Source organism: Georgenia subflava (assembly GCF_009193155.1).
In the GTDB taxonomy this organism is placed as follows: Bacteria; Actinomycetota; Actinomycetes; order Actinomycetales; family Actinomycetaceae; genus Georgenia; species Georgenia subflava.
The window spans coordinates 111097-572469 of sequence record NZ_VUKD01000002.1 but is presented as its reverse complement, the minus strand read 5'-3'; the positions used below and the strand labels follow the sequence as shown (position 1 = coordinate 572469).

The window sequence follows — 461373 nt, the reverse complement described above, 5'->3', positions numbered from 1 at the left end:
TGCGCCTGGGCGAGCATCTCTGGCTTGCCACCGGCCTCGCCGGCCGCCTGGAGCACCTGCTGCTTCGCCGGACGCAGCACGGCATCGAGTCGTGCCAGCACCGTGAACGGCAGGATCACCGTGCCGTACTGCTTCGGCTTGTAGGGCCCTCGCAGCAGGTCGGCAATGCTCCACACGAATCCAGCGTTGGGTGCTGTCACAACCACTCCTCGATCGACCACGCGGTCTCTATCCCGCGCCGCTGCGCGTCAGCCCTCCGCACTCGGGAGGGATGGGATAAGCGTCTCACCCAGGTCTGACCTCCTGAGACGTTTCCACCCTGACGTGTCCGTTCTTCGAAGATTGGCGGTCGCGGGGGTCCTCATGCGGGCACCCCGCGCTCGATCAGTGAGCCCGGGGGTTGGCAATCGACTCCGCCAGTCGCGGCTCGAAGGCGCATCCTCGCGGCTCCGTGACTGAAGGCCCATCAACCTAGTGCTTGGCTCGCCAGCCGCATCACCGTGTTCGGCCGGATAGGGTACCGCCGGTGATCCTTGCCGCGTCATCTTCTGTCCCACCGGTGCCCGGCCCAGCCGACTCGACATCACCTCCCGGTGCACCACCCGCTCAGCCAAGCCCCACCGAAGCAACCCCACCGCCATCCACACCATCTCCAGTCCCGACTGAAACCTTCCAGCCCCCATCCCCTGGATCCACGGTGGTCGGTCCAGCTGACCCCGTATATGACGTCATCGTCCAGTCCGATGCGCTCGACTATTGGACTGCATTCGGGACGGTCGCGGCCGTTCTCGTCGCTCTTACCTTCGGTGCCGTTGAACTTTTCCGGTGGAGTCGTGAACGGGGCGAGCGTAGACGCGACCAAGCACAGCACATCGCCGCGTGGCGGGAGGTGTTCGTCGATGGACCGAATAACGACACGGATGTCTATAGCGTGAAGACGCATATGGCTAATACCTCAGCCCTGCCGGTATTCGACGCGCGGTTCTACTACACGTCGTTCGTCCACGACGAGGATGATTGGGTCGAGCGCACGTGGAACGAGGCGGCCTTGCTGCCTGGTCAGCACGTGCACACCGACTGGGAGCACCAACAGGGCAACCCTGGTGGCGGACGATTGGTCGAAGTGACGTTTCGAGACGCAGCCGGTCGGTGGTGGAGAAGGGACCGGGAAGGGACGCTTACAGAACTATCGGCAAAGCCGCCCGGAAAGTGACGAGTCGAGCGAAGGCGTCAAGGGTCGCAGACTGGCGAGCATGTCTCGGCACCTGAAGGCCACCACCTGTCTCGCTCGGACCCGCGGGTCGAAACACTTGGCAATGCAGTCGCCCCACGCGGCGGTCAAGGCGATCGAGGTGGCAAGGTGCCGGCGAGCACGCCGCGGACATTGGCATACCGGGCGATCGCCGTCGTTGGGGCGCCCGCAGTGGCAGACCCCAACCTTGACCGTGTGTGCCTACCTCGCCAGGGCACCCTCGTCTTTGCCAGGCGCGACACCGGGCCTTCGGCCGCGTTCATGAGCGCGGACGGCGAGTACAAGTACCGCCTCCGCGTCGGCGCGGAGCACGTGCCGACGATTGTCGAGGCGCTCGGTGGTCAGCCCGGTGACGACGTGCTTGCGCTGCTCGAAGGCGCCGGCGAGAACATCGTTCGCGGGGGGATGAGCGGCACTGGCTCGACGACCTCGGGATCGATGCCGAGTACGTCGGCTGAACCAGCCAGTGGAATGAATGAGCGTCATTCTCGGTCCATGGCGTCCGGAACGCCAATAGGGTTCCAGCCATGGCGATCACAACCCTGAACATTGCGGGCACCACGTGGACGGTCAACGCTTCGCTGAAGCGGTTCGCCGGCTACCCACGAAAAACTCCGATCCGGTTCGACTACCCATTGCGCGGTGAGCACGGCGTAATCTCCAATGAGGACATCGCTCGGACCCATGCTGTGAGCTCGCGGATCTCGCACGCGGAGCGTGACTACTTCATTGACAGGGCGGCCGACGCGCCGTGGATCGCTCAGGAAGCCGACCTCGCAGACGCTGATCCGAACGAACGAGGCGGGCTGTTCGACGCCATGACGGACTTGTTCTGGCACTTTGAGGAGCACGCTCCATCAGGTGTTGCCTTCGCGAAGATCTCTAAGGTTCTGCACCTCAAGCATCCCGCGGCGTTCCCGATCATCGACAAGCGCGTAAAGGCTGCCTACCGGCCCGCCGCGAAGGCACTCAATGAGACTCACCCTGAGTTGGGGTGGCGGAGGCGCACCTGGATCGCCGTTCGACGTGATCTGATCAGTGCAAGGGCCAACGGAGCGATGAGCGAGTTACGCACGGCGGTTAAGAATTATGAGTCCGACGACGTCGCAAAGCGGCACCGCGTTAGGAAGATGGCGCAGCTCACCGACCTGCGCCTGCTGGATATCCTCACCTGGTAGCGGCGGCGTGGGTCGACGCGTGTTGGGACACAGTGAAGCGCTCGACTAATGCCGCTGGCGCTCGATGATTTCTAGGAGGTCCCGCACCCCAGCATTAGTTCTTCGTGAACGCGCACGTAGAACATCTTGACCATATTCGGGCGTGTGCGATCGGAGCCCAATCTCGCGCGCTACTACCAGTCCATAGGTGACAACGCTACAGCGCGCTCGGGTCCGGAGCGGAGTGTCCGACATCAAAGCGCTTCTGCCATACCGCAACTTGCCCGCTCGACACCCTTCCTCCGGAAACGCGGCCGCCTTGGTTTGCGCGCCAGACACCCTTTCGCTGACCCATGTGCGTCCTTCATGCGGAATCCGTCCGGAAGATGCGCCAGCACCCTAGAGTGCTACGTGTCGGCCTGGCATAGACGCCAGCTCACCCCTCCCCCATCACAAGATCAGGAATCAGACCGATGCGACGCAAAATTCTTGCCTTCGCTGCTACAGGTGCCCTCGCAGCCACGACCGTGCTCGCCGGCGGACAAGCGGCCCTCGCTAAAGGCGGCGAGATCGGCGGCACTGGTAACCAGTACTTCCTCTCCGACACCTTCTCCACGAAAGCGAACGTCGAGTTCACTTACGGTCACGAGTCCGATGAGGTCTTCGTAGGTGATTGGGACGGAAACGGCACGGATACGCTTGCGCTGCGCCGCGGTGCGACCTTCTACATCCGCAACTCCAACGCCGGTGGCCCTGCCGACAAGGTCGTGACCTACGGGCGGGCGGGCGACACCGTCCTCGTGGGCGACTGGGACGGAAACGGCACGGACACGTTCGCCGTCCGGCGTGGTGCGGTGTACCACGTGAAGAACTCTCTGACCGGTGGGAAGGCTGACCAGGAGGTCGTCTACGGTCGGGCCGGTGACGCTGTCCTGGTGGGTGATTGGGACGGGAACGGGAGAGATACCTTCGCTGTGCGTCGCGGTGCCGAGTACCACGTGAAGAACTCCATTGCGCCTGGCAAGGCGGATCAGGTGGCCGTCTACGGCCGCTCCGGCGATGACGTTTACGTGGGTGACTGGAACGGCGACAACAAGGACACCTTCGCTGTCCGGCGTGGTGCCGAGTACTTCATCGCTAACGCGATCCGCGCCGGCAAGGCAGACCGGACAGTGGTGTACGGGCGGGTCAACGACACGACGTTGGTTGGTGACTGGAACGGTGACGGCGTCGACTCGCTCGGCATTCGCCGCCCGGTCCCTGCACCAACGCCGGAACGGCCTGAGCCGGATCCGCATGCACCGCGGCCGTCATCGCCTGACTTGGACTGCCCGGACTTCTCGTCCTGGGCAGAGGCGCAGAACACCCTCAACTACTGGAAGGCCCAGGGTCTCGGCGACGTCCATCGGCTTGATGCAGACAACGACGGGATCGCGTGCGAGTCGTACTTCGACGTCTGACCTGGCAGGACAGCAGTGAACGGAACGGCGGGGCACTCACAGGTGGGTGCCCCGCCGCCAACATTTGGGAGTGTGAACGTGAGAGCACGGGCAGGAGCGGTCGCGGCGGCCGCCACGGTCATGGCAATGGCGGGTGTGCTGGTTGGGGCACCGGCTGCGACTGCGAAGGGCGGCGAGGTCGGCGGCACCGGCAGCAGCTACTACCTCTCAGACACGTTCTCCACGAAGGCGAACGTTGAGTTCACCTACGGTCGCCCAGGTGACGAGGTGTTCGTCGGTGACTGGGACGGTGACGGCCGCGACACCCTCGCGATTCGCCGCGGCGCGACCTTCCATGTCCGCAACACCAACACCACCGGTGGTGCCGACTACACGTTCACCTACGGACGTCCCGGTGACATCGTCCTCGCTGGCGACTGGAACGGTGACGGCCGCGACACCCTTGCCGTCCGTCGCGGCCCGGTCTATCACGTGAAGAACACACTCACCGGTGGCCCAGCCGACCAGGAAGTCGTCTACGGGCGGGCAGGTGACGCGGTCCTCGTGGGTGACTGGAACGGTGACGGCACTGACACTTTCGCTGTCCGCCGTGGCGCCGAGTACCACGTGAAGAACTCAATCGCCCCCGGCAAGGCGGACAAGGTCGCCGTCTACGGGCGGCCCGGCGACAGCGTGTACGTCGGCGACTTCGACGGCGACACCCTCGACACCTTCACCGTCCGTCGCGGAGCTCAGTACTTCATCGCCAACCAGATTCGTGCCGGGGAAGCGGACCGGACGGTCGTGTATGGGCGGTCGACGGACACCACGATGGTCGGTGACTGGAACGGCGACGGTGTCGACTCCCTCGGAGTTCGCCGTGACGTCCAGCCGGCGCCTGTCCAGCCGCCGGACGGTCCGGGTGGGTCGTCCGAGGCTGCGCAGGCCCTTGCCGCACTGGACCGGATCGACGTCGCCACTTCGTTGGCTGGCGGGTACGACCGAGACCGGTTCGGATCCGGGTGGGCAACCACTAATGGGTGCGACACCCGCAACCGTGTCCTCAACCGCGACCTGATCAACATCAGCCACCGTGCCGGGACCAGCGGGTGCATCGTGGAGACCGGCACACTCCAGGACCCGTACACCGGAAAGACGATCAACTTCGTGCGGGGTGTCGGCACATCCAACGCGGTTCAGATCGACCACGTCGTCGCCGTCGCGTCAGCGTGGCGACTGGGCGCGAACGCTTGGACTGACGCTGAGCGGCGGGCGTTCTACAACGACTTGGACAATCTACTGGCCGTGGATGGGCCGACGAACTCATCGAAGGGCGACAGCACCCTCGGCGAATGGCAGCCGCCCAACAGTGCAGCCCACTGTGCGTACGCGATCACCTACATCGAGGTGACCTACGAGTACGACCTCGCCCTGACCTACGGCGACGTCGCCTATGCCCGCGAACTTCTACCAACTTGCTGATGTCAGACGCTGGACGGATCCCGCTGTATCATTCCTGGCCGCTATACCGCGGAGCTGCACAAGACGGCACACTTGTTACGGTCGAGGCGATCGTGAACTCGCACGTCGCTTCCAGGACGGCCGAGGCGAACGACATGAGCCATAACGGCCCTGAGGCCGGCGGTGCCAGGGGCGCGCAATCGTGCGTCGATCAGGTCGGGAACTACGGCTCCCTCTAGTCGAAATGCGCACTGTTGCGACGACTACTGGGATAATGACGGGTATGCATATCACTCGCGTATTTCGGCGACGGCGATGAGTCCGCCGGGTGGTGGATGGTATCCGGACCCCGCGAGCGACATCGGATTGCGCTACTGGACGGGAAGCCACTGGACGGCTGAAACTCGTCCGTCGCCAGCCGCTCTCCATCCAGAGCTGCTGCCCCCAAACCCCGCCACCCGAGTGCAGGGGCGCCGCAAGGGCATGCACCCAATCCTCGCAGGGGTCTTGGGCGCAATCGGTGGCTGGCTCACAATCGGCACAGTCTTGGGGATGACCTTCACGGCATTTCGGCCGACCGTCGAGATGGGTGCACTTGGCAGTCTTTTGGGTCTGCTCGTCGGAGCGACCCTTGGGGCCGGATGGGCCTTCGAGAGGCGGTCGAAGGTCCGAACGGCTGCTGATCGGCACTTGGACCGCAGCCGTCGGACGCAGTAGCGAGTGGAAGGTTCGAGTGTCGCGCGTGTCGCAAGAGCGCCGTCGTCCGGACCCGTCAGTCCTGCTTACGTCGCGGCAGCGGGACGACCTCCAGCGTCGCCAGATCGAGGATGACGGCGTCTCCGGTTTTGTCGCCGTCCATGCCGAGGCTTTCCACGCGGGTGGTGCCACCGTCGCCACGCTCAAACTGGTGCGTGCGTCTCTGGTGCCAGTGACCGTGCATGAGTAGCGACGGCGTGGTCCGGTTGACCGCTTGGGTGACCAGCTCCCGGGTGCGATCGGCGCGATGTCCCGCCGGTAGGCCGAAACCGGACAGCAGTGGCACACCGAGCGGCGCCTCGTGCGTGAGCAGCACATCGAGAGGTTCTTCACCGAGGAGGTCGACCTCGTCCTGGGTAGGCTCCTCGTCGGGCCACCAGTCGAGGCGTAGCTCCCGAGCGTCCTGGTCGATCGAGTAGGCACCGCCGAGCACCCCAAACGTGCAGTTTCCGGCGGGGAAGCGGTGCCCGTTCGGAGCCCACCAGATCCGGTCCGTCAGCGCCCCGAAGCCAGAACGCAGTCGAGGCAGTTTCTTCAGCGCCGGCCAGACGTCATGGTTCCCGCCAATGAAGACCAGGTGGACGCCGCGTGCCGCGAGTCGGCGGTCCAGCTTTCGCTCGAAATGGCCGCCGTCACCGGGCCACAGCGCGCCGAAGTCGCCGAGTTGCAGGATGAGATTCAGTCCGTGAAACGCGGCTCGGTCGACGAGCTCGGTCGCCCAGCCCAGGTTGCCGTGCAAGTCGCCGGCGACGACGACGCGGCCACCTAGCGAAACCGAAGTGGGCATGGTGCTCATCGACGGAGGCTAGCGGCCAGGCCCCGACATGATAGTGAAACAGCGGCGGGCGCCTTCGCCGCCCACCACCACGAAGGCCCCATGGACACAGACGACACGTTGGGTCAGCCCCTGCCGTCTGAGGCACTCGCCGCGCACCTGCTCGAAGTACTTGCTCGAAGTACAGTTGCTGCATGCTCACGGAGCGTCTCGCCCCCGCGCCTTCGGTTCGGTCGCTCGAGGTGAGGGCCACTCCGGAGGCGACCTCAACCTCCTGGTGCGGTTCAGTCGCTGGCATGTGTATGGACCCGGGAGGGCTAGTACAAGTACGCGGCACTCGATCTTCTCAAGTCGTGGGTCGCCGGTGGCAGAGTTGCCGTATGGAGATTCCGCGCGGCCTTCGAGATCTCTCCGTCGACCAACTGACCGAGTTCGGAATCGACGGCCTCCACGTCGGCGTGTTCTACCAGCAGCAGATGTGGACCGACCGCTGGGCCGTTGCGCACCCGATCGACGCAATGGGGCATGCCTATAGACGCAATGCCATCATGCACTTGCTCGACCACGCCGAGAACTTCCACGGGTCGATGGTCCGGCACATCCTCTGTGACCGGATCGAGAGCATCGCCTACGGCACGCCCGAGCCCGAGCCTCTGCCCCGTGATCCGATCGAGTGGCTCGAGGCAACGCCGCTGATGCGCCGGCTGCGCGAGCTCGAACCGGGCGCGCCAAGACGCCGTTCGCCGGCAGTGAGACCCTGATGGGGATCGAGGCATGGTGGCGACAGGCCGAGGTCGACGCCCGAGCGGCCGCGAACGACCCGCAGGACCGGGCCGAGGTCGCTTCGGTGCTGCGCGACCTCGCAGCTACAGGTCCACCCGCAGTGGCGCACGATACTCGGACTATGGAGCGCCTCGACCTGAGGATCGAGCGCGGCATCTTTGTGATTCGATCCGAGTCCGACACCGTCTATCTCGTCGACATACGAAGCCTTCCCAGGGTGATGCGCCTGACCGGGCCGCGGACGCACTCGCGTGGGTGGTGGGACGATCAATGGGCACCGCTGGTAAAGGTCTTCTCATCCCCGGACGGCGAGACCACCGAAGCAGGCATCATCCGGGTGGGCAGGAGGGCGACATATGTTGCAGACCCCGGAGGCATGGCCGATCCCAACGAGCACTGGTGGGCCTCCAGAGTGGTCTCAAGTATCGAGCAGCTGACCGACGAGGAACTCAGCGAGCTTCTTGCTGAGCGCGGAGTGCAATAACGGCGGCGGCTTCGTCTTTCAACCCCGCATGGCATCAAAGACGGGTTTTCATCTGGACCAGCCCAGCTCACCACCGTCGGGTCTTTGCGCAACTGGATGATGTCGATGATCGCGAAGGCACGCTCGCTTGACACCTGAAGCGGTGAGTGCCGCAAAGGGGAGTATCTCCTACCGCCGAGCCCTCACGGATGAGGCATCCCGCCAATTTGCCCCTGTGATACCGGGCCCAGAACTCTTCGAGAATTGACCAAGCCATCGTGTCGGCACGCGGGTCGACCATGATGTTCCCCGGCACGACGCTGTCCGCTGGCATTCGTGCTCTTGACTCCGGGCCCATCGAGGCCCGGTTGGCTTCGTAGCCGCTGCCCTGCCGGTCTAGTTCGTTGCGCACACCCACGACCACGAGCGGTCGTTAAGCTCGACTATGTCTTTCAGCGACTGGCCAGCGGCGTAGTGCCCTGCGACGAACTCGGCCAATTCGCGGCGGAGCTTCGGGTTCGGCACATAGTGGTTCGTGCCAGCAGACCCGGCAGCGGCTCGAGGACCTTCCGCCGGGGGCATGGCATGGCCGCACGATGGCACGTCTCCCGGACCGGTCATGCGGGCGCTGATCCGTCGATGAAAGCCCTGGCGGCGCCGATCACCTCGGCGCTCCTCAGGTCTCGAACCGCCGAGACCGGTGTGGCACCGAGCCGATGGTTCGCCCCGACCAGCCACGCGAGGGCAACATTCCTCCCCTCAGCCTCGGAGAGCAGGTGCCAGACGCGGTATCCCAGTCTGAGCTGCTCCACAGCGGTCGAGCCGGGCATTGGCCCATCCGCCGTGGCCCACTTGGCGGGCAGGCCGTGATCTTTCGTCCCGGTCATCGTCTGCACGAGCGTGGGGCCGACGTTCCCGTTCAAGATCCGCACGAGATCACGGATCTCTAGTCCGTCACCATCGGCAGTCACAAGACTCACCACTCCTTGTCGTTGTCCAAGAGCGTCCGCCGCCCCTACTCGGTGACAGTGTCGGTGACCTCATCATCCTTGCCGCTGCGCTCAATGGCCTCGTTGATCTGCCCAGTGTGGGCCGCCGAAATCAGGCGGAGCTTCTCCCGCAGGGCCCAAGTAGTCCAGTGCCGCCATCAGCACGGCAGCACGTCGTCCACTCCGGGTGATGGCTATCGGCTCGCGCGTCGTCTCGACCTCGTGGACCAGCACATGGTGGACCAGCACATGAAGGCGCGCGAGCGCCTCCGTCAGTGTCACCTCGCGCATGGCTTGGTCCATACAGCGAGGCTACTGACGTGCGGCCGATTACGGCAGGAGGGCACAGCTACTTACGGGCATCGCGGGCTACCGTAGTCATCATGGAGACCAAGGTGGTCAGCGTGACGCACAAAGAGGTCGAAGCGGCTCGCCTGCGAATCGTGTGCGACCTGGCCCGTGAGCACGAGACGCCGCCGTGGGTCACCAAGCTGGCGACCGCGAAAGGCTCGAGTCCGTGGGAGCCGCCGAAGGTCGTCCCGCTTCGCGTGCGGGAGCGTCGTGCGCGCTGGAATGCACGGATCGACAGTGCCGCCTGGCTGGCATTGATTGGCGGGCTGGTGCTCTTGGTCGTCGCGCACGGCATTATCGCCCTCGCCGAGCTCGGGGTGATCCGGTGATGGAAATGTTGCCCGAGGGTGCGACCGGCGAGTGGTTGATCACCACCGAGAACGGAAGCCGGTACCTGCTGGATCTCGACTCCTCCACCGTCGTCCGGTACGCCGCGACCGCCCAGCCTCACGTGCTGCTGCGCAGGGACGACGAGGCGCTGCCGCTTATCGACCGCCCCGAGGTGGTCGTCGGTCGACCGACGAGCTTCGTCCTCGCTGGCTTGCGCAGTGGGGCCCACACCTACCGGCAGACCAGTTACATCACCGACATCGAACCGGCTCCGCCCTCCTGGGCGCCCCCTGGCGGGGATGACGGCTACCGGTGGGTCGTCTGCGAGTCGCAGAACCTCATCGCCACCGACCTCGAGGGAGAGTCCAGGCCGCAGCCGTTCCAGCTCGAGGGCGGCAAGGTGCGCCCCGACGTAGGCGCCGTGAACGAACTCTTGGCCGCGGCTGGGCTAACTGCCCGTGGGGCAGCGCGTTGGTGGCTCGCCCCGACGTCATGGCTCTCCGGTGAGACACCACTACACCTGATCGATGTTGCGCCGGGGCGGGTTCTCGTAGCCGCCCGGCGGTTCACAGCACCGAATCCAAACATGAGCCGCTCTCGGCTCTAGCGAACGGCAAGCTATGCGAACCACAGCGTCGACCTCGGCACCGCGGTCACGATGAGCGACCTCGGCCAGACGAAAGGTGCAATCGGCGGGCTCGTCCAACGTGACCGACGGGGGGCAGAGTGTGACATCGAACGCCTTACCGGACATCTGCTGTCGGTCATGAACCACCGCGGTGACTTCCGGCTCTTCGCGAAGGAGGTCCTCCGCGCTGGTGTAGAGGACTCCGCTACCGCCCTGGCGCGCGCCGATGAGTGCTGGCAATTCCCGCGAGGTGGGGACGAGCCGTCGGCGCTGGCGACCGACACGGTCATGACGCTCGCGCTCGGCGCTGGCGCTGATGGCCTGATCCGGGACACCATTCGCCGACTGCTCGCTGATCTGGTCTGGGCGATTGTGCTGAACGCACCGGCCGTCCCGACCTCACTGCGGTTCCGCAACGTCGACGCCGAGCCCTCAGACCCGGTCGAGACATGGCCACAGGAGGCAATGCTCGCAGCCGTCGAACGTGGGTTGCTGCCGGACTGGTGCAGGATCGCGACGGCGCTGCACAAGAGCCCGCACGGCGATGTCGCGGTCGCACTCAAGCAGGCAATTGAGACGGCCGAAGGAGACAACGGCGGTGCGGCGGTCATGCAGATCGTGCTGGAGCGCGCGCGGCGCTGATCGGCGAAGCCGGCCTCGGAGTCGTACCTAAGCGGGCGGCTCGTCCGGCGACTACTGGAACGCCCAAGCGACGAAGTCCGCGCTGGCGAGGTAGGCGAGCTTGTAAGGAGCGTCGACCGCACCTTGCCGGGTTCGGAGGTCGCTACTCAGTGAATCGCTCCGCTGCCTGGGTCAATGCGGCGGAACGTCGGCGATCGTAGTCATTGGAGGAGCCACCCCTTGAGTAGGAGGCCCTGAGCGAGAAATGGGGCACTAGTGCAATTGTGCCCCACAACGCCACAAAACAGGGACAGACCGAGGTGCACCGGATGCATAAAACAGTGGCCATGCGATCGCTTTGTGCGGAAGTTCTAGATCCGTGAAATTGAGCCCTGCAGCATCACCGGGCAGGCAGCGCTCGACGTCCGGCATGACCGGACATTCCGATTCTCGTACTCGCTCAGCGCCACGGTGCGAGCTCTCCGGCAGCGCCCGAAGTACCAGGTTCAGGACGGTGACGTCGCCCGCGGCTGTGTGCGACCCGCGCCTACGAGCACGACCCCACGCTGTTAGGCCCTTCCGAAGGGCCGATGAGCCACATGCGTTTGGGGCATTTCGCGGCGCCGGTGCTGACTACCGATGGAAACCAGGTAGCGAATCATCATTGCAGCGCGGCGCAGACGATGAAGCTGCCGGAGGCGAGACTGATGAGCATGCTCATACAGGCCAGTGCGAACAGCAGCGTCCCTCCTGGCATCACGGTCTTGTTGGCCTTGACAACGTCGTAGTCGGCGCGCAGGCACTCGTTGAGATGACGGTATCGGACGGAGCAGGCGTACAAGAGTAGCGGTGCACTGGCGATCGCGAGCGTCGGAAGTACGAGGGCTAATGCATAGTTGCCAGCGCCGCCCATGTAGCGAGCTGCGATGACTGTGCCAGCGATAACCGACAGCACCGTGCGACGCCAAGCGAGTTGCGTCCGTTCTGGCTGCTGACCGGTATCCAAGCCGCCGATCACGCTGGTGTGAGGAATAGCCCCACGCCAATTAGCCCGGCGACGGTTCCGACGCTAATTGCGACTGGCAGGGCTGATATTGGGGGCGGGAGCGGCTCTTGATTGCGTAGCGCCCGTTCAATGTGTGTCCAGCCGAACCATGCCTGGACCGCCAGGGAGATTCCGGTTGCTACCAGAATCAGCGAGGCGATAAGCCGTAACGTCGGGTCGTGTGGCGTGGCCAGCGCTTCCAGAGCCACAGCCCCGGCGACGAAGGCAAGCGAGGTGCGGATCCACGCGAGGAATGTTCTCTCATTGGCGAGCGAAAAGCGGACGTCCGGCTCTTGGCCAGTGCCGTAGACACTGCGTGGGTAGCGTGCTTGGATCATCTCTCGCCTTCGAACTCGCTGGGTTCAATGTTGGCGACGATACGGAAGCCGACGTTCCCCGATGAGGAGTCGCCGGTGTTCCGCGTCCGAGCAGCAACCCGGTATCGGTCGCAGTAGGACAGGTGACACAAATACGAGCCGCCTCGCATAGCCCACACGTCGTTTCGGGATGTTTCGTCCCAAGGGGAGGCGGTCCACTCCCACACGTTCCCTGCCACGTTGTAAAGCCCGTACCCGTTCGGTGTGAATGACTTCGCCGGTGCAGTCCCGATGTAGCCGTCCTCGGCGGTGTTGATCTGTGGGAATACTCCCTGCCATATGTTGCACATGTGCTTCCCGGCCGGGGTGAGTTCGTCGCCCCAGGCATAGCGTTTGCGATGCAATCCGCCACGGGCTGCGTATTCCCATTCACGCTCTGTGGGCAGGCGGGTGCCCGACCAAGAACTGTATGCGAGAGCGTCAACGTGTGAGACGTGCACCACGGGGTGGTCGCGACGATTCCGTAGTGATGAACGCGGCCCGTCGGGATGGCACCAGTCGGCGCCGTCGACCGCGATCCACCATGGAGTTCCGTGCGCCGAACCGCGTACTTTGCCTGGCTCAATGTCGCGGGCGAAGAGGTGAAAGACGTATGACCAACCGAACTGCTCGGCCTGAGTGCGGTACCCAGTTGCCTTGACGAATCGATCGAAATCATCGTTTGTCACGGTTAGCGGTGCTACCAGCAGCGCGTCTACCTCGACTTGGCGCACCGGGCCCTCAGCGTCGCCTAGTCGAGCACTCCGTTCCTCGCTGCCCATCTCGAAGGACCCGCCAGGCAGCTCGATCATCCGGTCTCGCATGCTCATGGCAGCAACCGGATCGCGCTTGGGCAACGACGGGCGCGAGGGTGAGGACAGGCGTAACGGTGTGGTCGCACCAAGCCGGGTCGCAACTTGCCTTAGCATCGATCCATTTCCTCCGTCTTGTCGTTTGGTTGAACGGCTTTTGGGGCGCCTGATCTGGGCAGTGATCTCGGGACCTGTGCCGGCTATACGCCGTCCGGTCGGTGGGCGTTCGACTTTGCTCCCTGCGTCACTTACAGGAGAGTCGCGGACTTGCGGCGGTCAGCGCTGGCTCGAGGAGGCTGCGCAGGGGAGCCGCGCCGTGCGATGGCACCAATCGCAACCGGTGCCACGAGGCTGTGCGCGACTCGATACTTACAGGAGGACACCGGGTGCCATCCCGCGACTTCGTCGAAACTCCACAGGCCGCACAGGAAGCTCTGCCTGTAAGCGCGAACGCGGATCAGCTCGTGAAGTTCTCCACTGCTGTCTCCGGCCGGATTCTCTCGGACGGCTCGATTCCCTGAGTCATCGCAATCCACTGTGCGAACCGGTCACCGCGCGCAACGAGTTCCCGGTAAAGGCGGCGGCGCAAATCATCCGCAACCTCAGCGTAGACGGGGACATCTATCACGTTGATGAGTTCGTCGGGGTCCTCGATCATGTCGTACAACTCAGTGCGTCCCTCAGGGTTGACAATGAGCTTGTGGCGCCGGTCGCGAATCATGCGCTGGGCGTACGCGAAGTGATGCCCGTGGAACTCTGCGAAGACGTCACTCCGTCCTGCGAACTCCGCGGGACGGAGCAGGCTCGCACCGCGGCTAGTTTCCCGGGCCGCGCCTGCAACGTCGAGGATCGTCGCGTGAAAGTCCAGGAGTGTCACGAAATCCCCGACACGCTTGGCTGGCTCGCCTGGGACATGGAGTAGAGCTGGTATGCGGTAGATGTCCTCGTACATCGCTGGGCCCTTGTCGTTCAACCGGTGGGCGCCAGTGAACTCCCCGTGATCCGCGGTGAAGGCCACGACGGTCTTCTGAGTCTGGCCGTATTCCTCAAGGGCATCGAGAATGCGCCCGATCTGATGGTCGATCATGGCGACGTACCCGCGGTAGATGGCGGTGATGCGGCACCACTCGGCAGTTGTGAATCCGTCGACTCCCCAGTACTGGGAGTAGGTCCGCTGCACGTCCGGCTTCCCTTCGAAGGTCTCGGCCATGGAGCGCGGGAGGTCGATCTCCTCCGGATCGTGCAGGTCGAGCCACTCCGCCGGCAGCAGGTAGGGCAGATGAGGGCCGAAAAAGTGGCATGCCAGGAAGAACGGGCGTCCATCCTCCTCTTGCGCCGTCGCGTACCGGCGAATCATCGAAATAGTCACGTCTGCCAAGTACGCCTCGAAGGTGGCTTCGGTCGGCTGGTCAAGTTGCCCCGCGATGAGGTGGCCCTGGCTCCCGTCGGGGAGAGTGGTGTAGATGGCATCTGTGACGGACACAGGTGGATACCCGTGGTCCTCCAACCACGCTACGTAACCAGGGTGGGAGTAGTTGTTCAAAGCCCCCGCGATGTGTTCGCCATCGAACCCGTAATACTCCGGGCCCCGGTGGCGCCCCACATGCCACTTCCCCACATGGCCAAGCCGAAATCCCTGATCGGCCAGCGCGGACGAGAACGTCGGTAGCCCCTCCTGGAGCTCCTCTCGGTGACCGGAGTTCCATTCATAGTTGCTTAGCAGCCCGTGCTCGAAGGGATGTAAGCCGGTTAATAGGCTCGCTCGGGCGGGAGTGCAGATGGCACTCGGCGTATAAGCGGCGTCGTACACCTTGCTCCGGTCAGCGAGATTGTTGAGCACCGGGGTGTGGGAAGGGACTCCTCCGTAGAAGCCCAAGGTATCGACCCGGTGCTGATCGGTCATCAGGAAGAGGATGTTGCGGGCGGCGGAAGAACTCATCACGTACTCATTCTTGGTGGTAGACCGCGTGCCAGACGCGATTGCGGATCTCGACGAACGCCGGAGACAGACGGGTCTCCTCGGTTCGCGGGTACGGCAGTGGAACCTCGATAACCTCCTTAATCCTGCCCGGACGTGCCGCCATGACGACCACACGGTTGGCCAAGTAGACGGACTCGTCGACGTCGTGGGTGATGAAAAGCACCGTGCGCCGCTGCTTCGACCAGGTCTCCAAGAGTTGTTCCTGCATCCGTACCCGCGTGAGGGCGTCGAGGGCACCGAACGGCTCGTCCATCAGCAACAGGTTCGGATTCGCGGCGTAGGCACGCGCAATTGCACACCGCTGCTTCATTCCCCCCGAAAGCGTCTTGGGAAGGGATTCGGCGAAGTCTGTCAGGCCGACAAGCTCGATAACTTCCTGCGCCCGGTGCCGACGCTCGGTGGCCGACACTTTGGCCACTTTGAGGCCGAACTCCACATTCTTGCGAACCGTGAGCCAGGGGAATAGGGCGTACTGCTGGAAGATCACGCCTCTATCCGGTCCCGGCCCCTTTACGGCCAGTCCGTCTACAAGCACCTGTCCGGCACTGGGATCGTCCAAACCGGCGGCAAGGTTGAGGAGTGTGGACTTCCCGCAGCCCGAGGGGCCGACAATGGTGATGAACTCGCCGTCAGCTACTGCGAGGTTTACGCCATTGACTGCGTAGAACTCACTTTTATTGACCTCGTAGACCCGTGTGACGTCCTGAAAGTCGATCTTCGGTTGTTGGGTCGTACTGCTCATCGCCGCTCCTGCCATCCGGTTAGCTTCTTCTCTGCCCACAGCAGTGCTCGGTCCATCACTAGTCCCAGAATGCCGATGATGACGAGGTTCACGAAGATCGTGGGCAGGTCGTAATAGAGTTGCGCCTGCTGCATTCGAAAGCCCAAGCCTTCTTGGGCGGCGATGAGTTCCGAGGCCACGAGAGTGGCCCAGGCGGACCCCAGGCCGGTGCGCATACCGACCAGGATGAAGGGCGTGGAGGCAGGAATCACCACCCGGGCGAAGATCGTGCCGTCCCCCGCGCCGAGCACGCGCGCGGCGTTCACCAGCGTCTTGTCCACGCTGACCACGCCCTGGAAAGTGGAGATTACGCTGACTAGGAACGCCGCTAGGAAGATGACGAAGATCTTTGGCTGCTCGCCGATGCCCATCAGAACGATCGCGAGAGGAATGATTGCCAGTGGGGGGATGGTACGAAAGAACTGAACATAAGGTTCGAGCAGTCCGCGTACCACTGGGTACCACCCCATGAGGAAGCCCACCGGGATTGCCAGGCCAGTTCCAAGGAGGAATCCAGCGAACACGCGTTGCAAGCTCGCCAGTAGATCTTTGAGGGCCGGGCCATCCGTTACGGACTCGATGCCGCGTGCCATTACCTCGGCGGGGGTGGGCAGGTTGGCGGTACTCGCGGCGGCAATCGTCCACAACACGACGCCGAGAACCAGTGCGAGGAAGTTGAGGAAGACCATCTTGCTGCGCGGCAACTGGCTGCCAGAACGGTCGTGACGCCGGCGGTGTGGCGGTCTGTCGGTTGGGGCGACGAAACTGCCGCCTGCGGTAGCCGTATCACTCGCGTCTACGGTTTTCATGGTTATACCACCAGCCGGTGGACCCGTAGGTCATGGGAGCCGTCGGTCCGGGTGAACTCATAGAACAAGTGCGGCACGCCATCGAGCTCCACAGCATCGATGTACCGCAGGGAGTCGGTGGCGCCGCCGCTGCGCTGGTAGGGCCCATCGACCGTTAGACGTTCCCACTGTTGAAGGTCAGCAGAGAGCGCCAGGCCCGCCAGCTCCTCATAGTTGTGCTCCCAGGTGGACTCCCCGTCGTAGAAGCCGAGCATCCCCTCGGCAACCTGGAGCACCGAGCCGATGCGAGTTACGTTGGAGTCCCAGCCAGTCGTCGGCGGTGCAAGCGTTGTGCCCTGGTACTGCCACGCGCCGCTCTCATCGCGTTTCGCCAGGCCGGTCAACGAAATGGCGTGATCAGTGTTGTAGATGTCCTGGGTGGCGTGGGCATCCTTGCTGACGCCGGTAGAAACCTTGGCCCGGGCGACTGACAGAATCATGAAATCGCCACTACTGGTGGACACCACACGCGGGTCCTTCACCCCCTCCGCTCCGACTGAGGCCGCAGTGAAGACGGTTCGTCGGTCGCGGATATCGAGGCGTGCCGGGTCATCGGTTTGAACGACGTCCACCCGCCACCGTTCATCGGCGGGATCGACGTAAGAAAAGTAGAGCTCGTACCCACCAGCCTGCGCGGGGACGAGGCAAGCTCGCTCCATCGAGGCAGTGCCCAGTTCGTCTTTGTGGACGGTGACAATCTCCCGCAGCGATGCCGGGTCGAGGTCAATGCCCAGCTCTGCTACGCCGATCTGCCAACCACGCTCCGCGTCGCCTCCACGAGGTCGGCGACGACGGAATGTGATGAGGACGCGGTCGTCCTCCACCAGGGCGCTGGCACAGCCCACCCAGTAGTTAGGCGCGGTCACCTCCGGCTCCATTAGAACGGTGTCTTGCCTCGGGTCCCAGCGCTTCAGGGCGCGCTGAACTTGTTTGAGGGTGAGTGTCATCGGGTTTCTCCAAGTGATGCGACAAGGTACAGCCGGGGCGACTCGTCGTCTTCCGCGTACCGGGCTGAAGAGGCCGTCAAGGTTTATTGGTTCTAGGAGTGTGGTAGCGACCCGAGCAGCGAAAGGCACCTTATGAGGTGGAACGGATCCTTAACTGGCAAGGCAGAGCCGGCGTCGGTGTCCAGCTGACCACCTCGGCGGTCGAAGATCTGCTTCCACTCTTTGCCTGCTCCCGCCGGGAACAGGTTGAAGGTGTACTGATCGGCCTTCACAAACCAGTCCCAGATGCGCGGGTCACCTGTGCGGTCATGCAGCAGCAGGAGGGTGTACAGGGCCTCGTTGTGCGGCCACCACAATTTGTAGTCCCAGGTCCGGCCGATCATCTCCCAGTACTCGCTGGCCTGGTAGTTACCGCTGGGTGGCCCACCGTCAACGTCGACGAACCGGAGAATGCCACCGTACTCACGATCCCATCCACGCTCGAGAGCCAGCAAGGCCGCGTCCACTAGCCAATCATTCAAAGGTCGGCCCAGGTGCTGCTCCATCGCCTCCTCAACCTCGGGGACGGTGTCGGCGGCATCCCGGAGGAACCACAGCACCTCTAGGGCGTGCCCCGGGTTGCGGTGCCGGGCGTACAGTGACTCGTTTTCGCCTGAGTTCGGGTCGACTAGTTCGCAGATGTCGGCGCCGTTGACGAAGTGGGCAATGACCGCCTTGCAGGACTGCGAAAGCACCCGCTTGCTGCGCTCCGAGCCCGTCGCCCTATGCACCTCCGTCGCCGCGTTTACTAGGATCATGTGCGGAGCGAAAGCCGCGTACCCAGGCGGCACAGGGTAGGGCGCTGTGGGCGCCTGGCCTCGGGCTATCCGCTCGCTTGCGGAGGCAAGGAGGTCATCGGCTCGCGCTCCCCAGACATTCCGTTCTGCCGTCGCGCCCTCTCGGCCCAAGGCAGCGAAGCCGAGTGCAGCGAAAAGGTCGGCGAAGACACTTGCGTAGATCTGCTCGCCGGTGAAACCCGCGGTGGGTATCCCCTCCCGGGTTAGGAAGTTCGCTACCCGGCCGCCGCCGAGCATCCCGTGCGACCACAAGAATTCCCCTGTGGTCTCAGCGAGTGCGCGCAGTTGGGGGGGAAAAATGCCCACAGCTCCCCGCGCCTCCGCCAGATCGGCGCAGGCAACCAGTGCCCAGATCCAGCGACCGAGTGACCAGCTGTACTTGGTCGTCGAGTACAAACGTGTGCCGTCTGTGTTCCAGAACGTGAATACGCCTCCGTGCTTGCGGTCTACTGCATTGTTGAGCCACCACGGCAGCACGTCCTGAAAGAGGTGGGACTCGTACGCTTGCAGGCGCTCACGGCGCACCTGATCCGTACTCGCATAGCCTGCCTGGCTGGGTTCCTTTTCGGCTCCCAAAGCCTTAGCGCTGCTCATCGGCTTCGATCCACAGTTCCGGCAGGTAGTAATCCTCGACCGGTAGGGCATCGTCGATCTGCCCCATGCCCTTGAAGAGGTCGGCCAGACTCGCCAGCCAATTCGCCGCGGTGTCGTCCCCGGACTGCTCGACCAGCTCCTGAGTGGTCGGGTACTTGATGTTCTCTGCGTTGCTGCGCACGTTATCCTCGGTGACATCGAGGAACTCGGCGGTCAGCGTAATCGTTTCCTCAAAGTTCTCCTCACGGTAATCGTTCGCATCCTGGAGCACGCGGATGAACCTGGAGATTGCCTCCGTCTCCTCATCAGCGAAGTCGTTACGGGCGACGATTGTGCCTGGGAAGGTGTACTCGGGATAGAAGTCGACGCTCGAGGCGACCTCCACAAGGTCTGGCTGGGCCTCCTCGATGGTGTCGAGCAGGGGGTACCAAATGGCCGCAGCGTCGATCTGACCGGAGGTCATACTGGACACGACGGTTGAGGGGTCCATGCTGACGATCTCCACGTCGTCTCGCGACATCCCGGCTTCCGCAAGCGCCACACGCAGGATCATGTCCCCCGAGGTGCCTTCGGGAACTGCAATCTCGCGTCCCTTGAGATCTTGAATCTCGTCGATTCCAGAATCCGCGAGAGCGACGACGCGGTCGTTCACACCCAGGCCGTTGATGGCCACAACCTTCGCTTGCCCGGTGGAAGCCATCCATAGGGCGCCTGGACCGATGCTCCCAAGGTCGAGGTCATCGGTCTGCATCGCCTGGACCTGGAGTGGGCCGTTAGTGAACACCACTGGTTCGACTTGTACAGAGTGCTTGTCCCACAGGCCGAGCTCCTCGGCCAGGGCGAGCTGATAGGCACCATTGAAGTCGGCAATGTAACCGAATCGAATGGTAGGGACCTCATCGGCGCTGCTGGACCCTCCGCTACAGGCGGCTACGAGCGCGAGTGGGAGTGCGAAGGCAGCGAGTTTGATGCTGCGGGAGGCACGTGTGAAGGTCATTTGGAGGGAGTCCTTTCTCGTTTCCTGCACTGCGTTGTGTTGGATAAGAACCTGTGAGTCGCGGCCAATCGTTGACTAGGCTGCGATGCCTCAATTCATAGGCATGGCTGGCCGCTGCAGCACCGCCGCAATAGCGCCCAGTGCGCCGCCTCCGGGACCGAGGTGCGCGGCGTGTACTGCGACGAATCCCCGCATACCCGGGATAATGTGTTCGCGCACGCTGGCCTCTACTAGGAGTGCGAACTCAGGGATCCCTTCCACAAGGTCGCCGCCGATGACGACTACGGAGGGGTTGGTTGCCATTACGACGGCCGCCACCGAACGCCCCACGTGCACGGCGGCAGCGCCAACCGCATCGCGGATGGCCGGCTCACCGCGCCGCCATGCGCTGAACAGTTCGGCAACGTCCGTCAGTTCACAGCGCTTAAGTAGCGCCGGAACAGCGGCCAGCGCTTCGAGGCATCCGCGCTTGCCGCAGTGGCAGCGGGGGCCATATGGGTCAACCGTTATGTGGCCGATTTCTCCGCCAAGGCCGGCCGAGCCGACGACGATTTCTCCCCGCGTGATGAGCGAGCCACCCATCCCCTCGGAAACGCGAACAAACAACTGTTCCGCACTCCCACGGCCCGCGCCCCAGATCGCTTCAGCCAGACCAGCGAAGCGGATGTTGTTGTCTATCGTGACTGTAGCTCCGAACGTTTGCTGGATACTCGCCTGGGCAAACTGGGCCAACTCGTGTAGTAGGACGGTGGGGGCATACCCGTCCGGTTCCGCCTGTTGCCGCCACACGGTCGCAATGGGCCCCGGGACACCGAGGCCGACGCCGCGAAGCGCCACCAGGCTTACCCCCTCAGTTGCAGCGAGCCGGTGGATCGCTGCCAGCGTGTTCGTAAGCCTTCCGTGCCACGACGTTGAACCTGCTGGATAGTGCACGGGTGCGGACAAAACGGTCTCATGAGCCGCATTGGCGACCACGATGCGGGCCAGACGTCGGCCAAGATCGATGCCGAGCACATGCCCGGATGCGGGGTCGAGGTAGAGCCGTTCGACCGGCCGTCCAGGACCGTCAGGCGCGGAGTTACGCGTGGCATGGAGCACGCCGCTGCGCAACAGTTCGCCCACCACCTGGGAGATCGTGGTGCGGGAGAGCCCGACTTGCTCCACCAGCTGGGCGCGCGTCAATGGACCAAATCGACGCAGGGCAGCCAGGACATCGTCGTCATGGGGCCGACGAGACGCCGCCTGCACGCTGCCAATGGACTGCATGCCCAGAACGCTAGAGTGGACCAATATTAACGGCAAGGACTTAACAAAATGAGTTGGAGATTCGTCGTGCATCTCGCAGACGGAACGGATTGACAGACGGCGAAGCAGGTCCCTGTAGTGAACTTCAGCGGATGTTGAACTCGGATGAAGCCCCGAGTTGGACGCTTCACACGGGCAACGGCAGCACGGCGTCCCTGCCACCCGGGTGAGTGCTGTTGACAGACGGCAGCGCGCGGTTGTGCTGCCTGTCACCGCCTCGCTCGAGACGGTGTCGGGTGGTGCGTTCCCCGAGTGACGACGTGACCGTCGCGGTCGAAGTCGTATCCGCTGATATCCGGCCATTCAGAATTAAGGGTGTAGGCGGTCTGAACCCGCCAGCCTCGAGCAGGTATCTCGCGATGTAGTTGGTGAAGTTGCGGACTCGATCCGGAGCCGCGCAGGCCGCGTGCTGCCCGCGGCGGCCATGCGGGGGACGAGACCACCCGGTGAGCGCTGCGCTCGACCCCAACCCCCACCGGTACGACTTCGACCGCGGTCGCCGAGGTGGGACACCGAGCTGTGCGTGCGCACGAGGTGACGTCGAGCGAGAACCGCGCGGGGGCACCGTCAGCGGCAGCAGATCGCTGCACTGCGGGCTCTGGGCAGATCACTGCAACTGGCAGGTACAGCCACCGACGCTCTGTCTGGCCTGCGACGTGATGAGCCCGCCCAAAACCCGCGGGCACAGGGGCGCCGCCGCATCGGCACGGACCAGATCATGATGAGTTCCCTATGAAGTGGTCGAGGGCGAATGACTGTCGCTTAGGGAATCGGCTCTTGCGACTAAGTGCAATTGAGCCGGACACCCAACGGCACTCTCAAATTTGCTAGCACCGCTCTCAACCGACTTCCATGCTCGCTGGCCAATTCCCACGTCCGCTCACTGCCGACATCAAAGCGCCATGTAGCTCGGGTTCTCAAGTCTGGCGCACAACTCTCGGATGAGTCTCGTTCTCATTGGCCAACTCTCACCGCCGCTGGCAACCGACAGAAGAGGACCGTCACTGGCAGTACCAGGAAGACGACCGGGATCATCATCCCGAGCTCCTTCTTCCCGCCGGTCTCCATCAGCTCGCGGCGCGCGCTCTCTCGCGCGTCCTGCGCCTGCGACCTGAGGACGTCGGCGAGCGGTGTCCCGCGCTCCAGCGCCACCGCGACCCCCTCGGCGAAGCGTGCGACCGGTGCCGACTCGGTGCGGGCCGCCATGCGTTCCAGGGCAAGGGCCAGCGGAACACCCGACCGCGCCTCCGTCAGGGTCCGCCGGACCTCGGCCGCCAGGTCGCCACGGGTCGACCGGACGATCCGCTCCAACGCGCCGACCGGTCCCTCTCCCGCGCCCACCGCGAGGGCGAGCAGCTCGGCGATGTCGGGAAGCTCCGCCGCCAGGCGATCCTGCCGGCGGCGGGCACTGCGCGTCAGGAGCTGGTCGCGAGCGACCGCGGCACCGACCGCGCACAGCACGACACCGGCGAGCAGCGGGACGAACGGGGTGCCGCGCACGACGCCGAGCGTGATGGCGCCGAGCAGTCCGACGGCGAGGCCGACCGCCCCCCAGACGAGCTGCTCGATGCGGAACTGGTCGTGGCTCATGGTGCCGCCCGCGAGCTCCAGCCGACGTCGGATGCTGACCGAGGAGGACCCGAGGCGCTCGAGGAGCCGGCCGGCATCGTCGGCCCATGGGGCGAGCAGGCGCTCCAGCGTCGGGAACGGTGTGTGCCCGGGACGCTCCGCGAGCAGCCCGGAGGTCCGTGGGCGCTCCCGGAGGTACGGCGCGATGCGGTCGTCCAGCGTGATCCGCCGTGCGGCGAGCCGCCACAGGACGAGGCACACCCCGACGCCACCCATCAGTCCGACCAAGGCGCCCACCAGTGCCGGACTCATCGCAGCACCCGGGTCTCTTCGGGAAGGCGACCGATCCGCACCATGAGCAGGTAGGCGATGACGGAGCATCCGGCGCCGACCGCGAGCACGACCACACCGGCGGCGGAGTTGTAGGCCGTCGCGGTCTCGGGCCGGGTGGAGAGCAGGAGCAGCACGACCCAGGGCGCGGCCACTGCCATCCGGGCACCGTTGACGGTCCACGACTGCCGTGCCTCGAGCTCGCCGCGGGTGCGCAGGTCCTCGCGCAGCATCTGGGCGAGCGTGCGCAGCAGGCGGCCGAGGTCGGTGCCGCCGACCTCCCGCGTGAGTCGCAGGGCTTCGACGATCCGGTCGGCCATCGGGTCGGCGAGCCTGGCCTTGAGTGCCTCCATCGCCTCGAGGAACCGGCCGGTCGTGCGGTAGTCCTCGGCGAACTGGCGGAACTGCGGGCGGACCTCTTCCGGTCCGCGCTCCCCCAGGGCGATCAGGGCCTCCGGCAACGACAGCCCGGCCCGGATGCCCGAGACGAGGTCGTCCAGCACCTCGGGCCACACCGACCGCAGCTCGATCCGGCGGCGCCGGGCACGTGAGTGCACGAGGACCCACGGCATCGCTCCCACGATCACGGCGAAGCAGAGTCCGATCGGCGGCGAGGAGGTGAGGACGACCGCGACAGCGAGCATGAGCACAGCGAGCACGCCGGAGGTGACGACCAACGACGCCGGCCGGACCGTGGGGGCGCCGGCCTGGACGAGGCGGTCCTGCGTACGTTCGGACCAGGTGGGTCGGGCGCGGGCGCGCGGCGCCGGTCGCTCGAAGAAGGAGAACCAGATACTGAGCAGACCGGCGCCGAGGAGCAGCCCGACGACCACGCCCACGGCTACACCAGCTCCCCGTCGGCGAGGAGGGCCGCAAGGTCGAGACCGGCCCGCCGGAACCGCTCCTCACCGCCGGGATAGCCGCCGGACCGGACGAGCCGGCCCTCGCGGCGGACGAAGATCTCGGAGGTCTCCACCACCCCGTCCTCGACCCTGCCGGGCACGCCGACCACCTCCCGGACGGTCCTGCGCCCCTCACGGTCCAGCTCGAGGTGCACGACCAGGTCGATCGCCGCCGCGACCGTCGGGACGACGAACGCGGCCGTGACGTTCTCGCCCGCGAGCAGCGGCAGGGTGCAGAGCTTCGTGACTGCCTCCCGGGCGGAGTTGGCGTGCAGCGTGCACATCCCGGGGATACCGGCGTTGAGCGCGACCAGCATGTCGAAGGCCTCGGCCTCGCGGACCTCGCCGATGATGATGCGGTCCGGTCGCATCCGCAGCGACTCCTTGACGAGGCGACGCAGCGGGACCTCACCCGCACCTTCGAGGTTCGGCTGACGGGTCTGCATCGCGACCGTGTCGCGATTGCCCAGACGTAGCTCGAACACCTCCTCCGCGGTGATCACGCGTTGCCCGGCCGGGATGGCGCCGGCGAGCGCGCCGACCATGGTGGTCTTGCCGGCCTGGGTCGCCCCCGAGACCAGGATGTTCATGCCGGCGACAACTGCGGCGTCGAGGAAGGCGGCGACCTGCGGCGTGAGGGAGCCGAGGCGGACCAGGTCGCTGAGGCGCTGCGCCCGGGTGACGTGCTTGCGGATGTTGACCGCCCAGGACGATCTGGTGATGTCCGGGATCACGACGTGCACCCGCTCACCGGTGGTCAGTGCCGCGTCGACGAACGGGGTGGACAAGTCCAGCCGTCTGCCGGAGACCCTGAGCATCCGCTCGACCAGATCTCGTACCTGGGCGTCGTCGAGGATGGTGGTGGTGAGCTCGGGACGACCGGAGCGAGCGACGAAGACCTTGCCGGGCTCGTTGATCCACACCTCCTCGATCTGGGGGTCGTCGAGGTACCGCTGGAGCGGGCCGAGGCCGGCGACGGCGTCGACGACCTCCTTCGCCGCGGCATCGGGATCGCCGAGCGGCGGGACGAGCCCTGCGACGGAACGATCGTCGTAGTCCGCGAGCGCGGCCGTGACGAGGGCGCGCACCCCCTCGGCGTCGCGTGCCGGGTCGAGACCGCGACGCCGCACCAGCTCGCGCACCTCGGACTCGAGCATGGCGATGCCGTCGTCCACGCCCACCACCCCCTCATGGCGGCCGAAGCCCTCGGCCGCACTGCCGCACTCTGGCCACGAACCTAGAGGAGGTTGCGCGGACGCGGAAGGGAAGAACGCACCATGTGGAGAAGAGCCGGCTCTCCGGTCTCCACACCGGGCTCGCGGCGCGTACGCTCTGAGCCGACGCCCAACCTCTTCCACAGGTTGTGCGTCAGGCCCGTCCGGTTTCGCCACCGGGCGGGCCACTCTTCCCGCCGGCCCGAACTCGGTCGTGGGGCGGCGCGTGCACCGCGCAACCGAGCCCCGGCACGCCTAAGTTGTCGGTGTGGTCCGTTCAGCGCTCGCCCTCGCCGCCCTCGCCACCACGGCCGTGCCCGGCCTGGACGTGGTGGCCACCCGACCGCCGCAGCACACCACCAGCGACTTCCAGACCACCGGCGTGCTCGACGCCGGCGGGCGCCACTGGGTGGTCCGTGCCCCGCTGCACGCCGCCGCCGGCGCAGCCCTCGAGGGCGAGGTCGCCCTGCTGGAGAACCTCGCCGGGGTGGTCGACGACGGCCGGCTGCCCTTCGACCTCCCCCGACCGGCCGGCTTCGCCGCCCTGCCGGAGGGTGGGCGCGCGATGGTCTACCGCGCGCTCGTCGGGCGGCCGCTCGACCTCGAACGGCTCCGGCCCGGTCCCGGGCTCTCCGCCGAGCTCGGCCGGGCCATCGCGGCCTTCCACGAGATGGATGCCTCGGTGGTGGCCGACTCCGGGCTGCCGGTCTACGACGCGGAGTCCTACCGCAAGCGGTGCCTGGCCGAGGTGGACGAGGCGGCCCGCACGGGACACGTGCCGTCGTCCCTGCTGAACCGGTGGGAGCACGCCCTGGAGGACGTGACGCTGTGGCGGTTCCGGCCCGTGCCGGTGCACGGCGACCTGGCCCCGGACCACGTGCTCGTCAACGACGAGCGGGTGTCGGCGCTGCTGAGCCTGTCCGAGGTGCATGTGGGCGACCCGGCGGAGGATCTTGCGTGGCTGATGGCCTCGGCCCCGGAGGCGTCGTTGGACTCCATCGAGGAGGCGTACTCGCTCGCCCGCACCGAGGGCGCCGACGCCACGCTGCTGGACAGGGCGCTGCTGGTCTCCGAGCTCGCGCTCGCCAGGTGGCTCCTGCACGGCGTGCGCACCGGGGAGCAGCCGGTGATCGAGGACGCCGCCGCGATGCTCCGCACCCTCGCCGCCGAGGTCGAGGACTCCCCCGACATCGCCGCCCGTGAACCTGTGGTGGTGCCCGACTACACCTCGTGGGACGACTCCGAGGATGCGGACGAGGATGTGCCCGCGCCCACCGAGACTTCCGCCGCGGAGCCGGCGGCCGCCGTCGGGGACGTGCACGAGGCGGAGGACGCCGGCCCGGAGCCCGACGTAGGTGCGGAGCCCGGTGATGGCGACGCCGTCGGTGACGAGGAGGCGCTCGGAGACGAGGATGCCTTCGGTGACGCCGATGCCCCCGGGGACGAGGAGCCCCGACATGCCGACCCGGCTGCGGTGACCGAGGAGCTGCACCTCGGTCAGGACCTGCCCGACTTCCTGGTCGAGGACGAGGAGCAGGACCGCCCCACCGGTCACTGATCTCTCAGGCCGGCTGATCTCTCAGGCCGGCTGACTGCCGGCCTCGACCGCGCGGGTGATCCGGGCGACGATCTCGTCCTCGGTCAGCGCGCCGGCCCGGACGGTCTCGTCGTGGGCGACGTAGTAGAACGCCGCGCCCACGTCGGCGAGCGGGGTGCCGCTGGCCCGCGACCAGGCGAGCCGGTACAGGGCGAGCTGCATCTCCCGCTCGGCGAGCTGGGCCGGGTCGCGGGGCGGACGGCCCGTCTTCCAGTCGACCACCTCGACGCCGTCGGGGCCGTCGAAGACCGCGTCGATCCGGCAGCGCACGATCGTCCCGGCGACCGGGGTCTCCAGGTCGACCTCGACGGCGACCGGCTCGCGCTGCGCCCAGGCGGAGGCGGCGAAAGTGGTCTGGAGCTCGGCGAGCGCGGCGTCGGTCAGGGCCGCGCCGTCGGCGTCCTCACCGCTGCCGCCGACGTCCTCGACGTCCAGCAGTGCGGCCCGGCCGTAGAAGTGCTCCACCCACTCGTGGAAGCGGGTGCCGCGCCGCGACACCAGCGTCGGCTCGGTGGGCACCGGCCGGCGGCGGTCCTGCGCGAAGGCCGCAGGGTCGGTCACGAGGTTGACGACCGCCGAGGCCGACAGGTGCCCGGCGAGCGTCACGTCCTGCTCGCGTGAGCTTCGCGCCGCTCGTTCCTCGAGCAGCAGGCGGGCGTCCTCGCGCCACCGGTCGACGGTCTCGTCGCCGGTGCGGGCCAGCAGGTCCAGCGGGCGGTCGACCCGCTCGCCCACGGCCGTCACGACGGCGGCCGCCGCCGCCTCGCGCCGCGGCCGCCGGACGCCGAGCGGGTCGACGGGCCATCGCACCGGCGGCATGTCGGTGTCGGGGTTCTCCGTGCCGTCCGGCGGCTGCGGCGCCCAGGCGTCCGCACCCAGAGCGTGCAGGAGCCCGGCCCGGCGCGGCTCGAGCAGGAACCGCGACGGCGGCAGCGGCGTCTTGCCGGTGCGGAACCAGGAGCCGGAGAGCAGCAGCGTGTGCTTGGCGCGGGTGAGCGCCACGTAGGCGAGACGGCGCTCCTCCGCCACCCGGTGGGCGCCGGCCGCGGCCCGGAACGCCTTGCGGGCCTCCTCGACCTCGGTGTGCGTCGCGGCGCCGGCGACCTCGAGACCGGGCAGCGCCTCGCTGTCCTTGCGCAGCGGGTAGGGCAGCGCCCCGACGTCGGTGAGCCAGGCCGAGCTGGCGACGGCGCCGTCGTCGCGAGCCTTGCCGTCGTAGCCGGGGAACTGGGTCTCCACCAGTCCCGGGACCGCGACGACGTCCCACTCCAGCCCCTTGGCGGCGTGGACGGTCAGGACCTGGACGACGGCGGAGTCGGGCTCGACCTCGCCCGTCTCGGCGGCGTCGAGGCCCCGCTCGCGCTCCTCGGCGGCGTCCAGCCAGGCGAGGAAGGCGCCGAGGGTGGGCCGGTCGGCGTCCGCGGCGAAGGTGGCCGCCACCTCGGCGAAGGCGTCGAGCGCGGCCCGGGCCGAGCCGGCGCCGGCACTGCCGGCACGGGCGGCGACCTCGATGTCGAGCTCGAGGAGCTGCTCGGTCGCGACGACGAGCTCGGGCAGCGTGAGGTAGCCGAGGGACCGCACCTGGCGCAGGACCTCGCCCAGCCGGCGGACCCGCGCCGCGCCGGCCGCGCTCATGGTGTGTCCGCGTGGGCTGGTCCACCCCGGTGCCGGCGGGTGGGCGACGGCCTCGACGAGGCTGGACTCCTCGCGCGGGTCGAGCCGGCGGTCCTGGTCCCGGGTGAGCTCGTCGGCCGCCCGGCGGGCGAGGTGGCGGGCCCAGTCCTGCAGCGCGTGCAGGTCGGTGATCCCCAGGCGCAGGTTGGTCAGCAGCCGCATGAGGGCGTCGCCGCGGGTGGCGTCGTGGGCAGCCTCGAGGGTGGCACGCACGTCGACGACCTCGGGGGTCGCGAGCAGACCGCCCATGCCGAGGACCCGCACGGGCAGGCCGCGCTCGTGGAGGGCGCGGATGACGCCGGGGAACTGGCTGCGCTTGCGGCACAGCACGGCGGCAGTCTCCTCGGACGCCGGCTGCCAGCGTGCGGCGAGGAAGTCGGCGACCGCCGCGGCCTCGGCGTGCTGCCCGGTGGTGTACAGCCCGAGGACCTCGCCGGGGCCTGCGTCGGGCCGGGCGCGCAGCTCGGGGACGTCGACGGCGGGCCCCAGCGTCGCGCCGGGGGCCCGCAGCGGTGCCGAGACGGTGTTCGCGGCGGCCAGGATGGCCTTGTCGTTGCGCCAGGAGGTGCTCAGCGCGAGCGTCGTCGCCGGTGCGCTCGCTCCCGCGGCCAAGGTCCGCGGGAACCGGGTCGGGAACTCCGCCAGGGAGGCGGCGGACGCACCGCGCCATCCGTAGATCGCCTGGTTGGGGTCGCCGACGGCGGTGACCGGGTGCCCGGCGCCGAACAGGTTCGACAGCAGCTCGAGCTGGGCGACCGAGGTGTCCTGGAACTCGTCGAGCAGGACCACGCGGTACTGGGCACGCAGCTGCGCCCCGACGTCGGGGACCGCCTCGGCGATGCGGGCGGCGAGCGCCACCTGGTCGGCAAAGCCCATCAGCCCGCGCTCGCGCTTGCGGCGCAGGTAGGCCTCGACGAGGTCGAGCAGCGCGATGCGTTCGTCGAGTGCACCGACGATCTTGAGGACGTCGGCGAGGGGCTTCTTGTGGCGACCCTCGGGCGCCTTGTCGACCAGGTCGGCGCGCAGGTCGCCCATGAGCTCGCGCGCCTCCGCCGGGTCGAGGAGGTTCTCCCCGAGCGCCCCGGCCAGCCCGAGGACCGCCGTCGTGACGGAGCCGGGCGACCGGTCCGTGGGCAGGTCCTCGGCCCAGCTCTGGACGAGGTCGTCGGCGAGCTGCCACGCCCCGGCCTCGGTGACGAGGCGCGCGTCCGGGTCCGCGCCGATGCGCAGCGCGTTGTCACGGGCGATGTTGCCGGCGAAGGAGTTGTAGGTGGCGATGTGCGGACGGTCGACGTCGAGCGTGAGGGTCGCGTCGTCGGCGCCGAGCTCGGGTGCGGGCAGGGCGGGCCCGGCCGAGCGCAGGGCGCGCAGGCGGGCCCGCACCCGCTGGGCGAGCTCCGCGGCGGCCTTGCGGGTGAAGGTCAGGCCGAGCACCTCCTCGCCCCGGACGAGCCCGTTGGCGACGAGGTAGACGACTCGTGAGGACATCGTCTCGGTCTTGCCCGAGCCGGCGCCGGCGACGACCAGGAGCGGTTCGAGCGGCGCCTCGATGACGCTCGTCTGCTCGTCGGTCGGTCTGGGCCGTCGGAGGGCGTCGGCGATCTCGGCGGCGGAGTACCGGGGGGCGGGCGGGTCGGGGTGCGCGGCCGCCGGCGCGTCGGTGAGCTGTGTGGTCATTGGGTGACTCGTCCTCCGTTGTCCTGCAGCGGGCAGGAGCTGCGCACCGGGCAGTGGTGGCACTGGTCGTTCTGCACGGCGTCGAACTCCGCGCCGGCCATGGTCTCGGCCGCGAGGGTGACGAGCTCGCGGGCCCACTCGGGGTTCTCGGCGTTGTCGAGCGCGGGCTGCCGGCGCTCGGTCGCGCGGCCCTTCCCGGTGCCGAGGTAGACCAGCCGGGCGCCTGCCGGGGCGTGTCCCTCCCACGTGCCCTCGGCGACGGCCAGCTGGTAGGCGCCGAGCTGCGCGTGCTGCTCCCCCTTCTCGGCGCTGACGGGGTTCGCCGAGGTCTTGAGGTCGACGACCCGGACCTCGCCGTCGTCGAGGTGCTCGACCCGGTCCATCCGGCCGCTGAGGTGGGCACGGCCGACGTCGACGGCGAAGTCCCGCTCGACGTCGACGTCGCCGGGCACGCTCTCGACGTAGCCGGCCAGCCGCTCGATCATCTTCTCGGCGAGGTCCCGCTGCCGGCGGCCGACCCAGCCGTCGCCCATGCCGAGCTCGGCCCACCGCGCGTCCAGGGCCTCGGCGAGCTCGGCATGGGTGCCGTGCGGGTGCTCGGCGGCGATCTCGTGCACCAGGGAGCCCACTGACTGGTCGGTGCTGGCCTCGCCGCGGCCACCCGCCTGCTCGAGGGCCCAGCGCAGGCCGCAGGTGGTGGCCTGCTCGACGCCGGACGGGCTGACGGGCACCTGTTCGTCCGCGGCTCGCAGCGGCTGGGTGCTGCTCATCGGCGCCAGCCCGGACCAGGATGCCGGGTCCGCGCCCGGCACTCCCTCACCGGCCAGGTGCGCGAGCAGCGCGGCCGCCTCCCCCCGCCGCCCGGCGGCCTCCGCGCCGCTGCCCTCCTCCTCGACCGCGCAGCGCAGCTGCGCCACGAGCCCGCGCAGGTCCAGGGCCGGTGGCACGGCGCGCACCTCGGTGGGATCGAGGTCGGGGGCGAGGAGGTCGACGAAGGACGAGGGTCGCTCCTCCTCGTCGAGGACGGCGGTGACGAGGAGCCGGCGAGTGGCCCGGGAGACCGCCACGGCGAGCATCCGGAGCTCGTCGTCGAGGACCTGCCGGCGGGCGGGCCCGTGGGCACGCCGTCCGTCCGGGGACCGGCCGGCCTCGAGGTCCGCGAGCGCGCCGGCGCCGAGGAGCGAGTCGCGCAGACGCAGGTCCGGCCAGACGTCCTCCTGCAGCCCGGCGACGACCACGACCTGCCACTCCTCCCCCGCGGCGGCCGCGGGGGTGAGGACCTGGACGGACTCCCCGCGCAGCCCCTGGGCGGCCAGGGTGTCAGCCGGCAGGTCCTGGGAGCGCAGATGCTGGAGGAACCCGGCCGGGCCCCCGCCGACGGTTCGGTCGGTGTACTGCTCCGCGGCGCGGAACAGGGCCATGACCGCGTCGAGGTCCGCGTCGGCGCGCTCGGCGCCCGCGCCGCCGGACAGGGCCCGCTCGCGCCACGGGTCGGACAGTCCGGCGGCGTCCCAGAGCGCCCACAGCACGGTCTCGGCCGTGACGCCCGCACGGTCGAGGGCGGCACGTCCGGCAGCGAGGACGCCGGCCACCCGCGCGGGTCCGCGCACGACTCCGACGGGCAGGCCCTGCGCCAGCTCGACGTCGGCCAGGACCTGCACGAGCAGCTCGTCCACCGGCCGGGCTCCGCCGGCGGCACGTTCGAGCCCGCGGAGCGTGCGGCGCAGCGTGCGCAGGTTCACCGCGTCCATGCCGCCGATCGGCGAGGTCAGGAGCTCGACGGCCTGCTCGGCGTCGGGGGTGCCGGCCAGTGCGGCGTCGAGCGCCACGAGGAACGGGCGCACGGCCGGCTCCTCGCGGAGCACCCCCGGCCCGGCGCTGCCGCTCACGGGGACCCGCCAGCTCCGCAGCGAGCGCTGCAGCGCCGTGAGGTGGCCGGCGGAGCGCACGACGACGGCCATCTGCGACCATGGGGTGCCGTGGTAGAGGTGCTCCTCGCGCAGCGCCCGGGCGACGTACGCGCCCTCCTGGGCGCGAGAGCGCAGCACGGCCTGGTCGAGCCCGTGCGGGGCCCCGTCCACCGACGAGGCGCCGTCGGTCCCCGGTGCAGGCACCGTGGCCTGCCGGTGCCTGGCGGTGCCGACGACGGACACCGCGGCGGTGACGGCCCGGGTGGTCGCGCGCAGCTCCGCGTCCCCGCGGTGCACCGTGCGCAGCTCGTGCCGGGTCGCGTCGAAGCCGCCGAGGGCGTCGCGGGTCTCGGCGCGTCCGACCAGGGCAGGGGTGCCGCCCCGGAATCCCTGGACCCCCGTGTCCGGGTCACCGTGAAGGAGGAGCTGGGCGCCGTCCTCGGCCAGCACGCGAAGGAGGCGGGCGGTCGCGAGCGTGGAGTCCTGGTGGTCGTCCACGACCACCGCCGACCAGCGCGGGCGCGGGTGGTCGGGAACCTCGTCCTCCCACGCGAGCAGCGCGGCGGCGGCCTCGTCGACGATGCGGGCCGCGTCCAGGCGTGCCCCGCGGTCCGGGGTGAGCTCGCCCAGGGCCGTGACCTCCTGGTACTCCTCGAGCAGCACCGCCGCCGCGGTCCACTCCGGGCGGTCGTGTCGCTCGCCGCGCTCGGCGAGCTCGGCCGGCCCGAGTCCGAGCTCGGCGGCGCGCATGAACAGGTCACGCAGCTCGTCCCGGAACGCGCCCATCGCCAAGGTCTCTGCGCTGATCGACTCCGGCCAGCGCACCGGGGCGCCGAGCCCGGCGCGGTGCCCGTCGAGCAGCTCGGCGAGGATCTGGTCCTGCTCGGGGCCGGTGATGAGCGTCGGCGGCGGCTCGTGCAGCAGCGCGGCCCGCAGGCGGAGCACGGAGTAGGCGAAGGACGCGGGCGTGCGCACGAGGACCTGGGTGGTGGTGCGCCCCAGGCGCGCGGCGACGGCGTCGCGCACGCGGGCCGCGCCGCGACGGGTCGGGACGAGCAGCGCCGCCCCCTGATCACCCGCGACGCCGCTCGTGCCCGGCCGGTCCGGTCCGGTTCCGCCCGCACGGGCCAGGAAGCTCTCCACGGCTGTCGTCGTCTTGCCGGTGCCCGGTGCGCCGACGACGAGCAGGTGGCCGGCACCTGCGGGCCAGGCGACGGCGGCCGCCTGCTCCGCGTCGAGCTCGGGGACCGCCGGCGCCGGAGTGGGCAGCCGCAGCCGCAGCGCGGTGCCTCGTCCGGGTTGCTCCATGTCTCGAATGCCATCACACGCCACTGACATCGGCGGCGAGCGGCACGCGCTGCCGGTCGTGACACCTGTCCCATCGCGGGTCGGGATGAAGCCGGGACCGCGTCGGGGCGGGTCGGGACCGACGTCGGGACCGGGTCGGGACTCAGCCGAGGTGAAGGGTGCGTACCGGATATATCGGTACGAACCCTTCAGGGCGTTTGGCCGAACGCGTGGCTCGCCGCAGAGCGCACAAGGCTCGGTCGCCGGGCACAAGGCTCGGTCGCGGAGCACAGCCCACACGCAGTGCGCGACGAGCCGTCCGGCGGGGTGGGTCAGTGCTCGGCGTCCGGCCACGCGTTGGGCACGCAGCCCTCCATCCGCAGGGACTGCTGGAGCATCACCGGGGCTGTCTCGCCCTCGGCTGGACAGCCGGTATGGGGACGGCCCAGCAGGTGACCGACCTCGTGGTTAACGAGGTACTGCCGGTACTCGGTGAGGGTGCCCCCGCCGCCGAGGAAGGGCTCGGCACCGTCGGACCAGCGCTCGGCGTTGAGCACCGCGCGCTGGTTGCGGCCGCAGGAGTACTCACCGAGGGTCCGCAGCGGGGCGCACAGGGTGTCGGTCAGGGCGCCGGAGGCCAGGACCACCGAGATCGCGACGGGCTGGTCGGTGCGCGCGAACGCCACCGAGTCGTCGTGGCCCCACCCGCGACGGTCGTTGAGGACCCCCATCACGAAGTCCGCGAAGACCTCCGCGTCGACCGGGAGACCGTCCTCGACCTGGACCCGGACCTGACGGACCGTCGCCGCCTCGCGCGGCGCGTCCTGGGACCCGGGGACCGTGATCAGCTCCCCGGACGCACTCGCGGGCACCGTCGGACCGGTGAGTCCGGCGCGCCCGCGCTCCACGGCCGCGAGCGAGTCCAGGGTGCTCGCGAGCCAGGGCAGCCCGATCCCGGCGAGCTCGGGGGTGGTGAGGTCGGCAGCGACGTCGGACGGGTCGCCGTCGTCCGCGTCGCCGTCGGACCGGTCGCCGTCGTCGCCGTCGTCCTCGCCGCGGTCGAGCCGGTCGCCGTCCGACTGGCGATCGGCACCATCGCCCTCCCGGACCGGGCCCGGTACCGCCCGGACGGAGGTCTGCGTGTCCGGACCGACCACCGGCGCCGGGCTCTCCGTCGCCGCGCCCGGGGTCGCGACGAGGACGCCGGCGAGCACGCCCACCAGGGCGAGGGCCAGCGGGAGGTCGTCACGGACACGCACGCCCTCCATTCTGGCACCGCTGGCTTGGCACGGCCGGTCCGGCACCGCTGGTCCGGCACCGCTGGTCCGGCACCGCCGGTCCGGCACCGCCGGTCCGGCACCGCTGGTCCGGCACCGCTGGTCCGGCACCGCCGGCCTGGCACCGCTGGTCCGGCACCACCGGTCCGGGCACCGTTGGTCCGGCACCACCGGTCTGGCGCCGGTCGTGGACGCGGACCGGGCAGCGCACTGTCGGCGGCGGCACCTACGATGGGGAGCAGCACCCCGGTCCGTCCGGCGCCCGAGCGGGCACCGTCCGGACCGTCACCACGTACAGGAGGAAACTGTGGAGATCACCATCGGCGTCCGGAACGTCTCGCGCGAGCTCACCCTGGAGTCCACCCAGAACCCCGACGAGGTGCTCGCAGCGGTGGACAAGGCCCTCGCCGACGGCACGTCTCTGGTGCTCGAGGACGAGAAGGGCCGCCACGTCGTCGTTCCGTCCGGCGCCCTCGGCTACGTCGAGCTCGGTCCCACCGAGCAGCGCCGGGTCGGGTTCGGCCTCGTCTGAGGAGGCCGCGCTCGTCGGGCCCGCGCGGCTCGTCGGGGCCCGCGCGCGAGCGTGCCCCGACCCGTCAGGACTTCAGTGCGAGGCGTTCCATCCGCCGGGCGTGCCCGCCGGCGAGCTGGTTGCGCAGCCGGTCGACGTCGTCACCGGTCTCGCTCTCGGCGAGGAAGGTGACCAGCAGCGGGTGGTCGGCCAGCACCCGCTGGACGATCCCGAGCGCCTCGCCGACCACGCGCCGGCCCCACAGTCCCAGCCGCGCGCCGAGCTGCGGGTCCTGGGCCACCACCGGCCCTAGCACGGCCACCACGAAGTCGGCGTAGCCGTTGTCCGCGAGGACCTCCGCCACGACCTCTGCGGTCGTCGGCCCCAGGCCCACCGTCAGCGCGCGCTGGAGGTCGGCGAGCATGCCGTAGACGACGTACGTCCGCACCAGCCGCTCCGACCAGTCGCCCGGCGGCGTGCGCACGTCGAGGTCTCCGAGGAGGCCGGTGTACCCGTCCATCACCGCATAGAGGTCGGCGTCGAGCTCACGCACGTGACGCTCGAGCTGGTCCAGGGGCGCCAGCTCCCCCGCCGCCATCCGCGCCAGCGTCACCTGCCCGGGCAGGTCGGGGGCGTGCCACGCGTCGCCGGCGAGCTGGGTGAACGCCGCGAGCTGGACCCGGGCATGCAGACCGAGGAGCTCGACGACGGCGGGCGCTGCGACGGGCACGGTCTCGGAGCTCGGAGGCATCGCCCCAGCGTAGAGCCGCCCCGCCCGGGCGCACGGGGACGCCGGGCAGTGACGGCCCCCACGTACCCGCCCCTGCCCGGGGCGAGGGCGACGCGGTACCCTTGAGAGGTACACGGTTGCCCGGTCGTCTCGTAGAAGCCAGAACCTGAGCCGCCTCTCGGCGGCGCGACATGATCACGATCGGCTGCCACGAGCAGGTGCGACGTCGACCCACCCCGGCCACGCCGGTGCGGTGCGGTGCGCCGCGCGCCACGAACGACAAGGCACACATGACTGACCACACCACCTCCGGCGTGCTCGACGCCGTCGAGGGCCCGACCGCCGTCGTCGTCGACGAGGTCACCCCCGACATCACCGCCGACGACGCCGACCTCACCCACCTCGAGGAGAAGTCCTTCGCCGACTTCGGCGTCGAGGACGCCATCGTCGAGGCCCTGCGGGACGTCGGCATCACGCACCCGTTCCCGATCCAGGCCCTCACCCTGCCGGTGGCGCTGGGCCGCCACGACATCATCGGCCAGGCCAAGACCGGCACCGGCAAGACCCTCGGCTTCGGCATCCCGCTGCTGCAGAACGTCGTCGGTCCCGACGAGGCCGGCTGGGCCGAGCTCGACGCGACCGGCAAGCCGCAGGCCCTCGTGATCGTCCCGACCCGCGAGCTCGCCAAGCAGGTCGCCGACGACCTCACCACCGCCGCACGCCGGCGCAGCATCCGGGTGGTGCAGGTCTACGGCGGCCGCGCGTACGAGCCGCAGATCGAGGCGCTGAACGCCGGCGCCGAGGTCGTCGTCGGCACGCCCGGCCGCATGATCGACCTGCTCAAGCAGCACATCCTCGACCTCGGCCACGTGCGCACCGTCGTGCTCGACGAGGCCGACGAGATGCTCGACCTGGGCTTCCTGCCCGACGTCGAGACGCTGCTCTCGCGCACCCCGGCCACCCGCCACACCATGCTGTTCTCCGCGACCATGCCCGGTGCCGTCGTGGCCATGGCCCGCCGCTACATGTCCCGCCCGACGCACATCCGCGCGCAGGACCCGGACGACCAGGGCGCGACGGTGAAGAACACCCGCCAGGTGGTCTACCGGGCGCACGCCCTGAACAAGGTCGAGATGCTCGCCCGGATCCTCCAGGCCGAGGGCCGGGGCCTGACCATCGTCTTCACCCGGACCAAGCGGACCGCCGCGCGCGTGGCCGAGGACCTGGCCGAGCGCGGCTTCGCCTCGGCGGCGATCCACGGCGACCTCGGCCAGGGCGCCCGCGAGCAGGCGCTGCGCGCCTTCCGCTCCGGCAAGGTCGACGTCCTGGTCGCCACCGACGTCGCGGCCCGAGGCATCGACGTCGACGACGTCACGCACGTGGTCAACTACCAGTGCCCCGAGGACGAGAAGATCTACCTGCACCGCATCGGCCGCACCGGCCGCGCGGGCAACGCCGGCACCGCCGTGACGTTCGTCGATTGGGACGACATGCCCCGCTGGTCGCTGATCAACAAGGCCCTCAACCTGGGTGCGCCGGAGCCGGTGGAGACCTACCACACCTCCCCGCACCTCTACGCCGACCTGAGCATCCCCGAGGGCACGACCGGGCGCCTGCCGCGCGGTGCGCGGACCCGCGCCGGCCTCGCCGCCGAGCAGATCGAGGACCTCGGGGAGACCGGCAAGCGCCACGCCGACCGCCCGCGCGGCGGTGACCGCGGCCGTGGTGGCCGCGACGGCGGCCGGGGCTCCGGCCGCCGCGAGGGCGGCCGGCAGCACGAGGGTGCCCGCCCGGACGCCGACGAGCGTCCCCGCCGCTCGCGCAGCCGTCGCCGCACCCGGGGCGGCAAGCCCGCCGAGGGCGCACCCACCGAGGGCGCGCAGGGCTGACCCCCAGCTCACGACCCGCACGAAGGCCCGGCCGCCACGGCCGGGCCTTCGTGGCGTCCGGGGCCGCGCGTTTCGTGGCGTCCGGGGACGGGAGCGAGGCGACGTGTGCGGTGGCACACTCGAGGACGTGACTGGCAGGGTGAGGTCCGGACCGCCGCCACAGCCGGTGGCGGGCCGGCAGCGGCCGTCACCCGCGCGGCACCTCGAGAAGACAGGCAGGTCATGACCAGCGAAGTCGTCGACGTCCCCCGTTCCGAGCACCTCGACGCCGCCGCCGGGCTGAGCGAGTCCCCGGAGGCCGGACGCCTGCTCCGCCTGTTCTACCGGGACGTCATGACCGAGGACCTGCTCAGCCAGCAGCCGGCCGACCTCCTGGGCGCAGCCCGCTCCCAGTGGCGAACCGCCCAGCGGCGCGACGCCGGCACCGCGACGGTGCGGGCCTTCACCCCGACCGAGGCGGGGGACGGCTGGGCCACCGGACGCACCGTCGTGGAGATCGTCACCGACGACATGCCGTTCCTCATCGACTCGATCACGGCCGAGCTGGCCCGCCAGGGCCGCACCGCCACCCTGCTCGTCCACCCCCAGCTCGCCGTGCGCCGGGACACCGACGGCGAGCTCGTCGAGGTCCTCGACGCCGACCCGGCCGACGTCCCGGAGGACCCGGGCGTCCTGGTCGAGTCGTGGGTGCACCTCCAGGTCGGCCTGGAGCACGACCCCGACCAGCACGCGAGCATCGTCGCCGAGCTCACCCGGGTGCTGACCGACGTGCGCATCGCCGTCGAGGACTTCCGGCCGATGGTCGAGCGTGCCACCGGGATCGCCGCCGAGCTGGACGCCTGCCCGCCCGCCGGGCTGTCGGCCCCCGAGGTCGAGCGGGCCCAGGCTCTGCTGCACTGGCTCGCCGACGGCCAGTTCGTCTTCCTCGGCTACCGCGAGTACCGCCTCACCGATCCGGGCACCGACGCCGCCGAGACCGTCCTCGAGCCGCTGCCCGAGTCCGGCCTCGGGCTCCTGCGCGCCGACTCCTCCCGCCCGCCACGGTCCACGCCGCTGCCGGGCCGCGCGGCGCGCAAGGCGCGCGAGCCGCGGCTCGTCATCATCACCAAGGCGAACTCGCGCTCGAGCGTGCACCGTCCCCTCTACCTCGACTACGTCGGGGTCAAGACCTTCGACGACGACGGCGTGGTCGTCGGCGAGCGACGCTTCCTGGGGCTCTTCACCGCCGGGTCCTACCGCTCCTCCGTGACCCAGGTGCCCTTCGTCGCGGACAAGGTCGCCGCCGTCATGGCGGCCAGCGGCTTCGCCCCGGGCAGCCACCTCGGCAAGGACCTGCTCGGCGTCCTGGAGGACTACCCCCGCGACGAGCTCTTCACCACCACCGTCGAGTCGCTCACCGAGGTGGCCACCGCCGTGGTGCACCTGCGCGAGCGTCCCCGCACCCGGCTGTTCCTCCGGACCGAGGTCTACGGCCGCTTCGTCTCCTGCCTGGTCTACCTGCCGCGGGAGCGGTACAGCATCGCGGCGCACTCCCGGGTGGAGGCGATCCTGCGCGAGGCGTTCGGCGGGGTCGCCGTCGAGCACAACACCCTCCTCTCGGAGTCCGCGCTCGCACAGCTCCACCTGGTCGTCCGGGTCGCCCCCGGCGAGCAGGTCCCCGAGGTCGACGTCGCCGCGCTCGAGCAGCGTCTGGCCGCGGCCACCCGCAGCTGGACCGAGGACCTCGCGGTCTCCGTGCGGGAACGGTTCGACGAGTCCGCGGCCGCCGAGCTGCTCGCGCGCTTCGGCCAGACCCTGCCCGAGGGGTACAAGGAGGACTTCGACCCCGACGTCGCGGCGGACGACCTTACGCACCTCGGCGCCCTGACACCCGGCGCGCTGCGGCTGAACCTGTACCGCAGCGCGGACGCCGCCGCCGGTGAGCGCCGCCTGAAGGTCTACGCCCTGCGCCCGCTCACGCTCAGCGCCGTGCTCCCCGTCTTCCACCACCTCGGTGTCGAGGTGACCGACGAGCGCCCCTACGAGCTGCGGGCGGGCGACGGCCCGGTCGCCCACGTCTACGACTTCGGCCTGCGCGCGCCGACCGAGGAGGCCTGGGGCGGGACGGACGCGCGCGACAGGTTCCAGGACACCTTCGCGGCCGTGCGCGACGGCGCCGCGGAGAGCGACGGCTTCAACGCGCTGGTGCTCCTGGCCGGGCTGACCTGGCGGCAGGTCACGATCCTGCGCACGCTAGCGGCGTACCTGCGCCAGACCGGCTCCGTGTTCTCCCGCGAGTACGTCGAGGCCGCGCTGCGCGAGAACCTCGGCACCACGCGGCTGCTGGTCGAGCTCTTCGAGGCCCGGTTCGACCCGGACCGTGCCGGCGGCACGGTGTCACCGGAGCGTGAGGAGGCCGAGGAGTCGCTGGCGCAGGACATCGACACCGCGCTGGACGAGGTGGCCAACCTCGACCACGACCGCATCGTGCGCGCCCTCCTCGCGGTGGTCCGGGCCACCCTGCGCACGAACTTCTACCAGCGCACCGCCGACGGCGAGCACCCGCCGACCGTCACCCTCAAGCTCGACCCGCAGGCCATGCCCGACCTGCCGAGACCGCGCCCCGCGTTCGAGATCTTCGTCGCCTCCCCGCGCGTCGAGGGCGTGCACCTGCGGTTCGGCCCGGTGGCCCGCGGCGGCCTGCGCTGGTCCGACCGCCGCGAGGACTTCCGCACCGAGGTGCTCGGCCTGGTCAAGGCGCAGATGGTCAAGAACGCCGTCATCGTCCCCACCGGCTCCAAGGGCGGGTTCGTCGCCAAGCAGCTTCCCGACCCGTCCGACCGCGAGGCGTGGCTGGCCGAGGGCACGGCCGCGTACGAGCTCTTCGTCGGCTCGATGCTGGACGTCACCGACAACCGGGCCGCCGGCGAGGTCGTCCCGCCCGAGCGGGTGGTGCGCCACGACGGCGACGACCCGTACCTCGTGGTCGCCGCCGACAAGGGCACCGCCGCGTTCTCCGACGTCGCGAACGCGGTCTCCCAGGCGCACGGCTTCTGGCTCGACGACGCCTTCGCCTCCGGCGGCTCGACCGGGTACGACCACAAGAAGATGGGTATCACCGCGCGCGGTGCGTGGGAGTCCGTCAAGCGGCACTTCCGCGAGCTCGGCACGGACACGCAGACCGAGGACTTCACGGTCGTCGGCGTGGGCGACATGAGCGGCGACGTGTTCGGCAACGGCATGCTGCTCTCGGAGCACATCAGCCTCGTCGGCGCCTTCGACCACCGGCACGTGTTCCTCGACCCGGACCCGGACCCTGCCCGCTCCTACGCCGAGCGGCGTCGCCTCTTCGAGCTGCCGCGCTCGTCGTGGGAGGACTACGACCCCGAGCTGATCAGCCCCGGCGGCGGGGTCTATGCCCGCTCGGCCAAGTCGGTGCCGATCTCGCCGCAGGTGCGCGAGCGTCTCGGGCTGGACCCGGGCGTGGAGAAGCTGACGCCCGCCGAGCTGATGCGGGCGATCCTGACCGCCGACGTCGACCTGCTCTGGAACGGCGGGATCGGCACCTACGTCAAGGCCTCGACGGAGTCGCACGCCGAGATCGGCGACCGGGCCAACGACGCCGTCCGGGTCGACGGCGCTGACCTGCGCTGCCGGGTGGTCGGCGAGGGCGGCAACCTGGGGGTGAGCCAGCGTGGCCGGGTCGAGGCGGCCCTGGCCGGGGTGCGCATCAACACCGACGCCATCGACAACTCCGGCGGTGTGGACAGCTCGGACTACGAGGTGAACATCAAGATCCTCCTGGGCGCCGCCGTCCGGTCGGACCGGTTGAGCGTGGCGGACCGCAACGAGCTGCTCGCCTCGATGACCGAGGACGTGGCCACCAAGGTGCTGCGGCAGAATTACGAGCAGAACGTGCTGCTGGGCAACGCCCGCGCGCAGGAGCGCGACATGCTCGGCGCGCACCAGCGGCTGATGGCGTGGCTGGAGGAGCGTGGGGAGCTCGACCGTGAGCTGGAGTTCCTGCCCACGGACACCGAGTGCGCCCAGCGCGCCGAGGACGGGCGCGGCCTGACCTCCCCCGAGTTCGCCGTCCTGGTCGCCTACTCCAAGCTCGCTCTCAAGGCGGACCTGATCCGGTCCGGCCTGCCCGACGACCCGTGGTTCGGCCGCACCCTGACCGAGTACTTCCCGCCGGCGCTGCGCGAGGCGTGGGCGGCGGACGTGGGCGAGCACCCGCTGCGGCGCGACATCGTCGTGAACTCCGTCGCCGGCTCGGTCGTCAACCGGGGCGGCATCACGTTCGTGTACCGCGCGATGGAGGAGACGGGCGCGAGCGCCGAGCACGTCACGCGCGCCTTCGTCGTCTGCCGGGAGATCTTCGACCTCGCCGGCTTCGTGCACGACGTCGAGGCCCTGGACAACGCGGTGCCCACCGACGTCCAGTCGAGCCTGTACCTGGCCTTCCGCCGGCTGCTCGACCGGGCGGTGCGCTGGTTCGTGCGCAACCGCCCCGAGCTCGACGTCGGCGCCGAGATCGCCCGCTTCGGCCCGGCGGTGGCCGAGTTCGCGCCGATGGAGCAGGTGCTGCGCGGTGCCGAGCTCGAGCGGCTGCGCGCTCAGGTCCACGAGTACGAGCGGGCTGGGGTGCCGGCCGAGCTCGCCGCACGCACGGCGGCCCTGCTGGACCTGTTCTCCGTGCTCGACATCGTCGAGCTCGCCGACGGGACCGGCCGCTCCGTCCGAGAGGTCGGCGACCTGTACTTCGCGACGTCGGAGCACTTCGGCATCGACAGGCTGTTCCGCCTCGTCGAGCAGCTGCCCCGCGAGGGCCGCTGGGACACCCTCGCCCGCGGCGCGGCGCGGGACGACCTCTACTCCGTCCTGGGCTCCCTGACCGGGACCGTCCTGGCGACGGCGGGACCGGCGGACGACGGCGCGGACCGGCTCAGGGCGTGGACGGACGCCCGGCGGCCGGTCGTGGAGCCCGTGCGCCAGGCCCTGGCCGAGATCGACCAGCTGGAGACCGCCGGGCTGGCGCCCCTGTCCGTCGCCCTCCGTGAGCTCCGCGGCGTGGTCCGCCTCGGGTCCATGGGCACCGACCCGGCCGGGCGCGGCTGAGGCGTCAGCTCTCGGCGTCGATGAAGGCGAAGACGGCGTCGGCCATCAGCTGGACGGCGATCGCGGCGAGGAGCAGGCCGGCGAGCCGGGTGACCAGGGTGGTGCCGCCGTCGCCGAGCACCCGGTGGATGATGCCGGCGAAGCGCATGACGAGGAACAGCACCACGTGGATGGCCACGAGGGCGACGCCGATCGCAGCCCAGTCGGCGAAGGAGCCGTCGGAGTTCTCCACGGCGAGCATCGCGGCCACGATCGCACCGGGGCCCGCGAGCAGCGGGGTGCCGAGCGGCACGAGCGCGACGTTGACACCGGACCCCGACGGTCTGGGCTCCTCCGACTTCCCGGTGAGGAGCTCCATGGCCACCAGGAGCAGCAGCAGGCCCCCGGAGAGCTGCAGCGCCGGGACCGAGATGTGCAGGAAGCCCAGTATGTACTGACCGAATAGCGTGAAGACCAGGATCACGCCGAAGGCCACCGAGGTGGCCTGCAGCGCCGCGGTCCGGCGCTGGCGCGCGGTCATCGTCGAGGTCAGCGCGAGGAAGACCGGGACCGTCCCCGGCGGGTCCATGATGACGAACAGCGTGAAGAACGTCGTCGACATCAGCGTGAGGTCGAGAACCTCGTTCACGGTCGGACCACGGGCAGGTACCCCTCGCTCTCGATCATCTCCAGCACGGCCGTCGTCGTGGTGTGCTCCCCCAGCCGGTTCGGCTTGCCCGCCCCGTGGTAGTCGCTGGACCCGGTGCGTGCCAGCCCCAGGCGGCCCGCCAGCGCAGCCAGCTCGGACCGCGCCTCGGCGGTGTGGTCGCGGTGGTCGATCTCCAGGGCGGCGAGCCCGGCCCTGGCCATCGCCTCGATGACGTGGTCGCCGACGACCCGGCCGCGCACACCGGCGCGCGGGTGCGCCATCACCGGCACCCCGCCGGCCGCGCGGACCATCGCGACCGCCTCGACGGCGTCGGGGGCGTGGTAGGGAACGTAGTAGGGCCCGCGGACGGAGAGGATCGTCTCGAAGCAGGCCGACCGGTCCGGCATCACCCCGGCGGCGACGAGCGCGTCCGCGATGTGCGGGCGGCCGAGCGTGGCGCCGTCGGCCGCCTGGGCGCGCACCAGCTCCCAGGTGATGGGGTGGTCCTCGGCGATCCGCTCGACCATCTGTCGTGCCCGGTCGGTGCGCGAGGCGCGCGAGCGCTCCATCTCGGCGGCGAGGACGGGCTCGTCCGGGTCGTGCAGGAAGCTGAGCAGGTGCACCGAGATGCCGCGCGACTGGCAGGAGATCTCGGCCCCGCGCAGCAGCGCGACGCCGGTCTCGGGGACGGCGGCCGCCGCCTCGTCCCAGCCGCGCACCGTGTCGTGGTCGGTCAGGCCGACGACGTCGACTCCCGCGGCGGCCGCGGCACGCAGGACGCCGGCCGGGGAGTCGGTGCCGTCGGAGACCGCGGAGTGCGTGTGCGGGTCGATCCGCGTCTCATCTGCTGGCACACGGGCCAGGGTACGGCCTCCCAGCGGGGCCGCAGCACCACCGGCCGGGTGACCCGGGCGGGCAGGCGGTCCGGTCGCAGGGCTCGACGGCCGCCTGGGCCGGCGGGGTCCGAGGTGCGATCATTGCCGGCATGACAGATCCCGCCGGTGACTCCGAGCAGCCCCTGACCGACCGTGGCTCCAACCGCTCCCAGCGACCCAGCAGCCAGGCGTTCCGCGCCTTCATCGCCGACGGCTGGGGCCCGCGGACCGCGGGCGAGCCCCAGCGCTCCGGCGCCGCCGACCATGCCGCCGGGCGCCGGGCCGCTCTGGGCCGGCTCTTCCCGGGCGAGCGGCTGGTGGTCCCGGCCGGGCAGCTGGTGGTGCGCAGCAACGACACCGACTACCGGTTCCGGCCGCACTCCGCCTTCGCGCACCTGACCGGGCTCGGCACAGACGAGGAGCCGGACTCCGTCCTCGTCCTGCACCCGGTCGAGGACGCCGGCGGCAGCGACGACGGCGCTACCCACGAGGCGGTGCTGTACTTCCGGCCCCGGGCCGGGAAGGACACCGAGGAGTTCTACGCCGACTCGCGCTACGGCGAGCTCTGGGTCGGTGAGCGCCCCTCGCTGGCCGAGGTCTCGGCCGTCACCGGGCTGCGGGCCGAGCACATCGACTCCCTCGGCGACGCCCTGGCCAAGGATGTCGGCGCCGGGCAGGTCCAGGTGCGCGTCGTGCCCCAGGCCGACTCCGCCGTCGAGGAGCAGGTCGGCAGGGTGCGCGAGCAGGCCGGGCTCACCGCCGGGGCCGCGGAGGCGGACGCCGCGCTCGCCGAGGCGCTGTCCGAGCTGCGCCTGCGCAAGGACGACTACGAGATCGGCCAGGTCCGCGAGGCCGTCGCGGCGACCGCCCGCGGCTTCGAGGACATCGTGCGGTCCTTGCCGCGGGCGGTGGCCCACCACCGGGGCGAGCGGGTCATCGAGGGCGCGTTCGGCGCCCGCGCCCGCGAGGAGGGCAACGGCGTCGGGTACGACACGATCGCCGCGGCCGGCAACCACGGCAACACGCTGCACTGGATCGGCAACGACGGCGCGGTTCGCGCGGGCGAGCTGGTCCTGGTCGACGCCGGGGTGGAGGTCGACTCCCTCTACACCGCCGACATCACCCGCACGCTCCCGGTCGACGGCGTGTTCACCGACGCCCAGCGCCGGGTCTACGACGCCGTCCTCGAAGCGGCCGACGCCGCCTTCGTGCGCGCGGGCGAGCCCGGGGTGAAGTTCAAGGACCTGCACGCCGCAGCGATGGAGGTCATCGCGGCCCGCCTCGCCGACTGGGGCATGCTGCCCGGCACGGCCGAGGAGTCGCTCGACCCGGAGGGGCAGTACCACCGCCGCTGGATGGTGCACGGGACCAGCCACCATCTCGGGCTGGACGTCCACGACTGTGCGCAGGCCCGCCGCGAGATGTACCTCGACGCCGAGCTCGAGCCGGGGATGATCTTCACGATCGAGCCGGGCCTGTACTTCCGTGCGGACGACCTCAAGGTGCCCCAGGAGCTGCGCGGCATCGCGGTTCGGATCGAGGACGACATCCTCGTCCGACCGGACGGCTCGGTGGAGAACCTCTCCGCCGCGCTCCCCCGCACCCCGGACGAGATCGAGACCTGGATGGCCGACCTCCGCGGCTGAGGCACCGGGCGGGCCCCGCCGCGACGCCGCATCACCGGCGGGCGCCGCACCACGACCGGACGCGCACCACGGCCGGGCGCCGCACCACGGCCGGACGCTGCACCACGGCCGGGCGCCGCACCACGGCCGGACGCTGCACCACGGCCGGGCGCCGCACCACGGCCGGACGCTGCACCACGGCCGGGCGCCGACCACGGACGGGCGCCGCACCACAACGGGGAAGGTCACCGCCTCGCGCGAGCCGGTGATCTTCCCCGTTCTGGGTGCTGCACTTCCCCGTTCTGGGGTGCCGCTCAGATGAGGTCGCGACCCTCGCGACGGGCCTGTGCCCAGTCCTTGAAGAAGCCGCGGGCGATGACGTACATGACGACGGCGACGATGACCGGCCACATGAGGACGTAGCCGGTGAGGATCAGGGTCTGCATGGGACTGCTCCTTCGGTTCAGGGACGCGGGTCGGTGGCGCGGGCGGCGGCGACGGTCTCGACCGTCGTCTCGGCGGTGTCGTCGAAGTCGCCGACCCGCTGCTTGATGAGGGCGAAGTCGAAGTTCTCCTCGCTGCGCGCGGACATCGCGTAGCAGACGACCGTGGAGACGGCGTACGCCACCAGGGACGCGCTGAGGGTCGTGTAGTCGTGCAGGAACCCGATGACGAACGGTGCGGACGCCACGGCGGCGACCACTGCCACGACCTTGGCGACCTTCAGCCCGAAGAAGCCGAAGCTCATCAGGCCGAGCACCACGCCGATACCGATGACCGAGAGCACGTCGACGACGATGCCGAGCCCGCCGTCGAGCGGGACCAGCCCGAAGCGCACCGGGAGGAAGACGGCGAGCGCCGCGACGACAGCTGTGGTGAAGGCCTTGTTGGTGACCTTCTCCCAGTAGAAGCTCGCGATCACCGGGAAGACGAGCGCACCCCACAGCGCCCCGACGAACACGAGCAGGTCGAGGATGCTCAGCTGCAGGCTCGCGAACGCCACCGCCAGGGCTGTTGCGACGATCATCGTGACGCGGCCGACGAGCAGCATGGTGCGGGGATTGGCCTCGCCCCGGCCGGCGACGTTCTGGCCGTAGATGTCGGCCATCATGATCGAGGAGAGGGCGGAGAGGTCGGAGTCGGCCGTCGAGGACAGCGCCCCGATGATCATGATGAAGAAGACCGCGAGCAGGACCGGCGGCAGGTAGGTGGCCGCCATCTGCGGCACGAGGTTGTTGGGGTCGCCGCCCATGGGCTCGATGCCCAGGTACAGGGCAAGCACACCGAGCATGCCGACCCCGATGACCATCGCGCCGTAGCCGATGGTGGCGGTGATGAACGTCGGCTTGATGAGGTCCTCGCGCACGGCGAAGAGCCGCTGTGCGATGGTCTGGTTGCCGATGGCGTAGGCGAGAACGGCGGCGATGTAGGGGGCGCCCTGCTTGAGGAACGCCTCCGAGGAGAAGAAGTTGCCCTGCTCTGCTGTGAGGTTGTCCGCGCCGGTGGTGAAGACCGTCGGGAAGTCGGCCGCGAAGAAGATGGCCGGGACGAGGATCGCGACGGCGCCCAGCATGGCCATGACCTGCGTGAAGTCGGTCAGGGTGGAGGCGCGGAAGCCGGACCACAGGGTGTAGAGCAGCACCCCGACGGCGACGGCGAGCACACCCTGGATGAAGTTGAACGGCGACAGCAGGGCGATGAGCGCGCCGCCGGCGATGAAGTTGGACATGAGCGAGATGACCGAGCCCACCACGTTGGAGCCGGCCAGCATGAGCTGGCTCGAACGGCCGTGCCGGGCGTACATGACCTCGGCGAGGGTGTGCGCCTTGGGGGCCACGGCGCGGATGCGCCTGCCGAAGGGGTAGATGAACAGGATCATCAGGGCGCCCCAGAGCCCGTAGTGGATGGGCCCGGAGATGCCGTAGGTGTAGCCCGACGTCGCGGACGCGTACATCGACGACGCCCAGATCCAGGTGGCCGTCATGCTGGCGGCGGACACACCGAAGCCGACCTTGTTGCCGGCGGTCATGTAGGCGTCGGCGTCCTCGTCCTTCTTCCCGATGAGCGCCGACATCACGAAGGTGCCCCCGTAGAACAGCACCAGCAGTGCCACGACGGCGATGCCGCCCAGCTGAGCGAGCTCAAGCCCGTCCATACGTCCTTCTTTCTCGTCACTGGCCGCGGCGGACGAGGGCGCGTCAAGGCCCTCCGACGGCCCCACGGCGCGCGATGACGCGCGGGGGCACCCGCCGTGCGCCGGGGATCCGGCGCCATGCAGCTCGGTCGCTCACGACCGTCCGGACGAGGTCACGCCGGCGACGCGGGCGGCAGCATGGCTGCCCTCGTCGTCGGCGTCGCACCGTCCGGTAGCTGCTCGTCGCAGGTGCAGCCCCGCCCGGGAGTGGTCACCGGGGCGGAGAACGGACCACAGGTCTGCGGTCCGGCGGGCCGCGTCGCACCACCCGTCGGACGGGAGATGGTCAGCAGACCCTCGGCACTTGGTGTGCCCTTGCCCTGCAGAACGTCAAGGAACATACCACAGGGCCGACCCGGGCCGGACGGACGGCCCCGCGGCACCCTGGCGGCGGCAGGGCCGCAGGTCACGTCCATACCTGCTGTTCGCGTCGAAGCGTGCTGCTGAGACGGCCGACTTCGAGCTATAGGTGCGGGTATGGACGACCGCACGCCCCAGCCGTCCTCGGGCCTGCATTCCTGGGGTGTCGCCTCAGCCGTCCTCGAGTGTCCGCGTTCCTCGAGCGTCGCCTTCAGCCGTCCTCGAGTGTCCGCGTTTCTCGAGTGGCGCTTCACCCGTCCTCGGGGCCAGCGTTCGGGTGCCTCAGCCGTCCTCGGGAGTCTGCGTCGAGGGGTACGTGTGCTGCCGCTCACCGATGGCGAGGTGCTCGCGGGCGAAGCTCAGCGAGTCCGCCACAGCGGCACGGCGGCCCACCTCGGACATCTTCCGGGTGTTGATCTCCACCACCACCGACCCGGCGAAGCCCTGCGAGCCGAGCATGTGCAGCACCTCAGCACAGGGCTGGTCGCCCCGGCCGGGCACCATGTGCTCGTCCTTGAAGTTGCTGGTGCCGTCGGCCAGGTGCAGGTGCGCCAGGCGCGGACCGAGCTCGTCCGCCATCGCGAGCGCAGCATCGTGGTCGAGCCCGGCGGTGGCTGTGTGGGACAGGTCCAGGGTCACCGAGCGGTAGTCGTGCTCGAGCGGGTCCCAGCCGGGCAGGTAGGCCTGCATCTCCCGCTCGCGTCGCTTCGTGGCGGCGCGCCACGGGAACATGTTCTCGACCGCGAGCCTCATCCCGTCCAGCCGTTCCCGCTCGGCGATGGCACCGACGAAATGCTCGGCGTAGGAGCGCTGCCAGCGGAACGGGGGGTGCAGCACGACCACCCCGGCCCCGACGTCGTGGGCGAGCTCGGTGGCCCGGTCGATCTTGTCCCAGGGGTCGTTTCCCCAGACTCCCTGGGTCAGCAGCAGCGTCGGGGCGTGGATGGCCAGCACGGGCAGGCCGTACTCGTCGGACAGCTCGCGCAGCCGTCGCTCGTCCTGGCTGTCCGGCTCGCGCAGGACCATGACCTCCACGCCGTCGTACCCGAGCTCCTTCGCCAGCTCGAAGGTCCGGGTGACGCCGCCCGGGTACACCGACGAGGTCGACAGGCCGACCGGAATACCCACTGTCACTCGCGTCCCGTGGTGCCGTCCGCCCCTTCTCGGCCGGGGTCGGCGTGGTCGCGTCGATCGGGCGCGGCACGGTCGCGGTCGACGTCGTCCAGGCGTACGCCGTAGCGGGGCCGCTCGTCCGCGCGCGAGCCGAACTGGCTCGGGCCCGACTCCCCGCGCCGGTCCGTCGGCTCATCCTGCGCGGACGTGCCGCCGGGTACCGGGCCGGCCGGGGGCCGCGAGGCGACGGGCGGGGCCTGCGGCGCGCCGTAGCCGCTCTGGGGCGGTGCCGCGTACGGGTTCTGCTGCGGCGCACCGGCGCTCGCCCGGGGCCTGACCTGGCCGTGGCGACCTCCCTCGGTGAGGACCTGGCGGGCCTGCCCGGCGTGCTCCGGGTCGCACAGGATGGCGTATCGGCTCGCGACGACCTGGCTGGTGGAGGTGAAGTCGCGCTTGCCCCCGGTGAAGGCGTAGGAGACGACCGCGAACAAGATGCCGAAGGCCGCACCGATGAGCACGCCGGCGAGGATCGGGAAGTCGCCGTTCGGCGTGAAGAGCCAGAACAGCAGGGCGATCATCAGCCCGAACCACGCACCGCTCATCGCTCCCGCGCCGGCCACCCGCGCGTAGGTCAGGCGCCCGGTGATCCGCTCGACGAGCAGCAGGTCGGTGCCGACGATGGTCACCTTCTGGACGGGGAACGCCTTGTCCGAGAGGTGGTCCACCGCCTGCTGGGCCTCCAGGTAGGTGGTGTAGGACGCCACCTCCACCCCCGTGGGCAAGGTTGGCAGGGACACGCTCGACGGCTTGCCGGTCAATGACATACCCCGATCCTCCTCTCCCCGGCGCTCCAGCGCCAAGCGGGCCAACGCGGCCCCCGCAGCTCCGGCAGCGAGCCGGCCCCACGCGGCCCCCGCTGCTCCGGCACCGAGCCGCCCCACACGGCCCGCGCCTCGACACCGAGCTTGCCCCACCAAGCTGCCCCTCACCCCGATGTCGAACGGGTCCTACGTGGCGCGGCCCCAGGGCTGTCCTAGGCTGGCGGCCGTGAGCACCCCCACCGCCCGGCCCGGCACGTCCAGCCGCGTCTACGTCGCCCGGCTCAAGGGCACCGCGGTCTTCGACCCTCTCGGTGACCAGGTGGGGCGCGTCCACGACGTGGTCGTCCTGGTGCCGGTCAAGGGCGCTCCTCGGGCGGTTGGCCTGGTGGTCGAGGTCTCCTCCAAGCGTCGGGTGTTCGTACCGCTGACCCGGGTGACGGCGATCGACGCCGGTGCCGTCATCACCACCGGGCTCGTCAACATCCGCCGTTTCGCCCAGCGGGCAACCGAGACCCTCGTCGTCGCCGAGCTGCTGGACCGGCACGTGACCATGCGCGACGGCTCTGGCTCCGCCGTCGTCGAGGACGTCGCGATCGAGCAGCAGCGCAACCGTGACTGGCTCGTCACCAAGCTCTTCGTCCGCCGTTCCTCCGGCCGGGGCGGCCTCGGGCTGCGTCGCGGCGAGGCGCTCGTCGTGGACGTCACCGATGTGCTCGGCCTGGCCGGCACCCCCGAGCAGCAGGGCGCCACCGCGCTTCTCGCGACGCTGGAGGACCTCAAGCCCGCCGACCTCGCCGACGTCCTGCACGACCTGTCCGACACCCGGCGGCTCGAGGTGGCCGCCGAGCTCGACGACGAGCGTCTCGCCGACGTCCTGGAGGAGCTCGGTGAGGAGGACCGTGTCTCGATCGTCTCCGGCCTGGACGTCGAGCGGGCCGCTGACGTGCTGGACGCCATGCAGCCCGACGACGCCGCCGACCTGGTCTCCGAGCTGCCGACCGCGAAGGCGACCGAGCTGCTCGAGCGGATGGAGCCCGAGGAGGCCGAGGACGTGCGCCGGCTCCTCGCCTACGACGAGCACACCGCCGGCGGTCTGATGACGACCGAGCCGCTGATCCTCCCGCCCGAGGCCACCGTCGCCACGGCGCTCGCGCACGCCCGGCGGCAGGACGTCACCCCGGCCCTGGCGGCGATGGTCTTCGTGGTGCGCCCGCCGCTGGAGACCCCCACGGGCAAGCTCCTCGGCGTCGTCCATCTCCAGCGCGCCCTGCGCGAGCCGCCCCACGAGCTCATCGGCGCCCTGCTCGACAAGGACATCGACGCCGTCCTGCCGAAGGACGACATCGGCAAGGTGACCAGGCTGCTCGCCACCTACAACCTCACCGCGCTGCCGGTGGTCGACGAGGGCGGCCGCCTGGTCGGTGCGATCTCCGTCGACGACGTCCTGGACCACCTGCTGCCCACCGACTGGCGCGACGCCGACGACGACGTCACCGACGAGGCCATGACAAGGAGCGCGCATGGCTGAGCGCCTCGACACCCCGCTGGCGGCGAAGCGGCGCTGGTTCCCGCGCCGCCCCCGCCTGGACCCCGAGTTCTTCGGCCGCTTCTCCGAGGGCATCGCCAGGTTCATGGGCACGCCCCGGTTCCTGCTCTACCTGACGATCTTCTGCGCCGCGTGGCTGCTGTGGAACAGCTTCGGGCCCGCCGACCTGCAGTTCGACTCCGCCGCACTGGGCTTCACGGCGCTGACCCTGATGCTCTCGCTGCAGGCGTCGTACTCCTCACCGCTGATCCTCCTCGCGCAGAACCGCCAGACCGACCGGGACCGGGTCAGCGCCGAGCAGGACCGCCAGCGCGCCGAGCGCAACCTCGCCGACACGGAGTACCTCGCCCGGGAGATGGCGGCGGTGCGGCTGCTGCTCGGCGAGGTCGCCACCCGCGACTTCGTGCGCTCGGAGCTGCGCGGCCTGCTCGAGGACATCGTGGAGGAGCGCGACGAACGCATCCGCGAGCTCGAGCTCGAGCTCGCGGCCATGGCGGAACGCGCCGCCGGGGGTGCGACGCAGGACACAGACGGCCCCTCGCGCACGCCACCTACGATGGAGGCATGAGCGCTCCCACCGTCGAGGCCGTGCAGACCGAGCTCGGCAATGTCATGGACCCCGAGATCCGTCGCCCCATCACCGAGCTGAACATGGTCCGGTCGGTGGAGGTGCAACCCGGTGGCGTGGTGGTGGTCGGGATCGACCTCACGACGGCGGGCTGCCCGCTGAAGGACACCATCACACGCGACGTGACCAACGCCGTCGGGTCCCTCGAGGGGGTCGCCGGCGTCCAGGTCGAGATGGGGGTGATGACCGAGGAGCAGCGCAAGGCGCTCCGGAGCCAGCTCCGGGGCGGGGCGGCCGAGCCGGTCATCCCCTTCGCCCAGCCCGGCTCACTCACCCGCGTCTACGCCGTGACCTCCGGCAAGGGCGGTGTGGGCAAGTCCTCGGTGACCGCCAACCTTGCCGCCGCCATGGCCGCCGACGGGCTGAAGGTCGGCGTCGTCGACGCCGACATCTACGGCTTCTCGATCCCCCGCATGCTCGGCGTGACCTACCCGCCGACCAAGGTCGACGACATGATCCTCCCGCCCGTCGCGCACGACGTGAAGGTCATCTCGATCGGCATGTTCACCCAGGACGGCCGCCCCGTCGTGTGGCGTGGCCCCATGCTGCACCGCGCCCTGCAGCAGTTCCTCGCCGACGTCTTCTGGGGGGATCTGGACGTCCTGCTCCTGGACCTGCCCCCGGGTACGGGCGACATCGCGATCTCGGTGGCGCAGATGCTCCCGAACTCCGAGATCCTCGTGGTCACCACGCCCCAGGTCGCGGCTGCCGAGGTGGCGCAGCGCGCCGGTGTCATCGCCGAGCAGACGCACCAGAAGGTCGTCGGCGTGGTGGAGAACATGTCGTGGCTCGAGCAGGCGGACGGTTCCCGCGTGGACCTCTTCGGCACGGGCGGGGGCGAGCGGGTCTCCACCGAGCTCGGCAAGGCCCTCGGGTACGACGTGCCGCTGCTGGCCCAGGTGCCGATCGAGGTCGACCTGCGCGAGGGCGGCGACTCCGGGGAGCCGCTGGTCCTCCGCGACACGACGAGCCCGGCGGCCGAGGCGCTGCGGTCCCTGTCCCGCTCGCTCTCCCGGCGGGCCCGCGGCCTCGCCGGACGCTCGCTCGGCATCAGCCCGATCGGCGGCTGACGCCGGGCGAGTGCTGATCCGCCGTTGACGAGCGGGCAGCTCTCGGGTCGTCTCTGCTGGCCGCCGTAACCGCCGGTGACCCTGCCCGCGCTGTGCGAAAACCTCCAAGACGGCTCGAGTCGTCACAGTCCACAACGGGCGCGGCCTTTGCACGGGTCGCCCGCCGAGTAGCACGGGGCGCCGCCATGGGGTCAGCCGCCAGCATCCCTATCCTCGTCGCGTGTCCTCTCCGATCGATCACCTCAGCCGACGCCAGCGTGACCTGTTGGACGGATGGCTCCCTGGAGCCGAGGTTCAGAACGACCACAGCTGGGGACTGGTCGGCACCACTGTGCTCGAGCTGTCACACGACGGCAGGCGGTACATCGCGAAGGCCGGCGATGCGAAGGACCACCACCTCGCGCGTGAGATCCGTGCGCATCGACAGTGGTTGGCACCATTGGCTTCACGTGCGAAGGTTCCTCGCCTTGTGCATGCGGACACCGACGCGAAGCTCCTCGTGACCTGCTACCTGCCGGGTGAACTGGTGCAGGGCACCACCTACGAGCAGCTACCCGAGACCTACCGTCAGGCCGGCGCGCTGCTGGCACAGCTCCACGGACAGCTGGCGGCGGATCACGACGAGTTCGAGGCTCATGAGAAGAGGAAGGCTCTCCTCTGGCTCGACAAGCCGCATCGCATCGGCGACGGCACGGCGCAGCGTCTTCGTGAGGTCGTCGAGTCCTGGCCCACGCCGCCGAGCATCGTGGTGCCGACCCACGGCGACTGGCAGCCCCGCAACTGGCTGGTACAGGAAGGGATCGTGAGCGCGATCGACTTCGGCCGGGCGGACCTGCGGCCAGCCTTCACCGACCTCACTCGGCTCTCCGCGCAACAGTTCCGCGATCACCCGACGCTCGAGGCCGCGTTCCTCGAGGGCTACGGCAAGGACCCGCGTGATCCGGCCGCCTGGCGGCGTGCCCGCATCCGAGAGGCGATCAGCACCGCCGTCTGGGCCTACCAGGTCGGGAACGAGCCCTTCGAGGAACAGGGTCATCGAATGATCGACGAGGCGCTGGCCGACGCCTAGTCGGCTGCGGCTGCGGCTGCGGCTGCGGCTGCGGCTGCGGCTGCGGCTGCGGCTGCGGCTGCGGCTGCGGCATGCTGGCGGACCGGGCCGCCCGTAGGCGGCAGGACCTACGTGGCCTCGTCGTCGAACGGCACCACGTAGACCGCCTCCTGCTCAGGGCCGTCGTCGGCTCCGGCCTCGGAGGCGTCGTGACCGTCGTCGTCCGCGTCGGTCGCGGTCGTCGTTCCGGCCCGCGCGCGTGCGACGAGCTCGGCCGGGTCGGCGAGGCCGTTCCCGGCGATCCGACCGCCGGTCGGGGCTGCACCGACCTGCGCCTGGACCTGGTCCGCCGCCGATCCAGCAGCCGTGACGGCCGAGGCCGATCCGGCAGTCGCCGCCGATCCCGCGGCCGCGGCCGTTCCGGCAGCCGTGACAGCCGAGGCCGATCCGGAAGCCGCGGTCGCGCCGACCGCTCCCGCTGCGCCGGGCGCTGCAGCCGCGACCGGACCCGCGCCGGTCGCCGACGCTGCCGCGCGGGGTGCAGGTGACGTCCGCGGTGGTGGACGCCGCCGCGCCGCGGGCGGTCTGGCCGGCTGCGGCTCGTCGTCGTCCATCAGCGCCTCGCGCACGATGCGGCGCGGGTCGTACTGGCGGGGGTCGAAGACGGACAGGTCGCCGACGTCGGGCCCCAGCTCCTCCTTGACCTTCTCCTTGGCACCTGTGGCGAGCTTCTTCAGCTCGCGGGTGAGGCGGCCCAGCTGCTGGGCCAGCTCGGGGAGCCGTTCGGGGCCGATGAGCAGGAACGCGAGCACGAGCAGCACCACGAGCTCGCCACCGTTGATCCCCACCATCCGAACAGGATAGGGCGACCGCCGGACCCGGGTGACCGTCCATCCTGTCCACTGGACACCGGCCGGCCCCGTCGGTCGGCCGGCTGCCGGGCCCGTCCGCTGCCGGTCAGCCCGAGCTGTTCTCGCCAAGGACCACCGTGACCTCCTCGACCGAGCCGCCGCGCCGGACGCCCAGGACGACCTCTTCGCCGGGCGCCTTGGAGCGCACGGCGACGATGAGCTCGTCCGGGTCGGTGACGGGACGGCCGTCGATGCTGACGATCACGTCGCCCGGGCGGATCCCGGCGACGTCGCCCGGGCCGTCAGGCGTGACCGCCGGTGTGTCGTCGAGGTCCTCGTCGAGAACCTTGACGCCCTCGCCGCCGTAGCGGGTGTCGAGGGCGACCCCGATGACCGGGTAGGTGGCCTCACCGGTGGCGATGATCTGGTCGGTGGTGCGGCGCACCTGGTTGGCGGGGATCGCGAAGCCGAGACCGATGCTGCCGGTCGCCTGGCCCGCGCCGGAGGCCTGGGCGATGGCGGTGTTGATCCCGACGACCTGTCCGCCGGCGTCGACGAGAGGTCCACCTGAGTTGCCCGGGTTGATCGCCGCGTCGGTCTGGATGGCGTTGATGAACGTGCTCGGGCCCGCGGACCCGGCCCGCACCGGGCGGTTGAGAGCGCTGATGATGCCCGAGGTCACCGTCCCCTCCAGCCCGAGCGGTGCGCCGATCGCGACGACGGGGTCGCCCACGGCGATGGTCGTGGAGTCGGCGAGGACGAGGGGCTCGAGCCCGGTGCGGTCGACCTTGAGCACGGCGAGGTCGTAGTCCGGCGTGCGCCCGACGATCTCCGCCTCCTCCTCCGTACCGTCGGCGAAGCCGACGACGAGCCGGCCGCCGTCCGCCGCCGGCTCGATGACGTGGTTGTTCGTGACGATGTAGCCGTCCTCGCGAAGCACCATCCCGCTGCCGGAGCTCGCCTGGCCGTTGCCACCCGCCTGGATGTAGACGGTCGACGGGAGGACCGCCTCGGCGATGCCGGCCACGGAGTCCGGCGCCCGGGCGCCGGCCCCGGCGGAGACCGGGAGCGTCGATGTGCCGCCGTCCTGCCCGACCACGAAGAACGATCGCGCGCCGAGGCCGCCGACCAGCACGCCGAGGAGCAGGGATACGAGCATGAGCAGCGCGACGACGCCGGCACCGAGACCTCGACGGGCGGTGCGGCTGCGGGGCGCATCATCTGCGGCACCTGCGGCGAGCAGGTCCTCAAGCCGGTCGCCGGAGGCCGGTCGCGGGCCGGCGGGAAGGACCGCCGTGTCCTGACCGACGGGAGGCTCGGACGGTCCAGGCGAGGGTGCGCTGCGCGGCGCTCCGCCCAGCGGCGCCCAGTGCGACTGCTCGACCTCGGACGCCCGCCCGGGCCACGGAATACCGCCCGACTCGTCGCCATGCGCCGGCTGAGTCGAGGGCCCGTCGGCCGGGGCGTGACGCTGCGGGCGCGACTGTGTCGACGGAGAGCCGCCTGGTCCCTGCTGGGGGTACGGCTGCGTCGACGGAGAGCCGGTCGACGCCTGGTGCGTCGGGTACGGCTGCGTCGACGGAAACCCGCCCGGTCCGTGCTGCGGGTACGGCTGCGTCGACGGAGAACCGCTCGACGCCTGCCGCGTCGGGTACGGCTGCGTCGTGGGCTCCGACGGCACAGCGGTGCCCTGCGCGGTGTGCGACGGGTACGGGTGCGTAGCACCTACCGGTGACCCCGCCGAGGGCTGGGCGCCGTGCGGCGGATAAGGGTGCGTCGCGTAGGGGGCCGGAGTGGTGGCCGCCGTGCCGGGGCCGGCGGCCGGCGGTGGGACGATGACGCCGGAGGCCGGCTTCTCCCGGCGCCGCATGCGGTGCGGCAGGAACGAGCGTCGCGGTCCGCGGTCGTCCCGTCCGCCCTCGTCACCCGGACCGGCACTGGTGGGATCGAGCCGGTGGTAGGGCTCCGACAGGGGGGCCGGAGTCGCGGCGTAGTCGTAGGGGGGCGGTGGCGTCCGCCGCTCGGGTGCGTCCGGCCAGGGCGCGTCGGACCGGGGCGCGTCGGGCCGGGGTGCGTCCGGCTCGAGTCCATCCGGCCCGGCTCCGTCCGGCCCGGGTGCGTCCGGCCGGGGCGCGTCCGGCTGGGGCCCGTCCGGCCGGGCACCCTCAGGGCCTGTCTCGCCCGGGCCGGCCGTGTGCTCTGACGAGCTCATCGGAGCTCCTTTCCCGCCGTGCGGATCATGGTGCCTGCACGAGCAGGTCGGTCCACCCCACGAGAGTCTGCCAGCCCCGGTCGAGATGATCGGTCACGTCGGAACCGGGCGCCGTCGCCGGGAAGGCGGCCGCGACCTGGCGCGCGAGATCGTCGTCGCCGCCGGCAACCACGACGACGACACCCTCGCACTGCAGCACCAGAGTGGTGCCGGGGCCGGGGATCTCGTGCACGAGGCGGCCGTCGTCGGCGGAGGGATCCAGCTGCGCCAGGGCATCGACGTCCAGCACCCCGGGCTGCTCGAGCACGCGGACCAGGTCGCCGTCGCGGACGATCTCGACCTCCACCAGCTCGACGCCGGCGCCCGAGGACCGGATACCGATCTGGCTGATGGTCGCGGCGTCGGGCAGCTCGGTCGGCGCGCTCCAGCCGTTGGTGGTCAACCAGGCCACGGCGGCCTCGGTGGTGCTCCTCGGCCCGTCGGCCCCGGCGCTCCGGTCGAGGTGGACCGTCTGCGGGGAGATCTGCAGCTGGGCCTGCGCCGGGGCGCGGCCGGAGGCGCCGGCGAGCATGCTGGCCGGGTCGCCGGTGCGTTCGGCGAGGCTACCGACGACCACCAGCGCCCCGACGACGCATGCCGCGCCGGCGAGCGCCGCGGTCCCCCGGACGAGAGCGCGACGCCGCCCGCGACCGGTGGCCAGCGGCTGCCAGGCGCGGCCGGCGAGCGCTCGGGCGCCGTGCGCGGGGACGGGGGGCGGGGTGTTGGCGACCTGGAGCAGCCGCCAGGTGAGGTCGTCGTCCGGCGGCACGTCGCGGGCCTGCGCGAGGTGGTGCCGGGAGGCACGCTCGACGGCGACGAGGCTCGCGCACCGTTCGCACAGGACCAGGTGGGCGAGCGCCTCCTCGGTGCGTGCGGGCGGGAGCTGGCCGTCCACGAGCGCGCTGACGTCGTCGCCGAGATGCCTCACCGGGCGCCTCCGGTGACGACGACAGGGCTGCTCGTGGGGCGCCGGTGCTCGAGCTGCTCGCGGAGCATCGCGCGCGCCCGGTGGATGCGCGAACGCACCGTACCCATCTTGATGTCGAGGGTCGCGGCGATCTCCTCGTAGGACAGGCCCTCGATGTCGCACAGGACGACGGCGGCCCGGTACTTCGGCGGCAGCGCGTCCAGGGCCTGCTGGACGTCGACGTCCAGGTGGGCGTGCTCGAACCCACGCTCGGGCTCCTCGGTGTCGCGCGCGCTCGGCAGCCGTTCGGTCGCCTCGCCGATGGGGTCGAGGCGCACCCGCGAGCGCCGGCGGGCGTGGTCGAGGAAGAGGTTGGTGGTGATGCGGTGCAGCCAGCCCTCGAAGTTTCCCGGCTGGTAGCTGTGCAGCGAGCGGAAGACCCGCACGAAGGTCTCCTGCGTCAGGTCCTCGGCGTCGGCCTTGTTCCCGGTGAGGCGGTAGGCCAGCCGGTAGACCCGCGGGGAGTGCTCGACGACGATCTGCTCCCACGAGGGAGGAGACCACACCGGGGCGGCCGCCTCGTCCACCGGCGGCTCCACGACCGACCCGGGGGCCGGCACGTCGGCGTCGGCCTGGGCGGCTGGGGCATCGGGCATCTGCGGTCCTCGTTCCGTCACGGTGAGTCCCATCGTAGGTACCGAACCTGGAAGCCGCCTGGGAGCGTCGGCCGCCGGTAGCATCGTCCTACCCGTCCGGCGGCACTGGCCGCCCGAACCCGCCCGGAGGCCCACCATCACTGCCGACAAGGCCCAGTCCTGGGCCTACACCGAAGAGTTCGTCGCCGAGGACGAGCACACGCGGGACGCCCGCCTGCGCGCCGAGGAGCTCGGGGTCGCCGCGGTGCCGGCGGGCACGGGCGCCGCGCTGCGCGTCCTCGCCGCCGCCTGCCAGGCGCGGGCGGTCGCGGAGGTCGGGACGGGCACCGGCGTCTCCGGCCTGTGGCTGCTCGGCGGCATGGCCCCCGACGGCGTGCTGACCACGATCGACGTCGAGCCGGAGCACCAGCGCGCGGCCCGCGAGACGTTCGCGGCGGCCGGCGTGCGGCCGGCGCGCGTCCGCCTGATCGGCGGCCGTGCCCTGGAGGTGCTCCCGCGCCTCGCGGACGGCGCCTACGACCTGGTCCACGTCGACGGGGACACGGCGGAGGCCGGGGACGACGTCGAGCAGGCGGTGCGGCTGCTGCGGCCCGGCGGCGTGCTCGCCGTCGGCGCCGCGCTCTGGCACGACCGGGTGGCGGACCCGGCCCGGCGGGACGAGGCCACCGTGGCGGTGCGCGAGCTCGGCAAGCGGGTGCGCGACGACGACCGGCTCGTCCCCGCGCTGCTGCCCACCGGCGACGGCCTGCTCGTGGCGGTACGCCGCTGACCTCTCGTCTCTTGGTGTCCCGACGGCGTGCTCGTGGCGGTACGCCGCTGACCTCTCGCCTCTCGGTGTCCCGGCCAGGACGGCCGCCGGGACACCGGGCAGCCCGGTAGAGACGACCTCGGGCAGGTCGGCAGAGACGACGCCGGGCAGCTCGGTAGAGACGACGCCGAGCAGCCCGGTAGAGACGACGCCGAGCAGCTCGGCGGAGACACGAGACGGCCGGCCAGCGAGGCTGGCCGGCCGTCCGGCGTTACAGGTGGAGCGAGTTCAGCCGGCGACGGCGCTGAGCGCGTCGCTCAGCTCCCCTGCCTCGGCCGGCGTCAGCTCGACGACCAGTCGGCCACCGCCCTCGAGCGGGACGCGCATGACGATGCCGCGACCCTCCTTGGTCACCTCGAGCGGCCCATCTCCGGTCCTCGGCTTCATCGCAGCCATCTGGCTTACCCCTCTTCTCCATGGATCCTCGACCGCCCACGAGCGGGCGGACCCCGCCAGCGTGCGAGGTGATCGCTGGCACCAGTTTAGATCACTCGGGGGCGCCGCCAGCCTCTTCCACCGCTGCGGCCTGCGCTTCCTTCTCGTGGGCGAGGTGCGCCATGCCGGTCAGGACGGCGTCGACGGCCTCCTCGGCGGTGTCCACCACCGGCAGCAGGTCGAGGTCTGCGGGGCTGATCGTGCCGCGCTCCACCATCGTCGTCCGGAGCCACTCGACGAGCCCGCCCCAGTACTCGGACCCGACGAGCACGATCGGGAAGGACGAGACCTTCTGCGTCTGGACCAGGGTCAGCGCCTCGAAGAGCTCGTCCATGGTGCCGAAGCCGCCCGGCAGCACCACGAATCCCTGGGAGTACTTGACGAACATGGTCTTGCGGGCGAAGAAGTAGCGGAAGTTCACGCCCAGGTCGACCCACTGGTTCATGCCCTGCTCGAAGGGCAGCTCGATCCCCAGGCCGACCGAGGTGCCGTCCGCCTCGCAGGCGCCCTTGTTGGCGGCCTCCATGACGCCGGGGCCCCCGCCGGTCACGACGGCGAAGCCGGCCCTCACGAGCCGCCCGCCGATCTCCTCGGCGAGCTCGTACTCGGGCTCGCCGGGCTTCAGGCGGGCCGAGCCGAAGACCGAGATCGCGGGACCGAGGTCCGCGAGCGCACCGAAGCCCTCGACGAACTCCGCCTGGATGCGCATGACCCGCCAGGGGTCCATGTGCAGCCAGCTGGTGTCCTGCTCCGGGGCGAGCAGCCGGGCGTCGGTGGTCTCTTCCGGGACCTGGTCGCGCCGCAGGAGCACCGGCCCCTTGCGGTAGCCGTTGGCGTGCTCGTGGTTGGTGTGCACCTCGCGTGTCATGTCCTCATCTTCCTCGCTGTCACGCGCCCTGTGCGAGCCAGGCGCGCAGGGCCAGGGCGCACGTGCGGATCTGGTCGACCGGGCAGCGCTCGTCGTCGGCGTGGGCGAGCATCGGGTCGCCGGGCCCGAAGTTGACCGCCGGGACCCCGAGCTCGGCGAACCGGGCGACGTCGGTCCAGCCGTACTTCGGTCCGGGCGCCCCACCGGTGACACCGGTGACGGCGTCGACGAACCCGGCCACGAGCGGGTCGTCGAGGCCGGGCCTCGCACCGCCGGCGAGGTCGGTCACCCGAAGGTCGTAGCCCGCGAAGACCTCGCGCACGTGCGCCTCCGCCTGCGCCGGCGTCGTCGAGGGCGCGAAGCGGTAGTTGACGGTGACGACGCAGGAGTCCGGGATCATGTTGTCGGCGATGCCGCCGGTGACGCGGACGGCGTTGAGACCCTCCCGGTAGACGAGGCCGTCCACGTCGACCTCGCGCGGTTCGTACTCGTTCAGGCGGTCCAGGATCCCGGCGGCGGCGTGCACGGCGTTGACGCCGCGCCACCCGCGGGCGGAGTGCGCCGTGCGCCCCGTCGTGGACACCTCGGCACGCAGGGTGCCGTTGCAACCACCTTCGATGCCGCCGGCCGTGGGCTCACCGAGGACCGCGAGGTCACCGGCGACCCAGTCCGGGTGCAGCCGTACGAGCCGGCCGAGCCCGTTGAGCTCGGACGCCACCTCCTCGTGGTCGTAGAAGACCCAGGTGACGTCCCAGCGCGGCTCGGTCAGCGCGGCGGCGAGGTGCAGGGCGACGGCGACGCCGCCCTTCATGTCGACGGTGCCGCGGCCCCACAGCTCCTCCGTGCCGTCGTCCGCGACGGCGCGCCAGGTGGGCACGTTGCCCTTGATCGGGACGGTGTCGATATGGCCGGCGACGACCACCCGACGCTCCCTGCCGAGGCTCGTGCGGGCCACCACGGCGTCGCCGTCCCGCAGGACCTCGAGGTGGGCGTGGGCGGCGAGGGCGACGGCGACGGCGTCGGCCAGCGCGGTCTCGCCGCCGGAGACCGAGGCGATGTCGCACACGGCCGCCGCGAGGTCGACGACGTCGGCCGTCGCCAGGTCGGGCAGGGTGGCGGGCGTCGCGGTGCTCATGGGTCCAGACCCTACGGCCCGGTCCGGGCCCGGCGGCCGTCGACCGGTGGGAAGGTGCGGGTCACCGCCGTCGCGCCTGGAATTCTCGCGGCCGAGCACGTGCCGGGTGCGCCGTCGTCCCTACGCCTCCGCCGTCTCACGCGCGGTGCAGGGTGCGGGCGGCCTCGGCGATGGAACCGGTGAGCGAGGGGTAGATCGTGAAGACGTTGGCGAGCTGGTCGACGGTGAGCCGCTGCGTCACGGCGATGGTGATCGGGTAGATGAGCTCGGACGCGCGCGGGGCGACCACCACGCCGCCGATGACGGTGCCGGTGGAGCGGTCGGAGAAGAGCTTCACGAAGCCCTCCTTGATGCCGAGCATCTTGGCGCGCGGGTTGCGCGTGATGGGCAGCCTGGTGATGGCGCCGTCGATCTCACCGGACTCGATCTGCTTCTGGGTGACACCGATGGTGGCGATCTCCGGAGCCGTGAAGATGTTGGCGGCGACGGTGTCGAGGTCGAGCGGGGAGACGGCGTCGCCGAGGGCGTGCCACATGGCGATCCGGCCCTGCATCGCGGCGACCGAGGCGAGCGGGAGGACGCCCGTGCAGTCGCCGGCCGCGTAGACGCGGAAGGCACGGGTGCGGGAGACCCGGTCGACCTTGATGTGGCCGCTGTCGCTGACCTCGACGCCGGCCTCGGTCAGGCCGATCCCGTCGGTGGCGGGTACGCCGCCGACGGCGACGAGGCAGTGCGACGCCGTGACCACGCGCCCGTCGGTGAGCTCGACCTCGACGCCGTGGTCGACCCGGCGGACCGCGGCCGCCCGGGAGCGGGACAGCACGGTCATGCCGCGACGGCGGAAGACGGCCTCGATGAGCTCGGCGGCGTGCTCGTCCTCGCCGGGAAGGACACGGTCGCGGGAGGAGACGAGCGTGACCGGGGCGCCGAGCGCGTTGTAGGCGCCGGCGAACTCGGCACCGGTGACGCCGGAGCCGACCACCACGAGGTGCTCGGGGATCTCGGTGAGGTTGTACATCTGCGCCCAGGTCAGGATGCGTTCGCCGTCGGGCTGTGCGCTGGGCAGCACGCGAGGGGTCGCGCCCGTGGCGACGAGCACGATGTCGGTCTCCAGCTCGAGCTCCTCACCGGCAGTGGTGGTGACGAAGATGCGCCGGCTGCCCTGTGCGCTGATCTCGGCGTCGATGCGACCGGTGCCCGAGATGATCGTGACGCCCTCGCGCTCGAGGCGCGTGCGGATGTCCTTGGACTGCTTGGCGGCGAGGCGCACGACCCGACGGTCGACGGTGTCCATGTCCGCCCGCAGGGTGCCGGGGTCGCCGTCGGGTCCGCCGTCGGCGCCGATGCCGAGCTCGCCCGCCTGCTCGGTGACGGTGAGCCACTCGGCGGTGGCGATGAGCGTCTTCGACGGCACGACGTCGGTGAGCACCGCGGAGCCGCCCATGCCCTGCCGCTCGACGACGTGGACGTGCGCGCCCAGCTGCTGCGCCACCAGGGCGGCCTCGTACCCGCCGGGCCCGCCGCCGATGATGACCACCCGCGAGCCCTCTCGTACGGGCGAGGCTCCGGCGCCGTGCTCGCGGCGGTGCTCCGGGCTCTGGCCGGCGGCGGCGGCCCCCGTCTGCTCGACGGCGGGCGGCGGGACGGGCGTCGATGAGGTGCTCACCTGAGGCATTGTGCCGAACGTGCCGGTCCGGCGCGCCCGACGGGCCGGCGGGCCGCCTGTGCCGGGCCGTCCGAGCAGCGTTCGCGCTAACGTCTCACCATGAGCCACGCCGCCTACGACGCCGCCGATCCCGCCGCCGACCTGGACGACCCCGCGACCGACCCGGCCGCCGTCGCCCGCCTCGCCGCCTCGGTGATCGCAGAGCGCACCGGGGTCGAGCGGCACGACGTCGCGCTCGTGCTCGGGTCGGGCTGGGGCGGGGCCGCGGACGTCCTCGGCGAGACGGTCGCCGAGCTGCCGGCCGCCGAGGTCCCCGGGTTCACGGCACCGGTCGTCGTCGGACACGGCGGGACGCTGCGGTCCGTGCGTATCGAGGGCGGCGACAAGCATGCGCTGGTGCTCGGCGCGCGCAGCCACTTCTACGAGGGGCGCGGGGTGCGACGGGTCGCTCACGGGGTCCGGACCGCTGCCGCCGCTGGCGCGTCGACGGTCGTGCTGACCAACGGCTGCGGCGGGCTGGAGCCGGAGTGGCCCGCGGGGACGCCGGTGCTGATCAGCGACCACATCAACCTGACCGGCGCGTCCCCGCTGGAGGGCGCGACGTTCGTGGACCTGACGGACCTCTACTCGTCGCGGCTCCGGGAGCTGGCCCGCCAGGTGGACCCGTCGCTGGCCGAGGGGGTCTACGTCCAGTTCCGCGGCCCGCACTACGAGACGCCGGCCGAGGTGCAGATGGCGCACCGGATGGGCGGCCACCTGGTCGGCATGTCGACGGCGCTCGAGGCCATCGCCGCCCGGCACGCCGGCCTCGAGATCCTCGGCATCTCGCTCGTGACCAACCCGGCGGCCGGCATCTCCGAGGAGGCGCTGTCCCACGAGGAGGTCCTCGAGGCGGGCCGGGCGGCTGGTCCGCGCATCTCCCGCCTGCTGGCCGACATCGTCCGCCGGCTCTGAGCCGGACCGCCTGGCGCGCTGCCCGGCAGCCCTGCAGCGATCGCCACCCGCACCCCCGCCGTCCCACCGTCCCACCGTCCCACCGTCCCACCGCACTGAACCGCCGAGGAGGCTCACGACATGACCGTCACCGCCGATGAGGTTCGCGCCTGGATCGCCGCCGACCCGGACGAGACCACCCGAGCCGAGCTGACCGCGCTTCTCGAGCGGGCACAGGGCGAGGACGACCGTGAGACCGCGCAGGCCGATCTCGACGACCGGTTCGCCGGCCCGCTCGAGTTCGGCACCGCCGGTCTGCGCGGCGCGCTGGGGGCCGGGCCGCACCGGATGAACAGGGCGGTCGTCATCCGGGCGGCCGCCGGGCTCAGCGCGTTCCTCGCGGCCGAGGTGGCGACCGACTTCACGGTGGCAATCGGCTACGACGCGCGCTACGGCTCGGCGCAGTTCGCGCAGGACACGGCCGCCGTCGTCACCGCTGCCGGCGGCAAGGCCTTCCTCCTTCCCGAGCCCCTCCCGACGCCGGTGCTCGCCTTCGCGGTACGCCACCTCGGCACGGACGCCGGGGTGATGGTGACGGCGTCGCACAACCCCCCGCAGGACAACGGGTACAAGGTCTACCTCGGTGGGCGGGCCGTCACCGGGGCGGGGCAGGGCGCGCAGATCGTGCCGCCGTTCGACGCCAAGATCGCCGAGCGGATCGCAGCCGCCGGGCCGGCGGTGGACGTGCCGCTCGCCGACGGCGGTTGGGAGGTCCTCGGGGACGAGGTGCGCGAGGCCTATCTCGCTCGCGTGGCCTCCCTGATCCCGACGCGTCACACGCGTGGGATCCGGATCGTTCTGACCCCGATGCACGGGGTGGGCGGTGCTACCGCCGTGGAGGCGTTGCGCAGGGCCGGATTCACCGACGTGCACGTCGTCGCCAAGCAGGCAGAGCCGGACCCCGACTTCCCGACGGTGGCGTTCCCGAACCCTGAGGAGCCGGGCGCGCTCGACCTCGCCCTGGAGCTCGCCCGCGCCGTCGATGCCGACGTCGTCCTGGCCAACGACCCCGACGCCGACCGCTGCTCGATGGCGGTCCCGGACCGCTCGGTCGAGGGCGGCTGGCGCCAGCTCACCGGCGACGAGATCGGGTCGCTGCTCGGCGCACAGACGGGGGTGGCCGCGGCCCTGACCGGACGTGGCGTGTTCGCCAGCTCGATCGTCTCGTCCCGGCTGCTGGCCAAGATCGCCGCCTCCCACGGCCTGGAGCACCGCACCACTCTCACGGGCTTCAAGTGGATTGCTCGCACCGAGGGCCTCACATTCGGGTACGAGGAGGCGATCGGCTACTGCGTCGACCCCGAGGCCGTGCGGGACAAGGACGGGATCTCCGCCGCTCTGCGCCTCGCGTATCTGGCCGCACAGCTGCACGACGACGGCCAGACGTTCACGGACGCGCTGGACGAGCTGGCGCTCCGGCACGGTCTGCACGCGACGAGCCCGCTGTCGGTCCGTGTGGAGGACCTCGCGCTCATCGGCGAGGCGATGGCGCGGCTGCGCACGGGCGGTCCTACCACGCTCGCCGGCTCCCCCGTCATCACGACGACGGACCTGGCCGAGGGTTCCGACGAGCTGCCGCCGACCGACGGGCTGCTGTATCTCACTGCCGCCGGCGACCGTGTGATCATCCGTCCGTCGGGCACCGAGCCGAAGCTCAAGGCGTACCTCGAGGTCGTCGTACCGGTCACCGGCGATGTCGCGGCTGCACGACGGACCGCTGCCGATCGGTTGAAGCAGCTCCGGGCAGATGTCTCGGCTGCCACCGGGCTCTGACGCGCCTGGCTGACCTTCCGCCCGCTCCCTGGCACCCCTGCCGGACCTCGCTACCACGCCCGGCAGCCCTGACGTTCCGCTCACTCCCTCGCACCCCGGCCGGTCATCGCTACCGCGCCCGGCAGTCCTTACCTTCCGCTCACTCCCTCGCACCCCGGCCGGTCATCGCTACCGCGCCCGGCAGTCCTTACCTTCCGCTCACTCCCTCGCACCCCGGCCGGTCATCGCTACCGCGCCCGGCAGTCCTTACGTTCCGCTCACTCCCTGGCACCACGGCAGGACGTCGTCACCACCTCCGGCAGTTTTGACGTTCCACTCACTCCCGGCACCCCTGTCTGACGGCCCTCCCTCCCGGCCCCCTGGCGGACGGCCACCACTGCCGGCCCCCTGTCTGACGTCCCTCCACTCTCCGGCACCAAACTCGCGACTGTCTCCGCAGTCTCCGGTCACGAGAACGGCCAGATCCACAGGTTCATGCCGGTCTGGCCCGAATGTCAGTGGCCGCACATAGGTTCGATACATGTCGAGGTGGACGGGTTCGCAAGGTGGTGACACCGGTGGGTTCTGCTGCGAGCAGGACGGTTACGGTGGCCGCCCGTGCTCGCACCTGCGTGAGTTCGCGCTCGCGGTCGCGGCGCAGGAACGGGTCGAGCGTACGCGGCGACTGTCCCGGCTGGGTTTCGCGGGGCTGGTCGGGGCGGCGGACGAGGGCGACCCGGCCGCGCTGGAGGCGCTTGAGGTGCTCCTCGACGGCCCGGAGGACGACGGGGCGGGCGGCCCGCCTCCCACGAGCGCGGACCCGTTGGCCGACGACCAACGGTTCTACCCGCTCCGCGACGACGGCGGGGTCCACCCGACCGGTACCGGCCGCCGCCGCCGGTGCTGGGGCCGTCCATACCGGCACCATCGCTACCCCTGATGTCGCCCATTCCGTCGATGCCGTCGACGGTGTCGGCTCTGCCGGCTCACCTGCTCCGACCGCGGTCGAGGGCATTGATTCTGTGGCAGTCGTTTCGGCCGATGACACCGCCGCCGCTCCAGACACCGCGTCCGTTCGTGACACCGCCGGCGATAGCACCGACACCGTCATCGAGGTCGACCTCGGCGACGCCGATACATGCGACGTCGGTGGGTCGTGGTCGCGGGTGCTGGACCGGCCGTTGACGGAGGTCTTCGCGCAGGTCGAGGCCGAATCGGGTCGTAATCTCGGGATCAGCCTGACCGTGCTGGGTCAGGCGAAAGCGGGTCCGGTCCTGGCCGCGCTGCTGGCCGGGGTGGACCAGGACCAGATCGACCGGTTCGCGACGCTGGAGGTCCTGGCCGGGTACAAACGGATCGAGGCCTGGGCCGCCGCCGCCGCAGCACGGACCGCCTCGACCCTGGCGGACAAGGCCACCACGTTCGCCCACCCGTCACTGAAGGAGAAGGTCGACGCGACCGGGGAGGAGATCGCGCTGCGGCTGGCGATCTCCAGGACCGAGGCCAGCGACCTGGTCACCGTCGGGCACGGCCTGACCCGGGCGTTCACCCAGACCGGTGCCGCGCTGGCGGCCGGGGCGATCGACTTCCGCAAAGCGGCCAAGATCGTCACCACCTTGGCCCACGCCCCGGGTCCGGTGGCGGCGGAGGTCGAGGCCGAGGTCCTGCACCAGGCCGACGGGCGCACCCCCTCCCAGCTTCAGCGCGACCTGAACAAGGCCCTGATCGCCGTGGACCCCGAAGACGCCCAGGACCGCCATGCCCGGGCCCGGGCGGGCCGGCACGTCAACCACACCAAGGCCCTGCCCGACGGCATGGCCTCCCTCTACGCCGTCCTGCCGGCCGAGGACTGTGTCACCGTCGACCTGGCCCTGGACGCGATCGCGACCACCGCCAAGGCCGCCGGCGATACCCGGACCATGTCCCAGCTACGCGCCGACGCCATGGCCGCCATGGCCCGCGGCACCATCCACACCGGCTGGACCGGCCCACCACCACACCAGGCCACCACGACGGCCCCGGACCGGAGCGGCCCGACCAGTTCCGCAGCGACCGGTCTCGGCACGATCTTGCCGCCCGCCGCGTCGCCGGCGCCGCCACCGACAGCCGCGGTCGACCCGCCAGCCGGTGACGCACCACCTCAAGCCTCCGACAGGCCCGTCGACGCCGACGCCCCAGGCGGCACCGACCGTGACGCCTCCGGCAGCGCGGGGGCTGTCGGCAGTCCTCCCGACACTGAGGAGACCGGGCAGAGCCCCGGGTCCGGGCGCACAGCCGTCGCGGACAGGCCAGGACCGGGGTCTGAGGGGACAGCTGTGCCCACCTGGCCACCACGGCCCCCGGTTGAGGACGCCGACGCCGAACCGGTAGCCGGTCAACCGCCCGACGGGCACGTTGACGAGCCCGAGAGCACCGGCCCGCCGACGCACGGTGACGTGGTGCCGCCGTGGTGGCCCTTCCTCCAGACCGGCGAAGCGATGCGGTGCGGCAGCCCGGCCACCACCCACACCCAGATCAAGGTCACCGTCCCCCTCAACGTCCTCCTCGCCGGCCAGAACGCCACGACCGACGACGACACCGGCCCGGGCGACGCCAGCAGCGCCAGCGACGGCCACAGCTGCACCTGCGGCAGCAGCGCCAGCGGCGGGTTGGTCGACGGGCGCGACCGCGGCGAGGGCCCGGCCATTGCCACCGAGCCGCCCGACGGCCCCCTTCCCGAGGTCGCGGTCCTGCACGGCTACGGACCGATCACCGGCGACGTCGCCCGCGCCCTGGCCGCCGGCGGCACCTGGCGGCGCCTGATCACCGACCCCGTCACCGGGACCGTCCTGGACCATGGCCGCACCAGGTACCGGCCTCCCGAGGACCTCCAAGAGCACGTCCGTCTACGCGACACCACCTGTGTGCTGCCGGGTTGCTCGGTCCCGGCCCAGCGCTGCCAGATCGACCACACGATCCCGTGGTCCCAGGGCGGGCACACCGCCGACACCAACCACGGACCGCTGTGCACCCGCGACCACACCCTCAAGACCGTCGGTGCCTTCACCGTCGTCCAACCACAGCCCGGCATCTTCGAATGGACCACACCCACCGGCCACGTCTACCGACGCGAGAGCGACGGCACCATCACCATGCTCCCCGCCCGACGGAGGTCGGCAGTTCCGAGCCGCGCCGACTCGACGGCGAACGGCTCGGACACCGCCGCTGCTCCCGGGCGCTCCCACGATCCCTGGACGGGCCGCGACGCCGAGGAAGGCGACCCGCCACCGTTCTGATCGCCCGGACCCCGGCCGGTCTTGGCGTCAGTTCACAGCTGCACACATGGCGCCACGGGTAGATGACCCGCCGTCCGTCAGATCATGCCCTTGGGGTGCCAGACGGTCTTGGTCTCGGTGAAGGCGGTGATGCGCTCGAGCGATGGTGCAGGGACACCGGTCTCGGGCTGCAGTACCCGCTTGAGCGTCTCGGCAGCCGTGACCTGCAGGTCCACCCAGTCCAGCGCACCGGCTCCGGCGAGGTCGACAGCGTTGACGTCGGCGTGCGCCGCCAGCCATGGCGCGATCTCCGCCGGCGAGCCGGTGAGGACGTTGACCACACCGCCCGGCACGTCGGACGTCGCCAGCACCTCCGAGAGGCTGATGGCGCTCAGCGGAGCTGATTCGCTGGCCACCACGACAACCGTGTTGCCCGGCACCAGCGCAGGGGCCACCACGGAAACCAGTCCCAGCAGCGATGACTCCTGCGGCGCGACGATCGCGACCACGCCCGTCGGTTCGGGCGTGGAGATGTTGAAGTAGGGACCCGCGACCGGGTTTCCGTTGCCGGCCACCTGCACGTACTTGTCGACCCAGCCCGCGTACCAGACCCACACATCGATGGCGGCGTCGACCTGCGCGCCGGCCGCGGCCGCCGTCGCGCCCTCGACCTGCTGGATCTCCTCGACGAACTGCGCCCGTCGCCCTTCCAGCAACTCGGCGATGCGGTACAGCACCTGGCCGCGGTTGTACGCCGTCGCACCCGCCCACCCCGACAGCGCCGTGCGCGCGGCGCGGACCGCATCACGGGCGTCCTTGCGGCTCGCCTTGGCCGCGTTGGCAAGAAACGCGCCGTCCTTCGCGGCGACCTCGTAGCTACGACCGCTCTCCGACCGCGGAAACTTCCCGCCCACGTACAGCTTGTAGGTCTTGGGGATGGCGAGACGCGACATCACTTGGCCCCCTTCTTGGCGGCGGAGCGCCGGGTCGTGGTGGATTGCCGCGCTGCGTCGGCCGCCTTCGTGATGCTCCTCCGGTCACGTGCCGGTGCCTGCTCCAACCCCGGCGCACGCCCGCCCGGCTCGAGGTAGGCCGCCAGCCCGTGCCGGCCGCCCTCACGCCCGTAGCCGGACTCCTTGTACCCGCCGAACGGCGACGAGGGATCGAACTTGTTGAACGTGTTCGCCCAGACCACACCAGCGCGGAGCTTGTCGGCGACGGCGAGGATCCGGCTGCCCTTCTCGGTCCAGATCCCGGCCGAGAGACCGTACGGGGTGTTGTTCGCCTTCTTGATCGCCTCGTCCGGCGTGCGGAACGTCAGCACGGAAAGGACCGGGCCGAAGATCTCGTCCCGCGCGATGCGGTGGCTGGTGGAGACCCCGGTGAAGATCGTCGGCGCGTACCAGAACCCCGACCGCGGGATCTCGCACGGCACGCTCCACCGCTCCGCCCCCTCGTCCTCCCCCACCTGGGACAGGGTGCGGATCCGCTGAAGCTGCTCGGCCGAGTTGATCGCACCGATGTCGGTGTTCTTGTCCAGCGGGTCACCCAGCCGAAGCGTCGACATACGGTCCTTGAGCCGGTCGACGACCTCGTCGTGGATGTTCTCCTGCACCAGCAGCCGGGACCCGGCGCAGCACACGTGCCCCTGGTTGAAGAAGATCCCGTTGACGATCCCCTCGACGGCCTGGTCGATCGGGGCGTCGTCGAAGACGATGTTCGCCGCCTTCCCGCCCAGCTCGAGGGTCACCTTCTTATCGGTCCCCGCGACCGACCGCGCGATAGCCCGACCCACCGCCGTCGAACCGGTGAAGGCGACCTTGTTGACGTCGTCGTGGTTCACGAGCAGCTCACCGGTCCCGCCCGCCCCGGTGATGATGTTGACCACCCCGGGCGGCAGGTCGGCCTGCTGGAGGATCTCGGCGAACAGCAGCGCCGTCAGCGGCGTCGTCTCGGCGGGCTTGAGCACCACCGTGTTGCCAGCGGCCAGCGCCGGCGCGATCTTCCACGACAGCATCATCAGCGGGAAGTTCCACGGGATCACCTGCGCCGCGACACCCAGCGACCGGGGCGCCGGCCCGAGCCCGGCGTGGTCGAGCTTGTCCGCCCAGCCGGCGTAGTAGAAGAACCACGCCGCCACCAGCGGGATGTCGACGTCGCGGCTCTCCTTGATCGGCTTGCCGTTGTCCAGGCTCTCCGCCACCGCCAGCTCGCGGGAGCGCTCCTGGACCAGCCGCGCGATCCGGAACAGGTACTTCCCGCGGTCGGCCCCGCTCATCCGCGACCACGTCCGCTCGTACGCCCGCCGCGCCGCCGCCACCGCACGGTCGACGTCGGCGGCATCGGCGCTGGAGACCGTGGCGATGTGCTGCTCCGTCGCCGGCGAGATCGTCGCGAAGCCGTCACCGTGCCCGTCGACGAACTCGCCGTCGATGAACAAGCCGTAGGACTCACGCAGGTTCAGGATCGCCGTCGACTCAGGAGCCGGCGCGTAGTCGAGAAAGCTCATGGTCGATATCCCTCAGTCGATCGTGACGTAGTCGGGGCCGGAGTAGCGGCCCGTGGTCAGCTTCTGACGCTGCAGCAGCACGTCGTTGAGCAGGCTCGAGGCACCGAACCGGAACAGGTGCGGGCTCAGCCACTCCTCCCCGACCGTCTCGGCCACCGTCACGACGTACTTGATCGCGTCCTTGGACGTACGGATCCCGCCCGCCGGCTTCACGCCGATCCTCTCCCCGGACAGGCGGTACCAGTCCCGCACCACCTGCAGCATCAGCAGAGTTACCGGCAGCGTCGCCGCCGGCGACACCTTGCCCGTGGAGGTCTTGATGAAGTCCCCGCCCGCCAGGATCGCCAGCCACGACGCCCGACGGACATTGTCGTAGGTGTTCAGCTCACCGGTCTCGAGGATGACCTTCAGGTGCGCGTAGCTCCCGTCCGGGCGCCGGCACGCCTCCTTGACCGCCACGATCTCGTCGAACACCTGCCCATACCGCCCGGACAGGAACGCCCCCCGGTCGATGACCATGTCGATCTCGTCCGCCCCAGCGGCCACCGCGTCGGCGGTGTCGGCCAGCTTCACCTGACGCGAGGCCCGTCCCGACGGGAACGCCGTCGCCACCGCGGCCACGTTGACCCCGCCGGCGTCGAGCCCCTTGAGCGGACCGAGCGCCTCGACGGCGGCAGGCACCATGTCGCCGTACACGCACACCGCCGCGGGCCGCGGAGTCGACAGGTCCGTCGGGTCCGGCGTGACCGCCTTGGCCACCAACGAACGCACCTTCCCAGGAGTGTCCGCACCCTCCAGCGTTGTCAGGTCGACCAGGCTGATGATCTTGTCGATCGCCCACGCCTTCGACGTCGTCTTGATCGACCGGGTCCCGAGCCCGGCAGCACGCTGCTCCAGGCCCACCGCATCCACCCCGGGCAGCCCCTCCAGATGCAGGCGCAGGCTCTTCTCGGTCAGCTCGGAACCGAGCACCTGCACCGCCCGGGCGGCCGGCGCCAAGGTCCCGGCGGTACCGGTCTGTAGCGTCATCGCTCTCTCCATGTCTGCGCCGGCGAGCCGTCTGGCCCCCGGCGGTCTGGTCCACCCTCCGGCGTCCCGCAGTCGTGGACGGTGTCGCGGCAACGCCGCCACCGTCCGCCTGCCCGCAGCCGGAACCGCGGCCACGGTCGTTCGTGGCCCAGGTCACTCAGCCTACTTCCCGCGGTCGCGGCGGGGCGTCGATCCGCCCGTCGCCAGGTCGCGGGGTCAGAAGGCCTCCTGCTCCTCCGCGTCGCTCTCCTCGTCGTCCTCGCCGGGCACCTCGGCGATCTGCTCGGCGACGTCCGCGCTGTCGGCCTCACGCGTCGCGTCGGCCATCTCGAGCTCGGGCTCGTACTCCTCAGGGGCGGCCGAGGGGTCCTCGTCGGCGCGGTGCTCCTCACCGAGCGCCTCCGGGTCAAGCTCGACGGCGGTGCTCTCAGGATGCTCCATGCTCATGGCTCCTCCTCGGATCGTCACGGGCTCGTGCTGTCAGCCTGCCCCGGCACCCGGGGCGGCGCAAGGCACGGTGTGGGGCGGCACCGAGGCGGCCAGGCGGTGCACCTCACGGACCGGCGCAGATCACGACGCCGATCAGAACGGCACCGGCAGCAGCACCCAGCAGACATGGTTCCAACCACCCAGCGCCGGGTGCGGATCGCGCCGGTCCAGCAGCTCGGCGACAGGGACCCGGTGCACGCGTGCCGCGGACGGGTCGTAGACGTGCAGCACCGGGTTCCCGGCCTCGTCGTGGCCACGGTGGGGCGCCTCGGCCGGCGGCGGCACCGCGAGCACCACGTGCCGAGGCACGGCAGTGGTCACGCCGCGCCCCAGGTCCCCGCCCGTGTACAGCGGCACCGGCACGCCGGCCATCGTCGCACCGTGGACGCTGGTGAGCAGCGCTGCCCCCTTTGCTCCGCCGTCGTCCACGGGTACGGAGCGGTACCGCACGTTCGGGAAACGCGCCTCGCGGGCGGCGGTCCACGGCGGCGTGCCCAGGGCCGGGGGCCACTCCAGCGGGCCGAGCGCCCGGGCACCGGTGCGCGACTTGATGTGCTGCTGTGCGGCGGCGAGGCGATCCGCCGCCCCGGCTGCGGCCGCCCCGGGCGGAATCTCCACCGGCACCCGGTGCGGCGGGAGGTCCGACGGCAGCGAGCCGTCCTCGAGCCAACGGGCCAGCACCGGATCGCCGGTGGCGGCGAGCATGAGAAGTACTGCGGAGCCGCACGTGGTCTGGTCCACCTGCCGGGCGGGCGCGCCACCGAGGGTGACGGGCAGCGGCGACGGCGACGGCGCAGCCTCCTGCCGCGCACCGGCACCGGCCGCGTCGCCGACCTTCGGGATCCGGCCCGTCAGCAGCTTCGGGGTGCGCACGGGCCGGGTCAGCGCGCCGAGCAGCGTGCTGAGCGACAGGGACCGCCAGTGGCGCGCCGGGGCGTCGCCGGCCACGCGGCCACCTGCGAGAGGTGCTTCGGTCATCCCCACAGGCTGCCGCAGGTCGCGTCAGCCGGCGACCCGGTCCAGCACGATCCCGGTCTTCTCCACCGCGCCGTCGGCCTCGATCACGATGCCGCCGCTCAGTGCGTCCCTCGCCCGGTCGAACCGCTCCGGGGTCGCCGTGTGCAGGGTGAGCAGCTTCTGCCCGGCCGTGACCCGCTCCCCCGGCTTGGCGTGGATCTCCACGCCGGCGACGGCCTGCACCGGGTCCTCCTTGCGGCCGCGGCCGGCGCCCAGCCGCCAGGCGGCCACACCGACGTCGTAGGCGTCCAGCGTCGTGAGCACCCCGTCGGACTCGGCCACCACGTCCTCCGTGTGCTCGGCCACCGGCAGGTCGGCGTCAGGGTCACCGCCCTGGGCGGCGATCATCCTGCGCCACACGTCCATCGCCCGGCCGTCCTTGAGCGCCTCGGCTGGGTCGGCGTCGGTCCGCCCGGCGGCATCGAGCATCTCCCGGGCGAGCGCGACTGTGAGCTCCACGACGTCCTCGGGTCCGCCGCCGGCGAGGACCTCGACCGACTCGCGAACCTCCAGCGCGTTGCCGGCGGTCAGGCCGAGCGGCGTCGACATGTCGGTCAGGAGCGCCACCGTGCGGACCCCGGCGTCCGTCCCCAGCTCGACCATGGTCCGCGCGAGCTCGCCCGCCTGCTCCAGGTCCTTCATGAAGGCGCCGGACCCGACCTTGACGTCGAGCACCAGCGAGTCGGTGCCCTCGGCGATCTTCTTGCTCATGATCGACGAGGCGATCAGCGGGATCGCCTCGACCGTCGCGGTGGTGTCCCGCAGCGCGTAGAGCTTCTTGTCCGCCGGTGCCAGGCCCGAGCCGGCCGCGCAGATCACCGCACCGACGTCTTCCAGCTGGGCGAGCATCTCGGCGTTGCTCAGCGACGCCCGCCAGCCCGGGATCGACTCCAGCTTGTCGAGGGTCCCGCCCGTGTGGCCCAGGCCCCGCCCGGACAGCTGCGGCACGGCGACGTCGAAGACGGCCACCAGCGGCGCGAGCGGGAGCGTGATCTTGTCGCCGACACCTCCGGTCGAGTGCTTGTCCGCCGTCGGGCGGGACAGCCGGGAGAAGTCCATCCGCTCGCCCGAGCGGATCATCGCGTCGGTCCAGCGCGCGACCTCCGCACGGTCCATCCCGTTGAGGAAGATCGCCATCGCGAGGGCGGACATCTGCTCCTCGGCCACCACCTCACGCGTGTAGGCGTCGATCACCCAGTCGATCTGCTCGGGGGTGAACCGTCCGCCGTCGCGCTTGGTCCGGATGACGTCGACGGCGTCGAAGGCCTCACTCATGGGTGCTCTCCAGGTGGTCGGGGCCGAAGGCCTCGGGCAGGATCTCGCTCATCGTGCGTACCCCGCTGGGCATCTGCACCTCGAGGCGGGGGCCGCCGTGCTCCCACAGCAGCTGGCGGCAGCGCCCGCACGGCACCAGGAGGGTGCCCTCGGCATCGACGCAGGCGAAGGCGACCAGTCGGCCGCCGCCGGTGCGGGCCAGCTCGGAGACCAGCCCGCACTCCGCGCACAGCGTGAGGCCGTACGAGGCGTTCTCGACGTTGCAGCCGGCCACCGTCCGGCCGTCGTCGACCAGAGCGGCCGCACCCACCGGGTAGCCGGAGTACGGCACGTACGCCCGCGTCATGGCCTCCGTGGCGGCGGCCTTCAGGTCCGCCCACGTGCCGTCGTCGATGGCCATGACGCTCCTCAGCTCACTTGATGTACGGGATGTTCTCCGACGCGGGGGCCCGCACCCGGCCGACGAGACCGGCGACCGCGAAGATCGTGACCGCGTAGGGCAGCATCAGCAGGAACTCGGACGGAACCGTGGAGCCGATCGTCGACAGCACGTTGCCCAGGTTCTTGGAGAAGCCGAACAGCAGCGCGGCGGCGACGGCGCCGGTCGGGTTCCACTTGCCGAGGATCATCGCGGCCAGGGCGATGTAGCCCTGCCCGGCGGACATCTCCTTGCCGAACGCCAGCCCGGAACCGACGGTGAAGAACGCACCGCCGAGGCCGGCGATCGCACCGCCCAGGATCGTGTTGACGACGCGGGTGCGGTTGACCTTGATGCCCACGGTGTCGGCTGCCTTGGGGTGCTCGCCCACGGCACGCATCCGCAGTCCCCACCGGCTCCGGAAGACCCAGATCTGCAGGAAGATCACCACGGCGTACATCAGGTAGACGAGCAGCGTCTGCCGGAAGAGCACCGGACCGATGATCGGGATCTCCGAGAGCAGCGGGATGGGCAGGTCCGGGAGCCGCTGGCTGGCGTTCCAGGTGGCCTTGTTCTCCGTCAGGACGGTGGAGAACAGGAAGCTCGTGACACCGATGACGAGCACGTTCAGCACGACACCGACGATGATCTGGTCCACCCAGTACCGCACCGCGAAGAACGCCAGCAACACACCGACGAGGGCTCCGGCGAGCGGGGCGGCGATCATGCCGAGGTATGCGCTCGAGGTCAGCGAGCCGATGACGGCGGCGAGGAACGCCCCGGAGAGCAGCTGGCCCTCGATGGCGATGTTGATGATGCCGGAACGCTCGCAGACCACGCCGGCCAGGGCGCCGAAGACCAGCGGGACCGACAGTGCCAGGGCGCCGGAGAGCAGCGTGGTGATCGGGATGACGGTCCCGCGGCCGGCACCGACCCAGGTGAGGAAGGTGAGGACGAACGCGATGCCGAACAGGATCGGCACCCACTTCCCCACCGACCGGCGGTTCATCGTGGCGTAGGTGACGTACGCGGTCAGGGCCGCCATGATCGCGACCAGCACCCAGTTCGAGAGGGTCGAGGGGACGGCGAAGTTCGGGATGGACCAGGCGTCACCACCGCGGGAGAGCTGGTAGGTGGTGCTCTGGCCGGTCTCGGGCAGCAGCGTGAAGAAGACCAGGGCGAGCAGCGCCAGCACCCCGTAGAGGATCGGCCAGCGCCAGCTGATCGGCGCCAGGACGGCCGCGCGCTCCTCCTGGACCGGCTCCGGGGGGCGGGTGGTCACGGCGCTCATGCTGCCGCCTCCTTCACGGCCACGGGCGCGGCCTTGCTACGGGGTCGGGCCCCGGGGGTGGGGAGCCGGAAGATCGCACGCACCAGCGGCGGGGCTGCGATGAGGAGCACGATGATCGACTGGACCACGAGGATGATGTCGATCGGCGTCTCGGTCGTGGACTGCATGAGGAAGCCACCGGCCTTGAGCGCACCGAAGAGCAGGCCGGCGAGGAACGTGCCGAGCGGTCGCGACCGCCCCAGCAGCGCGACGGTGATGGCGTCGAAGCCGTAGCTCGCCGCCACCCCCGCGGTCAGGGCCCGCTCGGTGCCCAGCACCTGGGCCGAGCCGGCGAGCCCGCACAGGATGCCGGAGATGACCATCGTCATGACGACGACCCGGTTGACGGAGATCCCCGCCGTCCTCGACGCGTTCGGGTTCGACCCGGCGGCGCGGATCTCGAACCCGATCGTCGACCGCTCCAGGAGCCACCACACGAAGAACGTCGCGGCGATCGCCAGCAGGAAGCCCGCGTGCAGCCGGAAGCTGGGACCGAGCAGCAGCGGGTAGGTGGCCGAGTCGGCCGGCACGTCCGGCGACTTCGGGAAGGGCGAGTTCGGCAGCCGGAACGCCTGCGTGGTGAGCAGGTACGCGATCAGGTACACCGCGATGTTGTTGAGCATGATCGTCACGATCACCTCGTTCGCGCCGGTCCGGGCCTTGAGGACACCGGCGATGCCGGCCCAGATCGCGCCACCGAGCGCGGCGCCGATCGCGGCGAGCGTGACGTGCAGGACGACCGGCAGGTCGAAGGTGAAGCCGATGAAGCCGGCGAAGATCCCGCCGAGGATGATCTGTCCCTGACCACCGATGTTGAACAGGCCCGCGCGGAAGCCGACGGCCAGGCCGAGCCCGGCGAGGATCAGCGGCACGGAGAACACGAGCGTCTCGGTCAGCGGCCGGATCGCCCGCGTGAAGGTCTCGGCCTGGAAGTCGTAGATCGCTCCACGGAACATCGCCCGGTAGGAGCCGTAGACGGCGTCCCACGCCGCACCGACGAAGTCGCTCGGCCGCGCGAACAGGTAGCCGAGGCTCTCCTGCACGTCGGCGTCGGCGACGGCGATGAGCACGCCGCCGAGGACCATCGCGACGACGACGGCGAGGACGGACACCAGCCAGCTGCCCGAGAGCAGGTCGCGGAAGAACTGCGTGGTTCGGGTCTCGCCCGGTTCGTGCCGCCCCCGGGTCGCCGCCTCGTCGGACTGGGCGACCGTGTCCCCCGGGTGTGCCGGGGGCTTCGGGTTCGGGGTCTCTTCGGCGTCGCTCACCGGGTCTCCTCCTGTCCGGCGGCGTCGGTCCCGCCACCGAGCGTCGTGTGGTGCTCCGCCGCCTGGGCCTGCGCCTCCTCGAGCGGGACGCCGGCCATCATGAGGCCCAGCACGTCGCGGTCCGTGTCGCCGTCGACGACGCCGACGACCCGGCCGCGGTACATCACCGCGATGCGGTCGGCCAGGGCGAGGACCTCGTCGAGCTCGGTGGAGACGATGACCACCGGTGTGCCCTTGTCCCGCTCCTCGACGATCCGCTTGTGCATGAACTCGATGGAGCCGACGTCCAGGCCACGGGTGGGCTGGGAGGCGACCAGCAGGCGGAGCGGACGGGACATCTCCCGCGCGATCACGACCTTCTGCTGGTTGCCGCCGGAGAGGGTCGAGATCGGGTCCGAGATGGCGGTGAGCCGGATGTCGAACTCCGCGCTCCGCCGCTCGGCGTTCTCCTGCACGACCGACGGGCGCATGGCGACGCCGCTGGCGAAGGGCTCGGTGTCGTACATGTCCAGGACGAGGTTCTCGGCGATCGAGAAGCTCGAGATGATCCCGTCCGTCGAGCGGTCCTCCGGCACGAAGCCGATACCGGCGCGCAACCGTTCCTTGACGCCGCGGCCCACGAGGTTCGTCCCGTCGAGGGCGATCGAGCCCTTGACGGGCTCGGTCAGGCCGAGGATGGCCTCGGCGAGCTCGGTCTGGCCGTTGCCCTGCACGCCCGCGACGGCGACGATCTCGCCGCGCCGGACGCTCAGGCTCACGTCGTCGACCATGGCCTTGCCGGTGGCGTCGAGCACCGTGAGGTCCTGGATGACGAACGACTCCTCCCCGGCCTGGGCCGGGTCCTTGTCGACGCCGAGGTTGACCGCGCGTCCGACCATGAGAGAGGCCAGCTCGGTCTCGGTGGTGGTGGGCTCGGCCTCGCCGACGACCTTTCCGCGCCGGATGACGGTGATCCGGTCGGCCACCGCACGGACCTCGCGCAGCTTGTGGGTGATGAAGACGATCGAGGTCCCGCTCTCCTTGAGCTGGCGCATGATCGTGATCAGCTCGTCGGTCTCCTGCGGTGTGAGCACGGCGGTGGGCTCGTCGAGGATGAGGACCTTGGCGTCACGGGAGAGCGCCTTGATGATCTCGACCCGTTGCTGGGCGCCGACCGGGAGGTCCTCGATGAGGGCGTCCGGGTCGACGTCGAAACCGAACCGGTCGGAGATCTCCTGCACACGGCGGCGGGACTCGGCGAGGTCGATCAGGCCGGTCGCACCCGTGGGCTCGTACCCGAGGGCCAGGGACTCGGCGACGGTGAAGACCGGGACGAGCATGAAGTGCTGGTGGACCATGCCGATGCCGGCGGCCACCGCGTCGCCGGGCCCGGCGAAGGTCACGGGTCGGTCGTCGAGGAGGATCTGGCCGTCGTCCGGGTCGTACAGGCCGTAGAGCACGTTCATCAGGGTGCTCTTGCCGGCCCCGTTCTCGCCGAGCAGCGCGTGGATCTCCCCGGGCTCGACCACGAGGTCGATGTGGTCGTTGGCGACCAACGACCCGAAGACCTTGGTGATCCCCCGTAGCTCAAGCTTCACGTTGCGAAGACTCCGTCCGGTCCGTCGTTGCCCGGCGCATCCGTACGCCGAGTGCGGGTGGCACCGTACCCGTACGAGCACGGGCGCGGCACCTGCTGGATGCGTGACGGCCCGGCCGCCTGGGCCGGGCCGTCACGTTCGGTGGTGCTGCTCAGGTCACGGAGCGTTCGGCGACTCCACCACGAGCTCGCCGGAGACGATCTGCTCCTGGAGCGCGGTGACCGCGTCCTTGACCTCCTGCGGGACCTCGGCGTCGAAGTCGTGGAACGGGGCCAGGCCCACGCCCTCGTTCTCCAGAGTGCCGATGTAGGGCTCGTTGGTGAAGTTGCCCTCGACGGACTCGGTGATCGTGTCCTGCACGGCCTGGCCGATCTGCTTGACCACGGAGGTCAGGGCGATCGCGCCGTACTCGGTCGACTCGTACCAGTCGGAGTCCACGCCGATGATCTTGACGTCGCCGGCGGCCTGCGCAGCGGCGGCGGCGCCGAGGCCCACCGGTCCGGCGACGGGCATGACGATGTCCGCACCCTGGGCGATGAACTGCTCGGTCAGGGTCTGGCCGTTGGCCTGGTTCTCGAAGTCACCGGTGAAGGAGCCGTTCTGGGCCTCCTTGTCCCAGCCGAGCAGCTGGACGTCGGTGCCGTTGTCCTCGTTGTGCTTGGCCACGCCGTCGGCGAAGCCGTCCATGAAGATGGAGACCGACGGGATCTGCAGGCCGCCGAAGGTGGCGACGGTGCCGGTCTCGGTCATGGCGGCGGCGACGTAGCCGGCCAGGTAGGCCGCCTCGGCGGTGTTGAAGATGATCGGCTTGGCGTTCTCCAGCTCGACCGGGTTGAAGTCGGCGTCGGAGAAGGTGGAGTCGATCAGCGCGAAGTTGGTGTCCGGGTTCGCCTCGGCGGCGGCCTGGATCGGGTCCTCGAGGAGGAAGCCGACGCCGATGGTGAGGTTGCAGCCCTGCTGGACCATGGAGTCGACGTTCGGGCCGTAGTCGGAGTCCGCCTGGGACTCGGCGTCGGCCTGCTCGATGCCGAGCTCGGACACGGCGGCCTGGAGGCCCTCGAAGGCCGACTGGTTGAAGGACTGGTCGTCCCAGCCGCCCTGGTCGGAGACGACGCAGGCGAGGAAGTCGGAGTTGTCCGCGCCCTCGGTCGCGTCGTCGGTGCTCTCCGAGGCGGTGGTCTCGTCCCCGCCCGCTGCGGGCTCCTCGTCCTCGGGTGCTGCGCCACAGGCGGCGAGCGCAAGGGCGGCCGTGGCGGCGAGCGCTGTCGCGTAGATGCTCTTCTTCACGCGTATCTCCTGCAGGTAGTGGCCGAGTTCCTGGGGCGGGGTGGCACGCTCTGCAGGGAGAGCACCCGGGCCGCCAGGTCCTGGATCGGCGGATATCAGGGCAGACACTATCGCCGGGAAACCGCTCGTGGGCCGCATCGTGAGACCAACCTAGGAAGCGTTACCGATTTGTGCCCATCTGCGCTAGCTCCCCGGGAGCCGGCCATGGGCCGGAGGTCCCACCCGCAGCTCACGCAGGGGCATTGGGACCTGGCGTGTGCGGCCCCTCGCCGGCGAGGACCGCCGTGCGGGCGAGCACCCGGACGCCGATGCCGATCGCCCGTTCGTCGAAGACGATGTCCCCGCGGTGCAGGTCGTAGGAGATCCCACCGGGGGTGCGGGTGCCCAGCCGCACGAGCGCGCCGGGCACCTTCGTCAGGTACCAGGCGAAGTCCTCCCCGCCGAGCGACTGCTCCGTCAGGATCACCGCGTCGGGGCCGATGACGTCCTTGACCGCGGCGTCGATCGTGCGGACCGACCGCTCCTCGTTGACGACGGGCGGGATGCCACGGACGTAGCTGAGGTCGACGTCGAGCCCGTAGGGCGCCAGGATCTGCGGCACGGACTCCTGGACGACCTTGGCCGCCCGCTGCCACGCCCGGCCGTCCAGGCAGCGCAGGGTCCCGGTGACGCTCCCGCTGGCCGGGATGGCGTTGGCGACCCGGCCCGCGTGGACCGCGCCCCAGGTGAGGTTGACGCCCGCACGGGGGTCGAGGCGGCGGCCCAGGACCGAGGGCAGCGCGGTGATGACCTGCCCGAGGGCGAAGACCACGTCGCCGGTGAGGTGCGGCCGGGAGGTGTGCCCGCCCTCCGCGCTGACCGTGATGGTGACGGTGTCCGAGGCCGCGGTGATCGGCCCGATGCGCGAGCCGAGGCTGCCGACGTCGACCTTGGGGTCGCAGTGCAGCGCGTAGATCTGCTCGACGCCGTCGAGCACGCCCTGCTCGATGGATGTCTCCGCCCCGCCGGGCTGCACCTCCTCCGCGGGCTGGAAGATGCACCGCACGCCGGCGGGCAGCTCACCGGCGTCGTCGAGCTTCTTGAGCACCAGCGCGGCCCCGAGCACTGCCGTGGTGTGGATGTCGTGCCCGCACGCGTGGGCGACGCCGTCGCGCTGGGAGGCGAAGTGCAGCCCGGACCGTTCGGGCACCGGCAGCGCGTCGAGGTCGCCGCGCAGGCCGATGCGCCGCCGGCCGCGCCCCCTCGGGTCGGCGCCGATGTTGACGTACAGACCGGTCCCCTCCAGCAGCCTCGGTTCCAGGCCGGCGGCGCGCAGACGGTCGGCGACGACGTCGGTCGTCCGGTGCTCCATGCGGGCCAGCTCGGGGTGTGCGTGGAGCTGCCGACGCAACGTGACCAGCTCCGGCTCGAGCTCGGAGACCAGAGCGGTGATGCGTCGGGCGATGGCCGAGTCGGCAGGAGCTGGAGCAGGTCGCACGCCCCGACCCTAGCCGCCGCACCCCGGTGCCGCAGCCGCCGAGGGACCGTCGGCGCAGCCGCCCGAGGGACCGTCGGCGCAGCCGCCCGAGACATCGCCGGCGCAGCCGCTCCGGTCCCCGGCGCAGCCGCCCGCGGACCGATCGTCAGCGCAGGTGCTGGCGGTCCGGCCCGAGGCTCTCGACGACCCGCTTGACCTGCTGGGCCTGTGCGCGCGTGGTCACCAGGAGCGCGTCCGGGGTGTCGACCACGACGACGTCGGGCAGCCCGACGACCGCGACGGCCCGGCCGCCGGCCGGGACCACGAGGGCACCGTCGGACTCCAGGGCGAGGACATCGGCCGCGCGGCCGAGCACGTGGGCGCCGTCGTCGCCGGCCGGGACGAGCCCGGCGAGGTTGGCGAAGTCGCCGATGTCGCTCCACCCCATGTCGGCCGGGACGACGGCGACGCCGCCGCGTGCGGCCACGGGCTCGGCGATCGCGTGGTCGATGGCGATCTTCGTCAGTCCGGGCCAGACGCGCTCGAGGACCTCGCCCCGCGCCGGGGTGTCCCACGCCTCGGCGATCTCGACCAGGCCGTCGTGCAGGGGCGGCTGGAGCTCGGCCAGGCGCCCGAGCAGGACCTCTGCCCGGGCCACGAACATCCCGGCGTTCCAGCGGTACTCGCCGGTGGCGAGGTAGGCGGCCGCGGTCTCCGCGTCGGGCTTCTCGGTGAACCCACGCACCCGCCGGGCGCTGGGTGCCGGCGTGCCGTCGAGCAGGACCGGGTCACCCGCGCGGACGTAGCCGAAGGCGGTGGAGGAATGGTCCGCCTCGATGCCGATCGTCACGACGTACCCGGTGAGCGCGACGTCCACCGCCTCCCGGACCGCCCGCCCGAAGGCGTCGGCGTCCGTGATGACGTGGTCGGCGGCGAAGGAGCCGACCACCACGTCGCCGTGCCGGTGACGGGCGACGGCGGCAGCGAGGCCGATAGCGGCCATCGAGTCGCGGGGGCTGGGCTCGGCGAGCAGATTCTCGCCGCCGAGGTCCGGCAGCTGCTCGAGCACGGCCTCGGCGTGCGCGACCCCGGTCACCACCATCACGCCACCCTCTGCGGTGAGCGGCTCGAGCCGGTCCAGGGTCTGCTGGAGGAGCGTGCGTCCGGTGCCGGTGAGGTCGAGCAGGAACTTCGGCGCGGTGCGCCGTGAGAGCGGCCAGAGGCGGGTGCCGGCGCCGCCGGCGGGCACGATGGCGTGCAAGGAGGCGGTCGGGTCCGGCATGCGCGCCACTGTAACTGCGAGGTCGGCGCGGTGAGGGTGGTGTCGGCACGGTGACGGCGCGGTCGGCACGGCGACAGTGACGTCGGCGCGGGGACGGCGACGTCGGCGCGGTGATAATGAGGTCGGCGCACCTTCTCCCATCCCGGCTCAGCGCTGAGCTCGCGCCCCCTCGGCGTAGCGTGCCCGCGCCTCGGCGAGCCGGTCCTCGAGGCGGGAGATCCGCCGCCGCTGCCACCAGCCGACAAGGCCGGACCGTCGTGGCTCCGGTTCCGGCTCGTAGTCCGGCCGGAGGGTCTCGTCCGGGAGCACCGTGCCCGTCACCGGCTGGTACTCCCACTCGGTGGTCGCCGGGTCGGAGACGGTGACGTAGTTCGGGCTCGAGGTCAGGTGCACCTCCTCGGGGCTCTCGGGCCGCTCCGGTGCGGGCGGGTTCGCCGTGAACGCGCAGACCATCAGCGCGACCCGGGACACCAGGTTCACCCAGAGCAGGAGTGTGGCGAGGGCCGCGAAGGACTGCAGCAGCGGGTCGTCCACGGCGCCGACGAGGGTGGTCCCGAGGGCCCGGATGACACCGGAGGCGACCGCCCCGAGCAGCGCCCCCAGGAACAGGTCGCGCCGGGGTGGGCGCACACCCGCGATCGCGCGGATCAGCATGACGTACACCACCCAGTCCACGACCAGCGCGACGGCGTAGCCGAGCACGCGCAGGGACCCGCCGGCGAACGTCCCCTCGATGCCGAGGGCGTCCAGCACGGCCTCGCCGAGCGTCCCGGCGACGATCCCCAGCGCGGCGGTAAGGACCACGCCGAGCGCCAGGACGAGGAACCCCAGCAGGTCCCGCACCTTGGAGACGGCGAGGTTCTCCGGAGGCGCGACGATGCCGAACATGGCGCGGATCGAGCTCTTGAGTGCGCTCATCACACTGAGCGCGGTCCACAGCAGCACGGCCGCCGCGGCGATACTGCCGGGGGTCAGCGCGGTGTCCTGGACGAGGGCCTCCGGCGGGATGATCCCGGAGCCGGAGCCGTCGTCGATGATGCCGGGCAGTGCGTCGTCGACGGCGTCGAGCACGGCCTGGCGCAGCTGGGCGTTGTCGCCCAGGACGGCCATGAACACCGTCCAGGCGATGGCGAGCGCGGCGAAGATGGAGAACAGCGCGGAGTAGGAGATGCCACCGGCCAGCAGCCCGCCCTTGGCGATCGAGTACCGCGCGAGGGCCCTGCCCAGCCGCGTGCCCTTCCACCAATCCAGCGCCCGCCTGGCCCGGCCGACGATGCCCCCGTCGTCGTCGCCCGTGGCGGCGGACCCTGGACTCTCGGCTCCCGGGCTCTCGCTCCGGGCTGGGCTCGACATGCTCCCTCACGGTAGCGGCGGCGCGTGGCCGCGCATCCGGACAGGGCTCCACGTACGGCCGCACGCGGACGAGGGGGCCGAGGCTACGGCCGCAGCCGTATAGACAGGGCCGCTGCGGCCGCGACCGCAGCGGCGAGAGGTCACGCGGCGCCGCTCCGGACAGCCCGACGCAGCGCTCAGGCCGTGCGGTGCCCGGCGGTTCGTCCGCTGAGCACCAGCCGGGCCACCGTGCGCCACACGCCGTCGTCGCCGTGCTCGTAGAGCCGCATGCTGCCGGCTGCGTAGGTCGCCTCGAAGGCAGCCATCGACTCCATGGCCTCGTCGAGGGCGGCCTCGCCCAGGCCGTGCGCGAGCGTGACGTGCGGGTGGTAGGGGAAGCGCAGCTCCTGGGCCAGGATCCCGGACCGCACCTGCCGCTCGAGGGCGGCGCAGCGCTCGGCGCCCTCGACGATGTTGACGAACACCACGGGGCTCACCGGCCGGAAGGTGCCGGTCCCACGCATGCCCATGACGAAGGGGGACTGCTCGGCGGCGATCCCGGCCAGGTGCGCGGTCACCTCGCCGACCTGCTCCGCCTCGATCACCGTCGGTGGCAGGAGGGTCACGTGCGGCGGTATCGCGTACGCCAACGGGTCACCGAGGCGGGCACGCACGCCCTGCAGCACGGTGGAGTACGGCGCGGGGATCTGGAGTGCGACACCGATCCGGACCTGGCCCGCGGAACGTTCTGGCAGGTGCATCCCTCACCGGCCCCCGACGGTGGGGAGGGTGGGACACGCGGCGGACGACGACGGCACGGGACTCATCCTTGCAGGTGCCCGGCCGTTCCTGCGCCGAGCAGGTCGCCCTGGACGCGATCTGTTTGACCTTGTTTGATCTTGTTCGATCTGGCAGGATCCGTGCCATGCCCACGGACAGTGCCGGCCCGCTCCTCGCACGCCAGCGGCAGGACCACATCCTCGCCCAGGTCGCCCAGCACGGCGGCGTCCGCGTCGCCGACGTCGTCGAGGCGCTGGGTGTGTCCGAGATGACCGTGCGCCGCGACATCACCGACCTGGTGGCACGCGGCCTCGTGGACCGGGTGCACGGCGGCGCGGTCGCCACGGCGGGCGCCGCCGAGGAACCGTACTTCCGCACCAAGATCGATCAGCACCCGGACCAGAAGGCCGCCATCGGCACGCTCGCGGCGGCACGGGTACGCCCCGGCGACTCGCTCGCCCTCTCAGGCGGGACGACGACGCTCGCCGTCGCCCACGCGATCGCCCGGCTGCCCCACCTCGCCACTCTCACCGTCATCACGAACTCGCTGCCGGCCGCGCAGGTGCTGCACGACGCCGGCGAGCAGGCCCGGACGGAGTCGCGGCCGGCGCCCACGGTGATCCTGACCGGCGGGGAGCGCACACGCTCCGACGCCCTCGTGGGTCTGGTGGCCGTGGAGGCGCTGCAGGGCCTGCAGGTGGAGTGGGCGTTCCTCGGCGCGCACGGGTTCGACCCCGAGATCGGGCTGATGACGCCGAACCTGGCCGAGGCCGCCACCAACACCGCGATGGTCGCCGGCGCCCGCACCCCGGTCGCCGTGCTCGACGCCTCCAAGTGGGGCGTGCTCGGGCTGCGGACCTTCTGCCCCGTGCAGGACCTCGCCGTGCTGGTGACGGACCGGGACCCCGGCGAGGCCACGCGCGCGGCGGCCGACCGGCACGGGATCCTCCTGGACGTCGCGGGCGAGGAGGACCGATGAGGACGCGGCCCGGCGACGCCGGCACCGACGCCCGCGTCCGGCGCACCGCCACGCGGCTCGCCGACGGGCGTGAGCTCATCTACTTCGACGACTCCGAGCCCTACGTCTCCGGCGGCGCCACCCGGCGTCTCGACGACCCGCGCCCGCTCCCGGACCGGTTCGCGGACGTCGTCGGCGACGACGGCACACCGCGCCCGGTCACCGCGCCCCAGATGCGCCTCGACGTCCTCACCGGCGAGTGGGTGCCCATGGCCGCCCACCGGATGAACCGGACCCACCTGCCGCCCGCCGACGCCAACCCTCTCGCCCCGGCGCAGCCGGGCTCCGCCTACTCGGACGGCGAGATCCCGGCCACCGACTACGACGTCGTGGTCTTCGAGAACCGCTTCCCCTCGCTGCTGGCGGTCCCCGGCGTGCCCGACGTGCCCGGCGAGCTGGACGGCGAGCAGCTCTGGCAGGTGCGACCGGCCGCCGGCCGCTGCGAGGTCATCTGCTTCTCCCCCGACCCCGGCGGTTCGCTGGCCGGTGTGGGCACGCGGCGCATGCGTACCGTGATCGAGGCCTGGGCGGACCGCACCGCGACGCTCGGCGCGCTGGACGGCGTCGAGCAGGTCTTCTGCTTCGAGAACCGGGGCGAGGAGATCGGGGTGACGCTGCACCACCCCCACGGCCAGATCTACGCCTACCCGTACGTCACCCCGCGCACCGCGACGATGCTGCGTCAGGCCCGGGCGCACCGTGCCCGCACGGGCAACAACCTCCTGCGGGACGTCCTCGACGCGGAGCTGCGCTCCGGACGCCGGATCGTGGCCGGCTCCGAGCACTGGGTCGCGTACGTCCCCGCGGCAGCCCGCTGGCCCGTCGAGGTGCACCTGGCCCCCCGCCGCGACGTCCCCGACCTGCCCGCCCTGACCGGACCCGAGCGGGACGACCTCGCCCGGCTCTACCTCCGGGTGCTGCAGGCCGGCGACCGGTACTTCACCCGCCCCGCCGAGGACCCACGGGCCGGCACGCCCATCGCGCTGCCGTACATCGCCGCCTGGCACCAGGCCCCCGTGCGCGAGGGCCGGGAGGACCTGCGTCTGCACCTCCAGCTCTTCTCGACCCTGCGCGCCCCGGGCAAGCTGAAGTACCTCGCCGGCTCGGAGTCCGCGATGGGGGCGTGGATCTCCGACACCACTCCCGAGCGGATCGCGGATCGCTATCGCGAGGTCATGTCCGACGACGTCACGTCCGACGACGACATCACGTCCGACGGCGGCGTCGAGGAGCGGAACCGATGACGGCGCCGCAGCTCGTGCCGGCGTGGACCGACGAGGAGGGTGCCGCACGCGCCCGTTCCCTCTTCACCCGGGCCTTCGGCGTCGAGCCGGCCGGGGTGTGGGCCGCCCCGGGGCGCGTCAACCTCATCGGCGAGCACACCGACTACAACGACGGCCTGTGCCTCCCGGTGGCGCTGCCGCACCGGACGTTCGTGGCAGTGCGACCGACCGACGGTCCACGGGCGCCGGCCCGGACGCTGCGTGCCGTCAGCGCGCAGGAGGACGACGGCCCGCCCCGCGAGGTCGATCTCGTGACGGTCGGACCGCAGGGCGGCACAGGCACGGTGCCGGGCTGGCCGGCGTACGTCGCGGGGGTCGCCTGGGCGCTGGAGCAAGAGCAGCTGGCGACCGAACCCGTGCCCGGGTTCGACATCGCCGTCGACTCGTGCGTGCCCTTCGGGGCAGGACTGAGCTCGTCGGCAGCTCTCGAGTGCTCGGTCGCCGTCGCGCTCGACGAGCTGCTCGACCTCGGTCTCGCCGGACCGCCCGCCGACCCTGATGACGAGGGCCGGGCGCGACTCGCGGCGGCGTGCGTGCGGGCCGAGAACGAGGTGGCCGGCGCGCCGACCGGGGGGATGGACCAGGCTGCCTCGCTTCGGGCCCGGGACGGGCACGCCCTGCTCCTCGACTGCCGGGACTTCAGCATCGAGCACGTCCCGCTCGATCTCGCGGCGGCCGGTCTGGAGCTGCTGGTGATCGACACCCGGGCGGAGCACCGGCTCGTCGACGGGCAGTACGCCCGCCGGCGGCAGGTCTGCGAGGAGGCGGCCGCGCTGCTCGGCGCGGCGTCGCTGCGTGAGGTGGCCGACGCCCACGTGCACGGCGAGCTCGAGCTCGACGCAGTCCTCGCCCGGCTCGCGACGGACGAGCAGCGTCGGCGAGTGCGTCACGTGGTCACGGAGATCGGCCGGGTCCGGTTCGTGGCGCAGCGGCTGCGGCAGGCGCCGGTGCTCGGCGGGTGGGCGCTGTCCGTCGTCGGGCAGGCGCTGAACGACTCGCACGAGTCGCTGCGCGAGGACTACGAGGTGTCCAGCCGGGAGCTCGACCTGGCCGTCGCCGCCGCCCGGGACGCCGGCGCGTACGGTGCCCGTATGACCGGAGGCGGGTTCGGCGGGTCGGCGATCGCGCTGGTGGACGCCGACGCCGTGGACGCCACGGCGTCGGCAGTGGCTCGCGCGTTCGCCGAGGCCGACCTGCGCGCGCCGTCGTTCCTCGTCGCGACGGCGGCCGGTCCCGCCGGACGGGTCGGCCCACCGCGGTCGGAGACTGGCCGCGCCCGATGACTGAGGACCACCGGGCACGACTGCTGGAGCTGCGCGGCGCGGCCGAACGGCGGCTGGCACAGCTCGACCACACCTTTGCGGACGTGGTCGCGGCGGCGGAAGGTGCCAACACCGACGACGAGCACGACCCGGAGGGCTCGACCATCGGGTTCGAGCGGGCGCAGGTCGTCGCGCTGAGCGAGCGCGCACGGCAGACGCTGGCGGAGGTCGACGCCGCCCTCGTCCGTCTCGACGAAGGCACCTACGGGGTGTGCGAGGTGTGCGGCGAGCCGATCCCCGAGGGCAGGCTCGCCGCCCGGCCCACCGCGACGACCTGCGTGGCACACGCTTCGCGCCGATGACGTGCCCCTCCTGCTGAGCGCTGCTCTCGGCGCTGGGCGGGACGAGCGAGCCGTGGCTCGGAGTGCTGACCTACTCCTCCCCGGAGAAGCGTCCCCAGGCAGACTGCCGGGTCATCCCCAGCGCCTGGCCGATCCGCGCCCAGGACACCCGGCGCTCACGCAGGCGCCCGACGCAGTCGCGGAGCGCCGACTCGACCTGCCCCGATGCGGACGCCATCCGCGGCAGGAACTCCAGCATCTCCTCGACGGTCATGTCCTTCCAGACCGCAAGATGAGGCGACGCGGTCGCCTCGCCATCAGTGGCGTCGACGTGGTGGGCGGCAGCTGAGCGGTCGTCGCCACCACGTCCACCGTCGGTCGCGGTCGCGGTCCTGTCGCCGGCGGCGCGACTGTCGGCGCCATCGGCATCGCCGCCGGCGTCTGCTCCGGCGCCGCCGCCAGTGGCGGAGGCGTCCACGGCAGGGGCGTCCACGGCAGGGGCGTCGGCGCGGGCCGCGTCCGCCGCCAGGATGTCGTGGCACAGCGCCACGCACACGTCGCAGATGTAGACGCCCGGCCCGGCGATGATCTTGGCGACGGCCTCTTCTGGCTTGCCGCAGAACGAGCAGTGCAGCGTCTTGGTCTCCACGAGGTCCTCCACGGCGTCAGGAATTTCCTGACTTGTCAGGTCGGACCTTACGTCGTCAGGAGTCGCCTGACAAGAGCGACGAGCGCCGCTCGCCAGCACTCGGGCCGCGTCGAGGAGTCAGGCGTAGGTCGCCACCACCGGCGCGTGGTCGGAGAAGCGCTGGTCGTAGCTGGGTGCCCGGTCCACGACCGCCGAGGTCGCGCCCGCGGCAAGCCGCGAGGTCGCGAGCTGGTAGTCGATGCGCCACCCGGAGTCGTTGTCGAAGGCCTTGCCGCGCCACGACCACCAGCTGTACGGACCCGGCCCGTCCCCGCCGAGGCGGCGGCCGACGTCGACCCAGCCGTACTCGTCGAACCAGCGGTCGAGATAGGCGATCTCCTCGTCGAGCGCACCGGCGACCTTGTTGTGGTTGCCCTTCCAGTTCTTCACGTCCACCTCTCGGTGGACGATGTTGAAGTCGCCGCCGACCACCACGTCACGGTCCCCTGCCGACGCCTCGCGGGCCAGCTCGTCGAGGCGTGCGTCCACCTTGTCCAGGTGCGCGTACTTGAGGTCCATCTTCTCGGTGCGCGCCGTGCCGGAGTGGATGTACACCGACACCACCGTCAGCGGACGCGTCGAACCGGGGACCTCGAGGTCCATCTCGACCCAGCGTCCCGTGTCGACCGGCGGCTCGCCGTCACCGAGCCCCACGCGCACGGCCGTGGCGGGCAGCCGTGAGGCCACGGCCACCCCTGCCCGTCCCTTGAGGTCCGACGCCTGGTGGGCGATGTGCCACCCCTCCCCCAGGTGCTCGGCCAGGATCTCGTCGGGGGCGCGGACCTCCTGCAGGAGCATGACGTCGGGTCGGCGGGCCTCGATCCAGGCCCCCATGCCGCGCTTGTAGGCGGCGCGGATGCCGTTGACGTTGACGGTGGCGACGGTGAGCATGCCGACCATCCTCGCCGATCCCGCCCACAGAGCCCGAACCGCCCGGCAGGTGAGCCTGCTCACCGGTCGTGCGGCTCGGACCGTGCGACACCGGCCTCAGGCGCCGGCGACCAGTCCGCGCTGGTAGGCGTACACCACGGCCTGCACCCGGTCGCGCAGCCCGAGCTTGGCGAGGATGTTGCTCACGTGCGTCTTAACCGTCGTCTCGCTCACGAAGAGCTCGGCGGCGATCTCCGCGTTCGACAGCCCGCGCGACATGGCGAGCAGCACCGTGTTCTCCCGCTCGGTCAGCTCCGCCACCTCCGTGCGCCGCTCTGGCTCCGCGGCCGGCAGCATCCGGGCGAACCGGTCGAGCAGCCGGCGGGTGACCGTCGGCGCCACGACCGCGTCTCCGGCGTGCACCACCCGGACGGCGTCGACGAGGTCCTCCGCCGGGGAGTCCTTGAGGAGGAAGCCGGACGCACCTGCGCGCAGCGCCTCGACGACGTACTCATCGGTGTCGTAGGTGGTGAGGACGACGACCTTGGGCACGGTCGGCAGCGTCGCGTCGGCGACGAGCCGCCGGGTCGCCTCGACACCGTCCATCCGCGGCATGCGGATGTCCATGAGGACGACGTCCGGCGCTAGGGCACGGACCTGGGAGAGGGCGACCTCGCCGTCGCCGGCCTCGCCCACGACCTCGACGTCCGGCTCGCTGGCGAGGATGAGCCGGAACCCGGTGCGCAGCATCGGCTGGTCGTCGACGAGGAGGACCCGGATGGTGCCGGTACGCAGGTGCTCTTGGGTGCTCATGCCGGGTGCGTCCTCTCCAGCGGGAACTCGACGGCGAGACGGCCGTCGTCATCGGGAAAATACCGCAGCCGGCCGCCGTACAGGTCCGCTCGACGGCGCAGCTCGTCCAGCTCGGGCCGGCCGGCCGTGCCACCGTCCCCCGCCCGGTGCCGCACCTCGATCCGCACGGACCGGTCCCCGCCCCCGACGACGGCTCGGACGCGCCAGCCACGGGGCGTGCACCGGGCCGCGGCCTCCACGATCCGGTAGGTCGCCAGCTGCGTCACGGCGCGCAGCGGTGGCAGCACGCCCGTGCGGCGGATCTCGAGCTCGACCCCCGCCGCGGCGGCCTCGGCGACGAGCGTGTCGAGGTCTGCCAGGCCCGGGAGCGGTCGGTGCGTGCCGGGGTCCGGAGACGGGAGGATCTCGGCCGTCCGGCGCATCTCGGCTACGGCGGAGCGGGCCGTCGCCTCGGCGTCGGCGAGGAGCCTGCCGGCCTGCGCAGGGTCATGTCCCAGCAGGCGGCGTGCCGCCGCCATCTGGACGGTGAGCTGGGCGAGGTCGTGGGTGACCAGGTCGTGCATCTCCGCGACGACGACGTACCGATCCCCGGCTGGGACACGGTCACAGTCCGGGCTCACGGCTTCCATGTGCCTCACCGTAGGTGCGCCGCGGCGCGCGGTCCCTCCTCCGGAACGACGAGACCGCCGGTCCGCCTCCTTCTCACGACGGAGGAGACCTTCCTGGTCGCCGAGCCGATGAGCCGGCCGTGCGCATGTCGCGCGACGGAACGGATCTCCCGCTCACCCCGGAATCTCGTCTCGTCCAGCCCGCGGTCGTGAGAAAGTTCGCACGTGAGCGAGCAGCTCGTGGCCGAGGAGGAGCGCCCGTCGGGAGAACCCGCCGGGCCGCAGGCGCCTCCCCGGAGCGCGGACGTGCTCCGGGCTCTAGGGATGGACGCCCTCGTCGAGATCCTGGAGAACACCGGCTACGGCGTCTGCGTGACCGGCGAGAACCACACGTGGACCTATCTCAACCCTGCGGGCGAACGCATCATCGGCGCCACGTTCGAGGAGCTTTACGGACGCGACTACCTCCTCAGCTTCGCCGAGCACGAGCGGGCCGCCCTGCTGGCCCTCGAGGGCAAGCAGCGCGAGGGTGACGCCGGCTTCTACGTCAACACGGTGCAGCGACCCGACGGCACCGAGCTGCAGATGACCTGGTCGGGCACGGGCGTCGAGGTCGACGGCGTCGAGCTCGCCCCGGCGATCTTCCACGAGACGACGTCCGTGCGCCGGGCCCAGCGCGAGGCCTCCGAGCTCGGCGCGGGCGCCGCCCGCCTCGCCGAGGGCGGCTCTGCCGGCGAGGTCCTGACCGCGCTGGTCCGCGAGGCCGTCGAGGTGACGCGGGCCTGCGGCGCGTCGCTCCTCGTGCAGGGGCCGGACGGTCCGCTGCGGGTCCTGGCGAGCCACGGGCTGCCCGAGACGTTCGGGACCGCCGTCGCCACCTCCCCCGCCCGGCTCGCCGACCTCCCCGCCGGGACGCTGCTCACGCGTGGCCGTGGCGGGTTCCTCTCCGACGACCGCGAGCGCCTCCTCGCGCACCCGCCGACCCGGCCGTGGGCCGAGTCCCTCGACGGCGTCGACTGGCTCGGGGCCACCAAGCTCCCGGTGCACGGCGCGGACGGGGAGGTCGCCGGCTGCCTCGTCGTCCTCCTGCCGAGCCGGATCACCTCCCCGGACGAGGCCGAGCTGCTCCTGTGGGAGTCGCTCGCCGAGCAGGCCGGATCCGCTCTGCGCGCCGACCAGGTGCGCAACGAGATCTCCCGTGCCTCGACGCTCATGGAGCGCGAGCGCATCGCCCGGGACCTGCACGACTCTGTCAACCACGCCCTGTTCGGCCTCCAGGCGCGCGCCCAGGTCGTCCGGCGCGCACTCGAGCGCGACGACCCGCACCTGGCCCGGGAGGCGGCGCACGATCTCGAGGACCTGGCCCGGCAGGCGACGACGGAGATGCGCGCCCTCCTCGACGAGCTGCGCCCCCAGGTCGCGGCCGGCGACCTCCGGCAGCAGCTCGCGGTCCTGGCCGACGTCGTCCGCCACAGGGACGGCCTCGCGGTGCGCATGTCCCTCCCGGGCGAGGTCCTGCCCGCCTTTGACGACGCGACGACGGAGCACCTGTGCCGGATCGTCGGAGAATCGCTCCACAACACCGTCAAGCACGCCGGGGCCACGGCGGCCACGGTCACCGGCGCCGTCGACCACCGCCACCTCACCCTCACGGTCAGCGACGACGGCCGCGGCTTCGACACCGGCGTCGGCGGCCACGTGGGCCACGGCCGGCGCACGATGCGCGAGCGGGCCCGCCTGTGCGGCGGCGACCTCACTGTGGTTAGTCGACCCGGTCAGGGGACGACCGTGACCGTCACCGTTCCGCTGCCCGCCTGAGACCCCGGCGCGCCGGTCGCCCGTCCCCCGAGACGCTCGTCCCGCCGCACCCTCGTCCCGCCGGACGAACCGTCGCCTCGTCCTCGCGCACGAAGCCTGCGCCCTGCCCCGTCTCGCGGCGGAGCTCCCGGCTGGATCTGACGGCCGATCCGCGCCGGCCCGGCCGTTCCTAGCGTCAGAGATGACCGCCGGACCCGGTGGCCGGAACCCAGGAGGGCACCACCATGAACACCGTCTACCGCCTCGTCCGCCGCAGCCGTCGCCCGCACGAGCGTCAGCCAGAGGCCGTGCAGTCGTCGATCGCCGCGCACCTGAGCGAGAACCCGTACAGCTTCCGGCCCGAGCCGATGGCGCTCGGTCTGGCCATGCTCCGCTGACCCACGACCGTCCCGGCGCCATCGCCCAGGACCGGCCCGGCCGCCATCTCCGCCGGCCCGCGGCCGCCCCACCCACCGTCCCAGCAGCACCGTCCCCGAAGGAACACCGATGACCTCCACGCTCACCGCACCGACGCTCACCTCGGCCGCCACCGCCGTCAGCGGCCGCCACCTCACCAAGACCTACGGCAGCGGCGACGCAGCGGTCCACGCCCTCCGAGGCGTGAGCGTCGACATCCCCGCCGCCGAGTTCACCGCCGTCATGGGCCCGTCCGGGTCCGGCAAGTCGACCCTCATGCACGTCCTGGCGGGGCTCGACCGCGCCGACTCCGGCGAGGTGCACCTGGCCGGCCGACCGCTCTCGGGCCTGGCCGAGAAGGCCCTGACCCGGGCCCGCCGGGACCGGCTGGGCTTCATCTTCCAGCAGTTCAACCTCGTCCCGACGCTGACGGCGGAGGAGAACATCCTCCTGCCGCTGCGCCTGGCCGGGCGGCGCGCCGACGAGGAGTGGTACGACACCGTCGTCGCCGCCGTCGGGCTCGGCACGCGGCTGACCCACCGGCCCTCCGAGCTCTCCGGCGGGCAGCAGCAGCGGGTCGCCGTCGCCAGGGCGCTCGTCTCCCGCCCCGCTGTCATCTTCGCCGACGAGCCGACCGGCAATCTCGACTCCCGCGCCGGCGCCGAGGTGCTCACGCTCCTGCGCCGCTGCGTCGACGAGTTCGGCCAGTCGATCGTCATGGTCACCCACGACCCGCTCGGTGCCGCGCACGCCGACGGGGTCGTCTTCCTCGACGACGGTCAGATCGTCTCCGCCCTGCGCGAGCCCACCGCTGACGGCGTCCTCGCCGTCATGCGGTCCATCTCCGAGTCCAAGGAGGACTGAGCGGTGTTCCAGATGATCCTCAAGGGCATGCTCGCCCGAAAGCTCCGGCTCCTCCTCTCCGCAGGGGCCGTGCTGCTCGGCGTCGCGTTCGTCACCTCGGCATTCACGCTCGGCGACACGATCGCGGGCTCCTTCGACCGGCACATCGCCGCCTCCAACGACGGTGTCGGCACCGTCGTCACGGCCATTGCCGGCAGCGGGTTCACTCAGGAGACGGTCCCGGCCGACGTCGTCGCCACGATCGGGCAGGTCGACGGCGTCGCCGCGGCCGAGGGGGCCACCTCCGGGTTCGCCCAGCTCCGTCCCTCCGACGGCGCCGACGTCCCGCCTGCCACGACCGGGCTCTCGGTCAGCTGGCTCGCCGACGACACCCTCAACCCGCTCGCACTCCTCGAGGGCCGGGCCCCGACCGGCCGCGACGAGGTCGTCGTCGACCCGGGGACGGCCGACGCGCTCGGTCTGCGCATCGGCTCGACGACGCGCCTCGTGTCCTACGCACCCGCCCGCGACGTCGAGGTCGTCGGCCTGGCCACCCTCGGCGACGGCGGCATCTCGGTCCTGGGCATCGAGGCCGCCACGGCCGCAGAGGTGTTCGGGTACAGCGACGAGTTCAGCGAAGTCCGGGTCCGAGCCGTCGACGGCGTCGCGGACACCGAGCTGCGCGACCGGGTCGACGCCGCACTCGCCCAGGCGGGCGGCTACTCCGTACGCACGGGCTCCGAGACCTCCGCGGAGCAGGTGGACGCGCTCGGCGCGGAGACCGGCGTCATCACGACCTTCCTGCTCGTCTTCGCCGGCATCACCCTGTTCGTCGCCGGCTTCCTCATCGTCAACACGTTCGCGATGCTCACCAGCCAGCGCACCGGGGAGCTGGCGCTGCTGCGCGCGCTCGGCGCCTCCCGGGGCCAGGTGCTGCGCACGGTCATTCTCGAGGCGGTCCTCGTCGGCGGGATCGCCGGCGTGGCCGGCCTCGGCGCGGGGCTGCTCGTTGCCCAGGGACTGACCGGGCTGCTCGGCTCGCTGGGTCTCGATCTGCCGGAGACGTCACTGGTCGTCGCGCCCCGCACGCTCGTGGTGGCCCTCCTCGTCGGCCCCGTCGTCACCGCCGTCGCCGCGCTCCTGCCCGCCCAGCGGGCTGCCGCCGTCGAGCCGGTCGAGGCCATGCGCGAGGCCGCCCTGCCCGTCGTGCGCAACCGGGGCCGGGCCGTGGTCGGCTCGTTCCTCGCTGTGACCGGTGCCGGCCTGCTGGTCACCGGGGTGGCGACGGAGACGACGTGGTCGACCGGTGCGGGTGCCCTGCTCGCTGTGCTCGCCGTGACGACGTTCGGCCCTCTCACCATCGGACCTGTCACCCGCGTGCTCGGCCGGCCGCTCGCCCGTCTGGGTGGCGAGCCGGCCCGGCTCGCCCGGCAGAACGTGCGCCGCTCGCCGCGCCGGTCCGCCGCCACGGCGGCGGCACTCATGATCGGTCTCGCCCTCGTCTCGGGCACCACGGTGCTCGGTAGCTCCCTGACCGGCGCCATCGGTGACGACGTGGCCGACACCCTCCGGGCCGACGTCGTCGTCGACGCCGCCATGGGCCTGCCGTTCGGCCCCGACGCGGCCGACGCGGTCGAGGCGCTGCCCGAGGTCGGGTCCGTAGCCTCGATCACTCTCGCCGAGGCGGACGTCGCCTCGCCGCAGCTCGAGGCGGTCCGCACGGCCGACCTGGTCACCGCGATGGACCCGGCAGCGATGGCCGACGCACTCGAGCTGCCCATGGTGTCCGGCTCGGTCGACGCGCTGCGCGACGGCTCCGTCCTCGTCTCCGACGAGGTCGGTCTGGATGTCGGCGACGACGTCTCGCTCACTGTGGAAGGGGCGGCGCCGCTCACCCTCGAGGTGTCCGGGGTCTACCGGTCGACGGCGCTCCTGGAGTCGGTGGTCCTCACGGAGAGCCAGCTCGCCGCCGTCGCGCCGCACGCCGCCACGTTCGCGCTCCTCGTCACCGGCGCGGACGCCGTCGGGGCCGGCGAGCTCGAGCGGACGCTGGACGAGAAGCTGGCAGAGGCGTTCCCGCTCCTGCAGGCGAACACGGCCGGCGAGTTCGCGGAGGCGAAGAGCGACCAGATCGACGAGGCGGTCGCGATGATCACGGTCCTGCTGCTCCTCTCGCTCCTCGTCGCGCTCCTCGGGGTGGTGAACACGCTGACCCTGTCGGTCATCGAGCGCACCAGAGAGGTCGGCATGCTCCGGGCTGTCGGGATGAGCCGGCGCCAGCTGCGCACGATGGTGCGTACCGAAGCGGTGCTCATGGCCGCCTACGGCGCGCTGGTCGGCGTCGCCGTCGGCACCGGCCTCGGGTGGGTGCTGGCCCAGGTGCTCGTCGCCGACTGGAACGTCGGGATCTCCGTGCCGGCCCTCCAGCTCGGCCTGTACGCGGCGGTGACCGTGGTCGCCGCCGTCGGTGCGGCCGCGCTGCCGGCACGGCGGGCCGGACGGATGGACGTCCTCGCCGCCGTCCGGGCCGCCTGACCGGGGCCACCAGAGACGGCCCCCTGCCCGGACGTCGTCCGAGCAGGGGGCCGTCACGTGTCGCCGCGGGGTTCAGGCTTGGGCGGCTGCCTGCCGTTCCGCGGTGTCGACGACGTTGGCCAGCAGCATCGCGCGGGTCATGGGCCCCACCCCGCCCGGGTTGGGCGAGAGCCACGACGCGACCTCGCCGACGCCGTCGGCCACGTCCCCGCGCAGCTTCGCCTTCCCGGTCTGGGGGTCGACGGTCCGGGACACCCCGACGTCGAGCACGACCGCACCGGGGCTGACCATCTCGGGCGTGATGATGCCCGGCTGCCCGGCCGCGGCGACCACCACGTCGGCGGCAGCCACGTGCTTGGAGAGGTCGGCGGTCCCGGTGTGGGTGAGGGTCACCGTGGCGTTGACGTCCTTGCGGGTCAGCAGCAGCCCGATCGACCGGCCGACGGTGGTGCCTCGCCCGACGACGCAGACCTCCTTGCCGGCCAGCTCGATGCCGTGCCGGGCGAGGAGCTCCAGGACGGCGCGTGGGGTGCACGGCAGCGGGGAGGTGACCTCCTCCTTGACGCGCAGCACGAGCCGGCCGAGGTTGGTCGGGTGCAGCCCGTCGGCGTCCTTGTCCGGGTCGATGAGCTCGAGGACGGCATTGGTGTCGATGCCGGCCGGGAGCGGCAGCTGGACGATGTACCCGGTGCAGGCCGGGTCCGCGTTGAGTCGCCGGACGGCCGCCTCGACGTCGGCCTGGCTCGCGGTGGCGGGCAGGTCCTCGCGGATCGAGGCGATGCGGACCTCGGCGCAGTCGCGGTGCTTGCCGCCGACGTACGCCTTCGAGCCCGGGTCGTCGCCGACGAGCACGGTGCCGAGGCCCGGCGTCACCCCGCGGGCCGCGAGCGCGGCCACCCGCTCGGTCAGCTCCGCCTTGATGGTGGCCGCGGTGGCCCTGCCGTCCAGGACCCGTGCGGTCACTGCTGCAGGCCGGGGTAGAGCGGGAAGCCGTCGGTGAGGGCCTTGACGCGGCCGCGCATCGCCTCGACGTCCGTGCCGCTGCCCTCGACCAGGGTGGTGGCGATGATGTCCGCGACCTCGGCGAACTCAGCGGCCCCGAAGCCCCGGCTGGCGAGCGCCGGCGTACCGACGCGCAGGCCCGAGGTCACCCGCGGCGGGCGCGGGTCGAACGGGACGGCGTTGCGGTTGACGGTGATGCCCGCGGAGTGCAGGAGGTCCTCGGCCTGCTGCCCGTCCAGCGTCGAGCTGCGAAGGTCGACGAGCACGAGGTGGACATCGGTGCCGCCGGTGACGAGGGAGACCCCGGCGTCGCGGACCTCGGGGGCGCTCAGCCGCTCGGCGATGATCTGCGCGCCCTCGACCGTGCGGCGCTGGCGGTCGCGGAACTCCTCGGTGGCGGCGACCTTGAACGCCACCGCCTTGGCGGCGACGACGTGCATGAGCGGTCCGCCCTGCTGCCCGGGGAAGACGGCGGAGTCGAGCTTCTTGCCGAAGGCCTCCTTGTCCCGGGCGAGGAGGAAGCCGGAGCGGGGTCCGCCGAGCGTCTTGTGCACGGTGGAGGAGACGACGTCGGAGTGGGGCACGGGGCTGGGGTGCAGGTCGGCGGCGACCAGCCCGGCGAAGTGCGCCATGTCGGTCCACAGGTAGGCGCCGACCTCGTCCGCGATCTCGCGGAAGGCGGCGAAGTCGAGCTGACGGGGGTAGGCGGACCAGCCGGCGATGATGACCTTGGGGCGGTGCTCCAGGGCCGCGGCGCGGACCGCGTCCATCTCGATGCGGTGGCTCTGCTCGTCCACGCCGTACGCGGCGACGTCGTAGAGCTTGCCCGAGAAGTTGATCTTCATGCCGTGCGTGAGGTGCCCGCCGTGCGGCAGCGACAGGCCGAGGATCTTGTCGCCGGGGTTGATCAGCGCGTGCAGCACGGCGGCGTTTGCCTGCGCGCCCGAGTGCGGCTGGACGTTGGCGTACGCGGCACCGAACAGCGACGTGGCCCGCTCGATCGCGAGGTTCTCGGCGATGTCCACCTGCTCGCAGCCGCCGTAGTATCGCCGGCCGGGGTAGCCCTCCGCGTACTTGTTCGTCAGCACCGACCCCTGCGCCTGCAGGACCGCCGGCGGCACGAAGTTCTCGCTCGCGATCATCTCGAGCGTCTCCCGCTGACGGGTGAGCTCACCGTCGAGGACGGCCGCGATCTCCGGGTCGAGCTCCGCGAGGGTCTGGTTCGCCACCGATGTGGCGCCGGTCGAGCTGGTCTGGCTCATGCTTCCTCCGCTGTCGGTCACGCACAGGGCGTGCGTGAGCACTGCCGTCGGTGACCCTCGGCCCAGGCGGACGACCTCAGGGGTCCTGCTCTCGTCGCTCCCCGGTGGTGGTCCACCTGATGGCGCCAGTCGCGACGGGGGCGAGACTACCAACTCCGTCGGGCGGTCGCGTCGCCGCCGACGGTGGGCGGGACGCCGCTCCCCCAACGCCTCAGGTGGTGGGACGTCGCCTCAGGTGGGACGTCGCCGCCTCAGGTGGGAGGTCGCATCTGCGCCTCAGATGGTGGGACGTCGCCGCGCACGCCTCAGGTGACGGGACGTCGCCGCCCGCGCGTCAGAGGGACGCGTCGCGGTCGGGCAGCCCGAGCAGGTCGTCCGCGCCCTCGCCGTCCTCGCCGAGGATGCGGCGCAGGTAGGCGTAGGTGAGGTCGCCGGTGTGCTGGTCGTACTGGTGCTCGTACCCGTGCTTGGTGTACATCGCCAGGTTCTGCTTGGAGTCCTGCCCGGTGAAGACCCAGACCTCCTTGGTCTGCTCCGGCAGGTACTGCAGGACCGCCATGAGCAGCTGCGTGCCGAGCCCGCGGCCCTGGAGGTCCGGGACGACGGCGAGCCGGCCCAGGTTCGCCTTCTCCGCCTCCAGCTCGACGCGGATGGAACCGACCAGGCGGTGCCCGATCCACGCCCCGAGCGTGACCACCTCGGCCCTGCCGATGTCGGCGATGAGCTCGGTGAGCGACTGCGTGAGCGCGGGCAGGTGCGGGTCGCCGTAGAGCTGGGCCTCGGTCACGAAGGCGGCACGCCGCACGGTGAGCAGCTCTCCAGCCTCGTCTTCGGTGATGAGGTCGATCCTGACGTCGTCCATATCCCCAGTCTGGCATCCACCCGCGCCCTGCACGGTACGGACCCGCCCACTGGACACGAGGGCCGGACCCGGACAGATCGCCAGTACCCTGCCGCAGGTGAGCACCGAGCCCCCGACCCAGCACCTGGTCCTCGCCCTCTCCTGCCCGGACCGCCCCGGGATCGTCCACGCCGTCTCGGGGGTGCTGGCCGAGCACGGCGGGAACATCACCGAGTCCCAGCAGTTCGGAGACCCCTCGACCGGACTGTTCTTCATGCGGGTCCAGGTCGAGACCGCCGCGCCCCGGCACGAGCTGGAGGGCGCTCTGACGTCGCTCGCGCATGACTTCGCCATGGAGTTCGCCCTCGACGAGGTGGGGCGCCCGGTCCGGACGCTGATCATGGCGTCCAAGGACGCGCACTGCCTGTCCGACCTGCTCTTCCGGCAGCGCTCGCAGCGGCTGCCGATCGACCCGGTCGGCGTCGTCGCCAACCACCCGGACCTCGAACCGCTCGCCGAGTTCTACGGCGTCCCCTTCCACCACATCCCCGTGACCCAGGAGAGCAAGCCCGCGGCCGAGGCCGAGCTGCTGGGCCTGGTCCGGGACCTCGACGTCGAGCTCGTGGTCCTCGCCCGGTACATGCAGATCCTCTCGGACACGGTCTGCACCGAGCTCGCGGGCAACGTCATCAACATCCACCACTCGTTCCTGCCCAGCTTCAAGGGCGCCCGTCCCTACGCCCAGGCCCACGGCCGCGGGGTGAAGCTCATCGGTGCGACGGCGCACTACGTCACCGCCGACCTCGACGAGGGCCCGATCATCGAGCAGGACGTCGAGCGCGTCACCCACGCCGACGACGTCGCCGAGATGGTGGCGCGCGGCCAGGACGTCGAGCGGCGCGTCCTGGCGCGGGCCGTTCGCTGGCACGCCGAGCACAGGGTGCTGGTCGACGGGCAGCGCACGGTCGTCTTCCCCTGACCCAGGGCCCGTCCGCCTGCTCGCCGCTGCACGACGGCGCACGCGCCCGGACGGTCTCATGGCCGCCGTTCACCGTGTGGCCGGTTCGGGTCCCCTGAGGGCACACCGCCGACACCCGCCTGTCCGCTCACCCGCGCACACGATGCCCTGCCGCCTGCCGCCTGCCGCCTGCCGCCTGCCGCCTGCCGCCTGCCGCCTGCCGCCTGCCCAGGGTCCCCGCCGCAGTCGGGTCCTGGCGCCGACACACTCGGACGACGTGACGCAATTCGTCCCGAACCCGGTCCAAACCGAGTGCGATTGGTGCACAATTAATCCGTTGCTGGACGAACGAGGTCAGGATGAGTCGCACAGATGCCACCAGCCCGGCCGCGCCGTCGGGCGGTCGTGCACGAGAACGTAAGCAGCGCGCTGTCGTCCAGCTGCTCGGCGACGGTCCGCTCTCGCGCGCCGAGATCGCCCGTCGGCTCGCGATCTCACCCACCACCGCCTCGAGCCTCGTCGCCGACCTCGTCGGCGCCGGCGTGGCCCGGGAGGACGAGTGGGACGCACGCGTGGAGCGAGGTCGCGGGCGGCCGGCGCGGACCGTGTCGCTCCGGGCGCACGGCACCGTCGTCGGGCTCGACGTCGGTCGCACGCACCTGAGCGCGGCGCTGGCCACCCGCGACGGCGAGGTCGTGGCCGAGCGGGAGGAACGCCTGCCGCTCGGTCACAGCGGCGCCGACACCGCCCCCGTCGCACTCGCGCTGATCGATGCCCTGCTGAGCGAGACCGGCCACCGGGACGACCTGGTGAGCATCGGCGTCGGGCTGCCCGGGCCGGTCGAGCGGAGCAGCCACACCGTGGGGGCAGGCACGATCCTGTCCGGCTGGGTCGGCTTCGACCTGGCGCACGCGCTCGGCCGGCGGTTCGAGGTACCTGCCTCGGCGGACAACGACGCGAACCTGGGCATGCTCGCCGAGGCCCGCTGGGGCGTTGCACAAGGCGTCTCCGACGCCGTCTACGTCAAGGTCTCGACCGGCGTCGGGTCGGGCATGGTCCTCGGCGGGCGGCTGCATCGCGGCGCCGGTGGCACCGCCGGCGAGCTCGGCCACACCCCGCTCGTCCCGGACGGCGCGCTCTGCCGGTGCGGGAACCGTGGCTGCCTCGAGACCGTCACCTCGGTGCCGGCCGTGCTGGACCTGCTCCGGCCGGCCCTGGGCCCCGACCTCACGGTCGAGCAGGTCCTCACCGCGGCACGGGCGGGCGACCCCGTCTGCCGCCGGATGATGGAGGACGTCGGCCGGCATCTCGGCCGCGGGATCGCCCTGCTGTGCAACCTGGTCGACCCCGAGCTCGTCGTCCTCGGCGGACCGCTGGTCGCCGCCGGGGAGCCGTTCCTCGACGCCGTCAGGGCGGCGCTGCACCGCGCGGCCATCCCCTCGGTATCCCGACGCGTACGGGTCGAGGCGACGGCACTGGGCGGTCGCACCGAGGTTCTGGGCGCGCTCGCCCTCGCCCTGGAGACCGCGCCCGAGCCCCGTCTTCCCGCGTCCGCCACGGCGGCAGGGCGCCACGAGCGGACCGTCCGAACCACCGGGTGAGCGGGTCTGAGCGAGTCCGGTCGGCACCGGGCGGAGCCGCCTGAGGAACCGGTATCTTGCGCGTCGTCAGGTCACAACTTGACGACGAATTTATCCAGCGACTTCCATAAATGGCGGTGGGAGCGCACACTCGGCAAGGACCCGACCGGCCAAGGATGACCGGCTGTGGTCGGGACGCGTGTCACGGCCACCGGGCAACGAGGTGTTCGAAGGAGAACTCTGATGCGACGTATTGCGACGGTGGCCGGCATCGCGGCTGCCAGTCTCGTCCTCGCCGCGTGCGGCGGCGGCGGCGGGACCGAGGACGGTGGCGACACGGACGCCACCGGCGGCGGAGGTGGCGGCGGCGAGGTCGAGGTGTTCACCTGGTGGGCCCAGGGCTCAGAGCTGGCCGGCCTCGAGGCGCTCGAGGCGGTCTTCGCCGAGCAGCACCCCGACGTGGAGTTCGTCAACGGCGCAGTGGCCGGTGGCGCCGGCTCTGCCGCGAAGGACCTGCTGCAGACCCGCCTGCAGGCGGGCGACCCGCCGGACACGTTCCAGGCGCACGCCGGCGAGGAGCTGACCGACTACATCGACGCCGGGCAGATCGAGGACGTGTCGTACCTGTACGAGGAGTTCGGGCTCACCGACGTCTTCCCGCAGGACCTCATCGACCTGCTCACCGTCGACGACGCCATCTACTCGGTGCCGTCGAACATCCACCGCTCCAACGTGGTGTGGGCCAACCCCACGGTCCTCGAGGAGGCGGGGCTCGACCCGGCCTCGCCGCCCGCGGACATCGACGCGTGGATGGCGGACCTCGAGGCCGTCGAGGCCACCGGGGCCGTCCCGCTGTCGGTCGGCATGACCTGGACCCAGGTGCACTTGCTCGAGACGGTGCTCATGGCCGACCTCGGCGCCGAGGCGTACATCGGCCTGTGGACCGGGGAGACCGACTGGACCGGTGCGGACGTGACCGCCGCGCTCGAGGACTTCGAGACGCTCATCGGCTTCACCAACACCGACCGTGACGGGCTGGACTGGCCAGAGGCCACGCAGATGGTCATCGACGGCACCGCCGCCTACAACGTCATGGGCGACTGGGCCGTGGCCTCCTTCGAGGAGCAGGAGGTCGAGCGCGGGACGGGCTTCGTGGAGTTCCCCGTCCCGGGCAGCGACGGGATGTTCGGCTTCCTCGCCGACTCCTTCACCCTGCCGGTCGGCGCCCCGAACCCTGAGGGAGCGGAGGCGTGGCTCGACACGGTCGGCTCGCTCGAGGGCCAGGTCGCGTTCAACAAGGCGAAGGGGTCGATCCCGGCCCGCACCGACGCCGACCCGGCCGAGTTCTCCGAGTACCAGCAGAGCGCGATCGAGTCGTACGCGAACGACACCATCGTGCCGTCGCTGGCGCACGGGGCGGCCTCGCCCATCGCGGTCCTCAACGCCGTGTCCGACGCCACGAGCAAGTTCACCACCGGCGCCTCGGACCTGGCGGGGTTCCAGGAGGAGCTGGCAGCCGCCGCCGGCAGCTGAGCTCCTGACGCGGTCCCGGTCACCCACGACCGGGACCGCGTCTCTCCGCCGCGCCTGTCCGCGCCGGCCCGACCATCCGCCGCCACCTCCGGAGCTCGAAGTGAAGACCGTCAAGCGCTGGGGCCCGCCGCTGCTGCTCCTGGCTCCCTCCATCGTGCTGATCGCCGTGTTCGTCTACGGCCTGCTCGCCGTCAACTTCAGCACCTCGTTCTCCGACAACCACAGCATCGCCCAGGCCACCGGCCGGGCACCGACGACGTTCGTCGGCCTCCAGAACTACCTCGACCTGCTCGGGTCCGAGGACTTCCAGCACTCGTTGAAGAACCTGGTGCTGTACACCGCCGTCTTCCTGGTCGGCACGATGGCCATCGGCTTCCTGTGGGCGTGGCTGCTCGACCGTCCGGTGCGCGGCGAGGGGATCTTCCGGTCCATCTACCTCTTCCCGATGGCCGTCTCGTTCGTCGCGTCCGGCGTCGTGTGGCGCTGGCTCCTGAACTCCAACCAGGGCGAGCGGGCCCTCGGACTCAACCGCCTGTTCCAGACGATCGGTCTGGACTTCCTGCAGAACCCCTGGTGGAACAACGTCACCTGGGGCATCGCGGCCATCGCCATCCCGGCAATCTGGCAGCTCTCCGGGTACGTCATGGCGCTGTTCCTGGCCGGCTTCCGCGGCATCCCCGACGAGCTGCGCGAGGCCGGCCGCATCGACGGCGCCAGCGAGTGGCAGCTCTACCGCCACGTGCTCTTCCCGCAGCTCTCCCCGGTCGCCCTGTCGGCGCTGATCATCATCGGCCACATGTCGCTCAAGGCGTTCGACCTCATCATGTCGATCTCCAGCCCGGCCAACTACCAGACCAAGGTCCCCGCGGTGGACATGTACGTGTTCAAGTCCAGCTTCGACTACGCCAACGCGGCCGCCGTCGGCGCGATCCTGCTGATCATCGTCGCCGTTCTCGTGGTGCCCTACCTGGTGCACACGTCCCGGAAGGACCGAGGCAGATGACCACGACCACCACCGCGGCACCGCCCGGAACCCTCGACGACGGCGTCGCGCGCCGCTCCCGCCCGGTCACCGGGCGCTACTCCTGGGGCCGTACCCTGCGCTACGCCGTGCTCCTGCTCTCCCTCGTGCTCGTCCTGATCCCCGTGTACGTCCTGGTCATCACCAGCTTCAAGGGACCGGGCGACGCGGCCCCGGCCCGCGCGTGGTCGCTGCCGACGCTGTGGACCTACGAGAACTGGCAGGCGGCCTGGGACACCCTCGCGCCGTCGATCTTCCGGACCCTGCAGATGGTCGTGCCGGCCGCGCTGATATCCGCGTTCCTGGGCTCGATGAACGGCTTCGTCCTCTCGCGGTGGAGCTTCAAGGGCGCGAACGTCGTCTTCACTCTTCTCCTGTTCGGGATGTTCATCCCCTACCAGGCCGTCATCATCCCGCTCAACCAGCTCGTGCTCGGCATCGGCATCCCCAACGGGATCCCGACGCTGATCCTCCTGCACGTGGTCTACGGCATCCCCATCACCACGCTGATCTTCCGCAACTACTACGAGTCCGTGCCCAAGGAGCTCATCGAGGCCGCCCGGGTGGACGGCGCCGGCATGCTGCGGACCTATCTCTCGGTCGTCCTGCCGATCTCGATCCCGAGCTTCGTCGTGGTGCTGATCTGGCAGTTCACCTCGGCGTGGAACGACTTCCTCTTCGCGGTCTTCTTCTCCAGCCCGACCAACGGGCCCGTGACGCTGGCGCTGAACAACCTCGCCAACGGCGCGCTCCTGCAGAACTACGGTGTCTCGATGGCGGGCGCGCTCTTCGCCTCGCTGCCGACGCTGATCGTGTACATCGTCCTCGGCAAGTACTTCGTGGGAGGGCTGATGTCGGGCTCGGTCAAGGGCTGATGCCGGGCTCCGCCGAGGGCTCAGCGCCGCCCGCCCGGCGCGCCCCGCGTGCCCGGCCGCGGCAGCGGGTGCCACGATAGGGCAGAGAATCCCACAACCGAGGAGACAACTGCCATGAGCTCGTACCCGCCTCCCCCGCGACAGAACCCCGACGACGACCCGTACGGCCGCCCTCCGGAGAGCGGCGGGCAGTCCGAGTCCGGCTACGGCGGCACGGCCGGCGGCCCGCCGTCGTACGAGGGCGGCTCCGGGTACCAGGGCGGCTCCGGGTACCCGGGTGACTCCGGGTACCAGGGCGGCTCGGGGTACCAGAGCGGTCCGCCTGCCTACCAGGGCGGCCCGGGCTACCAGGGCGGCACGCCCTCCTACGACCCGGCATACCAGGGCGGTCCGGGCTACTACGGCGGTGGCCAGCCGCCGGTCCAGGCACGCAACGGCATGGGCGTCGCGGCACTGATCATCGGCATCATCTCGCTGCTGATCGCCTGGATCCCGTTCATCGGTCTCGTCGGTGTGGTCGGTGGCATCGTCGCGGTGATCCTCGGTGCCATCGGGGTGCGGCGGGTCTCCCGCCGCGAGGCGACCAACCGCGGCACGTCGATCGCGGGCATCATCCTCGGCGTGCTCGCGATCCTCCTCGGCATCGCGATGACCATCTTCGGCTCCGTGCTGCTCTCCAACGTCCTTGGGCCGGAGTTCCAGGATTGCGTCGAGATGACCGACGGTAGCCAGGCTGAGGTCCAGGAGTGCCTCGAGGACGTCGGCATCGCCTGACAGATACGGCTTGCACGAACGGATGCCCGGCCTTTCGGCCGGGCATCTGCTGATGAGGCCGGGCGTCCAGTCGTCTCGCAGGCGGTGTGGACGGTAACGCGCCGGCGGCACCGGACCGTGCCCGCCGTCTCGGCTCAGCGCACCCGCACGTCCATCGGCCGGGAGGTCACACCGTGGTGGACGGCGTCGCCCGCGTACTCGACCGTGAGCGTGTGGGTCCCCCGCCCCGTCAGCCACACCGTGGTACCGGCGAGCGACGTGCGGGAACCCGTGCGCAGCAGCCGCGCCGTGTCCACCGGCTCGTCACCGTCGAGCACCGTGACGGTGCCGGTGGGGGCGGTCTCCGGGCCGGTGAGAGAGGCGCCGACGATGGTCAGCGTGCCCCACGGCAGCGGCAGGCCGAACGCCGTCGCCCGGATCGTCGGGGTCTGGAGCTGCGGCACGTCCTCCCCTGCCTCGACCAGGACGGCGACCGTGCGGGCCGGCACCGTGACGGTGCCCGTGGCCGCGTCGTAGGTCGTGCCCTTGACCACCTCGTCCGCACCGTCGGCCTGGACGGGCGAGAGGACGTACTCCCGCCCGGCGAGCTCGACGACCGTCTCGGTCACCGCCTCCGGCGAGGCGTTGAAGACCGTCAGCAGCCCGTCGAGCTCGGGGTCGACGTCGGCGCCGGCACGGTCGTCGACGTGCATGACGATCACGCCGGGGGTCGCGTCGGGACCTGAGTTCGGGAACGTCACCTTCTCCTGGATCGCCGCTGCCGTGCCGAGACGGAAGAGGTCCGTCGAGCTGCGCAGCCGCAGCACGTCCTGCGCCTGGGCGGCGGACGCGGCGATGTCCGCCGGGGTCGGCGCCAGCTCCGGGTCAGCCAGCAGCGGGGCCATGACGGCCCACTTGTCGGCGTTGTCTGCCGCCGGCGGCAGCCCGACCCCGAAGTTGTTCGTCTGCATGGACCAGTCGAGCAGGTTGAAGTGGTCGCCGGAGTTGTAGCTGTTGCGGTCCAGCGACTTGCTCCGCAGCAGGTCCGCGCCGGCGTGCCAGAAGCTCGGGGTCTGGGACAGCGCCGTCGTCGCCAGCGACAGGGTGTTCATCCGCACCCGGTCGGCCATCGACGTGTCCACGGGCAGCTTCAGGACGAGGTTGTCGAAGAGCGTCTCGTTGTCGTGCGCGTCGACGTAGGTGATGACCTCCTCGGGGCTGTCGGCGTAGCCCGCGGGCTGGCCGTTGTAGTCCAGCTCGTCGCCGCGCTGGACCTCGCCGGCGCTCGTCAGGAAGGAGTACTCGCGCAGGTTCCCGGCCAGGCCCAGGCGGACCAGGTCGGTGGCGTGGGCGAGCCGGGCGGCCTGCTCCTCCGGCGTGCCGGCGGCGACGGCGTTCGGGTCGGTGGACAGGCCCGAGCCGAAGCCCTGGTGGGTGCGCTGGTCCTCGTCGAACGGCCCACCACCTCGGACGGCGTCCCGCAGCCGGTCCGAGAAGGTGCCGATGCCGGTTCCGCCGAGCTGACCCTGGGTTGCCTGGGTGAAGCGGGCGTTGTCCGCCACCTCGCCGAAGTTCCAGCCCTCGCCGTAGAGGTAGACCGACTCTCCGTCCACGCCGTGCTCGGCGAGGGTGAGCTCGTCCAGGGCGGCCCGCACGGCCAGCATGTTCTCGCGGCTGTGGTGGCCCATGAGGTCGAAGCGGAAGCCGTCCACGTGGTAGTCGGCGGTCCAGGTGACGACGGAGTCGACCATGAGCTTCTCGGCCATCTCGTGCTCGGTCGCGATGTTCTGGCAGCAGGTCGAGGTCTCGACGGCGCCGGTCGCGTTCAGGCGGTGGTAGTAGCCGGGCACCACCCGGTCGAGGACCGACTTCTCGGCCTGCCCGGACTGGGCCGTGTGGTTGAAGACCTCGTCGAGGACCACCTGGAGGCCGGCGTCGTGCAGGCCGCCCACCATGGAGCGGAACTCGGCCACCCGGTCGCCGCCGTGCTGGTTGCCGGGCGAGGCGTAGGACCCCTCCGGGGTGGAGAAGTGGAACGGGTCGTAGCCCCAGTTGAAGCCGTCCTCGTCGGCGACGGCGGCCACGGCCGCCTGCTGGGCGTCCGAGTCGGGTGCGGCGTCGGCCGGGATGTCCGGCACGGCTTGGTTCCCGCGCACCTCCTCGATGGTGGCGATGTCGAAGGTGGGCAGCAGGTGCACGGTGTTCATGCCGGCGTCGGCGAGCTCGCGCAGGTGGTCCGTGCCGGCCGTGCCCTCGAGCGCGAAGGCGGCGTAGGTGCCGCGCAGCTCCTCGGGGACCGTGGCGTCGGCGATGGAGAAGTCGCGCACGTGGAGCTCGTAGATCGTCCGGTCGACCTGGTTCTCGATCTCCGGGGCCGGGGTGTCCGCCCACAGCGCGGGCGCCCACTCGGGGTCGTCCAGGTCGACGAGGACCGAGTGCGTGGAGTTGACGGTCAGGCCCACCGAGTACGGGTCGGTGACCATGTTGGTCTCCACGGCACCGGTGGCCGGGACGTAGACGTCGACGGCGTACCGGTACGCGTGACCCGCCCAGGCCGCCTCGCCGTCGACCGTCCAGCCGCCGTCGGCGCCGCGCGTCATCTGGACCGTCTGCGGGTCGCCGCCGCCGGCGCTGTCGGACCAAAGCAGCAGGTCGACGTCCTTCGCCGTCGGCGCCCAGAGCGTGAGGGAGGGTGCGCCGTCGGACCACTCCACGCCGAGCGTGCGGTCGGCGGCCGCGTCGGCGTAGAGGTCGTCGAGGACCCCGGGGACCTGGACGCCGGTGAAGGCCTGGGCGACGTCGTCGCCACCACGCTGCAGGACTGCCACCTGCCCGGTGAGGATCTCCTCGACGGCCGCACGGTCGAGTCCCTCGACCTGGAGCGCGACGGAGCCGGCCAGGTGCGGGAAGCGTTCACGCAGGTCCTCGCTCAGGCCGTCCGGGAGGTAGGTCAGGGCGACCTCGTCGCCGCCGGTGACGGTTCCGTCGACGAGCTCGAGGCCGCCGTCGGGCGCGTGGTGCAGCGACCAGGCCAGGTCGGCGGGGTCGACCCCGCCGAGCAGGTCGGTGGGCCAGGCGAGGGTGCTCGCGTCGAGCCAGTGGGCGCGCTGCTGCCCGAGGCCGGCGACCGGCGGGTCGGTGACCTCGATGGTGAGCAGGTGGGTGGTGATGTCGTAGGAGAACTCGACGCTCTTCCCGGCGGTGGCGGTGAAGGTGTAGTTGGCGCCGTTCGGTGCGCCGCCGACGCCGTAGTTCTCGTCCCAGCTGCGGTTGTGGGCGACCTTGACCTCGTACGAGCCGGTGGGCAGCTCGTCGGTGGTGAAGGTGAAGACGCCGTCCTGGTCGGGGTCGAGCATCCAGGTGGCCATGCAGTCCGGTGCCCAGTCGCCCGCGCAGCCGAGCTCGGACTGCAGCGAGCCGGGCAGGGTGACGATCGGTCCCTGCGAGGTGTTGGTGAAGTCGTGCGTGACCGGGTCGTAGAAGAAGGTCACCGGCCCGCCGGCGTGGGTGTAGGCGACGTTGGCCCCGCCGGGCACCCCGCCCGCGCCGTAGTTGACGTCCCAGCTGCCGCCGACGGCGACCTTGTACTCGTAGCTCCCGGCGGGCAGGTCGAAGGTGCCGGTGTAGATGCCGGACTGCTCGTCCAGGGTCAGAGCGGCCTCCGCGCAGTCCGGCTGCCAGTCGCCGGCGCATCCCATCGCGGCGTTGTGGCTGCCGGGGACCGTGACGAGGAGGTCCGTTCCCGGATCCTCGGCCGGGGCGCCGGAGACGTCGACACCGACCGAGCCGACCGTGGACGCCGCGGCCTTGTTGCCGGCGGCGTCGACGGTGACGGCTCGGTACTCCACGAGCGAGCCGGCGGGGAGACCGGCCGTGTCGTGGAAGACGCGTGGGGTGTCGTCCTCGGCGGTGCCGAGCGTGGTCCAGCCCTCCTCGCCGACGAGGCGGTACGAGAACGTGGTCTCGGCCCAGACGTCGTCGGCGACGTCGGCGGTGACCGGGGCGAGCCCCTCGACCTTGCCGCCGTGGACCGGGGTGAGCGTGATCGGCCCGGCCGTCGCCGGGGCGCCCACGGTGCGGTCGGCCCTGAGGGCGAGCGCGCCCAGCGCCGGGACGGTGAGCGTCACGGAGCCGGCGGCGTCTGCGGTCACGGCGACGTCGGTGCCGTGAAGGGGGTTGTAGGTCGCGCCGGGGGTGAGGGTGGTGAACGTGACGGCCTGGTCGGTCGTGGCGTTGTTGACGGCGACCAGGTGCTCGATCTTCTCGTCGCGGTCCACCCGTGCGAAGGCGTACACCCCGGGGCCGTCCGTGGCGTGGAGCTCGATCTGCGCGCCGGCGTCCAGGGCCGGGTGCGTGTCGCGAAGGTCGGCGAGCGCGGCGATGTGCGTGTACAGGTCGGAGCCGGTGTCGAAGTGGTCGCCGGTGCCGTAGGTGGTGCCGTCGAGCAGCGGCTGGTCGACGTACTCGTCGGTGGCGGAGGCGAACATGTCCTGCCGGGCGGACTTGTCGTTGCCGAGCCCGACGAAGCCCTGCTCGTCGCCGTAGTAGACGACCGGCTGTCCACGGGTGAGGTACATCAGCGAGTGTGCGAGCCGGGAGCGCTCGAGCTCGGAGCCGCTGCCCTGGAGCAGGTGGCCGATGCGCCCCATGTCGTGGTTGCCGAGGAAGGTGGGCAGGGCGTCGGCGCTGCTCTCGGCCGTCGTGTAGTAGTCGTCCGAGGCGAACAGGCCGGCGAGGCCGCCAGCGGTGAAGCCCTTGGCGTAGTTCAGCGCGGCGGACTGGTAGGCGAAGTCCAGGACCGAGGACATCTCGGTCTTGCGCACGTAGGGGGAGGTGAGCCGGGCGTCGGCGTCGTAGACCTCGCCGAAGGTGAAGAAGTCCGGGTTCGTCGCCTCGGCGTGGGCGTCGATCGCGGTGGTCCACTCCTCCCAGAACTCGAAGTTCACGTGCTTGGCGGTGTCGATGCGGAACCCGTCGATGCCCAGGTCCATCCATGCGGTGTAGATCTCGGTCATGGCGTCGACGACGACCGGGTCCTCGGTCATGAGGTCGTCCAGGCCGTCGAAGTCGCCGTAGGTGACGGACTCCCCCGACCAGGTCGAGTTGCCGCGGTTGTGGTACCTGGTGACGTCGTTCAGCACCTCGGGCACGACGTCGCCGGTGCGCACCGGGGTGTACGGGAAGGAGGTCTGCGCGTCGAGCTCGGGGAAGGCGTCGCTGCCCGCGACGTCGGCCGGGTCGAAGGGGGCGCCGGCGGCGTCGAGGTAGGGCGCGGTGGCCTTGTCGACGTAGCCGTACTGCCCCTCGGCGTAGTCGATGAGGTCGGCGGTGTGGTTGGTGATGATGTCGAAGTAGACCTTGATGTCGCGGGCGTGGGCGGCGTCGATGAAGGCCTCGAGCTCGGCGTTGGTGCCCAGGTGCGGGTCGATCTGCGTGAAGTCGGTGATCCAGTAGCCGTGGTAGCCGGCCGACGCGGCGGCGCCCTCGCCCTGCACGGGGTTGTTCTTGAACGACGGCGTCAGCCAGATCGCCGTGGTCCCGAGGCCCTCGATGTAGTCCAGCCGCTCGCTGAGGCCCGCGATGTCGCCGCCGTGGTAGAAGCCCTTGTCGCTCGGGTCGAAGCCGGAGACGAGGCGGTCGTCACCGAGGCCGGCGGTGTCGTTCGCCGGGTCGCCGTTGGCGAACCGGTCGGTGAGGACGAAGTAGAAGCTCTCCCCTGAGCCCGCGGTGCGCACCGGCTCGGCGACCAGGTCGTCGTCGGCGGCGGTGTACCCGCCCGCGATGTCGAGCACCTCGAGGCTGACGCGGTCGGTGGTGTCGTCGAACTCGAAGCGCAGGGTCGCCGGGGCGGTGAGGTGCAGGGGGACGTTCTCGCCCGGGTGCGCCTCGTCCCAGGTGCCGTCGAGGGCGACCTTGTACTCGTAGCTGCCGGCGGGCACCTCGGTCTCCAGGGCGTAGACGCCGTCGGTCCCGGTGCCGGCGAGCTCCGTGGCCGCGCAGGCGGTGTCCCAGTCGGCGGCGCAGCCGAGCTCGGTCTGCAGGGAGCCGGCCAGGACGACCTGGCGGTCGTTCGCGGCTGCCGCCGGGGCGGCGACAGTGGTGCCCACGGCGGTCAGGCCCGCGAGGGCGAGACCGGTGGTGCTCAGGGTGGCGATCGCAGCGCTGACACGACGGTGCATCTTCGTTGACTCCCCGGGGTACCGGCTGCAGCCCCTTCGCGCAGCTCTGCGGGTGAGGCTAACGCCCTTGCAAGCATTTCAGCAAGGGTTTGCGAGGGCCCCGCGCAGCGCGTTCGCGGGGACCGGTGCAGGGAGCGGAGAGCTCGGACGAGACGTGCGAGCGCCCCGGTCCCGAGGAGGGACCGGGGCGCTCGTGACCGGCTCACATGAGGCCGAGTGACCGGCTCAGATGAGGCCGAGGCCCTTGACGGCGTCGCGCTCCTCGACGAGCTCGGCGACCGAGGCGTCGATCTTCGCGCGCGAGAAGTCGTTGACCTCCAGGCCCTGGACGATCTCCCACTTCCCGCCCTTCGCGCGCACCGGGAAGGAGGAGATGAGCCCCTCCGGCACGCCGTAGGAGCCGTCGGAGACGATCGCAGCCGAGGTCCAGGAGTCCTCGCCCGTGCCGGTGACCCAGTCACGGACGTGGTCGATCGCGGCGTTGGCGGCGGAGGCGGCCGAGGAGGCGCCGCGCGCCTCGATGATCGCGGCGCCGCGCTTGGCGACCGTGGGGATGAAGGCGCTCTCGAGCCAGGACTGCTCGACGAGGTCGGTGGCCGGCTTCCCCGCGACGGTGGCGTGGAAGACGTCCGGGTACTGCGTGGCGGAGTGGTTGCCCCAGATGGTGAGGTCCTTGATCTCCGACACCGCCGCACCGGTCTTGGTGGCGAGCTGGCTCAGCGCGCGGTTGTGGTCGAGCCGGGTCATCGCGGTGAAGCGCTCCGCCGGGACGTCCGGGGCGTGCGCGGCGGCGATGAGCGCGTTGGTGTTGGCGGGGTTGCCGACGACGAGGACCTTGACGTCCTCGGCCGCGCCGGCGTTGATGGCCTCGCCCTGGGGGCCGAAGATGCCGCCGTTGGCCTCGAGCAGGTCACCGCGCTCCATGCCCTTGCTGCGCGGACGGGCGCCGACCAGCAGCGCGACGTTCGCGCCCTCGAAGCCCTTGGTCGCGTCGTCGAAGATGTCGATCCCGGCGAGCAGCGGGAAGGCGCAGTCGTCGAGCTCCATCGCGGTGCCCTCGGCGGCCTTGACGCCCTGCGGGATCTCCAGCAGGCGCAGCCGCACCGGGGTGTCGGGGCCGAGCAGCTGCCCCGAGGCGATCCGGAACAGCAGGGCGTAGCCGATCTGTCCGGCCGCTCCGGTCACGGTGACGTTCACCGGGGTCGTGGTCATCGACGCACTCCTTCGTGGATGGGGAGATATCTCGGCGTCAAGATTACTCCTGGTGGCCGCTGGCCCTCCGCCGGGTCCGTCAACCGGGCACGGTGGACGATCACGACGGCCCTCGGGACCGGGCAGGTGAGCGGCCCGGAGATCGACGACGCCCGGTCGCCGCGCGCCTCTCGGGCACGGGGCGACCGGGCGTACCGGCGCGAGATCAGGCCAGGCGCGCGGCGAGGTTCTCGTCGAGAGTGGCGAGGAAGTCCTCGGTGGTCTGCCACTCCTGGTCCTTGCCCACGAGCAGGGCGAGGTCCTTCGTCATCTTGCCGGACTCGACCGACTTGACGACGACGTCCTCGAGGGCCTCGGCGAAGCCGGTGACCTCGGGGGTGCCGTCGAGCTTGCCGCGGTGCTTGAGCCCGCCGGTCCAGGCGAAGATCGAGGCGATCGGGTTCGTCGACGTGGGCTTGCCCGCCTGGTGCTGGCGGTAGTGGCGCGTGACGGTGCCGTGCGCGGCCTCGGCCTCGACGGTCTTGCCGTCCGGCGTCATGAGCACGGAGGTCATCAGGCCGAGCGAGCCGAAGCCCTGGGCGACGGTGTCGGACTGGACGTCGCCGTCGTAGTTCTTGCAGGCCCAGACGTAGCCGCCCTCCCACTTCATGGCCGCGGCGACCATGTCGTCGATGAGGCGGTGCTCGTAGGTCAGGCCGGCGGCGTCGAACTGGGCCTTGTACTCGTTGGCGAACACCTCGGCGAAGATGTCCTTGAACGCGCCGTCGTACGCCTTGAGGATCGTGTTCTTGGTGGAGAGGTACACCGGGTAGCCGCGCTGGAGGCCGTAGGCGAAGGAGGCGCGTGCGAAGTCGGCGATGGACTTGTTGTAGTTGTACATCCCCATGGCGACGCCGCCGTCCTCGCCGTAGTTGGCGACGACGTGCTCGATGGGGGCGGAGCCGTCCTCGGGGGTGAACGTCACGGTGAGCTGGCCGGCACCGGGGACCTTGAAGTTGGTCGCCTTGTACTGGTCGCCGTGGGCGTGGCGGCCGATGATGATCGGCTTGGTCCAGCCCGGCACAAGACGCGGCACGTTGGAGATGATGATCGGCTCGCGGAAGACGACGCCGCCGAGGATGTTGCGGATCGTGCCGTTCGGCGAGACCCACATCTTCTTGAGGCCGAACTCCTCGACCCGCGCCTCGTCCGGCGTGATCGTGGCGCACTTGACGCCGACGTTGTGCTCCTTGATCGCGTTCGCCGCGTCGATCGTCACCTGGTCGTCGGTGGCGTCGCGGTTCTGGATCGACAGGTCGTAGTAGCGCAGGTCCACGTCGAGGTAGGGGTGGATGAGGCGGTCCTTGATGAACTGCCAGATGATCCGTGTCATCTCGTCGCCGTCGAGCTCGACGACCGGTCCGGCCACCTTGATCTTCGCCATGTCGCGCCACACTCCTGTCCGCCCGGTGGGGCGTCCTCGTCCTGCGCGCCGGGGCTCCGGCGCCACGGCAAGATTACTCGATGTCGAGATATCTTGGGAGCCCGCAAGCGGAGGACGGCCAGCATCAGCCCGAGACGGCGGCCGGGCGCAGACCGCGGCGACAGCCAGGCAGCAGCCCGAGACGGCAGCCGGCACTCGCGGCGACAGCCAGGCAGCAGCCCGAGACGGCGGCCGGGCGCAGGCCGAAACGGCAGCCGGCATCAGACCGAAGGGTTTGTACCGATTACCGGTACAAACCCTTCGGCCCGCTTGGGCCGGGCGGTCAACCCGTCGGTCGGCCTGTGCTGAGCGCGACGAACACTTCGGTCGGGTGTGCTGGGCGTTCGGAGGCTCGTAACCGGCTCAGGCCTGCCCGACGCGCACCCGGTCCACCCGGCACCCGTCCAGCGCGGTCACCGTCAGCACGAGGTCGTCCCAGGTGACCGCGTCGCCCGCGACAGGCACCCGGCCGAGCTCGGCCATGAGGAAGCCGGCCAGCGTGTCGTAGGGGCCTTCGGGCAGCTCCTTGCCGAGCAGCTTGCTGATCTCGGCCCGACCGAGCAGACCCGAGATCTCGCCGGCGTCGCCGGCCGTGACCACCGCGGGCTCAGACTGGTCGTACTCGTCCTCGATCTCGCCGACGAACTCCTCAACGACGTCCTCGAGGGAGACGATCCCGTCGGTGCCGCCGTACTCGTCGACCACGAGCGCCAGGTGGGAGTTCGCCGCGCGCATCTCGGTCAGCGCCGACAGCACCGGCTTGCCCGTGGGGAAGTAGAGCATGTCGCGCACCAGCTCACCCACCGTGCGGGCGTGCGCCGGCGGACGGATGAGGTCCCGGATGTGGATGAAGCCGAGCACGTCGTCGTTGTCGTCGCCGCACACGGGGTAGCGGGAGTGCTCGAGATGGATCACCCGGTCCCGCGCGTCGGCGACGTCCAGGTCGGCGTCGAGGAACTCGACCTCGGTGCGCGGGGTCATGATCTCCTGCACCGTGCGCTCCCCCACCGACAGCAGGTCCACGACCATGTCACGCTCCTCGACGCCAAGCGACTCGTGCCCGACGACGATGGACCGCAGCTCCTCGGCGTCCATCTCCTCCTTCTGCGCGTGCGGGTCCCGCCCGAGCAGGCGCATCACCAGGTTGGTGGACGCGCCCAGCAGCCAGATCACGGGACGCATGACCGTGGCGACCCAGTCCAGCGGCGTCGCCACCAGCAGGGCGAACTTCTCCGCGCTCTGCATGGCCAGGCGCTTGGGGACGAGCTCGCCGAACACCAGCGAGAGGTAGGAGATGACGACCGTCGTGCCGATGAACGCGATGGTCCCCGCGGCACCGGCGGCGAGACCCCATGCCTGCAGGGTCGGGGCGAGCTGCGGTGCGATCTGGGCGGCGCCGTAGGACGCGGAGAAGAAGCCGGCGAGCGTCACGCCCACCTGGACGGACGAGAGGAACCGGTTGGAGTCGTGGGTGAGCCGAGCGACCCGCGCGCCGGCCCCGCCACGTTCTGCCAGCGCGCGGACCTGGCTGTCCCGCAACGAGACGAGGGCGATCTCGGACGCCGCGAACACCCCACCGACCAGGACGAAGACGAGGACCAGGGCGATGTTGAGTGCTATGTCGCTCACCACCACATCATCGGGCATCCTCGGCCGTGGCCCAACACGGGCACCGATGCCGCTGACCACACCCGGTGCGGTCCGGCCGGTGCTGCCCGGGTTCGCCGCACGCCGGTGCTGCGCGGGCTCGCCGCACGCCGGTGCTGCCCGGCTCGCCGCACGCCCGGTGCTCTCCGGCTCGCCGCACCCCAGTCCGGCGGGTGTCAGGTGCTCGGGCGTCGGCGGGCGTCAGGTGCTCAGGTGCTCACGCGTCGGCGGTCGTCAGGTGCTCACGCGTCGGCGGTCGTCAGGTGCTCACGCGTCGGCGGTCGTCAGGTGCTCAGGCGTCGGCGGTCGTCAGGTGCTCAGGCGTCGGCGGGCAGCGTCGCGTTGCCCCACGGGGAGAGGTAGCCGAGCGCGAGCGCCAGGACGAGCAGGAAGGCGACGTCGAACGCGCGCGACCGCGCCCCGGGCACGATCGTCTCCGGTGCGACGGCGCGCGCGACGGCGGCCATGGCGAGCAGCACTGCGAACGCCGTCACCGCCGTCCGGCCGTCGACGACCACCGCCAGCAGACAGACGGCGGCGACGGCAAGCACGGTGAGCAGGGCGACCGCGATGCGCAAGGGAGAGGTGCTGGACATGATGGCGCGAGACTACCGTGGCAAGGTGCCCGATCTCCCCGCCGACCGACCCGACCTCCTGCCCCGCACCGCCGACCGCGTCACGCACCCGCGCTCGGTGGTCGTCGTGGGCGCCGGCCTCGCGGGGCTCCGGACGGCGGCCGAGCTCCGCTCCCAAGGTTTCGACGGCGAGCTGACGGTCGTCGGGGCCGAACGGCTGCCGCCCTACGACCGCCCACCGCTGTCGAAGGAGCTGTTCACCCGGACCGCGCCGGTATGGCTCGCCGAGGACGGGCTCGGCGACCTGCACGAGCTCGCGGACACCGTGCTGCTCGGCCGCCGGGCCGTGGCGCTCGAGCAGGCCGACGACGGCGGCCGGGTGCACCTCGACGCCGGAGACGGTCCGGACGAGCTCCGCGCCGACGCCGTCGTCCTCGCGCTCGGCGCGGTGGCGTCGATCCCCACGGCCTGGGCCGGTGCCCTCACCCTGCACACGGCCGACGACGCCGCGCGGCTGCGCGCCGCCCTGATCCCGGGCACCCGGCTGGTGGTCGTCGGGGCCGGCTGGATCGGCGCGGAGGTCGCCGGGCTCGCGGCCGCGCGCGGGTGCGAGGTCACGGTCGTGGAGATGGCGCCGGTGCCGCTCGAGCGCCAGCTCGGCCCCGTGGTCGGCGCCCGTACCGCGGACTGGTACGCCGAGGCCGGCGTGGACCTGCGGTGCTCCACGCGCGTGGTGTCGGTCCGGCCGGGCGAGGTCGACGTCGCCGCGACGGCCGGCTCGAGCACCCTGCGGGCGGAGGTCGTCCTCGCCGCGACCGGCGTGCGCCCGGCCACGGGATGGCTCGACGGGGTCGTCCCGCTCGGCCCCCGCGGCGCGCTGCCGGTCGACGCGACGGGTCGGGTGACCGACGGGCCGGGCTGGCTGCGCGCCGTCGGGGACTGCGCGGACATGACCGTCCCCGGCCTGGGCGTCGTACCCGGCGGGCACTGGGACGGTGCGCTCAACCACCCGGCCCTGCTCGTCGCCGACCTGCTGGGCCGGGCGGCGCCGCCGGTGCCGGCCCCGTACGTCTTCTCCACCCAGTTCGGCCGCGAGCTGGCCGCCGTCGGGGCGGTGCCGGCAGCGGCGGACCTGCTCCTGCGCGAGGACGGCCGCGGGTGGACCGCCCTGCACGTCGCGCGCGGCCCCGACGGGGTGCGGCTGCTCGGCGGTGCGACCGTCGACCGGCCGCGGGACGTCTCCCCGCTGCGCAAGCTCCTCGCCGGCGGCGCCCGCCCGGCGCTCGACCCCGCGCTGGCCGCCGACCCCGCCGTGCCGCTGCGTCGCGCCACGCTCCCCGGCTGAGGACCGCCGGACCCTTGTCCCGGGCGGCCCGAGCCGCCTAACGTGACAGGTCCGGACAAGGAGGTCCTCATGCGCCGCACACTCGCCGTCCTCGCCATGACCGCCGGGACGCTGATCGTCACCACCACGACCGCCACCGCCGCCCCACCGGACGGCTCGGCGGGCTGCGCCGCGTTCGGGGCGAACGTCTCCGAGCTCGCCCAGACGCTCGGGCCCCAGTTCGGCGCGAACGCCTCGGCCGTGGCCACGTCCGGACCAGGGGCCTTCCCCGAGGTCGTGGTGCGCCCGGAGAAGGCCGCCCTCTGCCCCTGACCACGACCGTCCGGGCCGGCGGGTCCGCCCCCCGGCCCGGCTCTGGTCAGTTGTGAGTGGTCAGTGGAAGAAGTGCCGGGTGCCGGTGAGGTACATGGTCACCCCGGCGGCCGTGGCCGCGGCGACGGACTCCTCGTCGCGGATCGAGCCGCCCGGCTGGATGACCGCGCGCACGCCGGCGTCCAGGAGCACCTGCAGGCCGTCGGAGAACGGGAAGAACGCGTCGGACGCCGCGACAGCGCCGCGTGAGCGCTCGGGCGCCGCGGCGCGCGAGGCGGCGTCGGCGTTCTCGGCCCCGCCGGCGCCGTCGACCTCGCTGGTCACCGGCGCACCGAGGGTGTTGGCGCGCTCTACCGCGAGGCGGCAGGAGTCGACCCGGTTGACCTGCCCCATGCCGACGCCGACGCTCGCCCCGCCCTCGGCGAGGAGGATCGCGTTGGACTTCGCGGCCCGCACGGCCCGCCAGGCGAAGGCGAGGTCGGCGAGCGTGGCGTCGTCGGCGGGCTCACCGGCCGCGAGCGTCCAGGTGGCGGGGTCGTCCCCCGGGGCGTCGACGCGGTCCACGGACTGCACGAGCAGCCCGCCGGAGATCCGCCGTGACTCCACGGCGCCCTGGGGCCCACCCGGGACGCGCAGCAGGCGCACGTTCTTCTTGCGGGTGAGGATCTCCACCGCCTCGGCCTCGAAACCGGGGGCGAGGACGACCTCGGTGAAGACGGGGGCGACCTGCTCGGCCATCTCCGCAGTGACCGGCCGGTTCGCGGCGACGACGCCGCCGTAGGCGGAGACCGGGTCGCACGCGTGGGCCTTGCGGTGCGCCTCGGCGACGTCCGCACCGACGGCGATCCCGCAGGGGTTCGCGTGCTTGATGATGGCGACGGCGGGCTCGTCGTGGTCGTAGGCGGCACGCAGGGCGGCATCGGCGTCGACGTAGTTGTTGTAGCTCATCGCCTTGCCGTGGAGCTGCTCGGCCTGAGCGAGGCCGTCCGGGCCGTACCCGTCGGTGTACAGGGCCGCGCGCTGGTGCGGGTTCTCCCCGTAGCGCAGGACGGCGGAGCGGTCCCAGGTGGCGCCCATCCAGCCGGGGAACCCCGTGGCGGCGCCGTCGACCTCGTCGTCGGGGGCGACGACGTTGCCCATCCAGGAGGCGACGGCGACGTCGTAGGTGGCGGTGTGCCGGAACGCGGCGGCGGCGAGCGCGCGGCGCTGGTCGAGGGTGAACCCGCCGGAGGAAGCGGCGCGCGCGACGTCGTCGTAGCGGGCGGGGTCGACCACGACGGCGACCGAGGGGTGGTTCTTCGCCGCGGCCCGGACCATCGTGGGACCGCCGATGTCGATCTGCTCGACGCACTCGTCGACGCCCGCACCGGAGGCGACGGTGGCGGTGAAGGGGTACAGGTTGACGACCACGAGGTCGAAGGGCACGACGCCGAGCTCGACCAGCTCGTCGCGGTGCTCCGCCCGACGGCGGTCGGCGAGCACGCCGGCGTGGATACGCGGGTGGAGGGTCTTCACCCGCCCGTCCAGGCACTCGGGAAAGCCGGTGACGTCCTCGACCGCCGTGACGGGCACACCCGCGGCGGCGATGGTCCGGGCCGTCGAGCCGGTCGAGACGATCTCCACGCCGGCGGCGTGCAGGGCCGCGGCGAGAGGCTCAAGACCCGTCTTGTCGTAGACGGAGATCAGGGCCCGGCGCAGCGGGACGGAGTCCCCGGCGGGCTCGACGGTGAAGGTCTGCTGGCTCATGGCGTGCTCCTGGGTCGACGGCGGGCGCTCGCGGGCACCGGTGCGGCACCCGACCCAGGCACCCAGGCGTGCGGTGCTCTGCAGGGGACTTCCGGCCGCTCCCCGGTGGTGTGCTCCACCTTCTCGCCAGTCACGACCGGGGCCATCCTAACGCGCACCGAGCGGCACGAGACGTGCGGCCGCACGGTCCGGGACGGTGCCGGCGGTGTCAGCCGGCGGGTGTCAGCCGGCGGTGTCGGTGCCGAGCCGGACGCGACGCCCCTCGATGTGCCAGCCCTCGCGGGCCAGCCGGCCGACCTGCTCGACGAGCTGGGCGCGCTCGGCGACCTTGATCCGCTCGGTCAGCGTCTCGACGTCGTCGTCGTCGAGCACCGGCACGGCCACCTGGGCGAGGATGACGCCGGTGTCGATGCCCGCGTCGACGAAGAACAGCGTCGCGCCGGCGAGCTTGACCCCGTACTCGAGGGCGTCCCGCGGCCCGTGGATCCCGGGGAAGGCCGGCAGCAGCGTGTTGTGGGTGTTGACGTAGCGGCCGTCGAAGCGCTCGAGGAACTGCCGGCCGCACAGCTTGAGGAAGCCCGCCGAGATGACCAGGTCGGGCTCGTGGGCGGCGACCTGTGCGGTCAGCGCGCTGTCCCACTCCTCGCGGCTGGGGTACGCCCCGACCCGTTCGACGAAGGTGGGGATGCCGGCTGCCTGGGCGGCGGCGACCCCGCCGGTGCCCTCGCGGTCGGCGCCGACGGCGACCACCTGCGCGCCGTAGACCGGGTCCCGGGTGGCCTCGAGCAGCGCGGAGAGGTTCGAGCCGCCGCCGGAGACGAGCACGACCAGCCGGGCGGGCCGGCCGGGGACGAAACGGTCGTCGGGTCCGCGGGGCGCGGGTGCGGGACTGGTCACCTGCGCGAGCGTAACCGGCCGGTGCGAGATGATGGGTCCCATGCCCGCTTCTCAGCCACCACCCGCGCCTCGGTCGGGGCGCCCGCCGTCGTCCTCGCCCCAGGGTCCTGACCTCCGCGGTCGCCCGGACGGCGGAGACGACGGCGCCCGGGCCGACGCCATGCGATGGGTGCGCATCTTCGGGCTGGTGCTCCTGCTGGCGATGGGGCTCGGGCTGTTCGCCCTGCCCTGGCCTTGGCCCCTGGCCTCCGGGGTGCTGTGCTTGGTGGCCCTCGCGCTGGGCATCGTGGCACTGGTGAAGGTCCGGGGCGCCAAGGTGCGCGGCGCGATGACCCCGGTGCTGGTCGCGGGCCTCGTCCTGGCGGCGGTGATGGGCCTGGCCACCGTGAGCCAGGCGGTCCTGTGGCGGGAGTACAGCACCTACTCCGAGTGCCTGGGCGCGGCGATCACCCAGCAGGCGAAGGACGCGTGCCGCTCGCAGCTCGAGCGGGACCTCGACGAGCGCGTCCAGGACATGCAGCAGCTGCTGGACAGCGGGCGGGGCTGAGCGGGCGCTCAGTCCTGGGGCTTCTCGGCGGGGGGCCATCGGCGCCACCGGCCGCGACGGCGCTACTAGCCGCGGAGGGTCAGGCCCGGTCGCTCGGCCCGGCGTCGTCCTCCGGGGTGCCCCAGTCGGAGAGCGAGGGACCGGTCCAGCCGCGCGGCCTGGCGCCGGCCGCGGGCGGGTCCTCCGGTCGGGTCCCGTCCGTGTCGCGACCGCGAGCTCCTGCGCCTCCGGTGCCCGGGTCCCGGGCACCCAGCTCCCGGTGACCGGCGTCGCGTGTCTTGACCCACGAGGTCCCGCGGGGCCGGGCGGGCTTCCCACCGTTGTTGGTGACAGCGGCCGGCGCAGACGCCTCGGGCGCCGACGCGACGGCCGCAGCCTGTCCCGGGTCGGGCACTTGCGGGACCGGTCCGACAGTCGCCGGCTCGACGGCGAAAGCCCCGCCGGCTGCACGCCCGACGGCTGACGCCCCGCCGGTTCCGGGCCGAACCTCAGCCGCACCACCGGCTCCAGGCCCAACCTCAGCCGCCCCACCGGCTGCAGACCCGACCTCAGCCGCTCCGCCGGCTCCAGGCCTAACCTCAGCCGCCTCGTCGGTTGCAGGCTCGACCGCGCCGGACGGCACCTGGTCGGTGTCGTGGCCGTCGGTCAGCTCGGGCACGACCCCGTCGCCCTCGTGCCCGGCGGCTGCTGCCGAGCGGGCTTCCTGACGTCGTTCGAGGACACCCTGCGCCCCGGTGCGGAGCGCCGCCACCCTGGCGCCGACCATGGTGTGCGTGCGCGGATGGATGGCGACGGCGCCCACCAGTGCGCCACCGCCGATCTCGGCGAGCAGCAGCGCCGCCACGAGCGGCGCGTCCGCCCCCACCTCGGCCATGCGCCCGGGGCCGAGCGAGCCCGATGCCAGCACGACGAGCAGGGCGGCGACCGCTGCCGTGACGACCGACGCGACGCCGACCGCCAGCACCGCGGCCGACAGGTTCTCCTGCGGGCGACGGCGGCCCAGGAGCAGCGCGACGGCGGCACCCACCAGGACCGGCACGACGACGACCCAGGCCGGTCCGGGCGCATCCGGTGAGGGCAGGGCACCGAGCAGCGGGATCGCCGGCAAGGGCGCGGTCACCACCTCACCGGGGACGAACTGGGTCCCGGCCCCGACCGCGAAACCGGGCCCGGCGGCCCAGGCCAGCGCCCAGACCATGGCGGTCGGCAGGAACAGGACCTGACCGAGGACCATCACCACCGTGCTGACGGCGTCGAGCGTGTAGGCGTCCTGCACCATCAGGACCCGGTCCCAGCCCATCACGAGACCTGCCGTGACGACCACGGTGGCCACGACCGCGAGACCGGCGAGCATCCAGCACGCACCGTGCAGCCCGTCGGTCACGCCGGCCGGCAGCCGCCGGCGCACGACGCTCCACCACCCAGGTCCGGGCACCCCGGAGCGGCGGAGGCCGGAGGCCGTGCCGACGACGGCGACCACGGCACCGCCGATCAGCGCAGGGCCGCGGCCGCTCGGCACCGCCACCAGCAGGGAGAAGCCCGCCATGGCGGTGAGGAAGCCGATCACCATGAACGCGCCGGCGCCCACCGACTCCAGGCGCATCCGACGCGTGGAGCCGTGGACGAGGGCAAGGCTGAGCGCCGTCAGGCCGAGGGGGGCGACCGAGACCGCGGCCCCTGCGCCGACGGTCATGGTGCCCCCGTGAGCGAGCAGCCACAGCGCGGTCCCGGTGCCGGCGGCCGCCTGCCACGAGGCGTCGCCCAGCGCCGGGGCGGCGGCAGTGGCGACGTAGGCGGCGACAGCCGGGACCACGACCGTCAGCCAGCTGAGGAGGGCCGCCTCGACGCCGCCGACGATGCCGCGCAGCCACCCCTCGGGCATGCGCCGGCCGCGCTGCAGCGTCGGTACGTCGATGACGTGCGGCGGTCGGGTCTCGGTCGTGGAAGCCATCGCCCCCATGGTCCGCCGTGCGGGACCTGGCACGGCGGTCCCGGCGCGGCGTGTCGGGCCAGAGCTGGGTCCGCTCGCCCGGCCACCACGAGACCCGCCCAGGCGTCACCGGTGGCCGGAGTGCCCCCGGTGGGTGGGCTCGAGGTATCGCTCAGCCGCCCAGTCGGCGACGTGGTGTCCGAGGTCGTTCGCGTCCTCCATGGCCGTGCGGAAGTGGAACCCCAGCCAGATGCGAGCGTTCTCCGCCTCCCGGTCGAGAGCGTCGAGCCGGCTGTAGCTGCGGCCGTCGACGCCGTCGACGAGCGACGGGACGTTCAGCACGACGTGCCGTCGACCGAACACCTCGGCAACCGTCTCGGTGGCGGCGCCGATGATCGTGGCGTGGCCGCTCGGATAGTCCGGGTAGGGCGGCGTGGGGAGCAGGGGTTCCCAGGTCGCATCCGCCGTCGTCAGGGGATTGCCGTCTTCGGCCGCCTCTCTGATCGCGGTCTGGGGCCGCCAGAAGCGGTGCTCGAGCTTCTGGTCCCACGCCACGATGAGCGCATCGGCGGTGGAGGCGTCCAGGAGCGCGAACGCCCGTGCGGTCTCGGCGATGTCGAGGTCCCGCCGCTCTGCGAGGTCGCCGAGAGCACGCTGGAGCTGGACGACGGCGTTGGCTGACCAGAAGGTCGCCGTCGCCGTCTGTTCCGGCGTGCGGACGGACCCGGTCCTCGCCCCGTAGGCCTTGACCTCCTCGAACTCTCGCGCGTATCGCCGCGAACCGAGGTCCGGTGGTGCGCCGGGGTCGAACCTGTCGGCGTCGCGGATCAGCAGCGGGTCGACCCCGCCCAGCCACGGCGCGTACATCTCCATGCCTGGCGTGGTCGGCACCCACTCCCCCGGTTCGTCCCCGGGCGGCAGGGTGACCGGTGCGTCGATGCCGTCGTCCTCGCGCAGCTCGATGATCGTGGCGGCTGCGGCTCGGCCTGCCCGCACACCCCCGTACCGGCCGGCGGTGACGTCCGCGAGCTCGTTGTCGTAGTCGGTGCGCAGCGCGGTGGCCGACGCCGGGAAGTAGTGGACGAGCACCTCGTACGCGGCCGTCGCGGCGGCCGCCTCGGGCGACGAGCCCCGGCGCGCGCGCGGCTGGTCGGCATACGTCTCGAAGCCACCCTCCACTGCGGCGACCGCGTCGTGCACGGCCAGGGAGGCGAAGGCCGAATACAGCGTGGACACCGGCGGCCGATGGCCGTTCTCGACGATCGTCCGGGTCGCGATGACGCTCCAGCGTTCGACGACGGCCGGGTCGTCGGCGATGTCGTCGCCGTGCCCTCCGGCCGCGCTGGGAGAGGCAACGAGGAGGGAGGTGGCGGCGCAGGCGGCCGCAGCGAGTGGGGCGGCCAGCAGCCGCCGGGGTCGAGTCTTCATGACGAGCGTCCTTGCTCGGTTGCGGCGGCCTGAGCTGGAGGGGTGCCGACGACTCTGAGGCAGCGGGCAGCCCGAAGGTCAAGCCCTGACCCGCACATCATCCGCCCGGTCGAGGCGACCGACAAGGCCCGGAGGCGGTGGACTCCACGAGAGCGTGCAGCGGGCCGAATCGGCGGCACGCACCAGACGCGCGGCCGGATCGGGACGCTCGGCGCCCGCCCCGCAGCAGACGTCGGCAGTCGGTCCGACAGCGCGGCGGCCGTCCCCTGGTGTGAGGGAACGGCCGCCGTCGTGATGCTTTTCCGCCAGGTCCGTGCGCTGGCGGTGAGACCGTTGTGGCCGAGACCGTCGGTCACGCTCGACGGTCTCGGCCACGGGTCACGTTCTCGTCCGGTCTCGTGGTCGGGACCGGCGGTCTGGCGTCAGGCGCGCAGGACCTCGCGGGCCAGGCGGGCGGTCTCCGACGGCGTCTTGCCGACCTTGACGCCGGCGGCCTCGAGGGCCTCCTTCTTCGCCTCCGCGGTGCCCGACGAGCCGGAGACGATGGCGCCGGCGTGGCCCATCGTCTTGCCCTCGGGGGCGGTGAAGCCTGCCACGTAGCCGACGACCGGCTTGGTGACGTTGGCCTTGATGAACTCCGCGGCCCGCTCCTCGGCGTCGCCGCCGATCTCGCCGATCATGACGATCAGCTCGGTGTCCGGGTCGTCCTGGAACGCCTGGAGGGCGTCGATGTGCGTGGTCCCGATGATCGGGTCGCCGCCGATGCCGATGCCGGTCGTGAAGCCGATGTCGGACAGCTCGTGCATCATCTGGTAGGTCAGGGTGCCGGACTTGGACACCAGGCCGATGGGGCCCGGGCCGGTGACGTTCGCCGGGGTGATGCCCACGTTGGACTGCCCCGGAGTGATGATGCCCGGGCAGTTCGGGCCGATGAGACGCACGCCCTTCTCCTGGGCATAGGTGAAGAACTCGGCGGTGTCGGCCACCGGGACGCCCTCGGTGATAATGACGACGAGCGGCACACCGGCGTCGACGGCCTCGACGACCGCGGCCTTGGTGTGCGCCGGCGGCACGAAGATCACCGAGATGTCGGCACCGGTGGCCTCCTTCGCCTCGGCGACGGACCCGAACACCGGGACCGACACGGCGCCGCCCTCGCGGGACTCGGCGCCCGGCCCGACCGGGACGACGTCGAAGTCGACGGCGGTGCCGGCCTTGCGGGGGTTGACGCCGCCGACGATCTGGGTGCCGGCGTTGAGCATGCGGCTGGTGTGGATCTGGCCCATCGCACCGGTCATGCCCTGGACGATGACCTTGGAGGAGGAGTTGAGGAAGATCGACATGTTCTGCTTTCCGTCCTTACTTCGCGGCCGCGAGCTCGGCAGCCTTCGCGGCGGCCTCGTCCATGGTGGCCACCAGCGTGACCAGCGGGTGGTTCGCCTCGGCGAGGATCTTCCGGCCCTCGTCCACGTTGTTGCCGTCCAGCCGGACGACGAGCGGCTTGGTCGCGCGCTCACCGAGGATCCCGAGGGCGTTGACGATGCCGTTGGCGACCTCGTCGCACGCGGTGATGCCGCCGAAGACGTTGACGAAGACGGACCTGACCTGCTGGTCGCCGAGGATGACGTCCAGCCCGTTGGCCATGATCTGGGCGTTGGCGCCGCCGCCGATGTCGAGGAAGTTCGCGGGCTTGACCCCGTACTCCTCACCGGCGTAGGCGACGACGTCGAGCGTCGACATGACCAGCCCGGCGCCGTTGCCGATGATGCCGACCTCGCCGTCGAGCTTGACGTAGTTGAGGTCCAGTGCCTTGGCCTTGGCCTCCAGCGGGTCGGCGGCGGCCTTGTCCTCGAGCTCGGCGTGGTCCGGGTGCCGGAACGCGGCGTTCTCGTCGATGGTGACCTTGCCGTCCAGGGCGATGATGGCCCCGTCCTCGGTGCGCACCAGCGGGTTGACCTCGACGAGGGTGGCGTCCTCCTCGGCGTAGACGGTCCACAGCTTCTGCAGGACGGCGGCGATCTCGTCGGCCACCTCGGGGGCGAAGCCGGCCTGGGACACGATCTCGGCGGCCTTGGCCGCGTCGATCCCGACGGTCGGGTCGACGGGCACCCGGGCGAGCGCCTCGGGACGCTCGACCGCGAGCTGCTCGATCTCCATGCCGCCCTCGACGGAGGCCATCGCCAGGTAGCGGCGCTCGGCCCGGTCGAGGAGGACCGAGAAGTAGTACTCCTCGGCGATCTTGGCGCCCTCCGCGATCATCACGCGGTGGACGGTGTGGCCCTTGATGTCCATGCCGAGGATCTCGCTCGCGCGGGCCTCGGCCTCCTCGGGGCTGTGGGCCAGCTTGACGCCGCCGGCCTTGCCGCGACCGCCCGTCTTGACCTGCGCCTTGACGACGACGGTCCCGCCGCCGAGCTTCTCGGCCGCGGCCTTCGCCTCGGCCGGTGTCGTCGCCACGATTCCGCCGAGCACGGGTACCCCGTGCTTCTCGAAAACGTCACGAGCCTGGTACTCGTAGAGGTCCACCCCGCTGCGTCCTTCCGTCGACATCACAGGATGCCTCGACATCGAGACATCGCGGATGAGCCTATCGCGCCGGCACGTCTGGTCGCGTCGCGGCCAGGGTGCGAGACGTCACCACCACGACCTGGACCGTTGTCCTGAACGGGCGATCGGGCTCGGGGGAGCTCGACGTGGACCACGCGCCCACGACGCGGGACCGCGGTCAGCTATGGCAGCGCGTCGGCCAGTGCCGCCCCGACGCCCGCACCGGCGTCCTCGGCGAAGAGCACCGGCTCCCCCGTGAGCCGCTCGGAGAGCTCGGCGAACGCGTCGCGCAGGACCTCGGCGTACAGGTGGGCCCCCTCGATGCCGGGGTGGATGCGGTCGGCCTGGAGGAGCTCCGGCTGGGCGGCGATCGCGGCGTGCCAGTCGGCGATGATCGCGTTGGGGTGCTCGGAAACGATCCCGGCGAGCGTGGCGTTCGCCTCGGGCACCCAGGCGCTGCCCCCGTAGAGGTTGACCACGACGACCATGCGTTGCGGCCCCAGCGACTCGATCACGCGGTGCACCAGGGCCGGGTCGTCGACGCCGGCGTTGGTGCCGAAGTCCAGGAAGACGGCCCGCCGGACGGTGCCCTCCGCGAGCCGTGCCTGGACGGCCGCCTCGCCGTCGGCCCAGCGCCGGATCGACTTCGCGTCCAGCATGATCCCCGGCAGGAGGTACTCGAGGCCGTCCTTGCTGGTGACCACGATCGAGTCGCCGAAGCCGGTGATCTCCTCGCCGGTGGGCATGGAGTAGTCCGCCTGGACAAGGTCGACCTGCTCGGCGGTCTCGGCGGAGGCGTCCACCGCCGCCTGCGCCTCCTCGATCTGCACCTGTGTCTGCGAGCGCTCGGGCGCCACGGCCACGGCGCCGACGGCGGCGACGGCGAGCGCGACCCCGGCGGCCGCCGTCGCGCGCGCGAGGAGCCGTCGAGCCGGGGCCCGGCTCCCGAACGCCCCGCGGGCGCGCCGCCAGCTCTCCCGGAAGCCCTGCTCCCGGACCGGCTGCTCGAGCCAGCGGTACGAGGCGGCCGAGACGAGCAGGGTGACGGCGAGGGCCGCCGCGCGCACGGCCCAGTGGCCCGGTGAGTCGTGCGCCGTCGGGATCGCCTCGTTGAGGATGACGATGATCGGCCAGTGCCAGAGGTAGATCCCGTAGGAGCGCTGCCCGACCCACTCCAGCGGGCGCAGCCGCATCAACCGCTGGAACGGGCTCGCCGGCCCGAGGAGCGCGGCGATCAGCAGCGCGGTCAGCAGGCTCGCGAGCAGGATCCCGCCGCGGAACGTCAGGGCCGTGGACTGGCTCAGGGTGAGCATGAGCGCAGTGAGCCCGGCCAGCGCCACCAGCGCCACGAGGTGCCGCCGGCGGTGCCAGGCGCGGGTGGCGAACGGTCCGCCGCGCTGTGCGGACCACGAGAAGGCGAGGGCGACGCCGATCATGAGCCCGAAGACGTGGGTGTCGGTGCCGTAGTAGACGCGGGTGGCGTCCTCGCCGGGTGTGTAGAGCAGCGCCATGGCGCCGGCGGACAGGGCCGCCGCCCCGAGCGCGAGCCGGACCCGGGTGCGCGCGCCCGAGGTGGCTGCGACGACGGCGACGAGCAGGAGCGGCCACAGGAGGTAGAACTGCTCCTCCACGGCCAGGGACCAGAAGTTGACGAAGAGCTGGGGCGCCGTGGCCGTGAAGTAGCTGGTGCCGGCGCTGATCTCGAGCCAGTTGTTGGAGAACGTCAGCGCGCCGAGGGCCTGCCGACCGATGCTGACGAGCAGGTCCGGGCTCACCGCCCAGGCCACCGGGATGCTCACGACGACGACGCTGACCAGTGCCGGCAGGAGTCGTCGCGCGCGGCGCACCCAGAAGCGGGGAAGGTCCAGCCGGCCGCGCTTGCGCAGCTCGCGAAGCAGCAGGGTGGTGATGAGGAAGCCGGAGACGACGAAGAAGACGTCGACGCCGAGGAACCCGCCGGGCAGCGACTCCGGGCGCAGGTGGTAGACGAGGACGGCGATGATCGCCAGGGCGCGGAGCCCGTCGAGCCCCTCGATGCGGCCGGCCGTGGGCCGTGCACCGGCGCGCGGGGCGCGGCCGCCCGAGCTCGCGGGCGCACGGACGGTCCGGGGACGTGCTTCCTGCACCTGCGTCGCCATGGCCAGCCTCCTCCGGGCGGAAGACCCTGGTGGAAGGCTAGGGCCGCATCCGCACGATTCCGCGGAAGACGCGCGGTACCCGCGCGTGAGAACCAGGCGCCACTCTCCGGGCGGTCAGCCGTCGCGCCGGACCAGGCCGGCCCGGTGCGCCAGGACGACGGCCTGGACCCGGTCTCGTACTCGGAGCTTGGCGAGGATGCGGGTGACGTGCGTCTTGACGGTGGTCTCGGCGAGGTAGAGACGTGCTCCGATCTCCGCGTTGGACAGCCCGTCCGCCATGGCGACGAGGACGTCGTGCTCGCGCGGTGTCAGCGCGTCCATCCCGGGCACCGCCGCGGGCCCGCCGTGGTCGACGTAGGTCTCCACGAGGCGCCGCAGCACCGTCGGGCCGAGCGTGGTCTCGCCCGCCGCGCACGCCTTGACGGCGGAGACGATCTGCACGGGCGGGGTGGTCTTGACGAGGAACCCGCTCGCGCCCGCACGCAGCGCACCGAGGACGTACTCGTCGAGGTCGAAGGTCGTCAGGACCATCACCCGCGTCCCGGGTGCCGCGGCGAGCACCTCGGCCGTGGCGGTGATCCCGTCCCCGCCGGGCATCTGGACGTCCATGAGGACGACGTCGGGCAGCAGCGTCCGGGCGGCGCGGACGGCGGCGCGACCGTCGGGCACCTGTCCGACGACCTCGAGGTCCGGGTCGGCGGACAGGATCGCGGCAAGCCCCTGCCGGAGGAGGTCGTGGTCGTCGGCCAGGAGGATGCGGATGCTCACGCGGACCCCCCGGCGGGGTGCGGCTCTGGCGCACCGGACGGCGCCGCCGAGCCGCCGCCCCGAGCAGCCTGTGCGCTCGCGCCGGGGGCCAGCAGCTCGGCGCGCAGGAGGAACCCTCGCCCGTCGTCCCCGGGTCCTGTGCGCAGGGTGCCGCCGGCCTGCTCCAGGCGCTCGGCAAGCCCGACCAGGCCGTAGCCCGGCGGTTTCCCCGCCGCGCGACCGGGACCGTCGTCGACCACCTCGACGACGACGCCGCCAGGCCGGGCCGTCACGCTCACCCGGGCCGACGCTCCGGGAGCGTGGCGCAGGACGTTGAGGAGGGCTTCCTGCACCACCCGGTGCACGGTCGGGCCGGCGGGGCCGAGGCCGCCGGCGACCGTGAGCTCGACCGGAAGACCGGCCGCGCGCAGGCGGTCCACGAGCCCGGTCAGACCGTCGTCGGGCGGCGCGCCGGCTGCGGCGGCGAGATGGTCGAGGTCGGCGAGGGTCTGGGCGCACGTGTCGAGGACGACGCCGAGCGCCCGGTGGGCCGCGGCACGGTCCGTCTCGAGCTGGACCTCGGCGGCACCGGCCTGCATGACCATGACGCTGACCGACCCGGAGACGAGGTCGTGGAGCTCGCGGGCGATCGTCAGCCGCTCCTGGCGCACAGCCGTCGCGGAGAAGGTGCTCAGCTGGCTGCGGCGCTCCGCGGCCGACTCCTCGGCCTGCTCGGCGCGTGCGCGGAGCAGCCGGACCACGAGGCCGCCGAGGGAGCCCACGGCGACGATGATCAGCGCGATAGTGAGGTTGTCCGGCCGCACGGTGGCGTGCTTGTGCACGAGACCGGCCACCAGCGCCGCCGGCGCGGCGATGGCCCACACCCAGCGCGGCTCCCGGGCGACGGAGGCCCAGGCGAGAGTCCCGGCTGTCACGAGCAGCCACAGGCCCTCGAGCACCGGGTGCCCGAGCAGCGTGCCGGTCACGGTGAGCGCGGCCAGGAGAAGTGTCGAGCCACCGGGCGCGAGCGTCCGGCCCGCGACGGTGGCCGCGGCGAGCACGGTCAGGGTGACGGAGGCCGGGGTCGTGCCCGCCGTCTCCGACCACGCGAGGACACGTGCGGCGACGGTCTCGGCGACGACCACCAGCACGGCGACACCGGCCAGGACGAGGTCGGACCGCCGCACCCTGGCTACGGCGACGGCGGGCGCGGTCTGCTCCTCGGAAGGCGGTGCCTCGTCCCGGAGCAGCCCGAGCATGCGGCGCAGCTCCGAGGTCACGGCGCGGCCCTCCAGCTGGATCTCCCGAAGCCTGCCGGCGGGCCCGGTCGACCAGGCCTCCTCGGCACGCTCGGCAGCACGGCACATCCGGACCAGGCCGGCCCGGACGACGGTCTCGATCTCGGCGGCCAGCCGGGCGCGTTCCTCGAGCACCGCGGCCTGCGCGACCGCCGGCGGTCGGAGCCGGGTGATCTCGGCTGCCGCGCCGCGTTCCGCGCGCCAGGTGCGGACCGCACGCAGCACCTGCCGCAGCCCCACGAGGAGGGCGAGCACGAGACAGGCGACGAAGACGCCGTCGGCCCACGGCCGGTCGGCCACCCACGCCGCGCCGAGTCCGAGGGCGACGGCAGCTGCCGCGAGCCCCAGGTCGCCCCGTCGCCACCTGCTCACGGGCTCGACGATAGTGACGCAGCGCCCACGCGGGGTCCTTCTCACGGACGACCCGGGGTGGTCCGTCACGCCGTACGCCGGCGACCGCACGACTGACCGGCGTGGCGAGAAGCACGTCCTCCGGGCAGGACGCGGCCCGTGCCACCCGGTCCCTAGCGTCGAGGTCGTCGGCGCACGCCGGGTGCGCCTCGTTCGAGGAGCAAGCCATGAACCGTCTCACGCTCGCCGCTCTCGCTGCGGCCGCCACCGTCTCGGCGGTCGCGCTGACCGATGCCGTCACCCACGGCCTGACCGGACGACCTTCCGTCTTCACCGACGGCGGCCCCGACTGGGCGTACTACGTCGCTACGGTGTCGCACGGCGTGCTGTTCGCGCTGCTCGCCGCCGTCCTGGTCAGGGACGCCGCGCGGATCGACGTTGGCCGGTCCGCGGTCCGGTGGACCAGGCGGCTCCTCGTCGTGCTCCTCGTGATGCTCGCAGTGCCGTTCGTCGTCGGGATCGTCGTACGGATCGATGACGCCCCACAGTTGCTGGGCGCGCTGGGGACCGCTGCGTTCGTGCTGGCCTTCCCTGTCAGCGCGGTGCTGGGCATCCTCCTGCTGCGCCGGCCCGAGATGCGTCCGGGCGCCGCCCTGCTCGCCGGGGTGGCCGTGGCCTTCGTCCTCACGTTCGGCCTCGGCGCGCTCGGCTCCGACTGGGCGCACCCCGCCTACCCGGAGGTGCTGATGTACCTCGGCGTCGCGCTCCTCGGTCGGACCGCCCCCGTCACCCAGGCGGTGCACCGCGGCCGCACCTCCGAGCCCAGCGTCGCCTGACTGTTCCTGTGCTCGCCGAGGTTGCCACGGCTGGCCCGTGCCCGACGCCAGCCCGTGCCCGACGCCAGCCCGTGCCCGACGCCAGCCCGTGCCCGACCAGCCGGGCAGGACGAGCGGGCCACGGAGTCGTCCCCGCTGCCCCGCCGGTCAGAGCTTCGTCACCGGCGAGTAGCGCAGCAGCAGCCGCTTGACCTGACCGCCGCCAAAGTCGATCTTCGCCACCGCGGACGACCCGCCGCCCTCCAGGGCGATCACGGTGCCGACGCCGTAGCTGTCGTGGGTGACCTTGTCCCCCACGTCGAGGCCCGGGATGTCGCCGGCGGGCCGCGGTGCGGCGGAGCCGAAGCTGGGGGCCGTCGTGGCTGTCGACGTCGTGCCGAGCTTGCCGGTCCGCGCGGGTCCGCTGCGCGTGGCGGCAGCGGACCCGCCGCGGCCGCTCCCCCAGCCGCCCGTGCGCTGGCTGCCGAACCCGCCGGATCCGTACCCGCCGCGGCCGGAGGCGCGCAGGGTCTCCATCGAGGACTCGGCGCGGCGCCAGTCGAGCAGGTCGCCGGGGATGTCGTCGAGGAACCTCGACGCCGGCAGCTCCTGCGGCATGCCCCAGGCGGTACGGACCGCGGCACGGGAGAGGTAGAGCCGCTCCCGCGCGCGGGTGAGCGCGACGTAGGCGAGGCGGCGCTCCTCGGAGAGCTCGTCCTCCTCGCCGAGGGAGCGCTGGTGCGGGAACGTGCCGTCCTCCATCCCGGTGACGAAGACGACCGGGAACTCCAGCCCCTTGGCGGTGTGGACGGTCATGAGGGTGACCTGTCCCTGGTCGGCGCCGTCGGCGTCGGGGATCTGGTCCGTGTCGGCCACCAGCGAGACCCGTTCGAGGAAGTCGCCGAGGCCCCCCTCGGGGTCGAGCTCGGTGAACTCGGCGGCCACCGCGTGGAGCTCGGCGAGGTTCTCGACCCGGGTGGCGTCCTGCGGGTCCTCGCTGGCGCGGAGCTCGGCGAGGTAGCCGGAGCGGTCGAGGGCGGCGTCGAGCACCTCCGCCGGGCTCGCGCCCGAGAGCTCGAGGTCGCGCAGGCCGGTGAGCAGCTCGTGGAAGGCGCGGACCTGGGTGCGTGCCCGGGTCGTCAGGCCGATGACCTCGGGCACCGTGTCGGCCTCCTCGCCCTCGGCGGCGGCGTTGGCGATTGCCTGACCGAAGGAGACGCGCTCGCGCTCGGCGTGCGCGGCGAGCAGGCCCTCGCTGCGGTCCCCCAGTCCGCGCTTGGGCACGTTGAGGATGCGACGGAGGTTGACGGCGTCGTCGGGGTTGACGACGGCCCGCAGGTAGGCGACCGCGTCCTTGATCTCCTTGCGCTCGTAGAAGCGGGTCCCGCCGACCACCTTGTACGGGATCCCGGTGCGGACCAGCACCTCCTCCAGCGCGCGGGACTGGGCGTTGGTGCGGTAGAAGACGGCGACGTCGCCCGGCCGGGTGCCGCGGTCGTCGCCGAGGCGGTCGATCTCCTCGGCGATGAACCGCGCCTCCTCGTGCTCGGAGTCGGCCACGTAGCCCACGATCTTCGGCCCGTCGCCGGAGTCGGTCCACAGGTTCTTGGCGCGGCGCCCCGGGTTGAGGGAGATGACCGCGTTCGCGGCGGTGAGGATGTTCTGGGTGGAGCGGTAGTTCTGCTCGAGCAGGATCGTCGTCGCCTGCGGGTAGTCCTCCTCGAACTCGAGGATGTTGCGGATCGTCGCGCCGCGGAAGGCGTAGATCGACTGGTCCGCGTCGCCGACCACCGTCAGCTCGGCCGGCGGAAGCCCGCGCGCGTCGCCGTCGGCCCGGCCGTCGCCGTCCCGGTCGACGCCCGCCAGCTCGCGGACCAGCACGTACTGGGCGTGGTTGGTGTCCTGGTACTCGTCGACCAGCACGTGGCGGAAGCGCCGGCGGTAGTGCTCGGCCACGGCGGGGAACGCCTGGAGCAGGTTCACCGTGGTCATGATGAGGTCGTCGAAGTCCAGCGCGTGCGCCTGACGCAGTCGCTGGTTGTACAGCGTGTACGCCTGCGAGAGCGCGGAGTCGAAGCTGTTCGACTCGCTCACGGTGGCCGCGAAGTCCTCGGGGTCGACCAGCTCGTTCTTCAGGTCCGAGACCTTGCGGGAGAAGCTCCGCGGCGGGTAGCGCTTGGGGTCGAGGTCGAGCTGCCGGCACACCAGGGTCATCAGCCGCTGGGAGTCGGCGGCGTCGTAGATCGAGAAGCTCGACCGCAGGCCGAGGACCTCGTGCTCCTTGCGCAGGATCCGCACGCAGGCGGAGTGGAACGTGGACACCCACATCCGCTGCCCGCCCGGCCCGACGAGGTCGACGACGCGCTCGCGCATCTCGGCGGCGGCCTTGTTCGTGAAGGTGATCGCGAGGATCTGGCCGGGCTGGGCCCGGCGGGTGGCGAGCAGGTGGGCGATGCGGTGGGTCAGCACCCGGGTCTTGCCCGAGCCCGCGCCGGCGACGATGAGCAGCGGACCGCCGGAGTGGACGACCGCGGCACGCTGCTGGGGATTGAGCCCCTCGAGGAGCGCCGCGGGGTCGAGCCCGTGCCCGCCGGGTTCTTCCGCGCCGCCCGCGCCGCCCGCCTGCAGGGCGCGCCGACGGGCCCGGGCGACCGGGTCCTCGGCGGCGCCTGCCGCGGACGGCGACGGCGCACCGGTCGTCGCGTCGTCGTCCCGGGGCGGGACGGCGGCGGGCAGAGGATGGTCGCCGCCGGCGAGACCTGGCAGCGGGAGGTTGTCGAACAAAGAGATCATGGCGACAGCCATGCTAAGCGCCCGCACCGACACCGGCGGCACCGGCCCACAGGCGCACCGGCGCAGCCGCACGGACGTTTCTTCGAGAACCCAGCCGTCGGCGCCCAGCCACACCGAGTGGTCAGACCGTGCCGGCCGGTTTGAGCTGGAGCGGCCGACCAGCCCGGAGAAGGCCGGCACACGGTTCCGACGCCGTCTGCGGCAGGTCGCGGTGTAAGAAGTGCCGTGCTCCCGGCAATGTACGCAGTGACAGGGCTTCGAGCACAGGGTGGTCAGCGGTGACGGACGAGGAACGCTTCGCGCGGGTCTATGCCGAGCACCGCGGCGACCTCGAACGCTTCGTGCGTCGCAGGCTGCCCCCACCGCAGGTCGAGGACGCCGTGGCCGAGACGTTCCTCGTCGTCTGGCGCCGGCTGGACGATCTCCCGTCCGAGGCGCGTCCGTGGCTGTTCGGGATCGCCCGTCGGGTGATGCTCACGATGACCCGGGGGCACGGACGGTGGCAGGCGCTCGGCGTGCGCCTCGCCCGGGAGCCCGAGCCTGCGCCGACGGAGATCGCCGCCGAGGTCGCGGGCCTGACGGACCTGGCCCGCGCCTGGGCGAGGCTCACCGACGGCGAGCGCGAGGTCATCGCCCTCACCGCCTGGGACGGGCTCACCTCGCGCGAGGCCGCTGCCGTCCTGGGCTGCCGCCAGGGCACCTACTCCGTCCGGCTGCTGCGTGCCCGCCGCCACCTGCTGGACCTGCTCGACCGGCTCCCGGCCGAGAAGTCCCCGGCCGCCCGGCCCACGGTCCTGGCAGAGAGGACAGAAGCGCGATGAGCGCCACCGAGAACACGGTCCTGCACCGGCTGTCCCAGCTCGATCCGTCCGTCGGCGAGCCCCCTGCCTCGCCGGCGGACAGCGACTCGACCCTTGCGTGGGTCCTCGCCCAGCCCCGCGACACCCAGAACCCGCCCCGTCGGGTCTCACGGCTGGCGCTCGCGGGCGTCGCGTCCGCGACCGTGCTGGTCGCCGTCGCGTCGGCACTGTGGCCGAGCGCAGCACCGCCGGCTTTCGCCTCCTGGGAGCCGGTGCCGCTCGCCCTCCCCCGAGCCGCGACCACCGAGAGCGCCGCCCGGTGCCCCGCCGGGATTCCGGCCAACCCGGAGGGCACGGAGACCGAGGCGGTGACGCCGGTCATCGCCGAGCAGCGCGGCGACTACACCTTCGTCCTGCAGGCAGGGGTGCGCGGCTACCAGGAGTGCTTCATCACGGACGGCGTCGGCACCGCCTCCGGCTGGGACGCCATGGCCAACAGCATGTCGGGTCCGGCGCCCCTGCCGTCCTCACCTGCGGGCACCGGCCTTCTCGCCCTGGCCACCGGTGAGAGCTCGTGGGGAGCGGGTGACGGCGCGGGCGAGGGCTCGGTGACCACCGCCTACGGCATGGCCGGGCCGGAGGTCGAGAGCATCACCATCACCACCGCGAGCGGCAGGACCGCCGAGGCCTCGGTCACCGACGGCTGGTGGGCGGTGTGGATCCCCGGCAGCGACCCGATCGCCGGACCTGTCGAGGTCACCAGCGCGGACGGCGCCGTCGCGTGGATCGAGCTCGACGACGTCACGCACCCCTGAGGCACTAGCGGGCCAGCCGGCCGAGCGCCGACCAGGCGACACTGGCCACCGCTCGTCCCGACACGAGCGGGCGGAGGTCCGTTCCTGGGTGCAAGCGCGCACGGCCCGCTCGCACAGCTCGAGGCGCGGCGGTAGCTCAGGTGAGCAGAAGTCCCACGACCCAGGCACCGGTGGCCACCATGGCACCCGAGAGCTCGATGAGGATGGTCAGACCGGTGGCCTTCATTGCGGAGATGGTGGCCCGCCAGGCCTCGCGCTGGTTGCGCCGGCGCTGCATCTCGGAGAGGTAGACGCCGAGGACGAAGCCGAGCGGCAGCCCGACCACGGGGACGACGAAGAAGCCGATCACTCCGAGCACCGCCCCGACCAGGAGGGTGCGGTTGGGCACACCGGCGCCCTTGAGGTAGCGCCCGGCGTAGAAGTACTTGGCGATCCCGGCGCCGAGCACCGCGAGAGCGGCGACGACGAGCACCACCCAGCCGACCACGCCGCCGGTCACCACGCCCCAGACCGCCACCGCGGCCAGCACGATGAGGCTGCCCGGGTAGACCTGGACGACGGCACCGACGAGTCCGACGACGATGACGAGGCCGACGAGCAGCTCAGCTAAGGGATCCACGGGACCTCATCCTGCCTGGTGCGCGGCGCTCGCGCCGAGCCGGCTCGCGACAGAGGCAGCCACCTGCGTCAGCGCCAGAGCACAGCCACGGCGATGTTCAGCACGGTCAGCCCGGCGAGGCCGCCGAGGAACCCGGTGGTGACCTTCTCCTCGTTCTTCGACCCGTAGAAGGCCATGGCTGTGATCACCAGGGCGACCACGAGCTTGACGGCGATCTTGATGTGGTTGACGTCGCCGTCGCCCATCTCCGCCATGCCGACGAGGAGCACACCGGCGACCAGGGCGGTCAGCGCCCCGTGGGTGACACCCTTGGCGATTCTCGGCTCGCGCATGCTGGTCAGCGCGCCGCCGAGCACGATGGCCCAGCCGATCATGTGGATGACGAGGAGGATGCCCGAGACGATGTCCATGCACCCACCCTACGAACGTTTACGGACAGGCTGTCACCAAAGTCCCGGCCCTGCCTGGTGAAGGTGCTCACACCGGCGGCCGCCCGGAGCATCAGCTCTGCGCGACCGTGCGACGACACGACCGCTCGTGGCGTGACAGCAGCGGTCGTCGTGTCCAGGCGCGGTCGTCGGCCTGTCGAGCCGGGCTCAGAGCAGGCGACGCGCTGCCGCCCACCTCGTCAGCTCGTGCCGGGAGGAGAGCTGGAGCTTGCGCAGCACCGCCGAGACGTGCGTCTCCACGGTCTTGACCGAGATGAACAGCTCGCTCGCCACCTCCTTGTAGGTGTAGCCGCGCGCGATGAGGCGCATGACCTCACGCTCCCGGGCCGTCAGCCGGTCCAGCTCGTCGTCGTGCACGGCGACGTCGGCGGCGGCGGTGCCGAAGGCGTCGAGCACGAAGCCAGCCAGCCGGGGCGAGAAGGCGGCGTCGCCGGCTGCCACCCGCCGGATCGACGCCGCGAGGTCGTCGGCGCTGATCGCCTTGGTGACGTAGCCGCGGGCACCCGCACGGATGACGGCGACGACGTCCTCGCTCGCGTCGGAGACCGACAGTGCGAGGAACTTGGTGGCGGTGAGCGAGTCGGCGCACGTGGCCACGACCTCGGCCCCTCCCCCACCCCGGCCGCCGGGCAGGTGCACGTCGAGCAGGACGACGTCCGGCTGCAGGGCGTGCACCGCCGCCACCGCCCCTTCGACGTCCTCGGCCTCGCCGACGACGTCGACGTCCGGGGCGTGGCGGACCAGCTCGGCCCGCACCCCGCTGCGCACCAGCGCGTGGTCGTCGACGATGAGCACCCTGATGGGCTGGTTCTGCTCGGTCATTGCTGCCCCTTCCGTGGCATCACGAGGTGGACCTCGGTACCGGTCGTGCGCGAGCGCACCCGGGCGCTGCCGCCGTGGCGGTCCATCCGCCCCACGATCGACTGCCGGACGCCGTGCCGGTCGTCCGGGATGGCGTCCGGGTCGAAGCCGTCGCCGCGGTCGCGGACGAAGACCTCGGTCTGCTCCGGTGTCACCTCGACGTACAGGCTCACCGGCGCCCGGCCGTGCACGACGGCGTTGCCGAGGGCCTCCCGGGTGGCGGCGACGAGGATCTCGGTGCCCGCGTCCGGCTCCGTGTCGCCGGCGGTGACGACCTCGATGGCCACGCCGTGCAGGTCCTCGACCTCGGCGGCGACCTGGCGCACGGCGTCGGCGGTGGAGGTGCCGGGGGCGGGCCGGTCCGTGTAGAGCCACTCCCGCAGCTCACGTTCCTGGGCCCGGGCCAGCCGGGACACCTCCTCGCTGTTCCCGGCGCGGGCGCGGATCATCGACAGCGTCTGCAGCACCGAGTCGTGCAGGTGGGCAGCGATGTCAGCGCGCTCGGACTCGCGGGCGCGGGCCTCGCGCTCGGTGCCGAGCTCGCGCACCAGCCGGAGCAGCAGCGGCGCGAGCACCACGGCCACCCCGGCCACGACGGCCAGCCCGGCCGCGGTGCCACGGAGCAGCTCGACCGGGCTCTCGTCGCGACCCACGAGCAGCAGCGCACCGACGACGGCGAGGACCACGCCCCCGCCGACGCGCAGGACGACGGCGCTGCGGCCACCGGGCGTGAGGCCGCCCGCACGGTTCAGCGTGGCGAGCTGGCCCCAGGCCAGCGCCGCCCCCGCGGCGACGATGAGGGCAGGGACGAGCCAGCTCGCGGGCACCGCGACGTCCGCGCGCCACAGCAGGAGCATGCCGGCGACGGCCAGGAGGGCGAGCGCTATCGCGATGTCTCGGACCGGCCCGGTGAGCTGCAGCGCCCGCAGCCTCGGGGCGAGACGTGTCCGTCCGGCGGGTCGTACGGCGTCGCGCGGGTCGCCCGCGGGCACTGTGATCCACAGCCAGAGGTACATGAGCACCCCGGCGCCGCCGGCCAGCGCCGTCAGGGCGGCGCCCAGCCGGACGTACGCCACCGGCACGTCGAGATGCACGGCGAGTCCGTGGCACACGCCGGCCAGCCACCGGCCCTGTGGGGGACGGCGCAGCGGGAGCCGGCGTCCGACAGCCGGCACGGGAGGTGCGCTCACGGCCCAATCGTCACACGCGACCGCCTCCGGACCCTCGTGCACCGACGCAATCCAGGGTTCTCCCCAGCCAAGTTCAGGGTCCGACCAGGGTCGTCCCCGATGGTGACAGGCCCGGTGGAGAGGGTTGGCTGGCACCATGACCAGCACAGGCACACCTGACAGTCCGGGCCCCGTCCCTGGCGGACCGGGCGAGCGCCCGCCCGCCGGCGACCAGCACGGCGCCCCATCCACCGGCGCACCGCACACGTGGTCCCACGGTGGCGGCACGCACGGCGAGAGCACGCACGGCGGCACGCACTTCGGCACCCAGCAGGGCACCGCGCACGGTGGCTCCCCGCACCGCACGCAGCACGGCGCAGCCCAGGGCGGCGCCGGGTGGGGCGGCCCCGAGCCACAGCCACGTCCGTCGACGACGGCCGGGTTCTTCGCCTCGATGCGGCGCACCGGGATCTGGCGTGGCCAGGACCGGTGGATCGGCGGTGTCGCGGCCGGGATAGCCCGCCGCCTCGACGTCGACCCGCTGCTCGTGCGCGGGATCCTCGTGGTCCTGAGCTTCTTCGGCGGACTCGGGCTGCTGCTCTACGGCATCGGCTGGGCGCTGCTCCCGGAGGAGTCCGACGGTCGTATCCACCTGCAGGAGGCGCTGCGCGGCAACGTCGACGCAGCACTCGCCGGCGCCGTCATCTTCGTCATCATCGGTCTGGCCCGACCCGGCACGTGGTGGGCCGGGTTCGGCTACTGGGGCGACGGGTGGTTCCTCCTGAGCCTGGCGTTCGTCGCTCTGGTGATCGTCGGGGTCGTCGCCCTGGCCCGCCGTGGGTCGTCCGCCGCGGCGTCGGCCCCGCCGCCGCACGGAGGCACCCCGTGGAGCCCGGGTCCGGCACCCGTGTGGTCCGGCGGCCAGGAGTTCCACACCTCGTCCGCCGGGCACGACGTCCACGGCACAACGACGCCCCCGGCACACACGGCCCCCGGCCAGGCCGCCTCCGGCGCCGCCGGCGCGCCTCGGAGCGCGCCAGAAGCACCTGGGACCGCATACGGCCAGGCCGCTTACGGCACCGGTCCCGAATCGCCTGGGACCGCATACGGTCAGGCGGCTTACGGCACCGGTCGCGACGAACGCTCCCAGACCGCCTACGGACAGGCCGCCTACGGCGCCACGCCGGCAGCGGGACCGTCGCCTGCACCTGGCAGCGTCCCGTGGTCGGCCACGACGGCGGGCTCGGCCGGCGTACCGGCGGGCCCGTACGGCCCAGCCCAGGCGTCGTACCCGCCGCCGGTGCCGCCGCGACCGAAGTCCCCCGGACCGGGCTCGGCCCTCGTGACGGTGATCCTCGCCCTCGCTCTGCTGACGACCGCCGGCCTGCTGCTGTGGGACCGCGTCGAACCCCTCGGCTGGATGCTGCCGCTGACGATCGGTGGCGCCGTCCTCGCGCTCCTCGGCCTCGGCGTCATGATCGCGGGCGCCGTCGGGCGGCGCGGCGGCGCACTGTCGGTGCTGGGCGTCCTCGCCGCGTTGCTGGTCGTCCCCGTCACCTCGGCGACGACCGTCGGACCGGTGGCCGCCGGGTTCACCCCGGGCGGTGCCTTCGGTGACCACACCTTCGCGCCGACCACCACGGAGGAGGCGGCCGAGGGCTACGACCTCCTGGCCGGGGACCTCGATGTCGACCTCAGCCGGCTCGACCCCGCCGGCGACCCTGTCACGGTCCCGGTCCACTTCGGTGCCGGCGATCTCCGGGTCGTCCTGCCCGCGGATCCCGCCGTGCGGCTCGACATCGAGCTCGGTGCCGGCCAGATCCAGGGGCGCACGTCCCCGGGCTGGTCGGGCCCGATCGAGGAGACGACGAGCGCTCTCGGCCCGGCGACCTGGCAGGACGGCAGCTCGATCGACGCCACCTTCATCTCTCCGGCCGCGCAGGAGGACGAGGCGGAGATCGTCCTCGTCATCACCGCCGGCGCCGGCGACATCACCATCGAGGAGCAGCGATGAACGACAAGCAGAACGAGCCGAGCGAGGAACCCACCGCGGAGCAGCCGGTGTGGTCTGCCGCACCGAGCGCCGGGTCCGCGCCCGGGCCGGGCGCCGCGGACACAGGGTCCACCGACACCGTGTGGTCGGCGACCACCGTCCCTGCCCCCGCCGTCCGCCGCGGCGCCCGCACCGGCACCCTGATCCTGGGACTGATCCTCACCCTGTGCGGGATCGGCGCGATCGCGGTCGCCCTGGGGTACAGCATCGACCTGCAGCTCGCGGTGATCGTGGTGCTGGTCGTCGCCGCTCTCACCCTGCTGATCGTCCCCCTCACCCAGCGTGGGCGGAAGGATCGCGCCGGCACCGATTGACCGCGGCGCGGCACGAGACCACGGACGCCGTGGGCGAGATCGTCGCCCACGGCGTCCGTGGCTGTGGCGGCCGTCAGCCGCGGCGGGTCAGACCCGGGCCGGCTCCGACCGGTCGGAGCCGGTCGACGTCGCCACCGGGACGGATGCGGGCCGGACCAGGCTGGTCAGCGCCCAGCCGACGAGGACGAAGAGGACGCCCAGCCCCATGACGAGGGCGGCCACGCCGTAGGAGACCACCGAGGTGAACAGGGAGGCCCGCAGGAAGGACGCGTTCATGATCGTGCCGCGCTGGGCCTGGAGCGCCTGGTGCTCCTCGCTGCCCTCCTCGACCTCGTTCATCGCGGCGCCGAGCTCGGCGTAGGTCCGCCCCTCGGTCGCGGCGAGGGCGTGCTCGTTGATGATGTTGGCCTGGGCGTAGGCCGACAGCGGGCCGTCGACCCGGTCGCCCGGCAGCATCGCGGAGTCCTCCGGGACGGTGATGTTCTCGGCCTTGAGCTGGCTGGTCACGATGCCCCAGGTGACGCCGCCTGCGACGACGAACAGGACGCCGGCGACGATGGCGAGGATGCCGGCGATCTTGGCGGGGGTGGACTTCATGGCAGTGTCCTTTCAGGACCGTTGGTCTGGTCGGCCGGTGAGCCGTCCGGGGTGCTTGGGGGATCCGGCATCTGGTGCCTTCTCCGCTTTCGACACTCACAACACTAGAGCGGACATTTCGCCCGTTTCTGTGCCAAAGGTCCCGGGGTCCAAGGTCCCACCGCGGCGGTCGCAGGACTCGCCCGGCCGAGGCGACCGGGCAACGCCTCCCCGATCGGGTCCGGGGCCGGGGTCCTCGCCTGTGTGCTCCCTGGACGACCGGACGATCCGGCTCGTGGACCGGGTCAGGGCGACCGTGTGGTGGTGCGGGCGCGCGCGTAGAGCCCGTCCGCAGCGGCGAGCACGTCGCGCCAGTCGGCCGCGGGAGCGGTGGTGGCGTTGTGCTCGAGGATCCCGTCGAGCAGCCCCGGGTCCCGGGCGAGCCGCACGAGCGCGGCGGCGAGCGCGGCGTCCGCGGCGGCGTCGCCGAGGCCGTCGCTCCCGTCGGCTGTGAGGAGCCCGTCGACGCCGTCGGTGACGAACTCGCTGATCCCGGTGCCCCGCCCGGCCACGACGGCGAGCCCGGATGCCCGGGCCTCCAGCGCCGCGATCCCGAAGGCCTCCAGCCGGGCCGGGGCGACGAAGACGTGCGCGTCGGCGTAGCGGCGGGCCAGCTCGCCACGCGGCACCCGGCCCACCGGCTCCACCACGTCGGTCAGCCCTGATCGGGCCACCTCGGCCCGCACGGCCGCCTCGGCCGGCCCGGAACCGATGAGCTCCAGGTGCACCCGCGGCCGTCCGTCGGCGTCGCGGCCGAGCCGGTCGTGCACCGAGCCGATGATCCGCACCAGCGGGACGGCGCGCTTGCGCGGCGCCAGGCGCTGGGTGGCCACCACCCGCAACGGGGTCGACGGCGGCAGCTGCCCTGGTACGACGGAGGCTGCGCCGTCGCCGGTCGTCGACTGCGGCACGTGCCCTGGTGCGGCGCCGTCGGTCGTCGACGGCGCCCAGGCGGCGACGTCGAGGCCGTTCGGGACGACCAGGACATCCTCCGGCGGCCGCGCGAACACCTCGGCGACGCGCTGCGCCGCGACCGTCGAGACGGCGGACAGCGCCGCCGGTGCGCGGTGCCAGCCCGTCAGCCGGGCGCCGAGCCGGTACACCCCGACCGTGCCGTCGAGCATGCAGTGCCAGGTGATCGCCAGCGGCAGGCGGAGCCGCCGGGCGGCGCGCGCCCCGGCGTACGCGAAGGGCGAGACGACGCCGGCGTGCACGTGGACGACGTCCGGTCGCAGCTCGGCCAGGGCGCGGCGCAGCAGCGGGCCCTCGAGCGGGTGGACCGGCAGCCCGAGGGTGGCCCGGGAGGCGTAGCGGTGGACGTGGACGCCCTCTGACACGGTGTCCGCCCGGTAGCCGCCGCCGGGCAGTGCGGGGTCCGCCGTCGCCGTCAGGACGTGGACCTCGTGCCCCGCGCGGGCCTGGCGGGTCGCCAGGTCACGGACCTGGGTCTCGATCCCCCCGACCCGGGGCGGGTAGCAGTCGGAGACGTGCGCGACCCGCACGCCTCACTCCCACTCGATGGTGCCCGGGGGCTTGGAGGTCACGTCGAGGACGACCCGGTTGATCTCGGGGACCGTGTTGGTGATCCGGTTCGAGATCCGGGCCAGCACGTCGTACGGCAGTCGTGACCAGTCCGCCGTCATGGCGTCCTCGGAGGAGACCGGGCGCAGCACGACCGGGTGGCCGTAGGTGCGGCCGTCGCCCTGCACGCCGACCGAGCGCACGTCCGCCAGCAGCACCACGGGGCACTGCCAGATGTCCCGGTCGAGACCCGCGGCGGTCAGCTCCTCCCGCGCGACGGCGTCCGCCGCGCGCAGGATCTCGAGGCGCTCGGCGGTGACCTCGCCGATGATGCGGATGCCCAGGCCCGGGCCCGGGAAGGGCTGGCGCCACACGATCGCCTCGGGCACGCCGAGCTCGAGACCCACGGCACGGACCTCGTCCTTGAACAGGGTGCGCAGCGGCTCGACGAGCTCGAACTGCAGGTCCTCGGGCAGTCCACCGACGTTGTGGTGGGACTTGATGTTGGCGGCGCCCTCACCGCCGCCGGACTCCACGACGTCGGGGTAGAGCGTGCCCTGGACGAGATACCTCACCTCGGCCGACGACTCCCCGGCCTCCTCGACGACCTCCCGGGCGGCCTGCTCGAACACGCGGATGAACTCGCGCCCGATGATCTTGCGCTTGGTCTCGGGGTCGGTCACCCCGGCCAGCGCCCGGAGGAACCGGTCCGCGGCGTCGACGACCTTGAGGTTGACGCCGGTGGCGGCCACGAAGTCCTTCTCGACCTGCTCGGCCTCGCCGGCACGCAGCAGCCCGTGGTCGACGAAGACGCACGTGAGCTGGTCCCCCACCGCCTTCTGCACCAGGGCGGCCGCGACCGAGGAATCGACGCCGCCGGAGAGCGCGCAGATCACGCGGTCGGTCCCCACCTGCGCCCGGATCGCGGCGACCTGCTCGGCGACGACGTTGCCCGGCGTCCAGTCGGGGGCGAGCCCGGCGCCGTCGTACAGGAAGCGCTCGAGGGCCTCCTGGCCGAGCACGGAGTGCTTGACCTCGGGGTGCCACTGCATGCCGAACAGGCGACGCTCCCGGTCCTCGAACGCGGCGACCGGGGACCCCTCGGAGGTGGCGAGGACCTCGAAGCCCTCGGGGGCTGCCTGGACGGAGTCGCCGTGGCTCATCCAGACGGTCTGCTGGCTGGGCGAGCCACCGAGCAGCCCGCCGGCGGACTGGACGCGCACCGTGGTTCCGCCGTACTCACGGGTACCGGTCTGCGCCACCCGGCCGCCGAGCGCGCGGGCCATGGACTGGAAGCCGTAGCAGATGCCGAGGACCGGCACCCCCGCCTCGAAGAGCGCGGGGTCGGTGCTCGGGGCGCCCTCCTCGTACACCGACGAGGGGCCGCCGGAGAGGATGATCGCGGCAGGGTCCTTGGCGAGCATGTCCGAGACCGAGGCCGTGTGCGGCACGATCTCGGAGTAGACGTTGGCCTCGCGCACCCGGCGGGCGATCAGCTGGGCGTACTGGGCGCCGTAGTCGACCACCAGCACGGGTCGGGGAGCCGCCGGCGCGGTCGTCCCCGGCTCGGTCTGCGGCTCGGTCGCGGTGGGTGAAGGCTCTTCGGGCGTGCTCACGCGGTCAGGATAGACGGCGGCGCCGCACCCGCACCCGGGCGTCCAGGGCGACGCTGCATGCTCGGGTGACTCCGCGGACAGCTCGGCTCAGCGCGTCCCGCGCGGCCCAGCGGACAGCTCGGCTCAGCGCGCCCAGCGCGGCCCAGCGGACAGCTCGGCTCAGCGCGTCCGGGCCGCGGCCCGCTGGAGCAGCGCGGGCAGGTCGGCGTCGAACCAGCGCTGGGCGCGGCGCTCCATCACGAAGGAGAGGACCGGCACCACACCACCGGCGACGAGGGCGACGACGCGGCCGAGGTCCCAGCGCATCGCCGACCACAGGTTGAAGACCGTGACGAGGTAGACGACGTAGATCCAGCCGTGCACGAACGGAATCCAGTTGAGCCAGGCCTCTTCCACGCCGAAGCCGTACTTCAGGATCATCTCCACGCACAGGAGCAGCAGCATGGCGCCGGTGACGAAGGCCATGACCTTGTAGTTGCGGAACGTGCCCCGCAGCTTCCGCTCACGCTCCGCGACCGGTCCGCCGGTAGGTGCGGTGCTGCTCGTGCTCACGGTGGTTCCTCTCGACGGCGGACGGGCGCTGGCCCCAGTGTCTCAGGTCCGCCGGTGGGTGCCGTCCGGCGGTCGATCGGGCGCGCGGCGAACTAGGCACCGGGCGGGCCGCGGGACGGGGGCCGCCCGCGGTGGGCCGGCCGCCAGCGCGGGCCGACAGGGGTCGACAGGACGGGCCGGCAGGGCGCGCCGCCAGACCAGTAAATGAGATGGTCCGACGTCGGTGGGGGCGCGTAGGCTCGTCCCTCGTGCTCAACGTGCCCCAGGGTCATCCTGGACATCCTCCGCTGACCCGCCCGATGGCGTTTCTCGGGTGGCTCGCCCGGAGCGAGGCCGGGGTCCTGGCCTTCGCCGTCGCCCTCGGCATCGTCGAGGCCGTCTCGGTCGCCGCGGTGCCGTACCTCCTCGGCGTCGCCCTCGACGAGGGGCTGGCGCAGGGCCTGTCCACCGAGCTCCTCCGCACCTGCCTGCTGCTGCTGGGCGTCGGGCTCGTGGGCGCCGTCGCCAGCGCGTACGGCCACGTCGGGGAGATCGGCGCCTGGCTGCACGGGGCGTTCCGCACGTCCCGGCTCGTCGGGCACCACGTGACCCGCACCGGCGACGCGATCTCGGACGAGCTGCCCACGGGCGAGGTCGTCTCGACCGTCGCCTCGGACGCCTTCCACATCGGCAACGTCATGGAGGTCTTCCCCCGGTTCGTCGGTTCGGTCGTGGCCTTCGTCGTCGTCGCCGTCGTCGTGCTCCAGCAGTCGGTCACCCTCGGGCTCGTCATCCTCGTCGGCCTGCCGCTGACCACCACGGTCCTCGGCCTGCTGGTCAAGCCGCTGCACACCCGTCAGGCGGCGCACCGCGAGGCCTCGGGCCGCCTCACGACCCTCGGCTCGGACACCGTCTCCGGACTGCGCGTGCTGCGCGGCATCGGCGGCGAGGACGTCTTCGCCGCCCGGTACGCCGAGCAGTCCCAACGGGTGCGCACCGCGGGCGTCGGGGTCGCGACCACCTCCGCGATCCTGCACGCCCTCCAGGTGCTGCTGCCCGGCCTCTTCGTGGCCGGCGTCGTCTGGTTCGGCGCGCTGCTCGCCGTGCGGGGCGAGATCACCCCCGGCCAGCTCGTCGCCTTCTTCGGCTACACGGCGTTCCTGGCCGAGCCGCTGCGCGCCGCCACCCAGTTCGTCCAGATGATCACCCGGGCCCGCGTGGGCGCAGGCAAGGTCATCGGCGTGCTCAAGGTCCAGCCGGCGGCCGGCACCCTCGCCGAGTCCGAGGCGGCCGACGAGCGCGCCCCGGCCGCCCCGATCGGGGCACCGGGTGCGGCGTCTGCCGCCGCCACGCCCGGCGCCGCCGCCACTCCCGGCGCCGATGCCGCGTCCGGCGCTGCCGCTGCGCCCGGAGCGGCCACAACCCGCGCCACCACCACCGTGCCGGACGCGAACGCACGCCCCGCGGCCGAGCTCGTCGACGTCACCTCGGGCGTACGGATCCGTCCCGGCCGGACGACCGTAATCGTCTCCGAGGACCCCGACGAGTCGGCGGCCCTGGCCACCCGGCTCGGGCGGTTCGACGACGCGGCAGGCACCGTCACCTACGGCGGCGTCGCGCTGACCGACCTCCCGCTGGCGGAGGTCCGCGACCGGATCGTCGTCGCCGGCGCCACCCCGCAGCTGTTCACCGGCCGGCTGCGCGACGAGCTCGACCTGCGCGACCGGGCCGACGAGGCGGCGCTGTACCGCGCCCTCGAGGCGGCCGACGCCCACGACGTCCTCACCTCCATGCCGGCGGGCCTCGACGGCGAGATCACCGAGAAGGGCCGCTCCCTCTCCGGCGGGCAGCGTCAGCGCGTCGCCCTGGCGCGCGCGCTGCTGACCGAGCCCGAGACGCTCGTGCTCGTCGAGCCGACCAGCGCCGTCGACGCGCACACCGAGGCCCGCATCGCCGCACGGCTGGCCGACCACCGGGCCGGACGGACCACCGTGATCGTCTCCGCGTCGCCGCTGGTCCTCGAGCACGCCGACGAGGTCGTCTTCCTCGACGGCGGTCGCGAGCGCGCCCGCGGGCCGCACCGTGACCTGCTCGCCCGGGCCGCCGGCGGGGAACCCGACGCGGTCGCCTACCACCAGGTCGTCACCCGGCAGGCCGCGGGGTCCGACGAGCCGGCCGCCGAGCCCACCCCCGAGGAGGTCCGCTGATGCTGCTCCCCACCGCGGACGCGCGCACCGTCCGGACCCGCTCCCTGGCCCTGCTGAAGAACTACCGAGGCCAGCTCGCCCGCGTGGTGATCGTGCAGGCCCTGGCCGCCGTCGCCGCCCTGGCCCTGCCGTGGCTGCTCGGCGACCTCGTCGACGCCGTCGCCACCGGCACCACCGTCGCCTTCGTCAACCGGCTGGGGCTCGTCCTCGTCGGGGTGGTGCTCGTCCAGTCCCTGCTCACCCGGTTCGCGCACCGCGACGCCATGATCCTCGGCGAGGAGATCTTCGCCCGGCTCCGGGAGGACTTCCTCGCCACCGTCACCCATCTCCCCCTCTCGACGGTCGAGCGGGCCGGGACCGGTGACCTCATCGGCCGCACGACCAACGACGTCGACCGGATCCAGTGGATGGTGCGCTTCGGTGTGCCCAGGGTGCTGGTCACGAGCTCGACCATCCTGCTGACCGTGGTCGCCGCCCTCCTCGCCTCGCCGGTCACGGCCCTGTCCCTGCTGGTCGGCATCCCGATCATCGTCGTGGCGGTGCGCCGCTACCTGCGCGTCGCAACCCCGGCCTACCTGCGCAACTCCGAGGCCTTCGCCCGGCTGAACGGGGTCCTGACGGAGTCGGTCGAGCACGCCACCACCGTGGACGCGCTCGGCCTCGGCCGCCGTCGCCGGCGGATCACCGACCGGGCCATCGCCGAGGCGTGGGACACCGAGGTCGTCACCCTGCGCATGCGTGTGAGCCTGTTCTTCTGGCTGGGCGTCTCCTTCATGCTGCCGGTCGCGGCGGCCCTGCTGTGGGGTGCGTGGCTCGTCGAGCGCGACGCCGTCACCCTGGGTGCGGTCACCACCATCGCGCTGTACGCGATGCAGGTGCGCCCGCACGTCTCGGAGCTGCTGTTCTGGGTGGACGAGCTGCAGGTCGCCCTGGCCAGCCTGTCCAGGATCTTCGGCGTCAGCCTCGTCGAGCCGGACCGTGCCGCCAGCGGCGCGGCGCCCGACGACGAGCACATCGAGGCGCGGAAGGTGCGCTACGCCTACCGCGCGGGCACCGACGTCCTCCACGACGTCGACCTCGACCTGGTCCCCGGCGAGCGGCTCGCCGTCGTCGGGCCGTCCGGCGCGGGCAAGTCCACGCTGGGCCGGATGCTCGCCGGGATCCACCCGCCCACCGGCGGGTCGGTGACGGTCGGGGAGGTCCCGCTGGTGGATCTGCCGGAGGAGGACCTGCGCTCGCACGTCGCCCTGGTCACGCAGGAGCACCATGTCTTCGTCGGCACGCTGGCGGACAACCTGCGCCTCGCGCGCCCGGCGGCCTCACCCGAGGAGATGCGCCAGGCCCTCGACGCCGTCGACGCGCTCGGCTGGTTCGGCCGGCTCGAGAAGGGCCTCGAGACAGAGGTCGGGTCGGGCGGCACCGAGCTCACGCCGGCGCAGGCCCAGCAGGTCGCGCTGGCCCGGCTGGTGCTGCTCGACCCGCACACGCTGGTGCTGGACGAGGCGACGTCGCTCCTCGACCCGCGCGCCGCCCGGCACCTCGAGCGGTCCCTCTCGGCGGTGCTCGCGGGCCGCACGGTCGTGGCCATCGCCCACCGTCTGCACACCGCGCACGACGCCGACCGGGTCGCCGTCGTCGAGGACGGCCGCATCGTCGAGCTCGGGCCGCACGAGGACCTGGTGGCGGCCGAGGGCGAGTACGCGGCCCTGTGGCACTCCTGGCAGCAGGAGTAGGGGCCGCGACGACGCCGAAGGCGGCCTCCGGTCAGGTCCCGAGGACCTTGAACGCCGTGCTCCACGTGTTCCCGAGCGAGCCCTGCATGGCCATCTGCAGGAACCCGATCGCCTCGACCTCGCGGGCACGCTTGAGCGACCCGGCATCGAGTGCCCGCAGGCCGAGCGACTCGACGAGCTCGGTGACGGTCCGCCGCGCATCGTCGTCGTCGGCGGCAACGAGGACGTCCAGCTTCTGCCCGTCGACCTCCCCGGCGGTCAAGGGACCGGCCAGCGTCGTGTTGAACGCCTTCACGACCGTCGCGTTCCCCAGCCGCTGCTGGATCTCCTGCGCGCCGGAGGAGTCCCCCGGCGGGAGCATGCCGTCGAACGTCTCGACGTCCACCGGGTTCGTGATGTCGACGACGACCTTGCCCGCGAGCTTGTCGCCGAGACCGTCGAGCAGCTCCAGGAGCGGCTGGTAGTAGAGCGTCGGGATCACCAGCTCACCGGTGAGCTCGTCCTCGAGCGACCCGGCCGTGGCGTCGCCGCCGAGCTCGGCCGCGAGCTGCTGGGCCTTCTCCGGGTCCCGGCCCAGGATCTGCACCGTATGGCCGGCCTGGACGGCCCGGGTGGCGATGGCGCGCCCCATGTTTCCGTATCCGACGATCGTGACCTGCATCGACCTCACCCATCCCGTGCCGCATGCCCGGACGTTCCGGAAGCACTTCCATGACAGCACCTTCTCCGCTCACCCGCACCAGTGGCGCGGGAGGGCCGTCAGACCGTCCCGGCGCACGGGCGTCCAACGGTCCTCGCGCTCGGGCCACCCGGCGTCGAGTGCGGGGCGACCCCGGCGGCGCGCTCAAGCGGGGCGACCCCGGCGGCGCGCTCAAGCGGGGCGACCCCGGCGGCGCGCTCAAGCGATCCGGCGTCGTCGCCGCCAGACGGTTCCCGCGTCCTCGCCGTCAGACGATCCCCGCGTCCTCGCGACGACGGGTGGTCTCGTCGCGCACCGAGCGCCACCAGAGCATGAGCGCGAAGCCGCCGAAGATCACCCACTCGACGGCGTAGGCCAGGTTCTGGATGTTCAGCCCGGTCTCCTCAGCCATCCCGGGCGGGGTCGCGTGCGCCAGTCCCGCGGGCGACGTCGCCTCCCGCTCGCCGTCCGCAGTCGTGAACTCCACCAGGTAGCCGCTCCAGGTAGGCCCGCCCCAGAGACTGGCGAGCTCGGCGGAGCTGATCGCCCCGACCGTGCCGTCTCCCAGGTCCGTCGCCACCCCCGCCTCGGAGTCCTTGAGGTAGCCGGTGACCGTCTGCTCACCGGCGGGCGGCTCGAGCGCGTCCGCGACCGTCGCGTCCACCGGGACGGGGTCGCCGTCACCGAGGCTGACGGCGTCGGGCTCGACCCAGCCGCGCAGCACCGGCAGCATCGCCCCGGTGTGCGGGCCCTCGGTGACCCACAGCGCCGTGACGACCAGGACGGCGTCCTGACCGTCGATGGCACGGTCCGGGACGAGGACCTGCTGGTCGGGGTCATAGGTGCCGGTGACCTCCACCGGCACGGCGAGGTGCTCGGCGCGGAACGAGGTCTGGGGGGCGAGGACCTCCCCGATCGGTGCCGGGTCCTGCGCCAGGACGGCGGCGTGCTCGGCCTCGGCCTCGGCGGCGCCACGGGAGGTGGCGCGGTCCAGCTGCCAGGCCCCCAGCCGCACGCATACCAGCGCCGCCACCAGCAGCAGCACGAACAGGCCGACCATCTTCGGGGTGCGGGCGACCCGCCAGAAGTCACCGCGCCCACCGGTCATCCGGTCGGCGCCTCCGCCGGCAGGCCCGCCCGAGGAACCGTCGCCCAGACCACCGTGCCGGCCTTCGTCAGGCGGGTCGCCGGGCCCGCCGGGCCGGCCGGCGTCACCCAGGCCGCCGGGCCCGCCGGGCAGGCCGTCGTCACCCGGGTCGCCGGGCCGGCCGTCGTCGCCCGTGCCACCGGTGTCGCTCTCCCGCACCGGACCGGCCGGCCGACGCTCGTCCACGGACCCCACCCGCCCGGCGGTGCGGTCCGCGACCGGGCGCGGGGCGCTCCCAGGCGTGACCGGGGCCACGGGCTCGCTCACGGGGGTTGGGTCCACGGACCCAGGTTACGTGCCCGCGGATGTGCCCCGCCGTTGTGCACTCGGCCACAAGGCCTTCGCGGCCGGGCTGTCGAGGCAGCCCAGACACGCGCGAACCGGATATTTGTTGGAGACTGACTGCGTCGTTACCGAAGCTCGACCCGGCGCCACCGACACCCGCCGCAACCGGGGCCGCCCGGCCCGCGCAACGCCGTCGGGGCCACCGCGTCGAAGACCGTAGGGAGAGCTGATGACCACCACGACCACTGCCACCGGCGCCTGGCCCAGCCGCGACGACGCCACCTCCGACGAGCTCGACGCCACGACGCTCGAGCACGTCGACGCCTGGTGGCGGGCCGCGAACTACCTCTCGGTCGGGCAGATCTACCTGCTCGACAACCCGCTGCTGCGGACCCCGCTGAGCCGTGACGACGTCAAGCCACGGCTGCTGGGGCACTGGGGCACCACGCCCGGCCTGAACTTCCTCTACGCCCACATGAACCGGGTCATCACCGAGCGCGAGATCTCGGCGATGTACATCACCGGCCCGGGCCACGGCGGCCCCGGTCTGGTCGCCAACACCTACCTCGAGGGCACCTACACCGAGACGTACCCCGACATCACCCAGGACGAGGAGGGCCTGCGCCGGCTCTTCAAGCAGTTCTCCTTCCCGGGCGGCATCCCCTCGCACGTGGCGCCCGAGACCCCCGGCTCGATCCACGAGGGAGGCGAGCTCGGCTACGCCCTCTCGCACGCGTACGGCGCGGCGTTCGACAACCCGGACCTGCTCGTCTTCGCCGTCGTCGGCGACGGCGAGGCCGAGACGGGACCGCTGGCGACCTCGTGGCACTCGAACAAGTTCGTCAACCCCGCCAGGGACGGCGTCGTGCTGCCGGTGCTGCACCTCAACGGGTACAAGATCGCCAACCCCACGGTGCTCGCCCGCATCCCGCAGGAGGAGCTCGCGGACCTGATGCGCGGCTACGGCCACAAGCCGCACTTCTTCTCCGGCGGCTTCGACGACGAGGACCCCGCCGACTTCCACCGGCGCTTCGCCGAGCTGCTCGACACCGTGCTCGACGAGATCGCGGCCATCAAGGCCGAGGCCGCCGGCAACCCGGACATGGACCGGCCGCTGTGGCCGATGATCGTCTTCTCCTCCCCCAAGGGCTGGACCGGGCCGGAGAGCATCGACGGCAAGCAGACCGAGAACCACTGGCGTTCCCACCAGGTCCCGCTGGCCAGCGCCCGGGACACCGACGAGCACCTCGCCGACCTGGAGTCCTGGCTCAAGAGCTACCGCGCGGAGGAGCTCTTCGACGCCACCGGCCGGCTCGAGGCCGAGATCGCCTCCATCGCCCCCGCGGGACACCTGCGCATGAGCGCGAACCCGCACACCAACGGGGGGCTCGTGCTGAAAGACCTGCGCATGCCCGACTGGCGCGACTTCGGCGTCGACGTCGAGACCCCGGGTGCGCCGATGACCGAGGCGACGCGGGTGCTGGGGAAGTTCCTGCGTGAGGTGGTGCGGCTCAACCCGGACAACTTCCGGATCTTCGGGCCGGACGAGACCGCGTCGAACCGGCTGCAGGACGTCTACGAGGTCACCGACAAGCAGTGGAACGCCGAGTACCTGCCCACGGACGCCGACGACCCCCTGGCCCGCGCCGGACGGGTCATGGAGGTCCTCAGCGAGCACCAGTGCCAGGGCTGGCTCGAGGGCTACCTGCTCACCGGTCGGCACGGGCTCATGAACTCCTACGAGGCGTTCATCCACATCGTCGACTCGATGTTCAACCAGCACGCGAAGTGGCTGAAGGTCACCGACGAGCTCGCGTGGCGGCAACCGATCGCCTCGCTCAACTACCTGCTGTCCTCGCACGTGTGGCGCCAGGACCACAACGGCTTCTCCCACCAGGACCCCGGCTTCATCGACCACGTCGTCAACAAGAAGGCGGACATCATCCGGGTGTACCTGCCGCCGGACACCAACACGCTGCTGTCCACGTACGACCACGTGCTGCGCTCGAAGCAGTACGTCAACGTGGTGGTCGCCGGCAAGCAGCCCGCCCCGAACTTCCTCAGTGTCGACGAGGCGCTCAAGCACTGCGCCCGGGGCGTTGGCATCTGGGACTGGGCAGGCACCGAGGTCGACGGCGAGGACCCCGACGTCGTCCTGGCCTGCGCCGGCGACGTCCCCACCCTCGAGACCCTCGCCGCCGCGGACCTGCTGCGCCAGCACATCCCGGACCTGAAGGTCCGCGTGGTCAACGTGGTCGACCTCATGCGCCTGCAGGACGAGAAGGAGCACCCGCACGGGCTCGGGGACCGCAGCTTCGACAACATCTTCACCACCGACAAGCAGGTCATCTTCGCCTACCACGGCTACCCCTGGCTGATCCACCGCCTGACCTACCGCCGCAACGGCCACCCGAACATCCACGTCCGCGGCTTCAAGGAGGAGGGCACGACGACCACACCGTTCGACATGGTCATGCGCAACGACCTCGACCGGTACCACCTCGTCATGGACGTGATCGACCGGGTCCCCGGCCTGGGCCAGCGGTACGCCGGACTCAAGCAGAAGATGATCGACGCCCGGGTCGAGGCCCGGATGTACGCGTTCCAGCACGGGGCGGACATCCCGGTGGTGGCGGACTGGGTGTGGCCCGACGTCGGCGAGACCGGGACCGAGGTCGGCGGACCGAACGCCTCCGCCGTGACCGGCGGGGACAACGAGTAGGACCGCGAGCCCGCCCGGCGGGACAACGAGCGGGACGGCGAGCCCGCCCGGTCGCGCGAGGCGGGCACGACCCGGACGGGTTCCGTAGGGCGGCCGTCTCGGACGGGGTTCCGTAGGGCGGCCGTCTCGGCGGCCGGGGCAGTGCTCCGGCCGCCGGGGGCCCGCCGCCTGGCCCCGGACAACACCCAGCACCCGCCGCGGTGCAGCACGAGAGAGAAGGACAGCGCTGTGGCGCAGAGCATCTACATCGCCTCACCCGAGGGGTACACCGGCAAGTCGACAGTGGCGCTGGGCCTGGTGGACCTCTTCGTCCGCCGGGTCGAACGGGTGGGGGTGTTCCGCCCGGTGAGCCGCAGCGGCGACGAGCGGGACACCGTGGTGGACCTGCTGCTCGGCCAGGGCGGAGTCACCACCAGCTATGAGGACGCCATCGGCGTCACCTACGACGACGTCCACACCGACCCCGAGGCGGCGCTGGCCACGATCGTGGAGAAGTTCCGCGCGGTGGACAGCGCCAACGAGGTCGTCATCGTCGTCGGCTCCGACTACACCGACGTGGCGAGCCCGGCCGAGCTCGCCTTCAACGCCCGGGTCGCCGCGAACCTCGGCGCCCCCGTGCTGCTCGTCGTCTCGGCGGTGGACCGCAGCCCCGCGGAGGTGGAGCAGGTCGCCGAGCTGGCCGCCGTCGAGATCGCCCAGGAGCACGCGACGACGGTCGGGGTGCTCGCCAACCGGTGCGCGCCGGCGCAGCTCGAGGAGGTCCGCGCGGCGCTGACGGCCGAGGGCCGGCCGGGCTGGGTCATGCCGGAGGTGCCGCTGCTGTCCGCACCGGTCGTCCGCGACCTCATGCGGGCCCTGGACGGTGAGCTCATCCACGGCGACGAGGCGCTGCTGGACCGCGAGGCGGAGCACATGCTCGTCTCCGGCATGAACACCGAGCACATCCTCGAGCGCCTCCGCGAGGGGCAGCTGTGCATCGCCGCCGGCGACCGGCCCGAGGTCCTCATCACCCTGATGACCGCGCACGCGTCGGAGACGTTCCCCTCGCTGGCCGGGATCGTCCTCAACGGCGGCTACCGCCCCTCGCCCCAGGTGGTCAAGATGGTCGAGGGCCTCGGACAGCGCCTGCCGGTCATCTCCACCTCGCACGACACGTACGAGTCGGCGCGCATCGTGGCCACCACCCGCGGTCAGGTCTCCCGCGGCACGCAGCGCAAGCGCGACCTCGCCCTCGGCACCTTCGAGCAGCACATCGACGCCGACGCGCTGATGCGGACCCTCGACGTGCCGCGCAGCGAGGTCGTCACGCCGCTGATGTTCGAGTCCCGGCTGCTCGAGCGGGCCCGCGCCGACCGCCAGCACATCGTCCTGCCCGAGGGCGACGACGACCGGATCCTCCGCGCCGCCTCCACCCTGCTGTCCCGTCAGGTCGCCGACCTGACGCTGCTGGGCAACGAGTCGCAGGTCCGCGCCCGCGCCGCCGAGCTGGGGCTGGACCTGGAGGGTGCTCGGGTGCTCGACCCGGCCACCTCCGACCTGACCGAGGAGTTCGCCGCCGAGTACACGCGGCTGCGCGCCCACAAGGGCATGCGGATCGAGCGGGCGCGCGAGATCGTCCGCGACGTCTCCTACTTCGGCACGATGATGGTGCACACGGGCAAGGCCGACGGCATGGTCTCCGGGGCGGCGCACACCACCGCGCACACCATCAAGCCGTCCTTCGAGATCATCAAGACGAAGCCCGGCACCTCGATCGTCTCCTCGGTGTTCTTCATGTGCCTGGCGGACCGGGTCCTGGTCTACGGCGACTGCGCCATCAACCCCGACCCCACCGCCGAGCAGCTGGCCGACATCGCGATCTCCTCCGCCGCCACGGCCGCCCAGTTCGACGTCGACCCGCGCGTCGCGATGCTCTCCTACTCCACCGGCGCGTCGGGCGCGGGTGCCGACGTGGACAAGGTCCGCGCCGCCACCGAGCGCGTGCGGGAGGACCGGTCCGACCTCTTCGTCGAGGGCCCCATCCAGTACGACGCCGCCGTCGACGCCTCGGTCGCCAAGACCAAGCTGCCCGGGTCCGACGTCGCCGGCCGGGCGACCGTGTTCATCTTCCCGGACCTCAACACCGGCAACAACACCTACAAGGCCGTGCAGCGCTCCGCCGGCGCGGTGGCCGTGGGACCGGTGCTGCAGGGTCTGAACAAGCCGGTCAACGACCTCTCCCGCGGCGCGCTGGTCCAGGACATCGTCAACACGGTGGCCATCACCGCCGTGCAGGCCCAGGCCGACAAGGCCGCCGGCGGTGTCCCGGCGCCTCACGCCACGGCCGCCGCCGACAAGGCCGCCGGCAGTGCCCCCGCGCCGGACGCCACGGCCGCCTCCGCCGGCGCCCGGGTACCCGACGTCACCGCCTCCGCCGACAAGGAGATCCGCGCATGAGCAGCACCGTCCTCGTCATCAACTCCGGTTCGTCGTCGATCAAGTACCAGCTCCTCGACCCGGCGGACGGCACGTCGCTGGCCTCCGGGCTGGTCGAGCGGATCGGCGAGTCCGAGGGCCACCTCGAGCACCGGGCGGGCGGCGAGACCGTCGAGCGCAACGACCCGGTCCCCGACCACGGCGAGGGCCTTCGGACCGTCCTCGAGCTCTTCGACACTGTCGGCCCGCAGCTGTCCGACGCCGGGATCGTCGCGGTGGGGCACCGGGTCGTCATGGGCGGGAAGCAGTACGACGGCCCGACGCTCATCGACGAGGACGTCATCGCCACGATCGACCGGCTCTCGCCGCTGGCGCCGCTGCACAACCCGCCGAACCTCGCCGGGATCAAGGTGGCGCGCGAGCTGCTGCCGGACGTGCCGCACGTGGCGGTGTTCGACACGGCGTTCTTCCGGCGCCTGCCCGCCGCGGCCGGGAACTACGCGCTGAACAAGGAGGTCGCCGAGCGGTACCAGGTGTACCGGTACGGCGCGCACGGCACCTCCCACCAGTACGTCTCGGGCCAGGTCGCGAAGCTCGTCGGTGGCGGGGACGACCTGCGCCAGATCGTCCTGCACCTGGGCAACGGCGCGTCGGTCTCGGCGGTGGTCGGCGACCGGGCGGTGGAGACCTCCATGGGCATGACCCCGCTCGAGGGGCTCGTCATGGGCACCCGGACCGGCGACATGGACCCGGCGATCATCTTCCATCTCGCACGCGTCGCCGGGATGGACGTGGACGAGATCGACACCCTCGTGAACAAGAGGTCGGGCCTCAAGGGACTCACCGGGGAGAACGACCTGCGGATGGTCCACCGCATGGCCGACGACGGCAGCGCCGACGCCCGCCTCGCCCTGGACGTCTACGCCCACCGGATCCGCAAGTACATCGGCTCCTACGCGGCGGTCATGGGCGGGCTCGACGCCCTGAGCTTCACCGCCGGCGGTGGCGAGAACGACGCGGTGATGCGGGCCAAGGTCGCGAAAGGCCTGCAGTTCCTCGGCATCGAGGTCGACGAGGAGCGCAACGCGGTGCGCTCCAAGGAGGCCCGAGTGATCTCGCCCGACGGCGCCCGGGTCACCGTCCTGGTCGTCCCGACCAACGAGGAGCTCACGATCGCGCGCCAGGCGGTCTCGCTGCTCTGACCCGGCCCGGCGGTCGCGCTGCTCTGACCGGCATGACTATCCGTGTCCGGGGCTCACCGCGTCCCGGCCGGTTCAGGCTCGCCGCGCCGCTCGGGAACGGACCAACAGCGCCGTGCGGATGAACTTCCCTGCCGATGTGGTCGCTATCGCGACCACATCGGCAGGGAAGTTTGACCCGGCGGTCGGGCTCGAGCCATTCCTCCGGTGCGCGCAGTCGGTCTGCCGGCTGGGTCCGAACTCCGCTCGGCCAGTGCTGGGGTCAGGCCTGCTTCGGGGAGGTCATGGAGCGCACGTCCAGGGCAGCGTCGAGCTGCTCGGGGGTGACCTCGCCGCGCTCGACGTAGCCGAGGTCCTCCACCGCGGCGCGCACCGTGATGCCCTCCTTGACGGAGTGCTTGGCGATCTTGGCCGCCGCCTCGTAGCCGATGAGCCGGTTGAGCGGGGTGACGATCGACGGCGAGGACTCGGCGAGCTCGAGGCAGCGCTCGACGTTCGCGACGAGTCCGTCGACGGTCTTGGTGGCCAGCACCCGCGAGACGTTGCCGACCAGCGTGATGGACTCCAGCAGGTTGCGCGCCATGACCGGCAGCATGACGAGCAGGTCGAAGTTGCCCTGGGCGCCGGCGAACGCGATCGCTGCGTCGTTGCCGATGACCTGGGCCGCCACCATGACGGTGGCCTCGGGGACCACCGGGTTGACCTTGCCGGGCATGATCGACGAGCCCGGCTGCAGGTCGGGCAGCTGCAGCTCGCCGATGCCGGTGCGCGGGCCGGAGCCCATCCACCGCAGGTCGTTGGCGATCTTCGTCAGGGAGACGGCGATGGTGCGCAGCGCGCCCGACATCTCCACCAGCGAGTCCTGGGCGGCCTGAGCCTCGAAGTGGTTCTGCGCCTCCACCAGCGGCAGGCCGGTGTTCTCCGCGATGAGCTCGATGACCCGCTGGGAGAAGCCCGCGGGGGTGTTGATGCCGGTCCCGACGGCGGTACCGCCCAGAGGCAGCTCGGCCAGCCGCGGCAGGGCGGCCTCGACCCGGGCTATCCCGTAGCGGATCTGCGTGGCGTAGCCGGAGAACTCCTGCCCGAGCGTGATCGGGGTGGCGTCCATGAGGTGCGTGCGGCCCGCCTTGACGACGTCCTTCCACTCCTCCGCCTTCGCCTCCAGGGCGCGGGCGAGCACGTCGAGGCCTGGCAGGAGCTCCTCGACGACGGCCTGTGTGGCGGCGATGTGGATCGAGGAGGGGAAGACGTCGTTGGAGGACTGCGAGGCGTTGACGTGGTCGTTGGGGTGCACCGGGCTGCCCAGCCGGGTGCTCGCCAGGTTCGCGACGACCTCGTTGGTGTTCATGTTGGACGAGGTGCCCGAGCCGGTCTGGAACACGTCGATCGGGAAGTGGACGTCGTGCTTGCCGGCGATGACCTCCTCGGCGGCGGCCACGATCGCCTGGGCGACGTCGTCGGCCAGCACCCCGAGCTCGGCGTTGGCCAGGGCGGCGGCGCGCTTGACCTGGCCGAGCGCGGCGATGTGGTGCGACGACAGGCCGCGACCGGAGATGGGGAAGTTCTCGACGGCGCGCTGGGTCTGTGCCGAGTACAGGGCGTCGCGCGGGACGCGCACCTCACCCATCGTGTCGTGCTCGATGCGGAAGTCCTCCGCGCTGCCGGGCTGCTGCTGGGTCACTGCTGCTCCATGCTCTCGTTCGTCCCGGCGCGTCGTAGCACCGGCTGCGTCCATCTTCCCATCCGCCGCGACCGGCCGGCTCGGGCACGTTCCCAAGTCCCGGACGGCCCGGCGCCGTTCAGTCCGAGCGCCCGACGCCGACCCTCCCGGTCCGGGCGCCCGACGGCGAACCCTCCGGTCCGGGCGACGGGAAACCTTCCGCTCCGGGCGCCCGACGACGAACCTTCCGGTCCGAGCCGCCCGACGGCGAACCCTCCGAGTCTGCGCGCGAGCCTCAGGCGTCCAGGTCCTGCGCGAGCAGCTCAGCGAGCTCGTCGAGGACCTTCTCGGCCCCGTCCCCATCGGCCGTGAGCGTGACCTCGTCACCCTGCTCCGCCCCGAGGGTCATCACGGCGAGGATGCTGGCGGCGTCGACGGGGTCGCCGTCGCCCTTGGAGATGGAGACCGGGATCCCGCTGGCGCTGACCGCCTTGACGAAGAGGGCGGCCGGACGGGCGTGGAGCCCGACCTTGGAGGCGATGACGGCGCTGCGCTGGGCCATGACTGTCCTTCCGGAAGCTGTGGGTGACGGGTGCCTGGGCTAGGAGCGCCCGCGGCGGATGCTCAGAACGGGTTGTACGGGGAGACGACGACCTCGACGCGCTGGAACTCCTTGACGTCGGAGTACCCGGTGGTCGCCATGGTGCGGCGCAGGGCGCCGATGAGGTTGACCGTGCCGTCGGCCGTGGAGGAGGGGCCGTGGAGGATCTCGGCGAGGGTGCCGACCGTGCCCACGTGCACCCGCTCGCCGCGAGGCAGCTCGGGATGGTGCGCCTCGGGTCCCCAGTGCCAGCCCCGGCCGGGCGCCTCCGCGGCGCGGGCGAGGGCGGCACCAAGCATGACGGCGTCGGCGCCGCAGGCCACGGCCTTGACGAGGTCGCCGGAGCGCCCCACCCCGCCGTCGGCGATGAGGTGGACGTACCGGCCGCCCGACTCGTCGAGGTAGTCCCGTCGGGCCGCGGCGACGTCCGCGACGGCTGTCGCCATCGGGGCGTGGATGCCGAGGGAGCGACGGGTCGTGTGCGCGGCACCGCCACCGAAGCCGACGAGCACCCCCGCGGCACCGGTGCGCATCAGGTGCAGCGCGGCCGTGTACGTGGCCGCTCCCCCGACGATGACCGGGACGTCGAGCTCGTAGATGAAGCGCTTGAGGTTCAACGGCTCGGCGCGGGAGGAGACGTGCTCGGCGGAGACGGTGGTGCCCCGGATGATGAACAGGTCCACTCCCGCCTCGACGACGGTCCGCCAGTGCTCCTGGGTGCGCTGGGGCGAGAGGCTGCCGGCCACGGTCACGCCCGCCGCCCGGATCTCGTGCAGGCGCTGCGTGATCAGCTCGGGCTTGACTGGCTCCGCGTAGATCTCCTGCATCCGGACCGTGGCCTCACCGGCGGGCAGGGCGGCGATCTCCGCGAGGAGCGGCTCGGCGTCTTCGTAGCGGGTCCACAGCCCCTCGAGGTCGAGGACACCGATGCCGCCGAGCTTGCCGAGCTCTATGGCGGTCGCCGGGCTCATGACCGAGTCCATCGGGGCGGCGAGCACGGGCAGCTCGACGTGATAGGCGTCGATCTGCCAGCTCACCGAGACGTCCTCGGGGTCCCGAGTACGCCGGGAGGGGACGACGGCGACGTCGTCGAAGCTGTAGGCGCGGCGTGCGCGCTTGCCGCGGCCGATCTCGATCTCGTTGCTCACCGTTGCAGGCTACCGGTGCACCGCCCGCCGAGGCTCTCGACGTCCGGCTGCCGTGCCCGTTCTGGCCCCAGGAGGTGCCGTCCGGCGCCACAATGCGGCCGTGCCGACACATCTGGACGAACGTGCGACCGCCGGCCGGGCGGCCGCACTCGTCCTCGCCCTGGCCTGGTCCACCGTGGGGTTCGCGACGACGGACCTGTGGGTGGTCATCCCGCCCGCGCACCCCGACTTCGCCGGCGCGGACGCCATGCTCGAGGCCGGCTGGGGCATCTATCTCAGCTGCCTGGTGGTCGTCCCCCTGCTGGCCCTCATGCTCCGGCCCGGCCTGGGCCGCCCGGCCACCCGCCAGCTGACCGTGGTCACGGCCGCCACGGTGCCCGCCGCGGCGCTCTCGCTCGACGCGACGTTCCTGCTCTTCGGTGCCGCGCTCGCCCTGACCACGCTCGTCCAGGCGGCGACCCTGCGCGGCCGACGTCGTCGGCGACGTCTCGGTCCGGACGAGGTCGCACGGCCCGGTGCCGCGGTCGGAGGGCGACTCACCGCGTGCTGGGCCGCCGTGACGGTCGTGGTCTTTGTCGGCCTGCCGTGGGTGGGGTTCATGCGCACGTCGGGCGAGTTCTACCCCGCCGGGGCACGCAACGGGGCGATCCTGCTCGCCGTCACCGTCGCCGCCGCCTGGCTCCTGCCGGCAGCCGGGGCCGCCGAGGGCCGGGCCCCGAGTCGACCCCTCCAGCTCTCCGTACGCGTCCTGACGGTGCTCGGTGCGGTGCCGTGGTCGGTGTACGCGCTCGAGCTGTCGGCCCACGGCCGCGAGCGCGTCCCGTACCTGACGAACAACATCGACCACTGGCCGGCACAGGCGGCATTCGCGGTGGCACTCGTGGCAGTCCCGACGGCGGCGCTGGCGGGCTGGGGCTCGGTACGCATGGCGACGTGGACCTGCGGTCTCGCCGCGTGCGCGCTCGGCGCCTTCTCGATGCTCTACCCCGACGCCGGCGGCAGCCTCGGCAGCACCTGGGGTGCGGTCGCCCTCGGGTGGGGCGTCGCGCTGGCGCTGACGGGTGCCGTGCGGGCAGTCGGCCGCCGGACCCGGCAGCCCGGGGACAGCGAGCCGGCGGTGCACCTCGCCTGAGGGTCAGTCGCTCTCCGGCAGCCAGACCCGCCCGGTCGGGTCCCGGCGCAGCGTGACCTCGCGGGACCGGTCCCACGGCCGGGCCCAGCCGAGCTCGGCGAGCACGTGGTCGAGCAGGTTGCCCGTCAGTCCCCACACCAACCCGTCCGGCAGACGGAAACCTGCCGTGCGACGGTCGAAGATCCGCACGGTGTAGCGCGTGCCGGGGTCCACGAGCGTGCCGACGTTCACCCGGATCGTGTGCAGCACCTCGCCCGGCTCGACCCGGGTGGCCGCCGCGGCACGATCGGTCCATCCCACCACCGGGGTGACCACGTACCTGGTGATCGGCACCATGACAGGGGCGAGCCGTCCGAGCACCTCGATGTGCTCGGGATGCAGCCCGATCTCCTCGTGGGTCTCCCGGAGGGCGGCGGCGACGTCGTCCTCGCCGTCCTCGAGCCGCCCACCGGGCAGCGCGATCTCGCCCGGGTGGTGGCGCAGCTCCCACGAGCGCTGGACGAGGAACAGGTCCGGCTCCTCGCCACCGTCCGCCGGCGGGCTGAACAGCAGGAGCACGGCCGAGGGGCGGAATCCCCGGGCCACCTCGGCGTCGAACGCGTTCAGCCCGACGAGCGGCCGCGCCGTCCCCTCAAGCACGCGTGAGCAGAGGGCGCGCAGGGCCGCCCGGCGGCCTTCCCAGGTGACCTCCCCCCGCTCGACGGACGTCGCCGCGTCGGCGGGCGTCTCCGCGTCGCTGCTGCCGTCCACTGACTCTCCCTGCCGGTACGCGGCCCGTCACCGCCTCCCTCCCGCATTGGACCACATCCGGCCGCACCGGTTGCCCTGTGGCACACCCGGCCGGGTCCCGCCGGATGTGGGCGGCGGCTGGCACAGTGCTGAGCGGAGAAGGAGGCAATCATGAGCAGCTGGTCCGCCGGGCCGTTGCTCGGCTTCGACACCGAGACGACCGGCGTGGACGTGACCACGGACCGGATCGTCACCGCGGCGCTCGTCCGTCGGGATGCCCGGGGCACGTCGGTGCGCACCTGGATCATCGACCCCGGCGTGGAGATCCCGGCGCCGGCGAGCGCGATCCACGGCATCAGCACCGAGCGCGCCCGGGCCGAGGGCGTGGCGCCGGCTCTCGCCCTGGAGGAGATCGCCGCGCAGCTCGTCGAGGCGCAGCGCGACGGGGTGCCGGTGGTCGCCTTCAACGCGGCCTACGATCTGGCGATCCTCGAGCACGAGCTCGCGCGGCACGGGCTGCCCGGCATGGGCGAACGACTCTCCGGCGACCGCGGGACGGTCCTCGACCCGCTCGTCCTCGACCGGTACGTCGACGGCGCCCGGAAGGGTCCGCGCAAGCTCGTGGACCTGTGCGAGCTCTACCTCGTGCCGACCGGTGATCTCCACACCGCGGAGGTCGACGTCGTCGCGACCCTGGACCTGCTCGCCGCGATGGCCGGGCGCCACCCGCAGCTGTCCGGGTCGACCCCGGCGCAGCTGCACGTCCTCCAGGTGGCCGCGCACGAGGACTGGGTGCGCTCCTACAACCGCTGGCGCGCCCGCCGGGGGCTGCCCTGGCCGGGCGACGACCAGGGGTGGCCGACGCCCTCCCGCCCGTCACGCCGCACCCGCCTCGTCCGTCGCGCGACCTGGTACCTCGACGTGGTGCGTGGCCTCCCCCGCCGCCTGGTGCGACGGCTTCGGCGCCCGGGCGAGAACGAGGCCGGCGCCGTCTCCCGGCGGGAGCCTCAGCGCCGAGAGCTGTAGTTCGGCGCCTCCGCCGTCATCTGGATGTCGTGGGGGTGGGACTCCTTGAGCCCGGCCGGCGTGATGCGCACGAACTTGCCCCGCTGCTGCAGCTCCGGGATGGTCCGGGCGCCGACGTAGAACATCGACTGGTGCAGCCCACCGGTGAGCTGGTACGCGACGGCGGACAGCGGTCCCCGGTACGGCACCTGCCCCTCGATGCCCTCGGGGACGATCTTGTCGTCGGTGTCGACGTCGGCCTGGAAGTAGCGGTCCTTGGAGTACGAGACCCGGCCGCGGGAGGCCATCGCGCCGAGCGAGCCCATCCCGCGGTAGTGCTTGTACTGCTTGCCGTTGACGAAGACGAGCTCGCCAGGCGACTCCTCGCAGCCGGCCAGGAGCGAGCCGAGCATCACGGTGTCGGCACCGGCCACGAGCGCCTTGGCGATGTCGCCGGAGTACTGCAGACCGCCGTCGGCGATGAGCGGGACACCGGCCGGCTTGCAGGCCTGCGCGGCCAGGTGGACCGCCGTCACCTGCGGCACGCCGACCCCCGCGACGACCCGGGTCGTGCAGATCGAGCCAGGTCCGACACCGACCTTGACCGCGTCCACCCCGGCGTCGACGAGCGCCTGGGCGCCCTCGCGGGTGGCGACGTTGCCGCCGATGATCTGGACACCGGCGAACGCCTTGTCCTTCTTCATCCTGGTGATCATCTCGAGGAGCATCCGCGCCTCACCGTTGGCGGTGTCGGCGACGAGGACGTCGGCGCCTGCCTCGGCCAGGGCCGTGGCCCGGTCCCAGGCGTCGCCCCAGTAGCCGATGGCCGCCCCGACGAGCAGGCGACCCTCGGCGTCCTTGGTGGCGTGGGGGTACTGCTCGGTCTTGACGAAGTCCTTGACCGTGATGAGGCCCCGCAGCTTGCCCGCCGCGTCCACCAGGGGCAGCTTCTCGATCTTGTGCTTGGCCAGCAGCGTCGCGGCGTCGTCGGAGCTGATGCCCACCGGGCCGGTGACCAGCGGCATGGGGGTCATGGCCTCGCGCACCCGGCGCGTGGCGAACTCCCCGCCCGGGATGAAGCGCAGGTCGCGGTTGGTGATGATGCCGAGCAGCACGTCGTCCGCGTCCACGACCGGCAGGCCGGAGACCCGGTACTGCCCGCACAGCGCGTCGAGCTCGGCCAGGGTGGCGTCCGGCCCGATCGTCACCGGGTCGGTGACCATGCCGGACTCGGAACGCTTCACCACGGTGACCTGCTGGGCCTGGTCCTCGATGGAGAGGTTGCGGTGCAGGATCCCGATGCCGCCCTGCCGCGCCATGGCGATGGCCATGCGGGCCTCGGTGACCGTGTCCATCGCGGCCGAGATCAGCGGTACGCGCACGGAGATCTCGCGCGTGAGCCGGGCGGTGGTGTCCACCTCCGACGGGATCACGTCGGTCGCGCCGGGCAGGAGGAGGACGTCGTCGTAGGTCAGACCTACGAGGGAGAACGGGTCAGCGGCGGGGGCATTCGTCTCGGTCACCCGGCGATAGTACGTCGGCCGTCGGGCCGGTGGCAGGGCGGTCCTCGTCACACGTGACCGGCCCCACAAGGCCCACGTGACCGGCCGCACAAGGCCCACGTGACCGGCTCCACAAGGCACTCGGCGACCGGCCGTACGGGGCACGCGTACCCGGCCACACGGCCACAGGAGCCCGGCCACACGAGCACACGAGCACACGAGCACACGAGAGTCACACGCGAGCCCGCAGGGCCGGGGCGACGCCGGTCAGGCCTGCATGACCTCGGCGATCTCCTCGACCGCAGCGCCGGGCGTACGTACGCGGTGCACGTTCGGCAGCCACAGGCTGGGGGCGTCGGCGCCGAGGAGGAACACCTCGACGTCACCACGCCCAGAGACCGCGCGCACGATGTCCTCGACCCCGGGTGGGCTGCCGAGGACGGCCAGCACGCGGGCGTGCCGTTCGCGCAACGACTGCAGGACCTGGTCGACGCCGCCTGCCTTCTCGGCCCTGAGCACCCGTGAGGGCACTCCCCGCTCGGCGAGGCCCCCGCCGATGACATGGGCCCGCAGCCGGCGCTCGGCACCCGCGCACAGCAGCACGATCGGCCCGTTCGGGAGAGTCTCGCCGCCTCCTGAGCCGCGGAGACGGCTCACGGTGAGGTCCCGGACGGCGCCGAGGACCGCGGCCGTGACGACGGCCTCGGGGTCGACGCCGGGACGGTCGGAGCGCTCACGCTGACGCAGCATGGCCAGGGCAGGCTTCGCGACGGCGGTCCAGGCCTTCACGATGCCCTGGTCGCGCACCTCCTGGTCGAGCATCCGCTGGACCCTGGGCAGGTCGGGCTCCACCGCCGCGGCGGCGAGGGAGAGCGGGTCCACGAGGAGCCGTTCGCCGTGGTCGGCCTGCTGCTGGCCGCGCTGGACGCCGTCGGTCGGCAGCTGCACGACCTGCCCCTCGGGGTCGGCGCTGGCGGCGGCGCGGGCGGCGTCGGCCGGCGCCACGCCCTGGAGGGTGAGGTGGCGCATCCGCTCCAGACGCGCCACGTCGTCGGGCGTGTAGCGACGGTGGCTGCCGGCCTCGTGGGAGGTCGGGCCGAGCCCGTAGCGACGGTCCCACGTCCGCAGGGTCGAGGCGGCGACGCCGAGGCGTGAGGCGACGGCGGCGACCGTCAGCGGCGCACCGCCACCACCGCCGTGCGGCCGGCCTGCGCCCTCTCGTGCCGTCGGAACTGCCCGTGGCCAGTGGTTCCCGGCGTCGCCCGACCGTCCCGCTGCCCCGTCGTCGGTCGCGGACGGTCCGGCTCCGCGATCCGTCATCATGAATCGATCTTGACGCGAACGGTCCCCTACTGCCACTTAGGCGCGCCCGAGATTCCGCGCAGCATCGTTTCTGAATCAGTTTCGACAGGGTCTTGAACAAGTTGTGCATCGGTTGCTAGGTTGTGCAGCAGCAGCGGCGATCACGCCCTCGACGGATGTACGACGGAAGGAACGGACTGATGGCTGAGCTCTCGAGGCTTCCCGGCCCGGTGATGGACCTGTGGGAGTGGCAGTACGAGGGGGCGTGCCGCGAGGCGGACCCCAACCTCTTCTTCCACCCCGAGGGTGAGCGCGGCGGGACCCGTCGCCGCCGCGACGAGGCCGCCAAGGCCGTGTGCGCCACCTGCCCGGTGATCGAGCAGTGCCGCTCGCACGCGCTCGCCGTGCGTGAGCCGTACGGCGTCTGGGGTGGCCTCAGCGAGGACGACCGCCAGGCGATCCTCGCCCGCCCTGCCCGCCGCGCGTCCTGACGGCCGCCCGGGCATGAACGCGGCCTGGGCGTGAACGCGGCCCACGTACGAACGCCGCCCAGGCGTGAACGCGGCCCCGGTATGAACGCCGCCCAGGCATGAACGAAGCCCCGACCCTCACGAGGAGGGCCGGGGCTTCGTCTGTCAGCTGGTCGCTGATGTTCAGCTAGTCGCTGATCACTTGTCCACGACGGCGAGGATGTCGCGCGCGGAGAGGATCAGGTAGTCCTCACCGGCGTACTTCACCTCGGTGCCGCCGTACTTGCTGTAGATGACGACGTCGCCCACGGCGACGTCCAGCGGAACCCGGTTGCCGTTGTCGTCGACGCGGCCCGGACCGATCGCCAGGACGGTGCCCTCCTGGGGCTTCTCCTTGGCGGTGTCCGGGATGACGAGACCAGAAGCCGTGGTCTGCTCGGCCTCGAGGGTCTGCACGACGATACGGTCCTCGAGCGGCTTGATGGAGACCGACACTGCGGACCTCCCCTTCGCATGAGTGATGGGACAGATAAGGGTGCGCCACCTTCGCCGGCACGCCCGCCGTCGCGGGGGTCGGACGCTCCGTCTCCGGTACGCGCAGCCGCGACCCCGTAGGGGCCGCGCCCGGGATCAATCTAGGCCCGCGTTAGCACTCGGTCAAGGTGAGTGCCAACGTGTTGCCGCCAGCGCCGGCGGTCGGACACGGTGCTCGGGTGGCAGGATCGAGCGGTGGACCCCGCCTCGCTCGCCAAGCTGCTCGCCCCGGAGGGTTGGGCGCTGCTGAACCAGCTGCCGCCCTACTCGGAGGAGGCGGCACTACGTCTCTCCGCCGGCCTCAGGGACCGGGGCGTCGAACCGGACCTCGTGGCGGCGGCGCTCACCCAGTCACGCCTGCGCGCCCGTGCGGCGGCGAAGTTCGGTGACTTCGCCGCGGGGATGCTGTTCACCCCGGCCGGTCTCGAGCAGGCGACCCGGCTGTCCGTCGCGGCCCACCACGCCCGGCGCTATGCCGACGCCGGGGCGGCCCTGGTCGCCGACCTCGGCTCGGGGCTGGGCGGGGACGCGATGGCGCTGTCGGCCCTGGGAGTGCCGGTGCTCGCCGTCGAGGCCGACGAGACGACGGCGGCCCTGGCCACCGTCAACCTCCGGCACTTCCCCACGGCGAGCGTCCGTCACGCCGACGCCCTCGAGCTCGATCTCGCCGCGGAAGGTGTCGACGCCGTCTTCGCCGACCCCGCCCGCCGCACCAGGGGCGGACGTCGCGTGTTCGAGCCCGGCGACTGGTCCCCGCCGCTGGACGCCGTCCTCGGGCTGCGCACCACGGTGCCGGCCCTGGGCATGAAGGTCGCCCCCGGCATCCCGTACTCCTTCCTCCCGCCGGACGCCCACGCCCAGTGGGTCAGCGTGGCGGGCGACGTCGTCGAGGCCGGCCTGTGGTTCGGCCCGCTGGCGCCCGAGGGCCCGGGACGATCGGCCCTTGTGCTCTCGACCGACGGCCCGCACGTGCTGTCCGAGTCCGCCGCGCTGAGCGGCACGCCCGCGGCCGCACCGGACGCCCCGGCCCGCGCCGGGACCGTGCGGCCGGTCGGCAGCTACCTCTACGAGCCCGACGGTGCCGTCATCCGGTCCGGGCTCGTCGCGCGCACGGCCGAGGACCTCGACGCCGGTCTCCTCAGCGAGGACATCGCCTACCTGACCGCCGACCGGCTCGTCGAGACGCCCTTCGCGACGCCGTACCGGGTGCTGGACCACTTCGTCTTCAGCCTCAAGCGGCTGCGCGCCTACCTTCGCGAGCGGGACGTCGGGCCGGTCACGATCAAGAAGCGCGGCACGGCCGTCGAGCCCGAGCAGCTGCGTCGCCAGCTCGCGCTGAAGGGGTCCGCGAGCGCGACGATCGTGCTCACCCGGATCGCCGGACGCCAGAGCGTGCTGGTCGTCGAACCGGTCGCTCCGTAGCCCGAACCCGTCCGGCGTCGACGGCGACGGCCGGACCCGGGCCGGAGCCCGCGGACCGCGGGCCCTGCCAACGTACCCAGACCCGTCGTCGGACCCCGCGGGACGGGCGTCGCGCAGGGCCTGGCGAGGCGGCAGACTGTGGCACGTGGACATTCCCTTCGCTCGTTCCGAGCGGTCGTCGGTCGGCATCGAGTGGGAGCTCCAGCTCGTCGACGCGGACTCCGGCGACCTGCGTCAGGCGGCCACCACCGTGCTCGAGCGCATCGCCCCGACCGACGGGTCGCAGCATCCCCACGTCCACCCCGAGCTGCTCGTCAACACCGTCGAGGTCGTCTCCGGGGTGTGCCGCACGGTCGCCGGTGCCGGCGCGGACCTGCAGCGGGCCATCGAAGAGCTCCGGCCCGTCACCGACGCGCTGCGGATCGAGCTGGCCAGCGCCGGCACCCACCCGTTCGCGAGCCCGGCGTTCCAGAAGGTCACCAACAAGGAGCGCTACGCCACCCTGATCGACCGGACGCGGTGGTGGGGCCGCCAGATGCTGCTGTACGGGGTCCACGTGCACGTGGGCATCGAGGACCGGGCGAAGGTGCTGCCGATCATGCAGGCGCTGCTCACCCGGTTCGGGCACCTGCAGTCCCTGGCCGCCTCGTCGCCGTTCTGGGGCGGCGAGGACACCGGCTACGCCTCCAACCGGGCGATGATGTTCCAGCAGCTGCCCACCGCCGGCGTGCCCTACCAGTTCGACAGGTGGTCCGAGCTCGAGCGCTACGTCGACGACATGACGCGCACGGGCGTCATCGACACCTTCAGCGAGATCCGCTGGGACATCCGCCCCTCCCCCGCGCTCGGGACCGTCGAGGTGCGCGTGTGCGACGCCGCGACCAACCTCCAGGAGCTGCTGGCGCTCTCGGCCCTCACCCACTGCCTGGTGGAGCACTACTCCTCCATGCTCGACGCCGGCGAGGAGCTGCCGACCGCCCCGCGCTGGTTCGTCATGGAGAACAAGTGGCGGTCCGCCCGATACGGCATGGACGCGATCCTCATCCTCGACGAGGCCGGCGAGGAGGAGCTCGTCACCGACACGGTCGCCAAGATGCTGGTCGAGCTCGAGCCCGTCGCCGATCGGCTGGGCTGCACCGCCGAGCTCGCCCTGGTGCAGGACATCCTCGACCACGGCGCGTCCTACCAGCGCCAGCTCCGGGTGGCGGAGCGCGGCGACCTGGACGCCGTCGTGGCGTCACTGGTGGCGGAGATGCGCGCGGGCCACCCGCTCTGACCGGGATACCGCCCGGGTCCCCCCAGGGCCCACCGACGCCGGCCGCTGGTGAACCACGCGCGCAGGGGATACAACTGCTGCTCGTGAGCGACGATCCCGATCTGATCCGCGTCGAGGGCGCCGAGCGCGCCTACCGACGCAGCCGCATCCTCGTCGTCCTCCTCATCCCCATCGCGATGGCGCTCGTCGCGGTGTCCTCGATCAACGTGGCGCTGCCGTCGATCTCCCAGACGCTCGGCGCCACCGACACCGACCTGCAGTGGGTCCTCTCCGGTTACGCCCTGACCTTCGGCATCAGCCTCGTGCCCGCGGGACGGGCCGGGGACGTGCTCGGCCGCGGACGGCTCTTCGTCATCGGGCTCCTCGTGTTCTCGCTCGCCTCGCTCGCGTGCGGGCTCGCGCCGGACCCGCAGGTCCTCAACGTCTCCCGGTTCGTCCAGGGCGTGGGGGCCGGGCTGTACAACCCGCAGACGATGGGCATGATCCAGCAGTACTGGCGCGGCATGGAGCGGGCCCGGGCGTTCGCGCTCTTCGGCACCGTCGTCGCCGTGTCGGTCGCCGTCGGACCGCTCCTCGCCGGGTCCGTCATCGAGGTGCTCGGGCCCGAGGTCGGCTGGCGCGCGACCTTCTTCATCAACTTCCCGGCCGGGCTCCTCGGCTGCGCGCTGGCCCTGCGGTGGTTCCCGTTCGAGACGGAGCGTCGTCGCCGCGCCGCGAAGCAGGCGGCCATGGAGGCTCGGCGAACGGGTACCCCGGCGCTGCTGCGCGAGAGGATCGACCTGGACCCGGTCGGTGCCGTCCTCCTGGCCCTCGCCGTGCTCTGCGTGATGCTGCCGTTCATGTCCGACGGCGGTGGCCTCGTCTGGCTGCTGCTCGCGGCCGGCGTCGCGCTGCTCGTCCTGTGGGTCCGGTGGGAGCGCCTCTACCGCCGGCGCGGACGCGCGCCCATGGTGGACCTGACCCTGTTCTCGTTCCCGTCGTTCTCGCACGGCACAGCAGTCGCCGGGTCGTTCTTCCTCGGCTCGACCTCGATCTTCGTCGTGGTGGCGATCTACATGCAGAACGGGCTCGGTGCGAGCGCGCTGGAGACGGGGCTGATCGGTCTGCCGAACGCCGTCGTCTCGGCCTTCGCCTCGATCCGGGCCGGACGGCACGCCCTGACCCGGGGCCGCACCATCGTGATCAGGTCGTTGTGCTTCGTCCTCGTCGGGCTCGCGCTCAGCGTGGTCGTCGCGGTCCTGATCGAGCGGTACGGCATCGCCTTCTGGTGGCTGGCCCTGCCGCTCATGCTCTGCGGGGTCGGGCAGGGAGGCCTCGGCTCGGCCAACCAGACCCTCTCCCTGGAGGACGTGCCGACCCGGTACGGCGGCACCGCCGGAGGCGTGAAGTCGACTGCCGAGCGCATCGGCACCGCGATCGGCAACGCCATGATCACCGGCGTGTTCTTCGCGGTCGTCGGCGCTGACGCCTGGCAAGCAGGGTTCGCTGCGGGCTTCGCCGCGGTGGCGGTCTGCCTGCTGCTCTCGCTGGCCATCGCCCTGCGCGACCGGCGGGTCTCCGGCGAGGGACGCGCCGTGGTCTCCGTCAGCTGACGGTCCTCCTCGGCAGACGGGCTCGGCAGACGGGCTCGGCAGACGGGCTCGGCAGGGCTCGGCAGGGCTCGGCAGACGGGGCTCGGCAGGGCTCGGCCGAGGGGCTCGGCAGCCGTGGCCGGCGACCCGCGCGTCCGCATGTCGCGAATGCCTGCTAGTTGGCATTACCGAGTACTCGGTATACCTTGTCCTTGTGATCCCCGTCCCGGTGCGTGACCCGCAGCTCCTCAAGGGGGTGCTGCCGATGCTGGTCGTCGCGCTGCTGCGCGAGCAGGACTCGTACGGCTACGAGCTCGTCACCCGCCTCCAGGACTCCGGGCTCACCGACATCGCCGCCGGCTCGGTCTATCCGGTCCTCACCCGCCTGGAGAAGGAGGGGCTGCTCGAGTCCTACCTCGTCAGCTCCAGCGCCGGCCCGGCCCGCAAGTACTACACCCCCACCCACGCCGGTCTGGACCACCTCACGGCCCAGCGGCGCGGCTGGCAGACGCTGAAGGACGTCGTCGCCGTCGTCCTCACCCACTCCCCCAAGGAGACCCGCCGATGAACAGGCTCCCCGTCCGCGACGTCGTGCGCCGCGAGGCCTTCCTGGCCCGCCTGTCGCTGTGGCTGGACGACTACCCCGCCCGGGAGCAGAAGTCGCTCCTCGCCCAGCTGCGCGGCGAGCTGGACCTCGCCGCCGCGGACAGCTCCATGAGGTCGGCGGTCTCGGCCATGGGAAGCCCCCGCGAGCTCGCGCGCGAGTACCGGGCGACGCTGCCCGCGGGCCGGCCCCGGTGGGCAGCCGGTGGCTTCTGGGTGAGCATCGGGCTGATCGTCTGGCTGGTCCTCTTCGTGACCTTCGTCGCCGCCCTCCTCCAGGTCGCCGCGGCCGGCGGCCCGGACGGTGTCACGGCGCAGCTGCTGTGGGCTGAGGTCACCGCCGTCGACACCCCGGAAGAGATCTCGCTCGTGGTGAGCGGGACGTGGGTGGGGCTGGCGCTCCTCGCCGTCGTCTTCCTCGTCGGCTCCCGGGCCTGGCGGGTGCTGCGCCGCCGCGACCGCGCGGACGCAGCAGTCTGACCTTGCACGCCGTGACCACGATGCAGGCGGTGCAGCAGCTTCTCGGCCGGTCAGGCGGCAGCCGATCCCCTGGGATAGCCGGCGCCGGCCCATCAGCCGGCTCCCGGAACGATGCCTCTCCCGCGGTGCGGTGCCCGGTCAGGCGACCCGCCGTCCCTCAGGCCTGGACGAGGGTGAGCGGCATCGCCGAGTCGGTCGGCAGGTCGAGCTGCGACGGCGCGGCCCCGGAGCGCACGAGCGCCGAGCCGAGCGCGGCGATCATCGCGCCGTTGTCCGTGCAGTAGCGGATCGGCGGGATCCGCACGGTCACGCCCTGCTCCTGCGCCCGCTCCGCGGCGAGCTCGCGCAGACGGGAGTTGGCCGAGAAGCCACCGCCGATCACCAGGGTGTCGCACCCGTGCGTGCGGCAGGCGGCCAGCGCCTTGGTCACGAGCACGTCGGCCACCGCCTCGGAGAAGCCGGCCGCGACGTCCGCCGCAGGCACCTCCTCGCCGCGGTCGGCGAAGGCCTCGACGTAGCGCGCCACAGCCGTCTTGAGCCCGGAGAAGGAGAAGTCGTAGGGGTGCCGCGCCTTGTCCTTGCCGGCGGTCAGGCCGCGTGGGAAGCGGATGGCGCTCGGGTCCCCGGTCCGCGCCAGGCGGTCCACGTGGGGACCACCGGGGTACGGCAGCCCGAGCAGCCGGCCGACCTTGTCGAAGGCCTCGCCGGCGGCGTCGTCGAGCGTCTGGCCGAGCTCGACCACGCCGGTGGCGATGTCGTCGACGAGCAGGAGGGAGGTGTGCCCCCCAGAGACGACGAGCGCGACGAAGCGCTCGGGGAAGGCGCCGTGCACGAGCTCGTCGACGGCGGCGTGCCCGATGACGTGGTTGACGCCGTACAGCGGTCGGCCGGTAGCAAGTGCCAGGGACTTCGCCCCGGCGACGCCCACGGTCAGCGAGCCGACCAGCCCGGGGCCGGCGGTCACGGCGATCGCGTCGACGTCGCCGAGGTCCACGTCGGCGGCCGCCAGCGCGGCGTCGATGGTCGGCACGAAGGCCTCGAGGTGGGCGCGGGAGGCCACCTCGGGCACGATGCCGCCGTACCTGGCGTGCTCGTCCATCGACGAGGCGGTGACGTCGGCGAGCAGCTCACGGCCGCGCACGAGCGCCACGCCGGTCTCGTCGCAGGAGGTCTCGATGCCCAGGATGAGGGGTTCGCTCACGGTCCCAGGGTAGTCGGCGTGCGACCGCGACCTGTCCACGGACGGGGCGGCGCAGGCCGCAGCGAGGGTGCCCCGCCGACGGTGCAGCCGCACCGGCCGTCACAGCGAGGGGTCCCCGAGGGACGCCGCAGGCCCCGGTCGCGGACCGGGGCCTGCGCCGTCGTCGAGGCCTACTTGTTGCGGACCAGGGCGTGCCCGAGGTCGGCGTTGAGGGTGCCGATGACGTCGAGCGGGATCTCCTTGGGGCACACCGCCGAGCACTCGCCGATGTTCGTGCAGCCGCCGAAGCCCTCGACGTCGTGCTGGTGGAGCATGTTGACCACCCGGGCCTCGCGCTCGGGCTGTCCCTGCGGCAGCAGCCCGAGGTGGGTCACCTTCGCGGCGGTGAAGAGCATCGCGGAGGCGTTCGGGCAGGCGGCGACGCAGGCCCCGCAGCCGATGCAGGCGGCGGCCTCGAAGGCCCGGTCGGCGTCGGCCTTCGGCACCGGGGTGGCATGCGCGTCCGGGGCCGCACCGGTGTTGACCGAGATGTAGCCGCCGGCCTGGATGATGCGGTCGAACGCGGACCGGTCCACGACGAGGTCCTTGATCACCGGGAACGCCGAGGCACGCCAGGGCTCGAGGGTGATGGTGTCGCCGTCCTTGAAGGACCGCATGTGGAGCTGGCAGGTGGTGGTGCGCTCGGGACCGTGCGCCACACCGTTGATGACGATGCCGCACATGCCGCAGATGCCCTCGCGGCAGTCGGAGTCGAAGGCCACCGGGTCCTCGCCGCGCTCGGTGAGCTGCTCGTTGAGGACGTCGAGCATCTCGAGGAACGACATGTCCTCGGAGAGGCCGACCAGCTCGTAGGCGACCAGCCGGGCCTCGTCGTTCGGGCCGGCCTGGCGCATGACGTTGAGGGTGATCTTCACTTGTAGCTCCGCTGCTTCATCTCGACGTACTCGTACTGCAGGTCTTCCTTGTGCAGGACCGGGGCCTCGTCGCCGCCGTACTCCCAGGCCGCCACGTAGGCGAACTCGTCGTCGTGGCGCAGCGCCTCGCCGTCCTCCGTCTGCGACTCCGCCCGGAAGTGGCCACCGGCCGACTCGCGACGGTGCAGGGCGTCGATGCACATCAGCTCGGCGAGCTCGAAGAAGTCGGCGACCCGCCCGGCCCGCTCGAGGGCCTGGTTGAGCTCGTCGGCCTCGCCCAGGACCCTCACGTCGCGCCAGAACTCGTCACGCAGCTCGCGGATCTTGCCGATCGCGTACCGCAGCCCCTCCTCCGTGCGCTCCATGCCGCAGTACTCCCACATGATGTGGCCGAGCTCCTTGTGGAAGGAGTCCACCGACCGGGAGCCGTTGGCGGCCAGGAAGTGCTGGATGCGCGCGCGGACCGCCTGCTCGGCCTCGACGACCGCCGGGTGGTCGGCGGGCACCTTCTCGAACGGGGCGTCGGCGAGGTAGTCGTTGATCGTGTTCGGGAGAACGAAGTAGCCGTCCGCGAGGCCCTGCATGAGCGCCGAGGCGCCCAGGCGGTTGCCGCCGTGGTCGGAGAAGTTCGCCTCGCCCGCCACGAACAGGCCGGGGAGGGAGGACTGCAGGTCGTAGTCCACCCACAGGCCGCCCATCGTGTAGTGCACGGCGGGGTAGATGCGCATCGGCACCTCGTACGGGTTCTCGCCGGTGATGCGCTCGTACATGTCGAACAGGTTGCCGTACTTCGCGGCGACGGCGGCGCGCCCCATCCGGGCGGTGGCCTCGGCGAAGTCGAGGTACACGCCGCGGCGGACGCCGTCGACCTCGGGGCCGACGCCGCGGCCCTCGTCGCAGACGTTCTTGGCCTGGCGGGACGCGATGTCGCGGGGGACGAGGTTGCCGAAGGCCGGGTACTTGCGCTCGAGGTAGTAGTCGCGGGCCGCCTCGGGGATCTCGCGGGGGTCCTTCGTGCAGTCCGCCGGGTCCTTGGGCACCCAGATGCGCCCGTCGTTGCGCAGCGACTCGCTCATCAGGGTCAGCTTCGACTGGTGGGCGCCGCTCTGGGGGATGCAGGTCGGGTGGATCTGCGTGTAGCAGGGGTTGCCGAAGTAGGCGCCCTTGCGGTGCGCACGCCACGTGGCCGTGACGTTGGAGCCCATGGCGTTGGTGGAGAGGTAGAAGACGTTGCCGTAGCCGCCGGTGGCCAGCACGACGACGTCGGCCAGGTGGGTCTCGATCTCCCCGGTGACCATGTCGCGCACGATGATGCCGCGGGCCTTGCCGTCGACGACGACGATCTCGAGCATCTCGTGGCGGGCGTGCGTCGTGACGGTGCCGGCGGCGACCTGTCGCTCGAGCGCCTGGTAGGCGCCGATGAGGAGCTGCTGGCCGGTCTGGCCGCGGGCGTAGAAGGTGCGGGACACCTGGACGCCACCGAAGGAGCGGTTGTCGAGCAGGCCGCCGTACTCGCGGGCGAAGGGGACGCCCTGCGCGACGGCCTGGTCGATGATGTTCGTGCTGACCTCGGCCAGGCGGTAGACGTTCGACTCCCGCGAGCGGAAGTCACCGCCCTTGACGGTGTCGTAGAACAGCCGGTAGGTCGAGTCGCCGTCGTTCTTGTAGTTCTTCGCGGCGTTGATGCCGCCCTGGGCCGCGATGGAGTGCGCCCGCCGCGGCGAGTCCTGGTAGAAGAACGCGTCCACGTTGTACCCGGCCTCGCCGAGGGTGGCGGCGGCCGAGGAGCCCGCCAGGCCCGTCCCGACGACGATGATCCGCATCTTGCGACGGTTGGCGGGGTTCACCAGACGGGCGTTGAACTGGCGCTTCTCCCAGCGCTCGGACAGCGGGCCGTCGGGGGCCTTGGTGTCGGCGACCGGGGCGCCCTCGCGGTACAGACCCGCGACCAGCTCGTCGGTCTTGGGCTCGGTCGTGGATGTCATCGATTCTTCTTCCTCAGTTCACGAAGCCGAGCAGGATGGCCGTCGGGGGCAGCATGAACCCGACCAGGAGCGCGGCCGCGACCAGGTAGGCGGCGACGTTGATGGCGCGCTGGCGGGTGCGGTCCGAGGCGCCCAGGGTCTGCAGCGAGCTCCACACGCCGTGGCGCACGTGCATCGTCAGCGCCACGATGGCGATCAGGTAGGCGACGTAGACGTACCAGTGCTGGAACGCCACCACGAGACGCTCGTAGGGGCTGTCGAAGCTGCCGCCCACCTCGATCGTCATGGTCGTGAACTGCAGGATGTGGAAGACCACGAAGGCGAGGACGATCACGCCGCCCCACCGCATGGTGCGCGCGGAGTAGGTCTGCACGAGCCGCTTGTGCTGGACGTAACGGTGGCCGCGCGCCTTCTTGGCCCGCGACCAGAGCGCGAACGCCGAGCCCGCGTGCACGACGAGCGCCACCACGAGCACCACCCGCTGGATCCAGAGGAACCCGCCGTGCGGGAGGTAGGGGTAGAGGAGCTCGCGCAGGCTGTGCGCGTACCCGTCGAACGCCTCCTGGCCGGAGAAGGCCTTGAGGTTGCCGTACATGTGCGCGAGCACGAACAGGACGAAGAGGATGCCCGTGATCGCCATGGCCCACTTGAGGGCGACAGTGGTGTAGCTCGCGCGGCGTGGCTTCGTCGGCACAGGGGTCGTGACCATGGTCTCGATCGTACCGAGTCCTGCCTCACACCATCGCACCGTCTCGACCGTCAGGCGACATTCTGTTCGCTCAGCGACCGTCCTCACCGTGGACGAACACTCTTCTGCTGGTTCCTCTGTGGGGGACCTCACCGAGGCTGCGGGATGTGTTCGGCCCGCGGACGGGTTTGACCTTGACGTGACCCAGACCGATCTCGCAGCCCCCACCCGCCTCGACGCCGCGTCGCTGGACCTGCTCTTTGCCGGCGCACGCACGACGAACACGTTCACGCCCGAGCCGGTGGACCCGGACGTGGTGCACCGCGCCTACGACCAGCTCCGCTGGGCCCCGACGTCGATGAACATCCAGCCGCTGCGGCTGACCGCGCTCGTGAGCCGGGCCGCCCGGGAGTCGGTCGTGGCGCACCTGGGCCCACGAAACCAGGCGAAGACGCTGGCCGCGCCGCTGAGCGTCGTGGCCGCCTACGACCCGGCCTTCCACACCCACCTCGACGTGCTCGCACCGCACCGCGAGGGCCTGCGCGAGCAGCTGGAGGGCCAGCCGGAGCGCCGCGACGCGATGGCCCGCACCAACGCGCTCATCCAGCTGGGCTACCTCATCGTCGCCCTGCGCGCCGAGGGGCTTCAGGTGGGCCCGATCGGCGGGCTGGACCCGCTCGGCGTCGACGCCGCCGTGCACGCCGAGAACGGCTGGCGCACCCTGGCGGTGCTCAACCTCGGCCACGCCCCGGACCCGGCGGACCCGACCGCCCAGCGTCCCCGGGCGGGCCGTCTGGAGGCGGCGCAGGCGGTCCTGACCCGCTGACGGCTCACGGGGCGGCGCCGGTTTCCGCCTCCCGGTCGGGGTCGGCCGACCACTGCGACCACGACCCCGGGTAGAGCGTCGCGCGCACCCCGATGCTCGCCAGTGCCAGCACCTCGTGCGCGGCCGTGACGCCGGAGCCGCAGTACACCCCCACCGGCGCGGAGCCGCCGGCACCCAGCGCGGCGAAGCGCCGGCGCAGCTCGTCGGTGGACCGGAACGTCGCCGCGTCGTCGAGGAGGTCGGTCGTCGGGGCGCTCAGCGCCCCGGGGATGTGCCCGGCGCGCGGGTCGACCGGCTCCTGCTCGCCGCGGTAGCGCACCGCCGCGCGGGCGTCGAGCAGCACGCCGCGGCCCGGCCAGCCGGCCGCGCCGTCGATGTCGGTGGTCGGCAGCCCGGGCCCGGCCGTGCCCGCCGCGAGCGGCAGCACCACGTCGCCGCGTGCGGGCCGCTCCTCCCCCGCGGCGAGGTCCCGGCCGGCGCGGCGCCAGCCGGCGAGCCCGCCGTCGAGCACCCGCACGTGCGACAGGCCCGCCCAGCGCAGCAGCCACCAGGCACGCGCCGCGGACGTGCCGCCGACGTCGTCGTACACCACGACCGGGGCACCCTCCTGCAGGCCCCACCCCCGGGCCGCCTCCTGGAGGTCGGCTGGGTCGGGCAGCGGGTGCCGCCCCGCGGCGGCGGCAGGCGGTGCCGCCAGCTCGGCGGCGAGGTCGACGAAGACCGCACCCGGCACGTGCCCCGCCCGGTAGGCGGGCCGGCCGTCCGGCTCGGCGAGCGACCAGCGCACGTCCAGCACCGCCGGCGGACGCTCACCGCCCAGTGCGCCCGCGAGCTCGTCGACGGTGGTCAGCACGTCCTGCCGCGGGTCCATGCTCTTCTCCTCGTGGTTCACAGCTCGGCACCGATCGGCCCGCCCCGGGGCCGCAGGAGCGCGCGCATGACCACGGCGTCCTCCCGCTCGGCCTGGTAGTAGTTGCGGCGCCGCCCGACCGGTGCGAACCCGGCCCGTGCGTACACACGCTGGGCGCCCTCGTCGCTCGCCCGGACCTCGAGGAGCACGCTGCGGGCGCCGTCGTGGCGGGCCTGGTCGAGCAGCGCCTCGACGAGCCGTCCGCCGATCCCCCGACGGCGGTACGCCGCGTCCACCCCGACGGTCATGACCATCGCCTCCTCGCCGGCGGCCAGGCCGGCATAGCCGACCACCGGCTCGGCCCCCTCCGGCGTCGTCACGACGGCGGCGACATAGGTGCGTCCGGGCGCGGCCAGCTCGTCGATGTAGGTGCCGCGTGACCACGCGCTCGCACCGAATAGCTGGTCCTCGAGCTCCATGACGCGATCGAGGTCGTCGCGGCGCAGCGGGCGCAGCCGCACCTCGCCGGGGCTCATCTCAGGAGGCCCGCTTGGGGGCGGCCGGGAGCTGGACGTCGGGCCGGCGCAGGTAGCGCGGCTCGGTGCCGAGCTCGACGTCATCGCCCGCGGCCCGCCGGGCGAGCCGCGCACGGACCAGCCGGGCGAGCACCGCGGGGTCGGGAGCTGCGGGCATCCCCTTACCGGCGGACAGGTGCGCGGGGTACAGCGCCGCCCCCGCCCCGACGACCACCGGCGCGGTGGCGCCGCCGAGGTCGTTGGCGGCGGCCGCGGCCTCGGCCGTGGTGACCTCCGGACCGGCGAGCCGCTCGACGTCGTCCGCGCCGAGGGAGCGGTAGCGCGCCCAGTAGACCTCCTTGCGGCGTGCGTCGGTGGCGACGAGCACCTCGCCGTCGTCGCCGAGCACGTCGAGGGCCTGACGGGCGAGCACGTCGAGGGAGCACACCCCGTGCACGTCGATGCCCCGCCCCCGCGCGAAGGCCTGAGCGGTCACGAGCCCGGCGCGCAGACCGGTGAAGGGCGCCGGGCCGGTGCCGACCGCGACGGCGTCGACGGCCTCGCGCGACTCGCCGAGGACCTGCGTCATCAGCGGCGCGAGCGACTCGGCATGGCGGCGCGGGTCGGTCCCCGCGGCCTGCCTGAGCACGGTGGTCACCCCCTCGGCCGGGGTGTCCACGAGGGCGACGGCGCTGCCGCCGGAGGTGTCGAGGCACAGGATCCGCACCCGGCCAAGGGTAGTGCGCTCAGCGGCGGGCACCGCGCGAGGGCCGCCGGGGCGGCGCACGCCGGGGTCCGGCGGGCGGCTCGGGCTCGCCGTTCTCCGGCCTGCGCAACCACACCACCACGGCGGCCCAGACCAGGAGGAGGACCAGGACGACGGCGGCCCAGGCGGCCGGGCTCCACGACGGGCCGGGTTCCTCGGGGACGGCGGAGCCGGGCTCGGTGGTGTCGGCCTCGGCGTAGCGCTCGGCGAGGAAGGGCTGGTAGACCTCCAGCGGCGCCGAGCCGGCGAGACTCTCGCGGGCGGCCTCGTCGAGCGGCCGCACCTCGCCGTCGAGCACGGTGAACCAGGCGTCGAGCGGCACGTCGTGGACGGCCGGCGCCTCGGGTGCGAGGGCGAGCAGCGCGTCGGCGAGCACCTGGTCGTCGCTGAGCGTGGTCTGCATGTCGGCGCCGTCGGAGGTGGCCTCGGCGAAGACGACCCCCACACCGGCGCCGTCGAGCTCCAGCGGCGCGGTCCAGCGCTCCGTCGGGACTGCCGCCGGGTCGAGCTCGGTACCGGCGAGCAGTGCCGGCGACCACCACATGACGGGCCGCACCACGCCGAGGGTGAGGTCCTCGCGCTGCGCGGCGTCCAGGCCGAGCTCCGCGCCGGCCTGGACGGAGACCACGTCACGCGCCTGGGTGCGGAACCATGCGGCGACGGCCTCCGGCACCCCGTCGACGACGACCGGCCCGGGGACGCTGGTCTCGTCCGGCCGCTCGGGCTCCGGCGTCGCCGGCGCCGCTGCCGCCGCCGGACCGAGGAGGACCGCGACGCAGACCGCGAGGACCGCGGCGAGCAGCCGGGCCGCGCTCACGCCGGCGCCGCCAGCAGATGCCGGCCGAGGTCGACCTCCGCCCACCGCGCGCCGAGCCCTTCCACGACGACCTCCCGCGGCGCCGGCGCAGCGAGCTCGGCCAGCTCCGACCCCGCAGCCGAGAAGCCCTCGCCCCGTGGACGGCGGATCTCGATCTCGAGGCGGTCCTCCGCGAGCGCCTCGACCTTGCCGGTCCCCCACTCCACCACGGTGACCGAGTCCTCGAGCGAGGTGTCGAGGTCGAGGGCGTCGACCTCGTCGAGCGAGCCCAGGCGGTAGGCGTCCACATGCACCAGGTCGGGTCCGTCGCCGAGCGCGGGGTGCACGCGGGCGATGATGAAGGTCGGCGACGCCACCTGGCCGCGCACGCCCAGCCCGGAGCCGATGCCCTGGGTCAGGGTGGTCTTCCCGGCACCGAGGTCGCCGGAGAGCAGCACGAGGTCACCGGCGCGCAGGACCGTGGCAAGACGGCGCCCCAGCTCACGCGCGGCCTCGGCGTCGGGGACTGTCAGGGTCAGGCTCATGCGTCCTCCACAGTGGCGCTGGGCACGTGCACCCGGGGGACGCGCGCCCCCAGCCGGGTGACGATCTCGTAGTTGATGGTGCCGACGGCGACCGCCCAGTCGTCGGCGGTGGGGGCGCCGTCGGAGCCGTCGCCGAAGAGGACGGCCACGTCCCCCACCCGCACGCCGGCGCTCTCGGGGCCGAGGTCGAGCACCACCTGGTCCATGCACACGCGCCCGGCCACGTGGTAGCGGCGCCCGGCCACGGCGACCGGGCCGAGGTTCGAGGCGGCGCGGGGGATGCCGTCGCCGTAGCCGAGCGGCACCACGCCCAGGACGGTGTCGGCCGTCGTTGTGGCGGTGTGCCCGTACGACAGGGGCGTTCCGGCCGGTGCGGCCTTCACCACCGTCAACCGGGCCTCCAGCCGCATCGCGGGACGCAGGCCCAGCTCGGCGGAGCCGGCCACCTGGGGTGCCGGCGTGAGCCCGTACACGGCGATGCCCGGCCGGACGAGGTCGAAGTGGGTGCCGGGGTGGAGCAGGGTCCCCGACGAGGCGGCGAGGTGACGCACCTCGGGTCGGACCCCGGCGGCCTCGGCCTGGGCGAGCGCAGCGGCGAAGACCTCGGTCTGCTGGGCGGTGACGGGACGGTCCGGCTCGTCGGCGCACGCGAGGTGCGACCAGATGCCGGCGACGTCGACGGTGCCCTCGGCACGGGCGCGCAGGGCGGCGTCGAGCAGCTCGCCGAAGGCCTCCGGCCGGGCGCCGCCGCGGCCCATGCCCGTGTCGACCTTGAGGTGGACCCGCGCACGCCTGCCGGTGGCCCGGGCCGCGGCGGCGATCTCCGCCACCGCCCACGGGGCCGACGCGGACAGGTCCAGGTCGGCGTCCAGCGCGAGGGCCAGCGGGGCACCCGGGGCGAAGAGCCAGGTCAGGATGCGGGGACGCGGCTCGCCGGGCGGCCGGGCGGCGTCGAGACCGGCACGCAGCTCGAGCGCCTCGGCGAGCTGGGCGACGCCCAGCCAGGTGGCCCCTCCGGCCAGCGTGGCCCGGGCGACGGGGAGGAGGCCGTGGCCGTAGGCGTCGGACTTGACCACTGCCATGACCTCGGCCGTCGGTGCGGCGGCCCGGAGGGTCCGGACGTTGTGCTCGATCGCGCCGAGGTCGACGACGGCGCGCGCCGGGTGCACGGATGGCGGGGAAGGGCTCACGGGGCACAGTCTCCCACCGCCGCGTCACCCCAGGACGGTGCGCAGCGCCGCGGGCACCGCGGCGGCGACGTCACCGGCGGTGATCGGCACCCCGCGCCGGGACCGGGACCAGCCGCGCGGTCCCGCCTCGGTGACGCGCTCCCCCGCGGCCAGGCGGGCCGCCCGACCGTGCACCAGCGCGGCCGCCGCGGCGAGCGAGGCAGGCAGCCCGGCGCCGTCGGAAGGGACGTCGCCGCGGACGTCCTCGGCCAGGACGTCCCCGTAGGCCGCGAGGAGGGCGCCGAGGACGCCGGCGAGCACGTCCCCGGCACCGGCGGTGGCCAGCCACGGGGTCGCGTCGTCCTGGGCGTACAGCGGCCCGTCCGGGGCGGCGACCACGGTGACGGCGCCCTTGAGCAGCACCGTGGCACCCGTGATCTCGGCGGCCAGCCGGGCGTGCCGGGCCGGCGCGGCCTCGACGGCGTCCCGGTCCGTGTCCTCGCCGCGGGCCGTCAGCAGCGCGGCGAGCTCACCGGCGTGCGGGGTGAGCACGGCGGTGGCGGGCAGGTCCGGGTGGGCGTCCTCGTGCACGAGCGCCAGGGCACCGGCGTCGAGGACCACCGGCAGGCGCGCGTCGAGCGCACCGGCGAGGTGCTCCTCGAGCTGCTGCGCACGGGCCACGTCCGCCGGGTCGACCCCCGGTCCGAGCACCCAGGCCTGGACCCGGCCGGGCACCGCCACGACCTCGGGGTGGTGCTGGCGCACCATGGCCGTGGGCACCTCCGGACCGAGGTAGCGCACCATGCCCAGGCCCGTGCGCAGCGCCCCGGCGGCAGCGAGCGCGGCGGCGCCCGGATAGGTCTGGCTGCCGGCGACGAGGCCGAGCACGCCACGGGAGTACTTGTGGTCGCCGGGACCCGGCACCGGCCACAGGTCGGCCACGTCGGCGCCCGTCAGGGTGCACACCGAGGGCCCGTCGCCGGCGGCGAGCGGGCCGGACAGGCCGAGCTCGACCACCTCGACCCGGCCGGCGACATCCGCCGCGGGCGGCAGGAGCAGACCCGGCTTGGCAGTGCCCATGGTCACGGTGACGTCGGCCGGCAGCACCGGCCCGGGGACGGTGCCGTCGTCGACCCCGATGCCGCTGGGCACGTCCACGGCCACCACGAGCGGCTCGTCGGGCCAGGCCGCCCGCTCGGCGGCCAGCGCTGCGACGACGGGACCGAGCGGGTCGCGCAGGGGGCCGCGGGCGCCGATGCCGGTCAGGGCGTCGACCCATACGCCGGCCCGCCGGGCCAGGGCGACGACGACGTCCGCCGGGTCGCTCTCACGGTGGACCTCGTGCAGGCGCACGCCGGCGGCCCGGGCCGCCTCGGTCCCGCCGGGGTGGGCGTGGGCGGACAGCAGGGCGGCGTGGACCTGGCAGCCGCGGCGGACGAGATGGGCGCCGGCGTAGAGCGCGTCGCCGCCGTTGTTGCCTCCGCCGACGAGCAGGAGGACCACCGAGCCGGACACCCGGCCGCCGCGTCTGCGGAGCTCACCGGTCACGACGGTGGCCAGCGCGAAGGCAGCCGACGCCATGAGCGGGTTCCCCGCGGCGAGGAGCGGCGCCTCGGCCGCCCGGACGTCGGCAGCGGTGTGGGCGCGGATCATGCCCCCATGGTGCCGTGACGAGCCTGTCGTGCCACTCGACACGACGCACCCGCCGAACGACACCTACCGCACCGCCCCAGACGCCCGCTGGCAACCGCAACGTGTCACTCACCGACCGTGCGCCGAACGACACCCTCCGCACCGCCCCAGCACCCGTACGAGAACCCGTTCGTGCCGGTCGACGTGGCGGACGGCGTGAGTGGGGTGCGGGCTCAGGACTCGGCGACCACCATGGCGGAGGCGATGCCGGCGTCGTGGGAGATCGACAGGTGCCAGCGGGTGATGCCCAGCTCTGCCGCCCGGGCCGCCACGGTGCCGCGGATCTCGACGACAGGCGGGCCGCCGGCGACGCGGTGCACGGTGCAGTCGTGCCAGCGCATGCCGGCCGGCGCGCCGAGCGCCTTGGCGATCGCCTCCTTGGCCGCGAACCGGGCGGCGAGGGAGGCGTCGGGCAGCTCGCGCTCGTCCGGGGTGAAGATCTTCTCGCGCAGGCGCGGCACGCGGTCGAGCTCGGCGATGAACCGGGCGACGTCGCACACGTCGATGCCCACGGAGACGATCATGCCGCCACCCGGCCGCGCCGCGCCGTCGTCATTCGACCGTGACGGACTTGGCCAGGTTGCGGGGCTGGTCGACGTCCAGGCCCTTGGCGGTGGCCAGCGCGCAGGCGAAGATCTGCAGCGGCACCACGGTCACGAGCGGCATCATCAGCGTCGGCGTCCGGGGGACGCGGAAGACGACGTCGGCGAACTCGGTGACGGCCTCGTCCCCCTCCTCGGCGATGACCAGGGTGCGGGCGCCGCGGGCGCGCACCTCCTGGATGTTGGAGACCACCTTGGCGTGGAGGGTGGGCCGGCGCGGCGTCGGCACCACGATGAAGACGGGCTGGCCCTCGTCGATCAGGGCGATCGGGCCGTGCTTGAGCTCGCCGGCGGCGAAGCCCTCGGCGTGGATGTAGGCGAGCTCCTTGAGCTTCAGCGCCCCCTCCATGGCGACGGGGTACCCGACGTGGCGGCCGAGGAAGAGCACCGAGGTGGCGTCCGCCATCGAGCGCGCGACCTCGCGGACCACCTCCTCGCCGTCGATGACCGACTGGATCTTCTCGGGCAGCTTCCCGAGCTCCTCGAGGTAGCCGGCCACCTCGTCGGCGTACTTGTTCCCGCGCAGCTGGGCCAGGTACAGGCCCAGCAGGTAGCAGGCGGTGATCTGGGCAAGGAACGCCTTGGTGGAGGCGACGGCGATCTCGGGACCGGCGTGGGTGTAGAGGACGGCGTCGGACTCGCGGGCGATGGTGGAGCCGTGCGTGTTGACGACCGCGAGGACCTTCGCGCCCTGCTCGCGGGCGTGCCGGACGGCCATGAGCGTGTCCATGGTCTCCCCGGACTGGGAGACGGCGACGACGAGGGTCTTCTCGGTCACGACCGGGTCGCGGTAGCGGAACTCGTGGGCCAGCTCGACCTCGACCGGGATGCGGCACCAGTGCTCGACGGCGTACTTGGCCACGTGGCCCGCGTAGGCGGCGGTGCCGCACGCGATCACGACGATCTTGTCGACGCTGCGCAGCACGGCCTCGTCGATGCGCAGCTCGTCCAGGACGAGGTTGCCCTGGCCGTCGGTGCGCCCGAGGAGGGTGTCCGCGACCGCCTTGGGCTGGTCGTGGATCTCCTTGTCCATGAACGTCGCGAAGCCGCCCTTGACGGCCGCCGCGGCGTCCCAGTCCACGGTGAAGCGACGCGGCTCCACGGGCGCGCCCTCACCGTCGACCACCCGGACGTCGTCCGCGGTGATGGTCACGACCTGGTCCTGGCCCAGCTCGAGCGCCTCCTGGGTGTAGGAGATGAAGGCGGCGACGTCGGAGCCGAGGAAGTTCTCGCCGTCGCCCAGGCCCACAACCAGCGGGGAGTTCAGCCGGGCGCCGACCACCGTGCCGGGCGCGTCGGCGTGCACGGCGAGGAGGGTGAAGGCGCCCTCGAGACGACGGGTCACGGCCAGCATCGCGGCGGTGAGGTCGCCGTTCTCGGCGTAGGACCGGGCGAGGAGGTGCGCCACCACCTCCGTGTCGGTCTGGGACGTGAAGGTGACACCGGCAGCGACGAGCTCCGCCTTCAGCGTCACGAAGTTCTCGATGATGCCGTTGTGGATGACGGCGAGCCGGCCGTCCTCGCTGAGGTGCGGATGGGCGTTGAGGTCTGTCGGGGGGCCGTGCGTGGCCCAGCGGGTGTGCCCGATCGCGGCGGTCGCCGGCGGCAGCGGGTCCTCCTCGAGCGCGCCGCGCAGGTTGGCGAGCTTCCCCGCCCGCTTGGCGGCGGCCAGACCCTCGGGGGTGACGAGGGCGACGCCGGCGGAGTCGTAGCCGCGGTACTCCAGCCGCGCCAGTCCTTCCATCGCGACCTCGAGCGGACGGTTGCTCGGGCCAGCGGGACCCACGTACCCGACGATTCCACACATGTGCGTCAGGATAACTGTCCGCCGTCGCTGCGCTGTCAGCAGCGCCCGTGGAGGTACGTCACACTGGTCGCCGTGCACTCCCCGCGACCGACGACGTCCGCAGCCAACCCCTTCGTCGAGTTCGACCGCGCCTCGTGGAGCCGGCTCGCCGCCGCGACCCCGCTGCCGCTGACGACGGCGGACGTGGTGAACCTGCGCGGCCTGGGCGACCCGGTCGACCTGGCCGAGGTCGACGTCGTCTACCGCCCGCTCTCCGGGCTCCTGCAGCTCTACGCGGCGGCGACCGGGGCGCTGCACCGGGCCACGTCGACGTTCCTCGGCGAGCGGGCCACCCGGACCCCGTACGTCATCGGGGTGGCCGGCTCGGTGGCGGTGGGCAAGTCCTCGACGGCCCGCCTGCTGCGCGAGCTCCTGCGCCGGTGGCCGCAGACGCCCAGGGTCGAGCTGATCACCACGGACGGCTTCCTCTACCCCAACGCCGAGCTGGAGCGGCGCGGGCTGCTCGAGCGCAAGGGCTTCCCCGAGTCCTACGACCGGCGCGCGCTCCTGCGCTTCGTCGCCGAGGTCAAGGGTGGGGCGTCGGAGGTGTCCGCACCGCTGTACGACCACGTCACCTACGACATCGTCCGGGGACGCAGGCAGGTGGTGCACCATCCCGACGTCCTGATCGTCGAGGGCCTCAACGTGCTCGCTCCCGCCCGGGCGACGGCGGACGGCACCTCCTCGCTCGCGGTGAGCGACTTCTTCGACTTCTCGATCTACGTCGACGCTCGCACCCAGGACATCAAGCGCTGGTACGTCGAACGGTTCCTGAAGCTGCGGCGTACCGCGTTCGCGCAGCCGGACTCGTACTTCCGCAGGTACGCGGACCTCGACGACGCCGCTGCCGTGGCGAAGGCCGGGGCCATCTGGGACAGCATCAACGCCCCGAACCTCGCCCAGAACATCCTGCCGACACGGGGCCGGGCCACCCTGGTGCTGCGGAAGTCCGAGGACCACCGCATGCACCGGATGCGCTTGCGCAAGCTCTGACGCCTGGTGCTCCGCCCGCTCAGTCCGTGCGCGGTGCTGTCTCCGGGCTGCGCTCCGCGGGCCGGGGCAGCAGCTGCGGCGGGTCCTCGCGCAACGACGGGTGCAGCGGTGCGGCCGGCCCGGGCGTGACCGGCTGGGTCGAGGCGTCCTCCAGGCCCATGCGTACCTCGGGGTCGGGCAGGTCGGGGAACCAGCGGTCCTGCACCAGCCGGAGCAGCCTGTCTACCGCGAGCCCGGCGACCACGCCGCCGGCCACGCCCACGGCGACGGCGATGAGCGGGTGCTCGTGGAGGAAGTGGCCGGCGCCGACGCCCAGGAGCGTGGTGTAGGCCCCCCACACGCAGGCGGCGACGGCGGCGATGACGACGAAGCGCCGTCGCGGGAACGCCACCGCCCCGGCGGTCATGTTCACCGCGACGCGGCCGATGGGCACGAAGCGGGCGGAGAGGATGAAGACCGTGCCGCGCCGGGCCAGGGTCCGGCGGGCCCAGCCGAGGGCCTGGGCGCCGCGCGGGCCGCGGAAGATCCGGAGGTTGTCGATGGGGATCTTCGTCCCGATCGTGTACGCGACCATGTCCCCGCAGAAGGCTCCCAGGGCGGCGGCGGCCACGAGGAACCACAGGCTCGGTGCCTCGCCGGCCACGCTGAGCACGGCGACCGCGATGACGATCGACTCGCTCGGCGCCGGTGGGAAGAAGCCGTCGATCGTGGCGAGGACGACCACGGCGAGGAGGATCCACGGTGACCCCGCGAGGCCGAGGACGAACTCCTCCACGCCCTGCACGAGCTCCATCATGGGCGTCCTCCTGGCTGGGTGCGCCGCCGGCCCGACCTCTCGTCGCGCGGGTTCCAACGGTACGGCACCGCACCGCCCCTCCGGAATCAGGGATCGCCCTGATCCCGCCCCGGAGGGCGTGCCGGTGCGGCCGGGCGCCGGCCGCACGGGTCAGAGGGCCAGCCGCTCCTGGACGACGTCGGCGAGACCGTAGGCGACCACCTCGGCCTGGTCCTGCGTGGCGGCCTCGACCATGACCCGGACCAGCTGCTCGGTGCCGGAGGGGCGCAGCAGCACCCGGCCCGTCTCTCCGAGAGACGTCTCCGCCGAGCGCACGGCCGCGAGGAGGCCCTCGTCGTCCGCGGCGCGCGCCTTGTCCACGCCCTTGACGTTGACGAGCACCTGCGGCAGCCGCGTGACCACCGCGGCGAGGTCGGCGAGGCTTCGTCCGGTGTTGACCACGCGGGCGGCCAGGAGCAGGGAGGTGAGGATGCCGTCGCCCGTGGTGGCGTGCAGCGAGTTGATGATGTGGCCGGACTGCTCGCCGCCCAGCGTGTGCCCGCCGGCACGCATGGCCTCGAGGACGTAGCGGTCGCCGACGCCCGCCTGCACCGTCTCGATCCCGGCCTCCTTCATCGCGAGCAGCAGACCGAGGTTGGACATGACGGTGACGACGAGGGTGTCGTTGGCCAGCGTCCCGGACTCCTTCATCGCGGTGGCGAGCAGCCCCATGATCTGGTCGCCGTCGACGAGCGTGCCGGTGTGGTCGACGGCGAGGCACCGGTCCGCGTCGCCGTCGTAGGCCACACCGAAGGCGGCCTCGGAGGCGACCGTGACGGCCTGGAGCTGCTCGGGGTGCGTGGAGCCGCACGCGTCGTTGATGTTGCGCCCGTCGGGCGAGGCGTTGACGACCACGACGTCGGCACCGGCCTCGCGCAGCGCGAGCGGGGCGATGTCGCTCGCCGCGCCGTTGGCGCAGTCCACGGCGATGCGCACGCCCTGCAGGTGGTTGCCCGCGGCGGCGACGAGGTGGTCGACGTAGCTGCGGTCGGCGAGCGCGACGTCGTCGGCGATCCGGCCGACGTCCGCACCCAGCGGGCGTTCCCACTGCGTGCCGAGCCGGGACTCGATCTCGTCCTCGATGGCGTCGTCGAGCTTGAACCCGCCGCGGGCGAAGAACTTGATGCCGTTGTCCGGCATGGCGTTGTGCGAGGCAGAGATGACGACGCCGAGGTCGACGTCGGTGCTGGCGGTCAGGTGCGCGACGCCCGGGGTGGGCAGCACGCCGACCTGGGTGACGTCCACGCCGGCGCTGGCGAGCCCGGCCGCGATCGCCGAGGAGAGGAACTCGCCGGAGATGCGGGTGTCGCGGCCGATGACGGCGCGGGGCCGGCGGCCGGAGAAGTCGCCGGAGGCGGTGACGACCCGGGCCGCGGCAGCCCCGAGGTCCAGCGCGAGCTCTGCGGTGATGTCGCGGTTGGCGAGGCCTCGCACGCCGTCGGTGCCGAAGAGTCGTGCCATGTTCTACCTCCGAGTGTCGCGGGTGTGCCCCCGCACGGTGCGCCCGGGGTGCGTGCGAAGCACCGGGCACCGGTTGCCGCCGTCAATCGTGCCACCTGACGCGCGTCCGCGGCGCCACGCGTGCGTGGTTCCGCTCACGGCCCGGCCGCCTGGACGCACGACGGCCCCGCTCCGAGGCGGGCTCGGGCGGGGCCGTGGTGGCGCCGGTCAGCGCTTGGAGTACTGCGGGGCCTTGCGGGCCTTCTTGAGACCGGCCTTCTTGCGCTCGACCGCACGGTCGTCACGCTTGAGGTACCCGGCCTTCTTCAGGGTGCCACGGTTCGACTCGCGGTCGATCTCGTTGAGCGCGCGGGCGATGCCCAGGCGCAGCGCACCGGCCTGGCCGGAGATGCCGCCGCCGGAGATCCGGGCGACGACGTCGAAGCGGCCGGCGATGTCGAGCAGCGTGAACGGCGAGCTCACGAGCTGCTGGTGAAGCTTGTTCGGGAAGTAGTCCTCGAGCGTGCGCCCGTTGATCTTCCACTCGCCGGTGCCGGGCACGAGTCGCACGCGGGCGATCGCCTCCTTGCGGCGGCCCAGGGCCTGGCCCGGTGCGGTCAGGGACTGGCCCTGACCGGTCGCGGGAGCGTCGCTCTCGCTGGTGTAGCTGCTGGGGACGTTCTCGTCGTCCAGCTCGATGTCGGCAGTGGTCTCAGCCACAGTTCTCCTTCAGTCCTGTTCCAACGGTGCCGCGGCGCGGGTGCGCCTACTGGGCGACCTGGGTGATCTCGAAGGTCTGCGGCTTCTGCGCACTGTGCGGGTGCTCCGCACCGGCGTAGACCTTCAGCTTGCTGATCTGGGCGCGGCCCAGGGAGTTCTTCGGGAGCATGCCGCGGACGGCCTTCTCCACAGCGCGCTCCGGGAACTTGGCCAGGAGCTCGGTGTAGTTGGTGGCCTTCAGCCCGCCCGGGTAGCCGGAGTGGTGGTAGGCAAGCTTGTTGTCGCGCTTGCTGCCGGTGAGGGCGACCTTGTCAGCGTTGATCACGATGACGAAGTCGCCGTTGTCCACGTGCGGGGCGAAGGTCGGCTTGTGCTTCCCACGGAGCAGGGTGGCGACCTGGGTCGCCAGTCGGCCGAGGACGACGTCGGTAGCGTCGATGACGTACCAGTTCTTCGTGACGTCGCCGGGCTTCGGTGTGTACGTGCGCACGGGCGTAGCCTTCGTTTCTTCAGCGTTCTCTCGATCGGGTACAGCTATGGCTGCGCTGGTACCCATGGTCAGGTGGTGCTCGCTAGGGGCATCCGCGCCCCGGACCGGCGAGTGGGAGCGCCGGGGAGCGCACGGGGATGCCAAGCGACGTCCAAGGTTACCGCTGCGGCACGCACAGGGTCAAAACTTCCCGACGGCGAACTTCGTGAGACCTGCCACGCGGCGGCGGCCCTGACCCGGCCGTACCGCTCGCATCGAGGTCGCTGATGCGGTCGCTATGACGACCACATCAGCGACCTGACGGCGTCTGGCGGCGCGTCAGCGCACCCGGACGCCGTCGTCCTCCCACACCGGTTCCGGCGTCTCGAGGACCGTCCCGTCGGCGCGGACCTGGAGGAACCGGTCGAAGCCCCGGGTGAACCACCGGTCGTGGGTCACCGCCACGACCGTGCCCTCGAAGCCGGCGAGGCCGGCCTCGAGCGCCTCGGCGGAGTGCAGGTCGAGGTTGTCGGTCGGCTCGTCGAGCAGCAGCAGCGTGGCGCCGGAGAGCTCGAGCAGCAGGATCTGGAACCGGGCAGCCTGCCCGCCGGAGAGCGTCTCGACCTTCTGCTCGGCGGCGTGGGCGAGCTCGTAGCGGTCCAGCACGCGTCCGGCGTGCTCACGGCCCATGCCTCCGCGCTCCCCCTCGCCACGGTGCAGGATCTCGAGCAGGGTGCGCCCGGTGAGGTCGTGGCGCACGTGGCCCTGGGAGAACCACCCGGGTCGCACCCGGGCCCCCAGCCTCGCGGTGCCGGTGTGCGGTACGGCTGGCACCGGCTGGCCGTCGGCCGGCTGGTGCTCCGGGCCGGGGTCGGTGCCACCGCCCGCGAGCAGCCGCAGGAGGTGCGACTTGCCGGTGCCGTTGGCACCCAGCACGGCCACGCGCTCGCCGAACCACACCTCCAGGTCGAAGGGCGCCGTGAGCCCCTCCAGCGCCAGCCCCTCGCACACGAGGGCCCGCTTGCCGGTGCGCCCGCCGCGCAGCCGCATCGTCACGTGCTGCTCGGTGGTGACCACCTCCGGCGGGCCCTCCGCCTCGAACCGCGCCAGCCGGGTCCGGGCGGCCTGCAGCCGGGCCGCCATGTCCGAGTTGTAGGACGCCTTCTGCCGATACATCACCACGAGCTGGCGGAGCTTGGCGTGCTCCTCGTCCCAGCGGCGCCGCAGCTCCTCGAGGCGGCTCATCCGGTCCGCCCGGGCCGCCGGGAAGGTCGCGAACGAGCCCGGGTGCACCCACATGGTCGCGCCCGCCGGTCCCGGCTCGAGCGCCGCGACGTGCGTGGCCGTGCGGGCCAGCAGCTCACGGTCGTGGCTGACGAACAGGACGCCCTTGGCGCTGGTCCGCAGCCGGTCCTCCAGCCACCGCTTGGTGGGCACGTCCAGGGAGTTGTCCGGCTCGTCGAGCACGAGGATCTCCGCCGTCGAGCGCAGCAGGGCGGTGAGCACCAGGCGCTTGGCCTCGCCGCCGGACAGGGTGCGCACGCCGCGCCACTGCGCCTTGTCGAAGGGCTGGGCGAGCACCTCCTGGGTGATCTCGTCCCACTCGGCCTCCGCGGCGTACCCGCCGACGTCCGCCCAGTCCGCGAGCGCCTGGGCGTACGCGAGCTGGGTGGGTTCGTCGTCGCGGGTCATCATCGCCAGCTCGGCGGCGGAGAGCCGTTCGGCCACACCCCGCAGCCGGGCCGGGGCGTGCTCGACGAGGAGGTCGCGGACGCAGCGGTCGTCGTCGGCGATGCCCACGAGCTGGCCCATCACCGCGAGCGCCCCCGACCTGGTGACGGCGCCGCGGTGGGGGTCGAGCTGCCCGGTGGCGATCCGCACCAGGGTCGTCTTGCCGGCCCCGTTGGGGCCGACCAGCGCCACCCGGTCCCCCTCCCCGACCCGGACCGAGACGTCGGCGAGAAGACCCCGGCCGTCGGGGAGGTCGTAGCCGATGCCGGCGAGGTCGAGGTGTGCCACGACGCCATGGTCCGGCATGCCGGGCGGGCCGGTCCACATCAATGCCTGGCAGGGCGGCGGCGCTGACCGAGCGGACCGCGCACGGCGGTGGCACGCTGGCCGTATGAGCACCGAGAACCCCGAGTACGAGCCCACCACCGGCGCGACGCCCGGCGACGACCAGTTCCTGACCGACGAGTCCTGGCAGCCGAACAAGGAGGACGCACTCCTGCAGACGGACAGCGAGGACGTGCTCGACGAGGGCCTCACGGCGCCCGACACCGACCCTCTGGCGGGCCTGGACCTGACCCAGGAGGGCCAGGCCGAGGGCGAGACGTGGGACGACCGGCTCGCACGTGAGGAGCCCGAGGTCTGGGAGGAGCAGCCACCGGCGGAGGCCGCGGACCTGGCCGCCCCAGGCCCGAGCGGCGAGGACGCTCCCGAGGGTGCCGACCAGACGTCGGTGGGCCGCCTGGTCGCCGAGCCGGACGACGACGGCCCCGAGGACCAGGTGGGCGAGCAGCAGGATCTGCTCGCCGAGGACACGGGGCTCTCCGGCGGGCGCTTCAGCGCCGAGGAGGCGGCCATGCACGTCGAGGGCGAGAACGTCGCCGTGGACGAGGGCGGCACGGTCGAACCCGACGACCGGGTCTGAGCTGCATCGACCGCCGGTCCAGCAGGCTGGACCTGGGAGGCGGGATGGCGCGGGCGGGTCGGCCGATCAGGGTGCGGGCGCGCCCGGCCCCTCTGCCTGGGCCCAGCCACCCGAGCCGGGCAGGGTCCGCAGCGCACGTGCCTCGCGTGCCCGGGCCGCCAGCTCGCCGTCCGCCGGGTAGGAAACCTCCTCGAGGGTGAGCCCGTGGGCGGGCGCGACCGCGACTGCCGGGTCACGAGTGCCGCCCGCGAGCACCACACCAGGCCACGACGGCGGACGACGGCCCTCCCCCACCGCCAACGAGGCGCCGACGAGTGCCCGGACCATGGAGTGGCAGAACGCGTCGGCGCGCACGGTGGCGACCACCAGACCGGCGTCGGGCCGCCCCGGCGGGAGCCGGCGCCACTCCATCTCGAGCAGGCGACGGATCGTGGTCGCCCCCTCCCGGGGCTTGCAGTAGGCGGCGAAGTCGTGCTCCCCGAGCAGCCGACCGGCGGCCAGGTCCATCGCCTCGACGTCGAGCTCCCGGCTGTGCCAGAGCACGTCGCGGGCACGCAGCGGGTCGCGCGCTGCGCGCTCGTCCGCGATGCGGTAGGCGTACCGGCGCCAGAGCGCGGCGAAGCGGGCGTCGAAGTCGGGCGGCGCCTCCGCCGCGCGGCGGACCACCACGTCGCTGCTGCCCCGGGGCGTGGAGCCGCGGCCGAGGATGCCCGCGAGCCGCGTCACGAGCGACTCGCCCGGATCGCGTCCTGTCCGCCCGGGCAGTGCCGCCCACACCTCCCGCGGGAGATCGAGGTGAGCCGTCTGCCCCCGGGCGTGGACCCCGGCGTCCGTGCGCCCGGCCACCGTGAGGCGGACGCCGGCAGGCAGACGCAGCACGGTGGCGAGCGCCTCCTCCAGGACACCCTGGACCGTGCGCAGGCCGGGCTGCTTCGCCCACCCCGCGAAGTCGGTGCCGTCGTAGGCCAGGTCGAGGCGCACCCGCACGACCCGAGGATCGGAGGAGTCTGCGGGGTCAGGGAGTCCTGGCGCGTCCACGAGGGTGAGGGTAGCGCCGTCGCCCCTCTCACCCGGGCAGGGCCCTTCCGCCACCTGGACGGAGACGCCAGGGTGGAGGTCCGGCCGGCCAGTGGTGCCGAAGCTGGCGTCCTCAGGTGCGGAGATCTCGAGACCGGGATGGCCGGCCATTGCCGTGGCCAGGATCCTGAGCGCGCCCGTGACGCGGCGCGCGCCGACCGGCACCGGCTTCGCCTGTCACGTCACCGGCTCGCCCAGGCGGGCGGACTGGTCATGCTGCCGGCTTCCCCGGGCAGCAGTTCTCGGGGCTCGTCGCGGCCGTCTGCATCCACGAGCCAGGCTCGCAGGGTGGTGCCGTCAGCGGAGCCACGGTTGCTCAGGAAGACGACCTGCTCCCCGTCGGGGGACCAGCCGGGATTCCGGTCGGCGAACGGCCCGGCCGTGAGGTCCTCGACGTTCGAGCCGTCGGGGTCCATCACCCGGATCGTCGAGGGAGGTCGCTCGGGATCGCTGTGGTCCGCCGGGCTGCTGAAGACGATCCGGGCGCCGTCGGGCGACCACATGGGATCCCGGCCCTCGGCAAGGCGCTCGCTCGGACCCCCGTCCGCCGGCCTCGAGTAGATGACCGGCGCATCGTCGCCGGGCCCCATCGCGTACGTGACCGTCTCACCGTTGGGAGAGAACGACACGTCGTCGAGCCACGCCCGTCCAGTCTCGAGAGCTCGGACGACCTCGCCGTCGAGCGTGTAGATCCGCAGCGAGAACTCAAGGGGCTGCCCGTCCACCTTGTAGTCGAGGCACGGTACGGCGATCTGGTCGAGCTCGACGGGGTTCCACGACGGCCGGAGCATCCACTGGCAGTCCTCCGGCCGGTCGAACAGCTCGCGGTCGCCCGTGCCGTCCACCGCGACGACCCGCAGCATCCTGATGTCGAGGGGCTGCGTCGACGTCTGCGTCTGGTACACGACCGCGCCGCGTCCCGGGGCCAGGACCGGGGAGCCGGCCTTGTGCCCGCCGGTGTCCACCCGGTCGCCTACCGTCCCGACGTCGGAGTCCACGAGGAACAGCGCGGACGACCCGGACGACTCCTCCACGGGGACCACGATCGTCTCGAGTGGTAGGGGCGACGCCCAGGGGATCCCGGGTGGTGGTTCCGGTCCGCGCAGCAGCGCCCAGGCCGCAGCCGCGGCACCGATGACGACGAGCGCAAGGGCAGCTGCCATGGCGCGTCGCCGGCGCCGGCGCCGGCGCGCGTCTGCCTCGCGCTGTGCCTCGGTGGGCCCGTCGACCACGCCTGTCCCGTCAGGTCCTGAGTCGTCAGGTTGATCGGTGCCCCCTTCCTCGGGTGTCTCCTCGGCGGGCGGTCGTCGGGGATCACCGAGCTCATCGGTCTCGTCCGGCTGCCCGACCGCAGCTTCCTCGTGCGCCTCCTGAGCGGGCGGTCGTGCGGGATCGTCGACCTCATCGGTCCCGACCGGCGCCTGCTTGCCGTCCCGCAGATCTCCGTCGGGCACCCCGGTGGGCCCCACCCCGGCGATCGTCGAGGTGTCGTCACCCGGCAGGTCGACTCGGGGGACGTCGTCGGCCGGAGGAGCCAGTGCCCTCTCGACAGCCGTGATGAGCGATTCGGCGTCGGAGTCGAAGGACTCGTACCGCAGTGCCGCGGCATGCCGGTCGGCCAGCGGGGTCAGCACCTCGGGCAGCTCGCTCCGCCTGGGCATGGGGACCGAGTCCACCAGGACCGGGACCACGCGGATGTTGCGGTCCAGCGCCACCTTGATCTCCTGGACGATCCAGTCGTCCGGGTCGTCCAGCCGGCGAGCCCCCTGGTCGTCGACCGCGTCGACCCAGTTCTCGCCGATGAGCGCGAGCAGGACGTCACACTCGCCGACGGCCCGGCGGATCGCGGCGGCGAAGTCGACGCCCGGTTCGAGGGTGTCGATGTCCATGAACACGTCGTCGAAGCGCTGGGTCAGCCGGTCGCCCAGCCGACCTGCCACGTGCTTGGTGTCCTCGCGGCGATAGCTGAGGAACACCGCGGTCCGGGTGCCGGCCATGACGACTTCTCTCGACGGGGCGCGGTCGTGCCGTCCCCGATTATCCCCTCCCGGGCGGGACGGCACCAGGCGCTGGGCAGCATGGCGACGGGCACCGGGGACCGCGGGCAGCGTCGTCGCCGGTGCGGTGAAACCCCCGTCGTGCCCGCGTGCGGCAGATGGCTCCGGGTCCCGGCCGGCGGGCGGGTACCGTCACGCGGGTGGAGCACACGAACGCGACGCTGGCCGTCGACTGCGGCGGCGGCGGCATCAAGGCCTCGGTGCTGGACGCCGCCGGGACGATGCACGCCCAGCCGGTCCGCGCGACCACGCCGTACCCGCTCCCCCCGTCCCGGCTCGTCTCCACGATCGCCTCCCTCGCCGCGCAGCTCCCGCCCGCGAGTCGGGCAACCGTGGGGATGCCGGGCATGCTGCGGCACGGGGTGGTCATCCACACTCCGCACTACATCACCAGGTCGGGCCCGCGGACCCGGGTGCTGCCCGAGCTGGAGCTCCACTGGGCCGGTTTCGACATGCGCGGCGCCGTCGAGGAGGCCCTCGGCATCCCGGCCCTCGTCCTGAACGACGCCGAGGTGCACGGTGCCGGGTCGGTGACCGGCGCAGGGCTGGAGATGATCGTGACGCTCGGCACCGGGCTGGGCAACGCGGTCTTCGACGGCGGCGTCCTCGCCCCGCACGTCGAGCTGAGCCAGGGTCCGGTCAAGTGGGGGCTGACCTACGACGACTACATCGGCGAGCACGAGCGGCTGCGGCTCGGCGACGCGATGTGGTCGCGGCGGGTACGGAACGTCGTCGAGGCGCTCCGGCCGATGTACCGGTGGGACCGGCTCTACCTCGGAGGCGGGAACTCGCGGCGGATCACTCCCGTGGTCCTCGCCCGGCTGGGTGACGACGTCGTCATCGTGCCCAACAGCGCTGGGATCGTCGGTGGTGTGCGGGCCTGGGAGCTGCGTGCCGGCTGACGTTCAGCCCCAGCGCCGGAAACCGCCCTCGGTGCTCAGGACCTGGCCGACGACCCACCGGCCCTCGTCGCTGACCAGCCACGCCACGAGGCGGGCCGGGTCGTCGGGCTCGCCGGGCCGGCCCTGCGGGAAGTGCCGGCGGACGGCCTCGAGCACCTCGACGGGGCGGTCGCTGCTGTCGTCGTCGAGGTAGCCGGTGTTCACCGGTCCCGGGTTGACGGTGTTGAGGACGATGCCCCGGTCGACGAGCTCGTCCGCGACAGTGGCGGTGACACCCGCCAGCGCGGCCTTGGAGGTGGCGTACGCGACCTCGCCGGGCATCGGGCCGTGCTGCTGCCCCGAGGTCAGCCACACCACGCGGCCGCCGTCGCGCCCGTCGTGCTGGGCGGCGAAGGCCCGGGTCAGGAGGAGGGTCGCGCGGGTGTTGACGGCCCAGTGGCCGTCAAGCATCGCCGCGTCCGTCTCGGCGAGCGTCCCGTCGCCACCGCTGCGGGCGTGGTTGCAGACGAGGATGTCGAGGTGTCCGAGGGCAGCAGTGGCGGCGGCGACGACGTGCGCGGGGGCGGCCGCGTCGGCGAGGTCGGCCCCGAGGTCCGTCAGCTGCGCGCCGGGCGCGAGCCGTGCCCGCAGGCCGGCCAGGACGGTGTCGAGGTCGTCGGCGCCCCAGGGCTGTGCGGCGTCGTGCTCGACGTGGTGGTGGACGACGAGGCCGGCGCCCATGCCGGCCAGCCGTGCGGCGATGGCGTACCCGATCCCTCGCCGGCGGCTCACCCCGGTGACGAGGGCGGTGCGGCCCGCGAGCGGCAGATCGGTCACGCGGCCACGGCCGCCGGCACGTCCTGCCGCGGCGGGACACGGGCGGGCGCGGCGTGCGCGACCGTGTCGACGAGCTCGAGCAGGATCCGGTTGAAGACGACGGGACGGACCAGGGACACGAGGTGGCTGGCCCGCGGGACGATGATGAGGCGCCCGTCGTTGCAGGAGCTGAGGAAGCGGCGCTCGTGACCTCGGAAGTGGTCCCAGCGCCCGTTGACGAGCCAGACCGGGACGTCGATCGCGCACAGGTCGGCGCGGGTGTCCACGTCGACCATGCCGGAGAGCACGTCGGACATGACCGAGACCGTCATGCCACCGACCGCCAGGTCCTCGCGGGCGTGGTCGGGGACGAACCGGCGCGCCATGAAGTCGTTGAGAGCGGCGCCACCGTCGGGCAGGCGTCCGATCAGCCACGCCACCCTGCGGTAGGCGGCCAGGGCCAGCCCCTGCGGCTGGGTGGAGCAGGAGGCGGCCAGCACCGCGTCCGGCCTGCGCTCGGTGCGGGCGGCCCAGTGCAGTGCCAGGTAGCCGCCCATGGACAGCCCCGCGACCACGAGCGGACCCGTCACGGACCGGGCGGCGTCCTCGATCACGTCTAGCGAGCGTGGGATCGAGAAGGGCTCGTCGCGGCGGGCGCCGTGGCCGGGCAGGTCGGGCGCCAGCGCGGGTATCCCGGCCGCCTCGAGGGCCGCGAGCTGACGCAGCCACATCGATCGCGAGGCCCGGATCCCGTGCACGAGCACGACCGTGGGTACCTCCATCGCCCCAGGTTATGGCTGCCCGTGCCGGCGGGCGAGGCGGGCCGCGGCGCGACGTCCCGCCGCCGGGTGCACGAGAGGCCCGGACCGTGAACGGTCCGGGCCTCTCGAGGCAGGCATCAGCCCTGCGGCGCGCTGCTCACTTGCGCGGGTCGACCGGTCCCTCGGCCTGGCCGGCCTCGGCCTCGGTGGCCTGCAGGTTCTCCGCCGCGGCGGACTGCTCGGCGGCGTCCTGCTGGGCCTCGACGGTCGCCTCGGCCTCGACGGCCTCGGTCACCGAACCCTGCTCACCGGGGGCCTCGGCCTCGACGGCCTCGGCGGTGGTCTCGGCGACCTCTTCCTCGGCGGGCGCCTCGGCCGCGGGGGCCTCGGTCTTCGCGGCGCGCGCAGTGGCCTTCTCGGCCTCGCGGACGGTCGCCTGCTTGGGGCTGACCGGCTCGAGGACGAGCTCGATCACGGCCATGGGGGCGTTGTCGCCCTTGCGGGGAGCCGTCTTGGTGATCCGGGTGTAGCCACCGTTGCGCTCGGCGAACTTCGGCGCGGTCTGCTCGAAGAGCTCGGCGACGACGTCCTTGCGGCCCAGGGTCGCGAGAACCTTGCGGCGGGCGTGCAGGTCACCGCGCTTGGCGAGGGTGATGAGCTTCTCGGCCACCGGGCGCAGCCGCTTGGCGCGGTGCTCCGTGGTGGTGATCCTCTTGTGCTCGAACAGCGCGGAGGCCAGGTTGGCCAGCATGAGCCGCTCGTGCGCAGCGCTGCCACCCAGACGGGAACCCTTGGCGGGTGTAGGCATGATGTCTCCTAGTAGGTGTGTCGGGTGAGCAGATCAGCTGGGCTGCTCGTCGCTGAACTGGATGTCGCCGTACGCCTCGTCGTCCTCCTCGGCGCCCGCGGCGGCCGAGAGGTCGAAGTCGGCCGGGCTGTCCTTGAGGCCGAGCCCCAGGCCGGCGAGCTTCTCCTTGATCTCCCCGATGGACTTCGCGCCGAAGTTGCGGATGTCCAGGAGGTCGGCCTCGGAGCGGGCGGTGAGCTCACCCACGGTGTGGATGCCCTCGCGCTTGAGGCAGTTGTACGAGCGGGAGAGCAGGCCGAGGTCCTCGATCGGCAGCGCGAGGTCCTGGGCGAGCGCGGCGTCCGTCGGGGACGGGCCGATCTCGATGCCCTCGGCCTCCACGTTGAGCTCACGGGCGAGGCCGAAGAGCTCCACCAGCGTCTTGCCCGCCGAGGCGAGCGCGTCGCGCGGGGCGATCGAGTTCTTGGTCTCGACGTCGACGATGAGCTTGTCGAAGTCCGTGCGCTGCTCCACGCGGGTGGCCTCGACCTTGTAGGTCACCTTCAGCACCGGGGAGTAGATCGAGTCGACCGGGATGCGGCCGATCTCGGCGTCGGCGCTCTTGTTCTGCACGGCGGAGACGTAGCCGCGGCCGCGCTCGACGGTGAGCTCGATCTCGAGCTTGCCCTTGGCGTTGATCGTCGCGATGTGCAGGTCGGGGTTGTGCACCTCGACGCCGGCCGGCGGCGTGATGTCACCGGCGGTGACGACGCCCGGGCCCTGCTTGCGCAGGTACATCACGACGGGCTCGTCGTTCTCCGAGGAGACGACGATGTTCTTGATGTTCAGGATGATCTCGGTGACGTCTTCCTTGACACCGTCGACGGTCGAGAACTCGTGGAGCACGCCGTCGATGCGGATCGACGTGACCGCGGCGCCCGGGATGGACGAGAGCAGGGTGCGGCGCAGGGAGTTGCCGAGGGTGTAGCCGAAGCCCGGCTCGAGGGGCTCGATGGCGAACCGCGAGCGGTAGTCGGAGACGACCTCTTCGGTCAGTGCGGGGCGCTGTGCGATGAGCACTTCTGATTTCCTTTCAGCCGGCGTCCGCTATATGACGCCGTGGCGAGGACCCGCCGGACATCTGTCCGGCCGGCGGGGTGGTGCTGGTGGCACGGAGCGGGGTGTGCGCGCACAGCGCGCACACCCCGACCGGCAACGTCTCTCAGACGCGGCGACGCTTCGGCGGGCGGCAGCCGTTGTGCGCCTGGGGGGTGACGTCCTGGATCGAGCCGACCTCGAGGCCGGTGGCCTGGAGCGAGCGGATCGCGGTCTCACGGCCGGAGCCGGGACCCTTGACGAAGACGTCGACCTTCTTCATGCCGTGCTCCTGGGCGCGACGCGCGGCCGCCTCGGCGGCGAGCTGCGCGGCGAACGGGGTCGACTTGCGCGAACCCTTGAAGCCGACCTGGCCGGAGGAGGCCCAGGCGATGACGGCACCGGTCGGGTCCGTGATGGACACGATCGTGTTGTTGAACGTGGACTTGATGTAGGCGTGGCCGTGGGAGACGTTCTTGCGCTCCTTGCGGCGCGGCTTGCGGACCGCGGTCGCCGTACGGGTCTTGGGGGGCATGCGTGTTTTCTCCTACAGGTGAGGTCGTCGGACCGGCCCGGTGCCGCCGTCGTGACTGGGCACCGGCTCGGACTACTGCTAGCGGGCCTTCTTCTTGCCCGCGACGGTGCGCTTGGGGCCCTTGCGGGTACGCGCGTTGGTCTTGGTGCGCTGACCGTGGACAGGAAGGCCGCGGCGGTGGCGGATGCCCTGGTAGCTGCCGATCTCCACCTTGCGGCGGATGTCCGCGGCGACCTCACGGCGGAGGTCACCCTCGACCTTGAAGTTGCCCTCGATGTAGTCGCGCAGTGCGACGAGGTCCGTGTCCGTCATGTCCTTGACGCGCAGGTCAGGGCTGATGCCGGTGGCGGCCAGCGCCTCGGACGCACGGGTGCGGCCGACGCCGTAGATGTAGGTGAGCGCGATCTCGAGCCGCTTCTCGCGGGGGAGGTCGACGCCGGATAGACGTGCCAACTTTGACTCCTGTTGTGGGTCGGAGGTCTTCCGCACCGCCATCCCGCTGCTGCGGGCCCCGGCCTCCGAGCCGAGGGTTGCGCTGGGCGCTGACGGTGCGCGGTGCCGGGGCGCTACCCCGGCGGTTCAGGGACTCAGCCCTGGCGCTGCTTGTGACGCAGGTTGTCGCAGATGACCATGACGCGGCCGTGGCGACGGATCACCTTGCAGTTGTCGCAGATCTTCTTGACGCTGGGCTTGACCTTCATGTTTCCTCCGCCGCCGCGCGTGACAGGACCCAGGTCCGCCGGACGGCGTTCGATCGTGGTGGTTACTTGTAGCGGTAGACGATGCGACCTCGGGTGAGGTCGTACGGGCTCAGCTCGACGACCACCCGGTCCTCAGGGAGGATCCGGATGTAGTGCTGGCGCATCTTGCCCGAGATGTGGGCAAGGACCTTGTGGCCGTTGCTGAGCTCAACGCGGAACATCGCGTTGGGGAGCGCTTCGACAACACTGCCCTCGATCTCGATGACGCCGTCCTTCTTCGCCATTACTCCCGCTAACGTTGGTGACAGGTGGACCTGGTGCCGGCCTCGCGTGACGATCGTGCGCACGGCAGGCGCGCACAGGTGAAGCCATGCCCAGCGGTCAATCCTACGGCATCGCGCAGCCCCGGGAAACCGGGCGCCCAGTGACGGGAGTCACCGACGCACGTGCGCGCGCCGTCGCGGGGCACGCCTCGGCGGTCCGTAACAACCCTACGCCGGTGCGCGCTCGGGCCGGGCGGCCGCCTCGCACGAGACGCGCGCGAACGAGCGGCCCGCCTCGCGAGACCCGCTGGGGCCGGGCGGCCGCCTCGCACGAGACCCGCACGAACGGGCGGCCTGCCTCGCGAGACCCGCTCGGGCCGGCGGCCGCCTCACGAGACCCGCCCAGCAGGGCGGCCACCTCGCAACAGCGGACCCGCTCCCCCGGGGGAAGGAGAGCGGGCCCGCAGCCGTGGGGCCCCCCGGCCGTGACCAGCAGACCAGCCGTCCCAGAGCAGGCGCAGCACCAGCACGGATGAATTCCAGGCGAGTGAGCGAGGGTGACGGGGTGAGAGCGATGGGGCGAGCCAGGGTGAGCCGCCCCCGCACCACGTCGCCGGACGGTGCGGGTGCGGCTCAGTCCTCGCTCGGGAGCAGGCCGAGCAGACGGCCGCGCTCGATCGCCTCCGTGCGGCTGTGCACGCCGAGCTTCCGATAGATGCTCCGGACCTGGGTCTTGACCGTGCTCTCCGAGACGAACAGCCTGCGTGCCATGAGCGGCAGCGGCCGACCGGAGCCGAGCTCGCGCAGCACCTGCACCTCGCGCCCGCTCAGCGGCTGGACGTGGACCGGGTCCGGGAACGGACCTGACATCGCCGCCTGGTCGACCTCTTCGAGCACGGCACGACTCTGCGGCAGGGAGGCGGCGACCGCGTCGAGGTCGGACCGGGGGACGAGCAGGAACGGACGCAGGATGCCCGTCCGTTCGGCGAGCCTGGTGGCGAGGTGCATCGCCTCCGCGGCAGCTGCTCGCTGGCTCATCCGGTGAGCCGCCACCGCGCGCGTGAGGCTCAGGTTGAGCGCGACGCGCGGCCTGGTGGCGGCGAGGGTGGCCACGTCGACCGTCAGCGACATGGCCTGCTCGTCGTCGCCCGAGTAGAGAGCCAGTCGGGCCCTGGTCGAGCGCAGCAGCCCCTCCTCGGGATGCCCGGGCGTCACGGGGGGCAGGGTCTGACGGCCGCGCGCGAGCTGCTCGGTCGCGATGCACAGGTCCACGAGCGAGGCGCCCACCAGGGTCTCGCCCAGCCGCGTGACGGGCCGGTGGCGGTTGCGGTCCTGATACTGCTCGAGGTCGCTGAGCACCTCGACGGTCCTCCCGCGGTGCAGCGCGTGGCTGGCCCAGACGTAGACGAGCACGGACTCCAGCCACCTCCGGTCCTCCGGGAGCTCCGGCGGCCGGTCGGGCAGCGCGACGTCCTGGAGCCGGTCCAGGCCCGCCGTCGCCGGGACCGCCAGCCGGGCCACCGACTCGAGCGGACCAGGTCTCGCGGTGGGCTGCGTGCCCACCCACTCGATCCATCGGGCGCCGATGCCCAGGTGGCCGAGCAGCGTGGCGCAGAGCGCCACGCCGGCCCCGGCCTCGCGCAGCACCGTGGGGCGACGCTCGACGCTGCGCCCGACCGCCTCGTGGAACGCGAACGCCGCTGCGACGAGGTCCGCCTCCGCCAGCTGCACCATGCCGAGCTCGACCAGGACGGCGGCGGTCCCCGGGTCCTCGAGGTCGTCGTGCGCCACCGCGATCGTGCTCTCCCCCGGTGCGATCACCGGCAGGTCGGACTGGAGGAGCTCGAGGAACCACCTGGGCTGCTCGGCCGGCAGCACATGGTCCCGCAGCCCGACGAGCGTCGGGGAGCCGGCGAGCAGCCGCGGGCCGAGCTGTCCCAGAGCGGTGCGCAGGCGCGCACGGTCGGCGACGAGCAGCTGCGGCCAGAACTCCTCGATGACCTCGGCCAGCAACGCCAGCTCCCGGGAGCGCACGGCGTGCGCGAGCGCCTCCTCGGCCTGGCCCTCCCGGCGGCAGATCCGCGCCATCGTGGCGTTGAGGTGCCAGTAGCGGGCCGGGTCGTCCTCGAGCAGGATCTGGTTGGCTGCCTCCTTGAGGATCGGCGGGTAGGCGAAGACGCCGTCATCGACGGTGACGATCAACCCGGCCCGGAGCATGCGCGTGAGGACGGACTCGGCCGACTTGATCGTCCCGGCGTCGAGCAGCGCCTCGGCCACCTCCGGTGTGAAGTTCTCGGGCACCGCCAGCGCACCGAGCACCTCCTCGAGGCTGTCGCTCCCGAGATCCTGCACGACGACGCGCAGGTAGGCCGCCAGGCTCGACGTCTCGATCACCGGGTCGCCGTCGGCGCTCGAGGAGGAGGTGAGGAGCGCCACCCGCAGGAGCCCCGGCCACCCGGCCAGGCCGTGGCAGAGTCGCTCGGCGGCGTCCGGGGTGATCTCCAGGCCGAGCCCGGTCGCCAGGGTCCGCGTCTGAGCGGGCCCGAGCACGAGGTCCGGCGCCTGGAGGACCACGGCCTCGGGGGCGGCGCGCGCTAGCGCCACCGCGGGCCGCATCCGCCGCATCAGCAGGACGAGGTGGAGGTTCTCGTGGCGCTGGGCGAGCTCGACGAGCTCGTCGTCCACCCCCTCGTCGGTCACCCGCTCGTAGGAGTCGATGACGATGACGAGGTGGCGCCGCCGCTCCCGGGCGGCGCGGCCGAGCTCCTCCCACCCGTCGCCGTCGTGCCGGCGGGCGCTGTAGCCGACCCGGACGAGCTCCTCGTGCACCTCGGCCCAGAAGCCGTCCCTGTCGGTCGTGCGGGGCGAGACCGCCAGCCAGACGAGATCGTGGTCCGGCAGGTCGGACCGGCGCAGCCACTGCGACGCCGTCGTCGACTTGCCGTAGCCCCGCGGCGCCTGGATGACCACGAGCGGTGGCAGACCGCCGAGGGCGCGTGCCGCCGCGGGGGCCGGGGTGAAGGCCGCCGGCACACGAGGCAGTCCCCGACCGTCCCCGCCCCGGTGCGACGGGTTCCGGACCTGTCCGGCCATAGGTCAGTCTGCTGCCGCGGCGCCGGACCTGGCGCCCGGTCGGTCGATCTCGTCCGCGCGCTGCAGCGCACCGGCCCGGTTCGTCACGTTGAGCTTCTGGTAGATGCTGCGCAGGTGCGACTTGACCGTGTTCACGGACAGCCGGAGCTCCTGGGCGATCGGCACCGCCCCGGCGTGCTGGTGGAGCGCCTGGAGGATCTCGAGCTCGCGGGGGGTGAGCAGCTCGACGAGCCCGCCGCCGACCTCCTCCTGCGACTCCTCCGCCGGGGGCCGGAACGCCTCCGGCCACAGCTCGAGGACCCGCAGGTCCTCGCCGGCGAGCGCGGCGAACACCCGGTGGCGCAGGATCAGCAACGGCCTGCGCTGGCCGGACGCATAGGCGCTGCGGATCGCCTCGGCGAAGGCGGCGCGCGCGGCGGCGCGCTCTCCCAGCGCGAAGTGCGCGGCGGCGAGGACGAGCTGGCACTCGATGACGGACCGGTGCGAGAGGTACTGCTCGGACAGCCCGTTCCGGGCCCGGCTCACGGCGTGCCGGTACTCCCCCGCCAGCAGCGCGAGCTGCGCGTGGGTGGACATCGTCACCGCGTTGGGCGGCAGGTCCTTGGCGGCGTGCCTGGCCTCCTCGAGCCGCCCGCCTGCCAGCAGCACCTCGACCTCGGTGGTCCGCAGCGCCATCTCGGCCATCCGACCGTGCGGGAGGTAGTGGCGCGCCGCACGGACGTTGGCGGCCCAGCGTGCGACCTCGCGCGGACCGCCGGTGATGGCAGCATGGCGGGCGGCGACGAGCACCCCCATGCCCCAGACCTCGTCCCGTCGGGTGCGCTCGGGAAGCGCCGCGACCCGGTCGTCCATGTCCGGGTCGAGCCGGTCGAGGGCGACGATCGCCTGGGCGAGACGGACCCAGTAGCCCACCTGGGCGTAGTCGTCGTGCGACTCGTCCCCCACGCCATCCAGCGTCTCGTCGTCGAGCCAGGACGCGGCGATCCCGACGTCGCCGTAGATGGCGTGGGTGCACGCCAGCCCGGCCGTGGCGAGCCGGACCGCGGTCGCCGAGCCGTCGGTCTCCTGGGCGAGGGTGCGGGCGCGCCCGAAGGCGTACAACGCCGACGACTCGTCCCCGGCGATCACCGCCGCCACGCCCCACTGGATCAGGGCGAAGCTCGTGGGGTCGACGCCCGAACGTGTCCGGCGGGGGCTCAGCTCTGCGGTGATCCCCCTGATGTCGCCGGTCGGCCAGATGTGCTGGGGATCTGGCTCGCCCCCCAGGAGGGCGCCGTCGACCTCGTCGCGGGCCACCCGGAACCGGGCGTGCTGGGCGACCACCTCGCTCGGGATCGCCTGCGCGGCCGCCATGAGCATCGCGGGCTCCTGGGTGACGAGGAAGTGCCACTCGTCCTCCATGACCTGCTCCGCGGTGGACCAGGCGCCGGCATGGATCGCGTGCACCAGGACCTCGAGGTGGTTGCGCTCCTGGAGGCTGCGTCCCATGAGGCGCTGGTGCACGGCACGCAGCTCGTCCGGCCGGCTCTCGCTCAGCAGCCGCAGGAGCGCCTGCCGGACGAAGGGTGCGTAGCTGTAGGTCCGCTGCCCCTCGTCGATCTCCTCGCGCAGGAGGCCGGCGGACCTGACGTTGCGCAGGATCGTCAGGGTGGAGTCGCCGGGCGCGACCAGCTGCGCGAGCTCGGCGTCGAAGCGCTCGGGCACCGCGGTGTGCAGCAAGAACCTGCGCACCTGCTCGTGGCGCAGGTCGCGCACCATCGCAGCGATGTACTCGTCCGCCAGCGCGAGGTTCAGCCGGCCGCCGTCGCCGCGGGAGCGGACGAGCACGTCCCGGATGGCCGCGGGCCACCCGCCGAACCCGGTCGCCAGCCGTCCCGCCTCGCGGTCGTTCAGCGCGACCCCGATGCGCGCGGCGAGCGCGGAGACCTGGGGCCCGTCGAGCCGGAGCTCCTTCGGCGAGATCATCGCGACGTCCACGGAGAGGCTCCCCGTGGTCTCGATCACCCGGGTCGTGCGCGTGGACACCACGAGGAAGAGCTGGTCGTTCTGGCGCACCAGCTCGAGGAGGTCGTCGTCGATGTCCGCCGCGCCGTCCGGACCGCCCGCGTGGTGGTAGTCGTCGATCACCACGGTCAACGGCTCGGTCACCTCGCCGAGCGAGGTCATCGCCCGTTCGCGGTGGTCGGTGCCCTGTGCGCCGTTCGCCGGCAGCAGGTCGACGTCGACGAGCGCGGAGTCCAGCTCGGACCAGAAGTGCGCGGCGTCGTTGCTCGCCCGGGTCAGTCTCAGCGCCACCGTGAGGTGCCCGGGGCCACCGGCACCGAACCAGGTGCTCAGCGTGGTCGTCTTCCCGTAGCCGCGCGGGCCACGGATGATGGTCAGCGGCGCGCGCTTGGCCAGCAGCTCCAGGACCGTGCCGTCGACCACGACGTCGTGCGGGGTCCGGGAGCGTGTAAACGTGACAGTGGGCGCAGCACCATCCACAGACTCACTCCTCACACCACCAGGACACTGCCCCCGACTGCCCGCGACCTTGGGTGCCAACTGTACGTAAGTGTGAGGCTGCGCACGGGAAAATGAAAGACCCCATTTGTTGCGGCTCCGGCGCCCGCGAGGCGGGTCTCCCGGCGCCTGTGCGGCCAGTCTCCGGGCCGCGCCTGCGTCACCCGGTGGCGCGTTCCGCGAGGCTCTCCGGCGCCGACCGGCACCCGTTCTGCGCCACCGGACCGACCGACGGGCTCAGGCCGTGGGGGCCACGCTGACGCCGCGCCGGCCGAGCTCCTCGGCGCCGCCGTCGGGCGCCGTCAGCACCCAGATGCCCTGCTCGCCGATCGCGACCGTGTGCTCGAAGTGCGCTGCCCGCGACCCGTCGAGCGTGACGACGGTCCAGTCGTCCTCGAGCACGTGGTTGGCGGGGCTGCCGGCGGTGAGCATCGGCTCGACCGCCAGGCACATCCCGGGCCGGAGCCGAGGCCCGCGGTCACGGGTGCGGTAGTTCAGCACCTCGGGCGGCTGGTGCATCGCCGTGCCGATCCCGTGCCCGACGTACTCCTGCACGATGCCGAGCTCGACCCCCCGCTCCTGCGCCGCGCGCTCGACGGCGGTCTCCACGGCGTCGCCGACCACCCCGAGGCGGTCCCCGCCGGCGAGGGCCGCGATCGCTGACCACATCGCGTCCTCGGTGACCTCGACGAGGGCCTGGTCCGACGGCGTCGCGTCACCGACGACGACCGAGAAGGCGGCGTCGCCGTGCCAGCCGTCGACGACGGCGCCGCAGTCGAAGGAGACGAGGTCGCCGTCCTGGATCACCCGGTCCCCGGGGATGCCGTGCACGATGACCTCGTTGACCGAGATGCACACCGTCGCCGGGTACCCGTGGTAGCCGAGGAAGTTCGAGGTCGCCCCGGCCCGACGGATCACGTCGGCGGAGACGGCGTCGAGGTCCGCCGTCGTCATCCCCGGTGCGACAGCAGCACGCAGGGCGGCGTGGATGTCGGCGACGACGAGGCCGGCCCGGCGCATGGTCGCGACCTGCGCGGGGCTCTTGTACTCGATCTTCTCGCGGCCGAACATGGCTGGCTCCTGGACGACGACGGCGCGGCCCTCGCGGGCCGCGCCGGGTGCTGGTGGGTGGGTGGCGTCAGCCGAGCCGGGGCTCGAGCGCCGTCATGATGCGGTCGGTGACCTCGTCGACCTCGCCGATGCCGTCGACCTGGACGAGCAGGTCACGCTCGGCGTAGAGGTCGGCCAGCGGGGCAGTCTGCTCCGCGTAGACCTCGAGCCGGCGCCGGATGACCACCTCGGTGTCGTCCGGCCGGCCCTGCTCGGCCGCCCGCCGGAGCAGCCGTGTGACGACCTCGTCGGTGTCCGCGGTGATCTCCACGACCGCGTCGAGGCGCTGCCCGGCGTCGGCGAGCATGCCGTCGAGCTCGGCCACCTGGTCCGCGGTGCGGGGGTAGCCGTCGAGCAGGAAGCCGCCCGTCGCGTCGGACTGGCCGAGCCGGTCGCGGACCATGGCGTTGGTGACCTCGTCGGGGACGTACTCGCCGGCGTCCATGTACCGCTGGGCGCGGCGGCCGAGCTCCGTCTGCTCGGCGACGTTCGCCCGGAAGATGTCGCCGGTGGAGATGGCGGGGACGGCGAGCCGGTCGCTGATGCGGGCGGCCTGGGTGCCCTTGCCGGCCCCGGGAGGGCCGAGGAGGACCAGTCGTGCACTCATCGCAGGAACCCTTCGTAGTGACGCTGCTGGAGCTGGGACTCGATCTCCTTCACGGTCTGCAGGCCGACGCCGACCATGATCAGGATCGAGACGCCGCCGAGCGTCATCTGGGTGATCCCCAGCTGCGCGAACATCACGGTCGGGATGAGCGCGACCACCGTCAGATAGATCGCCCCGACGGTGGTGACGCGGGTGATGACGTACTGGAGGTACTCGGCGGTGGGGCGTCCGGCCCGGATCCCGGGGATGAAGCCGCCGTAGCGCTTCATGTTGTCGGCGACCTCCTCCGGGTTGAAGGTGATCGAGGTGTAGAAGAACGTGAAGAACAGGATCATCACGGCGAAGAGCGCGATGTACAGCGGCGCCGTCGGGTCGGCGACGTTGGCGATGATCCACTGGACCCACTCGGTGGTCTGGTCCCCGAACTGCGCGGCCAGGGTGGGCAGCGCGAGCAGCGAGGACGCGAAGATCACCGGGATCACGTTCGCCATGTTGATCTTGATCGGGATGTAGGTCGACGAGCCGCCGTACATACGACGTCCGACCATGCGCTTGGCGTACTGCACCGGGACGCGGCGCTGGGACTGCTCGACGTAGACCACCAGCAGGGTCACCAGCAGGATCAGCCCGACGACGACGATGAACCGGCCGACGCCGCCGTTGCTCTGCAGGACGGAGCCGAGTGCCGACGGGAAGGAGGCGATGATCGAGACGAAGATCAGCAGCGACATGCCGTTGCCGATGCCCCGCTCGGTGATGATCTCGCCGAGCCACATGATCAGGCCGGTGCCGGCGGTCATCGCGACGACCGTCACGAGCAGGTTCATCGGGGAGTCGTTCGGGATGGGCTTGACCACGCAGCCCTGGAACAGGCCGTTGTTCGCGACCGTGACGATGACGGCGGACTGCAGGACCGCCAGGAAGATCGTCAGGTACCGCGTGTACTGGGTGAGCTTCGCGGTGCCGGCCTGGCCCTCCTTGTGCAGCTCCTCGAAGCGCGGGATGACCACGCGCATGAGCTGCACGATGATGCTCGCGGTGATGTACGGCATGATCCCGAGCGCGAAGATGCTCAGCTGCAGCAGCGCACCGCCGCTGAAGAGGTTGACCATGCCGAGCAGGTCACCGGTGCCCGCCGCGGCGAGGCACTGCTGGACGTTGCGGTAGGACACGCCCGGCGCCGGGATGAAGGTACCGAGCCGGAAGATCGCCATGATCCCCAGCGTGAAGAGCAGCTTGCGCCGCAGGTCAGGCGTGCGGAACGCCTGGGCGAATGCGCTGAGCAATCTTCCTCCTGCTGATCGGGCCCCCTGGGGACCTGGTGGCCGCCGCGGCGGCAAAGACCGACGGTCAGACTATCGCGGATGGGTGGCGCATCGGTGCGCCGGACGTCCGCAGGACCCACGTGTCCCGGGACGACGACGGGCGGCCCGGCACAGTGCCGGACCGCCCGCGTCGGTGAGTCACTCGGCGGAGATGCTTCCGCCGGCGGCCTCGATCTTCTCCTTCGCCGACCCCGACCAGGCGTCGACGGTGACGTCGAGCTTGGTGGTGACCTCGCCGGAGCCGAGGACCTTCACGGGCTGTCCCGAGCGCACGGCGCCCTTGGCCACGAGGTCCTCGACGGTGACGGCGCCACCCTCGGGGTAGAGCGCGCCGAGCTTGTCCAGGTTCACGACCTGGTACTCGGTGCGGAAGGGGTTCTTGAAGCCGCGGAGCTTCGGCAGCCGCATGTGCAGCGGCATCTGCCCGCCCTCGAAGCGCTCGGGAACCTGGTAGCGGGCCTTGGTGCCCTTGGTGCCGCGGCCGGCGGTCTTGCCCCGCTTGCCTCCCTCACCACGACCCACACGGATCTTGGCGGACTTGGCACCGGGAGCCGGGCGCAGGTGGTGGACCCGCAGGGTGTGCGGGGACCCCTCGTTGGTGTTCTTGGACTCGGCCATGGTCAGTCGACCTCCTCGACGGTGACGAGGTGCGCCACCGTCGTGATCATGCCGCGGACCTCCGGCTTGTCCTCACGCACGACCGACTGGCCGATGCGCTTCAGGCCGAGGGAACGCAGCGTGTCACGCTGGTTCTGCTTGCCGCCGATGACGGACTTGGTCTGGGTCACCTTGAGCTGCGCCATCACGCACCTGCCCCGACGGCCTGCTCGGCGGCCTTGTCCTCGCGGTCCTTGGCCTCGCCCTCGGCCCGCGCCCGCAGCAGCGCGGCCGGGGCCACGTGCTCCAGGGGCAGACCACGGCGCGCGGCGACGGCCTCGGGCTGCTCGAGCCCCTTGAGCGCCGCCACGGTGGCGTGGACGATGTTGATCGCGTTGGACGAGCCGAGCGACTTGCTCAGGACGTCGTGGATGCCGGCGCAGTCGAGGACGGCGCGGACCGGACCACCGGCGATGACCCCGGTACCCGGGGACGCGGGCCGCAGGAAGACGACGCCGGCAGCGGCCTCACCCTGCACGGCGTGCGGGATCGTCCGAGCGATGCGCGGGACGCGGAAGAAGTTCTTCTTCGCCTCCTCGACGCCCTTGGCGATCGCCGCGGGCACCTCCTTGGCCTTGCCGTAGCCGACGCCCACGGTGCCGTCGCCGTCGCCCACCACGACCAGCGCGGTGAAGCTGAAGCGCCGGCCGCCCTTGACGACCTTCGACACGCGGTTGATCGTGACAACGCGCTCGATGTACTGGTTCTTCTCCTCGGCCCGACCGCGGTTGCTGTCGCGACGGTCGTTGCGGCGGCCACCCTCGCGGCGGTTGCCGCCCTCGCGGTTCTCGCCCGAGCCGGTAGCCGGACCGGTGCCGGTCCTGCTTCGCTGCGGTGCAGCCATCAGATATTCCTCTGCTCTCGTACGCTCTGCATGGTCACAGGGTCAGACCACCCTCGCGGGCGCCGTCGGCCACCGCCGCGACCCGCCCGTGGTACTTGTTGCCACCACGATCGAACACGGCGGCGTCCACACCGGCGGTCTTGCCCCGCTCGGCGACGAGCTCGCCGACCTTGCGTGCCTTGGCGACCTTGTCGCCCTCGGCACCGCGCAGGTCGGCCTCGAGCGTGGAGGCGGAGGCCAGCGTGCGGCCGGTGGTGTCGTCCACGAGCTGGGCGACCATGTGGCGCGCCGAACGGGTGACGACGAGGCGGGGACGCTCGGCGGTGCCGGTGATGCGCTTGCGCACCCGGAGGTGACGGCGCGTGCGGGCGACCTGCTTGCCCTTGCCCTTGACGGAGATAGCCATCGGTTACTTACCAGCCTTTCCGACCTTGCGGCGGACCTGCTCGCCGGCGTAGCGCACGCCCTTGCCCTTGTAGGGCTCGGGCTTGCGGATCTTGCGGATGTTCGCCGCGACCTCACCGACGAGCTGCTTGTCGATCCCGGTGACCGAGAACTTCGTGGGGCTCTCCACCGTGAAGGTGATGCCCTCGGGGGCGGTCACCTTGACGGGGTGGGAGAAGCCGAGGGCGAACTCGAGGTCGGAGCCCTTCGCCTGCACGCGGTAACCGGTGCCGACGATCTCCAGACCCTTGGTGTAACCCTGGGTGACGCCGGTGACCAGGTTGGCCAGCAGCGTGCGGGACAGCCCGTGGAGCGAGCGCGACTCGCGCTCCTCGTCGGGACGGGACACCACGAGGGTGCCGTCCTCACCACGGGACACGGTGATGGGCTCGGCAACCGTGTGGCTGAGCGTGCCCTTGGGGCCCTTGACCGTCACCACCTGGCCGTCGATGGTCACATCGACACCAGCGGGGACCGGGACGGGGTTCTTACCGATTCGGGACATGGTCTGCTTCCTCCGTCTTCCCGGTCACCAGACGAAGGCGAGGACTTCCCCGCCAACGCCCTTGTTCTGCGCCTCACGGTCGGTCAGCAGGCCGGAGGAGGTGGACAGGATGGCCACCCCGAGGCCGCCGAGGACCCTGGGCAGGTTCGTCGACTTCGCGTAGACGCGAAGTCCGGGCTTCGACACGCGGCGCACGCCCGCGAGCGAACGCTCGCGGTTCGGGCCGAACTTGAGGTCGAGGGTCAGCTTCTTGCCGACCTCTGCGTCCTCGACGGTCCACGCGGCGATGTAGCCCTCGGACTTGAGGATCTCCGCGATGTTCGCCTTGAGCTTCGAGTACGGCATGGACACCGTCTCGTGGTACGCCGAGTTGGCGTTACGCAGACGCGTCAGCATGTCTGCGATGGGGTCAGTCATAGTCATCGGGCGTCAGCCCTTCCTCGTCGCGGTTTCCGTTGCCAGGACCTGCGACGTAGTCGTTACCAGCTGGACTTGGTCACACCGGGGAGCTGACCGGCGAGGGCCATCTCACGAAGGCAGACGCGGCAGAGCCCGAACTTGCGGTACACCGAGTGCGGGCGGCCGCACCGCTGGCAGCGGGTGTAGGCGCGCACGGCGAACTTCGGCTTGCGGTTGGCCTTCTGGATCAGAGCGGTCTTCGCCATCTCAGTTCTCCTTGAACGGGAAGCCCAGGCGACGCAGCAGCGAACGCCCCTCTTCGTCGGTGGTGGCCGAGGTGACGACCGTGATGTCCATGCCGCGCACGCGGTCGATCTTGTCCTGGTCGATCTCGTGGAACATCGACTGCTCGGTCAGACCGAAGGTGTAGTTGCCGTGCCCGTCGAACTGCTTCGGGGACAGCCCGCGGAAGTCGCGGATGCGGGGCAGGGCCAGGGACAGCAGGCGGTCGAGGAACTCCCACATGCGGTCGCCGCGCAGCGTGGTGTGCGCACCGATCGGCTGCCCCTCGCGCAGCTTGAACTGAGCGATGGACTTGCGGGCCTTGGTGACCTGCGGCTTCTGACCCGTGATCAGGCTCAGGTCGCGGATCGCGCCCTCGATGAGCTTGGAGTCGCGCGCGGCGTCCCCCACACCCATGTTGACGACGACCTTGGTCAGGCCGGCGACCTCGTTGATGTTGGCGTGCCCGAACTCCTCGCGCAGACCCGCGATGATCTCGTCGCGGTAGCGCTGCTTGAGCCGGGGCAGCTCGATGGTGGTGGTCTCGCTCATGCTCAGATGTCCTTACCGGAGCGCTTGGCCACGCGGACCCGGGTGGTGCGGGTGCGGCCGTCACGCTCGACCTGCTCGGTGCGGTAGCCCACCCGGGTGCCCTTCTTGGTCTCCGGGTCGACCAGCATCACGTTGCTGACGTGGATGGGGGCCTCGATCGTCTCGATGCCGCCGGTGCGCGCACCACGGCTGGACTGACCGACCTTGGTGTGCTTCTTGGCGCGCTGCACACCCTCGACGACGATGCGGTCCTTCTCGGCCTGGACCTCCAGGACGCGCCCCTGCTTGCCCTTGTCGCGGCCGGCGATGACGACGACGAGGTCGCCCTTCTTGATCTTCGCCATGGTCAGAGCACCTCCGGCGCCAGAGAAATGATGCGCATGAACTTCTTGTCGCGCAGCTCGCGGCCGACGGGGCCGAAGATGCGGGTCCCGCGCGGGTCGCCGTCAGCCTTCAGGATGACGGCGGCGTTCTCGTCGAACTTGATGTACGAGCCGTCCGGGCGCCGGCGCTCCTTGGTGGTGCGCACGATGACCGCCTTGACGACGTCGCCCTTCTTGACGTTGCCGCCGGGGATGGCGTCCTTCACGGTGGCGACGATCGTGTCGCCGATGCCGGCATAGCGCCGGCCGGAGCCGCCGAGCACACGGATGCAAAGGATCTCCTTGGCACCTGTGTTGTCGGCGACCTTCAGCCGCGACTCCTGCTGGATCACTGGTCTCTCCTTGTCAACCTGGTTCTCGCGCTGTCCGCGAGCCTTGGTGAACTCGTTCCGTTAATGCATGGACCGGCTGCGCCGGACTGCTCTTTCATGAGCTCGCTTCGCTTCACCAAGAGCGTTGTCCGGCTGCGCCGGGCTGTTCTCTCGTTTCGCCGAACCAAGCTCGCTCCGCTCGCGATTCGGCGACTACTTCGCCTTCTCGAGGACCTCGACCACGCGGTACCGCTTGGACGCGGACAGCGGCCGGGTCTCCATGATGAGGACGAGGTCCCCGACGCCGACCTCGTTGGTCTCGTCGTGGGCCTTGACCCGCTCGGTGCGGCGGATGACCTTGCCGTAGAGCGCGTGCTTGACGCGGTCCTCGACCTCGACCACCACGGTCTTGTCCATCTTGTCGCTGACCACGTAGCCGCGGCGCGACTTGCGGTAGTTGCGATCGGTCTCGTCAGCCGTGGGGGCCGACGTCGTGTTCTCGCTCACTGGGACCTCGTTCACTTCTCGGTGCTCGGCGCGGTACGGATGCCGAGCTCGCGCTCGCGCACGATCGTGTAGATGCGGGCGATGTCGCGACGCACGGCCTTGAGGCGGCCGTGGTCCTCGAGCTGCCCCGTGGCTGCGGAGAACCGCAGGTTGAACAGCTCGGCCTTGGCCTTCTCGAGCTCCTGCGCGAGACGGTCGTCGTCCATGGCGTCCAGGTCGGCCGGGGCCAGACCCTTGGTTCCGATGGCCATCAGCCTTCACCACCCTCACGACTCACGAAGCGAGTCTTCATCGGGAGCTTGTGCTGGGCGCGGCTCATCGCCTCACGCGCCAGCTGCTCATCCACGCCGGCGAGCTCGAACATGATGCGGCCGGGCTTGACGTTGGCGACCCACCACTCGGGCGAGCCCTTGCCGGAACCCATGCGGGTCTCGGCCGGCTTCTTGGTGAGCGGTCGGTCGGGGAAGATGTTGATCCACACCTTGCCGCCACGCTTGATGTGACGGGTCATGGCGATACGAGCGGCCTCGATCTGCCGGTTGGTGACGTAGGCGGGCTCGAGGGCCTGGATGCCGAAGTCGCCGAACGCGATCGTGGTGCCACCCTTGGCCACGCCGCGACGCGTGGGGTGGTGCTGCTTGCGGTGCTTGGTCCGCCGGGGGATGAGCACGGCTCAGGCCTCCGTTCCGGTCGGTGCCGAAGCCTCAGCGGCCGGGGCGTCGCCCGTGGTCGCTGCGGCAGGAGCCTCCGGCGCGCGGGACTCGCCACCGCGGCCCGCGCCGTCACGGCGCGGCGCACCACGGCGCTCGCCACCACGACCACGCGGGGCGCGCGAGGCGGAGTCGGCCTGCTCGCGGGCGTACTCCTTCTCGGTCACGTCACCCTTGTAGATCCAGACCTTCACGCCGATGCGGCCGAAGGTGGTGCGGGCCTCGAAGAACCCGTAGTCGATGTTCGCGCGGAGCGTGTGCAGCGGCACCCGGCCCTCGCGGTAGAACTCCGAGCGCGACATCTCGGCACCACCGAGGCGACCGGCGCACTGCACGCGGATGCCCTTGGCGCCGGCGCGCTGGGCGGACTGCATGCCCTTGCGCATCGCGCGGCGGAAGGAGACACGGCTCGCGAGCTGCTCGGCGATGCCCTGGGCGACCAGCTGCGCGTCCATCTCGGGGTTCTTGACCTCGAGGATGTTCAGCTGGACCTGCTTGCCCGTGAGCTTCTCGAGCTCGCCACGCAGGCGGTCGGCCTCCGCGCCGCGGCGCCCGATGACGATGCCCGGGCGGGCGGTGTGCAGGTCGACGCGGACGCGGTCGCGCGTGCGCTCGATGTCCACCTTGGAGATGCCGGCCCGCTCGAGCCCGGCGGACATGAGGCGACGGATCGCCACGTCCTCGCGCACGTAGTCGCGGTAGCGCTGGCCGACCTTGGTGCTGTCGGCGAACCAGCGCGAACGGTGATCTGTGGTGATGCCGAGCCGGAACCCGGTCGGGTTGACCTTCTGACCCACTATCGGGTCCTCCCCTTCGTGCCGGCGGCCTGCTTGGCCGCGCCGTTGGTCTCAGCCTCACCGACGATGACGGTGATGTGGCTGGTCCGCTTGAGGATGCGGCTGGCCCGGCCCTGGGCGCGCGGACGGAACCGCTTCAGGGTGGGGCCCTCGTCGACGTACGCCTCGAGGACGACGAGCTTGGACTCGTCGAACGCCTCGCTGGCCTGGTCGGCCTTCACGCGAGCGTTCGCGATCGCGCTCTCGACGACCTTGCGCACGGTCTCGGCGGCCGCCTGCGGGGCGAACCGCAGCACGGACACTGCCTCTTCGGCGCGCTGACCGCGGACGACGTCCACGACCCGGCGGGCCTTCTGAGGCGTGACACGGACGAACCGCGCCTGCGCCTTGGCTTCCATGTTCCTGCCTTACTTGTCGAAAATCGGGTGCTCGGTGGAAGGACGTCGCCTCAGCGGCGACGAGCCTTGCGGTCGTCCTTGTCGTGCCCGCGGTAGGTGCGGGTCGGGGCGAACTCCCCGAGCTTGTGGCCGACCATCGACTCGGTGACGAAGACCGGGACGTGCTTGCGGCCGTCGTGCACCGCGAAGGTGTGGCCCAGGAAGTCGGGCGTGATGACCGACCGGCGGGACCAGGTCTTGATGACGTTCTTGGTGCCCTTCTCGTTCTGGACGTCCACCTTCTTCTGCAGGTGGTCGTCGACGAAGGGGCCCTTCTTCAGACTGCGCGGCATGTCGTCGTCTCCCTATCAGCGCTTCTTGCCGGTACGGCGACGGCGCACGATGAGCTTGTCGCTCGGCTTGTTCGGACGGCGGGTGCGGCCCTCGGGCTGCCCCCACGGGCTGACCGGGTGACGACCACCGGAGGTCTTGCCCTCACCACCACCGTGCGGGTGGTCGACCGGGTTCATGACGACACCGCGGACGGTGGGGCGCTTGCCCTTCCACCGCATGCGGCCGGCCTTGCCCCAGTTGATGTTCGACTGCTCGGCGTTGCCGACCTCGCCGATGGAGGCGCGGCAGCGGGCGTCGACGTTACGGATCTCGCCGGAGGGCATGCGCAGCTGGGCGTAGGCACCCTCGCGGGCGACGAGCTGGACCGACGCACCGGCCGAGCGGGCGATCTTCGCGCCGCCGCCGGGCTTGAGCTCGATGGCGTGGATGACCGTACCGACCGGGATGTTGCGCAGCGGCAGGTTGTTGCCGGGCTTGATGTCCGCGCCGGCACCGTTCTCGATGCGGTCGCCCTGCTTGAGCTTGTTCGGCGCGAGGATGTAGCGCTTCTCGCCGTCGGCGTAGTGCAGGAGCGCGATGCGCGCGGTGCGGTTCGGGTCGTACTCGATGTGCGCGACCTTGGCCGGGACGCCGTCCTTGTCGTGACGACGGAAGTCGATCACGCGGTACGCGCGCTTGTGGCCGCCGCCCTTGTGGCGGGTGGTGATCCGACCGGTGGAGTTGCGGCCACCGGTCTTGCTCAGCGGGCGGACCAGCGACTTCTCCGGCTCGGACCGGGTGATCTCGACGAAGTCGGCCACGCTCGAACCGCGGCGGCCCGGCGTCGTCGGCTTGTACTTACGGATTCCCATGGGTGTCGATCCTCAATCTTCTTCGGCTCACCGGCGTCAGCCGGCGACCTCGCCAAAGATGTCGATGGTGCCCTCGCGCAGCGTGACGATCGCGCGCTTGGTGTCCTTGCGCTTGCCCAGCCCGAACTTCGTGCGACGGGTCTTGCCCGGACGGTTCAGGGTGTTCACCGAGGCGACCTTGACGTCGAAGATCTTCTCGATGGCGTTCTTGATCTCGGTCTTGTTCGAGCGCGTGTCCACCTCGAAGGTGTACTTGCCCTCGTCGATGAGCCCGTAGCTCTTCTCCGAGACGATCGGGCGGACGATGATGTCGCGCGGGTTCTTGCTCGCCTCGACGCTCACTTGGTCTCCTCCTCGGCCTTCGGCCCGCTCACGAAGGTCTGCAGCGCGCCGGAGGTGAACACGACGTCGTCGTTGACCAGGACGTCGTAGGTGTTGAGCTGGTCGACCCAGAGCAGGTGCACGCTGGGGACGTTCCGAAGGCTCGTGACGGTCAGCTCGTCCGTGCGCTCGACGACGACCAGCGCGGAGCGCTCGGCGACGACGTTGCGCAGGGCGGCCAGCGCGACGGCGGTCTTCGGGGTCTCGCCCGAGACGAGCTCGGAGACGACGTGCACGCGGCCGGCGCGGGCCCGGTCGGACAGGGCGCCACGCAGGGCGGCGGCCTTCATCTTCTTGGGGGTGCGCTGGCTGTAGTCGCGCGGCTGCGGGCCGTGGACGACGCCACCGCCGGCGAACTGCGGGGCGCGGATCGAGCCCTGACGGGCGCGGCCGGTGCCCTTCTGCTTGTAGGGCTTGACGCCACCGCCGCGGACGTCGCCGCGGGTCTTGGTCGCGTGCGTGCCCTGGCGCGCAGCGGCGAGCTGGGCGACGACGACCTGGTGGATCAGCGGGACGTTCGTCTGGACGTCGAAGACCTCAGCAGGCAGCTCGGCCGAGCCGGCCTTCTTGCCCGCGGCGTCCAGGACGTCCACGGTCTGGGTGGTTGCCATACGGCTCACGCCCCCTTCGTGGCGGTACGGATCACGACGACGCCGCCCTTGGGCCCGGGGAGCGCGCCCGCGACGAGCAGGAGGCCCCTCTCGGCGTCCACGGCGTGGACCGTGAGGTTCTGGGTGGTCTGGCGCGCGTTGCCCATCCGGCCGGCCATGCGCTGGCCACGGAAGACGCGACCGGGGGTGGAGGCCCCGCCGATCGAGCCGGGCTTGCGGTGGTTGCGGTGCGCACCGTGCGAGGCGGAGACGCCCGCGAAGCCGTGCCGCTTCATGACACCGGCGGTGCCCTTGCCCTTGGTGGTGCCGGTGACGTCGACGGCCGCGCCGGCCTCGAACGTCTCGACGGTGAGCTCCTGGCCGAGGGCGTACTCGCCGGCGTCAGCCGTGCGGATCTCCGCGACGTGACGGCGGGGGGTGACCCCGGCCTTCTCGAAGTGGGCGCGCAGCGGCTGGGTCACCTTGCGGGGGTCGATCTCTCCGAAGGCGAGCTGGACGGCGCTGTAGCCGTCGGACTCCGCGGAACGCACCTGCGTCACCACGTTGGTGCCCACCCGGACGACCGTGACGGGCACGAGGCGGCCTGCCTCGTCCCACACCTGGGTCATGCCGAGCTTCGTGCCGAGCAGCGCCTTGACGGCGCGGCCGGCAGCCTGCTGGGAAGTGGTAGTCATTACAGGATCCCTCAGAGCTTGATCTCGATGTTGACGTCCGCCGGCAGGTCGAGTCGCATGAGCGAGTCGACGGCCTTCGGCGTCGGGTCGACGATGTCGATGAGCCGCTTGTGCGTACGCATCTCGAAGTGCTCGCGGCTGTCCTTGTACTTGTGGGGCGATCGGATGACGACGAAGACATTCTTCTCCGTCGGCAGCGGCACCGGGCCCACGACCGTCGCACCAGCGCGGGTCACCGTGTCGACGATCTTGCGCGCCGAGCTGTCGATGACCTCGTGGTCGTAGGACTTGAGCCGGATGCGGATCTTCTGTCCCGCCATGGCGTCGTCTAACCTCTCTCGTACCGCTACCTGTACCGACCCCCGCACTCGGGCGTGTCGCATTTCGCGGCACGCTCCGACCGGGATCCCCTTGTGGGGGCTGGTCGTTGTGATGCTCGTAAGGACGCGGATGTCGGTACCCGGTCCAGCAGTCGTGACGTCTGGGGCCGAACCCCAGGCAACCGGAATAGTCTGCCAGAGCGACCGGCCGCTTGGCCAATCAGGTCCTGCTCCCCGCGGTGAGGAGTGGATCACTTCTCCGACAGGTGCACGTGCGCGCAACCCGGCTCCGCAACATTACCAGCCGGGCCGCGCGGCCCGCGACCCCCAGCCGGTGCACGCGCCTGTGAGCCTGCCCACCGCGGCCGAGCCCTCCCACCGTGGCTGACGGCCCGCTCCCCCCACGCCCCCGACGGTTCGTCTCCCACGCCGTCGCGGTCCGTTCCCACACCCTCGACGGTCCGCTCCCCCGCGAACCTCTCGCCGAACCACTGTTCCGCCCCATCACCTGCGCCGGCACACACGGCTGCCTCGTCGTCGAGCGACACCTTCCGGCTGGTCGATGGCGCCCCCAACGGTGCCAAAGGTGCCACTCGGCGGAACTCGACGCCGAGCGACACGTTCCGGCTGGTCGACGGCATCCGCAGCGGTGCGGAAGGTGCCACTCGGCGGAACCCGACGCCGAGGGACACCTTCCGGCTCGTCGACGGCATCTGCAACGGTGCCGAACGTGCCGCTCGGCAGAAGCCCGCGGTGGGTGCAGGTGTGGGTACGGCTGCGCGGCCGACGTGCGGGCACCGACACGGCGGTGTTCGGCGACCTCGCTGGGGCCGTCCCGGTGGGACGCAGAAGGGCCCGGCAGCTGTGCAGCTGCCGGGCCCTCTGGTCCTGCGGTGCCGGCCGTGTGCCGGCGTCGGGGTCTCCCCCGCGGGTGCCGGATCAGATCCGGCGGTGGATCACTTGACGATCTTGGTGACCCGGCCCGAGCCAACGGTGCGGCCACCCTCACGGATGGCGAAGCCGAGGCCCTCCTCCATGGCGATCGGCTGGATCAGCTCGACCGACATCTCGGTGTTGTCGCCGGGCATGACCATCTCGGTGCCCTCGGGCAGCGTGATGACGCCGGTGACGTCGGTGGTGCGGAAGTAGAACTGCGGGCGGTAGTTCGAGTAGAACGGGTTGTGACGCCCGCCCTCGTCCTTGGCCAGGATGTAGACCTGACCCTCGAAGTTCGTGTGCGGGGTGATCGAGCCCGGCTTGCAGACGACCTGGCCGCGCTCGACGTCCTCGCGCTTGGTGCCGCGCAGCAGCAGACCGACGTTCTCGCCGGCGTCTGCGGTGTCGAGCAGCTTGCGGAACATCTCGATGCCGGTGACGGTCGTCGTCTGCTTGTGCTCCTTGATGCCGACGATCTCGACCTCCTCGTTCACCTTGAGCTGACCGCGCTCCACGCGACCGGTGACGACGGTGCCGCGCCCGGTGATCGTGAAGACGTCCTCGATCGGCATGAGGAACGGCTTGTCGATGTCGCGGACGGGGTCCGGGACGTTCTCGTCGACGGCCTGCATGAGGTCCTGGACGGACTTGACCCACTTCTCGTCGCCCTCGAGGGCCTTGAGAGCGGACACGCGGACCACGGGCGCGTCGTCGCCGGGGAACTCCTGGCTCGACAGCAGCTCACGGACCTCCATCTCGACGAGCTCGAGGATCTCCTCGTCGTCGACCATGTCGGACTTGTTCAGCGCGACCAGCAGGTAGGGCACGCCCACCTGGCGGGCGAGCAGCACGTGCTCACGGGTCTGGGCCATCGGGCCGTCGGTCGCCGCGACCACCAGGATCGCGCCGTCCATCTGGGCGGCACCGGTGATCATGTTCTTGATGTAGTCGGCGTGACCGGGCGCGTCAACGTGCGCGTAGTGGCGCTTCTCGGTCTGGTACTCGACGTGGGACACGTTGATCGTGATGCCGCGCTGACGCTCCTCGGGAGCGTTGTCGACCTGGTCGAACGGCGTGAACGTGTTCAGGTCGGGGTACTGGTCGGCCAGCACCTTCGAGATGGCAGCGGTCAGCGTCGTCTTGCCGTGGTCGACGTGACCGATGGTGCCGATGTTGACGTGCGGCTTGGTCCGCTCGAACTTGGCCTTCGCCACTGTGGTCCTCCTGGGACTTGGGTAGTTGTCTCACAGCTCTGGCAGGTGCTTGGCGGCCCCTGCCCGGGCGGTGCGGATCCTACGGGTCGGTTATGGGTTTCTTGCTGGGTCGACCTGTGGGACTCACTCGCCCCGGGTCTTCTTGATGATCTCCTCGGCGACGTTCCGAGGAACCTCCGCATAGCTGTCGAACTGCATCGAGTACACCGCCCGACCCTGGGTCTTGGACCGCAGGTCGCCGACGTATCCGAACATCTCGGACAGTGGCACAAGAGCGCGCACGACCTTGACGCCGCTCGCCTCTTCCATCGACTGGATCATGCCACGGCGGGAGTTGAGGTCGCCAATGACGTCACCCATGTACTCCTCGGGCGTACGCACCTCGACGTCCATCATCGGCTCGAGCAGTGCCGGGTCGGCCTTGCGGACGCCCTCCTTGAGCACCATCGAGCCGGCGATCTTGAAGGCCATCTCCGAGGAGTCGACGTCGTGGTAGGCGCCGTCGAGCAGGGTGGCCTTGACGCCCACCATCGGGTAGCCCGCCAGGACACCGTTCTGCAGCGCGTCCTGGATGCCGGCGTCCACGCTGGGGATGTACTCGCGCGGGATGCGGCCGCCGGTGACCTTGTTGTCGAACTCGTACAGCTCGCCCTCGGAGGTGTCGAGGGGCTCGAAGGTGACCTGCACCTTCGCGAACTGGCCGGAGCCACCGGTCTGCTTCTTGTGCGTGTAGTCGACCTTCTCGACGGCGCGGCGGATGGTCTCGCGGTACGCGACCATCGGGGCGCCGACGTTGGCCTCGACCTTGAACTCGCGACGCATGCGGTCCACGAGGATGTCCAGGTGCAGCTCGCCCATGCCGCCGATGACGGTCTGGCCGGTCTCCTCGTCCAGCCGGACGGAGAACGTGGGGTCCTCCTCGGCCAGCTTCTGGATCGCGGTGGAGAGCTTCTCCTGGTCGCCCTTGGTCTTGGGCTCGATGGCCACGTGGATCACGGGCTCGGGGAAGGACATCGACTCGAGGACGACCGGGTCGTCGATCGCGCAGAGGGTGTCACCGGTGGTGACGTCCTTCAGACCGATGAAGGCGTAGATGTGGCCCGCGTGGGCCTCCTCGATCGGGTTCTCCTTGTTGGAGTGCATCTGGAACATCTTCCCGATGCGCTCCTTCTTGCCCTTGGTGGAGTTGAGCACCTGGGCACCCTGCGCGGCGGTACCGGAGTACACGCGGACGTAGGTGAGCTTGCCGAAGAAGGGGTGCGTGGCGACCTTGAACGCCAGGCCGGCGAAGGCGTCGTCCTCGTTCGGGTGACGCTCGATGATCGTGTCCTCGTCACCGACGGCGTGGCCCTGCACGGCAGGGACGTCGAGCGGGTTCGGCAGGTAGTCGATCACGGCGTCGAGCATGGGCTGGACGCCCTTGTTCTTGAACGCCGAGCCGCAGAAGACCGGGTAGGCCTCGCCGGCGACCGTGAGGGCGCGCACGCCCTTCTTGATCTCCTCGACCGTGAGCTCCTCGCCGCCGAGGTACTTCTCGAGAAGCTCCTCGTCGGCCTCCGCGACCTGCTCGATGAGCTTGTTGCGGTACTCGTCGGCCTTGTCCTTGAGGTCGGCCGGGATCTCCTCGACCTCGTAGTCCTCGCCGATCTTGACGTCGCCTCGCCAGGTCAGCGCACGCATGTTGACGAGGTCGACGACGCCCTGGAAGTCGCTCTCGGCACCGATGGGCAGCTGCATGACCAGCGGGGTCGCCTTGAGGCGGTCCACGATCGTCTTGACGGTGAAGTAGAAGTCCGCGCCGAGCTTGTCCATCTTGTTGACGAAGCAGATGCGCGGGACGTTGTACTTGTCCGCCTGGCGCCACACCGTCTCGGACTGGGGCTCGACACCCTCCTTGCCGTCGAAGACCGCGACGGCGCCGTCGAGCACGCGCAGGGAGCGCTCGACCTCGACCGTGAAGTCCACGTGGCCGGGGGTGTCGATGATGTTGATCTGGTTGTCGTGCCAGAAGCAGGTGGTGGCCGCGGAGGTGATGGTGATACCGCGCTCCTGCTCCTGCTCCATCCAGTCCATCGTCGAGGCGCCGTCGTGCGTCTCGCCGATCTTGTAGTTGATGCCGGTGTAGAACAGGATCCGCTCGGTCGTCGTCGTCTTGCCGGCGTCGATGTGCGCCATGATGCCGATGTTGCGGACCTTGGTCAGGTCGGTCAGCACGTCAAGTGCCACGTGAGGCTCTCTTCGGTCGGGTCGGTCGTGAGGACGGGGTGCGCGCCGCCGGGATCACCGGCGGCGCGGGGGCCCGGGACTACCAGCGGTAGTGCGCGAAGGCCTTGTTGGACTCGGCCATCTTGTGCGTGTCCTCGCGGCGCTTCACAGCGGCGCCGAGGCCGTTGGAGGCGTCGAGGATCTCGTTCATCAGACGCTCGGTCATCGTCTTCTCGCGGCGCGACCGGGCGTAGTCGACCAGCCAGCGCAGGGCGAGGGTGGTCTGACGGACCGGGCGGACCTCGACGGGCACCTGGTAGGTGGCGCCACCGACGCGGCGCGAACGCACCTCGAGGGACGGACGCACGTTCTCCAGGGCCCGCTTGAGGACGACGGCGGGGTCGGAGTCGGTCTTGTCGCGGACACCCTCGAGGGCGCCGTAGACGATGCGCTCGGCGGTGGACTTCTTGCCGTCCTGGAGCACGCGGTTGACCAGCTGGGTCACGACCGGGGAGCCGTAGACCGGGTCGACGACGAGCGGACGCTTCGGGGCGGGGCCCTTACGAGGCATTACTTCTTCTCCTTCTTCGCGCCGTAGCGGCTGCGAGCCTGCTGGCGGCCCCGGACACCCTGGGTGTCGAGCGCGCCGCGGACGATCTTGTAACGGACACCGGGCAGGTCCTTCACACGACCGCCGCGCACGAGCACGATCGAGTGCTCCTGGAGGTTGTGGCCGACGCCGGGGATGTACGCGGTGACCTCGATGCCGGAGGACAGGCGCACGCGGGCGACCTTCCGAAGAGCCGAGTTCGGCTTCTTCGGGGTCGTGGTGTACACGCGGGTGCACACACCGCGACGCTGCGGGCTGCCCTTGAGGGCCGGCGTCTTGGAGGTCCCGACCTTGACGCTACGGCCCTTGCGGACCAGCTGCTGAATCGTGGGCACTACATCTCCGTCTCGAAGTACTTAGCTGTGTCGATGTTGCTCTGCTCGCCCGACCACGGGGTCGACCGGCACGGACCTGATCGGTCCGTCCTGGCTCGCTCCCCTGCCCCCGTTGTCGGGCGTGTCGACCAGCTTCCGTGCGGCCTGGTCTGCCACCGTAAGGCGTGGAGTGACTGGCTGCTACTGGGCGGGTGACGCCGTTGCGCCCCGGCTCCGCCACGGTGGTCACCCACCGGCGCGAGAGGCACGCACGAGAGCCCGATAGTCGCGGGCACCGCCGACCAGCGTACTCTGCGGCGGTTTCCTGCGTCAAAGCATGGGACAGGGGTGGGGCGTGGTGTGCGCCACCTCAGGGCGCGCACCTCGTCCGGACACGCGGCGGGGCCGGGAGGCTGCTCGCCTCTCGGCCCCGCCGCGCTCAGCGTGTGGTCAGCGGAACTCGAGCCCGTACGTGTCCGGACCGAAATCCAGCTCGTCGAGCAGGATCGAGTCGGAGGTTCCACCTGCCGGCGCGAAGTCGATGTCGCTGTAGCCCAGCCGGCTGAACGCCTGGGCCTTGGCCTCCTCGGTCGGCTCCACGACCACCTCGTGGTAGCGGGGCAGGCCCGTCCCGGCCGGGATGAGCTTACCGAGGATGACGTTCTCCTTCAGGCCGAGCAGCGGGTCGCGCCGCCCGCTCATGGCCGCCTCGGTGAGGACCTTCGTCGTCTCCTGGAAGGAGGCGGCGGAGAGCCACGAGTCGGTCGCGAGCGAGGCCTTGGTGATACCCATCAGCTCGGGTCGGCCGGAGGCGGGGGTGCCGCCCTCGGAGACGACGCGGCGGTTCTCGACCTCGAAGCGCGCACGCTCCATGAGCTCGCCGGGCAGCAGCCTGGTGTCGCCGGAGTCGAGCACCGTCACGCGGCGCAGCATCTGGCGGACGATGACCTCGATGTGCTTGTCGTGGATGTCCACGCCCTGGGAGCGGTAGACCTCCTGGACCTGCTCGACGAGGTGCTTCTGCGTGGCACGCGGGCCGAGGATGCGCAGGACCTTCTTCGGGTCCACGGCACCGGCGATGAGCTGCTTGCCGACGGCCACGTGCTCGCCGTCCTCGATCAGCAGACGGGCTCGCTTGGTCACCGGGTAGACGGCGTCCTCCTGGCCGTCGTCACGGGTGATGACCAGCTTGCGCGTGCGCTCGCTGTCGTCGATCGTGACCCGGCCGGCGGCCTCGGCGATCGGGGCCTCACCCTTGGGGGTGCGGGCCTCGAAGAGCTCCTGCACACGGGGCAGACCCTGCGTGATGTCCTCCGCGGAGGCGGCGCCACCGGTGTGGAACGTACGCATCGTCAGCTGGGTGCCGGGCTCGCCGATGGACTGCGCGGCGATGATGCCGACGGCCTCGCCGATGTCCACCAGCTTGCCGGTGGCCAGGGAGCGGCCGTAGCACTTGGCGCAGGTGCCGACGTGCGACTCGCAGGTGAGCACGGAGCGGATCTTGACCTCGCTCACGCCGCCCTCGATGAGCTTGGCGATGAGCACGTCACCGACGTCGTCCCCGGCCTGGGCCAGGACGTTGCCGTCCGCGTCCTTGACCTCCTGGGCCAGGGTGCGGGCGTAGACGCTCGTCTCGACCGTCTCGGCGCGCAGCAGCTGGCCCTTGAGGCCGGGCTCGGCGATGGTCATCGTCAGGCCCATGCGGGTGCCGCAGTCGTCCTCGCGGACGATGACGTCCTGCGACACGTCCACCAGGCGACGGGTGAGGTACCCGGAGTCGGCGGTCCGCAGCGCGGTGTCCGCCAGGCCCTTGCGCGCACCGTGGGTGGCGATGAAGTACTCCAGGACGGACAGGCCCTCGCGGTAGTTGGACTTGATCGGGCGAGGGATGATCTCACCCTTCGGGTCCGCCACGAGGCCACGCATACCGGCGATCTGGCGCACCTGCATCCAGTTGCCGCGGGCGCCGGAGGAGACCATGCGGAACACGGTGTTGCGCTCCGGGAAGTTCTCCCGCATCGCCTCGTCGACGTCGTTGGTGGCCTGGGTCCAGATGTCGATGAGCTCCTGACGGCGCTCGTCGTCGGTGATCAGACCGAGGTCGTACTGGTCCTGGATCTTCTCGGCCTCGCCCTCGTACTTCTCGAGGATGCCGGCCTTGGCGTCCGGGGCCACGACGTCGGAGATCGCGATGGTCACGCCGGAGCGCGAGGCCCACCGGAAGCCGGCCTCCTTCAGCGCGTCCAGGCTCGCCCCGACCTCGACCTTGGGGTACCGCTCGGCCAGGTCGTTGACGATCGAGCCGAGCACCTTCTTGTCGACGACGCCGTTGATGTACGGGTAGTCCACCGGCAGCAGGTCGTTGAACAGGGTGCGGCCCAGGGTGGTGTCGAGGACGTACGGGTCGCCCTCGGTCCAGCCCTCCGGCGCCGTCCAGCCCTGCGGCGGGACGAGCTCGGGGAACCGCACCTTGATCGCGGCGTTGAGGTCCAGGTCGCCGGCGTCGAAGGCCATGATCGCCTCGGAGACCGAGGAGAACGAGCGGCCCTCGCCGAGGGCGTCCGCACGGTCGGAGGTGAGGTGGAACAGACCGATGATCATGTCCTGGGAGGGCATGGTCACCGGACGGCCGTCCGACGGCTTGAGGATGTTGTTGCTGGAGAGCATGAGGATGCGGGCCTCGGCCTGCGCCTCGGTGCTCAGCGGCAGGTGCACGGCCATCTGGTCGCCGTCGAAGTCGGCGTTGAAGGCGGTGCAGACCAGCGGGTGGAGCGCGATGGCCTTGCCCTCGACCAGCTGCGGCTCGAACGCCTGGATCCCCAGACGGTGCAGCGTGGGCGCACGGTTCAGCAGCACAGGGTGCTCACGGATGACCTCGGAGAGCACGTCCCACACCTGCGGGCGCGAGCGCTCGACCATCCGCTTGGCGGCCTTGATGTTCTGGGCGTGGTTGAGGTCGACCAGACGCTTCATGACGAAGGGCTTGAAGAGCTCGAGCGCCATCTGCTTGGGCAGACCGCACTGGTGCAGCTTCAGGGTCGGGCCGACCACGATGACCGAACGGCCCGAGTAGTCGACGCGCTTGCCGAGCAGGTTCTGGCGGAACCGGCCCTGCTTGCCCTTGAGCATGTCCGAGATCGACTTCAGGGCGCGGTTGCCCGGGCCCGTCACCGGACGCCCGCGGCGGCCGTTGTCGAACAGCGCGTCCACGGACTCCTGGAGCATGCGCTTCTCGTTGTTGACGATGATCTCCGGCGCGCCCAGGTCCAGCAGCCGCTTGAGGCGGTTGTTGCGGTTGATGACGCGGCGGTAGAGGTCGTTCAGGTCCGAGGTCGCGAACCGGCCACCGTCGAGCTGCACCATCGGGCGCAGGTCCGGCGGGATGACCGGGACGCAGTCCAGGACCATGCCCTGCGGGGAGTTGCCGGTGGTCAGGAACGCGTTGACGACCTTGAGGCGCTTGAGCGCCCGGGTCTTGCGCTGCCCGGTGCCCGTGGCGATGACCTCGCGCAGCGAGTCGGCCTCGGCCTGCAGGTCGAAGCTCTCCAGACGCTTCTGGATCGCCTCGGCGCCCATCGAGCCCTTGAAGTAGATGCCGTAGCGGGCGTTCAGCTCGCGGTAGAGCAGCTCGTCGCCCTCGAGGTCACCGACCTTGAGGTTCTTGAAGCGGTCCCACACGCGGTCCAGGCGCTCGAGGTCGGCGTCGGCGCGCTTGCGGATCTGGGTCATCTCGCGCTCGGCGGACTTGCGGACCTTGTCGCGCGCGTCGGCCTTGGCGCCGGACGCCTCCAGCTCCGCGAGGTCGGCCTCGAGCCGCTGCGCGCGGGCCTCGATGTCGGTGTCGCGCTTGGTCTCGACCTGCTTCTTCTCCAGGTCGATCTCGTTCTGCAGCGAGCTCAGGTCCTCGTGGCGGCCGTCCTCGTCCACCTCGGTGATCATGTAGGCGGCGAAGTAGATGACCTTCTCGAGGTCCTTCGGCGCCAGGTTCAGCAGGTAGCCCAGGCGGGAGGGCACACCCTTGAAGTACCAGATGTGGGTGACGGGCGCGGCCAGCTCGATGTGGCCCATCCGCTCGCGGCGGACCTTCGAGCGGGTGACCTCCACGCCGCAGCGCTCGCAGATGATGCCCTTGTAGCGCACGCGCTTGTACTTGCCGCAGGCGCACTCCCAGTCGCGGGTGGGCCCGAAGATCTGCTCGCCGAAGAGCCCGTCCTTCTCCGGCTTCAGGGTGCGGTAGTTGATGGTCTCGGGCTTCTTGACCTCACCGTGCGACCACTCGCGCACATCCGCCGCCGTGGCGAGCGAGATGTGGAGCTGGTCGAAGACATTGACGTCGAGCAAGGGTTCCTACTTCCTCCGGTAGAACACCGTGTACAGCTTGAGGTTGGGCGCCGGTGGGGCTGGTGGCGCCGGGGGCGTCGCCGAGCGTGTTCTCTCGCTCGGCGACACCGCCACGGCGGACCCCCTCGGGCTCAGAGTTCGTCGACGCTGCTGGCGTCGGGGCGACGCGAGAGGTCGATGCCGAGCTCCTCGGCAGCGCGGTAGACCTCGTCGTCGGCGTCCCGCAGCTCGATGGCGTTGCCCTCGGCGTCGAGCGCCTCGACGTTCAGGCACAGCGACCGCATCTCCTTGATGAGCACCTTGAAGGACTCGGGGATGCCCGGCTCGGGGATGTTCTCGCCCTTGACGATGGCCTCGTAGACCTTCACGCGGCCGGTGACGTCGTCGGACTTGATCGTCAGCAGCTCCTGGAGGGCGTAGGCGGCGCCGTAGGCCTCCAGGGCCCAGACCTCCATCTCGCCGAAGCGCTGGCCACCGAACTGCGCCTTACCGCCCAGCGGCTGCTGGGTGATCATCGAGTACGGACCCGTCGAGCGCGCGTGGATCTTGTCGTCCACCAGGTGGTGCAGCTTCAGGATGTACATGTAGCCGACCGAGATGGGCTCCGGGTACGGCTCGCCGGAACGGCCGTCGAAGAGCTGCGCCTTGCCGTCGGTGCCGACCAGCCGGTCACCGTCGCGGGTGAGCGTGGTGTGCCCGAGCAGCCCGGTGACCTCCTCCTGGTGGATGCCGTCGAAGACGGGCGTGGCGACGGTGGTGCCGGGGGCGCCCCGCAGGGCCTCCTCGGGCAGGTTCTTCGTCCACTCCTCGGCCATCTTGGCGGCCTCGGTGACGTCCCAGCCCTGCGCGGCGATCCAGCCCAGGTGCAGCTCGAGGACCTGGCCGACGTTCATACGGCCGGGGACGCCGAGCGGGTTCAGGATCACGTCGACGGGGGTGCCGTCGGGCAGGAACGGCATGTCCTCGACGGGCAGGATCTTGGAGATCACACCCTTGTTGCCGTGCCGGCCGGCGAGCTTGTCGCCGTCGGTGATCTTGCGTCGCTGGGCGATGTAGACGCGCACCATCTGGTTCACGCCCGGGGGCAGCTCGTCGTCGTCCTCGGCGCTGAACTCGCGGATGCCGATGACGATGCCGGACTCGCCGTGGGGCACCTTCAGGGACGTGTCGCGGACCTCGCGGGCCTTCTCGCCGAAGATCGCGCGGAGCAGACGCTCCTCGGAGGTCAGCTCGGTCTCGCCCTTGGGGGTCACCTTGCCGACGAGGATGTCGCCGGAGTTGACCTCGGCGCCGATGCGGATGATGCCGCGCTCGTCCAGGTCCGCCAGGACCTCCTCGGAGACGTTCGGGATGTCCCGGGTGATCTCCTCGGCGCCCAGCTTCGTCTCGCGCGCGTCGACCTCGTGCTCCTCGATGTGGATCGAGGTGAGCACGTCGTCGGCGACGAGGCGCTGGGACAGGATGATGGCGTCCTCGTAGTTGTAGCCCTCCCACGACATGAACGCGACCAGCAGGTTGCGTCCCAGGGCGAGCTCGCCCTCGTCGGTGGCGGGACCGTCGGCGAGCACCGAGCCGACCTCGACCCGGGCGCCCTCGTCGACCAGCACGCGCTGGTTGTAGGAGTTGCCCTGGTTGGACCGGCGGAACTTCGCGACCCGGTAGACCTGGTTCGTGCCGTCGTCGCCGGCCACGTGGACCGAGTCGGCCGAGACCTCGGTGACGACACCGGGCTTGGTCGCGACGATGACGTCCGCGGCGTCGACCGCGGCACGGCGCTCCATGCCGGTCCCGACGAGCGGGGCCTCGCTGCGGAGCAGCGGCACGGCCTGGCGCTGCATGTTCGCACCCATGAGGGCGCGGTTGGCGTCGTCGTGCTCGAGGAACGGGATCATGGCCGTGGCCACGGACACCATCTGGCGCGCGGAGACGTCCATGTAGTCGATCTCGTCGACGGCGACCAGGGCCGGCTCACCGCCGGAGAGGCGGCACAGGGCGCGGTCCTCGACGAACTTGCCGTTGTCGTCGATCGGGGCCGAGGCCTGGGCGATGACGTGACGGTCCTCGTCGTCGGCCGTGAGGTAGACGACCTCGTCGGTGACGACGCCGTCCTTGACCAGCCGGTAGGGCGTCTCGACGAAGCCGAACGGGTTGATCCGCGCGTACGTGGCGAGCGAGCCGATCAGACCGATGTTCGGGCCCTCAGGGGTCTCGATCGGGCACATGCGGCCGTAGTGCGACGGGTGGACGTCGCGGACCTCCATGCCGGCGCGGTCGCGGGAGAGACCGCCGGGGCCGAGCGCGGACAGGCGCCGCTTGTGCGTCAGGCCGGACAGCGGGTTGTTCTGGTCCAGGAACTGCGAGAGCTGCGAGGTCCCGAAGAACTCCTTGATCGACGCCACGACCGGGCGGATGTTGATCAGGGTCTGCGGGGTGATCGCCTCGACGTCCTGCGTGGTCATCCGCTCGCGGACGACGCGCTCCATCCGGGACAGACCGGTGCGGACCTGGTTCTGGATGAGCTCGCCGACGGCGCGGATGCGGCGGTTGCCGAAGTGGTCGATGTCGTCCGTCTCGACGCGGACGTCGACCGGCTCGCCGTTGCGGGTGCCGGCCAGCTCCTCGTCACCCTTGTGCAGGGCGAGGAGGTACTTGATAGCGGCGACGATGTCGTCCAGGCGCAGGACGGACTCGGTGAGGTCGGTGGTCAGGCCGAGCTTCTTGTTGACCTTGTACCGGCCGACCTTGGCGAGGTCGTAGCGCTTGGGGTTGAAGTAGTAGTTCTCCAGCAGCGTGCGGCCGGCCTCGACGGTCGGCGGCTCGCCGGGGCGGACCTTGCGGTAGATGTCGAGCAGGGCCTCGTCCTGGGTGTGGACGTTGTCCTTCTCCAGGGTCTCCATGAGCACCGGGTAGTCCGCGAACTGCTCGCGGATCTCGGACTCGGTCATGCCGAGCGCCCGCAGGAACACCGTCACGGACTGCTTGCGCTTGCGGTCGATGCGCACGCCGACGGCGTCACGCTTGTCGATCTCGAACTCGAGCCACGCGCCGCGGCTGGGGATCACCTTCGTGGTGAAGATGTCCTTGTCGGACGTCTTGTCGGCGACCTTCTCGAAGTACACGCCCGGGGAGCGGACGAGCTGGGAGACGACGACGCGCTCGGTGCCGTTGATGATGAACGTGCCGCGGTCGGTCATGAGCGGGAAGTCGCCCATGAACACCGTCTGCGACTTGATCTCGCCGGTGGTGTAGTTGACGAACTCCGCCGTGACGAACAGCGGCGCGCCGTAGGTGAAGTCCTTCTCCTTGCACTCCTCCGCCGTGTACTTCGGCGGCTCGAAGCGGTGGTCGCGGAACGAGAGCGACATGGACTGGCCGAAGTCCTCGATCGGGGAGATCTCTGCGAAGATCTCCTCCAGGCCGGAGGTGGTGGACACGTTCGTGTCACCGACGGCGGCAGCCGCCTCGACGCGGGCGCGCCAGGCGTCGTCACCGAGGAGCCAGTCGAAGCTCTCGGTCTGCAGGCCGAGGAGGTTGGGGGCCTGGAGCGGCTCGTGAATCTTGGCGAACGAGACACGGCGCGAAGCCGTCCGGGTCGCGATAGCGTCAGCAGTAGGTGCGGAAGAGGTGCGCGAGGCAGCCAAAGGGGGTCCTTCCCTGCGATTGGAATGCACACTGCACTGATACCTGGGGCGGTGGGGCCTGTCGACAGGCAGAAGTCAGCGCAAAGCGTCAGCATACCCGCAGATCGGTGCAAGGTCCAGCGGGCAGTCATGCGTCGAACGAGGCCCGCACCACCTGAGTGGTGCGGGCCTCGTCCTCGAGCTGTGCTGCTTACCGGCTCCCGGCGGGCGCCTGGGCGTCCGTGCGGGGCCGGCGGGCGGTCACTTGAGGGTGACGGTGGCGCCGGCGCCCTCGAGGGCCTCCTTGGCCTTGTCGGCCGCGTCCTTGGCCACGCCCTCCAGGACGGGCTTCGGAGCGCCGTCGACGAGGTCCTTGGCCTCCTTCAGGCCGAGGGAGGTCAGGGCGCGCACCTCCTTGATGACCTGGATCTTCTTGTCGCCGACCGACTCGAGGACGACGTCGAACTCGGTCTTCTCCTCGGCCTCCTCGGCGGCGCCACCACCGGCGGCCGGAGCACCGGCAGCGGCAACGGCGACGGGGGCGGCGGCGGTGACCTCGAAGGTCTCCTCGAACTGCTTCACGAACTCGGAGAGCTCGATGAGGGTGAGCTCCTTGAAAGCCTCGATGAGCTCGTCAGTGCTGAGCTTCGCCATGGTTGGCGTTCCTTCCTGGTTGTCCTGCTACGCGAGCAGAGGGTGGGGGTGATGCGTGCCGTGGCCGGTCCCGGGGCGGGATCAGGCCTCGGCGGCCTGCTTCTCGCGCAGGGCCTCGATGGTGCGCGCGGCCTGGGTGGCCGGTGCGGTGAAGAGGTAGGCGGCCTGGAACAGCGCAGCCTTGAACGCTCCGGCCGCCTTGCCCAGCAGCACGTCGCGGGACTCGAGCTCGGCGAGCTTGGTGACGTCCTCGCCGGAGAGCTTGTTGCCCTCCAGGACCCCACCCTTGATCACGAGCTGAGGGTTCGCCTTGGCGAAGTCACGCAGCGACTTGGCCGCGTCCACCGGTTCCCCGGTCACGAACGCGATCGCGGTGGGTCCGGTGAGCTCGTCCTCGAGGTTGTCGAGGCCGGCCTCCTTCGCCGCGATGGCCGTCAGCGTGTTCTTCACCACGGCGTAGTCAGCGGTACCGGCGAGCGAGCGGCGCAGCTGCTTGAGCTGGGCGACGCTGAGTCCGCGGTACTCGGTCAGCAGGACGGCGCTCGACCCGCGGAACTGCTCCGCGAGCTCGGCAACCGCTGCCGCCTTGTCAGGCCTCGCCATGGCCCTCCTTCCGGTAGTGACGCTCGGTCGGTGGGTCCGGGCACAGAAAGAGCCCCGTGCGCAGGAAGGCACGGGGCTCGTGAACCACGAAGGGCTGAAAGCTCGTATCTCACCTGCGCTGGCTCCGCTGCTGCGGACTTGGCCCCGTCTGGCAGACGGGCGACCGGCGGTCTTTGGCGAAGGACACGCTACACGGTCGCGACGCGGGCGGGCAACGTGCCGACCGCTGCACAGACGTGTCGTTGCCCACACGCCGCTGAACGACGCGGGCACGCCGTCCGCCGCCAGATCGACGCCGGCCCGGCACCTCCTGCTGGAGGGCCGGGCCGGCGCGGTGGTTCAGCGGTGCGTCAGGACGCGTCCTCGGAGACGAGGTTGCGCGTCTTGGTGGCGTCCAGCGGGATGCCGGGGCCCATCGTCGTCGTCATGGTCGCCTTGGTGATGTAGCGGCCCTTGGAGCTGGCCGGCTTCAGGCGCAGGATCTCCTCCTGGGCGGCGGCGTAGTTCTCCAAGAGCTGCTTCTCGTCGAAGCTGGCCTTGCCGATGATGAAGTGCAGGTTCGAGTGCTTGTCGACCCGGAACTCGATCCGGCCGCCCTTGATGTCGTTGACCGCCTTGGCCACGTCCATCGTCACGGTGCCGGTCTTCGGGTTCGGCATGAGCCCGCGGGGACCGAGCACGCGGCCGAGGCGGCCGACCTTGCCCATGAGGTCGGGGGTCGCCACGGCGGCGTCGAAGTCGGTGTACCCGGCCGCGACCTTCTCGATCAGCTCGTCGCCACCGACCTCGTCCGCGCCGGCCTCGATGGCCTGGGTGGCGCGGTCACCGACGGCGAAGACCAGGACCCGAGCGGTCTTGCCGGTGCCGTGGGGCAGGTTGACGGTGCCGCGCACCATCTGGTCTGCCTTGCGGGGGTCGACGCCGAGGCGGAAGACGACCTCGACGGTGGAGTCGAACTTGGTGGTCGCACCCTCCTTGGCCAGGCGCACGGCCTGGAGGGGGGCGTAGAGCTCGCCGTCGTGAACCTTCTCGGCGGCCTTGCGGTAGTTCTTGCTGCGCGTTGCCATCTGCTTCTCCTGATGCAGTCGTGGTCTGCGGGTCCGCGCGGACCCTGCCACTGGCACCGTGAGGTGCCTGTCGGATGTGTCGGTCAGCCCTCGACCGTGATGCCCATGGAGCGGGCGGTGCCGGCGATGATCTTCTCGGCGGCCTCGAGGTCGTTGGCGTTGAGGTCTTCCTGCTTGGTGCGGGCGATCTCCTGGACCTGCTCACGGCTGATCGTGGCGACCTTGACCGTGTGCGGGGTGCCGGAGCCCTTGGCCACACCGGCGGCCTTCTTGATCATCTCGGCGGCCGGCGGCGTCTTGGTGACGAAGGTGAAGGAACGGTCTTCGTAGACCGTGATCTCCACCGGGATCACGTTGCCGCGCTGCGACTCGGTGGCCGCGTTGTAGGCCTTGCAGAACTCCATGATGTTGACGCCGTGCTGTCCCAGCGCGGGGCCGATCGGCGGCGCGGGGGTCGCGGCGCCGGCCTGGATCTGGAGCTTGATCAGGCCTGCAACCTTCTTCTTGGGGGGCATGTTCGGGTCCTTACGGTTCTTCCTGGGTTCCCGCCGGGAGACCGGCGGAGCGGGGTGCGTCCCCTCAGATCTTGGCGACCTGGGAGAACGACAGCTCGACCGGGGTCTCCCGGCCGAAGATCGTGACGAGCACCTTGAGCTTCTGGCTCTCTGGGGTGATCTCGGAGATGGTGGCGGGCAGCGTCTCGAACGGGCCGTCGGTGACGGTGACCGACTCGCCGACCTCGAAGTCCACCTGGATCGGCGCGGCGGCCGTGGCGCCGCCACCGCCGGCCTTCGCCTGCGCACCGGCCGGCGCGGCGGCCGCGATCGTCGGGGCCAGCATCGAGAAGACCTCGTCCTCGGTGAGCGGGACGGGCTGGTGGGTGTTGCCCACGAAGCCGGTCACGCCGGGCGTGTGGCGCACGGCGCCCCACGACTCGTCGGTGAGGTCCATCCGCACGAGCGTGTAGCCGGGCACCCGGACCCGGTTGACCACCTTGCGCTGGGCGTTCTTGATCTCCACGACCTCCTCCATGGGGACTTCCACCTGGTAGATGTAGTCCTCCATGTTGAGGCTCTGGATGCGGTTCTCGAGGTTGGTCTTGACCCGCTTCTCGTAGCCCGCGTACGTGTGCACCACGTACCAGTCGCCAGGCAGCAGGCGCAGCTCCTTGCGGAAGGTCTCGACGGGGTCCTCGTCCTCGGCCACCTCGTCCTCGGCCACCTCGTCGGCGGCCGCACCGGTCTCCTCGGCGGCGGTACCGCTCTCCCCGGCCTCGGCGGCAGGGGCCTCCTCTGCGGCGGTCTCGGGCTCGACGGCGGCGTCGACGACGTCTGCGTCCTCGGCGGCGGCCGGGGACTCCGGCTGCGCGGGCTCGAGCGGCGTCTCGTCGACGTCGGTGGGCTCGAGATTCTCCTCAGGCACAGGGGACCTGCTTTCTGGTCAGTGGGTGGCTACCGGGTGGTCGGCCAGCGTGGGGCGGGCGGACGGCGTCATGTCGCTCAGCCGAAGATCCACAGCACGAGCTGGCCGAAGGTCAGGTCGAGCAGGCCGACGAACGCCATGATCGCCAGCACGAAGACCAGCACGACCGAGAAGTAGGTCACCAGCTCGTTGCGCGTGGGGCGCACGACCTTCTTGAGCTCGGCGATGACCTGCCGGACGAACAGGACGATGCGCCCGAAGAAGCCGCGCTCCTTCTTGCCGCTCGGGCCGTTCGCGCTCGCGGCGCGCTCGGGCCGTCCCGAGGTCGCGCTCGCAGACTCGCTCACAGGTCCATCCTTCGGTCTTCAGCCAGGTCCGACACCGCCCTGGTCGGGGCGGGTCCGGCTCGCCGTTCGGCAGAGCCATCAGGACGACCGCCCCCTCCCGGGAGGAGGTGCGGGTCCTGGCAGGGCAGGAGGGACTCGAACCCACAACCGCCGGTTTTGGAGACCGGTGCGCTACCAATTGCGCCACTGCCCTATCAGCGGTAGCCGTCCTCCGGGCGCCTCGGCCGCCCTCTGCGGGCAGGCTCCAGCGTGGCGGACGTCAACCACCGGCGTCGAGTGTACGTGGTCACGGCCCCGTTGGTCGAACTCACCGCCCCGGGAGCCTCGTCACACCGTCGATGGTGCGCGGCAGTCGCCGTCGAGGGTGCGGCCGTCGGCGTCGAGGGTACGGCCGTCGAGGTCGAGGGTGCCGCCGTCGAGGTCGCGGACGCGGTCGAGCTCGAGGGGCGATCGGCCCGATGGGCGAACACCCCAGGACCGGCCCGATGGGCGAACTCCCTAGGACCGGCCCGATGGGCGAACACCCTAGGACCGGCCCGATGGGCGATCACCCCAGGACCGCGGCCGCACGGCCGTGCCACGATGGGGGACGTGAGCGTACCTACCCCTTCCGCACCCAGGTCCCGCGTCTCCGCCCGACTCGCCGCCATCGGCGAGTCGGCAACCCTGGCGGTGGACGCCAAGGCCAAGGCCCTCAAGGCGGCCGGCCGCCCCGTGATCGGCTTCGGGGCCGGCGAGCCGGACTTCCCGACGCCCGACTACGTGGTCGAGGCCGCCGTCGCCGCGGCGAAGGACCCTGTGAACCACCGGTACACGCCCGCCAAGGGGCTCCCGGCGCTGCGCGAGGCCATCGCCGCCAAGACCCTGCGTGACTCCGGCTACGAGGTCTCCCCCGACGCCGTGCTCGTCACCAACGGTGGCAAGCAGGCCGTCTACCAGGCGTTCGCCGCGATCATCGACCCGGGCGACGAGGTGCTGCTGCCCGCGCCGTACTGGACCACCTACCCCGAGGCGATCGCCCTGGCCGGCGGGACCGCCGTCGAGGTCTTCGCCGGCGCCGACCAGGAGTACCTGGTCACCGTGGAGCAGCTCGAGGCCGCCCGCACCGAGCGGACCAAGGCGCTGCTGTTCTGCTCGCCGTCCAACCCGACCGGCGCCGTCTACTCACCCGAGCAGACCGCCGCGATCGGACGCTGGGCGCACGAGCACGGCGTCTGGGTGATCACCGACGAGATCTACGAGCACCTCGTCTACGAGGACGCGGCCTTCACCCCGATCGTCAAGGCGGTGCCCGAGCTCGCCGACTCCACGATCGTGCTCAACGGCGTCGCGAAGACCTACGCGATGACCGGTTGGCGGGTGGGCTGGATGATCGGCCCGAACGACGTCATCAAGGCCGCCACGAACCTGCAGTCCCACCTCACCTCCAACGTCGCGAACGTCTCCCAGCGTGCGGCGATCGCCGCCGTGAGCGGTGACCTCAGCGCGGTGGCGGCCATGCGGACCGCCTTCGACCGTCGTCGCCGGACCATGGTGGACATGCTCCGGGCCATCGACGGCGTGACGCTCCCGACGCCGCTCGGGGCGTTCTACGCCTACCCCTCCGTGGAGGGGGTGCTCGGCCGGACCATCCGCGGTCGCACGCCCACCACGTCTGCCGAGCTCGCCGCGCTGATCCTCGAGGAGGTCGAGGTGGCGGTCGTGCCGGGCGAGGCGTTCGGCCCCAGCGGCTTCCTGCGGCTGAGCTACGCCCTCGGCGACGACGACCTCGCCGAGGGCGTCGGGCGGATCCAGGAGCTGCTCGGCTGACGCCGCCCGCCCGACAGGGAGCCTGAGGACCGCACCCGCGCGGTGTGGTCCTCAGGCTCTTCTCATCCCGGTCTCATCCTCGTGCGCCACGATGGGGGGCATGAAGAGGTGGCAGGTGGTGCTCGGCGGCACGCTCGCGACGGCCGTCACAGGTCTCGCGGCGGTCAGCGCCGTCGACGCCGTCACCGCGCCCCGCCAGGACGTCGCGCTGAAGGTCGAGGTCGTGCAGGACGCGGCTCCGGCAGGGCCGGACGCCCCCACGCCGACGCCCACGGAACCCGCGCCCGCGCCGGCCGACGACGGTCCCGACCCGACCGAGGTGCGCCCCGCCCCGCCGGTGGACGTGGACGAGGACGACATCGATGCTCTCGAGGACGAGTTCGACGACTACATCGACCAGCTCGAGGACGACCTCGACGACGACGATGACGACTGATCCGGCCGCGCCCGAGGCGACCGGGCCGGAGCACGCGAGCGCCGCGACCGGCCAGGGGCACGGCATGACCGTGCGCGCCCGGATCCTCGTGCTCGTCCTCGTGCTGACCGGCCTCACGCTCGCCGTCGCCGGCGGGACGGCCTACGCCCTGCAGCGGGCCCGGGTGGACGACGCGATCGACGCGAGCCTGCAGCGCACGGCGCAGGAGTTCAGCACCTACGCCGCCGACTCGGTCGACCCCACCACCGGGGAGCCGTACACCGACCCGCGCTCGCTCATCTATGCCGGGATGCTCCGCGAGGTGCCTGCGGCCAACGAGGGGATGATCGGCTTCGTCGACGGCGCCCTGGAGTTCACGATGCCCTCCGGGCTGCCGCTGGGCGACGACGCCGAGCTCGTCGCCCACCTCACGTCCAGCCTGGCGGCGACGGCGGAGCAGGGTGACGGCACCGGTGTCATCAGCTCGTTCGAGACCTCCACGACCGAGTACCGCTACGCCCTGATACCGGTCTCGGTCGACGACGTCGGCGTGGGGGCGCTCGTGGTCGGCTTCGACCGGGCCGCGGAGCAGGCGTCGGTGAACGACACGTTCCGCACGTACGCGCTGGTGAGCCTCGTGGCCTTCGCCGCGCTCGCCGTCGTCGGCTGGGTGCTGTCCGGGCGCCTCCTGAGCCCGGTGCGCAAGCTGCGTGAGGCCACCGAGCAGATCTCGGACACGGACCTCTCGCGCCGGATCAAGGTGCGCGGCAACGACGACCTGTCGGACCTGACCCGGACCGTGAACGCCATGCTGGCGCGGCTGGAGGACGCCTTCACCTCGCAGCGCCGGCTGCTCGACGACGCCGGTCACGAGCTGCGCACCCCGATCACGATCGTGCGCGGCCATCTCGAGCTGATGGACCCTCAGGACCCCGAGGACGCGGCCGCCACCAAGGAGCTCGCGCTGAGCGAGCTCGACCGGATGCACCGGCTGGCCGACGACCTCGTCATGCTCGCCAAGACCGAGCAGCCCGACTTCGTCCAGCCCTCCCCCGTGTCGGTCGGCGAGCTGACGGACAACGTGCTCGACCAGGCCCGGCTGCTCGGCGAGCGCCGCTGGCTCGTCGACGAGCGGCTCGAGGCGACGGCGGAGGTGGATGCCCAGCGGCTCACCCAGGCGATGCTGCAGCTGGTGGCGAACGCGGTGAAGTTCTCCGAGGAGGGATCGACCGTGGCCGTCGGCTCCGCGCTGCGCGGCGACCGGCTGCAGCTCTGGGTGCGCGACGAGGGGGTCGGTATCGCTCCCGAGGAGCGTGAGCGGATCTTCGAGCGCTTCGGCCGGGCGCAGGGCGAGGGCTCGCCGCGGCGCGAGGGTGCCGGCCTCGGCCTGGCGATCGTCGCGGCGATCGCCCAGGCGCACGGCGGCCGGGTGTCGGTCGACTCGCACCTGGGCATCGGCTCGATCTTCGTCCTCGACCTGCCGGCGCGCGGGCTGGTCGTCGACCTGCACGACGACGAGGACGGGCCCGGCAGCCTGCCGTCGGTGCCCGACCCGGTGCAGCGTCCGCGCCTGACGCCGTAGCCCCGGCGGGCCGAGGGATCGGCTACCGCAGGCGGGCCAGGGCGTGCGTCCCCTCGAGGGTGGAGACGTCCGGCTCGTGCATCAGGTCCGGGTCCGCCGCGAGGTAGGCCTTCGTCTCCCGGGCGATGAGGCCGGAGCAGATGAGGAGGCCGAGCAGGTTCGGCAGGGCCATCAGCCCGTTCATGACGTCGGAGAAGTTCCAGACCACCGTCAGCTCCGTCGTCGAGCCCACGAACACGACGAGGGTGAACACGAGCCGGTAGGGCACCACGCCCCTGATCCCGACCAGCCGCTCCATGCAGCGCTCGCCGTAGTACGCCCAGCCGAGCACCGTGGAGAAGGCGAAGAAGATCACCGAGACGGTCACGACGTAGTGGCCCCAGTCGCCGGGCAGCCCCGAGGTGAAGCCCTCCGCGGTCATGCCGGCCCCCTCGATGCCGCTGTCCCACGCACCGGTGGTGATGATGACCAGGCCGGTCATGGAGACGACGATGAGGGTGTCGATGAAGGTCTGGGTCATCGAGACCAGGCCCTGGCGCACCGGGTGGCGCGTCTGCGCGGCGGCGGCCGCGATGGCCGCCGAGCCCATGCCGGACTCGTTGGAGAAGATGCCTCGGGCGACGCCGAACTGCAGGGCCAGGATCATCGTCGAGCCGAGGAAGCCGCCGGCGGCTGCGGTGCCGGTGAAGGCGTCCGTGAAGATCAGCGCGAGCGCCTGCGGGATGTCCCCGAGGTTGAGCAGGAGCACGACGACCGCGGCGACGACGTAGAGCACGATCATCATCGGCACGAAGCCCGCGGTGACCTTGCCGATGGACTTGATGCCGCCGAGGAGCACGGCACCGGTGCCGACCGTGAGCGCGAGGCCGACGATCCAGACGGGGATGCCGAAGGAGCCCTCCACGGACGTGGCCACGGTGTTGGACTGGGTCATGTTGCCGATGCCGAAGCTGGCCAGTACCGCGAAGACGGCGAACACGATGCTCAGCGTCAGGCCGAACTTGTTCGGGATGGCCCGGGCGAGGTAGTACTGCGGGCCGCCGGAGATCTCCCCCTTGGCGTCCTTGGTGCGGAACCGCACGCCCAGGAAGGCCTCGGAGTACTTCGACGCCATGCCGAGCAAGCCGGTGACCCACATCCAGAACAGGGCACCCGGGCCGCCGATGTGGATGGCCGTGGCGACGCCGGCGATGTTGCCGACGCCGACGGTGGCCGCCAGCGCGGTGGTCAGAGCCTGGTAGTGGGAGATGTCCCCGGCGGCGCCCTCGTCCTTGCGCTTGATGATCGCCAGGCGCAGCGCCGCGCCGAGCTTGCGGAACTGCAGCCCGCCGAGCCGGATCGTCAGGTACAGCCCGGTGCCCAGCAGCAGCGGGATCAGGACCCAGGGCCCCCACACCACGCTGCCGATGTCCCCGAAGATCGTTGCCAACCGTTCCGCATCCATCAGTTCCCCCTGCGTCGCTGCCGAGTGCCGCGGCCGCTCCCGCGCGAGCCGCAGGCTAGAACCTAGCGCCACGCCCGGTCCCGGCGAGCGGCGACTCACCGTCTCGGACAGCACCCACGCCCGGAACCGCACCTCTGCCAGACTGGCCGGCAGGAGCAGACCACAGCGGAGGTGCCATGGCGCAGATCCTGATCGTCGAGGACGAGGCCGGCATCTCCTCGTTCATCACCAAGGGCCTCAAGGCGGCCGGCCACCAGCCGACCGCCGTCGCCACCGGTCGTGAGGCTCTCGCGCACGCCCACACCGACGGCTACGACCTGATGATCCTCGACATCGGCCTGCCGGACATCGACGGTTTCGAGGTGCTGCGCCGGGTGCGGGGACAGGGCTCGGCGATGCCGGTCATCATCCTCACCGCGCGCTCCTCCGTGGACGACACGGTGGCCGGGCTCGAGGGCGGCGCGGACGACTACATGCCCAAGCCGTTCCGGTTCGAGGAGCTCCTCGCCCGGGTCCGGCTGCGGCTGCGGACCGAGAACGCCGCCGCCGAGACGACGGTGCTGACCTACGGCGACCTGTCGCTGGACCTGCGCAGCCGGCGGGCGACCGTCGCGGGCCGGGAGGTCGAGCTCTCGGCCCGGGAGTTCGCCCTGCTCGAGACCTTCATGACCCACCCCGGCCAGGTGCTCTCCCGGGAGCAGCTGCTCTCGCGCGTCTGGGGCTACGACTTCGACCCCGGCTCGAACGTCGTCGACGTCTACGTGCGCTACCTGCGCAAGAAGATCGGCGCCGAGCACGTGGTCACGGTGCGGGGCATGGGCTACCGCCTGACCGACGTCACCCGCTGAGGCGGGCGCGCAGGTCCGAGACCACCCGGGCGAGCACGGGGGTGCCGACGCCGAGCCGCTCCCCCAGCGCCAGCAGCTCTCCGCCGATCGCCTCGAGCTCGGTCGGCCCGCCTGCGGCGACGTCGTGCTGCAGCGAGGAGCGCATCGTCTCGGGCAGCCGGTGGAGCAGGGACGCGAGCCGCGCAGGGTCGGTGGCTCGTCCGTCCGCGGTGGCGACGGCGGCGACCTCGGCGACCAGTGCCTCGGTGGTCGCCGGGTCGTGGCGCAGCGCGGCCCCCAGCGGCCGGTCGGCCCACGCGGTCAGCAGCGCCGTCGGGGCGAGGAACGCGAGCTTGTGCCACAGCACCTCCTGCTCGCTGCCGCGCGTGCGGACGTCCACCCCCGCGGCGCGCAGCGCGACGGCGAGCCGGCTCTTCCCGGCGGCGTCGGGCACGCTGACCGTGAGGGCTGCACCGCGTTGCACGATCACCCCGTCCTCACGGGCGGACTCCACCTGCACGGAGCCGGCGATCACGTGCCCTGGCACGGCTCGGAGAGCCCGGACGTGGCCCAGGCCGTTCAGCAGGGAAAGGAGCTCGGCGGGGCGGGCACGCACGAGGTCCGGCAGGACGTCCGCGAGGCCGAAGGCCTTGACGGCGAGCACGACGGCGGAGCCTGCCGGCACGGCGGGGGCGACGGCCACTCGCGTGGTCAGCTCGCCGAACATCTCCGAGCGGACGACGAGCCCCTCCACGGCGATGCGTGCCGCGGAGGCCGGCCGGGCGACCACCACCACGTCCTCGCCGGCACGGTGCAGCAGCGTGGCGAGCAGCCCACCCACGGCGCCCGGCCCCACGACGGCGATCATCCTGTCTCCCTCCGCCCGGCCGATATCGGGCATCAGGTTCCCACGGCGGCGGCATCGGGTTCCCACGGCGGCCCGGCTGGGTACGCCACCGCCCCGCGACGTGTCGGTCGCGGGGCGGGAGCTCGAACGGCGGCGTCGGCGGGCCGAGGAGCCCGAGTCTCGGTCGCCCGGGTCGAGCCGAACGTCAGTCGCCCGAGGCGGCGGACGGGGCGGAGACCGCCGAGGCGGCGCTCGCCGGCGAGACGGGCGACGGGGCGGACTGGGCGGAGACCGGGCTCGGCGCGGACACGGGGCTGGGTGCGGAGACGGGGCTGGGTGCCGACTGCGGCGTCATGGGGCTCGGCGCGGAGACGGGGCTGGGTGCCGACTGCGGCGTCATCGGGCTGGGTGCGGAGACCGGGGTGGGGGCCGACTGCGGAGTCATCGGGCTCTGGGCCGAGACCGCGCTGACGGCGGTCTGGGCGCTGACGGCCGAGACGGCGGTCGTCGCCGAGCCCGCGGTGGTGGCTGCCGGGTCGGTGGCGCGCTCGTCCATGGTGGCGTCGGTCAGGAGCGCGTCGCCGGGCAGGTTGAGCTCGGCCTTGGGGGACTCGGTGGTCTCGTCGACCGGTGCGGGGTTGTTGGTGTCGGCCACGGCCGCGCCCACGCCGCCGACGATGGCGACGGCGCTGAGGGTTCCGGTGGCGATCCAGAACTTGCGAGACTTCATGGTTCCTCCTGTCGTGGTCGGACCGGGTGTGGTCCGTCGAGTTCCTGATGACCACAACTCTGCCCACCGATGGTGAGACGACGAGGAGGAGCAGATGACAGACCTCTCATCTCCGCTCCGCCCGGGCAGACCCGGTCGCGCGGCGCGCCGGAGCACCCGGTCGCGCGGCGCGCTGGGGCACCGATCGCGCGGCGCGCTGGAGCACCGATCGCGCGGCGGGGCCCCGCCCGCGGCCGGTACGCCTCAGCGAGGGCCGCGCTGCGCGAGCAGCTCGCGTCCGCGGGCCAGCCAGGCCTCGGCGCGGGCGAGGCGGCCCTCCGCGTCGGAACGCCACTGCGCGCCGTCCGTGCGCCTGGCACCTGCCACCAGCGAGAGCACCACCCCGGCGCACCGGGCGTTCAGAGCCACCGGGTCCACGAGCTCCTCGCAGGTGCGCGTCCACGCATCGAGCGTCTCCGGGACGTGCGGGTAGGTGGCGGGTGCGAGATGGGGCAGGACGCTCACGTGCCCGAGCAGGCAGGCGAGGTCGTCGACCCGGTGACCTGGCCCGACGGCGTCGACGTCCAGGAGCGCGCTGACCGCGACGACGTCCGGTCGCGGATCCATCAGCACGTTCGCCTCGTAGAAGTCGCCGTGCGTCGGGACGACCGGGCCGGGGTCGGAGGCGGCCATCAGCGACGCGATCCCGTCGGCGAGGACCTGGGTGCGCGTGGTGTGCTCGGGCAGCACTGTCGCTGCCGCGTGGGCGTAGTGCTGCGCCCGGTCGGACCAGGCCGGTCGGCGGGGCATCTCCAGGGTTGCCCGCGGCAGAGCGTCGAGCGTGCTCAGGAGCGCGCCGAGGACCTCCGGGGTGCGCCCGCCCAGGCCACGGGCGAGCTGGTTCGCCAGCGGCATCCCGTGGCCCTCGCCGAGGAGCACGAGACCGTCCTCGTCGGCCCGCAGCACCGGCGGCGCGGGCACGCCGGCCGTGGTGAGCATGCGGTGCCGGTCGACGAAGACGCCGGCGGCGGAGGGCCGCACGACCTTGAGGTAGGCGGTGCCCGCCCCCTCGTCGCCGGTGCGGCGCACGCGCAGCACGGCACGCCGCGTGGGCCGGTACGCGAGCAGCTCGACGCTCACCGGGGTGCCGAGGCGCCTGCCGAGCAGTCCCGCGTCGCAGGCGACCGCGAGCGCGGGCAGCTCCGGGTCGGCCGGGTGGCGCCACAGGTGCACGACGGTGCCGCCGTCGCCCTGGTCGAGACGCACCAGACCGGGGCCGGCGGGCCGCGTCAGCCGCGCCGTCGTCGCGCACAGGTACTCCTCGGTGCGGGCGGGCACGCCGGAGCCGGCGACGTCGCGCTCGACGGTGGCCGTGTAGCCCACCGTCACCCCGGCGCCGGGCCGGTGATGGACCGTGTGGACCTGCCAGCTCAGCAGCCGGCTGCCCTCGGCGGCGAGGGCGTCCGCGAGCATCGGACCGGCCTCTGCCCCGGTCAGCAGGGCGACGTCAGCCGGCTCGTGCTGCGCGGCGGCAGGGACGCTCATGGCCACAGTGGATCACGTACTGGCCCCGGGCGCGGGCTGACACGACGATCTCCCACCGCCACCGGGTGGCAGACTCGGCCGGGTGCGCGACCTGACGACCCTGCCCAAGGCTCACCTGCACCTGCACTTCACCGGGTCGATGCGGGTCTCCACCCTTGCCGAGATGGCGGCCGAGGCGGGGATCCGGCTGCCCGCAGCGCTCACGGACGCCGACCCGCTGCGCGTGCCCGCCTCCGAGCGCGGGTGGTTCCGGTTCCAGCGCTCGTACGACGCGGCCAGGGCCGTGGTCCGGTCCGAGTCGGCGATGCGCCGGATCGTGCGCGAGGCCGCGGAGGACGACGCCGCCGAGGGCTCGCGCCGCCTGGAGATCCAGGTCGACCCGACCTCCTACGCGCCGTTCGTCGGCGGGATCACCCCCGCCCTGGAGATCGTCCTCGACGAGGCTCGCGCGGCGAGCGCCGCCACGGGGGTCGAGGTCGCCGTCGTGGTCGCCGCCTCGCGCACCCGGCACCCGCTGGACGCACGCACGCTGGCACGGCTGGCGGCCAGGCACGCCGGCGACGGCCCGGGCGAGGTCGTCGGCTTCGGGCTGAGCAACGACGAACGGCGCGGCGAGACGTCCGACTGGGCGTCCGCCTTCCGGATCGCCCGACGGGCAGGTCTTGCGGGAGTGCCGCACGGCGGTGAGCTGCTGGGTCCGGACCACGTGCGCGACGTCGTCGCCCACCTCAAGCCCGCGCGGCTGGGCCACGGGGTGCGCTCGGCCGAGGACCCCGACCTGCTCGCGCGGATCGTCGACGCCGGCATCGCCCTGGAGGTGTGCCCGGCGTCGAACGTCTCCCTCGGCGTCTACCACGACACCTCCGAGGTCCCCCTCCCCCAGCTCCTGGACGCGGGAGCGCAGGTGGCCCTGGGGGCCGACGACCCGTTGCTCTTCCTCTCCCGGCTGGTCGACCAGTACCGCACCGCCCGGGAGGTGCACGGGCTCGACGACGCGGCGCTCGCGGGGCTGGCGCGCAGCTCCGTCCGCGCCTCGCTGGCGTCGGAGCGCACCAAGGCGGCCATGCTCGCCGATGTCGACGCCTGGCTGGCTGCGCCCGACGGACCGGCGTGACGCCACGCCTGGCCGCCGTGCCGCTGCGTCCGCGCCGCACGGCCCGCGCGCTGCCCCTGGACCACGTGCCGACGTCGCTGGTACGGGTCGGCGACACGTGGCTGCGGACCCACCGGCTCCCCGACGGCGGTTCCAGGCCCGATGGGGCGGCCTTCGTCCTGCTGCACGGGGTCGGGATCTCGGCCCGCTACCTCGTGCCCCTCGCCCAGGAGCTGGCCGGGCACGGGACCGTGTACCTGCTCGACCTGCCCGGGCACGCGAGGCTCCCGCGCCCCGCCCGCGCGCTCACCATCGCCGACTTCGCGGACGCCGTGGCCGCGGTCCTGGACCGCGCCGGCGTGTCGGACGCCGTGCTGGTCGGGCACTCGATGGGCAGCCAGGTAGCCACGGAGCTGCTCGCGACCCGCCGGGACCTGGCCGCCGCAGCCGTGCTCGTCGGACCCATCGTCGACGCCGAGGCGCGGAGCGTGCCCCGTCAGCTGGTGCGCTTCGCCCGCTCGACGTGGCACGAGCCGTGGCGCGTCCGCGGCATCGCCGTGCGCGCCTACCTCGCGTGCGGCCTGCGCTGGTTCCTCGAGGTCCTTCCGGCGATGATCCGGTACCCGCTCGAGGAGCGGCTCGCCGGCGTGACCGCCCCGGTGATCCTGGTGCGGGGCGAGCACGACGCCGTGTCGCCGTCGTCCTGGGTCGAGGCCTTGGCCTCCCGGCTGTCCGGTCCCGTGCGGCGCAATCACCGCACCGTCCCCGGGGCGGCGCACTCCGTCGTCCTCGACCACGCCGACGACGTGGCCCGGGCAGCCCTGGACGCCCTCGCCGAGTCACGACGGTCCGCGCCGTGACCTGGCGCCCGCGGCCGTGGCCGGACCTGCGCCTGCGCGTCCGGGCGGCAGACTACGGCTACGCGGTCCGGCACGAGGCGCGCGCGCTTCTCGGACGTCGCACCGACCCGGGCCGGTACCTGGGTTCGTCCGCCGGTACTCCGGTCCTCCTCCTGCCGGGCATCTTCGAGACCTGGCGGTTCCTCGAGCCCCTCGCCGCCCATCTCGCCGCGGCCGGTCACCCGGTCCACGTGCTGAGCTCGCTGGGCATCAACCGCCGTCCGGTCCTCGACGGCGCCGAGCGCGCCCAGACGTATCTCGAGGAGAACGACCTCACCGGGGTCGTGCTCGTCGCACACTCCAAGGGTGGCCTCATCGGCAAGACCCTGATGCTCGCCGACGCTGGTGCCGGTGCCGGTGCCGGTGCCGGTGCCAGGGTCGCCGGGATGGTCGCCGTCGCGACCCCGTGGGAGGGGTCGGTCTACGCACGGCTCTTCCCACCGGGCTCGGCGGTGCGTCACTTCTCCCCCCGCAACGCGCAGATCCTCACGCTCGCTCGCGAGCGTGCGATCAACGCGCGCATCGTCGCGGTGGCGCCGGCCTGGGACCCGCACATCCCCGGAACCGGGGCTCTCCCGGGAGCCCGTCGCACGGTACGGCTGGCCGGGTCGGGGCACTTCCGGGTGCTCGACGACGCCGACCTCGTGGAGGCTGTCGTGACCGCGGTGGCGGAGCTGGGCGCCGACGGTCCGGTCGAGCCCGTCGGCCCTTGACCCGAGCGGTCGAACGCGACCTATCGGTTCTGCGGAGTCCGCCACGTCCACGGTCGCACCGGGTGGGCCGGCCGAAGGTCGCTCCGGGTGGCCCCGTCAAGCCGTCTGCGCGCCCGTCTCTTGACGCGGATCGCCGTTCCCGTCATGCTCTCTGTATCAATTAGTTGACTCAATGAGATGAGGCTGCGATGTCGCTGCTGTTACTGCTCGCGCTGATCGGGCTGGCGGCCATCTTCGTCGTCGCCGCGTCCCGGCGGACCGCCCCGGAGAACACCGAGGCGGCGACCCTTGTCGCGGCCCGCCGGCACGAGGACGTCACGACCGCGGTCGCGCTGACCGCCGGCATCCTCGTCGCGGGCGCGGTCGTCATCTCCGCCGCCGCCTCCCCGGGAGCCGGTCCGGGCGCCCCGGGCGTGCTCGCCGCGCTCGGCCCCGCTGCCGGAGGCCTCGTCCACCTCGGCATCCATGCCGTGGGCGAGCGGACCTGGCCCCGCCCGGTGGGTGCGGTCCGCACGGCCGTGCTGCGCCGCCGCACGGTCCGGGAGCTCGCCGGGCGGCGTGCCTGGCTCCTCGCCGCCACGTCGACAGTCCTCGCCGTCGTCCTCGTGCTGACCGGGGCGACCGCCACCGAGACCGGGAGGGCCGTGCCCCGCCTCATCACGGCGGAGGACGTCGCCGCGGGGATGGGTGGCGGGGCGGCCGGCCCCTATCCGGGCTGGCCGTACGGCCTGCCGCTGCTCGGTGGAACCGCCCTCGTGCTGGTCGGTGCTGCCGTGGCCGTGCGCATGGTGGCTCGACGGCCGGCGGTCGCGGGAACAGCACCTGAGGACGATGCGGGCCTACGGCTGACGAGCGCGGGCCGGATCCTCGCCGGCACCCAGCTGTTCGTCGGCGGCACGCTCACGGCCGTGCTGACGGTTTCCGCGGTGCCGCTCGGCAACGCCGGCTGGGGCCTGGCCGCCGGGGCGGCGGCGGGGCTCGCCGTCGTCGCCGCCGTCGCCTCGTTCGCGACCCTCGGGCGCGCGCTTGCGCCTGCACGGCCCGCCCGCCCGGCTGTGACGGCGGTCCGGTGAGGGTCGCCGTCGACCTCGCCTCCGGGGTCCCGCCGTACGAGCAGATCCGCAGCCAGGTCACGGCACTCGTAGCCGCCGCGCACCTGGTGCCGGGCGACCGCCTCCCGACTGTCCGCGACCTCGCGGCGGACCTCGGCGTCGCCGTCGGGACCGTCCAACGGGCCTACCGCGAGCTCGAGGCCGCCGGGACCGTGCACTCCCGTCGCCGGGTCGGGACCGTCGTCGCGGAGACCGTGGCGACGGCAGCGACGGCACACCCGGTGCGCCGGGCCGCGGCCTTGTTCGTCCAGGAGGCCAGGGCGGCCGGCGTCGGCGACGCGGAGATCCTGGACCTCGTACGCGGAGCGCTCATGTCCGACCTCGTGACGGACGAGGCGCCGGTGGCCACACCGGGCACCGGCGGCGCGACGACGGCCGACCGGGGCTCGGTCAGAGGCTGAGGCCGACGAGCACCGGCTCGGGCACGAGCGTGACCCCGAAGGTCTCCCGCACGCCGTCACGCACGGTCCGGGCGAGGGCGAGCAGGTCCGCCGCCGTCGCCGAGCCGCGGTTGGTCAGGGCCAGCGAGTGCTTGGTCGACAGCGTGGCCGGCCCGGGTGCGCCGAACCCCTTGTCGAAGCCGGCGCGGGAGATGAGCCAGGCTGCCGACGTCTTCACGAGCCCGTCGACGACCGGGGCGGCGGCGCCGATCTGAGCGACGCGGGTGTGGTCGGCAACCGGGTACCGCGGTGCGTCCTCGGGCAGCGACCGGTCCGCCTCCGCCGTGGTGAGAACCGGGTTGGTGAAGAAGGACCCGGCGGACCACGTGTCGTGGTCGGCGCGGTCCAGGACCATGCCCTTGCCGCGGCGCAGCGCGAGGACCGCCTCCCGCACCTCGGTGACGGGCACGCGGGCACCGATCTCTACGTCGAGGCGCCGCGCCAGCTCGGCGTATCGCACCGGCGCGGACAGGTTCGCCAGGCGCATCTGGAAGTTGACCTCGAGGATGACATGGCGCCCGGTCGGTCCCCAGGTCCGGCCCCCTCCGGCGGTGGCGTCGGACACCGACCGCTTGAGCACGCTGGTGCGGTACCCCAGACCCAGCTCTCCGACCGCGAACATCCGGATACGGCGCTCGAGCCGGTCGTACACGCGCACGGAGGACAGCGTCTCCGCCACCTCCTGGCCGTAGGCGCCGACGTTCTGGACCGGGGTTGCGCCGGTGGACCCCGGGATGCCGGACAGCGCCTCGATCCCCATCCAGCCCTCGGCGACGGCGGTGGCGACCACCTCGTCCCACGGCTGGCCGGCGGGCACGGTCAGGCTCGCGCCGGCGCACGAGGAGTCCGCCACACCGTCGATACCGCGGCGGACGTCACGGACCACGACGCCGTCGAAGCCGTCGTCGGCGACGAGCAGGTTCGAACCTCCGCCGAGGACGAGGAGCGGGGTGCCCGACGCGTCGGCGGCGCTGACCGCCTCGACGAGCTCGTCCTCTGTCGCCGCCTCCCTGTAGGCGTTCGCCGGACCGCCGACCCGCAGCGTGGTCAGCTCGGCGAGGGTCGGGCTGCCGGTGAGGCCGGCGGGTGCGGCGGTGGACGGCACCGGGGTGCCGGAGGTCTGGGTCACGCCCCCAGGCTACGTCCGCGCGTCGGGGACGGCAGCGGCGCGGCGACCAGCACCAGCGCGCCCGGGGCCGGTCAGGCGAGCCGAACGGTCGCCTGAGCCTTGGCCAGGACTGTCACGCCGCCGCTCGTGACGGTCAGGTCCACCCGGACCGAGCCGGCGGCGAGGTCGACCTCGCCGACCTTGCCGACCACCGCGACCTCGGCGTGCCCTGGATCGGGCACCTCGACCGGCCGGGTGAACCGCACGCCGTACTCGGTCACCACGCCCGGGTCACCCGCCCAGTCGACTACCGCGGAGCCGGCCAGGCCCATGGTGGCCATGCCGTGGGCGATGACGCCGGGCAGGCCGACCTCCTTGGCGAAGCGGTCGTTGTAGTGGATCGGGTTGAAGTCACCGCTCGCGCCGGCGTAGCGCACGAGCCGGCCGCGGTCGACGGCGTAGGTGCGCTCGAAGAGGACGGCGCCGACCTCGAGGTCGGTCAGGACGGGGCGGCCGGGCTGCTCGCTCACTTGTCGGCCCCCCGCACCGCGAGGACGGAGGTGACCGTCGAGACCGGGGTGTCGGCGTCGTCGGCGATCTCGGCGCGGGTGGTCACCAGGGTGATGCCACCGCGCTCGACGATCTTGTCCACGTGCACGGTCGTCCGCAGCCGGTCCCCCGCCACGATGGGTCGGTGGTGCACGAAACGCTCCTCGGCGTGCACGACGCGGGAGAAGTCGATGCCCGACTCGGGGCTTGCCACGTATGCCTGCTCGGCACGCTGCGCCAGCACGACGGCGAACGTGGGCGGGGCGACCACGTCGGCGTGGCCCAGTGCCCAGGCCGCGTCGGGGTCGGTGTGGGCGGGGTGTGTGGCCCCGGTGGCCTCGGCCATCTCGGCGATCTTCACGCGCGAGACCTCGTAGATCTCCCTCGGGGCATAGCTACGCCCCACGAGCGTCGTGTCGACGCCGGCGGGGCGGGTGCTGGACTCGGTCATCTGCCCAGACTAGGGGCCGGTGACCGGATCGGTCAGCGGGTCTCGCGGTGAGTCAGCGGGTCTCGCGGTGCACGGTCATGCGGTTGTCGCGCGGGCAGAACTTCTTCAGCTCGAGACGGTCGGGGTTGTTCCGACGGTTCTTCTTGGTGATGTAGTTGCGCTCCTTGCACTCCTCGCAGGCGAGGGTGATCTTGGGGCGGACATCGCTGGACTTGCTGGCCACGGCAGTTCCTCACGTTCGGCTTCGTGCGAGCGGCCAATCGGCTGCTTCGTCATTTCTTGGTAGCGGGGGCGGGGCTCGAACCCGCGACCTCACGATTATGAGTCGTGCGCTCTCACCAACTGAGCTACCCCGCCGCGTCCTTCGGACCGCCGTCGTCGATCATACGACGGCTGTCCAGAACAGAGCCCCGAAAGGGAATCGAACCCTTGACCTTCTCCTTACCATGGAGACGCTCTGCCGACTGAGCTATCGGGGCAGCGCGGACGAGCCTACCTGCCCGAGCCGCCAGTGCGAAATCCGGAACGGGGACGGAGCGCGTGACTCCTCTCACAGCCGCCGGCCGGCCCGCTCACGGCCACCGGCCGCGCCACTCACCAGCCGCCGGCCATGCCTCTCACAGCCGCCGGCCGCGCCTCTCACAGCCGCCGACCGCGCCTCTCACAGCCGCCGGCCGCTGCTGTCACCAGCCAGTGGCCGCGTCTCTCCCACTGTCCGGCACGGTCGCTCCGGGCCACCGTCGTCCAGTGATTCACCCCTGAGATTGATAGATTCCTCCTCAGAGATGGAGTGATTCACCCCTGAGATGACGGCAGCCCATCAGCGAGACGATCACTGATGGGCCGGTCCGTGGCGAGTGCAGGATTCGAACCTGCGAAGCATTCCGCGGCTGATTTACAGTCAGCTCCCTTTGGCCGCTCGGGCAACTCGCCGTGCACCTCGGGAAGGTGCGCAGGCAACGATAGCAACATCCGAGGGGTGCTCGTGCACACGGTGTGCGCGATGATGGTCACAGCCCCAAGCACCCCGACCCGAGGAGAACCAGTGGCCGACTCGTCGTTCGACATCGTCAGCAAGGTGGACCGCCAGGAGGTCGACAACGCCGTCAACCAGGCGGCGAAGGAGATCTCGCAGCGGTACGACTTCAAGAACGTCGGGGCCTCGGTGAGCCTGTCCGGGGACGTCGTCACCATGGCCGCGAACTCCGAGGAGCGGGTGAAGGCGGTGCTGGACGTCCTGCAGACGAAGCTCATCCGCCGCGGCGTGTCGCTGAAGGCGCTCGACCTCGGCGACGGCGAGCCGAAGCCCTCCGGCAAGGAGTACCGACTGGCTGGTTCGCTGAAGGAGGGCCTCAGCCAGGAGAGCGCCAAGAAGATCACCAAGCTCATCCGCGACGAGGGTCCCAAGGGCGTCAAGTCCCAGATCACCGGGGACGAGGTGCGCGTCAGCTCCAAGAGCCGCGACGACCTCCAGGCCGTCATCGCGCTCCTCAAGGGCGCCGACGACATCGACGCGGCCCTGCAGTTCATCAACTACCGCTGACCGAGTTCATCGGCTCACCGCCGCGGCCAAGCCGTTCAACAGTTGGTGGGGTCCGTGCCACCTCACGCGGTCACCTGCTTGGCCAAACAACGAGGTCGCTGATGTGGTCCCTATAGCGACCACATCAGCGACCTCGCGGCGCGATCTCGACGGTGCCGCCGCCGTCAGGCCCGTTGCGGCATCGACATCATCTGGCGGCCCGTCTCAGGGCCGCCTCAATCTGTTCCCGCACGTACCAGGGGCTGTCGACGATCTGCCGCCAGGTGAACCTCAGGACGACGTAGCCGGCGAGTGTGAGCACGTTGAGACGCTCTCGATCTGCTTCGAAGTCTGCGTGGGCGGCGCGACCGTCGACCTCGATGATGACGCTGGCCGCCGTAATCAGGACGTCTGCGCGTGCGACTACACGGCCGCCTACGACGATGCGCTGGTTCGCCACCCATCCAGTGATGCCCGCCTCGTCCAAGATCCGGTGGACGCGCCTCTCGACCTCGCTCAGCGCACCGCGGCGCGTGACGACGAGCAGGTGGCGCAGTTGCGCCACCCCCGGCCTTCCGCGGCGTTCTGTCAGGGCGTCGGACAGGTCCGCGAGCCTGAGGATGTCTCGGGTACGCACCCAGGCCATCAGCCGCTCGGCCTCGCCGTACGGCAAGAGCGCGAGGCAGTCGAGCGCTGTTCGGCGCCGGCTGGTGACCCGGAACGACAGCATGCGGCTGATGTCGTTGTCGTCGAGGCCGAAGAGGTGCGGCACCAATCCGCGGGAGCCACGGCGCCTGACGGGAGTGGCCACATGGGCGTGCCCGTCATCGTGTATCGGCATCCCGTGGAGCAACGCAGCCGTACGCAGACAGAGCACTCCCTCGGGCCACGTGAGTGCTGCGCCGATGGCACGCTGCCGCACCGGATCCATGACCGTCCGCTCCGGCGCGGTCGCATCCACGTACGCGGTGCCGACGAGTCTCACCCACTGGCCGGATGCGACCTTTCGTCGGATCGCACCTCGGGTCAGACCCGCCTCGCTCGCCATGCGGGCCGTGAAGACGCCGACGACGGCAGCGCGGCGTAGGCGTTCCTCGGCGGCCTCACGCACTCGTCTCTCCATGGCCGCAGCATGCCGGGGACGTCGTCGTGCCTCCGGCGTCATCCACAGCGAAATGGTGCAGATCCCTGATGTTCACCTCGACCGTGCGGCGGAGGCACGAGCCCCGGTCGACAAGGCGCGTGAGTTCCCGAGAGGCAGCGCGGTCGCTGATATGGCTGCTATAGCGACCAGAGCAGCGACCTGGTTCCGGCTGAGGGAGGGTTTGCGCGGCGTGTGCGAGAGCCGGGCGACAGCACGAGGGCCGGCGAGTCGGCCGGCAGGTCGCAGAGGGTCGGGTCCGGCAGCCGATGCGCCGTGCCGGTGTCGCGAGGCCGGTCCGCCTGGGGCAGACGAGCGTCACGGGTGGCGTCGGGCTTTTCAGTAGCCGGCCATGCGCTCCAGGCGGGCGACGCGGTCGTCCATCGGGGGGTGGGAGGCGAAAAGCTTCGCCATGCCGCCACCGCGGAAGGGGTTGGCGATCATCATGTGACTGACGTTCTCCATGCGCTGGGTCGGCTCGAGCGGCCGTGCCGCCGTCCCGCGCTCGATCTTGCGCAGGGCGGAGGCGAGCGCGAGCGGGTCGCCGGTGAGCTGGGCGCCGTCCTCGTCGGCGTCGAACTCGCGGGTGCGCGAGATCGCCGTCTGGATGAGCATCGCCGCGATCGGCGCGAGCAGGGCGGTCGCCAGCAGCGCGAGGGGGTTGCCGCCGCGGTCCCGGCCGCCGCCGAAGAACATGAGGAACTGCGCGACGGCGGTGATGACGCCGGCGATCGCGGCGGCCACGGAGGACGTCAGGATGTCGCGGTTGTAGACGTGCATGAGCTCATGGCCGAGCACGCCGCGCAGCTCGCGCGGCTCGAGCATGCGCAGGATCCCCTCGGTGACGCACACGGCGGCGTGGCGCGGGTTGCGCCCGGTGGCGAAGGCGTTGGGCTGAGCGGTCGGCGCGATGTAGAGCCTCGGCATGGGCTGGCGGGCGCTCGTCGCGAGCTCGCGGACCATCGCGTAGAGCGCGGGCGCCTCGATCTCGCTCACCGGGCGTGCGGCCATGGCGCGGATGGCGAGCTTGTCGGAGTTCCAGTAGCTGTACGCCGTCGTGACCAGCCCGATCCCGGCGAACAGCCAGATGAACATCGAGCTGCCGGTGCCCGATGCCACCAGCGCACCGATGCCCAGCAGCACCACCCACATCCCAGCGAAGAGGAGCGTGGTCTTCAGGCCGTTGTGGTGACGGTCGGTCATGGTTGGGCAGTCCTCCAGATGCGTGTGTGACGGCGTCGACCCTCCTGCATATGTCGACGCCGTCACCTGGTTCAACGCGGCACCCCACCCAGACGTTCCAACGGGCGGCTCGGCGGTCAGCCATCGCGCGGACGGGCCGAGCTGATCAGGCCTACGGGCGGTCGCGCGGTCGACCGACGCGTGGTGGCGTCGAGCTGCCCACCCTCTCGGCGGCCACGGCGCCGACCAACGCGTCGAGGCGTCGAGCTGGTCACCGGTGCGCAGGTCGGCCTGCCGGGCCGACGCCCGCCCTCCCCGAGCAGCTCACAGCTGGCAGACCGGTCGCCGCGCCGGACGGCAGCCGAGCGTCGGGCGCGCGCCGTGCGCGACTGAGCCCGAGCTCGCCGGGGAGGGCCACCGGAGGACCTCAGAGAAGGCGGCCGTCGTGCTCCTCGCTGCGCGAGATAGCCGTCATGGTCTCGCGGTGGACGACCTTGACGCGCTCCCGGGCCGTGCCCTCGTGCTGCTCGCCCAGTGTCATCTCGTACGCGTCGAGCAGCTCCCAGCCCTGCCAGGTCGTGTACCGCACCCCGGCGGCCTCGAGCGCGGCCAGCATCGCGTCGTGGCCGACGTCGGACTCGTCCTCGGTGCGGGCGTGCAGCCGACCGGCCTGGGCGTCCTCGACCACGTGGGCGATCGTCTGACGTGCGTCGGACTTCGTCGAGCCGATGAGTCCGACGGGGCCGCGCTTGACCCAGCCGGTGGCGTAGACGCCGGTGAGGTACTCGCCGTCGTCGCCGAGGACTCGTCCCTCGGTGTTGGGGATGACACCGCTGCGCTCGTCGAACGGCACGTCGGGGACCGGCGAGGAGAAGTAGCCGACCGCCCGGTAGACGGCCTGGACCGGGGTGTCCACGAACTCGCCGGTGCCGCGGACGCTGCCGTCGCCGGTCAGCTCCGTGCGCTCGGTCCGGATACCCTCCACGCGGTCGGAGCCAAGGATCTCGACGGGACGGTGCAGGAAGTGCAGGTGGATCCGACGCGACGCCGTCAGCTCCTCCTCCTCTTTCAGCGTCCAGTCGATCAACGTCTTGACCACCTGCTTCGTCTGGTTGGACGCGCGGATGGCCTCCTCGGACCCCTCGTCGAACTGGAAGTCGTCGTCGTAGACGATCACGTCGACGTCGGGCACCTGGCCGAGCTCGCGCAGCTCCAGCGGGGTGAACTTCACCTGCGCGGGGCCACGACGGCCGAAGACGTGCACGTCCGTGACCGGGTTGGACCGCAGGCCCTCGGCCACGTTGGAAGGGATCTCGGTGGGCATGAGGTCCTCGACGTGCTTGGCGAGCATGCGGGCGACGTCGAGCGCCACGTTGCCCACCCCGACGACCGCGATCTCCTTCGCCTCGAGCGGCCAGGTGCGCGGCACGTCCGGGTGTCCGTCGTACCAGGAGACGAAGTCCGCGGCGCCGTAGCTGCCCTCGAGCTCGACGCCGGGGATGTTCAGCGGCGCGTCACGGTCGGCACCGGTGGAGAAGATGACGGCGTCGTAGTGCTTCTGCAGCTCGGCCAGGGAGACGTCCTTGCCGATCTCGACGTTGCCGATGAGGCGGATGTCCCCGCGCTGGAGGATCTTGTACAGCGCCACGATGATCTGCTTGATCCGCGGGTGGTCGGGAGCGACGCCGTAGCGCACCAGCCCGAAGGGTGCGGGCAGCCGCTCGAAGAGGTCGATACTCACCTCCAGCCCGGACTTGGACAGGATGTCGGCGGCGTAGATGCCGGCAGGGCCGGCGCCCACGAGTGCCACGCTCAGCGGGCGGGAGCTGGTCACTTGTACCTCTCGTCGAAGGATGCGTCATGCCCGACGGCGCGCTCGAGCGCGTGCACAGGTCGGGCTTTCCGCCGTCCAGTCTATGGGTGCACGGCCCGCGGTACCGGCGCGGGGACGCAGATCACACCGCGCCACGGGCCGGCGGACGACGGCGCCGGGACCCAGGCCCTGCGTGCGGCGGTACGTCGCCACGAGCCGGCGGACGACCGTGCGCCGGGACGCAGCCCCTGCGTGCGGCGGTAAGTCGCCACGAGCCGGCGGACGACCGGGCGCCGGGACGCAGCCCCTGCGTGCGGCGGTACGTCGCCACGAGCCGGCGGACGACGGGCGCCGGGGCGCAGACCGTGCGTGTGGCGGTTCCTCAGGGCCGTCGGCGGTCGTCGCCGGCGATGCCGAAGGATTCGTACCGGTTCCGGTACGAATCGTTCAGCCTAGCCGGCAGGCACGGCTTCGAGCATGGCCGGCCGCGACCTTCGCGCAGGTCTCAGCTCAGGTCGTCCGGCGGCCGTCGGCAAGCCGCACGGTTCGGACGCCGCCACCGTCCCGGTGCGCGCCGTGCCAGAGTTCGACCATGCCCGCCGACCGCACCTCCGCCCCCGACGGTCCCGGGACGCCCGAGGTGGACCGGGTCGGTCTGGCGCTCGGCCTGGGCTGCTACCTGCTGTGGGGCGCGTTCCCGCTGTACTTCCGGCTGCTGGAGTCCGCCGGCGCCGTCGAGATCGTCGCCCACCGCGCCTCCTGGTCGCTGGGCTTCTGCCTGCTGGTCCTCCTGCTCACCCGCACGATGCGCACGGTCCTCCCGGTGCTGCGCGACCCGCGCACGTTGGGCACGGTGGCCCTGGGCGCCGTGTTCATCGCGGTGAACTGGACCGTATACGTCTACGGCGTCAACACCGGCCGCACGGTGGACGCCGCGCTCGGCTACTTCATCAACCCGCTCGTCACGGTGCTGCTCGCCGTCGCCGTGCTCGGTGAGCGGCTGCGCCCCGCCCAGTGGGCGGCCACCGGGGTGGGTGCGGCCGCCGTGGCGGTGATAGCGATCGGCTACGGCGAGCTGCCGTGGATCTCGCTGACCCTGGCGGCGAGCTTCGGCATGTACGGCCTGGTGAAGAACCGGGTGGGCCGCACGGTCGGGGCCCTGCCGGGCCTGGCGGTGGAGACAGCAGTGCTGTTCCCCGTGGCCGTGGGTTACCTCGTTTTTCTCGGCGCGACGGGTCAAGGCGCCTTCGGGGCGGCCGGGGAGGACCGGGTCCTGCTCATGGTGCTCCTCGCCGCGTCCGGGGCGCTGACGGCCGTCCCGCTGCTGCTGTTCGGCGCGGCCGCCCGTCGGCTGCCGCTGAGCGTGGTCGGCATGCTGCAGTACCTCACGCCGGTGCTCCAGCTCCTGGTGGGCGTGCTGGTCTTCGCCGAGCCGATGCCCGCCGAGCGGTGGGCCGGGTTCGTGCTCGTCTGGGTCGCCATCACGATCCTCACGGTCGACGGGGTCCGCCGCCACCGACGTCCCCGGACGCGCCGACGGAGCACGTGACGCCGACGGCGTGCCCCACGACCGGCGACCCCAGAGGCGCCAACGGGGCACGTGATCTCGACAGCGCGTGCTGTCGGTACCGGCGTCCGCGCACGCGCCGACCGGACGCGTGACCTCGACGGCGTCCGCCGCCGCCCGCTCAGGCCCAGAACAGCCGGTCTGGGTTCAGGACAGCCGGTCAGGCCCAGGACAGTCGGTCAGGCCTCAGGACAGCCGGTCGACCAGCAGGCCGGCGAACGCCCCGAGCGCGTCCTTGACCGGTGAGGCCGGCAGCGGTGCGAGCTCGGCGACGGCCTCGTGCGCCCAGTGCTCGGCCAGCCCGCGCGCCTGGTCCACGACCTCGTGGTCGCGCAGGTCCGCGACGACGGCGCGCAGGGCGTCGTCGGAGGCGAGCTCGTCCGCGCCCAGCCGGTCCAGCACGGCCGCGCCGCGCACGTCCAGCGTGCCGGCCGCTGCCCTCTCCCGGAGCAGGAGCACGGGCATGGTGTCCACGCCCTCGCGCAGGTCCGTGCCCGGCGTCTTGCCGGTGGTGGCCGCGTCCGCCGAGAGGTCGATGACGTCGTCGGCCAGCTGGAACGCCACGCCGACCTTCTCGCCGTAGCGGGCGATGACCTCGGCGAGCTCCGGCCCCGCGCCCGAGAAGGCCGCGCCGTAGCGCGCCGACGTGGCGATGAGCGAGCCCGTCTTGTCCGCCAGGACCGTGAGGTAGTGGGCCACCGGGTCCTCGCCGTCGGCCGGGCCGAGCGTCTCGTGCAGCTGGCCCAGGCAGAGCCGCTCGAACGTCTCCGCGTGCACGCGCACCGCGTCCGGCCCGAGGGAGGCGACCATGCGCGAGGCACGGGCGAACAGCAGGTCGCCCGTCAGGATGGCGACCGAGTTGCCCCAGACCTCGTGGGCGGCCGGTGCCCCGCGCCGCAGCGGGGCCGAGTCCATGACGTCGTCGTGGTAGAGCGTCGCCAGGTGGGTCAGCTCGACGGCGACGGCGGCAGTGGCCACCCGCTCGTTCGACCCCTCCCCCAGCTCGGCCGCCAGGAGCGTCAGCAGCGGGCGCAGCCGCTTGCCGCCCGCCGCGGCGAGGTGCGCCGCGGGCGGGTCGACGAGTGCGTCGGCACCGACGACCGCCGCACCGAGGCGCTCCTCGACGTCGGCCATCTGCGGCTGCAGCCTGGCCTCGAGCTCGGCGTCGCCCAGGGGCAGCATGGAGGTAGTCACAGGACGCACGGTACTCAAGGCAGGAACACTGCGGCCTGCGAGGCGAGCTCCAGGACCGGTCCGGGCAGCACACCGAGCACCACGGTGCCGATGGCGCAGACCGCCACCGCCACCGTCGTGAGCCCCTCGGACGAAACCACGGCCGTGGTCTCGCCGTCGGGCTCGGTGAAGAACATCAGCACGATGAGGCGCACGTAGAAGAACGCCGTGGCGGCCGAGGCGAGGACCGCGAGCACCACGAGGACCGTCGCACCGCCGTCGATGCCCGCGGAGAACACCGCGAACTTCCCGATGAACCCGCCGGTGAGGGGGATGCCCGCGAAGGAGATCAGGAAGACGACCATCGCGACGGCGGCGACCGGGTTGCGCCGCCCGAGCCCGGCCCACTGGGACAGGTGGGTCGCCTCGCCGGTGACGTGCCCGGCCGGGTCGCGCTCGCGAACCAGCGTCACGAGCGCGAACGCGCCCACCGTGGCCAGGCCGTAGGCGAGGAGGTAGAAGAGCACCGAGCTGATGCCCTCCTGGGTGAGCGCGATGACGCCGATGAGCACGAAGCCCGCGTGGGCGATCGAGGAGTACGCGAGCATCCGCTTGACGTCGGTCTGCACGATGCCGACGACGGTGCCGACCAGCATGGTCAGGATGATGACCGCCCAGAAGAACGGGGTGAGGTCCCAGCTCAGGTCGGGCACCACCACGTAGACGAAGCGCAGAAGGGCGGCGAACGCGGCGAGCTTGGTGGCGGCCGCCATGAACCCGGTGACCGGGGTGGGCGCACCGGTGTAGACGTCCGGCGTCCATGCGTGGAACGGCACGGCGCCGACCTTGAAGAGCAGCCCCACGATCACCATGACGGCGCCCGCGAGCAGCATCCCGTCCATGCCCAGCGTCGCGGGGACCGCCTGGGCGAGACCGTCGAGGCGGACGGTGCCGGAGAAGCCGTAGAGCAGCGCGATGCCGAAGAGCATGAAGGCCGAGGCGAAGGCGCCGAGCAGGAAGTACTTCATGGACGCCTCCTGCGAGAGGAGACGACGGCGCCGGGCGAGGCCGGACAGCACGTACAGCGGCAGGGAGAGCACCTCGAGCGCGATGAACAGCGTCAGGAGGTCCCCGGCCGAGGCGAAGACGAGCATGCCGGTCAGCGCGAAGAGGGTCAGGGGGTAGACCTCGGTCTGGGCGAAGCCGGCGCGGGTCGCGTCGGCCTCGTCGACCGAGCCGGGCCGGGCGGCGGCCTGGGCGACGAACGCGCCCTCCCCCGACTCGGTGCGGTCGGCGATCACCAGCAGGCCGACGAACCCGAGGAGGGCCAGGATGCCCTGGGCGGCCAGCGCCGGGCCGTCCTCGATGACCGAGCCGCCGACGACCTCGATCGGTCCGGCGTCCGCGACGACGGTCCAGCGCCACACGACGGTGACGAGGGCGCCGGCGGTGGCGAGCAGGCCGATGACGAGCTGGACGGCCCGGCGGGAGGTCCGCGGGACGAACGCCTCGACGAGGACGCCGACGACGCCCGCCGCGAGGAGGATCAGGACCGGGGTGAGCGCGGCCCACTCGACGGCCGGGGCGACGAACGTGTTCACTTGGCGCTCCCCTCGTGCGCGGCGGCGACGGCCGGGAGGTCCGCGCCGTCGGCGGTGTCGATCGAGCTGGGCCGGTCGATGGCGAGCTCGGCCGCCACCGGGGTGACGGCGTCGATCACCGGCGCCGGGTAGAAGCCCAGGAACAGCATCGCCGCGACGAGCGGCGCGACGGCCCACTTCTCCCGGGCGCCGAGGTCGGGGATCGCGACGAGCGTCTCCCGGGGTGGCCCGGTGAAGATCCGCTGGTAGGGCAGCAGGATGTAGACGGCGGCGATGATCACGGCCAGCACCGCGACGACGCCGGCGACGACCGAGACCCGGAAGGTGCCCAGCAGCACCAGGTACTCGGGCACGAAGCCGCTGAGCCCGGGCAGTGCCAGGGAGGCCAGGCCGGAGACCAGGAACGTGCCGGCCAGCACCGGGGTGATCTTCTGCATGCCGCCGTAGGCCGGGATCTCCTGGGTGCCGCCGCGCTGGACGAGGTACCCGGCGACGAGGAACAGCGCAGCGGTGGAGACGCCGTGGGCGACCATGTAGACCATGGCACCGGTCAGCGCCACCTCGTCGCGCACGAAGATGCCCAGCACGATGAAGCCGAAGTGGCTCACCGACGTGAAGGCGATCAGGCGCATGATGTCGCGCTGACCGACCGCCAGCAGGGCGCCGTAGATGATCGAGACCAGCGCCAGGACGATGATGGCCGGCGCCGCCCACTGCGAGGCCTCGGGGAACAGCGGCAGGCACAGCGCGATCATCCCGAAGGTGCCGACCTTGTCGAGCACCCCGACCAGGAGGGTGGACGTGCCCGGCGTCGCCTGCTGCGCGGTGTCCGGCAGCCAGGTGTGGACCGGCCACATCGGCGCCTTGATCGCGAAGGCGATGAAGAAGGAGAGGAAGAGGAGCCGCTCGGCGGTCGCCGTCATCTCCAGGTTGCCGACGAGGTTGTCGATCAGGAAGCCCTGCTCGCCGCCCGGGCCGGCCAGGTACAGCGCCACGACGCCGACCAGCATGATCAGACCGCCGGCGAGGGAGTACAGCAGGAACTTCAGCGCCGCGGTCCGGCGGCGGGGGCCGCCGTAGTTGCCGACGAGGAAGTACACCGGGATCAGCATCGCCTCGAACAGGACGTAGAAGAGGAACACGTCCCGGGCGGCGAAGACGGCGATCATGAGCGCCTCGAGCGCGAGCACGAGGGCGACGAAGCCCATCTGCCGGCGCTCGAGGACGGCGCCGTCGGGCACGACCTCCTGCTCGCGCCAGGCCGCCGCCAGCACCAGCGGCACCAGGAGGACGGCCAGCAGCACCATCAGGAGCCCGAGCCCGTTGACGCCGACGGCGTAGGAGGCACCGAGCTGGGGGATCCAGGCGGCGAGCTCGCTGAGCTGGACCTCGCCCGGGGCGCTGAAGTCGAACTGGGCGGTCATGACCCCGGCGCCGACCAGCACCAGCAGCGAGACCGCCAGCCCGTAGGGGCGGGCGACCTTGTGCAGCGGCTTGACCAGCCAGAGCACCGCGGCGGCCACCAGCGGCACCGCGATCAGGACGGTCAGCCAGGGGAAGGCTGCCTCGTTCATCGCATTCATGTGATTCCTCTACCTCTTCCCAGATCTCTAGACGCGCGAGGCGAGGACGACGACCAGGGCAAGGACGACGCCGCCGAACATCATTGCGGCGTAGGAGCGGACATAACCGTTCTGTGCGCGGCGCAGCAGGTTGCCGCTGCCGGAGGTGCTCCGGGCGACACCCATCACCGCGCCGTCGACCACCTTGGCGTCCGCGTACACCAGGGAACGGGTCAGGTACTGCGAGGGCCGCATGAAGACCCCCTCGTTGACCTCGTCCTGGTACAGGTCCTGCCGGGCGGCGCGGGTCAGCGCCGAGCCCTGCGGGGCGGTGGTCGGCACGGCCGCGGCGCCGAACATGCGCCAGGCGACGAACGCGCCGATCAGCACCAGGACGATGGTGGCCACCATGATCACCGGCACCGACAGCACCGGCTCGTGGTGCTCGACGTGCCCGGTGACGGGCTCGAGCCAGGTCACGAAGCCACCACCGAGGTTCATCACGAACCCGAGCGCCACGGACCCGACCGCGAGGACGATCATCGGCACCGTCATCAGCGCGGGCGACTCGTGCGGGTGCTGCTCGTCGCCCTCCTCGGCGGTGGTCCAGCGTGCCTTGCCGTGGAAGACCATGAAGAACAGCCGGGACATGTAGAACGCCGTGATCCCCGCGCCGAGCAGGGCGATCGTCCCGAACACCCAGGGCTGCCAGCCCTCGCCGACGAACGCGGACTCGATGATCTTGTCCTTGCTCCAGAAGCCGGAGAGGCCGGGGAACCCGATGATGGCCAGCCAGCCCATCATCATGGTGATCCACGTGATCTTCATGTGCCTCGACAGGCCGCCGAACCGGCGCATGTCGACCTGGTCGCTCATGCCGTGCATGACCGAGCCGGCCCCGAGGAAGAGCCCGGCCTTGAAGAAGCCGTGGGTGACGAGGTGGAAGATCGCGAACGCGTACCCGATCGGGCCGAGCCCGGCGGCGAGCATCATGTACCCGATCTGGGACATGGTCGACGCCGCGAGGACCTTCTTCATGTCGTCCTTGGCGGAACCGACGATCGCCCCGAACAGCAGGGTGATGGCGCCGACGACGGCGACCACGAGCAGCGCCGTGGGGGCACCGGTGAAGATCGGGCCCGACCGGACCACGAGGTAGACGCCGGCGGTGACCATCGTGGCGGCGTGGATGAGCGCCGAGACCGGGGTCGGGCCGGCCATGGCGTCACCGAGCCAGGCCTGCAGCGGGAACTGCGCCGACTTGCCGCAGGCGGCGAGCAGGAGGAGGAGCCCGATGACGGTGAGCACGCCCTCGTCCGCACCGTCCGCGGCCGGCAGCACGGTGGCGAATTCGACGGCGCCGAACCCGGCGAACATGGTCGCCATGGCCAGCAGGAGGCCGACGTCGCCGACGCGGTTCATGATGAACGCCTTCTTGGCGGCCACCGCGTAGTCGGTGCGGAAGTTCCAGAACCCGATGAGCAGGTAGGACGCCAGACCGACGCCCTCCCAGCCGACGAACAGCAGCGCGTAGCTGTCACCGAGCACGAGCAGCAGCATCGCCGCGACGAAGAGGTTGAGGTAGGCGAAGAACCGGCGCCGGTCGACGTCGTGCTCCATGTACGCCACGGAGTAGACGTGGATGAGCGTGCCGACGAAGGTCACGAGCATCACGAAGGTCATCGACAGCGGGTCGATCCGCATGCCGGCGTCCACGGCGAGCTCGCCCGCGGGGATCCAGCTGAACAGGTGCACGTCGATGACGCGCTCGTCCGCGGGCAGCCCCAGGAGCTGGACGAGGATGGCGAGGCCGACGACGAACGAGGCGGCCGAGGCGAGCACCCCGAGCCAGTGGCCCCAGCGGTCGGAGCGACGCCCCGCGACCAGCAGGACACCCGCGCTGAGCAGCGGGACGGCCACGAGCAGCCAGACGTAGGACGCCAGACCGCTCGGCTCGGCCGCCCCGACGGCCGCGGGGAGCAGGGAGGGCAGCGCGGACACAGTCGTAGAACCCAACATGTCGCCGGCCCCCGTCAGTGCTTCAGCAGGTTGACGTCGTCGACCGACGCGGACCTGCGGGTTCGGAAGATGGACACGATGATCGCGAGACCGACGACGACCTCGGCCGCGGCGACGACCATCACGAAGAACGCCAGCACCTGGCCGGTGAGGTCACCGTGCATCCGGGCGAACGTCACCAGCATGAGGTTGGAGGAGTTCAGCATGATCTCCACGCCCAGCAGCGCGATGATGGCGTTGCGCCGCACCAGCACCGCCGTGGCGCCGATCGCGAAGAGGATCCCGGAGAGCACCAGGTAGTTGACCAGGGTCATCGTTCGTCCTCCTGGTGGGGCTGGTCGCTGGTCTCGGTGAGGGTCGGCGGCTCCGGGCTGCCGGGCAGCTGCGGCACGGGTGGTGCCTCGCCGCGCATCGCGGGCAGGCCGGCCTGGCCGACGCCGCGGCTGGCCTCCGGACCGTGCAGGCCGGCCCCCGGCTCGCCGGAGCGGGCCCGGGCGATGGCCTCGACCGTCTCGGGGCTGACGTCGCCGATGGTGCGCTGCTGGCCGCGGATGCGCAGCACGCGCGGGACCGACTCCTCGATCGGCTCACCGGTCGCCGCCAGTGCCGGCAGGTCGGCGGCGTTGGACCGCGCGTACACACCCGGGGCGGGCAGCTGGGTGACCCGTCCGCGGCCGGCGGCGTAGGCCGCCATCTTGGCGTCGGCGACGTCCCGCTGGCTGACCTTGGCGGACAGCCGTTGACGGTGGGTCAGCGTCACGGCGCCGACCGCGGCCGTGATGAACAGGGCACCGGTCAGCTCCATCGCGAAGACGTGGTCGGAGAAGAGCAGCCTGGCCACGCCCACGGGGTTGGTGTCGATGTTCGCGGCGACCAGCCCGGCCGGGTCCGGAACGGTGGCCGTCAGGACGACCGCGCCGAGCACGAGGGCCAGGCCCAGCCCGGCCAGCGCCGCGACCCAGCGCTGGCCCTTGACCGTCTCGTGCAGCGAGTCGGAGGCGTCGACGCCGACGAGCATGAGGACGAAGAGGAACAGCATCATGATCGCGCCGGTGTAGACCACCACCTGGGCCACCCCGAGGAAGGTCGCCTCCTGCGCGATGTAGAGGATCGCGAGCGAGATCATCACGGCGATCACGCACAGCGCGGCGTAGACGGCGCGCCGGGCGAACAGCAGGCCGAGCGCCGCCAGCACCATGAGAGGGGCCAGCACCCAGAACAGGACCGTCTCGCCGGTGGAGACGGTGCCGGTCTCGGCCAAGGACGTCGGCAGGGAGGCGAGACCGGTCACTTGCTGGCCTCCTCGACGACGCGCGCGGTGCCGAGCGTGGGGTCGGCCGGCCGGTTCTCGCGCACCCAGTCGACCTGGTCCTGCGTCGGGCCGGAGATCTCGTCGCGGTAGTAGTTGTCGTCGTCGGTCCCCGCCACCATCGGGTGCGGCGCGGCCAGCATGCCCTCGAGCATCGGGGCGAGCAGGTCCTGCTTCTCGTAGATCATGCCCTCACGGGTGGGGCCGGTGATCTCGTACTCGTTGGTCATCGTCAGCGCCCGGGTCGGGCACGCCTCGATGCACAGCCCGCAGAAGATGCAGCGCAGGTAGTTGATCTGGTAGACGCGGCCGTACCGCTCCCCCGGCGAGTACTGCCCGTCCGGGGTGTTGTTGCCGGCCTCGACGTAGATCGCGTCGGCCGGGCACGCCCAGGCGCACAGCTCGCAGCCGATGCACTTCTCGAGGCCGTCGGCGTAGCGGTTGAGCTGGTGGCGACCGTGGTATCGCGGCTGCGTCGGCACCTTCTCGAACGGGTACTGCTCGGTGACCGTCGGGCGGAACATCGACGAGATGGTCACGCCGTACCCGGCGACCGGTGCGAAGAGTCGCCCGAGGGGTCCCTTCTGCGCGGGCCCGAGCGGGTCCTGCCGCGCGGGGCGGTCCACCTCGCCGCGGCGACGCTCGGCGCGGCTCAGCGAGGCGCGCTCCTCTTCAGGGGTGCGCTGGTCCTCAGACATCGTGGCCCTCCTTCGGGGTGGACTGCGGGCCGCCGACGCCGGCCGACTCGCGGCGCGTGCGCCGTGGCGACGGCGGGAGCGTCTGGCCGGGCAGGGGCGGGACGGGGTAGCCGCCGGCGAACGCGTCGAACTCGCCACCGGGCGGGATGAGGTCGGGGTGCGCCGTCCGGGGCTCCTCGGCCTCCTCCTTCTTGGCGGGCCACAGCAGCAGCACCACCATGAGGACGGCGAAGACACCTCCGATCCACAGCAGCATCGTCGACAGGTCGGTCTCGGTGAACTGACGCACGCCCTGCACGACGGCGACCAGCACGAGCCACACGAGGGCGACCGGGATGAGGATCTTCCAGCCGAGCTTCATGAACTGGTCGTAGCGGAAGCGCAGCAGCGTCCCGCGGGTCCAGATCATGAGGAACATGACCAGCCACATCTTCGCGATGAACCACAGCACCGGCCACCAGCCGGTGTTGAGGACACCGTCCCCGATGGAGGACAGCGGCCACGGGGCGCGCCAGCCGCCGAGGAAGAGGGTCGTCGCCACCGCCGAGACGTTGAACATGTTGATGTACTCGGCGAGGAAGAACCACGCGAACTTCATCGAGGTGTACTCGACCATGTGGCCGGCCACCAGCTCGCCCTCGGCCTCGGGGAGGTCGAACGGCAGCCGGTTGACCTCGCCGACCATGGACACGAGGTAGACCACGAACGCGGGCGCGAGGGCGATCGCCCACCACAGCTGCGTCTGGGCGCTGACGATCTGGGAGGTCGAGAGCGAGCCGGACACGAGGATGACGCTGACGAGCGAGAGCCCCATGCTCAGCTCGTAGGAGATGATCTGCGCCGCGGAGCGCACCGACCCGAGCAGCGGGTAGGTGGAGTTCGAGGCCCAGCCGCCGAGCACGATGCCGTACACGCCCAGCGCCGTGACGGCCAGGAAGTACAGCACGGCGACAGGGGTGTCGGTCAGCTGCAGCGGCGTCACGACGCCGAAGATCGAGACCTCCGGGCCGAACGGGATCACGGCGAGCACGAGGAAGGCGCAGAAGGACGCGATGAACGGGGCGAGGGCGTAGACGAACTTGTCCGCCCCCTTGATCGTGAAGTCCTCCTTCAGGACCAGCTTGAGCGCGTCGCCGACGGCCTGCAGGAGGCCGAGGGGTCCGTGCACGTTGGGTCCGGGACGGGTCTGCATGCGACCGAGTCCCCGGCGCTCGACCCACAGGGCCATGAGGACCGACACCAGCAGGAACACCAGGATGGCGACGGCCTTGATGACCCAGATCCACCAGGTGTCGTTGCTGAAGTCGGCCGTCGGGGCGGCAGCCGCCATCGGCTGGAGCGTTCTCACTGGGACACCTCTTCGGCAGACAGGGCGACGACGGCGCCGGCTCCCACGCCGAGCATCGTGCGCACGCTCGAGCCCGGGGAGTTCTCCGGCAGCCAGACGACGTGCGAGGGCATGGTGGTCACCGACAGCGGCAGCGTGATCGCACCGGCCGGCCCGGTCACGGTGACCCGGTCGCCGTCGACGACGCCGAGCCCGGCGGCGGTCTCGGCGTTCAGGCGGACGACGGGCCGGTGGGCCGTGCCGGCCAGGTGCGGCTCGCCGTCCTGACCGCGCCCCGAGTCCAGCTGGAGCTTCCAGGTGGCGAGCACGGCCTGCCCCTGCGCGGGGGCCGGCAGCGGGCCGGGCGCGACGGCGGGGGCCGTGGCGCGCGCCCCCTCCCACCCGGCGAGCTCGGTCAGCTCGGCGTGCGTGGCGGGCAGCTCGTCCAGGCCGAGGTCGACGCCCAGCTCGGCGGCCAGGGCGTGCAGCGCCTGCCGGTCGGACAGCGAGCGGGAGACGAGCACCTGCCCGAAGGGCCGCATGCGGCCCTCCCAGCTGACGAACGTCCCCGCCTTCTCCACGGGCGGCGCGACCGGCAGCACGACGTCGGCGTGCTCGGTGACCTCCGAGCGACGGACCTCGAGCTGCAGGACGAACCCGGCAGCGGCGAGGGCCTCGCGGGCGAGCACCGGGTCGGGCAGGTCCAGGGGCTCGAGACCGCCGACCACGAGGGCGCCCAGGGCGCCGTCGCGCGCGGCGGTGAGGATGCCGGTGAGGTCGCGTCCGGGGGCCGCGGGCAGCGACCCCACGCCCCAGACGGCGCCGACGTCCACCCGGGCGTCGTCGTCGTCGACCTGGCGTCCTCCGGGGAGCAGGCCCGGCAGCAGACCGGCGTCCAGCGCGCCGACCTCGCCGGCACGACGCGGTACCCAGGCCAGGCGGGCGCCGGTGCGCTCCGCGAGGGCGGCGACGGCGGAGAGCGTGCCCCGCACCGCGGCCGCGCGCTCACCGACGAGGATGACCGCGCCCGGCTCGGCGAGGCGCTCGGCCAGGCTGCTGAGCAGTGCCTCGGTGGAGCCGGGCGTCACGGCCTCGAGGACCTCCGGCTCGGTGCCGGGGGCCGCCGCGACGAGCTCTGCGCGCATCTTGGTGGTCCCGCGGGTGGCGAACGGGGCGATGGTCGCCACCTTGACGGTGCCGGCCAGCGCCCCCTTGCGCAGGCGCAGGAAGATGGTGCCGGACTCCTCCTCGGGCTCCAGGCCCACGAGGAGGACCTGCCCGGCCTTCTCGAGGTCGGGGAAGGTCACGCCGAGGCCGCTGGCCGCCACGTGGTGCGCGAGGAACTGCGCCTCCTCGTCGGTGTGGACGCGGGCACGGTGGTCGATGTCGTTCGTGCCGAGCACGACCCGGGCGAACTTCGACCAGGCGTAGGAGTCCTCGAGCGTCAGACGGCCGCCGGGCAGCAGGCCCACCCCGCCGCTCTCGCCGGCGGTGCGCAGCGCGGTCGCGGCGATGTCGAGAGCCTCGGACCAGCTGGTGGGGACGAGCTCACCGGTCTCCTCGTCCCGCACGAGCGGGAGGGTGAGGCGGTCCGGGGCGCTCTGCCAGGTGAAGGCGAACCGGTCCTTGTCGGTGATCCACTCCTCGTTGACCTCGGGGTCCTCCCCGGCGAGCCGGCGCAGCACCACGCCGCGCCGGTGGTCGACGCGGATCGCCGAGCCGCCGGCGTCGTGCTCGGCCACGGACTCGGTCGAGACCAGGTCGAAGGGACGCGAGCGGAACCGGTACGCCGCGGACGTCAGCGCACCGACCGGGCAGATCTGGATGGTGTTGCCCGAGAAGTAGGAGGAGAAGGGACGCCCGGAGGTGTCCTGCTCGGCGTGCCCGAGGGGACCGACCGCCAGGCCCGACGTCGCGCCGGGCTCGCCGAACGGGCCGGTGACGTCGGTGGCGACGACGAGCGGCTCCTCCTCGCCCGAGGAGGTGAAGTCGAGGATGTGCTCGTCGAACCGGCCGATCTGGGAGCCGTGGATCGCGTGGACCTCGCGGGCGGGGCTGCCGCCGCCGCGGCCCTGCAGGGCGATGAACGGGTCCCCGGCGATCTCGTCCGAGAAGCGCGTGCAGCGCTGGCACAGGATGCAGCGGTCCCGGTCGAGCAGGATCTGGGTGGAGACCTTGATCGGCTTGGGGAACGTCCGCTTGATGTCGACGAAGCGGGTGGTGGCCCGCCCGTTGCTCATCGCCTGGTTCTGCAGGGGGCACTCGCCGCCCTTGTCGCAGACGGGGCAGTCCAGCGGGTGGTTGATCAGGAGGAACTCCATGATCCCGTGCTGGGCCTTGTCGGCGACGTCGGAGGTGTGCTGCGTGGCCACCACCATGCCGGGCGTCGCCTCGAGCGTGCAGGAGGTCTGCGGCTTGGGCATCGCCCGCAGGTTGCCCTCGCGGTCCGGGGTCGAGACGTCGACCAGGCACTGGCGGCAGGCGCCGGCGGGCGCGAGCAGCGGGTGGTCGCAGAAGCGCGGGATCTGGATCCCGGCCTGCTCCGCGGCGCGGATGACCAGGGTGCCCTTCGGGACCTGGACCTCGACGCCGTCGATGGTCACCGTGTGCAGCTCGACCGGGGCCTCGGACTGACGGTCCGTCGTCGCTGTCATCGAACACCTGCTTCGCTGAAGATGGCCGAGGCCTCGTAGGGGAAGAGCTCCCAGGCCGCGGTGTGCGTGCCGGCCTCGAACTCGGACCGGAAGTGCTTGATACCGCTCTGGATGGGGACGGCGGAGGCGTCGCCGAGCGCGCAGAAGGAGCGTCCGGCGATGTTCGAGGAGACGTCCAGGAGCAGGTCGACGTCCGACTGCAGGCCGGTGCCCGACTCGAGCCGGTGCATGACCTGCTTCATCCAGTAGGTGCCCTCACGGCAGGGGGTGCACTTGCCGCAGGACTCGTGGGCGTAGAAGTCCGTCCAGCGCGCGATGACGCGCACCACGGAGGTCGTGTCGTCGAAGACCATGAGGGCGCGGGTGGCCAGCATCGAGCCGGCGGCACCGACGGACTCGTAGTCCAGCGGGACGTCGAGCTCGGCCTCGGTGAGGATCGGCGTCGAGGAGCCGCCCGGGGTCCAGAACTTGAGCCGGTGGCCCTCGCGGATCCCGCCGGCCATCTCGATCAGCTCGCGCATGGTGATGCCCAGCGGGGCCTCGAACTGCCCCGGGTTCGTCACGTGCCCCGAGACCGAGAACAGGCCGTGGCCCGCGCTCTTCTCGGTGCCCATCGAGGAGAACCACTCGCGGCCGTGGGCGATGATGCCGGGCACCGAGGCGATCGACTCGACGTTGTTCACCACCGTGGGCCGGGCGTAGAGGCCCGCGACCGCCGGGAACGGGGGCTTCAGCCGCGGCTGGCCGCGCAGCCCCTCGAGGGAGTCGAGCAGCGCGGTCTCCTCGCCGCAGATGTACGCGCCGGCACCGGCGTGGACGGTGATCTCCAGGTCGTAGTCGCCGTCCGGGCCCATGCCCTTGCCGATGAGGCCGGCCTCCCGGGCCTCGCGGACCGCGGCGAGCAGGCGCCGGTAGACGTGGACGGTCTCGCCGCGCAGGTAGATGAACGCGTGGTGCCCGCCGATGGCGTAGGAGGTGATCGCCACGCCCTCGATGAGGGAGTGCGGGTTGGCCAGCATGAGCGGGATGTCCTTGCAGGTCCCCGGCTCGGACTCGTCGGCGTTGACCACGAGGTAGCGGGGTCCGCCGTCGGGCTTGGGCAGGAAGGACCACTTCAGCCCGGTGGGGAAGCCCGCACCGCCGCGGCCACGCAGGCCGGAGTCCTTGACCTCGGCCACGACGTCCGCGGGCGCCATCGTCAGGGCCTTGGCGAGGCCCTCGTAGCCGCCGTGGTCGCGGTAGGTGTCGAGCTTCCAGGAACGCTCGGCGTCCCAGATGTCGGAGAGGATCGGCGTGAGCCGGTCCGGAGCGGTGGTGCTCACTCGGCCTCCTTCTTGACGTCCTTGTCGACGGTCTCGGCGGAGACGTCGGCCTCGGTGGTCGGCTTGCGGTCCGCGCTGGACTGCGTGTCACCGACGGGTGCCTTGCCGGCGGCCTCGGCCCCGGTGACGTCGGCGCCGCCGGTGGCCGTGCCGGCCCCCTCCCCGGCGGCTGCGGTGTCCCCGGCGGGTCCGCCGTCGGCGTCCTCGCGGCGGCCGCGACGGGCCCCGGGCGCCTGCCAGTCGTTCTCCCGCGCGAGCCGCAGGCCCAGCAGCGTGGCGTCGCCCGCCCCGACCCCCTCGTCCGCACGACCGTCCTCGAAGCCGGCGAGCACGTGCGAGATCTCCTTGAAGGTCCCGACGGTGCTCGCGCCCCGGGTGGGCTGCACCGGCTCACCGGCGGTGATCTGGTCCACCAGGGCGATCGTCGACGCCGGGGTCTGGTTGTCGAAGAACTCCCAGTTGACCATCACCACGGGGGCGTAGTCGCAGGCCGCGTTGCACTCGACCTGCTCGAGGGTGATCTTGCCGTCCACCGTCGTCTCGTCGTGCCCGACGCCGAGGTGCTCGGAGACCTTCTCGAAGATGATGTCGCCGCCCATGACGGCGCACAGCGCGTTGGTGCACACCCCGACGGTGTACTCGCCGTTGGGGTGGCGCTTGTACTGGCTGTAGAACGTGGCGACCGCGGACACCTCGGCGCGGGTGAGCCCGAGGATGTCCGCGCAGAGGGTGATGCCGCGCGGGGAGACGAAGCCGTCCTCGGACTGGACCAGGTGCAGCATCGGCAGCAGGGCCGAGCGGGCCTGCGGGTACCGGGAGATGATCTCGGCCGCCTCGGCGCGCAGGCGCGCGTCGGCCTCCGGTGCAAAGGTCTCGCTGCTCATCAGCGGTCCACCCCTCCCAGGACGGGGTCGAGCGAGGCCAGGGACACCACGACGTCGGCGAGCTGGCCGCCCTCGCAGATCATCGCCGTGGACTGCAGGTTGGAGTAGGACGGGTCCCGGAAGTGGGCCCGGTAGGGACGCGTGCCGCCGTCGGACACCAGGTGCACGCCCATGACGCCCTTGGCGTGCTCGACGGTCGTGAAGACCTGGCCGGCGGGCACCCGGAACCCCTCCGTCACGAGCTTGAAGTGATGGATGAGCGACTCCATGGAGGTCGACATGATCTCCTTGATGTGCTCGAGCGAGTTGCCCTGGCCGTCGGAGCCGATCGACAGCTGCGCGGGCCATGCGACCTTCTTGTCGGCCACCATCACCGGGCCGGGGGTGGCGTCGAGGCGGTCGAGCGCCTGGAGGACGATCTTGATGGACTCGTAGCACTCGTCGTAGCGGACCATCGTGCGGTTGTAGGAGTCCGAGTGGTCGCGCACGGGGACGTCGAAGTCGTAGGTCTCGTAGCCGCAGTACGGCTGGCTCTTGCGCAGGTCCAGCGGCAGGCCGGCGGCGCGGACCGACGGGCCGGTCAGGCCGAGCGCCATCGCGCCCGCCAGGGAGATGTACCCGACGTTCTGCTGGCGCAGCTTGAAGATCGGGTTCTCCACCGTCAGGTCCTGCAGCTCCTTGACGGAGAGCCGGATGTTGGGGAGCAGCTCGCGCACGTAGTCGGTGGTGCCGGGCGGGAGGTCCTGCGCGACGCCCCCGGGGCGGATGTACGCGTGGTTCATCCGCAGGCCGGTGATGCGCTCGAAGATCCGCAGGATGTCCTCGCGGCCGCGGAAGGCCACGGTCATCATCGTGGTGGCGCCGAGCTCGTTCCCGCCGGTGCCGATCGCGATGAGGTGCGAGGCGATGCGGTTGAGCTCCATCATCAGCACGCGGATGAGGGTGGCGCGCTCGGGCACCTGCTCGGTGATGCCGAGGAGCTTCTCGACGGCGAGGCAGTAGCCGACCTCCTGGAAGAACGGGGCGACGTAGTCCATGCGGGTGCAGAACGTCACGCCCTGGGTCCAGGTGCGGTACTCCATGTTCTTCTCGATGCCGGTGTGCAGGTAGCCGGTGCCGACGCGCAGCTCGCGCACGGTCTCGCCGTCGATCTCGAGGATGAGCCGCAGCACGCCGTGCGTCGAGGGGTGCACCGGACCCATGTTGACGACGATGCGCTCCTCGCCGAGGCGCTCCGCCTCCGCGGCGATCTCCGCCCAGTCGCCGCCCTCGGCGACGAACTCCGGTGCCCCGGGTGCCTCGCCGGCCGGGCGGGCGGCGGTGGGACGGGTGTTGGTGGACGCGGACATCAGCTGTACGACCTCCGGGTGTCGGGCGGCGGGATGGTGGCTCCCTTGTACTCCACGGGGATGCCGCCGAGCGGGTAGTCCTTGCGCTGCGGGTGGCCGACCCAGTCGTCCGGCATCGCGGTGCGGGCCAGCGACGGGTGGCCGTCGAAGACGATCCCGAACAGGTCCCACGCCTCGCGCTCGTGCCAGTCGTTGCTGGGGTAGGTGTCGACGACCGTGGGGATGTGCGGGTCGTCGTCCGGGCAGGTGACCTCCAGGCGCAGCTGGCGCGAGTGGGTCACGGAGAGCAGCTGGTACACGGCGTGCAGCTCGCGGCCGGTGTCCTGGGGGTAGTGCACCCCGGAGACGCCGAGGCACAGCTCGAAGCGCAGGTCCTGGTCGTCGCGCAGCGCACGGCAGACGGTCTCGATGTGCTCGCGGGCGACGAAGATCGTCAGCTCGCCGCGGTCGACGACCACCTTCTCCAGCACGGCGTCGGGGTCCAGCCCCTGCTCCGTGAGGATCTCGACGAGGACGTCGACGACCTCGTCGAACCAGCCGCCGTAGGGGCGCCGGCTGGCCGGCGGCATGGCGATCGTCGTGACCTGGCCGCCGAAGCCGGAGGTGTCCCCGGAGCCGTGCACGCCGAACATCCCGTGCCGGGTGGCGACCACCTCGAGCTGGGTGCGGGCGCCGCGCGGACCGGCCGGCACGTGCTGCGAGCCGGCCTCGAGCGCGGCGGCGGTAGCGGGCTGGCCCACCTCGCTGCTGGAGGTGCCCGGCTTGGCGGCGTCGGCTGCCGCGGTCTTGTCGTCGTCGGCCGCGGTCACGCCAGCAGGCCCTTCATCTGGTGGGTCGGGGTCGCGGCGAGCGCGGCCTCCTCGGCCTTGCGTGCGGCCTCCTCGCGGTTGACCCCGAGCGGGGAGTTCCGGATCTGCTCGTGCAGGGCGAGGATGGAGTTGAGCAGCATCTCCGGGCGCGGCGGGCAGCCGGGCAGGTAGATGTCGACCGGGACGATGTGGTCGACGCCCTGGACGATGGCGTAGTTGTTGAACATCCCGCCCGACGAGGCGCAGACGCCCATGGAGATGACCCACTTCGGCTCGGGCATCTGGTCGTAGACGTTGCGCACGACCGGCGCCATCTTCTGGCTGACCCGGCCGGAGACGATCATCAGGTCGGCGTGGCGCGGGGAGGCCCGGAAGACCTCCATGCCGAACCGGGAGATGTCGAACCGCGGGGTGCCCACGGCCATCATCTCGATCGCGCAGCAGGCCAGGCCCATGGTGACCGGCCAGACCGACGACTTGCGGGCCAGGCCCACGATCTTCTCGACCGAGCCGAGCATGAAGCCCGCCGGTGCCTTCTCCTCGATACCCATTGTTGCTACCTCAGTCCCACTCGAGCCCGCCGCGGCGCCACTCGTAGACGAACGGCACCGAGATCAGGAAGATGAAGCCGAGCATGGCCACCAGCCCGAAGATGGCGAGCTCGGAGAACGCCACCGCCCACGGGTAGAGGAAGACCACCTCGATGTCGAAGATGATGAAGGTCATGGCGATGAGGTAGTACTTCACCGGGAAGCGCCCGGCGTGCGGGGCGCGCGGCGTCGGCTCGATGCCGCACTCGTAGTTCGCCACCTTCACCCGGTTGTAACGGCTCGGCCCGATGACCTTGCTCGCCGCCAGACCACCGATGGCCATCGCCGCGGCGACACCCATCATGATCAGCAGCGGGACATAGGGGTTGGTCATGGTGCCTCCGTCGGTCTACCTCGGGTGCCGTCCACCTGCGTCACGGCATTCCTCTTGCCAGCGTACGGGCTTCTGTTCAGGACGCTCGTCCCGCCCGGTCTGCGGACGCTCATGATGCCGGCGCCATCTTGGTCAGCGCCGTGATGAGCCGGTCCATCCAGTCCCCGTCCCGGCGGTCGAAGCCGTCCGAGAGCAGCTTCATGGTGAAGCGCATGAGGGTGGGGCGCGGCAGCCCGTACCGGACGCAGAGCCGCATGATCTCGGGGCGCTCGATGAGCCGCGCGAAGACCTGGCCGAGCGAGTAGTAGCCGCCGAGCTCGTCCGCGAGGATCTTCGGGTAGGTGCGCAGGGTCTTCTCCAGCGCGTACGCCGAGCTGCGCGCGAGCGCCTGGGAGATGACGTCGGCGGCGATGCGCCCCGACTGCATGGCATAGGCGATGCCCTCGCCGTTGAACGGCGAGACCATGCCGCCGGAGTCCCCCACCAGGAGCAGCCCCTGGGTGTAGTGCGGCTTGCGGTTGAACGCCATCGGCAGGGCGGCGCTGCGCAGCTCGCCGATCTGGTTCTCCTCGGTGAACTCCCACTCGGCCGGCGCGTTCTCCATCCAGGTGCGGAACATGGCCTTGTAGTCCAGCCCGGTGGGCCGGGCGGTGGAGCTGAGCGACCCCAGGCCGACGTTCGCCGTCCCGTCGCCGAGGGCGAAGATCCAGCCGTAGCCGGGCATGAGGTTCGACTCCCCCGGCCTGCCGTCCCACAGCTCGAGGTGGGACTCCATGTGCGTGTCGGCGTGGCGCGGGGTGCGGAAGTACGTCCGCACCGCGACGCCCATGGGCCGGTCCATGTTCTTCTCGACGCCCATCGAGGTGGCCAGCCGTGCGGACACCCCGCCGGCGTCGACCACGAGCGGGGCACGGAAGGTCACCTCGTCGCCGCTGCGGCGACCGGCGGCGTCGACGGGACGTGCCCTCACGCCGAGGATGCGGCCCGAGCGTTCGTGCCGGACGGGGCCGGTGACCGACATGCCCTCGCGCAGCACGGCGCCGGAGGCCTGCGCGTGGCGCGCGAGCGTCTCGTCGAGGTTCATCCGGGAACGCGCGAGCCCGTACGCCGGCATCTCGGCCAGCTCGGGCCACGGGATCTCGATGCGGTGCCCGGCACCGTAGGTGCGCAGCCCCCAGTTGCGGATCCAGCCCTCGGACTCCGGCGTCGGCACGCCCATGCGGATCATCTCGGCGACGGCGCGCGGCGTCAGTCCGTCCCCGCAGATCTTGTCGCGCGGGAACGTTCCCTTCTCCAGCAGGAGGACCTCGAGCCCGGTCTGGGCGAGGTAGTGGGCCGTGGCCGAACCGCCGGGCCCGGCACCGACGACGATGACGTCGGCATCAGCCTCTGCATGCACAGCCGAACCCAACGTCATCGCTCCAGGAGAAGGTGAGGGGCACACCGGCCCGTACGGCCATGAGTTTAGTAATCCCGTCCGGCCTCGTCTTGTTAGGGCGACCTAACTCGGACATGTCGCCCGGCCCGTGCCCGGGCTCCGCGCGGAGCGCGTCAGAGGGGGCGCACCGCGCGGTGCAGCGCGACGATGCCGCCCGAGAGGTTGCGGAAGGCGACCTCGCGCCACCCCGCCCGGCCGATGGTGCGCCCCAGCTCGCGCTGCGCGGGCCAGGAGACGATCGACTCGGCGAGGTAGGTGTACGCGTCGGTGTTGGACGAGACCATCGACGCCACCCGCGGCAGGGCCTGACCGAGGTAGAACTCGTACACGGCGCGGAACGGCGCGAAGGTCGGGCGGGAGAACTCGCACACCACCAGGCGGCCGCCGGGGCGGGTCACCCGGAGCATCTCGCGCAGCGCCCGGTCCGTGTCGACCACGTTGCGGAGGCCGAAGGAGATCGTCACGGCGTCGAAGCTCTCGTCGGCGAAGGGCAGGGCGGTCGCGTCACCGGCCACGAACGGCAGGTCGGGTCGGCGACGCTTGCCCACGGCCATCATCCCGGTGGAGAAGTCGCACGGGACGACGTCGATCCCGGCGTCGGCGTACTCCTCGGAGGAGGTGCCGGTGCCGGCGGCGAGGTCGAGGATCTGCTCGCCGGGACGCGCGCCGACCGCCTTGCGGGTGGCGACCCGCCAGATCCGGTCCTGCCCCAGGGACAGCACGTCGTTCGTGAGGTCGTACCGGCGGGCGACGCCGTCGAACATCCCCGCGACCTCGCGTGGGTCCTTCTCCAGACTGGCTCGGCTCATGGGGCCATCCTCCCAGGTCCCAGGCGCCGCGCGCGCCGCGGGCATAAGGTGATCGGCGATGTCCAGGAAACCTCGCACCCCCACGGCCGGCCCCGCTCCGGCCGCGGCCGCCGTGCACCTCGCGGCCGTCCCGGAGGCGCCGACGCTGCACGCCCGCACCGTCGCGATCGAGGACCCGGGCGAGCTGATCGCCCGCCTGCCCAACGCCTCCGCGTCCGAGACCTTCTCCTGGGTGCGCCGCGGTGACGGCCTGGTCGGCTGGGGCGAGGCGCTGCGCATCGAGACCTCGGGTGCCGACCGGATCCGGGACGCCGACGCCGCATGGGCGCGCGCCGTGGGTGACATGCGGATCTCCGACGACGTGCGCGAACCCGGCACCGGGCCGGTCGCCTTCGGCTCCTTCGCCTTCTCCCCCGACTCGAGAGCGGGCGGCGTGCTCGTGGTGCCCGAGGTCGTGCTCGGCCGCCGCGACGGCGTCGCTTGGCTGACGACGGTGACGCCCGCCGACGGCGCGGGGCCGCCCCTGGCCGCACCCGTCCCCGACCCGGTGGTCGCCCCCCAGGACGTGAGGTGGTCGGACGGCGCGCTGGACTCCCCGACGTGGCGCTCCGCCGTCGCCGACGTCGTGCGACGGATCCGCGCCGGTGACGTGACGAAGGTGGTCATGGCGCGCGACGTCGTCGCCCGGTCGGCCCGGCCGCTGGACGTGCGGCACCTGCTGGGCCGGCTGGCCGCGGAGTACCCGGCCTGCTGGACGTTCGCCGTCGACCATCTGGTGGGGGCGACGCCGGAGCTGCTGGTCCGTCGCGAGAAGGGCCTGGCCGCGTGCCGGGTGCTCGCCGGCACGATCCGGCGCACCGGCGACGACGCCGACGACCTGCGGCACGCCGCCGAGCTGGCGCGCTCGTCCAAGGACCTCGAGGAGCACGAGCTGGCCGTCGCCTCGCTGGTGCGGGCGCTGCGCCCCTACTGCGCCTCGATCAACGTGCCGGACGCGCCGTTCGTGCTGCACCTGCCGAACGTGATGCACCTAGCCAGCGACGTCACCGGCGTCGTCGACGGGGCGCTGGGGCACCCGTCGACGTTCCCGGCGCACTCGGCCGACGGGCGCGGCCCCTCGAGCCTGGCGCTCGCGGCGGCCCTGCACCCGACGGCTGCGGTGGGCGGCACCCCGACGCCGACGGCGACGGCGATCCTCGCGGAGGCCGAGCGGATGGACCGCGGGCGCTACGCCGGTCCGGTCGGGTGGATCGGTGCCGACGGCGACGGCGAGTGGGGCATCGCGCTGCGCTCGGGCGAGATCTCGCGCGACGACGACCACCGCATCCGGCTCTTCGCCGGATGCGGGATCGTGGCCGCCTCGGACCCGGACGCCGAGCTGGCGGAGTCCGAGGCGAAGCTGGCGCCGATGCGCGAGGCCCTGGCTCAGGCCTGATCCTCGCGGACGGTCAGCCCTGATCCTCGCGGGCGGTCAGCGTGGCGGTCAGCTCGACCTCCGCGCCGTCGCGGACCACGGTGAGCGTGATGTCCTCGCCGCTGGTGTACTGCCTGACGTAGCCGGTGAGCGACTCCGCGCCCATGACCGGGTCGTCGTCCACCCGCACGATGACGTCGCCGGGCTGCACACCGGCCTCGTCGGCCGGGGTGCCGGGCTCGACCTGCTCCACCTTCGCGCCGGCGCGGACGGCGTCGCCGACCTCGGCGGTGCCGTCGCTCATGTACACGCCGAGGTAGGCGTGCTCCGCCACGCCGTTCTCGATGAGCTGGTCGGCGATCTGCGACGCGAGGTCGATCGGGATCGCGAAGCCCAGGCCGATGCTCCCGGCAGCGCCGGAGCCGCCGCCCGACATGCTGGCGATCGAGCTGTTGATGCCGATGACACGGCCGCCGGCGTCGAACAGCGGGCCGCCGGAGTTGCCGGGGTTGATGGCTGCGTCGACCTGGATCGCGTTGGTGGTCACGCTGGTGCCCTGCTGCCCGGGCATCTGCGGCGCGTCGACGGTGGTCACCGGGCGGTCGAGGGCGGAGACGATCCCGGTGGTCACTGTCGAGCTCAGGCCGAGCGGGTTGCCGATCGCGACGACCGGGTCGCCGACCAGGACGTCGTCCGAGCTGCCGAGGGTCGCGGGGGCGAGGTCCTCGGGCGGGTCGGTCAGCGTGATGACGGCGAGGTCGGTGGCCGGGTCGAGGCCGGCGATGGTGGCCTCGTACATGCGCCCGTCGGCGAGCGTCACGACGATGCCGCCGTCGACCGCGTCGCCCACCACGTGGTCGTTGGTGAGGATGTTGCCGTCGTCGTCGAGGATGACGCCGGAGCCGGCTCCCGCCCCCTGCGAGGTACGCACGTCGATCGCGACCACGGAGGGACGGACGGCGGCGGCCACGTTGGCCCAGTCGGGGTCGTCGGTGGTGGAGGTGACCACTGGCTGGGCGTTGCCGCCCGAGCTGTCCGGTGCGGCGGCGCTGGTGCTCGCCGTGGTCGGGGCCTCCGCGTCGAACGCGCCGGTGAGGCCGGCGGTGCCGAAGCTCGCCAGGAGGGCGGCACCGGCAGCGGTGACGGCCAGTGCGCCCCAGCCCGGACGGCGGCCGCCGTTCCCGCGCGCGGCGGGCTTCCCGGCAGGTCCGGACGGTCCGAGGGGCGAGTGGCTCGCCGGCGCCGAGCCGTACCCTCCGGCCGGGCCGAGGTAGGCGCCACGGTCCTCGCCGGCGGTCTGGGTCCCGGTCCGGCCGGTGCCGTCCGGCGCGGCCTGCTCGTTCCAGGCGTTCGGGCCGTGGCCGGGCCCGCCCGGCTGACCGCTCCAGGCGCTCGGGCCGTGGCCGTGCGGCTGGCCGTGCTGGCCGTGCGGCTCGTTCCAGGGGCGCGGGCCGTGGCCTCCCGGGGTGGTCCACGGGGTGGGGCGGTGCTCGTCGCTGCTCATGGTCTCCTCCTCCTCGTTCGATGACGCCCATCAGACACCGCCGACCTGAGGTGTGCCTTGGCGCAGCCTGGGAGTTACCTGGGACAGCGGAGGGCCGGCGTCGCAGGCGCCGGGCGATCGGGGCGCGGCGCGCCGCCGGGCCACCTCGGCGATGCGCGGTGCCGTCGGGATGCTCGGGAGCGTGGCGCCGAAACGGTTTGGGCCGTGGGAGCGCCGGACCGTCAGGCTCGAGCGATCTCGGTCCGCACCGCCGCCCGCACGAGCTCCACGAGCCGCTCGCGCCGCGCGCGCAGGCCGGCGCGGTCGACGGTGACCTCCAGCACGCTGCGCCCGGTCACCGGTTCGGCCAGTGCTGCCCGCAGCTCCGCGGCCGTGCCGACCCGGCGGTGGCTGGCGCCGTAGCCTGCCGCGAGCGCGCCGAGGTCCACGTCCTGCGGGGTGCCGAAGATCCGCTCGAACTGCTCGGACCGCTCGGGCTCGCCGTGCTCGAGGGTGGCGAAGATGCCGCCGCCGGAGTCGTTGAGGACCACGACCTGCAGGTCGACCTCCTGCTCGAGGCGCCCCCGGGCCAGGGCTCCGGCGTCGTGCAGGAAGGTGAGGTCGCCCATCACCGCACGGACCGGCAGCCCGGTGCCGAGGGCGAGGCCCGTGGCGGTGGCCACCGTCCCGTCGATGCCGGCGAGCCCCCGGTTCGCGATCGTCCGTGGCGCCGCCCCGGCAGCCGCCCGCGGCGTGGCGACCAGGTCGACGTCGCGGACGGTGTTCGACGAACCGACCACCAGCGTCACGTCCGCTGCGGCGACCTCGCGAGCCACGTGCAGACCGTCCGCGGGCTCACGGGCGAGGTACTCCTCGATCGTGCGCCCGGCGGCGGCGGCTGCGCCCTGCCAGCGAGCCAGCCACTCGTGGTCCGCTGCCTGCGTGACGGCCGGCTCGGGGCCGCCGGTCCCGGCGACGTCACCGGCGGAGACCACCGCCGCGCCACGCGCCCCGGCGGCGCGGGTACTGGAGCCGGCGGCGCGCACACCGGTGCCGCGTGCATCGCCGTCGACGACGACGGCGGTGACGACCGCGGACGCGGTGCCGGCGACGTCGGTCCACGCCCCGTGCGGCGCGACGACGACCACCTCCACGTCCGTGCGCGCCAGCAGGGCGCTCACCGGCCTCGACAGCGTCGGACGCCCCATGACGACCACCCGTTCGACGGCGCCGCCGAGCGCGGGCTCGGCGAGGAGCAGGCGGTACGGCCCGATCGCCGACGGCCCCGAGCGCGCCCCGGACGTCGGCTCGGCCAGGAGGGGCCAACCCGCCGCCTCGGCCAGCTCGCGGGCGGCCGGGCCGGCGCCGTCGCCCGCGACGACCACGGTGCGGGGTCCGCGCTCGAGCACGGCCGGCGCGGCCGGGGCGGGCGGCGCGACGGCCGTCCGGACCCGGGGACTCCTCCCCGGGGTCCACGTGCCGGCCGGGGCGAGCGGCTCACGCAGGGCGACGTTGAGATGGACCGGGCCCGGGTCGCCGGTACGGAGGCCGCGGGCGGCCACGAGCGCGCGGGTGGCGATCTGGTCCAGCAGGCGTCCGGTGGGCGCTCCGGCCGGGACGTCGACGGCGTACCGCGGGGCGCCGCCGAAGATCCCCACCTGGTCGGTGGTCTGGTTGGCGCCGGTGCCCCGCATCTCGTGGGGCCGGTCGGCGCTCACCACCACCAGCGGCAGACCCGAGTGCGCCGCCTCGAGCACGGCGGGGTGGAGGTTGGCGACGGCGGTGCCGGACGTGGTGACCACGGCGACCGGCTCCGGCGTCGCACCCTCCGCCGTCCCGGCACGAGTCAGGCCGAGCGCGACGAAGCCGGCGACGCGCTCGTCGACGCGCACGTGCAGCCGCAGCCAGCCCGCCCGCTCGGCGGCCTGCAGCGCGTAGGCCAGCGGCGCGCTGCGCGAGCCGGGCGCGAGCACGACGTGGCGGACGCCGCCGGCGACCAGCGCAGCGACGAGACCCCGGGCGACGGCGGTGGACGGTTCGGCCCGGCGGGGGTCGCCGGGCCGGCGGCCGGGGGGCGGCACCGGCCCCGCGTCCGAGTCGGGAGCGGCGTCGCTACCATGGCCGGCGCCCGGCGCGAGGCCGGTCATCGGGCGACGCCCACGTGCGCGGCCATCTCGGCGAGCCGTGCCCGCCAGCGGGAGGCGACGTCGTCGTCCGCCCGCACGGCGGCAAGGCTCTCGGCTGTCGGCTCCGGCCGGCGGACCGGGATCGCACCGTCGACGGGCAGCAGGGGCTCGGGCACTGTGTCCCCCTCGAGGAGATGGACGGTGGCCAGCCCGCACGCGTACGGCAGCTCCGGCAGCGCCGCCGCGAGCGCGATCCCGGCGGCGATGCCGACCGAGCTCTCCAGCGCGGAGCTCACGACGACCGGCAGAGCGACCTCCTCGGCCAGCCGCAGGCACGCCCGCACCCCGCCGAGCGGCTGGACCTTGAGCACGACGACGTCGGCTGCCCCGGCCCGGCGCACGGCGAGCGGGTCCGCCGCCCGGCGGATCGACTCGTCGGCCGCGATCGGCACCTCGGTGCGCCGGCGCAGCGCCGCGAGGTCCTCGACCGCTGCGCACGGCTGCTCGGCGTACTCCAGGCCGCCCGCGGCCCGGTCGAGCAGGGGCAGCCGGTCGAGAGCCGTGTCCAGGTCCCAGGCCGCGTTGGCGTCGATCCGGATGCGTCCGCCCGGCCCGAGCGCGTCGCGCACGGCCTCGAGCCGCTCCTGCTCCTCGGCGGGCGACTGACCGCGCTCGGCGACCTTGACCTTCGCCGTCGTGCAGCCCCCGGACTCCGCCACGACGCGCCGCGCCGTCTCGGGGCCGACCGCCGGCACCGTGACGTTCACCGGGATGTGTGCGCGGACCGGCTCGGGCCAGCCCTCCTCGGCGGCCTCGATCCCGCACCGGAGCCAGGCGGCGGACTCGGCGGGGCCGTAGTCCCAGAACGGGGACACCTCTCCCCAGCCGGCGTCGCCCCGGAGCAGGACGCCGTCGCGGACGGTGATGCCCCGGAAACGGGTGCGCATCGGCAAGGAGTACGTGGCGCGCACGTCGGGCAGCAGGCTCGCGCCGGCGGACAGGGACATGGAGGTCAGGATAGGAGCAGCCGCGCTCACAGCACGTGCTCGAGCATCGCGGCGACGGTGCGGCGCACGTCCCGCCCCTCGCTGAGCGCGCTGACCACCGCGCCGTCGACCACCGCGACCGCGAGCGCCGGCGGGCAGGAGCTGCCGAGGCGCGCGAGCACCTCGTCGACCACGGCGTCCAGGCGGGCGCGCCCCGTGCCGTAGGCCTTGGCGACGGCGGGGGCGCCGCCTGCGGAGAGGAGCTGCTGGTAGTGGCCGCGGACCTGTCCCGACTCTGGCAGGAGCGCGTCCGTGACGGCGGCGACCGTCTCGGCGCGCGTGGGCGGCGACGTGCGCCGGGCGGGGTCGGGCAGGCTGTCGCGCACCTTCTCGGCGTGCTCCACCCACCGCGTCACCACGAGCGAGCCGGCCGCACCGAGGAGATCGTCCAGCCCCGAGAAGTAGTAGGTGGTGGCCGAGAGCGAGCATCCGGCCCGTTCGGCGACGGCCCGGTGGGTCACGGCCTCGGGGCCCTCGGCCAGCACGGTCGCGGCGGCGGCCTCAACGATGCTGGTCCGCCGGCGCGCGCCCTTGCCGCTGCGTCCGGGGACCGTCCGCCCGGCCATCAGCTCGCGTTCTCCGCGAGGTTGAGCCCGATGATGCCCGCGACGATCAGCACGAGGGAGACCAGCTTCAGCACCGAGACCCCCTCGCCGAGGACGGCCATGCCGACGACGGCGGTCAGGCTCGCGCCGATGCCGGTCCAGACGGCGTAGGCGGTGCCGACGGGAAGGGTGCGGAGCGCGTAGGCCAGCCCCGCGAAGCTGAGCGCCGCGAGGACGAGAAAGGTGACCGACGGCCACAGCCGGCTGAATCCCTCCGACGCCTTGAGACTCAGCGCCCAGCCGGCCTCGAGCACCCCGGACACGATGAGAACGGTCCATGCCATGGCAGATACCTCGTTTCTAGTACGGATGTACCAGATACGGTCGCACAGGTTCACCGCGCGGACCAGACCACCGCTGGTGCCGTTGATCACCAGCGGCCCCGAGCACCCGGTGGTGCTGCTGGTCACCAGCGGCCCGAGCACCGGCGGTCCCGCCGATCACCACGGGCACGCACCGCCGTTAGGGTGAGCCGGTGAGCAGCGTCCCCTCCCGCGTGTCCGAGACCTTCGACCCGACGGTGTGGCGGGAGGTGGAGGGGTTCGACCTCACCGACCTCACCTACCACCGCGGTGTCGACCGTTCCGGGGACGGCGAGCGCGACCTCCCGGTGGTCCGGATCGCGTTCGACCGTCCCGAGGTGCGCAACGCCTTCCGGCCGCACACGGTCGACGAGCTCTACCGGGCGCTGGACCACGCACGCATGACGTCGGACGTCGCCGCGGTCGTCCTCACCGGCAACGGCCCCAGCCCCAAGGACGGCGGCTGGGCGTTCTGCTCCGGCGGCGACCAGCGCATCCGTGGTCGGGACGGCTACCGCTACGAGGCGGCGGGGGCCGACGACGAGGCGCCGACGGCCCGGCGACGTGAGCAGATCGACCCGGCCCGCGCCGGCAGGCTCCACATCCTCGAGGTGCAGCGGCTGATCCGCACCATGCCCAAGGTCGTCATCGCCGCCGTGCCCGGCTGGGCGGCCGGCGGCGGGCACAGCCTCAACGTGGTGTGCGACCTCTCGATCGCGTCCCGTCAGCACGCCCGGTTCATGCAGACCGACGCGAACGTCGGCTCCTTCGACGCCGGCTACGGGTCGGCCCTCCTCGCCAGGCAGATCGGCGACAAGCGCGCCCGCGAGATCTTCTTCCTCGCCCGCGAGTACTCCGCCGAGGACGCCGAGCGCTGGGGCGTGGTCAACGAGGTCGCCGACCACGAGGACCTCGAGCCGCTGGCGCTCGAGTACGCGCGGATCGTCGCGACGAAGTCCCCGCAGGCCATCCGGATGCTGAAGTTCGCGTTCAACCTCGCGGACGACGGCCTGGCCGGCCAGCAGGTGTTCGCCGGGGAGGCCACGCGGCTGGCGTACATGACCGACGAGGCCGTCGAGGGGCGCGACGCCTTCCTCGAGCGGCGCGAGCCGGACTGGTCCGGCTTCCCGTACTACTACTGACCTTGCCGTCCTGCTGCCGACGACGGGCAACCTCTGCGGGCGCCGTCGCCGGTAGGTCCGGTGCTCACTGGTAGGCCACGGTGCCGCCGATGGCGGGCACGAGCTCGATCCAGGTCGTCCCGGGGGCGAGCTCGATCGTGCGCCCGTCGACGTCGGTGAGCACCACCGGCTCGAGCTCACCCGTCTTGGACCAGGTGCCCTCGATCACGTGGCCGCCGGTGGCGACGAGCGCCGGCCCCTCCCCCACCAGAACCGTCTCCGGGACGGGGTTGCCCGCGACGTCGGCCGTGCCGGTCTGCACCACCTGGACGCGCAGGGCGACCACGTTCGTGGCCAGGAGCGGATCGCCGTCGGCCGAGAGCTGCGCCACGCCGCCCTCGTCACGCGTCCACGCCCCCGGGACGGTGCCCCGGCCCACGTCGGCCGCCGGCGCCCAGCTCCAGCCCGGTGCCGCGCTCGGGAAGGCGATGTCGAGGACCGTGGCCGGGGTGCCGCGGACCACGGCGCTCGCCGTCGCCGCGTCCTCGGCGAAGGCCAGCTGACCGGCCGGGGCGGTGCTGTGCGAGGCGTCCGCCTGCGTCCAGAACGCCTCTCCGGTGCCGTAGAGGTTGTGCGGGGCCCGGCGCTGCGGGCTGCGGAAGAAGCCCGCGTCGCCGTGGTCGTCCGCGAGCAGCTGGAGGCCGACCTCACGGACGTCGGCCACGAACTGCGCCTGCCCGCCGGAGAAGACCATGAGCCCGCCGAGCGGTCCGGAGATCGCCGCGTCCATCGGCCGCACGGAGCGGATCGGTCCGAGCTCGCCGGGCACGACGGAGTGGTAGACGGCGTTGAAGCGGGTGATGCCGCCCTCGACCATCTCCTCCCAGACCACGTCGGCCTCCTCCAGGCCGGACTGCGGGCGCGAGGCGGCGGAGTTCTCGATCTTGACCGACATCGCCGGACGCTCCTCGAGGTCGCCGACGATGCCCGTCAGCGGCCACACCTCCGGCTCAGGCTCCGGCTCCGGCTCGGGCGCCGGGGTCGTCGGCTCGACGGTCGGCTTCGCGACCGTCGGCCCCACCTGGGGAGCGGGCACCGACGAGGTGCAGGCGCCGAGCCCGAGCGCCAGTGCGAGCACGAGGCCGGCGAGGCCCAGACGGCGGCTCGGCGGTCGAGCCCCCGACGTCGGGCGTGGTCGACCGGGGGAAGTACTCGCGCGCATCCTTGCCATCCTGCTCGTCGCTGCGTTGCTCCGGTCAGAGTAGCTCCGATCTACCCTGGGATCCGTGACCAACGCCCCGGTTCTGCCGGCCCACGGCAGCCCGCTGCATCTGCGTGCGCTCCCCGGCGGGACGCGGCCCCAGCACGTGGCGGTCCTGCTCGCCGCGGTCCGGGACGTTCTCGACGGCGCCGCGCAGGCACTCGTCCCCCACGCGCCCGAGGAGGACCGTGACGAGGTGCTCGCCACGCTCCGTCTCCGGCTGGCGCGTGCGGTCCCGGCCGGCACGGCCGCGGTCCTGCAGACCTCCGGATCCACCACGGGCACCGGGCACCTGGTCGCACTGAGCGCCGCAGCCCTCACGGCGTCGGCGCGAGCGACCGAGGAGCGCCTGGCCGGTCCCGGGCAGTGGCTGCTCGCCGTCCCCGCGCACCATGTCGCCGGCCTCCAGGTGCTCGTCCGCTCGGTGGTCGCGGGCACCGAACCGGTGCTGCTCGACACGAGCGACGGGTTCGACGCCCACCGCCTCGCCGGCGCCGCCGAGGCGATGCGCGACGACGTCCCCGGCTACCTCTCCCTCGTCCCCACCCAGCTCGTCCGGGTCCTCGAGGCCGGGCCGGACGCCGTCGCCCCGCTGCGCCGGCTGGCGGCGATCCTCGTCGGCGGTGCCGCCCTGCCGCCGCAAGCACTGACCCGCGCCCGGGACGCGGGGCTGCGGGTCGTGACGACCTACGGCATGACGGAGACGGGCGGAGGGTGCGTCTACGACGGCGCCCCGCTCCCCGGGGTCCGGCTCCGGGTCGCCGGCGGGCACGGCCGCATCGAGATCGCCGGGCCGATGCTCGCGACCGGCTACCTCGACGACCTCGCCGCCGACTCCGCGACCTTCGTCGCGGAGGACGGCGTGCGGTGGCTGCGCACCTCCGACCGCGGGGTCCTGGCGCCCCTGCCGGCGCCGGACGACGGACCGGCCGACGACGCCGGGGGCGGGCCGCGACCCGGCGACGCCAGCCCCGCGCGGCTGCAGGTCCTCGGGCGGGTCGACGACGTCATCAACACCGGCGGGGTCAAGGTGTCCCCCGCGGCCGTGGAGCGGCTGCTCGGCGCGCTCCCCGGCGTCGCGGAGGTCGCCGTCGTCGGGGTCCCCGACGACGAGTGGGGCCAGCTGGTGACCGCCGTCGTCGTGCCGTCGGCCACGGCGCCGGCACCGGACCTGGAGACGCTCCGGGAGCTCGTGCGCGACGCCCTCGGCGGCGCGCACGCACCGCGGGCCGTGGTGACCGCGCCGGCCCTGCCGCAGCGCGGCCCGGGGAAGATCGACCGGATCGCCCTCACGCGCGAGGCGGAGGCCGCCCTCGCCGACGGGCGGCGCGGCGGCACCCAGCGGCTCGGCTGACACGGCAGGTGCGGTGCCCGGTCGCCACGCCGCGCGCCGATATCCTTCCCGGGACCCGCGCGGCCCGTCCCGCGCGCCCCTCGAGCTCCGGAGCACCATGGCGACCCTGACCGACTGGCTCGAGGGCGCGCGCCTACGGACGCTGCCGGCCGCCGTCTCGCCGGTGCTCATCGGGACCGGCGCGGCCGCGGGACTCGGCCAGGCCTCGGTCCCGCGTGCGCTGCTCGCCGCCGGCGTCGCCCTCGCGCTGCAGGTGGGCGTGAACTTCGCCAACGACTACTCCGACGGGGTCCGCGGCACCGACGACGTCCGCACCGGACCGCCGCGCCTGACCGGCGGTGGCAAGGCGAGCCCGGGGGCGGTGCGACGCGCGGCCCTGCTCAGCCTCGGCGTCGGCGCCGTGCTCGGCGTCGTCCTCGTCGCGCTGACCGGCTCGTGGTGGCTGCTGGCCCTCGGGGTGCTCGCGGTCCTCGCGGCATGGGGCTACACGGGCGGTCGCAACCCGTACGGCTACCTCGGCCTGGGCGAGGTCGGCGTCTTCCTCTTCTTCGGGCTGATGGCCACGCTCGGCACCACCTGGACCCAGGCCCTCGAGCTGTCGTGGCCCGCGTGGGCGGGGGCGGTCGGCGTCGGGCTCATCGCCTGCGCCCTGCTGATGGTCAACAACATCCGCGACATCCCGACCGACTCGCAGGTCGGCAAGAACACCCTCGCCGTCCGGCTGGGCGACCGGCGGGCGCGGTGGACCTACGTGGGGATGGTGTGGGCGCCGGTCGTCCTGGGGGTGCTGTGCGCGCTCTCCTCCCCGTGGGCGCTACTGGTCCTGCTGCTCGCGCCGGCGGCGGTGCGCCTCTCGCGCATCGTGCTCGGTGGTGCCGTCGGGCGCGACCTCATCGTGGTCCTGAGGGACACCGGGCTGCTCGAGCTCGGTTACGGCGTGCTGCTCGGGCTCGGTCTCGCGCTCTGACCCACCCGGCTCGGCCGGCGCCCGGTCCGCGGCCGGGTGGTGGGGTGGCGAGGTCCCGGCGTCGACGATCGCGTCCTCGTAGGCGGCATCCGCCTCGACGGTCGGGGAGAACCGGGGCCGCGGCCGACGCGCGGGGTCGCGCTCGGCCAGCACCTGGACCGCGGCGTCCCGCTGCTTGCCGAGCACGAGGAACGAGACCAGGGCACCGACCACGAGGGCGGTGATCCACAGGACCCACGACCTCATGCCCACCCAGTAGAGCAGCCCGGCCGCGGCGAGCACGATGAGCAGACGCAGCACGGTGTAGACGAGCAGACGCATGCGGTCAAGGGTATGCGCGCACGGGACCTCGCAGCGGCCGGCTCCACGCAGCGCACCGGACCTCGAAACGGTCGGCTCCGCGCAGCGCACGGGTGGTCAGCTCCACGCAGCGCACGGGTGGCACGTCCGCGGATACCCTGGGAGCATGCTCCGCCTGCTCCTCGTGATTCTTCCCCTCGCGCTGGTGATCTACGCGCTCATCGACTGCGCGCGCACACCTGACGACGAGATGCCGGCCGGGATCCCGAAGATCGTGTGGATCGTCCTCATCATCCTTTTCCCGGGCATCGCGGCGCTGGCCTGGATCATCGTGAGCCGCGTCGCACGCTCCGAGGCCACGGCAGCCGCGAGGGTGCGCCCCGGGCTGTGGAGCAGCCCGACGCCGCCCCGCCCGGTCCGACGGCACGGCCCGTTGGCGCCGGACGACGACCCCGACTTCCTCGCCCGGCTGGAGTCCGAGCGCCGTCGGGCGGAGCGCGAGCGTAACCGGCGGGACCGGGCGGAGCAGCAGGCGCTCGAGCAGGGCCGCCGGCCGGCCGAGATCACCGACGGCGCCGAGGGCGCCGCGACCGGTGGGACTCACGACACCGCGCCGGAGCTGCCCGCCGCCGAGGGCGACGGTCTCCCGCGCCCCGCATCCGGCGAGCGCGACGGGCTCCCCCGTCCGGCGTCGGACGAGGACGACCCGACGTCCGCCGGCGGTCCCGCCCCGCACCAGCCGCGGCAGTAGCTGCTTCGGGCCGGGTCAGCCGATGCCGCTGTAGGAGTGCAGGCTGTTGAAGATCAGGTTGACCACGAAGTAGTTCGCCAGCACGCACACGAAGCCGAAGATCGACAGGTAGGCGGCGCGTCGCCCCTCCCACCCGCGGGTGGCCCGCGCGTGCAGGTACGCGGCGTAGACGACCCAGATGACGAAGGTCCAGGTCTCCTTGGGGTCCCAGCCCCACGGGCGGCCCCAGGCGTGCTCGGCCCAGATGGCGCCGGCGATCAGGGTGAACGTCCACATCACGAAGCCCACGGCGTTCAGCCGGAACGCGAGCCTCTCGAGCTCCGCGGACGAGGGCACCGTCTCCCACAGCCGCGACCAGCGCCCGGGCGCACCCGCGGGCGCCGCACCGCCGCCGGCCGGAGCACCAGCGCCCACCAGGGCCGGCTCCTCGACGGCGGCCTGCTCGGTCTCCGCCCGGCGCAGCTCCTGGCGCTCACGGACCAGCTGGACACCGGACAGGGTCGCCGCGACGGCCAGGACGCCGGTCCCGATCGTCGCGATGGAGACGTGGATGACCAGCCAGTAGCTGTCCAGCGCCGGCTGGACGCCGTCGGCCCGGACGTACAGCACGGAGACGGCGATGCCGAGCATCAGCAACGCCCCGCCGATGACGAAGGTGCCCAGGAACCGCATGTCCCGCCCGCGCTGCAGCCCGAGGAAGACGGCGACGGCGACGAACGTGAACAGGATCGAGAACTCGTACATGTTCGCCCACGGCACCCGGCCGGCGGCGATCCCGCGGGTGAGCACACCCACCAGGTGCAGGGCGGCACCGACCCACGTGGTCGACATGGCGATGCCGACCGCGCGACGCGGCTTGTCCGCGGGGCCCCGGTCCCGCAGCCCGGACAGGTCCACGGCGAAGGCGACGAGCGCCACCGTGTAGGCGGCCATCGCGCCGTAGATCAGCAGCGTGCTCAGCTGGCCGATGTCAGTCACTCTTCAGTCCTTCCTGGACCGGGACGCGGGCGGGTCGCCGCCGTCGTCCCGGCTGCTGCGGCGCGCGGTGCGCCGTCTGTCGAACCATTGTGCTCCTCCGCACCGACCGCCTGGAGCACCCGGTCGAGGTCCCGCGAGAGCCCCGGGTCGTCGCCACGGGCGAGTGCCGCCGCCGCGAGGTCGGTGCCGCCGTCGGCCTGCGTCAGCCGGACCCACAGGCGTCGGCGGGGTACGAAGAGCGAGCCGAACAGGCCGATCATCGCCGTCACCGCGAAGGTCAGCAGGTAGGGCAGGGAGGGGTCGTAGCGCAGGTCGAGGGCGGCGAAGCGCGGGAGGGACTCGAAGGTGACCGAGCCGAGGCCCTCGGGCAGCTCGACCGTCTCGCCCGGCGCCAGGAAGATCGTCACCGGCGACTGCCCGCCCTCGGCGGAACCCGGCGAACCGTCCGGCGCCTCCTCGTACACCTGGCGCATGTCGTCCGAGTCCAGCACGTACACGTTCTGCGGGACGCCCTCGTCGAGGCCGAGGTCGCCGGCCCACAGGGTCAGGACCATCAGCGGCGCCTCGGGCTGCGGGTGGATGGAGTAGGCGCCGGAGCCGTCCGGCTCGACGACCGCAGTGGGCAGGAACGCACCCGTGAGGCCGAGCTGCTCCTGGTCGCCGCTGACGTCCGGGACCTTCACCACGCCGCGGGAGGTGTAGACGCCGTCCTCGGGGAGGAAGGGCACAGGGCCGGCGAAGGCCACCTCGCCCGCGCCGTCGCGCACGGTCAGCTCGGGGGCGTAGCCGTTGCCGGAGAGGTAGACGTTGGCGCCGCCGGCGTTCATCGGGTGGTTGACCTTGATTGTCTCCTCGCGGACGGCGCCGTCCGGCTCCGTGACCGAGACGTGCGCGGCGAAGTCGCGGGCCTGCGCGTCGAGCGTGAACGCGGAGGTGAAGTCCTCCAGGGTGAAGGTGAAGGGCTCGAGGTCGCCGGGGTCGAAGAACGTGCCCGGCTCGAAGGAGTCGTAGTCGACGACCGAGTTGGCGAAGGCGTCGCCCTCCACGACGAGCGCCTGGCCGCGGTAGCTGTACAGCTGACCCGCGGCCATCGCCAGCAGGACGCCCACCAGCGAGAGGTGGAAGACGATGTTGCCCGTCTCGCGCAGGTAGCCGCGCTCGGCGGTGATGCCGTCGTCGGTCACGGCGGCGCGGTAGCGCCCCTTGAGGGCGGCCAGGACCTTGCGCTCGACGGCGTCGGGGGCCTCGGCGAGGTGGCGCTCCGCGCGGACCGGGAACCGGCGGAAGGTGCGCGGCACGCGCGGCGGCTGCGAGCGCAGCGCGCGCCAGTGCACGGCGACCCGCGGGAGGATGCACCCGATCAGGGACGTGAACAGCAGCAGGTAGATCGCTGCGAACCAGGGCGAGCCGAAGACGTCGAAGAAGCCGAGGCGCTCGAGCCACGGCGCCAGGGCGGGGTGCTCGTCGTGGTAGTTGGCGACGGCGGAAGGGTCCTGCGGGGTCTGCGGGAAGAACGAGCCGGGCAGGGCGGCGACCGCCATGAGGAGCAGGAGCATCAGCGCGACCCGCATGCTCGTCAGCTGCCGCCACGTCCAGCGCAGCCAGCCCCTCAGGCCCAGCGCGGGCTGACCGGGAGCGGGCGCCGAACCATCCTCCTGACCGAGGCCGACCTTGGTCGACAGGTTGGTCGGGTCGGAGATCTCTCTGACTCGGGCCACGCTCACACCACCGTCTCGAAGTTCGCGACGAGCCCCTGGAGGTACGCCGAGAGCTCCGCCCACAGCCCGGTGACGAGCGCGAGGCCGAGCAGGACGAGCAGGCCGCCACCCAGCAGCTGGATGGTGCGCCGGTGGCGTCGCAGGAAGCCCAGCACCCGGGTGGAGCGCGAGAACAGCATGGCGAGGACCACGAAGGGCACGCCGAGGCCGAGGCAGTAGGCGACGGCGAGGGTGACGCCACGGGCGGGGTCCGCGCCGTCGAGGGACAGCGTCAGCACGGCGGCCAGGGTGGGGCCGATGCACGGCGCCCAGCCGAGCCCGAAGACGACGCCGAGGAGCGGCGCGCCCCACAGCCCGGCCCGGGGCGCAACGTGCAGGCGCCGGTCGCCCTGCAGGAAGGGCAGGAGCCCCATGAAGGCCAGCCCCATGAGGATCACGAGCACGCCCATGACGCGCAGGATGACGTCCATCCACTGCTGCAGCGCGATCCCGGCGAGCGAGAACACCACGGAGAGAAGGACGAAGACGGCGGTGAAGCCCGCCACGAAGAGCAGCACCCCGGCCAGGAGCCGTCCGCCACCACGGCCTGCGGACGAGGTCCGCGCGCCCCCCGCCTGCGTGCCGGCCATGCCGCCGAGGTAGCCGACGTAGCCGGGCAGCAGCGGCAGGACGCACGGCGAGGCGAAGGAGATGACGCCCGCCACCGCCGCCACCGGCAGGGCGGCGAGCATCGAGCCATCCATCACGGTGCGCTGGAAGAGGTCAGCGATCTGCGCCCACACGCTCGTCTAGACCTCCTCGGCGAGGACGTCGTCGATGAGGTCGCGGAGGATCTGCGGGTCAGCCTGGCCGAGGATGCGCGACGCGACCCGCCCCGAGCGGTCGAGCACGACCGTCGACGGCATCGCCTGGAGCGGGACGAGCCCCTCCAGGGCGGCGACGCCGCGCGCCCGGTCGTCGTGCAGCGACGGGTACGGGACCTCGAAGGTGCGCTCGAACGCCTGCGCCGCGCCGGCGGCGTCGCGCGGGTTGATGCCCAGCAGGTGCACGCCGTCGGGGGCGTAGTCCTCGTGGATGGCCGCCAGGTCCGGCGCCTCGGCGCGGCAGGGCGGGCAGGCCGCGTACCAGAAGTTCAGGACGACGACGTCGCCGCGCCAGTCGGCCAGCGACAGCTCCGTGCCGTCGTACGTGGTGCCGGTGTGCTCGACCGGGTCGCCACGCTCCGCGACCTCCCAGATGGTGAACGACCCGTCGCCGGCCTCGTACCCGGCGTTGACGGAGCCGGGGTCGCCGGTCGTGCCGCCCGGGGCGCAGGCAGCGAGCAGCAGCGCCGCACCGGCGCCGCCCATCGCGGTCAGCAGCGAGCGCCGGGACAGGCCTCGGCGAGGGCCCGCGCCGCCGTGGTCGATGTCGTTCACGGCCGGCGACCGCCGGCGTTCTCCGCGGCGGACGACGTGCCGGGCACCATGTCGGTGGCGCCGAGCAGCAGCTCCCCGGCAGGCTCCCAGTAGCTGAGCCCGACCAGGCGGCGCCCCTCGAAGGTCAGCGAGGTCAGGGAGGCGAGCGAGCACTGCCGGCGGCGCGGGTCGTGCGCCAACGGACGGCGCTCGAGGTGGAGACGGGTGACCCAGATGGGGAGCTGGTGGCTGACGAGGAGCGCCTCTCCGCCGGCCACCCGGCTCAGTGCCGCACTGATCGCGCCGCGCATGCGCTGGACCTGGTCCACGTAGGGCTCGCCCCAGCTCGGCCGCAGCGGGTTGACGTAGGTGCGCCAGTGACGCGGGTGGGCGAGCATCGCGCGGTTCTTGTTGACCGCCATGCCCTCGAAGTGGTTCTCCGCCTCGATCAGTCGGGGGTCGGTCGCGACCTCCAGGCCGTAGGCCTCGGCGGCGGGCAGCGCGCTCTCCTGGGCGCGTTGCAGCGGGGAGGCGATCACCGTGCGGATGTCGTGCCCGCCGGAGTGGAGCACCTCGGCCACCCTGGCGACCATCTGCCGGCCGCGCTCGGAGAGGCGGAAGCCGGACCGGCGGCCGTACAGGATGCCCTCGGGGTTGTGCACCTCGCCGTGCCGCATGAGGTGGACAGTCGTTCGCTCCATGGCCCCAGTGTCGCAAACTCCGCGGGGTGCCCCGGCACGTCCTGGAGTTGCCCGTGCCACACCTGCCCGCGCCGAAGGGGCGTCAGGCGTCGGGCTCGTCGTCGTCGCGGACGAGGACGGACATGATCTCGCCGAGCTCACGCATCTGCGCGTCGCTGAGCCGGTCGACCAGCCGCGCGCGGACCGAGGCCACGTGCCCGGGCGCGGCGGCCACGAGCCGGGCATAGCCGGCGTCGGTCAGGGTGGCGTTCACCCCGCGCCTGTCGTCCGCGCAGGCGCTGCGCTCCACCAGGCCCGCCTCCTCCATGCGGCGGACCGTGTGGGTGAGGCGCGAGCGCGAGTGGACGAGCTCGTCGGCCAGCACGGACATGCGCAGGGTGCGGCCCTCCACCTCGGAGAGTCGCACGAGCACCTCGTACTCGCTGAGCGAGAGGCCGGCGGACTGCTCGAGGTCGTGGTTGAGGTCGTCCATCAGCCGGGCGGTGCCGCGCAGGAAGCTGCGCCAGGCGTGCTGCTGGGAGGCGTCGAGCCACCGCGGCTCCGCGGAGGTGGTTGTGGGCATCGTCTCTTCCTTCTCGGCCCTGGCGCGGGCAGGCGTAGCGCCGGCGTGCTGACCTGCACGATCTCACGCATGGTGGACGTTGACGAAGGTCTTTGCCGGACGCGGCCGTCCCGGGATCCGGAATGCTCCGCGGCTACCCCTTGCGCATGCCGGCGACCGTCAATATAGTTCAACCGTCAACTAACTGGTTCAACTATCAACTACTCCTGGAGGAACCGACCATGAGCTCCATCCCCGCCGGCACCTACGTAATCGACCCGTCGCACACCGAGGTCGGCTTCACGGTCCGCCACGCCGGCATCTCGAAGGTGCGCGGCAAGTTCGAGAAGTTCGAGGGCCAGATCGTCGTCGCCGAGAACTTCGCCGAGTCCACCTCGGTCGTCACCATCGACGCCAGCTCCATCAACACCGGCGACGCCAACCGCGACGGCCACCTGCGCTCGGCCGACTTCTGGGACGCCGAGAACAAGCCGACCTGGACCTTCGCCACCACCGGCGTCGAGGGCGAGGGCGAGGAGTTCACCCTCAAGGGCGACCTGACCATCAACGGTGTGACCAAGCCTGTCGCGCTGGACGCCGAGTTCAACGGCTCCGTCGTGGACGCCTTCGGGTCCCCGCGCATCGGCTTCTCCGCCGCCACGGAGATCTCGCGCAAGGAGTTCGGCCTCACCTGGAACGCCGCCATGGAGACCGGTGGCTTCCTGGTGGGCGACAAGGTCCGCATCCTCCTCGAGATCGAGGCCACCCCGGAGCAGGCCGACGCCGAGGCGAGCGCCGAGGCCGAGACCCAGGCCTGACCCAACCCCGCGAGGTTCCCGACCTCGCGCCGCCCACCGGCGGCACCCGGGCGCACTTGAGCGCCCCGAACGCACGACGGCGGCACCACAGGTGCCGCCGTCGTCGTGCGTCCGGAGCCCGCCCGGACGGGAGAAGGTCGTGGCGGAGCGTCGCGCCGGGCGCGTCACGGACCGTGGGGCCCCGGCCGCACCGCCCCCCGCTCAGGCCAGTGCGGCCCGGACCCGCCCGGCGTCGATGCGCCAGTAGCCCTGCTGGACCCCGTCGACGGTCACGACCGGCACGAGCTCGCCGTACTGCTCGCGCAGCGCGTCGTCCGTGTCGATGTCCACCTCGGTGAAGGCCTCCCCCGTCTCCGTCTCCATGCGCTGCAGCATGGTGCGGGCCTGGTCGCACAGGTGGCAGCCGGCCCGGCCGTAGAGCACCACGCGCGGGGCGTGACCGGCAGGGTCTGGCAGGTCGGGGTCGTCCATGACGACGAGCCTACGACGCCGCCGCCCGGAGTCCCCGCCGCTACGCTGGCCCGGTGTCAGCCCCCGAGGAGCCCGCCGCCGGCGCACAGGTGGCGGCCTTCTTCGACGTCGACAACACCATCGTCCGGGGCGCGAGCGCGTACCACCTCGCCCAGGAGCTCTACCGCCGCGACTTCTTCGGGCTCGGCGACATCCTCTTCGCCGCGCGTCAGTCCCTGGCGTACACGCTGCTCGGCGAGAACCTCCGGCGCATCGCCGCGATCCAGGAGCGGGCGCTGCGGCTGATGCGCGGCCACTCCGTGGCGGAGGTCATCTCCATCGGCGAGGAGGTGTACGACGAGGTCCTCGACCACCGCATCTTCCCGGGCACCCGGGCCCTGCTCCAGGAGCACCTGGACGCCGGGCACGAGGTCTGGCTGATCACCGCCACCCCGACCGAGATCTCCGACCTGCTCGCCCGGCGGCTCGGCGCCACCGGCGCGCTCGGCACCCGCGTGCAGGCCGTCGACGGCTACTACACGGGCCGGCTGGACGGGACGATGCTGCACGGTGCGGGCAAGGAGGTCGCGGTGCGCGAGCTCGCCCTCGAGCGCGGGATCGACCTGGCGGGCTCGTTCGCCTACGGCGACTCGATCAACGACGTGGCCATCATGTCCGCGGTCGGCCATCCCTGCGCCATCAACCCAGAGCCGCGGCTCCGGCTGCACGCGGCTGAGGCGGGCTGGCCGGTGCGCGACTTCCGCCGTCGGCGCCGCTCGCTGCGCGAGGATCTGCGCACCGGCGCCCGCTCGGCGCGATGGGCGGGCGCCGCGTGGGCCGTCTCCGTCGTCGTCCGCGCCGTGGTCCGGCGTCTGCGCGCACGGCTCGAGGGCCGCCCGTGACGGCGACGGCGACGCCATGCCGTCGGGGAGATCGCCCACCCGGTGCGTCAGGAGCCATGCGACTGGTCGGGTGGCCCGGGAGACGACTCAGGCCCGGCACTCGGCCGGGCCTGTGGTCTTCGGCGCCCTCAGGGGCGCCGCGTCACTTCTTGTTGCGACGCTGGTGACGCGTCTTGCGAAGCAGCTTGCGGTGCTTCTTCTTCGACATGCGCTTGCGACGCTTCTTGATGACTGAGCCCATAGGGGACCTCGCAGATGCTGATCGGTACGTACGTGGCAGCGCGCAGCATCGACCGCGCGCAGAACAGGTGGAGTCTACCTGCTCCTGCGGGCAGCGCCCTACCGGGCGCCGCCGACCTCCTGGCCCCACTCCTCGCCGAGGCCCTCGGAGATCAGCTTCTCGACGGCGAGCTCCGGCACCCGGAAGGAGCGCCCCATCCGCACGGCCGGCAGCTCGCCGGAGTGCACCATGCGGTAGACCGTCATCTTGGACACCCGCATGAGCTCGGCGACCTCGGCGACGGTGAGGAACCGCGGCGCTCCCAGCTGCTCGGCCATGTCCACCCGTTCGTATCGCTACCGCCCCGGTGGCGGCCCTAGGACCGCAATATAGAGCCAACCGGCCCCGGGCGGAAATGCTTCCGCACATCGGACGGTCCGGACAGCCCGATTCGTGCCGACGGACCAGCACGGCCGGACAGTCACGTCGGTCCGTCGCTGGGCGGTTCGACGCGGCGCCGGCGAGCGCGGGGCGCGAGGGCACGTGGGCCGCGAGGCTCAGTCCAGGAAGGGGTCGAGCCCGTGCCAGGGAAAGACCGCCTGGCGGGTGGCCATGATCGCCCGGTCCACCTCGTCGTCGGGGTTGTACCCCTCCGCGAACCGGGCGAGCTCGGTGGTGCGGCCGTCGGTCATCGTCTGCGGCGCATCCACCTCCGTCAGGTCCCAGATCATCGACCGCCACGCGTCCGGCACGGGGGTGGCGGGGTCGAGCGGGTGCCCCGCGACGACGGCGACCAGGTGTGCCCACACCCGCGGCACCACACCGACGACCTCGTACCCACCGCCACCGGTCGCCACCCAGCGGCCCCCGGCACACCGGTCGGCGAGCGCGCCCATCATCACGGCGGCCGCCCGCTGGGCGTCGACCGAGACGTCGAGCTCGGCGAGCGGGTCGGTGCCGTGGCAGTCGCAGCCGTGCTGGGTGATGAGGATGTCCGGGGCGTGCTCGCTGACGAGCGGCACGGCGAGCGCCTCGACGGCGCGCAGCCAGCCGGCGTCGCCGGTGCGTGGCGGCAGGGCCACGTTGACGGCGGAACCACGGGCGGCCGCGGAGCCGATGTCCTGGGGGTAGCCGGTGCCCGGGAACAGGCTCCCGGGGTGCTGGTGGACCGAGATGGTCAGGACCCGGTCGTCGTCCCAGAAGGCGCGCTCGACGCCGTCGCCGTGGTGGGCGTCGAGGTCGACGTAGGCGACGCGGCGCGCGCCGTTGTCCAGCAGCCAGGCGATGGCGACGGCGATGTCGTTGTAGACGCAGAACCCCGACGCCCGTTGCGGCATCGCGTGGTGCATGCCGCCGGCGAGGCTCACGGCCCGGTCGGCCGCGCCGGTCCAGACGGCCTTGGCGGCGGCGAGGGTGGCGCCGGCGATCCGGGCCGAGGCGGTGTGGACCTGGCCGAAGACCGGCGTGTCCTCGTCGCCGAGGCCCCGCTCCGGGCGCGGCTGGCCGTCCTCCTCGGCCCGCCGCACGGCCTGGACGTAGTCCGCGTCGTGCACGCGCAGGAGGTCGGCGTCCTCGGCCAGCGGCGCGTCGGCGACCTCGAGGTCCGGCAGCTCCAGCAGGCCGAGCGCGGTCAGCAGCTCCTGGGTGAGCACGAGCCGGACGGGCGCCATGGGGTGCCCGGCGCCGAAGTCGTAGCCGACCAGCTCCGGCGACCAGACGATCAGCGCACCCATCGCCCCACCGTAGCGCCCGGTGGCCGAGGCGCGGCACACGGTTCGTCGCAGGCCTCGCACGGCCAGCAGCGAGGTGCGCGGCGGGCACGCCCGGGCTGTGCCAGAGTGTGTGCCGACCTGCGCAGATGCGACAGGCCGGCGGGCTGACGCCGAGGAGCAGGAGGGTTCGTGCGGCAAGCGGGAATCTCCGGCGTGCTCGGTACGGGCCGCGACTGGGTCGACCACGTCGCCCGGAACTCGCCGGCGCGCCTGGCGCTGATGGTGTTCGCCACGATCATCGCCGTCGTCACCGCCCTGCTCTCGCTGCCGGCCGCCACGTCCACCGGCGAGCGTGCCCCGTTCGTCGACGCCCTGTTCACCGCCACCTCGGCGGTCTGCGTCACCGGTCTCGTCACGGTCGACACCGCCACCTACTGGTCCCCGTTCGGTCAGGCGGTCATCCTCGTCGGCATCAAGATCGGCGGGCTCGGGGTCATGACCCTGGCCTCGATCCTCGGCCTCGCGGTCTCGCGGCGCATCGGGCTGACGCAGCGGATGCTCGCCGCCTCGGAGACGAAGACCACCCGGCTCGGCGAGGTCGGCACCCTGATCCGCGCCGTCATCGTCGCCTCGCTGGCGATCGAGGCGGTCCTGACCATCATCCTCGTCCCGTGGTTCCTCGATCTCGGCGAGAGCTTCGGCTCGGCGCTGTGGCACGGGCTGTTCATGGCGCTGAGCATCTTCAACAACGCCGGCTTCGTCGTCATCGAGGGCGGTCTGACGCCGTACGTGGGCGACTGGTGGCTCGGCCTGCCGATCGTCGTCGGGACCTCCATCGGTGCGATCGGCTTCCCCGTCATCCTCGACGTCGCCCGCAGCTGGCGCAGCCGCAACCGGCGCCGCCCGTGGGCACGGTGGAACCTGCACACCAGGCTCAGCCTGGCCACCTACGGGCTCCTGCTGCTCGGCTCGGTGCTCGCGATCGGGCTGTTCGAGTGGACCAACCCGGGCACGCTGGGGCCGCTGCGGCTCGACGAGAAGATCCTCGCCAGCCTGGTGCAGGGCGCGAACCCGCGCTCCTCGGGCCTGTCCACGGTCGACATCGGCCAGATGCGCGAGGCCACGTGGTTCCTCAGCGACGCGCTGATGTTCGTCGGCGGCGGCTCGGCATCCACGGCCGGCGGCATCAAGGTGACGACGTTCGCCGTGCTGGTCCTGGCGATCGTGGCGGAGGCCCGCGGCGACCGCGACATCGAGGCGTTCGGCCGGCGGGTCGGGTCCTCCACGGTCCGGCTCGCCGTCTCGGTCGCCTTCCTCGGCGCCACCCTCGTGGGCATCGGGACGCTGCTGCTGCTGACGCTCACCGAGCACCACCTGGAGCTCGTCCTGTACGAGGTGATCTCCGCGTTCGCCACCGTCGGGCTCAGCACCGGCATCACCCCCACCCTTCCCGACGGCGGCAAGTACGTCCTCAGCGCGCTGATGTTCGCAGGGCGCACCGGCACGATGACGATGGCCGCCGCCCTCGCGCTGCGCGAGCGCCGCCGGGTGATCCGCATGCCCAACGAACGCCCGATCATCGGCTGACCTAGGAGAACTCATGGCAGACAACCAGCAGTCCCGGGACTCCGGGGTGCTCGTCATCGGGCTCGGCCGCTTCGGTGCCGCGCTCGCGGCAACCCTGGAGAAGCTGGGCCGCGAGGTGCTCGCCGTCGAGAAGGACCCGGAGCTGGTGCAGCAGTGGTCGCACCGGCTGCCGCTCGTGGAGGCCGACGCCACCAACCCTGACGCCCTCGAGCAGCTCGGCGCCGAGGACTTCCCCGTGGCCGTCGTCGGGGTCGGCACCTCGCTCGAGGCGTCCGTGCTCATCACCGCGAACCTGGTCGACCTGGAGATGCCGCAGATCTGGGCGAAGGCCGTCAGCGCCGAGCACGGCCGGATCCTGCGCCGCATCGGCGCGCACCACGTCGTCTACCCCGAGTACGACGCCGGCCAGCGGGTCGCCCACATGGTCTCGGGCCGGATGCTCGACTACATCGAGATGGAGGACGGGTTCGCGATCGTCAAGATGCGCCCGCCGCGCGAGACCCAGGGTTTCACGGTCGGGGAGTCGAAGATCCGGGAGAAGTACGGGGTGACGATCATCGGGGTCAAGCCCCCGGGCGAGCCGTTCGAGTACGCCACCGAGAGCACCCGGATCGGTGCCGAGGACCTCCTCATCGTCAGCGGGGACACCGCGCTGCTGGAGACGTTCGCCCACCGGCCCTGACGGACCGCGCGCCGGTGCGGCGGCGGCCCGTAGCCTGGCTCGAGTCGGCGAGGCCTGTCGCCGTCGGAAGGGTTGGTATGAACGCCGAGACCCACCGTTGGCCGCCGTACAGCACCCGGCTGCTCGTCGCCCTGGCCCTGGTCGCGGCCAACCTGCGCATGGGGATCACCAGCGTTGGGCCGGTCCTCGACCAGATCCGCGCCGGGACAGGGCTGTCGGGACCGGGCGCCGGGGTGCTGACGTCCCTGCCGGTCCTGACCTTCGCCGCCCTCGGCGCCACCAGCCCGTGGCTGGCCAGACGCTTCGGCGTGGACAGGGTCGTCGCGGCGGCGATGGCGCTGCTCGCGGTCGCCCTCGTGCTCCGTGTCCTCGGCGGGGTGCCGTTCCTGGTCACCGGCACCGTGGCCGTCTGCGCCGGCATCGCGGTCGCCAACGTCCTGCTGCCCGTCGTGGTCAAGACCCGGTTCCCGCTGCGGATCGGGTCCGTCACCGGCGTCTACACCGCGGCGCTCGCCGGCGGCTCGGCGCTCGCGGCGGGGGTGACGGCGCCCCTCGAGACGCTCGGCGGCTGGCGCCTCGGGCTCGCCGCCTGGGCACTGCCGGCGGCTCTCGCCGTCGTGATCTGGGTGTCCGCCACCGTCGGCGGGCGGCGAGGTGCTTCCCAGCCGTCGAGCCGTTCGGCGCAGACGACGGTCGCGGGCGGCTCGTCGCGTCGACTCTGGGGGCGGCCCCGGGCGTGGGCGATGATCGTCTTCTTCGGGACGCAGTCGCTCCTGGCCTACGCCGCGATGGGATGGTTGCCGGCGATCTACCGCGACGCCGGCTTCTCGACGACCGAGGCCGGTGGGCTGCTGTCCCTCTCCATCCTGGTCGGCGTCCCGGTCTCCTTCCTCATCCCCTCGCTCGCGGCGCGCAGCAGCCACCAGCGCTGGTGGGCCCTCGGTGTCACCGGCGCCTCTCTGGCCGGCCTGACGGGTCTGCTCCTCAGCCCGGCCGCCGGCGGGTGGGTGTGGGCCGCCCTGATCGGGGTCGGCAACGGGGCGTTCCCGCTCGCGCTGGCGTTCTTCAGTCTGCGCGCGGCCACGACGCGGGACACCGCCTGGCTCTCCAGCGCCGGGCAGAGCCTGGGCTACCTGCTCGCGGCGACCGGCCCGCTCGGGGTCGGCTTCCTGCAGGCGGTCACCGGCGGATGGACGGCCCCGCTCCTTCTCCTGATCGGCGCCATGGTCCTTCAGGCCGCTGCCGGCCTCGTCGCGGGCAGGGCCGGCCACGTCTGACCTCCCCACGACCACCGGGCGCCAGGACCTGCCCCTCGGCGGCCCCGCCGGACGCTACGCGGGACGGTCGGCCACCAGGTGCCGGCGCCCGGCGTAGGACTGGCGCACCTGCGGGGTCGGCTCGGCCGAGTACGTGCGCACGTCCGTGCCGCTCCACGACGGCGGTTCCTGCGTGCCTGCCAGCACCCACGCGGCCTGGCGTGCGGCGCCGTCGGCCACGTACTCGCCCGGGGCGGGCACCTGGACGTCCAGGCCGAGGACGGCCGGGGCGATCTCCCGCAGCGCCTGGGACCGGGCGGCACCGCCGACGAGCCGCACCCGGTCGACGGGTACGCCCTGCGCGCGCATGGCGTCCAGCCCGTCGGCAAGGCCGCAAAGCAGCCCCTCGACGGCGGCGCGGGCCAGGTTCTCGCGCGTCGCCGAGGCGAGCGAGAGCCCCAGCAGCGAGCCGGTGGCGCGGGGCAGGTTCGGGGTGCGTTCCCCCTCGAGGTAGGGCACGAGCGTCAGGCCGTCGGCGCCAGGACCGGCGGCGAGGGCCAGCTCGCTCAGACCTGCGTGGTCGACGCCGAGCAGCCGGGCAGCCGCGTCGAGCACGCGCGAGCCGTTCAGGGTGACCGCGAGGGGCAGGAAGGCGCCGGTGGCGTCGGCGAAGCCGGTCACCAGCCCGGAGGGGTCTTCCACCGGCCGCTCAGCGACGGCGGAGACCACGCCCGAGGTCCCGACCGAGATCGCCACGTCCCCCGCCGTCATCGCCAGCCCGAGCGCCGCGGCCGCGTTGTCACCGGCGCCGGGGCCGAGCACCAGGTGGTCCAGCCCGGCCCCCGCGTGCCCGGCGCCGGCCCGCTCGGCCGGGCCGAGGACGCGCGGCAGGACGATGCCCTCGACGTCGTCGCGCCGCAGCGCGAGGGCGAGCAGGTCCCGGCGGTAGGTGCCGCGCGCGGTGTCGAAGTACCCGGTGCCCGAGGCGTCCGAGCGGTCGGTGACCAGGGTGTCGAAGCACGTCGCGCCCGAGAGCTTCCAGGTGAGCCAGTCGTGGGGCAGAGCGACGGCGGCCACCCGTGCGGCGTTCTCCGGCTCGGCCTCGGCCAGCCAGCGCAGCTTCGTCACCGTCAGCGAGGCCACGGGGACCGAGCCCGTGGCGCGCGCCCAGGCGGCCGGGCCGGCCGTGGGGTCGCCGCTCTCGGCCCGGCCCAGGTCGGCGACGAGGTCCGCTGCCGCGCCGGCGCTGCGGGTGTCGTTCCACAGCAGCGCCGGCCGGATGACCGCGCCGTCGTGGTCCAGGGCGACCATGCCGTGCTGCTGGCCGCCCACCGACACCGCGGCGACGTCGTCGAGGCCGCCCGCGGCCGCGACCGCCGCCTGCAGGGCGTCCCACCACGCGGCGGGGTCGACCTCGGTGCCGCCCGGGTGCGGCGCCTGGCCGAAGCGCCGCAGCGCCCCGGTCGCGGCGTCACGGATCACCACCTTGCAGGACTGGGTGGAGGAGTCGATCCCGGCGACGAGCTGTGCGGACATCACGCAATGGTCTCCCGGTCAGCCGACGAGGTGTGCCATGGCGAGCTGGTTCAGCCGCACGAAGCCGAAGTCCCGGGCGGCGGCGTCGTCGGCGTCGAAGTCCTCGAAGGCGCTGCGGTCGGCGAGCAGGTCGGCGAGGGTCTCCCCCGGCGCGAGCGTGGGCTGCGACAGCTCGAGCACGCCGGAGGCCTCGAGGGCCGCCTGCACCTCGGGATCCGCGCGGTAGGCCTTCGCCTTCTGGGCGAGCAGCAGGTACATCTCCATGTTCGCGCGGGCCGACTCCCACACGCCGTCCATCCCCTCGGTGCGCGAGGGCTTGTAGTCGAAGTGGCGCGGGCCGGTGTACATCGGCCCGTCGGTGCCGGCTCCCGGGAACCCGTTCTCGATGAGGTCCACGGTGAAGAATGCGGAGAGCAGGTCGCCGTGGCCGAAGACGAGGTCCTGGTCGTACTTGATGGAGCGCTGCCCGTTGAGGTCGATGTGGAAGAGCTTGCCCGACCACAGCGCCTGCGCCAGGCCGTGGGTGTAGTTCAGGCCGGCCATCTGCTCGTGGCCGGTCTCGGGGTTGAGGCCGACGATGTCGCCGTTCTCGAGCTGGGCGATGAAGCCGAGGGCGTGCCCGACGGTGGGCAGCAGGATGTCGCCGCGGGGCTCGTTGGGCTTGGGCTCCAGGGCGATCTTCAGCCCGTAACCCTGGTCCTTGATGTACGCGGCGACGGAGTCGATGCCTTCGCGATAGCGATCGAGCGCGGCGCCCACGTCCTTGGCGCCGTCGTACTCGCTGCCCTCGCGGCCGCCCCACATCACGAAGGTCTCGGCGCCGAGCTCGGCGGCCAGGTCGACGTTGCGCAGGACCTTGCGCATCGCGAAGCGCCGGACCGAGCGGTCGTTGGAGGTGAGGGCACCGTCCTTGAACACCGGGTGGCCGAAGGTGTTCGTGGTGACCATCTCGACGACGAGGCCGGCGTCGTCCACCGCCTTCTTGAAGGTCGAGAGGATCCGTTCGCGGGTGGCGTCGTCGGACCCGAACGGCACGACGTCGTCGTCGTGGAAGGTCACGCCCCAGGCGCCGAGCTCGGCCAGCTTCGTGGCGTACTCCCACGGGTCGAGAGCGGGCCGGGACGCCTCGCCGAACTGGTCCCGAGCCGTCCAGCCGACGGTCCAGAGGCCGAACGAGAAACGGTCGTCGGGGGTGGGCTTGCGCACCATGAGGTCTCCTCGTCGAGTTTGTTGTGCGGTGCAACTTTAATGGTTCCTCGGTTAGGGTCAAGCCGTGCCCAGCGCGCCGTCCCGGCTACCGGCCGCACCCCTGCCCCGCGGTCCGGCGGGCGGTGCGCGCCAGGCCGACCTGCGCGAGCACAACCTCGCCGTGCTCGCCCAGACGCTGTTCGCCAGCGACCGGCCCCTCTCCAGGGCGGACCTCGCCGCCCGCACCGGCATGACCCGCTCGACGACCTCCCGGCTGGTCGAGGACCTGGTCGCCGCGCGCATCGTCACCGAGGGTGTCGCCGAGCCGGGCCGGCGCGGACGACCCGCCCTCCCGCTGGCACCCGCCCGGGCGACGGTCGTCGGGCTGGGGCTCGAGGCCAACGTCGACTATGTGGCGGGCCGGGTGCTCGACCTCGCCGGCGAGGTCGTGGCCGAGGAGATCCGCACCGGCGACCTGCGGGGCTCGGACCCGCGCGACGTCCTCGGCGAGCTCGGCGAGCTGGGGGCCGCCCTGACGCGACCGGCCGGGGAGGTGCGGCCCACGCTCGCCGGGACGGTCCTCGCCCTGCCTGGCCTGATCGACGGCGAGAACGGCCGCCTGATGCTGGCCCCGAACCTCGGATGGAGCGACGTCGTGCCGGCCGACGTCCTGGGGAGCGAGACCGTCGCCGCGCTCGGCGGGTCCGTCGTGCTGGCCAACGAGGCGAAGCTCGCCGCCCTCGCGGCCGCGACGGCGGCACCCGGCCGGCACGGCGAGCAGCGCACCTTCGTCTACGTCTCGGCGCAGGTCGGCGTCGGTGCCGCCGTCGTGCTCGACGGGCACGTCATGACGGGGCCGCGCGGGTGGGCCGGGGAGATCGGGCACGTGTGCGTCGAGCCGGACGGTCCGCGCTGCGGCTGCGGCGCCCGGGGCTGCCTCGAGCAGTACGCGGGCAAGCGTGCGATCTTGGCCAACGCGGGCCTCGACGCCGACTCCCGACCGGCGGACCTCCTCGCGGCCGAGCACACCGCAGGCCCGTCGGGCGAGCGGGCCCGGCAGGCGCTCGACCGGGCGGCCTGGGCGCTCGGCGTCGTGCTGGCCGGGACCGTGAACACGCTCGACGTCGACCGGATCGTGCTCGGCGGCGAGCTCGCGCCGCTCGCCGACCGGCTGCGCCCGGTCCTCTTGGCGGAGCTCACCGCGCGGGTGCTGGCAGCACCGTGGTCGGACCTGCGTGTGCGCGGCGCCGGGGACGACGTCGCGCTCGCGACCACCGGCGGTGCCCTCCTCGCGCTGCGGACCGTGCTGGAGAACCCGGCACGGTGGGTGCCGGAGCGCACGGCCCCGTAGAAGCCGAGACCCCGCCACGATCCCCCGGCACCGCCGCCGGATCGACCGGCGTCCCGCCGCGGCGGTCCGGCCGTGCGGGCGGCGTCCCAGCGGCGGTTCAGCCGCTGGACTGCGGCGAGACCGTATGCCGTGGCCGAAACCGCATGCTGCAGCATGCGTGCTCGGCCACAGCATGCGTGCTCGACCACGGGACGCGTGCTCGACTAGCCGCCGATCGGGCCGAGCAGGGCGTTGGCCCACGCGCCGTGCACGGACTCGTCGTCGCTCGGGTGGAAGATGCCCGCCAGGACGTCGCGGTACAGCCGGGAGAGCTCCTTGCTGTTGGAGTAGGAGGACCCGCCGGAGACGCGAACCGCCTTCGTGACGACGTCGAGGGCGACCTCGGTGGCTCGGGACTTCACGGCGGAGAGCTGGGGCATCCACAGCGGGCCGCGGTCGACCTGCTCGTCGACGTCCCGCGCGAGCTGAGCGATCTGCGGGTAGACGCCGTCGAGCTGGATGGCGGCGTCGGCCAGGCGCCAGCGGATGTCCGGGTCGTCGGCGTATGGCGCCTGGTTCTTCAGCGACCGGCGCGTGCGCACGGTGTCGACCGCCACCTCGATGGCCCGGCGGGCGAGGCCGGCGTAGACGGAGGCGAGCAGGATCTCGAAGTTCGCGAAGATCCCGAAGATGAACGGGTCCATGGTGGGGCCGGGCGGGATGCGCCGGACGATCCGGTCCGCCGGCGCGTGGGCGCCGTCGAGCTTGGTGGAGAAGGACTGCGAGGCGCGCATGCCCATGACGTCCCAGTCACCGACCGTCTCGACCCCGCCGCCGTCGCGCGTGATGAATCCCCACACGTTGTGCGGGCCGTCCTCACCGCTGGTGTCGGCGCCGAACGTGCCGAGCCGGGTCCAGACGGGGGCCAGCGAGGTGAAGATCTTCAGGCCGTGGAAGGAGTAGCCGCCCGAACCGTCGGGCCGAGCCTCGCTGGTGGAGCCGAAGAGCACCAGGTCGTTGCCCGCCTCGGAGACGCCGAAGGCGAAGACCTCGCCCGCCGCCGCCTCCTCCAGGACGAAGTCGGTCGAGGCGTCCCCGCGCTCGTGGACGCTCTTGGCCACGCCCACCCACACGTGGTGCATGTTCACCGCGAGCGCCGTCGCCGGGGACGCACCGGCGAGCCGCATCTGCTCGCGGGTCATCTCCTCGAGGCTCAGCCCGGCGCCGCCGAGACGCTCGGGCACCAGCGCAGTGAGGTAGCCGGACTCCTTGAGGTCGGCGAGGTCGTCGTGCGGGAAGGTGTTGTCGGCGTCGTGGCGCGCAGCCCGGGAGCGGATCCGCTCGAGCAGCTCGTCGGTGAGGATCTGGTGGTTCATGACGCGTGTCCCTTCGGTCGGCTCCGGCTGCCCGGCCGCAGCAGCCGCACGTCGAGACTATGCCGGAGCGGCACGCCCCTGCCCGCGCACGTGGGCCCCTGCGCAGGTGTGTGGGCGCCGCGGCCTACGGTTGTCCCCATGAGCCCGACGCCCACCAAGACGAGGCCCGCCTACCGCTGCGCGGAGTGCGGCTGGACGACGGCGAAGTGGGTGGGCCGGTGCGGCGAGTGCCAGGCGTGGGGCACCGTGGAGGAGGCGGGCGCCGCCCCGTCGAGCCTGTCGCGAACCACCTCCGCGCTGGCACCCTCCGCGCCCGCACGCCCCATCCACGAGGTCGACGTCGAGGCCGCTCGGGCCCGCAGCACCGGCGTGGGCGAGCTGGACCGGGTCCTCGGCGGTGGCATCGTGCCGGGCGCCGTCGTCCTGCTCGCCGGTGAGCCCGGCGTCGGGAAGTCGACGCTGCTGCTCGACGTCGCCGCCAAGGCTGCGGCCGTGTCCGCCGACGTGAGCACCCGCGGGTCCGGGCGCCCGGTCCTCTACGTCACCGGCGAGGAGTCGGCGAGCCAGGTCCGGCTGCGGGCGGAGCGGATCGGTGCACTGGACCCGCACCTGCTGCTGGCGGCCGAGACGGACCTGGCCACCCTGCTGGGCCATGTCGACGCCGCGGACCCCTCTCTCCTGGTCGTCGACTCCGTGCAGACCATCGCCGACGGCGCGGTCGACGGCGCCGCGGGCGGTGTGAGCCAGGTGCGTGCGGTCGCCTCGGCCCTGATCCACGTGGCCAAGAACCGCGGGATCCCCGTGCTGCTGGTCGGGCACGTCACCAAGGACGGCTCGATCGCCGGTCCGCGCGTGCTCGAGCACCTCGTGGACGTCGTGTGCCAGTTCGAGGGAGACCGCCACTCGCGCCTGCGCCTGGTGCGTGCGGTGAAGAACCGGTACGGCCCGACGGACGAGGTCGGCTGCTTCGACCTCCACGACGGCGGGATCTCGGGGCTGGCCGACCCCTCGGGGCTCTTCCTGTCGGGAACCCGGCACCCCGTGCCCGGTACCTGCGTGACGGTGTCTCTGGAGGGTCGCCGTCCGATGCCGACGGAGATCCAGGCGCTGGTGGCGCCGTCGACCCTGAGCTCGCCGCGCCGGACCACCTCGGGCGTCGACTCCGCCCGGGTCGCCATGACGATTGCTGTCATGCAGTCGCGGCTGGGGGTCAACGTGGCCGGCTCGGACGTCTACGTCTCCACCGTGGGCGGCGCCCGGGCCGTCGAGCCGGCGGTCGACCTGGCGGTGGCGCTGGCCCTGCTCTCCGCCGCGAGCCAGCGACCCCTCGACCCGCGGATGGTCGCGTTCGGCGAGGTCGGACTCACCGGTGACGTGCGCACGACCGTGGGGGTGCAGCGTCGACTGGCCGAGGCCGCACGGCTCGGGTTCACCCGGGCCCTGGTGCCGTTCCAGGGAGCGGCGGACCTGCAGGCCGTGCCGGGTCTGACGATCCGGCCGGTGGAGAACCTCGGCGACGCCGCCGACGCTGCCGCGCAGGCCGCGGCCACCGGCGCGAAGCAGATGTGACGCGTGCGGGTCGCCGGGCCGCGGTGATGACGAAGGTCCTAGTCGGACGGCCTCCGGTCCGTAGCACGATCGATCTATGGGCGACAGCGGTACCTACAACTCCCCGACCCCCGCGATCGCGCGGGCACGCCGTGCGTTCGAGGCCCGGCTGCAGCGCGCAGGCGCCGACCGCCGCGGGTCCTCGGAAGCGCCTGCGGAGGAATCGCCCTCGTCCTGATGCGCCCGCCGTGACCAGATCGTGACGCCCACCATGTGGGCACCGGACGCGGATCGACCGGCAGAGCCGCACGTCGCACATAGGATGAGCGCCGGGGGCACTCTTGCACCCCGCCGCTGCCCACCGTGAGAGGTCCCGTGCTCGAGCCGCCCGACGAGACCAAGCTGCGCATCATGCTCCAGGCCATCGCTCCCGGCACCGAGCTCCGCGACGGCCTGGAGCGGATCCTGCGTGGGCGCACCGGAGCCATCGTCGTGCTCGGCTACGACGACGTCGTGGAGAGCATGTGCTCTGGCGGCTTCCATCTCGACGTCGACTTCTCCGCGACCCGGCTGCGCGAGCTGGCCAAGATGGACGGTGCCGTCGTCGTCGACTTCACCAACCACCGGATCCGACGGGCCAACGTCCAGCTCCTTCCCGACGCCCGCATCGAGACCTCCGAGTCAGGCATGCGGCACCGCACCGCCGAACGTGCCGCCAAGCAGTCCGGGTACCCGGTGATCTCGGTGAGCCAGTCGATGCGGACCGTCGCCCTCTACGTCGATCACCACCGTCACGTGATCGAGGACTCCGACGTCATCCTCTCCCGGGCGAACCAGGCGCTGGCCACGCTCGAGCGGTACAAGGCCCGCCTCGACGAGGTGTCCGGCACGCTCTCCGCGCTGGAGATCGAGGATCTCGTGACGGTCCGCGACGTCGTCACCGTCATCCAGCGCCTGGAGATGGTCTCGCGGATCTCCGCCGAGGTGGACGGCTACGTCACCGAGCTCGGTACCGACGGCCGGCTGCTCTCGCTCCAGCTCGAGGAGCTGGTCATCGGGCTGGACCCCGACCGCACCCTCGTGGTCCGCGACTACCTCGGCCCCACGGTCCGGCGCGACTCCGCCGAGGTCCTCGACTCGCTCTCGCAGCTCAGCTCCGCCGAGCTGATCGACATGCCGACCATCGCCCGGGCGCTGGGCATCGGTGGCCCGGAGGGCGACGCGCTGGACTCCGCGCTCGCACCCCGCGGGCACCGGGTCCTGGCGAAGATCCCGCGGCTGCCCTCGCCCATCGCGGAGGCCATCGTGGCGCACTGCGGGAGCCTGCAGGTGATGCTCTCGGCGTCCACCGAGGACCTTCAGTCGGTCGAGGGGGTCGGGCCGCACCGGGCCCGGGCGGTCCGCGAGGGACTCTCGCGGCTGGCCGAGTCCTCCATCCTCGAACGCTTCTCCTGACCGCGGGCCTCAGTTCTCGCGCACCCCGGCCTCAGCCCAGCGTGAAGACCTCACGCGCGCCGTCGAGCGCCGCGCCGTCGAGAGACGTCTGCACGCGGTAGGTCCCCGCAGTGGCGGCGCCCTGCCCGGACGGGCAGCCGGCCGCCGATCGTGAGCCCTTCCACGTCAGGGTCGTCTCGGTGGCGTCGCCGGCGTCCAGGAGGAGCTCGCGGACGGTCGGCTCGGCGGCGCAGTCGCCCGAGGACCACACCCGGTCGTCGCCGGAGTGCACGGTCAGGACGAGGGCGGCGCTGCCCGCGTCGACGAGGCAGGCGGCGTCCCCGGCGTTCGTCAGCGTCAGGGCGAAGGTCACCGGCTCTCCGGCGGTGCCCGCCTCGGTCGAGACGGTCGCGTCCATGTCGGCGGGCGTGCACGGTCCGGGGTCCACCGGCCCGGTCTGCTCGTCGGCGGGCGTCGACCCGGCCTCCAGGGTCTCGGCCCCCTGCGCGCTGAGCATCCGCACCAGGGCTCCCACGCCCAGGACCACCCCGACGACGAGCGCGAGCAGGACCAGCAGGGCCAGGATCCGCCGTCGCCAGATCACCGCCCGGCTGGGACGCGGCCTGCGGCCCTGGGCCCGGCCGGCACCGCCGCCGGCCCTCGGCCGGTCGGTCGTGCGTCGCGTCGTGCCCTGAGTCGTCCCCACGGCACGACCGTACGACGACCACGTGCGCCGTCGCGGCACCCACGCCGGGCACACTGTCGGGGTGAGCCCTGCCGACCTGCCGACCGTGCACGCCGCGGTCCTGCGCTGGTACGACGGCGCCGCTCGGGACCTGCCGTGGCGGCGTCCCGACGCCTCGCCGTGGGGCGTGCTTGTCAGCGAGGTGATGCTGCAGCAGACGCCGGTGGCGCGGGTCGAGCCCGCCTGGCGCGCCTGGATGGAGCGCTGGCCGACGCCGGCCGACCTGGCGAGCGCACCTGCGGCGGACGTGCTGCGGGCCTGGGACCGGCTCGGCTACCCGCGCCGGGCGCTGCGGCTGCAGGACTGCGCCCGCACGATCGTCGCCGAGCACGACGGCGCCGTGCCTGTGACCGAGGACGAGCTGCTGACCCTCCCGGGTGTCGGCGCCTACACCGCGGCCGCCGTGGCGGCCTTCGCGCACGGCGCCCGGGCGGTCGTGCTCGACACGAACGTCCGCCGGGTGGTCGGACGTGCCCTGGAGGGCCGGGCGCTCCCGCCGCCGACACTCGGCCGGGCCGAGCAGGAACGCGCCGCCGGCTACGTGCCGGCGGACGCCGCCACCTCGGTGCGATGGAACGTCGGGGTCATGGAGCTCGGCGCCCTGGTGTGCACGGCGCGCTCGCCGCGGTGCGCGGACTGCCCGCTGCGCAGCCGGTGCGCCTGGCTGGCGGCCGGGCGGCCGGCCGACGAGCACGCAGCCCGACGGCGGACCCAGGCCTGGCACGGCACCGACCGGCAGGTCCGTGGCCGGATCATGGCCCACCTGCGCGCGCTTCCCGGCACGCCGTGGGCCACCGGTCGTGACCTGCTGACTGTCGGTGCCGGCGGCGCTGACCCCGCCGCGCTGCCCGACCCCGCGCAGCCGGGCCGGGCGCTGGCCTCCCTCGTGGCTGACGGGCTGGTCGTGGCGGCGGCGTCCGCGGACGCCGACCTCTACCGGCTGCCGTGAACCACTACCCTGCGGACGTGAGCACGCCAGTCCCCGGGGGCGCCGCCGACCGGGCCGCCCGGGCCCTGCGCGTCACGCTCCTCGTCACCGCCGGCGCCTGCCTCGGCCTCGGTGCCATGGGGCTGGCGCTGGCGCTGCTGACGGGCACGGACAGCTCCGCGCTGTGGCCCGGGCTGACGTTGCTCGCGCTGGGGCAGCTGGTCGCCCTGGTGGCCGCCGCCGTCGCCGGCACGGGGCTGCGACGCGTGCTGGCCGGCGCTCCCCCGCGGGAGGTGACGACCCGCGTGCGAGCGCGGCTCGGCCACCTCAGCACGGCGCTGGTGGCCCTGCTCGCGGTGGCGGCGGCCGGCTGGATCCTCGCGCGGCCGTCGGCGGTGGTCGCCGTGCTGGCCTGCGCGCTCGTCAGCGTCCAGCTCGCGGTCGTGCTCCGGCTGCTGCGCCGCTGAACGTCAGAGCTCGAGCAGCATCCGGGAGTTGCCCAGGGTGTTCGGCTTGACCCGCGCCAGGTCCAGGAACTCCGCGACGCCGTCGTCGTGCGAGCGCAGCATCTGGGCGTAGACGTCGGTGCCGACGGGCGTCCCGGCGATCACCTCGAAGCCGTGCCGGCGGAAGAACTCCACCTCGAAGGTCAGGCAGAAGACCCGCTTCAGGCCGAGCCCGCGCGCCCGGCCGACGAGCGTCTCCAGCAGGCGCCGGCCGACCCCCCGGCCGGTCACCGACTCGTCGACGGCGAGCGTGCGGACCTCGGCGATGTCGTCCCACAGCACGTGCAGCGCGCCGCACCCCACCGTCCGGGTCCCGGTCTCGTCGACGACCTCGGCGACGACGAACTCCTGCACGGCCTCGAAGTAGGTGATGAGCTCCTTGTCGATGAGGATCCCGCGCTCGGCGTACGGCTGGACCAGCTCGTAGATCGCCCGCACGTCGGCCGGCCGCGCCTGGCGCACCGCCACGTCGGTGCTGACGCCCGCGGCCTCGTGGTCACTCACGGGCCGATCCTGGCACGTGGTTGCGCGGCATGCGCACGCGTTCCACGACGGCGCGCCCGGTCGCCTCGTCGACGACGAGATCGGTGATGGCGCCGGCGCGCAGCGCCCCGAGCAGCGGCGCGACCTTGGCCGTGCCGGCGGCGACGCACATGCGGCGCGCGACGCGGGCCAGCTCGCGCGGGGTCGGTCCGGTGGCGCGCCGGTTCAGCGCGATGTCGGCCCAGGACCCGTCCTCGCGCAGCAGCACGGTGCACACGTCGCCCACCACGCCGTCCGCGCGCACGCTGTCGAGGTCGGCCGGGTCGAGGTACCCGGCGGCGTACACGTGCGAGGCCAGCGAGCCGCTCAGCGCGCCGGCACCGAAGAGGGCGATGTCGGCCTGCTCCTGCACGGCGAGCACCCGGCGGATGGAGCGCTCGCGCCACATCGCGGCCTTGGTCTCGGGGTAGTCGAAGAAGGCAGGCACCGGGAAGTGGTGCACGCGCGCGTCGAACGCCTCGGCCGCGGCCGTGATGATCGACCCCGCGTACGGGATCCCCGAGGTCACCGGGTTCGCGGCCCCGTTGAGCTGGACGACGGCGCTGCCCGGGGCGCGGCGCGGCGTGAGGTGCTGGACCACGGCCGAGACGGTGGTGCCCCAGGCCATCCCGAGGATGGTGCCCGGCTCGACCCACCCGGAGACCATCCGGCCGGCCACCTGCGCGACCTGGTCGAGGCGCTGGACCTCGCTCGCCCCCTCGCGGACCGGGACCACGTGCGCACGCACCCCGAACAGGTCCTGCAGCGCCCGCGAGATCGTGTCCGAGCCAGCCGTGCGCGGCTGGAGCGAGATGTGGACGAGCCCGGTGTCCCGGGCCTGCTTGATCAGCCGCGACACCGTGGACCGCGAGACGCCGAGCCGCCGGGCGATCGCGTCCATCGTCTCGTCCTGGAGGTAGTACATCGCCGCCGCCACGTACACGGAGTCCTCACGACCGCTCATGCTCACACCTCCGCTGTGCACATCCGTGCAACCCCGTTGCGCGCTTGTGCGTGCGCCGACAGCATAGGACCGGACCTGCGCTCTCGAGGAGGATGCACGTGAGAAGCACCGCACTGACGGAGGAGTCACGCACCTCGGCCCTGGCGGCCATGAGTGACGACGAGGGCGTGGACGTCCTGGTCGTCGGTGGCGGGGTGACCGGCGCCGGTATCGCCCTGGATGCCGCCACCCGCGGCCTGCGCACCGCCGTCGTGGAGATGCAGGACTGGTCCGGCGGCACCTCGTCCCGGTCGAGCAAGCTCGTCCACGGCGGGCTGCGCTACCTCTACCAGCTCGACTTCAAGCTCGTGGCCGAGGCGCTGCGCGAGCGGGGCCGCCTGCTGCGCACCACGGCGCCGCACCTGGTCTCCGCCCAGCCGTTCCTCTGGCCGTTGAAGACGCCGGTCATCGAGCGGGCCTACAGCGCCGTCGGCGTCGGGATGTACGACGCCCTGTCCATCCTCGGCTCCCGCGGCCGCTCGGTGCCCATCCAGAAGCACTACTCCAAGGCCGGCGCCCTGGCGGTGTTCCCGCAGATGAAGCCGGAGAGCCTCGTCGGCGCGATCCGTTACTACGACGCCCGTGTCGACGACGCCCGCCTGGTGCTCGCCCTCGTGCGGACCGCCGTCGGGTACGGCGCCCTCGCCGCCTCGCGCGCCCAGGTCACCGACATGACCAAGGACGTCACCGGCCGGGTGGTCGGCGCGAACGTGGTCGACCTCGAGACGGGCGCCACCCACCAGATCCGGGCCAGGCACGTGATCAACGCGACGGGCGTCTGGACCGAGCAGACCGAGGCGCTGGGCTCCGCCGGCGGCGGGCTCGAGGTGCTGGCCTCCAAGGGCGTGCACATCGTGGTCCCGCGCGAGCGGATCAACGGCGAGACCGGGCTGTTCCTGCGCACCGAGAAGTCGGTCCTCTTCGTCATCCCGTGGGACCGGTACTGGATCATCGGCACCACCGACACCCCGTGGCACGAGGCGCGCCAGCACCCCGTCGCCACCAGGGAGGACGTCGACTACATCCTCCAGCACGCCAACGCCGTGCTCGAGCCCGCCATCACCCGCGACGACATCATCGGGGTCTACGCCGGCCTGCGCCCGCTCCTGCAGCCGGGCACGAAGGACGACGGCGGATCCTCCACCAAGGTCTCGCGCGAGCACACGGTCACCGAGGCGGCCCCGGGGCTGACGGTCATCGCCGGCGGCAAGCTGACGACCTACCGGCAGATGGCCGAGGACGCCGTCGACTTCGCGCTCGGCGCCCGCGCGAAGGACCGCCCCTCGATCACGGCGCGCACGCCGCTCGTCGGCGCCGAGGGCTTCACCGCCGCGAGGCGCCGCCGGGAGGACATCGCGGTGCGCCGCGGCTGGACCGCCGAGCGTGTGGACCACCTCCTCGGCCGCTACGGCTCGGAGATCACCACCATCCTGGAGATGATCGACGCCGATCCCGCGCTGGGAAGGGTCCTGGAGGGCGCCGACGCGTACCTGGCCGCCGAGGTGACCTTCGCCGTCACGCACGAGGGCGCCGCGCACCTCGAGGACATCCTGCTGCACCGGATCCGCCTGAGCTACGAGACCCGCGACCGCGGGCTCTCCGCGCTCGAGGAGATCGCGGCCGTCGCGGCGCCGATCCTCGGCTGGGACGAGGCCCGGACCGCAGAGGAGATCGCCGCGTACCGGCGCCTGGCCGAGGCGGAGATCGCCGCGGAGCACGAGCGGGACGACCCCGCCGCCGAGGCAGCCCGGCTGCGGGCCGCCGACCTGGTGCCGGTGCGTGACCTCGGGCCGATCGACCCTGCCGACTGACCCGGGCCGACCCGGGACGGACCCGGCCGCCCACCGCGGCCGACACCCCCTGTCCACCCGCTGCCCCGTCCGGGGCGGCCCGAGAGCACGACACGCACGAGCACCCGAATCCGAACTACGAGTCCTCCATGACGAGGATCATCAGCCCCGTCGCCCTCCCCGGGCGGCTGGACCGCCCACGCGCCTCGCGGCGCCCGACTGGCCCACACCGACGTGGGGCCAGAAAGTGAGTACACAGTGGAAGAACTGTCGATGATGCAGATCTTCGTCTCGGAGGTCGCCGGAACGGCGATGCTGACCCTGCTGGGTTGTGGCGTCGTCGCCAACGTGATCCTCCCCAAGACCAAGGGCTTCAACTCCGGCTGGGTCGTCATCACCTTCGGCTGGGGCCTTGCCGTCTTCGCCGGTGTCTACATCGCCTTCGCCTCCGGCGCGCACATCAACCCTGCGGTGACCTTCGGTCTGCTGGCCAACGGCTCCGACATGGTCGCCGCCACGGACACGCACGCCGCGGTCCCCGGGACGCTCGGCAACGTCCTGGTCTACCTCGCCGGCGAGATGATCGGCGCCTTCCTCGGTGCCGTCGTCGTCTATCTGACGTACAAGAAGCACTTCGACGAGGACGCCCCCGGCGCCACCAAGCTGGCCGTCTTCTCCACCGGCCCCGAGCTGCGCAGCTACGGCTGGAACTTCCTCACCGAGGTCGTCGGCACCTTCGTCCTGGTCTTCGTCATCATCCACTTCGGCAAGTCGCCCTCCGGGCTCGGACCGCTCGCCGTCGCCCTGCTGGTGGTCGGTATCGGCATGAGCCTCGGTGGCCCGACCGGGTACGCCATCAACCCGGCCCGTGACCTCGGCCCCCGCATCGCGCACGCCGTCCTGCCGATCAGGGGCAAGGGCAGCAGCGACTGGGGCTACTCCTGGGTCCCCGTCGCCGGCCCGATCGTCGGTGGCGTCCTCGCCGGGGTCGCCGGTCTGGCGATGCCCACCCTGTAGCCCCTCCCCCTTCCCTCCAGGGCAACCTCCCGGTGCCCTGACCACGATGATGTGAAAGGAACACCATGGCTGACGAGAAGAAGTACGTCCTCGCCATCGACCAGGGCACCACGAGCTCCCGCGCGATCGTCTTCGACCACTCCGGTCAGATCGTCGAGACCGGGCAGATGGAGCACGAGCAGATCTTCCCCAAGGCGGGCTGGGTCGAGCACGACCCGAAGGAGATCTGGAAGAACGTGCGCGAGGTGGTCAGTCTCGCCCTGAGCCGGGCGAACCTGACCCACAGGGACATCGCCGCGGTCGGGATCACCAACCAGCGCGAGACCACCGTCGTGTGGGACAAGAACACCGGTGAGCCGGTCTACAACGCGATCGTCTGGCAGGACACCCGCACCGCGAAGATCGTCGACGAGCTCGGCGGCTCCGAGGGGCAGGACAAGTACAAGGACAAGGTCGGCCTGCCGCTCGCGACCTACTTCTCCGGGCCCAAGGTGAAGTGGATCCTCGACAACGTCGACGGCGCCCGCGAGAAGGCCGAGGCCGGCGACCTCATCTTCGGCAACACCGACAGCTGGGTCGTGTGGAACATGACGGGCGGCAAGGACGGCGGCGTGCACGTCACCGACGTCACCAACGCCTCGCGCACCATGCTGATGAACCTCGACACCCTCACCTGGAACGAGGACATCGCAGGCGACATGGGCATCCCGGTGTCGATGCTGCCCGAGATCCGGTCCTCCTCCGAGGTCTACGGCGAAGGCCGCGAGGGCGGGTTCGTCCCGGGCGTGCCGATCGCCGGCATCCTCGGCGACCAGCAGGCCGCGACCTTCGGCCAGGCCTGCTTCGAGGTCGGCATGGCCAAGAACACCTACGGCACCGGCAACTTCGTGCTCATCAACACCGGCACCGAGCCGGTCCCGTCGAAGAACGGCCTGCTGACCACCGTGGCGTACAAGATCGGCGACGCCGACGCCGTCTACGCGCTCGAGGGCTCCATCGCCGTCACCGGCTCGCTCGTGCAGTGGCTGCGGGACAACCTCGGGATCATCAAGGACGCCCCGGAGATCGAGAAGCTGGCCGAGACGGTCGACGACAACGGCGGGGCGTACTTCGTGCCGGCGTTCTCCGGCCTGTTCGCGCCGTACTGGAAGTCCGACGCCCGCGGCGCACTCGTGGGCCTGACCCGCTACGTCAACAAGGGTCACATCGCCCGCGCGGTGCTCGAGGCCACGGCCTTCCAGACCCGCGAGGTCGTCGACGCGATGAACGCCGACTCCGGCGTCGACCTGACCGAGCTGAAGGTCGACGGCGGCATGGTCGCCAACGAGCTGCTCATGCAGTTCCAGGCGGACATCCTCGGCGTGCCGGTGGTGCGGCCCAAGGTCGCCGAGACCACGGCGCTGGGCGCCGCCTACGCGGCCGGCATCGCCGTCGGGTTCTGGTCCGGCGAGCAGGACGTGATCGACAACTGGGCCGAGGACAAGCGCTGGGAGCCGCAGCTGGACGAGGCCGAGCGCGAGCGCACCTACCGCCTGTGGAAGAAGGCCGTCACGAAGACCTTCGACTGGGTCGACGACGACGTGCAGTGACCGCCTGACGCTCCTGACGGGTCCTCTCCGCACGCGGGGAGGACCCGTCCGTGTGCCGGGCGGCACTGACCCGTCGGTGTCCCGGGCGGCACTCACGGGTCCTCTCCGCTCGCGGGGAGGACCCGCCGGTGTCCCCCGGGTGGCCACCGGGCCGGCCCCGAACCCCGACGCCCGTCCCCGTCACCTCGGTCGCCCCACGCCACCGATGGCGGTGAGGATTCGGTGCACCAGGTGCACCGAATCCTCCCCAGAGATCCCGCTCCCGGTGGGGCGGTGACGGCGGATCGGCCAGACTGGGGGCATGAGCACTCCCGAGCAGATCACCGACCCGCTGTGCTACCACGGAGAGGGCCCGGTGTGGTCCGAGTCCTGGGGCGGGCTGCGCTGGGTCGACATGCTCGCCGGCGACCTGATGACCCTGCGCGGCGACGGCACCGTCGACAGGCTCCACGTCGGCGACGTCGCCGCCTTCGTGCGCCCACGGACGGCCGGCGGGTACGTCGTCGGGCTCGAGCGCGGCATCGCGCTCGCGGACGGCCCCGACGAGCTCCCGGTGCCGCAGCCGGAGCTCTGGTCCGACACCGGCATCCGCTTGAACGAGGGCGGCTGCGACCCCGACGGCAACCTCTACGCCGGCGGCATGCCCTACGTGAAGACGCCGGGCGCCGCGCAGCTCTACCGGATCACGCCGGCGGGCGAGGTGGCGGTGGTCCTGCCGGAGGTGACGACCTCCAACGGCATCGACTTCTCCCCCGACGGCACACGGGCGTACTACAACGACACCCAGACCGGCGGCACCGACGTCTTCGACGTGGTCGACGGCGAGCTGACGAACCGCCGCCTGTTCCACTCCGCCGACGACGGCCGGGCCGACGGGCTGTGCGTCGACGCGGGCGGGAACGTCTGGGTCGCGCTGAACCGGGTCGGCCGCGTGCGCCTGTACTCGCCGACGGCGGAGATCCTCACCGAGATCTCGTTCCCGGTGCACCTGACCACGGCGTGCACGCTCGGGGGCGCGGACGGACGCGACCTGTTCGTGACCACCTCGCGGGAGAAGCTCGAGGACCCGGAGCCGGAGGCCGGTGCGGTGTTCCGGGTCCGGGTCGACGTACCTGGGCGGCCGGTGCTGCCCTACGCCGGCTGACCCGGCAAGGGGCCGGGCTGCGGGAGGCCAGTAACGTCGCCGCACGCTCGACGTCGTCGTCGTCGGCTGATCGCACGGGGCCTATCCTGGTCGGGGCCCGCACCGGGTCGGAGGCGGTCGGAAGGACGTGGCATGACCCTGGGCGTGGACGACTCGGACGACACCGAGCACGGCGCGCAGGAGGGTCTGTTCGACCTGCCGCCGGGCTCGCGTCACGCGGCTGCGCGAGTCGTGCTGCTCACCGGCCCCTCGGGCTCGGGCAAGACCTCGCTCACCCGCCGGATGGGCCTGCCGGTCGTCTCGCTGGACGACTTCTACCTCGACGGCGACCACCCGGACCTGCCGCGCCGCTACGGCGTCGTGGACTGGGACTCGCCGCGTACCTGGGACCGCACGGCCGCGATGTCCGCGCTGCTCGAGCTGAGCCGGACCGGGAGTGCCGAGCTGCCCGTCTACGACATCCCCACCAACGCGCGCACCGGCACCACCAGCCTGTCGCTCGACGGCTTCCCCATCTTCATCGCCGAGGGCATCTTCGCCGCCGAGATCGTCGAGGCGTGCCGCGAGGAGGACATCCTCGCCGACGCGCTGTGCATCTTCCGGCCCCGCGCGCAGACGTTCTGGTTCCGACTCATGCGTGACCTGGGCGAGGCACGCAAGCCGCCGATGACCCTCGTGTGGCGCGGGCTGAACCTGGCGCGCAACGAGCCGGCCATGATTCGCGACCTGCAGGCCAAGGGCTGCCGCAAGGTCCGCGTCGACGAGGCCGAGCGCGACATCCGCACGCTGCTGCTGACGGCGAGATGACCTCGACCGACATGGTACCGAGTCGGTACCATGTTGACATGGCGCTGAACCTGCGGTTGTCCGAGGCCCAGGACCGGGCACTGACAGAGCTCGCTCGGAGCCAGGGCGTGAGCAAGAACGAAGCCGCTTTGCGTGCTATCGAGGACGCCTGGGCGCGGCGTGGGCACGAGGACCAGGTGCGCGACCTGACGCGCGGCGCCGTCGAGCGCTATCGGCCACTTCTGGACCGCCTCGCCCAGTGATCAGCTACCTCGACCTGGAGGACCTGCTGGTCCTGTGCGAGGAGCTCGGCAACCTTCAGGTGCGCGACCTCGGCCTCCTTGACTCTGCCGCGCACCGCCCTGCCAGCAGCCTCTTCGGTGCCGATGCCTACCCCGACATCCACACCAAGGCGGCCGTCCTCCTCGAGTCGATCGTCCGCAACCACCCGCTCGTCGACGGCAAAAAGCGGCTGGGCTGGGTGGCGGCCGTCGTTCTCTACGGACTCAACGGCCTCGTTCTCGACGCTCCGGAGGACCCGGCCTATGCGCTGGTGATCTCCGTAGCCGAGGGAAGCGCCTCCTACGACGACGTCGCCCGAACGCTCGCCGGCTGGACGTTCGCGCGGTAGGTCACGTCCCGGCCACGATCGGGCTACGACTCTGCAACACCGGCTCCAGCCGCCGCCGGACGGCCTACGTTCCAGGCATGAGAGCCGTGCGCCGGGTCCTGGGTCTGCTGCTGATGGTCGTGCTGCTCGCGTCGTGCACCGGGCAGGGCGGTGCGGACAGCGGCGGCGCGGAGGGCGCCGGGGACGCCGGGGCAGGGGCAGGGGCCGAGGTGGAGCAGGCCGCGGCAGACTCCGACGTGGGCGGTGACCGGCAGGTGATCACCACCGCGTCGGCCACCGTCCTGGTCGACAGCCCCACGACGGCGGCCGACGAGCTGGTGCGGCTGGCGGAGACCGCCGGCGGCCGGGTCGACCAGCGCACCGAGCGCGCCGCGGACGCCGACGGCTCCGGCTCGCTGCCCTCCGCCTGGCTCGTCGTCCGGGTCCCGGCCGACTCGCTCACGGGCCTGCTGGACGACCTCGAGGGCCTCGGCGAGGTTCGTGACCTCTCCCAGGAGTCCGAGGACGTCACCCGCGCGGCACGCGACCTCGACGCCCGCATCACCGCGCTGCAGACGTCGGTGGACCGGCTGCTGGGCATCATGGCCGAGGCCGACGACAGCGCGGCTCTCATCGCCGCCGAGACCGCCATCAGCGAGCGGCAGTCCGAGCTGGAGTCGCTGCAGTCCGAGCGGGACTACCTCGCCGACCAGGTGGCGATGTCGACCCTGCGCGTCGACCTCGTCGCCCCGACGGACGCGCGCATCGAGGCGGAGGGCTTCCTCGGCGGCCTGGAGACCGGCTGGAACTCCCTGGTCGCCGCGGCCGGCAGCATCCTCGTCGTCACCGGTGTGCTGCTGCCCTGGCTGGTCGTGCTGGGTGTCCCGCTCGCGGTCGTGCTCTGGCTCCGCCGTCGTGGCCGCGCCGGCGCCCCGACCGCGACCCCGGTCGTCGAGGAGCAGTAGCGGTGGCCACGGCCGGGTCGTGGCTCTCACGCCGGTGCCGGGGCTGGCTGCAGCCAGATCACCCGACCGCTGCGGGAGCTGGCGCAGACCCTCAGCCTGGAGCCAGTCGTTCAACGGTGCCCCGCCACCGGTGCGGCGGCGCGACTCAGCGGCGCTTGACCAGCGGGAACGTGATCGTCTCCCGGATGCCGTGCCCGGTGAGGGCCATGAGCAGGCGGTCGATCCCCATGCCCATGCCGCCGGCCGGGGGCATGCCCTGCTCCATCGCCTCGAGGAAGTCCTCGTCGAGCACCATGGCCTCCGGGTCACCGGCCGCCGCCGCGAGCGCCTGCTCGGCGAACCGCTCGCGCTGGACCACGGGGTCGACCAGCTCGGAGTAGGCGGTGGCGAGCTCGAAGCCCCGCACGTAGAGGTCCCACTTCTCCGCCACCCCGGGCCTGCTGCGGTGCGCTCGGGTCAGCGGGGAGGTGTCCACCGGGTAGTCGCGCACGAAGGTGGGGGCGTAGAGGTGGTCGCCGACCAGGTGCTCCCAGATCTCCTCGACGACCTTGCCGTGGGTGTAGTGCGGCGCCATCTCGAGCCCGAGCCGTGCGGCGTGGTCGAGCAGGGTGGCCATCGGCGTCGCCGGGGTGATCTCCTCGCGCAGCGCCTCGGAGAGCGAGTCGAACAGCGAGAGCTCCGCCCACAGGCCGCCCAGGTCGTACTCGGTGCCGTCGTCGAGGGTGACGGTCGTCGAGCCGAACGCGTCCGTCGCGGCGCGCTGGATCAGCTCGCGGGTGAGCGTCGCCATCGTGTCGTAGGAGCCGTAGGCCTCGTAGGCCTCCAGCATCGAGAACTCGGGCGAGTGCGTGGAGTCGGCGCCCTCGTTGCGGAAGTTCCGGTTGATCTCGAAGACCTTCTCGATGCCCCCGACCACGGCCCGCTTGAGGAAGAGCTCGGGGGCGATGCGCATGTACAGGTCGATGTCGTAGGCGTTCATGTGGGTCACGAACGGCCGCGCGGCGGCGCCCCCGGGCTGGACCTGCAGCATCGGGGTCTCGATCTCGACGAACTCGCGCTCGTCGAGGGAGCGGCGCAGGGACCGCACGACCGCGGCGCGCGTGCGCACCATGTCCCGGGCGGCGGGGCGCATGATCAGGTCGAGGTGGCGACGGCGGACGCGGCCCTCCTCGGAGAGGGCGACCTGCTCGCCGGCCTCGTTCTCGTACGTCTTCGGCAGCGGACGCAGCGCCTTGGCGGCGAGCTGCCAGGAGTCGGCGAAGATGCTCAGCTCGCCGCGGCGCGAGGCGATGACGCGGCCGCGGACGAAGAGGTGGTCGCCGAGGTCGACGTCGGTCTTGAAGGCGGCGAGGGACTCGTCCCCCACCTCGGCCTTGCTGAGCATGGCCTGCAGCTGGTTGCCGGCCCCGTCCTGGAGGGTGGCGAAGCAGAGCTTGCCGGTGTTGCGCAGGTACATCACGCGGCCGGCGAGGCCGACGACGACGTCGGTCTCCTCACCGGCCTCGAGGCCGGAGTGCTCGGCGCGGACCGCGGCGACCGTGCTCGTGATCGGCAGGGTGACGGGGTACGGGTCGATCCCGGCGTCGAGGAGGCGACGGCGCTTCTCGGCGCGCACGCGCACCTGCTCCGGGGCGCCGTGGCCCGCCTCGTCCTCGTCGTGCTCGACGGTCACTGTCACGTCCTGGTCGGTGCTCTGCTCGGTCACCGCACAAGGGTAGCCGGGCGGCCGGGGACAGCCGCGCCCGGACATGCGCCGCTCGACGCGCCCGACCACGGCTGGATGTCCCCGGCCGTGCTCCCGCGGCACTCGCGATGTCCGCATCCTCCCGAGGTCCCCATCCGCATCTGCGGAACTCGGCACAGGACTCGGACGTCACCGGTGCCGCGAGCACCAACAGAGCCGAGACGGACGACGACGGCGACCGGAGTCGCCGGGTGGGCATCAGGCGCCGGGCTCGGGCTCGGCTCCGGACTCCAGGCCGGCGCGGTAGCTCGCGGTGGTGATACCGCTCGGCTCCACGTGGCGGGCCTCGCCGGCGTCGACGTCGGGAACCTGCCCGGGCTCGACGCCGACGTCGACGATCTTGTTGTGCTCGTCGACGAAGACCACGTGCGGGGTGTAGCTGCGGGCGTCGGCGTCGTCGAGCTGGCCGTAGGCGATGAGGATGACGAGGTCGCCGGCGTGCACGAGGTGCGCGGCGGCGCCGTTGATGCACAGGATCCCGCTGCCCCGCTCCCCCGGGATCACGTAGGTGGTCAGCCGCGCCCCGTTGGTCACGTCGACGACGTCCACCTGCTGGCCGGGCAGGAGGTCCGCGGCGTCGAGGAGATCGGCGTCGACCGTGATCGAGCCGACGTAGTGCAGGTCCGCCGCGGTGATCGTCGCCCGGTGGATCTTGGCGATCATCATCGGGCGCAGCAACGAGCGGGGAGAACGGTCGGTCACGGTCGCGGTCCTTGCAGGTCGACGGTCATGTTGTCGATGAGCCGGGTGGGCCCCACGCGGGCAGCCACGGCGAGCAGCCCCGGCCCCGAGTCGCCCTCCGCGAGCGGGAGGAACGTGCCGGGGTCGACCAGAGCAACGTAGTCGACGTCCACGCCCTCGGCCGAGCCGAGCACCTCGGTGGCGGCCGCCAGCACCCCGTCGACCCCGGCCCCGGCAGCCGCGGCGTCCTGACCCGCCCGCAGGGCGCGCACGAGCGACAGCGCCCGGGTCCGATTGGTCGCCGAGAGGTAGGTGTTGCGGCTCGACATGGCCAGGCCGTCGTCGTCACGCCTGATCGGGACGGCGACGATCTCGACGCCGAGATCGAGGTCACGCACCATCGTGCGCACCAGCGCGAGCTGCTGGGCGTCCTTCTGCCCGAAGACCGCCAGGTCCGGCCGGACGAGGTTGAGCACCTTGGCCACGACCTGGAGAACCCCGGCGAAGTGCGTCGGCCGGGTGCGCCCCTCCAGGACGGTGGCCACCGGCCCGGGGTCGACGCGGACCAGCGGCTGCGAGGGGTAGACCTCAGCGTCGTCGGGCGCGAAGACGACGTCGACGCCCTCGCCCGCGAGCAGGGCGAGGTCGGAGTCGAGGTCGCGCGGGTAGGCGTCGAGGTCCTCGCCCGGCCCGAACTGGAGCGGGTTGACGTAGACGGAGACCACCACGTGGTCCGCCCGGGCGCGCGCCTCGCGGACGAGCGCCAGGTGACCGTCGTGGAGGGCGCCCATGGTCATCACCAGGCCACGGGTGCCCGGCAGGACCGCGAGCGCGGCGGCTAGCTCGGTGCGGGTGCGGACCACCACGGGCTCCAGCGGCGTCACCTCCGCCGTGGCGCGGACGCCGGTCCGGGCGGCCGTACCGGCAGCCGGACCGTTCGCGGCCGTGCCGTGGGTCCCGGCGGCGCCGTGGCCGGTCGCGGCCGGGACGGGGGCCAGCGCGTCGAGCAGCTCGGCGGCGGTCGCGGCGCCGATCCGTTCGTTGGCGAGCGCCCGCACGGTGGTGGCGCGGGCGAGGTGCCGGTAGGTCTCGGCGACGTCCCCGAGGTCTTCACCGGCGAGCGCGGTCAGGGCGTCCAGGTGCGCGCGGACGGTCCCGACGTCGCCACGTACGACCGGTCCGGTCAGGCCGTGCTCCCCTCCTCGGAGGGCGCCGTCGAGGGCGGCGCTGAGCAGCGGGGTGAGCAGCGCGCCGGGCTCGTCGATGCCGGCGGCGGCCAGAGCGCGCTCGGCCTGGGCGACGAGGGTGACGAGGTGGTTGGCGCCGTGGGCGAGGGCGGCGTGGTAGGTCGGGCGCTCGGCCTCGTCGAGCACCACGGGCTCGCCGCCGATCTCGACCACGAGGGCCTGGGCGATCGGCAGCACGGGCGCCGCGGCGGTGACCGCGAACGGGCAGCCGGTCAGCCGTGCGAGATCCAGGCTCGTGCCGGTGAAGGTCATGGCGGGATGGATCGCCAGCGTGATCGCACCTGCCGCCCGGGCTGGTGCCAGCACCTCGGTGCCGTACCGGCCCGAGGTGTGCACCACGAGCTGGCCGGGCTGCCAGCGGCCGAGCTCGGCGAGCCCGGAGGTCAGCTCGCCGAGCACGTCGTCCGGGACGGTCAGCAGCACCAGCTCGGCGCGCTCGACGACGTCCTCGACCGGCAGCACGGGCACTCCGGGAAGGAGGGCCTCGACCCGGTCCCGACTCTCCGCCGAGACGGCGCTGGCGCCGACGACCGAGTGGCCGACGCTGCGCAGGGCGCTGGCGAGGACGGCACCGACGCGGCCGGCGCCGACCACCCCGAGACCGAGACGCCCGGGACGGGCCGGCGGACGGGCTGGGTGGGGTGCGGTGCTCACCGGGCCATCATCCCAGGGACGGGGCGAGCCCCGCCCCGGCGGACCGTCAGCCGGGGCGCACCGGGCCGACCCCACCCTTGTCGCCGTCGTCCCCGGTCTGACCGCCGGGACCGTCGGGACCATCCGGAGCGTCCGGGATCCTGGCGGCGTCAGCGACGCCGCTCTCGGCAAGGTCGACGGGACCGTCGGGGTCGCCGGAGCTGCCGGGGGCGCGAGGGGCGCCGGGGTCGCCGGGACCAGCAGGAGTGCCCGCGACGCCGTGGGGACCGCCAGGTGCGCTGCTCTCGCCCGGGGCTCCGGGGTCGCCGGGACCCGTCGCCGTCGGCACGGCGACACGCCTCATCCACTCCTCTGGACCCTCCGACGCACGGGCCGTGCGGGCGCGGCCGGCCTGCTCGCGCAGGATCTCCAGCGTGAGCATCTCGTCGAGGTGGTAGGCGACCGGAACGATCGGCCCAGGAACCGAGTGGGCGTGCAGGTCGGCCAGGCCGCGCCACCGCTCGAGCGGCCCCTGCGTGAGCGCCAGGGACTGGGTGCGCTCGTGCGGGACGATGACCAGGGCACGTCCGAACCGGCCGCTGCGCATCAGCAGGGCGGTGTCGGTGATGCGTAGCGCGTTCCGTCGCCAGGTGAGCGGGTCGAGCAGACGGGCCCGGCGCGGGCTGGTGTGGAAACCCGCGCCCTCGCCCGACCCCTCCAGCGCAGCGTCGAGAACGGCGCGAGCGTCCTCCACGCCGAGGTCGGGCAGCACGAGCCACAGCGCGTTGAGCGCCTCACCTCTGGGTCCGACGGGCAGCAGCACCGTCTCGACCGTCCGCTGGCCCGTTGGGTCCGCGGCGCCGTAGCCGGCCACGTTGACCTCGACGCGCCACCAGCCGTACCGGCGCCACAGGAGTGCCTGGGTGAGCTTGACGGCCTGGACCCGGCCCGGGGGAAGGGTCTGCGTGCGGGTCTCGAGCAGGCCGTGACGCAGGCGGATGCCGTCGGGCGAGAGCGCCGCACGGAAGCCGAACTCGCCGGCGAACCTGCCCCACAGGTACCCGCCCCAACCGAGCATGGCCGGCAGTGCACCGAAGAACGGAGCCATGCTGCCGCTCAGCACCGCCGCCACCACCAGGCCGGCGATCACGAGCAGGAAGACGACGAGGCCGCCGGAGAGCAGCAGCGAGCCGACGATCCGGCCCGGCGGCACCTGGAGAACCTCACGCTCCGGGGCGGCCGCGACCTGGCGGGCGGTCCCTTCGCCGCCCGCGCCCTCGCGGGTGGGGCCCGGCACGTCGACGCCTGCCGCGCGGGCCATGACCTCGTTGCGGACGTCCTGGGCCTCGGACTCCTTGAGGTAGCCGATGATGACGTTCGACTCGCTGCCGCCGGCCGTCTCGACCCGCACCTGGGCCAGGCCGAACAGCCTGCCGAGCAGGGGCTGGACGACGTCGACGGCCTGGACCCGCACGAGGCGGGCGTGGCGTTCCTGCCGGAAAAGGATGCCGGTGTGCAGGTCGACCGACTCGGCCGTGATCGCGAAGCGCATGCGTCGCCAGGCGAGCATCGAGTACAGGCCGGCCGCCAGCGCGACGACGAGCAGCACCCCGGCCGCCGCCAGGATCGCGATCGTGCGGTACCGGGTGACGGTCTCCCAGAGCTCGTCGGGAAGGTCGGTGAGCTGGTCGCTCAGCTGCCAGGCGAAGAACGCCAGCACGGCGACGACGACCTTCCACGCGTTGAGGATCGGGGTGATCTTGTGGACGCGGCGCCAGGTGACGTCGACAGGCGGGCTCTCCGCGCCGGCCGCGGTGACGTCGACAGGCGGGTTCTCCGCGTCTGCCGCGGGGGTGACGTCGACCGGTCCGGCAGCCGGCTCGGGCAGGTCGCCGAGCCCCGGCCCGCCGGCCGAGGACGCGGGACGGTCGCTGCTCACAGCCCGGCCAGCCTCGCCTCGCCACGGGCAGTGAGCCGGTCCCGCAGCCGCGCGGCCTCGGTCGGCGGCAGGCCGGGAATCGTCGCGTCGGTCTGCGCGGCCGCCGTGTGCAGCCGCACCTGGGCGACGCCGAAGCGGCGGTCGAGGGGGCCCGCGTTGACGTCGACGAACTGCATGCGGCCGTAAGGCACCACGGTCAGGGAGCGGAAGAGGATGCCGGTCCGGATCAGCAGGTCGTCGTCCGCCTCGGCGTAGCCGATCGCACGGACCTGCCGCGGGATGAGCCACAGGAGCCATGCCAGAACCGCGACCACGACGACGGGGGCCACCCACACCCACCCGCCGAAGATGACGCCGAGGGCGACGGTACCGAGCACGGGTACCGCGAACGACACCAGCAGGACGACGAGCCGTGCGGTGATCAGTCCCGCCGAGACAGGTGTGAACGTCACGCCGACCGGCTCGAAAGGACTCCTCGCGGACGGTGCACCGGGCTCGGCGGCCTCCGGCGCCGTGCCCCGCGGGGCCGCGCCCGACTGCTCGAGGGGAGCGCTGCTCATCGGTGTCTCCTCAGGTGGTTGCACGGTCCTAGCCTGGCAGATCCTGTCGTCAGGCCCATCCACCGGAGGTCGGAGCCCTGTCCGTCGCCCGGCCGACGCCACAGCCTGGCTCACCGCGGCCGAGGCAGCCGCGCTGCCGATGTCGCCCCGCTTCGCCGGACGACGTCGTCGCCGGTCGCCTGGCCGCCGACGTCGCAGCTCGTCCTGCCGTCCGAGCTGCACTGCCGGGCGCCGCCCCAGCGCCCCGGGCTCAGGCTGCGCTGGGCGAGTGGCCGGAGCGTCCGGGTGTCTCGTCGTCGTCCTCGGGCGGCACGCGGCACCACCACTCGACGAGCAGCGCGACCCCGACCAGCACCACGCAGGCGACCAGCGACAGACCGGCTGCCCAGGCCTGGTCGCGCGGCAGCGGAGCCGCGAGGTTCTCGAGGGCGAGGACCAGCTGCGCACCGAAGTAGCCGACCAGCACGGCCCCGACCAGCGCGCTCGCCTTGGCCAGCACGACCACCCTGGCTGCCCCGATCGGCGTCATCGACGTCGGGTCGCGGCGCACCAGCCTGCGGACGTTGCGCCCCAGCCAGAGGAGCACGACCGAGAGGGCGGCGGGGCCGAGCGCGGTGCTCATCGGCACCGGCACCGGCAGGTAGCCGCGCCCGTCGAGCCCGGAGAGCACGAGGTAGGAGACCAGTCCGCCACCGATCGCCAGCAGGAGAAGCACCTGCCAGGAGGTCCGTTGCATCAACGACCACCGTGCGGCTCGGCCGCGTCCGACGACTCTGCGGGTGCCGAGCTTGGGGCCGCCGAAGGCGCTGCCTCTGCGGGAACCTCCTCCGGGGTCGCCACCTCCGACGGCGCCGCAGCCGAGGACCGAACCTTGGCGGGCACCGTCTCCCTGAGCGCTGCCGCAGCCCCTCTGGCCGGCAGCTCGCCGGGGACCCATTCCAGGCTTCCCCGGTCGGCCGCCCGGTCGGCGAGCTCGGCGACCGGGCCGCCGTCCGGTCCCGGGAGGACGGCGCCGGGGTCGGCCGCGGCCCACGGGGCGAGGACGAACGCACGCTCGTGGGCGCGCGGGTGCGGCAGCGTCAGGACGGGGTCGGTGGAGCGGAGGTCGTCCACGGCGATGATGTCGATGTCGAGCGTGCGCGCGCCCCACCGTTCCTCCCGGCGACGCCCGTGCTCGTCCTCGAGACGGTGGGCGAGGTCGAGAAGCTCCAGCGGCGCGAGGGTGGTCGTGGCGAGCACGACGGCGTTGAGGTAGTCCGGCTGGGCGTCCTGCCCGGGCGCGAGCACCGGAGCGGTACGGGCCACCGGTGACACGGCGGTGACCTCGAGCCCGTCGGCGGCCGAGAGCGACTCGACGGCGGCGTGCAGGGTCGCCGCCGGATCACCGATGTTGGCCCCGAGCGCGAGCACCACGTGGGCCGGCCGGTGCGGTCGCCGCTCCAGCGCCTCGGCGGGCTCCGCGCCACTGCCGCCACCGCCGTCGAACGACGAGGTTGCTGAAGTGGTTGCTATAGCGACCACTTCAGCAACCTCGTCGGTCCTGGCCCGGTCAGCGGCAACTTCGTGGGTCCCGGACTGGTCGGCGGTCTGGTGCGCGATGTGCGCACCAGCCTCGTGCGCGATGTGCGAACCGGCCTCGTGCGCGTACCGCCGGATCGACAGCTGGACGTCGTCGAACGGCACGGTCAGCGGCGCCTGCGGCTTGTGCACCGTCACGTCCACCGCGTGGACGCCGGGCCGCGCCAGCACCGCGTCCGCGATGCGGGCGGCGAGGGTCTCCACCAGGTCGACCGGCTCGCCGCCGAGGATCGCGACGACGTCCTCCGCGACGTCGGCGTAGCTCACGGTGGCGGCGAGGTCGTCGGTGCCGCCGGCGGCGCGGGTGTCGAGGTGCAGCACGACGTCGGCCCCGAAGGTCTGCCCCTCCGCGCGCTCGTGCGCGAAGACCCCGTGGTGGCCCGTGGCGCTCAGGCCGAGCACGCGGATCTGGTCGAGCTCGCGCCCGTCCGCGTCGCGGATCACCGGTGCCCCTGCCAGGCGGCGGCCACCCGGACGGCGTCGACCGAAGCCGCGACCTCGTGCACCCGGACCGCCCAGGCGCCGGCGGCGGCCGAGAGGGCACTGATCGCCGAGGTGGCGTTGTCGCGGGCGAGCGGCTGGTCCGCGAGCGCCGGCGGGACGACGGCGGAGAGGAACCGCTTGCGCGAAGCCCCCACGAGCACCGGGTGGCCGAGCTCGGCGAGCGCGTCGAGGTGAGCGAGGAGCAGCCAGTTGTGCGGGGCCTTCTTCGCGAACCCGAGCCCCGGGTCGACGACGATCTGCTCGGGGCGCACGCCGGCGCGGCGGGCGCCGGCGACCCGCTGCTCGAGCTCGGCGCACACCTCGCCGACGACGTCGTCGTAGGTCGCCAGCGAGTCCATCGTCTCGGGCGACCCGCGCCAGTGCTGGATCACGTACACCAGGCCGGTGCGGGCCAGGGTCGGGGCCATCTCCGGGTCGGCGAGGCCACCGGAGACGTCGTTGACGATGTGGGCCCCGGCCTCGGCGGCGGCCCGCGCGGTGGTCGCGTTGACCGTGTCCACGCTGACGACGGCACCGTCGGCGACCAGGGCACGCACGACCGGCAGCACCCGCACCCGCTCCTCGTCGGGGGTGACCGGGGCGGCGCCGGGCCGGGTGGACTCACCGCCGATGTCGACGATGTCGGCGCCCTGGGCGAGCAGGTGCCGAGCGTGCGCGATCGCGACGTCGGTGTCGAACCACTGGCCGCCGTCGGAGAAGGAGTCCGGGGTGACGTTGACGACGCCCATCACCAGCGCGCGGCCCGGGTCCTGCACGGATGCGGGCAGGGGCCGCGGTCCGGTGGTGGCGCGCCGACGGCGCTCTCGCTCGCTCACGCGTCCAGGCTATCCGGCTGGTCCAGGTCAGCCGCGGTGGCCGACGATGAGGCTCATCGCCTCGGCGCGGGTGGCGGCCCGGCGCATGTGGCCGCGCACGGCGGACGTGAGGGTGCGCGAGCCCGGCTTCCGCACGCCGCGCATCGACATGCACAGGTGCTCGGCCTCGACCACCACGATGACTCCGCGCGGCTGGAGCCGGTCCACGAGCGCGTCCGCGACCTGCGAGGTGAGGCGCTCCTGGACCTGAGGGCGGCGGGCGTAGCCCTCGACCAGGCGGGCGAGCTTGCTCAGCCCGGTGACCCGCCCGTCCACGGCCGGGATGTAGCCCACGTGGGCGACGCCGTGGAACGGCAGCAGGTGGTGCTCGCACATCGAGTACAGCGGGATGTCGCGCACGAGGACCATCTCCTCGTGGCCGATGTCGAAAACGGCCTCGAGGTGGTCGGCGGGGTTCTCCGCGAGCCCGGCGAACATCTCGGCGTAGGCACGCGCCATCCGCTCAGGCGTCCCGGCCAGGCCGTCCCGGTCCGGGTCCTCGCCGACCGCGACGAGCAGGTCGCGCACCGCACGACGCACGCCCTCGGGGTCGTACGGGCGCCGGGCCGCGTCGTCGCCGGGGTCGTGCAGCGGCGCGGCGTCGCTGACAAGGTGAGGCCGCTCGGCGGCAGCGTCCGGAGACCCGGGGATGGCGCCCGGTGACTCGGGGATGGCGCCCGGTGACCCGGAGATGGCGTCCGGTGACCCGGGGATGCCGTCGCCACCCGGCGACGGCGGCGCCCCGGCCATGCTCAGGCGCCCTCGGCGGGGCCGCCGACGGTCCCGCCGTCGGGCACCTGCCCGATGCCCGGGCCGTGCTCGCCGAGGTTCGACTCGCCGGCCGCGGCGATCTGGTCCTCGGGGAGCATGCGCTCCCCGCGGGCACGCTCGGCGGCGGTGAGCACCGGCGGACGGCTGCTGACGTGCCGGTCCTCGGAGGACAGCCAGACCGGCCGCGCCTCCCGCTTGGTCACCGGGCTGAAGACGCGGGCGAGCTCGGCCTCGTTGAGGGTCTCGTTCTCGAGGAGCTCGAGGACGAGGTTGTCCAGGACGTCCCGGTAGGTGTGGAGGATCTCCCACGCCTCGTCGTGGGCGGCCTCGATCAGGCGGCGGACCTCCTCGTCGACGATCCGGGCGACGTCCTCGGAGTAGTCGCGCTGGTGGCCGATGTCCCGGCCGAGGAACGGCTCGCCCTGCGTCTGGCCGAGCTTGATCGCCCCGACCCGCTCGCTCATGCCGTACTCGACGACCATCTTCCGGGCGATCGCCGTGGCCTTCTCGATGTCGTTCGAGGCGCCGGTCGTGGGGTCGTGGAAGACGATCTCCTCGGCCACCCGGCCGCCCATGGCGTAGGCGAGCTGGTCGAGCAGCTCGTTGCGCGACGTCGAGTACTTGTCCTCGCTGGGCATGACCATCGTGTAGCCCAGCGCACGACCACGGGGCAGGATCGTCACCTTCGTCACCGGGTCGGTGTAGCGCAGGGCGGCCGCCGCCAGCGCGTGCCCGCCCTCGTGGTAGGCCGTGACCTTGAGCTCCTTCTCGTTCATCACCCGGGTGCGCTTCTGCGGGCCGGCGATGACGCGGTCGATCGCCTCGTCCAGGGCGCGGTCGTCGATCAGCTGGGCGTTGGAGCGGGCGGTCAGCAGGGCGGCCTCGTTGAGCACGTTGGCCAGGTCGGCACCGGTGAAGCCGGGCGTCCGCTTGGCCACCATGTCCAGGTCGACGCCGGGGGCCATGGGCTTGCCCTGGGAGTGCACGCGGAGGATGGCCGCGCGGCCGTGCAGGTCCGGCGCCTCCACCGCGACCTGTCGGTCGAAGCGTCCGGGGCGCAGCAGCGCCGGGTCCAGGACGTCGGGGCGGTTGGTGGCGGCGATGAGGATGACGTTGGTGTTGACGTCGAAGCCGTCCATCTCCACCAGGAGCTGGTTGAGGGTCTGCTCGCGCTCGTCGTGCCCGCCGCCCATGCCGGCACCGCGGTGACGCCCGACGGCATCGATCTCGTCGACGAAGATGATGGCCGGGGCGTTGGACTTGGCCTGCTCGAAGAGGTCGCGCACCCGGGAGGCGCCCACGCCGACGAACATCTCCACGAACTCCGAGCCGGAGATGGAGAAGAAGGGCACGCCGGCCTCGCCGGCGACGGCGCGGGCCAGGAGGGTCTTGCCGGTCCCTGGCGGGCCGTACAGCAGCACGCCCTTGGGGATCTTGGCGCCGACCGCCTGGAACTTCTCCGGCTCGGCGAGGAACTCCTTGATCTCCTCGAGCTCCTCGACGGCCTCGTCCTCGCCGGCGACGTCGGCGAAGGTGACCTGCGGGGTCTCCTTGGAGACCATCTTGGCCTTGGACTTGCCGAACTTCATCATGCCGCCGGCGCCGCCCTGCATCCGCGAGAGCAGCCACCAGAAGACGATGAAGATGATGATCATCGGCAGCATGAACGTCAGCAGCGACGTCCACACCGACGTGGTCGGCACCACCGAGTTGTAGCCCTTCTCGGGGTCGGCGGCCTCGACCGCCTGGGCCACCGTCTCGCCCTGGGGCGTGACGTAGAAGAACTCCACGCTGGTGCCCTTGTCGACGGTGTTGCCCTCGCCGTCGTCGACCTCGAACGGCTCGCTCAGCGTCATGCGCACACGCTGGGTGCCCTCGGTGATCTCGACCTGCTCGACGGTGTCGCCCTCGAGCAGCTTCAGACCCTGGGAGGTGTCGATCTGCTGCGTCCCGCTCTGCCCCAGGAGGGACCACCCCAGGGAGACGAACAGGAGCATCAGGAGGATCCAGACGAGCGGACCTCGCAGCAAGTTCTTCGCGTTCATCGAGTGTGGGCTTGGCGCCCGGTCCCTCCTGGTCGCACGGTTTCCCTGACGGTATACGACATTCCTGGACGTCGGCTGGGCGCACGGCCCGTGTTCGCGCAGGGCATGAGCGGCCAGGACCGGCGGCCTCGGCACGCGGCTCCGGCCGCGTCGGGCCGTCGGCGGGCGACCGTGGCGGCTCGGCGGTCAACCGGGGCGGGCCGGCGGGGGACGACCGGGGCGGGTCGGCGGGTCAGCCCCCGTAGACGTGCGGGGCCAGGGTCCCGACGAAGGGAAGGTGCCGGTACCGCTCGGCGTAGTCCAGGCCGTAGCCGACGACGAACTCCGGCGGGATGTCGAAGCCGACGTAGCGCACGTCGACGGCGACCTTGGCCGCCTCCGGCTTGCGCAGCAGCGTGGCGATCTCGACCGACGCCGGCCCGCGCGAGCGGAGGTTCGCCAGCAGCCAGGACAGCGTCAGGCCCGAGTCGATGATGTCCTCGACGATGAGGACGTCGCGTCCGTGCAGGTCGGTGTCGAGGTCCTTGAGGATGCGCACGACGCCGGAGGACTTGGTGCCCGAGCCGTAGGAGGACACCGCCATCCAGTCCATCTGGACGGGCAGGTGCAGCCGACGGGAGAGATCGGCCATGACCATGACCGCGCCGCGCAGCACGCCGACGAGCAGGAGCTCCTTGCCGGCGTAGTCGGCGTCGATCTGCGCGGCGAGCTCGGTCAGCCGCTCCTCGATCTGCTCCTGGCTCAGCAGCACCTTCTCCAGGTCCTGCCCCATGTCCTGCGCGTCCACGTGCTCTCCTCGCTCGAATGCTCGCCGCCGCGCCTCAGCCGGCCGACCCGAGAGTTAGCCTGCCACACCGGCGTGCGGCGACGATCCCGCCGGGGAGGGGGATGGGGCCCTGCCCGTGGAAGCCCACGACGAGGGCGTCGAGCTCCGCGACGTGCACGGCGGCGAGCGCACCGGCCGCGGCACCGGCACGGACCGCGGCGGCGCGCAGCGCCCGCGAGCGCAGGGCCGGGTGCGCGGCGGCGAGGACCTCGACGTCGAGCTCGATGTCACCCCCCTCGCGCCGAGTGACACGTTCTGGTCGGAGCGCCGTCGCGAGCAGCTCCTCGGCGAGGGTCTCGAGGAGGTCGGCGTCCCGGGTCAGCTGTGCGGCGGTGCGCCCGAGCGCCTCGACGACGCCGGGCCCCAGCGCGGCGGCGAGCGCCGGCAGGGCCGTCTCCCGGACGGCAGCACGGCGCAGCGGGCTGCCGTCGGCCGCCCGCCAGGGCCCGGCCGCCGCGTTGGCCGGGTCCCGGACGAAGTCGAGGCCGAGCGCCCGGCACACCTGCTCGGTCTGGGCCCGTCGTAGCCCGAGGAACGGGCGGCGCCACAGGCCGCGGACGGCGGGCATCCCGGCGAGGGAGCGGGCCCCGGAGCCGCGGGCGAGCCCGAGGAGCACGGTCTCGGCCTGGTCGTCGAGGGAGTGGCCGAGCAGCACGGCAGCGGCGCCCTCCCCCTCCGCGGCCGCCGCGAGCGCCCCGTACCGGGCATCGCGCGCCGCCGCCTCGGGGCCGCCCGCACCCGCGCCGCGCGGGCCGCCGTCGACGTCGACCGCTCGTACCAGGACCGGTTCCAGCCCGAGCTCCACGCACTGCGCGGCGGCCCGGGCGGCGACTCGGTCGGAGCCGGGCTGGAGCCGGTGGTCCACGACGACCGCACCGGCCGGTCGGGCGTCGCGAGCGGCGACGAACGCGGTGGCGGCGGCGAGCGCCAGGGAGTCGGCGCCGCCCGAGCAGGCGACGAGCACCCGGGCGCCGGGCGGGAGGTCCGCCAGGCAGCCGCGGACCGCCAGACGCGCGGCCGCGACGGCCGGGTGCGGGCCGGGCACGGCGGGCTCAGCCGTGGACGCGACGCACCCAGGCGGCCGGGTCGGCCACCTCGGCGGCGGTGGGCAGCAGGCCGGGCCCGGTCCAGACGGCGTTGAGGCCCTCGTGACCGACCTGGTCCACGACGGCGCGCACGAAGCGGGCGCCGTTGCGGTACTGGGCGACCTTGGCGTCCATGCCGAGCAGCCGGCGCAGCATGATGTCGAGCGTCCCGGTGCCGTCGCGGCGCTTCTCGAACGCCGCCCGGATGCGGCGCACCGAGGGGAGCCGGGACGGGCCGACCGCGTCCATGACGACGTCGGCGTGACCTTCCAGCAGGCTCATGACGGCCACGATCTCGCCCATGGCCTCGCGCTCGCCGGCCTCGAGGAAGGCATCGACCAGGGGGCCGCCGACGTCGGTCGTCGTTGTCGAGGACGCCCCACCGCCGACGGCGGAGCCGAGGGTCTCGACAACGGCTCGGACCGCGCGCTGCAGCCGGTCAGCGCCGTCGGTCGTGGCGGAGACGCCCTCGACGAGGGTCCGCATCCGAGCTGAGAGATGGTCGGCCAGCCAGGGCGCGGCGGCGAACTGCACGGCGTGGGTCTGCTCGTGCAGGCAGACCCACAGCCGGAAGTCCATCGCGTCCAGGTCCAGCTCGCGCTCGACCTTGAGCACGTTCGGTGCCACGAGAAGCAGGCGACCGGGCGGGGTCGTCGTCGGGCTGAAGGGGTCGAACTGACCGAGGACCTTGGAGGCGATCAGCGCGAGCATGACGCCCATCTCCTCCCCCGCCATCCGGGCAGAGCCGGGCAGCTTGGAGGTGGGCAGGAGACCGTTCGTCAGCTCGGCGAACATCGCCACGTTGGCCTCGGCCCAGCGAGGTCTGTCCACCACGTAGACCGGTACGCGCGCCGCCGTGGCACCGGCGGCGTGCAGCCCGGTGATGTCGGCGACGTGCCCGGGCGCCTCGGCGGCGGCCGTGCGCAGGACCTGGATCAGGGCGCGCAGCTCGGCGCGCGACCCGCGCGGGCCGGGGCGGGCGAGGCTGCCGGCACGGCGCACGGCCACCTGCCAGTCGACGGCGCTGCTCATGCGTTCACCGTACTCAGCGGCAGCCGCACGCCGCGAGCGAGCGGACCAGCGAGTCGACCGCGAGCCGGGCCTGCAGCGCCGTACCCACCTCGAGGTCCGAGGCGAGCACAGACAGGAGGAGCGGGCGGCCGTCCGCGGTCACGACTGTGCCGGTCAGGGAGATGGCACGGATCAGGGTCCCGGTCTTCGCGCGCACCCGGCCGGCGGCGTCGCCGGTCAGCCGGTCGGCGAGCGTGCCGTCCAGCCCCGAGACCGGCATGCCGGGGAGCAGGCCGTGGAGGGAGGCGCCGTCCGGGCCGCCCGCGGTGCGCAGGACGTCGACGAGGACGGCGGCGGGTACGCGGTTGCTCTCGCTCAGGCCGGAGCCGTCGGCGATCTGCACCCCGCTGACGTCGACACCGAGCTCGGCGATCTGCTGCCGCACCGCGGACGTCGCCCCGGCGAAGTCCGGCGTCGCCCCCCGCTCGACCGCGACGAGACGAGCGAGCACCTCGGCCACCGAGTTGTCGGACACCTTCAGGGTGTGGCGCACGATCTCGCCGATCGTCGCCGACTCCACCTCGCCAAGGACCTCGGCCTCGGGGTCGACGGTGCGTCGGCCGACGTTCCCGACGACCTCGATCCCGTGCTCTCCGAGCGCGTCGGCGAACGCGGCCCCCGCCTCGAGCGCGGGGTCGTCGACGAACGCGTTGCCGATGCGGCCGGCCTCGACGGCGAGCGCCTGGACCGGCATGACGAAGGTGAGGTCGATGCCCTGCCAGTCGGGGTGGTGGACGGCGCCGGTGAAGAGGCTGTCGTCGACGTCGACCTGGACGCTCGTGGTGCCCTGCTCCGCGAGCGCTGCGGCCGTGCGTGCAGCGAGGTCCGCCAGTCCCGCGCGGCCGACGACCTCGTGCGGGTCGGACTCGCCCGCCCCGAGCAGGACGTCGCCGGCACCGACGAGGACGACGCGTCCCTCGGCGGGCTGGACCGCCGAGGTGGTGAGCACCCGGTCGGCCCCGAGCGCGTCGAGCGCGGCCGCGGCGGTGAGGACCTTCAGGGAGGACGCGGGCAGCCGCGGCGTGGCGCCGTCGTGGTCGAGGAGGGTCTCGCCGGTGATGGCGTCCGCCACGACGAGCCCGAACGAGCCGGTGCGGCGGTAGTCGTCCGCGAACTCCGTCGCGAGTGCTTCCAGCCCAGCGGGGGTCGGTGCCGGTGCGCCCGCGTCCGCGCCCTCGACGGTCGGGGCGACCAGGTCCCCGCCGGGCAGGCTCACGTCGGGGAAGGGCTCGGCGGCGGCGGGCGGCGGGTCGGTCGTGAGGACCCCGGGCACGACGTCGGCCGCGTCGGCGACGCCGTAGCCCGCCAGGACGAGGACCGCGGCGGCGATCCCGCCCACCGTTCGTCGACCTCGTGCCACCACGTCTCCTGACCCTGCGTCCGTAGGCCGTTGCCGCACGACGGCCCCCGGTGCGCCACACTAGTGGCCAGGAGCGCCCGGCCAGGTCCGTGCCGGGCGTGCAAGAGTCCTGTGCGCGGGCGCCGGCCCGGGCGGGCAGAGGAAGGGAAGCCGTGGAGTTCGACGTCACGATCGAGATCCCCAAGGGGAACCGCAACAAGTACGAGGTGGACCACGAGACCGGACGCATCCGGCTCGACCGCATGCTCTTCACGTCCACGCGGTACCCGGACGACTACGGCTTCATCGAGGACACGCTCGGCGAGGACGGTGACCCGCTGGACGCGCTCGTGCTGCTGGAGGAGCCGACCTTCCCGGGCTGCCTCATCCGTTGCCGTGCGCTGGGGATGTTCCGGATGCGTGACGAGGCCGGCGGCGACGACAAGGTGCTGTGCGTGCCGGCAGCGGACCAGCGCGCCTCGTGGCGCACCGACATCGACGACGTCTCCGAGTTCCACCGGCTGGAGATCCAGCACTTCTTCGAGGTGTACAAGGACCTGGAGCCGGGCAAGTCGGTCGAGGGCGCGCACTGGGTGGGCCGCGAGGAGGCGGAGGCGGAGATCCGCAACTCCTACCAGCGCGCCAAGGACACCGGCTACTACGACGGCCACGGCTCCCCCGCCGAGCGGCCCGACGAGGCCATCACCGGCGACGGGGACCGCGTGCACGCCGACCCGACCGGCCCGGGCGACGCCACCAACGCCTGAGGTTCGCGGGAGGCCGCGCCGTCCGTCGGACGGCGCGGCCTCGTCGCGTCAGGGCTCGAGCCGCGGAACACTCTGTGTGCCGCCCGGTGTCACGTGCTCGCACGGCCCCCGCTCGGCTCAGGACGGCGGGGCGCTCGCCTGAGGAGTGGCGGACGGCGGGGCGCTCGCCTCAGGTGAGGCGGACGACGGCGGGAGTGCTCACCTCAGGAGAGCCGACGGCGGGAGCGCTCGCCTCAGGGGAGGCGAACGCCAGGAGCGCCCGCCTCAGGAGACGCGGATGAAGGTCCAGCTGGAGCTGTGCGCGCTGATCCGGGCCTCGGCCAGCGGCATCCGCGGGTTCAGCGCCGAGATGTAGTTGCCGTTGCCGGTGTAGATCCCGACGTGGCCCGGCCACCAGACGAGGTCGCCGACCCGCGCCTCGGCCGCCGAGACCCGGGTGCCGATCTGTCCCTGGCCCCAGGAGGACTTGGGCAGGTCGATCCCGAAGTGCTGGAAGACGTACCAGGTGAACCCGGAGCAGTCGAACGCCGCCGGGGTGAAACCGCCCCACTGGTAGGGCGTGCCGACGAACTGCCGGGCGTACGCCACGATCGCGGCTCCGGACACGGCCGGCGCGGGGGCGGTCGCCGGGGGCGGCGTCGGAGCGGGTGCAGGCGCCGGAGCAGGCTTCGGGCTCGGCGCCGGAGCGGTGGTCGGGGCAGGCTCGGGGCTCGGTGCTGGGGCGGCGCTCGGTTCCGGGGCGGCGCTCGGGGTCGGCGCTGGAGCGGCTGGTGCCGCCGCCGGCGCCTCGGGAGCTGCCGCCGTCGGCGTCCTCGAGTCGCTGCGCGAGGTGGCCGGCGACTGCCGCGCCTCCTGGGCCCGCTCGAGCACCTCGGCCTGCGCCTGCCGCTCCAGCCGCGCCGCCCGCTCGGCCTCGAGCGCGTCCTGACGCTGCTGCTCGAGCTCGACGGTGGTGTCACGCTGCTCCGCGAGCTGGACGATGAGGGCGGCACGCTGCTCGCTCGCGACGGCGAGCTGGGTCTGCGCGGCGCCGGCGGCCGACTCCGCCTCCTCGGCCGACTCGCGGAGCGCCTCGGTGGCGCTGGCCTGGCTGGCGACGGCGTCGTCGGCGCGGCGCTGCAGGGTGGTGAAGACCTGTTCCAGGGCGTCGAAGCGCTGGACCTGGCTCTCCGCCCGACCACCGAGCCGGTCGAGCGTGGACGAACGGGCCATCGCGTCGGCGAAGCTGTCCGCCGACAGGTACGGGGTGATCTGCGACAGGCCGGCCGAACCGTCCCGGTACAGCGCCGCGCCGATCTGCCCCAGCTCCTGCCGCGCGACCTCCAGGTCCGCCGCAGCGGCGTCCGCCTCGGCCTGCGCCGCCTCGGCGGCCACGGTGGCCGCCTGGAGCGCTCCCTCGGCGGCGAAGTAGGTCGCGTTGGCGGTGGCCGAGCGTTCCATGGCACCCTCGGCGGCCGCCGCCACCTCCGCGAGCTCGACCTCCAGGGTGGCGATCCGGCTCGATGTCGAGCTCTCGGCGGCACGCGACGCCGCGATCTCCTCCTCGCTCGGTGCCGCGTGCGCGGTCGTCCCGAGCAGCGTGGCGCCGAGGGTGAGCGCCGCGAGCGCGGCGGTCGCCCGCCGTCCGCGCTGTGAAGTGATCGCCAACTTTCCTCCAGGTCGTTCTGGCCGTCACGCACGCGCGGCGGTAGGCCGCCGTCGGACGCCCGGACAGACGTTAATCGAGTCTCAGCAGAATCTCTAGTCACTTCAGTCGCACGGTTCACATCCCCATCAGCGCCGTCGGGCTATCCGTGACGGCGCTCGGCGCGGATCGGGCGTCGCCGGAGCTGGTCGTCGCCCCCGTCGCCAGGGAACGGTCGTCGCCGGAGCCGGTCGTCGCCCGGCCACGAGGGCCCGGTCGTCGCCGGAGCCGGTTGGCGCCGGACCGGACATCACTGGCCACTCGGCGTCGGGCTGTGCACGGCCAGAAGTCGCGTCCTCAAACAGGAGGCAGGTCCACCGCAACTGGCTAATCTCGGAGCGTGAGACACCCCTCGTCAAATGTGAGATGCGCTCTTAGAGTCAGCGACATGTTCCGTCGAATGTGCCGCTGACGCGCACGTTCGGCATGCCCTCGTCCCGGTCTCCGACCGGGTGGGACGACCCGCTCGCGGTCGGTCCCGAACGGGCACCCCGATCCTGAACGTGCACGTCACTGCCAGCCCCCTCGCGGGCTGACGGGACACCGGCACAGCCGCGGCTCGTCTGCCCGCTCCCCACCCACCAGGAGCACACCATGAGCAACGAGACCCAGAACCCCCAGGCCGACTGGTCTTTCGAGACCCTGCAGGTCCACGCCGGCCAGACCCCCGACGCCGCCACCGGTGCCCGGGCGCTGCCGATCTACCAGACGACCTCCTTCGTCTTCGAAGACGCGGCGCAGGCGGCCGGCCGCTTCTCGCTGGCGGAGCCCGGCCCGATCTACACCCGCATCACCAACCCGACGCAGGACACGGTGGAGAGCCGCATCGCGGCCCTCGAGGGCGGCGTTGCCGGCCTGCTCCTCGCCTCCGGCCAGGCGGCGACGACGCTGGCGATCCTCAACATCGCGGAGGCCGGCGACAACCTCGTCGCCAGCCCGAACCTCTACGGCGGGACCGTCAACCTCCTCGAGCACTCGCTCAGCAAGTACGGCATCACCACCCGGTTCGTGGAGAACCCGGACGACCCGGAGTCCTGGCGGGCCGCCGCCGACGAGCGCACCAAGCTGTTCTTCGGCGAGACCATCGCGAACCCCAAGTCCGCCGTCCTGGACATCGAGGCCGTGGCCGCCGTCGCCCACGAGGTCGGCGTGCCGCTCGTCGTGGACAACACCATCGCCACCCCGTACCTCATCCGGCCGCTGCAGCACGGCGCGGACATCGTCATCCACTCCGCCACCAAGTACCTCGGCGGGCACGGCACGTCGATCGCGGGCGTGATCGTCGACGGCGGTTCGTTCGACTGGTCGGCCTCTCCCGAGCGCTTCCCGAACTACAACACGCCCGACCCGAGCTACAACGGCCTGGTCTACAAGGACCTCGGCGCGCCGGCGTTCATCCTCAAGGCTCGCGTGCAGCTCCTGCGCGACCTCGGCCCCGCGATCTCACCCTTCAACGCCTTCCTCATCGGGCAGGGCATCGAGACCCTCTCGCTGCGGGTCGAGCGGCACGTCGCCAACGCCCAGCGGGTGGCGGAGTTCCTCGACGCCAGCGACCAGGTCACCCGGGTCGCCTACGCGGGCCTGCCGTCCTCCCCCTGGTACGACCGCGCGCAGAAGTACGCACCCAAGGGCGCAGGCGCCGTCCTCGCCTTCGAGCTCGCCGGGGGCTACGCCGCCGGGCTGGCGTTCGTCGACGCGCTCGAGCTGCACTCCAACGTGGCCAACATCGGCGACGTGCGCTCGCTGGTGATCCACCCCGCCTCGACCACGCACTCCCAGCTCGGCCCGGAGGCCCTGGAGGCGGCGGGCGTGAACCCCGGCCTCGTCCGGCTGGCCGTGGGGATCGAGCACATCGACGACATCCTCGCCGACCTCGAGGTGGGCCTCGCCGCCGCCGCCGGCTTCACGGCCGAGCCGGCGGCCGAGACCGCCTCGGTGGAGGCAGGGGCGTGAGCGAGGCAGGCGACTGTCGGCCCGACGTCGGGGCGGCGGCCCGTGCCGCCGCCCCGGCGGGGAGCGTGGCCGGCGGGCACGACCATGCCCGCCGCACCCGGCTGCCGATCGACCCGGGCACCATCCCGGCGTCGGGCGCGTGGCGCGAGGGCGACGACCCGGGCGCCCGCCGCTTCGCCGAGATCGGCGCACTCCCCCTGGAGGCCGGCGGTCGCCTGCCGCACGTGCGCCTGGCGTACGAGACGTGGGGCGAGCTGAACGAGACCGGCGACAACGCCGTCCTGGTGCTGCACGCCCTCACCGGTGACTCCCACGTCACCAGCCGACCCGGCGAGCCCGACGGCGACCCGGGTTGGTGGAGCGAGGTCGTCGGCCCCGGGCGGGCCATCGACACCGACCGCTACTTCGTCGTAGCCCCGAACGTCCTCGGCGGCTGCCAGGGGTCGACCGGGCCGTCCTCCGCCGCTCCGGACGGCACGCCGTGGGGATCCCGCTTCCCGGTGCTCACGGTGCGCGACCAGGTCGCCGCCGAGATCGAGCTGGCCGACCAGCTCGGCATCGGCAGCTGGGCGCTGGTGGTCGGGGCGTCCATGGGCGGGCACCGCGTGCTCGAGTGGGCCGTCATGGCGCCCGAGCGGGTCACCGCGATCGCCGTCGTCGCGTCCTCGGCGCGGGGCAGCGCCGAACAGATCGCCTGGGGCCACACGCAGTGCTCCGCGATCCGGCTCGACCCGGCCTGGCGCGGCGGTGACTACTACGACGCCGCCCCCGGGCAGGGCCCGCACACCGGCCTGGGCCTGGCCCGCCAGATCGCGCACACCACCTACCGCACGCCGACCGAGCTCGACACCCGGTTCGGCCGGCTCCCCCAGCACGCCGAGGAACCGCTCTCCGGGGGCCGTTACGCGGTCCAGTCCTACCTCGACCACCACGCCGGCAAGCTCGCACTGCGCTTCGACGCCAACAGCTACCTCACGCTGAGCCAGACGATGATCACCCACGACGTCGGCCGCGACCGCGGCGGCGTCGAGGCGGCCCTGGCCCAGGTGCGGGCCGAGACCCTCGTGGTGGCCGTCGACTCCGACCGGCTCTTCTTCCCCGAGGAGTCCGAGCGCATCGCCGCCGCGATCCCCGGCGCCGGTCCGGTCTCCTACGTGCGCTCGCCGTACGGGCACGACGGTTTTCTCATCGAGCACGACCAGGTCGCCGCCCTCCTGGGACGGTTCCTGCGCGCGGTCGCCCCGGTGGCCCGCGTCCGCTGACCACCCTCGCCCCGCGGGTCTGGGACCTCGTGGGTTCCTGCGCCGCCCCCCGGCGTGCGCCCGGCCGGGCGAACGATCAGCACCGTGGCGCCGCTGCCGCGACGGCACTCTCGTCGACCGTTCTCGCAATGTGATTCTCCTTCCTTTCCGCCGATATTTCTTGCCATTTGCGACCGATTTACAAATGATGGCGATGTGGCGTGAAACGGCCGGAGAGCCCGGCGAGGTGCCCGCGCATGGAGGTGATCCTGCTGAAGCCGTCGCAGGAGAGTTCGATCGTCGTCCCGAGCAGTCCCGGCTCTCCGCCGCCGGGAACGGTGTACTCCCGCTCGGTCCCGAAGAGCCCGGGCAATCCCACGCCTGGGTACACAGCAGAAGGTGTGGTGCCGAAGAGCCCCGGCTCACCGCCGCCGGGTGCGCCCGAGCCCGCGGGTGTCCCGATGAGCCCGGGCACCGCGCCGCAGAACTTCCGGCGGGCTGCCTGAGTCCGTATCGGTGACCGCCGCCGCCTCGGGTGCCGCCGGCGACCCGGCACCCGACGGCGGGCCGGGCCGAGGCCGCACCGGCATGATGAGCACATGGCCCGCAAACGCTCCGCCGAACCGGAACCGACCGTGCGTCCCGAGGTCGCGACGACGGCGGCCGTCGAGCCCGAGGAGGCCGTCACCTTCCCGCCGGCACCCCCGGCAGACCGCTGGGCACCGGACGTGCTCGGCCACGGTTTCCAGGCACGTACCCTCCCCCTGCACGGGGACGACGAGGGCGACGTCGTCGCCACCCTCGTGCGCCACGTCCCCGCCGACGACCCCGACGCTCTCACGGGCACGCCGTCGGTCCCGTCCTTCGCCGTCCTCTACCTGCACGGCTGGAACGACTACTTCCACCAGCACGAGCTCGCCCGCCGCTGGTCCGCGCTCGGCGGCGCGTTCTACGCCCTCGACCTGCGCAAGTACGGCCGCTCGCTGCGCGAGCACCAGACCCGCGGCTTCGTCGAGAACCTGTCCACCTATGACGAGGACCTGCACGCGGCACTGAAGGTCGTGCGCGGCGAGCAGGGGGTCGGCACCGACCTGGTCCTCATGGGCCACTCCACCGGCGGGCTGGTCGCCGCGCTCTGGGCGCACCGTCACCCGGGAGCCCTGCGGGCGCTCGTCCTGAACTCACCGTGGCTCGAGCTGCAGGGCTCGGCCGTGCTGCGCGGGGTGGCCCAGCCGATCATCGACCGCCTGGCGAAGCTGCAGCCCAGGGCCGTCATCCCCACCTCGGACCTCGGCTACTACCAGCGGGTGCTGCTCGGCTGGACCGACGACGACGGCGACCTTCCCGACGACGCAGCCGCCGACGACCCGTTCTACACCGGGTGGTCGCCCGAGCCGGCGTGGCGCGTCACCGGCGCCACCATCCGCGCCGGCTGGCTCTCCGCGGTGCTGCACGGGCACGCCCAGGTGGCCGAGGGGCTCGAGATCTCCTGCCCGGTGCTGGTGATGTCGTCGGGACGCACCCTCATCAGCCCGAAGTGGTCGCCGCTGATGCGCGAGACCGACACGGTCCTCGACGTGGAGCAGATCCGTCGTCGTGCGCTGCAGCTCGGTCCGCTGGTCACGGTCGCCCGCTTCGAGGGGGCGATCCATGACGTCCTGCTCTCCGCCGGGGCCGTACGCGAGCGCGCCTACGCCGAGATCCGGCGCTGGAGCCGGGCCTACGTCCTTCGGTAGGAGCGCTCGCGCCGGCGTCCGGCTCGGGCCCGGCCCGGCCGGGCACCATCACGGCCGCGGGCGGCGACGAGCTCGGCACGGGCCTCGGCCAGGCTCGGCCCCACCTCGCCGAAGCGCCACACCCGCCAGCCGTCGACGTCGTCGCGCCCCGACGCCGCCCGGGCCGCGAGATCCGGGTCGGTGAAGGTCGCACCGCCCGGCAGGCGCACGACGCCGTCCGGCGTGAGCGTCGCCTCGTGCCGGATCCCCCTGCGGTGCTGCGACCACAGCAGATCCGTCTCACTCTCCAGCGCAGCGGCGATCAGTGCGAGGTCCGCCGCGGCCCCTGCCTGGCCCGTGGGTGCCGAGCGCTCCGCCGCCGGCCCTTCGTCGGCGGCCCCCTGGCCGCCGGCCGCAGGCGCACCCTGGTCGCCGGCCGCAGGCACACTCTGGTCGCCGGCCGCAGGCACACTCTGGTCGCCGACCGCAGGCACGCCCCGGTCGCCGGCCGCGCGGTCGGCCGCGGCCGTCTGTTCCGCGCGTGCGGCAGCCGTCGCCTGCACCTCTCGGGGGACCGCCGCGGTGCGCTCGCGCGCGATCGTCACCGCGTCGGGCGGCCCCGCGGTCACCTCACGCCGCTGCGTGTCCGCGCTGAGGATCGTGCCGGTGTACCGCACCACGTCCGGGCGCAGCTCGTCGACGTCCAGCAGCTGGCTGCCGTCGGGCATCTGGCGCAGCCGGATCTCGTGGACGACGACGCCGGACCGGCCGAGCACCTCGAGCGCGGGGCGTACCTCGTCCTCAACGGCTCCCGCGACGATGATCAGGCGTGGACCGGGGGCCGGCCGGGGCGGCATCGACTCACGGAAGATGTTCCAGTCGCGCCGGAATGCCGCCATCCCCCGCGGGTACATCCCGCCGAGCTCCGTCCAGCCCATGTCCGCGTTCCGGCCCGAGCGTGACAGCGCGTCAACCAGGGCGGCCGGGCTCAGACGCTCGACGACCTCGACGGTCACCACCTGGCCGGAGGGGTCCATGGCGGTCAGCCGTGGCTCGGGGGCCTCGGAGTCGCGGTAGGTGCCGGTCCGTCTGCCGTCCCCGTGCCAGCTGACCGGGAAGAGCGGGCGCTCGACGACCTCGAGCACCTGGTTCCGCACGGCCTCCAGGATCGAGGGCTCGATCTCCGCGGCCACGGAGTATCCGAACCGGGCCGGAACGAGGCGCCCGTCGTCGAACTCGAAGAACGGCATAGGTCATCGACCTGACTGACTCGTGGGTGAAAGGGGGCTGACCCCATCTTCTCACGACCGGTCGCCCGTCTGACAGCCCCCGGGATGGAATCCGACGGCCTCCGATGGTTTCCGAGGGCGTCCGACGGCCCACGACCAGGCTCACACCTTTGGTGCCGACGGCACCCTCTGCTACCGGTTGCCGCCCAGGAGCTCGGCGAGGTGGACACCGTGACGTCCCGCCAGCTGCTCGGCCTGCGTGCGGCAGGAGAACCCGTCGGCGAGGTACACCGTCTGCGGGCCGGCCTCGCGCAGGGCGGGCAGCAGCGCGTTCTCGGCGACGGCGACCGAGACGTCGTAGTGGCCGGCCTCCATGCCGAAGTTGCCCGCGAGCCCGCAGCACCCGGCGAGCCGGGTCACGCTGGCGCCGGCGCGGACGAGGAGCGCGGCGTCGGCGTCCCAGCCCATGACCGAGTGGTGGTGACAGTGCGGCTGCGCGACCACCTCGACCCCCTCGAGCGAGGGCGGCGCCCAGTCCTCGCCCGGGCCGAGCGGGGCGGGGGCGGTGAGGAGCTCGGCCAGGGTGTAGGTGTAGTCCGCGAGCATCTGTGCGCGCGGGTCGTCGGGCAGGAGGTCGACCAGGTCCGAGCGCAGCACCGCCAGGCAGCTCGGCTCGACGCCCACCACCGGGATGCCGTTCGCGGCGTAGGGGGCGAGCACCCCGAGCAGGTGGCTCAGCCGCTTCTTCGCGCCGTCGAGCTGCCCGGTGGAGATCCAGGTCAGTCCGCAGCAGGCGTTCTCCTCGGGGACGACGACGGTGTATCCCGCCTGCTCGAGGAGGCTGACCGCGGCGCGGGCGCCCGCGCCGTCGAGCGTCTCGGAGAAGGAGTCCGCCCACAGCACCACCAGGCGCCGGGCGGTCCCGGCGGCGCCGGCCTTCGTGCGCCGGCGCCACCACCGCGAGAAGCGATCCTCGCTGAAGGTGACCATCTGCCGGCGCGGGTCCATCCCGCCGGCGCGGAGCACGAGCCGGGCCAGCGGCCGCAGGCGCAGCACCGCGTTGGCCAGCCTCGCGAGCACCGGGACGGCCGTGGCGAGACCCGTCCACCGTGGGAGCTGGCCGAGCAGGTAGTGGTTGACCGGGCGAACCCTGCCGTCATAGGTGCGGTGGAGGACCTCGGACTTGTACCTCGCCATGTCCGTGCCGGTGGGGCAGTCGGAGGAGCAGGCCTTGCAGGACAGGCACAGGTCCAACGAGTCCCGCACGGCCGGCGAGCCCCAGTCGGTGACCAGAGAGCCGTTGGTCAGCTCCTGCAGCACCCGGGCACGCCCGCGCGTGACGTCCTTCTCGTCCTTGGTGGCCTGGTAGCTCGGGCACATGAACCCACCCGCCGCGGAGCTGTCGGCGCGGCACTTGCCCACGCCGGTGCAGCGGTGCACCGCGGTGGCGAAGTCGCCGCCGTCCTCGGCGAACGCGAAGCCGCGTCGCGCGGGTGTGGGCAGGGCGTGCGGGCGGCGCAGGTCCGCGTCCAGCGGCCGGGGGTCGACCAGGATGCCGGGGTTGAGGTGGTTGTCGGGGTCGAACAGCGCCTTGGTGCGGGCGAAGAGGTCGAGCACCTCGGGGGCGTACATGCGCCCGAGCAGCTCCGAACGCGCCCGGCCGTCCCCGTGCTCGCCGGAGAGGGACCCCCCGTAGGCGGCCACCAGGTCGGCGCTCGCCTCGAGGAACTCCCGCGACGGCCCGACGCCGGCTGGGGTCTCCAGCGGCAGGTCGAGGCGCACGTGCACGCACCCGTCCCCGAAGTGCCCGTACAGCAGCCCGTCGATGCCGCGGTCGGCCATGAGCGCGCTGAAGTCACGCAGGTAGGCGCCGAGCCGCTCCGGCGGGACCGCGGCGTCCTCCCAGCCCGGCCACGCCGGCGCCCCGGCGGGGGTACGCCCGCCCAGACCGGCGCCGTCGGCCCGGATCTGCCACAGCGCCGCCGCCTGCGCCCCGGCCGGCACCACCTTCGCCGCGGCCGTGCCGCCGTCGGCCGCGAGCGCCCGGGCCCGGGCGAGCACGTCCTCGGCGCTCTCGCCCTCCTCGGCGCCGACCTCGACCAGCAGCCACCCGGCCCCGGCGGGCAGCTCCGGGACGGCGGCCGGCCCGCGGTGCCGGCGCACGACGTCGACCAGGCGCGCGTCGATGCCCTCGATCGCCAGGGGCCGGTGCGCGAGCAGCGCCGGGACGGCGTCGGCCGCGGTCGGCATGTCCGGGTAGCCCAGGGCGACGAGCACCGGCGCGGTGGGGACGGGCACGAGGGAGACGGTGGCACCGAGCACCGTCACTAGCGTCCCCTCGGAGCCGACGAGCATCTTGGCCAGGTCGGTGCCGTGCTCGGGCAGCAGGTGCTCGAGGGAGTAGCCGGAGACCTGCCGGCCGAAGCGGCCCATGGCGGTGCGGATCGTGGCCAGGTCGCCCCGGACGAGCTCCCCGAGCCCCGGCACGGCGTCCAGCGCCCCCTTGCCGGCCCCGGCGGTGAGCTGGCGCCCAGTGCCGTCGACGACGTCGAGGGAGACGACGTTGTCGGCGGTGCGGCCGTAGGCGACGGCGTGGGGTCCGCAGGCGTTGTTGCCGATCATCCCCCCGAGCGTGGCGCGGTTCTGCGTCGAGGGGTCCGGACCGAAGCGCAGGCCGTGCGGGCGGGCCACCGCCTGCAGGTCCGACATGACGACGCCGGGCTGGACCACCGCGGTGCGGGCGGCCGGGTCCAGCTCCGTCACCTGGTTCATGTGCCGCGAGAAGTCCAGCACCACGCCGGTCCCGACGGCGTTGCCCGCCACCGAGGTGCCCGCTCCACGGGCGGTCACCGGCACACCGAGACCTCGCGCGACCTCCAGGGCGGCCAGCGTGTCCGCGGTGTCGCGCGGGGCGACCACGACCTTCGGCACCACCCGGTAGTTGGACGCGTCCGTGGAGAACTCCGCCCGCCGACGGTCGGAGTCGTCGACCTCGCCGTCCACCGCCGCGCGCAGCGCGGCGGCCACGTCCGTGCCCGTGACCGTGCTCACCCGCGTCAGTGTGGCACGGCGCTTCGGTGGCGTCGTCGGTGGCCCGCAGCGTGGACTCGGTCAGGCGGTGGCGTCGTCGCCGGCGAGGGCGGCGGCGCGGCCGGCCTCGAGGCGGGCGACGGGGACGCGGAAGGGTGAGCAGGAGACGTAGTCGAGGCCGGCGGTGTGGAAGAAGCGGATGGACTCGGGGTCGCCGCCGTGCTCGCCGCACACGCCGATGTGCAGGTTCGGCTTGGTCTGGCGCCCGCCGGTGACGCCCGCGACGACGAGCGCACCGACGCCGTCGCCGTCGAGGGTCTCGAACGGGGAGATCGTCAGCACCCCGTTCTCGAGGTAGTCGGCGAAGAACGCACCCTCGACGTCGTCGCGGGAGAAGCCCCAGGTGGTCTGGGTCAGGTCGTTGGTGCCGAAGGAGAAGAAGTCGGCCTCCTCGGCGATGCGGTGCGCGGTCAGCGCCGCCCGGGGCAGCTCGATCATGCAGCCGATGGGCAGGTCCAGGACCGTCCCCGCGGCCTCGCCGACCTCGGCGAGGATCGCCTCGGCCTCCTCGCGCACGATCTGCAGCTCCCGGACCGAGCCGACCAGGGGGACCATGATCTCCGGGCGGGGGTCGCCGCCGGCCTGGCGGCGGGCGACCGTGGCCTCCGCGATCGCCCGGATCTGCAGCGCGAACAGGCCGGGGATCTTCAGCCCGAGCCGTACCCCGCGCAGCCCGAGCATCGGGTTGGCCTCGTGCATCCGGCTCACGGCCTCGAGCAGCGCGACGTCGCGTGGCTCGACCTGCCCGCGCTCCTTCGCCACCGCCACCTTCACCGCGAGCTCGGTCAGGTCCGGCAGGAACTCGTGCAGCGGCGGGTCGATGAGCCGGATCGTGGTCGGCAGGGAGTCCATCGCCTCGAGCAGCTCGGTGAAGTCCTGCCGCTGTCGCGGCAGCAACGCCTCGAGCGCCGCGCCCCGCTCGTCGTCCGAGCCCGCCAGGACGACGGCCTCGACCAGCTCGCGCCGCTCCCCCAGGAACTGGTGCTCGGTGCGGCACAGCCCGATGCCCTCGGCGCCGCGCTCGCGCGCCCGGCGGGCGTCGGCGGCGGTGTCGGCGTTCGCGCGCACCCGCATCCGGCGCACCGCGTCGGCGTGGGTGAGGATCCGGTCGACGGCGAGCACGAGCTCGCGCATCGCGTCGTCCCCGCACGCGGCCAGACCGGCGTCCAGGCCCTCGGCGATGTACCGCATGACGGGTGAGTCGACCACCGGCACCTCGCCGAGGAACACCTCACCGGTGGTGCCGTCCAGGGCGATCACGTCCCCGGCGTGCAGGGTCCGCCCGGCCACGCGCACCTCGCCCGCGCCGCGGTCGACGTCGACCTCCTCCGCCCCGACGACCGCCGTCCTGCCCATGCCCCGGGCGACGACGGCGGCGTGGGAGGTCTTCCCACCCCGGGAAGTCAGCACGCCGTCGGCGACGATCATGCCCTGCAGGTCGTCCGGGTTGGTCTCCCGGCGCACCAGGATCACCTTCGCCCCCGCGCCCGTGCGCTCGAGCGCCTGGGCGTTGTCCAGCACGATCTCCCCCACCGCAGCCCCCGGGGACGCGGCCATCGCCCGGGTCAGGAGCGTGCGGTCCGCCTCGCCGTCGAACTGCGGGAACAACAGCTGCGAGAGCTGCGCCCCGCTCACCCGCGAGATCGCCTCGTTCATCGTGATCAGGTTCTCGTCCACCAGCTGCGTCGCCACCCGGAACGCCGCACCGGCGGTGCGCTTGCCCACCCGGGTCTGCAGCAGCCACAGCTTGCCCCGCTCGATCGTGAACTCGATGTCGCACAGGTCCCGGTAGTGCGTCTCGAGCCGCCGCATCGCCTGCATCAGCTCGCCGTACGAGCGCGCGTCCAGACCCTCGAGCTCCGCCAGCGTCAGCGTGTTCCGGATCCCGGCGACCACGTCCTCGCCCTGGGCGTTGGCCAGGTAGTCCCCGTACACCCCCGAGTGCCCCGTGGACGGGTCCCGGGTGAACGCCACCCCCGTGCCCGAGGTCTCCCCCAGGTTCCCGAACACCATCGTCACCACGTTCACCGCCGTGCCCAGGTCGTTCGGGATCCGCTCCCGACGCCGGTACAACCGCGCCCGCTCGGTGTTCCACGACCCGAACACCGCCTCGATCGCCATGTCCAGCTGCTCACGCGGGTGCTGCGGGAACTCCCGCCCGCACTCCTCGCGCACGACCTGCTTGTACGTCTCCACCAACGCCTTGAGATCCTCCGCGGACAGGTCCACGTCGGTGGCCGCGCCGACCGCCCCCTTCTTCGCCTCCAGCGCCTCGGCGAACAGCTCGCCGTCGATGTCCAGCACCGTCTTGCCGAACATCTGGATCAGCCGCCGGTAGGAGTCCCACGCGAACCGCTCGTCCCCGGAGAACTCCGCCAACCCCTTCACCGACGCGTCGTTGAGCCCGACGTTCAGCACCGTCTCCATCATCCCCGGCATCGAGAACTTCGCCCCCGAGCGCACCGACACCAGGAGCGGCTCGTGGAAGTCACCCAGCCGCCGACCGAGCGTGTCCTCGATCTCGCGGATCGCCATCGTGACCTCGACCCGCAGCTCCGGCGGCACGTGCCCGTCCCGCATGTACGCACGGCAGGCCTCGGTGGTGATCGTGAACCCCGGCGGCACCGGCAGACCGATCTTCGTCATCTCCGCCAGGTTCGCCCCCTTGCCGCCCAGCAGGTCCTTCTGGTCCTTGTCGCCCTCGCTGAACCGGAACACGAACTTCGCCATGACGGGCCTCCTTGCCGTGGTGGTGCTCATCGCCAGCGTACGGCTGACGGCGCTGCGAGGACCCGGGCTTCGCCGGTCACCGCCCGCCCGGTCGTGGCTCGCGGGCGGTGAACGCACCGTTGTGCACCAGTGCTCCTGAGGCGAGTCGTGGCGCTCGAGGTCGGGGCCCGTCCGCGCGACGTCGGCACCGAGCTCTCGACGTGCGCGGCACCGCTGACGCGTCCGAAGAGCGCTACGCGTCCTGGGGCGTCGCCCGCGCCCCGATCCACCCGTCGACGCGTTCCCACCAGCCGTACAGCCAGTCGATGCGGTCCTCGCGCCCGGCGGGGATCTCGGCGGGCTGGACGTGCCAGCCGTGCATGACGATGCGCTTGTCCATCGGCAGCTCGCGCCAGATGTCCCGCACGGTGATCATCCGGTCCAGGCCGGTGTGGGCGAGGAAGACGACGCCGGCGTCCGGGGCGGCGTCCAGCGCCGCGAGGATGCCGCCCGGCCGCGGTGCCATCACGTGCCGCATGGCCTCGGCGCGCGCCGCCATCGCGGCCCGGCCCTCGCGGCGCAGGCCGTCGATCCGTCGCCGACGCCGCTCGGGGCTGAAGTTGCCGCCCTCCGGGAAGATGACGAAGGCGTCGTTCGCGTCCAGCCCGACGGCCAGGTTCCCGACCTGCTCGGTGAGGCTCGTGGCGCGCCCCGGCCGGTCGCCGCCGAAGGGCGCGGGGGCGATGAACCGGTTGGGGAGGCGGTTGAGCATGACGTCCACGGCGGGATCCCACTGCAGGGTGTCCTTGAGGACGATGCGCGGTTCCCGGTCGAACCAGTTGGTCAGGGCGTGGATGAGGATGAGCGAGTCGCCTGGACCGGCGTGCCGGCTCGCCACCACGACCGGCCGGCCGGTCAGCGACGCACCGGCGACGTCGCCCTCGACGTCGATCTGCAGCCGCAGCACCCACCGCGCCTGCAGGAAAAGCAGGTGCAGGAACCAGCCGGTGAGCACGTAGTGCGCGCGCTGGAAGGCCGGGCTGCGGACCTTCCAGCCGAGCCCGGAGGCCACCCAGAGCACGAAGAGGCAGACGAGGGCGGCCGAGTTCCACACCAGGTAGAACGTCACCATCCACAGGACGCGGGGCAGGCGGAGGTACCCGGGGATCAGGGCCGTCAGCGCCGTCGCCACGATGAGCCACACCGGCAGGGTGGTGATCAGGGTGAACGCCGACAGCACGACGGCGGGGGCGATGACCGTCCGGCGCACCCACCGCGGGGGCAGGCGCATCAGCCGAGCTCCACGGCGCCGAGGTAGTCCCGGGTTGCCGCGTAGGCCCGCTCCATGCGCCGGGTCGCCGTGCTCATCTGCCGGTAGGACCTGACCTTCTCGTCGCCGTCGAGCGGACCGCCGCTGGGCAGCACGTGGACCTTGACGCCCTCGGGCACGAGGGTCAGGTCGCGGGCGAAGCGGTGCCGCCGGGCGACCTCGAAAGCCACGCGCGCGGTGTCCAGCGCCCGCTCGGGGGCGCTCAGCGGCTCCTCGATACGCCCGACCTGCAGCACGTAGACCGTCTGCGCACCTGAGCGCACGGCGGCCTCGAGGGGGATGGAGTTGACGAGTCCGCCGTCCATGAAGTGCTCGTCCCCGATCCGGGCGGCCGGCAGGACACCGGGCACCGCGGCCGAGGCCAGCACCGCCGGGATCAGCGGTCCGGAGTCGAACCAGTGCTCCGCCGCCCGCTCGATGCTGGCGGCCACGACGTGCAGGGGGACGGCGAGCTGCTCGAACGTCCGGATCTCGCCGAGCTCGTCCTCGAGCAGCCGGCGCAGGGGCTCGGGCGAGTTCAGGTGCGTGCGTGTGGACACCAGCCGGCGGAGCTGACGGCCGAGCGAGTCCCCGTACACGGCCTTCGCGGCGGGAGAGGTCCACGCCCGGCGCAGCCGCTCGACGACGGCGGGAGTCGGCTCGGCCGCGAGCAGCGCGCCGTTGACGGCACCGATCGAGGTCCCGACGACGAGGTCCGGCCGGATCCCCGCCTCGAGGAGGGCCTGCAGCATGCCGACCTCGGCGGCACCGCGCACACCCCCGCCGCCGAGGACGAACGCGACGGGTGAGGCGGCCATGGGCTCATCCTCACACGGCGGGACCCCGGGGTACCGCTCTCCCCGGGGTCCTCGTCCTGATCGTGAGAAGGCCTACTTGAAGGCGTCCTTCACGTTCTCGCCGGCCTGCTTGAGGTTGGCCTTGGCCTGGTCCTTCTTGCCTTCGGCCTCCAGGCTGTCGTTGCCGGTCGCCTCACCGGCCTCCTCCTTGCCCTTTCCCTTGCCCTCTTCCGCGGCGTTGCTGATCTTGTCATCGAGACCCATCACGGGCTCCTTCCGTCGGCGGGCCCCAGGCGGGGTTCCACCGTCCACGCTAAGCGGGCGCGCGACCACCCGCACCCCCAGCGGCACAGGTCCGCCATGCCCGCAGTCGTCGAGCGCGAGCACGCCACCGCTGCACGGAGCCGTCCCACCATTCGGGCAGGGGCCGCCGGCCGTGTACGACAGGCGGAACAGCGGCACCTCGCGACGCGGTCACGTGTTCACTGACCTCATGACCGCCAAGCCCTTCGCGCTGCTCGCTTCGCGCAGCGAGGACGTCGCGGCTGACGACGAGTACGCATCGTTCCTGCGCCTGTCAGGACTGGCACCCGAGCAGCTCGTCCGCATCCGCATGGAGGCCGGTCGGTTCACACCGCTGGACCTCGACAGCTACGCCGGGATCCTCCTGGGCGGCAGCCCGTTCACCGTCTCGACGCCGGAGGAGCACAAGAGCAACGTCCAGCGCCGAGTCGAGGCGGAGCTGAGCACCGTCCTGGCCGAGATCCACCGCCGAGACCTGCCCTTCCTGGGCCTGTGCTACGGGGTCGGTGCGCTCGGCCGGCTCACCGGCGCGGTCGTCGACGGCACGCACGCCGAGGAGACGGCGGCGGTGCGCATCGAGCTCACCGGAGAGGGCGTCCGTGACCCGCTGCTCGCCGACCTGCCGCCGTCGTTCGATGCGTACGTCGGTCACAAGGAGGCGTGCACGGTCCTGCCGCCCGGAGCGGTGCTGCTGGCGTCGTCGGCGGCCTGCCCGGTCCAGATGTTCCGCCTCGGACAGAACCAGTACGTGACGCAGTTCCACCCGGAGATGGATGCGCAGGCCCTGGTCACGCGCATCCAGGTCTACCGGCACTCCGGGTACTTCCCGGTCGACGAAGTGGACGCCGTGATCGACCGGATCGCACGGGCCGACGTCAGCGCCTCGCACGAGGTGCTGCGTGCCTTCGTCCGTCGCTACGGCACCGGCCAGGCCGGTCAGGGTGCGCGCCGCCCGGAGCGGGCGGCGGCGCTCGCCCAGGGCTGAGCCCTCCGCGCGCCGGGCGGTCGGCCCTCGGGACGGAGGCGGGAACGGGCGTTCCCGGCGCCGCGGAGCCTCAGGTCACCAGCTGCGCGGGCGTGAACGCCACCGGGAAGGGCGACGACGCGTCGAACGGCTCGCCGGCGCTCGCGTGGGCGACCTCGACGTACCTGCCGGCCGTCAGCTGCCAGGCGGTCAGGGCGGGGACGTCGGGGTCGACCACCCAGTACGACGGAGTCCCGGCCGCCTCGTAACGGGCGAGCTTGAGGTTGAGGTCGATCATCCGCGTGCTCGGCGAGAGAACTTCGACGGCGAGGAGCGGAGCCGTTGGCAGGTCGCGCTCGGTGAGATCGGCCCGCCGGGCGACCAGCACGTCCGGCTGCAGAACCGTGTCCGCGGCGAGTGCCACGTCGAAGGGCGACACCATGACGATGTGTCGGGCCGGGCACACCCGGTCGAGCAGCACGGCCATCCGGAGCACGGCGCACTGGTGCCGTGTCGAAGGCGCGGGGGTCACGATGAGCGCACCGTCGACGAGCTCGTAACGGTGCCCGTCATCGGGCATCGCGTCCAGGTCGTCGCGGGTCAACGCCCGGCTCCGCGGGAGCGTGCTCACGGTCCCCATCGTGCCTCCTCCGGCTCATGGTGACCACTGTTGCCCGTCGCGCCGCCCCACGCCGGCGCTCTCCACAGGCGGGGCGGTCACCGCGTGCGAACCCGTGCGCCGGACAGGAACCGGCGGTCGCGCGGGAGGCGACCGGACGGCTTCCCGTCGGACGTTCGGCTGCGGCCGTGCACGAACGACAGGGCCCCGCAGCCGGTGATCGGCTGCGGGGCCCTGTCGGTGTGTGCTGCGGTCAGGCGCCGGGCTGGAGCTGCCCGCCGCCGCCGGCGCCGCCCACCTCGGGCGCCGTCGGCATGTCACGCTGCTCGACCGTGGAGCCGTGGCCCACGGCGACCGGCTCGGGCTTCTCGATCTCGCCGGCTGCCACGCCGCGGAAGGTAAACTGCCCCAGCAGTCCCTCGCCCTCGGCGTCGACGATGATCTTCTGCCCCGGGCGGACGTCGCCGAACAGGATCTTCTCGGACAGGACGTCCTCGATCTCGCGCTGGATGGCGCGGCGCAGTGGCCGGGCGCCGAGCACCGGGTCGTACCCGCGCTCGGCGAGCAGCTCCTTGGCGGCCGACGTGAGCTCGATAGTCATGTCCTGGTCGCGCATCCGCACGTCCAGGCGGGCGATCATCAGGTCGACGATCTGGACGATCTCGGCCTCGGACAGCTGCGGGAAGACGATGACGTCGTCCACGCGGTTGAGGAACTCGGGCCGGAAGTGCTGCTTGAGCTCCTCGTTGACCTTCGTCTTCATGCGCTCGTAGCTGTTGGACAGCTCCCCGCCGGCCTGGAAGCCGGTGAGCAGGCCCTTGGCGATGTCCCGGGTGCCCAGGTTCGTCGTCATGATGATCACAGTGTTCTTGAAGTCCACCGTGCGGCCCTGGGAGTCGGTGAGGCGACCGTCCTCGAGGATCTGCAGCAGCGAGTTGAAGATGTCCGCGTGGGCCTTCTCCACCTCGTCGAAGAGCACCACGGAGAACGGGCGACGGCGGACCTTCTCGGTGAGCTGGCCGCCCTCCTCGTAGCCGACGTACCCGGGGGGCGAGCCGAAGAGCCGCGAGACCGTGTGCTTCTCGGAGAACTCGGACATGTCCAGCTGGATGAGGGCGTCCTCGTCGCCGAAGAGGAACTCGGCGAGTGCCTTGGCCAGCTCGGTCTTCCCGACGCCGGTCGGACCGGCGAAGATGAACGAGCCGCCGGGGCGCTTGGGGTCCTTCAGCCCGGCGCGGGTGCGGCGGATGGCCTGGGAGAGCGCCTTGATCGCCGTGTCCTGCCCGACGACGCGCTTGTGCAGCGCGTCCTCCATGTGCAGGAGCTTGGAGGACTCCTCCTCGGTGAGCTTGAAGACCGGGATGCCGGTGGACATCGCCAGCACCTCGGCGATGAGCTCCTCGTCGACCTCGGCGACGGCGTCCAGGTCACCGTTCTTCCAGGCCTTCTCCCGCTCGAGGCGGCGCTCGCCGAGGGTCTTCTCGTCGTCGCGCAGCCGCGCGGCCTTCTCGAAGTCCTGGTCGTCGATCGCCGACTCCTTCTCGCGGCGGACCTCGGCGATCTGGTCGTCGAGCTCGCGCAGCTCCGGCGGGGCGGTCATGCGGCGGATGCGCAGGCGCGCGCCCGCCTCGTCGATGAGGTCGATCGCCTTGTCCGGCAGGAACCGGTCGGAGACGTAGCGGTCCGCCAGGGTGGCGGCGGCCACGAGCGCCTCGTCGGTGATGGAGACGCGGTGGTGCGCCTCGTAGCGGTCGCGCAGCCCCTTGAGGATCTCGATGGTGTGCGCGAGCGTCGGCTCGGCCACCTGGATGGGCTGGAAGCGGCGCTCGAGGGCTGCGTCCTTCTCGATGTGCTTGCGGTACTCCTCGAGGGTGGTGGCCCCGATCGTCTGGAGCTCGCCGCGGGCCAGCATCGGCTTGAGGATGCTGGCGGCGTCGATGGCCCCCTCGGCGGCACCCGCCCCGACGAGGGTGTGGATCTCGTCGATGAACAGGATGATGTCGCCGCGGGTGCGGATCTCCTTGAGGACCTTCTTCAGCCGCTCCTCGAAGTCACCGCGGTAGCGCGAGCCGGCCACCAGCGAGCCGAGGTCGAGGGTGTAGAGCTGCTTGTCCTTGAGGGTCTCGGGCACGTCGCCGCGCACGATGTCCTGCGCGAGGCCCTCGACGACCGCCGTCTTGCCGACGCCGGGCTCGCCGATGAGGACGGGGTTGTTCTTGGTGCGGCGGGAGAGCACCTGCATGACCCGCTCGACCTCCTGCTTGCGGCCGATGACCGGGTCGAGCTTGCCCTCGCGGGCGGCCTGGGTGAGGTTGCGGCCGAACTGGTCGAGCACCGCGGAGCCGGAGGGCTGCCCCTCGGCGGGGCCGCCGGCGGCCACGGGCTCCTTGCCCTGGTAGCCGGAGAGCAGCTGGATGACCTGCTGGCGCACGCGGTTGAGGTCCGCGCCGAGCTTGGTCAGCACCTGGGCGGCAACCCCCTCGCCCTCACGGATGAGGCCGAGCAGGATGTGCTCGGTGCCGATGTAGTTGTGGCCGAGCTGGAGCGCCTCGCGCAGGGAGAGCTCGAGGACCTTCTTGGCGCGCGGCGTGAAGGGAATGTGACCCGACGGGGACTGCTGGCCCTCGCCGATGATCTCGGTCACCTGGGCACGCACAGCCTCGAGCGAGATGTCGAGGGCCTCGAGCGCCTTGGCGGCGACGCCCTCTCCCTCGTGGATCAGGCCGAGGAGGATGTGCTCGGTGCCGATGTAGTTGTGGTTGAGCATCCGCGCCTCTTCCTGGGCGAGGACGACCACACGACGGGCACGGTCGGTAAATCGTTCAAACATCTGCACTCCTCACGGGCGGCCACCTCGGCCGGTGCCCGGCAGCAACCGGTCTGGGCGGCGTTCATCAAGGCTAACGGCGGGAGCGTGGGGGAACTGCCCGTGTTCGCCACCGGCGTGACGGCACCACCCCCGCTCGCGCCGGCGCGTGGGAGCGGGACACTCACGGCCGAACGCCCCCGGCGTGACACCCGCCCCAGAGCGGAGCGCCGCCGTCACAGAGCGCCGGGACGGCGCAGAGCTGCCCTGGGTGGCCGACCCGGGACGACGAGGAGGTCTGCGCAGCACGACGCTGTTAAGCGTGCTTGACAGGGTGACGTCAAGCACGCTTGACTGGGCAGCGTCAAGTTCACTTCACACCTCGGAGCACCTCATGGACGCGGTACCGCAGCAGGAGAACAAGCAACAAGAGCCGAGGAAGCTCAAGGCGCCGGCATCGGCGTACGTGAAGACCGCGGTCCTCGGTGTCGCCGTCGCGGTCGCCATCGGAGCGGCAGCAGGACTGTTCCGTCAGGAAGACTTCTGGCTGGTCGCCATCGTCTTCGCGGCGATGGTCCTCCCGACCGCGGTCGCTCTCGGCTGGTTCGTCTTCGTGTCCAGGCACGTCGTCGAGGAGGACGCGCACGCGTCGGAGAACGTCGAGCTCCAGTGGTGGCACCGGGCCGGGTTCGGCGCGATGACGGACATGCTGACGGTGTGCGGCCTGGGACTCTTCGCCCTGTCGATCACCGGGATCCAGATCGGCGCGGTCCCGGTGCTCGCGGCCGTGGTCGTCCTCGGCATGGCCGACATGGCGATCCGGTACTTCGTCCTCCTCCGGCGGGGCTAGAGCCGATGGACAACGACGTCGCGGCACGGCGGTCGGCGCGCGGCTGGTCCCAGGCGGAGCTGGCCAAGGCGCTCGGGGTCTCGCGCCAGACCGTCATCTCGATCGAGCGGGGCCGGTTCGACCCGAGCCTCCCTCTCGCGTTCCGGCTGGCCGGCGTCTTCGGCTGCCGGATCGAGGACCTCTTCCGTCCCGACCAGGAGTGAACGGCGGACAACCCACTGCCGAAACTGCCGGACTCACCGGTGCAGGCCGACGAGCATGGCCACGCGTCTATCAGCCGAGCGCGCGCTCGAAGGCCTCGAGTGCGCGGTCGTCGAAGAGGACGAAGCGCACGAGGCGGACCTGGTTGTCACCGACCGCTGGCGCGCTTATGGCCGCATGAGCAGCGCCGGCACCGGCATCGCTGCCTTGAGCGGTGCCCGCGGCAGCGTCTTCCTTCTCCTCCACCGTGGACCGGCCGTCCTGCGCTGCCGCGTAGGAGCGGACTGCGTCCACGGCGATGCGGGCGACGTCGGCGACGTCCCACCCATACACGCCGGCACTGACCGCCGGGAACGCGACCGTGCCGGCCCCGACGTCGGCGGCCACCCGCAGCGCCGAGGTGAAGCAGGACGCCAGCAGCGCCGGGTCCGTCTCGCCGCGGTGGGCGTTCGGACCGACGGTGTGGATCACCCAGTCCGCGGGCAGGTCGTGACCGGCGGTCGGGACCGCCTCACCGACCGGCAGCCCGTCGGGCAGCTCGGTGCGCCGCAGCTCCATGCACTCCTCGAGCAGGCCCGGGCCGGCGGCGCGGTGGATGGCGCCGTCCACCCCGCCGCCGCCGAGCAGCGAGGAGTTCGCGGCGTTGACGATCGCGTCGACCTTCTCCCGGGTGATGTCGCCCCGGACAGCTTCGATCTCCATCCCTCGATCCTGCCCTCCCCCGACGGCGTCGGCACGGCCCCTGTGGACGCTCAGACCTCGACGAGGACGGTGACCGGACCGTCGTTGACGAGCTCGACCGCCATGTCGGCCCCGAACCGGCCGGTGGCCACCTCCACGCCTCGCGCCCGCAGCTCGGTGACGACGGCATCGACCAGGGGCTCGGCGACGGGCCCTGGTGCCGCGCGGTTCCAGGTGGGTCGGCGTCCCTTGCGCACGTCGGCGTAGAGGGTGAACTGCGAGACCACCAGGACCGGTGCACCGGCATCGACGACGGAGAGCTCGTCGCGCAGGATGCGCAGCTCGGCGATCTTGCGGGCGAGCCGGGCGACCTGGTCGGGCCCGTCGTCGTGCGTGACCCCGACGAGGGCGACGAGCCCCGGCCGGTCGATGGCGCCGACGACCTCGCCGGCCACGCGCACCGAGGCGCTCGTGACGCGCTGGAGCACTGCCTTCATGCCGCGCGGCTCACCAGCCGCCGCCCTGGCGCGGCGGTCGGCGGCGCCCGGTACCGCCGCCGTAGGACGAGACCGCCGGCCGCACGTCGGCGAGGTAGATCCCCGCGGGGACCACCGCCGCGAACTGCAGGAAGCTGAACCCGCCGCCCTGCAGCGGGATGCTGATGAACCCGATCGCGGCCGCGATCCCGGTCAGCACCAGCCAGAAGTTCTTCGTCCGCTTGTCCGCCGCCACGAAGGCGGCCGACGGTCGGCGGGCCGCGTCGATCAGCGCCCACAGCTCGAGCGCGAACAGGACGAGGCTGAGGGCGAGCATCACGTACTGCTGGAGCGTCACGAAGATCACCCCACGAGCCTAATCGGCGGCGAGGGCGGTCGCGGCATCCCGTCGGCCGACCGCGACCGACCGCGCGAGCCCCACCGCGCGAACCCGACCGCGCGAACCCGACCGCGCGAACCCGACCGCACGATCCGCCGTGACCGGCTTCCCCTTCCCGGCGCGCGGGGCCTGGGCCAGAATGTGCCGATGAGCCCCGAGCCCGCCACGCGCCGCACCGTCCTGACCGTCGGTGCCGGTCTGCTCGCCGTCCCGGTGCTCGCGGCCTGCGGGGGCGGGGGCACCCCGCCGCGCCCGGCCGACGGCGGAGGCACCGCCGGCGGCAGCGGTTCCGGGCGGCTCGTCCCGTTGGCGGACGTGCCGGTCGGCTCGGGTGTGGTCGTCACGGCCGACGACGGCACCGAGGTGGTCGTCGTGCAGCCGCAGACGGGCTCGGTCCTGGCCTTCAGCGCGGTGTGCACGCACCAGGGCTGCGAGGTCGGCATCGGCGACGGCGTCATCGAGTGCCCGTGCCACGGCTCCCGCTTCTCCACCGCGAGCGGCGAGGTGGTCCGGGGCCCGGCTGAGGACCCGCTGCCCCCGGTGCCGGTCACCGTCGAGGGCGAGGACGTCTACCTCGCCTGAGAGGTCCTCAAGGGCTCGCTGACCGCAGCGACTCAGCCCTCCGGCAGCTGCTCGTTCGCCTGCTCCGACGACATCCCGGTCATCTGCAGGCCGTCGACGGCCAGCGAGCGCAGGAGCGAGACGAGCGTCTGCTTGCGCCAACCCTCGTGGGCGTACGCCTCCGGGGCCAGCTCGCCCGCCACCCGGCGCAGGGTCGTGCGCGCGTGCTCGGGCGGGTCGCCGTGCTCGAGCGCCCCCGCCAGCGAGTGCAGCGCCGAGGCGATCGCCGCCACGTGGTCGGCGATGTCCGGTGAGGCGCCGTCCTCCTCCATCGCCACGATCGCGCGACGGCTGACGACCCGTGCGTTGCGCATCGCCCGGTCGGCCAGGGTGGCGGCCCGGGAGAGCTCGGCGATCACGCGGCGGTCCGCGCGGAGCGCCGGGTTGACGCGGACGAGCTCTGCGGCGCTGCGCTGGGCCACCGCCCAGGCGTCCAGCACGGACTGCGAGCCCCGGCCCTGGGCGAGGGCGTCGGCCGCGAGCTGCGGATCGCCCGTGCGCAACGCCTTGGTCAGTGTCCCCAGCATGACGGCGAGCTCGTCGAGCGCGGACTGGGCCAGCCGCCGCGGCCGCCGCTTGACGTCCCCGGGGAGGAATGCTGCGACGAGCAGGGCGAGCGCCGCCCCGACGAGAGCGTCGGACCACCGGCCGATCGCCCCCTCGGCGACCATCGACGTCGGCAGCGCGATGATGACGACGCTCTGCACGCCGGCCTGGGTGGTGAGGAGCTGGCCACGGTCGAGGAACCGGGCGGTCAGCGCGGAGATGGCGAGCACGAGGCCCACCTGCACCGGTCCGACGCCGACGAGGTGCACCAGCAGCTCGCCGAGCCCGACGCCCAGCGCCACCCCGACGCCCATCTCGGCCACGCGGCGCAGCTGACGGTCGGGGCTGAAACCGAGGCACACCCAGGCGGCGATCGGCGCGAACATCGGGACCTGGTGGCCCAGGATCTCGCCGGAGACGAAGTAGGCCAGCGCCGCCGCCAGCGAGGCGGTGAGGACCGGCACGAACGCCTCGCGCACGCGGCGTGAGCCGTGGCGCAGGTAGACCGTGCCGAGCACGCGCCAGCGGCGCAGGTCCATCGAGTGGCCCAGCCCGGTGGCCACGAGGCGGGCGGCCCGCGCCGGTCGCCGGAGCGCGTCGGAGGACGCCTGCCCGGGCTCGCGGCGCTCCGGTCCGGCCGGCGGGTCGTCACCACCCGCCGGGGTGGTCATGGGCGCAGGTCGCGCCGACGCAGTCCGGCACCGGGTCGCTCGGCGGGACGCGCGTCGGTGACCCCCTCGAGGCCGACGATGATCTCCTGGGCGGCCGCCACGTCACCGGCCTGCAGGGTCGCGTCGGCCGGGACGTTGCGCTTGATGACGGCGAGCGCCACCGGGCCGAGCTCCTCGTGGCGGACCACCGAGGTGAGGCGGCCGACGACCTTCTCGCCGTGGCGCACCTCGGCGCCCGCGTCCGGCAGCAGGTGCTCGGAGCCGTCCAGGTGCAGCATGACGAGCCGGCGCGGCGGACGTCCGAGGTTCACCACCCGCGCCACGGTCTCCTGGCCGCGGTAGCAGCCCTTGTCGAGGTGCACGCCGGTCCGCAGCCAGTCGAGCTCGTGCGGGATGCTGCGCTCGTCGGTCTCCCGGGCGAGGCGCGGGCGCCAGGCTTCGACCCGCAGCGCCTCCCACGGCCACGTGCCGGCGAGCCGGCCGGCTCGTGCGCCGTCCGCCGTCGGGGCGCAGAAGGCGTCGACGACGGCGGCCAGGGCGTCGCGACGCACGAGGGAGACCGCCCGGTGGATCTCGGTGCCGGGGTGCTCGGCGTCGGGCGGGCCGTAGTGCGTGGAGCCGGGCGCGGTGCGGGGCCAGGGGTCCTGCCAGGTGAGCACGTGGGCCTCGTGCCCGGTGAGGCGCTGCCAGCCGCCGGCGGCGGTCCCGAGCGCGGCGACGTCCTCGCGGACGGCGACCTCGACGCGCAGCATGAACCGCATGCTGTCGAGGAACGTCGCCAGCCCGGCGGCGTCGTCCGCCTCCGTGATGAGCCAGGTCCGCTCGCCGTCGTCCTGGACGGCGGCGGCGTGCTCGACGTGCCCGTTGACGTCCAGCAGCAGCAGCTCGGTGCTCGCCCCGGACTCCAGGCCGAGCAGCAGCTGCGAGCTGAGCGTGTTGAGCCAGCTGATCCGGTCGGGCCCGGTGACGGTGACGACGCCGAGGTGGGAGAGGTCGACCACCGCCTCGCCGCGGGCGAGCGCGCGCTGCTCGTGCACGGGGTCGCCGAGGTGCAGGGCCACCCCGGCGTCCGGGCCGGACGCCTCCACCGCCCCGGTGCGGGCGAGGAGGGGGCTGCGGTAGCGCTGCGCGGCGGGGCTCTCGTCGAGGGTGGTCATGTCATTCCTTCCGGCTCAGGCGGCCCGAGGCGTAGGACTGCAGCTCGTGACCGAACGCGGCGAGGTCCATCGCCCACAGCAGGTCCTGCTGGACCAGGCCGTACATGCGGGTGGCACCGGTCACCTCGGCCGCGGTGGCGGTGCGCACGACGGCGTCGGTGGCGAGGTCGATCCGGGGACCGCGGACCGCTCCGACGTAGACGCTGATCTGCCCGGCCGGGTCGGCCACCAGCACCTCGAGCTCGGTGGGGTCCGGCACCGGGGCGCCGGCGGCTGTGCGGGCGCCGTCTCCCTCGGCGGGCGCCGTCGTGCCGTCGGAGGGCACGGGTCGCCAGTAGGAGGTCTCCGTGGACCACAGCCGGCCCGGGACGAGCGCGTCCGCCCCCTCGTGCCCGGTCATCTCCTGGGAGATCGGCCCGGAGCTGGAGGTCTCGGCCAGGTGGATGGTGCTCGTCGAGCGGATGTAGGGGCCGCCGTCGTGGTCGAAGACCACTTCCTGGACGAAGGGCCCCTCGGGCACGTCGGGGTAGCCGAGCATGCCGAAGCCGCGCCAGCCGCCCAGCAGCCAGGCAAGGGGGTAGCACTCGGGAGCCAGGTCGTCAGGGAAGGAGAACGCCATGCCACCAGGCTAGTCGTCGCAGGCGGGCGTCGCCGGTGGCGCTCGTCCGCCGGCCGGCCCGGCGCTCAGGCAGCGAGCAGCCGGCTGACGAGGTAGACCGGGACGCCGGAGACGAGGAGCACGAGCACGGCCGCCGCGAGCGCGGGACGGATCCGGTGGGAGGCGGGGAACCGACCGAACAGCACGTGCAGCGCGGCGGTGAGGATTCCCGCCGCGAGGCCGACCAGCATGCCCGGCACGGTCCCCACCCCGGCGAGCACCGTCCCGATGAGCAACCCGATCCCGCCGCCGACGACCGTGGCGACCGAGGCAACGAGCTCGGTACGTGCCGGCACCGCGGTGGTGGCGGCGGCCGCCGCGATGGTGGCGGCGGCGGTGACGACGAGCGCCTCGGTCACCTCACCGGTGTCGATGGCGATCCAGCCTGCCGCGGAGACCACGACGACGGCGCCGGTGACCACGCCCGAGACCGACTCGACCAGCCGCGGCCGACCGTCGCGCCGGGCCATCTGGTGGACGAAGGCGGCCACCACGGCCAGCCCCATGACGACGGCGAGCTCGCCGGCCCCGGCCAGCCTGACCACCGCCAGGCCCGCGAGGGCCGAGAGCGCGATGACGATGCTCGCGCCGCGCCGCGTCGGCAGCTCCAGGAGGCGCGGCCAGCCGAGGGCGAAGAGCGTGCCGAGAACGAGCACGACGCCGGTGAGGAGGTTCTGCGAGAGATACCCCGCCACGGCGAGGAGCGCGGCACCGGACGCGGTGACGGCTGCCCGGCTCGATGCCCCCATCACGGCGCGGCCCCGGTGACTCGCGCGTCCGCCGCGGGCCCGTGGGTGTCCGCGTGGCCGGACGCCGCCGGGAGCTCCGGGGTCGACCGGCCCGTACCGGGGAGAGTTGCGTGCGCGGCCACCGCCCGATTGTGACAGACGGCCGCCGAAGTCCGGACGGCCGGCCTTCGGCGGCGGCGCGGGCAGGGCGGGGTCCTGCGCCGCCGGGGCGGACCGGGCGGGCGGACAGGCGGACAGGCGGACAGGCGGACAACGGTCGGCGGCCGTGTGGGGCCCAGCCGATGGGCCGTCTGGAGTGCGGCGACGGCACCGGGTCCGGGGCCACTACAGTGAGGCGACGCGGGAGGAGGGGATCAGTGGCCGAGCTCGTGCTGCTCACCGCCGAGACGGGCGGTCCCGCCCACGTGCTGCCCTCCCTCACGCTGCTCGGTCACCAGGTGACCGTCGCGCCGATGGCCCCGGCGGCCGTCGTCGACCATGCCGAGGCCGCCGTCGTGCTCCTCGACGCCCGTCGCGACCTCGTGGCGGCGCGGAACCTGTGCCGCCTCCTGAGCGGGCCGATGGACTCCCCGCCCGTGCTCCTGGTCCTCGCCGAGGGCGGGTTCACCGCCGTCACCCGGTCGTGGGGCGCGGCCGACGTCGTCCTCGCGAGCGCCGGCCCCGCCGAGGTCGAGGCCCGGCTGCGGCTGATCACCGAGGGTGCGCGTCCGAGCGAGACGGAGCAGGCCGCGGAGCAGGTGGAGGCGGGCGAGCTGGTCATCGACGCGTCGGCGTACACCGCCCGCATCCGGGGACGCATCCTCGACCTGACCTACAAGGAGTTCGAGCTCCTCAAGCACCTCGCCCAGCACCCGGGGCGGGTGCACTCGCGGGCGCAGCTGCTCCAAGAGGTCTGGGGCTACGACTACTTCGGCGGCACCCGCACCGTCGACGTCCACATCCGTCGCCTCCGGGCCAAGCTGGGCAGCGAGCACGACCAGATGATCGGCACCGTGCGCAACGTCGGGTACCGGTTCGACGTGCGCGGCCGGGACACGGCCGACGACGCCGCCCAGAACGCCCGACCCGAGGCGCTGGTGGAGCCCTGAGCCCGGCTCTCGGCACGCTGTCCCCAGACCTCCGCAGCCCCCTTGCGCGTGAGCGGACCCCCTGACGTACAGTGGTGCGTGACGTCGGGTCGCGAAAGCCCCGGGCTCCAACACAAGCCGCCAAGAGCGGCCTTCGCGCCGACTGGCGCTCTCCGGCCCGGCGTCCTCACACTCCGCCTCTTTCGCCCTCGCGGTCGCGGGCGGTCGGTGCGTTCGGCGTCGCTGTCGCGGCGGTTCCACCGTTGAGGTCGCGGGCGCCCAGCATTGCGGTCGCCAGCGTCCGGCGTCGCCGTCGCGGCACGTTCGCGTCGCGGTCGCGGGCGTCCGGCGTCGCTGTCGCACCGGCTTCGGCGTAGCGGTCGCCGGGCGTCCAGCCTCGCGGTCGCGGGCGCCCAGCGTTGCGGTCGCGGCGCAGATCCGTCCGCGGCCGCGGCATGCCTGTCCGCAAGGGGTCCAAAGCCGCCCCGACAGAATGCTCGCCCTTCACTGAAGTGCTCTAGCCTGATGCCGGCAGTCCATCCCCTGTTCATCCCCGAGGGAGCACTCTGGTGCGATTTCGCCCCACCCCGCGCGACGCGTCGTTCTTCGAGCTCCTCGCCGGGACCGCCGAGCATCTGGTCCGCGGCGCCGAGCTCCTCACCCGGCTGCTGGGGGCCGACCGCACGCAGCGGGCCGACCTCGCCGCCCAGCTCCACGCCGTCGAGCACGACGCCGACGAGAACACCCACGCGCTCCTGCGGAAGCTGAACCAGACCTTCGTCACCCCGTTCGACCGGGACGACATCTACGCCCTGGCGTCCACGCTGGACGACTGCATGGACGACATGGACGAGGCCGGCGACCTCATCGTCCTCTACAAGATCGGCGACCTGCCCGCCGGCGTGAGCGACCAGGTGGCCGTGCTGCAGCGCTGCGCCGAGCTCACCGCCGAGGTCATGCCCAGGCTGAAGTCCATGACCGGGCTGAGCGACTACTGGGTCGAGATCAACCGCCTCGAGAACCACGCGGACCAGGCGTACCGCCGCCTCCTCGCCGACCTGTTCAACAACGGCCAGGACCCGATCGCGATCATCAAGCTCAAGGGCGTCATCGACGCGCTCGAGTCGGCCGCGGACTCCTTCGAACGGCTCGCGAACACCGTCGAGACCATCGCACTCAAGGAATCCTGACGCGCAGTGGACCTCGTCCTCGTCCTTGTGCTGGTGGTCGTCACGATCGCCCTCGTCTTCGACTTCACCAACGGCTTCCACGACGCCGCCAACGCGATCGCCACCTCGGTATCTACCCGGGCGCTCACCCCACGCGTCGCTCTGGCGATGGCGGCGGTGATGAACCTCGTCGGCGCGCTCCTCGGCACCGGGGTGGCCGAGACCATCGGCTCGGGCATCATTTCGCCGCCGGGCGGGGCGAACGGTCTCGCCGTCGTGCTCGCGGGGTTGATCGGCGCCATCGTCTGGAACCTCATCACCTGGTGGTTCGGGATGCCGTCGTCGTCCTCGCACGCCCTGATCGGTGGGCTGATGGGCGCCGGGCTCGCCTCGGCCACCCAGGTGCACTGGACGGTGATCGGCGAGAAGGTCGCCCTCCCGATGGTGCTGTCGCCGCTCGTCGGCTTCGGCCTCGCGTACGTCGCGATGCTCGCCGTGCTGTGGATCTTCCGGTCCCGGCCCTACCAGCGCACCATGCGCCGCTTCCGCTGGCTCCAGACCGTCTCGGCCGCGGCGATGGCCCTGGGCCACGGCCTCCAGGACGCGCAGAAGACGATGGGCGTGATCGTCCTCGCCCTGGTCGCCGGCGGCCTGCACGAGGGCACCTCGATCCCCCTGTGGGTCAAGCTCGCCGCCGCGACCGCGATCTCCCTCGGCACCTACGCGGGCGGCTGGCGGATCATGCGCACGCTGGGCCGCAAGGTCATCGAGCTCGACCCGGCCCGCGGGTTCGTCGCCGAGACCGTGGCGGCCTCGGTGCTGTACTCAACCGCTTTCCTGTTCCACGCACCGGTCTCGACCACGCAGACGATCACCTCGGCGATCATGGGTGTCGGTGCCACCAAGCGGCTCTCCGCCGTGCGGTGGGGCGTGGCCGGCAACATCGCCGTCGCCTGGGTCCTCACCATCCCCGCCGCGGGCACCGTCGCTGCCGGCCTCTACCTCGTCCTGAACGTGGTCCTTCCCTGACCCACCGCGCCCGCTTGTCCCGGTCCCACTGCCTCCCGTGCGGGACTCACCCCGCGCCTCGACGCGGCAGCACCGAAAGACACCTTCCGCACCGCTCCGCCGGCCCGACGACGACCACAACGTGCCGCTCGTCGACGCAGCGGGTGTGCGGCACTCCCCGGGGGTACTCCCCATGACGGCGGGCCGTTGCGGACTTTGCCCGGCGATATCCTGGCCGCAGATCTCCTTCACCCCGGGAAACGCTGATCCTCCTTCACCCCGAGAACTCGGAGCACCATGAACCGCCCTGCCCGCACAGCCCTCACCCTTGCCGCCCTCGTGGGGCTGACCGGCACGCTCGCCGCCTGCGGCGGTGACGTCCTCGCCCTCGAGGTCGGCGACTGCGTGAACCAGTCCGACCTGCAGGACACCGAAGTGAGCTCGGTGACCACGCTCGAGTGCTCGGAGCCGCACGACGCGGAGATCTTCGGCGCGGTCACGCACGACGACGGCGACTTCCCTGGCGAGGACGAGGTCAAGTCCGAGGCGCAGGAGGGCTGCATTACCCGGTTCGAGGAGTTCGTCGGTGTGCCCTACGTCGAGTCGGAGATCTACTTCTCCACCCTCTCGCCGAGCGAGCAGAGCTGGAACCAGGCCGACGACCGCACCTCGCTGTGCATCATCCTCGCCGAGGAGAAGATGACGGGCTCCCTCGAGGGCGCCAACCGCTGACTTCGGCTCGACGCCGCGCACGCGAGAGCCCGGCCGGTCCGAGGACCGACCGGGCTCTTCCCGTCACTACGCGGTGCTCACCCGAAGTCGGTTCGCGGTGCTCACCCGGAGTCAGTGCGGAGTGCTCACCCGGAGTCAGTGCGCGGTGCTCACCCGAAGCGGCCCGAGATGTAGTCCTCGGTGTCCTTCACGGACGGGCTGGAGAACATCTTCTCGGTGTCGTCCATCTCGATGAGGTGGCCCGGCTTGCCGGTGCCCGCGATGTTGAAGAAGCCGGTGCGGTCGGAGACGCGGGCGGCCTGCTGCATGTTGTGGGTGACGATGACGATCGTGTACTCGTTCTTGAGGTCGGCCATCAGGTCCTCGATCGCCAGCGTGGAGATCGGGTCCAGCGCCGAGCACGGCTCGTCCATCAGCAGGACCTCGGGCTTGACCGCGATAGCCCGGGCGATGCAGAGACGCTGCTGCTGACCGCCGGAGAGTGACGAGCCGGGCCGGTCGAGGCGGTCCTTGACCTCGTTCCACAGGTTCGCGCCGCGCAGCGAGGACTCGACGAGCTCGTCGGACTCGGACTTCTTCATCTTGCGGTTGTTCAGCTTCACGCCGGCCAGGACGTTGTCCGCGATGGACATCGTCGGGAACGGGTTCGGCCGCTGGAAGACCATGCCGACCTGACGGCGCACCTGGACCGGGTCGACCTCCGGGGCGTAGAGGTTCTGCCCGTCCATGACGGCCTCCCCCTCGACGCGAGCGCCGGGGATGACCTCGTGCATGCGGTTGAGGGTGCGCAGGAAGGTCGACTTCCCGCAGCCGGAGGGCCCGATGAGGGCCGTGACGGACCGGGGCTCGATCGTCATGCTGACGTCCTCGACGGCGAGGAAGTCGCCGTAGTACACGTTGAGGTTCTTGACGTCGATGCGCTTAGACACTGGCGTTCCTTCCGGGGCGGAGGGGGCGGGCCACCGGACGGGCGGCGGACGTGCGGGCGGTCTCGGTCACGAGGCGCCCTTCGGGGAGAAGTATCGGCTGACCAGCCGGGCGACGAGGTTGAGCAGCATGACGATCGCGACGAGCGTGAGGGCCGCCGCCCAGGCCCGCTCGTACCCGACGCCGCCCTGGGCGTACTGGCGGTAGGCGAAGACCGGCAGCGTCGCCATGCGGCCCTCGAGCGGGTCGTTGTTGATGTTCGCGATGATGCCTGTCGTCATGAGCAGCGGAGCGGTCTCGCCGATCACGCGGGCGATGGCGATCATCACCCCGGTGGTGATACCCGCGACGGCGGTGCGCAGCACGACCTTGACGATCGTGAGCCACTTCGGCACGCCGAGGGCGTAGGAGGCCTCGCGGAGCTCGTTCGGCACGAGCCGCAGCATTTCCTCGACCGACCGCACCACGACCGGGGTCATCAGCACGGCGAGCGAGACCGCGCCCATCACGGCGGACCGGTAGGCCGGGCCGACGAGGATCGTGAACAGCGCGAAGGCGAACAGGCCGGCGACGATCGACGGGATGCCCGTCATCACGTCCACGAGGATCGTGATGGCGCGCGCGACCTTGCCCTTGCCGTACTCCACCAGGTAGATCGCCGTGAAGATGCCCAGCGGGATGGAGATGGCGGAGGCCAGGCCCGTCACCCACAGCGTGCCGATGATGGCGTGCAGCGCGCCGCCCTCGCGCATGTCGCCGAAGATGCCCGTCATGTCCGTGGACAGGAAGTCCCAGCTCATGATGGACACGCCCTCGACGATGACGATCCATACCAGCGAGACGAGCGGGATCATCGCCACCACGAAGGCACCCGTGACCAGCGAGGTGGCCAGCCGGTCCTTGGCGTCGCGCTCGCCCTCCACGACCCGGGCGATGGCCCAGTTCGCGACGACGAACAGGATCCCGCCGACGAGGAACACCGAGGCCACGGTGGGCGTGCTGACGACGGTGAAGAAGAGGAACGCCACCAGCAGCGAGCCGGCGAGGACGGCCCAGGGGGTCCAGCCGGGGAGCTTGCCGGTGCGCTCGAGACCGGTCGAGGTGGTGGGCGCGGTCATCAGTTCGCTCCAGAGAACTCGGCACGGCGGGCGATGATCCAGCGAGCCAGCAGGTTCACCGCGAAGGTGATCGCGAACAGGGCCAGGCCCGTGGCGATGAGGACGTCCGCGCCGAGCCCGGACGCCTCGGGGAACTGGTTCGCGATGTTCGCCGCGATCGACTGGTGCTGCCCGGGCTGGAGGACGTAGAAGTTGATGAGGAAGCCCGGGGAAAGGATCATCAGCACGGCCATCGTCTCGCCGAGCGCCCGCCCGAGGCCGAGCATCGAGGCGCTGATGATGCCGGACCGGCCGAACGGGAAGACGGCCATCCGGATCATCTCCCAGCGGGTCGAGCCCAGCGCCAGGGAGGCTTCCTCGTGCAGTCGCGGGGTCTGCAGGAATACCTCGCGGATGGTGGCGGTGATGATCGGCAGGACCATGACGGCGAGCACGATCCCCGCCGCCATGATGTTCTTGGCGGGCGCCTGGAACCCGGCGAAGACCGGGATGAAGCCGAGCGTCGACGAGAGCCACGCGAAGAGGGGCTCGAGCACGGGCACCAGCCACGCCATGCCCCACATGCCGTAGACGACCGACGGGATGGCGGCGAGCAGGTCGACGAGGTAGCCGAGGCCCTGCGCGGCCCTGCGCGGGGCGTAGTGGGAGATGAACAGGCCGATGGCGACGGACAGCGGCACGGCGATCAGCAGGGCGATCACCGAGGAGAGCAGCGTGCCGAAGATCAGCGGCGCGATGTAGCCCACCAGGCTCTCGCCCCGCATGAAGCTGATCTCGTCGTACTGGGCCTGGGACGCTGTGATCGCGGGCCACGAGCGGAAGAGCAGGAAGCCGGCGACCCCGGCGAGGATCACGAGGATCGCGAGTCCGGCGCCGGTGGAGACACCGGCGAAGACCTTGTTCCCCAGGCGGCCCGGCGCGTCGCTCAGCCGGGCGGCGGGGCTGCCGCCAGGCGAGGCGTCAGTGGTGCTGGCGGATGCCACGGGTCCTCCGGATGGATGCTCGTCGGGTCGGGCAGGGCGTTCGGTCGGTGTCGGCGCGCCCGGGACCGGGCTCGTGCCGGCGCGCACGCGGGCAGGCGCCGTCGGCCGGCCATCGACAGGCGAGGGTCCCGCTCCGGGGACCGTCCGCTCGAGGACCGACCGCTTGAACGGTAGGTCGAGCGGGTGACCGCGAGGCGGGCGTCAGGTGAACACGAGGTGAACCCACCCTGTCGGATCGCTCACAACCGCATGCCGGCACCGTCACGCTCCCCCGGCCGAGATCTGTGCGATCGCGGCGTTCACGCGCTCGCGCAACGCGTCCGAGATCGGCGCCGAGCCGGCGACCGACGGGTCCGCCGCCCTGGCCTGCCCCTCCTCGGAGGCGATGTACGTCAGCAGGGTCTTGATGTTCTCGACGTCCCGCTCGCTGTCGTAGGTCGAGCAGGCGATCGTGTAGGAGATGAGCACGATCGGGTAGGTGCCGGACTCCGCCGTGTCCCGGGCGAGGTCGATGGTCAGCCGCAGGTCGGTGGCCCCCTCGCTCGGGGGCGAGACGTCGACGACGGCAGCGGCGGCCTCTGGCGAGAACGGCACGAACTCGTCGCCGACGCCGACCGCGACGGTGCCGAGGTCCTCGGTGACCTGGGCGGCGTCGATGTACCCGACGGTCCCCTCGGCCGCCTGCATCGTGGTCACGACGCCGGACGTCTGCGTCCCGGACTGCGTGCCCGAGATCGGCCAGGTCTCGCTGGGCTCGTGCGGCCACGCGTCACCGGCCGCCTCGGCGAGGTACTCGGTGAAGTTCTCGGTGGTCCCCGAGTCGTCCGAGCGGTTGACCGGCACGATGTCGAGGCTCGGGAGCTCGACGTCGGGGTTCGTCGCCGCGATGGCGGGGTCGTCCCAGGTGGTGATCTGCCCGTCGAAGATCTGCGCCAGCGTCACGGGGTCGAGCTGGAGGTGCTCGGTGCCGAGGTCCGGGAGGTTGTAGGCGACGGCGATCGGGGAGATGTACAGCGGCAGCTCGACGACCTCGCCGCCGAAGCACCGCTCGCTCCCGTCCTGAAGCTCCTCGGGGCTCATGGCGGCGTCCGAGCCGGCGAACTTCACGGCGTCGTTGAGGAACATCTCCCGGCCGGTGCCCGAGCCGACCGGGTCGTAGGAGACGAGCACGTCGGGGTGGTTCTCGTTCATCCACGCGAGCCAGCCGGTCATGGCGATCTCCTGGGAGGACGCGCCGGCACCGGGGAGCGGGCCGGACAGGCCCGAGCCGTCGCCGCCACCGCCGCAGGCGGTCAGCGCGAGCACCAGGGCGCCGACTGCCCCGGCACCGGTCGCCCGACGGGATCCTGCCTGCACGTCCACGCCCCTCACGTCTGCCGGAAACAGCCGCGCTCACTCTATGGGGACATCCGCGACTGTTCCATCGCGGACCCCACCCTGGACGCGTGAGCCGGCTCGCACGACGACCGCGGGCGGGGCCGCGCCCCCTCGTCAGGAGCACGACCCCGCCCGTGGCGGTGCGGATCAGCGGGTCAGGCGACCGAGATCTGGTCGATCGCGGCGGTGACCTTGGCGCGCAGGTCCTCGGAGATCGGCGCCGAGCCGGCGACGCTCGGGTCGGCGGCGCGCTGCTGGCCCTCCTCGGAGGCGATGTAGGTCAGCAGGGCCTTGACGTTCTCCGCGTCCGACTCCGTCTCGTAGACCGAGCAGGCGAAGGAGTAGGAGACGAGCACGATCGGGTAGGCACCGGACTCGGCGGTGTCGCGGGCGAGGTCGATGGTCAGGCGCAGGTCGGTGGCGTCCTCGGTGGCCGGGGAGGCGTCGACGACGGCGGCCGCGGCCTCCGGGGAGAACGGCACGAACTCCTCGCCCACACCGATCGCGACGGTGCCGAAGCCCTCGGGGACCTGGGAGGCGTCGAGGTAGCCGATGGTGCCCTCGGCGGACTCGAGGGTGGAGACGACGCCCGAGGTCTGGGCGCCGGACTGGGTGCCGGTGATCGGCCAGGTCTCGCTGGCCTCGTGCGGCCAGGCGTCGCCCGCGGCGGCGGCGAGGTACTCGGTGAAGTTCTCGGTGGTGCCCGAGTCGTCGGAGCGGTTGACCGGCACGATCGCGGTGTCGGGCAGCTCGACGTCGGGGTTGGTCTCGGCGATCGCCGGGTCGTTCCAGGTGGTGATCTCGCCGGCGAAGATCTGGGCGAGCGTCTCGGGCGCGAGGTTGAGGTTCTCGGCCTCGACGCCGGGGAGGTTGTAGGCCACGGCGATCGGCGAGATGTACAGCGGCAGCTCGACGACCTCGCCGCCGTAGCAGCGGTCGGCGCCGGCGGCCAGCTCCTCCTCGTCGAACATGGAGTCGGTGCCGCCGAACATCACGGCGCCGTTGAGGAACATCTCGCGGCCGGTGCCCGAGCCGGTCGGGTCGTAGGAGACCTGCACGTCGGGGTTGGCCTCGGAGAAGCCGGCGAGCCAGCCGTTCATGGCGTTCTCCTGCGAGGAGGCGCCGGCGCCGGGGAGCGTGCCGGACAGGGCCGCGCTCTCCTCGCCGCCCGCGGTCTCCTCGGAAGCGCCGTTCTCGGCGTTGCTGCTCCCGCAAGCCGCGAGGGTGAGCGCAAGGGCGCTGATCGCGGCGACTCCCGCCAGGCGGCGGCTACCTGCAAGCTTCACGGTCATTCCATCCTCTGTCTCGGTGGGCCAGGACCAGGGGGCGCCCGACCAGAAGCGACGCTAAGCAGCGCGGGTGACTTCCCCGCGGGCAGACGATGAACGCAGCGTGAACTCTGCTGTCTTTCGGGTCACAGTTCGGCAACGCCGCGCCCCGGGGTCAGGGCAGGATGGGCGCGCGGTGCTTCTCCAGGGCGACGACGACGACGCCGCGCCCCTGCCGCTGGGCCACGTGCACCACGAGCAGCTCCGCCGTCTTCAGCCACGGGTCGGACCTGGGCACCTGCTGCATGATGCGGTGCGGCGTGAGCTGTGCGACCTCCTTGACCACGGTGGGCAGCACCGGGCGGTGCGTGCAGAGGGCCACGGGCACGTCGCGGGTGGTGAGCTCGTGGCGGACGAGCTCGCGCACCGGCCTGGGTTTCTTCTCGTGCGCGTGCTCGGTCAGCTCGGCCCGGACGAGGGCACCGATCCCGGTCGCCTCCTGGTACGGCCGCACGGTCGCCGCGCAGCGTTCCCACGGCGAGGTGATGACCTCCTCGACGCCGTAGGCCGCGAGCACCGGGACCAGTCGTTGCGCCTGGAGCTCGCCGGCCGGGGTGAGCGGTCGGGTGGACTCGTCGCCGCGCCAGGACGAGCGCTTGCGGGCGCGGGCGTGGCGCACGACCACCATCGTCCAGGTGCGCAGCCGCTTGTCCTTCCACTGGTCGACGAGGACCCCCAGCGGATCGCGGTCGTGGGCGTAGGTGAGCATCTTCGCGGCCTTGCCCACCTCGACCCAGCGGACGTCGTCGATCTCGCTCTCCTTGGCCGGGTAGACCTCGGCCCGGCACGCCACGCTCTGCGCGTCGTCGTCGACCTCGTGCGCCGCCCAGTAGTGCGTGATCTTCGTCCGACCGTCCTTGAGCCGGTGCCGCACGGTCGGCAGCGGCTGTCCCAGCGAGACGTGCACGCCGGTCTCCTCGGCGACCTCGCGCACGGCGCACTCGACGAGCGACTCCCCCGCCTCGAGCTTGCCCTTCGGCCAGGCCCAGTCGTCGTAGCGGGGCCGGTGCACGAGCAGGACCTCGAGCTTGCGGTTGCGCACGCGCCAGACGAGGGCGCCGGCGGCCTCGACCGCCGAACGCTGGCTCACCGGCTGGCTGCCACGCGGCGGCGGGCCCGGGCCATCAGCATCTCCTGCAGGTCGTCCAGGCGCTCGCCGTCCGCACCGATGTGCCGGCGGTGCCAGCCGTCCCGCTCGAGGTGCCAGGTGGCTGTGGTGTCCGCCATCGAGACGTCGAGGAGCTCGACCAGGAAGTCGATCTGACCCTGGTCGGAGATGCGGATGAGGGCCTCCACCCGGCGGTCGAGGTTGCGGTGCATGAGGTCGGCCGAGCCGATCCACACCTCGGGGTCGCCGGCGTTGGCGAAGGCGAAGACGCGGGCGTGCTCGAGGAAGCGGCCGAGGATCGAGCGGACCCGGATGTTCTCGCTCAGGCCCGGCACCCCGGCCCGCAGTGCGCAGATACCGCGCACGACGACGTCGACCGGGACCCCGGCCTGGCTGGCGCGGTACAGGGCGTCGACGAGGGTCTCGTCCACGATCGCGTTGACCTTGAGCTTGATCCACGCGGGCCTGCCCTCGCGGTGGTTGACGATCTCGCGCTCGATGCGCTCGACCAGGCCCGGACGGACCGAGCGGGGGGCCACCAGGAGCCGGTGGAACCGGGTGCGCGGCGCGTAGCCGGAGAGCTGGTTGAACAGCCGGGTGAGGTCCTGGCCGACGTCGCGGTCGCAGGTGAGCAGACCCAGGTCCTCGTAGCCGCGTGCGGTCTTGGGGTTGTAGTTGCCGGTCCCCACGTGGCAGTACCGGCGCAGGCCGTCCGCCTCCTGGCGCACGACCAGCGAGAGCTTGGCGTGCGTCTTCAGGCCGACGATGCCGTAGACCACGTGCACCCCGGCCTGCTCGAGCTTGCGCGCCCAGGAGATGTTGGCCTGCTCGTCGAAGCGGGCCTTGATTTCCACGATGGCGAGGACCTGCTTGCCCGCCTCGGCCGCATCGATGAGGGAGTCCACGATCGGGGAGTCGCCCGACGTGCGGTACAGGGTCTGCTTGATCGCGAGGACCTGTGGGTCCGCCGCCGCCTGGGCCAGGAACTGCTGCACCGACGTGGAGAAGGAGTCGTACGGGTGGTGCAGGAGGATGTCCCGCTCGCGGATGGCGGCGAAGAAGTCGGTCGGGTTCGCCGACTCGACCTCCGCCAGTCCCTGTGGCGTGACCGGGACGAACTTGGGGTACTTCAGCTCCGGCCGGTCCAGGTCGTGCACGATCTCGAGACCGGTGAGGTCCAGCGGGGCGGGCAGGCGGAAGACCTCCTGCTCGACGACGCCGAGCTCACGCTTGAGCAGGTCGAGGACGTGGGGGCTGATGCCCTCGGCGACCTCCAGGCGCACCGCGGGGCCGAAGCGTCGGCGCGTCAGCTCCTTCTCCAGGGCCTTGAGGAGGTTCTCGGCGTCGTCCTCCTCGACCTCGACGTCCTCGTTGCGGGTGACCCGGAAGGTGTGGTGCTCGACGATCTCCATGCCGGGGAACAGCGCGTCGAGGTGGTGGCCGATGACCTCCTCCAGCGGCACGAACGCGGTGCGGCCACCGGCGTCGGCGGGCACGTCCTCCGGGCGGTAGGGCTTGCCCTCGGAGTCGACGGCGATGAAGCGCGGCAGCAGGGGCGGCACCTTCACCCGGGCGAAGTGCTCCTTGCCGCTGGTGGGGTTGCGCACCAGCACCGCCAGGTTCAGCGAGAGCCCGGAGATGTAGGGGAAGGGGTGCGCCGGGTCGACGGCCAGGGGCGTCAGGACGGGGAAGATCTGCTTCCGGAAGAACTTGTGCAGTCGCTCCTGCTCGCTCTCCGCGAGGGACTCCCAGTGGAGGAGGTCGATGCCCTCCTCGGCGAGCTTGGGCTGGACGTCGTCGGCGAAGACGCGGGCGTGCCGCTCCGCCAGCTCTTTGGCGCGGTGGCTCAGCGCGTCCAGCACCTGGCGCGGGGACAGGCCCGACGCCGCCGGCACGGCCATGCCCGTGGCGATCCGGCGCTTCAGGCCGGCCACGCGGACCATGTAGAACTCGTCGAGGTTCGAGGCGAAGATCGCCAGGAACCACGCCCGCTCGAGGATGGGCAGCTCCTGGTCCTCGGCCTGCTCGAGCACCCGCTCGTTGAACGCGAGCCAGCTGAGCTCCCGGTCGGCGAAGCGCCCCTCGGGCAGGTCGGCCTCCCAGGGCGGCAGGTCCTCCTCCGCGGCTTCCGCCTCGGCGGCCTCGACCTGCCGGGTGAGCGAGGCCGACGACGACGAGACGCCGCTGAGCACGCGGGTCATCGCCCGGGCCTGCGCGGCGAGTTCGTCCTCGTCGTCGTCCTCGAGGCGGGCCAGCTCGTCCGCCCCCTCCTCGTCGCCGACCGTGGCCTCGGGTGCGGCGTCCGGGGCGGCGTCGGGCGCTCCGGACGACGCCTTCTGGCCGTTCACGTCCGCGGGGTCGGCCCCGACCCCGTCCACGGAGGTCTCCTCGGTGCTGCTCATGGAGCCAATCGTGTCATCAGAAGGTGTCCGGCGCGTGACGCAGCAGCTCGGATCTCGTCCCGGCCGCAGACCGGCATCCGCTGCGGTCCCGTCGGCGGCCCGTCGGCGACCGCGGACGACCTCTTCCGGGGGCGCGGCGAGGGCCGTCACCGGTACTGGACGTCGGTCGCGACCGTCTCGAAGCCTGCCCGGGCGTAGGTTCGCAGGGCGGCGGTGTTGTCCCCCTCGACGTAGAGGGTGGCGCGGCGCAGCCCGCGCGCGGCCATCTCGGCCAGGGCGAGGTCGGTGAGGGCGCCGCCGAGACCGCGCCCCTGCGCCTCGGGGTCGACCCCGACGGCGTAGATCTCGCCGTCGTGCTCGCCCGGGACGACCTTGACCCACATCGAGGCGAGCGGCTGGGCCTGCGGGGCGCCGGCCGGCCGGGCGAGCCACAGCAGGGTGGGGTCGAACCAGTCCTCCGCCTCACGGGCGCGCAGGTCGGCCACGGTCATCCGGCCCTGCTCCGGGTGGTCGGCGAACGCGCGGGCGTTCAGCCCCACCCAGGCCTCCTCGTCGGCGCCCACCTCGAAGGTGGTGACGTCGACGTCGCTGCGGGGGGCGGCGGGTTCCTGCCGGTCCAGCGGCGCCGCCATCTGGAGCAGCTCGCGCACGACCTCCATCCCGGTGGCGGCGGCGAGCGCCCGGGCCCCGGGGAGGTTCCCGTGCGCCCACACCGCGACGCCGGGGACGCGCTCGCGCACGGCGTCGACGAGCGCACGCCCGACGCCGCGACGGCGGTGGTCGGGGTGGACCGCCAGCTCGGCGCTCGCTCCGCCCTCGGGGCCGGCGTCCACCTGTGCGTAGCCGGCGAGGCCGTCCTCGCCCGGCACGAGGAGGTGGTGGACCTGGCGCAGCGGCGTGCGCACCTCGAGCAGCGTCTGCTCCGAGAGCGCCTCGACGCCGTCGGCCGCGGCCACCGCACCGGCGAGGCCGAGCACTGCCGTCGCCGCTGCCTGGTCCAGTGCGTCCGTCTCGATCATGCCGCAGCCTCCCGCTCGATGGTCCGGCTGCCATTCCATCGGGCGGGAGCCGTGGGCGCAATCGCGGCTCAGCGGGTCGGCGGCAGCATCCGGCGCGAGACGTCCGCGACCGTCGTCGGACCGGGCGTGGCGTCGGCGATGAGGGGGCCGGTGCCCTCGGAGAGGTCGACGATGCCCGCCTCGGCCCAGGTGTGGAGGCCGTCGAGGACGTCGGCGGCGAGCTCGTTGTCCGCCGTGTCGGTGTTGGTCCACAGGTCGTCGAAGAGCTTCTCGACCCGCAGGCGCGCGTGCCGGCACGCGGCGTCGGCGAGCTTCTGCGCGGCCCGGCCGGTGGCGGCGTCGTCGTCCTCGAGCTGCATCTGCGCCCGGGAGCACATGGCGGCGATGGCGAACAGGTCGGCCCCGATGTCGACCACCCGGCCGAGGAACGCCTGGCGGTGCTCGAGGCCACCCTGCCAGCGCGCCATGCCGTAGAAGGTGTTGCGGGCGAGGCGGCGTGAGCTGCGCTCGACGAAGCGCAGGTGGGTGGCGAGCGGGCCGAACTCGGCGTAGGAGGTTGGCACCTGGCCGGGGCCGGTGAGCAGCTTCGGCAGCCAGCCGGCGTAGAAGGCGCCGGCCCGTCCGGCCGCGCGGGCCTTGCCGGCGAGGTCGACGTCGGGGTCGATGATGTCCCCGGCGACGGCGAGGTGGGTGTCGACGGCCTCCCGCGCGATGAGGAGGTGCATGATCTCCGTCGAGCCCTCGAAGATGCGGTTGATGCGCAGGTCGCGCAGCACCTGCTCGGCCGGCACCGCTCGTTCGCCGCGGGCGGCGAGGGACTCGGCCGTCTCGTAGCCGCGGCCGCCGCGGACCTGGACGAGCTCGTCGGCGACCTGCCAGGCCACCTCGGAGGCGTACATCTTGGCGAGCGCGGCCTCGATCCGGATGTCGGTGGCCCCGGCGTCGGCGAGGTGCCCGGCCAGCTCGACGACCGACTCCTGCGCGTAGGTGGCGGTGGCCATGAAGGCGATCTTCTTGGCGACGGCGGCGTGCCGGCCCACCGGGCGGCCCCACTGGACACGCTCGCGGGCCCACTCGCGACCGATCTTCAGGGACCACTTCGAGGCGCCGACGCACAGCGCCGGGATGGACAGCCGGCCGGTGTTGAGGGTGGTCAGGGCGATCTTGAGGCCCTGGCCCTCGCGACCGAGGACGTTGGCGGCCGGGACGCGGACCTGGTGGAAGCGGGTGACGCCGTTCTCCAGGCCGCGCAGCCCCATGAAGGCGTTGCGCCGCTCGACGGTGATGCCCGGCGCGTCGGCCTCCACCACGAAGGCGGTGATGCCGCCGCGGCGGCCCTCGGACTCGGGCACGCGGGCCATGACGACGAGAAGCTCGGCGACGACGCCGTTGGTGGACCAGAGCTTCACGCCGTCGAGGAGGTAGTCGCCGTCCTCGGTCGGCGTGGCGGTGGCGTGGAGGCGGGCAGGGTCGGAGCCGACGTCGGGCTCGGTGAGCAGGAAGGCGGAGATCGCGCCCCTGGCGCACCGCGGGAGGTAGGCCTGCTTCTGCTCGTCCGTGCCGAACTGCTTGACCGGCTCGGGCACGCCGATGGACTGGTGCGCGGAGATCAGGGCGCCGAGCGACGGGCTGACGGTGCCGATGAGCATCAGCGCGCGGTTGTAGTGGACCTGCCCGAGGCCCAGTCCGCCGTACTCGGTGGGGATCTTGATGCCGAAGGTGCCGATCCGCGCCAGCTCGGCGATCACCTCGTCGGGGATCTTCGCGTCACGCTCGATCTGCAGGGGGTCCACCGTCCGCAGGACCGTCTCGAGCTCGGCGAGGTAGGCCTTGCCGCGGGCGTCGAGCTCGGGCTCGGGCCGCGGGTGCGGGGTGATCAGCTCGGGGCGGAAGCGCCCGAGGTAGAGCTCCTTCGCGAAGGAGGGCTGGGTCCAGCCAGTCTCGCGGGCGGCCTCGGCCACCTGCCTCGCCACGCGCTCGGTCACCTCGGGGGCCGGGGTCGCCTGCCCGTTCGAGGACTTCTCGGTCGTGCTCTGGAACTGCTCGGTCGCAGTCATGGATGCCTCCCGCCGTCGTTGCCGGTACTGGCAGTATCACCTATTTCTGCGGGGATGCAAGGGCCGGACGCCGCGGTCCCGCGATGGTGCCGCGGAATCCGAGCACGAGGATTGCGGCGACCACGAGGTGCAGCGTGGCGAGGACGGCGGTGGCCTCCGGCGTCGCCGCGGCCGGCGGACCGCCGAGGGAGAGGACGAGGACGACGGCCGCGGCGGCCGTCCAGATGCGCCGAGCCCGTGCGGTCCACCGCTCCAGCAGCACGAGCAGCGCCCAGCCGAGGAGTCCGGCGGCGAGGCTGGTGAGGTTGATCGGCAGGATGCCGACCTCCTGGACGAGGCCAGTGCCGGGACGCAGCGCGAGGTCGATCCCGAGGATCGGGCCGGCGACCGCGCCGAGAGCGGTGGCGGTGGCCATGGCGAGCAGGACGGTGAACCAGCGCCGGCGGTGCACGCGGGAGCGCGCCCAGGCGGCGGAGGCGGTGCGGGGGTCTTGGGCCGTGTGCATGGCAGACAGCCTCGCGGCGACGCCCGCCCGCCGGGATCGGCCGGACGGCCAGGACGCGTCGACGGACGGAGCGCCCAGGACCTACTTTCGTCGCGGGCTCAGTCCAGCCGCTCGGCACGGTAGAGGGCCGCGGCCTCCTCGAGCTCCTCGGCGGTGGCGAGGAGCGCACCCGCGCGACGGGTCACCCGGAAGGCGAGGTCGTCGTCGTCCTCCTCGATCCAGTCGGCGTGCAGCGCGGAGCCGGTGGCCAGCACGCGCAGGAACGCGACGGCGCGGTCGAGGGCGACGGCGAGGTCGCCGTCGAAGAGGCCGGAGAGCACCTTGTCGACGACGGTGGAGACCTCGTCCGGTCCCGGCGGCTCCTCCACGCCGGCGACGGCACCGGCGACCTCGGCACGCTCGAGGCCGAGGCGGTACCGGTCGGCCACGGTGGCCGGGTCGCGGCGCACCCACTCGCGCAGCAGGTACAGGCGCCACAGGGTGCCGGGCAGGGTGGTGTGCGGGCTGCGGGCCCACAGGGCCGCGATCGCGTCGAGGCCCTCGGTGTCCACCAGCGTCACGAGCCGCCGGACCAGGTCGGCGTCCTCGGCGTTCTCACGCCCGCCGTGCACCAGGGCCTGGGCGGTCGTGTGCGCCACCTCCGACCGCATGGCCGGGTCCTCGTCCCCCTCGATGAGCTCGGCCTGGGCCGGGTCCAGCATCGCCGGACGGCGGAAGTGTCGTTCGCTCATGCGTCCTGCTCCCCCTCTGGTTCGGGTGCCTCGTGCCGCCCCAGGTTCTGGGACCGCCCGTGCCGCCGACGCTACTCGTCCACCCGACCACCGTGCAGTCCGGGAGCACAGCCGGCGCAGGTAACCTGTTCTCCCGTCGCCCGGCATCGCACCGGGTGGCCGGGGCCTCTAGCTCAATCGGCAGAGCAGCGGACTTTTAATCCGCGGGTTGTGGGTTCGATCCCCACGGGGCCCACCGAAGATGGATGTTCAGACCCCCAACGTCAGCGAGCTTGACAACCTCTCTCGGACCCAGCCTGGCCTCGCAGGTCAGCGGCGCTGCTGCGTGGAGCGACGGATCGATCAGCGTGCCGAAGGGCTCGCTCGGGTTCGCAACCACCATATCGTCGCCTCCTGGTGAACTCGGAGACTCGCTCATGCGGGATGCCTCGAACTAGCGGGTCTCGGCATGCTGAGCCTCGGCCTTGACCCACTCTGCTGCGCGGAGCTTGGCGAGCCTGACTTCTTCGGCCTCGTCGAACTCGTACCACTCCACGCTCGGCTGGTCCGGAAGGACGCCGCGAAGGTACTCGCCGAGGAAGTGCAGCGGGCCTTCCCAGCCGATCGCGGGACTGAACTTGTCGCCTGACAGGTCGGTGTGGAAGACGTCAGCGATGGAGGCGTGCTCCAGCTCCAGCCACGTCCCGTCCTCCCCGTGTGCGGTCAGTCGCACCTCGACCTGATCGGCCTCGGTGCGGTCCGGCGGAACCCACTCCAGCCGGAGCAGGTTCGCGGCATCGCAGGCGAGAATCCTCCCGCTGGCCTGGCCCTCGAACGCGTAGTGTCCGCCCTCGCGGAAGTCGCCAGCGACCGGCAGGAAGAAGCGGTCGATGCGATCGGGTGTCGTGACGGCAGCCCACACGTGCTGGATCGGCGCGTCGAAGCGACGGCGGAGCACGACGGCGTGGGCCGGCCCGCCAGCAATCTGGCGCTCTGTGACGCTGCGCTCCACCAGCGGGATGCTTGCGTCCTGAGGTGCGATTCAGTCATTGTTCTCCCCTTTCTGAGGGTCGCCGACCGGCTGGTCGGCATGGTGGTGAATCTGGATCAGGTTTCCGCAGGTGTCGTCGAACACCGCGGTGGAGGTCTCGCCCATGACGGTGGGGGGCTGAGTGAAGTGGACGCCGAGGGCGCGGAGTCGCTCGTACTCGGAGCTGACATCGTCGACGGCGAACGAATTGAAGGGCGTGCCTTCCGCGGTCAGCGCGTCCCGGAACTGCCGCACGGCGGGATGGCTGGTCGGTTCGAAGACGAGCTCGACGCCGTCGGGGTCCAGGGGAGACACAACCGTGACCCAGCGGTCCTCTCCAACCGGGACGTCGTGCTTGGTGACGAACCCGAGCACCTCGGTGTAGAACCGCAGGGCGTGCTCCTGGTCGTCGACGAACACGCTGACCCACGTCACCCGCATGCCCGGTCGCGCGGCCCCAGCCGGCGGGGCGATGGTGCGGGTCGGTGACGTTTCGGCTCGCTCGGTCAGCCAGCTCTCGACGATCGGTGTCAGGGGTGCGGTGTCGAGGAAGAGCAGCTTGTACCGACCCTTGCGCTCGGCACGCACCAGTCCCGCGGCCTCCAGCACGTCGAGGTGCTGCGAGACCGCCTGACGCGATGAGGTTGACCCGTGGTTGGTCGCGAGCCGTGCGCAGAGCTCGAACAGTGATTGCCCGTCGCGTTGGCGCAGCTCGTCAACGATCGCCCGCCTGGTCGGGTCAGAGAGCGCCTTGAAGACATCCGCCATACCAAGCACGTTAGGCAAGTCGCTGCTTGCACGTCAAGGGCAAGTTTCTACTTGCATGCGCGTAGCGCACGGCGAGCCGTCACACGGCTGCTGCATGTCAGCGAAACCAGTCACCTGCCATGGGATGGCGGACGCGGACTCGGGACGCGGACAGGGATGCTGTCGCTTCAAGGCGGCTGGGACCGCCCGGAGGAGTCGTCATCCCACCTGTGCCTAGTGTGGATCGATGAGAAGCGAGGCCGTCGCGGGCACCCGCACGACCGTGCGACGGGCGCTGCGCACCGCGGCCGGGCTGCTGCGGGCCCGGTGGGGCGCCGTCGTCGTGGCGATGCTGTGTGTGCAGGGCGCACTGGTGTGGACCGCTCCCCTCCTCGCTGCGCTCGGGCGCTGGACCCTGCGCCGCATCGGCGTCCACGGCGTGAACCTCGGCACCCTCGACGCGGTGGTCACCTCGCCGCTGGCCGTCCTCGTGCTGGTGGTGGTCGCCGCTGTGGCCACCGTCTTCGTCCTCGCCGAGGTGACCTTGTTCGCGGTGATCGCGCACCTGGCGCTGGAGGGCAAGCCGGTGACGTTCGCCGGCGTCCTGCGACGCTCCGTGGCGACAGCACGCAAGGCTGCCGGCTGGCAGGGGCTCCTGCTCGCTCCCTACCTCACGCTGCTGCTGCCGATCTCGGAGGTGGGCTTCTCCTCGGTCCTGACCGAGCACATCGCGCTGCCGAGGTTCATCAGCGGCGAGCTGCTGAAGACCACCTCCGGCACCGCGCTCTACGTGGTGGTGATCGGCGCCGTCGTGCACGCGACGCTGCGCTTCCTGCTCTTCCCCGCCGTCGTCTCCGGCGGCGACGACTCGATCGTGCAGGCGTTGGGCCGCAGCTTCCGGATGACGACCTGGCGGCCGCTGCTCGGCTTCGGGGCCGTCATGCTGGCGACGGTGCTGGTCGCCTCGCTCGTCCTGGCGATGCTGGGCGGGGTGGGCCTGCTCCCCGTCGCCATGGCCGGGAGCCACACCGCGGCCGGCGTCGTGCTGGGGCTGCTGGAGCTCGCGCGCTTCCTCGTCGCGGGCGCCGCGGCCGCGTTCGTCGCCTTCTTCTTCGTCGCCTACGTCCGTCTGGTACGCGACCGTCCCGCCGCGGTCACGCCGGCCCGACCGGCCGGTCGGGGCACCCGCGCGGCGTCGGTGACGCTCGTCGTCCTCGCCGCGTTCATCGCGACGCCACGGGTGGTCGCCGCCGCCGATGCCGCCGATCTGGCCGCGACCGTCTCGCCGGACATCATCGGGCACCGGGGCTATCCCGCGCAGGCGGTGGAGAACAGCCTCGCCGGGCTGGCCGCCGCCGCCGGTGCGGGGGCGGACCTGGTCGAGACAGACATCCAGGAGACGCGCGACGGCGGCCTCGTGGTCATGCACGACGTCGGGCTGGGCCGGCTGACGCAGGACGACCGGAACGTCTACGAGCTCACCGAGGCGGAGGTCACGGCGCTGACGCTGCGGCAGGACGGCCGGACCGCGCCGATCCCCACCCTTGACGAGTTCGTCCGTGCGGCCGACGAGCGCGGCGTCGGTCTGCTGGTGGAGGTCAAGCCGCACGGCGAGGAGGAACCCGGGTTCGCGCGACGGGTGGTCGAGGAGATGGACCGGCTCGACCCCGACCACACCCACATGATCCAGTCCCTCGACCGGGAGCTGGTCGAGGAGGTCGCCCGCCTCGACCCGGACCGCTCGACGGCGTACGTGGTCGGCTTCCAGATCGGTGACCTGCCCGTCACCTCCTCCGGTGGTGCCGTCGTCATCGAGGACTGGTCCTACCACGACCGGATGCTGCTCGAGGCGAACCGGAAGGGGCGCGAGCTGTACGTCTGGACCGTGAACGACGTCGGCGCGCTCCGGGACTACCTGGCCCGCGGTGTGGACGGCGTCATCACCGACGAGGTGGGACGTGCTGTCCGAGCCCGGGAACGGCTGGCCGCCGGCCCGGTCGCCCTCTATCTCGAGCTGGCTCGCGGGCTGGTCGCCATCGGGTAGCCCGTCGACCGACCCGAGGGCGGCCCCGTCCTCTCGAGCACCGCTCCGTCCCGCCCGCACACGGCAGGCTCTTCCCACCCGACGCGACCTGCGCAACCATGGGCCGATGGACAGGCTCACCGGGCAGCAGATCGCCGACGCCGGCCTCGCGGGCTGGGCCTACCTGCAGGACGGGCTGCACACCCGGCTGCTGACGAAGGACTTCACGACCGGGATGCGCCTGGTCCAGCTGGTCGGCGAGGCGGCCGAGGACGCGGACCACCACCCCGACCTCGACCTGCGCTACCCGTACCTCGACGTGCGGCTCGTCAGCCACGACGTCGGCGGGGTCACCGAGCGCGACATCGGTCTTGCTCGCACCATCAGCGAGATCGCCGCCGCCGCAGGGGTCGACGCCGCCCCGCTGGCCGTCAAGCAGATCGAGATCGCGCTCGACTCCCCTGACGGGGCGAAGGTCCTGCCGTTCTGGCGCGCGCTGCTCGACATGGAGAAGATCGGCGGTCCGGACGACCACGAGCTGCGCGACGACACTCTGCCGAACATGTGGTTCCAGCCCTCCGGCAACGAGGAGGCCCGGCAGCGGTTCCACTTCGACGTGTGGGTGCCGCCGGAGGTGGTCGAGGGCCGCCTGCAGGCCGCGCTCGACGCCGGCGGGACCCTGGAGACCGACGCCAACGCGCCGTCGTTCTGGATACTCGTCGACCCGGACGGCAACCGGGTGTGCCTGTGCACCTGGCAGGAGAGGGACTGACCCGAAAGAGCCCGCCACAGGTCCAGTACGGTTCTTGCCATGCCACCACCGCTGTCGTGGGAGACCTCTGTCCGCGCTGCCCGCACAGCCCTACGGGCGACGGCGGCCCTGCTGCTGACGGCTCTGGTCCTCCTGGCACCGGCCCTGGCCCCGCCCGCGCACGCCGACGGCGACCCGGACGACGACGTCATCCGGGACCTCACGATCGACGTCGAGATCACTCCCGACGGCGTCCTGCACGTCAGCGAGACCTATACCTGGGACTTCGGTGACCGCGACGGCCTCGGGCTGACCCGGGTGCTCGCCCAGCAGTTCGACTGGCCGGCCGACCCGGACCTCATGCGGGTGTACGAGTACTCCGACATCGCCGTCACCAGCCCGTCCGGGGCGCCGGCGGAGGTGTGGACCGTCGCCGACGGCGCCGACCTGGAGCTGGCCATCGGCGCGCCCGACGGCTCCAGCGACACCCGCACGGGCGTGCAGACCTACGTGCTGAGCTACACGGTCCACGGCGCGCTCAACGCCATCCGGGGACAGGACGGCGTGGCCGACCAGGACGAGCTGTACTGGAACGTCACCGGCACCGACTGGCGCAACCCGCTCCAGCAGGTCACCACCACGGTGACCGGCCCGGTCGGCATCGTCGACCAGGCGTGCTACCAGGGCCCGGCCGGGTCCACTGCCACGTGCGACAACCTCGAGGTCGACGGCGCGACGGCGACCTACTCGTCCGCGGGCCTGGCCGCCTACGAGGGCCAGACGGTGATGGCCGCCTTCCCGGCCGGGACCTTCGGCGAGATCTCCCCGATCCTCGAGGACGACCCGCGGGCTGCGTGGCGCGCGGAGCGGGAGGCCGAGGAGCGCCGGGAGCGCGAGCGGCGCGACGCGATCGCCCGCTGGACCGACCCCGTCGCGGACGTCGTCACCGCCTCCCCGCCGGCGAGCTTCGCCGTCGTGGCTGCGGCCGTGGGTGGACTCGCCTGGCGCCGGGTGCGCCGGGGCCGCGACCACCACTTCGTCGGCGTCCCGCCGGGCGTCGTGCCGGACGACCCCACCGCGGCCCGGACCGCGCAGCTGAGCGACGAGCCCGCCGAGACGGTGCGGTTCAGCCCGCCCGACGATCTGCGCCCGGCAGAGGTCGGGGCGCTGGTCGACGAGCGGATCACGAACGAGCACATCTCGGCCACGATCATCGACCTCGCCGCGCGCGGCTATCTCACGATCGCCGAGGCAGGCACGAACTGGCGCGGCCAGGCCGACGACTGGACGTTCACCGCCACGCCTCAGGCGGTCCCGCCGAGCGATCCGGGACCTCGCCCGTACGAGCGGCTGCTCCTGCAGTCGCTGTTCGGCGGGCGCTCGCGGGTGCGGCTCCAGCAGCTGAGGAACACGTTCGCGAGCGATCTCGCCCGGGTGAAGAAGCAGCTCGGCACGGAGCTCGACGCCCGTCGCCTGTTCGTCGACCCGGTGCGGCGACGACGACGACGGATCCCGGTGGCGATCGTCGCGTTCGTCGCGATGGCGGTCGCCCTGCGGGTCGGCGGCTCCGACGTCCTGCGGCCGGGCAACGTGCCGGGCTCGGCCGTGCTGCTCGCGGTCGTGGCCGTCGCGACCCTCGTCGCCTGGGTGATCATGCACCAGGTCACCGCGAAGGCCGCCCGCGCCCGCACGGCGACCGGCCGCGCCCTCTACGAGCAGGCGCGGGGCTTCCGGCTCTACGTCTCGACGGCGGAGGCGGACCAGGTCCGGTTCGAGGAGGGGATCGACGTCTTCTCCCGGTACCTGCCCTACGCGATGGTCTTCGACGAGGCGGAGCGCTGGAGCGCGATCTTCGCCCAGCTCGCCGCGCAAGGCAGGCAGGCCGCCCCGCGCTGGTACGCCGGGATCCACGGACCCGGCCACCTGGACCCGAGCTCCTTCTCCCGGATGGGCACGGCGATGAGCTCGTTCTCGTCCGTCTCGAGCTCCACGCTCTCCTCCACGCCCGGCTCCTCGGGCGGGTCGGGCTCCAGCGGCGGGGGCGGCGGCTCCTCGGGCGGGGGCGGCGGAGGCGGGGGCGGCGGCGGCCGCTGATCTTCACCCGGTCGTGGCACCGGGTGGGAACACCCGCCCGGGCACGCGAGAGGGCCGGCGGCACCGTGACGGTGCGGCCGGCCCTCTCGTCGTGATCAGCGGGTGGTTCGTCGACCGCCCGCGATGCCGATGTAGATGCCGATGAAGACCACGGCAGCCACGATCGAGATGACCCAGCGGATCCAGTCGATCCCATCGGTGTCCCCCACACCCAGCAGACCTGCCAGCCAGTAGCCGACGAGGGCTCCGAGAGCACCCAGGATGATCGTCCAGAGGATGCCGATGTTCTGGTCGCCCTTCATGACCAGTCGCGCGAGGGCGCCGATGACGGCGCCGAAGATGATGAGACCGATGAGCTCACCCACCATGGGGGCCACCTCCCTTTCGTCGTCCGCACACTGTGTGCGGACCGCTCTGCAAACGAAGGAAGCGTGGCAGGTGGCGGACCCGTCCGCATCCCGAAACGGGGCACGGGCGCGTCAGAAGTTGCTCAGCGTGCGGCGCCGCCGCGGGGTCCGCCCTGGGGCGAGGTCGAGCGGCGACGACGGCGCGGGGCACCGTTGCGGGCACCGGCACCGTCCGCGGGGCGTCCCCCGGAGACCTCACGACCGTTGACGCTCATGCCAGGTGCCCCGGCGCGTGCACGACCGTTACCGGTGGCGGGACGGGCGGTCGCCGGACGGGCGGTCGTGGCGGCATGGCCGGAGCCCGCCGTCGTCGACGCGGAGCGCCCGGCACCGCCACGACGACGCCCGGAGCCGCCGGAGGAGCGGGCCCCCGCACGGCCGGGCTGCTGCGGTGCCGGCTTGCGCGAGGCGGCCGCCGGCGCGTGCTCGGGGTCGACCGGTGCGGCGACGTCCCCCACGAGCGCGCGGACCTTGGGGTCCTGGGCGGTCACGAGGGCCGGGGTGGCGCGGATCTTCGCGGCCCGCGCGAGGGAACGGAAGTCCCCGCGCTGCTCGGGCAGCACGACCGTGACGACGTCGCCGCCGTGGCCGGCGCGGGCCGTCCGGCCGGAGCGGTGCAGGTAGGCCTTGTGCTCGGCCGGCGGGTCGACGTGGACCACGAGGTCGACCTCGTCGACGTGGATGCCGCGCGCGGCGATGTCGGTCGCGACCATCACCCGGATCTCGCCGGAGGAGAACGCCTCCAGGCCGCGCTCCCGGGCGTTCTGGGAGAGGTTGCCGTGCAGCTCGACGGCGGGGATGCCCGAGGTGGTCAGCTGCCGGGCGAGCTTCTTCGCCTGGTGCTTGGTGCGGGTGAACAGCAGCCGGCGAGAGGCGCCCGAGGCCAGGGTGCGCACGAGCTCGTTCTTCTCGTCGGTGGAGCGCACCTCGAAGACGTGGTGCTCCATCGCGGTGACCGGGGACTCGGCCGGGTCGACGCTGTGCTGCAGCGGGCTGGCCAGGAACTGCTTGACGAGCTTGTCGACGCCGTTGTCCAGGGTGGCCGAGAACAGCAGGCGCTGCGTGCCGCCGGGGGTGGCGCGCAGGATGCGGGTCACGCCGGGCAGGAAGCCGAGGTCGGCCATGTGGTCGGCCTCGTCGAGCACGGTGACCGCGACGGCGTCGAGATGGACGAGGCGCTGGTTCATGAGGTCCTCGAGGCGGCCCGGGCAGGCGACCACGATGTCCACGCCGCGGCTCAGGGCCTCGACCTGACGGTTCTGGCTCACGCCGCCGAAGATCGTCGTGACGCGCAGGCCGGCGGCGGCAGCCAGCGGGGTGATGGTCTCGGCGATCTGGGTGGCGAGCTCACGGGTGGGCGCGAGCACGAGGCCGCGCGGGTGGGCCGGGCGGGTGCGCCCGGCGATCGTCTCGCCCGACGGCACGAGCGCGGCGAGGCGCGCCACCAGCGGGAGGGAGAAGGCCAGCGTCTTGCCGGAGCCGGTCCGGCCGCGGCCGAGCACGTCGCGCCCGGAGAGGGTGTCCGGCAGCGTGGCGGTCTGGATGGGGAAGGGCGCGGCGATGCCGCGCGAGGCGAGGGAGCGCGTGAGCACGCCGGGGACACCGAGGGCGTCGAAGGAGGCGTGGCTGGGCGCAGGGGTGTTCTGAGGCACGGAAAGGGTACTTCTCTCAGCTGAAGGTCACCGCCGGCATCTCCGCTCACTCGTCATCGGCGGGCCGGGCCCGCCGGCGCGGTGGCCGTGCAGTGCGATGTCGGGGCGCCGGGGGCGCCACCTGCGGCCAGTATGGCACGCCGTGCCGCGTGGGCCTGGCAGAGGTGTGGGGAGTCACACGGCGGGCCGGAGTGCCGCCCAGCGGACCGGGCGGTGCACCGTGACCGCGGACGGTATCCGCCGTCACTCGTGCGGTGTGGCAGGCCCGGCGGGCGGTGCGGTGGGCCCGGCGGGCGGTACCGGCGCCGGCCCGGCCGCTCGGGAGGCGCGTGGTGGCACGTCGTCCCGGGAGGCGAGCAGCACGGCGAGCGAGATGAGCACCAGGCCCACGACCTCTCCGACGGTGGGGACCTGGAGGAGGACCACCAGCCCGACGAGGAGCGACGTGGCGGGCAGCAGCGAGGTGAGCAGCGCGAAGGTGGCCGCCGGCAGGCGGGTGAGGGCGACCTGCTCGATGGCGTACGGCAGCAGGGAGGAGAGCACCGCGACCCCGACGACGGCGGCCAGGAGCAAGGCGGTGGAGAACGCCGCCCCGGCGGTCGGCACGGCGACCGGCGCGTAGACGAGCGACGCCGTCGCCATCCCGACGGCGAGCGAGTCGAGCCCGCTCCGGGCGCCGGCGATCCGCCGGCCGAGCACGATGTAGACGGCCCAGGCGGCGCCGGCGGCGAGCGCGAAGGCGACGCCGGCCGCCGTCCCCGGCTCGGACCAGTCCAGGCCGAGGCCGCCGATCGAGACCACCCCGAGCAGCGCCAGGGCGATAGCGGCGCGGGCCCGAAAGCCGCGGCGGCCGAGGGCTGCGACCGCGACCGGCCCGAGGTACTCCAGGGACACGGCGGTCCCGAGGGGCAGGTGGTCGATCGCGCTGTAGAAGAGGAGGTTCATCGCGCCCAGCACGACGCCGAAGATCGCCGAGCCGGCGAGGGTGCGCCGCGTCCAGCGGGTGCGCCACGGGCGGCGCCACGCGAGCAGGATGAGCGCGGAGACCAGCATCCGCCACCAGGCGACCGTCGTCGCCGGCATCACGACGAAGAGCCCCACGGCGACGGCGGAACCGAGGTGCTGGCTGATCCCGGAGATCATGAACAGAGCCGGCGCGGGGACCGCGCGCGGCAGCCGGCGCCCGGTCATCCGAGCACCGCCGAGAGCGCGACGATCACCGGGATGCACACCAGCGTCGAGACCAGGATGGCGTCGCGGGCCAGCGGCACGGCGCGCCCGTAGCGCATCGCGTAGACGAAGATGTTCTGCGCGGTCGGCAGCGCCGCGACGATGACCGGGCCGGCCAGCGCCGGGCCGGACAGCCCGAAGACGTGCGCGCCGAGCACGTAGGCGATCGCGGGCCCGGCGAGGGTCTTGAGCGCGACGGCGGACCACATGGGTGCCCGGACCTCCCCGCGCCCGGGTACCGGCGCCCCGCGCAGCGATATCCCGAAAGCGACAAGCATCACCGGGACGGCCATGTCGGCGACCATCTCGACCGGCAGCAGGACCGGTTCGGGCAGCCGCAGCCCCGTCAGCGCGGTGACCAGGCCGAGGCCGACGCCGATCACCAGCGGGTTGCGCAGCGGCATCGTGACGGTCTGGGCGAGCGAGACCCCGCCCCGGCCGGTCTGGGCGTCCAGCAAGGTGAAGCCGACCGGGACCATCACCAGCAGCTGGAACAGGAGCACCGGGGCGATGGCGGCGGCGTCGCCCACCGCGAAGATGAGGATCGGGATGCCGAGGTTGCCGGCGTTGACGTAGCTGGCGGACAGTGCGCCGAGGGTGAGGTCCGCACCGCGACGTCGCAGGACGAGCGCGGCGAGCGCGGCGTAGACCAGTGCCAGGACGGTCGCGGTGATGACCGTGACGAGCGCGCCGGCGGAGAAGACCGTGAGGACGTCGGCCCGGGCGAGGGTCAGGTACATCAGGGCGGGCGTCGCCGCGTAGAAGGTCAGCTTGCTCAGGGCGACGTCGGCGCCCTCGCCGAGGACCTTGTAGCGCCCGAGCACGTAGCCGAGCAGCACGACCGCCGCCAGGGAGGCGAAGCCGGTGAGCACACCGCCCACGTCATGTCCTCCCGCGCTCAGCCCGTCACTGCCCAGCGCTCATCCTGGCACCCTTCTCGAGGCCGACGAGCCGCACGTCCACGCTGAGGCCCGCGTGGTCGGAGACGCTCAGATGGTGCGCGGTGCCCGGGCCGGCCGGGACGACGCCCGCCGAGCCGAGCAGGTGGTCGAGCTGGGTGCGGGGCCGGGCGTTGGTGAAGGTCGGGGCGTGGGCCAGCAGGTCGAGGTCCACGGTGGTGGCGACCGCCGCGGGGTCGAGGTTGAGGTCGCCGCCGAGGACGTGCGGCCCGGGCAGCGCGCCCACCGACGTCACCGAGCGCACCAGCTGGCGCCGGGCGACGTCGGGTGCGGTGGACAGGTGTGTCACCGCCACGGTGAGCGGGCCGGTCTCGGTGCGCAGCACGGCCGCGAGGAGCACCCGGGTCGGGTCCCAGGTCCAGCCCCGCACCGAGTGCCACGGGGCGGACGGGCGACGGCGAAGGCCGGACCCACGCAGGTGCCGCACGTGCCAGGTGGTCACCGGCAGGCGGGTCAGCAGCGCGACGCCGTAACCCCGCGCGGTGTCGCTGCGCCGCACCGGCAGCCGCACTCCGGTGACGGAGCCGGCGACGCTGGCCGCGAACCGGTACCGCATGCCCATGGTCTCGGCGAGCACCGCGGCCTGGTCGACCCCGCCGGAGCGGGCCTGGCGGCGGTCGACCTCCTGGAGGAGGACGACGTCGGGCGCCAGGGCACCGACCTCCTGCGCCAGCGCCGCGACACGTGCCGCGTCCGGCGCGCGACCGGCGTCCCCGCTCCCCCGCGCCGGCAGGCAGTGCTGGAGGTTGAGCGTGAGGAGGCGCAGGCTGCTCACGCCGTCGCGCCCGAGGCCTCCTCGAACGTCAGCGACACCGAGTTCATGCAGAACCGGTCGCCGGTGGGCGTCTGCGGCGCGTCGTCGAAGACGTGCCCGAGGTGCGAGCCGCAGGACGCGCACCGGACCTCGGTGCGCACCATGCCGTGCGACCGGTCCTCGACCAGCTCGACGGCGTCGGAGTCCTGCGGCGCGTAGAAGCTCGGCCAGCCGCAGTGGGCGTCGAACTTGGTGGTGGAGCGGAACAGCTCCGCGCCGCAGCCGCGGCAGCGGTAGATCCCCTCACGGTCCTCGTCGAGGAGCTTGCCGGTGCCCGGGCGCTCGGTCGCGGCCTGGCGCAGCACCTGGTACTCGAAGGCGTCGAGCTCCGCACGCCACTGCTCGTCTGTCTTCTCGATCTTCGTCATGACTCCATGGTGCGCCATTGGCGCGCCCGACACCTCCCCTGTCTCGTCCTCGGCGCCGCCACCGCCTGCACAGGCTGCTTCGGCGTCGCTGGCTGGCGTCACCCGACTCAGCTGTCGTCGCCGCCCGCCGGTCCGGCGTCGACGTCGGCGCCCGGGTCCTTGCCGTGGACCTCCGGCCGGCCCTGCCCCTCGGCGGCCCGCTTGCGCTCGGCGGTCTGCTCGCGCTCCTCGTAGACCTCCGCCGCGGGGCCGCTGAAGGCCTGCGCACGCTCCTCCGCCTCCTTGGACCCGGTGAACATCGAGGACTCGTGCCCGGCGGTGCTGGTGACCGCGAGCACGGCGGTGCTGTCCGCGGCGGTCTCGGCGGGCAGATCGATCCGGTCGAGGATGGAGGTGCGACGCGTGCGCTGGGCATCGGCCACCTGCTCCCCCGGCTCCCCCGCTGCTCCTTCCTCGGCCGGTCCCTCGGTCAGGCCGAGGGCGCCGAGGTCCATGACCTGGGTCGCGTCCGCCGAGGCCCGCACGCGTCGCTCCTGGGGCGGCCGCCCCTGTCGACCGCCCTCGCGGGCTCGTCGCCGGTCCTCCCGTGCCGCGGCGCGGCGGGCCTTGCGGGCCGCTGTCTCGCGCGCCCGGCGCTGGTCCGGGTCCTCGTCGATCACCGGGACGTCCAGGGCAGTGTCCCGGTGGTGGGCGCCGTCGAGCTTCGCCAGCTCGGCGAGCTCGGCCATGTCGTCGCCCAGCGCCCCGCCGGAGAGCTCGGCCCCGTTGTCCTGGAGCTCGACGACGTCCTGCTCCTCGAAGCGGCTGCGCGGGAGGGCGTAGGGGGCGTTCGTCTGGACCCAGTCGACGAGTTGCTCGCGCAGGTAGTACTTGAGGTCGGTCAGCGTCGGGGTGTCCTTGCCGGAGACGAGGGCCCGCATCCGGATCATCCCGTTGGTGGCGTCGTAGACCTGCAGGACCCCCAGGCGGCCGTCCCACATGTCGGTGCCGGCCAGCAGCCGGTCGAGCTCGGCGCGCATGGCCGGCACGGGGACCCGCCAGTCGAGATCGATCTCGACCGTGCCGAGCAGGCCGGGCGCGCGACGTGTCCAGTTCTCGAAGGGCGTCGTCGTGAAGTAGGTGGACGGCATGATCATCCGGCGGTCGTCCCACAGCCGCACCACCACGTAGGTCATGGTGATCTCTTCGATGTAGCCGAACTCCCCCTCGACGATCACGATGTCGTCGACCCTGATGGCGTCGGTGAAGGCCAGCTGGAGACCGGCGAACACGTTGCCGAGGGTGGTCTGGGCGGCGAGGCCGGCGACCACGGAGATGATGCCCGCCGAGGCCAGCAGGCTGGCGCCGGCCGCGCGGGCGCCTGGGAAGGTCAGCAGGATCGCGGCGACACCGAGGGTCACGACGACGGCGACGCCGACCCGTCGCATGACCTGCGACTGGGTGCGCACGCGCCGTGACCGGCCGCTCTCCGGGTCGCCGCTCATCCTGGCGACGGCCGCGTCCTCCACCACGCGCACCAGGCCCGCCACGAACCAGGTGATCGCAGCGATGAGCAGGATCAGCAGAGCGTGCTGGGCGAACGCACGCCACGTGGGCTCCGCGATGCCCCGGGCAACCGGCGTGGCCAGCACGAGGCCGGTCCACGCACCGAGGATCACCAAGATCGCCTGGAAGGGGCGGCTGCACCGTCTCTTGACGAAGTCGGCCAGCGGGTGGCGGCGCGCGACCAGCCGGGTGAACGCCCCGATGACGAGCGCGACGAGGAGGCCGGCGACGATCCCGCCACCGACCCACAGGACCAGGGTGATCGTCTCGACGGGGTCTTGGAACGTGTCGTCCCGCGCGGAGGTCAAGAAGGTCATACGACGAGCCTATGGCCGGAACCTGGACGATCGCTGGACGGGCCCTGAGGACGGCGACCGGGCCGGGCGACCGGCGCGTGACGGCACGATCCGCCGTCGGCGTGGTCAGACGCTCAGAGGTCCTTGCCGAGGAAGACCTGGACGTAGGGGTTCTCCTCGAAGGCGTCGGTGGTGGTGTACCCGGCCGACTCGTACAGCGCGATCGCCTCGGTGAGCGTCTCGTTCACGCTCAGCACCACCCGGCGACCGCCGAGCGCCCGGGCCCGGTTCTCCAGGGCACGCAGCAGGAAGCGTCCGAGCCCACGGCCGCGGGCGTCGGGCACGAGCCACATGCGCCGGAGCTCGACGTCGCCGCTGTCCAGGACGCGCACCCCGCCGCAGCCGAGCACCCGGCCGGTCGCGAGCTCGGTCATGAGGATGAAGTCCCCGCGCGGAGGCGTCACCTCGTCCGGGTCGGCGACCTTGACCAGGGCCGGGTCGAACCCGCCCGCGAAGCGCTCGTCCAGCTCGGCGAAGTACGCCTCGAGCGCCCGGACGGCGCGGTCGCTGGCGGCCTGTCCCTCGAGGATCCGGACGGGTCGCGCGGGCGCGGTGGTGCTGGACTCGCTCGTCATCCACCTATGGTGCATCCCGTTCTGCGTTCCTGCCAGAGGCAGTCTGCGGATGCCTCGCGCGGGCCGTCGGCGGCCCCTACGCTCGGCCCATGGACGGCACCACCCCCGCGGCGGTCAGCGCCCCCGGCCAACGCCTCGCCGGGCCGCGGACCGAGACGGTGCCGGACGTCATCAGCGGCGGGACGCCGGTGCGGCCGCGGATCTGCGTCGTCGCCCCCACCCCGCTGCTCGTCGTCGAGATCGCGTCCGGGCACGAGGACTCCGGCATGTCGAACGAGCACGCCGACATCCACCTCCACCCCGGCGGGCAGGGGCTGTGGGTGGCGCGGATGGCCGTCTCCCTCGGCGCGGAGGTGACGGTGTGCGCGCCGTTCGGCGGCGAGGTCGGTGCGCACGTCGCCCAGATGCTCGGTACCGACCAGCTGACGATCCACGGGGTGACCTACAACGGCGGCAACGGCGCGTACGTGTACGACCTGCGCGGCGAGGACCGCGAGACGGTGGCCTACATGCCGCCGCCGTCGCTCAACCGCCACGAGCTGGACGACCTCTACGGCACGGTGCTGGTGGACGCGCTGGAGTCGGACGTCCTCGTCGTCACCGGTGCCGAGCCGTCCTCGGTGGTCCCGGCGAGCTTCTTCGGCCGGATCGTGCGTGACCTGCGCTCGGCCGGCAAGGCGGTGGTGGCGGACCTCTCGGGGGCGGCCGCCCGGGCCGCCGCGAAGGCCGGCCCGACGGTGCTGAAGATGAGCCACGAGGAGGTCGTGGCGGCCGAGCTGGCCCCGGACGACGAGATGGGCTCGCTGCGGACCGCCGCCGAGCAGCTCGTCGCCGGCGGGGTGGGCGCCATGGTGGTCTCCCGCGCCCAGGCGCACGCGCTCCTCGTCACCACGGAGGGGGTCCGCCGCGCCGTCGGGCCCGTCGTCACCCCGCTGGACCACCGCGGGGCGGGCGACTCGATGACGGCGGGGATCGCCGTGGGTCTCGGCCGCGGGCTGGACGTTGCCGACGCCGTGCGTCTGGGCGCCGCGGCCGGTGCCCTGAACGTCACGCGCCGCGGGCTCGGCACCGGACGGCGCGATCAGATCGAGCGTTTCGCGGAACGCATCAGCATCGAGGAGATGGACTGACAGTGCGAGTACTGGTCACGAACGACGACGGCATCGCCTCACCGGGCCTGACGATCCTTGCCGAGGCCGCGCTCGACGCGGGCTACGACGTGGTCGTGGCGGCCCCGCACCGGCAGTACTCCGGTGCGAGCGCCGCCCTGACGGCCCAGGAGGAGGACGGGCAGCTGGTGCTGGTGGACGAGCGCCCACCCGGTCTGCCCGCGGAGGTCGAGGCGTACGGCGTCAAGGCCGCGCCCGGGCTCATCGCCTTCGTGGCGTCCTTCGGTGCCTTCGGGGACAAGCCGGACGTCGTGATGAGCGGCATCAACCTCGGCGCCAACACGGGTCGGGCGACACTGCACTCGGGCACGGTCGGGGCGGCGCTGTCCGCGTCCTCCCACGGGATCCGCGGGATGGCGGTGTCCATCGCGTCCGGCGACCCGCAGCACTGGCAGACAGCCCGGCAGGTCACCGACCACGCGCTGGCCTGGCTGGTGGACCAGCCCCTCGACGAGCGGGTCCTGAACGTCAACGTCCCGGACATCGCCCCGGACCGGCTGCGGGGTATCCGGCCCGCGACGCTGGCCAGCTTCGGTGCGGTGCAGGCCCGCGTGAAGGAGCTCGGCACCGGATACGTGCAGCTCACCTACACGGGCGTCGAGGCCGAGGAGGAGCCGGGCACCGACCACTACCTCCTGGCCCGGGGCTGGGCGACCGTGACGATGCTCCGCGCACCGGTCCACGACGACTCGGGGCTGACCATGCTCCGGGTGGACGGCGCCGACTCGGCTGCCGAGAGCGTCGCTGGCGAGGAGCAGCTGGTGAACGTCTCCACCGGCACCGTGATGTCGAGCGGCGCCGACCGGCCCTCCGGCGAGATCAAGGACGACGACGAGAGGTCCGGGCCGGACGGCGAAGCTCCGGTGTGACCACCGCCCCCGAGCGCCGGCGTCGGCCGGCTCAGGCCCAGCCGAGGTCGTGCAGGCGCTCGTCGCTGATGCCGAAGTGGTGGGCGATCTCGTGGACCACCGTGATCGCGACCTCGTCGACCACCTCCTCCTCGCTCTCGCACATGCGCAGCGTGGGACCGCGGAAGATCGTGATGCGGTCGGGCAGCGAGCCGGCGGCCCACCAGTCGTCGCGGTCGGTGAGCGGGGTGCCCTCGTAGATGCCGAGCAGCTCCTCCTCGCCGGCGAGCTGCTCCGCCGTCGGCTCCTCCTCGACGAGCACGACCACGTTGTCCATCTGGTCGGTCAGCTCCGGCGGGACCATGTCCAGGGCCTCCGAGACGGCCTCCTCGAAGGCGTCGCGCGTCATCTCCACCACGGCACCATCCTGCCCCTGAGCGGGCGCACCTCGCACGCACGTCCGCGTGACCAGCGGCACACGCGGCCGACTTTGCTCCGGGAGCCTTCTTCCCCGTATGCTGTCCGAGGTCTTGGGGCGCTCCGGCGTCACGGGTAGTCCACAGCAGTAACGGGCCCCCATCGTCTAGCGGCCTAGGACCCCGCCCTTTCACGGCGGTAGCACGGGTTCGAATCCCGTTGGGGGTACGCACCACCAGCAGGACAAGCACCACAGAGGTACCAGGCTCCACGCCTCACACGAGGCCCCGTAGCGCAGTTGGTTAGCGCGCCGCCCTGTCACGGCGGAGGTCGCGGGTTCAAGTCCCGTCGGGGTCGCCGGTACGGACGCCCGGTCGAAAGACCGGGCGTCCGTGTCAGGGCTCTGTAGCTCAGTTGGTAGAGCGTTCGACTGAAAATCGAAAGGTCACCGGATCGACGCCGGTCGGAGCCACCGACGAAGGCCCCGCACGTGAGTGCGGGGCCTTCGGCGTTCCGCCAACCTTCTTCCTGGTCAGAGCACTCGGTCACCCGCGTCGGGCTAGCGCCCCATGCCCTCATCGTCGCCGTTAGGCACTGGCGCCGTAGCGTTGGCGGGCGGCCTCACCGCTGGTGCCGATCGCCTCGCCGACCTCACGCCAGGACAACCGCTGCTCACGCGCTGCGCGCACCGCGTCGGCGAGTTCGCGTTCGGCGGCGTCGCGCCGCCAGGCGGCGAGCTTGACTGCCATCACGGGCGGAACAGGGGCATCCTGATCGCCGGGCTTCGGTTCGTAGTTCTCGAAAGCGTCGGCGAACTCGTCAGCACGAGCCTTGATGTCTGCAATGGAGCGTCGAGCCATGGTGGTTCACCTCAGATACTTGGGTCGGGCCGGGCGTATGGCGTGGGCAATGGCGATGACGCCGTGCCACTGGATGACGCCGACCTCCACGAGGGTGCCGGTCTCATCGGGGCCGATGAACATCGTCATCGTGTCGTCCTGCACGAAGTGGCGGACAGGGAAGCGGAGCGCGTGGAGCATCGCCGCGTCAGAGACACCGTGCCGGTGGGCACTGTCGAGGATGACCGGTTCCGGCTCCACGTCACAAGATTACTTGTCGCAAGTTGCCTTGTCGAGTCAACGCGGTGATCGGAACTTCGCCGACCGGAGGTGCGGACGTCTGTGCCATATCTGTGCCATAAACCGGCACCCAGGTGCGCTCGGCAACAGGCCCTGGCGGCGCCGAGGCTGCCCGAGCGCAGTGCCGGAGCCAGCGGGTGTCCGCGCGCGCAGTCGGGACCGACGACGGTGCCCGACTAGCAAGGGTGCTCGCCAGGGCGATGTCAGCGGCTGCTGACAGGCGCGTCAGTACCGGTAGACGGCGAGGCTGTCCCTGCCGTCCGCGTCCCAGTCGCCGACATAGACCTCGTCCGTGCTGCGTCCGTAGACCACGCGGATGTCCGCGTTGCCCGGGGCGATGGTGTTCTTGATGTGGTACTCGGCGCCGCGGCGCACGGCCAGGGTGTCGTCTCCGTCGCCGTCCCAGTCGCCGACGAGAACGTCGTCACCCCCGCGTCCGTAGACGACGACCTGGTCGGCCTTGCCGCCGCTCATGGAGTTCTTGATGTGGTACTCGGGCCCACGGCGCACCGCGAGCGTGTCGCCGCCGTTGCCGTCGAAGTCCCCGACCATGATCGTGTCCCCCGCCCTGCCGTACGGGACGACGGCGTCGGCGGGGCCGGAGCTGACCGAGTTCTTGACGTGGTACACCATGCCGCGGCGCACCGCGAAGGTGTCGACGCCGTCGCCGTCCCAGTCGCCCACCAGGACGGTGTCACCGGGACGGCCGTAGTGGATCACCCGGTCGGGCTCCCCGGGGAAGTTGCTGTCGCGCAGGTAGAAGGACCGACCACGCCGGTAGGCCAGGGTGTCCTCGCCGTCGCCGTCCCAGTCGCCGACGAAGAACTCGTCGAAGTACTCGCCGTAGTCGAAGACCGTGTCGGCGGCCGTGGTGAAGCTGTTGGCAAGGAAGAACCCGTAGTTGATGCCCGGGTCCGCGGCCGGCTCGAGCTCGACGTTCCCGCGCGGGACCCACCCCCTCTTCCCGCCTGCCTCGATGAGGTACCAGCCGTTCGAGAGCGCCACGACGTCGTCGATCGCGGTGCCCGCCGAGAGCCCGGCGATCGCGGCCGCGTCGGCACCGGGGGCGGTGCGCATGCTCACCTGCCTGACGATCCGCGCGTCCGGCAGACCCAGCTTGGTCGGTGAGACGTTGTCGTCGTCGGCCCAGCCGGTGACCCCGTTGGTCGTGACGGGCAGGAAGCCGTTCGACTTGGTGCCCGGCTTCGAGGTCATGGCGGCGTGGTGCGGCACGGTGGTCAGCACCTGCGAGCCGGTCGACGCCGACGCGTGGATCTTCGTGGTCCCGACCGCGTAGTAGCGGCACGAGCTCGGGACCACCCGCGGGACGACCCGGGTGGCGTGCGTTGCGAGATCGACGCCGTGCGAGCGGAAGAAGTCCAGCGGGTCGATCCGCGTGCCGCTGAGGTAGCCGTCCCGCCAGATCTCCAGGTGCAGGTGCGGCGCCGTGGAGACGCCCGTCGAGCCGACCTCGGCGATCTTCTGCCCCCGGTGCACGGCGTCACCCACCCGGACGAACCGGTCCGCGTCGAGGGTGTGGGAGTAGCTCGCGAAGATCCTCTGGCCGCCGATCTGGTGCTCGACGAGGAGCCACTCGCCGGCCACCGGGTCGGTCTTCGCCTGCACGATGCGGCCGTCCGCGATCGCGTACAGGGTCGAGCCGGCGGCGGCGCCCAGGTCCTGCCCACCGTGGTAGGTGGAGGCGTGGATGATCGGCAGGCACCTCGGGCCCTGGTAGGACGTCAGCGCGTAGCTGCCCGAGTCGAGCGGTCCCACCACCCCTCCCCCCGACGGCGGCGCCGCCAGCGCCACGGCCGGCTGCAGCGCCACCACGGCTGCGGCGATCACGCCCACCAGGGACGAACGGACGACAGAACGACGGCGCGGCATACAGACCCCCGGTGATGGCTGTGCCCCACAGGTGCGGGAACACTGAGCGTGATTGTGATGCAGCCTACGGCCAGCCGACGCGGACGCCCATAGGCCGCAACGTGGCGGGTCGATGAACAGGCCCGAAGGGATCGGGATCGGCCCTCGGGAGACCGTCCTCGGGAGCACAATGGGACGACGTCGCCGCGCTGCCCAGGAGCAGACGACGCCGCCGCGCAGCCCAGGAGGTCGCCATGACCGAGCCCTCCCCCGACGGCCCGGCCCCCGCTCGACCGGGAAAGGTCGTGTGGGCGGTCATCCTCGTGCTGGTCGCGGTGCTCGCGGCCCTGCTGGTGGTGTACCTCCGCGACGACACCCCGACGCCGGCCGCGACGCCGACCCCCGGGACGGCCGAGCCGACGACGTCCGGAACGACTGCCGCGCCGACCACCGAACCGACCGCCACGGCCACCCCGGCGCCCACCGCGCCGTCCGAGCCGGCGACGTCGGAACCCGCGACGACCGACCCGGGCGAGGTCCGGCTGTCGCAGAGCTGCGAGAACCCGCTCGGCTTCACGATCTCCTACCCGCAGGGCTGGGACGTCAACGACGAGCCCCTGCCCGAGCCGTGCGTGTGGTTCAGCCCCGACCAGATCCAGGCTCCGCCGGCGGCCTCGGACGCCGTCGTCGGACCGATCGTCGTGCGGGTGCAGGAGGGCGTCGACCTGGAGCGGGCCGCTGACCCGGACCCCGCGTCGGAGACCGTCACCGACCGACGTGAGAGCACCGTCGACCAGCGCCGGGCGGTGCGGATCGAGGCAAGCTTCGTCGGCGGCGGGGCGTTCGCCGACGACCCGCGCACCGTCTACTGGGTCGTCGACGTCCCGCCCGGTCCCGACGGCACACCCCGGGCGCTCCTCGCGCAGGCCTTCCCCTGGGACGACGAGCTGCCGATCGAGGAGGGCGCGTCCGTGCTCGACGACATGATGGCGACCCTGCGGTTCACCGGCTGAGGTCGCCGAGGGCGTCGACCGATGTCGGCAGACCCGCGGGGCGTGCGGGAGAATCGGCAGATGGGCAAGCACCGCGCACCTGACGGCACCGACGGCGCGGACGTCGGCGACGGACGCGCCACAGACACGGCGCACGCGACCGCTCTCGTCACCGAGCGGTTCGCACCCGTGGGGGACGCGATCGCGTCCGCGCGCGGGCTCACGAAGGTCTACGGCACCGGCGAGACGATGGTCCGGGCGCTGGACGGGGTGGACGTGGACCTCGCCCGTGGCGAGCTGACGGCGATCATGGGCCCGTCGGGCTCGGGGAAGTCGACGCTCATGCACTGCCTTGCCGGGCTCGACTCCCCCACCGACGGCACCATCGAGGTCGACGGCGTGGAGATCTCCCGGATGAGCCAGCGCCAGCTCACGAAGCTGCGGCGCACGCGCATCGGTTTCGTGTTCCAGGCCTACAACCTCGTGCCGACGCTGACGGCCGCGGAGAACATCACCCTCCCGCTGGACATCGCGCGTCGGCCGGTCGACCGCGAGCGCTTCGACACGATCGTGCGCACCCTGGAGCTCACCGACCGGCTGCACCACCGCCCCAGCGAGCTCTCCGGCGGCCAGCAGCAGCGGGTGGCGTGCGCCCGCGCCCTGATCGCCGCGCCGTCGGTAGTCTTCGCCGACGAGCCGACCGGAAACCTCGACTCCACCGCCGCCGCCGAGGTGCTCGGGTTCCTGCGCTCCAGCGTCGAGGAGCTGGGGCAGTCGGTGGTCATGGTCACCCACGAGCCCACGGCCGCCGCCTACGCCCACCGCGCCCTGTTCCTCGCGGACGGCCGCCTGGAGGCGGAGATGCGCGACCCCGACGCCGACACGATCCTCGACGCGCTGCGCGAGCTCGGCGCAGCACGGGAGGAGCGGCGTACGGCCGGCACCCCCGTGGCGGTGACGGGCCCCGGTCGCTGATGCTCCGCGTCGCCCTGCGCGAGATCCGTGCGCACCTGGTCCGCTTCGTCCTCAGCGTCCTCGCCGTCACGCTCGGCATCGCCTTCGTGACAGGCACGTTCTCCCTGCGGGCGCTGCTCTCGGACACCTTCAGCTCGATCATCGCCTCGACCACCCAGGGTGACCTGTACGTGCGCGGCCCGACCGCGGATGCCGCCGACGACGGCGGAGGGGGCACGCCGGAGCGCGAAACCCCAGGGGTACCCGTGACGCCGGATCCCTCCTCCACCGCCGTCCCGGCCCCGCCCGACGGACAGACCGACGTGCCGGCCCCGCCCGACGGCGGCGAGGAGCCGACCGCCCCCGGTGGCGGCACCCCGATGCTGGGCGAGCAGCGGGTGCCGGTCTCGCTGGACCTGGTGCCGGTCATCAACGGCGTCGACGGGGTGGACCAGGCCGTGCCCGACCTGCTCGGCACGGTCGTGCTCATCGGCGCGGACGGTCAGGCCGTCATCAACGGGCAGGCCCCCTCGCTGGGCAGCGCCCTGCGCGAGAACGACCCCTCCGGCACGCTCCTGGCCGGCCGCGCCCCGCGCGACGCCTCCGAGATCGCGCTGGAGACCACCGCCCTGGAGACCTCCGGACTCGAGCTCGGCGACACCACCCAGGTGGTGATCGGCAACGGGTCGCTCACCGAGGTCACGGTGGTCGGCGAGGTCAGCTACGGCAACCCCATGGTCGGCACGACCCTCGTCCTCGTGGACGCCGAGACCGGGGAGCAGGCGTTCGCGCCCAACGGGCTCGCGCCCTCGATCGCCGTGTTCGCGGAGGAAGGCGCCGACCTGGCGGAGTTGCGCGAGGACATCGCTGCCGCCCTGGCCGACGCCGGTGGCGCGGGCGACGTCGAGGTCGTGACCGGCGAGCAGGTGCGCGAGGAGGCCAACGAGACCATCAACCAGCTACTCGGCTTCCTGAGCACCTTCCTGCTCGTGTTCGCCCTGATCTCGCTGTTCGTCGGAGCCTTCATCATCGCCAACACCTTCGCGATGTCGGTCCGCCAGCGGCAGCGCGAGTTCGCCCTGCTGCGTGCCGTGGGCGCCTCGCCCGGCCAGGTGATGACCACCGTGCTGGGACAGGCGGCCGTCGTCGGGCTCGTCGGATCGGCCGCGGGCATCGCCGGCGGCATCGGGCTGATCGCCGTGGTGCGGACGTGGCTCGCCTCGATGGACATGGAGCTCGGCGGCGAGGTGGTGATCTCTGGCCCCGAGGCGCTGGCCGCCGTCGCCCTCGGCACGGGCATCTCCCTGGTGGCCGCGGCCGTCCCCGCCCGCCGCGCGGCCACCACGCCCCCGGTGGAGGCCATGCGCGACGACGTCGTGGTCGTCGAGCGCTCGCTCCGGCTGCGGGCCGCCGTCGGGGCCGTCCTGCTGCTGGGCGGGACCGGCGCCACGATCATGTCGGTCCAGGAAGGCACCGAGCGGGCCGGCACCTGGCTCGGCGTGGGAGCCGGCGCGGTGCTGCTCGGTGCGCTGGCGGTCTCCCCGGCGATCGCCCGCGCGGTTGTGCGCGTGCTCGCCTGGCCGTTCGTGGTGCTGCTGCGACCGATGGGCATGCTCGCCCGCGGCAACGTCACGCGCAACCCTCGCCGCACCGCCAACACGTCCGGCGCGCTGATGATCGGCATGGCGCTGGTCGGAGCCTGCGCCGTGCTCGCCGCGTCCGCGCAGGCATCGACGAGCTCGATCGTGGCCACCGAGTCGCGCGCGGACTTCACGGTCCAGTCAGCCACGCGCTCGGTGCCGCCCGACGCCGCCGAGCAGATCGCTGCGCTGGACGAGGTCGCCCGGGCGGACACCGTCACGCTCGGCCGGGCGGCCCTCACCGGTCCCGACGGCGAGCAGGGCACCTACTCGGTGGCCGGCCTGCCCGCCGGGGCGTTCGGCGAGACGCTCGAGGTCGAGGTGGTGGCGGGCTCGCTGGACGGCCTGGCCGACGGCGAGGTCGCCGTCAACCAGACGGCTGCCGTCGACGAGGGCTGGCAGGTGGGCGACGTCGTCCAGCTGGCGAACGGCCAGGAGGCACGGGTCACCGCGGTGATCGCCTCGCAGATCCTCGGCGTCCCGGTGGTCATGGACGAGGCGCTCTTCGCCGAGACCGTGCCCGGCGCGGGCACCACCATCACGGCTGTCCTCGTCGACGGCGCAGCCGGGGTCGACCAGGACGAGCTCCGGGCCGCCCTGGACGCCGCGGCCGAACCGTTCGTGGTGCTGACCGTGCAGGACGCGGACGAGCTGCGGAGCTCGCTCGCCGAGCAGGTCGACCAGGCCATGGTGATCCTTTACGCGCTGCTCGGGCTGAGCGTGATCATCGCGATCCTCGGGATCGTCAACACCCTCGCGCTGGCGGTGATCGAGCGGACGCGGGAGATCGGGCTGATGCGCGCCGTCGGGCTCGGCCGGCTGCAGCTCGCCGGGACCATCACCATCGAGTCGGTGCTGACCGCTGTGTACGGCACCGTGCTCGGCGTCGTCGTCGGCGTGGGACTGGCCTCGGCGCTGCCGACGGTGTTCGCCGAGCAGGGGCTGACCCAGCTCGCGATCCCGTGGGACCTGCTCGCCGTCATGGTGCTGCTCTCCGGCGTGGTGGGGGTCGTCGCAGCGCTCTGGCCCGGCGCCCGGGCGGCCGGCCTGCCGGTCCTCGAGGCCGTCACCCACGAGTGAGCGGCGTCCCGCACGACGAACGGTCCCGCCCATCAGGACGGGACCGTTCGCCGGTCAGCAGGTCGGCGGCTACCGCCCCCTGCCCACCGGGACGGTGACGGTCGCCGTCGCGGTGGTCTCGTTGCCGGCCGCGTCCGTCGCCCGGTAGGTGACGGTGTAGATCCGGCCGTCACCGCCCCCGGCGCGCTCGGCACGGAGCTGGAACGTGGTGTCGTCGACGATCACGATGTCGTCGACCGTGTTGCCGTCACCGGGCCCGTTGTCCGGCTCGTTCGAGGTGACGTCGACCAGCTCGACCGTGACGTCGCCGGAGTCGTCGGCGGCCGTGACCTCCGCGGTGACCGTGACGTACTTGTGGTTGGCCGGCCACAACGACTCATGGCTGAGCTCCACCGTCAGGGTCGGTGCGACCGTGTCCGGGGTCGCGAGGTCGAGCCCGATCAGCACCGGGTCGTGGTCGCTGGACCGGTAGGGGTCCGGCGCGTACAGCGCGTCCTGCGCGGGCTGCTTGAACGTCATGTCGTAGTCGATGAGGTCCGGCTCGTCGGCATTGATGTTCCACACGGCCGCACCGGTGACGTTGTCGAGCAGCGCGTCGTTGGCCAGGCCGTGGTCGAGGTAGCCGAGCTTGCCGTCGAACACGTACGAGTAGGCGTTCTCACCCTCGTAGAGCGCGATGAGGTCGGTGTACCCGGCGCCGACGATCGCGTCGATCGGGTCCTCCTTGTCGTAGGCGTTCAGGTCTCCGATGATCAGGTTGTTCTCGGAGCCGCTCCCGGTCGGGTCGCCGGCGAGCCACTCCACCATGGCCTCGGCGGCAGCGGTGCGGGTGAGGTTGCAGTTGCCCTGGCCGTCCCCCGTGTCCGGGTCGCCGAGGGCGTCGCAGTCCGACCCCTTGGACTTGAGGTGGTTGACGGCGACGGTCACGACGCCCCCGGTGGCCAGGTCCTCGAAGGTCTGGGCCAGCACCGGACGGTTGGCCGTGTCGATGAAGTCCGGGTCCACCGACGAGTCGAGGATCGCGTAGTCACCGACCAGCGCGGCGGAGGCCGGCTGGTAGATGAACGCGGTCTTGATCTCGTCGGTACCGATCACGCCGGTGTCGACGTAGTCGTAGGTGCCCGCACCCATCTCGGCGTTCAGCGCGTCCACGAGGCGTGCGATCGCCGCGGTGTTGTTCTCGATCTCGATGAGGCCGACGACGTCGGCGTCCATCTCCGCGAGCGCGGCCACGATCTTGTCCTCCTGGCGCTCCAGCTCCTCGGCCGTGTCCGCGCCGCGGCTGCCCAGGGTGGTGAAGTAGTTGAGGACGTTGAACGAGGCGACGGTGAAGTCACTGCCGACGTCCGGCGCCTCGGTCGGCCGCTCGTTGACAGCGGTGTACTCCGCACCCTGTGTCGGCTGGATGGCGTAGTTCCCGAACTGGTAGTCGAGCACCCCGGTGACGCCGGTGACGAGGTCACCGCCGCGGAAGGAGTTCGCCAAGGTGAACTCCTCCCCGTTGGGGTGGATGGCCGGGTCGGGGTTCTGGCTGCCCCGGGCGTCGTCGACCCTGATGCGCTCCAGCTCCTGCTGAGCCGCCAGCTCGATGGCCGCGGGGCCGGGCTCGACGACCGCGGTCGGGGTCATATGCCGGCCCAGGCTGAGCACGATCTGCCCGAAGCGGTCGAACTCGAAGTACTCGGCGATCGTCAGCTCCTGCGGGAGCGTGACGAGCATGCCCTCCAGCGGCTCGAGCGCGTCCGGGCCGGCGAGCGGCAGGACGATCTCGGTCGGGGCGATCTCGGTGGTCCCGTCGCCGCAGGTGAAGACGGCGGCGACGTTCGTCAGCTCGGTCATCTCGAAGAACTCGTCGACCGTGCCACGGACGCGGATGGTGTCGCCGACGACGATGTCGTCCGCGACGTCGGCAAAGACGTAGATGCCGTCCGAGGTCGCCGGGTCGCCGTCGCCCTCGGCGTCCTGGATGTACACCGCGCGGTCGCCGTCGCTGGTGATGAACTCACCGACGACGACGCCCTCGGTCAGGACCGACTGCCCGTCCAGCGGGCTCGCCGCGCCGTCGCCCTGGATCTCGTAGATCGGGGTGATCGGCGTCTCGCAGGTGTCGTCGCCCGGCTCCGGCGGCTCGACGACGGCGTTCGGGGCGCCCGGGGTGTTGTAGGCCTCGCCCACGGCCGGAGTTCCGGTGAACCCGGGGAGGCCGGCGAGGTCGAAGTCGTTGCGGACCCAGTCGGCGGCGCTGTCCGTGTCGGTGCCGTCCGGGATGCGTGAGGCACCGCCGGGGGCGAACGGGAGTCCGTCGTAGGAGACGCCGAGCGCCGGTGCCCCGTAGGTGAGGTCGTCAGCACCGCCGTCGTGGACCGCGACGGAGTCGACTACCTCGAACGGCAGCCCGTCGTCGATCACGCCGTCGTTGTCGACGTCGATGTCGGTGCCGACGACGCCGGTGACGTCCCCGGAGACCAGGAGCAGGGAGATCGTCCCGTTCTCGAGCGTGTTGGGGTCAAGAGCAGCCAGCCAGAACCCGTCTGCGTCAGTGGTGCCGGCAGGATGAGAGCTGTCCACCACGCCGCGCGGGTCCGTCGTCGCGTTGAAGTCGCCCTCGACCTGGAGGACGGCGTAGCCGGAGAGGTCCGTCAGCGGCTCGGCGAGGAACTCGATGAACTCCACGTCGGTCCCGGCGGTGCTCGCCGAGAACTCGTTGATCACCGGATCCACGGGTCCGCTGGGCTCGCACTCCGTCGTGTGGGCACCGAGCCCGTCGAACGTGTTGGTCGCGAAGCCGGCCCACGCCGTCGCCGGGTCGAACGGGTCCGACCCGTCCGTGTCGCCGGCACAGACAGACGCGAGTCGCCGCAAGGTGTTGTCGGCGGTGCTGACGTCGCCGGTGCCCCACTGGCTGCCCGGGTCGAAGCCGATCTGCCCGATCACGTCGACGATCGCGCCGTCCCTGGTCAACGCGACCGCGTCGTCACCGTTGAAGAATCCGGCGCCGCTGGTCAGGTCGGCCTGGGCCAGAACTGCCGGGTCTGCGGAGGAGTGGGCGAGGACGAAGACGTCACCGTCGGCGACCGTCCCGGCCAGCTCGAACTCGGTACCGGCCGTGGAGCCGTTGAAGAACATCTCCACGCTGTAGCCCGACAGATCCACCGCGGCACCGGTGCCGTTGTAGATCTCCAGCGCCTTGTTGTTGCTCGACCCCTCGATGTACTCGGAGAAGAACAGCTCGGTGGGCGTCTCGGCCGCGGCGGATGTCGCCATGCCGAGGGGGACGGCGGTGGCGGCCACCATCGCCGGCACCAGAAGGACGGATCTCTTTCGCACGTGCGCTCCTTCGTCGGAAGGACCCGGTCGCCGTTGACCTGGGTCCGGGGAGTGAGACGACTCACGGTAACGGCACTCGCGCAACCTGTGTAGAGAACGCGGGTAACGACGGGTGAACAGTGTGCTTCGACAAGGTGCGAACCAGTCGTCCGCATCCGGCGAGCCGTCCGGCGCCGGGCACGAAGCCGTGCGGCGCCGGTACACGAAGCCGTCCGGCGCCGGTACACGAACCGGTCTTCCCCCGGGGCGCTTTCGTGGGAACCTGAGCACCTGGACGTGCACGCACGCCCAGGGACCGCAATCATGGGGCGATCCGGGCGGCATGCCCACAGTGCAACCTAGGCGCCTGGCAGCGCCACGAGGAGACGATCGCGGTGAGCACATCCGCCGACCACACGACCCCGGTGGTCGAGGCGACCCCGGTTCCGGGCCCCGGCAAGGGACGGACCATCGGTGAGCTCGTCGCCTCGGTGTCCGAGCAGCTTTCGAGCCTCATCCGGGACGAGCTCCAGCTGGCGCAGACCCAGCTCGCGGAGAAGGGCAAGAAGCTCGGCACGGGTGCGGGCTTCCTCGGCGCGGCCGCCGTCGTCGCGCTCTACGCGGTCGGTGTCCTCCTGGCAGCCGCCGTGCTGGGCCTTGCCACGGTGCTCCCCGCGTGGCTCTCGGCGCTCATCATCGGCGTCGTGCTGCTGATCATCGCCGGCATCGCGGCCATGCTGGGCAAGAAGAAGATCGATGCCTCCAAGCAGCACGCACCGAAGCCTCAGGAGGGTTTCAAGGAAGACCTGGACGCGGTGAAGAAGGGGATCAAGAAGTGAGCGAGGACGCCAAGAAGCGCACCCCCGAGCAGATCGAGGCGGACCTCGCCAAGACCCGGCTCGACCTGACGAACACCGTCAACGAGCTCAGCGACCGGCTCGACCCCCGTGCACAGGTCGACGCCGCGAAGGAGAGCGCGCGGGCGGCCGCCAAGGAGGCGGGCGAGAAGGCGAAGGTCTTCAAGGACGACGTCACCTCGGGCGACCCTAAGGCGCTCGGTCTGCTCGGCGCCGGGATCGCGGTCGTCGCGCTCATCGTCACGCTCCGCCTCCGCGGGCGCTGACCAGCGGAGCGCGCACCCGTCACAACGCTCGACTATCGGCCGCCTCAGCCCGCTGCGGCGTCGCCGTCGCGCCCGTCCACGACCATGCCGCTGGCGACGAGCAGCTCGTCGACCTCCTCGCGACGGAACCGCCGGTGCCCGCCGAGCGTGCGGATGGAGGACAGCTTGCCGGCGTTCGCCCACCGGGTCACCGTCTTCGGATCCACCCGGAACCTCGCAGCCACCTCGGACGGGGTGAGCAGCTGCTCGGGTACCCCCTCGGTCGTGGTCATGACGTCCCTCCTCGCAGTTCGGCGCGGTGCGCTCTCGCACTGACGCCAGTGAAACACTGCCCGAGGCCCAGGACCCGGGCCCATGGTCCCGACAATGTGGACGATTGCGGCTTATGGTTCGCTCGGACCGAGACGCTTCACACAGGGCCGGAGCCCCCCAGGAATGGCTGTGGGGGCGTTCGACCATGTACGGTTGGCCCCACGACACAGATGACCATAAACACGGGGCCGCACCAGATGGTGCCTGCCCCGGTTCTACGTTGGAGGGGGTCGACGCCATGGGGCGCGGCCGTCAAAAGGCCAAGCAGACGAAGGTCGCTCGCAAGCTGAAGTACTTCAGCCCCGAGACCGACTACCGAGCTCTCGAGCGAGAGCTCACGTCGAGTACTGACGACGTAGCCGGTGACGACTACGAGGACATCCCTCCCGCCACGGACGACTGGGACGACATCCGTTCGTCCCACTGATCCACCGGCCGGCCCTTCGGGTCGGGTGGATGTTCAGGTAGCGACCGACCGGTCCGTCTCGCCAACCTGCAGCACCGCACCAGCTCCACCAGCTGCTGCGGTGCTCAGGCGTGCTCGCATCCACCCGCGGTGCTCAGGCCACTCGCGTCCACCCTGCGGTGCTCAGGCGTGCCCACGTCCGCGCCGCGCGCGCGGCAGCAGACTGAAGATTTCGTACCGGATATCGGTACGAAATCCTTCGGCATGACGGAGGACGCTCGTCAGCGCGACCGAGAAGCCCCTTCGCTGTCACCGAGGAGACGCCCGACGGAACCGAGCAGCCCACCGCTGTCACCGAGGAGACGCCCCCGCCGTGGCGGAGAGGCCCCGCCATGACCGAGGAGCCCCCGCCGTGGCGGAGGGGACCCCTCACGCGGTCCGGTAGGCACCCGTCAGGCGGACGGCGCCGCCGTCGACGCCCTTGGTCCCGCGGATCGCGGACGCGTCAGGGCCCGGTGCGCCGTCGTCGGTCGACACGGTCCCGAGCACCCAGGCATCCACCCCGCGCGCCGTGACGGCGGCGAGAGTGGCGTCGACGCCCGCGGGGTCGACCACGGCGACCATGCCGACACCGAGGTTCAGCGTGCCCTGCAGATCCTCCCAGGGCACCTGGCCGAGCGTGCGGACGAGGTCGAAGATCGGCGGGACGACCCAGCTGGCGCGGTCCACGTCGGCGACCAGGCCACGAGGCAGCACCCGGGCGAGGTTCGCGGCGAGCCCGCCGCCGGTGACGTGGCTGAACGCGTGGACGTCGATGGCGGGGTCGTCGACGAGGTCGAGGCACGCCGGGGTGTACAGGCGGGTGGGCTCGAGGAGCTCCTCCCCGAGCGTGCGGCCGAGCTCGGGCACGTGCCGGTCCAGCGCCCAGCCGGCGACGTCGACGACGCGGCGCACCAGGGAGTAGCCGTTGGAGTGCAGACCGGAGGCCGCCATGGCGACGACGACGTCCCCCGCCCGCACCCGTCCGGCCCCCAGGACGGCGTCGGCTTCGACCACGCCGGTCGCGGCGCCGGCGACGTCGTACTCGTGCTCGCCGAGCAGACCCGGGTGCTCGGCGGTCTCCCCGCCCAGGAGCGGCGTCCCCACCACGGCGCAAGCCTCGGCGATGCCGCGGACGATGTCCGCGACGCGCTCGGGGACCACCTTCCCGGTGGCGATGTAGTCGGTCATCAGCAGCGGCCGGGCACCAACGACGACGATGTCGTCGACGACCATGCCGACGAGGTCGTGGCCGATGGTGTGGTGGACGTCCATAGCCTGCGCGATGGCGACCTTGGTGCCCACGCCGTCGGTGGAGGTGGCCAGCAGCGGCCGGCGGTAGTCCTTGAGGGCGCTGACGTCCACCAGCCCGGCGAACCCGCCCACCCCGCCGACGACGCCGGAGGTGTGCGTGGCGCGCACCGCCTCCTTCATGAGCTCGACGGCCCTGTCCCCGGCCTCGGTGTCGACCCCCGCGGCGGCGTAGGTGATCGGTGCGCGGGGGGCGTCGGTCGGCTCGGTCACTGCGGTGCTCCTGAGGTCGAGGGCGTGGGCGCTGCTGAGGGACGGACCGGCCCAGGCGACGACGCCCCCGGTTCGGCGGGCCGCGTCGACGGCGCATCCCGTTCGGCGGGCGCGGACGGCGGCGTCCCAGGCTCGGGCGGCGTCGCCGCAGGTTGGCGCGACGTCGCCCTGGGGTCGGCGGCCTCGGCGGGGACGCCGGGAACCTCGGGCCCCGCCGTCGGGTCGTCACCGGCGTCGGGGATGGTCGGGGCGTCCGCCCCGGAGACCGTGGCCCCCTCCCGGATCGCCACCGGGTAGGTGCCGGAGAAGCACGCCGTGCAGAGCCGGTCGGCGTCGATCGTGGTGGCCGCGACCATTCCCTCCAGCGAGATGTAGCCGAGCGAGTCGGCGCTGAGGGAGTCGCGGATCTCGTCGGTCGTGAGCCCGTTGGCGATGAGCTCGGCGCGGGTGGCGAAGTCGATGCCGTAGAAGCACGGCCACTTCACCGGCGGCGAGGAGATGCGCACGTGCACCTCGGCCGCGCCGGCCTCGCGCAGCATCCGCACGAGGGCGCGCTGGGTGTTGCCGCGGACGATCGAGTCGTCCACCACCACGAGACGCTTGCCCGCGATCACCTCGCGCAGCGGGTTGAGCTTGAGCCGGATGCCGAGCTGGCGGATGGTGTCGGTGGGCTGGATGAACGTGCGGCCGACGTAGGAGTTCTTCACCAGCCCCTGGGCGAACGGGATGCCCGACTCCTGCGCGTAGCCGATGGCGGCCGGCGTCCCCGACTCCGGGGTCGGGATCACCAGGTCGGCCTCGACCGGGTGCTCGCGGGCCAGCGCCCGTCCCATCTCGGTGCGGGCCGCGTTGACGTTGCGTCCGGCGATGTTGGTGTCCGGGCGGGCGAGGTAGACGTACTCGAAGACGCAGCCCTTGGGGGCGGCCTCGGCGAACCGGCGCGAGCGCAGGCCGTCGGCGTCGATGACGAGCATCTCGCCGGGCTCGACCTCGCGGACGAAGGTGGCGCCGACGATGTCCAGGGCCGCCGTCTCGGAGGCCACCGCCCAGCCGCGCTGCAGCCTGCCCAGCACCAGCGGGCGGAAGCCCTGCGGGTCGCGGGCGGCGTAGAGGGTGTGCTCGTCCATGAAGGTGAGCGAGAAGGCGCCCTCGAGGAGCGGCAGGACCTCCATCGCGACGTCCTCGAGCCGGTCGCCGGCGGCGCTCGTGCCGCCCAGCAGCGCCGTGATCACTGCCGTGTCCGTGGACGAGCCGCGGCCCAGCTCGCCGCGCAGGTCCTTACCGAAGCGCTCGCGCACGAGATCCATCAGGACCCGGGTGTTGGTCAGGTTGCCGTTGTGGCCGAGGGCCACGGTGCCGGCGGCGGTGGGGCCCAGGGTGGGCTGGGCGTTCTCCCACGACGACGCACCGGTGGTGGCGTACCGCGTGTGGCCGAGGGCGATGTGGCCCGTCAGCGGCTCGAGCGCGCGGTCGTCGAAGACCTGCGAGACCAGGCCCATGTCCTTGTAGACGAGGATCTGCCCACCGTTGGAGGTGGCGATGCCGGCGGACTCCTGCCCGCGGTGCTGCAGGGCGTAGATCCCGAAGTAGGTCAGTCGGGCGACCTCTTCCCCGGGCGCCCAGACGCCGAAGACACCGCACTCGTCCTGCGGCCCCTTCTCGCCTGGCAGGAGCTCGTGGGATAGCCGTCCGTCTCCGCGTGCCACCGCGCCATGGTCGCACACCTGCACCGGTCCCTCGCGGGGTGTCCAGCCCGTGCGGGACGCACGTCACAGCCCGTGTGCGCCTTGGTCAAGCGAGAGTGAAGAGCACCCGCCGCTCGGTGACGTCCACCTCGGCGAGCGTGACGTCCACCCGTTCGCCGACGGGCAGGTTCAGCCCCTCGACCCTGCCGCGGACGGCGGGCTCACGGATGGTGACAGTGCCGGAGTCGACCTCCGGACCGCCCTCCGCAGGACTCTCGCCGTCACGGCGACGCCGCCGAGAACCGTCGGACAGGTCGACGACGACGCCGTCGAACGTCTCCCCCACCCGCCCCTCGAGGACGAGCGCCTCGAGTGCGTTGACCGCGCCACGCTCGTAGCTGTTGGCACGCTGGGTGGTGCGGGCCATGGTCGCCGGCAGACCGGGCAGCGCCTCGAGCACCCAGTCCGGCACCTCGGTCCCGGCACAGTGCGCGAGGCACACCTCGAGCCCGTACCTGTCGACCAGGCGGCGCAGCGGCGCCGTGACGTGGGCGTACTCGGCGGCGATGGCGGCGTGGCGCGTGTTCGGCTCGGCGCGCTCCTGGTCCCGGCCGTCCTCCGGCGTCGCGACGCCGAGTGCGACGTAGTCGGCGCCGCGGAAGAGCGTGGTCGCCTCGTTGAGGAAGGCGGCGTGCGCGGGGACCGTCGAGTCGAGGGTGCGGAGCAGCTCCCCGTAGGTGGTGCCCTCGGGCCACGGCACGTTCAGGGCGGCGGCGGTACGCCGCAGTCGCTCGAGGTCTCGTGGGTCGGCCTCGGGCAGGGTGCGCAGGACGCCGACCCCCGCAGCACGCATGATGGCTGCCGCCGCGATCCCGGTGAGCAGGGAGATCTGCGCGTTCCACCCCTCGACCGGCAGGTTCGCCCGGTAGCTGAGTATGAAGCCGTGGTCGTTCTGCTCGGCACGCTGCTCGGGGATCTCGAGAGAGACGCCACCCCGTTCGCGCTCGAGCCGCTCGCGCAGCTCGCCGACGGCGCGCAGCAGCTCGGGCAGGTCGGTGGGGACGCCGTCGGGCAGGCGGGGGCCGCCGTCGTGCGCGTCCTGCACCTGCTCGTAGGTGAGCTGGGCGCGCGAGCGCACGGTCGCACGCTCGACCCGCGCGTCGCGGATCTCACCGGTCGCGTCGAGGCGCAGGTGCCACAGGCAGGCGGGGCGGTCCTCGCCCTCGAGCAGGCTGGCTGCGCCGGCGCTGAGTGCCGACGGGTGCAGCGGGAAGGAGCCGGCCGGTCCGTAGACGGTCACGCCGCGCCGGTGCGCCTCGCGGTCGATCGCGCCACCCGGCTCGACGAAGCTGGCGACCGAGGCGATGGCGTAGTGCACGAGGTAACCGTCGCCGTCGCGCTCGATGTGCAGTGCCTGGTCGAGATCGCGTGACCCGGGCGGGTCGACGGTGACGAAGGGGATGTCCGTGGCGTCGACGTCGGGCAACGGAGCGCGGGCTGCCGCCTCGGCCTCGGCGACGACGTCGGCCGGGAAGTCAGGCTCGATCTCCAGCTCGACCCGTAGCCGTTCGAGCGCGGTGCGGACCTGCTCGGGCGGTGCTGTGTCGAGGGTGAGCTGACGTGTGGGCACGGTGGAACACTATTGCGCCGTGGGCGCGTCCGCAGGGGCGTGAGGCTCAGTCGGGAGTCGTCGCGTGGGCCGACGAGGCGCGCCGGTCTCGCCGCCGCAGCGATCTGCGGTCGAGGATGACGGCGACCACGGCCCCGGCCAGGCCGCCGAACAGGCCGAGCGAGAGGAACAGCAGCAGGAACAGGTCCGAGCTCGCCAGCTCGCCCGGTTCGGTGAACAGGACCAGCGCGAGCGAGAGCAGGGCGCCCAGCAGGACGCCGAGGAGGATGAACCGTCCGAACCGCGGGGCCCTGCGGAACGTCGCGGGGTCCACGAACTGCTGGCGCGCCGGGTCCGGCGTCGGCCGGATGCTGCCGTCCGGGCCTGTCGCCTGCTCCGCAGCGTGCGGGCCGGCGTCGGTCTCACTCTGCTCCGCAGGTGGCACCGCGTCCTCGACGTCGGACGGCCCGACGGCCTCGGCCGGCTCGCGCCCGGGCGACACGTCGGCTCCGTCGGCGCGCGGCTCACCCCCGGCGTCCGGGCGAGGACCGTCGCCGGCACTGCTCTGGTGCGTGCGGTCGCCGGCGGTGTCCGGGCGGGGGCCGTCGTCGGGATGGTCCGGACGGGGGCCGTCGTCGGGAGGGTCCGGGCTGGTCACGAGGTGAACCTACCTGTCCTGGTGACGAGCGGGAGCACCGTGCTGAGGTCGGCCCGGGTGCCGGAGGCGGTGACACGGCCGGCGGCGACGGCGTCGTCCCACGTCAGGATGCCGGTGGCCAGGGCGAGCCAGGTGGCCTGGTCGGTCTCGACGACGTTGGGTGGCGTGCCACGCGTGTGGCGCGGTCCGGCGATGGCCTGGACGGCGCCGGCGGGTGGCACGCGGACCTCCACCGAGTTGCCGGGCGAGCTGACCGCGAGCTCCTCGAGGGTGAACCGCACGGCGGTGCGCACCACGGCGGGCGGTACGGCTGCGGCCCCCTCGCTCTGGGCCGCCGTCCACGAGGCGACGGCGGCCATGCCCTCGGTGGGGTCGATGCGTCGGCGGGGTGGCACGAGCTCCACGGTACCCGCGCGGGCGCGGTCAGCCGCTGGTGCGTCCCGCATCACCAGGGCCGGGCAAGCCCGTCCGAGAGCGGCCCTGGACGCGGGCCGCAGGCCGCTCCAGGACCAGACCGGCCGCGGTCCCGGGGGCTGACCGGGAGCCGTACCGGGACCCCGACCGGCGGCGGGGCCCGCACCTGAGGTGCGGGCCGCGCCGGTACTGCTCTGTGCTGCTGGTGCGGTGCCCGGTCCTCCAGGTCGGGCACCGCACCGGTTGGTCGGATCAGGGTGCCCGGCGCACGCCGAGGGTGTCCTCGCCGTCACCGTTCCAGTCACCGACGTAGATCTCGTCGCCGGCGCGGCCGTAGACGAGCACGATGTCCGCCTCACCGGCAGCGATCGTGTTCTTGACGTAGTACGTCGCACCACGACGCACCGCGAAGGTGTCGTCGCCGTCGCCGTCCCAGTCACCCGCGAGAGTGATGTCGTCCGCCCGGCCATAGACCACAACCTGGTCGGCCTCTCCCGGAGCGATCGTGTTCTTCACGTAGTAGGTCGGACCACGACGCACCGCGAAGGTGTCCAGGGTGTCACCGTCCCAGTCACCCACCACCACCTGGTCACCGGCCCGGCCGTACACCACGACCTGGTCGGCCGGACCACCCGCGAGGTTGTTCTTCACGTGGTACTCCGCCCCACGTCTGACCGCGAGGGTGTCGATGCCGTCACCGTCCCAGTCACCCACGAGCACCGTGTCGTCGGGATGGCCGTAGACGAAGACGTGCTCGGCCTCCCCACCACGGGGCTCGTTGTTGACGTAGAAGACGTTCCCACGACGCACCGTGATCGAGTCCGTGCCGTCCCCGTCCCAGTCCCCGATCAGGACCTCGTCAGCGAACCGGCCATACATGAACACATGGTTCGCCGTCGTGTCCCACGCATCGTTGAGGAAGAACCCGAACTGCTGCTCCGTCGGTTCCTCGGGCTCCTCCGGCGTCGTCGGGGCCACGAGCTCGAAAGTCTCCGTCAGCGGGGTGTCCGCTGATGAGGCACCGACGTGCACCGTGAACTCCCCGTCGGGGGTGACCCACTCGCCGTCCGCCCAGTTGCCCAGGTTCTCCGGCTCGTCCGGCACCCAGTAGGAGTACGGGTGGTTGGACGCACCGGAGTCGACCGGCAGCGAGACTCTCTCGCTCGCCCCCGGCTCCAGGTACACCTTGTGGAACTGGACCAGCCGCTTGGACGGCTGCCCCGCCTCGTCCGGCAGGGTGAGGTACACCTGGCCAGCCTCGGCGCCTGCGACGTCACCGGTGTTGGTGATGGTGAAGTCGACCTGCGCCCCGAGCTCGCCCGACTCGCCGACGATCGGCGTCACGGCGAGGTCGCTGTATTGGAAGGTCGTGTACGACAGGCCGAACCCGAACGGGAAGGTGGGTTCGACGTCGTGCGCCAGGTACCAGCGGTAGCCCATCTCGAGCCCCTCGGTGTACTGGGCGATGAGCTGGTCGGACCCGTCGCCGTAGGCACCGGGACCACCGGCCTTGCCGGTGTCCATTCTGGTACCGGGGAACTGCTCGACGGTCTGGGTGGCCGCCTCACGCTCGGTGACCCCGAACGTCATCGGCAGCTTGCCGGAGGGGTTGACCAGCCCGTACAGGACGTTGGCGACGGCGTTGCCGTCCTCCATGCCCGGGTACCAGGCCTCCACGACGGCTGGGACCCTGCTGAGCCACGGCATGAGGACCGCACCGGAGGTCTTGAGCACAACCACGGTCTTGGCCGCGTTCTCCGCCAGCACAGCGTCGATGAGAGCCTCCTGGTCGAGGCACTCCTCCGGCGTCTCGAGGCACTCCGCCGGATCCTCCTCGGGGGCGATGTCGACGTCGATCATCGGGAAGCCGAGGGTCTCGCGATCCTCCGTCTCGTGCGGGTCGTCGCCGGCCATGAGGATCACGAGGTCGGACTCAGTCGCCAGCTCGGCCGCCGCCTCAGGGTCGGAGCCGTCGTTGTACGTCACCGTGGAGTCGTAGCCGAGCTGGTCGATGACGTTGTTGAGCCCCTCCTCCGGGGTGACGGTGTAGGGCGTGACGACATTCTCGTTGTTGGCCCGGATGGAGCGCGGCGCCATCTTCGCCATGCCCGCGTACCACTCCGCGCCGATGAGGGCGATCGACTGCTCCTCGCCGCTCAGCGGCAGGAACTCATCGCTGTTCTTCAGCAGCGTGATGGCTCCCTCGGCGATCTCACGAGCAGACTGCCCGTTCGCCATCAGGTCGACGCTGTCCCACATGAACTCGTCGTACGGGGTGTCCATCTGACCGAACTCGATCATCTTGATGTACCGCTCGCGCAGCAGGTCGTCGATGTCGCCCTCGGTGATCTGTCCGGCTCGGAGCGCGGCATTGAGCTTCTCGTCCGTGTAGTACTGCGGAGCCCAGTCCAGCTCGACGTCGGTGCCTGCCCGGATTGCCGCGACGGTGTCGTGGATGGCACGTCGGTCGCTCATGACCCAGCCGTCAAAGCCCCAGTTCCGCCGCAGGGCGTCCTGGAGTAGCTCGGAGCTGTCGCACGCGTACGTGCCGTTGACGTCCGGGAAGGAGCACATGACCGACGCCGGTTCAGCATCGCGCACTGTCATCTCGAACGGCAGCATGTACAGCTCGTTCATCGCCTGGGAGGGCACCTGCACGCCCATCGTCCAGCGCTCGGTCTCCTGCTCGTTGCCGGCCAGGTGCTTGAGCTGCGACTGGATGTCCTGGTCCTCGATGCCCTGCACCTGCTCCGTCGCGAGCACGCCGGTCAGGTACGGGTCCTCGCTGAAGTACTCGTAGTTCCGCCCGCCCTGCGGCACCCGGAGGAGGTTCATGCCCGGTCCGAGCATGACCTGATGGGCGAATGCCCGGGTCTCCTCGCCGAGAATCCGTCCGAGCTCGTAATTCAGTCCGCGGTCGAAGGTCGCGGCGGCGGCGTTCGTCGACGGCACGCCGGTCGCCTCGGGATCGTCCCCGCAGGAGCCACCCTTGACTCCGGTGCCACCGTTCGTCATGCGCACTGTCGGTATGCCGAGACGCTCGATGCCCTGGATCTGACGGCCGGTGTCCTGGAACGTGCAACCCGGCAGGGTGCCGAGCGGCGGAAATACGCCGTTCTGGTACTCGCTGGTACCGGAGCGGCCCTCGATGACGATCGGGCCTTGTCCGGTGTCCGCGTCCTCGTAGATACGGGAGATCCTGATCTGCTGGAACTTCTCGTCCAGCGTCATCTCCTCGAGCAGAGCCTCGGTCCGTTCCTCCGCGGACAGGCTGGTGTCCCGCCAGGGGTCGACGGTCTGGGCTGCGGCCGGTTGGCCGGCGACAAGCCCGGTGAAAAGAGCGATGCCGAGTGCGGGATATGCCAGTCTTCGCACAGGGCCACGGTGCCTAGTCATCATTGACTCTCCAGGTTCGGGTCGATCGAGCGCGGACCAGGCGCTCGAAGTGGTGAGACGGTGCCGTGGCCTCCCTTCTTGCCCCACGGCCGACGGTCTCTCGGCCGCCGACCGGGACGAGCGGGCCCGCACCGCTGGTGCTGGCTCCTCGCCCCTCTCGTCTGGTTGTCTCGGGTGGTGCGGTGCCCGGTCCTCCCGGTCGGGCACCGCACCGTTGGGTCTCGGATCAGGGTGCGCGGCGCACGCCGAGGGTGTCCTCGCCGTCGCCGTTCCAGTCACCGACGTAGACCTCGTCGCCAGCCCGGCCGTAGACCAGGACGATGTCGGCCTCACCGGCGGCGATGGTGTTCTTGACGTAGTACGTCGCGCCACGACGCACCGCGAAGGTGTCGTCGCCGTCACCGTCCCAGTCACCGGCGAGCGTGATGTCACCGGCCCGGCCGTAGACCACGACCTGGTCGGCCTCACCGGCGGCGATGGTGTTCTTGACGAAGTACTGCGCACCACGGCGCACCGCGAAGGTGTCCAGGGTGTCACCGTCCCAGTCACCAACGACCACTTGGTCACCGCTGCGGCCGTAGACCACCACCTGGTCGGCGGGGCCGCCGGCCAGGTTGTTCTTCACGTGGTACTCGGCGCCGCGCCGCACCGCGAGGGTGTCGACGCCGTCACCGTCCCAGTCACCGACCAGGACCGTGTCCCCGGGCCGGCCGTAGACGAAGACATGCTCCGCCTCACCACCACGCGGGGCGTTGTTGACGTAGAAGACGTTCCCACGACGGACCGTGATCGAGTCCGTGCCGTCACCGTCCCAGTCACCGATCAGGACCTCGTCAGCGAACCGGCCGTACATGAACACATGGTTCGCCGTCGTGTCCCACGCATCGTTCAGGAAGAACCCGAACTGCCCGGTCGGCGCGGTGAAGGTGTGCGACCACTCCGCCGTCGCCCCCGGGGCCAGGACGAAGCCATCGAGCGCTCGCGCCATGACCGTCACCATGCCGCTCCCGGTGTGCGTTCCCGCCGCGACCACCTGACCGCCGACGACGTACTCGACCCCGGGTGTGCTCGGCACCGTGTAGGTGCTGTTGGTGTCGGAGAACGTGACCGGAGCGGGCGTGACCGGCTGGAGCTCCGGAGGTGCGGTCAGCGTGAGGCCGGCCTCCTCCAGCGCCGTGTCGGCGGACGAGGTACCCACGTGGACCGTGAACGGACCGTCGGGCGTGGCCCACTCGCCGTCCGCCCAGGTCCCGTTGGGCTCGGGGACGAAGTAGGAGAACGGGTGGTTGGAGGCACCGGAGTCGATGACCAACGAGACGCGTTCGCTCGCCCCCGGCTGGAGATCGACCTTGTCGAACTGCACCAGCCGCTTGGACGGCTCGTCCGCCTCGTCGGGCAGCGTCAGGTAGACCTGCGGCGCCTCGGCACCGCGGACGTCACCGGTGTTGGTGACGGTGAAGTTGACTCGCAGCGCCGGCTCACCGGAGCTGCCCGTTAGTCGCATGACGTTCAGGTCGCTGTAGTCGAACGTCGTGTAGGACAGGCCGTGCCCGAAGGCGAAGGCCGGCGCGATGTTGTGCGCCTCGTACCAGCGGTATCCCATCTCGAGATCCTCGGAGTACGTGGACTCGAGCACTTCGTCCGTCTCGGTGCCGAACTCCGGGTCGCCAGGCTGTGGTTCGAACGCGTCCGTCGGGATCCCCGGGAACTGCGACTCCGTGGCGAAGGCGGCCTCCCGCTCGGTGATCGGGAAGGTCATCGGGAGCTTGCCAGAGGGATTGACGACGCCGAAGAGCACGTTGGCCACGGCGTCGCCGTCCGTCTGGCCCGGGTACCAGGCCTCGAGGATCGCCGGGACCTGGTCGCGCCAGCCCGTGAGGACCGGGCCGCCGTTCTTCAGCACGACGACCGTGTTCGGGTTCACGGCGGCCACGTCGCGGATGAGCTGCTCCTGGTCGAAGTTGATGTACCCCTCCTCGTCCGGGTCCACAACGTCGTCGGGACCAGGCAGGCGCAGGGTGCTGCGGTCCGAGCCCTCGACGGAGAGGTCACCGACCATGATGATCGCGGCGTCGTGGTCGTCGGCGGCTTCGATGGCCGTCGTGTAGTCCTCGCTGTCCTCGCCGGCGTCGATGAAGTACGGCACCACCTCCGTGTCGGAGCCGAGGTCCTCGAGCGTGTTCTCGATGCCTTCGACACCACCGACGATGTACTCGTCCGGCGCATTGACGGTCGAGTCGAGGTTCGGCGAGTTCGGGCCGAACTTCGCGTCTTCGGCGAAGTAGCGCGCACCGATCACTGCGACCGAGTCGAGCGCACCCGCGTCGAGCGGGAGGGTGCCGTCGTCGTTCTTCATGAGCACCATGCTGTCCTCGGCCATGGCGAGGGCTCGGTCGTTGTGGTCCGCGAGCAGGTCTTCCTTCGCGTCCTCCTCCATGAACCCGGTGACCGGGTTGTCGACCAGACCGAACTTGAACATCTGGGTGAAACGCCGGTGGAGCATCGTCTCGATCTGCTCCCAGGTGATCTCGCCTTCCTCCGCCGGGAGCTCGTTCTCCCCGTCGTCCGTCGGTCCGAGATCCCCGGCCAGTGCGCCCCGGATGCGCTCCTCGGAGAAGTAGACCCGGCGGGGGAACTCGAGGTCGAATCCCGCGTCGATCGAGTCGATCGTGCTCAGGGTGGCGCGACGGTCGCTGAGGATGTAGCCGTGCCAGTCCCAGCGCTCGCGTGCGACATCGGTGAGCAGCTCCGGGTTCTCACAGGCGTAGACGCCGTAGATGCGCGGGAACGAGCACATCATCGATGCGACGTCGCCGTCCTTGGCCGCCATCTCGAAGGGCAGCAGGTAGAGCTCGTGCGCGGCACGGGGCGGGATGATGGTGTTCATCGACCGCCGGTTCGTCTCCTGCTCGTTGAAGGCGTAGTGCTTGACGTTCGCGTGTACATCGTTGGACTGGATGGCCAGGATCTGCTCCACGCCCATGACACCGGACAGGTACGGGTCTTCGCCGAAGTACTCGAAGTTCCGGCCCGCCTGTGCGACACGGCCGAGGTTCACGCCAGGTGCGAGGAAGACCGCGTGCCCGTTCGCGCGAACCTCCGCGCCGGCCATGTCACCCCACTCGTAGGCGAGATTGCGGTCGAACGACGCCGCTACGCCGATGCCGGACGGGAGGCCGGTCGCCGACGGGTCGTCTCGGCAGTCGCCACCTCCGACGCCGGACGGTCCGTTGATCATGCGGATGCTGGGGATGCCCTTCTCGAGCATGCCTTCGAGGTGGCGGCCGACGTCGTACCACTCGCAGCCCGGCAGATCCTCGTTGCCGTCCGGTGGAGGATTCTCGTTGTCGTTGGTCGGTCCGGCGTTGTCGAGCTCCATCGCGATCTGTTCGATCTTCTCCTCTTCGGTCATCGCCTGGATGAGCAGCGTGGCGCGTTCTTCCGGTGGGAGAGAGGTGTCCATCCAGGGCATGTCTTCCTGAGCGGATGCGGGCGGGACCATGAGCCCCGCGAAGAGGGTGACGCCGAGTGCGGAATAGATCGCTCTTCGCACGAGGCCACGGTGTCTAGTCATCGTTGACTCTCCAGGTTCTGGGTGATTCGAGCGCGGACCAGGCGCCCACAGGCGGAATCGGAGCGGAACAGGTGCCGTGGCCTCCCTCCCAGCTGAGGGTCTTGCAGGATGTGTGCCTTGCCGACGTGAGGACGGAATGCGCCTGTGAACCCGGCGGTCCGCCGTCGACGAGCGGTATGCGATGTGGAGATCGGCGGACGTCGCTCTCCCCGGAGCAGTGCGGCGCGGCCTGGTATACCGGGGCGGCGCCCGTGCCGGGTGTCCCTCGGTGATGTCCAGGCGGCCGGAGGGTGACCGCTCGAACCAGCCAGGACACATCTGCCGTGCCCCGGTGACTTCGTAGGAACGCCCGAGCCCCTACGAGCGACGTCAGTTACCACCCTTGGTAACGATCGCGAGCATACTCACTCGGCCGATGTCGGCAAGGCAACGGACGAGAAGAGCGAGAAGCAGGTGCGGTGCGGGGTGGCGACCATGGGTTCGAGTCGTCCTCGGCGACGCCCTCCCGACGCGGCGAGGCCCGCACCCCGGTGATTCGGGTGCGGGCCTCGCTGCTACTGCCAGGTTGTGCTGTGCGGTCTCGGATCAGGGTGCGCGGCGGACGCCGAGGGTGTCCTCGCCGTCACCGTTCCAGTCACCGACGTAGACCTCGTCGCCCGCGCGGCCGTAGACCAGGACGATGTCGGCCTGGCCGGCGGCGATGGTGTTCTTCACGTAGTACGTCGCACCACGACGCACCGCGAAGGTGTCGTCACCGTCGCCGTCCCAGTCACCGGCCAGGGTGATGTCCCCGGCCCGGCCGTACACGACGACCTGGTCCGCCTCGCCGGCGGCGATGGTGTTCTTGACGAAGTACTGGGCACCTCGCCGTACGGCGAAGGTGTCCAGCTCGTCGCCGTCCCAGTCGCCGACGACGACCTGGTCACCGGAGCGGCCGTAGACCACGACCTGGTCGGCGGGGCCGCCGGCGAGGTTGTTCTTCACGTGGTACTCGGCGCCGCGCCGAACCGCGAGGGTGTCGATGCCGTCGCCGTCCCAGTCACCGACCAGGACCGTGTCACCGGGGCGGCCGTAGACGAAGACGTGCTCGGCCTCCCCACCACGCGGCTCGTTGGAGACGTAGAAGACGTTCCCCCGACGGACCGTGATGGAGTCGGTGCCGTCACCGTCCCAGTCACCGATCAGGACCTCGTCGGCGAACCGGCCGTACATGAACACGTGGTTCGCCGTGGTGTCCCACGCGTCGTTGAGGAAGAACCCGAACTTGGCGTCGGACGGCTCGCCCGGCTCCTCCGGCTCACCGGGCTCCTCCGGCTCCTCGGGCTCGGTGGCCTCGGTCACCTCGACCGGGTAGGTGATCTCGGTGCCGACGTCCGTGGTGACCGTCAGGTCGTGGAGACCGGCAGAGAGCCCGGGGATGGTCGCCGTGATCGACGCGCGACCGACCTCGTCGGTCGTGTCGACGATCGCCGGGTCTACCTCGTCCGACCCGAGCTCCTCGCCGCCGAGCGAGAGCGTCACCTCGGTGGCGTCGGTCTCGTTGGTGCTGAAGTCGAGGGAGGACAGGTCGAAGGTGACCTCGGTACCGGCGACGAGCTCACCGTCGGCGGTGATGCCGACGGCGCGCTGGGCGAGGTCGGGGCTCGAGGGCTCCGCGTCCTCCTGGCCGAGGTAGTCGACCATCGCCTGCAGGTCGACGCGGCCGGAGTCCGCGGCGTTCGTGCCCTCCGCGAAGGTGGTGAAGTTGTCCCCGCCGGAGGCGAGGAAGGAGTTCATGACCACCTTGTAGGTTGCGGCGGGGTCGAGCGGCTCGCCGTCCAGCGTCGCACCGATGATCCGCTCGCCGGCCGGCGCCGTCGGGTCGTAGAGGTACTCGAAGCCCTCGGAGACGCCCAGCTTGAGGAAGGGCCGTGAGGCACCGGCGGGCTGCCACTGCTCCTCGAGCACCTGCATGATCTGGGCACCGGTCAGATCCTTGGTGACCAGCGTGTTGGCGAAGGGCTGGATCGCCGCGGCCTCTGCGAAGGTCACGACGCCATCGATGTTGGTGTCGGAGCCCTCCTCGCCGGCGTACGTCAGGTCTGCCCGAAGACCCCCGGGGTTCATGAACGCGATCTGGGCACCGAGCTCCTGCGTCGCCCACAGGTGCACGTCCGCGACGAAGTTGCCCAGTGTCGACTCGCCACCGCGGTTCTCCGACCCGTTCGTCTGACGAGCGCGGTTGAAGTCGGCCGTGATCTCGCCGAGGACCTCGGCCCCCCGCTCCTCGGCCACCGCGACGGCGTCAGTCACGATCGTCTCGACCTCGGGGTCTGCCGGGTAGTTCGCGACGTAGAGCGTCTCGCCTTCCTCGTCCTCGGTGCTGCTGTCCACCAGGTCGACCTGCTCGACGGTCGACGCGATCACGTCACCCGAGACGGGGTCCACCGTGAACTGGAGGTTCGTGAGGTACTCGCCGTACTGGCTCGCCTGGGTGACCTTCAGCCCGTCGATGTCGTGGTCGTACAGCACGTGAGTGTGCCCAGAGACGATCGCGTCGATGTTGTCGCTCGCCTGGTTGACGAGCTCACCGAAAGCGGTGTCCCCCGTGGCGGCCGCCAGCTCGGGGCTCGCGGCGCCGTCGTGGGCGAGGATCACGACGACGTCGGCCTCGCCGTTCGCGTCATCGTCGTCGGAGAGCTGCTCGGCCACCCGGTTGGCGGCCTCGGACATGTTGCCGAACTCGAGCCCTTCGATCCCCGCCGGCGTCACCAGAGATGGCACCTCCGGCGTCACCACGCCGACGAACCCGATCGTGACTTCGTTCGCGGTCCCCTCTTGCGCGGTGTAGATGGCGTACTCGTCGACGTTCGGCAGCGCCGGATCGGCCTCACCGGTCACGTTGGCGGCGAGGTAGGGGAAGTCCGCAGAGGCGCTCACCCGCCCCGTGAGGTCGTCGGCACCCTGGTCGAACTCGTGGTTGCCGACGGCGGAGGCGAACAGGCCCATCTCGTTCAACGCAGCGAGGGTCGGCTCGTCGTCCTGCACGAACGAGGTGAACGTCGATGCGCCGATGTTGTCACCGGCGGAGACGAGCACGGTGTCCGCATTCGCGGCGCGGAACTCGTCTGCCGCGCCGGCCATCACCGCGGCACCGGCCGACTCCTGGTTCGCCTCGAGTCGACCGTGGAAGTCGTTGAACGCCAGGACATCGACGGTCACGGACAACGCCTGTGTCGACACGGCGCCCGCCGGTAGAACTGTGAGACCAAGAGCGGCCAGCGAGGCGACGCTGATCGTCGCTGCTGGCCGTACGAAACTGCGTCCGTGTGGACGCGTACTCGCATGAGTCATTGTGGGATACCCCGATGCTCAGAGGGACAGTGGCGTCTCGGACCCTAGTGGAGCGCTGTGACACCGGTCACCGCTTTCGGTCTGCCGATCCAAGAGTTCTCCGAGTGTTCTCCCGGCGGTCGTCAGAGAACCCGAGCCTCTCGCTGCCAAGTACGGCCGGAGCCCCCGGGGACGAGACGGCTCGCCGTCGTCGGGCCCACGTTTCGGTTCTCTCCGCCGCCTGCTAGACCTGTGCGGTGAGCACCCGCGCGGCAGGACCGGCCGCCACCGACGACGACCGCACCCGCTGGCGGGCCTTCGCCATCTGCCTGGGTGCCGGGTTCATGACGCTGCTCGACGTCTCCATCGTCAACGTCGCGCTGCCGCCGATCGAGGCCTCCCTCGACGCCGGACCGAGCGAGCTGCAGTGGATCGTCGCCGGCTACACCCTCGCGTTCGGCCTCGCACTCATACCGGCGGGCAGGCTGGGTGACCTCATGGGCCGGCGCGAGGTCTTCGTCGTCGGGCTGACCGCCTTCGTCGTGGCCTCGGCGGCCTGCGGGTTCGCCACCTCCGCGGAGATGCTCGCCATCACCCGACTGCTCCAGGGCATCGCCGCCGGCCTGCTCAACCCGCAGGTGATCGGCCTCATCCAGCAGCTCTTCCGCGGCGCCGAGCGAGGCAGGGCGTTCGGCCTCTACGGGGCCACGATCGGGGTCTCCACCGCCACCGGCCCGCTGCTCGGCGGGGTCCTCATCGGACTCTTCGGCGAGGCCGAGGGCTGGCGGGCGGTGTTCCTCGTCAACGTCCCGATCGGCGCCGTCCTGGTCCCCCTCGCGCTGCGCCACCTCCCCAGGGCGCACCCGCGGCCGACCCTCGACCTGCTCCGCCGGCTCGACGTCGACCTCGTGGGCCTGGCGCTCGTCGCGGCGACCACCCTGTGCCTCATGCTGCCCTTCATCATCGGTGCCGAGGATCCCGACCGGGGTCCGTGGTGGCTCATCGCCGCGGGCGCGGCGCTGCTCGCCCTCTTCGCCTGGTGGGAGCGCCGCACCGAACGGGCCGGCCGCTCGACGGTCGTGACGGCGGCGCTCCTGCGCACACGGTCCTTCACCTTCGGGACCGCGCTCGGCACGGCGTACTTCGCCGGTTTCACCGGCATCTTCCTGGTCGGGACGCTCTACCTGCAGACCGGGCTCGGCCTGACGCCGCTCGAGGCCGGGCTCGTGCAGACGCCGTTCGCCCTCCTGGGCGCGGTGTCCTCCGCCCGCAGCGGAGCACTCGTGGCCCGGTTCGGCCGGTGGATCGTCGTCGCCGGGATCCTGGTGATGGCGCTCGGGATCATCGGGGTCGACATCACTGTCGGCAGGTTCGAGGGGACCGCCGCGGCGTGGGGCATGGCGGGGTGGTTGGCGCTGGCCGGGCTCGGCAACGGCGTCGTGATCTCCCCGAACCAGACGCTCACCCTCGCCGACGTCGACGTGGCCCGCGGCGGCACCGCGGGCGCCGTCCTGCAGACGACGCAGCGGATCGGCGCGTCCCTCGGGGTGGCGGTCATCAGCGCCGTCTTCTTCGCCGACCTCGCCGCCGGGGCCGGCCCCGACGCCCTGGCCGACGGCTACGGGCCGGCGCTGAGCGTGGCGCTGCGGGTCACCCTGGCACTGCTCGGACTCTCCCTCGTCGTCGGGATCGTCGACGCGCTCCGTCGCCGCGGCCAGGAGGGACGCTCGCCGGCTACGCCAGGTGGTCCTCCACCCGCCTGACTTTCTCGGCGATCTGCCCGGTGAACCCCGGACGGATGTCGGCCTTGATCACCAGGCTGACCCGGGGGCTCGTCGCCGTCACCGCCTCCGTCGCCCGCTTGATCACATCCATGCACTCGTCCCACTCGCCCTCGAGGGTGGTGAACATGGCGGTGGTCTCGTTCGGCAGCCCCGACTCGCGCACGATCTTCACGGCCTCGGCGACGGCGGCACTGACGGAGCCGTCGGGGGTGTCGGCGGTCGTGGGGGCGACGGAGAAGGCGAAGAGCATACCGCCAGGTTAGGCGCTCAGCCGGCGCCCGCGTCGATCGCGGCGCGCGCGGCGGCCACCAGGTCGGGATCCGTGCGGTCGTAGGAGTCGGGGCCCCCGCCTGGCCCCGCGGGTCCGGCGTCGGTCGCGGCGGCCCGGGCCGACAGGTGGATCGCGTCGACGCCGGCCTCGGCGAGGGCGGCCAGGTGCTCGGGGTGCACTCCCCCGCCGGCCATGATCTCCAGCCGCCCTGCGGCGGCACCGACGAGCGCACCGAGCACCGGCGTCCCCTCGAGGGCGCGCGGCGCCCCGCCGGACGTCAGGACCCTGCTGATGCCGAGCGCCAGCAGCTGCTCCACCAGGTCCGCCGGCTCGAGGCGGTGCGGCGCACCGAGGAGCACGTCGACGCACCGGTGCACCGTGACCGGGCGTCCCTCCGCGGCTCGCACGAGGGCCTTGAGAGCATGGCGGTCCAGGGCGGGCGCTCCGTCGTCGAGTGTGAGTGCCCCGACGACGACGCCGCTCGCGCCGGCGTCGACCAGGGCCTCGACGTCACGCACCATGACCGAGACCTCGGTGGCGGTGTAGACGAACCCGCCGGGGCGCGGCCGGACCAGGACGTGCACGTCCGGCCCGACCGTCGTCGCGACCTCGACCAGCCCGACGCTCGGGGTGAGCCCGCCGACCGCGAGTGCCTGGCACAGCTCGACCCGGTCGGCCCCGCCGGCGGCGGCGACCCGCACGCCGTCGACGTCCTGGACCGCGATCTCCAGGCGCGGCGCGGGAGCTGCGGTCGGGATCAGACCACGCCCTGCTCGAGCATCGCGTCGGCCACCTTGCGGAAGCCGGCGATGTTGGCGCCGAGCACGTAGTCGCCGGGCGAGCCGAACTCCTCGGCGGTGCTTGCGCACTTGTGGTGGATGCGCTCCATGATGCCCTCGAGCTTGGAGGCCACCTCGTTGAAGGTCAGCGGCTCCCGGGAGGCGTTCTGCGCCATCTCGAGCGCCGAGGTCGCCACCCCGCCCGCGTTCGCGGCCTTGCCCGGCCCGAAGAGCACGTGCGCGCCCTGGAAGACCTCGACGGCGTCGGGCGTGCTGGGCATGTTCGCGCCCTCCGCCACGACCACCGTGCCGTTCTTGACCAGGGTCTCGGCCGCGTGGTGGTCGAGCTCGTTCTGGGTGGCGCACGGGAGGGCGACGGTGCACGGGACGTCCCAGACCCGGCCACCCTGCACGAGCCGGGCGCCTGGGCGGCGCTCGACGTAGTCCGAGAGCCGTCCGCGCTCGACCTCCTTGACCTGCTGGAGCAGCGCGAGGTCGATGCCGGCCTCGTCCACCACGTACCCGGAGGAGTCGGAGACCGTCACCACGTCAGCCCCGAGCTCCTGGGCCTTGGCGACGGCGTAGATCGCGACGTTCCCGGCGCCGGAGACGACGACCCGCTGCCCCTCCATCGACTGCTTGACGGTGTTGAGCATGCGGTCGGCGAAGATGACCACCCCGTAGCCGGTGGCCTCGGTGCGGGCGCGCGAGCCGCCCCACGGGATGCCCTTGCCGGTCAGCACGCCCATCTCGGCGCGGTTCGTCAGGCGCTTGTACTGGCCGTACATGTAGCCGATCTCGCGGCCGCCCACCCCGATGTCGCCGGCCGGGACGTCGGTGTGCTCGCCGATGTGCCGGTGCAGCTCGGTCATGAACGACTGGCAGAAGCGCATCATCTCGCCGTCGCTGCGACCGTGCGGGTCGAAGTCGGAGCCGCCCTTGCCGCCGCCGATCCCCCGGCCGGTGAGGGAGTTCTTGAAGACCTGCTCGAAGCCGAGGAACTTGATGATCCCCAGGTTCACGCTCGGGTGGAACCGCAGGCCGCCCTTGTAGGGACCGAGAGCCGAGTTGAACTGCACCCGGAAGCCCCGGTTGACCTGCACGCGGCCGGAGTCGTCGACCCAGGGCACCCGGAAGATGATCTGCCGCTCGGGCTCGACGACCCGTCGCAGGATGGCGTGCTCGCGGTACTCGGGGTGCTTGTCGACCACCGGGCCGAGCGTCTCGAGGACCTCGCGCACGGCCTGGTGGAACTCGGGCTCGCCGTGGTTGCGGTGGAGGACCTCGTCGTAGACCTCCTGGAGCTCCTGCTGCATGTGGCTCTCTCTCCTCGCAGGCGACCTGCGCTCGGCGGCGCGGTCACCGGTGGTTCGTGTGCTCGACGCTTGGTCGTGGCGGTGTCAGCCGAAGTACTCCGGCAGGGTGGCCGCGGAGGCCCGACCCAGCTCGTCCAGTCCGACGGAGAAGGCACCCTCGATCGTGAGGCCGGGCGCTTCCTCCCCACCGGTGGTGCCGATCCTCGCGCACGGTACGCGATGCTCGCCACACAGGTCCACGAGGCGAGCCTCCTGGTCGGGGCGCACCGCGACCAGGGCACGGGCCCCGGACTCGGCGAACAGCAGGGTCGCGAGGTCCAGCCCGTCCCGCTCCGCCACGTCGGACAGGTCCACCGTCGCGCCGACCCCGAAGCGCAGCGCGGCGTCCACCAGGGACTGGGCGAGCCCGCCGGTCGCGAGGTCGTGGGCGGCGTGGGCGGTGCCGTCGGCGACGCCGACCAGCACCTGTGCCAGCGCCTGCTCGGCGGCCAGGTCGACGGCGGGCGGACGGCCGCCGAGGTGGTCGTGGACGACGTCGGCCCACGCCGAGCCGTCCAGCTCCAGCGCCGTGGTGCCGAGCAGGAAGATGCTCGCGCCGGGCTCGCTCCAGCCCGACGGCGTGGCCCGGGAGACGTCGTCGAGGACACCGAGGACGCCCACCACGGGGGTGGGGTTGATCGACGAGTCGATCCGGCCGGGCTCGCCCGTGCCGTTGTACAGCGAGACGTTCCCGCCGGTGACCGGCACGCCGAGCACCTGGCAGGCGTCGGCCAGGCCGGTGATGGCCTCGACGAGCTGCCACATCGCGTCCGGGTCCTCGGGCGAGCCGAAGTTGAGGCAGTCCGTCACCGCCAGCGGCCGCGCACCGACCGTGGCGACGTTGCGGTAGGCCTCGGCCAGCGCCTGCTGCGCCCCGGTGCGCGGGTCCAGCTTGGTGAAGCGGCCGTTGGCGTCGGTGGACATCGCGACCCCGAGGCCGCTCTCCTCGTCGACGCGGACCACGCCGGCGTCGTCGGGCTGTGCCAGGGCGGTGTTGCCCTGGACGTACCTGTCGTACTGGTCGGTGACCCAGGCCTTGGAGGCCAGGTTCGGGGAGGCGACCAGCCGCAGCAGCTGGGCGCGCAGCTCCTCGCCCGACGTCGGCCGCGGCAGGTGCTGGGCGGAGGCGGCGTCGTCGTTGAGCTCGTCCTGCCAGGCGGGCCGTGCGTACGGGCGGTCGTAGACGGGTCCCTCGTGCGCGACGGTCCGCGGGTCGACGTCGACGATGCGGTGGCCGTGGTGGTCGATCGTCAGGCGCCCGGTGCCGGTGACCTCGCCGATCACGGCCGTCTCGACGTCCCAGCGGCGGGTGATGGCGAGGAACTCCTCGAGCTTGTCGGGAGCCACCACGGCCATCATGCGCTCCTGCGACTCGCTCATGAGGATCTCGCCGGCCGTCAGGGTGGGATCGCGCAGCAGGACGTTCTCCAGGTCGACGTGCATGCCGCCGTCGCCGTTGGAGGCCAGCTCGGAGGTGGCGCAGGAGATGCCGGCGGCCCCGAGGTCCTGGATGCCCTCGACGACGCCGGCGGCGAAGAGGTCGAGGCAGCACTCGATGAGGACCTTCTCCATGAACGGGTCGCCCACCTGGACGCTGGGCCGCTTGGCGGGCATGCCGCCCTCGAAGGTCTCGGACGCCAGGATGGACGCGCCGCCGATGCCGTCGCCGCCGGTGCGGGCGCCGAAGAGCACGATCTTGTTGCCGGTGCCGGAGGCGTTGGCCAGGTGGATGTCCTCGTGCCGCAGCACGCCCAGGCAGAGGGCGTTCACGAGCGGGTTGCCCTGGTAGGAGGGGTCGAAGTCGACCTCGCCGCCGATGTTCGGCAGGCCCAGGCAGTTGCCGTAGCCACCCACGCCGGCGACGACGCCGTGCACCACCCGCGCGGTGTCGGGGTGGTCGATGGCGCCGAAGCGCAGCTGGTCCATCACGGCGACCGGCCGCGCGCCCATGGAGATGATGTCGCGGACGATGCCGCCGACGCCGGTGGCGGCGCCCTGGTAGGGCTCGACGTAGCTGGGGTGGTTGTGCGACTCGACCTTGAAGGTCACCGCCCAGCCCTGCCCGATGTCGACGACGCCGGCGTTCTCGCCGATGCCCACCAGCAGGTGCTCGCGCATCTTCTCGGTGGTCTTCTGGCCGAACTGGCGCAGGTGGTTCTTGGAGGACTTGTAGGAGCAGTGCTCGGACCACATCACCGAGTACATCGCCAGCTCGGCGGCGGTGGGCCGCCGGCCGAGGATGGCGACGATGCCGTCGTACTCGTCGGTCTTGAGCCCGAGCTCGCGGTAGGGCAGGTCCACCTCGGGGGTGGCTGCCGCGTGCTCGACCGTGTCCGGCAGCTGCTCGGCCACGTCAGTCATGTTTCCTCCGCGGGATCGGGACTCTTCTACCGCACAGGCTAGCGACCATCCGGATGGTGAGCCGTGGGCGTCCAGCGACGGCGACGGGGCGGCGCGCCGGGCGAGTCGGCCGCCCGGAAACGGCATCAGGCCGCCGATCCTCGACCGTAATTCCGGGCCCCGTCCGGCGCCCGTCCGCCGCGTGCCCGGTCGTGATCTGAGTCATGATGACGGTGTGCTGGCGGAGATCACCACCCCGGTGGACCTGTGCCTGCCGTCGGGGGCACTCAACCCGGCAGCGGTGGGCTGGACCCGGGCGCCGCTGCACCGCGCGAACCTCCGTCAGGCCACCGACGTGCGCGAGACGCTGACCGACGCGCTGGGCCGCGCGGCGATGTGGAGCCGCACCAAGCGGTGGGAGTACTGGTGCGTCGTGACCCCGACCCACGTGCTCACCCTGACCGTCTCGTCCCTGAACTACGCCGGCCACCACCAGGTCTGGCTGCTGGACCGCACCACCGGTGAGGAGATCGACTGCACGGCCACCGCGCCGCTCGCCCGGGACGTGCGCATGCCCTCGCGGTGGGGCGCCGGGCCGGTGCGGGCGCGCTCGGGATCGGTCGCGATCGCCATCGACCCGTACCCGGGGGACGGCCCGCGCCCCGACGTGCGCATCCGCGCGATCACCCCCCGCCTGCGCGTGGACCTCACGGTCGAGGTCCCCGCCGGCCATGAGTGCCTCGGCGTCGTCGTGCCGTGGAGCGAACGGCTCTTCCAGTACACGGTCAAGGACGTGGCCCTGCCGGTGGGCGGGTCGATCTGGCTCGACGAGGACGAGATCCAGGTCGACGCTGCCGCCCCGTCCTGGGCAGTGTCGGACTACGGGCGGGGCCGCTGGCCGTACTCCGTGGTGTGGAACTGGGGTGCCGGCTCCGGCGTCGTGGACGGCGTCGTCACCGGTCTGCAGCTCGGCGGGAAGTGGACGGACGACACCGGCTCGACCGAGAACGCGCTCGTGCTCGACGGGCAGGTGCACTACCTCGACGAGGATCTCTCCTGGGCCTACGACGTCGCGGACCGCACCGCACCGTGGTTCGTCACCGGCTGGCGAGTGCAGGTGCGGCTGCAGCCGTTCCACGAACGCGTGGCGTCGACGAACCTCGGCTTCGTCTCCTCCACCACGGCCCAGTGCTTCGGCACGTGGACCGGATGGGTGGTGGACGACGCCGGCACGCGCCGTCGCGTCGACGGGCTGGTCGGTTTCGCGGAGGAGGTCGCCAACCGCTGGTGAGCCGGTTTCGCGGAGGAGGTCGCCACCGCTGGTGAGCCGATCGGCTTTCGCCGGCGACGCGGTGGGAGTTGGATCAGGGCATGAGAACCGTCGACGTCGCAGCCACCGACCTCCAGGCGCTCGCCGGGGCGCTCGACGAGATGTCGGCCCGCCGCCTCGAGGCCGGCGCGCAGCGCGCCCGACACCTGCTGGCGGGCCGCCGGGTGTGGAACGTCAGCGCCACCGAGCGGGGCGGGGTGGGCGAGCTGCTGCGGGCGCTCCTGCCCTACGCCGCCGGCGCCGGGGTCGACGTGCGCTGGCTGGTCGTCGACGGCGACCCCGGGTACGACGACCTCACCGCCCGGCTGACCCACGCGATGCACGGGGACGCCGGCGACGGCGGCGGGCTCGGGGCCGAGGAGATGGCCCACTACGAGCAAATCCTGGAGCGCAACCTCGCCGAGGTCCGCGACGCGGTCTCCCCCGGCGACGTCGTCATCCTGCACGACCCCGCCACGGCCGGGCTCGCCGCCGGCCTGCGCCGGCGCGGGGCGCACGTGATCTGGCGCAGCCACGTCGGCGCCGACGTCCCGGACGAGGTGTCCGAGCGGGCCTGGACCTTCCTCGAGCCGTTCCTCGCCGACGCCGAGCGGGTGGTGCTCACCCGTGCGGTCTACCGGCCCGGATTCCTCGACCGGGCGACGGTGCGGGTGATCGCCCCGTCGATCGACCCGCTCTCGCCGAAGAACCGGCCGCTGGAGCCGTCCGCGGTCACCGAGCTCCTCCGTGGTGCCGGGATCCTGGACGGCGGGAGCGCCGACGGCCCGAGCAGCGCGTCTCGGGCATCGAGTGTCGTGGCGGCGGGCGGCCCGGTCCCGGCCGACGCCCGGGTGGTGCTGCAGCTGTCGAGGTGGGACCGGCTCAAGGACATGACCGGGCTCCTGATCGCCTTCGACGAGTCCTTCGAGGAGCTCCCGCCCGGCACCCACCTGGTCCTGGCCGGGGCGGAGGTCGACAGCCGCGACACCGCCGGGGCGGAGGTCCTCTCGCGGTGCCTGCAGATGTGGGAAGGCCTGGAGGCGGAGGTCCGCAGCTGCGTGCACGTCCTGTGCCTGCCGAACATCACCGAGCACAACGCGCTGCTGGTCAACGCGGTGCAGCGGCTGGCCACGGTCGTGGTGCAGAAGAGCCTCGCCGAGGGCTTCGGGCTCACGGTCGCCGAGGCCCTGTGGAAGGGCCGGCCGGTGGTGGCGACGGCGGTCGGTGGCATCCAGGACCAGATCACCGACGGCGAGAACGGCCTCCTCGTGCGGGACGCCACCGACCTGCAGGGACTCATGCGGCACGTAGCCCGGCTGCTGGCCGAGCCGGCCTTCGCCGACCAGCTCGGCGCCGCCGCCCGCGACCGCGTCCAGCGCGAGTTCCTCAGCGACCGGCACCTCCTGCAGTACGTCGACCTGCTGGCCGAGCTGCTCAGCTGAGCGCCGGCGACCGGCACCTGCCGCAGCGCGCCGACCCGCTGGCCGAGCTGCTCGGCTGCGCCTCAGCGACCGGCACCTCCCGCAGTACACCGACCTGCTGACGGAGCTGCTCGGCTGGGCCTCAGCGCGCCTGGGCGGCGGCGCGGGCCGCGCTGCCGGCGGTGCGTGCCGTCCGGGTCGCGCGGACGTTGATCAGCAGGACAGAGACGAACGGCACGACGGCGCCCACGAGCATCGACAACACCATGCCGACGGTGTCGGTGGCGACGAACGGGGCGACGACGGCCGGCAGGTACGCCGTGGCCTCCGCACCGGTCGCGCCCACCACCAGACCACCGAGCGTGGCCGAGCCGATGGCGACGGCGAAGACCTTCCGGTCGGCGAACATGAACGGGTAGGAGGCCTCGACGAAGGTGCCGAAGCCGAAGTTCACGGCGGCACCGGAGGCCGCGAGCGCCCGCTCCCCCGACGTCCGCGGTCGGACCACGTTGGCCAGGGTGATGCCCAGGCTCACCATCACCAGGGAGACCATGTCGACGGCGCCGAAGAACGAGTGCCCCTTCTCGCTCATCTCCAGCAGCACGAGCGGCAGGATGGCCGCGTGGTAGACGCCGCCCATGATCGCCGGCCACATCACCAGGCCGGCGACGGCGCCGGCGAGCAGCGGGTTGAAGGCCACGAGGGCGTCGATGACGTTCTTGACCCCCTCGCCGAGGGCGTTGGTGACCGGCGCGAGGAGGAGGAAGACCACCAGCCCGCCGAGCAGGCCCGAGAGGCCGCCCGCCACGATGTTGGCCGTGGTCACCGGGAACCGGTGCGCGAGCGTCCAGCGCAGAAGGTAGGTCACCGCCGCCCCGGCGAGGATCCCGCCGGCCAGACCGCCGATGATGCCGCCGGACGTGGAGAGGACGCCGGCCACGACACCGGCCACCAGGCCGACCTCGCCGAGCCCGGACACCCGTCGGGCGGCGACCGCGGCCACCACCACCGGCAGGCTGGCGATGAGTGCGTCGAAGACGGGGGCCAGAGCAGCGAGGAACGGCACCTTGCCCAGGGCGAGGATCAGCGCGAGGGCGATGAACGCGGGCAGCGAGCCGACCATGATGCCGCGCACGGAGATGCGCCGCCAGGGCGAGCCTCCGTCGTCGTCGGTGGTGGTGCTGCCCAGGACGGGGCGGTACCGGACCTTGAAGTGGCGCGCGAGCCCGGCCACGTAGGAGACCGCTCGCGTGGTGCTGGTAGAGCCTGTGGTGCCCGACGCCGCGACGAGGTGCAGCCCGAGGGCCTGCGCGGCCGCGATCGAGCTGCCGCCCGTCCCGGCGGCCGGCAGCCCGGCCGTCACGGCGGCACGGACCGTGCGGGCGTTGACGCCCAGGGGATCGGCGCTGACGAGGACGAGCGCGTCGATCTCGCCGTCGCCCACCCGGGTGGCCAGCTCGACGTCGTATCGCTCCGCGACCTCGTCGACCTCCGCCAGCGTGCCGGTGGCCGCGACGGTCAGGGTGTCCCCCACAAGGGTGTAGAGCGTCGCCGTGGTGTCGGGCCGCGCGGCGTCCAGCGACGCAGCGGCGGCGACCAGCTGCACGGCCGTCACCTCGAAACCGGCCGCGGCGGCCTGCCGGCGGATCTGCTCCACCATCGCGACCGGGTCGTCGCCGCCGTGGCTGTAGAGGTTCCCGCCGGAGGAGCCGACGACGGCCAGACGGCGCGGTGCACCGTCGTGCGTCGCGCGCGTGGACCGGTCGTGCTCGGGTGCGGGGTTCTCAGCCATGACGTGCTCCTGGTCGGGGGTCGGCGCGGGCACGGTAGTCCTCCGGGCGGGAGCCGTGGCGCGGGCGTCCACCCCTGGTGTGCGGGGCGCCACAGGTCGGCCTGTTCCGTGCGGCACATGGTCGGCCCGGCCGAGGCCGCGGCGCGGCCATCTCCTGGCGCGCGCGGCGCCCCAGGGCCGCCTGTTCCGTGCGGCACAGTGGTCGGCCGGGCCGAGGCCGCGGCGCGGGCATCCCCTGGCGCGCGGGGAGCCATGGTCTGCCCCTTCGTGCGCGAGGACGCTGCCCTTGCGGTGGCGGACCACCACCCTCGGGGTGAACCCGTCGGTCACCTTGGCCGGGGCGTCCGCTCACCGGGCCCTCACCTGCCGGCACCGTTGACCATCCCCGAACCGGGGCGAATACTTCGTGCTTCACCGCAGGCCGCGATGACGCGAGCCCCTGCCCCTCTGACCCGAACCGGCCCGCCAGCCCGGGTCGACCCGCGGTGCGGAGGTGTCCTGTGCGCAGATCCCGGCTCATCCTTCCCAGCGCCGCGACGGCGCTGCTGCTGGTCCCGCTGCTCGGTGTCACCACGAGCGCGGCCCACGACCGTGACCATTCCGACGACCGTGGGCACTCCCGGCACCACGACCGTGACCGCGACGACTTCGAGATCGACAGGCTCAAGGTCGTCGCCTCGGGCCTCGACAACCCCCGGGGACTCGCCGTCGCCCGGGACGGCGACGTCTTCGTCGCCCTGTCCGGACGCGGCAACGACGCCGCGACCGCCGGGATGACGGAGGCGGAGACGACCGCGGCCGGCCTGCCGTGCTTCATCGGCCCCGAGGGACTGACCTGCCTCGGTGACACCGGCGCCATCGGCAAGCTCGACGACCACCGGCACCGCCGAGACCCGGCCACCGCCGTCCGCACCGTCGTCGACGGGCTGCCGTCGCTCGCCGCGCCGGGCGGGGGCGGTGCCATCGGCGTCACCGACGTCTCCTTCGACCACCGCGGCCGGCTCTTCACCACGATCGGCCTCGGCGGCGATCCCGAGCTGCGCGAGACCGTCCTCGCCGGCGAGGAGGTCGCCGAGCACCTCGCCACGGTCAACTGGGTGAACCTCCGGCGGGGCACGGTCCACGAGATCGCGGACCTCGGCGACTTCGAGGCGGAGACGAACCTGCACCCGTTCGCCCCTGACACCAACCCGTACTCGCTCGTCTCGGGCCGGCACGGCCACCTCGTCACCGACGCCGGCGCCAACACGCTGCTGCACGTGAGCCGCCGCGGCGAGATCGAGGCCCAGTACGTGTTCCAGGACGAGCTCGTCACCGTCCCGCCCGCCGCGGGTGGCGACGGGACCGCCCAGCTGCCCGCCCAGGCCGTGCCGAACTCCGTGGTCAGGGGCCCGGACGGTGCCTACTACATCGGCCAGCTGACCGGCTTCCCGTTCGCCCCGGGCGCCGCGACCGTGTGGCGCTGGGTGCCCGGCTCGGACCCGGAGGTCTACGCGGACGGCTTCACGCACATCATCGACCTTGCGTTCACCGAGGACGGTGACCTGCTCGTCCTGCAGATCGCCCGCGACTCCCTGCTGAACGCCTTCGGGCCGGCGGGCGACTGGACCGGTGCGCTCTTCCTCGTCCCCAAGGGCGAGCCGGACGAGAAGCACGAGCTGTTCGTCGACGACGAGGGCAACCCGCTCACCGACGAGACAGGCGGGCCGCTGCTCTTCGCCCCGGCGGGCCTCGCGGTCGACGACGACCACGTCTACCTCTCGAACAAGGGCATCGTGCCGCGTGGCGGGGAGATCCTCCGCTTCGAGATCGACGACTGACGCTGCACACCGCCCCACCCAGGAGGCCCGGCCGGACGACGCACGTGCAGCCGGCCGGGCCGAGCGGGCGGGCGTGGAACGCCGGCCGCTGGCGCCGAACAAGCATGCCGTGGCCGAGCACGCATGTTGCCGCATGCGTGCTCGGCCACGGCATACGTTCTGGGCACGGCACGCCGCCACGGCCACCGGCGCGCTCGGCCCCGGCAGGCGCGCACGCGGGGGCCGGCGCGCGGTCGCAGGCACCCGCCCCGCCGGAGCCGCCTGCCTCTCAGCGCTGGCGGTCGGTCTCGAGGAGCCGCAGCCAGACCTCGCTCATCGTCGGGTAGGCCGGGACCGCGTGCCAGAGCCGCTCGAGCGGCACCTCGCCGACGATCGCGACCGTCGCGGCGTGCAGGAGCTCGGCGACGTCCTGGCCGACGAAGGTGGCCCCGAGGACGACGTCGCGCCGGTCATCGAGGACGAGCTGCGCCCAGCCGGGGTACCCGTCGGCGAGCAACGAGGCACCGGCCACCGACCCGAGGTCCAGCTCGACGGTGCGCACGGCGTGCCCCGACTCGCGGGCCGCCTCCGCGGTCAGCCCGACCTGCGCGACCTCGGGATCGGTGAAGACGACCTGCGGCACGGCGACGTGGTCGGCGTCGGCGGAGTAGCGCGACCAGGGCGGCGGCGTGCGCTCGAGCCGTCCGGCCGCCCGGGCGGTGACGGCGTCACCCACGACCCGCGCGGCGTACTTGCCCTGATGGGTCAGCGGCGCCCGGCCGGTGACGTCCCCGGCCGCGTAGAGCCACCCGTCGGGGACGGCCGTCACGCGGCCGGTGTCGTCGACCTCGAGCGGGGCACTCTCCTCCAGCTCGACGCCCAGGTCGGCCAGCCCGAGCCCGCCGCTGCGCGGCTTCCGGCCGGTGGCCACGAGCAGCTCGTCCGCGTGCACGGTGGAGCCGTCGTCCAGGGTGACCACCACCTCGCCTGCGTCGCCGTCGGGCCGCTCGACGGCCGTCGCGCTCACCCCGGTGCGCACCGTGACCCCGTCGGCCGCGAGGCCTTCCGCCACCAGCGCCCCCGCCTGCTCGGGGAACGAGCCGAGCACCCGGCTGCGCGCCAGGACCGTCACGCTCGAGCCGAGGCGGGCGAACCCCTGGGCGAGCTCGGACCCGGCGACGCCGGCGCCCAGGACCACGAGCCGCGCGGGCACTTCCGTGGCGGAGGTGGCGTCCCGGGTGGTCCAGTACCGGACCCGGTCGAGGCCGTCGACCGGCGGGGCCGCGGGCGCGGACCCGGTGGCCACGACGACGGCGTGCCGCGCCTGCAGCACCGTCTCGGTGCCGTCCGCCCGGGCGACGGCGACCCGACGCTCCGCGAGCACGCGGGCCGTGCCGCGCACGAGGTCGATGCCCTGCTCCTCGGCCCACGCCACCTGGGCGGAGTCGTCCCAGTCGTGCGTGAAGGAGGTGCGGCGCTCCAGGACGGCCCCGACGTCCAGATCTCCCTGCGCCGCGGCCTCCGAACCGGCGACGCGGCGTGCCGCGGACAATGCCTGTCCCGGGCGCAGCAGCGCCTTCGACGGCATGCACGCGTAGTAGGAGCACGCTCCACCCACGAGGTCCTGCTCGACGAGCACGGCCGTCAGGCCTCCCTGACGGGCGTAGTCGGCGACGTTCTCGCCGGTGGAGCCGCCGCCGATCACGACGACGTCGACGGTCTGTGGCTGCGGCGCGTCCATTCACGCAGCCTCGACCACCGCACCGGAGGCCGCAACCGATCGGTCTCGACGGTCCACCTGTCAGGCGGCGCGGCCGGCTGTCAGTCGTCCTCGTCCGGCTCGGCCATACCGCTCTTCTGCTGGTTGGCGTGCAGGATCTTCTCGTTCACGGGCTCCTGGCCGGCGGCACGGCGACGGCGGAAGTAGGCACGGGCCTCGTCCTGGCGCTCGGCCTCCACGCCGGTGGCGATAGTGGCGCGCAGGTGCTCGGGCCGGTAGCCGAAGGCCGTCACGAGGTCGACGGCGTGCGGGCGCAGCCGCACCAGCAGGCGGTCGACGTAGCTGGTCACCGTCTTGGCCCGCTGGGCCGAGATGCGGCCGTTCATGAGGTACCAGGCGAGGTTCTTCTCGATCATGGTCAGGCCGTACAGGTCCCGCAGCGTCGTGAGGACCTCGCGAGTGCGCGGGTCCCGCACCTTCGGCAGCGCCGCCGTGAAGGCCTCCCACTGCAGCAGCTCGCCGTGCGCACGGGCGGCCTCGATCAGCTCGTGCTGGTGGGCGTTGAACAGGGCCGCGGCCTCGACCGGGGAGGCGTTGCGCGCCGGCCGCAGGGCGCCGGCGATCTCGGCGACCATGGCCTCGACCCGGTCCTCGAGGAGCTCACGCTGGGTGTCGGCCTCGCGCAGGTGCCCGGCCGAGCGGGCCCGCGAGCCGGAGTCCAGGACGGACTGGGCGGCGCGGCGCAGCGGGGTGCGGTGCAGCGTCATGTCGGCGGCGCGTGCCGCGACGTAGCGGGCTGCGCCGGCGATGTCGATCTTCGCCATCTCCTTGCCGTAGTCGGTGAGCAGCCGCTTGCCGACCAGCTGGAGCAGGACGTTGTTGTCGCCCTCGAAGGTGACGTAGACGTCCATGTCCTGGCGCAGCCCCACCAGCCGGTTCTCCGCCATGTACCCGGCGCCGCCGCAGGCCTCCCGCGCCTCCTGGAGCGTCTCCAGGGCGAGCCAGGTGGTGAGCGGCTTGGCCGCCGCGGCGAGGGTCTCGAGGTCCTGACGGTCGTCGTCGGTGTCGTGCTCGCCGGAGAACACCCCGTCGAACCGGTCCAGCAGCTCGTGGTGGGCGAGGTTCGCGGCGACGGTGCGGGCGAGCAGCGGCAGGAGGCGGCGCTGGTGCTGCTGGTAGTCCAGCAGCACGACCTCGGACGTCTCGTCCGCGCCGGTGAACTGCCGACGCTGCGAGCCGTAGGTGATCGCGATGGCCAGCGCCATCTTCGAGACCGACACCGCGGAGCCCGACAGCGAGACGCGGCCCTGCACGAGCGTGCCGAGCATGGTGAAGAAGCGCCGGCCGGGGCTGTCGATCGGCGAGGAGTACGTGCCGTCCGGCGCGACGTCGCCGTAGCGGTTGAGCAGGTTCGTGCGCGGGACGCGGACATGGTCGAACCACAGACGGCCGTTGTCGACGCCGTTGAGCCCGCCCTTGAGTCCGTCGTCCGAGCCGTCGACACCGGGCAGGTAGCGCAGGCCCGAGCCGCTCTTCTCGCGGATGGGCACGTAGAAGGCGTGGACGCCGTGGTTGACGCCCCGGGTGATGAGCTGCGCGAAGACGACGGCGGCCACCCCGTGCAGGGCGGCGTTGCCGAGGAACTCCTTGCGCGCGGCCGTGATCGGCGTGTGGATCACGAACTCCTCGGTCGCCTCGTCGTAGGTGGCCGTGGTGGCGATGGCGGCGACGTCGGAGCCGTGCCCGATCTCGGTCATCGCGAAGGCCCCGGGGACGGACAGGTCCAGGACGCCGGGCAGCCAGCGCTGGTGGTGCTCCGCGTTGCCCAGGTGCAGGATCGCCGAGCCGAACAGGCCCCACTGCACGCCGCCCTTGATCTGCAGGGAGGGGTCCGCGACCGCGAGCTCCTCGAAGCTCGCGAGGTTGCCGCCGGGGTCCTCCTGCCCGCCCACCGACGCCGGGTACGCGCGGTGGACCACGCCCCGCTCGGCCAGCAGCCGGGCCTGGGCGAGCACGCGCTCGCGGTGCTCGGCCACCGGCAGGCCCTCGATCTTCTGCAGCTCCGGGTCGAGCGAGAGGTCGCGTGCGGCGCGGCGCAACTCCCACCAGCGCCCGTCCAGGAGCTTGCCGAGCGCCTCGACGTCGATGTGCTCGCCGACGTCGGTACGGGTGGCTCCCGGGCTGGGCGGGGTCGCCGCGGAGGGGGTGACGGTCTGGTCGGGGCGGACGGTTGTGGTCATCGGGATCTCCGGTTCACGTCGTCGTGCGGTGCGGTCGTGGTGGTTCGTGGTGCGGGGGCTCAGGTGCGGCGGCGGGCGCGGCGGGTGACGCCGACGGCGCCGTCCCAGAGCCAGTCGGCGAGATGGGCGGCGAGCTCGGCACGGTCCATGCCGCTCACGTGCGCGTCGAGGCTGCCGGCCGCGACGGCGGCGCGGGCAGGGCCCTCACTCGTTTCGGGGGCGCCGCCGGTCACCGGGGCGCCGTCGTCGACCCGGTCGCCCATCCAGCGCTCGGCCGCGCCGCGGACGAGCCCGACGACGCCCGCCGCCCAGAGGTTGGCGACGGCCAGCGTCTCGGGGTCGACCTCGGCCGCCTCGTCGGCGCCGGCCGGGCCGTCCCCACGCAGGGCGGGCAGCAGCGAGTCGACCACGAGGTCGCCGATCTCGGCGGCGAAGCCGCGCAGCTCGCCGGCCGTGGCGGCGGCCTCCGGCCGGGTGACGAAGGTGTACACGTGCGGCGAGGAGTCGACCATCTCGAGGTAGACGCTGACCATCGCCGAGATCCGCTCGCGCGGCCCGCCGGCGCTCGCTGCGGCCTGCTCCAGGGCCTCGCGCATCCGGCCGAGGACCTCGTGGCCGACGGCGGTCTGCAGCCCGGTCTTGTCGGTGAAGTAGCGGTAGAGGATGGACTTCGAGGTGCCGATCTCGGTGGCGATCTCGTCCATCGACACGTCGGGGCCACGGTGGTGGACGGCCCGGCGCGCCCCGCGCACGAGCTCGGCGCGCCGCGAGGTCCGGTGCCCGGCCCAGCGGGTGGCCCGGCCGTCGGGTGCGACGTCGGCGGTGTCGCTACCGTCGTCGTGAGTGCTCGATATCACGGTACCGACAGTATCAGGTACTGTGAGTACCGCAATGGTCCTCGCGACGCCCGGGACGAACGTCCCGGCCGCGGGGAACGACCTCGAGAGAAGCAGGAAGAGGACGACGACGTGACCTCCACCCCCACCAACGGCGCGCCCCGCGCGGCCGTCGTCGGGTCCAACCGGATCCCGTTCGCCAAGGCCGGCAGCGCCTACGCCGGCGCCTCGAACAAGGACATGCTCACGGCCACCCTCGAGGGGCTCGTCGCCCGCTTCGGCCTGGCCGGCGAGCGGCTGGACGAGGTGGCAGCCGGTGCCGTGCTCAAGCACTCCCGCGACTTCAACCTCACCCGCGAGACCGTCCTGGGCTCCTCGCTGGACCACCGCACCCCCGCCTACGACGTCCAGCGCGCGTGCGGCACCGGCCTGGAGGCGATCGTCGGCGTCGCGAACAAGATCGCCCTCGGCCAGGCGCGGGTCGGCGTCGGCGGTGGCGTCGACTCCACCTCGGACGCCCCGATCGTCGTCTCGGACCGGCTGCGCAAGGCCATCCTCAAGGCCTCCCGCGCGAAGACGCTGCCGGACCGGCTCAAGGCGCTCTCGAGCGTGCGTCCCCGCGACCTCGCCCCGGTCGCACCGGACGTGGCCGAGCCGCGCACCGGGCTGAGCATGGGTGAGCACCAGGCCCTGACGACCGCCCGCTGGGGAATCTCCCGCGAGGACCAGGACGCGCTCGCCCTCGCCTCGCACCAGAATCTCGCCGCCGCGTACGACCGAGGGTTCTTCGAGGACCTCATGACGCCCTACCGCCGGCTGACCCGGGACGAGTCGCTGCGCGGCGACACCTCGCTCGAGAAGCTCGCGAAGCTCAAGCCCGTCTTCGGCAACCGGGGCGCGGACCCCCAGGGCCCGGCACCGACCATGACGGCCGGCAACTCCACCCCGCTGTCCGACGGCGCCTCGATGGTGCTGCTGGCCTCGGACGACTGGGCCGCCGAGCGTGGCCTGCCGGTGCTCGCCCACCTCGTCGACGCCCAGGCAGCGGCGACGGACTTCGTCGGCGGCGAGGAGGGCCTGCTCATGGCCGGCGCCTACGCCATCCCGACGCTGATCGCACGGCAGGGCATGTCGCTCGCCGACTTCGACTTCGTCGAGATCCACGAGGCGTTCGCCTCCACCG

The 461373-nt window shown here is 72.2% G+C and carries 402 protein-coding genes, 8 tRNA genes, 4 pseudogenes and 2 riboswitches (2 of these 416 cut by a window edge); of the genes and pseudogenes, 130 read left to right on the top strand and 284 right to left on the bottom strand.

The features are described from left to right. A protein-coding gene (locus tag GD748_RS09140; RefSeq protein ID WP_152194856.1) for a type I restriction-modification system subunit M crosses the window boundary here: on the bottom strand, positions 1 to 200 show its 5' portion. Its footprint begins 1753 nt before the window's first position; the window shows 200 of its 1953 coding nt (coding positions 1-200); it begins with the start codon at positions 198 to 200; the stop codon falls past the left edge of the window. Positions 201 to 697: 497 nt separating this feature from the next. On the opposite strand from GD748_RS09140, the gene GD748_RS09135 reads away from it, so the two are divergent. The 6 genes from GD748_RS09135 (at position 698) to GD748_RS20250 (ending at position 6026) form a co-directional block, all read left to right on the top strand. Continuing rightward, a complete protein-coding gene (locus GD748_RS09135) occupies positions 698 to 1213 on the top strand; it encodes a hypothetical protein (RefSeq protein ID WP_152194855.1) in 516 nt (171 codons plus the stop codon). A 147-nt stretch (positions 1214 to 1360) separates the two neighbouring features. Beyond that, a complete protein-coding gene (locus tag GD748_RS09130) occupies positions 1361 to 1798 on the top strand; it encodes a hypothetical protein (RefSeq protein ID WP_152194854.1) in 438 nt (145 codons plus the stop codon). Continuing rightward, a complete protein-coding gene (locus GD748_RS09125) occupies positions 1780 to 2430 on the top strand; it encodes a DUF6308 family protein (protein ID WP_152194853.1) in 651 nt (216 codons plus the stop codon). The genes GD748_RS09130 and GD748_RS09125 overlap by 19 nt, the downstream gene beginning before the upstream one ends. Positions 2431 to 2882: 452 nt before the next feature. Further along, positions 2883 to 3869, top strand: a complete 987-nt coding sequence (locus tag GD748_RS09120; protein WP_152194852.1) for an excalibur calcium-binding domain-containing protein — start codon at positions 2883 to 2885, stop codon at positions 3867 to 3869. Between the two features lie 15 nt (positions 3870 to 3884). Then, positions 3885 to 5330 (top strand): HNH endonuclease family protein, encoded by a 1446-nt coding sequence (locus tag GD748_RS19875; RefSeq protein WP_226921032.1) that lies wholly within the window; start codon positions 3885 to 3887, stop codon positions 5328 to 5330. Between the two features lie 294 nt (positions 5331 to 5624). Continuing rightward, positions 5625 to 6026: a DUF2510 domain-containing protein gene (locus tag GD748_RS20250; protein WP_152194851.1), complete on the top strand. Its 402-nt coding sequence runs from the start codon at positions 5625 to 5627 to the stop codon at positions 6024 to 6026. Between the two features lie 55 nt (positions 6027 to 6081). Here the strand turns inward: GD748_RS20250 and GD748_RS09105 are convergent, their stop codons facing one another. Beyond that, positions 6082 to 6861 (bottom strand): metallophosphoesterase family protein, encoded by a 780-nt coding sequence (locus tag GD748_RS09105; RefSeq protein ID WP_152194850.1) that lies wholly within the window; start codon positions 6859 to 6861, stop codon positions 6082 to 6084. Positions 6862 to 7220: 359 nt separating this feature from the next. Here GD748_RS09105 and GD748_RS09100 point away from each other — a divergent pair, with 359 nt between their 5' ends. Both GD748_RS09100 and GD748_RS09095 read left to right on the top strand, forming a co-directional pair. Continuing rightward, positions 7221 to 7601, top strand: coding sequence for a hypothetical protein (locus GD748_RS09100; RefSeq protein WP_152194849.1), 381 nt, complete (start codon positions 7221 to 7223; stop codon positions 7599 to 7601). Between the two features lie 143 nt (positions 7602 to 7744). After that, positions 7745 to 8107: a hypothetical protein gene (locus GD748_RS09095; RefSeq protein WP_152194848.1), complete on the top strand. Its 363-nt coding sequence runs from the start codon at positions 7745 to 7747 to the stop codon at positions 8105 to 8107. Between the two features lie 596 nt (positions 8108 to 8703). Here GD748_RS09095 and GD748_RS09090 read toward each other — a convergent pair. Both GD748_RS09090 and GD748_RS09085 read right to left on the bottom strand, forming a co-directional pair. Beyond that, positions 8704 to 9066 (bottom strand): hypothetical protein, encoded by a 363-nt coding sequence (locus GD748_RS09090; protein WP_152194847.1) that lies wholly within the window; start codon positions 9064 to 9066, stop codon positions 8704 to 8706. An 81-nt stretch (positions 9067 to 9147) separates the two neighbouring features. After that, positions 9148 to 9378: a type II toxin-antitoxin system prevent-host-death family antitoxin gene (locus tag GD748_RS09085; RefSeq protein ID WP_152194846.1), complete on the bottom strand. Its 231-nt coding sequence runs from the start codon at positions 9376 to 9378 to the stop codon at positions 9148 to 9150. 80 nt (positions 9379 to 9458) lie between these two features. On the opposite strand from GD748_RS09085, the gene GD748_RS09080 reads away from it, so the two are divergent. From GD748_RS09080 to GD748_RS19870, 3 genes are read left to right on the top strand one after another with little or no spacing between them, the layout of a single operon-like run. Further along, the gene (locus tag GD748_RS09080) at positions 9459 to 9755 is read left to right on the top strand and encodes a hypothetical protein (RefSeq protein WP_152194845.1); all 297 of its coding nucleotides are present in this window, start codon (positions 9459 to 9461) and stop codon (positions 9753 to 9755) included. A gap of 35 nt (positions 9756 to 9790) precedes the next feature. Further along, positions 9791 to 10363 carry a hypothetical protein gene (locus GD748_RS09075; RefSeq protein WP_152194844.1) on the top strand — a complete coding sequence of 191 codons (573 nt, stop codon included), beginning with the start codon at positions 9791 to 9793 and terminating at the stop codon, positions 10361 to 10363. Positions 10364 to 10414: 51 nt separating this feature from the next. Further along, positions 10415 to 11026, top strand: a complete 612-nt coding sequence (locus GD748_RS19870; protein ID WP_226921028.1) for a hypothetical protein — start codon at positions 10415 to 10417, stop codon at positions 11024 to 11026. 640 nt (positions 11027 to 11666) lie between these two features. Here GD748_RS19870 and GD748_RS09065 read toward each other — a convergent pair. From GD748_RS09065 to GD748_RS09005, 13 genes are all read right to left on the bottom strand, one after another. Then, on the bottom strand, positions 11667 to 12023 hold the full coding sequence (locus tag GD748_RS09065; protein ID WP_152815265.1) for a DUF202 domain-containing protein: 357 nt from the start codon (positions 12021 to 12023) through the stop codon (positions 11667 to 11669). Continuing rightward, positions 12020 to 12388, bottom strand: a complete 369-nt coding sequence (locus GD748_RS09060) for a YidH family protein (protein WP_152194842.1) — start codon at positions 12386 to 12388, stop codon at positions 12020 to 12022. Before GD748_RS09060 ends, GD748_RS09065 begins: the two co-directional genes overlap by 4 nt. Continuing rightward, positions 12385 to 13335 carry a formylglycine-generating enzyme family protein gene (locus tag GD748_RS09055; RefSeq protein ID WP_152194841.1) on the bottom strand — a complete coding sequence of 317 codons (951 nt, stop codon included), beginning with the start codon at positions 13333 to 13335 and terminating at the stop codon, positions 12385 to 12387. Before GD748_RS09055 ends, GD748_RS09060 begins: the two co-directional genes overlap by 4 nt. A gap of 340 nt (positions 13336 to 13675) precedes the next feature. Further along, a complete protein-coding gene (locus GD748_RS09050) occupies positions 13676 to 15157 on the bottom strand; it encodes a sulfatase-like hydrolase/transferase (protein WP_152194840.1) in 1482 nt (493 codons plus the stop codon). Positions 15158 to 15164: 7 nt separating this feature from the next. Continuing rightward, a complete protein-coding gene (locus GD748_RS09045; protein WP_152194839.1) occupies positions 15165 to 15941 on the bottom strand; it encodes an ABC transporter ATP-binding protein in 777 nt (258 codons plus the stop codon). Beyond that, a complete protein-coding gene (locus tag GD748_RS09040) occupies positions 15938 to 16789 on the bottom strand; it encodes an ABC transporter permease (RefSeq protein ID WP_152194838.1) in 852 nt (283 codons plus the stop codon). The genes GD748_RS09045 and GD748_RS09040 overlap by 4 nt, the downstream gene beginning before the upstream one ends. 2 nt (positions 16790 to 16791) lie before the next feature. Then, positions 16792 to 17775 (bottom strand): glycoside hydrolase family protein, encoded by a 984-nt coding sequence (locus GD748_RS09035; RefSeq protein ID WP_152194837.1) that lies wholly within the window; start codon positions 17773 to 17775, stop codon positions 16792 to 16794. 92 nt (positions 17776 to 17867) lie between these two features. Further along, positions 17868 to 19205, bottom strand: coding sequence for an AGE family epimerase/isomerase (locus tag GD748_RS09030; RefSeq protein WP_152194836.1), 1338 nt, complete (start codon positions 19203 to 19205; stop codon positions 17868 to 17870). Then, positions 19192 to 20202, bottom strand: coding sequence for an aliphatic sulfonate ABC transporter substrate-binding protein (locus GD748_RS09025; protein ID WP_152194835.1), 1011 nt, complete (start codon positions 20200 to 20202; stop codon positions 19192 to 19194). The genes GD748_RS09030 and GD748_RS09025 overlap by 14 nt, the downstream gene beginning before the upstream one ends. Positions 20203 to 20292: 90 nt before the next feature. Next, positions 20293 to 21468, bottom strand: coding sequence for an ROK family transcriptional regulator (locus tag GD748_RS09020; protein ID WP_193312891.1), 1176 nt, complete (start codon positions 21466 to 21468; stop codon positions 20293 to 20295). A gap of 993 nt (positions 21469 to 22461) precedes the next feature. After that, positions 22462 to 23388: a type II secretion system F family protein gene (locus tag GD748_RS09015; RefSeq protein WP_152194833.1), complete on the bottom strand. Its 927-nt coding sequence runs from the start codon at positions 23386 to 23388 to the stop codon at positions 22462 to 22464. Next, positions 23385 to 24245, bottom strand: coding sequence for a type II secretion system F family protein (locus GD748_RS09010; RefSeq protein ID WP_152194832.1), 861 nt, complete (start codon positions 24243 to 24245; stop codon positions 23385 to 23387). The genes GD748_RS09015 and GD748_RS09010 overlap by 4 nt, the downstream gene beginning before the upstream one ends. 2 nt (positions 24246 to 24247) lie before the next feature. Further along, entirely contained in the window at positions 24248 to 25465 is a 1218-nt protein-coding gene (locus GD748_RS09005; RefSeq protein ID WP_152195076.1) for a CpaF family protein, read from the bottom strand. Positions 25466 to 25790: 325 nt separating this feature from the next. On the opposite strand from GD748_RS09005, the gene GD748_RS09000 reads away from it, so the two are divergent. After that, complete coding sequence (locus GD748_RS09000) at positions 25791 to 27080, top strand: phosphotransferase (protein WP_193312890.1); 1290 nt, start codon at positions 25791 to 25793, stop codon at positions 27078 to 27080. Between the two features lie 21 nt (positions 27081 to 27101). Here the strand turns inward: GD748_RS09000 and GD748_RS08995 are convergent, their stop codons facing one another. The 3 genes from GD748_RS08995 to GD748_RS08985 all read right to left on the bottom strand — a co-directional run bounded on the left by GD748_RS08995 (position 27102) and on the right by GD748_RS08985 (position 34926). After that, positions 27102 to 30470: an ATP-dependent helicase gene (locus GD748_RS08995; protein WP_152194831.1), complete on the bottom strand. Its 3369-nt coding sequence runs from the start codon at positions 30468 to 30470 to the stop codon at positions 27102 to 27104. Beyond that, positions 30467 to 33688 carry an ATP-dependent helicase gene (locus GD748_RS08990; RefSeq protein WP_152194830.1) on the bottom strand — a complete coding sequence of 1074 codons (3222 nt, stop codon included), beginning with the start codon at positions 33686 to 33688 and terminating at the stop codon, positions 30467 to 30469. Before GD748_RS08990 ends, GD748_RS08995 begins: the two co-directional genes overlap by 4 nt. Before the next feature lie 311 nt (positions 33689 to 33999). Continuing rightward, positions 34000 to 34926, bottom strand: coding sequence for a DUF3152 domain-containing protein (locus GD748_RS08985; protein ID WP_152194829.1), 927 nt, complete (start codon positions 34924 to 34926; stop codon positions 34000 to 34002). Between the two features lie 325 nt (positions 34927 to 35251). Here GD748_RS08985 and GD748_RS08980 point away from each other — a divergent pair, with 325 nt between their 5' ends. Beyond that, positions 35252 to 35476: a DUF3107 domain-containing protein gene (locus GD748_RS08980; RefSeq protein ID WP_152194828.1), complete on the top strand. Its 225-nt coding sequence runs from the start codon at positions 35252 to 35254 to the stop codon at positions 35474 to 35476. A 64-nt stretch (positions 35477 to 35540) separates the two neighbouring features. On the opposite strand, the gene GD748_RS08975 is transcribed toward GD748_RS08980, so the two are convergent. Then, on the bottom strand, positions 35541 to 36206 hold the full coding sequence (locus tag GD748_RS08975) for a ferritin-like fold-containing protein (protein ID WP_152194827.1): 666 nt from the start codon (positions 36204 to 36206) through the stop codon (positions 35541 to 35543). A gap of 269 nt (positions 36207 to 36475) precedes the next feature. Between GD748_RS08975 and GD748_RS08970 the strand changes: the two genes are divergently transcribed. Both GD748_RS08970 and GD748_RS08965 read left to right on the top strand, forming a co-directional pair. Continuing rightward, positions 36476 to 38074 carry a DEAD/DEAH box helicase gene (locus GD748_RS08970; RefSeq protein WP_152194826.1) on the top strand — a complete coding sequence of 533 codons (1599 nt, stop codon included), beginning with the start codon at positions 36476 to 36478 and terminating at the stop codon, positions 38072 to 38074. 222 nt (positions 38075 to 38296) lie between these two features. Continuing rightward, positions 38297 to 43174: an NAD-glutamate dehydrogenase gene (locus GD748_RS08965; protein WP_152194825.1), complete on the top strand. Its 4878-nt coding sequence runs from the start codon at positions 38297 to 38299 to the stop codon at positions 43172 to 43174. 4 nt (positions 43175 to 43178) lie between these two features. Here GD748_RS08965 and GD748_RS08960 read toward each other — a convergent pair whose 3' ends face one another. After that, positions 43179 to 43802 carry a MarC family protein gene (locus GD748_RS08960; RefSeq protein WP_152194824.1) on the bottom strand — a complete coding sequence of 208 codons (624 nt, stop codon included), beginning with the start codon at positions 43800 to 43802 and terminating at the stop codon, positions 43179 to 43181. Further along, a complete protein-coding gene (locus tag GD748_RS08955; RefSeq protein ID WP_152194823.1) occupies positions 43799 to 44656 on the bottom strand; it encodes a PHP domain-containing protein in 858 nt (285 codons plus the stop codon). Before GD748_RS08955 ends, GD748_RS08960 begins: the two co-directional genes overlap by 4 nt. A 131-nt stretch (positions 44657 to 44787) precedes the next feature. Between GD748_RS08955 and GD748_RS08950 the strand changes: the two genes are divergently transcribed. Beyond that, positions 44788 to 46323, top strand: coding sequence for an aminopeptidase P family protein (locus GD748_RS08950; RefSeq protein ID WP_152194822.1), 1536 nt, complete (start codon positions 44788 to 44790; stop codon positions 46321 to 46323). A 293-nt stretch (positions 46324 to 46616) separates the two neighbouring features. On the opposite strand, the gene GD748_RS08940 is transcribed toward GD748_RS08950, so the two are convergent. The 4 genes from GD748_RS08940 to GD748_RS08925 form a co-directional block, all read right to left on the bottom strand. After that, positions 46617 to 46748, bottom strand: a complete 132-nt coding sequence (locus tag GD748_RS08940; protein WP_152194821.1) for a putative transporter small subunit — start codon at positions 46746 to 46748, stop codon at positions 46617 to 46619. Between the two features lie 17 nt (positions 46749 to 46765). Continuing rightward, on the bottom strand, positions 46766 to 48457 hold the full coding sequence (locus GD748_RS08935) for a sodium:solute symporter family protein (protein ID WP_152194820.1): 1692 nt from the start codon (positions 48455 to 48457) through the stop codon (positions 46766 to 46768). Between the two features lie 681 nt (positions 48458 to 49138). Next, on the bottom strand, positions 49139 to 49984 hold the full coding sequence (locus GD748_RS08930; RefSeq protein WP_152195075.1) for a sugar phosphate isomerase/epimerase family protein: 846 nt from the start codon (positions 49982 to 49984) through the stop codon (positions 49139 to 49141). Positions 49985 to 49986: 2 nt separating this feature from the next. Then, positions 49987 to 50793, bottom strand: a complete 807-nt coding sequence (locus GD748_RS08925; protein ID WP_193312889.1) for a general stress protein — start codon at positions 50791 to 50793, stop codon at positions 49987 to 49989. A gap of 223 nt (positions 50794 to 51016) precedes the next feature. On the opposite strand from GD748_RS08925, the gene GD748_RS08920 reads away from it, so the two are divergent. The 4 genes from GD748_RS08920 (at position 51017) to GD748_RS08905 (ending at position 55103) form a co-directional block, all read left to right on the top strand. Next, positions 51017 to 52318, top strand: coding sequence for a magnesium transporter MgtE N-terminal domain-containing protein (locus GD748_RS08920; RefSeq protein ID WP_226921025.1), 1302 nt, complete (start codon positions 51017 to 51019; stop codon positions 52316 to 52318). Then, the gene (locus tag GD748_RS08915; RefSeq protein ID WP_152194818.1) at positions 52311 to 52904 is read left to right on the top strand and encodes a DUF1003 domain-containing protein; all 594 of its coding nucleotides are present in this window, start codon (positions 52311 to 52313) and stop codon (positions 52902 to 52904) included. Before GD748_RS08920 ends, GD748_RS08915 begins: the two co-directional genes overlap by 8 nt. Then, the gene (locus GD748_RS08910; protein ID WP_152194817.1) at positions 52901 to 54034 is read left to right on the top strand and encodes a P-loop NTPase; all 1134 of its coding nucleotides are present in this window, start codon (positions 52901 to 52903) and stop codon (positions 54032 to 54034) included. The genes GD748_RS08915 and GD748_RS08910 overlap by 4 nt, the downstream gene beginning before the upstream one ends. Positions 54035 to 54254: 220 nt before the next feature. Further along, positions 54255 to 55103 (top strand): aminoglycoside phosphotransferase family protein, encoded by an 849-nt coding sequence (locus tag GD748_RS08905; protein WP_226921022.1) that lies wholly within the window; start codon positions 54255 to 54257, stop codon positions 55101 to 55103. Between the two features lie 107 nt (positions 55104 to 55210). On the opposite strand, the gene GD748_RS08900 is transcribed toward GD748_RS08905, so the two are convergent. From GD748_RS08900 to sigE, 4 genes are all read right to left on the bottom strand, one after another. Continuing rightward, positions 55211 to 55933, bottom strand: a complete 723-nt coding sequence (locus tag GD748_RS08900; protein WP_152194816.1) for a twin-arginine translocase TatA/TatE family subunit — start codon at positions 55931 to 55933, stop codon at positions 55211 to 55213. Between the two features lie 106 nt (positions 55934 to 56039). Then, positions 56040 to 57092, bottom strand: coding sequence for a S1C family serine protease (locus tag GD748_RS19865; RefSeq protein WP_226921020.1), 1053 nt, complete (start codon positions 57090 to 57092; stop codon positions 56040 to 56042). A 1078-nt stretch (positions 57093 to 58170) separates the two neighbouring features. Beyond that, positions 58171 to 59112, bottom strand: a complete 942-nt coding sequence (locus GD748_RS08890) for an anti-sigma factor family protein (protein ID WP_152194815.1) — start codon at positions 59110 to 59112, stop codon at positions 58171 to 58173. Further along, positions 59109 to 59747, bottom strand: a complete 639-nt coding sequence (gene sigE, locus GD748_RS08885) for an RNA polymerase sigma factor SigE (protein ID WP_152194814.1) — start codon at positions 59745 to 59747, stop codon at positions 59109 to 59111. Before sigE ends, GD748_RS08890 begins: the two co-directional genes overlap by 4 nt. Before the next feature lie 136 nt (positions 59748 to 59883). Here sigE and GD748_RS08880 point away from each other — a divergent pair, with 136 nt between their 5' ends. Further along, complete coding sequence (locus GD748_RS08880) at positions 59884 to 60516, top strand: O-methyltransferase (RefSeq protein ID WP_152195072.1); 633 nt, start codon at positions 59884 to 59886, stop codon at positions 60514 to 60516. Positions 60517 to 60783: 267 nt separating this feature from the next. Here GD748_RS08880 and GD748_RS08875 read toward each other — a convergent pair whose 3' ends face one another. The 4 genes from GD748_RS08875 to GD748_RS08860 form a co-directional block, all read right to left on the bottom strand. Further along, complete coding sequence (locus GD748_RS08875) at positions 60784 to 60951, bottom strand: DUF3117 domain-containing protein (protein WP_152194813.1); 168 nt, start codon at positions 60949 to 60951, stop codon at positions 60784 to 60786. Positions 60952 to 61042: 91 nt separating this feature from the next. Beyond that, entirely contained in the window at positions 61043 to 61858 is an 816-nt protein-coding gene (locus GD748_RS08870; RefSeq protein ID WP_152194812.1) for an LOG family protein, read from the bottom strand. 19 nt (positions 61859 to 61877) lie between these two features. Continuing rightward, the gene (gene dapE, locus GD748_RS08865) at positions 61878 to 62993 is read right to left on the bottom strand and encodes a succinyl-diaminopimelate desuccinylase (protein WP_152194811.1); all 1116 of its coding nucleotides are present in this window, start codon (positions 62991 to 62993) and stop codon (positions 61878 to 61880) included. Positions 62994 to 63129: 136 nt separating this feature from the next. Then, positions 63130 to 64530: an NAD(P)H-quinone dehydrogenase gene (locus tag GD748_RS08860; RefSeq protein ID WP_226921112.1), complete on the bottom strand. Its 1401-nt coding sequence runs from the start codon at positions 64528 to 64530 to the stop codon at positions 63130 to 63132. A gap of 228 nt (positions 64531 to 64758) precedes the next feature. Here GD748_RS08860 and GD748_RS08855 point away from each other — a divergent pair, with 228 nt between their 5' ends. From GD748_RS08855 to GD748_RS08845, 4 genes are all read left to right on the top strand, one after another. Continuing rightward, a complete protein-coding gene (locus GD748_RS08855; protein WP_152194809.1) occupies positions 64759 to 65613 on the top strand; it encodes a purine-nucleoside phosphorylase in 855 nt (284 codons plus the stop codon). A gap of 120 nt (positions 65614 to 65733) precedes the next feature. Then, positions 65734 to 67425, top strand: a complete 1692-nt coding sequence (locus tag GD748_RS08850; RefSeq protein WP_152194808.1) for a phospho-sugar mutase — start codon at positions 65734 to 65736, stop codon at positions 67423 to 67425. 520 nt (positions 67426 to 67945) lie between these two features. Beyond that, positions 67946 to 68344, top strand: a complete 399-nt coding sequence (locus GD748_RS19485) for a hypothetical protein (protein WP_193312888.1) — start codon at positions 67946 to 67948, stop codon at positions 68342 to 68344. An 82-nt stretch (positions 68345 to 68426) separates the two neighbouring features. Beyond that, positions 68427 to 70679, top strand: a complete 2253-nt coding sequence (locus GD748_RS08845) for an HNH endonuclease signature motif containing protein (RefSeq protein ID WP_193312887.1) — start codon at positions 68427 to 68429, stop codon at positions 70677 to 70679. A gap of 77 nt (positions 70680 to 70756) precedes the next feature. Here GD748_RS08845 and GD748_RS08840 read toward each other — a convergent pair whose 3' ends face one another. From GD748_RS08840 to GD748_RS08770, 15 genes are all read right to left on the bottom strand, one after another. Continuing rightward, on the bottom strand, positions 70757 to 71611 hold the full coding sequence (locus GD748_RS08840) for an aldehyde dehydrogenase family protein (RefSeq protein ID WP_152194806.1): 855 nt from the start codon (positions 71609 to 71611) through the stop codon (positions 70757 to 70759). Then, positions 71611 to 73167: an aldehyde dehydrogenase family protein gene (locus GD748_RS08835; RefSeq protein WP_152194805.1), complete on the bottom strand. Its 1557-nt coding sequence runs from the start codon at positions 73165 to 73167 to the stop codon at positions 71611 to 71613. Before GD748_RS08835 ends, GD748_RS08840 begins: the two co-directional genes overlap by 1 nt. A 12-nt stretch (positions 73168 to 73179) precedes the next feature. Then, positions 73180 to 74196, bottom strand: coding sequence for a deoxyribose-phosphate aldolase (gene deoC / locus GD748_RS08830; RefSeq protein ID WP_152194804.1), 1017 nt, complete (start codon positions 74194 to 74196; stop codon positions 73180 to 73182). A 216-nt stretch (positions 74197 to 74412) separates the two neighbouring features. Continuing rightward, positions 74413 to 74637: a hypothetical protein gene (locus GD748_RS08825; protein WP_152194803.1), complete on the bottom strand. Its 225-nt coding sequence runs from the start codon at positions 74635 to 74637 to the stop codon at positions 74413 to 74415. Positions 74638 to 74778: 141 nt separating this feature from the next. Then, a complete protein-coding gene (locus tag GD748_RS08820; RefSeq protein ID WP_152194802.1) occupies positions 74779 to 75663 on the bottom strand; it encodes a hypothetical protein in 885 nt (294 codons plus the stop codon). A gap of 24 nt (positions 75664 to 75687) precedes the next feature. Further along, positions 75688 to 76977: a thymidine phosphorylase gene (locus GD748_RS08815; protein WP_152194801.1), complete on the bottom strand. Its 1290-nt coding sequence runs from the start codon at positions 76975 to 76977 to the stop codon at positions 75688 to 75690. Continuing rightward, a complete protein-coding gene (locus GD748_RS08810) occupies positions 76970 to 77377 on the bottom strand; it encodes a cytidine deaminase (RefSeq protein WP_152194800.1) in 408 nt (135 codons plus the stop codon). Before GD748_RS08810 ends, GD748_RS08815 begins: the two co-directional genes overlap by 8 nt. A gap of 13 nt (positions 77378 to 77390) precedes the next feature. After that, positions 77391 to 78686 (bottom strand): ABC transporter permease, encoded by a 1296-nt coding sequence (locus tag GD748_RS08805; RefSeq protein WP_152194799.1) that lies wholly within the window; start codon positions 78684 to 78686, stop codon positions 77391 to 77393. Beyond that, a complete protein-coding gene (locus GD748_RS08800; RefSeq protein ID WP_226921017.1) occupies positions 78683 to 79993 on the bottom strand; it encodes an ABC transporter permease in 1311 nt (436 codons plus the stop codon). Before GD748_RS08800 ends, GD748_RS08805 begins: the two co-directional genes overlap by 4 nt. Next, positions 79990 to 81570: an ABC transporter ATP-binding protein gene (locus GD748_RS08795; protein ID WP_152194798.1), complete on the bottom strand. Its 1581-nt coding sequence runs from the start codon at positions 81568 to 81570 to the stop codon at positions 79990 to 79992. Before GD748_RS08795 ends, GD748_RS08800 begins: the two co-directional genes overlap by 4 nt. Before the next feature lie 156 nt (positions 81571 to 81726). Then, entirely contained in the window at positions 81727 to 82857 is a 1131-nt protein-coding gene (locus GD748_RS08790; RefSeq protein WP_226921015.1) for a BMP family lipoprotein, read from the bottom strand. A 229-nt stretch (positions 82858 to 83086) separates the two neighbouring features. Then, positions 83087 to 84334 (bottom strand): amidohydrolase, encoded by a 1248-nt coding sequence (locus tag GD748_RS08785; RefSeq protein WP_152194796.1) that lies wholly within the window; start codon positions 84332 to 84334, stop codon positions 83087 to 83089. Positions 84335 to 84479: 145 nt separating this feature from the next. Further along, the gene (locus GD748_RS08780) at positions 84480 to 85595 is read right to left on the bottom strand and encodes a mannose-1-phosphate guanylyltransferase (RefSeq protein ID WP_152194795.1); all 1116 of its coding nucleotides are present in this window, start codon (positions 85593 to 85595) and stop codon (positions 84480 to 84482) included. Positions 85596 to 85742: 147 nt separating this feature from the next. Continuing rightward, positions 85743 to 86948, bottom strand: coding sequence for a YihY/virulence factor BrkB family protein (locus GD748_RS08775; RefSeq protein WP_152194794.1), 1206 nt, complete (start codon positions 86946 to 86948; stop codon positions 85743 to 85745). Between the two features lie 176 nt (positions 86949 to 87124). Beyond that, positions 87125 to 87688, bottom strand: coding sequence for a 2'-5' RNA ligase family protein (locus GD748_RS08770; protein ID WP_152194793.1), 564 nt, complete (start codon positions 87686 to 87688; stop codon positions 87125 to 87127). Between the two features lie 164 nt (positions 87689 to 87852). Here GD748_RS08770 and GD748_RS08765 point away from each other — a divergent pair, with 164 nt between their 5' ends. Genes GD748_RS08765 through GD748_RS08750 form a run of 4 tightly spaced genes read left to right on the top strand, consistent with a single transcriptional unit; the run spans position 87853 to position 91632 of the window. Next, entirely contained in the window at positions 87853 to 88686 is an 834-nt protein-coding gene (locus GD748_RS08765; protein ID WP_152194792.1) for a DeoR/GlpR family DNA-binding transcription regulator, read from the top strand. Beyond that, positions 88683 to 89969, top strand: coding sequence for a galactose-1-phosphate uridylyltransferase (galT, locus tag GD748_RS08760; protein WP_152194791.1), 1287 nt, complete (start codon positions 88683 to 88685; stop codon positions 89967 to 89969). The genes GD748_RS08765 and galT overlap by 4 nt, the downstream gene beginning before the upstream one ends. Continuing rightward, positions 89966 to 91291 carry a galactokinase gene (galK, locus tag GD748_RS08755; RefSeq protein ID WP_152194790.1) on the top strand — a complete coding sequence of 442 codons (1326 nt, stop codon included), beginning with the start codon at positions 89966 to 89968 and terminating at the stop codon, positions 91289 to 91291. The genes galT and galK overlap by 4 nt, the downstream gene beginning before the upstream one ends. Beyond that, positions 91288 to 91632: a TraR/DksA family transcriptional regulator gene (locus tag GD748_RS08750; RefSeq protein ID WP_152194789.1), complete on the top strand. Its 345-nt coding sequence runs from the start codon at positions 91288 to 91290 to the stop codon at positions 91630 to 91632. Before galK ends, GD748_RS08750 begins: the two co-directional genes overlap by 4 nt. A gap of 427 nt (positions 91633 to 92059) precedes the next feature. On the opposite strand, the pseudogene GD748_RS20320 reads toward GD748_RS08750, so the two are convergent. The 4 genes and pseudogenes from GD748_RS20320 to GD748_RS08730 form a co-directional block, all read right to left on the bottom strand. Then, positions 92060 to 92260 (bottom strand): annotated as a pseudogene (locus GD748_RS20320) (ClpX C4-type zinc finger protein); the annotation flags it as partial. 117 nt (positions 92261 to 92377) lie between these two features. After that, complete coding sequence (locus tag GD748_RS08740; RefSeq protein WP_152194788.1) at positions 92378 to 93190, bottom strand: exodeoxyribonuclease III; 813 nt, start codon at positions 93188 to 93190, stop codon at positions 92378 to 92380. Between the two features lie 96 nt (positions 93191 to 93286). Beyond that, complete coding sequence (locus GD748_RS08735; RefSeq protein ID WP_152194787.1) at positions 93287 to 93982, bottom strand: response regulator; 696 nt, start codon at positions 93980 to 93982, stop codon at positions 93287 to 93289. Beyond that, on the bottom strand, positions 93979 to 94611 hold the full coding sequence (locus tag GD748_RS08730; RefSeq protein WP_152194786.1) for a histidine kinase: 633 nt from the start codon (positions 94609 to 94611) through the stop codon (positions 93979 to 93981). The genes GD748_RS08735 and GD748_RS08730 overlap by 4 nt, the downstream gene beginning before the upstream one ends. A gap of 204 nt (positions 94612 to 94815) precedes the next feature. Here GD748_RS08730 and GD748_RS08725 point away from each other — a divergent pair, with 204 nt between their 5' ends. From GD748_RS08725 to GD748_RS08715, 4 genes are all read left to right on the top strand, one after another. Next, positions 94816 to 96408 carry a histidine kinase gene (locus tag GD748_RS08725; RefSeq protein WP_152194785.1) on the top strand — a complete coding sequence of 531 codons (1593 nt, stop codon included), beginning with the start codon at positions 94816 to 94818 and terminating at the stop codon, positions 96406 to 96408. Positions 96409 to 96632: 224 nt separating this feature from the next. Then, positions 96633 to 96785 (top strand): hypothetical protein, encoded by a 153-nt coding sequence (locus GD748_RS19480; protein WP_193312886.1) that lies wholly within the window; start codon positions 96633 to 96635, stop codon positions 96783 to 96785. 109 nt (positions 96786 to 96894) lie between these two features. Next, positions 96895 to 97668 (top strand): ABC transporter ATP-binding protein, encoded by a 774-nt coding sequence (locus GD748_RS08720; protein WP_152194784.1) that lies wholly within the window; start codon positions 96895 to 96897, stop codon positions 97666 to 97668. Between the two features lie 12 nt (positions 97669 to 97680). Then, positions 97681 to 100182: an ABC transporter permease gene (locus tag GD748_RS08715; protein WP_226921109.1), complete on the top strand. Its 2502-nt coding sequence runs from the start codon at positions 97681 to 97683 to the stop codon at positions 100180 to 100182. Between the two features lie 72 nt (positions 100183 to 100254). Here GD748_RS08715 and GD748_RS08710 read toward each other — a convergent pair whose 3' ends face one another. The 3 genes from GD748_RS08710 to GD748_RS08700 form a co-directional block, all read right to left on the bottom strand. Next, positions 100255 to 101145 (bottom strand): bifunctional methylenetetrahydrofolate dehydrogenase/methenyltetrahydrofolate cyclohydrolase, encoded by an 891-nt coding sequence (locus GD748_RS08710; RefSeq protein WP_152194782.1) that lies wholly within the window; start codon positions 101143 to 101145, stop codon positions 100255 to 100257. After that, positions 101142 to 102446 (bottom strand): serine hydroxymethyltransferase, encoded by a 1305-nt coding sequence (gene glyA, locus GD748_RS08705; protein WP_152194781.1) that lies wholly within the window; start codon positions 102444 to 102446, stop codon positions 101142 to 101144. Before glyA ends, GD748_RS08710 begins: the two co-directional genes overlap by 4 nt. Positions 102447 to 102499: 53 nt before the next feature. Beyond that, positions 102500 to 102589, bottom strand: a riboswitch (ZMP/ZTP riboswitch). Positions 102590 to 102780: 191 nt separating this feature from the next. After that, positions 102781 to 103308: a GNAT family N-acetyltransferase gene (locus GD748_RS08700; RefSeq protein ID WP_152194780.1), complete on the bottom strand. Its 528-nt coding sequence runs from the start codon at positions 103306 to 103308 to the stop codon at positions 102781 to 102783. 97 nt (positions 103309 to 103405) lie between these two features. On the opposite strand from GD748_RS08700, the gene purU reads away from it, so the two are divergent. The 6 genes from purU (at position 103406) to GD748_RS08670 (ending at position 110028) form a co-directional block, all read left to right on the top strand. Beyond that, positions 103406 to 104266: a formyltetrahydrofolate deformylase gene (purU, locus tag GD748_RS08695; RefSeq protein WP_226921012.1), complete on the top strand. Its 861-nt coding sequence runs from the start codon at positions 103406 to 103408 to the stop codon at positions 104264 to 104266. A 338-nt stretch (positions 104267 to 104604) separates the two neighbouring features. After that, the gene (locus GD748_RS08690) at positions 104605 to 105846 is read left to right on the top strand and encodes an ROK family transcriptional regulator (RefSeq protein ID WP_152194778.1); all 1242 of its coding nucleotides are present in this window, start codon (positions 104605 to 104607) and stop codon (positions 105844 to 105846) included. 222 nt (positions 105847 to 106068) lie between these two features. After that, positions 106069 to 107358 carry an ABC transporter substrate-binding protein gene (locus tag GD748_RS08685; RefSeq protein WP_152194777.1) on the top strand — a complete coding sequence of 430 codons (1290 nt, stop codon included), beginning with the start codon at positions 106069 to 106071 and terminating at the stop codon, positions 107356 to 107358. 100 nt (positions 107359 to 107458) lie between these two features. After that, a complete protein-coding gene (locus tag GD748_RS08680; RefSeq protein WP_152194776.1) occupies positions 107459 to 108361 on the top strand; it encodes a carbohydrate ABC transporter permease in 903 nt (300 codons plus the stop codon). Then, the gene (locus GD748_RS08675) at positions 108358 to 109254 is read left to right on the top strand and encodes a carbohydrate ABC transporter permease (RefSeq protein ID WP_152194775.1); all 897 of its coding nucleotides are present in this window, start codon (positions 108358 to 108360) and stop codon (positions 109252 to 109254) included. The genes GD748_RS08680 and GD748_RS08675 overlap by 4 nt, the downstream gene beginning before the upstream one ends. Positions 109255 to 109368: 114 nt before the next feature. Continuing rightward, positions 109369 to 110028, top strand: a complete 660-nt coding sequence (locus GD748_RS08670) for a DUF4190 domain-containing protein (protein ID WP_152194774.1) — start codon at positions 109369 to 109371, stop codon at positions 110026 to 110028. Positions 110029 to 110162: 134 nt separating this feature from the next. Here GD748_RS08670 and pulA read toward each other — a convergent pair whose 3' ends face one another. From pulA to GD748_RS08645, 5 genes are all read right to left on the bottom strand, one after another. Next, the gene (gene pulA, locus GD748_RS08665) at positions 110163 to 116186 is read right to left on the bottom strand and encodes a pullulanase-type alpha-1,6-glucosidase (RefSeq protein ID WP_152194773.1); all 6024 of its coding nucleotides are present in this window, start codon (positions 116184 to 116186) and stop codon (positions 110163 to 110165) included. A gap of 225 nt (positions 116187 to 116411) precedes the next feature. After that, on the bottom strand, positions 116412 to 117398 hold the full coding sequence (locus GD748_RS08660) for a malate dehydrogenase (protein WP_152194772.1): 987 nt from the start codon (positions 117396 to 117398) through the stop codon (positions 116412 to 116414). Between the two features lie 205 nt (positions 117399 to 117603). Next, positions 117604 to 118821 (bottom strand): NADP-dependent isocitrate dehydrogenase, encoded by a 1218-nt coding sequence (locus GD748_RS08655; RefSeq protein WP_152194771.1) that lies wholly within the window; start codon positions 118819 to 118821, stop codon positions 117604 to 117606. Positions 118822 to 119223: 402 nt separating this feature from the next. Continuing rightward, complete coding sequence (locus GD748_RS08650) at positions 119224 to 120489, bottom strand: hemolysin family protein (RefSeq protein ID WP_152194770.1); 1266 nt, start codon at positions 120487 to 120489, stop codon at positions 119224 to 119226. Between the two features lie 335 nt (positions 120490 to 120824). Next, a complete protein-coding gene (locus GD748_RS08645) occupies positions 120825 to 121103 on the bottom strand; it encodes a DUF3017 domain-containing protein (RefSeq protein ID WP_152194769.1) in 279 nt (92 codons plus the stop codon). A 25-nt stretch (positions 121104 to 121128) separates the two neighbouring features. On the opposite strand from GD748_RS08645, the gene GD748_RS08640 reads away from it, so the two are divergent. Further along, positions 121129 to 122427: an NAD(P)/FAD-dependent oxidoreductase gene (locus tag GD748_RS08640; RefSeq protein WP_226921009.1), complete on the top strand. Its 1299-nt coding sequence runs from the start codon at positions 121129 to 121131 to the stop codon at positions 122425 to 122427. A 69-nt stretch (positions 122428 to 122496) separates the two neighbouring features. Continuing rightward, complete coding sequence (locus tag GD748_RS08635) at positions 122497 to 122739, top strand: hypothetical protein (protein WP_152194768.1); 243 nt, start codon at positions 122497 to 122499, stop codon at positions 122737 to 122739. Positions 122740 to 122799: 60 nt separating this feature from the next. Here GD748_RS08635 and purH read toward each other — a convergent pair whose 3' ends face one another. Together purH and purN are read right to left on the bottom strand one after the other, a co-directional pair. Beyond that, positions 122800 to 124485, bottom strand: coding sequence for a bifunctional phosphoribosylaminoimidazolecarboxamide formyltransferase/IMP cyclohydrolase (gene purH, locus GD748_RS08630; RefSeq protein ID WP_152194767.1), 1686 nt, complete (start codon positions 124483 to 124485; stop codon positions 122800 to 122802). Positions 124486 to 124538: 53 nt separating this feature from the next. Beyond that, positions 124539 to 124629: riboswitch (ZMP/ZTP riboswitch) on the bottom strand. A gap of 78 nt (positions 124630 to 124707) precedes the next feature. After that, positions 124708 to 125382 (bottom strand): phosphoribosylglycinamide formyltransferase, encoded by a 675-nt coding sequence (gene purN / locus GD748_RS08625; RefSeq protein WP_226921006.1) that lies wholly within the window; start codon positions 125380 to 125382, stop codon positions 124708 to 124710. Between the two features lie 169 nt (positions 125383 to 125551). On the opposite strand from purN, the gene GD748_RS08620 reads away from it, so the two are divergent. Next, the gene (locus tag GD748_RS08620; protein ID WP_152194765.1) at positions 125552 to 125929 is read left to right on the top strand and encodes a hypothetical protein; all 378 of its coding nucleotides are present in this window, start codon (positions 125552 to 125554) and stop codon (positions 125927 to 125929) included. Between the two features lie 79 nt (positions 125930 to 126008). On the opposite strand, the gene GD748_RS08615 is transcribed toward GD748_RS08620, so the two are convergent. The 7 genes from GD748_RS08615 to GD748_RS08585 all read right to left on the bottom strand — a co-directional run bounded on the left by GD748_RS08615 (position 126009) and on the right by GD748_RS08585 (position 136389). Beyond that, complete coding sequence (locus GD748_RS08615; RefSeq protein WP_152194764.1) at positions 126009 to 127880, bottom strand: cell division protein PerM; 1872 nt, start codon at positions 127878 to 127880, stop codon at positions 126009 to 126011. 105 nt (positions 127881 to 127985) lie between these two features. Continuing rightward, a complete protein-coding gene (locus GD748_RS08610; protein ID WP_152194763.1) occupies positions 127986 to 129287 on the bottom strand; it encodes a vanadium-dependent haloperoxidase in 1302 nt (433 codons plus the stop codon). Positions 129288 to 129709: 422 nt separating this feature from the next. Beyond that, positions 129710 to 130630 carry a succinate--CoA ligase subunit alpha gene (sucD, locus tag GD748_RS08605; RefSeq protein ID WP_152194762.1) on the bottom strand — a complete coding sequence of 307 codons (921 nt, stop codon included), beginning with the start codon at positions 130628 to 130630 and terminating at the stop codon, positions 129710 to 129712. Positions 130631 to 130646: 16 nt separating this feature from the next. After that, the gene (sucC, locus tag GD748_RS08600; protein ID WP_152195069.1) at positions 130647 to 131813 is read right to left on the bottom strand and encodes an ADP-forming succinate--CoA ligase subunit beta; all 1167 of its coding nucleotides are present in this window, start codon (positions 131811 to 131813) and stop codon (positions 130647 to 130649) included. Positions 131814 to 132016: 203 nt separating this feature from the next. Further along, complete coding sequence (locus GD748_RS08595; protein WP_152194761.1) at positions 132017 to 133972, bottom strand: acyltransferase family protein; 1956 nt, start codon at positions 133970 to 133972, stop codon at positions 132017 to 132019. 114 nt (positions 133973 to 134086) lie between these two features. Beyond that, positions 134087 to 134740, bottom strand: a complete 654-nt coding sequence (locus GD748_RS08590) for a response regulator (RefSeq protein WP_152194760.1) — start codon at positions 134738 to 134740, stop codon at positions 134087 to 134089. Further along, entirely contained in the window at positions 134737 to 136389 is a 1653-nt protein-coding gene (locus GD748_RS08585; protein WP_152194759.1) for a sensor histidine kinase, read from the bottom strand. The genes GD748_RS08590 and GD748_RS08585 overlap by 4 nt, the downstream gene beginning before the upstream one ends. A gap of 206 nt (positions 136390 to 136595) precedes the next feature. Between GD748_RS08585 and GD748_RS08580 the strand changes: the two genes are divergently transcribed. Then, on the top strand, positions 136596 to 137204 hold the full coding sequence (locus tag GD748_RS08580; RefSeq protein WP_152194758.1) for a hypothetical protein: 609 nt from the start codon (positions 136596 to 136598) through the stop codon (positions 137202 to 137204). A gap of 147 nt (positions 137205 to 137351) precedes the next feature. Here GD748_RS08580 and pcrA read toward each other — a convergent pair whose 3' ends face one another. Next, a complete protein-coding gene (gene pcrA / locus GD748_RS08575; RefSeq protein WP_152194757.1) occupies positions 137352 to 139976 on the bottom strand; it encodes a DNA helicase PcrA in 2625 nt (874 codons plus the stop codon). Positions 139977 to 140254: 278 nt separating this feature from the next. On the opposite strand from pcrA, the gene GD748_RS08570 reads away from it, so the two are divergent. After that, positions 140255 to 140797, top strand: coding sequence for an RNA polymerase sigma factor (locus GD748_RS08570; protein ID WP_193312885.1), 543 nt, complete (start codon positions 140255 to 140257; stop codon positions 140795 to 140797). Continuing rightward, a complete protein-coding gene (locus GD748_RS08565) occupies positions 140794 to 141591 on the top strand; it encodes a hypothetical protein (RefSeq protein ID WP_152194755.1) in 798 nt (265 codons plus the stop codon). Before GD748_RS08570 ends, GD748_RS08565 begins: the two co-directional genes overlap by 4 nt. A 136-nt stretch (positions 141592 to 141727) precedes the next feature. Here the strand turns inward: GD748_RS08565 and GD748_RS08560 are convergent, their stop codons facing one another. From GD748_RS08560 to GD748_RS08545, 4 genes are all read right to left on the bottom strand, one after another. After that, the gene (locus GD748_RS08560) at positions 141728 to 142210 is read right to left on the bottom strand and encodes a DUF456 domain-containing protein (protein ID WP_152194754.1); all 483 of its coding nucleotides are present in this window, start codon (positions 142208 to 142210) and stop codon (positions 141728 to 141730) included. A gap of 68 nt (positions 142211 to 142278) precedes the next feature. Further along, positions 142279 to 142620, bottom strand: a complete 342-nt coding sequence (locus GD748_RS08555; RefSeq protein WP_152194753.1) for a hypothetical protein — start codon at positions 142618 to 142620, stop codon at positions 142279 to 142281. Positions 142621 to 142806: 186 nt separating this feature from the next. Further along, positions 142807 to 143481: a LuxR C-terminal-related transcriptional regulator gene (locus tag GD748_RS08550; RefSeq protein ID WP_152194752.1), complete on the bottom strand. Its 675-nt coding sequence runs from the start codon at positions 143479 to 143481 to the stop codon at positions 142807 to 142809. Continuing rightward, on the bottom strand, positions 143478 to 144710 hold the full coding sequence (locus GD748_RS08545) for an ATP-binding protein (RefSeq protein ID WP_226921003.1): 1233 nt from the start codon (positions 144708 to 144710) through the stop codon (positions 143478 to 143480). The genes GD748_RS08550 and GD748_RS08545 overlap by 4 nt, the downstream gene beginning before the upstream one ends. Positions 144711 to 144846: 136 nt before the next feature. Between GD748_RS08545 and GD748_RS08540 the strand changes: the two genes are divergently transcribed. Continuing rightward, the gene (locus GD748_RS08540) at positions 144847 to 146703 is read left to right on the top strand and encodes a PspC domain-containing protein (protein WP_152194751.1); all 1857 of its coding nucleotides are present in this window, start codon (positions 144847 to 144849) and stop codon (positions 146701 to 146703) included. Next, positions 146700 to 147056, top strand: a complete 357-nt coding sequence (locus tag GD748_RS08535; RefSeq protein WP_152194750.1) for a hypothetical protein — start codon at positions 146700 to 146702, stop codon at positions 147054 to 147056. The genes GD748_RS08540 and GD748_RS08535 overlap by 4 nt, the downstream gene beginning before the upstream one ends. Positions 147057 to 147143: 87 nt before the next feature. On the opposite strand, the gene GD748_RS08530 is transcribed toward GD748_RS08535, so the two are convergent. From GD748_RS08530 to GD748_RS08515, 4 genes are all read right to left on the bottom strand, one after another. Then, complete coding sequence (locus GD748_RS08530) at positions 147144 to 147653, bottom strand: aromatic ring-opening dioxygenase LigA (RefSeq protein ID WP_152194749.1); 510 nt, start codon at positions 147651 to 147653, stop codon at positions 147144 to 147146. A 284-nt stretch (positions 147654 to 147937) separates the two neighbouring features. Further along, positions 147938 to 149194, bottom strand: a complete 1257-nt coding sequence (locus tag GD748_RS08525) for a glycosyltransferase family 4 protein (RefSeq protein ID WP_152194748.1) — start codon at positions 149192 to 149194, stop codon at positions 147938 to 147940. A 3-nt stretch (positions 149195 to 149197) separates the two neighbouring features. Continuing rightward, positions 149198 to 150745, bottom strand: a complete 1548-nt coding sequence (gene guaA / locus GD748_RS08520; protein ID WP_152195067.1) for a glutamine-hydrolyzing GMP synthase — start codon at positions 150743 to 150745, stop codon at positions 149198 to 149200. A gap of 243 nt (positions 150746 to 150988) precedes the next feature. Then, a complete protein-coding gene (locus GD748_RS08515; protein WP_226921001.1) occupies positions 150989 to 151381 on the bottom strand; it encodes a DUF3817 domain-containing protein in 393 nt (130 codons plus the stop codon). A 299-nt stretch (positions 151382 to 151680) separates the two neighbouring features. Between GD748_RS08515 and GD748_RS08510 the strand changes: the two genes are divergently transcribed. Both GD748_RS08510 and GD748_RS08505 read left to right on the top strand, forming a co-directional pair. Further along, positions 151681 to 153567, top strand: a complete 1887-nt coding sequence (locus GD748_RS08510; protein WP_152194747.1) for an ABC transporter transmembrane domain-containing protein — start codon at positions 151681 to 151683, stop codon at positions 153565 to 153567. Then, positions 153567 to 155300: an ABC transporter ATP-binding protein gene (locus GD748_RS08505; RefSeq protein ID WP_152194746.1), complete on the top strand. Its 1734-nt coding sequence runs from the start codon at positions 153567 to 153569 to the stop codon at positions 155298 to 155300. The genes GD748_RS08510 and GD748_RS08505 overlap by 1 nt, the downstream gene beginning before the upstream one ends. A gap of 31 nt (positions 155301 to 155331) precedes the next feature. Here GD748_RS08505 and GD748_RS08500 read toward each other — a convergent pair whose 3' ends face one another. Further along, positions 155332 to 155961, bottom strand: a complete 630-nt coding sequence (locus GD748_RS08500; RefSeq protein ID WP_152194745.1) for an NADPH-dependent F420 reductase — start codon at positions 155959 to 155961, stop codon at positions 155332 to 155334. A gap of 286 nt (positions 155962 to 156247) precedes the next feature. Next, positions 156248 to 157408 carry an SURF1 family protein gene (locus GD748_RS08495; protein WP_152194744.1) on the bottom strand — a complete coding sequence of 387 codons (1161 nt, stop codon included), beginning with the start codon at positions 157406 to 157408 and terminating at the stop codon, positions 156248 to 156250. Between the two features lie 232 nt (positions 157409 to 157640). Here GD748_RS08495 and GD748_RS08490 point away from each other — a divergent pair, with 232 nt between their 5' ends. The 3 genes from GD748_RS08490 to GD748_RS08480 all read left to right on the top strand — a co-directional run bounded on the left by GD748_RS08490 (position 157641) and on the right by GD748_RS08480 (position 163750). Beyond that, positions 157641 to 160133 (top strand): phosphoketolase family protein, encoded by a 2493-nt coding sequence (locus GD748_RS08490; protein WP_152194743.1) that lies wholly within the window; start codon positions 157641 to 157643, stop codon positions 160131 to 160133. Between the two features lie 228 nt (positions 160134 to 160361). After that, positions 160362 to 162569 carry a phosphate acetyltransferase gene (pta, locus tag GD748_RS08485; RefSeq protein WP_152194742.1) on the top strand — a complete coding sequence of 736 codons (2208 nt, stop codon included), beginning with the start codon at positions 160362 to 160364 and terminating at the stop codon, positions 162567 to 162569. After that, positions 162566 to 163750 (top strand): acetate/propionate family kinase, encoded by a 1185-nt coding sequence (locus GD748_RS08480; protein ID WP_152194741.1) that lies wholly within the window; start codon positions 162566 to 162568, stop codon positions 163748 to 163750. The genes pta and GD748_RS08480 overlap by 4 nt, the downstream gene beginning before the upstream one ends. Before the next feature lie 259 nt (positions 163751 to 164009). On the opposite strand, the gene GD748_RS08475 is transcribed toward GD748_RS08480, so the two are convergent. From GD748_RS08475 to GD748_RS08465, 3 genes are all read right to left on the bottom strand, one after another. Next, positions 164010 to 165428, bottom strand: coding sequence for a class II fumarate hydratase (locus GD748_RS08475; RefSeq protein WP_226920999.1), 1419 nt, complete (start codon positions 165426 to 165428; stop codon positions 164010 to 164012). Positions 165429 to 165702: 274 nt separating this feature from the next. Next, on the bottom strand, positions 165703 to 165969 hold the full coding sequence (locus tag GD748_RS08470) for an HPr family phosphocarrier protein (RefSeq protein ID WP_152194739.1): 267 nt from the start codon (positions 165967 to 165969) through the stop codon (positions 165703 to 165705). Positions 165970 to 166031: 62 nt separating this feature from the next. Further along, positions 166032 to 167156 carry a GuaB3 family IMP dehydrogenase-related protein gene (locus GD748_RS08465; protein ID WP_152194738.1) on the bottom strand — a complete coding sequence of 375 codons (1125 nt, stop codon included), beginning with the start codon at positions 167154 to 167156 and terminating at the stop codon, positions 166032 to 166034. Between the two features lie 100 nt (positions 167157 to 167256). On the opposite strand from GD748_RS08465, the gene GD748_RS08460 reads away from it, so the two are divergent. After that, a complete protein-coding gene (locus GD748_RS08460) occupies positions 167257 to 168288 on the top strand; it encodes a hypothetical protein (RefSeq protein WP_152194737.1) in 1032 nt (343 codons plus the stop codon). Positions 168289 to 168291: 3 nt separating this feature from the next. Here GD748_RS08460 and GD748_RS08455 read toward each other — a convergent pair whose 3' ends face one another. Beyond that, the gene (locus GD748_RS08455; RefSeq protein ID WP_152194736.1) at positions 168292 to 169038 is read right to left on the bottom strand and encodes an NUDIX hydrolase; all 747 of its coding nucleotides are present in this window, start codon (positions 169036 to 169038) and stop codon (positions 168292 to 168294) included. 150 nt (positions 169039 to 169188) lie between these two features. Here GD748_RS08455 and GD748_RS08450 point away from each other — a divergent pair, with 150 nt between their 5' ends. Beyond that, on the top strand, positions 169189 to 170043 hold the full coding sequence (locus GD748_RS08450) for an exonuclease domain-containing protein (RefSeq protein ID WP_152194735.1): 855 nt from the start codon (positions 169189 to 169191) through the stop codon (positions 170041 to 170043). On the opposite strand, the gene guaB is transcribed toward GD748_RS08450, so the two are convergent. Together guaB and GD748_RS08440 are read right to left on the bottom strand one after the other, a co-directional pair. Further along, entirely contained in the window at positions 170025 to 171545 is a 1521-nt protein-coding gene (guaB, locus tag GD748_RS08445; protein ID WP_152194734.1) for an IMP dehydrogenase, read from the bottom strand. The genes GD748_RS08450 and guaB overlap by 19 nt on opposite strands. A 246-nt stretch (positions 171546 to 171791) precedes the next feature. After that, on the bottom strand, positions 171792 to 172847 hold the full coding sequence (locus GD748_RS08440) for a MerR family transcriptional regulator (RefSeq protein ID WP_152194733.1): 1056 nt from the start codon (positions 172845 to 172847) through the stop codon (positions 171792 to 171794). A gap of 179 nt (positions 172848 to 173026) precedes the next feature. Here GD748_RS08440 and GD748_RS08435 point away from each other — a divergent pair, with 179 nt between their 5' ends. After that, positions 173027 to 173317 carry a WhiB family transcriptional regulator gene (locus tag GD748_RS08435; protein WP_152194732.1) on the top strand — a complete coding sequence of 97 codons (291 nt, stop codon included), beginning with the start codon at positions 173027 to 173029 and terminating at the stop codon, positions 173315 to 173317. 177 nt (positions 173318 to 173494) lie between these two features. On the opposite strand, the gene groES is transcribed toward GD748_RS08435, so the two are convergent. After that, the gene (gene groES, locus GD748_RS08430; protein WP_152194731.1) at positions 173495 to 173791 is read right to left on the bottom strand and encodes a co-chaperone GroES; all 297 of its coding nucleotides are present in this window, start codon (positions 173789 to 173791) and stop codon (positions 173495 to 173497) included. 234 nt (positions 173792 to 174025) lie between these two features. On the opposite strand from groES, the gene GD748_RS08425 reads away from it, so the two are divergent. From GD748_RS08425 to GD748_RS08405, 5 genes are all read left to right on the top strand, one after another. Further along, positions 174026 to 175252, top strand: a complete 1227-nt coding sequence (locus tag GD748_RS08425) for a class I SAM-dependent methyltransferase (protein WP_152194730.1) — start codon at positions 174026 to 174028, stop codon at positions 175250 to 175252. Between the two features lie 136 nt (positions 175253 to 175388). Continuing rightward, complete coding sequence (locus tag GD748_RS08420; RefSeq protein ID WP_152815938.1) at positions 175389 to 176528, top strand: glutamate--cysteine ligase; 1140 nt, start codon at positions 175389 to 175391, stop codon at positions 176526 to 176528. A gap of 83 nt (positions 176529 to 176611) precedes the next feature. Then, entirely contained in the window at positions 176612 to 178120 is a 1509-nt protein-coding gene (locus GD748_RS08415) for an MFS transporter (protein WP_226920995.1), read from the top strand. Between the two features lie 193 nt (positions 178121 to 178313). Beyond that, positions 178314 to 178667 (top strand): PadR family transcriptional regulator, encoded by a 354-nt coding sequence (locus GD748_RS08410; RefSeq protein WP_226920993.1) that lies wholly within the window; start codon positions 178314 to 178316, stop codon positions 178665 to 178667. Continuing rightward, positions 178664 to 179182: an HAAS signaling domain-containing protein gene (locus GD748_RS08405; protein ID WP_152194728.1), complete on the top strand. Its 519-nt coding sequence runs from the start codon at positions 178664 to 178666 to the stop codon at positions 179180 to 179182. The genes GD748_RS08410 and GD748_RS08405 overlap by 4 nt, the downstream gene beginning before the upstream one ends. Before the next feature lie 157 nt (positions 179183 to 179339). On the opposite strand, the gene tsaD is transcribed toward GD748_RS08405, so the two are convergent. The 4 genes from tsaD to GD748_RS08385 form a co-directional block, all read right to left on the bottom strand. Further along, the gene (gene tsaD, locus GD748_RS08400) at positions 179340 to 180383 is read right to left on the bottom strand and encodes a tRNA (adenosine(37)-N6)-threonylcarbamoyltransferase complex transferase subunit TsaD (protein ID WP_152194727.1); all 1044 of its coding nucleotides are present in this window, start codon (positions 180381 to 180383) and stop codon (positions 179340 to 179342) included. A 170-nt stretch (positions 180384 to 180553) separates the two neighbouring features. After that, positions 180554 to 181297, bottom strand: coding sequence for a succinate dehydrogenase/fumarate reductase iron-sulfur subunit (locus GD748_RS08395; RefSeq protein ID WP_152194726.1), 744 nt, complete (start codon positions 181295 to 181297; stop codon positions 180554 to 180556). Continuing rightward, on the bottom strand, positions 181294 to 183282 hold the full coding sequence (locus tag GD748_RS08390; protein ID WP_152194725.1) for a fumarate reductase/succinate dehydrogenase flavoprotein subunit: 1989 nt from the start codon (positions 183280 to 183282) through the stop codon (positions 181294 to 181296). The genes GD748_RS08395 and GD748_RS08390 overlap by 4 nt, the downstream gene beginning before the upstream one ends. Before the next feature lie 13 nt (positions 183283 to 183295). Beyond that, positions 183296 to 183991, bottom strand: coding sequence for a succinate dehydrogenase cytochrome b subunit (locus GD748_RS08385; protein WP_152194724.1), 696 nt, complete (start codon positions 183989 to 183991; stop codon positions 183296 to 183298). A gap of 178 nt (positions 183992 to 184169) precedes the next feature. Here GD748_RS08385 and GD748_RS08380 point away from each other — a divergent pair, with 178 nt between their 5' ends. Beyond that, complete coding sequence (locus GD748_RS08380; protein WP_226920991.1) at positions 184170 to 184796, top strand: malonic semialdehyde reductase; 627 nt, start codon at positions 184170 to 184172, stop codon at positions 184794 to 184796. Positions 184797 to 184800: 4 nt separating this feature from the next. Here GD748_RS08380 and GD748_RS08375 read toward each other — a convergent pair whose 3' ends face one another. The 9 genes from GD748_RS08375 to glmS all read right to left on the bottom strand — a co-directional run bounded on the left by GD748_RS08375 (position 184801) and on the right by glmS (position 193538). Continuing rightward, a complete protein-coding gene (locus tag GD748_RS08375) occupies positions 184801 to 185667 on the bottom strand; it encodes a sulfurtransferase (RefSeq protein WP_152194722.1) in 867 nt (288 codons plus the stop codon). Between the two features lie 17 nt (positions 185668 to 185684). Next, positions 185685 to 186182, bottom strand: coding sequence for a ribosomal protein S18-alanine N-acetyltransferase (gene rimI / locus GD748_RS08370; protein WP_152194721.1), 498 nt, complete (start codon positions 186180 to 186182; stop codon positions 185685 to 185687). Between the two features lies 1 nt (position 186183). Further along, positions 186184 to 186888, bottom strand: a complete 705-nt coding sequence (gene tsaB, locus GD748_RS08365; RefSeq protein WP_152194720.1) for a tRNA (adenosine(37)-N6)-threonylcarbamoyltransferase complex dimerization subunit type 1 TsaB — start codon at positions 186886 to 186888, stop codon at positions 186184 to 186186. Between the two features lie 19 nt (positions 186889 to 186907). Next, positions 186908 to 187744, bottom strand: coding sequence for a hypothetical protein (locus GD748_RS08360; protein ID WP_152194719.1), 837 nt, complete (start codon positions 187742 to 187744; stop codon positions 186908 to 186910). Further along, entirely contained in the window at positions 187741 to 188268 is a 528-nt protein-coding gene (gene tsaE / locus GD748_RS08355) for a tRNA (adenosine(37)-N6)-threonylcarbamoyltransferase complex ATPase subunit type 1 TsaE (RefSeq protein WP_152194718.1), read from the bottom strand. Before tsaE ends, GD748_RS08360 begins: the two co-directional genes overlap by 4 nt. Further along, positions 188265 to 189458, bottom strand: a complete 1194-nt coding sequence (gene alr / locus GD748_RS08350; protein WP_152194717.1) for an alanine racemase — start codon at positions 189456 to 189458, stop codon at positions 188265 to 188267. The genes tsaE and alr overlap by 4 nt, the downstream gene beginning before the upstream one ends. 24 nt (positions 189459 to 189482) lie before the next feature. Beyond that, positions 189483 to 191090 carry an NAD(P)H-hydrate epimerase gene (locus GD748_RS08345; RefSeq protein WP_152194716.1) on the bottom strand — a complete coding sequence of 536 codons (1608 nt, stop codon included), beginning with the start codon at positions 191088 to 191090 and terminating at the stop codon, positions 189483 to 189485. 212 nt (positions 191091 to 191302) lie between these two features. Beyond that, the gene (locus GD748_RS08340) at positions 191303 to 191653 is read right to left on the bottom strand and encodes a holo-ACP synthase (RefSeq protein WP_152194715.1); all 351 of its coding nucleotides are present in this window, start codon (positions 191651 to 191653) and stop codon (positions 191303 to 191305) included. 28 nt (positions 191654 to 191681) lie between these two features. Continuing rightward, the gene (glmS, locus tag GD748_RS08335) at positions 191682 to 193538 is read right to left on the bottom strand and encodes a glutamine--fructose-6-phosphate transaminase (isomerizing) (protein ID WP_152194714.1); all 1857 of its coding nucleotides are present in this window, start codon (positions 193536 to 193538) and stop codon (positions 191682 to 191684) included. A 72-nt stretch (positions 193539 to 193610) separates the two neighbouring features. Between glmS and coaA the strand changes: the two genes are divergently transcribed. After that, the gene (coaA, locus tag GD748_RS08330; protein WP_193312884.1) at positions 193611 to 194570 is read left to right on the top strand and encodes a type I pantothenate kinase; all 960 of its coding nucleotides are present in this window, start codon (positions 193611 to 193613) and stop codon (positions 194568 to 194570) included. Positions 194571 to 194589: 19 nt separating this feature from the next. On the opposite strand, the gene GD748_RS08325 is transcribed toward coaA, so the two are convergent. From GD748_RS08325 to GD748_RS08305, 5 genes are all read right to left on the bottom strand, one after another. Then, positions 194590 to 195366: a DedA family protein gene (locus GD748_RS08325; protein WP_152194713.1), complete on the bottom strand. Its 777-nt coding sequence runs from the start codon at positions 195364 to 195366 to the stop codon at positions 194590 to 194592. Between the two features lie 150 nt (positions 195367 to 195516). Continuing rightward, positions 195517 to 196866 (bottom strand): phosphoglucosamine mutase, encoded by a 1350-nt coding sequence (glmM, locus tag GD748_RS08320; protein WP_152194712.1) that lies wholly within the window; start codon positions 196864 to 196866, stop codon positions 195517 to 195519. A 207-nt stretch (positions 196867 to 197073) separates the two neighbouring features. Continuing rightward, complete coding sequence (gene rpsI / locus GD748_RS08315) at positions 197074 to 197565, bottom strand: 30S ribosomal protein S9 (RefSeq protein ID WP_152194711.1); 492 nt, start codon at positions 197563 to 197565, stop codon at positions 197074 to 197076. Positions 197566 to 197611: 46 nt separating this feature from the next. Continuing rightward, complete coding sequence (gene rplM, locus GD748_RS08310; protein ID WP_152194710.1) at positions 197612 to 198055, bottom strand: 50S ribosomal protein L13; 444 nt, start codon at positions 198053 to 198055, stop codon at positions 197612 to 197614. Between the two features lie 318 nt (positions 198056 to 198373). After that, complete coding sequence (locus GD748_RS08305; RefSeq protein WP_152194709.1) at positions 198374 to 200053, bottom strand: ABC-F family ATP-binding cassette domain-containing protein; 1680 nt, start codon at positions 200051 to 200053, stop codon at positions 198374 to 198376. A gap of 103 nt (positions 200054 to 200156) precedes the next feature. On the opposite strand from GD748_RS08305, the gene GD748_RS19860 reads away from it, so the two are divergent. Next, positions 200157 to 200687 carry a DUF5709 domain-containing protein gene (locus tag GD748_RS19860; protein WP_152194708.1) on the top strand — a complete coding sequence of 177 codons (531 nt, stop codon included), beginning with the start codon at positions 200157 to 200159 and terminating at the stop codon, positions 200685 to 200687. Between the two features lie 66 nt (positions 200688 to 200753). Here the strand turns inward: GD748_RS19860 and GD748_RS08295 are convergent, their stop codons facing one another. Both GD748_RS08295 and GD748_RS08290 read right to left on the bottom strand, forming a co-directional pair. Next, on the bottom strand, positions 200754 to 201674 hold the full coding sequence (locus GD748_RS08295) for a tRNA pseudouridine synthase A (RefSeq protein ID WP_226920989.1): 921 nt from the start codon (positions 201672 to 201674) through the stop codon (positions 200754 to 200756). A 272-nt stretch (positions 201675 to 201946) separates the two neighbouring features. Continuing rightward, positions 201947 to 203761, bottom strand: coding sequence for a TIR domain-containing protein (locus GD748_RS08290; protein WP_152194706.1), 1815 nt, complete (start codon positions 203759 to 203761; stop codon positions 201947 to 201949). A gap of 200 nt (positions 203762 to 203961) precedes the next feature. On the opposite strand from GD748_RS08290, the gene GD748_RS08285 reads away from it, so the two are divergent. Continuing rightward, on the top strand, positions 203962 to 204723 hold the full coding sequence (locus tag GD748_RS08285; RefSeq protein WP_226920986.1) for an ROK family protein: 762 nt from the start codon (positions 203962 to 203964) through the stop codon (positions 204721 to 204723). Between the two features lie 3 nt (positions 204724 to 204726). Here GD748_RS08285 and GD748_RS08280 read toward each other — a convergent pair whose 3' ends face one another. From GD748_RS08280 to GD748_RS08050, 47 genes are all read right to left on the bottom strand, one after another. Further along, positions 204727 to 205539: an SDR family oxidoreductase gene (locus tag GD748_RS08280; RefSeq protein WP_152194704.1), complete on the bottom strand. Its 813-nt coding sequence runs from the start codon at positions 205537 to 205539 to the stop codon at positions 204727 to 204729. Further along, the gene (locus GD748_RS08275) at positions 205536 to 206300 is read right to left on the bottom strand and encodes an alpha/beta fold hydrolase (protein ID WP_152194703.1); all 765 of its coding nucleotides are present in this window, start codon (positions 206298 to 206300) and stop codon (positions 205536 to 205538) included. The genes GD748_RS08280 and GD748_RS08275 overlap by 4 nt, the downstream gene beginning before the upstream one ends. A 136-nt stretch (positions 206301 to 206436) precedes the next feature. After that, the gene (gene rplQ / locus GD748_RS08270) at positions 206437 to 207087 is read right to left on the bottom strand and encodes a 50S ribosomal protein L17 (protein ID WP_152194702.1); all 651 of its coding nucleotides are present in this window, start codon (positions 207085 to 207087) and stop codon (positions 206437 to 206439) included. A gap of 33 nt (positions 207088 to 207120) precedes the next feature. Continuing rightward, on the bottom strand, positions 207121 to 208146 hold the full coding sequence (locus tag GD748_RS08265) for a DNA-directed RNA polymerase subunit alpha (protein WP_152194701.1): 1026 nt from the start codon (positions 208144 to 208146) through the stop codon (positions 207121 to 207123). Between the two features lie 142 nt (positions 208147 to 208288). Next, a complete protein-coding gene (gene rpsK, locus GD748_RS08260) occupies positions 208289 to 208696 on the bottom strand; it encodes a 30S ribosomal protein S11 (RefSeq protein WP_152194700.1) in 408 nt (135 codons plus the stop codon). A 78-nt stretch (positions 208697 to 208774) separates the two neighbouring features. Further along, complete coding sequence (gene rpsM, locus GD748_RS08255; protein WP_152194699.1) at positions 208775 to 209149, bottom strand: 30S ribosomal protein S13; 375 nt, start codon at positions 209147 to 209149, stop codon at positions 208775 to 208777. A gap of 134 nt (positions 209150 to 209283) precedes the next feature. Next, the gene (gene rpmJ, locus GD748_RS08250; RefSeq protein ID WP_100421663.1) at positions 209284 to 209397 is read right to left on the bottom strand and encodes a 50S ribosomal protein L36; all 114 of its coding nucleotides are present in this window, start codon (positions 209395 to 209397) and stop codon (positions 209284 to 209286) included. A gap of 62 nt (positions 209398 to 209459) precedes the next feature. After that, on the bottom strand, positions 209460 to 209681 hold the full coding sequence (infA, locus tag GD748_RS08245) for a translation initiation factor IF-1 (protein WP_043501486.1): 222 nt from the start codon (positions 209679 to 209681) through the stop codon (positions 209460 to 209462). 612 nt (positions 209682 to 210293) lie between these two features. Beyond that, a complete protein-coding gene (locus GD748_RS08240; RefSeq protein WP_152194698.1) occupies positions 210294 to 212693 on the bottom strand; it encodes a LuxR C-terminal-related transcriptional regulator in 2400 nt (799 codons plus the stop codon). A gap of 63 nt (positions 212694 to 212756) precedes the next feature. After that, a complete protein-coding gene (locus tag GD748_RS08235; RefSeq protein WP_152194697.1) occupies positions 212757 to 215237 on the bottom strand; it encodes a helix-turn-helix transcriptional regulator in 2481 nt (826 codons plus the stop codon). 255 nt (positions 215238 to 215492) lie between these two features. Beyond that, a complete protein-coding gene (map, locus tag GD748_RS08230) occupies positions 215493 to 216326 on the bottom strand; it encodes a type I methionyl aminopeptidase (RefSeq protein WP_152194696.1) in 834 nt (277 codons plus the stop codon). 67 nt (positions 216327 to 216393) lie between these two features. Further along, positions 216394 to 216972: an adenylate kinase gene (locus GD748_RS08225; protein ID WP_193312883.1), complete on the bottom strand. Its 579-nt coding sequence runs from the start codon at positions 216970 to 216972 to the stop codon at positions 216394 to 216396. Continuing rightward, positions 216969 to 218258 carry a preprotein translocase subunit SecY gene (gene secY, locus GD748_RS08220; protein WP_152194695.1) on the bottom strand — a complete coding sequence of 430 codons (1290 nt, stop codon included), beginning with the start codon at positions 218256 to 218258 and terminating at the stop codon, positions 216969 to 216971. Before secY ends, GD748_RS08225 begins: the two co-directional genes overlap by 4 nt. A gap of 177 nt (positions 218259 to 218435) precedes the next feature. Beyond that, positions 218436 to 218915, bottom strand: coding sequence for a 50S ribosomal protein L15 (gene rplO / locus GD748_RS08215; protein ID WP_152194694.1), 480 nt, complete (start codon positions 218913 to 218915; stop codon positions 218436 to 218438). Between the two features lie 2 nt (positions 218916 to 218917). Beyond that, positions 218918 to 219100: a 50S ribosomal protein L30 gene (gene rpmD / locus GD748_RS08210; protein WP_152194693.1), complete on the bottom strand. Its 183-nt coding sequence runs from the start codon at positions 219098 to 219100 to the stop codon at positions 218918 to 218920. Next, positions 219100 to 219798 carry a 30S ribosomal protein S5 gene (gene rpsE / locus GD748_RS08205; protein WP_152194692.1) on the bottom strand — a complete coding sequence of 233 codons (699 nt, stop codon included), beginning with the start codon at positions 219796 to 219798 and terminating at the stop codon, positions 219100 to 219102. The genes rpmD and rpsE overlap by 1 nt, the downstream gene beginning before the upstream one ends. 34 nt (positions 219799 to 219832) lie before the next feature. Next, entirely contained in the window at positions 219833 to 220204 is a 372-nt protein-coding gene (gene rplR / locus GD748_RS08200; RefSeq protein WP_152194691.1) for a 50S ribosomal protein L18, read from the bottom strand. Between the two features lie 3 nt (positions 220205 to 220207). Next, positions 220208 to 220747, bottom strand: a complete 540-nt coding sequence (gene rplF / locus GD748_RS08195; protein ID WP_152194690.1) for a 50S ribosomal protein L6 — start codon at positions 220745 to 220747, stop codon at positions 220208 to 220210. Between the two features lie 24 nt (positions 220748 to 220771). Then, a complete protein-coding gene (gene rpsH / locus GD748_RS08190) occupies positions 220772 to 221170 on the bottom strand; it encodes a 30S ribosomal protein S8 (protein ID WP_152194689.1) in 399 nt (132 codons plus the stop codon). A gap of 56 nt (positions 221171 to 221226) precedes the next feature. Beyond that, positions 221227 to 221412: a type Z 30S ribosomal protein S14 gene (locus GD748_RS08185; RefSeq protein WP_152194688.1), complete on the bottom strand. Its 186-nt coding sequence runs from the start codon at positions 221410 to 221412 to the stop codon at positions 221227 to 221229. A 1-nt stretch (position 221413) separates the two neighbouring features. After that, on the bottom strand, positions 221414 to 221980 hold the full coding sequence (gene rplE / locus GD748_RS08180; RefSeq protein WP_152194687.1) for a 50S ribosomal protein L5: 567 nt from the start codon (positions 221978 to 221980) through the stop codon (positions 221414 to 221416). Between the two features lie 2 nt (positions 221981 to 221982). Further along, positions 221983 to 222324, bottom strand: a complete 342-nt coding sequence (gene rplX / locus GD748_RS08175) for a 50S ribosomal protein L24 (RefSeq protein WP_152194686.1) — start codon at positions 222322 to 222324, stop codon at positions 221983 to 221985. Between the two features lie 2 nt (positions 222325 to 222326). Then, positions 222327 to 222695 (bottom strand): 50S ribosomal protein L14, encoded by a 369-nt coding sequence (rplN, locus tag GD748_RS08170; RefSeq protein ID WP_098484338.1) that lies wholly within the window; start codon positions 222693 to 222695, stop codon positions 222327 to 222329. 192 nt (positions 222696 to 222887) lie between these two features. After that, entirely contained in the window at positions 222888 to 223181 is a 294-nt protein-coding gene (rpsQ, locus tag GD748_RS08165; protein ID WP_152194685.1) for a 30S ribosomal protein S17, read from the bottom strand. Positions 223182 to 223192: 11 nt separating this feature from the next. Further along, complete coding sequence (gene rpmC / locus GD748_RS08160) at positions 223193 to 223432, bottom strand: 50S ribosomal protein L29 (RefSeq protein ID WP_152194684.1); 240 nt, start codon at positions 223430 to 223432, stop codon at positions 223193 to 223195. Then, on the bottom strand, positions 223432 to 223851 hold the full coding sequence (gene rplP, locus GD748_RS08155; protein ID WP_152194683.1) for a 50S ribosomal protein L16: 420 nt from the start codon (positions 223849 to 223851) through the stop codon (positions 223432 to 223434). Before rplP ends, rpmC begins: the two co-directional genes overlap by 1 nt. 3 nt (positions 223852 to 223854) lie before the next feature. Beyond that, the gene (gene rpsC, locus GD748_RS08150) at positions 223855 to 224688 is read right to left on the bottom strand and encodes a 30S ribosomal protein S3 (RefSeq protein WP_152194682.1); all 834 of its coding nucleotides are present in this window, start codon (positions 224686 to 224688) and stop codon (positions 223855 to 223857) included. Next, positions 224688 to 225086, bottom strand: a complete 399-nt coding sequence (gene rplV / locus GD748_RS08145) for a 50S ribosomal protein L22 (protein WP_152194681.1) — start codon at positions 225084 to 225086, stop codon at positions 224688 to 224690. The genes rpsC and rplV overlap by 1 nt, the downstream gene beginning before the upstream one ends. Positions 225087 to 225136: 50 nt before the next feature. After that, positions 225137 to 225418: a 30S ribosomal protein S19 gene (gene rpsS / locus GD748_RS08140; protein WP_139930137.1), complete on the bottom strand. Its 282-nt coding sequence runs from the start codon at positions 225416 to 225418 to the stop codon at positions 225137 to 225139. A gap of 15 nt (positions 225419 to 225433) precedes the next feature. Then, positions 225434 to 226270: a 50S ribosomal protein L2 gene (gene rplB / locus GD748_RS08135; protein ID WP_152194680.1), complete on the bottom strand. Its 837-nt coding sequence runs from the start codon at positions 226268 to 226270 to the stop codon at positions 225434 to 225436. 36 nt (positions 226271 to 226306) lie between these two features. Beyond that, a complete protein-coding gene (gene rplW, locus GD748_RS08130) occupies positions 226307 to 226612 on the bottom strand; it encodes a 50S ribosomal protein L23 (RefSeq protein WP_152194679.1) in 306 nt (101 codons plus the stop codon). Then, positions 226609 to 227262, bottom strand: coding sequence for a 50S ribosomal protein L4 (rplD, locus tag GD748_RS08125; protein WP_152195061.1), 654 nt, complete (start codon positions 227260 to 227262; stop codon positions 226609 to 226611). Before rplD ends, rplW begins: the two co-directional genes overlap by 4 nt. A gap of 5 nt (positions 227263 to 227267) precedes the next feature. Further along, on the bottom strand, positions 227268 to 227936 hold the full coding sequence (gene rplC / locus GD748_RS08120; RefSeq protein WP_152194678.1) for a 50S ribosomal protein L3: 669 nt from the start codon (positions 227934 to 227936) through the stop codon (positions 227268 to 227270). A gap of 11 nt (positions 227937 to 227947) precedes the next feature. Then, positions 227948 to 228256, bottom strand: a complete 309-nt coding sequence (gene rpsJ, locus GD748_RS08115) for a 30S ribosomal protein S10 (protein ID WP_006502853.1) — start codon at positions 228254 to 228256, stop codon at positions 227948 to 227950. 956 nt (positions 228257 to 229212) lie between these two features. Continuing rightward, positions 229213 to 230406, bottom strand: coding sequence for an elongation factor Tu (gene tuf, locus GD748_RS08110; RefSeq protein ID WP_152194677.1), 1194 nt, complete (start codon positions 230404 to 230406; stop codon positions 229213 to 229215). Between the two features lie 123 nt (positions 230407 to 230529). Then, positions 230530 to 232632: an elongation factor G gene (fusA, locus tag GD748_RS08105; RefSeq protein WP_152194676.1), complete on the bottom strand. Its 2103-nt coding sequence runs from the start codon at positions 232630 to 232632 to the stop codon at positions 230530 to 230532. A 79-nt stretch (positions 232633 to 232711) separates the two neighbouring features. After that, entirely contained in the window at positions 232712 to 233182 is a 471-nt protein-coding gene (gene rpsG, locus GD748_RS08100; protein WP_152194675.1) for a 30S ribosomal protein S7, read from the bottom strand. Next, positions 233182 to 233556, bottom strand: coding sequence for a 30S ribosomal protein S12 (gene rpsL / locus GD748_RS08095; protein WP_043498211.1), 375 nt, complete (start codon positions 233554 to 233556; stop codon positions 233182 to 233184). The genes rpsG and rpsL overlap by 1 nt, the downstream gene beginning before the upstream one ends. A gap of 429 nt (positions 233557 to 233985) precedes the next feature. Next, positions 233986 to 237876 carry a DNA-directed RNA polymerase subunit beta' gene (locus GD748_RS08090; protein WP_152194674.1) on the bottom strand — a complete coding sequence of 1297 codons (3891 nt, stop codon included), beginning with the start codon at positions 237874 to 237876 and terminating at the stop codon, positions 233986 to 233988. A 131-nt stretch (positions 237877 to 238007) separates the two neighbouring features. Continuing rightward, positions 238008 to 241517, bottom strand: a complete 3510-nt coding sequence (gene rpoB, locus GD748_RS08085) for a DNA-directed RNA polymerase subunit beta (protein ID WP_152194673.1) — start codon at positions 241515 to 241517, stop codon at positions 238008 to 238010. A gap of 240 nt (positions 241518 to 241757) precedes the next feature. After that, positions 241758 to 242150, bottom strand: a complete 393-nt coding sequence (gene rplL / locus GD748_RS08080; RefSeq protein ID WP_152194672.1) for a 50S ribosomal protein L7/L12 — start codon at positions 242148 to 242150, stop codon at positions 241758 to 241760. 81 nt (positions 242151 to 242231) lie between these two features. Beyond that, complete coding sequence (gene rplJ, locus GD748_RS08075) at positions 242232 to 242753, bottom strand: 50S ribosomal protein L10 (RefSeq protein ID WP_152194671.1); 522 nt, start codon at positions 242751 to 242753, stop codon at positions 242232 to 242234. 350 nt (positions 242754 to 243103) lie between these two features. Further along, positions 243104 to 243820: a 50S ribosomal protein L1 gene (gene rplA, locus GD748_RS08070; RefSeq protein WP_152194670.1), complete on the bottom strand. Its 717-nt coding sequence runs from the start codon at positions 243818 to 243820 to the stop codon at positions 243104 to 243106. A gap of 83 nt (positions 243821 to 243903) precedes the next feature. Beyond that, positions 243904 to 244335, bottom strand: coding sequence for a 50S ribosomal protein L11 (gene rplK, locus GD748_RS08065; protein ID WP_152194669.1), 432 nt, complete (start codon positions 244333 to 244335; stop codon positions 243904 to 243906). 64 nt (positions 244336 to 244399) lie between these two features. Then, positions 244400 to 245242, bottom strand: coding sequence for a transcription termination/antitermination protein NusG (gene nusG, locus GD748_RS08060; RefSeq protein ID WP_152194668.1), 843 nt, complete (start codon positions 245240 to 245242; stop codon positions 244400 to 244402). Between the two features lie 77 nt (positions 245243 to 245319). Continuing rightward, positions 245320 to 245589 (bottom strand): preprotein translocase subunit SecE, encoded by a 270-nt coding sequence (gene secE / locus GD748_RS08055; protein WP_152194667.1) that lies wholly within the window; start codon positions 245587 to 245589, stop codon positions 245320 to 245322. Positions 245590 to 245706: 117 nt separating this feature from the next. Continuing rightward, positions 245707 to 245782 (bottom strand) — tRNA-Trp (locus tag GD748_RS08050). 389 nt (positions 245783 to 246171) lie between these two features. On the opposite strand from GD748_RS08050, the gene GD748_RS08045 reads away from it, so the two are divergent. The 3 genes from GD748_RS08045 to GD748_RS08035 all read left to right on the top strand — a co-directional run bounded on the left by GD748_RS08045 (position 246172) and on the right by GD748_RS08035 (position 249395). Next, a complete protein-coding gene (locus tag GD748_RS08045) occupies positions 246172 to 247398 on the top strand; it encodes a pyridoxal phosphate-dependent aminotransferase (RefSeq protein ID WP_152194666.1) in 1227 nt (408 codons plus the stop codon). A gap of 100 nt (positions 247399 to 247498) precedes the next feature. Beyond that, positions 247499 to 247834, top strand: a complete 336-nt coding sequence (locus GD748_RS08040; RefSeq protein ID WP_152194665.1) for a hypothetical protein — start codon at positions 247499 to 247501, stop codon at positions 247832 to 247834. Continuing rightward, complete coding sequence (locus GD748_RS08035) at positions 247824 to 249395, top strand: sensor histidine kinase (RefSeq protein ID WP_226920983.1); 1572 nt, start codon at positions 247824 to 247826, stop codon at positions 249393 to 249395. Before GD748_RS08040 ends, GD748_RS08035 begins: the two co-directional genes overlap by 11 nt. A 22-nt stretch (positions 249396 to 249417) precedes the next feature. Here the strand turns inward: GD748_RS08035 and GD748_RS08030 are convergent, their stop codons facing one another. Further along, complete coding sequence (locus GD748_RS08030; RefSeq protein WP_152194664.1) at positions 249418 to 250839, bottom strand: alanine/glycine:cation symporter family protein; 1422 nt, start codon at positions 250837 to 250839, stop codon at positions 249418 to 249420. 176 nt (positions 250840 to 251015) lie between these two features. Between GD748_RS08030 and GD748_RS08025 the strand changes: the two genes are divergently transcribed. After that, the gene (locus GD748_RS08025; protein ID WP_152194663.1) at positions 251016 to 251687 is read left to right on the top strand and encodes a response regulator transcription factor; all 672 of its coding nucleotides are present in this window, start codon (positions 251016 to 251018) and stop codon (positions 251685 to 251687) included. Here GD748_RS08025 and GD748_RS08020 read toward each other — a convergent pair. The 3 genes from GD748_RS08020 to GD748_RS08010 form a co-directional block, all read right to left on the bottom strand. Further along, the gene (locus GD748_RS08020) at positions 251677 to 252534 is read right to left on the bottom strand and encodes a ketopantoate reductase family protein (protein WP_152194662.1); all 858 of its coding nucleotides are present in this window, start codon (positions 252532 to 252534) and stop codon (positions 251677 to 251679) included. The genes GD748_RS08025 and GD748_RS08020 overlap by 11 nt on opposite strands. Positions 252535 to 252718: 184 nt before the next feature. Beyond that, positions 252719 to 253243 carry a hypothetical protein gene (locus tag GD748_RS08015; protein ID WP_152194661.1) on the bottom strand — a complete coding sequence of 175 codons (525 nt, stop codon included), beginning with the start codon at positions 253241 to 253243 and terminating at the stop codon, positions 252719 to 252721. A gap of 243 nt (positions 253244 to 253486) precedes the next feature. Beyond that, positions 253487 to 254767, bottom strand: a complete 1281-nt coding sequence (locus GD748_RS08010) for a phosphotransferase (RefSeq protein WP_152194660.1) — start codon at positions 254765 to 254767, stop codon at positions 253487 to 253489. 82 nt (positions 254768 to 254849) lie between these two features. On the opposite strand from GD748_RS08010, the gene GD748_RS08005 reads away from it, so the two are divergent. The 5 genes from GD748_RS08005 (at position 254850) to GD748_RS07985 (ending at position 258985) form a co-directional block, all read left to right on the top strand. Further along, positions 254850 to 255881 (top strand): adenosine deaminase, encoded by a 1032-nt coding sequence (locus tag GD748_RS08005; protein WP_152194659.1) that lies wholly within the window; start codon positions 254850 to 254852, stop codon positions 255879 to 255881. Further along, positions 255878 to 256720 carry an alpha/beta fold hydrolase gene (locus tag GD748_RS08000; protein WP_193312882.1) on the top strand — a complete coding sequence of 281 codons (843 nt, stop codon included), beginning with the start codon at positions 255878 to 255880 and terminating at the stop codon, positions 256718 to 256720. Before GD748_RS08005 ends, GD748_RS08000 begins: the two co-directional genes overlap by 4 nt. Then, positions 256717 to 257472: an alpha/beta hydrolase gene (locus tag GD748_RS07995; RefSeq protein ID WP_226920981.1), complete on the top strand. Its 756-nt coding sequence runs from the start codon at positions 256717 to 256719 to the stop codon at positions 257470 to 257472. Before GD748_RS08000 ends, GD748_RS07995 begins: the two co-directional genes overlap by 4 nt. Before the next feature lie 188 nt (positions 257473 to 257660). Then, on the top strand, positions 257661 to 258545 hold the full coding sequence (locus GD748_RS07990; RefSeq protein WP_152194657.1) for a hypothetical protein: 885 nt from the start codon (positions 257661 to 257663) through the stop codon (positions 258543 to 258545). Then, positions 258542 to 258985, top strand: a complete 444-nt coding sequence (locus GD748_RS07985; protein ID WP_152194656.1) for a GntR family transcriptional regulator — start codon at positions 258542 to 258544, stop codon at positions 258983 to 258985. The genes GD748_RS07990 and GD748_RS07985 overlap by 4 nt, the downstream gene beginning before the upstream one ends. Here GD748_RS07985 and GD748_RS07980 read toward each other — a convergent pair. The 7 genes from GD748_RS07980 to GD748_RS07950 form a co-directional block, all read right to left on the bottom strand. After that, positions 258975 to 260153 carry a UDP-N-acetylmuramate dehydrogenase gene (locus tag GD748_RS07980; protein ID WP_152194655.1) on the bottom strand — a complete coding sequence of 393 codons (1179 nt, stop codon included), beginning with the start codon at positions 260151 to 260153 and terminating at the stop codon, positions 258975 to 258977. The genes GD748_RS07985 and GD748_RS07980 overlap by 11 nt on opposite strands. Positions 260154 to 260224: 71 nt before the next feature. Further along, positions 260225 to 260662, bottom strand: a complete 438-nt coding sequence (locus GD748_RS07975) for a MaoC family dehydratase (RefSeq protein WP_226920980.1) — start codon at positions 260660 to 260662, stop codon at positions 260225 to 260227. Beyond that, positions 260659 to 261132, bottom strand: coding sequence for an FAS1-like dehydratase domain-containing protein (locus tag GD748_RS07970; protein ID WP_152194654.1), 474 nt, complete (start codon positions 261130 to 261132; stop codon positions 260659 to 260661). The genes GD748_RS07975 and GD748_RS07970 overlap by 4 nt, the downstream gene beginning before the upstream one ends. A gap of 52 nt (positions 261133 to 261184) precedes the next feature. After that, the gene (rpmG, locus tag GD748_RS07965) at positions 261185 to 261355 is read right to left on the bottom strand and encodes a 50S ribosomal protein L33 (protein ID WP_152194653.1); all 171 of its coding nucleotides are present in this window, start codon (positions 261353 to 261355) and stop codon (positions 261185 to 261187) included. Between the two features lie 57 nt (positions 261356 to 261412). Beyond that, positions 261413 to 261489: transfer RNA gene (locus GD748_RS07960), tRNA-Met, on the bottom strand. Between the two features lie 49 nt (positions 261490 to 261538). Continuing rightward, positions 261539 to 261611, bottom strand: a tRNA-Thr gene (locus tag GD748_RS07955). A gap of 372 nt (positions 261612 to 261983) precedes the next feature. Continuing rightward, a tRNA-Tyr gene (locus tag GD748_RS07950) sits at positions 261984 to 262065 on the bottom strand. A 112-nt stretch (positions 262066 to 262177) separates the two neighbouring features. On the opposite strand from GD748_RS07950, the gene GD748_RS07945 reads away from it, so the two are divergent. Continuing rightward, on the top strand, positions 262178 to 262675 hold the full coding sequence (locus GD748_RS07945; RefSeq protein ID WP_193312881.1) for a YajQ family cyclic di-GMP-binding protein: 498 nt from the start codon (positions 262178 to 262180) through the stop codon (positions 262673 to 262675). Positions 262676 to 262862: 187 nt separating this feature from the next. Here the strand turns inward: GD748_RS07945 and GD748_RS07940 are convergent, their stop codons facing one another. The 3 genes from GD748_RS07940 to GD748_RS07930 all read right to left on the bottom strand — a co-directional run bounded on the left by GD748_RS07940 (position 262863) and on the right by GD748_RS07930 (position 266811). Next, positions 262863 to 263765 (bottom strand): DUF559 domain-containing protein, encoded by a 903-nt coding sequence (locus tag GD748_RS07940; RefSeq protein WP_193312880.1) that lies wholly within the window; start codon positions 263763 to 263765, stop codon positions 262863 to 262865. A gap of 369 nt (positions 263766 to 264134) precedes the next feature. Further along, positions 264135 to 264998, bottom strand: coding sequence for a zinc metalloprotease HtpX (gene htpX / locus GD748_RS07935; protein ID WP_152194650.1), 864 nt, complete (start codon positions 264996 to 264998; stop codon positions 264135 to 264137). A gap of 406 nt (positions 264999 to 265404) precedes the next feature. Then, the gene (locus GD748_RS07930) at positions 265405 to 266811 is read right to left on the bottom strand and encodes an FAD-dependent oxidoreductase (protein ID WP_152194649.1); all 1407 of its coding nucleotides are present in this window, start codon (positions 266809 to 266811) and stop codon (positions 265405 to 265407) included. A 571-nt stretch (positions 266812 to 267382) separates the two neighbouring features. Here GD748_RS07930 and rarD point away from each other — a divergent pair. Beyond that, positions 267383 to 268339, top strand: a complete 957-nt coding sequence (rarD, locus tag GD748_RS07925; RefSeq protein ID WP_152194648.1) for an EamA family transporter RarD — start codon at positions 267383 to 267385, stop codon at positions 268337 to 268339. A gap of 204 nt (positions 268340 to 268543) precedes the next feature. Here the strand turns inward: rarD and GD748_RS07920 are convergent, their stop codons facing one another. From GD748_RS07920 to GD748_RS07840, 17 genes are all read right to left on the bottom strand, one after another. Then, entirely contained in the window at positions 268544 to 269551 is a 1008-nt protein-coding gene (locus GD748_RS07920; RefSeq protein WP_226920977.1) for a polyprenyl synthetase family protein, read from the bottom strand. 14 nt (positions 269552 to 269565) lie between these two features. After that, positions 269566 to 271131, bottom strand: coding sequence for an NADH-quinone oxidoreductase subunit NuoN (nuoN, locus tag GD748_RS07915; RefSeq protein WP_152194647.1), 1566 nt, complete (start codon positions 271129 to 271131; stop codon positions 269566 to 269568). Beyond that, positions 271128 to 272714, bottom strand: a complete 1587-nt coding sequence (locus GD748_RS07910; protein WP_152194646.1) for an NADH-quinone oxidoreductase subunit M — start codon at positions 272712 to 272714, stop codon at positions 271128 to 271130. The genes nuoN and GD748_RS07910 overlap by 4 nt, the downstream gene beginning before the upstream one ends. A gap of 27 nt (positions 272715 to 272741) precedes the next feature. After that, a complete protein-coding gene (nuoL, locus tag GD748_RS07905) occupies positions 272742 to 274712 on the bottom strand; it encodes an NADH-quinone oxidoreductase subunit L (protein WP_152815888.1) in 1971 nt (656 codons plus the stop codon). A 14-nt stretch (positions 274713 to 274726) separates the two neighbouring features. Next, entirely contained in the window at positions 274727 to 275026 is a 300-nt protein-coding gene (gene nuoK / locus GD748_RS07900) for an NADH-quinone oxidoreductase subunit NuoK (RefSeq protein ID WP_152194644.1), read from the bottom strand. Continuing rightward, positions 275023 to 276003, bottom strand: a complete 981-nt coding sequence (locus GD748_RS07895; protein WP_152194643.1) for an NADH-quinone oxidoreductase subunit J — start codon at positions 276001 to 276003, stop codon at positions 275023 to 275025. The genes nuoK and GD748_RS07895 overlap by 4 nt, the downstream gene beginning before the upstream one ends. Further along, positions 276000 to 276719: an NADH-quinone oxidoreductase subunit NuoI gene (gene nuoI, locus GD748_RS07890; protein ID WP_152194642.1), complete on the bottom strand. Its 720-nt coding sequence runs from the start codon at positions 276717 to 276719 to the stop codon at positions 276000 to 276002. The genes GD748_RS07895 and nuoI overlap by 4 nt, the downstream gene beginning before the upstream one ends. Further along, positions 276712 to 278049, bottom strand: a complete 1338-nt coding sequence (gene nuoH / locus GD748_RS07885; RefSeq protein WP_152195056.1) for an NADH-quinone oxidoreductase subunit NuoH — start codon at positions 278047 to 278049, stop codon at positions 276712 to 276714. Before nuoH ends, nuoI begins: the two co-directional genes overlap by 8 nt. A 14-nt stretch (positions 278050 to 278063) precedes the next feature. After that, complete coding sequence (locus GD748_RS07880; protein ID WP_152194641.1) at positions 278064 to 280700, bottom strand: NADH-quinone oxidoreductase subunit G; 2637 nt, start codon at positions 280698 to 280700, stop codon at positions 278064 to 278066. Continuing rightward, positions 280697 to 282022, bottom strand: coding sequence for an NADH-quinone oxidoreductase subunit NuoF (gene nuoF, locus GD748_RS07875; RefSeq protein WP_152194640.1), 1326 nt, complete (start codon positions 282020 to 282022; stop codon positions 280697 to 280699). The genes GD748_RS07880 and nuoF overlap by 4 nt, the downstream gene beginning before the upstream one ends. Then, positions 282019 to 282906: an NADH-quinone oxidoreductase subunit NuoE gene (gene nuoE, locus GD748_RS07870; protein WP_152194639.1), complete on the bottom strand. Its 888-nt coding sequence runs from the start codon at positions 282904 to 282906 to the stop codon at positions 282019 to 282021. The genes nuoF and nuoE overlap by 4 nt, the downstream gene beginning before the upstream one ends. Further along, positions 282906 to 284255, bottom strand: a complete 1350-nt coding sequence (locus GD748_RS07865; RefSeq protein WP_152194638.1) for an NADH-quinone oxidoreductase subunit D — start codon at positions 284253 to 284255, stop codon at positions 282906 to 282908. The genes nuoE and GD748_RS07865 overlap by 1 nt, the downstream gene beginning before the upstream one ends. Further along, positions 284255 to 285064 carry an NADH-quinone oxidoreductase subunit C gene (locus GD748_RS07860; protein WP_405002669.1) on the bottom strand — a complete coding sequence of 270 codons (810 nt, stop codon included), beginning with the start codon at positions 285062 to 285064 and terminating at the stop codon, positions 284255 to 284257. Before GD748_RS07860 ends, GD748_RS07865 begins: the two co-directional genes overlap by 1 nt. Beyond that, a complete protein-coding gene (locus GD748_RS07855) occupies positions 285061 to 285615 on the bottom strand; it encodes a NuoB/complex I 20 kDa subunit family protein (RefSeq protein ID WP_152194637.1) in 555 nt (184 codons plus the stop codon). The genes GD748_RS07860 and GD748_RS07855 overlap by 4 nt, the downstream gene beginning before the upstream one ends. Before the next feature lie 10 nt (positions 285616 to 285625). Then, positions 285626 to 285988, bottom strand: a complete 363-nt coding sequence (locus tag GD748_RS07850; RefSeq protein WP_152194636.1) for an NADH-quinone oxidoreductase subunit A — start codon at positions 285986 to 285988, stop codon at positions 285626 to 285628. Between the two features lie 109 nt (positions 285989 to 286097). After that, the gene (locus tag GD748_RS07845; protein ID WP_152194635.1) at positions 286098 to 287405 is read right to left on the bottom strand and encodes a geranylgeranyl reductase family protein; all 1308 of its coding nucleotides are present in this window, start codon (positions 287403 to 287405) and stop codon (positions 286098 to 286100) included. A 134-nt stretch (positions 287406 to 287539) separates the two neighbouring features. Further along, positions 287540 to 288235 (bottom strand): demethylmenaquinone methyltransferase, encoded by a 696-nt coding sequence (locus tag GD748_RS07840; RefSeq protein ID WP_152194634.1) that lies wholly within the window; start codon positions 288233 to 288235, stop codon positions 287540 to 287542. A gap of 58 nt (positions 288236 to 288293) precedes the next feature. On the opposite strand from GD748_RS07840, the gene GD748_RS07835 reads away from it, so the two are divergent. Next, positions 288294 to 289670, top strand: coding sequence for an isochorismate synthase (locus tag GD748_RS07835; RefSeq protein ID WP_152194633.1), 1377 nt, complete (start codon positions 288294 to 288296; stop codon positions 289668 to 289670). Between the two features lie 13 nt (positions 289671 to 289683). On the opposite strand, the gene GD748_RS07830 is transcribed toward GD748_RS07835, so the two are convergent. The 5 genes from GD748_RS07830 to GD748_RS07810 all read right to left on the bottom strand — a co-directional run bounded on the left by GD748_RS07830 (position 289684) and on the right by GD748_RS07810 (position 295193). Continuing rightward, positions 289684 to 291153: a trypsin-like peptidase domain-containing protein gene (locus GD748_RS07830; RefSeq protein ID WP_152194632.1), complete on the bottom strand. Its 1470-nt coding sequence runs from the start codon at positions 291151 to 291153 to the stop codon at positions 289684 to 289686. A gap of 221 nt (positions 291154 to 291374) precedes the next feature. Next, the gene (menD, locus tag GD748_RS07825) at positions 291375 to 293279 is read right to left on the bottom strand and encodes a 2-succinyl-5-enolpyruvyl-6-hydroxy-3-cyclohexene-1-carboxylic-acid synthase (RefSeq protein WP_152194631.1); all 1905 of its coding nucleotides are present in this window, start codon (positions 293277 to 293279) and stop codon (positions 291375 to 291377) included. Next, positions 293276 to 294265, bottom strand: coding sequence for an o-succinylbenzoate synthase (locus tag GD748_RS07820; protein WP_152194630.1), 990 nt, complete (start codon positions 294263 to 294265; stop codon positions 293276 to 293278). Before GD748_RS07820 ends, menD begins: the two co-directional genes overlap by 4 nt. 26 nt (positions 294266 to 294291) lie before the next feature. Beyond that, on the bottom strand, positions 294292 to 294870 hold the full coding sequence (locus GD748_RS07815; protein ID WP_152194629.1) for a TetR/AcrR family transcriptional regulator: 579 nt from the start codon (positions 294868 to 294870) through the stop codon (positions 294292 to 294294). Continuing rightward, positions 294870 to 295193: a DMT family transporter gene (locus GD748_RS07810; protein ID WP_152195054.1), complete on the bottom strand. Its 324-nt coding sequence runs from the start codon at positions 295191 to 295193 to the stop codon at positions 294870 to 294872. The genes GD748_RS07815 and GD748_RS07810 overlap by 1 nt, the downstream gene beginning before the upstream one ends. 191 nt (positions 295194 to 295384) lie before the next feature. On the opposite strand from GD748_RS07810, the gene GD748_RS07805 reads away from it, so the two are divergent. Next, positions 295385 to 296353, top strand: a complete 969-nt coding sequence (locus GD748_RS07805; RefSeq protein WP_152194628.1) for a 1,4-dihydroxy-2-naphthoyl-CoA synthase — start codon at positions 295385 to 295387, stop codon at positions 296351 to 296353. Positions 296354 to 296417: 64 nt separating this feature from the next. Here GD748_RS07805 and GD748_RS07800 read toward each other — a convergent pair whose 3' ends face one another. Then, complete coding sequence (locus tag GD748_RS07800; protein ID WP_152194627.1) at positions 296418 to 297554, bottom strand: DUF3048 domain-containing protein; 1137 nt, start codon at positions 297552 to 297554, stop codon at positions 296418 to 296420. A gap of 64 nt (positions 297555 to 297618) precedes the next feature. Between GD748_RS07800 and GD748_RS07795 the strand changes: the two genes are divergently transcribed. Together GD748_RS07795 and GD748_RS07790 are read left to right on the top strand one after the other, a co-directional pair. Further along, positions 297619 to 298947 carry an AMP-binding protein gene (locus GD748_RS07795; RefSeq protein ID WP_226920973.1) on the top strand — a complete coding sequence of 443 codons (1329 nt, stop codon included), beginning with the start codon at positions 297619 to 297621 and terminating at the stop codon, positions 298945 to 298947. A 97-nt stretch (positions 298948 to 299044) separates the two neighbouring features. Beyond that, the gene (locus tag GD748_RS07790) at positions 299045 to 299914 is read left to right on the top strand and encodes a 1,4-dihydroxy-2-naphthoate polyprenyltransferase (protein WP_152194626.1); all 870 of its coding nucleotides are present in this window, start codon (positions 299045 to 299047) and stop codon (positions 299912 to 299914) included. Between the two features lie 138 nt (positions 299915 to 300052). Here GD748_RS07790 and GD748_RS07785 read toward each other — a convergent pair. Then, positions 300053 to 300235 (bottom strand): annotated as a pseudogene (locus GD748_RS07785) (DUF4229 domain-containing protein); the annotation flags it as partial. Between the two features lie 145 nt (positions 300236 to 300380). Here GD748_RS07785 and GD748_RS07780 point away from each other — a divergent pair. After that, complete coding sequence (locus GD748_RS07780; RefSeq protein ID WP_193312879.1) at positions 300381 to 300965, top strand: PLD nuclease N-terminal domain-containing protein; 585 nt, start codon at positions 300381 to 300383, stop codon at positions 300963 to 300965. A gap of 15 nt (positions 300966 to 300980) precedes the next feature. Here GD748_RS07780 and ccsB read toward each other — a convergent pair whose 3' ends face one another. From ccsB to GD748_RS07750, 6 genes are all read right to left on the bottom strand, one after another. Next, positions 300981 to 301943 (bottom strand): c-type cytochrome biogenesis protein CcsB, encoded by a 963-nt coding sequence (gene ccsB / locus GD748_RS07775; protein ID WP_226920971.1) that lies wholly within the window; start codon positions 301941 to 301943, stop codon positions 300981 to 300983. Continuing rightward, positions 301940 to 303661: a cytochrome c biogenesis protein ResB gene (resB, locus tag GD748_RS07770; protein ID WP_226920968.1), complete on the bottom strand. Its 1722-nt coding sequence runs from the start codon at positions 303659 to 303661 to the stop codon at positions 301940 to 301942. Before resB ends, ccsB begins: the two co-directional genes overlap by 4 nt. Before the next feature lie 2 nt (positions 303662 to 303663). Next, positions 303664 to 304404, bottom strand: coding sequence for a cytochrome c biogenesis CcdA family protein (locus GD748_RS07765; RefSeq protein ID WP_152195050.1), 741 nt, complete (start codon positions 304402 to 304404; stop codon positions 303664 to 303666). Positions 304405 to 304449: 45 nt separating this feature from the next. Beyond that, positions 304450 to 305079 (bottom strand): TlpA family protein disulfide reductase, encoded by a 630-nt coding sequence (locus tag GD748_RS07760; protein ID WP_226920965.1) that lies wholly within the window; start codon positions 305077 to 305079, stop codon positions 304450 to 304452. Then, on the bottom strand, positions 305076 to 305759 hold the full coding sequence (locus GD748_RS07755; protein WP_152194624.1) for a histidine phosphatase family protein: 684 nt from the start codon (positions 305757 to 305759) through the stop codon (positions 305076 to 305078). The genes GD748_RS07760 and GD748_RS07755 overlap by 4 nt, the downstream gene beginning before the upstream one ends. An 82-nt stretch (positions 305760 to 305841) precedes the next feature. Next, positions 305842 to 306321, bottom strand: a complete 480-nt coding sequence (locus GD748_RS07750) for a MarR family winged helix-turn-helix transcriptional regulator (protein WP_152194623.1) — start codon at positions 306319 to 306321, stop codon at positions 305842 to 305844. Positions 306322 to 306542: 221 nt separating this feature from the next. Between GD748_RS07750 and GD748_RS07745 the strand changes: the two genes are divergently transcribed. Beyond that, positions 306543 to 307118, top strand: coding sequence for a YceI family protein (locus tag GD748_RS07745; protein ID WP_152195048.1), 576 nt, complete (start codon positions 306543 to 306545; stop codon positions 307116 to 307118). Positions 307119 to 307319: 201 nt separating this feature from the next. Here the strand turns inward: GD748_RS07745 and GD748_RS07740 are convergent, their stop codons facing one another. Then, complete coding sequence (locus GD748_RS07740) at positions 307320 to 307589, bottom strand: glutaredoxin family protein (protein WP_152194622.1); 270 nt, start codon at positions 307587 to 307589, stop codon at positions 307320 to 307322. A 53-nt stretch (positions 307590 to 307642) separates the two neighbouring features. Here GD748_RS07740 and GD748_RS07735 point away from each other — a divergent pair, with 53 nt between their 5' ends. Next, positions 307643 to 308470 (top strand): HAD family hydrolase, encoded by an 828-nt coding sequence (locus tag GD748_RS07735; protein WP_152194621.1) that lies wholly within the window; start codon positions 307643 to 307645, stop codon positions 308468 to 308470. A gap of 142 nt (positions 308471 to 308612) precedes the next feature. Here the strand turns inward: GD748_RS07735 and GD748_RS07730 are convergent, their stop codons facing one another. The 3 genes from GD748_RS07730 to GD748_RS07720 form a co-directional block, all read right to left on the bottom strand. Beyond that, on the bottom strand, positions 308613 to 308711 hold the full coding sequence (locus GD748_RS07730; protein WP_005504750.1) for a 30S ribosomal protein bS22: 99 nt from the start codon (positions 308709 to 308711) through the stop codon (positions 308613 to 308615). Positions 308712 to 308809: 98 nt separating this feature from the next. After that, entirely contained in the window at positions 308810 to 309028 is a 219-nt protein-coding gene (locus GD748_RS07725; protein ID WP_152194620.1) for a helix-turn-helix domain-containing protein, read from the bottom strand. Positions 309029 to 309247: 219 nt separating this feature from the next. After that, positions 309248 to 310423, bottom strand: a complete 1176-nt coding sequence (locus tag GD748_RS07720) for an acetoin utilization protein AcuC (RefSeq protein WP_152194619.1) — start codon at positions 310421 to 310423, stop codon at positions 309248 to 309250. Between the two features lie 168 nt (positions 310424 to 310591). Between GD748_RS07720 and GD748_RS07715 the strand changes: the two genes are divergently transcribed. From GD748_RS07715 to GD748_RS07705, 3 genes are all read left to right on the top strand, one after another. Next, positions 310592 to 311989: a TrkH family potassium uptake protein gene (locus tag GD748_RS07715; RefSeq protein WP_226920963.1), complete on the top strand. Its 1398-nt coding sequence runs from the start codon at positions 310592 to 310594 to the stop codon at positions 311987 to 311989. 13 nt (positions 311990 to 312002) lie between these two features. After that, the gene (locus tag GD748_RS07710; RefSeq protein ID WP_152194618.1) at positions 312003 to 312671 is read left to right on the top strand and encodes a potassium channel family protein; all 669 of its coding nucleotides are present in this window, start codon (positions 312003 to 312005) and stop codon (positions 312669 to 312671) included. A gap of 77 nt (positions 312672 to 312748) precedes the next feature. Then, a complete protein-coding gene (locus GD748_RS07705) occupies positions 312749 to 313948 on the top strand; it encodes an MFS transporter (RefSeq protein ID WP_152194617.1) in 1200 nt (399 codons plus the stop codon). 54 nt (positions 313949 to 314002) lie between these two features. On the opposite strand, the gene xylB is transcribed toward GD748_RS07705, so the two are convergent. Both xylB and xylA read right to left on the bottom strand, forming a co-directional pair. Continuing rightward, a complete protein-coding gene (xylB, locus tag GD748_RS07700) occupies positions 314003 to 315463 on the bottom strand; it encodes a xylulokinase (protein ID WP_152194616.1) in 1461 nt (486 codons plus the stop codon). 18 nt (positions 315464 to 315481) lie between these two features. Then, positions 315482 to 316672, bottom strand: coding sequence for a xylose isomerase (gene xylA, locus GD748_RS07695; protein WP_152194615.1), 1191 nt, complete (start codon positions 316670 to 316672; stop codon positions 315482 to 315484). A gap of 64 nt (positions 316673 to 316736) precedes the next feature. Here xylA and GD748_RS07690 point away from each other — a divergent pair, with 64 nt between their 5' ends. Further along, positions 316737 to 318002 carry an ROK family transcriptional regulator gene (locus GD748_RS07690; RefSeq protein WP_226920959.1) on the top strand — a complete coding sequence of 422 codons (1266 nt, stop codon included), beginning with the start codon at positions 316737 to 316739 and terminating at the stop codon, positions 318000 to 318002. Between the two features lie 203 nt (positions 318003 to 318205). Here GD748_RS07690 and GD748_RS07685 read toward each other — a convergent pair whose 3' ends face one another. Beyond that, entirely contained in the window at positions 318206 to 319357 is a 1152-nt protein-coding gene (locus GD748_RS07685) for an acyl-CoA dehydrogenase family protein (protein WP_152194614.1), read from the bottom strand. Between the two features lie 138 nt (positions 319358 to 319495). On the opposite strand from GD748_RS07685, the gene radA reads away from it, so the two are divergent. Together radA and disA are read left to right on the top strand one after the other, a co-directional pair. Beyond that, positions 319496 to 320926: a DNA repair protein RadA gene (gene radA, locus GD748_RS07680; protein ID WP_152194613.1), complete on the top strand. Its 1431-nt coding sequence runs from the start codon at positions 319496 to 319498 to the stop codon at positions 320924 to 320926. 333 nt (positions 320927 to 321259) lie between these two features. After that, positions 321260 to 322360: a DNA integrity scanning diadenylate cyclase DisA gene (gene disA / locus GD748_RS07675; protein ID WP_452176686.1), complete on the top strand. Its 1101-nt coding sequence runs from the start codon at positions 321260 to 321262 to the stop codon at positions 322358 to 322360. Positions 322361 to 322391: 31 nt separating this feature from the next. Here disA and GD748_RS07670 read toward each other — a convergent pair whose 3' ends face one another. Next, a complete protein-coding gene (locus GD748_RS07670) occupies positions 322392 to 323045 on the bottom strand; it encodes a hypothetical protein (protein ID WP_152194612.1) in 654 nt (217 codons plus the stop codon). A 61-nt stretch (positions 323046 to 323106) separates the two neighbouring features. Here GD748_RS07670 and GD748_RS07665 point away from each other — a divergent pair, with 61 nt between their 5' ends. Next, positions 323107 to 324033: an HhH-GPD family protein gene (locus tag GD748_RS07665; RefSeq protein WP_226920955.1), complete on the top strand. Its 927-nt coding sequence runs from the start codon at positions 323107 to 323109 to the stop codon at positions 324031 to 324033. 17 nt (positions 324034 to 324050) lie between these two features. Beyond that, a complete protein-coding gene (locus GD748_RS19470; RefSeq protein WP_193312878.1) occupies positions 324051 to 324479 on the top strand; it encodes a hypothetical protein in 429 nt (142 codons plus the stop codon). Between the two features lie 3 nt (positions 324480 to 324482). On the opposite strand, the gene GD748_RS07660 is transcribed toward GD748_RS19470, so the two are convergent. Further along, positions 324483 to 325022, bottom strand: coding sequence for an amino-acid N-acetyltransferase (locus GD748_RS07660; protein WP_193312877.1), 540 nt, complete (start codon positions 325020 to 325022; stop codon positions 324483 to 324485). Beyond that, positions 325015 to 326004, bottom strand: a complete 990-nt coding sequence (locus tag GD748_RS07655; RefSeq protein WP_152194610.1) for a sugar-binding transcriptional regulator — start codon at positions 326002 to 326004, stop codon at positions 325015 to 325017. Before GD748_RS07655 ends, GD748_RS07660 begins: the two co-directional genes overlap by 8 nt. A 92-nt stretch (positions 326005 to 326096) precedes the next feature. Between GD748_RS07655 and GD748_RS07650 the strand changes: the two genes are divergently transcribed. The 8 genes from GD748_RS07650 (at position 326097) to GD748_RS07615 (ending at position 333944) form a co-directional block, all read left to right on the top strand. Beyond that, positions 326097 to 327854, top strand: a complete 1758-nt coding sequence (locus GD748_RS07650; RefSeq protein ID WP_152194609.1) for a glycerol-3-phosphate dehydrogenase/oxidase — start codon at positions 326097 to 326099, stop codon at positions 327852 to 327854. Between the two features lie 252 nt (positions 327855 to 328106). After that, positions 328107 to 328850 carry an MIP/aquaporin family protein gene (locus GD748_RS07645; protein WP_152194608.1) on the top strand — a complete coding sequence of 248 codons (744 nt, stop codon included), beginning with the start codon at positions 328107 to 328109 and terminating at the stop codon, positions 328848 to 328850. Between the two features lie 65 nt (positions 328851 to 328915). Next, a complete protein-coding gene (glpK, locus tag GD748_RS07640) occupies positions 328916 to 330439 on the top strand; it encodes a glycerol kinase GlpK (protein ID WP_152194607.1) in 1524 nt (507 codons plus the stop codon). A 301-nt stretch (positions 330440 to 330740) separates the two neighbouring features. Further along, the gene (locus GD748_RS07635) at positions 330741 to 331583 is read left to right on the top strand and encodes an SMP-30/gluconolactonase/LRE family protein (protein ID WP_152194606.1); all 843 of its coding nucleotides are present in this window, start codon (positions 330741 to 330743) and stop codon (positions 331581 to 331583) included. 132 nt (positions 331584 to 331715) lie between these two features. Next, positions 331716 to 332390, top strand: coding sequence for a uridine kinase family protein (locus GD748_RS07630; RefSeq protein WP_152194605.1), 675 nt, complete (start codon positions 331716 to 331718; stop codon positions 332388 to 332390). 38 nt (positions 332391 to 332428) lie between these two features. Beyond that, complete coding sequence (locus GD748_RS07625; RefSeq protein WP_152194604.1) at positions 332429 to 332632, top strand: ribbon-helix-helix protein, CopG family; 204 nt, start codon at positions 332429 to 332431, stop codon at positions 332630 to 332632. Further along, entirely contained in the window at positions 332629 to 333000 is a 372-nt protein-coding gene (locus GD748_RS07620) for a type II toxin-antitoxin system death-on-curing family toxin (RefSeq protein WP_152194603.1), read from the top strand. The genes GD748_RS07625 and GD748_RS07620 overlap by 4 nt, the downstream gene beginning before the upstream one ends. Positions 333001 to 333077: 77 nt before the next feature. After that, positions 333078 to 333944, top strand: coding sequence for a DUF4349 domain-containing protein (locus GD748_RS07615; RefSeq protein WP_152194602.1), 867 nt, complete (start codon positions 333078 to 333080; stop codon positions 333942 to 333944). 145 nt (positions 333945 to 334089) lie between these two features. Here GD748_RS07615 and lysS read toward each other — a convergent pair whose 3' ends face one another. The 14 genes from lysS to dacB form a co-directional block, all read right to left on the bottom strand. Further along, on the bottom strand, positions 334090 to 335694 hold the full coding sequence (lysS, locus tag GD748_RS07610) for a lysine--tRNA ligase (RefSeq protein WP_152195044.1): 1605 nt from the start codon (positions 335692 to 335694) through the stop codon (positions 334090 to 334092). Between the two features lie 192 nt (positions 335695 to 335886). Then, complete coding sequence (panD, locus tag GD748_RS07605) at positions 335887 to 336354, bottom strand: aspartate 1-decarboxylase (RefSeq protein ID WP_152195043.1); 468 nt, start codon at positions 336352 to 336354, stop codon at positions 335887 to 335889. 32 nt (positions 336355 to 336386) lie between these two features. Continuing rightward, the gene (panC, locus tag GD748_RS20240; RefSeq protein ID WP_405002668.1) at positions 336387 to 338270 is read right to left on the bottom strand and encodes a pantoate--beta-alanine ligase; all 1884 of its coding nucleotides are present in this window, start codon (positions 338268 to 338270) and stop codon (positions 336387 to 336389) included. A gap of 46 nt (positions 338271 to 338316) precedes the next feature. Next, complete coding sequence (locus tag GD748_RS07590; protein WP_226920952.1) at positions 338317 to 340188, bottom strand: PH domain-containing protein; 1872 nt, start codon at positions 340186 to 340188, stop codon at positions 338317 to 338319. Continuing rightward, positions 340185 to 340748, bottom strand: a complete 564-nt coding sequence (locus tag GD748_RS07585) for a PH domain-containing protein (protein ID WP_152194601.1) — start codon at positions 340746 to 340748, stop codon at positions 340185 to 340187. The genes GD748_RS07590 and GD748_RS07585 overlap by 4 nt, the downstream gene beginning before the upstream one ends. Before the next feature lie 250 nt (positions 340749 to 340998). Further along, entirely contained in the window at positions 340999 to 341484 is a 486-nt protein-coding gene (locus GD748_RS07580; RefSeq protein ID WP_193312876.1) for a DUF3180 domain-containing protein, read from the bottom strand. Then, positions 341484 to 342770 (bottom strand): 2-amino-4-hydroxy-6-hydroxymethyldihydropteridine diphosphokinase, encoded by a 1287-nt coding sequence (folK, locus tag GD748_RS19465; RefSeq protein ID WP_226920950.1) that lies wholly within the window; start codon positions 342768 to 342770, stop codon positions 341484 to 341486. Before folK ends, GD748_RS07580 begins: the two co-directional genes overlap by 1 nt. Continuing rightward, positions 342767 to 343558 (bottom strand): dihydropteroate synthase, encoded by a 792-nt coding sequence (folP, locus tag GD748_RS19855; protein WP_152195041.1) that lies wholly within the window; start codon positions 343556 to 343558, stop codon positions 342767 to 342769. The genes folK and folP overlap by 4 nt, the downstream gene beginning before the upstream one ends. Before the next feature lie 114 nt (positions 343559 to 343672). Further along, positions 343673 to 344377 (bottom strand): GTP cyclohydrolase I FolE, encoded by a 705-nt coding sequence (gene folE, locus GD748_RS07565; protein ID WP_452176685.1) that lies wholly within the window; start codon positions 344375 to 344377, stop codon positions 343673 to 343675. A 59-nt stretch (positions 344378 to 344436) separates the two neighbouring features. Continuing rightward, complete coding sequence (gene ftsH, locus GD748_RS07560; protein WP_152194599.1) at positions 344437 to 346500, bottom strand: ATP-dependent zinc metalloprotease FtsH; 2064 nt, start codon at positions 346498 to 346500, stop codon at positions 344437 to 344439. A gap of 232 nt (positions 346501 to 346732) precedes the next feature. After that, positions 346733 to 347272 carry a hypoxanthine phosphoribosyltransferase gene (gene hpt / locus GD748_RS07555; RefSeq protein ID WP_152195039.1) on the bottom strand — a complete coding sequence of 180 codons (540 nt, stop codon included), beginning with the start codon at positions 347270 to 347272 and terminating at the stop codon, positions 346733 to 346735. Positions 347273 to 347321: 49 nt separating this feature from the next. After that, the gene (tilS, locus tag GD748_RS07550) at positions 347322 to 348371 is read right to left on the bottom strand and encodes a tRNA lysidine(34) synthetase TilS (protein ID WP_152194598.1); all 1050 of its coding nucleotides are present in this window, start codon (positions 348369 to 348371) and stop codon (positions 347322 to 347324) included. 7 nt (positions 348372 to 348378) lie between these two features. Further along, entirely contained in the window at positions 348379 to 349443 is a 1065-nt protein-coding gene (locus GD748_RS07545) for a zinc-dependent metalloprotease (RefSeq protein WP_152194597.1), read from the bottom strand. A 13-nt stretch (positions 349444 to 349456) separates the two neighbouring features. Then, positions 349457 to 350842: a D-alanyl-D-alanine carboxypeptidase/D-alanyl-D-alanine endopeptidase gene (dacB, locus tag GD748_RS07540; protein WP_152816351.1), complete on the bottom strand. Its 1386-nt coding sequence runs from the start codon at positions 350840 to 350842 to the stop codon at positions 349457 to 349459. 152 nt (positions 350843 to 350994) lie between these two features. Here dacB and GD748_RS07535 point away from each other — a divergent pair. Then, a pseudogene (locus tag GD748_RS07535) lies at positions 350995 to 351486 on the top strand (inorganic diphosphatase); the annotation flags it as partial. A gap of 366 nt (positions 351487 to 351852) precedes the next feature. Here GD748_RS07535 and GD748_RS07530 read toward each other — a convergent pair. Further along, positions 351853 to 353235, bottom strand: coding sequence for a C40 family peptidase (locus tag GD748_RS07530; protein WP_152194595.1), 1383 nt, complete (start codon positions 353233 to 353235; stop codon positions 351853 to 351855). A 631-nt stretch (positions 353236 to 353866) separates the two neighbouring features. On the opposite strand from GD748_RS07530, the gene GD748_RS07525 reads away from it, so the two are divergent. The 3 genes from GD748_RS07525 to GD748_RS07510 all read left to right on the top strand — a co-directional run bounded on the left by GD748_RS07525 (position 353867) and on the right by GD748_RS07510 (position 358202). Next, positions 353867 to 355225 (top strand): bifunctional o-acetylhomoserine/o-acetylserine sulfhydrylase, encoded by a 1359-nt coding sequence (locus GD748_RS07525; RefSeq protein ID WP_152194594.1) that lies wholly within the window; start codon positions 353867 to 353869, stop codon positions 355223 to 355225. Positions 355226 to 355326: 101 nt separating this feature from the next. Further along, positions 355327 to 356487, top strand: coding sequence for a homoserine O-acetyltransferase MetX (gene metX, locus GD748_RS07520; RefSeq protein ID WP_152816353.1), 1161 nt, complete (start codon positions 355327 to 355329; stop codon positions 356485 to 356487). 578 nt (positions 356488 to 357065) lie between these two features. After that, complete coding sequence (locus GD748_RS07510; protein ID WP_152194591.1) at positions 357066 to 358202, top strand: alpha/beta hydrolase; 1137 nt, start codon at positions 357066 to 357068, stop codon at positions 358200 to 358202. Here the strand turns inward: GD748_RS07510 and GD748_RS07505 are convergent. The 6 genes from GD748_RS07505 to GD748_RS07480 form a co-directional block, all read right to left on the bottom strand. Further along, a complete protein-coding gene (locus GD748_RS07505) occupies positions 358187 to 359431 on the bottom strand; it encodes a restriction system modified-DNA reader domain-containing protein (protein ID WP_152194590.1) in 1245 nt (414 codons plus the stop codon). The genes GD748_RS07510 and GD748_RS07505 overlap by 16 nt on opposite strands. A gap of 171 nt (positions 359432 to 359602) precedes the next feature. Next, positions 359603 to 362470, bottom strand: a complete 2868-nt coding sequence (locus GD748_RS07500; RefSeq protein WP_152194589.1) for an FAD-binding and (Fe-S)-binding domain-containing protein — start codon at positions 362468 to 362470, stop codon at positions 359603 to 359605. Positions 362471 to 362521: 51 nt separating this feature from the next. Beyond that, the gene (ppdK, locus tag GD748_RS07495; protein WP_152194588.1) at positions 362522 to 365230 is read right to left on the bottom strand and encodes a pyruvate, phosphate dikinase; all 2709 of its coding nucleotides are present in this window, start codon (positions 365228 to 365230) and stop codon (positions 362522 to 362524) included. Between the two features lie 232 nt (positions 365231 to 365462). Beyond that, positions 365463 to 366500 (bottom strand): 1-acyl-sn-glycerol-3-phosphate acyltransferase, encoded by a 1038-nt coding sequence (locus GD748_RS07490; protein ID WP_152194587.1) that lies wholly within the window; start codon positions 366498 to 366500, stop codon positions 365463 to 365465. Next, a complete protein-coding gene (locus tag GD748_RS07485) occupies positions 366500 to 367336 on the bottom strand; it encodes a patatin-like phospholipase family protein (protein ID WP_152194586.1) in 837 nt (278 codons plus the stop codon). The genes GD748_RS07490 and GD748_RS07485 overlap by 1 nt, the downstream gene beginning before the upstream one ends. A gap of 72 nt (positions 367337 to 367408) precedes the next feature. Beyond that, positions 367409 to 367579: a CsbD family protein gene (locus GD748_RS07480; protein ID WP_152194585.1), complete on the bottom strand. Its 171-nt coding sequence runs from the start codon at positions 367577 to 367579 to the stop codon at positions 367409 to 367411. Between the two features lie 229 nt (positions 367580 to 367808). Between GD748_RS07480 and GD748_RS07475 the strand changes: the two genes are divergently transcribed. Then, a complete protein-coding gene (locus tag GD748_RS07475; RefSeq protein ID WP_152194584.1) occupies positions 367809 to 368603 on the top strand; it encodes a glutamine amidotransferase in 795 nt (264 codons plus the stop codon). 70 nt (positions 368604 to 368673) lie between these two features. Here GD748_RS07475 and GD748_RS07470 read toward each other — a convergent pair whose 3' ends face one another. Next, positions 368674 to 369222, bottom strand: coding sequence for a Uma2 family endonuclease (locus GD748_RS07470; protein ID WP_152194583.1), 549 nt, complete (start codon positions 369220 to 369222; stop codon positions 368674 to 368676). Between the two features lie 232 nt (positions 369223 to 369454). Then, entirely contained in the window at positions 369455 to 372031 is a 2577-nt protein-coding gene (locus tag GD748_RS07465; RefSeq protein WP_152194582.1) for an ATP-dependent Clp protease ATP-binding subunit, read from the bottom strand. Between the two features lie 370 nt (positions 372032 to 372401). On the opposite strand from GD748_RS07465, the gene GD748_RS07460 reads away from it, so the two are divergent. Both GD748_RS07460 and GD748_RS07455 read left to right on the top strand, forming a co-directional pair. Next, a complete protein-coding gene (locus GD748_RS07460; RefSeq protein ID WP_152194581.1) occupies positions 372402 to 372857 on the top strand; it encodes a hypothetical protein in 456 nt (151 codons plus the stop codon). 5 nt (positions 372858 to 372862) lie between these two features. Beyond that, a complete protein-coding gene (locus tag GD748_RS07455; RefSeq protein ID WP_152194580.1) occupies positions 372863 to 373060 on the top strand; it encodes a helix-turn-helix transcriptional regulator in 198 nt (65 codons plus the stop codon). 70 nt (positions 373061 to 373130) lie between these two features. Here the strand turns inward: GD748_RS07455 and GD748_RS07450 are convergent, their stop codons facing one another. From GD748_RS07450 to GD748_RS07440, 3 genes are read right to left on the bottom strand one after another with little or no spacing between them, the layout of a single operon-like run. Continuing rightward, on the bottom strand, positions 373131 to 373760 hold the full coding sequence (locus tag GD748_RS07450; protein ID WP_152194579.1) for an O-acetyl-ADP-ribose deacetylase: 630 nt from the start codon (positions 373758 to 373760) through the stop codon (positions 373131 to 373133). Between the two features lie 50 nt (positions 373761 to 373810). Next, positions 373811 to 374236, bottom strand: coding sequence for a D-aminoacyl-tRNA deacylase (gene dtd, locus GD748_RS07445; protein ID WP_152194578.1), 426 nt, complete (start codon positions 374234 to 374236; stop codon positions 373811 to 373813). A gap of 10 nt (positions 374237 to 374246) precedes the next feature. Further along, a complete protein-coding gene (locus GD748_RS07440) occupies positions 374247 to 374582 on the bottom strand; it encodes a DUF2516 family protein (protein WP_319593302.1) in 336 nt (111 codons plus the stop codon). Between the two features lie 180 nt (positions 374583 to 374762). Between GD748_RS07440 and GD748_RS07435 the strand changes: the two genes are divergently transcribed. Next, positions 374763 to 375197: a Rieske (2Fe-2S) protein gene (locus GD748_RS07435; RefSeq protein WP_152194577.1), complete on the top strand. Its 435-nt coding sequence runs from the start codon at positions 374763 to 374765 to the stop codon at positions 375195 to 375197. A gap of 32 nt (positions 375198 to 375229) precedes the next feature. Here GD748_RS07435 and GD748_RS07430 read toward each other — a convergent pair whose 3' ends face one another. The 4 genes from GD748_RS07430 to GD748_RS07415 all read right to left on the bottom strand — a co-directional run bounded on the left by GD748_RS07430 (position 375230) and on the right by GD748_RS07415 (position 379017). Then, on the bottom strand, positions 375230 to 376453 hold the full coding sequence (locus GD748_RS07430) for an FUSC family protein (protein WP_152194576.1): 1224 nt from the start codon (positions 376451 to 376453) through the stop codon (positions 375230 to 375232). Next, entirely contained in the window at positions 376450 to 377610 is a 1161-nt protein-coding gene (gene ygfZ / locus GD748_RS07425) for a CAF17-like 4Fe-4S cluster assembly/insertion protein YgfZ (protein WP_152194575.1), read from the bottom strand. The genes GD748_RS07430 and ygfZ overlap by 4 nt, the downstream gene beginning before the upstream one ends. Before the next feature lies 1 nt (position 377611). Next, a complete protein-coding gene (locus tag GD748_RS07420) occupies positions 377612 to 378229 on the bottom strand; it encodes an FABP family protein (RefSeq protein WP_152194574.1) in 618 nt (205 codons plus the stop codon). Between the two features lie 65 nt (positions 378230 to 378294). Continuing rightward, positions 378295 to 379017, bottom strand: coding sequence for a hypothetical protein (locus tag GD748_RS07415; RefSeq protein ID WP_152194573.1), 723 nt, complete (start codon positions 379015 to 379017; stop codon positions 378295 to 378297). A 356-nt stretch (positions 379018 to 379373) separates the two neighbouring features. Here GD748_RS07415 and GD748_RS07410 point away from each other — a divergent pair, with 356 nt between their 5' ends. The 4 genes from GD748_RS07410 to GD748_RS07395 all read left to right on the top strand — a co-directional run bounded on the left by GD748_RS07410 (position 379374) and on the right by GD748_RS07395 (position 382993). Beyond that, the gene (locus tag GD748_RS07410; RefSeq protein ID WP_226920939.1) at positions 379374 to 380105 is read left to right on the top strand and encodes a winged helix-turn-helix transcriptional regulator; all 732 of its coding nucleotides are present in this window, start codon (positions 379374 to 379376) and stop codon (positions 380103 to 380105) included. A 548-nt stretch (positions 380106 to 380653) separates the two neighbouring features. Next, on the top strand, positions 380654 to 381274 hold the full coding sequence (locus GD748_RS07405) for a DUF47 domain-containing protein (RefSeq protein ID WP_152194571.1): 621 nt from the start codon (positions 380654 to 380656) through the stop codon (positions 381272 to 381274). 6 nt (positions 381275 to 381280) lie between these two features. Beyond that, positions 381281 to 382282, top strand: coding sequence for an inorganic phosphate transporter (locus GD748_RS07400; RefSeq protein ID WP_152194570.1), 1002 nt, complete (start codon positions 381281 to 381283; stop codon positions 382280 to 382282). Between the two features lie 276 nt (positions 382283 to 382558). After that, on the top strand, positions 382559 to 382993 hold the full coding sequence (locus GD748_RS07395) for a septum formation family protein (protein ID WP_152194569.1): 435 nt from the start codon (positions 382559 to 382561) through the stop codon (positions 382991 to 382993). A 149-nt stretch (positions 382994 to 383142) separates the two neighbouring features. Here GD748_RS07395 and pstB read toward each other — a convergent pair whose 3' ends face one another. The 11 genes from pstB to GD748_RS07340 all read right to left on the bottom strand — a co-directional run bounded on the left by pstB (position 383143) and on the right by GD748_RS07340 (position 396548). Then, positions 383143 to 383922 (bottom strand): phosphate ABC transporter ATP-binding protein PstB, encoded by a 780-nt coding sequence (gene pstB / locus GD748_RS07390; RefSeq protein WP_152194568.1) that lies wholly within the window; start codon positions 383920 to 383922, stop codon positions 383143 to 383145. Between the two features lie 66 nt (positions 383923 to 383988). Next, positions 383989 to 385038, bottom strand: coding sequence for a phosphate ABC transporter permease PstA (pstA, locus tag GD748_RS07385; protein WP_152194567.1), 1050 nt, complete (start codon positions 385036 to 385038; stop codon positions 383989 to 383991). Further along, the gene (gene pstC, locus GD748_RS07380; RefSeq protein ID WP_152194566.1) at positions 385038 to 386021 is read right to left on the bottom strand and encodes a phosphate ABC transporter permease subunit PstC; all 984 of its coding nucleotides are present in this window, start codon (positions 386019 to 386021) and stop codon (positions 385038 to 385040) included. The genes pstA and pstC overlap by 1 nt, the downstream gene beginning before the upstream one ends. Positions 386022 to 386282: 261 nt before the next feature. Further along, positions 386283 to 387383: a phosphate ABC transporter substrate-binding protein PstS gene (locus GD748_RS07375; RefSeq protein WP_226920936.1), complete on the bottom strand. Its 1101-nt coding sequence runs from the start codon at positions 387381 to 387383 to the stop codon at positions 386283 to 386285. A 170-nt stretch (positions 387384 to 387553) separates the two neighbouring features. After that, on the bottom strand, positions 387554 to 388690 hold the full coding sequence (gene pstS / locus GD748_RS07370) for a phosphate ABC transporter substrate-binding protein PstS (protein ID WP_152194565.1): 1137 nt from the start codon (positions 388688 to 388690) through the stop codon (positions 387554 to 387556). A 151-nt stretch (positions 388691 to 388841) separates the two neighbouring features. Next, on the bottom strand, positions 388842 to 389816 hold the full coding sequence (locus tag GD748_RS07365; protein ID WP_152194564.1) for an NUDIX hydrolase: 975 nt from the start codon (positions 389814 to 389816) through the stop codon (positions 388842 to 388844). After that, a complete protein-coding gene (locus tag GD748_RS07360; RefSeq protein WP_152194563.1) occupies positions 389813 to 392236 on the bottom strand; it encodes an RNA degradosome polyphosphate kinase in 2424 nt (807 codons plus the stop codon). The genes GD748_RS07365 and GD748_RS07360 overlap by 4 nt, the downstream gene beginning before the upstream one ends. A 146-nt stretch (positions 392237 to 392382) precedes the next feature. After that, positions 392383 to 393255, bottom strand: coding sequence for a mycothiol synthase (gene mshD / locus GD748_RS07355; RefSeq protein WP_152194562.1), 873 nt, complete (start codon positions 393253 to 393255; stop codon positions 392383 to 392385). Positions 393256 to 393323: 68 nt separating this feature from the next. After that, positions 393324 to 395312 (bottom strand): acyl-CoA dehydrogenase family protein, encoded by a 1989-nt coding sequence (locus GD748_RS07350; protein WP_152194561.1) that lies wholly within the window; start codon positions 395310 to 395312, stop codon positions 393324 to 393326. Between the two features lie 40 nt (positions 395313 to 395352). Next, positions 395353 to 395817: a DUF6069 family protein gene (locus GD748_RS07345; protein WP_152194560.1), complete on the bottom strand. Its 465-nt coding sequence runs from the start codon at positions 395815 to 395817 to the stop codon at positions 395353 to 395355. A gap of 98 nt (positions 395818 to 395915) precedes the next feature. After that, the gene (locus tag GD748_RS07340) at positions 395916 to 396548 is read right to left on the bottom strand and encodes a hypothetical protein (protein ID WP_226920934.1); all 633 of its coding nucleotides are present in this window, start codon (positions 396546 to 396548) and stop codon (positions 395916 to 395918) included. Positions 396549 to 396710: 162 nt separating this feature from the next. Here GD748_RS07340 and GD748_RS07335 point away from each other — a divergent pair. Further along, a tRNA-Lys gene (locus tag GD748_RS07335) sits at positions 396711 to 396783 on the top strand. A gap of 198 nt (positions 396784 to 396981) precedes the next feature. Here GD748_RS07335 and GD748_RS07330 read toward each other — a convergent pair. The 3 genes and pseudogenes from GD748_RS07330 to GD748_RS20310 all read right to left on the bottom strand — a co-directional run. Further along, the gene (locus GD748_RS07330; protein WP_226920930.1) at positions 396982 to 397539 is read right to left on the bottom strand and encodes an SRPBCC domain-containing protein; all 558 of its coding nucleotides are present in this window, start codon (positions 397537 to 397539) and stop codon (positions 396982 to 396984) included. A 30-nt stretch (positions 397540 to 397569) separates the two neighbouring features. Then, a complete protein-coding gene (locus GD748_RS20315) occupies positions 397570 to 397998 on the bottom strand; it encodes a VOC family protein (RefSeq protein WP_226921088.1) in 429 nt (142 codons plus the stop codon). A 153-nt stretch (positions 397999 to 398151) separates the two neighbouring features. Then, a pseudogene (locus GD748_RS20310) lies at positions 398152 to 398325 on the bottom strand (winged helix-turn-helix domain-containing protein); the annotation flags it as partial. Between the two features lie 226 nt (positions 398326 to 398551). Between GD748_RS20310 and GD748_RS07320 the strand changes: the two are divergent. The 3 genes from GD748_RS07320 to GD748_RS07310 all read left to right on the top strand — a co-directional run bounded on the left by GD748_RS07320 (position 398552) and on the right by GD748_RS07310 (position 403172). Further along, positions 398552 to 400348, top strand: coding sequence for a glycerophosphodiester phosphodiesterase family protein (locus GD748_RS07320; protein WP_152194557.1), 1797 nt, complete (start codon positions 398552 to 398554; stop codon positions 400346 to 400348). A 106-nt stretch (positions 400349 to 400454) separates the two neighbouring features. After that, the gene (locus tag GD748_RS07315) at positions 400455 to 401099 is read left to right on the top strand and encodes a 4a-hydroxytetrahydrobiopterin dehydratase (RefSeq protein WP_152194556.1); all 645 of its coding nucleotides are present in this window, start codon (positions 400455 to 400457) and stop codon (positions 401097 to 401099) included. 39 nt (positions 401100 to 401138) lie between these two features. Continuing rightward, complete coding sequence (locus GD748_RS07310; protein WP_152194555.1) at positions 401139 to 403172, top strand: DUF2207 domain-containing protein; 2034 nt, start codon at positions 401139 to 401141, stop codon at positions 403170 to 403172. A gap of 95 nt (positions 403173 to 403267) precedes the next feature. On the opposite strand, the gene GD748_RS07305 is transcribed toward GD748_RS07310, so the two are convergent. The 8 genes from GD748_RS07305 to GD748_RS07270 all read right to left on the bottom strand — a co-directional run bounded on the left by GD748_RS07305 (position 403268) and on the right by GD748_RS07270 (position 411078). Next, entirely contained in the window at positions 403268 to 403540 is a 273-nt protein-coding gene (locus tag GD748_RS07305) for a GlsB/YeaQ/YmgE family stress response membrane protein (RefSeq protein ID WP_152815514.1), read from the bottom strand. Positions 403541 to 403662: 122 nt separating this feature from the next. Next, positions 403663 to 405231: a DEAD/DEAH box helicase gene (locus GD748_RS07300; RefSeq protein ID WP_193312873.1), complete on the bottom strand. Its 1569-nt coding sequence runs from the start codon at positions 405229 to 405231 to the stop codon at positions 403663 to 403665. 243 nt (positions 405232 to 405474) lie between these two features. Further along, positions 405475 to 406422 carry an EamA family transporter gene (locus GD748_RS07295; RefSeq protein ID WP_152194554.1) on the bottom strand — a complete coding sequence of 316 codons (948 nt, stop codon included), beginning with the start codon at positions 406420 to 406422 and terminating at the stop codon, positions 405475 to 405477. Continuing rightward, positions 406419 to 407342, bottom strand: a complete 924-nt coding sequence (locus GD748_RS07290) for an AEC family transporter (protein WP_152194553.1) — start codon at positions 407340 to 407342, stop codon at positions 406419 to 406421. Before GD748_RS07290 ends, GD748_RS07295 begins: the two co-directional genes overlap by 4 nt. Before the next feature lie 25 nt (positions 407343 to 407367). Beyond that, positions 407368 to 408195: an endonuclease/exonuclease/phosphatase family protein gene (locus GD748_RS07285; protein ID WP_226920927.1), complete on the bottom strand. Its 828-nt coding sequence runs from the start codon at positions 408193 to 408195 to the stop codon at positions 407368 to 407370. Further along, the gene (gene msrB / locus GD748_RS07280; protein ID WP_152194552.1) at positions 408192 to 408602 is read right to left on the bottom strand and encodes a peptide-methionine (R)-S-oxide reductase MsrB; all 411 of its coding nucleotides are present in this window, start codon (positions 408600 to 408602) and stop codon (positions 408192 to 408194) included. The genes GD748_RS07285 and msrB overlap by 4 nt, the downstream gene beginning before the upstream one ends. Before the next feature lie 107 nt (positions 408603 to 408709). Further along, positions 408710 to 410464 (bottom strand): mechanosensitive ion channel family protein, encoded by a 1755-nt coding sequence (locus GD748_RS20130; RefSeq protein ID WP_152194551.1) that lies wholly within the window; start codon positions 410462 to 410464, stop codon positions 408710 to 408712. Between the two features lie 113 nt (positions 410465 to 410577). Next, complete coding sequence (locus GD748_RS07270; protein WP_152194550.1) at positions 410578 to 411078, bottom strand: GNAT family N-acetyltransferase; 501 nt, start codon at positions 411076 to 411078, stop codon at positions 410578 to 410580. Between the two features lie 89 nt (positions 411079 to 411167). Between GD748_RS07270 and GD748_RS07265 the strand changes: the two genes are divergently transcribed. Both GD748_RS07265 and surE read left to right on the top strand, forming a co-directional pair. Beyond that, entirely contained in the window at positions 411168 to 412208 is a 1041-nt protein-coding gene (locus tag GD748_RS07265; RefSeq protein ID WP_152194549.1) for a 1-phosphofructokinase family hexose kinase, read from the top strand. Between the two features lie 2 nt (positions 412209 to 412210). After that, on the top strand, positions 412211 to 413116 hold the full coding sequence (surE, locus tag GD748_RS07260; protein WP_152194548.1) for a 5'/3'-nucleotidase SurE: 906 nt from the start codon (positions 412211 to 412213) through the stop codon (positions 413114 to 413116). A 31-nt stretch (positions 413117 to 413147) separates the two neighbouring features. On the opposite strand, the gene GD748_RS07255 is transcribed toward surE, so the two are convergent. Next, positions 413148 to 413504: a metallopeptidase family protein gene (locus GD748_RS07255; RefSeq protein ID WP_152195032.1), complete on the bottom strand. Its 357-nt coding sequence runs from the start codon at positions 413502 to 413504 to the stop codon at positions 413148 to 413150. 163 nt (positions 413505 to 413667) lie between these two features. Here GD748_RS07255 and GD748_RS07250 point away from each other — a divergent pair. From GD748_RS07250 to GD748_RS07240, 3 genes are all read left to right on the top strand, one after another. Continuing rightward, positions 413668 to 413740 (top strand) — tRNA-Glu (locus tag GD748_RS07250). A gap of 55 nt (positions 413741 to 413795) precedes the next feature. Then, positions 413796 to 413869: transfer RNA gene (locus GD748_RS07245), tRNA-Asp, on the top strand. A 42-nt stretch (positions 413870 to 413911) separates the two neighbouring features. Beyond that, positions 413912 to 413984, top strand: a tRNA-Phe gene (locus GD748_RS07240). Between the two features lie 115 nt (positions 413985 to 414099). Here the strand turns inward: GD748_RS07240 and GD748_RS07235 are convergent. The 3 genes from GD748_RS07235 to GD748_RS07225 form a co-directional block, all read right to left on the bottom strand. Continuing rightward, positions 414100 to 414372 carry a hypothetical protein gene (locus GD748_RS07235; RefSeq protein ID WP_152194547.1) on the bottom strand — a complete coding sequence of 91 codons (273 nt, stop codon included), beginning with the start codon at positions 414370 to 414372 and terminating at the stop codon, positions 414100 to 414102. Positions 414373 to 414378: 6 nt separating this feature from the next. Beyond that, positions 414379 to 414612, bottom strand: a complete 234-nt coding sequence (locus GD748_RS07230) for a hypothetical protein (protein ID WP_152194546.1) — start codon at positions 414610 to 414612, stop codon at positions 414379 to 414381. A gap of 264 nt (positions 414613 to 414876) precedes the next feature. Continuing rightward, positions 414877 to 416499, bottom strand: coding sequence for a peptidoglycan DD-metalloendopeptidase family protein (locus tag GD748_RS07225; protein ID WP_193312872.1), 1623 nt, complete (start codon positions 416497 to 416499; stop codon positions 414877 to 414879). 275 nt (positions 416500 to 416774) lie between these two features. Here GD748_RS07225 and GD748_RS07220 point away from each other — a divergent pair, with 275 nt between their 5' ends. The 3 genes from GD748_RS07220 to GD748_RS07210 are packed head-to-tail and all read left to right on the top strand — an operon-like array spanning position 416775 to position 421186. Continuing rightward, positions 416775 to 417533, top strand: a complete 759-nt coding sequence (locus GD748_RS07220; RefSeq protein ID WP_152194544.1) for a hypothetical protein — start codon at positions 416775 to 416777, stop codon at positions 417531 to 417533. A gap of 60 nt (positions 417534 to 417593) precedes the next feature. Further along, positions 417594 to 418487 carry an ABC transporter ATP-binding protein gene (locus GD748_RS07215; RefSeq protein WP_152194543.1) on the top strand — a complete coding sequence of 298 codons (894 nt, stop codon included), beginning with the start codon at positions 417594 to 417596 and terminating at the stop codon, positions 418485 to 418487. Next, positions 418487 to 421186 (top strand): ABC transporter permease, encoded by a 2700-nt coding sequence (locus tag GD748_RS07210; protein WP_152194542.1) that lies wholly within the window; start codon positions 418487 to 418489, stop codon positions 421184 to 421186. Before GD748_RS07215 ends, GD748_RS07210 begins: the two co-directional genes overlap by 1 nt. Positions 421187 to 421255: 69 nt before the next feature. Here GD748_RS07210 and GD748_RS07205 read toward each other — a convergent pair whose 3' ends face one another. After that, the gene (locus GD748_RS07205; RefSeq protein ID WP_152194541.1) at positions 421256 to 424513 is read right to left on the bottom strand and encodes an ExeM/NucH family extracellular endonuclease; all 3258 of its coding nucleotides are present in this window, start codon (positions 424511 to 424513) and stop codon (positions 421256 to 421258) included. Positions 424514 to 424887: 374 nt separating this feature from the next. Here GD748_RS07205 and GD748_RS07200 point away from each other — a divergent pair, with 374 nt between their 5' ends. Both GD748_RS07200 and GD748_RS07195 read left to right on the top strand, forming a co-directional pair. Then, the gene (locus GD748_RS07200; RefSeq protein WP_226920924.1) at positions 424888 to 425331 is read left to right on the top strand and encodes a phage holin family protein; all 444 of its coding nucleotides are present in this window, start codon (positions 424888 to 424890) and stop codon (positions 425329 to 425331) included. After that, positions 425328 to 425615, top strand: a complete 288-nt coding sequence (locus GD748_RS07195) for a DUF3618 domain-containing protein (protein ID WP_152194540.1) — start codon at positions 425328 to 425330, stop codon at positions 425613 to 425615. The genes GD748_RS07200 and GD748_RS07195 overlap by 4 nt, the downstream gene beginning before the upstream one ends. Before the next feature lie 44 nt (positions 425616 to 425659). Here GD748_RS07195 and GD748_RS07190 read toward each other — a convergent pair whose 3' ends face one another. After that, complete coding sequence (locus tag GD748_RS07190; protein WP_152194539.1) at positions 425660 to 425887, bottom strand: BldC family transcriptional regulator; 228 nt, start codon at positions 425885 to 425887, stop codon at positions 425660 to 425662. 278 nt (positions 425888 to 426165) lie between these two features. On the opposite strand from GD748_RS07190, the gene GD748_RS07185 reads away from it, so the two are divergent. Then, on the top strand, positions 426166 to 426354 hold the full coding sequence (locus tag GD748_RS07185) for a DUF3073 domain-containing protein (protein ID WP_152195030.1): 189 nt from the start codon (positions 426166 to 426168) through the stop codon (positions 426352 to 426354). Positions 426355 to 426762: 408 nt separating this feature from the next. On the opposite strand, the gene purM is transcribed toward GD748_RS07185, so the two are convergent. The 8 genes from purM to GD748_RS07145 all read right to left on the bottom strand — a co-directional run bounded on the left by purM (position 426763) and on the right by GD748_RS07145 (position 442433). Continuing rightward, positions 426763 to 427896, bottom strand: a complete 1134-nt coding sequence (gene purM, locus GD748_RS07180; protein WP_152194538.1) for a phosphoribosylformylglycinamidine cyclo-ligase — start codon at positions 427894 to 427896, stop codon at positions 426763 to 426765. Then, complete coding sequence (gene purF, locus GD748_RS07175) at positions 427893 to 429602, bottom strand: amidophosphoribosyltransferase (protein ID WP_226920923.1); 1710 nt, start codon at positions 429600 to 429602, stop codon at positions 427893 to 427895. Before purF ends, purM begins: the two co-directional genes overlap by 4 nt. 85 nt (positions 429603 to 429687) lie before the next feature. After that, a complete protein-coding gene (locus tag GD748_RS07170; protein ID WP_152194537.1) occupies positions 429688 to 431211 on the bottom strand; it encodes an RNB domain-containing ribonuclease in 1524 nt (507 codons plus the stop codon). 46 nt (positions 431212 to 431257) lie between these two features. Continuing rightward, entirely contained in the window at positions 431258 to 431848 is a 591-nt protein-coding gene (locus tag GD748_RS07165; protein WP_152194536.1) for a hypothetical protein, read from the bottom strand. Next, entirely contained in the window at positions 431845 to 432243 is a 399-nt protein-coding gene (locus tag GD748_RS07160; protein ID WP_193312871.1) for a sterol carrier family protein, read from the bottom strand. Before GD748_RS07160 ends, GD748_RS07165 begins: the two co-directional genes overlap by 4 nt. A gap of 271 nt (positions 432244 to 432514) precedes the next feature. Beyond that, positions 432515 to 435637, bottom strand: coding sequence for a beta-glucosidase (locus tag GD748_RS07155; RefSeq protein ID WP_193312870.1), 3123 nt, complete (start codon positions 435635 to 435637; stop codon positions 432515 to 432517). A gap of 247 nt (positions 435638 to 435884) precedes the next feature. After that, complete coding sequence (locus tag GD748_RS07150; protein ID WP_193312869.1) at positions 435885 to 439211, bottom strand: beta-glucosidase; 3327 nt, start codon at positions 439209 to 439211, stop codon at positions 435885 to 435887. Positions 439212 to 439817: 606 nt separating this feature from the next. Next, positions 439818 to 442433, bottom strand: coding sequence for a bifunctional metallophosphatase/5'-nucleotidase (locus GD748_RS07145; protein ID WP_193312868.1), 2616 nt, complete (start codon positions 442431 to 442433; stop codon positions 439818 to 439820). Positions 442434 to 442801: 368 nt separating this feature from the next. Here GD748_RS07145 and GD748_RS07140 point away from each other — a divergent pair, with 368 nt between their 5' ends. After that, positions 442802 to 444307 carry an MFS transporter gene (locus GD748_RS07140; protein WP_226920919.1) on the top strand — a complete coding sequence of 502 codons (1506 nt, stop codon included), beginning with the start codon at positions 442802 to 442804 and terminating at the stop codon, positions 444305 to 444307. Here the strand turns inward: GD748_RS07140 and GD748_RS07135 are convergent. The 4 genes from GD748_RS07135 to purL all read right to left on the bottom strand — a co-directional run bounded on the left by GD748_RS07135 (position 444279) and on the right by purL (position 449094). Continuing rightward, positions 444279 to 444578: an MTH1187 family thiamine-binding protein gene (locus tag GD748_RS07135; protein ID WP_152194531.1), complete on the bottom strand. Its 300-nt coding sequence runs from the start codon at positions 444576 to 444578 to the stop codon at positions 444279 to 444281. The genes GD748_RS07140 and GD748_RS07135 overlap by 29 nt on opposite strands. A 17-nt stretch (positions 444579 to 444595) precedes the next feature. After that, the gene (locus tag GD748_RS07130; protein WP_193312906.1) at positions 444596 to 445357 is read right to left on the bottom strand and encodes a copper homeostasis protein CutC; all 762 of its coding nucleotides are present in this window, start codon (positions 445355 to 445357) and stop codon (positions 444596 to 444598) included. Next, positions 445357 to 446694 (bottom strand): NADP-specific glutamate dehydrogenase, encoded by a 1338-nt coding sequence (gene gdhA / locus GD748_RS07125; RefSeq protein ID WP_152194530.1) that lies wholly within the window; start codon positions 446692 to 446694, stop codon positions 445357 to 445359. The genes GD748_RS07130 and gdhA overlap by 1 nt, the downstream gene beginning before the upstream one ends. Before the next feature lie 84 nt (positions 446695 to 446778). Next, positions 446779 to 449094, bottom strand: coding sequence for a phosphoribosylformylglycinamidine synthase subunit PurL (gene purL, locus GD748_RS07120; RefSeq protein WP_152194529.1), 2316 nt, complete (start codon positions 449092 to 449094; stop codon positions 446779 to 446781). 214 nt (positions 449095 to 449308) lie between these two features. Here purL and GD748_RS07115 point away from each other — a divergent pair, with 214 nt between their 5' ends. Both GD748_RS07115 and GD748_RS07110 read left to right on the top strand, forming a co-directional pair. Next, positions 449309 to 450364 carry a DUF2804 domain-containing protein gene (locus tag GD748_RS07115; protein WP_226920916.1) on the top strand — a complete coding sequence of 352 codons (1056 nt, stop codon included), beginning with the start codon at positions 449309 to 449311 and terminating at the stop codon, positions 450362 to 450364. Between the two features lie 80 nt (positions 450365 to 450444). Continuing rightward, complete coding sequence (locus GD748_RS07110) at positions 450445 to 451824, top strand: glycosyltransferase (protein ID WP_152194527.1); 1380 nt, start codon at positions 450445 to 450447, stop codon at positions 451822 to 451824. 121 nt (positions 451825 to 451945) lie between these two features. Here the strand turns inward: GD748_RS07110 and GD748_RS07105 are convergent, their stop codons facing one another. After that, a complete protein-coding gene (locus tag GD748_RS07105; protein WP_193312867.1) occupies positions 451946 to 453595 on the bottom strand; it encodes a PTS sugar transporter in 1650 nt (549 codons plus the stop codon). Between the two features lie 500 nt (positions 453596 to 454095). Between GD748_RS07105 and GD748_RS07100 the strand changes: the two genes are divergently transcribed. After that, entirely contained in the window at positions 454096 to 455415 is a 1320-nt protein-coding gene (locus GD748_RS07100; protein ID WP_152815344.1) for a ScyD/ScyE family protein, read from the top strand. A 268-nt stretch (positions 455416 to 455683) separates the two neighbouring features. Here the strand turns inward: GD748_RS07100 and GD748_RS07095 are convergent, their stop codons facing one another. From GD748_RS07095 to GD748_RS07085, 3 genes are all read right to left on the bottom strand, one after another. Further along, positions 455684 to 457135, bottom strand: a complete 1452-nt coding sequence (locus GD748_RS07095) for a dihydrolipoyl dehydrogenase family protein (RefSeq protein WP_152194525.1) — start codon at positions 457133 to 457135, stop codon at positions 455684 to 455686. 80 nt (positions 457136 to 457215) lie between these two features. Further along, positions 457216 to 459354, bottom strand: a complete 2139-nt coding sequence (locus tag GD748_RS07090) for an acyl-CoA dehydrogenase family protein (protein ID WP_152194524.1) — start codon at positions 459352 to 459354, stop codon at positions 457216 to 457218. A gap of 59 nt (positions 459355 to 459413) precedes the next feature. Next, positions 459414 to 460211: a TetR/AcrR family transcriptional regulator gene (locus GD748_RS07085; RefSeq protein ID WP_193312866.1), complete on the bottom strand. Its 798-nt coding sequence runs from the start codon at positions 460209 to 460211 to the stop codon at positions 459414 to 459416. A 111-nt stretch (positions 460212 to 460322) separates the two neighbouring features. Between GD748_RS07085 and GD748_RS07080 the strand changes: the two genes are divergently transcribed. Continuing rightward, positions 460323 to 461373: the 5' portion of an acetyl-CoA C-acetyltransferase gene (locus GD748_RS07080; protein ID WP_193312865.1), read on the top strand. The gene runs 287 nt beyond the window's last position; the window shows 1051 of its 1338 coding nt (coding positions 1-1051); the start codon lies at positions 460323 to 460325; the stop codon falls past the right edge of the window.

Bases quoted from the DNA above. Each gene is read 5' to 3' on its own strand.
- GD748_RS09125 (WP_152194853.1), top strand. From the start codon at position 1,780: ATGGCGATCACAACCCTGAACATTGCGGGCACCACGTGGACGGTCAAC.
- GD748_RS09120 (WP_152194852.1), top strand. From the start codon at position 2,883: ATGCGACGCAAAATTCTTGCCTTCGCTGCTACAGGTGCCCTCGCAGCC.
- GD748_RS20250 (WP_152194851.1), top strand. From the start codon at position 5,625: ATGAGTCCGCCGGGTGGTGGATGGTATCCGGACCCCGCGAGCGACATC.
- GD748_RS09105 (WP_152194850.1), bottom strand. From the start codon at position 6,861: ATGAGCACCATGCCCACTTCGGTTTCGCTAGGTGGCCGCGTCGTCGTC.
- GD748_RS09100 (WP_152194849.1), top strand. From the start codon at position 7,221: ATGGAGATTCCGCGCGGCCTTCGAGATCTCTCCGTCGACCAACTGACC.
- GD748_RS09095 (WP_152194848.1), top strand. From the start codon at position 7,745: ATGGAGCGCCTCGACCTGAGGATCGAGCGCGGCATCTTTGTGATTCGA.
- GD748_RS09085 (WP_152194846.1), bottom strand. From the start codon at position 9,378: ATGGACCAAGCCATGCGCGAGGTGACACTGACGGAGGCGCTCGCGCGC.
- GD748_RS09080 (WP_152194845.1), top strand. From the start codon at position 9,459: ATGGAGACCAAGGTGGTCAGCGTGACGCACAAAGAGGTCGAAGCGGCT.
- GD748_RS19870 (WP_226921028.1), top strand. From the start codon at position 10,415: ATGAGCGACCTCGGCCAGACGAAAGGTGCAATCGGCGGGCTCGTCCAA.
- GD748_RS09060 (WP_152194842.1), bottom strand. From the start codon at position 12,388: ATGATCCAAGCACGCTACCCACGCAGTGTCTACGGCACTGGCCAAGAG.
- GD748_RS09055 (WP_152194841.1), bottom strand. From the start codon at position 13,335: ATGCTAAGGCAAGTTGCGACCCGGCTTGGTGCGACCACACCGTTACGC.
- GD748_RS09050 (WP_152194840.1), bottom strand. From the start codon at position 15,157: ATGAGTTCTTCCGCCGCCCGCAACATCCTCTTCCTGATGACCGATCAG.
- GD748_RS09045 (WP_152194839.1), bottom strand. From the start codon at position 15,941: ATGAGCAGTACGACCCAACAACCGAAGATCGACTTTCAGGACGTCACA.
- GD748_RS09040 (WP_152194838.1), bottom strand. From the start codon at position 16,789: ATGAAAACCGTAGACGCGAGTGATACGGCTACCGCAGGCGGCAGTTTC.
- GD748_RS09035 (WP_152194837.1), bottom strand. From the start codon at position 17,775: ATGACACTCACCCTCAAACAAGTTCAGCGCGCCCTGAAGCGCTGGGAC.
- GD748_RS09030 (WP_152194836.1), bottom strand. From the start codon at position 19,205: ATGAGCAGCGCTAAGGCTTTGGGAGCCGAAAAGGAACCCAGCCAGGCA.
- GD748_RS09025 (WP_152194835.1), bottom strand. From the start codon at position 20,202: ATGACCTTCACACGTGCCTCCCGCAGCATCAAACTCGCTGCCTTCGCA.
- GD748_RS09020 (WP_193312891.1), bottom strand. From the start codon at position 21,468: ATGCAGTCCATTGGCAGCGTGCAGGCGGCGTCTCGTCGGCCCCATGAC.
- GD748_RS09015 (WP_152194833.1), bottom strand. From the start codon at position 23,388: ATGAGTCCGGCACTGGTGGGCGCCTTGGTCGGACTGATGGGTGGCGTC.
- GD748_RS09005 (WP_152195076.1), bottom strand. From the start codon at position 25,465: ATGCTCGAGTCCGAGGTGCGCGAGCTGGTGCGGCGTCGCGGTCTCGAC.
- GD748_RS08995 (WP_152194831.1), bottom strand. From the start codon at position 30,470: ATGACCACACAGCTCACCGACGCGCCGGCGGCCGCGCACCCCGACCCG.
- GD748_RS08990 (WP_152194830.1), bottom strand. From the start codon at position 33,688: ATGGAGCAACCCGGACGAGGCACCGCGCTGCGGCTGCGGCTGCCCACT.
- GD748_RS08975 (WP_152194827.1), bottom strand. From the start codon at position 36,206: ATGCCTCCGAGCTCCGAGACCGTGCCCGTCGCAGCGCCCGCCGTCGTC.
- GD748_RS08970 (WP_152194826.1), top strand. From the start codon at position 36,476: ATGACTGACCACACCACCTCCGGCGTGCTCGACGCCGTCGAGGGCCCG.
- GD748_RS08965 (WP_152194825.1), top strand. From the start codon at position 38,297: ATGACCAGCGAAGTCGTCGACGTCCCCCGTTCCGAGCACCTCGACGCC.
- GD748_RS08950 (WP_152194822.1), top strand. From the start codon at position 44,788: ATGACAGATCCCGCCGGTGACTCCGAGCAGCCCCTGACCGACCGTGGC.
- GD748_RS08940 (WP_152194821.1), bottom strand. From the start codon at position 46,748: ATGCAGACCCTGATCCTCACCGGCTACGTCCTCATGTGGCCGGTCATC.
- GD748_RS08935 (WP_152194820.1), bottom strand. From the start codon at position 48,457: ATGGACGGGCTTGAGCTCGCTCAGCTGGGCGGCATCGCCGTCGTGGCA.
- GD748_RS08925 (WP_193312889.1), bottom strand. From the start codon at position 50,793: ATGTCATTGACCGGCAAGCCGTCGAGCGTGTCCCTGCCAACCTTGCCC.
- GD748_RS08915 (WP_152194818.1), top strand. From the start codon at position 52,311: ATGGCTGAGCGCCTCGACACCCCGCTGGCGGCGAAGCGGCGCTGGTTC.
- GD748_RS08910 (WP_152194817.1), top strand. From the start codon at position 52,901: ATGAGCGCTCCCACCGTCGAGGCCGTGCAGACCGAGCTCGGCAATGTC.
- GD748_RS08900 (WP_152194816.1), bottom strand. From the start codon at position 55,933: ATGGTGGGGATCAACGGTGGCGAGCTCGTGGTGCTGCTCGTGCTCGCG.
- GD748_RS19865 (WP_226921020.1), bottom strand. From the start codon at position 57,092: ATGCTCGTATCCCTGCTCCTCGGCGTGCTGGTCGGCGGCCTCGGCGCG.
- sigE (WP_152194814.1), bottom strand. From the start codon at position 59,747: ATGCCCGATGCCCCAGCCGCCCAGGCCGACGCCGACGTGCCGGCCCCC.
- GD748_RS08875 (WP_152194813.1), bottom strand. From the start codon at position 60,951: ATGGCTGCGATGAAGCCGAGGACCGGAGATGGGCCGCTCGAGGTGACC.
- GD748_RS08870 (WP_152194812.1), bottom strand. From the start codon at position 61,858: ATGACACGCGAGGTGCACACCAACCACGAGCACGCCAACGGCTACCGC.
- dapE (WP_152194811.1), bottom strand. From the start codon at position 62,993: ATGAGCACCGCGACGCCCGCCACCCTGCCCGACCTGGCGACGGCCGAC.
- GD748_RS08855 (WP_152194809.1), top strand. From the start codon at position 64,759: ATGAGCCACGCCGCCTACGACGCCGCCGATCCCGCCGCCGACCTGGAC.
- GD748_RS08850 (WP_152194808.1), top strand. From the start codon at position 65,734: ATGACCGTCACCGCCGATGAGGTTCGCGCCTGGATCGCCGCCGACCCG.
- GD748_RS19485 (WP_193312888.1), top strand. From the start codon at position 67,946: ATGTCGAGGTGGACGGGTTCGCAAGGTGGTGACACCGGTGGGTTCTGC.
- GD748_RS08840 (WP_152194806.1), bottom strand. From the start codon at position 71,611: ATGTCGCGTCTCGCCATCCCCAAGACCTACAAGCTGTACGTGGGCGGG.
- GD748_RS08835 (WP_152194805.1), bottom strand. From the start codon at position 73,167: ATGAGCTTTCTCGACTACGCGCCGGCTCCTGAGTCGACGGCGATCCTG.
- deoC (WP_152194804.1), bottom strand. From the start codon at position 74,196: ATGACGCTACAGACCGGTACCGCCGGGACCTTGGCGCCGGCCGCCCGG.
- GD748_RS08825 (WP_152194803.1), bottom strand. From the start codon at position 74,637: ATGGAGCATCCTGAGAGCACCGCCGTCGAGCTTGACCCGGAGGCGCTC.
- GD748_RS08820 (WP_152194802.1), bottom strand. From the start codon at position 75,663: ATGACCGAAGCACCTCTCGCAGGTGGCCGCGTGGCCGGCGACGCCCCG.
- GD748_RS08815 (WP_152194801.1), bottom strand. From the start codon at position 76,977: ATGAGTGAGGCCTTCGACGCCGTCGACGTCATCCGGACCAAGCGCGAC.
- GD748_RS08810 (WP_152194800.1), bottom strand. From the start codon at position 77,377: ATGGCCATCGACGACGGCACGTGGGCGGACCTGAAGGCCGCCGCCACG.
- GD748_RS08805 (WP_152194799.1), bottom strand. From the start codon at position 78,686: ATGAGCGCCGTGACCACCCGCCCCCCGGAGCCGGTCCAGGAGGAGCGC.
- GD748_RS08780 (WP_152194795.1), bottom strand. From the start codon at position 85,595: ATGCCGGACCCGACCGCCTCCTTGCACGCCATCGTGCCCGCCGGCGGC.
- GD748_RS08775 (WP_152194794.1), bottom strand. From the start codon at position 86,948: ATGTCGAGCCCAGCCCGGAGCGAGAGCCCGGGAGCCGAGAGTCCAGGG.
- GD748_RS08770 (WP_152194793.1), bottom strand. From the start codon at position 87,688: ATGCACCTGCCAGAACGTTCCGCGGGCCAGGTCCGGATCGGTGTCGCA.
- GD748_RS08765 (WP_152194792.1), top strand. From the start codon at position 87,853: ATGCCCACGGACAGTGCCGGCCCGCTCCTCGCACGCCAGCGGCAGGAC.
- galT (WP_152194791.1), top strand. From the start codon at position 88,683: ATGAGGACGCGGCCCGGCGACGCCGGCACCGACGCCCGCGTCCGGCGC.
- galK (WP_152194790.1), top strand. From the start codon at position 89,966: ATGACGGCGCCGCAGCTCGTGCCGGCGTGGACCGACGAGGAGGGTGCC.
- GD748_RS08750 (WP_152194789.1), top strand. From the start codon at position 91,288: ATGACTGAGGACCACCGGGCACGACTGCTGGAGCTGCGCGGCGCGGCC.
- GD748_RS08740 (WP_152194788.1), bottom strand. From the start codon at position 93,190: ATGCTCACCGTCGCCACCGTCAACGTCAACGGCATCCGCGCCGCCTAC.
- GD748_RS08735 (WP_152194787.1), bottom strand. From the start codon at position 93,982: ATGAGCACCCAAGAGCACCTGCGTACCGGCACCATCCGGGTCCTCCTC.
- GD748_RS08730 (WP_152194786.1), bottom strand. From the start codon at position 94,611: ATGGAAGCCGTGAGCCCGGACTGTGACCGTGTCCCAGCCGGGGATCGG.
- GD748_RS19480 (WP_193312886.1), top strand. From the start codon at position 96,633: ATGAACACCGTCTACCGCCTCGTCCGCCGCAGCCGTCGCCCGCACGAG.
- GD748_RS08720 (WP_152194784.1), top strand. From the start codon at position 96,895: ATGACCTCCACGCTCACCGCACCGACGCTCACCTCGGCCGCCACCGCC.
- GD748_RS08715 (WP_226921109.1), top strand. From the start codon at position 97,681: ATGATCCTCAAGGGCATGCTCGCCCGAAAGCTCCGGCTCCTCCTCTCC.
- glyA (WP_152194781.1), bottom strand. From the start codon at position 102,446: ATGAGCCAGACCAGCTCGACCGGCGCCACATCGGTGGCGAACCAGACC.
- GD748_RS08700 (WP_152194780.1), bottom strand. From the start codon at position 103,308: ATGGACGACGTCAGGATCGACCTCATCACCGAAGACGAGGCTGGAGAG.
- GD748_RS08690 (WP_152194778.1), top strand. From the start codon at position 104,605: ATGAGTCGCACAGATGCCACCAGCCCGGCCGCGCCGTCGGGCGGTCGT.
- GD748_RS08685 (WP_152194777.1), top strand. From the start codon at position 106,069: ATGCGACGTATTGCGACGGTGGCCGGCATCGCGGCTGCCAGTCTCGTC.
- GD748_RS08675 (WP_152194775.1), top strand. From the start codon at position 108,358: ATGACCACGACCACCACCGCGGCACCGCCCGGAACCCTCGACGACGGC.
- GD748_RS08670 (WP_152194774.1), top strand. From the start codon at position 109,369: ATGAGCTCGTACCCGCCTCCCCCGCGACAGAACCCCGACGACGACCCG.
- pulA (WP_152194773.1), bottom strand. From the start codon at position 116,186: ATGCACCGTCGTGTCAGCGCTGCGATCGCCACCCTGAGCACCACCGGT.
- GD748_RS08660 (WP_152194772.1), bottom strand. From the start codon at position 117,398: ATGACCACGACCCCGGTGAACGTCACCGTGACCGGAGCGGCCGGACAG.
- GD748_RS08655 (WP_152194771.1), bottom strand. From the start codon at position 118,821: ATGGCGAAGATCAAGGTGGCCGGACCGGTCGTCGAGCTCGACGGCGAC.
- GD748_RS08645 (WP_152194769.1), bottom strand. From the start codon at position 121,103: ATGTCCAGCACCTCTCCCTTGCGCATCGCGGTCGCCCTGCTCACCGTG.
- GD748_RS08635 (WP_152194768.1), top strand. From the start codon at position 122,497: ATGCGCCGCACACTCGCCGTCCTCGCCATGACCGCCGGGACGCTGATC.
- purH (WP_152194767.1), bottom strand. From the start codon at position 124,485: ATGAGCCAGCAGACCTTCACCGTCGAGCCCGCCGGGGACTCCGTCCCG.
- GD748_RS08615 (WP_152194764.1), bottom strand. From the start codon at position 127,880: ATGGCTTCCACGACCGAGACCCGACCGCCGCACGTCATCGACGTACCG.
- GD748_RS08610 (WP_152194763.1), bottom strand. From the start codon at position 129,287: ATGAAGACTCGACCCCGGCGGCTGCTGGCCGCCCCACTCGCTGCGGCC.
- sucD (WP_152194762.1), bottom strand. From the start codon at position 130,630: ATGTCGATCTTCCTCAACTCCTCCTCCAAGGTCATCGTCCAGGGCATG.
- GD748_RS08595 (WP_152194761.1), bottom strand. From the start codon at position 133,972: ATGGCGACGCAGGTGCAGGAAGCACGTCCCCGGACCGTCCGTGCGCCC.
- GD748_RS08580 (WP_152194758.1), top strand. From the start codon at position 136,596: ATGAACCGTCTCACGCTCGCCGCTCTCGCTGCGGCCGCCACCGTCTCG.
- pcrA (WP_152194757.1), bottom strand. From the start codon at position 139,976: ATGATCTCTTTGTTCGACAACCTCCCGCTGCCAGGTCTCGCCGGCGGC.
- GD748_RS08565 (WP_152194755.1), top strand. From the start codon at position 140,794: ATGAGCGCCACCGAGAACACGGTCCTGCACCGGCTGTCCCAGCTCGAT.
- GD748_RS08555 (WP_152194753.1), bottom strand. From the start codon at position 142,620: ATGGACATCGTCTCGGGCATCCTCCTCGTCATCCACATGATCGGCTGG.
- GD748_RS08550 (WP_152194752.1), bottom strand. From the start codon at position 143,481: ATGACCGAGCAGAACCAGCCCATCAGGGTGCTCATCGTCGACGACCAC.
- GD748_RS08540 (WP_152194751.1), top strand. From the start codon at position 144,847: ATGACCAGCACAGGCACACCTGACAGTCCGGGCCCCGTCCCTGGCGGA.
- GD748_RS08535 (WP_152194750.1), top strand. From the start codon at position 146,700: ATGAACGACAAGCAGAACGAGCCGAGCGAGGAACCCACCGCGGAGCAG.
- GD748_RS08530 (WP_152194749.1), bottom strand. From the start codon at position 147,653: ATGAAGTCCACCCCCGCCAAGATCGCCGGCATCCTCGCCATCGTCGCC.
- GD748_RS08510 (WP_152194747.1), top strand. From the start codon at position 151,681: ATGGCGTTTCTCGGGTGGCTCGCCCGGAGCGAGGCCGGGGTCCTGGCC.
- GD748_RS08505 (WP_152194746.1), top strand. From the start codon at position 153,567: ATGCTGCTCCCCACCGCGGACGCGCGCACCGTCCGGACCCGCTCCCTG.
- GD748_RS08500 (WP_152194745.1), bottom strand. From the start codon at position 155,961: ATGCAGGTCACGATCGTCGGATACGGAAACATGGGGCGCGCCATCGCC.
- GD748_RS08490 (WP_152194743.1), top strand. From the start codon at position 157,641: ATGACCACCACGACCACTGCCACCGGCGCCTGGCCCAGCCGCGACGAC.
- GD748_RS08480 (WP_152194741.1), top strand. From the start codon at position 162,566: ATGAGCAGCACCGTCCTCGTCATCAACTCCGGTTCGTCGTCGATCAAG.
- GD748_RS08470 (WP_152194739.1), bottom strand. From the start codon at position 165,969: ATGGCCCAGCGCAGCGCCGTCATCGCCTCCAAGGTCGGGCTCCACGCC.
- GD748_RS08450 (WP_152194735.1), top strand. From the start codon at position 169,189: ATGAGCAGCTGGTCCGCCGGGCCGTTGCTCGGCTTCGACACCGAGACG.
- GD748_RS08440 (WP_152194733.1), bottom strand. From the start codon at position 172,847: ATGATGACGGATCGCGGAGCCGGACCGTCCGCGACCGACGACGGGGCA.
- GD748_RS08435 (WP_152194732.1), top strand. From the start codon at position 173,027: ATGGCTGAGCTCTCGAGGCTTCCCGGCCCGGTGATGGACCTGTGGGAG.
- GD748_RS08405 (WP_152194728.1), top strand. From the start codon at position 178,664: ATGAACAGGCTCCCCGTCCGCGACGTCGTGCGCCGCGAGGCCTTCCTG.
- GD748_RS08390 (WP_152194725.1), bottom strand. From the start codon at position 183,282: ATGACATCCACGACCGAGCCCAAGACCGACGAGCTGGTCGCGGGTCTG.
- GD748_RS08385 (WP_152194724.1), bottom strand. From the start codon at position 183,991: ATGGTCACGACCCCTGTGCCGACGAAGCCACGCCGCGCGAGCTACACC.
- GD748_RS08375 (WP_152194722.1), bottom strand. From the start codon at position 185,667: ATGGACCCGCGGCAGGACGTGCTGACCACCGTCGACGAGCTCGCGGGC.
- rimI (WP_152194721.1), bottom strand. From the start codon at position 186,182: ATGAGCCCCGGCGAGGTGCGGCTGCGCCCGCTGCGCCGCGACGACCTC.
- tsaE (WP_152194718.1), bottom strand. From the start codon at position 188,268: ATGAGCCTGACCCTGACAGTCCCCGACGCCGAGGCCGCGCGTGAGCTG.
- GD748_RS08345 (WP_152194716.1), bottom strand. From the start codon at position 191,090: ATGATCCGCGCCCACACCGCTGCCGACGTCCGGGCGGCCGAGGCGCCG.
- GD748_RS08340 (WP_152194715.1), bottom strand. From the start codon at position 191,653: ATGATCGTCTCCGTGGGCATCGACGTGTGCGACGTCGCCCGGTTCATC.
- glmS (WP_152194714.1), bottom strand. From the start codon at position 193,538: ATGTGTGGAATCGTCGGGTACGTGGGTCCCGCTGGCCCGAGCAACCGT.
- GD748_RS08325 (WP_152194713.1), bottom strand. From the start codon at position 195,366: ATGATGGAGCTCGTGCAGGGCGTGGAGGAGTTCGTCCTCGGCCTCGCG.
- glmM (WP_152194712.1), bottom strand. From the start codon at position 196,866: ATGGCACGACTCTTCGGCACCGACGGCGTGCGAGGCCTCGCCAACCGC.
- GD748_RS19860 (WP_152194708.1), top strand. From the start codon at position 200,157: ATGAGCACCGAGAACCCCGAGTACGAGCCCACCACCGGCGCGACGCCC.
- GD748_RS08290 (WP_152194706.1), bottom strand. From the start codon at position 203,761: ATGGCCGGCACCCGGACCGCGGTGTTCCTCAGCTATCGCCGCGAGGAC.
- GD748_RS08275 (WP_152194703.1), bottom strand. From the start codon at position 206,300: ATGGAGGTACCCACGGTCGTGCTCGTGCACGGGATCCGGGCCTCGCGA.
- rplQ (WP_152194702.1), bottom strand. From the start codon at position 207,087: ATGCCTACACCCGCCAAGGGTTCCCGTCTGGGTGGCAGCGCTGCGCAC.
- rpsK (WP_152194700.1), bottom strand. From the start codon at position 208,696: ATGCCCCCCAAGACCCGTACGGCGACCGCGGTCCGCAAGCCGCGCCGC.
- rpmJ (WP_100421663.1), bottom strand. From the start codon at position 209,397: ATGAAGGTCAAGCCCAGCGTCAAGAAGATCTGCGACAACTGCAAGGTG.
- infA (WP_043501486.1), bottom strand. From the start codon at position 209,681: ATGGCGAAGAAGGACGGCGTCATCGAGATCGAGGGCAGTGTTGTCGAA.
- map (WP_152194696.1), bottom strand. From the start codon at position 216,326: ATGTTCGGCCGCGAGAAGATCGAGTACAAGAGCCCCGCGCAGGTCGCG.
- GD748_RS08225 (WP_193312883.1), bottom strand. From the start codon at position 216,972: ATGAGTGCACGACTGGTCCTCCTCGGCCCTCCCGGGGCCGGCAAGGGC.
- rplO (WP_152194694.1), bottom strand. From the start codon at position 218,915: ATGGCCGAGTCCAAGAACACCAACGAGGGGTCCCCGCACACCCTGCGG.
- rpmD (WP_152194693.1), bottom strand. From the start codon at position 219,100: ATGGCGCAGCTCAAGGTGACCCAGACCAAGTCCGTCATCGGCGGCAAG.
- rpsE (WP_152194692.1), bottom strand. From the start codon at position 219,798: ATGGCTGCACCGCAGCGAAGCAGGACCGGCACCGGTCCGGCTACCGGC.
- rplR (WP_152194691.1), bottom strand. From the start codon at position 220,204: ATGGCTATCTCCGTCAAGGGCAAGGGCAAGCAGGTCGCCCGCACGCGC.
- rplF (WP_152194690.1), bottom strand. From the start codon at position 220,747: ATGTCCCGAATCGGTAAGAACCCCGTCCCGGTCCCCGCTGGTGTCGAT.
- rpsH (WP_152194689.1), bottom strand. From the start codon at position 221,170: ATGACTATGACTGACCCCATCGCAGACATGCTGACGCGTCTGCGTAAC.
- GD748_RS08185 (WP_152194688.1), bottom strand. From the start codon at position 221,412: ATGGCGAAGACCGCTCTGATCCAGAAGGCCAACCGCAAGCCGAAGTTC.
- rplE (WP_152194687.1), bottom strand. From the start codon at position 221,980: ATGAGCGAGACCACCACCATCGAGCTGCCCCGGCTCAAGCAGCGCTAC.
- rplX (WP_152194686.1), bottom strand. From the start codon at position 222,324: ATGGCGAAGATCAAGAAGGGCGACCTCGTCGTCGTCATCGCCGGCCGC.
- rpmC (WP_152194684.1), bottom strand. From the start codon at position 223,432: ATGGCCATCGGAACCAAGGGTCTGGCCCCGGCCGACCTGGACGCCATG.
- rplV (WP_152194681.1), bottom strand. From the start codon at position 225,086: ATGGAAGCCAAGGCGCAGGCGCGGTTCGTCCGTGTCACGCCTCAGAAG.
- rpsS (WP_139930137.1), bottom strand. From the start codon at position 225,418: ATGCCGCGCAGTCTGAAGAAGGGCCCCTTCGTCGACGACCACCTGCAG.
- rplB (WP_152194680.1), bottom strand. From the start codon at position 226,270: ATGGGAATCCGTAAGTACAAGCCGACGACGCCGGGCCGCCGCGGTTCG.
- rplD (WP_152195061.1), bottom strand. From the start codon at position 227,262: ATGGCAACCACCCAGACCGTGGACGTCCTGGACGCCGCGGGCAAGAAG.
- rplC (WP_152194678.1), bottom strand. From the start codon at position 227,936: ATGACTACCACTTCCCAGCAGGCTGCCGGCCGCGCCGTCAAGGCGCTG.
- rpsJ (WP_006502853.1), bottom strand. From the start codon at position 228,256: ATGGCGGGACAGAAGATCCGCATCCGGCTCAAGTCCTACGACCACGAG.
- rpsG (WP_152194675.1), bottom strand. From the start codon at position 233,182: ATGCCTCGTAAGGGCCCCGCCCCGAAGCGTCCGCTCGTCGTCGACCCG.
- rplL (WP_152194672.1), bottom strand. From the start codon at position 242,150: ATGGCGAAGCTCAGCACTGACGAGCTCATCGAGGCTTTCAAGGAGCTC.
- rplJ (WP_152194671.1), bottom strand. From the start codon at position 242,753: ATGGCGAGGCCTGACAAGGCGGCAGCGGTTGCCGAGCTCGCGGAGCAG.
- rplA (WP_152194670.1), bottom strand. From the start codon at position 243,820: ATGGCAACGCGCAGCAAGAACTACCGCAAGGCCGCCGAGAAGGTTCAC.
- rplK (WP_152194669.1), bottom strand. From the start codon at position 244,335: ATGCCCCCCAAGAAGAAGGTTGCAGGCCTGATCAAGCTCCAGATCCAG.
- GD748_RS08045 (WP_152194666.1), top strand. From the start codon at position 246,172: ATGGGGGACGTGAGCGTACCTACCCCTTCCGCACCCAGGTCCCGCGTC.
- GD748_RS08040 (WP_152194665.1), top strand. From the start codon at position 247,499: ATGAAGAGGTGGCAGGTGGTGCTCGGCGGCACGCTCGCGACGGCCGTC.
- GD748_RS08035 (WP_226920983.1), top strand. From the start codon at position 247,824: ATGACGACTGATCCGGCCGCGCCCGAGGCGACCGGGCCGGAGCACGCG.
- GD748_RS08030 (WP_152194664.1), bottom strand. From the start codon at position 250,839: ATGGATGCGGAACGGTTGGCAACGATCTTCGGGGACATCGGCAGCGTG.
- GD748_RS08025 (WP_152194663.1), top strand. From the start codon at position 251,016: ATGGCGCAGATCCTGATCGTCGAGGACGAGGCCGGCATCTCCTCGTTC.
- GD748_RS08020 (WP_152194662.1), bottom strand. From the start codon at position 252,534: ATGATCGCCGTCGTGGGGCCGGGCGCCGTGGGTGGGCTGCTCGCCACG.
- GD748_RS08015 (WP_152194661.1), bottom strand. From the start codon at position 253,243: ATGAAGTCTCGCAAGTTCTGGATCGCCACCGGAACCCTCAGCGCCGTC.
- GD748_RS08010 (WP_152194660.1), bottom strand. From the start codon at position 254,767: ATGAGCGTCCCTGCCGCCGCGCAGCACGAGCCGGCTGACGTCGCCCTG.
- GD748_RS07990 (WP_152194657.1), top strand. From the start codon at position 257,661: ATGTCGCTGCTGTTACTGCTCGCGCTGATCGGGCTGGCGGCCATCTTC.
- GD748_RS07970 (WP_152194654.1), bottom strand. From the start codon at position 261,132: ATGACCGAGTCCAGCACCCGCCCCGCCGGCGTCGACACGACGCTCGTG.
- htpX (WP_152194650.1), bottom strand. From the start codon at position 264,998: ATGACCGACCGTCACCACAACGGCCTGAAGACCACGCTCCTCTTCGCT.
- rarD (WP_152194648.1), top strand. From the start codon at position 267,383: ATGCCCGCCGACCGCACCTCCGCCCCCGACGGTCCCGGGACGCCCGAG.
- GD748_RS07910 (WP_152194646.1), bottom strand. From the start codon at position 272,714: ATGAATGCGATGAACGAGGCAGCCTTCCCCTGGCTGACCGTCCTGATC.
- nuoL (WP_152815888.1), bottom strand. From the start codon at position 274,712: ATGTTGGGTTCTACGACTGTGTCCGCGCTGCCCTCCCTGCTCCCCGCG.
- nuoK (WP_152194644.1), bottom strand. From the start codon at position 275,026: ATGACCCTGGTCAACTACCTGGTGCTCTCCGGGATCCTCTTCGCGATC.
- nuoI (WP_152194642.1), bottom strand. From the start codon at position 276,719: ATGTCTGAGGACCAGCGCACCCCTGAAGAGGAGCGCGCCTCGCTGAGC.
- nuoH (WP_152195056.1), bottom strand. From the start codon at position 278,049: ATGGCGGCTGCCGCCCCGACGGCCGACTTCAGCAACGACACCTGGTGG.
- GD748_RS07880 (WP_152194641.1), bottom strand. From the start codon at position 280,700: ATGACAGCGACGACGGACCGTCAGTCCGAGGCCCCGGTCGAGCTGCAC.
- nuoE (WP_152194639.1), bottom strand. From the start codon at position 282,906: ATGAGCAGCGAGACCTTTGCACCGGAGGCCGACGCGCGCCTGCGCGCC.
- GD748_RS07865 (WP_152194638.1), bottom strand. From the start codon at position 284,255: ATGTCCGCGTCCACCAACACCCGTCCCACCGCCGCCCGCCCGGCCGGC.
- GD748_RS07855 (WP_152194637.1), bottom strand. From the start codon at position 285,615: ATGGGTATCGAGGAGAAGGCACCGGCGGGCTTCATGCTCGGCTCGGTC.
- GD748_RS07850 (WP_152194636.1), bottom strand. From the start codon at position 285,988: ATGACCAACCCCTATGTCCCGCTGCTGATCATGATGGGTGTCGCCGCG.
- GD748_RS07845 (WP_152194635.1), bottom strand. From the start codon at position 287,405: ATGACGTTGGGTTCGGCTGTGCATGCAGAGGCTGATGCCGACGTCATC.
- GD748_RS07840 (WP_152194634.1), bottom strand. From the start codon at position 288,235: ATGAGCCGAGCCAGTCTGGAGAAGGACCCACGCGAGGTCGCGGGGATG.
- GD748_RS07835 (WP_152194633.1), top strand. From the start codon at position 288,294: ATGTCCAGGAAACCTCGCACCCCCACGGCCGGCCCCGCTCCGGCCGCG.
- GD748_RS07830 (WP_152194632.1), bottom strand. From the start codon at position 291,153: ATGAGCAGCGACGAGCACCGCCCCACCCCGTGGACCACCCCGGGAGGC.
- menD (WP_152194631.1), bottom strand. From the start codon at position 293,279: ATGACCGGCCTCGCGCCGGGCGCCGGCCATGGTAGCGACGCCGCTCCC.
- GD748_RS07820 (WP_152194630.1), bottom strand. From the start codon at position 294,265: ATGTCCCTGTCCGCCGGCGCGAGCCTGCTGCCCGACGTGCGCGCCACG.
- GD748_RS07815 (WP_152194629.1), bottom strand. From the start codon at position 294,870: ATGGCCGGGCGGACGGTCCCCGGACGCAGCGGCAAGGGCGCGCGCCGG.
- GD748_RS07810 (WP_152195054.1), bottom strand. From the start codon at position 295,193: ATGGCATGGACCGTTCTCATCGTGTCCGGGGTGCTCGAGGCCGGCTGG.
- GD748_RS07800 (WP_152194627.1), bottom strand. From the start codon at position 297,554: ATGCGCGCGAGTACTTCCCCCGGTCGACCACGCCCGACGTCGGGGGCT.
- GD748_RS07790 (WP_152194626.1), top strand. From the start codon at position 299,045: ATGGCGACCCTGACCGACTGGCTCGAGGGCGCGCGCCTACGGACGCTG.
- GD748_RS07780 (WP_193312879.1), top strand. From the start codon at position 300,381: ATGCTCCGCCTGCTCCTCGTGATTCTTCCCCTCGCGCTGGTGATCTAC.
- GD748_RS07765 (WP_152195050.1), bottom strand. From the start codon at position 304,404: ATGGATGGCTCGATGCTCGCCGCCCTGCCGGTGGCGGCGGTGGCGGGC.
- GD748_RS07755 (WP_152194624.1), bottom strand. From the start codon at position 305,759: ATGGAGCGAACGACTGTCCACCTCATGCGGCACGGCGAGGTGCACAAC.
- GD748_RS07750 (WP_152194623.1), bottom strand. From the start codon at position 306,321: ATGCCCACAACCACCTCCGCGGAGCCGCGGTGGCTCGACGCCTCCCAG.
- GD748_RS07745 (WP_152195048.1), top strand. From the start codon at position 306,543: ATGAGCTCCATCCCCGCCGGCACCTACGTAATCGACCCGTCGCACACC.
- GD748_RS07740 (WP_152194622.1), bottom strand. From the start codon at position 307,589: ATGGACGACCCCGACCTGCCAGACCCTGCCGGTCACGCCCCGCGCGTG.
- GD748_RS07730 (WP_005504750.1), bottom strand. From the start codon at position 308,711: ATGGGCTCAGTCATCAAGAAGCGTCGCAAGCGCATGTCGAAGAAGAAG.
- GD748_RS07725 (WP_152194620.1), bottom strand. From the start codon at position 309,028: ATGGCCGAGCAGCTGGGAGCGCCGCGGTTCCTCACCGTCGCCGAGGTC.
- GD748_RS07720 (WP_152194619.1), bottom strand. From the start codon at position 310,423: ATGGGTGCGCTGATCGTCTGGTCGCCGGAGCTGGTCGGCTACGACTTC.
- GD748_RS07710 (WP_152194618.1), top strand. From the start codon at position 312,003: ATGGCAGACAACCAGCAGTCCCGGGACTCCGGGGTGCTCGTCATCGGG.
- GD748_RS07705 (WP_152194617.1), top strand. From the start codon at position 312,749: ATGAACGCCGAGACCCACCGTTGGCCGCCGTACAGCACCCGGCTGCTC.
- xylB (WP_152194616.1), bottom strand. From the start codon at position 315,463: ATGTCCGCACAGCTCGTCGCCGGGATCGACTCCTCCACCCAGTCCTGC.
- xylA (WP_152194615.1), bottom strand. From the start codon at position 316,672: ATGGTGCGCAAGCCCACCCCCGACGACCGTTTCTCGTTCGGCCTCTGG.
- GD748_RS07685 (WP_152194614.1), bottom strand. From the start codon at position 319,357: ATGAACCACCAGATCCTCACCGACGAGCTGCTCGAGCGGATCCGCTCC.
- radA (WP_152194613.1), top strand. From the start codon at position 319,496: ATGAGCCCGACGCCCACCAAGACGAGGCCCGCCTACCGCTGCGCGGAG.
- GD748_RS07655 (WP_152194610.1), bottom strand. From the start codon at position 326,004: ATGAGCGGTCGTGAGGACTCCGTGTACGTGGCGGCGGCGATGTACTAC.
- GD748_RS07650 (WP_152194609.1), top strand. From the start codon at position 326,097: ATGCACGTGAGAAGCACCGCACTGACGGAGGAGTCACGCACCTCGGCC.
- GD748_RS07645 (WP_152194608.1), top strand. From the start codon at position 328,107: ATGATGCAGATCTTCGTCTCGGAGGTCGCCGGAACGGCGATGCTGACC.
- glpK (WP_152194607.1), top strand. From the start codon at position 328,916: ATGGCTGACGAGAAGAAGTACGTCCTCGCCATCGACCAGGGCACCACG.
- GD748_RS07635 (WP_152194606.1), top strand. From the start codon at position 330,741: ATGAGCACTCCCGAGCAGATCACCGACCCGCTGTGCTACCACGGAGAG.
- GD748_RS07630 (WP_152194605.1), top strand. From the start codon at position 331,716: ATGACCCTGGGCGTGGACGACTCGGACGACACCGAGCACGGCGCGCAG.
- GD748_RS07625 (WP_152194604.1), top strand. From the start codon at position 332,429: ATGGCGCTGAACCTGCGGTTGTCCGAGGCCCAGGACCGGGCACTGACA.
- GD748_RS07615 (WP_152194602.1), top strand. From the start codon at position 333,078: ATGAGAGCCGTGCGCCGGGTCCTGGGTCTGCTGCTGATGGTCGTGCTG.
- lysS (WP_152195044.1), bottom strand. From the start codon at position 335,694: ATGTCCGGGCGCGGCTGTCCCCGGCCGCCCGGCTACCCTTGTGCGGTG.
- panD (WP_152195043.1), bottom strand. From the start codon at position 336,354: ATGATGATCGCCAAGATCCACCGGGCGACGATCACCGCGGCGGACCTG.
- GD748_RS07585 (WP_152194601.1), bottom strand. From the start codon at position 340,748: ATGAGCAGCGCTCCCCTCGAGCAGTCGGGCGCGGCCCCGCGGGGCACG.
- GD748_RS07580 (WP_193312876.1), bottom strand. From the start codon at position 341,484: ATGCAACGGACCTCCTGGCAGGTGCTTCTCCTGCTGGCGATCGGTGGC.
- folP (WP_152195041.1), bottom strand. From the start codon at position 343,558: ATGGGCGTCGTCAACGTCACCCCGGACTCCTTCTCCGACGGCGGCCAG.
- ftsH (WP_152194599.1), bottom strand. From the start codon at position 346,500: ATGAACGCGAAGAACTTGCTGCGAGGTCCGCTCGTCTGGATCCTCCTG.
- hpt (WP_152195039.1), bottom strand. From the start codon at position 347,272: ATGGGGCAGGACCTGGAGAAGGTGCTGCTGAGCCAGGAGCAGATCGAG.
- GD748_RS07545 (WP_152194597.1), bottom strand. From the start codon at position 349,443: ATGAGCAGCGCCGTCGACTGGCAGGTGGCCGTGCGCCGTGCCGGCAGC.
- GD748_RS07525 (WP_152194594.1), top strand. From the start codon at position 353,867: ATGAGCAACGAGACCCAGAACCCCCAGGCCGACTGGTCTTTCGAGACC.
- GD748_RS07510 (WP_152194591.1), top strand. From the start codon at position 357,066: ATGGCCCGCAAACGCTCCGCCGAACCGGAACCGACCGTGCGTCCCGAG.
- GD748_RS07505 (WP_152194590.1), bottom strand. From the start codon at position 359,431: ATGCCGTTCTTCGAGTTCGACGACGGGCGCCTCGTTCCGGCCCGGTTC.
- ppdK (WP_152194588.1), bottom strand. From the start codon at position 365,230: ATGGCGAAGTTCGTGTTCCGGTTCAGCGAGGGCGACAAGGACCAGAAG.
- GD748_RS07490 (WP_152194587.1), bottom strand. From the start codon at position 366,500: ATGCGCCTGCCCCCGCGGTGGGTGCGCCGGACGGTCATCGCCCCCGCC.
- GD748_RS07485 (WP_152194586.1), bottom strand. From the start codon at position 367,336: ATGGCCGCCTCACCCGTCGCGTTCGTCCTCGGCGGCGGGGGTGTGCGC.
- GD748_RS07480 (WP_152194585.1), bottom strand. From the start codon at position 367,579: ATGGGTCTCGATGACAAGATCAGCAACGCCGCGGAAGAGGGCAAGGGA.
- GD748_RS07475 (WP_152194584.1), top strand. From the start codon at position 367,809: ATGACCGCCAAGCCCTTCGCGCTGCTCGCTTCGCGCAGCGAGGACGTC.
- GD748_RS07470 (WP_152194583.1), bottom strand. From the start codon at position 369,222: ATGGGGACCGTGAGCACGCTCCCGCGGAGCCGGGCGTTGACCCGCGAC.
- GD748_RS07465 (WP_152194582.1), bottom strand. From the start codon at position 372,031: ATGTTTGAACGATTTACCGACCGTGCCCGTCGTGTGGTCGTCCTCGCC.
- GD748_RS07460 (WP_152194581.1), top strand. From the start codon at position 372,402: ATGGACGCGGTACCGCAGCAGGAGAACAAGCAACAAGAGCCGAGGAAG.
- GD748_RS07455 (WP_152194580.1), top strand. From the start codon at position 372,863: ATGGACAACGACGTCGCGGCACGGCGGTCGGCGCGCGGCTGGTCCCAG.
- GD748_RS07450 (WP_152194579.1), bottom strand. From the start codon at position 373,760: ATGGAGATCGAAGCTGTCCGGGGCGACATCACCCGGGAGAAGGTCGAC.
- dtd (WP_152194578.1), bottom strand. From the start codon at position 374,236: ATGAAGGCAGTGCTCCAGCGCGTCACGAGCGCCTCGGTGCGCGTGGCC.
- GD748_RS07435 (WP_152194577.1), top strand. From the start codon at position 374,763: ATGAGCCCCGAGCCCGCCACGCGCCGCACCGTCCTGACCGTCGGTGCC.
- GD748_RS07430 (WP_152194576.1), bottom strand. From the start codon at position 376,453: ATGACCACCCCGGCGGGTGGTGACGACCCGCCGGCCGGACCGGAGCGC.
- ygfZ (WP_152194575.1), bottom strand. From the start codon at position 377,610: ATGACCACCCTCGACGAGAGCCCCGCCGCGCAGCGCTACCGCAGCCCC.
- GD748_RS07420 (WP_152194574.1), bottom strand. From the start codon at position 378,229: ATGGCGTTCTCCTTCCCTGACGACCTGGCTCCCGAGTGCTACCCCCTT.
- GD748_RS07415 (WP_152194573.1), bottom strand. From the start codon at position 379,017: ATGGGGGCATCGAGCCGGGCAGCCGTCACCGCGTCCGGTGCCGCGCTC.
- GD748_RS07395 (WP_152194569.1), top strand. From the start codon at position 382,559: ATGAACCGCCCTGCCCGCACAGCCCTCACCCTTGCCGCCCTCGTGGGG.
- pstA (WP_152194567.1), bottom strand. From the start codon at position 385,038: ATGACCGCGCCCACCACCTCGACCGGTCTCGAGCGCACCGGCAAGCTC.
- pstS (WP_152194565.1), bottom strand. From the start codon at position 388,690: ATGACCGTGAAGCTTGCAGGTAGCCGCCGCCTGGCGGGAGTCGCCGCG.
- GD748_RS07360 (WP_152194563.1), bottom strand. From the start codon at position 392,236: ATGAGCAGCACCGAGGAGACCTCCGTGGACGGGGTCGGGGCCGACCCC.
- mshD (WP_152194562.1), bottom strand. From the start codon at position 393,255: ATGATCGAGACGGACGCACTGGACCAGGCAGCGGCGACGGCAGTGCTC.
- GD748_RS07350 (WP_152194561.1), bottom strand. From the start codon at position 395,312: ATGACTGCGACCGAGCAGTTCCAGAGCACGACCGAGAAGTCCTCGAAC.
- GD748_RS07345 (WP_152194560.1), bottom strand. From the start codon at position 395,817: ATGCACACGGCCCAAGACCCCCGCACCGCCTCCGCCGCCTGGGCGCGC.
- GD748_RS07340 (WP_226920934.1), bottom strand. From the start codon at position 396,548: ATGAGCGAACGACACTTCCGCCGTCCGGCGATGCTGGACCCGGCCCAG.
- GD748_RS20315 (WP_226921088.1), bottom strand. From the start codon at position 397,998: ATGCGGGTGACGTGGGTCAGCGTGTTCGTCGACGACCAGGAGCACGCC.
- GD748_RS07320 (WP_152194557.1), top strand. From the start codon at position 398,552: ATGAGAAGCGAGGCCGTCGCGGGCACCCGCACGACCGTGCGACGGGCG.
- GD748_RS07315 (WP_152194556.1), top strand. From the start codon at position 400,455: ATGGACAGGCTCACCGGGCAGCAGATCGCCGACGCCGGCCTCGCGGGC.
- GD748_RS07310 (WP_152194555.1), top strand. From the start codon at position 401,139: ATGCCACCACCGCTGTCGTGGGAGACCTCTGTCCGCGCTGCCCGCACA.
- GD748_RS07305 (WP_152815514.1), bottom strand. From the start codon at position 403,540: ATGGTGGGTGAGCTCATCGGTCTCATCATCTTCGGCGCCGTCATCGGC.
- GD748_RS07295 (WP_152194554.1), bottom strand. From the start codon at position 406,422: ATGACCGGGCGCCGGCTGCCGCGCGCGGTCCCCGCGCCGGCTCTGTTC.
- msrB (WP_152194552.1), bottom strand. From the start codon at position 408,602: ATGACGAAGATCGAGAAGACAGACGAGCAGTGGCGTGCGGAGCTCGAC.
- GD748_RS20130 (WP_152194551.1), bottom strand. From the start codon at position 410,464: ATGACCTTCTTGACCTCCGCGCGGGACGACACGTTCCAAGACCCCGTC.
- GD748_RS07270 (WP_152194550.1), bottom strand. From the start codon at position 411,078: ATGACGAGCGAGTCCAGCACCACCGCGCCCGCGCGACCCGTCCGGATC.
- GD748_RS07265 (WP_152194549.1), top strand. From the start codon at position 411,168: ATGGACGGCACCACCCCCGCGGCGGTCAGCGCCCCCGGCCAACGCCTC.
- GD748_RS07255 (WP_152195032.1), bottom strand. From the start codon at position 413,504: ATGACGCGCGACGCCTTCGAGGAGGCCGTCTCGGAGGCCCTGGACATG.
- GD748_RS07235 (WP_152194547.1), bottom strand. From the start codon at position 414,372: ATGGCTCGACGCTCCATTGCAGACATCAAGGCTCGTGCTGACGAGTTC.
- GD748_RS07220 (WP_152194544.1), top strand. From the start codon at position 416,775: ATGACCGAGCCCTCCCCCGACGGCCCGGCCCCCGCTCGACCGGGAAAG.
- GD748_RS07215 (WP_152194543.1), top strand. From the start codon at position 417,594: ATGGGCAAGCACCGCGCACCTGACGGCACCGACGGCGCGGACGTCGGC.
- GD748_RS07210 (WP_152194542.1), top strand. From the start codon at position 418,487: ATGCTCCGCGTCGCCCTGCGCGAGATCCGTGCGCACCTGGTCCGCTTC.
- GD748_RS07190 (WP_152194539.1), bottom strand. From the start codon at position 425,887: ATGACCACGACCGAGGGGGTACCCGAGCAGCTGCTCACCCCGTCCGAG.
- GD748_RS07185 (WP_152195030.1), top strand. From the start codon at position 426,166: ATGGGGCGCGGCCGTCAAAAGGCCAAGCAGACGAAGGTCGCTCGCAAG.
- GD748_RS07135 (WP_152194531.1), bottom strand. From the start codon at position 444,578: ATGCTCTTCGCCTTCTCCGTCGCCCCCACGACCGCCGACACCCCCGAC.
- gdhA (WP_152194530.1), bottom strand. From the start codon at position 446,694: ATGCAGCAGGAGCTCCAGGAGGTCTACGACGAGGTCCTCCACCGCAAC.
- purL (WP_152194529.1), bottom strand. From the start codon at position 449,094: ATGACTGACGTGGCCGAGCAGCTGCCGGACACGGTCGAGCACGCGGCA.
- GD748_RS07110 (WP_152194527.1), top strand. From the start codon at position 450,445: ATGAGAACCGTCGACGTCGCAGCCACCGACCTCCAGGCGCTCGCCGGG.
- GD748_RS07105 (WP_193312867.1), bottom strand. From the start codon at position 453,595: ATGGCTGAGAACCCCGCACCCGAGCACGACCGGTCCACGCGCGCGACG.
- GD748_RS07095 (WP_152194525.1), bottom strand. From the start codon at position 457,135: ATGGACGCGCCGCAGCCACAGACCGTCGACGTCGTCGTGATCGGCGGC.
- GD748_RS07090 (WP_152194524.1), bottom strand. From the start codon at position 459,354: ATGACCACAACCGTCCGCCCCGACCAGACCGTCACCCCCTCCGCGGCG.